General features: G+C 41.7%; 441 protein-coding genes, 9 tRNA genes, 6 rRNA genes, 1 other RNA gene, 9 pseudogenes, 1 riboswitch and 5 other annotated features (1 of these 472 cut by a window edge). Of the genes and pseudogenes, 346 read left to right on the forward strand and 120 right to left on the reverse strand.

Annotated features, from left to right (window positions below):
* The 5 genes from FGL90_RS05225 to FGL90_RS05245 all read left to right on the forward strand — a co-directional run.
* Positions 1-129, forward strand: the 3' portion of a protein-coding gene (locus FGL90_RS05225; protein ID WP_147657193.1) for a lipoate--protein ligase. The gene continues 879 nt to the left of window position 1, outside the view; the window shows 129 of its 1,008 coding nt (coding positions 880-1,008); the start codon falls outside the window, past its left edge; the stop codon is at positions 127-129.
* 124 nt (positions 130-253) lie between these two features.
* The gene (locus FGL90_RS05230; RefSeq protein ID WP_010620429.1) at positions 254-1,264 is read left to right on the forward strand and encodes a lipoate--protein ligase; all 1,011 of its coding nucleotides are present in this window, start codon (positions 254-256) and stop codon (positions 1,262-1,264) included.
* 97 nt (positions 1,265-1,361) lie between these two features.
* Entirely contained in the window at positions 1,362-1,811 is a 450-nt protein-coding gene (locus tag FGL90_RS05235) for a hypothetical protein (RefSeq protein ID WP_010620428.1), read from the forward strand.
* Entirely contained in the window at positions 1,808-2,278 is a 471-nt protein-coding gene (locus tag FGL90_RS05240; protein WP_010620427.1) for a hypothetical protein, read from the forward strand. Before FGL90_RS05235 ends, FGL90_RS05240 begins: the two co-directional genes overlap by 4 nt.
* A gap of 398 nt (positions 2,279-2,676) precedes the next feature.
* Entirely contained in the window at positions 2,677-3,639 is a 963-nt protein-coding gene (locus FGL90_RS05245) for a hypothetical protein (RefSeq protein ID WP_010620426.1), read from the forward strand.
* 63 nt (positions 3,640-3,702) lie between these two features.
* Here FGL90_RS05245 and mmuM read toward each other — a convergent pair whose 3' ends face one another.
* Positions 3,703-4,653 carry a homocysteine S-methyltransferase gene (mmuM, locus tag FGL90_RS05250; protein ID WP_147657195.1) on the reverse strand — a complete coding sequence of 317 codons (951 nt, stop codon included), beginning with the start codon at positions 4,651-4,653 and terminating at the stop codon, positions 3,703-3,705.
* Positions 4,654-4,803: 150 nt separating this feature from the next.
* Between mmuM and FGL90_RS05255 the strand changes: the two genes are divergently transcribed.
* The gene (locus tag FGL90_RS05255; protein ID WP_147657894.1) at positions 4,804-6,144 is read left to right on the forward strand and encodes an amino acid permease; all 1,341 of its coding nucleotides are present in this window, start codon (positions 4,804-4,806) and stop codon (positions 6,142-6,144) included.
* A gap of 30 nt (positions 6,145-6,174) precedes the next feature.
* Here FGL90_RS05255 and FGL90_RS05260 read toward each other — a convergent pair whose 3' ends face one another.
* Both FGL90_RS05260 and FGL90_RS05265 read right to left on the reverse strand, forming a co-directional pair.
* Entirely contained in the window at positions 6,175-7,029 is an 855-nt protein-coding gene (locus FGL90_RS05260) for a response regulator (RefSeq protein WP_147657197.1), read from the reverse strand.
* Positions 7,030-7,117: 88 nt separating this feature from the next.
* Positions 7,118-7,540, reverse strand: coding sequence for a helix-turn-helix domain-containing protein (locus FGL90_RS05265; protein WP_147657199.1), 423 nt, complete (start codon positions 7,538-7,540; stop codon positions 7,118-7,120).
* Between the two features lie 38 nt (positions 7,541-7,578).
* Here FGL90_RS05265 and FGL90_RS05270 point away from each other — a divergent pair, with 38 nt between their 5' ends.
* The 3 genes from FGL90_RS05270 (at position 7,579) to rny (ending at position 11,084) form a co-directional block, all read left to right on the forward strand.
* Positions 7,579-8,649, forward strand: a complete 1,071-nt coding sequence (locus tag FGL90_RS05270; protein ID WP_010620420.1) for an alpha/beta hydrolase — start codon at positions 7,579-7,581, stop codon at positions 8,647-8,649.
* Between the two features lie 17 nt (positions 8,650-8,666).
* Positions 8,667-9,389: a YoaK family protein gene (locus tag FGL90_RS05275; protein ID WP_147657201.1), complete on the forward strand. Its 723-nt coding sequence runs from the start codon at positions 8,667-8,669 to the stop codon at positions 9,387-9,389.
* A 108-nt stretch (positions 9,390-9,497) separates the two neighbouring features.
* Complete coding sequence (gene rny / locus FGL90_RS05280) at positions 9,498-11,084, forward strand: ribonuclease Y (protein WP_029327601.1); 1,587 nt, start codon at positions 9,498-9,500, stop codon at positions 11,082-11,084.
* A gap of 108 nt (positions 11,085-11,192) precedes the next feature.
* On the opposite strand, the gene FGL90_RS05285 is transcribed toward rny, so the two are convergent.
* Complete coding sequence (locus FGL90_RS05285) at positions 11,193-12,752, reverse strand: bifunctional metallophosphatase/5'-nucleotidase (protein WP_147657203.1); 1,560 nt, start codon at positions 12,750-12,752, stop codon at positions 11,193-11,195.
* A 125-nt stretch (positions 12,753-12,877) separates the two neighbouring features.
* Between FGL90_RS05285 and FGL90_RS05290 the strand changes: the two genes are divergently transcribed.
* Together FGL90_RS05290 and FGL90_RS05295 are read left to right on the forward strand one after the other, a co-directional pair.
* Positions 12,878-13,720, forward strand: coding sequence for a C39 family peptidase (locus FGL90_RS05290; RefSeq protein ID WP_147657204.1), 843 nt, complete (start codon positions 12,878-12,880; stop codon positions 13,718-13,720).
* Between the two features lie 73 nt (positions 13,721-13,793).
* Positions 13,794-14,240, forward strand: a complete 447-nt coding sequence (locus tag FGL90_RS05295) for a VOC family protein (protein WP_010620415.1) — start codon at positions 13,794-13,796, stop codon at positions 14,238-14,240.
* Between the two features lie 252 nt (positions 14,241-14,492).
* Here FGL90_RS05295 and FGL90_RS05300 read toward each other — a convergent pair whose 3' ends face one another.
* Both FGL90_RS05300 and FGL90_RS10660 read right to left on the reverse strand, forming a co-directional pair.
* Positions 14,493-15,656, reverse strand: a complete 1,164-nt coding sequence (locus FGL90_RS05300; protein ID WP_187240400.1) for a cation:proton antiporter — start codon at positions 15,654-15,656, stop codon at positions 14,493-14,495.
* Positions 15,580-16,436: pseudogene (locus tag FGL90_RS10660) on the reverse strand (cation:proton antiporter). Before FGL90_RS10660 ends, FGL90_RS05300 begins: the two are co-directional and overlap by 77 nt.
* Before the next feature lie 596 nt (positions 16,437-17,032).
* On the opposite strand from FGL90_RS10660, the gene spx reads away from it, so the two are divergent.
* The gene (gene spx / locus FGL90_RS05315) at positions 17,033-17,431 is read left to right on the forward strand and encodes a transcriptional regulator Spx (RefSeq protein WP_010620414.1); all 399 of its coding nucleotides are present in this window, start codon (positions 17,033-17,035) and stop codon (positions 17,429-17,431) included.
* 118 nt (positions 17,432-17,549) lie between these two features.
* Here the strand turns inward: spx and FGL90_RS05320 are convergent, their stop codons facing one another.
* On the reverse strand, positions 17,550-17,870 hold the full coding sequence (locus tag FGL90_RS05320; protein WP_010620413.1) for an ATP cone domain-containing protein: 321 nt from the start codon (positions 17,868-17,870) through the stop codon (positions 17,550-17,552).
* Positions 17,871-18,422: 552 nt separating this feature from the next.
* Between FGL90_RS05320 and FGL90_RS05325 the strand changes: the two genes are divergently transcribed.
* The 6 genes from FGL90_RS05325 (at position 18,423) to FGL90_RS05350 (ending at position 27,126) form a co-directional block, all read left to right on the forward strand.
* The gene (locus FGL90_RS05325) at positions 18,423-20,069 is read left to right on the forward strand and encodes a peptide ABC transporter substrate-binding protein (RefSeq protein ID WP_147657212.1); all 1,647 of its coding nucleotides are present in this window, start codon (positions 18,423-18,425) and stop codon (positions 20,067-20,069) included.
* Between the two features lie 86 nt (positions 20,070-20,155).
* Positions 20,156-20,393 (forward strand) — a binding site (T-box leader).
* Between the two features lie 79 nt (positions 20,394-20,472).
* On the forward strand, positions 20,473-22,107 hold the full coding sequence (locus tag FGL90_RS05330; RefSeq protein WP_010620411.1) for a peptide ABC transporter substrate-binding protein: 1,635 nt from the start codon (positions 20,473-20,475) through the stop codon (positions 22,105-22,107).
* Positions 22,108-22,121: 14 nt separating this feature from the next.
* Positions 22,122-23,480: a M20/M25/M40 family metallo-hydrolase gene (locus tag FGL90_RS05335; RefSeq protein WP_010620410.1), complete on the forward strand. Its 1,359-nt coding sequence runs from the start codon at positions 22,122-22,124 to the stop codon at positions 23,478-23,480.
* Between the two features lie 60 nt (positions 23,481-23,540).
* On the forward strand, positions 23,541-25,505 hold the full coding sequence (locus FGL90_RS05340) for a S9 family peptidase (RefSeq protein WP_010620409.1): 1,965 nt from the start codon (positions 23,541-23,543) through the stop codon (positions 25,503-25,505).
* A 286-nt stretch (positions 25,506-25,791) separates the two neighbouring features.
* Positions 25,792-26,634: a metallophosphoesterase family protein gene (locus FGL90_RS05345; protein ID WP_010620408.1), complete on the forward strand. Its 843-nt coding sequence runs from the start codon at positions 25,792-25,794 to the stop codon at positions 26,632-26,634.
* Positions 26,635-26,757: 123 nt separating this feature from the next.
* A complete protein-coding gene (locus FGL90_RS05350) occupies positions 26,758-27,126 on the forward strand; it encodes a type II toxin-antitoxin system PemK/MazF family toxin (RefSeq protein ID WP_147657895.1) in 369 nt (122 codons plus the stop codon).
* Between the two features lie 67 nt (positions 27,127-27,193).
* Here FGL90_RS05350 and dapF read toward each other — a convergent pair whose 3' ends face one another.
* Positions 27,194-28,204 carry a diaminopimelate epimerase gene (dapF, locus tag FGL90_RS05355; RefSeq protein WP_147657214.1) on the reverse strand — a complete coding sequence of 337 codons (1,011 nt, stop codon included), beginning with the start codon at positions 28,202-28,204 and terminating at the stop codon, positions 27,194-27,196.
* A 14-nt stretch (positions 28,205-28,218) separates the two neighbouring features.
* Positions 28,219-29,592: an aspartate kinase gene (locus FGL90_RS05360; protein WP_010620405.1), complete on the reverse strand. Its 1,374-nt coding sequence runs from the start codon at positions 29,590-29,592 to the stop codon at positions 28,219-28,221.
* 207 nt (positions 29,593-29,799) lie between these two features.
* Positions 29,800-29,979, forward strand: a riboswitch (Lysine riboswitch).
* A 106-nt stretch (positions 29,980-30,085) separates the two neighbouring features.
* On the opposite strand from FGL90_RS05360, the gene dapD reads away from it, so the two are divergent.
* From dapD to FGL90_RS05395, 7 genes and pseudogenes are all read left to right on the forward strand, one after another.
* Complete coding sequence (gene dapD / locus FGL90_RS05365) at positions 30,086-30,796, forward strand: 2,3,4,5-tetrahydropyridine-2,6-dicarboxylate N-acetyltransferase (RefSeq protein ID WP_147657216.1); 711 nt, start codon at positions 30,086-30,088, stop codon at positions 30,794-30,796.
* A gap of 5 nt (positions 30,797-30,801) precedes the next feature.
* Positions 30,802-31,953 (forward strand): annotated as a pseudogene (locus FGL90_RS05370) (N-acetyldiaminopimelate deacetylase).
* Positions 31,954-31,972: 19 nt separating this feature from the next.
* Entirely contained in the window at positions 31,973-32,893 is a 921-nt protein-coding gene (gene dapA, locus FGL90_RS05375) for a 4-hydroxy-tetrahydrodipicolinate synthase (protein ID WP_147657218.1), read from the forward strand.
* Between the two features lies 1 nt (position 32,894).
* Positions 32,895-33,674 (forward strand): 4-hydroxy-tetrahydrodipicolinate reductase, encoded by a 780-nt coding sequence (gene dapB, locus FGL90_RS05380; protein WP_147657220.1) that lies wholly within the window; start codon positions 32,895-32,897, stop codon positions 33,672-33,674.
* A gap of 21 nt (positions 33,675-33,695) precedes the next feature.
* The gene (locus tag FGL90_RS05385; RefSeq protein ID WP_010620400.1) at positions 33,696-34,889 is read left to right on the forward strand and encodes an aminotransferase class I/II-fold pyridoxal phosphate-dependent enzyme; all 1,194 of its coding nucleotides are present in this window, start codon (positions 33,696-33,698) and stop codon (positions 34,887-34,889) included.
* 22 nt (positions 34,890-34,911) lie between these two features.
* Complete coding sequence (locus tag FGL90_RS05390) at positions 34,912-35,988, forward strand: aspartate-semialdehyde dehydrogenase (RefSeq protein ID WP_010620399.1); 1,077 nt, start codon at positions 34,912-34,914, stop codon at positions 35,986-35,988.
* A gap of 71 nt (positions 35,989-36,059) precedes the next feature.
* The gene (locus FGL90_RS05395) at positions 36,060-36,902 is read left to right on the forward strand and encodes an aldo/keto reductase (protein ID WP_147657222.1); all 843 of its coding nucleotides are present in this window, start codon (positions 36,060-36,062) and stop codon (positions 36,900-36,902) included.
* A gap of 191 nt (positions 36,903-37,093) precedes the next feature.
* Here the strand turns inward: FGL90_RS05395 and FGL90_RS05400 are convergent, their stop codons facing one another.
* Together FGL90_RS05400 and FGL90_RS05405 are read right to left on the reverse strand one after the other, a co-directional pair.
* Positions 37,094-37,573: a C40 family peptidase gene (locus FGL90_RS05400; protein ID WP_010620397.1), complete on the reverse strand. Its 480-nt coding sequence runs from the start codon at positions 37,571-37,573 to the stop codon at positions 37,094-37,096.
* 226 nt (positions 37,574-37,799) lie between these two features.
* Positions 37,800-38,750 carry a linear amide C-N hydrolase gene (locus FGL90_RS05405; protein ID WP_147657224.1) on the reverse strand — a complete coding sequence of 317 codons (951 nt, stop codon included), beginning with the start codon at positions 38,748-38,750 and terminating at the stop codon, positions 37,800-37,802.
* Positions 38,751-38,890: 140 nt separating this feature from the next.
* Between FGL90_RS05405 and FGL90_RS05410 the strand changes: the two genes are divergently transcribed.
* A complete protein-coding gene (locus FGL90_RS05410; protein WP_010620395.1) occupies positions 38,891-39,508 on the forward strand; it encodes an LVIS_2131 family protein in 618 nt (205 codons plus the stop codon).
* Positions 39,509-39,820: 312 nt separating this feature from the next.
* Here the strand turns inward: FGL90_RS05410 and FGL90_RS05415 are convergent, their stop codons facing one another.
* On the reverse strand, positions 39,821-40,381 hold the full coding sequence (locus FGL90_RS05415; protein WP_147657226.1) for a M15 family metallopeptidase: 561 nt from the start codon (positions 40,379-40,381) through the stop codon (positions 39,821-39,823).
* Between the two features lie 205 nt (positions 40,382-40,586).
* Here FGL90_RS05415 and FGL90_RS05420 point away from each other — a divergent pair, with 205 nt between their 5' ends.
* The 3 genes from FGL90_RS05420 (at position 40,587) to FGL90_RS05430 (ending at position 44,331) form a co-directional block, all read left to right on the forward strand.
* Positions 40,587-42,101: a YfcC family protein gene (locus FGL90_RS05420; protein ID WP_404814653.1), complete on the forward strand. Its 1,515-nt coding sequence runs from the start codon at positions 40,587-40,589 to the stop codon at positions 42,099-42,101.
* 19 nt (positions 42,102-42,120) lie between these two features.
* Positions 42,121-43,461 (forward strand): dipeptidase, encoded by a 1,341-nt coding sequence (locus FGL90_RS05425; RefSeq protein ID WP_010620392.1) that lies wholly within the window; start codon positions 42,121-42,123, stop codon positions 43,459-43,461.
* Between the two features lie 78 nt (positions 43,462-43,539).
* Positions 43,540-44,331 carry a hypothetical protein gene (locus FGL90_RS05430; RefSeq protein WP_147657229.1) on the forward strand — a complete coding sequence of 264 codons (792 nt, stop codon included), beginning with the start codon at positions 43,540-43,542 and terminating at the stop codon, positions 44,329-44,331.
* Between the two features lie 33 nt (positions 44,332-44,364).
* Here FGL90_RS05430 and FGL90_RS05435 read toward each other — a convergent pair whose 3' ends face one another.
* Genes FGL90_RS05435 through FGL90_RS05445 form a run of 3 tightly spaced genes read right to left on the reverse strand, consistent with a single transcriptional unit; the run spans position 44,365 to position 45,830 of the window.
* Complete coding sequence (locus tag FGL90_RS05435; RefSeq protein ID WP_010620390.1) at positions 44,365-44,697, reverse strand: DsrE family protein; 333 nt, start codon at positions 44,695-44,697, stop codon at positions 44,365-44,367.
* Entirely contained in the window at positions 44,690-45,319 is a 630-nt protein-coding gene (locus FGL90_RS05440; RefSeq protein ID WP_010620389.1) for an NAD(P)H-hydrate epimerase, read from the reverse strand. Before FGL90_RS05440 ends, FGL90_RS05435 begins: the two co-directional genes overlap by 8 nt.
* Positions 45,320-45,338: 19 nt before the next feature.
* Positions 45,339-45,830: a MarR family winged helix-turn-helix transcriptional regulator gene (locus FGL90_RS05445; RefSeq protein WP_010620388.1), complete on the reverse strand. Its 492-nt coding sequence runs from the start codon at positions 45,828-45,830 to the stop codon at positions 45,339-45,341.
* 143 nt (positions 45,831-45,973) lie between these two features.
* Here FGL90_RS05445 and FGL90_RS05450 point away from each other — a divergent pair, with 143 nt between their 5' ends.
* The 3 genes from FGL90_RS05450 to FGL90_RS05460 all read left to right on the forward strand — a co-directional run bounded on the left by FGL90_RS05450 (position 45,974) and on the right by FGL90_RS05460 (position 47,750).
* Complete coding sequence (locus tag FGL90_RS05450) at positions 45,974-46,300, forward strand: hypothetical protein (RefSeq protein ID WP_010620387.1); 327 nt, start codon at positions 45,974-45,976, stop codon at positions 46,298-46,300.
* A gap of 48 nt (positions 46,301-46,348) precedes the next feature.
* Positions 46,349-46,420, forward strand: a tRNA-Arg gene (locus FGL90_RS05455).
* A 427-nt stretch (positions 46,421-46,847) separates the two neighbouring features.
* Positions 46,848-47,750: a hypothetical protein gene (locus FGL90_RS05460; protein ID WP_147657231.1), complete on the forward strand. Its 903-nt coding sequence runs from the start codon at positions 46,848-46,850 to the stop codon at positions 47,748-47,750.
* Between the two features lie 515 nt (positions 47,751-48,265).
* Here FGL90_RS05460 and FGL90_RS05465 read toward each other — a convergent pair.
* Both FGL90_RS05465 and FGL90_RS05470 read right to left on the reverse strand, forming a co-directional pair.
* A complete protein-coding gene (locus tag FGL90_RS05465) occupies positions 48,266-48,682 on the reverse strand; it encodes a type II toxin-antitoxin system death-on-curing family toxin (protein WP_010620383.1) in 417 nt (138 codons plus the stop codon).
* A 2-nt stretch (positions 48,683-48,684) separates the two neighbouring features.
* Positions 48,685-48,906: a hypothetical protein gene (locus tag FGL90_RS05470; RefSeq protein ID WP_010620382.1), complete on the reverse strand. Its 222-nt coding sequence runs from the start codon at positions 48,904-48,906 to the stop codon at positions 48,685-48,687.
* 242 nt (positions 48,907-49,148) lie between these two features.
* Between FGL90_RS05470 and FGL90_RS05475 the strand changes: the two genes are divergently transcribed.
* Positions 49,149-49,616, forward strand: coding sequence for a hypothetical protein (locus tag FGL90_RS05475; RefSeq protein WP_147657233.1), 468 nt, complete (start codon positions 49,149-49,151; stop codon positions 49,614-49,616).
* Positions 49,617-50,056: 440 nt separating this feature from the next.
* Here FGL90_RS05475 and FGL90_RS05480 read toward each other — a convergent pair.
* Positions 50,057-50,319 (reverse strand): annotated as a pseudogene (locus FGL90_RS05480) (HigA family addiction module antitoxin).
* Between the two features lie 113 nt (positions 50,320-50,432).
* Between FGL90_RS05480 and FGL90_RS05485 the strand changes: the two are divergent.
* Positions 50,433-50,909: a hypothetical protein gene (locus tag FGL90_RS05485; RefSeq protein WP_010620380.1), complete on the forward strand. Its 477-nt coding sequence runs from the start codon at positions 50,433-50,435 to the stop codon at positions 50,907-50,909.
* Between the two features lie 9 nt (positions 50,910-50,918).
* On the opposite strand, the gene FGL90_RS05490 is transcribed toward FGL90_RS05485, so the two are convergent.
* Together FGL90_RS05490 and FGL90_RS05495 are read right to left on the reverse strand one after the other, a co-directional pair.
* Entirely contained in the window at positions 50,919-52,589 is a 1,671-nt protein-coding gene (locus tag FGL90_RS05490) for an IS1182 family transposase (protein WP_187240402.1), read from the reverse strand.
* 87 nt (positions 52,590-52,676) lie between these two features.
* Positions 52,677-54,083, reverse strand: a complete 1,407-nt coding sequence (locus tag FGL90_RS05495) for an MFS transporter (protein ID WP_147657237.1) — start codon at positions 54,081-54,083, stop codon at positions 52,677-52,679.
* A 235-nt stretch (positions 54,084-54,318) separates the two neighbouring features.
* Between FGL90_RS05495 and FGL90_RS05500 the strand changes: the two genes are divergently transcribed.
* The 3 genes and pseudogenes from FGL90_RS05500 to FGL90_RS05510 all read left to right on the forward strand — a co-directional run bounded on the left by FGL90_RS05500 (position 54,319) and on the right by FGL90_RS05510 (position 58,398).
* Positions 54,319-54,783, forward strand: a complete 465-nt coding sequence (locus FGL90_RS05500) for a MarR family winged helix-turn-helix transcriptional regulator (protein ID WP_081484031.1) — start codon at positions 54,319-54,321, stop codon at positions 54,781-54,783.
* Positions 54,780-56,516: pseudogene (locus FGL90_RS05505) on the forward strand (ABC transporter ATP-binding protein). The gene FGL90_RS05500 and the pseudogene FGL90_RS05505 overlap by 4 nt, the downstream one beginning before the upstream one ends.
* Positions 56,503-58,398, forward strand: coding sequence for an ABC transporter ATP-binding protein (locus FGL90_RS05510; protein ID WP_147657239.1), 1,896 nt, complete (start codon positions 56,503-56,505; stop codon positions 58,396-58,398). The pseudogene FGL90_RS05505 and the gene FGL90_RS05510 overlap by 14 nt, the downstream one beginning before the upstream one ends.
* 147 nt (positions 58,399-58,545) lie before the next feature.
* On the opposite strand, the gene FGL90_RS05515 is transcribed toward FGL90_RS05510, so the two are convergent.
* Complete coding sequence (locus tag FGL90_RS05515; protein WP_147657241.1) at positions 58,546-58,818, reverse strand: AbrB/MazE/SpoVT family DNA-binding domain-containing protein; 273 nt, start codon at positions 58,816-58,818, stop codon at positions 58,546-58,548.
* Between the two features lie 153 nt (positions 58,819-58,971).
* Between FGL90_RS05515 and FGL90_RS05520 the strand changes: the two genes are divergently transcribed.
* Positions 58,972-59,331, forward strand: coding sequence for an iron chaperone (locus FGL90_RS05520; protein ID WP_010620374.1), 360 nt, complete (start codon positions 58,972-58,974; stop codon positions 59,329-59,331).
* A gap of 40 nt (positions 59,332-59,371) precedes the next feature.
* On the opposite strand, the gene phoU is transcribed toward FGL90_RS05520, so the two are convergent.
* The 8 genes from phoU to FGL90_RS05560 all read right to left on the reverse strand — a co-directional run bounded on the left by phoU (position 59,372) and on the right by FGL90_RS05560 (position 66,838).
* A complete protein-coding gene (gene phoU, locus FGL90_RS05525) occupies positions 59,372-60,049 on the reverse strand; it encodes a phosphate signaling complex protein PhoU (protein WP_010620373.1) in 678 nt (225 codons plus the stop codon).
* Positions 60,050-60,070: 21 nt separating this feature from the next.
* Entirely contained in the window at positions 60,071-60,829 is a 759-nt protein-coding gene (gene pstB / locus FGL90_RS05530; protein ID WP_010620372.1) for a phosphate ABC transporter ATP-binding protein PstB, read from the reverse strand.
* Positions 60,830-60,842: 13 nt separating this feature from the next.
* The gene (gene pstB / locus FGL90_RS05535; RefSeq protein ID WP_010620371.1) at positions 60,843-61,634 is read right to left on the reverse strand and encodes a phosphate ABC transporter ATP-binding protein PstB; all 792 of its coding nucleotides are present in this window, start codon (positions 61,632-61,634) and stop codon (positions 60,843-60,845) included.
* Positions 61,635-61,645: 11 nt separating this feature from the next.
* Positions 61,646-62,533 (reverse strand): phosphate ABC transporter permease PstA, encoded by an 888-nt coding sequence (pstA, locus tag FGL90_RS05540; RefSeq protein ID WP_010620370.1) that lies wholly within the window; start codon positions 62,531-62,533, stop codon positions 61,646-61,648.
* Positions 62,530-63,450: a phosphate ABC transporter permease subunit PstC gene (gene pstC, locus FGL90_RS05545; protein ID WP_010620369.1), complete on the reverse strand. Its 921-nt coding sequence runs from the start codon at positions 63,448-63,450 to the stop codon at positions 62,530-62,532. Before pstC ends, pstA begins: the two co-directional genes overlap by 4 nt.
* Positions 63,451-63,461: 11 nt before the next feature.
* Positions 63,462-64,307, reverse strand: a complete 846-nt coding sequence (locus FGL90_RS05550) for a phosphate ABC transporter substrate-binding protein PstS family protein (protein ID WP_147657243.1) — start codon at positions 64,305-64,307, stop codon at positions 63,462-63,464.
* Positions 64,308-64,808: 501 nt separating this feature from the next.
* Positions 64,809-66,146, reverse strand: coding sequence for a sensor histidine kinase (locus FGL90_RS05555; protein ID WP_147657245.1), 1,338 nt, complete (start codon positions 66,144-66,146; stop codon positions 64,809-64,811).
* Entirely contained in the window at positions 66,143-66,838 is a 696-nt protein-coding gene (locus FGL90_RS05560; protein WP_010620366.1) for a response regulator transcription factor, read from the reverse strand. The genes FGL90_RS05555 and FGL90_RS05560 overlap by 4 nt, the downstream gene beginning before the upstream one ends.
* Positions 66,839-67,103: 265 nt before the next feature.
* Here FGL90_RS05560 and FGL90_RS05565 point away from each other — a divergent pair.
* The 3 genes and pseudogenes from FGL90_RS05565 to FGL90_RS05575 all read left to right on the forward strand — a co-directional run bounded on the left by FGL90_RS05565 (position 67,104) and on the right by FGL90_RS05575 (position 69,480).
* Positions 67,104-68,567, forward strand: a pseudogene (locus FGL90_RS05565) (MDR family MFS transporter).
* A 1-nt stretch (position 68,568) separates the two neighbouring features.
* Positions 68,569-69,066, forward strand: a complete 498-nt coding sequence (locus tag FGL90_RS05570; RefSeq protein WP_147657247.1) for a DUF4811 domain-containing protein — start codon at positions 68,569-68,571, stop codon at positions 69,064-69,066.
* A gap of 138 nt (positions 69,067-69,204) precedes the next feature.
* Positions 69,205-69,480 carry a helix-turn-helix domain-containing protein gene (locus FGL90_RS05575; protein ID WP_187240403.1) on the forward strand — a complete coding sequence of 92 codons (276 nt, stop codon included), beginning with the start codon at positions 69,205-69,207 and terminating at the stop codon, positions 69,478-69,480.
* 66 nt (positions 69,481-69,546) lie between these two features.
* Here the strand turns inward: FGL90_RS05575 and FGL90_RS05580 are convergent, their stop codons facing one another.
* The 3 genes from FGL90_RS05580 to FGL90_RS05590 form a co-directional block, all read right to left on the reverse strand.
* Positions 69,547-71,109, reverse strand: coding sequence for an APC family permease (locus FGL90_RS05580; RefSeq protein ID WP_147657251.1), 1,563 nt, complete (start codon positions 71,107-71,109; stop codon positions 69,547-69,549).
* A 444-nt stretch (positions 71,110-71,553) separates the two neighbouring features.
* Positions 71,554-72,033, reverse strand: a complete 480-nt coding sequence (locus FGL90_RS05585; protein WP_010620361.1) for a universal stress protein — start codon at positions 72,031-72,033, stop codon at positions 71,554-71,556.
* 24 nt (positions 72,034-72,057) lie between these two features.
* Positions 72,058-72,567 carry a YbhB/YbcL family Raf kinase inhibitor-like protein gene (locus FGL90_RS05590; protein ID WP_010620360.1) on the reverse strand — a complete coding sequence of 170 codons (510 nt, stop codon included), beginning with the start codon at positions 72,565-72,567 and terminating at the stop codon, positions 72,058-72,060.
* A 160-nt stretch (positions 72,568-72,727) separates the two neighbouring features.
* Between FGL90_RS05590 and FGL90_RS05595 the strand changes: the two genes are divergently transcribed.
* From FGL90_RS05595 to FGL90_RS05605, 3 genes are all read left to right on the forward strand, one after another.
* Positions 72,728-73,882 (forward strand): ArgE/DapE family deacylase, encoded by a 1,155-nt coding sequence (locus tag FGL90_RS05595; protein WP_147657253.1) that lies wholly within the window; start codon positions 72,728-72,730, stop codon positions 73,880-73,882.
* Positions 73,882-75,027, forward strand: coding sequence for an ArgE/DapE family deacylase (locus FGL90_RS05600; protein ID WP_010620358.1), 1,146 nt, complete (start codon positions 73,882-73,884; stop codon positions 75,025-75,027). Before FGL90_RS05595 ends, FGL90_RS05600 begins: the two co-directional genes overlap by 1 nt.
* A gap of 63 nt (positions 75,028-75,090) precedes the next feature.
* Positions 75,091-76,587, forward strand: coding sequence for a C39 family peptidase (locus tag FGL90_RS05605; protein WP_010620357.1), 1,497 nt, complete (start codon positions 75,091-75,093; stop codon positions 76,585-76,587).
* A 41-nt stretch (positions 76,588-76,628) separates the two neighbouring features.
* On the opposite strand, the gene FGL90_RS05610 is transcribed toward FGL90_RS05605, so the two are convergent.
* On the reverse strand, positions 76,629-77,033 hold the full coding sequence (locus tag FGL90_RS05610; RefSeq protein WP_010620356.1) for an organic hydroperoxide resistance protein: 405 nt from the start codon (positions 77,031-77,033) through the stop codon (positions 76,629-76,631).
* Between the two features lie 161 nt (positions 77,034-77,194).
* Positions 77,195-77,836, reverse strand: coding sequence for a hypothetical protein (locus FGL90_RS05615; protein ID WP_010620355.1), 642 nt, complete (start codon positions 77,834-77,836; stop codon positions 77,195-77,197).
* A 234-nt stretch (positions 77,837-78,070) separates the two neighbouring features.
* Here FGL90_RS05615 and FGL90_RS05620 point away from each other — a divergent pair, with 234 nt between their 5' ends.
* Together FGL90_RS05620 and FGL90_RS05625 are read left to right on the forward strand one after the other, a co-directional pair.
* Positions 78,071-78,937, forward strand: a complete 867-nt coding sequence (locus tag FGL90_RS05620; protein ID WP_147657255.1) for an aldo/keto reductase — start codon at positions 78,071-78,073, stop codon at positions 78,935-78,937.
* 445 nt (positions 78,938-79,382) lie between these two features.
* Positions 79,383-81,059: a peptide ABC transporter substrate-binding protein gene (locus FGL90_RS05625; protein ID WP_010620353.1), complete on the forward strand. Its 1,677-nt coding sequence runs from the start codon at positions 79,383-79,385 to the stop codon at positions 81,057-81,059.
* Between the two features lie 269 nt (positions 81,060-81,328).
* On the opposite strand, the gene FGL90_RS05630 is transcribed toward FGL90_RS05625, so the two are convergent.
* The 7 genes from FGL90_RS05630 to FGL90_RS05660 form a co-directional block, all read right to left on the reverse strand.
* The gene (locus FGL90_RS05630; RefSeq protein WP_187240459.1) at positions 81,329-82,684 is read right to left on the reverse strand and encodes a dihydrolipoyl dehydrogenase family protein; all 1,356 of its coding nucleotides are present in this window, start codon (positions 82,682-82,684) and stop codon (positions 81,329-81,331) included.
* Positions 82,685-82,741: 57 nt separating this feature from the next.
* Entirely contained in the window at positions 82,742-83,188 is a 447-nt protein-coding gene (locus FGL90_RS05635; RefSeq protein WP_010620351.1) for a MarR family winged helix-turn-helix transcriptional regulator, read from the reverse strand.
* A gap of 137 nt (positions 83,189-83,325) precedes the next feature.
* Positions 83,326-83,607 carry a type II toxin-antitoxin system YafQ family toxin gene (locus tag FGL90_RS05640; protein ID WP_010620350.1) on the reverse strand — a complete coding sequence of 94 codons (282 nt, stop codon included), beginning with the start codon at positions 83,605-83,607 and terminating at the stop codon, positions 83,326-83,328.
* The gene (locus FGL90_RS05645; RefSeq protein ID WP_010620349.1) at positions 83,600-83,842 is read right to left on the reverse strand and encodes a type II toxin-antitoxin system RelB/DinJ family antitoxin; all 243 of its coding nucleotides are present in this window, start codon (positions 83,840-83,842) and stop codon (positions 83,600-83,602) included. The genes FGL90_RS05640 and FGL90_RS05645 overlap by 8 nt, the downstream gene beginning before the upstream one ends.
* 139 nt (positions 83,843-83,981) lie before the next feature.
* Positions 83,982-85,352 (reverse strand): FAD-dependent oxidoreductase, encoded by a 1,371-nt coding sequence (locus FGL90_RS05650; RefSeq protein WP_147657259.1) that lies wholly within the window; start codon positions 85,350-85,352, stop codon positions 83,982-83,984.
* 86 nt (positions 85,353-85,438) lie between these two features.
* Positions 85,439-86,053 carry a CadD family cadmium resistance transporter gene (locus FGL90_RS05655; protein WP_010620347.1) on the reverse strand — a complete coding sequence of 205 codons (615 nt, stop codon included), beginning with the start codon at positions 86,051-86,053 and terminating at the stop codon, positions 85,439-85,441.
* A 2-nt stretch (positions 86,054-86,055) separates the two neighbouring features.
* The gene (locus tag FGL90_RS05660) at positions 86,056-86,445 is read right to left on the reverse strand and encodes a hypothetical protein (RefSeq protein ID WP_147657261.1); all 390 of its coding nucleotides are present in this window, start codon (positions 86,443-86,445) and stop codon (positions 86,056-86,058) included.
* Between the two features lie 130 nt (positions 86,446-86,575).
* Between FGL90_RS05660 and FGL90_RS05665 the strand changes: the two genes are divergently transcribed.
* The 5 genes from FGL90_RS05665 to FGL90_RS05685 all read left to right on the forward strand — a co-directional run bounded on the left by FGL90_RS05665 (position 86,576) and on the right by FGL90_RS05685 (position 91,707).
* A complete protein-coding gene (locus FGL90_RS05665; RefSeq protein ID WP_010620345.1) occupies positions 86,576-87,109 on the forward strand; it encodes a GNAT family N-acetyltransferase in 534 nt (177 codons plus the stop codon).
* Between the two features lie 501 nt (positions 87,110-87,610).
* Positions 87,611-89,035 carry a Na+/H+ antiporter NhaC gene (gene nhaC / locus FGL90_RS05670; protein ID WP_010620344.1) on the forward strand — a complete coding sequence of 475 codons (1,425 nt, stop codon included), beginning with the start codon at positions 87,611-87,613 and terminating at the stop codon, positions 89,033-89,035.
* A gap of 128 nt (positions 89,036-89,163) precedes the next feature.
* Positions 89,164-89,904, forward strand: coding sequence for an ABC transporter ATP-binding protein (locus FGL90_RS05675; protein WP_147657897.1), 741 nt, complete (start codon positions 89,164-89,166; stop codon positions 89,902-89,904).
* Positions 89,882-91,051, forward strand: a complete 1,170-nt coding sequence (locus FGL90_RS05680) for an ABC transporter permease (RefSeq protein WP_010620342.1) — start codon at positions 89,882-89,884, stop codon at positions 91,049-91,051. Before FGL90_RS05675 ends, FGL90_RS05680 begins: the two co-directional genes overlap by 23 nt.
* 11 nt (positions 91,052-91,062) lie before the next feature.
* Positions 91,063-91,707 (forward strand): TetR/AcrR family transcriptional regulator, encoded by a 645-nt coding sequence (locus FGL90_RS05685; protein ID WP_010620341.1) that lies wholly within the window; start codon positions 91,063-91,065, stop codon positions 91,705-91,707.
* Positions 91,708-91,761: 54 nt separating this feature from the next.
* Here the strand turns inward: FGL90_RS05685 and FGL90_RS05690 are convergent, their stop codons facing one another.
* Both FGL90_RS05690 and FGL90_RS05695 read right to left on the reverse strand, forming a co-directional pair.
* Positions 91,762-92,730, reverse strand: coding sequence for a GMP reductase (locus FGL90_RS05690; RefSeq protein ID WP_010620340.1), 969 nt, complete (start codon positions 92,728-92,730; stop codon positions 91,762-91,764).
* Between the two features lie 33 nt (positions 92,731-92,763).
* The gene (locus FGL90_RS05695; protein ID WP_147657262.1) at positions 92,764-94,059 is read right to left on the reverse strand and encodes an adenylosuccinate synthase; all 1,296 of its coding nucleotides are present in this window, start codon (positions 94,057-94,059) and stop codon (positions 92,764-92,766) included.
* A gap of 210 nt (positions 94,060-94,269) precedes the next feature.
* Here FGL90_RS05695 and purB point away from each other — a divergent pair, with 210 nt between their 5' ends.
* On the forward strand, positions 94,270-95,568 hold the full coding sequence (gene purB / locus FGL90_RS05700) for an adenylosuccinate lyase (protein WP_010620338.1): 1,299 nt from the start codon (positions 94,270-94,272) through the stop codon (positions 95,566-95,568).
* 448 nt (positions 95,569-96,016) lie between these two features.
* On the opposite strand, the gene FGL90_RS05705 is transcribed toward purB, so the two are convergent.
* Positions 96,017-96,949 (reverse strand): alpha/beta hydrolase, encoded by a 933-nt coding sequence (locus FGL90_RS05705; protein WP_010620337.1) that lies wholly within the window; start codon positions 96,947-96,949, stop codon positions 96,017-96,019.
* 9 nt (positions 96,950-96,958) lie between these two features.
* Positions 96,959-97,750 carry a tyrosine-protein phosphatase gene (locus FGL90_RS05710; protein WP_010620336.1) on the reverse strand — a complete coding sequence of 264 codons (792 nt, stop codon included), beginning with the start codon at positions 97,748-97,750 and terminating at the stop codon, positions 96,959-96,961.
* Between the two features lie 250 nt (positions 97,751-98,000).
* Here FGL90_RS05710 and FGL90_RS05715 point away from each other — a divergent pair, with 250 nt between their 5' ends.
* On the forward strand, positions 98,001-98,876 hold the full coding sequence (locus tag FGL90_RS05715; RefSeq protein ID WP_147657265.1) for an alpha/beta hydrolase fold domain-containing protein: 876 nt from the start codon (positions 98,001-98,003) through the stop codon (positions 98,874-98,876).
* Here FGL90_RS05715 and FGL90_RS05720 read toward each other — a convergent pair.
* The gene (locus FGL90_RS05720) at positions 98,873-99,532 is read right to left on the reverse strand and encodes a hypothetical protein (protein WP_147657267.1); all 660 of its coding nucleotides are present in this window, start codon (positions 99,530-99,532) and stop codon (positions 98,873-98,875) included. The genes FGL90_RS05715 and FGL90_RS05720 overlap by 4 nt on opposite strands.
* A gap of 106 nt (positions 99,533-99,638) precedes the next feature.
* On the opposite strand from FGL90_RS05720, the gene arsC reads away from it, so the two are divergent.
* Complete coding sequence (gene arsC / locus FGL90_RS05725; RefSeq protein WP_010620333.1) at positions 99,639-100,052, forward strand: arsenate reductase (thioredoxin); 414 nt, start codon at positions 99,639-99,641, stop codon at positions 100,050-100,052.
* Between the two features lie 26 nt (positions 100,053-100,078).
* On the opposite strand, the gene FGL90_RS05730 is transcribed toward arsC, so the two are convergent.
* Positions 100,079-100,570, reverse strand: a complete 492-nt coding sequence (locus FGL90_RS05730; RefSeq protein ID WP_010620332.1) for a GNAT family N-acetyltransferase — start codon at positions 100,568-100,570, stop codon at positions 100,079-100,081.
* A gap of 124 nt (positions 100,571-100,694) precedes the next feature.
* Positions 100,695-102,632 (reverse strand): alpha/beta hydrolase family protein, encoded by a 1,938-nt coding sequence (locus FGL90_RS05735; RefSeq protein WP_147657269.1) that lies wholly within the window; start codon positions 102,630-102,632, stop codon positions 100,695-100,697.
* Between the two features lie 308 nt (positions 102,633-102,940).
* On the opposite strand from FGL90_RS05735, the gene FGL90_RS05740 reads away from it, so the two are divergent.
* Entirely contained in the window at positions 102,941-103,546 is a 606-nt protein-coding gene (locus FGL90_RS05740; RefSeq protein ID WP_147657271.1) for a hypothetical protein, read from the forward strand.
* Positions 103,547-103,604: 58 nt separating this feature from the next.
* Here the strand turns inward: FGL90_RS05740 and FGL90_RS05745 are convergent, their stop codons facing one another.
* The gene (locus FGL90_RS05745; protein ID WP_147657273.1) at positions 103,605-104,327 is read right to left on the reverse strand and encodes a gamma-glutamyl-gamma-aminobutyrate hydrolase family protein; all 723 of its coding nucleotides are present in this window, start codon (positions 104,325-104,327) and stop codon (positions 103,605-103,607) included.
* Between the two features lie 123 nt (positions 104,328-104,450).
* Here FGL90_RS05745 and FGL90_RS05750 point away from each other — a divergent pair, with 123 nt between their 5' ends.
* The 6 genes from FGL90_RS05750 (at position 104,451) to FGL90_RS05775 (ending at position 109,486) form a co-directional block, all read left to right on the forward strand.
* Positions 104,451-104,705, forward strand: coding sequence for a hypothetical protein (locus tag FGL90_RS05750; RefSeq protein WP_010620328.1), 255 nt, complete (start codon positions 104,451-104,453; stop codon positions 104,703-104,705).
* 183 nt (positions 104,706-104,888) lie between these two features.
* Complete coding sequence (locus FGL90_RS05755) at positions 104,889-105,830, forward strand: nucleoside hydrolase (RefSeq protein WP_010620327.1); 942 nt, start codon at positions 104,889-104,891, stop codon at positions 105,828-105,830.
* A 2-nt stretch (positions 105,831-105,832) separates the two neighbouring features.
* Positions 105,833-106,486, forward strand: coding sequence for an endonuclease III domain-containing protein (locus FGL90_RS05760; RefSeq protein WP_033445258.1), 654 nt, complete (start codon positions 105,833-105,835; stop codon positions 106,484-106,486).
* Positions 106,487-106,626: 140 nt separating this feature from the next.
* Complete coding sequence (glpK, locus tag FGL90_RS05765) at positions 106,627-108,135, forward strand: glycerol kinase GlpK (RefSeq protein ID WP_010620325.1); 1,509 nt, start codon at positions 106,627-106,629, stop codon at positions 108,133-108,135.
* 55 nt (positions 108,136-108,190) lie between these two features.
* Positions 108,191-108,847: a Fic family protein gene (locus tag FGL90_RS05770; protein WP_147657275.1), complete on the forward strand. Its 657-nt coding sequence runs from the start codon at positions 108,191-108,193 to the stop codon at positions 108,845-108,847.
* A 150-nt stretch (positions 108,848-108,997) separates the two neighbouring features.
* Positions 108,998-109,486, forward strand: a complete 489-nt coding sequence (locus tag FGL90_RS05775; protein ID WP_147657277.1) for a hypothetical protein — start codon at positions 108,998-109,000, stop codon at positions 109,484-109,486.
* A gap of 44 nt (positions 109,487-109,530) precedes the next feature.
* Here the strand turns inward: FGL90_RS05775 and FGL90_RS05780 are convergent, their stop codons facing one another.
* The 3 genes from FGL90_RS05780 to rlmD all read right to left on the reverse strand — a co-directional run bounded on the left by FGL90_RS05780 (position 109,531) and on the right by rlmD (position 112,078).
* Entirely contained in the window at positions 109,531-109,953 is a 423-nt protein-coding gene (locus FGL90_RS05780; protein WP_010620322.1) for a hypothetical protein, read from the reverse strand.
* Between the two features lie 206 nt (positions 109,954-110,159).
* Positions 110,160-110,588, reverse strand: a complete 429-nt coding sequence (locus FGL90_RS05785) for a hypothetical protein (protein ID WP_010620321.1) — start codon at positions 110,586-110,588, stop codon at positions 110,160-110,162.
* Positions 110,589-110,656: 68 nt separating this feature from the next.
* On the reverse strand, positions 110,657-112,078 hold the full coding sequence (rlmD, locus tag FGL90_RS05790) for a 23S rRNA (uracil(1939)-C(5))-methyltransferase RlmD (protein WP_147657279.1): 1,422 nt from the start codon (positions 112,076-112,078) through the stop codon (positions 110,657-110,659).
* Between the two features lie 322 nt (positions 112,079-112,400).
* Between rlmD and FGL90_RS05795 the strand changes: the two genes are divergently transcribed.
* The 3 genes from FGL90_RS05795 (at position 112,401) to FGL90_RS05805 (ending at position 114,567) form a co-directional block, all read left to right on the forward strand.
* A complete protein-coding gene (locus tag FGL90_RS05795; RefSeq protein WP_010620319.1) occupies positions 112,401-112,709 on the forward strand; it encodes a hypothetical protein in 309 nt (102 codons plus the stop codon).
* Between the two features lie 127 nt (positions 112,710-112,836).
* Positions 112,837-113,685, forward strand: coding sequence for an aldo/keto reductase (locus FGL90_RS05800; RefSeq protein WP_147657281.1), 849 nt, complete (start codon positions 112,837-112,839; stop codon positions 113,683-113,685).
* Between the two features lie 129 nt (positions 113,686-113,814).
* Positions 113,815-114,567 (forward strand): glucose 1-dehydrogenase, encoded by a 753-nt coding sequence (locus tag FGL90_RS05805; RefSeq protein ID WP_010620317.1) that lies wholly within the window; start codon positions 113,815-113,817, stop codon positions 114,565-114,567.
* Between the two features lie 116 nt (positions 114,568-114,683).
* Here FGL90_RS05805 and FGL90_RS05810 read toward each other — a convergent pair whose 3' ends face one another.
* From FGL90_RS05810 to FGL90_RS05820, 3 genes are all read right to left on the reverse strand, one after another.
* Complete coding sequence (locus FGL90_RS05810; protein WP_010620316.1) at positions 114,684-115,553, reverse strand: DegV family protein; 870 nt, start codon at positions 115,551-115,553, stop codon at positions 114,684-114,686.
* Between the two features lie 87 nt (positions 115,554-115,640).
* Complete coding sequence (locus FGL90_RS05815; RefSeq protein WP_010620315.1) at positions 115,641-116,561, reverse strand: L-lactate dehydrogenase; 921 nt, start codon at positions 116,559-116,561, stop codon at positions 115,641-115,643.
* 125 nt (positions 116,562-116,686) lie between these two features.
* Entirely contained in the window at positions 116,687-117,613 is a 927-nt protein-coding gene (locus tag FGL90_RS05820) for an L-lactate dehydrogenase (protein WP_147657282.1), read from the reverse strand.
* Between the two features lie 208 nt (positions 117,614-117,821).
* Here FGL90_RS05820 and FGL90_RS05825 point away from each other — a divergent pair, with 208 nt between their 5' ends.
* The 15 genes from FGL90_RS05825 (at position 117,822) to FGL90_RS05890 (ending at position 130,169) form a co-directional block, all read left to right on the forward strand.
* The gene (locus FGL90_RS05825; protein ID WP_147657284.1) at positions 117,822-119,753 is read left to right on the forward strand and encodes an ABC transporter ATP-binding protein/permease; all 1,932 of its coding nucleotides are present in this window, start codon (positions 117,822-117,824) and stop codon (positions 119,751-119,753) included.
* 289 nt (positions 119,754-120,042) lie between these two features.
* Positions 120,043-120,525, forward strand: coding sequence for an Rrf2 family transcriptional regulator (locus tag FGL90_RS05830; RefSeq protein ID WP_010620312.1), 483 nt, complete (start codon positions 120,043-120,045; stop codon positions 120,523-120,525).
* Entirely contained in the window at positions 120,512-123,238 is a 2,727-nt protein-coding gene (locus tag FGL90_RS05835; RefSeq protein ID WP_147657286.1) for a YhgE/Pip domain-containing protein, read from the forward strand. The genes FGL90_RS05830 and FGL90_RS05835 overlap by 14 nt, the downstream gene beginning before the upstream one ends.
* 746 nt (positions 123,239-123,984) lie before the next feature.
* On the forward strand, positions 123,985-124,194 hold the full coding sequence (locus FGL90_RS05840) for a DUF1659 domain-containing protein (RefSeq protein ID WP_010620310.1): 210 nt from the start codon (positions 123,985-123,987) through the stop codon (positions 124,192-124,194).
* Positions 124,195-124,210: 16 nt separating this feature from the next.
* Positions 124,211-124,447 (forward strand): DUF2922 domain-containing protein, encoded by a 237-nt coding sequence (locus FGL90_RS05845; protein ID WP_010620309.1) that lies wholly within the window; start codon positions 124,211-124,213, stop codon positions 124,445-124,447.
* 75 nt (positions 124,448-124,522) lie between these two features.
* Positions 124,523-124,654: a hypothetical protein gene (locus FGL90_RS10565; protein WP_263862578.1), complete on the forward strand. Its 132-nt coding sequence runs from the start codon at positions 124,523-124,525 to the stop codon at positions 124,652-124,654.
* 118 nt (positions 124,655-124,772) lie between these two features.
* Positions 124,773-125,237 (forward strand): hypothetical protein, encoded by a 465-nt coding sequence (locus FGL90_RS05850; protein ID WP_147657288.1) that lies wholly within the window; start codon positions 124,773-124,775, stop codon positions 125,235-125,237.
* Positions 125,238-125,422: 185 nt separating this feature from the next.
* Positions 125,423-125,686 (forward strand): HigA family addiction module antitoxin, encoded by a 264-nt coding sequence (locus FGL90_RS05855; protein WP_010620307.1) that lies wholly within the window; start codon positions 125,423-125,425, stop codon positions 125,684-125,686.
* A 201-nt stretch (positions 125,687-125,887) separates the two neighbouring features.
* A complete protein-coding gene (locus FGL90_RS05860) occupies positions 125,888-126,184 on the forward strand; it encodes a type II toxin-antitoxin system RelB/DinJ family antitoxin (RefSeq protein ID WP_010620306.1) in 297 nt (98 codons plus the stop codon).
* Entirely contained in the window at positions 126,177-126,503 is a 327-nt protein-coding gene (locus FGL90_RS05865) for a hypothetical protein (RefSeq protein ID WP_033445257.1), read from the forward strand. Before FGL90_RS05860 ends, FGL90_RS05865 begins: the two co-directional genes overlap by 8 nt.
* 32 nt (positions 126,504-126,535) lie before the next feature.
* Positions 126,536-126,859 (forward strand): SIS domain-containing protein, encoded by a 324-nt coding sequence (locus FGL90_RS05870; protein WP_010620304.1) that lies wholly within the window; start codon positions 126,536-126,538, stop codon positions 126,857-126,859.
* A gap of 123 nt (positions 126,860-126,982) precedes the next feature.
* Positions 126,983-127,531, forward strand: a complete 549-nt coding sequence (locus tag FGL90_RS05875) for a hypothetical protein (RefSeq protein ID WP_029327591.1) — start codon at positions 126,983-126,985, stop codon at positions 127,529-127,531.
* Between the two features lie 2 nt (positions 127,532-127,533).
* Positions 127,534-127,794 (forward strand): helix-turn-helix domain-containing protein, encoded by a 261-nt coding sequence (locus FGL90_RS05880; protein ID WP_010620302.1) that lies wholly within the window; start codon positions 127,534-127,536, stop codon positions 127,792-127,794.
* A gap of 153 nt (positions 127,795-127,947) precedes the next feature.
* Positions 127,948-129,177 carry an oxidoreductase gene (locus FGL90_RS05885; RefSeq protein ID WP_147657290.1) on the forward strand — a complete coding sequence of 410 codons (1,230 nt, stop codon included), beginning with the start codon at positions 127,948-127,950 and terminating at the stop codon, positions 129,175-129,177.
* An 83-nt stretch (positions 129,178-129,260) separates the two neighbouring features.
* Complete coding sequence (locus FGL90_RS05890) at positions 129,261-130,169, forward strand: LysR family transcriptional regulator (protein ID WP_147657292.1); 909 nt, start codon at positions 129,261-129,263, stop codon at positions 130,167-130,169.
* A 437-nt stretch (positions 130,170-130,606) separates the two neighbouring features.
* Here the strand turns inward: FGL90_RS05890 and FGL90_RS05895 are convergent, their stop codons facing one another.
* Together FGL90_RS05895 and FGL90_RS05900 are read right to left on the reverse strand one after the other, a co-directional pair.
* A complete protein-coding gene (locus FGL90_RS05895; protein WP_147657293.1) occupies positions 130,607-131,158 on the reverse strand; it encodes a PBECR4 domain-containing protein in 552 nt (183 codons plus the stop codon).
* 280 nt (positions 131,159-131,438) lie between these two features.
* Entirely contained in the window at positions 131,439-132,323 is an 885-nt protein-coding gene (locus FGL90_RS05900) for a LysR family transcriptional regulator (RefSeq protein ID WP_147657295.1), read from the reverse strand.
* A gap of 573 nt (positions 132,324-132,896) precedes the next feature.
* Between FGL90_RS05900 and FGL90_RS05905 the strand changes: the two genes are divergently transcribed.
* Entirely contained in the window at positions 132,897-134,204 is a 1,308-nt protein-coding gene (locus tag FGL90_RS05905) for a hypothetical protein (RefSeq protein WP_147657297.1), read from the forward strand.
* A gap of 232 nt (positions 134,205-134,436) precedes the next feature.
* On the opposite strand, the gene FGL90_RS05910 is transcribed toward FGL90_RS05905, so the two are convergent.
* Positions 134,437-135,654: an IS110 family RNA-guided transposase gene (locus FGL90_RS05910; protein WP_010620874.1), complete on the reverse strand. Its 1,218-nt coding sequence runs from the start codon at positions 135,652-135,654 to the stop codon at positions 134,437-134,439.
* Between the two features lie 810 nt (positions 135,655-136,464).
* On the opposite strand from FGL90_RS05910, the gene FGL90_RS05915 reads away from it, so the two are divergent.
* The 19 genes from FGL90_RS05915 to FGL90_RS06005 all read left to right on the forward strand — a co-directional run bounded on the left by FGL90_RS05915 (position 136,465) and on the right by FGL90_RS06005 (position 155,039).
* Positions 136,465-137,007 (forward strand): sigma-70 RNA polymerase sigma factor region 4 domain-containing protein, encoded by a 543-nt coding sequence (locus FGL90_RS05915; RefSeq protein WP_147657299.1) that lies wholly within the window; start codon positions 136,465-136,467, stop codon positions 137,005-137,007.
* Between the two features lie 55 nt (positions 137,008-137,062).
* Positions 137,063-137,458: a hypothetical protein gene (locus FGL90_RS05920; RefSeq protein WP_133278369.1), complete on the forward strand. Its 396-nt coding sequence runs from the start codon at positions 137,063-137,065 to the stop codon at positions 137,456-137,458.
* 1 nt (position 137,459) lies between these two features.
* The gene (locus FGL90_RS05925) at positions 137,460-138,209 is read left to right on the forward strand and encodes a hypothetical protein (protein WP_147657301.1); all 750 of its coding nucleotides are present in this window, start codon (positions 137,460-137,462) and stop codon (positions 138,207-138,209) included.
* On the forward strand, positions 138,173-138,613 hold the full coding sequence (locus FGL90_RS05930) for a hypothetical protein (RefSeq protein ID WP_147657303.1): 441 nt from the start codon (positions 138,173-138,175) through the stop codon (positions 138,611-138,613). Before FGL90_RS05925 ends, FGL90_RS05930 begins: the two co-directional genes overlap by 37 nt.
* A 144-nt stretch (positions 138,614-138,757) precedes the next feature.
* Positions 138,758-139,891, forward strand: coding sequence for a hypothetical protein (locus FGL90_RS10640; RefSeq protein ID WP_147657305.1), 1,134 nt, complete (start codon positions 138,758-138,760; stop codon positions 139,889-139,891).
* 120 nt (positions 139,892-140,011) lie between these two features.
* The gene (locus FGL90_RS05940) at positions 140,012-140,458 is read left to right on the forward strand and encodes a hypothetical protein (RefSeq protein WP_147657307.1); all 447 of its coding nucleotides are present in this window, start codon (positions 140,012-140,014) and stop codon (positions 140,456-140,458) included.
* 291 nt (positions 140,459-140,749) lie between these two features.
* The gene (locus FGL90_RS05945) at positions 140,750-141,223 is read left to right on the forward strand and encodes a Panacea domain-containing protein (protein ID WP_147657309.1); all 474 of its coding nucleotides are present in this window, start codon (positions 140,750-140,752) and stop codon (positions 141,221-141,223) included.
* A 601-nt stretch (positions 141,224-141,824) separates the two neighbouring features.
* Complete coding sequence (locus FGL90_RS05950; RefSeq protein ID WP_225423058.1) at positions 141,825-142,001, forward strand: type II toxin-antitoxin system HicA family toxin; 177 nt, start codon at positions 141,825-141,827, stop codon at positions 141,999-142,001.
* 37 nt (positions 142,002-142,038) lie between these two features.
* Positions 142,039-142,422, forward strand: a complete 384-nt coding sequence (locus FGL90_RS05955) for a type II toxin-antitoxin system HicB family antitoxin (RefSeq protein WP_010620286.1) — start codon at positions 142,039-142,041, stop codon at positions 142,420-142,422.
* Positions 142,423-142,510: 88 nt separating this feature from the next.
* The gene (locus FGL90_RS05960; RefSeq protein ID WP_010620285.1) at positions 142,511-143,629 is read left to right on the forward strand and encodes a hypothetical protein; all 1,119 of its coding nucleotides are present in this window, start codon (positions 142,511-142,513) and stop codon (positions 143,627-143,629) included.
* Between the two features lie 219 nt (positions 143,630-143,848).
* Entirely contained in the window at positions 143,849-145,231 is a 1,383-nt protein-coding gene (locus tag FGL90_RS05965) for a cytosine permease (protein WP_147657311.1), read from the forward strand.
* On the forward strand, positions 145,221-146,456 hold the full coding sequence (codA, locus tag FGL90_RS05970; protein ID WP_147657313.1) for a cytosine deaminase: 1,236 nt from the start codon (positions 145,221-145,223) through the stop codon (positions 146,454-146,456). The genes FGL90_RS05965 and codA overlap by 11 nt, the downstream gene beginning before the upstream one ends.
* A gap of 188 nt (positions 146,457-146,644) precedes the next feature.
* Positions 146,645-147,265, forward strand: a complete 621-nt coding sequence (locus FGL90_RS05975) for a zinc ribbon domain-containing protein (protein WP_010620282.1) — start codon at positions 146,645-146,647, stop codon at positions 147,263-147,265.
* A 17-nt stretch (positions 147,266-147,282) separates the two neighbouring features.
* Positions 147,283-147,705, forward strand: a complete 423-nt coding sequence (locus FGL90_RS05980; RefSeq protein WP_010620281.1) for a zinc ribbon domain-containing protein — start codon at positions 147,283-147,285, stop codon at positions 147,703-147,705.
* A 26-nt stretch (positions 147,706-147,731) separates the two neighbouring features.
* Positions 147,732-149,192 (forward strand): zinc ribbon domain-containing protein, encoded by a 1,461-nt coding sequence (locus tag FGL90_RS05985; RefSeq protein WP_147657315.1) that lies wholly within the window; start codon positions 147,732-147,734, stop codon positions 149,190-149,192.
* Between the two features lie 108 nt (positions 149,193-149,300).
* A protein-coding gene (locus tag FGL90_RS05990; RefSeq protein ID WP_147657317.1) for an IS3 family transposase occupies positions 149,301-150,679 on the forward strand; the annotation gives its coding sequence in 2 pieces (ribosomal slippage) (positions 149,301-149,790 and positions 149,790-150,679; 1,380 coding nt in all).
* A 102-nt stretch (positions 150,680-150,781) separates the two neighbouring features.
* Entirely contained in the window at positions 150,782-151,831 is a 1,050-nt protein-coding gene (locus tag FGL90_RS05995) for a peptide ABC transporter substrate-binding protein (RefSeq protein ID WP_404814654.1), read from the forward strand.
* A gap of 69 nt (positions 151,832-151,900) precedes the next feature.
* Positions 151,901-153,949 (forward strand): CocE/NonD family hydrolase, encoded by a 2,049-nt coding sequence (locus FGL90_RS06000; RefSeq protein ID WP_147657321.1) that lies wholly within the window; start codon positions 151,901-151,903, stop codon positions 153,947-153,949.
* Positions 153,950-153,965: 16 nt separating this feature from the next.
* Positions 153,966-155,039: a M42 family metallopeptidase gene (locus FGL90_RS06005; RefSeq protein ID WP_147657323.1), complete on the forward strand. Its 1,074-nt coding sequence runs from the start codon at positions 153,966-153,968 to the stop codon at positions 155,037-155,039.
* Between the two features lie 50 nt (positions 155,040-155,089).
* Here the strand turns inward: FGL90_RS06005 and FGL90_RS06010 are convergent, their stop codons facing one another.
* From FGL90_RS06010 to FGL90_RS06035, 6 genes and pseudogenes are all read right to left on the reverse strand, one after another.
* On the reverse strand, positions 155,090-155,632 hold the full coding sequence (locus tag FGL90_RS06010) for an Asp23/Gls24 family envelope stress response protein (RefSeq protein WP_147657325.1): 543 nt from the start codon (positions 155,630-155,632) through the stop codon (positions 155,090-155,092).
* Between the two features lie 18 nt (positions 155,633-155,650).
* Positions 155,651-156,070 (reverse strand): Asp23/Gls24 family envelope stress response protein, encoded by a 420-nt coding sequence (locus FGL90_RS06015; RefSeq protein ID WP_404814655.1) that lies wholly within the window; start codon positions 156,068-156,070, stop codon positions 155,651-155,653.
* Positions 156,071-156,081: 11 nt separating this feature from the next.
* Positions 156,082-156,261 carry a DUF2273 domain-containing protein gene (locus tag FGL90_RS06020; protein ID WP_147657327.1) on the reverse strand — a complete coding sequence of 60 codons (180 nt, stop codon included), beginning with the start codon at positions 156,259-156,261 and terminating at the stop codon, positions 156,082-156,084.
* Positions 156,262-156,278: 17 nt separating this feature from the next.
* Positions 156,279-156,830, reverse strand: coding sequence for an alkaline shock response membrane anchor protein AmaP (amaP, locus tag FGL90_RS06025; protein ID WP_147657329.1), 552 nt, complete (start codon positions 156,828-156,830; stop codon positions 156,279-156,281).
* Positions 156,831-156,843: 13 nt separating this feature from the next.
* Entirely contained in the window at positions 156,844-157,101 is a 258-nt protein-coding gene (locus FGL90_RS06030; RefSeq protein ID WP_147657331.1) for a GlsB/YeaQ/YmgE family stress response membrane protein, read from the reverse strand.
* A 154-nt stretch (positions 157,102-157,255) separates the two neighbouring features.
* Positions 157,256-158,155: pseudogene (locus FGL90_RS06035) on the reverse strand (MFS transporter); the annotation flags it as partial.
* Between the two features lie 138 nt (positions 158,156-158,293).
* Here FGL90_RS06035 and FGL90_RS06040 point away from each other — a divergent pair.
* The gene (locus FGL90_RS06040) at positions 158,294-159,346 is read left to right on the forward strand and encodes an IS30 family transposase (protein WP_010620018.1); all 1,053 of its coding nucleotides are present in this window, start codon (positions 158,294-158,296) and stop codon (positions 159,344-159,346) included.
* Positions 159,347-159,596: 250 nt separating this feature from the next.
* Here the strand turns inward: FGL90_RS06040 and FGL90_RS06045 are convergent, their stop codons facing one another.
* On the reverse strand, positions 159,597-160,652 hold the full coding sequence (locus tag FGL90_RS06045) for an aldose epimerase family protein (RefSeq protein WP_147657335.1): 1,056 nt from the start codon (positions 160,650-160,652) through the stop codon (positions 159,597-159,599).
* A gap of 150 nt (positions 160,653-160,802) precedes the next feature.
* Between FGL90_RS06045 and FGL90_RS06050 the strand changes: the two genes are divergently transcribed.
* The 9 genes from FGL90_RS06050 to FGL90_RS06090 all read left to right on the forward strand — a co-directional run bounded on the left by FGL90_RS06050 (position 160,803) and on the right by FGL90_RS06090 (position 169,819).
* Positions 160,803-161,879, forward strand: a complete 1,077-nt coding sequence (locus tag FGL90_RS06050) for a GntR family transcriptional regulator (protein WP_147657337.1) — start codon at positions 160,803-160,805, stop codon at positions 161,877-161,879.
* Positions 161,880-162,255: 376 nt separating this feature from the next.
* Positions 162,256-163,638 carry a sugar porter family MFS transporter gene (locus FGL90_RS06055; protein ID WP_147657339.1) on the forward strand — a complete coding sequence of 461 codons (1,383 nt, stop codon included), beginning with the start codon at positions 162,256-162,258 and terminating at the stop codon, positions 163,636-163,638.
* A gap of 34 nt (positions 163,639-163,672) precedes the next feature.
* The gene (locus tag FGL90_RS06060) at positions 163,673-165,286 is read left to right on the forward strand and encodes a xylulokinase (protein WP_147657341.1); all 1,614 of its coding nucleotides are present in this window, start codon (positions 163,673-163,675) and stop codon (positions 165,284-165,286) included.
* Positions 165,286-166,014, forward strand: coding sequence for an L-ribulose-5-phosphate 4-epimerase (locus tag FGL90_RS06065; protein ID WP_147657343.1), 729 nt, complete (start codon positions 165,286-165,288; stop codon positions 166,012-166,014). The genes FGL90_RS06060 and FGL90_RS06065 overlap by 1 nt, the downstream gene beginning before the upstream one ends.
* Positions 166,015-166,110: 96 nt before the next feature.
* Complete coding sequence (gene araA, locus FGL90_RS06070; RefSeq protein ID WP_147657345.1) at positions 166,111-167,535, forward strand: L-arabinose isomerase; 1,425 nt, start codon at positions 166,111-166,113, stop codon at positions 167,533-167,535.
* A 77-nt stretch (positions 167,536-167,612) separates the two neighbouring features.
* A complete protein-coding gene (locus FGL90_RS06075) occupies positions 167,613-168,176 on the forward strand; it encodes a sugar O-acetyltransferase (RefSeq protein ID WP_010620265.1) in 564 nt (187 codons plus the stop codon).
* 236 nt (positions 168,177-168,412) lie between these two features.
* A complete protein-coding gene (locus tag FGL90_RS06080) occupies positions 168,413-168,823 on the forward strand; it encodes a hypothetical protein (RefSeq protein ID WP_147657346.1) in 411 nt (136 codons plus the stop codon).
* A gap of 155 nt (positions 168,824-168,978) precedes the next feature.
* A complete protein-coding gene (locus FGL90_RS06085) occupies positions 168,979-169,350 on the forward strand; it encodes a pyridoxamine 5'-phosphate oxidase family protein (protein WP_010620263.1) in 372 nt (123 codons plus the stop codon).
* A gap of 145 nt (positions 169,351-169,495) precedes the next feature.
* On the forward strand, positions 169,496-169,819 hold the full coding sequence (locus FGL90_RS06090; protein ID WP_010620262.1) for a hypothetical protein: 324 nt from the start codon (positions 169,496-169,498) through the stop codon (positions 169,817-169,819).
* A 56-nt stretch (positions 169,820-169,875) separates the two neighbouring features.
* Here FGL90_RS06090 and FGL90_RS06095 read toward each other — a convergent pair whose 3' ends face one another.
* The 4 genes from FGL90_RS06095 to FGL90_RS06105 form a co-directional block, all read right to left on the reverse strand.
* Positions 169,876-170,841 carry an FAD:protein FMN transferase gene (locus FGL90_RS06095; protein WP_225423028.1) on the reverse strand — a complete coding sequence of 322 codons (966 nt, stop codon included), beginning with the start codon at positions 170,839-170,841 and terminating at the stop codon, positions 169,876-169,878.
* Positions 170,834-171,538, reverse strand: coding sequence for an NADPH-dependent FMN reductase (locus FGL90_RS06100; RefSeq protein WP_147657350.1), 705 nt, complete (start codon positions 171,536-171,538; stop codon positions 170,834-170,836). The genes FGL90_RS06095 and FGL90_RS06100 overlap by 8 nt, the downstream gene beginning before the upstream one ends.
* Positions 171,539-171,678: 140 nt before the next feature.
* Entirely contained in the window at positions 171,679-171,828 is a 150-nt protein-coding gene (locus FGL90_RS10570; protein ID WP_404814656.1) for an SDR family oxidoreductase, read from the reverse strand.
* The gene (locus tag FGL90_RS06105; protein WP_263862579.1) at positions 171,825-172,412 is read right to left on the reverse strand and encodes an SDR family NAD(P)-dependent oxidoreductase; all 588 of its coding nucleotides are present in this window, start codon (positions 172,410-172,412) and stop codon (positions 171,825-171,827) included. The genes FGL90_RS10570 and FGL90_RS06105 overlap by 4 nt, the downstream gene beginning before the upstream one ends.
* A gap of 194 nt (positions 172,413-172,606) precedes the next feature.
* Here FGL90_RS06105 and FGL90_RS06110 point away from each other — a divergent pair, with 194 nt between their 5' ends.
* The 5 genes from FGL90_RS06110 to FGL90_RS06130 all read left to right on the forward strand — a co-directional run bounded on the left by FGL90_RS06110 (position 172,607) and on the right by FGL90_RS06130 (position 176,405).
* Positions 172,607-173,545, forward strand: a complete 939-nt coding sequence (locus FGL90_RS06110; RefSeq protein WP_225423029.1) for a serine hydrolase — start codon at positions 172,607-172,609, stop codon at positions 173,543-173,545.
* Between the two features lie 82 nt (positions 173,546-173,627).
* Positions 173,628-174,221: a hypothetical protein gene (locus FGL90_RS06115; RefSeq protein WP_010620257.1), complete on the forward strand. Its 594-nt coding sequence runs from the start codon at positions 173,628-173,630 to the stop codon at positions 174,219-174,221.
* Positions 174,222-174,243: 22 nt separating this feature from the next.
* Positions 174,244-174,468: a hypothetical protein gene (locus FGL90_RS06120; protein ID WP_010620256.1), complete on the forward strand. Its 225-nt coding sequence runs from the start codon at positions 174,244-174,246 to the stop codon at positions 174,466-174,468.
* A gap of 106 nt (positions 174,469-174,574) precedes the next feature.
* A complete protein-coding gene (locus FGL90_RS06125; RefSeq protein WP_010620255.1) occupies positions 174,575-175,981 on the forward strand; it encodes an MFS transporter in 1,407 nt (468 codons plus the stop codon).
* Entirely contained in the window at positions 175,968-176,405 is a 438-nt protein-coding gene (locus FGL90_RS06130; protein ID WP_147657352.1) for a MarR family winged helix-turn-helix transcriptional regulator, read from the forward strand. The genes FGL90_RS06125 and FGL90_RS06130 overlap by 14 nt, the downstream gene beginning before the upstream one ends.
* A gap of 400 nt (positions 176,406-176,805) precedes the next feature.
* Here the strand turns inward: FGL90_RS06130 and FGL90_RS06135 are convergent, their stop codons facing one another.
* Positions 176,806-177,069, reverse strand: coding sequence for a type II toxin-antitoxin system HicB family antitoxin (locus FGL90_RS06135; RefSeq protein ID WP_010620253.1), 264 nt, complete (start codon positions 177,067-177,069; stop codon positions 176,806-176,808).
* A 171-nt stretch (positions 177,070-177,240) separates the two neighbouring features.
* Here FGL90_RS06135 and FGL90_RS06140 point away from each other — a divergent pair, with 171 nt between their 5' ends.
* From FGL90_RS06140 to FGL90_RS06165, 6 genes are all read left to right on the forward strand, one after another.
* The gene (locus FGL90_RS06140; RefSeq protein ID WP_010620252.1) at positions 177,241-177,900 is read left to right on the forward strand and encodes a YdeI/OmpD-associated family protein; all 660 of its coding nucleotides are present in this window, start codon (positions 177,241-177,243) and stop codon (positions 177,898-177,900) included.
* A gap of 114 nt (positions 177,901-178,014) precedes the next feature.
* Positions 178,015-179,316, forward strand: coding sequence for a GntP family permease (locus tag FGL90_RS06145; RefSeq protein WP_147657354.1), 1,302 nt, complete (start codon positions 178,015-178,017; stop codon positions 179,314-179,316).
* A gap of 15 nt (positions 179,317-179,331) precedes the next feature.
* On the forward strand, positions 179,332-180,474 hold the full coding sequence (locus FGL90_RS06150) for a glycerate kinase family protein (RefSeq protein WP_010620250.1): 1,143 nt from the start codon (positions 179,332-179,334) through the stop codon (positions 180,472-180,474).
* 105 nt (positions 180,475-180,579) lie between these two features.
* Entirely contained in the window at positions 180,580-181,812 is a 1,233-nt protein-coding gene (locus FGL90_RS10645; protein ID WP_147657356.1) for an S-layer protein, read from the forward strand.
* A 125-nt stretch (positions 181,813-181,937) separates the two neighbouring features.
* Positions 181,938-183,161 (forward strand): S-layer protein, encoded by a 1,224-nt coding sequence (locus FGL90_RS06160; protein WP_147657358.1) that lies wholly within the window; start codon positions 181,938-181,940, stop codon positions 183,159-183,161.
* A gap of 364 nt (positions 183,162-183,525) precedes the next feature.
* The gene (locus FGL90_RS06165; protein WP_133278313.1) at positions 183,526-184,209 is read left to right on the forward strand and encodes a hypothetical protein; all 684 of its coding nucleotides are present in this window, start codon (positions 183,526-183,528) and stop codon (positions 184,207-184,209) included.
* Positions 184,210-184,264: 55 nt separating this feature from the next.
* Here the strand turns inward: FGL90_RS06165 and fucP are convergent, their stop codons facing one another.
* Positions 184,265-185,620: an L-fucose:H+ symporter permease gene (fucP, locus tag FGL90_RS06170; RefSeq protein WP_010620247.1), complete on the reverse strand. Its 1,356-nt coding sequence runs from the start codon at positions 185,618-185,620 to the stop codon at positions 184,265-184,267.
* 61 nt (positions 185,621-185,681) lie between these two features.
* Complete coding sequence (rbsD, locus tag FGL90_RS06175; RefSeq protein ID WP_010620246.1) at positions 185,682-186,077, reverse strand: D-ribose pyranase; 396 nt, start codon at positions 186,075-186,077, stop codon at positions 185,682-185,684.
* A 420-nt stretch (positions 186,078-186,497) separates the two neighbouring features.
* Between rbsD and rbsK the strand changes: the two genes are divergently transcribed.
* From rbsK to FGL90_RS06195, 4 genes are all read left to right on the forward strand, one after another.
* Complete coding sequence (rbsK, locus tag FGL90_RS06180) at positions 186,498-187,415, forward strand: ribokinase (protein ID WP_010620245.1); 918 nt, start codon at positions 186,498-186,500, stop codon at positions 187,413-187,415.
* Between the two features lie 44 nt (positions 187,416-187,459).
* The gene (gene rpiA / locus FGL90_RS06185) at positions 187,460-188,140 is read left to right on the forward strand and encodes a ribose-5-phosphate isomerase RpiA (RefSeq protein WP_010620244.1); all 681 of its coding nucleotides are present in this window, start codon (positions 187,460-187,462) and stop codon (positions 188,138-188,140) included.
* A 74-nt stretch (positions 188,141-188,214) separates the two neighbouring features.
* A complete protein-coding gene (locus FGL90_RS06190) occupies positions 188,215-188,766 on the forward strand; it encodes a GNAT family N-acetyltransferase (RefSeq protein ID WP_147657360.1) in 552 nt (183 codons plus the stop codon).
* A 156-nt stretch (positions 188,767-188,922) separates the two neighbouring features.
* A complete protein-coding gene (locus FGL90_RS06195) occupies positions 188,923-196,758 on the forward strand; it encodes a DUF7601 domain-containing protein (RefSeq protein WP_147657362.1) in 7,836 nt (2,611 codons plus the stop codon).
* Positions 196,759-196,805: 47 nt separating this feature from the next.
* On the opposite strand, the gene FGL90_RS06200 is transcribed toward FGL90_RS06195, so the two are convergent.
* Positions 196,806-197,222 (reverse strand): TIR domain-containing protein, encoded by a 417-nt coding sequence (locus tag FGL90_RS06200; RefSeq protein ID WP_010620241.1) that lies wholly within the window; start codon positions 197,220-197,222, stop codon positions 196,806-196,808.
* A gap of 129 nt (positions 197,223-197,351) precedes the next feature.
* Positions 197,352-197,540: a PspC domain-containing protein gene (locus FGL90_RS06205; RefSeq protein ID WP_010620240.1), complete on the reverse strand. Its 189-nt coding sequence runs from the start codon at positions 197,538-197,540 to the stop codon at positions 197,352-197,354.
* A 1,400-nt stretch (positions 197,541-198,940) separates the two neighbouring features.
* Here FGL90_RS06205 and FGL90_RS06210 point away from each other — a divergent pair.
* The 17 genes from FGL90_RS06210 (at position 198,941) to FGL90_RS06290 (ending at position 215,339) form a co-directional block, all read left to right on the forward strand.
* Positions 198,941-199,762 carry a phosphopentomutase gene (locus FGL90_RS06210; RefSeq protein ID WP_147657364.1) on the forward strand — a complete coding sequence of 274 codons (822 nt, stop codon included), beginning with the start codon at positions 198,941-198,943 and terminating at the stop codon, positions 199,760-199,762.
* A gap of 100 nt (positions 199,763-199,862) precedes the next feature.
* Entirely contained in the window at positions 199,863-201,119 is a 1,257-nt protein-coding gene (locus tag FGL90_RS06215) for a NupC/NupG family nucleoside CNT transporter (protein WP_147657366.1), read from the forward strand.
* 244 nt (positions 201,120-201,363) lie between these two features.
* A complete protein-coding gene (locus FGL90_RS06220; RefSeq protein ID WP_147657368.1) occupies positions 201,364-202,674 on the forward strand; it encodes an NCS2 family permease in 1,311 nt (436 codons plus the stop codon).
* 38 nt (positions 202,675-202,712) lie between these two features.
* Positions 202,713-203,627, forward strand: coding sequence for a ribonucleoside hydrolase RihC (gene rihC / locus FGL90_RS06225; protein ID WP_010620236.1), 915 nt, complete (start codon positions 202,713-202,715; stop codon positions 203,625-203,627).
* A 163-nt stretch (positions 203,628-203,790) separates the two neighbouring features.
* Positions 203,791-204,528 (forward strand): 16S rRNA (guanine(527)-N(7))-methyltransferase RsmG, encoded by a 738-nt coding sequence (gene rsmG, locus FGL90_RS06230; RefSeq protein WP_010620235.1) that lies wholly within the window; start codon positions 203,791-203,793, stop codon positions 204,526-204,528.
* An 18-nt stretch (positions 204,529-204,546) separates the two neighbouring features.
* A complete protein-coding gene (locus FGL90_RS06235) occupies positions 204,547-205,314 on the forward strand; it encodes a ParA family protein (RefSeq protein ID WP_010620234.1) in 768 nt (255 codons plus the stop codon).
* Complete coding sequence (locus FGL90_RS06240) at positions 205,304-206,194, forward strand: ParB/RepB/Spo0J family partition protein (protein ID WP_010620233.1); 891 nt, start codon at positions 205,304-205,306, stop codon at positions 206,192-206,194. The genes FGL90_RS06235 and FGL90_RS06240 overlap by 11 nt, the downstream gene beginning before the upstream one ends.
* A 22-nt stretch (positions 206,195-206,216) precedes the next feature.
* Positions 206,217-206,411: a DUF951 domain-containing protein gene (locus FGL90_RS06245; RefSeq protein WP_010620232.1), complete on the forward strand. Its 195-nt coding sequence runs from the start codon at positions 206,217-206,219 to the stop codon at positions 206,409-206,411.
* Positions 206,412-206,429: 18 nt separating this feature from the next.
* Positions 206,430-207,530 carry a redox-regulated ATPase YchF gene (gene ychF / locus FGL90_RS06250; RefSeq protein ID WP_147657370.1) on the forward strand — a complete coding sequence of 367 codons (1,101 nt, stop codon included), beginning with the start codon at positions 206,430-206,432 and terminating at the stop codon, positions 207,528-207,530.
* A gap of 31 nt (positions 207,531-207,561) precedes the next feature.
* On the forward strand, positions 207,562-208,281 hold the full coding sequence (locus FGL90_RS06255) for a DUF1129 domain-containing protein (RefSeq protein ID WP_010620230.1): 720 nt from the start codon (positions 207,562-207,564) through the stop codon (positions 208,279-208,281).
* A 227-nt stretch (positions 208,282-208,508) separates the two neighbouring features.
* On the forward strand, positions 208,509-209,198 hold the full coding sequence (locus tag FGL90_RS06260) for a response regulator transcription factor (protein WP_010620229.1): 690 nt from the start codon (positions 208,509-208,511) through the stop codon (positions 209,196-209,198).
* Positions 209,199-209,381: 183 nt separating this feature from the next.
* Entirely contained in the window at positions 209,382-210,575 is a 1,194-nt protein-coding gene (locus tag FGL90_RS06265) for a sensor histidine kinase (RefSeq protein ID WP_147657372.1), read from the forward strand.
* Between the two features lie 67 nt (positions 210,576-210,642).
* Positions 210,643-211,974 carry a D-alanyl-D-alanine carboxypeptidase family protein gene (locus FGL90_RS06270; protein WP_404814657.1) on the forward strand — a complete coding sequence of 444 codons (1,332 nt, stop codon included), beginning with the start codon at positions 210,643-210,645 and terminating at the stop codon, positions 211,972-211,974.
* A 400-nt stretch (positions 211,975-212,374) separates the two neighbouring features.
* The gene (locus FGL90_RS06275) at positions 212,375-213,175 is read left to right on the forward strand and encodes an AzlC family ABC transporter permease (RefSeq protein ID WP_147657376.1); all 801 of its coding nucleotides are present in this window, start codon (positions 212,375-212,377) and stop codon (positions 213,173-213,175) included.
* A gap of 13 nt (positions 213,176-213,188) precedes the next feature.
* The gene (locus FGL90_RS06280; RefSeq protein WP_147657378.1) at positions 213,189-213,533 is read left to right on the forward strand and encodes an AzlD domain-containing protein; all 345 of its coding nucleotides are present in this window, start codon (positions 213,189-213,191) and stop codon (positions 213,531-213,533) included.
* A 112-nt stretch (positions 213,534-213,645) separates the two neighbouring features.
* Positions 213,646-214,944 carry a Y-family DNA polymerase gene (locus FGL90_RS06285; RefSeq protein WP_187240460.1) on the forward strand — a complete coding sequence of 433 codons (1,299 nt, stop codon included), beginning with the start codon at positions 213,646-213,648 and terminating at the stop codon, positions 214,942-214,944.
* A gap of 17 nt (positions 214,945-214,961) precedes the next feature.
* A complete protein-coding gene (locus tag FGL90_RS06290) occupies positions 214,962-215,339 on the forward strand; it encodes a hypothetical protein (protein ID WP_010620223.1) in 378 nt (125 codons plus the stop codon).
* A 321-nt stretch (positions 215,340-215,660) separates the two neighbouring features.
* On the opposite strand, the gene FGL90_RS06295 is transcribed toward FGL90_RS06290, so the two are convergent.
* Complete coding sequence (locus tag FGL90_RS06295) at positions 215,661-216,833, reverse strand: SAM-dependent methyltransferase (protein ID WP_147657382.1); 1,173 nt, start codon at positions 216,831-216,833, stop codon at positions 215,661-215,663.
* 178 nt (positions 216,834-217,011) lie between these two features.
* Between FGL90_RS06295 and FGL90_RS06300 the strand changes: the two genes are divergently transcribed.
* The 4 genes from FGL90_RS06300 (at position 217,012) to FGL90_RS06315 (ending at position 220,568) form a co-directional block, all read left to right on the forward strand.
* The gene (locus FGL90_RS06300; protein WP_147657384.1) at positions 217,012-217,884 is read left to right on the forward strand and encodes a hypothetical protein; all 873 of its coding nucleotides are present in this window, start codon (positions 217,012-217,014) and stop codon (positions 217,882-217,884) included.
* Positions 217,885-217,948: 64 nt separating this feature from the next.
* Positions 217,949-219,016 carry an AI-2E family transporter gene (locus tag FGL90_RS06305; protein WP_147657386.1) on the forward strand — a complete coding sequence of 356 codons (1,068 nt, stop codon included), beginning with the start codon at positions 217,949-217,951 and terminating at the stop codon, positions 219,014-219,016.
* A gap of 97 nt (positions 219,017-219,113) precedes the next feature.
* Positions 219,114-219,803, forward strand: coding sequence for a 2,3-diphosphoglycerate-dependent phosphoglycerate mutase (locus tag FGL90_RS06310; protein ID WP_010620219.1), 690 nt, complete (start codon positions 219,114-219,116; stop codon positions 219,801-219,803).
* 366 nt (positions 219,804-220,169) lie between these two features.
* Complete coding sequence (locus tag FGL90_RS06315) at positions 220,170-220,568, forward strand: VOC family protein (protein WP_010620218.1); 399 nt, start codon at positions 220,170-220,172, stop codon at positions 220,566-220,568.
* 189 nt (positions 220,569-220,757) lie between these two features.
* On the opposite strand, the pseudogene FGL90_RS06320 reads toward FGL90_RS06315, so the two are convergent.
* Positions 220,758-220,994: pseudogene (locus FGL90_RS06320) on the reverse strand (filamentation induced by cAMP protein fic); the annotation flags it as partial.
* A gap of 146 nt (positions 220,995-221,140) precedes the next feature.
* Between FGL90_RS06320 and FGL90_RS06325 the strand changes: the two are divergent.
* A complete protein-coding gene (locus FGL90_RS06325; RefSeq protein WP_010620216.1) occupies positions 221,141-221,776 on the forward strand; it encodes an NAD(P)-dependent oxidoreductase in 636 nt (211 codons plus the stop codon).
* Positions 221,777-221,866: 90 nt separating this feature from the next.
* Here the strand turns inward: FGL90_RS06325 and FGL90_RS06330 are convergent, their stop codons facing one another.
* The gene (locus FGL90_RS06330; RefSeq protein WP_010620215.1) at positions 221,867-222,382 is read right to left on the reverse strand and encodes a GNAT family N-acetyltransferase; all 516 of its coding nucleotides are present in this window, start codon (positions 222,380-222,382) and stop codon (positions 221,867-221,869) included.
* Positions 222,383-222,470: 88 nt separating this feature from the next.
* Positions 222,471-222,695 carry an MmcQ/YjbR family DNA-binding protein gene (locus tag FGL90_RS06335; RefSeq protein ID WP_187240405.1) on the reverse strand — a complete coding sequence of 75 codons (225 nt, stop codon included), beginning with the start codon at positions 222,693-222,695 and terminating at the stop codon, positions 222,471-222,473.
* Positions 222,696-222,802: 107 nt separating this feature from the next.
* Between FGL90_RS06335 and FGL90_RS06340 the strand changes: the two genes are divergently transcribed.
* Positions 222,803-224,194, forward strand: a complete 1,392-nt coding sequence (locus tag FGL90_RS06340; protein ID WP_010620214.1) for an amino acid permease — start codon at positions 222,803-222,805, stop codon at positions 224,192-224,194.
* A 131-nt stretch (positions 224,195-224,325) separates the two neighbouring features.
* Here FGL90_RS06340 and FGL90_RS06345 read toward each other — a convergent pair whose 3' ends face one another.
* Entirely contained in the window at positions 224,326-224,868 is a 543-nt protein-coding gene (locus tag FGL90_RS06345; RefSeq protein ID WP_147657390.1) for a TetR/AcrR family transcriptional regulator, read from the reverse strand.
* A 114-nt stretch (positions 224,869-224,982) separates the two neighbouring features.
* On the opposite strand from FGL90_RS06345, the gene FGL90_RS06350 reads away from it, so the two are divergent.
* On the forward strand, positions 224,983-225,984 hold the full coding sequence (locus FGL90_RS06350) for an NADP-dependent oxidoreductase (RefSeq protein WP_147657392.1): 1,002 nt from the start codon (positions 224,983-224,985) through the stop codon (positions 225,982-225,984).
* A gap of 54 nt (positions 225,985-226,038) precedes the next feature.
* Here the strand turns inward: FGL90_RS06350 and FGL90_RS06355 are convergent, their stop codons facing one another.
* On the reverse strand, positions 226,039-226,590 hold the full coding sequence (locus FGL90_RS06355) for a LysM peptidoglycan-binding domain-containing protein (RefSeq protein WP_010620211.1): 552 nt from the start codon (positions 226,588-226,590) through the stop codon (positions 226,039-226,041).
* 212 nt (positions 226,591-226,802) lie between these two features.
* Here FGL90_RS06355 and FGL90_RS06360 point away from each other — a divergent pair, with 212 nt between their 5' ends.
* The 11 genes from FGL90_RS06360 to FGL90_RS06410 all read left to right on the forward strand — a co-directional run bounded on the left by FGL90_RS06360 (position 226,803) and on the right by FGL90_RS06410 (position 237,084).
* Positions 226,803-227,153, forward strand: coding sequence for an ArsR/SmtB family transcription factor (locus FGL90_RS06360; protein ID WP_010620210.1), 351 nt, complete (start codon positions 226,803-226,805; stop codon positions 227,151-227,153).
* Positions 227,140-227,469, forward strand: a complete 330-nt coding sequence (arsD, locus tag FGL90_RS06365; RefSeq protein WP_010620209.1) for an arsenite efflux transporter metallochaperone ArsD — start codon at positions 227,140-227,142, stop codon at positions 227,467-227,469. The genes FGL90_RS06360 and arsD overlap by 14 nt, the downstream gene beginning before the upstream one ends.
* Positions 227,470-227,552: 83 nt before the next feature.
* Entirely contained in the window at positions 227,553-229,283 is a 1,731-nt protein-coding gene (arsA, locus tag FGL90_RS06370; RefSeq protein WP_147657903.1) for an arsenical pump-driving ATPase, read from the forward strand.
* 63 nt (positions 229,284-229,346) lie between these two features.
* A complete protein-coding gene (locus FGL90_RS06375) occupies positions 229,347-230,642 on the forward strand; it encodes an arsenic transporter (protein WP_147657394.1) in 1,296 nt (431 codons plus the stop codon).
* 52 nt (positions 230,643-230,694) lie between these two features.
* The gene (locus FGL90_RS10575; RefSeq protein WP_263862601.1) at positions 230,695-230,799 is read left to right on the forward strand and encodes an arsenic metallochaperone ArsD family protein; all 105 of its coding nucleotides are present in this window, start codon (positions 230,695-230,697) and stop codon (positions 230,797-230,799) included.
* 23 nt (positions 230,800-230,822) lie between these two features.
* Positions 230,823-232,232: an FAD-dependent oxidoreductase gene (locus FGL90_RS06385; protein ID WP_147657396.1), complete on the forward strand. Its 1,410-nt coding sequence runs from the start codon at positions 230,823-230,825 to the stop codon at positions 232,230-232,232.
* 99 nt (positions 232,233-232,331) lie between these two features.
* The gene (locus tag FGL90_RS06390) at positions 232,332-233,384 is read left to right on the forward strand and encodes an IS30 family transposase (RefSeq protein WP_010620018.1); all 1,053 of its coding nucleotides are present in this window, start codon (positions 232,332-232,334) and stop codon (positions 233,382-233,384) included.
* A gap of 125 nt (positions 233,385-233,509) precedes the next feature.
* On the forward strand, positions 233,510-233,884 hold the full coding sequence (locus FGL90_RS06395) for an archaeosortase/exosortase family protein (protein WP_225423030.1): 375 nt from the start codon (positions 233,510-233,512) through the stop codon (positions 233,882-233,884).
* Positions 233,885-234,021: 137 nt separating this feature from the next.
* Complete coding sequence (locus FGL90_RS06400; protein WP_147657398.1) at positions 234,022-234,396, forward strand: cupredoxin domain-containing protein; 375 nt, start codon at positions 234,022-234,024, stop codon at positions 234,394-234,396.
* Positions 234,393-236,306, forward strand: coding sequence for a copper-translocating P-type ATPase (locus tag FGL90_RS06405; RefSeq protein WP_147657400.1), 1,914 nt, complete (start codon positions 234,393-234,395; stop codon positions 236,304-236,306). The genes FGL90_RS06400 and FGL90_RS06405 overlap by 4 nt, the downstream gene beginning before the upstream one ends.
* Before the next feature lie 232 nt (positions 236,307-236,538).
* Positions 236,539-237,084, forward strand: coding sequence for a GNAT family N-acetyltransferase (locus FGL90_RS06410; protein WP_147657402.1), 546 nt, complete (start codon positions 236,539-236,541; stop codon positions 237,082-237,084).
* Between the two features lie 29 nt (positions 237,085-237,113).
* On the opposite strand, the gene FGL90_RS06415 is transcribed toward FGL90_RS06410, so the two are convergent.
* Positions 237,114-237,434 (reverse strand): DMT family transporter, encoded by a 321-nt coding sequence (locus FGL90_RS06415; protein WP_010620192.1) that lies wholly within the window; start codon positions 237,432-237,434, stop codon positions 237,114-237,116.
* Positions 237,435-237,705: 271 nt separating this feature from the next.
* Here FGL90_RS06415 and aldA point away from each other — a divergent pair, with 271 nt between their 5' ends.
* The 4 genes from aldA to FGL90_RS06435 all read left to right on the forward strand — a co-directional run bounded on the left by aldA (position 237,706) and on the right by FGL90_RS06435 (position 242,272).
* Positions 237,706-239,181, forward strand: a complete 1,476-nt coding sequence (gene aldA, locus FGL90_RS06420) for an aldehyde dehydrogenase (RefSeq protein ID WP_010620191.1) — start codon at positions 237,706-237,708, stop codon at positions 239,179-239,181.
* A gap of 169 nt (positions 239,182-239,350) precedes the next feature.
* Entirely contained in the window at positions 239,351-240,535 is a 1,185-nt protein-coding gene (locus tag FGL90_RS06425) for an NAD(P) transhydrogenase subunit alpha (RefSeq protein WP_010620190.1), read from the forward strand.
* 1 nt (position 240,536) lies between these two features.
* Positions 240,537-240,857, forward strand: coding sequence for an NAD(P) transhydrogenase subunit alpha (locus FGL90_RS06430; protein WP_010620189.1), 321 nt, complete (start codon positions 240,537-240,539; stop codon positions 240,855-240,857).
* Entirely contained in the window at positions 240,857-242,272 is a 1,416-nt protein-coding gene (locus FGL90_RS06435; RefSeq protein ID WP_029327578.1) for an NAD(P)(+) transhydrogenase (Re/Si-specific) subunit beta, read from the forward strand. Before FGL90_RS06430 ends, FGL90_RS06435 begins: the two co-directional genes overlap by 1 nt.
* Positions 242,273-242,465: 193 nt before the next feature.
* Here the strand turns inward: FGL90_RS06435 and FGL90_RS06440 are convergent, their stop codons facing one another.
* Entirely contained in the window at positions 242,466-242,666 is a 201-nt protein-coding gene (locus tag FGL90_RS06440; protein ID WP_010620187.1) for a hypothetical protein, read from the reverse strand.
* Between the two features lie 68 nt (positions 242,667-242,734).
* The gene (locus FGL90_RS06445) at positions 242,735-243,322 is read right to left on the reverse strand and encodes a GNAT family N-acetyltransferase (RefSeq protein ID WP_010620186.1); all 588 of its coding nucleotides are present in this window, start codon (positions 243,320-243,322) and stop codon (positions 242,735-242,737) included.
* A gap of 257 nt (positions 243,323-243,579) precedes the next feature.
* Between FGL90_RS06445 and eno the strand changes: the two genes are divergently transcribed.
* From eno to crcB, 13 genes and pseudogenes are all read left to right on the forward strand, one after another.
* On the forward strand, positions 243,580-244,863 hold the full coding sequence (eno, locus tag FGL90_RS06450) for a phosphopyruvate hydratase (RefSeq protein WP_010620185.1): 1,284 nt from the start codon (positions 243,580-243,582) through the stop codon (positions 244,861-244,863).
* A 72-nt stretch (positions 244,864-244,935) separates the two neighbouring features.
* Positions 244,936-245,168 (forward strand) — a binding site (T-box leader).
* A gap of 39 nt (positions 245,169-245,207) precedes the next feature.
* Positions 245,208-246,854, forward strand: a complete 1,647-nt coding sequence (locus FGL90_RS06455) for a peptide ABC transporter substrate-binding protein (RefSeq protein WP_010620184.1) — start codon at positions 245,208-245,210, stop codon at positions 246,852-246,854.
* 12 nt (positions 246,855-246,866) lie between these two features.
* Positions 246,867-248,135 (forward strand): annotated as a pseudogene (gene pepT, locus FGL90_RS06460) (peptidase T).
* Positions 248,136-248,246: 111 nt separating this feature from the next.
* Positions 248,247-248,618 carry a DUF1304 domain-containing protein gene (locus FGL90_RS06465; protein ID WP_010620183.1) on the forward strand — a complete coding sequence of 124 codons (372 nt, stop codon included), beginning with the start codon at positions 248,247-248,249 and terminating at the stop codon, positions 248,616-248,618.
* Between the two features lie 14 nt (positions 248,619-248,632).
* The gene (locus FGL90_RS06470; RefSeq protein WP_010620182.1) at positions 248,633-249,124 is read left to right on the forward strand and encodes a prolyl-tRNA synthetase associated domain-containing protein; all 492 of its coding nucleotides are present in this window, start codon (positions 248,633-248,635) and stop codon (positions 249,122-249,124) included.
* Positions 249,125-249,205: 81 nt separating this feature from the next.
* Entirely contained in the window at positions 249,206-249,439 is a 234-nt protein-coding gene (locus FGL90_RS06475) for a cytochrome b5 domain-containing protein (RefSeq protein WP_010620181.1), read from the forward strand.
* 105 nt (positions 249,440-249,544) lie between these two features.
* The gene (locus FGL90_RS06480; RefSeq protein ID WP_010620180.1) at positions 249,545-250,162 is read left to right on the forward strand and encodes a hydrolase; all 618 of its coding nucleotides are present in this window, start codon (positions 249,545-249,547) and stop codon (positions 250,160-250,162) included.
* A gap of 171 nt (positions 250,163-250,333) precedes the next feature.
* Positions 250,334-251,029: a M57 family metalloprotease gene (locus FGL90_RS06485; RefSeq protein WP_010620179.1), complete on the forward strand. Its 696-nt coding sequence runs from the start codon at positions 250,334-250,336 to the stop codon at positions 251,027-251,029.
* A gap of 14 nt (positions 251,030-251,043) precedes the next feature.
* Positions 251,044-251,304 carry a hypothetical protein gene (locus FGL90_RS06490; RefSeq protein ID WP_147657404.1) on the forward strand — a complete coding sequence of 87 codons (261 nt, stop codon included), beginning with the start codon at positions 251,044-251,046 and terminating at the stop codon, positions 251,302-251,304.
* 94 nt (positions 251,305-251,398) lie between these two features.
* On the forward strand, positions 251,399-251,950 hold the full coding sequence (locus FGL90_RS06495) for a ferritin-like domain-containing protein (protein WP_010620178.1): 552 nt from the start codon (positions 251,399-251,401) through the stop codon (positions 251,948-251,950).
* A gap of 137 nt (positions 251,951-252,087) precedes the next feature.
* Positions 252,088-252,501, forward strand: a complete 414-nt coding sequence (gene lpdD, locus FGL90_RS06500) for a prenylated flavin chaperone LpdD (RefSeq protein ID WP_010620177.1) — start codon at positions 252,088-252,090, stop codon at positions 252,499-252,501.
* Positions 252,502-252,600: 99 nt separating this feature from the next.
* Positions 252,601-252,978, forward strand: coding sequence for a fluoride efflux transporter FluC (locus FGL90_RS06505; protein ID WP_147657406.1), 378 nt, complete (start codon positions 252,601-252,603; stop codon positions 252,976-252,978).
* Positions 252,975-253,325 (forward strand): fluoride efflux transporter CrcB, encoded by a 351-nt coding sequence (crcB, locus tag FGL90_RS06510; RefSeq protein ID WP_010620175.1) that lies wholly within the window; start codon positions 252,975-252,977, stop codon positions 253,323-253,325. The genes FGL90_RS06505 and crcB overlap by 4 nt, the downstream gene beginning before the upstream one ends.
* Positions 253,326-253,509: 184 nt before the next feature.
* On the opposite strand, the gene FGL90_RS06515 is transcribed toward crcB, so the two are convergent.
* The 6 genes from FGL90_RS06515 to FGL90_RS06540 form a co-directional block, all read right to left on the reverse strand.
* The gene (locus FGL90_RS06515; protein WP_010620174.1) at positions 253,510-254,268 is read right to left on the reverse strand and encodes an ABC transporter permease; all 759 of its coding nucleotides are present in this window, start codon (positions 254,266-254,268) and stop codon (positions 253,510-253,512) included.
* 3 nt (positions 254,269-254,271) lie between these two features.
* Positions 254,272-255,189, reverse strand: coding sequence for an ABC transporter ATP-binding protein (locus FGL90_RS06520; RefSeq protein WP_147657408.1), 918 nt, complete (start codon positions 255,187-255,189; stop codon positions 254,272-254,274).
* Between the two features lie 5 nt (positions 255,190-255,194).
* Positions 255,195-255,518, reverse strand: a complete 324-nt coding sequence (locus FGL90_RS06525) for a DUF1048 domain-containing protein (RefSeq protein ID WP_147657410.1) — start codon at positions 255,516-255,518, stop codon at positions 255,195-255,197.
* Positions 255,508-255,840, reverse strand: coding sequence for a PadR family transcriptional regulator (locus tag FGL90_RS06530; RefSeq protein ID WP_010620171.1), 333 nt, complete (start codon positions 255,838-255,840; stop codon positions 255,508-255,510). The genes FGL90_RS06525 and FGL90_RS06530 overlap by 11 nt, the downstream gene beginning before the upstream one ends.
* Before the next feature lie 133 nt (positions 255,841-255,973).
* Complete coding sequence (locus tag FGL90_RS06535; RefSeq protein ID WP_147657411.1) at positions 255,974-257,395, reverse strand: DHA2 family efflux MFS transporter permease subunit; 1,422 nt, start codon at positions 257,393-257,395, stop codon at positions 255,974-255,976.
* A gap of 186 nt (positions 257,396-257,581) precedes the next feature.
* Positions 257,582-258,046: a MerR family transcriptional regulator gene (locus tag FGL90_RS06540; RefSeq protein WP_147657413.1), complete on the reverse strand. Its 465-nt coding sequence runs from the start codon at positions 258,044-258,046 to the stop codon at positions 257,582-257,584.
* Positions 258,047-258,193: 147 nt separating this feature from the next.
* Here FGL90_RS06540 and FGL90_RS06545 point away from each other — a divergent pair, with 147 nt between their 5' ends.
* Complete coding sequence (locus FGL90_RS06545) at positions 258,194-259,696, forward strand: MDR family MFS transporter (protein WP_147657415.1); 1,503 nt, start codon at positions 258,194-258,196, stop codon at positions 259,694-259,696.
* A complete protein-coding gene (locus tag FGL90_RS06550) occupies positions 259,696-260,436 on the forward strand; it encodes a DUF4811 domain-containing protein (RefSeq protein ID WP_010620167.1) in 741 nt (246 codons plus the stop codon). Before FGL90_RS06545 ends, FGL90_RS06550 begins: the two co-directional genes overlap by 1 nt.
* Positions 260,437-260,504: 68 nt before the next feature.
* Here FGL90_RS06550 and FGL90_RS06555 read toward each other — a convergent pair whose 3' ends face one another.
* Positions 260,505-260,870 carry a hypothetical protein gene (locus FGL90_RS06555; RefSeq protein ID WP_029327574.1) on the reverse strand — a complete coding sequence of 122 codons (366 nt, stop codon included), beginning with the start codon at positions 260,868-260,870 and terminating at the stop codon, positions 260,505-260,507.
* Positions 260,871-261,118: 248 nt separating this feature from the next.
* Between FGL90_RS06555 and FGL90_RS06560 the strand changes: the two genes are divergently transcribed.
* Both FGL90_RS06560 and FGL90_RS06565 read left to right on the forward strand, forming a co-directional pair.
* Positions 261,119-264,313 carry a YhgE/Pip family protein gene (locus FGL90_RS06560; RefSeq protein WP_147657417.1) on the forward strand — a complete coding sequence of 1,065 codons (3,195 nt, stop codon included), beginning with the start codon at positions 261,119-261,121 and terminating at the stop codon, positions 264,311-264,313.
* Between the two features lie 108 nt (positions 264,314-264,421).
* Positions 264,422-265,681 (forward strand): chloride channel protein, encoded by a 1,260-nt coding sequence (locus FGL90_RS06565; RefSeq protein WP_147657419.1) that lies wholly within the window; start codon positions 264,422-264,424, stop codon positions 265,679-265,681.
* 42 nt (positions 265,682-265,723) lie between these two features.
* Here the strand turns inward: FGL90_RS06565 and FGL90_RS06570 are convergent, their stop codons facing one another.
* Positions 265,724-266,488: an SDR family oxidoreductase gene (locus FGL90_RS06570; RefSeq protein WP_147657421.1), complete on the reverse strand. Its 765-nt coding sequence runs from the start codon at positions 266,486-266,488 to the stop codon at positions 265,724-265,726.
* A gap of 207 nt (positions 266,489-266,695) precedes the next feature.
* On the opposite strand from FGL90_RS06570, the gene FGL90_RS06575 reads away from it, so the two are divergent.
* Entirely contained in the window at positions 266,696-267,148 is a 453-nt protein-coding gene (locus tag FGL90_RS06575; protein WP_147657423.1) for an alcohol dehydrogenase, read from the forward strand.
* Positions 267,149-267,298: 150 nt separating this feature from the next.
* Positions 267,299-268,405: a hypothetical protein gene (locus tag FGL90_RS06580; RefSeq protein ID WP_147657424.1), complete on the forward strand. Its 1,107-nt coding sequence runs from the start codon at positions 267,299-267,301 to the stop codon at positions 268,403-268,405.
* Positions 268,406-268,455: 50 nt separating this feature from the next.
* On the opposite strand, the gene FGL90_RS06585 is transcribed toward FGL90_RS06580, so the two are convergent.
* Positions 268,456-269,499, reverse strand: a complete 1,044-nt coding sequence (locus FGL90_RS06585; protein WP_147657426.1) for an SGNH/GDSL hydrolase family protein — start codon at positions 269,497-269,499, stop codon at positions 268,456-268,458.
* A 326-nt stretch (positions 269,500-269,825) separates the two neighbouring features.
* Between FGL90_RS06585 and FGL90_RS06590 the strand changes: the two genes are divergently transcribed.
* Positions 269,826-271,109 carry an ISL3 family transposase gene (locus FGL90_RS06590; RefSeq protein ID WP_125547835.1) on the forward strand — a complete coding sequence of 428 codons (1,284 nt, stop codon included), beginning with the start codon at positions 269,826-269,828 and terminating at the stop codon, positions 271,107-271,109.
* Between the two features lie 50 nt (positions 271,110-271,159).
* Here FGL90_RS06590 and FGL90_RS06595 read toward each other — a convergent pair whose 3' ends face one another.
* On the reverse strand, positions 271,160-271,540 hold the full coding sequence (locus tag FGL90_RS06595) for an aggregation-promoting factor C-terminal-like domain-containing protein (RefSeq protein ID WP_147657428.1): 381 nt from the start codon (positions 271,538-271,540) through the stop codon (positions 271,160-271,162).
* Positions 271,541-271,872: 332 nt separating this feature from the next.
* Positions 271,873-272,697, reverse strand: coding sequence for a TDT family transporter (locus FGL90_RS06600; RefSeq protein ID WP_147657430.1), 825 nt, complete (start codon positions 272,695-272,697; stop codon positions 271,873-271,875).
* Between the two features lie 93 nt (positions 272,698-272,790).
* On the opposite strand from FGL90_RS06600, the gene FGL90_RS06605 reads away from it, so the two are divergent.
* From FGL90_RS06605 to FGL90_RS06690, 19 genes and pseudogenes are all read left to right on the forward strand, one after another.
* A complete protein-coding gene (locus FGL90_RS06605) occupies positions 272,791-273,159 on the forward strand; it encodes an iron-sulfur cluster biosynthesis family protein (protein ID WP_010620157.1) in 369 nt (122 codons plus the stop codon).
* A 396-nt stretch (positions 273,160-273,555) separates the two neighbouring features.
* Positions 273,556-275,160 carry a peptide ABC transporter substrate-binding protein gene (locus FGL90_RS06610; protein WP_147657432.1) on the forward strand — a complete coding sequence of 535 codons (1,605 nt, stop codon included), beginning with the start codon at positions 273,556-273,558 and terminating at the stop codon, positions 275,158-275,160.
* Between the two features lie 237 nt (positions 275,161-275,397).
* The gene (locus tag FGL90_RS06615; RefSeq protein WP_010620155.1) at positions 275,398-276,015 is read left to right on the forward strand and encodes a DUF1648 domain-containing protein; all 618 of its coding nucleotides are present in this window, start codon (positions 275,398-275,400) and stop codon (positions 276,013-276,015) included.
* 383 nt (positions 276,016-276,398) lie between these two features.
* Positions 276,399-277,442 (forward strand): methionine ABC transporter ATP-binding protein, encoded by a 1,044-nt coding sequence (locus tag FGL90_RS06620; RefSeq protein WP_147657434.1) that lies wholly within the window; start codon positions 276,399-276,401, stop codon positions 277,440-277,442.
* Entirely contained in the window at positions 277,432-278,118 is a 687-nt protein-coding gene (locus FGL90_RS06625) for a methionine ABC transporter permease (RefSeq protein WP_147657435.1), read from the forward strand. The genes FGL90_RS06620 and FGL90_RS06625 overlap by 11 nt, the downstream gene beginning before the upstream one ends.
* Positions 278,119-278,152: 34 nt before the next feature.
* Complete coding sequence (locus tag FGL90_RS06630; RefSeq protein ID WP_147657437.1) at positions 278,153-278,983, forward strand: MetQ/NlpA family ABC transporter substrate-binding protein; 831 nt, start codon at positions 278,153-278,155, stop codon at positions 278,981-278,983.
* A gap of 183 nt (positions 278,984-279,166) precedes the next feature.
* Positions 279,167-280,615: an APC family permease gene (locus FGL90_RS06635; RefSeq protein ID WP_147657439.1), complete on the forward strand. Its 1,449-nt coding sequence runs from the start codon at positions 279,167-279,169 to the stop codon at positions 280,613-280,615.
* A gap of 3 nt (positions 280,616-280,618) precedes the next feature.
* A complete protein-coding gene (locus FGL90_RS06640; protein WP_010620150.1) occupies positions 280,619-281,956 on the forward strand; it encodes an aspartate aminotransferase family protein in 1,338 nt (445 codons plus the stop codon).
* Positions 281,957-282,071: 115 nt separating this feature from the next.
* Positions 282,072-283,190: an aminotransferase gene (locus FGL90_RS06645; RefSeq protein ID WP_147657441.1), complete on the forward strand. Its 1,119-nt coding sequence runs from the start codon at positions 282,072-282,074 to the stop codon at positions 283,188-283,190.
* 161 nt (positions 283,191-283,351) lie between these two features.
* Positions 283,352-287,245 carry a MucBP domain-containing protein gene (locus FGL90_RS06650; protein ID WP_147657442.1) on the forward strand — a complete coding sequence of 1,298 codons (3,894 nt, stop codon included), beginning with the start codon at positions 283,352-283,354 and terminating at the stop codon, positions 287,243-287,245.
* A 100-nt stretch (positions 287,246-287,345) separates the two neighbouring features.
* A complete protein-coding gene (locus FGL90_RS06655) occupies positions 287,346-288,092 on the forward strand; it encodes a potassium channel family protein (RefSeq protein ID WP_147657444.1) in 747 nt (248 codons plus the stop codon).
* 246 nt (positions 288,093-288,338) lie between these two features.
* On the forward strand, positions 288,339-288,782 hold the full coding sequence (locus tag FGL90_RS06660; RefSeq protein WP_187240406.1) for a MarR family winged helix-turn-helix transcriptional regulator: 444 nt from the start codon (positions 288,339-288,341) through the stop codon (positions 288,780-288,782).
* A 9-nt stretch (positions 288,783-288,791) separates the two neighbouring features.
* Entirely contained in the window at positions 288,792-290,195 is a 1,404-nt protein-coding gene (locus FGL90_RS06665; protein WP_147657448.1) for an MFS transporter, read from the forward strand.
* 459 nt (positions 290,196-290,654) lie between these two features.
* Positions 290,655-290,951 carry a hypothetical protein gene (locus FGL90_RS06670; protein WP_147657450.1) on the forward strand — a complete coding sequence of 99 codons (297 nt, stop codon included), beginning with the start codon at positions 290,655-290,657 and terminating at the stop codon, positions 290,949-290,951.
* 39 nt (positions 290,952-290,990) lie between these two features.
* Positions 290,991-291,068, forward strand: a pseudogene (locus tag FGL90_RS10665) (hypothetical protein); the annotation flags it as partial.
* A 48-nt stretch (positions 291,069-291,116) separates the two neighbouring features.
* Complete coding sequence (locus FGL90_RS10580; protein WP_263862582.1) at positions 291,117-291,290, forward strand: hypothetical protein; 174 nt, start codon at positions 291,117-291,119, stop codon at positions 291,288-291,290.
* Between the two features lie 67 nt (positions 291,291-291,357).
* On the forward strand, positions 291,358-291,609 hold the full coding sequence (locus tag FGL90_RS10585; protein WP_002816285.1) for an IS3 family transposase: 252 nt from the start codon (positions 291,358-291,360) through the stop codon (positions 291,607-291,609).
* A gap of 50 nt (positions 291,610-291,659) precedes the next feature.
* Positions 291,660-292,502 carry an IS3 family transposase gene (locus FGL90_RS06685; RefSeq protein WP_029327644.1) on the forward strand — a complete coding sequence of 281 codons (843 nt, stop codon included), beginning with the start codon at positions 291,660-291,662 and terminating at the stop codon, positions 292,500-292,502.
* Between the two features lie 232 nt (positions 292,503-292,734).
* Positions 292,735-293,490 (forward strand): hypothetical protein, encoded by a 756-nt coding sequence (locus FGL90_RS06690; RefSeq protein ID WP_147657454.1) that lies wholly within the window; start codon positions 292,735-292,737, stop codon positions 293,488-293,490.
* 90 nt (positions 293,491-293,580) lie between these two features.
* Here the strand turns inward: FGL90_RS06690 and FGL90_RS06695 are convergent, their stop codons facing one another.
* On the reverse strand, positions 293,581-294,093 hold the full coding sequence (locus tag FGL90_RS06695) for a GNAT family N-acetyltransferase (RefSeq protein ID WP_187240407.1): 513 nt from the start codon (positions 294,091-294,093) through the stop codon (positions 293,581-293,583).
* A 117-nt stretch (positions 294,094-294,210) separates the two neighbouring features.
* Between FGL90_RS06695 and FGL90_RS06700 the strand changes: the two genes are divergently transcribed.
* From FGL90_RS06700 to FGL90_RS06740, 9 genes are all read left to right on the forward strand, one after another.
* The gene (locus FGL90_RS06700) at positions 294,211-294,873 is read left to right on the forward strand and encodes an SDR family NAD(P)-dependent oxidoreductase (protein WP_147657457.1); all 663 of its coding nucleotides are present in this window, start codon (positions 294,211-294,213) and stop codon (positions 294,871-294,873) included.
* Between the two features lie 30 nt (positions 294,874-294,903).
* Positions 294,904-295,108, forward strand: a binding site (T-box leader).
* A 46-nt stretch (positions 295,109-295,154) separates the two neighbouring features.
* Positions 295,155-296,411: a tyrosine--tRNA ligase gene (gene tyrS / locus FGL90_RS06705; RefSeq protein WP_147657459.1), complete on the forward strand. Its 1,257-nt coding sequence runs from the start codon at positions 295,155-295,157 to the stop codon at positions 296,409-296,411.
* Positions 296,412-296,740: 329 nt separating this feature from the next.
* A 16S ribosomal RNA gene (locus FGL90_RS06710) occupies positions 296,741-298,306 on the forward strand.
* Positions 298,307-298,528: 222 nt separating this feature from the next.
* Positions 298,529-301,447 (forward strand): 23S ribosomal RNA (locus tag FGL90_RS06715).
* 61 nt (positions 301,448-301,508) lie between these two features.
* A 5S ribosomal RNA gene (rrf, locus tag FGL90_RS06720) occupies positions 301,509-301,625 on the forward strand.
* The 16S, 23S and 5S rRNA genes sit together here with 1 tRNA gene alongside, the layout of an rRNA operon.
* Before the next feature lie 130 nt (positions 301,626-301,755).
* Positions 301,756-301,829 (forward strand) — tRNA-Thr (locus tag FGL90_RS06725).
* Positions 301,830-301,941: 112 nt separating this feature from the next.
* Positions 301,942-303,282, forward strand: a complete 1,341-nt coding sequence (locus FGL90_RS06730; RefSeq protein ID WP_147657461.1) for a dihydrolipoyl dehydrogenase family protein — start codon at positions 301,942-301,944, stop codon at positions 303,280-303,282.
* A 52-nt stretch (positions 303,283-303,334) separates the two neighbouring features.
* Positions 303,335-303,567: a binding site (T-box leader), on the forward strand.
* A 152-nt stretch (positions 303,568-303,719) separates the two neighbouring features.
* Positions 303,720-305,108: a branched-chain amino acid transport system II carrier protein gene (gene brnQ / locus FGL90_RS06735; RefSeq protein ID WP_147657905.1), complete on the forward strand. Its 1,389-nt coding sequence runs from the start codon at positions 303,720-303,722 to the stop codon at positions 305,106-305,108.
* A gap of 17 nt (positions 305,109-305,125) precedes the next feature.
* Entirely contained in the window at positions 305,126-306,328 is a 1,203-nt protein-coding gene (locus FGL90_RS06740) for a cation:proton antiporter (protein WP_147657463.1), read from the forward strand.
* Positions 306,329-306,361: 33 nt separating this feature from the next.
* On the opposite strand, the gene helD is transcribed toward FGL90_RS06740, so the two are convergent.
* Positions 306,362-308,665, reverse strand: a complete 2,304-nt coding sequence (gene helD, locus FGL90_RS06745) for an RNA polymerase recycling motor HelD (RefSeq protein WP_147657464.1) — start codon at positions 308,663-308,665, stop codon at positions 306,362-306,364.
* 339 nt (positions 308,666-309,004) lie between these two features.
* On the opposite strand from helD, the gene trpS reads away from it, so the two are divergent.
* The 3 genes from trpS to FGL90_RS06760 all read left to right on the forward strand — a co-directional run bounded on the left by trpS (position 309,005) and on the right by FGL90_RS06760 (position 312,497).
* Complete coding sequence (gene trpS / locus FGL90_RS06750; protein WP_029327638.1) at positions 309,005-310,024, forward strand: tryptophan--tRNA ligase; 1,020 nt, start codon at positions 309,005-309,007, stop codon at positions 310,022-310,024.
* A gap of 20 nt (positions 310,025-310,044) precedes the next feature.
* Entirely contained in the window at positions 310,045-310,971 is a 927-nt protein-coding gene (locus FGL90_RS06755) for a Ppx/GppA phosphatase family protein (RefSeq protein WP_147657466.1), read from the forward strand.
* Positions 310,972-311,213: 242 nt separating this feature from the next.
* Positions 311,214-312,497 (forward strand): ISL3 family transposase, encoded by a 1,284-nt coding sequence (locus FGL90_RS06760; protein ID WP_125547835.1) that lies wholly within the window; start codon positions 311,214-311,216, stop codon positions 312,495-312,497.
* 51 nt (positions 312,498-312,548) lie between these two features.
* Here the strand turns inward: FGL90_RS06760 and FGL90_RS06765 are convergent, their stop codons facing one another.
* On the reverse strand, positions 312,549-313,016 hold the full coding sequence (locus tag FGL90_RS06765) for a Dps family protein (protein WP_010620797.1): 468 nt from the start codon (positions 313,014-313,016) through the stop codon (positions 312,549-312,551).
* Positions 313,017-313,166: 150 nt separating this feature from the next.
* Here FGL90_RS06765 and FGL90_RS06770 point away from each other — a divergent pair, with 150 nt between their 5' ends.
* From FGL90_RS06770 to FGL90_RS06860, 19 genes are all read left to right on the forward strand, one after another.
* Complete coding sequence (locus FGL90_RS06770) at positions 313,167-314,435, forward strand: hydroxymethylglutaryl-CoA reductase, degradative (protein WP_147657468.1); 1,269 nt, start codon at positions 313,167-313,169, stop codon at positions 314,433-314,435.
* Between the two features lie 12 nt (positions 314,436-314,447).
* Positions 314,448-315,407 carry an IpaB/EvcA family protein gene (locus FGL90_RS06775; RefSeq protein WP_147657470.1) on the forward strand — a complete coding sequence of 320 codons (960 nt, stop codon included), beginning with the start codon at positions 314,448-314,450 and terminating at the stop codon, positions 315,405-315,407.
* A 21-nt stretch (positions 315,408-315,428) separates the two neighbouring features.
* Positions 315,429-316,127: an NAD-dependent protein deacylase gene (locus tag FGL90_RS06780; RefSeq protein ID WP_147657472.1), complete on the forward strand. Its 699-nt coding sequence runs from the start codon at positions 315,429-315,431 to the stop codon at positions 316,125-316,127.
* A 19-nt stretch (positions 316,128-316,146) separates the two neighbouring features.
* The gene (locus FGL90_RS06785) at positions 316,147-316,476 is read left to right on the forward strand and encodes a hypothetical protein (RefSeq protein WP_147657474.1); all 330 of its coding nucleotides are present in this window, start codon (positions 316,147-316,149) and stop codon (positions 316,474-316,476) included.
* A gap of 25 nt (positions 316,477-316,501) precedes the next feature.
* Complete coding sequence (locus tag FGL90_RS06790; RefSeq protein ID WP_147657476.1) at positions 316,502-317,347, forward strand: DUF72 domain-containing protein; 846 nt, start codon at positions 316,502-316,504, stop codon at positions 317,345-317,347.
* Positions 317,348-317,449: 102 nt separating this feature from the next.
* Complete coding sequence (metG, locus tag FGL90_RS06795; RefSeq protein WP_147657478.1) at positions 317,450-319,504, forward strand: methionine--tRNA ligase; 2,055 nt, start codon at positions 317,450-317,452, stop codon at positions 319,502-319,504.
* A gap of 54 nt (positions 319,505-319,558) precedes the next feature.
* Positions 319,559-320,338 (forward strand): TatD family hydrolase, encoded by a 780-nt coding sequence (locus FGL90_RS06800; RefSeq protein WP_147657480.1) that lies wholly within the window; start codon positions 319,559-319,561, stop codon positions 320,336-320,338.
* Positions 320,335-320,913 (forward strand): ribonuclease M5, encoded by a 579-nt coding sequence (gene rnmV / locus FGL90_RS06805; protein ID WP_010620789.1) that lies wholly within the window; start codon positions 320,335-320,337, stop codon positions 320,911-320,913. Before FGL90_RS06800 ends, rnmV begins: the two co-directional genes overlap by 4 nt.
* Positions 320,903-321,793, forward strand: coding sequence for a 16S rRNA (adenine(1518)-N(6)/adenine(1519)-N(6))-dimethyltransferase RsmA (rsmA, locus tag FGL90_RS06810; RefSeq protein ID WP_010620788.1), 891 nt, complete (start codon positions 320,903-320,905; stop codon positions 321,791-321,793). The genes rnmV and rsmA overlap by 11 nt, the downstream gene beginning before the upstream one ends.
* A gap of 91 nt (positions 321,794-321,884) precedes the next feature.
* The gene (locus FGL90_RS06815; protein ID WP_010620787.1) at positions 321,885-322,124 is read left to right on the forward strand and encodes a Veg family protein; all 240 of its coding nucleotides are present in this window, start codon (positions 321,885-321,887) and stop codon (positions 322,122-322,124) included.
* Between the two features lie 93 nt (positions 322,125-322,217).
* Positions 322,218-323,072: a 4-(cytidine 5'-diphospho)-2-C-methyl-D-erythritol kinase gene (gene ispE / locus FGL90_RS06820; RefSeq protein ID WP_147657482.1), complete on the forward strand. Its 855-nt coding sequence runs from the start codon at positions 322,218-322,220 to the stop codon at positions 323,070-323,072.
* 121 nt (positions 323,073-323,193) lie between these two features.
* A complete protein-coding gene (locus FGL90_RS06825) occupies positions 323,194-324,108 on the forward strand; it encodes a metal ABC transporter solute-binding protein, Zn/Mn family (protein WP_147657484.1) in 915 nt (304 codons plus the stop codon).
* Positions 324,101-324,808, forward strand: a complete 708-nt coding sequence (locus FGL90_RS06830; RefSeq protein WP_147657486.1) for a metal ABC transporter ATP-binding protein — start codon at positions 324,101-324,103, stop codon at positions 324,806-324,808. Before FGL90_RS06825 ends, FGL90_RS06830 begins: the two co-directional genes overlap by 8 nt.
* Entirely contained in the window at positions 324,801-325,598 is a 798-nt protein-coding gene (locus FGL90_RS06835) for a metal ABC transporter permease (RefSeq protein ID WP_010620783.1), read from the forward strand. Before FGL90_RS06830 ends, FGL90_RS06835 begins: the two co-directional genes overlap by 8 nt.
* Before the next feature lie 170 nt (positions 325,599-325,768).
* Positions 325,769-326,590, forward strand: a complete 822-nt coding sequence (purR, locus tag FGL90_RS06840; protein WP_147657488.1) for a pur operon repressor — start codon at positions 325,769-325,771, stop codon at positions 326,588-326,590.
* Between the two features lie 32 nt (positions 326,591-326,622).
* Positions 326,623-328,002, forward strand: a complete 1,380-nt coding sequence (glmU, locus tag FGL90_RS06845; protein ID WP_147657490.1) for a bifunctional UDP-N-acetylglucosamine diphosphorylase/glucosamine-1-phosphate N-acetyltransferase GlmU — start codon at positions 326,623-326,625, stop codon at positions 328,000-328,002.
* 72 nt (positions 328,003-328,074) lie between these two features.
* On the forward strand, positions 328,075-329,055 hold the full coding sequence (locus tag FGL90_RS06850; protein ID WP_010620780.1) for a ribose-phosphate diphosphokinase: 981 nt from the start codon (positions 328,075-328,077) through the stop codon (positions 329,053-329,055).
* A gap of 58 nt (positions 329,056-329,113) precedes the next feature.
* A complete protein-coding gene (locus tag FGL90_RS06855; protein WP_010620779.1) occupies positions 329,114-329,467 on the forward strand; it encodes a DUF3899 domain-containing protein in 354 nt (117 codons plus the stop codon).
* Between the two features lie 293 nt (positions 329,468-329,760).
* A complete protein-coding gene (locus tag FGL90_RS06860) occupies positions 329,761-331,161 on the forward strand; it encodes an APC family permease (RefSeq protein ID WP_010620778.1) in 1,401 nt (466 codons plus the stop codon).
* A gap of 53 nt (positions 331,162-331,214) precedes the next feature.
* On the opposite strand, the gene yidA is transcribed toward FGL90_RS06860, so the two are convergent.
* From yidA to FGL90_RS06875, 3 genes are read right to left on the reverse strand one after another with little or no spacing between them, the layout of a single operon-like run.
* Positions 331,215-332,024, reverse strand: coding sequence for a sugar-phosphatase (gene yidA, locus FGL90_RS06865; RefSeq protein WP_147657492.1), 810 nt, complete (start codon positions 332,022-332,024; stop codon positions 331,215-331,217).
* A gap of 6 nt (positions 332,025-332,030) precedes the next feature.
* Positions 332,031-333,395, reverse strand: coding sequence for an HD domain-containing protein (locus FGL90_RS06870; protein ID WP_147657494.1), 1,365 nt, complete (start codon positions 333,393-333,395; stop codon positions 332,031-332,033).
* Positions 333,396-333,409: 14 nt separating this feature from the next.
* Positions 333,410-334,234 (reverse strand): lipoate--protein ligase family protein, encoded by an 825-nt coding sequence (locus tag FGL90_RS06875; protein ID WP_147657496.1) that lies wholly within the window; start codon positions 334,232-334,234, stop codon positions 333,410-333,412.
* A 148-nt stretch (positions 334,235-334,382) separates the two neighbouring features.
* Between FGL90_RS06875 and FGL90_RS06880 the strand changes: the two genes are divergently transcribed.
* The 6 genes from FGL90_RS06880 (at position 334,383) to FGL90_RS06905 (ending at position 339,622) form a co-directional block, all read left to right on the forward strand.
* A complete protein-coding gene (locus FGL90_RS06880) occupies positions 334,383-334,763 on the forward strand; it encodes a VOC family protein (RefSeq protein ID WP_147657498.1) in 381 nt (126 codons plus the stop codon).
* 73 nt (positions 334,764-334,836) lie between these two features.
* On the forward strand, positions 334,837-335,277 hold the full coding sequence (locus FGL90_RS06885; protein WP_010620773.1) for a DUF1934 domain-containing protein: 441 nt from the start codon (positions 334,837-334,839) through the stop codon (positions 335,275-335,277).
* A gap of 45 nt (positions 335,278-335,322) precedes the next feature.
* The gene (gene rpoE / locus FGL90_RS06890; protein WP_010620772.1) at positions 335,323-335,943 is read left to right on the forward strand and encodes a DNA-directed RNA polymerase subunit delta; all 621 of its coding nucleotides are present in this window, start codon (positions 335,323-335,325) and stop codon (positions 335,941-335,943) included.
* Positions 335,944-336,144: 201 nt separating this feature from the next.
* Positions 336,145-337,752: a CTP synthase gene (locus tag FGL90_RS06895; protein ID WP_010620771.1), complete on the forward strand. Its 1,608-nt coding sequence runs from the start codon at positions 336,145-336,147 to the stop codon at positions 337,750-337,752.
* Between the two features lie 229 nt (positions 337,753-337,981).
* Positions 337,982-339,259: a UDP-N-acetylglucosamine 1-carboxyvinyltransferase gene (locus FGL90_RS06900; protein WP_010620770.1), complete on the forward strand. Its 1,278-nt coding sequence runs from the start codon at positions 337,982-337,984 to the stop codon at positions 339,257-339,259.
* A gap of 111 nt (positions 339,260-339,370) precedes the next feature.
* Entirely contained in the window at positions 339,371-339,622 is a 252-nt protein-coding gene (locus FGL90_RS06905) for a type B 50S ribosomal protein L31 (RefSeq protein WP_010620769.1), read from the forward strand.
* On the opposite strand, the gene FGL90_RS06910 is transcribed toward FGL90_RS06905, so the two are convergent.
* From FGL90_RS06910 to FGL90_RS06925, 4 genes are all read right to left on the reverse strand, one after another.
* Complete coding sequence (locus FGL90_RS06910) at positions 339,591-341,324, reverse strand: IS1182 family transposase (RefSeq protein WP_187240408.1); 1,734 nt, start codon at positions 341,322-341,324, stop codon at positions 339,591-339,593. The genes FGL90_RS06905 and FGL90_RS06910 overlap by 32 nt on opposite strands.
* 140 nt (positions 341,325-341,464) lie before the next feature.
* Positions 341,465-342,391 carry an IS3 family transposase gene (locus FGL90_RS06915; protein WP_076621487.1) on the reverse strand — a complete coding sequence of 309 codons (927 nt, stop codon included), beginning with the start codon at positions 342,389-342,391 and terminating at the stop codon, positions 341,465-341,467.
* The gene (locus FGL90_RS06920) at positions 342,337-342,861 is read right to left on the reverse strand and encodes a helix-turn-helix domain-containing protein (protein ID WP_010620867.1); all 525 of its coding nucleotides are present in this window, start codon (positions 342,859-342,861) and stop codon (positions 342,337-342,339) included. The genes FGL90_RS06915 and FGL90_RS06920 overlap by 55 nt, the downstream gene beginning before the upstream one ends.
* Before the next feature lie 123 nt (positions 342,862-342,984).
* A complete protein-coding gene (locus FGL90_RS06925; protein WP_010620768.1) occupies positions 342,985-344,226 on the reverse strand; it encodes a multidrug efflux MFS transporter in 1,242 nt (413 codons plus the stop codon).
* A 106-nt stretch (positions 344,227-344,332) separates the two neighbouring features.
* Here FGL90_RS06925 and FGL90_RS06930 point away from each other — a divergent pair, with 106 nt between their 5' ends.
* Complete coding sequence (locus tag FGL90_RS06930; RefSeq protein ID WP_147657502.1) at positions 344,333-345,034, forward strand: class A sortase; 702 nt, start codon at positions 344,333-344,335, stop codon at positions 345,032-345,034.
* Between the two features lie 56 nt (positions 345,035-345,090).
* On the opposite strand, the gene FGL90_RS06935 is transcribed toward FGL90_RS06930, so the two are convergent.
* Entirely contained in the window at positions 345,091-345,555 is a 465-nt protein-coding gene (locus FGL90_RS06935) for a low molecular weight protein-tyrosine-phosphatase (protein ID WP_010620766.1), read from the reverse strand.
* 141 nt (positions 345,556-345,696) lie between these two features.
* On the opposite strand from FGL90_RS06935, the gene FGL90_RS06940 reads away from it, so the two are divergent.
* From FGL90_RS06940 to FGL90_RS06975, 9 genes are all read left to right on the forward strand, one after another.
* Positions 345,697-346,281, forward strand: a complete 585-nt coding sequence (locus FGL90_RS06940) for a LemA family protein (protein ID WP_010620765.1) — start codon at positions 345,697-345,699, stop codon at positions 346,279-346,281.
* Positions 346,282-346,290: 9 nt separating this feature from the next.
* Positions 346,291-347,178 (forward strand): zinc metalloprotease HtpX, encoded by an 888-nt coding sequence (htpX, locus tag FGL90_RS06945; protein WP_010620764.1) that lies wholly within the window; start codon positions 346,291-346,293, stop codon positions 347,176-347,178.
* A gap of 79 nt (positions 347,179-347,257) precedes the next feature.
* Entirely contained in the window at positions 347,258-348,040 is a 783-nt protein-coding gene (locus FGL90_RS06950) for a hypothetical protein (protein WP_010620763.1), read from the forward strand.
* Between the two features lie 190 nt (positions 348,041-348,230).
* Positions 348,231-349,601 (forward strand): UDP-N-acetylmuramoyl-tripeptide--D-alanyl-D-alanine ligase, encoded by a 1,371-nt coding sequence (locus FGL90_RS06955; RefSeq protein ID WP_147657504.1) that lies wholly within the window; start codon positions 348,231-348,233, stop codon positions 349,599-349,601.
* 171 nt (positions 349,602-349,772) lie between these two features.
* Positions 349,773-351,398 carry a DEAD/DEAH box helicase gene (locus FGL90_RS06960; RefSeq protein ID WP_010620761.1) on the forward strand — a complete coding sequence of 542 codons (1,626 nt, stop codon included), beginning with the start codon at positions 349,773-349,775 and terminating at the stop codon, positions 351,396-351,398.
* A 113-nt stretch (positions 351,399-351,511) separates the two neighbouring features.
* Positions 351,512-351,874 (forward strand): holo-ACP synthase, encoded by a 363-nt coding sequence (gene acpS, locus FGL90_RS06965; RefSeq protein WP_010620760.1) that lies wholly within the window; start codon positions 351,512-351,514, stop codon positions 351,872-351,874.
* Positions 351,874-352,992: an alanine racemase gene (gene alr, locus FGL90_RS06970; protein WP_010620759.1), complete on the forward strand. Its 1,119-nt coding sequence runs from the start codon at positions 351,874-351,876 to the stop codon at positions 352,990-352,992. The genes acpS and alr overlap by 1 nt, the downstream gene beginning before the upstream one ends.
* A 105-nt stretch (positions 352,993-353,097) precedes the next feature.
* Positions 353,098-353,256 (forward strand): hypothetical protein, encoded by a 159-nt coding sequence (locus FGL90_RS10405; protein WP_155801562.1) that lies wholly within the window; start codon positions 353,098-353,100, stop codon positions 353,254-353,256.
* Positions 353,257-353,300: 44 nt separating this feature from the next.
* The gene (locus FGL90_RS06975) at positions 353,301-353,693 is read left to right on the forward strand and encodes a type II toxin-antitoxin system PemK/MazF family toxin (RefSeq protein WP_147657506.1); all 393 of its coding nucleotides are present in this window, start codon (positions 353,301-353,303) and stop codon (positions 353,691-353,693) included.
* A gap of 70 nt (positions 353,694-353,763) precedes the next feature.
* On the opposite strand, the gene FGL90_RS06980 is transcribed toward FGL90_RS06975, so the two are convergent.
* Together FGL90_RS06980 and cbpA are read right to left on the reverse strand one after the other, a co-directional pair.
* Positions 353,764-355,047, reverse strand: coding sequence for an ISL3 family transposase (locus tag FGL90_RS06980; protein ID WP_125547835.1), 1,284 nt, complete (start codon positions 355,045-355,047; stop codon positions 353,764-353,766).
* A gap of 154 nt (positions 355,048-355,201) precedes the next feature.
* The gene (gene cbpA, locus FGL90_RS06985) at positions 355,202-355,843 is read right to left on the reverse strand and encodes a cyclic di-AMP binding protein CbpA (RefSeq protein ID WP_010620758.1); all 642 of its coding nucleotides are present in this window, start codon (positions 355,841-355,843) and stop codon (positions 355,202-355,204) included.
* A gap of 181 nt (positions 355,844-356,024) precedes the next feature.
* Between cbpA and FGL90_RS06990 the strand changes: the two genes are divergently transcribed.
* Positions 356,025-357,188, forward strand: coding sequence for a cation:proton antiporter (locus FGL90_RS06990; protein ID WP_147657907.1), 1,164 nt, complete (start codon positions 356,025-356,027; stop codon positions 357,186-357,188).
* A gap of 34 nt (positions 357,189-357,222) precedes the next feature.
* Here FGL90_RS06990 and FGL90_RS06995 read toward each other — a convergent pair whose 3' ends face one another.
* Both FGL90_RS06995 and FGL90_RS07000 read right to left on the reverse strand, forming a co-directional pair.
* The gene (locus FGL90_RS06995) at positions 357,223-358,608 is read right to left on the reverse strand and encodes a L,D-transpeptidase family protein (protein WP_147657508.1); all 1,386 of its coding nucleotides are present in this window, start codon (positions 358,606-358,608) and stop codon (positions 357,223-357,225) included.
* 193 nt (positions 358,609-358,801) lie between these two features.
* Positions 358,802-359,761, reverse strand: a complete 960-nt coding sequence (locus FGL90_RS07000; RefSeq protein WP_010620755.1) for an L-lactate dehydrogenase — start codon at positions 359,759-359,761, stop codon at positions 358,802-358,804.
* Positions 359,762-359,983: 222 nt separating this feature from the next.
* On the opposite strand from FGL90_RS07000, the gene pth reads away from it, so the two are divergent.
* The 28 genes from pth (at position 359,984) to FGL90_RS07140 (ending at position 388,445) form a co-directional block, all read left to right on the forward strand.
* Positions 359,984-360,541, forward strand: coding sequence for an aminoacyl-tRNA hydrolase (gene pth, locus FGL90_RS07005; protein ID WP_010620754.1), 558 nt, complete (start codon positions 359,984-359,986; stop codon positions 360,539-360,541).
* A 20-nt stretch (positions 360,542-360,561) separates the two neighbouring features.
* The gene (gene mfd, locus FGL90_RS07010; protein ID WP_147657510.1) at positions 360,562-364,086 is read left to right on the forward strand and encodes a transcription-repair coupling factor; all 3,525 of its coding nucleotides are present in this window, start codon (positions 360,562-360,564) and stop codon (positions 364,084-364,086) included.
* A 7-nt stretch (positions 364,087-364,093) separates the two neighbouring features.
* Positions 364,094-365,674 carry a putative polysaccharide biosynthesis protein gene (locus tag FGL90_RS07015; protein ID WP_147657512.1) on the forward strand — a complete coding sequence of 527 codons (1,581 nt, stop codon included), beginning with the start codon at positions 364,094-364,096 and terminating at the stop codon, positions 365,672-365,674.
* A gap of 10 nt (positions 365,675-365,684) precedes the next feature.
* The gene (locus FGL90_RS07020) at positions 365,685-365,957 is read left to right on the forward strand and encodes an RNA-binding S4 domain-containing protein (RefSeq protein WP_010620751.1); all 273 of its coding nucleotides are present in this window, start codon (positions 365,685-365,687) and stop codon (positions 365,955-365,957) included.
* Between the two features lie 150 nt (positions 365,958-366,107).
* On the forward strand, positions 366,108-367,769 hold the full coding sequence (locus tag FGL90_RS07025; RefSeq protein ID WP_187240409.1) for an IS1182 family transposase: 1,662 nt from the start codon (positions 366,108-366,110) through the stop codon (positions 367,767-367,769).
* The gene (locus FGL90_RS07030; RefSeq protein ID WP_187240410.1) at positions 367,753-368,067 is read left to right on the forward strand and encodes a transposase; all 315 of its coding nucleotides are present in this window, start codon (positions 367,753-367,755) and stop codon (positions 368,065-368,067) included. The genes FGL90_RS07025 and FGL90_RS07030 overlap by 17 nt, the downstream gene beginning before the upstream one ends.
* A 114-nt stretch (positions 368,068-368,181) precedes the next feature.
* Positions 368,182-368,583 (forward strand): FtsB family cell division protein, encoded by a 402-nt coding sequence (locus FGL90_RS07035; protein ID WP_010620750.1) that lies wholly within the window; start codon positions 368,182-368,184, stop codon positions 368,581-368,583.
* An 84-nt stretch (positions 368,584-368,667) separates the two neighbouring features.
* Positions 368,668-369,195, forward strand: coding sequence for a S1 domain-containing RNA-binding protein (locus tag FGL90_RS07040; RefSeq protein WP_147657518.1), 528 nt, complete (start codon positions 368,668-368,670; stop codon positions 369,193-369,195).
* A 50-nt stretch (positions 369,196-369,245) separates the two neighbouring features.
* The gene (gene tilS / locus FGL90_RS07045; protein ID WP_010620748.1) at positions 369,246-370,622 is read left to right on the forward strand and encodes a tRNA lysidine(34) synthetase TilS; all 1,377 of its coding nucleotides are present in this window, start codon (positions 369,246-369,248) and stop codon (positions 370,620-370,622) included.
* Positions 370,615-371,157 carry a hypoxanthine phosphoribosyltransferase gene (hpt, locus tag FGL90_RS07050; protein WP_010620747.1) on the forward strand — a complete coding sequence of 181 codons (543 nt, stop codon included), beginning with the start codon at positions 370,615-370,617 and terminating at the stop codon, positions 371,155-371,157. Before tilS ends, hpt begins: the two co-directional genes overlap by 8 nt.
* A 107-nt stretch (positions 371,158-371,264) precedes the next feature.
* Positions 371,265-373,391 carry an ATP-dependent zinc metalloprotease FtsH gene (gene ftsH / locus FGL90_RS07055; RefSeq protein ID WP_010620746.1) on the forward strand — a complete coding sequence of 709 codons (2,127 nt, stop codon included), beginning with the start codon at positions 371,265-371,267 and terminating at the stop codon, positions 373,389-373,391.
* Between the two features lie 111 nt (positions 373,392-373,502).
* Positions 373,503-374,384, forward strand: a complete 882-nt coding sequence (gene hslO / locus FGL90_RS07060; protein ID WP_010620745.1) for an Hsp33 family molecular chaperone HslO — start codon at positions 373,503-373,505, stop codon at positions 374,382-374,384.
* Positions 374,385-374,407: 23 nt separating this feature from the next.
* Positions 374,408-375,415 (forward strand): tRNA dihydrouridine synthase DusB, encoded by a 1,008-nt coding sequence (gene dusB, locus FGL90_RS07065; protein WP_010620744.1) that lies wholly within the window; start codon positions 374,408-374,410, stop codon positions 375,413-375,415.
* A gap of 88 nt (positions 375,416-375,503) precedes the next feature.
* Complete coding sequence (gene lysS, locus FGL90_RS07070; protein ID WP_081484039.1) at positions 375,504-376,982, forward strand: lysine--tRNA ligase; 1,479 nt, start codon at positions 375,504-375,506, stop codon at positions 376,980-376,982.
* A gap of 383 nt (positions 376,983-377,365) precedes the next feature.
* Positions 377,366-378,931, forward strand: a 16S ribosomal RNA gene (locus FGL90_RS07075).
* Positions 378,932-379,153: 222 nt separating this feature from the next.
* Positions 379,154-382,072 (forward strand): 23S ribosomal RNA (locus FGL90_RS07080).
* A 61-nt stretch (positions 382,073-382,133) separates the two neighbouring features.
* Positions 382,134-382,250: ribosomal RNA gene (gene rrf / locus FGL90_RS07085) — 5S ribosomal RNA — on the forward strand.
* Between the two features lie 9 nt (positions 382,251-382,259).
* Positions 382,260-382,332 (forward strand) — tRNA-Asn (locus FGL90_RS07090).
* A gap of 12 nt (positions 382,333-382,344) precedes the next feature.
* Positions 382,345-382,417, forward strand: a tRNA-Thr gene (locus tag FGL90_RS07095).
* 248 nt (positions 382,418-382,665) lie between these two features.
* Positions 382,666-384,147 carry a peptide MFS transporter gene (locus FGL90_RS07100; protein WP_010620483.1) on the forward strand — a complete coding sequence of 494 codons (1,482 nt, stop codon included), beginning with the start codon at positions 382,666-382,668 and terminating at the stop codon, positions 384,145-384,147.
* A 66-nt stretch (positions 384,148-384,213) separates the two neighbouring features.
* Positions 384,214-385,038, forward strand: a complete 825-nt coding sequence (locus FGL90_RS07105; protein WP_010620484.1) for a metallophosphoesterase — start codon at positions 384,214-384,216, stop codon at positions 385,036-385,038.
* A gap of 73 nt (positions 385,039-385,111) precedes the next feature.
* Positions 385,112-385,194 (forward strand) — tRNA-Tyr (locus tag FGL90_RS07110).
* A 6-nt stretch (positions 385,195-385,200) separates the two neighbouring features.
* Positions 385,201-385,272, forward strand: a tRNA-Gln gene (locus tag FGL90_RS07115).
* 78 nt (positions 385,273-385,350) lie between these two features.
* A tRNA-Tyr gene (locus tag FGL90_RS07120) sits at positions 385,351-385,436 on the forward strand.
* 4 nt (positions 385,437-385,440) lie between these two features.
* Positions 385,441-385,512 (forward strand) — tRNA-Gln (locus tag FGL90_RS07125).
* A gap of 198 nt (positions 385,513-385,710) precedes the next feature.
* Positions 385,711-386,502 (forward strand): pyrroline-5-carboxylate reductase, encoded by a 792-nt coding sequence (proC, locus tag FGL90_RS07130; RefSeq protein ID WP_147657520.1) that lies wholly within the window; start codon positions 385,711-385,713, stop codon positions 386,500-386,502.
* A 77-nt stretch (positions 386,503-386,579) separates the two neighbouring features.
* Positions 386,580-387,716 (forward strand): N-acetylglucosamine-6-phosphate deacetylase, encoded by a 1,137-nt coding sequence (nagA, locus tag FGL90_RS07135; protein ID WP_010620486.1) that lies wholly within the window; start codon positions 386,580-386,582, stop codon positions 387,714-387,716.
* A 27-nt stretch (positions 387,717-387,743) separates the two neighbouring features.
* Positions 387,744-388,445, forward strand: a complete 702-nt coding sequence (locus FGL90_RS07140) for a GntR family transcriptional regulator (RefSeq protein WP_010620487.1) — start codon at positions 387,744-387,746, stop codon at positions 388,443-388,445.
* A 73-nt stretch (positions 388,446-388,518) separates the two neighbouring features.
* On the opposite strand, the gene FGL90_RS07145 is transcribed toward FGL90_RS07140, so the two are convergent.
* Entirely contained in the window at positions 388,519-389,241 is a 723-nt protein-coding gene (locus tag FGL90_RS07145) for a WecB/TagA/CpsF family glycosyltransferase (RefSeq protein WP_147657522.1), read from the reverse strand.
* A gap of 118 nt (positions 389,242-389,359) precedes the next feature.
* On the opposite strand from FGL90_RS07145, the gene FGL90_RS07150 reads away from it, so the two are divergent.
* Genes FGL90_RS07150 through FGL90_RS07165 form a run of 4 tightly spaced genes read left to right on the forward strand, consistent with a single transcriptional unit; the run spans position 389,360 to position 394,831 of the window.
* On the forward strand, positions 389,360-390,826 hold the full coding sequence (locus FGL90_RS07150; RefSeq protein ID WP_147657524.1) for a nicotinate phosphoribosyltransferase: 1,467 nt from the start codon (positions 389,360-389,362) through the stop codon (positions 390,824-390,826).
* Positions 390,827-390,841: 15 nt separating this feature from the next.
* The gene (gene nadE, locus FGL90_RS07155; RefSeq protein ID WP_147657526.1) at positions 390,842-391,669 is read left to right on the forward strand and encodes an ammonia-dependent NAD(+) synthetase; all 828 of its coding nucleotides are present in this window, start codon (positions 390,842-390,844) and stop codon (positions 391,667-391,669) included.
* Positions 391,670-391,724: 55 nt separating this feature from the next.
* Entirely contained in the window at positions 391,725-394,379 is a 2,655-nt protein-coding gene (locus tag FGL90_RS07160) for a cation-translocating P-type ATPase (protein ID WP_147657528.1), read from the forward strand.
* A 17-nt stretch (positions 394,380-394,396) separates the two neighbouring features.
* Complete coding sequence (locus FGL90_RS07165) at positions 394,397-394,831, forward strand: hypothetical protein (protein ID WP_010620492.1); 435 nt, start codon at positions 394,397-394,399, stop codon at positions 394,829-394,831.
* Between the two features lie 91 nt (positions 394,832-394,922).
* On the opposite strand, the gene FGL90_RS07170 is transcribed toward FGL90_RS07165, so the two are convergent.
* Entirely contained in the window at positions 394,923-396,206 is a 1,284-nt protein-coding gene (locus FGL90_RS07170) for an ISL3 family transposase (protein WP_125547835.1), read from the reverse strand.
* Between the two features lie 158 nt (positions 396,207-396,364).
* Between FGL90_RS07170 and FGL90_RS07175 the strand changes: the two genes are divergently transcribed.
* The 13 genes from FGL90_RS07175 to FGL90_RS07235 all read left to right on the forward strand — a co-directional run bounded on the left by FGL90_RS07175 (position 396,365) and on the right by FGL90_RS07235 (position 405,356).
* The gene (locus FGL90_RS07175; protein ID WP_010620493.1) at positions 396,365-398,551 is read left to right on the forward strand and encodes a Tex family protein; all 2,187 of its coding nucleotides are present in this window, start codon (positions 396,365-396,367) and stop codon (positions 398,549-398,551) included.
* On the forward strand, positions 398,541-398,996 hold the full coding sequence (locus FGL90_RS07180; protein ID WP_147657531.1) for a SprT family protein: 456 nt from the start codon (positions 398,541-398,543) through the stop codon (positions 398,994-398,996). Before FGL90_RS07175 ends, FGL90_RS07180 begins: the two co-directional genes overlap by 11 nt.
* A gap of 90 nt (positions 398,997-399,086) precedes the next feature.
* A tRNA-Leu gene (locus tag FGL90_RS07185) sits at positions 399,087-399,171 on the forward strand.
* Between the two features lie 137 nt (positions 399,172-399,308).
* Entirely contained in the window at positions 399,309-399,800 is a 492-nt protein-coding gene (locus tag FGL90_RS07190) for a DUF2975 domain-containing protein (RefSeq protein ID WP_187240411.1), read from the forward strand.
* Positions 399,801-399,810: 10 nt separating this feature from the next.
* Positions 399,811-400,020: a helix-turn-helix domain-containing protein gene (locus tag FGL90_RS07195; RefSeq protein WP_010620496.1), complete on the forward strand. Its 210-nt coding sequence runs from the start codon at positions 399,811-399,813 to the stop codon at positions 400,018-400,020.
* A 54-nt stretch (positions 400,021-400,074) separates the two neighbouring features.
* Entirely contained in the window at positions 400,075-400,818 is a 744-nt protein-coding gene (locus FGL90_RS07200) for a DeoR/GlpR family DNA-binding transcription regulator (protein WP_147657533.1), read from the forward strand.
* A gap of 16 nt (positions 400,819-400,834) precedes the next feature.
* A complete protein-coding gene (locus FGL90_RS07205) occupies positions 400,835-401,458 on the forward strand; it encodes an HAD family hydrolase (protein ID WP_010620498.1) in 624 nt (207 codons plus the stop codon).
* A 329-nt stretch (positions 401,459-401,787) separates the two neighbouring features.
* Entirely contained in the window at positions 401,788-402,210 is a 423-nt protein-coding gene (locus tag FGL90_RS07210; protein WP_010620499.1) for a PTS sugar transporter subunit IIA, read from the forward strand.
* A gap of 49 nt (positions 402,211-402,259) precedes the next feature.
* Entirely contained in the window at positions 402,260-402,754 is a 495-nt protein-coding gene (locus FGL90_RS07215) for a PTS system mannose/fructose/N-acetylgalactosamine-transporter subunit IIB (protein ID WP_147657535.1), read from the forward strand.
* A gap of 30 nt (positions 402,755-402,784) precedes the next feature.
* Positions 402,785-403,603, forward strand: coding sequence for a PTS mannose/fructose/sorbose transporter subunit IIC (locus FGL90_RS07220; protein WP_147657537.1), 819 nt, complete (start codon positions 402,785-402,787; stop codon positions 403,601-403,603).
* A gap of 13 nt (positions 403,604-403,616) precedes the next feature.
* On the forward strand, positions 403,617-404,465 hold the full coding sequence (locus FGL90_RS07225; protein ID WP_010620502.1) for a PTS system mannose/fructose/sorbose family transporter subunit IID: 849 nt from the start codon (positions 403,617-403,619) through the stop codon (positions 404,463-404,465).
* A gap of 16 nt (positions 404,466-404,481) precedes the next feature.
* A complete protein-coding gene (locus tag FGL90_RS07230; RefSeq protein ID WP_010620503.1) occupies positions 404,482-404,850 on the forward strand; it encodes a DUF956 family protein in 369 nt (122 codons plus the stop codon).
* Positions 404,847-405,356, forward strand: a complete 510-nt coding sequence (locus FGL90_RS07235; protein WP_147657539.1) for a hypothetical protein — start codon at positions 404,847-404,849, stop codon at positions 405,354-405,356. The genes FGL90_RS07230 and FGL90_RS07235 overlap by 4 nt, the downstream gene beginning before the upstream one ends.
* Positions 405,357-405,445: 89 nt before the next feature.
* Here the strand turns inward: FGL90_RS07235 and FGL90_RS07240 are convergent, their stop codons facing one another.
* Entirely contained in the window at positions 405,446-406,576 is a 1,131-nt protein-coding gene (locus FGL90_RS07240) for an LCP family glycopolymer transferase (RefSeq protein WP_147657541.1), read from the reverse strand.
* Between the two features lie 265 nt (positions 406,577-406,841).
* Here FGL90_RS07240 and FGL90_RS07245 point away from each other — a divergent pair, with 265 nt between their 5' ends.
* The 3 genes from FGL90_RS07245 (at position 406,842) to FGL90_RS07255 (ending at position 409,761) form a co-directional block, all read left to right on the forward strand.
* Positions 406,842-407,792: an AEC family transporter gene (locus FGL90_RS07245; RefSeq protein WP_147657543.1), complete on the forward strand. Its 951-nt coding sequence runs from the start codon at positions 406,842-406,844 to the stop codon at positions 407,790-407,792.
* A 146-nt stretch (positions 407,793-407,938) separates the two neighbouring features.
* On the forward strand, positions 407,939-408,943 hold the full coding sequence (locus FGL90_RS07250; RefSeq protein WP_404814665.1) for a DMT family transporter: 1,005 nt from the start codon (positions 407,939-407,941) through the stop codon (positions 408,941-408,943).
* Between the two features lie 125 nt (positions 408,944-409,068).
* Positions 409,069-409,761, forward strand: a complete 693-nt coding sequence (locus tag FGL90_RS07255; RefSeq protein WP_147657547.1) for a 2,3-bisphosphoglycerate-dependent phosphoglycerate mutase — start codon at positions 409,069-409,071, stop codon at positions 409,759-409,761.
* 27 nt (positions 409,762-409,788) lie between these two features.
* Here the strand turns inward: FGL90_RS07255 and FGL90_RS07260 are convergent, their stop codons facing one another.
* Positions 409,789-411,138, reverse strand: a complete 1,350-nt coding sequence (locus FGL90_RS07260; protein WP_147657549.1) for a C1 family peptidase — start codon at positions 411,136-411,138, stop codon at positions 409,789-409,791.
* A gap of 183 nt (positions 411,139-411,321) precedes the next feature.
* On the opposite strand from FGL90_RS07260, the gene FGL90_RS07265 reads away from it, so the two are divergent.
* The 18 genes from FGL90_RS07265 (at position 411,322) to FGL90_RS07355 (ending at position 425,686) form a co-directional block, all read left to right on the forward strand.
* Positions 411,322-411,858, forward strand: coding sequence for a dCTP deaminase/dUTPase family protein (locus tag FGL90_RS07265; protein WP_010620510.1), 537 nt, complete (start codon positions 411,322-411,324; stop codon positions 411,856-411,858).
* Positions 411,859-411,966: 108 nt separating this feature from the next.
* Positions 411,967-413,340, forward strand: a complete 1,374-nt coding sequence (gene radA / locus FGL90_RS07270) for a DNA repair protein RadA (protein ID WP_010620511.1) — start codon at positions 411,967-411,969, stop codon at positions 413,338-413,340.
* Between the two features lie 22 nt (positions 413,341-413,362).
* On the forward strand, positions 413,363-414,565 hold the full coding sequence (locus tag FGL90_RS07275) for a PIN/TRAM domain-containing protein (RefSeq protein ID WP_010620512.1): 1,203 nt from the start codon (positions 413,363-413,365) through the stop codon (positions 414,563-414,565).
* Between the two features lie 163 nt (positions 414,566-414,728).
* The gene (gene gltX / locus FGL90_RS07280; protein WP_147657551.1) at positions 414,729-416,216 is read left to right on the forward strand and encodes a glutamate--tRNA ligase; all 1,488 of its coding nucleotides are present in this window, start codon (positions 414,729-414,731) and stop codon (positions 416,214-416,216) included.
* 138 nt (positions 416,217-416,354) lie between these two features.
* Positions 416,355-417,764, forward strand: coding sequence for a cysteine--tRNA ligase (cysS, locus tag FGL90_RS07285; protein ID WP_010620514.1), 1,410 nt, complete (start codon positions 416,355-416,357; stop codon positions 417,762-417,764).
* An 8-nt stretch (positions 417,765-417,772) separates the two neighbouring features.
* Entirely contained in the window at positions 417,773-418,186 is a 414-nt protein-coding gene (locus tag FGL90_RS07290; protein ID WP_010620515.1) for a Mini-ribonuclease 3, read from the forward strand.
* Complete coding sequence (gene rlmB, locus FGL90_RS07295; protein WP_010620516.1) at positions 418,183-418,950, forward strand: 23S rRNA (guanosine(2251)-2'-O)-methyltransferase RlmB; 768 nt, start codon at positions 418,183-418,185, stop codon at positions 418,948-418,950. Before FGL90_RS07290 ends, rlmB begins: the two co-directional genes overlap by 4 nt.
* Before the next feature lie 15 nt (positions 418,951-418,965).
* Positions 418,966-419,505, forward strand: a complete 540-nt coding sequence (locus FGL90_RS07300) for an NYN domain-containing protein (protein ID WP_010620517.1) — start codon at positions 418,966-418,968, stop codon at positions 419,503-419,505.
* Between the two features lie 95 nt (positions 419,506-419,600).
* Positions 419,601-420,209 carry a sigma-70 family RNA polymerase sigma factor gene (locus FGL90_RS07305; RefSeq protein ID WP_010620518.1) on the forward strand — a complete coding sequence of 203 codons (609 nt, stop codon included), beginning with the start codon at positions 419,601-419,603 and terminating at the stop codon, positions 420,207-420,209.
* Between the two features lie 63 nt (positions 420,210-420,272).
* A complete protein-coding gene (rpmG, locus tag FGL90_RS07310; RefSeq protein ID WP_010620519.1) occupies positions 420,273-420,422 on the forward strand; it encodes a 50S ribosomal protein L33 in 150 nt (49 codons plus the stop codon).
* 25 nt (positions 420,423-420,447) lie between these two features.
* Positions 420,448-420,624 (forward strand): preprotein translocase subunit SecE, encoded by a 177-nt coding sequence (gene secE, locus FGL90_RS07315; RefSeq protein ID WP_010620520.1) that lies wholly within the window; start codon positions 420,448-420,450, stop codon positions 420,622-420,624.
* Between the two features lie 101 nt (positions 420,625-420,725).
* Positions 420,726-421,277 (forward strand): transcription termination/antitermination protein NusG, encoded by a 552-nt coding sequence (gene nusG / locus FGL90_RS07320; protein ID WP_010620521.1) that lies wholly within the window; start codon positions 420,726-420,728, stop codon positions 421,275-421,277.
* A gap of 156 nt (positions 421,278-421,433) precedes the next feature.
* Positions 421,434-421,859: a 50S ribosomal protein L11 gene (gene rplK / locus FGL90_RS07325; protein ID WP_010620522.1), complete on the forward strand. Its 426-nt coding sequence runs from the start codon at positions 421,434-421,436 to the stop codon at positions 421,857-421,859.
* Between the two features lie 100 nt (positions 421,860-421,959).
* The gene (gene rplA / locus FGL90_RS07330; RefSeq protein WP_010620523.1) at positions 421,960-422,649 is read left to right on the forward strand and encodes a 50S ribosomal protein L1; all 690 of its coding nucleotides are present in this window, start codon (positions 421,960-421,962) and stop codon (positions 422,647-422,649) included.
* Positions 422,650-422,706: 57 nt separating this feature from the next.
* Positions 422,707-422,837: a sequence feature (ribosomal protein L10 leader region), on the forward strand.
* Positions 422,838-422,860: 23 nt separating this feature from the next.
* Complete coding sequence (gene rplJ, locus FGL90_RS07335) at positions 422,861-423,367, forward strand: 50S ribosomal protein L10 (protein ID WP_010620524.1); 507 nt, start codon at positions 422,861-422,863, stop codon at positions 423,365-423,367.
* Between the two features lie 44 nt (positions 423,368-423,411).
* Positions 423,412-423,777: a 50S ribosomal protein L7/L12 gene (gene rplL, locus FGL90_RS07340; protein ID WP_147657552.1), complete on the forward strand. Its 366-nt coding sequence runs from the start codon at positions 423,412-423,414 to the stop codon at positions 423,775-423,777.
* Between the two features lie 728 nt (positions 423,778-424,505).
* Positions 424,506-424,967 carry a hypothetical protein gene (locus tag FGL90_RS07350; protein WP_147657554.1) on the forward strand — a complete coding sequence of 154 codons (462 nt, stop codon included), beginning with the start codon at positions 424,506-424,508 and terminating at the stop codon, positions 424,965-424,967.
* Positions 424,968-425,092: 125 nt separating this feature from the next.
* Positions 425,093-425,686, forward strand: a complete 594-nt coding sequence (locus tag FGL90_RS07355; RefSeq protein ID WP_010620527.1) for a hypothetical protein — start codon at positions 425,093-425,095, stop codon at positions 425,684-425,686.
* 286 nt (positions 425,687-425,972) lie between these two features.
* Here FGL90_RS07355 and nrdF read toward each other — a convergent pair whose 3' ends face one another.
* From nrdF to nrdH, 3 genes are all read right to left on the reverse strand, one after another.
* The gene (gene nrdF / locus FGL90_RS07360; RefSeq protein WP_010620528.1) at positions 425,973-426,950 is read right to left on the reverse strand and encodes a class 1b ribonucleoside-diphosphate reductase subunit beta; all 978 of its coding nucleotides are present in this window, start codon (positions 426,948-426,950) and stop codon (positions 425,973-425,975) included.
* Between the two features lie 29 nt (positions 426,951-426,979).
* The gene (gene nrdE / locus FGL90_RS07365) at positions 426,980-429,145 is read right to left on the reverse strand and encodes a class 1b ribonucleoside-diphosphate reductase subunit alpha (RefSeq protein ID WP_147657556.1); all 2,166 of its coding nucleotides are present in this window, start codon (positions 429,143-429,145) and stop codon (positions 426,980-426,982) included.
* Positions 429,146-429,267: 122 nt separating this feature from the next.
* Positions 429,268-429,498 carry a glutaredoxin-like protein NrdH gene (gene nrdH, locus FGL90_RS07370; RefSeq protein ID WP_010620530.1) on the reverse strand — a complete coding sequence of 77 codons (231 nt, stop codon included), beginning with the start codon at positions 429,496-429,498 and terminating at the stop codon, positions 429,268-429,270.
* Positions 429,499-429,674: 176 nt separating this feature from the next.
* Here nrdH and FGL90_RS07375 point away from each other — a divergent pair, with 176 nt between their 5' ends.
* From FGL90_RS07375 to FGL90_RS07460, 18 genes are all read left to right on the forward strand, one after another.
* Positions 429,675-430,277: a class I SAM-dependent methyltransferase gene (locus tag FGL90_RS07375; protein WP_147657558.1), complete on the forward strand. Its 603-nt coding sequence runs from the start codon at positions 429,675-429,677 to the stop codon at positions 430,275-430,277.
* 6 nt (positions 430,278-430,283) lie between these two features.
* Positions 430,284-430,808 (forward strand): tRNA adenosine(34) deaminase TadA, encoded by a 525-nt coding sequence (tadA, locus tag FGL90_RS07380; protein WP_147657560.1) that lies wholly within the window; start codon positions 430,284-430,286, stop codon positions 430,806-430,808.
* A 16-nt stretch (positions 430,809-430,824) separates the two neighbouring features.
* Positions 430,825-430,911, forward strand: an RNA gene (gene ffs / locus FGL90_RS07385) — signal recognition particle sRNA small type.
* Positions 430,912-431,048: 137 nt separating this feature from the next.
* The gene (gene dnaX / locus FGL90_RS07390; RefSeq protein ID WP_147657562.1) at positions 431,049-432,803 is read left to right on the forward strand and encodes a DNA polymerase III subunit gamma/tau; all 1,755 of its coding nucleotides are present in this window, start codon (positions 431,049-431,051) and stop codon (positions 432,801-432,803) included.
* A 26-nt stretch (positions 432,804-432,829) separates the two neighbouring features.
* Positions 432,830-433,144 (forward strand): YbaB/EbfC family nucleoid-associated protein, encoded by a 315-nt coding sequence (locus FGL90_RS07395; protein ID WP_010620534.1) that lies wholly within the window; start codon positions 432,830-432,832, stop codon positions 433,142-433,144.
* Positions 433,145-433,167: 23 nt separating this feature from the next.
* Positions 433,168-433,767, forward strand: coding sequence for a recombination mediator RecR (gene recR / locus FGL90_RS07400; protein WP_010620535.1), 600 nt, complete (start codon positions 433,168-433,170; stop codon positions 433,765-433,767).
* A gap of 14 nt (positions 433,768-433,781) precedes the next feature.
* A complete protein-coding gene (locus FGL90_RS07405) occupies positions 433,782-434,024 on the forward strand; it encodes a YaaL family protein (RefSeq protein WP_010620536.1) in 243 nt (80 codons plus the stop codon).
* A gap of 117 nt (positions 434,025-434,141) precedes the next feature.
* The gene (tmk, locus tag FGL90_RS07410) at positions 434,142-434,780 is read left to right on the forward strand and encodes a dTMP kinase (protein ID WP_010620537.1); all 639 of its coding nucleotides are present in this window, start codon (positions 434,142-434,144) and stop codon (positions 434,778-434,780) included.
* Positions 434,781-434,799: 19 nt separating this feature from the next.
* Positions 434,800-435,129 (forward strand): cyclic-di-AMP receptor, encoded by a 330-nt coding sequence (locus tag FGL90_RS07415; RefSeq protein ID WP_010620538.1) that lies wholly within the window; start codon positions 434,800-434,802, stop codon positions 435,127-435,129.
* 10 nt (positions 435,130-435,139) lie between these two features.
* Positions 435,140-436,147 carry a DNA polymerase III subunit delta' gene (gene holB / locus FGL90_RS07420; protein ID WP_029327613.1) on the forward strand — a complete coding sequence of 336 codons (1,008 nt, stop codon included), beginning with the start codon at positions 435,140-435,142 and terminating at the stop codon, positions 436,145-436,147.
* 33 nt (positions 436,148-436,180) lie between these two features.
* Positions 436,181-436,507, forward strand: coding sequence for a DNA replication initiation control protein YabA (locus tag FGL90_RS07425; RefSeq protein ID WP_010620540.1), 327 nt, complete (start codon positions 436,181-436,183; stop codon positions 436,505-436,507).
* 14 nt (positions 436,508-436,521) lie between these two features.
* Positions 436,522-437,403: a 16S rRNA (cytidine(1402)-2'-O)-methyltransferase gene (gene rsmI, locus FGL90_RS07430; RefSeq protein WP_010620541.1), complete on the forward strand. Its 882-nt coding sequence runs from the start codon at positions 436,522-436,524 to the stop codon at positions 437,401-437,403.
* A gap of 14 nt (positions 437,404-437,417) precedes the next feature.
* The gene (locus FGL90_RS07435; protein ID WP_010620542.1) at positions 437,418-438,173 is read left to right on the forward strand and encodes an acyl-[acyl-carrier-protein] thioesterase; all 756 of its coding nucleotides are present in this window, start codon (positions 437,418-437,420) and stop codon (positions 438,171-438,173) included.
* Between the two features lie 102 nt (positions 438,174-438,275).
* On the forward strand, positions 438,276-438,986 hold the full coding sequence (gene tsaB, locus FGL90_RS07440) for a tRNA (adenosine(37)-N6)-threonylcarbamoyltransferase complex dimerization subunit type 1 TsaB (RefSeq protein WP_187240463.1): 711 nt from the start codon (positions 438,276-438,278) through the stop codon (positions 438,984-438,986).
* Positions 438,970-439,536, forward strand: coding sequence for a ribosomal protein S18-alanine N-acetyltransferase (gene rimI / locus FGL90_RS07445; protein ID WP_147657566.1), 567 nt, complete (start codon positions 438,970-438,972; stop codon positions 439,534-439,536). The genes tsaB and rimI (FGL90_RS07445) overlap by 17 nt, the downstream gene beginning before the upstream one ends.
* A gap of 14 nt (positions 439,537-439,550) precedes the next feature.
* Positions 439,551-440,003, forward strand: a complete 453-nt coding sequence (gene rimI / locus FGL90_RS07450) for a ribosomal protein S18-alanine N-acetyltransferase (protein WP_076621480.1) — start codon at positions 439,551-439,553, stop codon at positions 440,001-440,003.
* Between the two features lie 19 nt (positions 440,004-440,022).
* Entirely contained in the window at positions 440,023-441,060 is a 1,038-nt protein-coding gene (gene tsaD / locus FGL90_RS07455) for a tRNA (adenosine(37)-N6)-threonylcarbamoyltransferase complex transferase subunit TsaD (protein ID WP_010620546.1), read from the forward strand.
* A gap of 74 nt (positions 441,061-441,134) precedes the next feature.
* Positions 441,135-442,513, forward strand: a protein-coding gene (locus FGL90_RS07460) for an IS3 family transposase (RefSeq protein ID WP_147657568.1) whose coding sequence is annotated in 2 segments (ribosomal slippage) — positions 441,135-441,624 and positions 441,624-442,513 — 1,380 coding nt in all. Because the reading frame shifts where the segments join, the coding sequence is not laid out codon by codon here.
* Between the two features lie 41 nt (positions 442,514-442,554).
* Here the strand turns inward: FGL90_RS07460 and FGL90_RS07465 are convergent.
* Complete coding sequence (locus FGL90_RS07465) at positions 442,555-444,516, reverse strand: ABC-F family ATP-binding cassette domain-containing protein (protein ID WP_187240464.1); 1,962 nt, start codon at positions 444,514-444,516, stop codon at positions 442,555-442,557.
* Positions 444,517-444,716: 200 nt separating this feature from the next.
* On the opposite strand from FGL90_RS07465, the gene FGL90_RS07470 reads away from it, so the two are divergent.
* The 5 genes from FGL90_RS07470 (at position 444,717) to FGL90_RS07490 (ending at position 451,188) form a co-directional block, all read left to right on the forward strand.
* Entirely contained in the window at positions 444,717-445,349 is a 633-nt protein-coding gene (locus tag FGL90_RS07470; protein WP_010620548.1) for a redox-sensing transcriptional repressor Rex, read from the forward strand.
* A gap of 161 nt (positions 445,350-445,510) precedes the next feature.
* On the forward strand, positions 445,511-445,795 hold the full coding sequence (groES, locus tag FGL90_RS07475) for a co-chaperone GroES (RefSeq protein ID WP_010620549.1): 285 nt from the start codon (positions 445,511-445,513) through the stop codon (positions 445,793-445,795).
* Between the two features lie 28 nt (positions 445,796-445,823).
* The gene (gene groL / locus FGL90_RS07480) at positions 445,824-447,449 is read left to right on the forward strand and encodes a chaperonin GroEL (protein WP_010620550.1); all 1,626 of its coding nucleotides are present in this window, start codon (positions 445,824-445,826) and stop codon (positions 447,447-447,449) included.
* Positions 447,450-447,679: 230 nt separating this feature from the next.
* Complete coding sequence (locus tag FGL90_RS07485; RefSeq protein ID WP_010620551.1) at positions 447,680-449,515, forward strand: APC family permease; 1,836 nt, start codon at positions 447,680-447,682, stop codon at positions 449,513-449,515.
* A 137-nt stretch (positions 449,516-449,652) separates the two neighbouring features.
* Positions 449,653-451,188: a multicopper oxidase family protein gene (locus tag FGL90_RS07490; protein WP_147657572.1), complete on the forward strand. Its 1,536-nt coding sequence runs from the start codon at positions 449,653-449,655 to the stop codon at positions 451,186-451,188.
* Positions 451,189-451,246: 58 nt separating this feature from the next.
* Here the strand turns inward: FGL90_RS07490 and FGL90_RS07495 are convergent, their stop codons facing one another.
* Positions 451,247-452,029, reverse strand: a complete 783-nt coding sequence (locus FGL90_RS07495) for an LrgB family protein (protein WP_187240412.1) — start codon at positions 452,027-452,029, stop codon at positions 451,247-451,249.
* A 47-nt stretch (positions 452,030-452,076) separates the two neighbouring features.
* Positions 452,077-452,514 carry a CidA/LrgA family protein gene (locus tag FGL90_RS07500; protein WP_010620554.1) on the reverse strand — a complete coding sequence of 146 codons (438 nt, stop codon included), beginning with the start codon at positions 452,512-452,514 and terminating at the stop codon, positions 452,077-452,079.
* A gap of 327 nt (positions 452,515-452,841) precedes the next feature.
* Here FGL90_RS07500 and FGL90_RS07505 point away from each other — a divergent pair, with 327 nt between their 5' ends.
* Positions 452,842-453,948 carry a glycosyltransferase family 4 protein gene (locus FGL90_RS07505; protein ID WP_010620555.1) on the forward strand — a complete coding sequence of 369 codons (1,107 nt, stop codon included), beginning with the start codon at positions 452,842-452,844 and terminating at the stop codon, positions 453,946-453,948.
* A gap of 25 nt (positions 453,949-453,973) precedes the next feature.
* Here FGL90_RS07505 and FGL90_RS07510 read toward each other — a convergent pair whose 3' ends face one another.
* The gene (locus tag FGL90_RS07510; RefSeq protein WP_029327620.1) at positions 453,974-454,618 is read right to left on the reverse strand and encodes a YigZ family protein; all 645 of its coding nucleotides are present in this window, start codon (positions 454,616-454,618) and stop codon (positions 453,974-453,976) included.
* A gap of 59 nt (positions 454,619-454,677) precedes the next feature.
* Here FGL90_RS07510 and FGL90_RS07515 point away from each other — a divergent pair, with 59 nt between their 5' ends.
* The 6 genes from FGL90_RS07515 (at position 454,678) to secA (ending at position 461,364) form a co-directional block, all read left to right on the forward strand.
* A complete protein-coding gene (locus tag FGL90_RS07515; RefSeq protein WP_010620557.1) occupies positions 454,678-456,030 on the forward strand; it encodes a DEAD/DEAH box helicase in 1,353 nt (450 codons plus the stop codon).
* Between the two features lie 160 nt (positions 456,031-456,190).
* Positions 456,191-456,712: a ComF family protein gene (locus FGL90_RS07520; RefSeq protein WP_170171912.1), complete on the forward strand. Its 522-nt coding sequence runs from the start codon at positions 456,191-456,193 to the stop codon at positions 456,710-456,712.
* A gap of 137 nt (positions 456,713-456,849) precedes the next feature.
* A complete protein-coding gene (hpf, locus tag FGL90_RS07525; protein ID WP_010620559.1) occupies positions 456,850-457,407 on the forward strand; it encodes a ribosome hibernation-promoting factor, HPF/YfiA family in 558 nt (185 codons plus the stop codon).
* Positions 457,408-457,488: 81 nt separating this feature from the next.
* The gene (locus FGL90_RS07530; protein WP_147656485.1) at positions 457,489-457,977 is read left to right on the forward strand and encodes a helix-turn-helix domain-containing protein; all 489 of its coding nucleotides are present in this window, start codon (positions 457,489-457,491) and stop codon (positions 457,975-457,977) included.
* 8 nt (positions 457,978-457,985) lie between these two features.
* Complete coding sequence (locus FGL90_RS07535) at positions 457,986-458,846, forward strand: IS3 family transposase (protein ID WP_235809393.1); 861 nt, start codon at positions 457,986-457,988, stop codon at positions 458,844-458,846.
* A gap of 154 nt (positions 458,847-459,000) precedes the next feature.
* Positions 459,001-461,364, forward strand: a complete 2,364-nt coding sequence (secA, locus tag FGL90_RS07540; protein ID WP_010620560.1) for a preprotein translocase subunit SecA — start codon at positions 459,001-459,003, stop codon at positions 461,362-461,364.
* The last annotated feature ends 9 nt before the right edge of the window (positions 461,365-461,373 follow it).

The raw sequence follows: 461,373 nt of genomic DNA on the forward strand, positions 1-461,373 counted from the left end.
GAACTCGCTCAGCAACTAGTGGGTGTTCGCTACGATGAAAAGACGTTGGCCAAAACATTACAAATGATCAATACGGATAATTATTTTGCTGGAATTCCAAAGCAGCAACTTTTGAAATTATTGGTTTAACAAAATTTTTAGAATTTATGAAAACATTTTCACGTAATCGCTTTCATTTATGCTAAACTGGAAATACAGGCGATTTTATGAAGGATCACCTCAAAATTGGGTATTAGCGAAAGGAGTCTGAGTCATGTATTACATTTCAATGAAATCGCATGATATCGGTCGTAACTTGGCAACCGAACAGTATTTAATGAATAATAGGGAGTTTGATGAACCCTTATTACTCTTCTATTATGAAAAGCCCTGCATCATTGTTGGGCGAAATCAAAACACGCTGGAGGAAATCAACCAGAATTACGTGAAGGAACACGGTATTACCGTTACCCGTCGTCTTTCTGGCGGTGGCGCTGTTTACCAAGACCTAGGCAATCTTTGCTTTAGTTTCGTGGTCGATAGTGAATCTGAGCAGTTTGGTGATTTCAAATCCTTCGTTCAACCTGTTGTTGACGCACTTCATGCTATGGGGGCAAAGAGTGCTGAGGTTTCAGGGAGAAATGATATTCTGGTTGATGGCAAAAAGTTCTCTGGAAACGCCATGTATTCACGAAACGGCAAGACGTTCTCACACGGAACGTTGATGCTTGATGTTGATTTGAACGTGGTTTCTGATGCGTTGAACGTACCAGCCGATAAGATGGCTTCAAAGGGAATTAAATCAGTTAAGTCACGAGTCACTAATTTGAAACCTTACCTGGCACCTGAATATCAAAATATTACTGTGCCTGAATTCCGTGACACCTTGCTGAAGGAATTATTCCATGTGGATAATCTGGATGACATCAAGGACAAGGAAGTCGTTGTGACCGATAAAGAACAAGCGGCCATCGACAAAATTTACGAAGACTATTACAACAACTGGGACTGGGTTTACGGTAACTCACCAGAATTCACCGTTAAGAAGCGTCAACACTTTGATGCCGGTACGGTGGATGCCCGATTCTTGGTTGATCAAGGCAAAATTAAGAATGTTAAATTCTACGGTGATTTCTTTGGACCGGGGGATGCAACTGAGTTAGCTGACAAGATGGCTGGCGTCCGTTACGATCACGATACTTTGAAAGCACTACTGGATCCAATTGATACAAATAAGTACTTCAATGGCATTCCCAAGGAAGAATTGTTGAACCTATTTGTTTAAACTTTTTGACAATTATCACTGAGTTATTTAGAGTAGGACTGTGGCAGTTATGTCACAGTCCTTATTCATACATATAAAAACGAGAAAGAGGTTCACTATGAAAGATAAGCAAGTCATTACTTGGTCGTTTATCTCCATGTTCATCTTCATGATGATTAACTTTTTAATGTCAACACCGATAGTCAAAATAACCGACCGTAATCTCGCGTCAAGCGACATTTGGAAGTCGACGATCTTTGTTTTAATCCTATATTTGATTCCGATTATTCTGGCCGTTTTAAATTGGAAAGCCTCGTTCTACTTTCTGGGACTCGTGATTACAATGTACTCGTTAGGTCTGCTGAACGTTATTTTAACAATGGCGACCAAGAGTGATGCCAGCTTGTTAATCAAGGTGCTAATGGATATTTTTAGTGCGGCTGCAATTGTTGCGAATGCCTATTGGCTAGTGCTAGCATTGCGTTTACGAAAAGAACAAAAGGAAAAACGACGGGTGGAATTAGTCGCCCAATACCAAAAAGAGCATGAACAGGAGACGTCAAAATGAAAATCCATGTAGCAGATCTTTTCAATACATTAAAGGAAGACGGCGTTACCTCACAAAGTAATGCGGTTAAGGCAAAGGACCTGAAGGGCGCTGCGCTGGAAAAAACGCTTCAGTCGCTAGTTGATTACATTGTTAAACAGGGCAAGGCAGAACAAATTAGCCAGGCTGAAGTGACCATTGAAAAGGAAGAATTATCAATTCGTTTGGAAATGAATGTCATTAATTTGCCAGTTCGTTACGTTAGTCCGATGGAAAAAGTGTTAGATGCTGAAAGTGATCAAGACGTGAATGTTTACATGATTGTTGAATCGCCCAAGGTTAATAAGTCAGGTTTACGGATTGATGAAATTGGCACAGTTGATTCAGTGATGGCTGATCCAGCTGCTGCCTTAAAGCAATTTACGGACTTCGTCACTGAAAAGTTGGCGGATATTGCGGTAGCAGATGAGCCTGAACCAGAAAAGTAGCTTTCATTCTGATTGAATTTGTGGTAGAGTAGTTCTTATGCGATGAGTCGAAGAAATCACGCCGCATTTATGCGGTCCGCGCAAGCGGCTAGGTGATGTTTCGAATGCAGGGGCAAGGTAACACCCACCGGATATGCGGGAGCCTTGATTCCAACGGATTGTGGAGTTCAGTGAATCTATTTACATGCAAATGTAAGTACTGTAGATCATAAAAGACCAACCAAATTAATTTTTGGTTGGTCTTTTTTTGCTTGAATTAATGAGAGCTCGACGTGACAAATATTAAGATTTTGAGTAGAAAGGTTGATATAAAGGTTTTTTTCATTTTGCTGCCTTTGTTTTTGCTCATTATTTAGCTAAAGTATTATATAATTCTCTTAGAAAGAGGGATGGTAAATATGAATATTGCAAAAAAGTCATTATTAATCGGTACAGTAGTACTAAGTTTTGTCGGAATTATTGGTACAACAACTTCTAAAGCGTCGGCAGCCACAATTACGACAAGTTATACTGCATTAAAAACTGCTGCAACAAAGCGAAATGTTGAAACGACTGGTAAGAATGCACTTTATTCAAAACCAGGCACAGTTAAAGGAGCAAAAGTAGTTGCTTCTAAAGCGAAGATGGCAACTTTTAAGACCTCTAGCAGTTCAGCATATTATTTTCGTGCTTATGGATATGCAAAGACCAACACCGGTTCAGTCTATTACAAAGTGGTATCGATGAATGGTAAATATCGTGGGTATGTTTATGGTGGGAAGACACTCAATGCTTTTTCTGGAGGAGTGAAATCAGCCAAAACCACGCAAAGTGTTGATTTACCGACTGGAACGACCTTTTATTTCAATAAATTAGGTAAAGCATATGGTACTTGGACATCACCACAATATACACAGTATAAAGCCAAGAAGTTATTAAGTAATGTCAATCCAACTTCAGCTGCGGGTAAAAAATATGCTGCTGATCCACTTACAGTAACAAAGGCAGTTAAAAAAACTCGTGAAGGTTGGGTTTACTACTACATTGAGGATGCAAAGCACCCAGAAATTAACGGCTGGATTTATAGTAAGGCGGTGCTAAATTATCTTGATGAAGATTACTATGGTAGTTATGGTATTTCAGTGAGTTATCAAGATTCAGAATCTGGTAAGTCAGTTGGGAATGCCTTTGTTGGACCATATGAAAAAGATAGTTCGACATCATATGACGAGTTGCTTAATCAAGTAAGTAGCACAAGTTATCTCCCATCTGGATACAAAGTAACCTCCATGAAGATTCAGGATGGCTCAAATACGACATTAAGCACAGGAGACACAATTGCTGTCGGAAGGTATCCAGTAATCGTTTCAGTAAGTAAGTAGATTTGTTAAATTAAAGCCATAATAAAAATGACGTATCCTTAAATTGAGGATGCGTCATTTTTATTACTTAGTATTAGTCAATACATCAGCTATATCATGAATATCTTTTGGCGTCGTTCGACAACAGCCACCAATCATTCTGGCACCGGCTTTTAGCCAAGCGGGCGTCAATTGTTCAAAGGAAGCTTCTTCTTCCTGTGACTGCCAGGTTTTGGTTTTTGGATCGTAGGTTTCACCAGTATTTGGATAAACGATGATTGGCTTATCCGTGACTGCTTTAATGGTTTGAATAGCCGCTGTGATGTTCGTCATGGCGGTGCAATTCACGCCAATCGCGATGATTTGGTCGTGGTCGTTGAAGTAGCTCACGGCCTTTGCGAGACTGGTGCCGTCGCACAGCGTCTTAGAATCGCGAATGCTAAACGAAATCCAGGCCGATTGTTGTGGAAATTCACTTTCCAGCAAATTAGCTAGAGATTGAGCTTCCTTGAATTGTGGCTGGGTTTCGAAAGCAAACAGGTCAACACCGCTGTTGGCGAGTAACTGCATACGCGAACGGTGGAAATCTTTCAATTCATCCACGGATAAATTGTAGTCACCGGTGTACTCGGCACCATTTGCGAGAAAAGCGCCATAAGGTCCGACACTTCCAGCGACAAAGAATCCGCCCTTTGCGGCTTGTTCTGCTGGCGTTAGGGCCGTCCACGCATCATCGCGGGCACGTTTGGCAATTTCAACCGCATTGGTAATCATTTTCTGAGCATCGTCGGCTGGAACTCCCGCTTTGACAAACGCGTCGATGTTGGCCTGATAGGTGTTGGTGATGGCAACTTGGGCTCCGGCATCGAAGTAGCTTTTGTGAACATCGTAAATTGCTTCGGGTTGTTCAATTAGGGCCATGGCCGACCACAAGTCGTTATCAGTATCGATATCATGTTTTTCGAGTTCGGTTGCCATTGCGCCATCAACCACAACGGGCTGGTTTTTCAATATTTCTGGCAGTGATTTGGTCATTGACCGGGAACCTTCTTTCATTTACAGTAGTAAAGTTGAGTATTTTAATCATATTCTAATGTGAGCAACAAAGTCAATTATTGAATTGGAAATGAGGGAATTTTATTGGAAGATAGTGAATCAACTGAGTTAGGCACATTGGAACGCAAAATGTCCTCGCGCCATCTATTAATGATTTCATTAGGCGGTGTTATCGGAACTGGACTATTCTTGAGTTCTGGCTATACCATTCACCAAGCGGGTCCCATTGGTACAATTATTGCGTACCTCATTGGCGCGCTTTTGGTGTACGCGGTCATGCTGTGTCTGGGTGAATTATCCGTGGCGATGCCGGTAACTGGGTCGTTTCACGTGTACGCCACTAAGCTCATTGGACCAAGAACTGGGTTCACGGTGGCGGTCCTATATTGGTTAACCTGGACGGTGGCTTTAGGGTCGGAATTTACGGCGGCTGGGCTCATTATGCACCAGTGGTTTCAAAATACGCCGGAGTGGATTTGGAGTGCCCTATTTATGATAGTCATTTTTTTAACAAACGCCTTTTCGGTGCGGTTCTTTGCCGAAGCGGAGTTCTGGTTCTCTAGCATCAAAGTGGTGGCAATTGTCATCTTTATCATCATCGGAATTCTTGCCATTACCGGAGTTATCCCGATTAAGGGTTATGCCCATGCACCAGGTTTACATAATTTAACCGCAAATGGCTGGTTCCCAACTGGATTCAAAGGGGTCTTTACCACGATGCTGACTGTTAACTTTGCCTTTTCTGGGACGGAACTAATTGGCGTCACGGCGGGTGAAACTAAAGATCCCGGTAAGACACTGCCTAAAGCGATTCATACAACCCTTTGGCGCTTAGTTCTATTCTTTGTTGGTAGTATTTTTGTCATGGCATGCTTGATTCCTTATCAGCAAGCAGGTGTGACTCAGAGTCCGTTTGCTCTGGTTTTGAACCATATCGGGTTGCCATTTGCCGGTGACTTGATGAACTTCGTCGTACTGACGGCAATTTTATCGGCTGCAAATTCTGGGCTGTATGCCTCAACCAGAATGCTATGGTCCATGGCAAATGAGCACATGATGCCGCAAGCACTATCACGAACGACGCACCATGGTGTCCCGTTTATTGCGCTCGTCATCAGTATGATTGGCGGTTTGCTAGCACTCTTTTCAAGTGTGATTGCTGCGTCAACCGTCTATTTGGTGCTTGTTTCCGTTTCGGGGTTGGCGGTTGTGTTCGTTTGGATGGCGATTGCCATTTGTCAGCTAATTTTTCGGAAGAAGTATGTGGCTTCCGGTAAAAAGGTTAGTGATCTGGTCTTCAAAACGCCGTGGTATCCATTTATTCCGTGGTTTGCGTTTATCGGCTCGCTGTTGTCATGCGTGTTGATTGTGTTTGATGATGCCCAGCGCCCAGCGTTATTTTACACGTTGCCGATTGTGGTGGTTTGCTATGTCGGATATGGGCTTTATATGAAATTGAGTCGGAAATAGTAATAAGGAGCATTCCAGATGGAATGCTCCTTATTTTACTCGGTAAACTTGATCGTGAATTAAATCAAAATGAGTGTAATTTTTATTGAGTTTCTGGGTCACATCATCATTGATGTAGTCCGCTTGTTCCCAAAAGGTTTTGGATCCCGTAGCGCCATTCTTTTCGCCAATGACAATGAAGGCTGGTTGAGGATTGAGTGTTCGCAGCTTTTGAAGAACTTGCCAATCAATGTCCAACTTATCTGGTGACCAGGACATGATAACGACGTCGACTGGATACTTGTCGATAGCGGCGAGGGCGTCCAATTTTTCAACGGCTGTGACGGGGTGCTTACCCGTTTCGTTTTCTGCTACCCAGGCCTTATTGTCGGTTGTATAAACGGTCTTTTGGGCGTCACGCAATCCTTTTGAAATGTAGCCGTTCCCGGCCATGAGCTCGAGTACGGTTCGATTTTCAACAAAATCAGCTAAATCCCGCATGAAGGAAGCCGAGATGTAGGCCCACATTCCGTAATGTTCTTCCAGGTAGTCACGGAAGGAACGAATTTGTTTATCCAAATCTGGTAGAGCCGCGGAAAGTTGATTCCAAAGGGTGTCGCCCCGTTTGTCGCCGGCAGGGTACTGTTGACCAATTTTAGTGAAGATTTGATCCTGAATATCGTCAGGTAACAAAAGTTCAGGTAGGGACTGTGGCAGCAGGCCAGCATTCAACAAACGGTCAGCCTCAACGATATTGTTGATGAGGAGTTTAACACTCGGATAGTCGGAGAAAAGCTGACGGTAAGAAATGAGTTTTTGGATATAACTGGATTGGGCAGGATTCTTTTCCGGTAGCTGCGAGGATTTTTTGTGTTTCAGTAATTTTTTTCGTTGTTTGGGGGTCATTTTGAGCTCCTTTCATTAAATAAAGAAGGGATCAGAACAGATTCGTCTAATCCCGGTAACTAGTTGGGTTCCTAAAGGGGCCTCATTTTTAGTCTAAATGTAAATCTAAATCTAATTCTTCTGAATGATTCTTACGCGATGGTATTGGCTTGCGTTGGCCTTTGCCATGTAAGTAGCCGTTGATTAGCTGGTAAATTTCGTAGCGATCTTGGGAACTAATGTTAAGTTCATTGAAGGTCAGTTGCTTACCAGATAAAAAGAGGCGTCCTAAGTCGTATTCATCTCGCTCGGTTTTGCCGGCCAAGTAATCCATCGTGACGTCGAAGTATTCGGCGAGTTTGCGAACTTCAACGAACGATGGGGTTCTTGCGCCACGTTCCCAGTTGCCAATTTGAGAAGCGGTATTTTCATGTTCTTTGTCTGGCTTGAATTGTTGGTTTAAGCCTTCAGCTAGTTTCTCTAGCGTAATGTTTTGGCCACGACGTAATGCGCGTAAACGTTCTGGAAACATGTCGTCTCACCCCTTTCCTACCATTATAGCGCTACTTTATGAAAGTTACAGCTAAAAACCCGACGCTCTGGGAGATTGCGCAAATTAGAGTTGCAATTTATGGTGGTGATGCCTATCATAATCAGGTGATCAAAATCGGAAATCAAGGTATTGGAGTGGAAACTGTGAAGAAACGGAACAAAATTATTTGGATTAGTCTAGCAAGCGTTGTGGCAGTCGTTCTGATTGGCATCTTTGTCGCAGGAATGTATTTCTACAACGTTGCGGTCGCTCGGAACAAGAAGGACTTCATTAACAACAATACGACAATTTCAAAGACGGACCCGTTACGGAAACAAAAACTTTGGTATCGGAACGTTAAAAAGCAAACGTGGACGGAAACGTCTGCGACTGATAATTTTAAATTGGACGCCAATTATATTAAGGCGGATAAGAAAACTAATAAAACCATCGTGATTGCCCATGGATTTGGTGATGATAAGAGCCGAATGGGCGCATACGCTGGCATGTTTCACGAAATGGGCTATAATATTTTGGTACCTGATGATCGTGGTGCCGGTGATAGCCAAGGAAACTACATTGGGTTTGGCTGGCCGGATCGGCTGGACTATTTGAAGTGGATTAAGCAGGTCATCCGCAAAAATGGATCTAACTCCCAAATTGTGATGTTTGGTGTCAGCATGGGTGGGGCCACAACGATGATGGTCAGCGGTGAGAAAACTCCGAAGCAGGTGAAGGCCTTCATTGAGGATTGTGGGTATACCTCTGTATATGATGAGATAAGTTACCAAGCTAAGCAGATGTACAATTTGCCGACCCTGCCACTGGTTCCGGCTGTAAGTGCGATTACGAAAGTTCGTGCTGGATACGGGTTTAAACAGGCGAGTGCACTCAAGCAAGTTAAGAAGAATAAGAAACCGATGTTGTTTATTCACGGAACAAATGATAAATTTGTGCCAACACGCATGGTTTATCCTTTGTATAAGGCGGATAATGGGCCCAAGAAATTAGTTCTATTTAAGGGTGCAGCTCACGCAAAATCGTATCAAAGCAACCCGAAAAAGTACGAAAAAACGGTCAGCGATTTCTTGGCAGACTACTTTAACTAGTCAATGAGGATAGGAATTTGAAAAACAATCAATTAAGGCAGAAACTCAAACAAAATAAATTAAATCATGAATTAACCTGGTTGACGTTGCTGGCAACGTTTACGATGGGAATGATTGATGCTTACACGTTTATGGCTCATGATCAGGTGTTTGCGAGCGCGCAGACCGGGAACATGGTCGTTTTTGCGGTCAAATTGTTTACGAAGGGCATTGGATCAGCTTGGGTCAATATTCCAGTTTGGATTGCTTTTGGGCTAGGTTGTTTTATTGCGCAAGGGATGCTGGAAATCCCAACGGAAAAGTTATCGCGTCATCACCAAAATCAAATATTTATGGTTGTGAACGTGAGCGTGCTATTAATTTTGGCAATTGTTCAAGAGTTTGATAGTGCGGACTATTTGGTATGGCCGCTTGGCTTTTTATCAGGTTATGAGTTAACAACGTTTAGAACGGTTGGGAGCATCACGGCTAACAATGGCATCATGACGGGTAATTCAAAAAATATGATGAACAGTCTGTATCAATGGCTGATTGATCATGATATGAAAGCTAAAACAAAGTTTAAAACCTTGTGCGCAATTGTGGTGGTCTTTGTCTTCGGCGCTGGGGCTGGGGCGCTTCTCTGCATGACAAATGCAACTTGGCCACTATGGACGGGATTTGGTCTAAATTTGGTGGCGTTATTAACCCTATTTATTCATACAAATGGAAGCGTAGATTCATCCGATTTTGATGGGTGAGTGACGCTTCTTTTTTTGATTTTGGAATCGACCTCAAATGGCGTATAATGACGAGAGAAGTTCTATTTAATTTTCGTGGAATAAGAAGGGAGAGACGAGCCAATTTTAATGATTATAACGAGTTTAATAATGCTGATTATCGGGCTCGTCTTGGGGGCTGTGTTGCGGAACTCAAAGCATCAGCACGAGTTGACGCAGGCCACACAACAAGCTGACCAGATTTTGGCTGATGCAAAAGCTGAGGCAGATCAAAAGGCTGCTGATGTTATCAACAGTGGAAAAGAACAAGCGCAGTCGTACCAAGATAATAGTGAAGCGGAACTAACCTCTCAACGGGAAGATATCGAGGCCCGTGAAGTCCGAATTAAGCAACGTGAAAGTACGCAAACGTTGGTTGAAGCCCGCCTAGATGACCGGAATCATGATTTAGATGGCTTTAATACAGAATTGAACCAAAGCGAGCAGACTTTAAAGGACAAGCAGGCGCAGGCCAATGATTTGGACAAGAAGCGTAACGAAACGCTGAGTCAGGTTGCTGATTTGGACTATCTATCTGCTCAGCAAATGGTTCGAAACCGGACTGCTGGCGAATTAAAGGCCGAGCAAGATGTCGAAGTTCGAGAAATTGATGAAGATAGCTTGGCAACTGCCGATAAAAATGCACGAGATATCATGATTGAGGCGATTCAACGGGGTCCTATCGATGAGGCGCGTGAGCATAATGAGCACACCGTGGTGATTCCAGATAACGATAGTCGCAGCAAGATTGTCGGGCATGAGGGTCAGCATATTCGGTTGATTGAGACATTAACGGGAACTGATTTGGTATTTGATCCAGAGGATAAGACGATGCTGTACATTAGTACGCACGATCCAATCCGCCGGGAAACGGCTCGAGTTGCTATTGAAGCACTGATTGCGACACGTCGGGTTTCCGTTAACTCCATTGAAACACAAGTTAATAGTGCGTTACGCGATGTGATGCACGATCTTTGGGAAACGGGTGAACGCGTTGTTAGCAAACTTCGCCTAGGCTTTATGCATCCGGATCTTATCAAATTAATTGGTCGAATGAAGTATCGAACGTCATATGGTCAAAATGTGCTAGCCCATTCAGTAGAGGTTGCGCAATTAGCCGGCATCATGGCTTCCGAGTTGAATTTAGATGTTCGGGTTGCTAAGCGAAGTGGCCTTTTGCATGATATTGGTAAGGCAATTGACCATGAAATCGAAGGCACCCACGTTGAAATTGGAACGGAATTAGCGAAGGCCTATAAGGAAGATCCAGTCGTGATAAACGCCATCGAGGCTTCCCATGGGGACGTTGAAAAGACGAGTCCAATCGCCGTCTTGATTGCTGCGGCAGATTCTATTTCTGGTGCGCGTCCTGGGGCCAGAAGTGAGTCCGCAGAAGACTACGTGAACCGGTTGCGTAGTTTGGAAAAGATTGCGAATGATCATGAAGGGGTCAGCGATAGTTATGCAATCCAGGCTGGCCGTGAAATTCGAATTGTGGTTAAACCGCAAATTCTTAATGACGACCAAAGCGTTGAGCTGACAAAGCAGGTTAGAGATCAAATCGAGGATGAGTTAACTTATCCAGGGAAGATTAAGGTCACGACCATTCGTCAGTATCAGGCTGTCCAACATGTTGGCGAAGAAGAAAAGAAGAAGAAACGAAAAAAGAGAGCGTGATACCTCACGGGTTTAATCGAGGATGATAGCACGTTTTCAAACGAACACTAACTAGATTATAAAAGCGGAACAACCATGATGATTCATGGCTGTTCCGCTTTTAGGTTGCTATTTAATTACTTTGAAATTATGGTTCACATCCGCCTTAATCAACGGATGTTCACGCAAATAATCGGCAATTATTTGACTCATGCTTGTTTTATTTTCAGCAATAATTTTATCTTCACTAAACATGTCGTAATGGCCGCCACCGCCAGCGCGGTAGTAATTCAACACAATTTTCAGCGGTTCGTCATCCTTAACGGGTTGATCATGATACGTCAAGTTCTGGATGCGATTACCAACTGGCTCTGAAACGCGGATTTCGTAATTAACCCCCTCGTACATGTCATAGTTATATTGGCGGTGTTTGGGGAAAACGAAGCTTGGATTAACGGCGATTTCACCATCGTTGTCTAAAACGAAGTAGCGGGCCGAGCGTTCGAGCGCCTCTTTCAACTCCTTGCCTGTAACCTGAACCACAGCCAAACCATCCGGATAAACGTAATTCGTCATAATATTGCGCATGGTGATGGGATTTTCAAATCCGGCCCCTTCGTTGTTGAACAGGGCGGTCGCTGAAATATCGACACCCATTGTGGCCATTTGCACGCGTTGAATAAATTCTATGTAGGCACTTTCTGTGATGCGCGCTTGAAAGGGATCGGTAACGGTCAGGCTGCCATCAATTTTGCCAAGCGGCTGTTCTAACCAAGAGTCCACTTCGCGATCGAGACTTGCCGTGGATTCCATAATAGCCTTGTTTAAAGGGGCTTCTTTGGTATACACGAGTTCCGCTTGACTGTCTTCGACAACAAAACGATCATCCTTTTTCTCAATCTGGAGGGTGATTTTTCCAATGGCATCTCCCCGGAAACCAGGCTGCGTAACGGGAGTTCCGAACACTTTAGCAGCAATATGACGGTGTTGATGACCGGTGATGAGCGCATCAATCCCTTTGATATCTTTGAGGAGCTGATAAGCTTCATTTTCACCGGGGTTCTTCTCAGTTGGTTTGCCGGTGTTTAAGTCGCGTTCGAAACCGCCGTGATAGGCGACAACTACGACGTCTGCCAATTGATGAAGGAACGGAACGAAATAGCGCGCAGTCTCAACTGCTGACTGAAAATGGAGTCCCTCAATGTTGTCCTGGCGCTCCCACTGAGCAACAGTTTGAGTTGTGAGGCCCAGAATGGCAACCTTCAAGCCGTTTCGATTGATAATTCTAAATGGTTGGCCCAGCGCAGCCTGACCATCAGCGTTAAGAACGTTGGCGTTGACAAAATGGCGGTCCGATTCATTTATAGCAAGTTTTAAGTAATGCTTACCGTAATTAAATTCATGATTTCCCAATACGCCACAGTCGTAACCGATTTGATTGTAAGCATCCATTAGCCACTGGGGATTGTGCACTGGCTGGACCTGAGCAACGTAATAGGCAAGCGGTGATCCCTCAAGAAAATCGCCATCGTCAATTGTAATGACGGGGCCATTTGCTTTTTGACGCTCTTCCTTCATAATTGTGGCGACTCTGGCTAAGCCAAAGGGCAATAAGCTGCCTTGCTTCACGTAATTTGTGGGAAAAACGTAGCCATGAATATCGCTTGTCGATAAGATTGTCAGTTCCATAATGGTGCCTCCGAATTGATGTGATTGCTCCTATTATACCGTTTTATATTAGAAAGTGATATCACAATACAATTGAGATAAGTTTTAAGTTATAATGGGCATATATTATATTTTAGGAGCGCAAAATGAAAATTAAAAAATTGATCTTAACGGTTATCGTGCTGACGGTGGGCTTGTTCAGTGGGACGGCTCTTGCACAGGCGGCAAGTACAGCGGAAGCGCCCACGTACAAGGCGATTTCAAGTTTAAAGACGGTTAATTACTACACTAAAATGAGACCAAGCGGTCACAATTATGGCCTTTATAAATCCGGCGGTTGGAAAACTTCTGAGACGAATGTCAGCAAAATTGGCGCTAGTTTGACGTACAAAAATAAAACCATCCACATTACGCGTGAAGAAAAAACGGTGGATGGAACCTGGCTTAAATTCACCTATAACCATACATATACGGCCTGGGTTCATCAAAACGCCACCGTTAAATCATACCGATACCTCAATGTGCCACTGATTGCTCAGCGACCAGAGCTACCGACCGGCTGTGAAATTACTGCAGTAACGATGATGCTGAAATATGCAGGCGCCAATGTGAATAAGACGATGTTGGCGAACCAAATGCCGCGAAGCCGCAATCCTGACAAAGGATTCGTGGGGATCCCCTATTCAAAAACCGGTTGGTACATTTATCCCAAGGGACTAATGAAGATCGTTAAAAAGTATGCTGGGTCATCCGTTAACATGACGGGCAGCTCATTCAATCAAATTAAAGCTAAAATTAATCAGGGTCGCGCCGTTGTTGTTTGGGTCGGCGGTGTAGACGGTTTTGTCAACCACGCGCTCACCGTGCGAGGCTATTCAAGCACCCGAGTCTATTACAATGATCCATGGACAAAGAAGAAGACGAGCATGACGATTACAAGTTTGCACAATCATCGGAAAAAGGATGCGTATCGCGCATTGAGTTACTAAAAACGGACTAATTTAGTTCGTTTTTTTGTTGGTCATGGTATGCTCTATTTGTAAAAATTAAGGAGGCTATACCATGTCAAATACGAGTGCACTTTATCCCTACCTTACTTTCGACAACACCAAAGCTGCGTTAGCTTATTATCAGGCTGTTTTTGGCGCCGAGGATGTTGAACGATTGCCCGTTACTAAAGCCGCGGCTGAAGCGATGCACATTCCGAGTAGCGTTAACTATGAGGATTTAACGATGCATGCCGTCTTTACAATTTTAGGAAATTGGGTTTATTCATCGGATAATTTTAATCATGATGACCAGTTGACGAATAGCACCAGGTTACTGATTGACGTGGATAGCGGCGATGCGGAAATGCTGAAAAAGGCGGAAGCCCTCTACCACTCATTTGAAACGGATGACTCGGTGACGATTTTGATGCCACTTGCGGATCAGGGTTGGGGCGCTAAAATGGGAATGGTGACGGATAAGTACAATGTGACGTGGATGCTCCAAATTAGAAAATGGTAAAAAAGAAGATGGCACAAAACTTTTGTTTTGTGCCATCTTCTTTAATTTACTCGACAAAAAAATGCCCGCCACTGGGGAGGTGGCGGACAACATAGGAGTAGGTGGCTTACATCACTGTAAGCCGATATTTTACTTTGGAGGAGTAAAATGAAAAAGCTTAATATTAATTACTAATATTAGGTTATGTGTATATAGTAGCAACTAAATGTGAAGAAATTGTGACGTTTTTTTGATGGAAAAGTGTTTTTTTATTCAATTGGCCACATTTTGCATGTAGGCAAGTTCATCGGTAGAAATCTGCTGGTACAGTTCATTTCCCAATTTCTTACTTATTCTACCAGATTGAACACTCGTTTGAACGTAATTATATTCATATTGGAAATCTTGGAGAAAGAGTTCTTGTTCCCGTTCCTGGTCAGCTTGATCAGCACGGTAGCGACTGTGGTGCTCATTGTAAGAATGGCGGACCACTGAGATTTCTGCTGAATTATCAGTGTTTGCGGCATCCTTTAAGTAGGTCATCACTTGCTCGTAAATTTTATTTTCAATTTTGACCATGTCTTCCCGCATTTTTTGTAATTTAACCGTTCGTTGGTCAAAAGAGCGAGATTTAAAATCAGACTTTCGTGGTTGATTCCGTTGGCGACCAACTTTGCGCTTTCCTCGGAGTCGAAGTAAGACAAAGGAACCTCGTCTCAAGAATTGCTTAAAGCGACTGCCTTGCGTGAATCGTGAATGAAATTGTGAGAGTCGTAGATAAGTTTGGGCGGTATTTGGATCGATTTCGCCATCGCGGGCCATCTTTAGAGCCACATCCGTTGTGATTTGATTGGTCTGATTAAAAATTTCCTGCAATTTTTTCCGATTAACGCGTCCACTAGACCCTTTTTGACTGAGAAGGGTTTCTAATACGGTAGCAATTTGTGCATCGTCTTTCGGCGAACTGGCAATAAGTTGTTGGGAAGCGTAATCGACCATCTGATTTCGATGCAGCGTGACTTCTTCATCAGAAAGAATATTTTCCTTTTTAGGCAGCAATAATGGCAAAATAACGGTTGGCACAACTAGGCTTAAAATGATGACGACGGCCGCCACGAAGATGATGGCGTTCCGATAAGGAAGTGCTTTGCCAAACGCAGTGAGCGGCAAAGAGAAGGCCATCGCGAGGGTGATGGTTCCGTGGACGCCACCAATTGCATTCAGTAGCGCGGTCGAGTTACGCTGCTCTTTTTCTGCTCCTAATTTGGCAAGGTCGAATCGGACCCAAAGGAACCGGACAAGTAGAGTTGCGAGATAAAGGGCAACTGCTAGGGCAAATAGAATCGGCATCAGCTTACTTTCACCACGCATAATATTTTGCCAAACGGTTGGTAACGTCGCCCCCCAACAGGACGAAGACAAAGCCGTTGAGGACATTTTCCACAACTTGCCAGGCCGTTTTATTTTCCATTTGTAGTTGCGTGGAAGAAAGTCGTAACCGGGACTGAGATAGCCCGTGGATTAGGCCTGCTGCGACAACTGCCAAAATACCAGAAAAACTAAATAGTTCCGCAATGAGATAGATGGCAAATGGCGTAATTAAGTTATAGGGGATAATCACGGCTGCTGGGTTCATGGTTTGCTGAATTAAAAAGAGGCGCAAACTCACTGAAACCGCACCGAGGATCACACCGATTATGAGGCCGCCGATGAAGACCCACAAAAACTGTTTTAAGCTATCAAAAACGGAAAAGTTTCCAGTCGAGAAAGCGGTGAGGGCCAAATCGAATGCCACAATTCCGGATGCGTCGTTGAATAAAGACTCGTTTTTCAGTGCGGCCATGACGTTGCGAGGCATTTTCAAGTTTCCCGTAATTGAGGAAACTGCCACAGCGTCAGTTGGGGTAATGATGGCCGCGAGTGCAAATGCAAAGCTAACGGAATAGTGGGTAAAATGCTGTGGCTGAGGAAACCGGCGATGGTAATGCTTGCAATCACCAGTAGGACAGAAAGTGAAAAGGTGGTCCCAATTTTGCCACGCATAGATTTTGTATCGGCGTTCTGACCATCATTAAACATGAGTGGCGAAATAATCGCCATTAAAAAGATTTCAGGTTCCAAAGTGAAGTGTGAAAAAAGTGGGACAAGCGACAAAAGCAGGCCTGCGCCAATTTGGTAGAAAGCGAGTGGTATTTTATCGTACCAGGTATAAATCATATTTGTGATAATGCTGGCAATCACTAATAAGGCGATTAAAAAGAAATCGGTCAACTTTGTCTCCCCCCTTGAATACTTTTACTAACTGAAAGTGTACCGCAAATCGGTCAATTATTCAGGTTGTTTGGTCGATGTTCGGTAATTAGTTACTGAATCATTTTTTTAATTTGAAAAAGCCAAGTCATAATAGTTGTTATTTCATGATTATAATGATTCTAAATCGGATAATGTGAGACTTTCGGGGTGTTTCTTTATTTAAAACGAGAAAAATAACAACTAAAAAACCGTCTGAATAATACGAACTATATTAAGATTACAACAGTATATTGTTCGTATCGTCTATTAAAATTCACGAGACCAAAAAATGCCTTGAAATCGTTGATTTATCAAGTTATTTTGCACACAGTAGTAAATGGTTTAACTCCTAATTTTACTTTCAAAAAGTATGTAAAATGGGGTTGATTATTCGGAGAAAAATGTTATTATAAGTATAGTCACATGGTAGACGTAAGTTTTTCTAATTTGTTTTGATTGTAGGGATCAACTGTAGGGGAGCTATCGTTACTAATCCAAGAACGATAAGGGAGTGCTTAAATATGATTAATTTATACATTGCACCAAGTAGTGCATCAAGTCGTAAAGCTCGCGCATGGCTAATGAGTCATGACATTCCGTTTAAGGAACGAAATATTAAATCTAATCCGCTAAATACGGACGAAGTAAAACAGATTCTACGATTAACCGAGAATGGCAGTGAAGATATCATTTCAACACGTTCAAACGTCTTTAAGGATTTACACGTTGACCTCGATGATCTTTCAGTAAGCCAGTTGGTTGATTTGGTAGTTAAGTATCCAGACCTCATTAAACGACCAATCATCTTTGATGACAAGCGTCTTGAAGTTGGCTATAACAAAGAAGAAATTCGTCGTTTCCTATCCCGTGACGTTAGAACAGCTGAATTACGTCAATTAGAATCTCAATTAAGTTCATAAACAGACTAGTAAACACCCGCAACCTGAAATTAGGTTACGGGTGTTTTTGTTATTTAAAAATAAAAACGCCGTAAAATGAGATTTTACGACGTGGTTACGATATAAAATTAGGTAGAGACTAAAAGAAGGAAAGCTGCTGTCCTTGAACTTCCGGCGTTTGACGCTCCTCGACATATCTCTGAGCGAGTTCGTGATGTCCCAACAAATCAAGCGTACTGATGAGAAGCTGGCGAATGGTCACAGTATCAATCCGAGTAAAGGAAGCTATTTGGGCTAATACCAAAGCATTAGCTCTCCGAATTAGATCAGAATCATGAGTTAGTTGGGTTAAACTATGTAAGATTTTTCGCCCATCAAACATGACTTTCCGTCCGTTTTGCTTTTCAACGTAACGAATTGAAATTTGCATTTGAGATTGTTGTGGTTTGCGTACATTCACGAGACATAACTTCCTTTCTTTACACTTTCTATTTTATAGCAATTGAAAATTTTTAGCAACAATATATTGTGTGCTTAACATGATGTTTCCAATATGTTGTGGTAGAAATTCAGTAAGGTGACAGAGCGTTGCGTTAATTTTTGCAGGACTAATTTAAAAAGTTGCTTGACAATTTTTTGAATGCCGGTTAAAGTAGGAATCATTAAATATCGATTAGAAAATGCTGAGATGAATTGGGGAATCGATATCAAGAGGTTTAAAGGGAGCACCGTTAGTGGAAAGGTGCAGCGTCTTGATAGTCAAAAGCCAATTTTGAGCATGATGACTCGCTAAGAGGAATCCGGGTGCACCCGATAGCATGCCAACATATCGCCGCGTCGACCGGCTGTGTGTAAGTGGTGGAGATTCGTCTTCACAAATGAGGTGGTACCGCGCTAAAGCGTCCTTTAGGAATTTATATTCCTAAGGGGCGCTTTTTTTGTTTATCAGGCCAGGTGAACAAGTGCCGAAGGATTTCTAATCGAAATAAAAATAAAAAATGGAGGAACTGCTATGTTTAAGGGAAGAGCGTCAATGATGATCATTATTAATGTTGCGATTGGAGCTATGGCAGCGTTAATGACTGGCTGTGCATCAACTGCAGTTGGCGGACAAAGCGCTAGCAATTCTGCAGATAAAACTTTAAAGATAACAATTCCAGGTGAACCCACAACGACTGATCCGACTAAGGAAATTGAAACGAACGCTGAAGCAATTACTTCTCAAACAAATGAAGGTATTTATCGCAAAAATGCGAAACATGACATCGTCGCCGGAGTTGTTGAGAAGGTTGTGACACCAACCGAAAATGGAACAAAATATACGTTTACGATTAAAAAGAATGCTAAATGGCAGGATGGAACTTCCGTCAAATCGGAGGATTTTGTGAACTCAATCCAACGTCAGGCGAATCCAACAACGAAGTCACAGCAAACTGATGACATTCAATATATCAAGAATTTTACCGCCGTTAATAGTGGCAAGATGGATCCTTCTAAATTGGGGATTCAAGCCGTCAATGACAGAACCTTTACCGTCAAATTGACCCGCAAAGTCTCATTTATGAACTACGAATTTACCGGATTTTACCCATTGCAGACGGCTGCCATCAAGAAATACGGCAGCAAGTATGGGACTTCCGCAAGTACGACCGTTTCAAATGGGGCCTACGTTCTTAAAGGCTGGACTGGTACAAACGACAAGTGGCGTTACGCAAAGAACACGCACTACTGGGATGCCAAAAACGTGAAGATCTCGAACGTTAAGGTCACGGTGGTTAAAGAGGATAGCACCGCATCCAATATGTTCAATTCCGGCGAAATCGATTTAACCAGTATTTCAGGTCAGTACGTTAAGCAAAATAAGAATAATAAGAACTTGAAAGTAACCAAGACTGCCCGAAATAATTACCTTTATTTCAATAACAAAAAGAAGAGCACGTCAAACGAAAACGTTCGTCATGCCATTAGTCTCGTCATTAATCGGAAGCAATTGGCTAATAACGTGCTTGGTGACGGCTCAACCGCATCGGATAACATTGTGCCATCTGGTCTAGCCAAGAACCCAACAACTGGCGAAGACTTTAATAAGGAAATGGGGAATCTTGCCCCAACCGATATTGCCAAAGCCAAAAAGTACTGGGCAAAGGCGCAAAAAGAATTGGGCAAAACGACCATTACACTTGATCTGTTGACTGATGATACTGATACCGAAAAGAAACTGGGTCAGTACGTTCAAGGCACTGTTCAGAAGAACCTTAAAGGATTGAAGATTAATGTGGTTTCAGTTCCGCACGCAACCCACGTTACTCGTGACTTCTCGACTGACTTTGACATTGCGACAGTTGGCTGGGGTCCTGATTATACCGACGCTGACGACTTCTTGGCTCAAATGGTCAGCTCTGGTTCAATCAACTTCTCCAAATGGAAGGATGATAAGTACGAAGCCTTGATGGCTAAAGTTGAGGAAACCGACAAGTATACGGCACAACAACGCTACGATTTCCAAAAGCAAGCTGATAAACGACTGATGGAAGTTGCCGCAGTGGCACCAACTTATCAAGCCGCAACGGCTCACCTTGTTAATAGTAAACTTGGTGGTTTGAGTTGGGATGCGTTCTCTGGTTCAGGGAGTCAATTGCAATATGCTTATTGGAAATAAATGAGAATTTTATTAGATAATTTTTAAAAATCCCGTTGACAAGCGAAAATTAGAGGATTACTGTTAGACGTAAGTTAAAAACAGATGAGAAAGCAATGATGAAGTAGAGTAGAAATAAGGATTTGTTCAGCGACTTCCGTTTGGTGAGAGGGAAGGCAAATCATTATTTTGAAAATCACTTCGGAGCTATGTGGTGAAAATTAGTAACCTACACTGGGGGGCGCCCATTATCGTGCCTAAGAATTGCCGAGACGTCCGGCAGTTCGATAAGCGGCGGTCATTTGACTGCAAGAAAAGGTGGTACCACGCGCAAGCGCCCTTTGAGTTCATTGAACTCGAGGGCGCTTTTTGTTTCTCATCGATACATAGTTTCATCGCGACACAATTAGGAGGGAAAACACATATGAAAAAAACACTTACTTTTGGAACACTAGCCGTTGTAGCAGGCTTGGCATTGGCAGGATGTGGTAGTTCATCTGCTAATAAGGCAAAGGATCAAAATAAGACACTTAACGTAACCGAAGCATCTGAAATGCAAATCGCTGATCCAAACAAGGCAACCGACGCCTACTCGTTTGATATGATGGAACAAACAACTGAAGGACTTTATCGCCTAAATAACAGTGGCAAGGTCGTTGCGGGGATGGCTACGAAGGTTGTAAAGCCAACGAATAATAACACCAAGTACGTTTTCACCTTACGAAAGGGTGCCAAATGGAGTAATGGCGATGAAGTTACCGCGCAGGATTTCGTTACGTCCTTTGACCGGCAAGTTGATCCAAAGACAAAGGCCCAATATGCGAACCGGTTGGAAACCTTTAAGAATTATGCCGCCGTTCAGTCTGGTAAGATGAAGCCGAGCGCATTAGGTGTTAAGGCAACAGGAAAGTACAAATTGACGGTGACGTTGAGCAAACAAAATCCGACATTTGACTACGATTTGGCAACTGAATTGCTGCCCGTTAATACGAAGCTGGTCAAAAAATACGGGAGTAAATATGGAACAAACGCTTCTAAGGTTGCCGCAAATGGCCCATACGTTCTGAAAAACTGGAACGGGACGAAGGATACGTGGCAGTATGTTAAAAATGACAAGTACTATAAGAAAAGTTCTGTAAAAATCAACAAGGTTAACGTTCAAGTGGTGAAAACGTCTAGTACAGCTGAAAACCTATTTTCTGCAGGAAAGGTTCAAGAAACTAGGGGAACAATCAGCGGAACCCAAGTTAAAGAAGCTGAGAATAATGCTAAGCTGAAGAAACAGTTGGTTAAGACGTTGACTGGGGCAGTTACGGTCCAACATTTCAATAAGGACCGTAAGTTGACAGCAAATTCTGATTTCAGAAAAGCTGCCTCCGCTGCACTTAATTTGAAGCAACTTACCTCGAAGATTAACCAAGATGGCTCACAACCACTTAAAAACTTAGTCGCTGCTGGAACTGCCAAGGATCCAAATACGGGCAAAGATTTCGCTGATGCAGTTGGCAATTACACAAAACACAGTGATGCTCAAGCTAAAGCATATTGGAAAAAAGCTGTAAAAGCACTTGGTAGCAGTAATCAGAAGGTGAACCTATTAATTAGTACTTCTGATAGTGGTAAGAACATGGCCGAATACATCCAAAGTCAATGGGAAAAGGACATGCCAGGTTTGAAAGTGACAATCACTTCTGTACCACTTCAACAAGAAATCACAAAGATGTTTAAGAAGGACTTTGATGTTGCTCAGTTCGGCTGGACTGGTGGCGAACCTGATCCACTTAATGATCTTGAAATTTTCCAAAAGGGTAACTCAGTTAACTTTACTGGTTGGAATGACAAACAATTTAACACATTGATGGATCAAGCTGCAACGACCACGAATAAAAAGGCCCGTTACACGTTGCTTAAGAAGGCAGCCCGTCGCGCAATGGAAGTTCGTGGGGTTAATCCAATTGATCAACAAGCACAAATTACACTATTAAGCAGCAAGGTTGGTGGGCTAAAATATTCGGCAACCAACACGACTGGACAATATCGTTACGCATACTGGAAATAGGGAGACGTTAATTAATGGCTGATGAGTTAAAGCAAAATGTTGAAAAAGCGTTAAAGGAAGATTACGGGCGTTTGGAAAAGTATCTCAGTATCGAAACAGTTTCCGCTCAAAACCGCGGTATCGACGAAACGGTCGCATTCTTAAAACAATCGTTTACTGATTTGGGAGCTTCAAACGTTGAAACTTGGCACGATGTTGGTGACAGCAATCCCTTCGTTTTTGCGGAATTTGCGGCGGGTCCTGAAGGAAACGCGGATAGAACGCTCCTATTCTATAATCACTATGATGTTCAGCCACCAGAACCCCTGGATGAGTGGGAATCAGAACCTTTCAAACTAACCGAAAAAGATGGCAAGTATGTGGCACGTGGGGTTTCCGATGATAAAGGTGAGTTAATGATCCGAATGACGGCGGTGAAGGCTCTTCAGCGCTCTGGCGGGTTGCCTTGTAACCTGAAGTTTATCGTTGAAGGTGGCGAAGAAGTGGGTAGCCCATTTGTTCCGGAAATGGTCCAAAAGCACGTTGCTCAACTGAAAGCGGATGCCCTCGTTTGGGAAACGGGCGGAAAAGATGCTGACGATAATTTCCAAGTGACCTGTGGTGTCAAAGGAATTATGAGTTTTGAGCTGACCGTCACCACGGCAGCTAAGGACATGCACTCATCGCTCGCGGCTTACGCAGATAATGCCGCTTGGCGCTTAACGAAGGCGTTGGCTTCACTAAAGTATGCGGACAATCGCGTTCTAGTCGAAGGCTTTTACGATGATGTGCGGGAACTGACCGACACCGAAAAGGCGGCAACTGCCAAACTCCAATTTAATGAAGCAACGACGCGCGAAACATTTGGCATGAAACGGCCGTTGATGACGGATGACCCGAAAACGGCGTTGGTGAACGAGCCAACCATGACGATCAATGGGTTGTCGAGCGGTTACGAAGGGGATGGCGTCAAAACGGTTATTCCTAAGTTTGCTAAGGCCAAGCTGGACTGTCGTTTAGTTCCTAATCAAGCCCCAAAGAAGATTGCCGAATTAATTCAAACCCAGCTAAACAAAAATGGATTCGATGATGTTCAGGTTACCTATTTATTGGGAGAAGATCCCTATCGCTCCAACCTTGACGACCCATTTGTTAAATTAGCGGTAGAAACGGCTAATCAAGTTTACGGAAATAAGGTAAAATTAGTACCAAACGCAGCAGGTGGAGGTCCAGAAGCACCATTTTACGAATCACTGAAAGTGCCATTGGTTGCAACCGGTGGAACTTACGCGGGTTCTGGCCCCCACGCGCCGAACGAAAGTGTTCGGGTGGCGGATTATGCACAGGATGCTGAGTATACGGCACGATTGTTGCGCAATTTTAAAACGCTTTGAAAAAAATAGAACGAGGCGGATTCTTGCGTCTCGTTTTGGTATTGAAAGGATGATTGGCGAATGGCAAAAAGTGTTGTAGCAGAGGATTTATTCAAATTAAAGTCATTAACGCAGGTGACGCAGGGTGGCGACTTAACCTTCTTTGTTGAAAATAAAACGGATAAAGAAACGAATTCGTATCCCACCAAAATTGGGAGCGTCGATGCGACTGGTAAATACCAAGTTTGGGCTGATGGGGGCGTGAATACGCAGCCAACCCCAACGCCAGATTTTCTATTTTACGTGGGCCAAGCTGATGACGAAAAGAAAACGCCACAACTATTTAAAATGCCACTAACCGGTGGTAGCGCAGAACAAGTCACTGCTGGCAAGCCACAAGTCCAACAAGTGGTAGCGTCAGGTGATGGGTCAACATTGGTTTTCAAAACCCTCACGACTGATGAAGAGCCTAAGTATAAGACAACTGATTTTCCGAAAACCCGACACGTGACAAAGCTAATGAGTCATATGGATGGCTATGGGTGGTACCCAAACGACGGCGTTTATACACTCAACACGGTTGATGTTGCGACCGGAAAAGTGACGAAAGTATTTGAAAGTGCCTACAGTTTTAAATTAGTCGATGTTGATCAAACAGGTGCGTTGGCGGCTTATACGCGTCAGACGAATCCAGAACTTGATACGGATTACGATCCAACCAGTGGCTTATATTTTTACGATTTGACTGAAAAAACAGAAACTTGGGTCACTGAAAGTGTGGCCGGTGGTAGCTTTAACGATGCTAGCTTCTCTCCAGATGGCCAAACCGTTGCGGTTGTTGGAAATGACCAGTCACACCAAGGGATGACGGTGGACGATTTATGGGTTTACGATGTTCAATCTGAAAAGTTGACCAATTTAACCCATGCTGATGACACAGTCGTTGTTGGATTTGGTGGTGAAATGGCAACTGATTTCGTTCAGCATCGCAAAGAAAAGGGCGTCTACTGGTTAGACAACAATCAGTACGTCTTTACTGCGTTGCACCATGGGCACAGTCAAATGTACACGGGTGACAAAACCGGCGTAAAGTTAGTCGATGATCAGCCTCGCGAAGTTTACGATTTTGATGTGGTCAATAGCCACACGGTGGCCCTTTCCGTTTCAAAGCAGGATAAGCCCAGTGAGTTGGTCCATTTGGACGTTAATGGAGGAACTGAAAAGGCCTTGTACAATCCCAATGCTGAGTATGAAAAGAATCACACTTATACATCACCAAAGCATTTCAATTATAAAGCTAAGGACGGGCAAGCCCTTGAAGGCTGGTACTTACCACCCGTTGAGGCAAAAGCGAAGAATCCGGTTCTCCTTTATGTTCATGGCGGGCCACACGCCGCTTACGGTGAGAGCTTCTTCTTCGAGTTCCAGGTTTATACCACTTTGGGATACGGCGTGGTCTTTGTGAACCCCCGTGGCTCAACAACTTATGGGCAAGCTTTCGTTGATGACGTGACGGGTCACTACGGTCAGCGCGATTACACCGATGTGCTGGATGGCTTGGATTATGCGCTAGAAAAGTTCCCAGAATTGGATGAAGATCATCAGTATATTGCTGGTGGCTCATACGGTGGCTTTATGACAACGTGGACGGTTGGTCATACCGATCGTTTTGCGGCGGCAGTTGCCCAACGGAGCGTGACCAATTGGATTGGGATGTACGGACAATCTGATATTGGTTTTTATTTCAATCGCCAAGAGTTACAGGCGGACTTGTTTGATCCAGACGGGTTGAAAAAGTATTGGGAAATGTCACCATTGGCGTATGCGCACAACGTGAAAACGCCGCTACGATTGCTGCATGGTGAGTGGGATATGCGTTGCCCAATTAGTCAAAGTGAGGAGTTCTTCACGGCGGTTAAGCAAACGGGAACGGATGTCGATTTGGTTCGTTATCCGCAGGCGTTCCATGGTGTGTCACGGGATGGCTTGCCGAGTTTACGGGTGCAGCGGGTGAAGGATATGGATGAGTGGTTTAGTAGATACTAGTGCTAAGGCCCTCGGTAATTTCTGAGTACTAACAAAAAATCTCCCTTTGATGGTCTAGATCAAAGGGAGGTTTTAGTTAGACGGAAGAAATTGAGGGTCGAAGCACGCAGACGCAATGTAATGGTGACGAATATTTCTAGACGGTTCTGGTCTGGGAGTGTTTTTAGGTTAGGCGGAGATGATTGCGGTTTGGAGCACGCAGATGCAATGTAGCCGTTAGACGGAAGAAATTGAGGGCCGAAGCACGCAGATGCAATGTAATTGTTACATGAAAGAAGGATTTAACTTGCAAAACCGAATTGCTATTTTGGGGGATGTTCACGGTAACGTCACAGCACTTGAAGCAGTCCTGAAAGACTGTATTGCGAATGATGTGACAGAATACTGGTTTTTGGGAGATCTCATCTTACCCGGACCAGGTGGCCATAATTTATTTGAAATGTTGGAAAGGGTGAAACCCACAGTTTGGCTAAATGGAAACTGGGAGGAATCCTACTTGCAGTTTCTAAATGGCCAAGTTGATATAAATGATCCTGCAGACATTCACTTTGCCAAAATAGCTGAGCGCCTGGCGAGGGATCTTAAAGAATCGGACGTTGTTAGAATGAAACAGGCGCCCATTCACCAAATAAAACAGGTCAATCACTTAAACTTTTCAATCACCCATAACTTACCGAACAAAAGTTATGGACCAGAATTGTATCCAACGCAAGATCAGTCAAATTTTGATCAGTTATTTAAAGAGCATGAAGAGTTGGATGTTGCGGTTTATGCCCATATTCATCAGCCAGTTTTGCGTTATACATCTAAAGGACAGCTGATATTAAATCCGGGTGCTGTGGGACAGCCTTATGATTCTTGGCCAAAACTTTGGTCAGATTTAAGGGCTCAATATGCGATTATCACGGTTGATGATGAGGGCCTGCAGGTCAATTTTCGAAAAGTTTCTTACAATGTTGATAGGGAACTTCAACGGGCGAACGCTGTTAATCTACCGTACTTGTCACTATATGAAGAATTACGAAAAACGGGTAAAGCGCACACCCATAATCAAGATATGTTGGCACAAATGAACGAAGAGTTTGGTTACAAGCAAGACGTTATTAATTATTTGAAAAATAAGTCATAGAGATTGGTGAAATATCTTCGAGCAATCGAGGGTATTTTTGTGTGGATGTGGTTTTTCAAATACGAACTTTATTAAAGTGGAATTGTTCGATTTTGACAGTGCAGGTAGAGAAATTTGACTGGAATGAAGGAAAATTACATTCCAGAACAGCTAGACATAATTTACATTAATTTTGATCCAACTAAGGGAAGAGAAATTAAGAAAAGACGCCCAGCACTCGTCATGAGTTCAACAGTCTATAATTTGCGGACAGGGTTCGTGGTTGTTTGCCCCATCACTAGCACTCATAGGGATTTACCAATGTATGTAGAGTTGCACAGCCATAAAATTCACGGCCAGGTTAACGCCATTCAACTGCGAAGTTTAGATTATTTGAAGTCTAATCGGCAAATTGAATTCGTTGAGTCCGCGCCCATACAAGATTTTGAACGAACAGCAAAAATAATCAAAGACATCTTCAATTTTGACGATTTAATCAGTAATTTTAGCTAAATAAAAGCCACCTTCAATTATTTTTTGAGGGTGACTTTTTCTGTATAAAAATTAGCAAATCAAATATTTATTCTTTTACTGAAACGGCAGCCATCTGTGGTAAATTGGTGACGAAGTTTTGATAAGCGACGGTTTCGCCAGTTTCCGTAATCGTCGTGTTCGTTGCAGTCACATTGGCTTGATGTAGAGCTTCCTCGTTCACCTCAATCACGTGAGTTTCGGTGGCATTACCAATCAAGTCAATCCAGTCACGGTCAGTATGGTGATGAACAATCGTCTTAACCATGCCACCGGGATTGTATACGGTGATTGGCTGTTCAGCGGCCGCCAATTCTGGGTGCGTCAGGACAAATGCCAAACTAGTCGCCGACATGCCTGTCCCGCAGGCATTAGTAAAGCCAACGCCACGTTCAAACGTGCGCACGAATAGCTGATTTGGTCCTAAAATATGGGCAAAGTTAACGTTGACACCATCTGGAAAATAGTCGTTTGGTGAATTTAACATCGTTCCTAAAGTTCCTATATCGCCGTTAGTCAGCTCTTCCTCGGGAACAAAACTGATCAAATGGGGATTTGGGACTGCAATGGCGGAGAAGGTTAAGCCAGGAATGAAGGCTGAAACTGGGGTGTCGATTAATTGAGACACCCCTAAATTATCAAATGGTAGCGCCGCTTGGTTAAAGCGAACGGGCGATATTTCAACGCTAAACGCCGGAACGTCCTTGGCCAAATCAGGTTGGCGACTGACTTGTAAATCAGCGGTCAACGTTTCCACGCGAAAGTCATCGAGATGATGCTTGTCTGCTAGATAACGAGCAACGGTTCTGAGTCCGTTACCGCACATTGAAGCCTCACTGCCATCCGCGTTGATGACGCGCATTTGTCCCAGAACGTTTGAATGCTCAGAACGATTGACCACTAGCAGGCAGTCTGCCCCGTTTAAAATGCCAGTTTGCGGATTCGTCATCTGTTGAGCCAGTGTTACCAATTCAGGATCAGATAATTCGGTGGCGAGTTCCGTTTGATCCAGTAAGAAAAAGTGATTTTGTGAGCCATGAACCTTGTGTAATTGCACCATTTTGAGGACCTCCTTTATGAAATTGAAATGGGTTCATTAACGAAAAATTGATTATAAATTTGCTTCACGGCGGCCTTTGAATCAGCCTGTCGCGTCCCCAACATGATGGAGATTCGGGAGGCACCCTGATTAATCATGTGCACGCCGATTTTATTCTCTGCGAGGGGCGCAATAATTTGTTCGATTACGCCAATTTGATTGCGCATGCCTTCACCGACCACCATGATAATGGCGTAGTCATCAATCCAGTTAAGTTGGTCGGGCTGCAAGGTTTCTTGGATATCGTGCAGCATCGCCTGAATGGTTTGCTCGTCTAATTGCGACTTATCGAAAATAATGGTTAAATCGTCAATTCCGCTGGGCATGTGCTCGTACGAAACGTCGTATTTGTAGAGAATTTGTAGCAGTTTCAGCGTGAAACCGACCTCCTTGTTCAACAGGTAACGGTGAAGGTACAACGCGGCAAACCGGTTTGAACTTGCAACGCCAGTGATTGTCCGAATTGGTTCAAATTGCGACTCTGGCACGATTAACGTTCCAGGCAAATTAGGGTGATTGGTATTTTTGACGTTGATTGGAATTTGGGCCTCAATGGCGGGGATGATGGCCTCGTCATGGAAAACGGAAAAGCCAGCGTAAGAGAGCTCGCGCATTTCGCGATAGGTCATGCGGGTAATCTCGAGGGGATTGTTCACGATTCTGGGATCCGCCGCGCAAATGGCATCCACGTCAGTAAAGTTTTCGTATAAGTCGGCGTTGAGACCGCGGGCCAAAATGGCGCCGGTAATGTCGGAGCCACCGCGTGAAAAGGTGGCAATTTGACCGGCATCTGTGAAGCCAAAGAATCCTGGAAAAACGAGTTTCTCATTGCCATAGCTTAAGGCTGCCAAATAGGCGTAAGTGCTGGGCTCAACAGAGGCGTTATTTGGTTCATCCGTGACACGGATGCCTGCCTCACTGGGATCGATGAACCGAGCATTGATTCCCAAATGGGTGAGTATTAGTGCCATCAACCGTGCGTTTAATCGCTCGCCGTGGGCTTTGAAGGCCGCCATTAAATAGTCGGTGCTTGGATAATCGCGGTGCGGTAAATTAACCAAAGCTTCCTTGATGGGAATCAGTTCGGCTTCCGGCAAATTAAAGTAAGTGGCAATCGATAGGTAACGATTGAAGATGGTCTGAACGATTTCCGTCGCATTCTTTTGCATTAACGTTAATTTTGCATATTTAATCAAAAGATCCGTCACTTTGGTGTCAGATTTTTCCCGTTTACCCGGTGCAGACGTCACGATAACCTGACGCGCTGAATCTGCTGCGATAATTTGAATAACTTTTTCAAATTGAGGCCCGTCCGCGAGCGAACTGCCACCAAACTTTACGACTTTCATCTTTCTTGCACTCCCTCTTACTGCTAAAATTAAAAAATAATGTGATGTAATTTAAGTTGCATTCTATCAGTTTAAGATTCGGAATCAAGCGCTCATCACCGACAAATGGCTCATTTTTAGCGTGCCGTTTATAGTAAGAACTATTTTTTATGGCAATCAAATTAAAATTAGTCTTGACTATCTAAGAAAACAATTATAAACTTTTACTTATATCGAAGAGGTTGCAACCAACATGAGTCACTGATTGAGTTCCTGCAAGAACGATGACATCAGTAAAAGGGGCGGTTGCCGAAGCGCTAATCAATGCAGAGGTTAGTTAGCTGGGACGTGGTTTAAGAGATCACGAACTGTCGCGGGCATATGACTCGCGGGGCGCTATCGACAAATGAGACCGAAAATCATAGATGAACAATTCTGTGGGATCCTTTTGTTTAGTGCAAACAAAAGGGTCCTTTTTATTTATCAAAAATGGCAAACGGGAAGAGGAAAACAAATGGCTGAGTTAGATGCACAAACAATTATTGATTTTATCGGCAACGCAGAAAAGAAGACGCCGGTAAAGGTTTATATCAAGGGCGAGTTGAGTAAACTTAAAGTCCCAAGTGAAATCAAAGCGTTTTTAGAAACTCAGACCGGTGTCCTATTTGGCGATTGGAAAGTCGTTGAACCATTCCTAAGCACAAACGAAGGCTTAATTGCTGATTATGAAATTGAAAATGGGACACGAAATTCGGCGGTCCCACTGCTGGATATGAAAGGGATTAACGCCCGGATTGAACCTGGTGCCATCATTCGCGACCAAGTTGTAATTGGTGATAACGCCGTGATTATGATGGGCGCGCTCATCAACATCGGTGCTGAAATTGGCGAAGGATCCATGATTGATCTGGGTGCGGTACTCGGTGGTCGGGCAATTGTTGGCAAACACGCGCATATCGGTGCCGGAACCGTTTTGGCAGGGGTTGTTGAACCAGCCTCCGCCGAGCCGGTCAGGGTGGACGACAACGTGTTGATTGGGGCAAACGCGGTTGTGTTAGAAGGCGTTCACGTTGGCGAAGGAGCAGTTGTTGCCGCCGGAGCCGTTGTCACGAAGGATGTTGCGCCACACACGGTGGTTGCTGGCGTTCCCGCGAAGTTTATCAAGAACGTTGATGCCAAGACGACTTCGAAAACCGGACTTGAGGACGACCTCAGAAAGTTGTGATAACGATGACCACTTTGACTGAAACTAAGTTGATTAACATTCGGCGTCAACTACACAAAATTCCAGAATTAGCTTTACACGAAACTGAAACCCACGCGCTATTGATGAAGATTATTGGTGATCTTGACCAAACCTACCTAACCATTAAGCAGTTACCAAATTTACCAACCGCTATTCTGGTAAGAGTTTCCGGCTCCTCACCCAAACGAACGATTGGTTATCGAACGGACATTGATGCATTACCAGTGACTGAGAGCACTGGGCTATCATTTGCCTCTGAAAATGTCGGAGTGATGCACGCTTGTGGGCATGACGTTCACATGGCGGTTGCCTTGGGAGTTTTAAGTTACTTTTCGGAACATCAACCAACCGATAATCTCATTTTCTTTTTCCAACCAGCGGAGGAAAGCTAAAACGGCGGAAAACTTGCCTATGAGCAGGGCGCCTTCACGGATGATTGGCGACCAGATGAATTTTACGGATTGCATGATAATCCTGATTTACCGGCTGGTGCGATTGGGTGCCGCATGGGAACCTTGTTTGCCGGAACGACTGAGGTCAACGTTGATTTTGAAGGGCAGGGCGGTCATGCCGCTTACCCGCAAGATGCAAATGACATGGTGGTTGCCGCTGCAGCCTTTATCAGTCAAGTGCAGACCATCATTTCCCGTAGTATTGATCCAATTGAGGGCGGCGTCATCACCCTTGGCAAGCTTGAAGCGGGCACCATTCGAAATGTGATTGCGGGGCACGCCCACATCGAGGGAACAATCCGAGGCTTAACTCAAACGATGATTGAACGAATTGATGAGCGATTAAAGGATGTTGCAGCTGGTATCGCGCGTAGTTTTAACGCCCAAGTTAACGTGACCTTGAATCAAGGCGGCTATTTACCAGTTGAGAATAATCCGGATCTAACCAAACGGTTCATTACTTATATGAAGGAAACGCCAACGATTCACTTTGTTGAAACGGAACCAGCAATGACGGGCGAGGACTTTGGCTACCTATTATCAAAGATTCCCGGAACCATGTTTTGGCTCGGAGTGGAAGATGAGTCGCAATTACACTCAGCAACCCTAACCCCCAAGGAAAGCGGCATTGAACCTGGGGTTTCCGCCATCACTGGTTTTATCGAAAATCGAATGAACGCCTAAAAGAAAGAGGTTAACCCATATGACAACTTTAGAAAATGCAGATTTAATGACCGCCATTATTACCCCGTTTGATGAAAACGACGCAATTAACTACGATGCTTTAGAAAAATTAACCAATCATCTAATTGAAACCGGCAGCCGCGGGTTCGTGATTGGCGGCACCACTGGCGAAACGCCAACCTTAACGCACGATGAAAAAATTGAACTTTACACCCGATTTGGTCAAATCATCAATGGTCGTGTTCCCGTCATTGCGGGAACCGGTAGCAACAACACCCGTGAAACCGCAGCGCTAACTCGTGAGGTAACTCATATTTCAGGAATCGATATGGCGTTGGTAGTTGTGCCATATTACAACAAGCCCAACCAGCGCGGAATGATCGCCCATTTTGAAGCGGTCGCAGCTCAAACAGTCAAACCAATTATTATGTACAACATTCCTGGCAGAACCGGCGTCACAATGGCAAATGAAACGGTTGTCGAACTGGCCCAAAATTCAATGATCGCAGGTGTTAAGCAGTGTACGACAATTGAAGATATTGAGTACCTAGTTGACCATACGCCAGATACGTTCAGCGTTTACAGTGGAGAAGATGCACAAGCATTAGCTGCCAAAGCCGTTGGGGGACAAGGCGTTATCTCAGTTGCCTCCCACATTTATGGTTCCCAAATTCGGGCAATGTACGACGCATTGGAAACCGGTAACGTCCATGAAGCCGGGCGATTACAGCGCCTTTTGACCCCGAAGATGCAGGCATTGTTTATGTACCCATCGCCATCACCCGTTAAAGCGGTTTTGAACGCGCAAGGGTTTGAAGTTGGCGATTGCCGGTTACCGATTCTTTCCCTTAATAAGGAAGAAAAAGTCAATTTGGCCGGCCGGTTGGGTTTGGAATCTGACGCACTGGTTCATGCAGTGCCAGTTGAGTTAGGAGTCTAACATGACAAAAGTAATTGTTGCCGGATTTACCGGTGCCATGGGCGACAAAGCGGTTCATTTAGTAGCAGATACCGCTGGTTTTGAGCTGACGGCGGTGTTTGCACCAAACTTGACCTCAACGAATCCAGCTGACTTCGGGTTAGCGGCCGATGTTCAGGTCTTTCAATCGCTCGCCAAAATTAACACTGATGCGGAAATTTGGATTGATTTTACGTTGCCAAGTGCCGTGTACGCAAATACAAAATTTGCGATTGAGAACGGCATCAGTCCAGTGATTGGCACGACAGGATTAACGGATAGCCAAGTGACTGAACTTCAAAAGTTAGCCGCCGGAAAGAAATTAGGTGGCATTATCGCACCAAACTTTGGCATGTCCGCAGTGCTCTTAATGAAGTTTGCAAAGGAAGCGGCGCAATACTTCCCAGATGTTGAAATCATCGAAATGCATCACGATCATAAAAAGGACGCGCCGTCCGGAACCGCACTAAGTACTGCCAAGATGATTAATGAGGTCAGAGAACCCCATCAACAAGGCAATCCAGAGGAAACCGAGACACTTGCGAACGTTCGCGGTGGCGACTATCACGGAATTCATATTCATTCCGTTCGGCTGCCAGGATACGTGGCGCACGAGCAGGTCCTCTTTGGCGGTGCGGGTGAAGCGTTGACTATCCGACAGGACTCGTTTGATAGAGGGTCGTTCATGAGTGGGGTTGAAGTTGCGTTAACTAAAGTGAAGAAAATTAACGAGTTGGTTGTCGGACTCGAAAACGTTCTATAAAAAATAAAAAGGAGTGACGTTATGCCACGTTTAGCAAGTGATTTAACAGGATTCGTTAATCAGCGATTGAATGAAGTTGGCCCATCAGGAATTCGGGCGTTTGATCAAAAAATATCTAAAATTCCAGGCATCGTCAAGTTGACGATTGGCGAGCCAGATTTGAACACCCCCGAACACGTTAAACAGGCTGCCATTCGCAGTATTGCGGAAAATGATTCCCACTACTCAGCGCAAAAGGGTACGCCGGCTTTACGGCAGGCAATTAGTCACTACCTCAAGCGGTCACAGAATTTAGACTACGATTGGGAAACGGAAATTGTTGCTACGGTGGGCGCTACTGAAGCTCTCACTGCCACAACGTTTGCTATGTTGAATCCTGGTGACAAGGTGATTGTGCCAACCCCAACGTTTGCACTCTATTTTCCAATTATTACCTTAACTGGTGCATCGGTCGTGATGGTGGATACCTCGCAGGATGATTTCATTTTGACGCCAGAACGACTCGAAGAAGTTTTGGAACGGGAGGGGGACGCGGTTAAGGCCGTGTTACTCAACTATCCAAGCAATCCAACCGGGGTCGAATACGACCACGAAACGGTGAAGGGGTTAGCCCAAGTCATCAGGGAACACCATTTGTACGCAATTTCAGATGAGATTTATAACGAATTAACCTACGATGTTGGCCACTATTCGATTGCCTGTGAGATTCCTGAACGAACTATTTTGATTAATGGCTTGTCAAAGTCACACGCCATGACGGGTTACCGCATGGGTTACATTGTGGCACCGGCAGGATTTATCGCGAATGCAACCAAGATGCACGCGTTCATGGTAACTGCTCCATCCAATCCCGCGCAGGCTGCTGCGGCCGAAGCGTTGGAAAACGGGGCAGCGGATCCAATTGCTGCCAAGGCCATTTACCAACGCAGACGGGACTTTATCAGGGATGCACTGGCAGAAATGGGAATCGAAACGGTTGCGCCAAACGGGGCTTTCTACATATTTGCGAAGATTCCAGAAAGCTATGGTCAGGACGACGTTGCCTTTGCTGAAAATTTGGCAGAACAAGCGCGAGTTGGCGGTACCCCGGGAAGTGCATTTGGTGCCGGGGGCGAAGGATACATTCGCTTTTCGTACGCTGCATCAGATGAAAAATTAAGCCTTGCAATGAGTCGAATGAAGCAATTTATTGAAACAGCCGTAACGGTTGATTAGCAAAAATTGAGGAGATGGCAACATGAGCGAAAGTTTGACGGTCGCAATATTAGGTGCAACGGGAGCCGTTGGAACCCGAATGATTGACCAATTAGAAGCGTCAGCAATTTCGGTAAAAAAGGTGAAGTTGTTGGCATCAGCACGTTCAGCCGGAGAAATCCGCCAATTTAGAGGAGAAAATGTTGTGGTCGAAGAAACCACCCCTGAGTCATTTGAGGGTGTCGACATTGTTCTTTCATCAGCGGGCGGTTCGGTATCTAAAAAGTTTCTGCCCGAGGCCGTCAAACGTGGAGCCGTTTGTGTCGACAATACCAGCGCCTTCCGAATGGATCCAGACGTTCCGCTTGTGATTCCGGAAGTCAATGAGCAGGCGATGTACAAGCATCATGGCATCATTGCCAATCCAAACTGTTCAACCATCCAAATGGTGGTGGCGCTCGCACCCATTTATCAGGCATACGGCTTAAAGCAAGTCATCGTGTCAACGTATCAAGCGGCATCCGGCGCTGGTCAATCTGCTTGGAAAGAATTAGATGCAGAAGCCCAAGCTCATTTGGACGGCGACAAGATGGACGCTCAAATTTTACCAACGAAGGGTGAAAAAAAGCACTATCCGTTGGCGTTCAACCTATTACCTCAGATTGATGTGTTCGAAGATGACGGATACACACATGAAGAGTGGAAGATGATTCACGAAACGAAGAAAATTATGCTCGACGACATGGATGCTGGGGACATTAAGGTCACCGCAACCTGTGTTCGGGTACCAGTTGCCGTGGGTCACGGCGAGTCAGTTTACTTTGAAGTGGCGGATCAATCGGCGACTGCGAAGGATATTCAGGCTAAATTAGCAGCGGCACCAGGTGTGGTGTTGCAGGATGATCCGGATCACCAAATTTACCCCCAACCCCTGTTAGCAGAGGGCAAGCGGGACACGTTTGTTGGCCGAGTTCGTCCTGATTTGGAGAATGCAGGCGCGTTCAACATGTGGGTCGTTTCGGACAATTTGCTGAAGGGTGCCGCATGGAATGCCGTTCAGATTGCGGAACGACTCGTGGCGGATGATTTAGTCCGGGTTCCAGAAAATAGTCAGCTATAGATAAAAATCCTGTGAGTTAATCACAGGATTTTTTTGCGCGCAACGGTATACTGGAAGTAGGAGGTGTCCGCATGAATTATTTGGATTTTAAAGGCGAAAAAGTAAGCGAAATTGGCCTCGGTACCTGGTACATGGGTGAGGGCGATGCGGCGCAGACGGAACAAGAAATAACCGCGTTGCGATACGGTATTGAGCACGAGATTAACTTCATCGATACGGCTGAAATGTACGGCGAAGGGAAGGCTGAATCGGTGGTTGGTCAGGCAATTCAAGGTTATGATCGCTCAAAGCTGTTCGTGACGTCAAAGTTCTATCCCTTTCACGCAACGCCAGAATTAATGCGGGCAAGTTTGGAGAAGAGTTTGCAGCGGCTTCAGACTGACTATTTGGACCTATATTTACTGCATTGGCGCGGAAATACACCGTTGATTGAAACGGTAAAGGGGATGCAAACGTTGCAGCAGGAAGGACTCATCAAGCATTGGGGAGTCTCAAATTTTGACACCGCAGATATGGAAGAGCTGTTGCGTCTTGAAAATGGGGCGGAGGTATTCGCAAATGAAGACCTCTATAATCTCCAATCGCGGGGAGTTGAATTTGACCTACTGCCTTGGCAGGCCAAACGATCGATTCCATTTATTGGGTATTCGCCATTTGGGTCAGGCAATGGCAAATCGATTGAGTCACCAGCGCTGTCGAAAATTGCTGCAGCACACGAGTCGACCGTCCAGCAAATTCTATTAGCGTGGGTGACGCGCAATCATCAGGTTTTGAGCATTCCAAAAGCCAGTCAAGCCAAGCATGTACAGTCGAATATCGCGGCACTAGAGATTAAATTGAGTGACCAAGAGTTGGCGCTTTTGAATCAAGATTTTCCCGAACCAACCAGTAAACAAAGTCTGGAAGTCATTTAAAACGAGTTCAAGGTTGGTTGAATTTTCCGATAATTATGGTAGTATTATAGGTGAATGAATTTGAACATGGCTACACAAAAAGGGAGCCCCTTGCCGGGCTCCCTTTTTGTGGCTTATTTTGCTGTCCATTTAGCAATCAAAAAACCCAGCCGTTCACTTGAGAACCGGCTGGGTTTACTTTAGGCATTTAATTATTTAGCTAAATCAGTTACTCGTGCGTAACCAACTGCATGCCACCATGGTGCACTGATGCTTTCAACAATGACGCCACGATTTTGTGAATCAATCATTTTACCATTACCAATGTACATACCGACGTGGCTGATACTACGCTTGCTGCCACCGAAGAATGCAAGATCACCTTTTTTAAGGTTTTTGCGAGAAACTTTCTTGTAGTGGTTATATTGTGATTGGGCAGTTCGAACAATGGTTTTGTTAGCGCCCTTTTTGAAAACGTATTTTGTTAAACCTGAACAGTCAAAACGTGATGGGCCGGTTGAACCCCAGCCATAAGGTTTGCCTAATTGCTTTTTAGCAACCTTGTAAATCTTTGAGTATGAAGGCTTTGTTGCTGCTGAAGCTGTTGATTGGTTATGTAAGCTAGTTGCAACGATTGAAAGACCTAGAACTGCGACCACCGTTAAGATAAATTTGATTGCTTTTGATTTCATTTAAAGTTGTACGCTCCCCTGAATGTTTTTTGTTTTTGTCTGCTTGATTCAATGTTTATAGTTTACCAACAGGACGTTACAGGAGGGTTTCAAACCATTTTCGATTAGATTAAGCTCAGAAACATAGTGTAATTTAACTTATGGAAACAATAAAAAAGACGGCTATAAACGCCGTCATAGCAAGCTATTAAGATTTAATTAAAGAATGGAAAGATAAGAAAAAAACTTACTCATTTGGAAAAATAATCATCTTTTTTTCGCCATTCTTTGCTAAATCAAGCAAAGAAATCCGCTGAAGGCGATGATTTGTCATGGCCCTGTAATAATAAATTTGAGTTTCGAGGTTCAAAACACTCTCATAATGCGTGTAATTGTGGTTACTTCTGGCAATCTTTGCTGGATCCAGTGGCAGGGCCACTTGTTCGAGGGTGTCAAACAGTTCAGTTTCAGCCTGTTCATCAGTGTCGGGCAGCTTCTGCCCCCAACGATTAATCGCCGCAGAAATGAATCGTTTAGTTGGAACGGGTCCTTTAGGGAGCGGCGTGTTTGAGGCTAAATAGGTTTGGGCGGCATGAACTGTTTCTTCATTAAAGGTCGGTTCATCAACGTTCAAAAATTGATTGAGACGGCCAATATGATTTGCTAGTTCAGGTGTATTGGTTAAAACGGCGACGGGATCATCGACTAATTTTAATTCCAAAGAGGTTGGTTCTAGCACTGCTGTTCTGCCAGATTTATCCGTTAGAATCCAGTGAAATGGGTAAACTTTATTTTCCTTGAACCAAACTTGGCCGATGAGGGCAATGTTTGGTAAATCAGCTTCAATTTCTGCAATGGAACCGTAGTTGCCCAAAAACCACAGAATTAAATCCTGCGGCGTCAAATTTTGTTTGCCTGAAACTGGTGCGTCATGATAAACGGCACGGTTCGGGAAATATAGTTCAGCACAGGCTAGTCCAGCGCTGTTAAAGCCGTCACCCATTAGGCGAAACTGGTCAAGCGTTCGCCCGCTGCCCAGAATGGCATATTTGGTATGTTTATTTGGCATGAAAATTGACCGCCACGTTTCTCCGGCCGGCAAATAGATTGGCTGCCAAGGGGTGGTTGTCGGGAAGTCCATTGTTCGCGCCAATAATTGGTGATCTGATTTGGTATGGAGAGTTAAGCTAGTACACAATTTCATCATCTCTTTAAGTCAATTTGTTTCCATTATAGGCTATCTCGATTAAAATAAATGGAATGACGGCTGTGTGTTCACGGGAAACCGTGGATAGGGTATAATGACAGTATTATGAAGTGAGAAGGAGAACGGGGCAAATGAAATCAACCTGGAATTTGATTGGGATGGGACTTTGGCTACTATTGCTGATTTACCTAATTTGGATGGTTCACAATATGCGAGTTCGGCGGCTAAAGCTAATTGTCAAAGAAAAGCGCAGTTTCTCTTGGCAAAATTTGGGAATTTCTGCAGTTGAATTGGTTGTCTTTTTGCTGGCCTTTTGGGGTATGAGTTACGCAACCTTTCTGCAAGACGTTTCCAAATTAAAGACAAATCGGGTGACGGAAGCCGTCCACTATGAGCCAATTGTTTTGAGTACGGAAACGGATCCTGCCGCCTACGTGACGGTGAAAACTGGGAACGGGCGTCATCCAATTCAGCACTATACGTACTATACCAAGGGCGAAAAGTATCAGGTATCGAGCAATGATGCCACGGTGACAATGGGTGACCATCCGATTAATTTGGTTGCCAGCACGTACAAATGGGATAAGAAGAAGGTCAAGCACATGGATACCCGCTATCAAAAGGCGTGGGTTGGTGTGGTCGAGACAACGTATAAGAAGACATTCTGGAATGGCATTGGATTGCATGCCGGTCGGTTGGCAAACCGATTTACGGTAATTAGGATTCCGGATCAGTCGTTTATGAAGTAGAGAGTGTGATATAACTCGTTTTAATTCGAGTACGGACAGGTAAACAACAAAACAACAAAATACTCAAAGCCTTCGTCTTTTGGTCATTTCGCCATGGAACGTGGTGCGACCACCTTGAGCCAAAGGACGGTCTCAAGGATGCCCGTTTGAGCAGCCAATAAATTGGCTCGCTCAATTTCACCACTGATGGCAATGACCTTTATGACTAACATTCACTGTCAAATTGACATGGTAATTGATTTTTCATACAAATAGAAAGACGGCAATTCTCCCCAGATTTTACCTGGTTGAGAATTGTCGCCTTTTTGATTTCTATTTCAATTCGTAATCATTTGGATCCGCCTGCGCTGGGCCATAACTATCCATATCAGCGTCACGGTAGTCCCACCATTCATTGATGTACCCGACAAAGCCAGCCTCCGTCATTGCCGTATTTAAAATTTGATAGTTCTTTTCCTGTTCCGGGGTACGGGATTCTGTTCGTTTGGCTTTACCCGAAAAGTCGTCAAAGGCGGTTTGCATTTCCATTTCGTTACCAGCCATATCGGTGAGCGTCAAATCAAATGTGACCCCTTTTTGGTGGGAGTAGTTTGGGTCTGGTGTGGCAACCCACATGGGATCAGGGTAGACCTCGAATAAGTGGCGTTGCGCTTCAATTGGTCGAAAAGCGTCCCATATTTTCAAACGGTAGCCTTGCTTTTTTAACGCTTCGCTGGCCTCACCTAATTTTTTGACGGTTCCGGTTCGTGAAATTGCGGTCTTAAAATCGTATATAACTTCATGGGTGAAATTATTTGACGTTGCGTAGCGCAAATCGACGATAATGTCGGGATCAACACTTAAAACGTTCATGAACTCATTTTTCTTAACCATTTGTAGGCCTCCAGAAATACAATATAGGCCAAGTATATCGATAAGTAGGGGCGTAAGCAATTAATGAGATTGAAATGTGAATTATTTCGCATATTAAGCATAAAGTTATAAAAAGTCTAAGAAATTTCATATAAACTTAATGAATTATTTGTACAATGAAATCGGTTACAAATCTAGTACAATATGATCAAAGGAGATGAAAATTATGCAAGCATCAAATAAGCCTAAGCGTCGTTTTAAAATGCCTTCCGCGTTCACGATCTTATTTTTCATTATTATCTTGGTAGCAGTTCTGACTTGGATTATTCCAGCCGGTAGCTACTCAACCGATAAGGCGGGGAACATCATTGCCCATACCTACAAATCGGTTACCAGTGATCCTCAAGGAATTTGGGACGTTTTCATGGCACCAGTATTTGGGATGGTTGGTAATGACAAGACTGAGGGGGCAATTTCGGTTTCACTCTTCATCCTTGTAATCGGTGGGTTCCTGGGAGTTGTTAACAAAACCCGGGCACTCGATGACGGAATTAGTTCCATAGTTAGCCGGTATAAGGGCAAAGAAAAAGCACTTATTCCACTTTTAATGATTTTATTCGCTATCGGTGGGTCAACTTACGGGATGGCTGAAGAAACCATCGCCTTTTACCCACTTTTGATTCCAGTTATGATGGGTGTGGGATTTGACTCGCTGGTTGCGGTTGCAATCGTGCTGGTTGGTTCTCAGGTTGGGTGTCTTGCATCAACCGTTAACCCGTTTGCCACGGGGGTTGCATCTCAAACCTTGAATATTTCTCCGGGTGATGGTCTATTCTCAAGACTGTTACTCCTGATTATATTAGTCGTTGTTAGTATTTGGTACGTTTATCACTATGCTTCGGTGATTGAAAAAGATCCGACGAAATCACTTGTTTATAATCAACGTCAAGAAGATAACAAACGATTCTCAATCGAAGAAAGAACAGACAGTAATGAAAAAATGAGTGGTCGTCAACGTGCTGTTATCTGGCTGTTTGCACTCACATTTGTCATTATGATTGTTGGGCTTATTCCTTGGGACTCAATTAACGAAAACTTCACATTCTTCAATTCATTTACCAAATGGTTCACCGCAATTCCATTCTTAGGAAACTTAGTTGGTAGTGACATGGCACCATTTGGAACATGGTACTTCAGTGAGATTACCATGCTGTTCCTCTTAATGTCAGTGATTATCATGTTCGTATTCCGTATGAAAGAAAAAGACTTCATGGATGCCTTCATGAAGGGAATGGCTGAATTCCTCAGCGTTGCCATTATCGTGGCCGTTGCCCGTGGAATTCAAGTTGTGATGAACGATGGGATGATTACGGATACGGTTCTTCATTGGGGCGAAGTTGGTCTTAAGAGCCTATCACAAAGTGTCTTCATCATCATTACGTACATTTTCTACATTCCAATGTCATTCCTAATTCCATCAACTTCCGGACTTGCAGCCGCAACGATGGGAATTATTGGACCAATGGGTAAGTTTGCTGGTGTTGATAGTAGCCTTGTTGTGACGGCTTACCAAGCTGCATCTGGCTGGGTTAACTTGATTACACCAACTTCAGGTGTTGTGATGGGGGCCCTTGCAATTGCCCACGTTAACATCAACATTTGGTGGAAGTGGATGTTCAAATTAATGATTTATATCTTCCTAATTACCGCTGTATTCCTTGGAGTTGCAGCAATTCTATAATAAATAAGGGGGTCAAAACATGACAAAATTAGTCACTGAAAAGCAACAAAATCAAGCTGTCGAGGCTTTAAAACGGATGGTAAGTCATCCATCTTATTCACAAGATAAAACAATGAATGCCCCATTTGGTAAACCCATTCGGGACGCGCTCGATGAAATTCTCTCAATTTGTGACGAGCTCGGATTCACCACTTACGTTGATCCAGAGGGCTACTACGGCTATGCCGAAGTAGGTTCTGGCGATAAAATATTTGGAATCATCGGTCATACCGACGTTGTGCCAGCAGGCGACCCCGCCGACTGGGAAACGGATCCATTTACCGGAGTGGTCAAGGATGGTGTCATTCATGGTCGGGGAACCCAAGATGATAAGGGACCGACAATTGCCGCAATTTACGCCGTGAAGGCCTTGATGGACCAAGGATACGAATTCAATCAACGAATTCGATTTATCTTCGGAACTGATGAGGAAACCCTTTGGCGAGGAATCGCTGTTTACAATAAAAAGGAAGAGCCAATCACGAGCGGAATTGCGCCAGACGCTGAGTTCCCACTAATTTACGCAGAAAAAGGATTACAACAATCCTACCTAGTGGGGCCGGGTTCTGATCAACTCGAACTCCATTTGGACAACGCCTTCAATGCGGTTCCGGCCAAAGCAGCCTACAGCGGACCAAAACTGGAAGAGGTTAAAAAGGCTTTAGGAGAGCTTGGATTCTCATACAATTCCGACGATCAGCATCTCGTTGTGACTGGTAAATCAGTCCACGCAATGCTGGCACCACAGGGAACCAACGCCGTGCTCCGTTTGGCAATGGCCCTGGATAAGGTGTTCGATGGAATCCCCGCACTCGACTTTATTGGCAAATGTTTCAAGGAAGATGCAACGGGGGCTAACGTTCTCGGCGACGTTTCCGATGAGGCATCAGGTCATTTGACGTTTAACATTTCATCATTGGATATCACGCCAAAGGAAACCCGCATGCAAATCGATATGCGAATTCCTGTGACGGTTGACCATGATCAGTTAATTCAGAATTTAACTGATAAAGTTGCAGAATATCAGCTTAAATACGAGCACTTCGACTATTTGGCACCACTTTACGTGCCGAAAGACGGCGAACTCGTGAAAACGCTGATGGCCGTTTACCAGGAGCAAACCGGCGACATGAAGTCGGAGCCTCAGATATCCGGTGGCGCAACCTATGCTCGAACAATGAACCAGTGTGTGGCATTCGGGGCCATGCTGCCAGGCACGCCCGACTACATGCACCAGGTCAACGAGCAATGGGAATTAGACTCGATGTTTAAGGCGATGGAAATTTACGCACAGGCAGTTTACAAGCTCTGTGTCGACTAGATAAACGAAGAGGTGATAGCGGAATGCTGTCACCTTTTTTGGTATAATGAGCTCAAATAAAAGGTTGGGAGAATAGGGATGAAACTTAATTTATCAGTTGAAATAACGGACGACGTTTTAATGATTCGGTCAGATGATTTTGATTATCAAATTGAAGTGCACGATACCAACAAAATTGGGAAAAAGGCGCAAGGCGTTAATTTGTTATGGCAGGAACGCCATTTGGTTGGGATTACCGCTGCCGAAACGCCCAAACTAGATGTTTCATTTGACCAAATCATGACGATCATCGGAGATTGGGACTTTGAGCCAGACTACCTTGCGTTAAAACTTGCAGAAGTCGCCCAAGAAGCCGGAAATGACCTTGTTGTCGAAACGCAAAAAGCAAAAAAGCTGCCAGCGAGCCAAAGCGCCATTATGGCGAAGATAACGGATCAACTGCAATTTATCCTAAGTCAGTTCGGCTATTCAGTTGCAAAAAAAGCTGTTCCAGCCAAAAAGAAACCAGCAAAGGCGCAGCATCGCTGGAATAAGGCAGTTAGTGACATTGATTTCTTCGTAGATTATGCAGGCAGTCAGGCAACGACTCGCTGGATTAAACGGAATGAAATGCTGATTAAAAAGGGCGCCAAGATGGCGCCGGATGCGCCTTTGAATAAGGATGGCTCGCTCGGGTTTTCGGCGCGATTTGCACAAAAGTTGCGGGATGAACATGCCAATCAATTTGAGGATTTTACCACGACTGAGGATATTATTTTGAAAAGCGTCAATGAAGTTGGGCTCTTTCTGTACTTTGCGGGCGCCAACGGGTGGCTCATTTTGAAAGATTCGAACGGAAAAACGATTGATGAGTATACGGTTGTAAACTAAAAAAATTGCGAGGCCAGTTGGCTTCGCAATTTTTTATGGTTTAACATATCGGTATCCTTGATCCTGCAGCTGCAACAAATCATAAACGCCAACTGGCACAACCGTGACCGATTTTGGTAACTGGTCTGGGTTGATTGCGTGGCTCTTTAGCGAGTTATTGCAGGCTCTGAAGTTGACGTTACTTAGTGATACAATTTCATCAATGTAGCTAGGCATCAGGTAGCCCATGATGGCGTCACCATTAACTAGGACCTTAATTTGAATCTCGAGTTTTTGTTCAGTTGCATAGGTTAATAGATTATGAATGTTCGATAGGGTGTGCTCCCAATGTGCCAATTCATCGATGTGAAAGACAATTTTATTCATGCGCATAAACCCCAATATCTGCTACGATGACTTTGCCGGTATATGGCTGGCTTTGTGGCTTCGTGAAGCCGAGCTTGTTTGCGGCCATCGTGACGGTTTCGGTTGCCTGGATAGCGGTGCCCTTAACTTCGCCCGAATCAGCGTCGATTCCGGATGGAACATCGATTGCCATTATGTTAGCGGGTGCGGCATTCATTTGAGTGATGACATCCGCAAAATGGCCCTCAACTGGACGAGCCAAACCAACGCCAAAAATAGCATCAACCAACGTTGTATAGACGCTAAAATCAGATATGGAAGTTAAAAATGGAATTTGATAGTACGCGCAAATTTTTTGTTGACGCTTAGTTTCATCGGTCGCATTAGCTGGTTTTCCTAATTGAAGAACGGCAACATCAATGCCCTTAACTTTAAGCAAACGGGCAACCGCCAAGCCGTCGCCACCGTTGTTACCGGTGGCTGCGACGACAAGAACCTTTGTTAAATCGTAATGGTCAAATAGTGCATCGGCGACCGCTAAAGCTGCTCGTTCCATTAAAACAGCGGATGGGATGCCAATCTGGTTCATGGTAAACGCGTCTGCCGCCTGAGCCTGTTTGATTGAAAAAATTGGATTCGTCAAATTAACGCCTCCATTGAAATTAGTTTTCGTGACTTGTTTTTATTTTATGATCCGATCCGTTGCTGTCGTTATCAACGACAGCTTGCGAAATCTTTTGAATATTATCGGCAAGTTCCTGAATATCGAGGTCCATGCCCTTTACATCAGGAAGAAAGCTTCGCCACCAGTTTTGGAAACGACCTAAACCATGTTCAAGCAATTTTTTTCCGGCTTCAGTCAATGTCAGCAATTTGTTACGTTTGTCTTCTGGTGAGTTCGTTTTTTCAATGAAGTTAAGGGTGACGAGGTGCTTCACCATTCGAGTCATGAGGCCTTCATCAACTGCCAAAGTTTGCGCGGCTTGGCGTTGATTAACACCATCAGTTTCCATGATAAGGACCATTAGGTATATCTCGGTAATATTGACTGGTAACTTATCTTCAACGAGTAGCTGATTCATATCCCTTTGAAGTTGGCGGTGCAAAATGGCAACGTAGGTTGAAAGTGATAGATATTTATCTTGAGCGTCCACGGCGAAACTCCTTTCATGTGGTTATTTGATTTTGAATCAGGTACAATAGCCTCTGGATGAGTTTTTATTTAAAATACTTCATCAATTCTATTTTACCGCAAATTTATGCAAGTTACAGCGGTAAATTTTAAGGAGAATCAGCAATGGAAATTGATGTGCCAGTTACGATGGAAGAAGTCGACTATAAGGTCGAACAATTGAACAAAGCCGGACAGATTGCTAATGAAAGTTCAGTAATTATGGATACCGTGGCTAAATCTCTGGATGCCTATTTGGAAACTGCCGAGGATGGTCATTATGATTCTGCTAAATTAGAGGATGATAAGCTGAATGTATACGATATTACTGGCGATTTTTTGAAAGAGGTTAAGCCACAGGGAGCTAGTTTTGTCGACGACTTCAAGGCTAGTCCGGACTTTGTCTTTACCTATTTAGAAGATCAAGCCGGAAAAATTGCTCGCGGACAATAAAAAAGGGTTGCATGAATATTTATTTACCTTTATTATTAAGTATGTAAGGCGCTCTTAGTGTAATGGATAGCACATGAGATTTCGGTCCTCATGATCCGAGTTCGACTCTCGGGGAGCGCATAAAACCTTTCTTAAACGCTGATGTAATGGCGTTTTTTATTTTGCCTACAGCATTTTTACAGCAAATGTATTTAAAACCGACAAATTCGGATAGTTTTTGAGCAGTATCTTGCTTCATTTTTTCATCTAAATGAATGTAATGGGTAAGCAAAACGCCAATGTCAGAATTGCCAAGTTGTAACTCGATTACTTTTAATGGCACGCCAGCTTCACTCAGTACGGTGGCCACAGAATGCTTAAGCCATGAGGCGTAATTGGCTTTAGGTTAAACTTATAAGTGATGTAAAAATGGCCTCTAAATGTGGGATGAAAGCTACAAAGTAAAACTTTTGATCAAGTCTTCAATAATTGAAGTATATACATCGCCCTAGCAGAAGTGCTGGGGTTTTGTTATGCTTTTATTAATGGAATGTTTGGGGGATATCAATTGACAGAAAAATCAAAAAAAATAACGATCTTTTTAGGGCTTGCGATCGTAGCTATTGCTACCCCGTTTTTGGTACGACTAGGAATAATAACGATTTTTTTAAATGTTCCTGGAGGCACGGATGACGGATGGTTAGGATTCTGGGGCGGTTACCTCGGAGCAATTATAGGGATAGTTGGTGTGTATTTACAAATAAGAATCCAGATAAGAGTTGATAAGAAAAAATCACAAGAGTCTAAGCGCCCTAAAATTAGGGTCGTAGTCGGTTCAATTGCATTGAACGAAGTTTTGCCTAGAGTCATTCAGGAGTATCCAAATGAAACAACGGAAAAACGGAATCAAAGATACAAAGCGTTCACTTCAATGCAGAGAGTTGATGAGGATAGAATACCCGGTATAAGCTTGTATAACATATCAAAAAATAATTTTTATGATGTTATAGTTCGAATAACTTATTCTCCATTTGATTCTTTGAGGCCAGGGGGCAAGCTCGTCCTTAGACCTGCAGATTTATTTATAATACCGCAAATGACTGATGACGCAAAAGGCGCGACAATTTTTTACATCACGTGGTTGTTTAGTTCGTATTTTGATAATACGGCAAAAAAAGAAGAAACTGTAAAAAAAGTTCAAAGAATTGAACTTTGGGGCATCACTGAGGTGAATGAGATTGTAAAACTTGAGTTTACGGGTATACAAGTTTACAATTTCATGCCAAAACTCCTACCTGAAAGTGAAGAAATCAAGAAAGAATATGCGGATTTTATGAGCCAAGATATCTTTCCGTTAATCAAAGTTGATAAGAGTTATGGAGAAGCAGAGGAGAAACAAAAGCAAGCTGAATTTACGAAAAAAATAAAAGCTGATATGAAAAAAAGGGAAAAGGAAAAAACGACTGTATAATAACAAGGAGACTTGCATATGGTAAAGCTACACTAAGAAAACAAAATTCAGTTACTAAAAAACCATATTCGGATAAACGATGGTGGGGTGAACTGGATAGTCCCCTTACAGTTGATAAAGGTCATCGCACGCCTAAGAAAATCAAAGAAGATGAAGCATTTATGGAACAGATTAAGAATATGCCTGCCTCGATGTTTAGAAAACAGCCCGAGAGTGCGAAATAAATAGACAAAAATTGAATGGAACACCCGTCAAATGAATACTGGTTTTAGGTGGTAAATTATCATAAAAAAAATAGTCCAGCTATAAGTTGAACTATTACTTGCCCTCATCAAATTATTCTTACAGCAAACGACTTTAAATTGTGTTCAATTAGAACCTTAATCAGAATGAAAATTGCTGATAAATCATTGCAACTCAGCCTATACTATTCCCGTAGACCAGCCTTGAGTCCTCGGAGAACGCATCATTTCAAAAGCTTTGGTACGGAAATGTTTATAAGCTTGAGCGGCTTTTTAGCTGCTCGGGCTTTTTTTATGAATTTCTTGTAACCAGTTGGCAATTTGCTGCATGGTTTCTTCGTTGTCAGGCGAATTGGTAACTGAAAGAACAAAGTCGCCAGCTTGATTAACAATTTTGTTGTTAATCAGTTGGTAGCCATTTTGATTAACAAAATAAAGACTCGCCATCAAAGCGGTTCGTTTGTTACCATCCACGAAAACATGCTTTTTGGTAATTTTTTGCAGGATAAAAGCAGCTTTTAACCAAATCGTCGGGTACAATTCGTGACCGAATACGATCTGAGCCGGTTGCTCAATAACAACATGTAAACTTTCAACAGATTGAACACCATGATTGGTCCCGCCAACTTGAAGTACAACCTGCTTATTTATCTCAATAAGTTGCTGGACTGTTAAGTATTTAAGCTTCATAATTATCGGTCCTTTAAATATTCAAGAACTGGTTTAAATTGATCAATAAATTCAGTAATGCTTGTAGCTTCTTCTTGATTTAATTGGTCAATTCGTTTAAAAATTAAATCTCCGTGTTCATTGACTGATGGCTTAAATTGAACATCAGTGGGCACATTTAATTCACTTGGAACAGTGATGACAGTAGATTTAGCAACTTTACGAGTTTTAACAGTTTTTGGCATGAGTATCATTCCTTCCATTAGCAATAAGTTAACACATGATTTTGGCATATGCAAGACGTATGTCAAGCTGCATTACAAAATATAATTGGATTTATCGTACAAAACGCAACTAATTCTGCTTACTTGATTCTTTATCGCTCGGGGTTCACTTGTAGAGGCTTTTTTTATACGGTAGATGATATACTATTTATGTGTTCTAATGAATGGATTAGATCAACTACTTATAGGATGGGGTTTCAAAAATGAAAAAGTTTAGATTTATAGTTTTAATTTTTGCAGCAATTATTGGATTCACATTATTTTCAAGTTCGACTCAATCGGTATCAGCCAAAAGTCATTACAAAACGACACCGGTCTCATTGAGAGGCAAGTGGACTACACATAGAGATTATGATGGTAATTCTCAATACTTAAGGATTACAAAATATAAATTTTACGTTGCCAATTACCGTTACGGAAGAAAGCAATCTGGTGCCTGGGGAGTGTCAGGAAAAAAGTTTCTTAGTGGAACTACAAAACCAGCCTTATATGTTAGCAAACATAAAGGTTCTAAAGGCTATTGGGCAATTGGTGGAGCAGGTTCAGATGAAATATGGCATTTAAAGGCAGTAAGAAAAAAACATAATGGTCACAAAGTAAAGGTACTTAAGAGTTACAGTTATGACTTTGATTATCAAGGAAATGTAGTAGGTTATTACTACAGAAAATAGATCAATAACGACCCATCCAAATGAGGCGGACCGTTATTGCATAGAGGAAAAGAAAAAAATAATCATAATATGGTTTAATGAACATTCTTGTTTGCCTAATACCAAGAGAAATTAAACTTGGACATGATAATAAATATATTTACCTTGGAGAAATTATGAAGTGCTTCATAATTGTTAGACAAATAAATCTAACGATTGTGAGGCATTTTTGCTTGATATTGAGCTGGTATTTATTATCTAATTTCATTTTATTACCAGCTTTCATTAATGAGATGCGACTATTGTAGTATGGGCTTATAGATACGGCAGATTAACATCTAGTCTGGGTGCGGACAAAAATAACGGTTCTCAATGAGTTCATTTACAATTTGATAGCCAAAACAACCTTAAAAATATTATTAAACGGATTTATTTTGATGGTGAAAAAGTATTGGAACAGGCTAGTTCATTAGTACCGAATGAATGTATATTTGAAAAGGTTTAATTTGATTGTAGCTGTCACCATGCTTCTGTTTGGCATTTCGAATATCGATATCATTTTGTAAATTTAAAAAAAGCGGTCTGAAATTCCGGAAAAACGTTCAAGACGAACGGATGTATCAACGGTTACTTGGCGCCGATCGTGTAAGATGTCCTGAATTCTAGAAGTAGGAAGGCTAATCTGTTTCGTAAGAGCGTAAGCCGATAATTTCATGGGCAGCATAAATTCTTCTTTTGAGAATAACTTTTTAGTGAAGTACTTTTAATGATTTCTTATCCAGCTGATTTATTTTATTTAGTTATAAGCTACAATGAGAGATATTGGAGGGTAATATAATGAAGAAAATAACATTGTTGGTTTTATCTATGATTTTGACGCTCAGTTTAGTAGCAGTACCGGTACAAGCTAAAGCGTACAAGGCTACACCGAAAAGCACTAGGGGCACATGGTATTCTTTAACCGGTAAGTATCAAGGACAAAAAGCAGGTGAGGTCATAAAAATATCGACTCATAAGTTGAGCTGGCATCCCGTACCTACTGGAACAGCTCCTAAAGCCATTAATAGAATTCACTATACTAAAGCCAAAAATTGGAACCGTCAGAAAATAACGGACAAATCGTTTGATAAAGGCTATTACTTTTACTTCAGACATGCTGCGTTGAAGGTGAATGGCAAGAAGCGGTCTGTTTTGCTTTGGAATGTTTCGAAGGCAAAAATCAAATCTGCATACGTAAGTATCAAATCCAAACAAATTATTTCTACTAAGTATCAACTGGTTAAAGTTAATTCTAACGGATCCTACCATTACTAAGATGATTAATCAGTCAAAAGAAGTGGCTGGGACAAAACTGACCTCTGAATAAAAAAGTAGTTGGAAAAACTTATTCACTAAGTTTTTCCAACTACTTTTTTGACTCCGCTGACGACTTGAAAGGATGATTTTCATCATCTTCTTTAAGTTTCCGGCCATTAAAATGATCCCCAATTCATTTTTGGCTTTTTCTAACCCTCTGACTGATAAGCGTTTGAACGCCAAATTAGCCTTCAAGTTACCAAAAACTGGCTCAACTTCAATTTTACGCTTTGCGTAAATTGAAGCACCTGTCTTACTTGAAAGCTTAACTCTAATTAATCTTTTTTCCATTTCCCAATGCGGATTTATTTGGATTGACCGTTGGTTACCCCTTTCCGCAATCGAATAGTGATAACCTTCGGGATCCTCGTATTGATTGGCTTCATATTTTCGAATGGTCCGCTGAAACCCATACTTATCAGTCCTGTTATAGACTTGTTTAAAGGAGAATTGAATATGATGCTGATCAGTGAAACTGTCAGTTGCGTTATCATAGGCCCAATTCATAACCTTATTGGCATCATTTTTATACTTCTTGGATTGTTCTTTTAAATACATTGTATAGGGAATAAGTGGCGTCGCTTTAAAATCCTTTAAAACAAAGTCATAATTTGGTTCACTACCATAACCTGCATCCGCTACTACGTAACGGAACGTGGCCTTTCTTTGTTGGACTTGATTCAAAAATGGGACTAGCGTTCTTTGGTCAGCTGGCCGTTGATTCAAATCATAAAATAGGACAAATTGATTTTGAGTACCAATCTGTAAGTTATATCCTGGTTTTAATTGACCATTTTGCATTGGATCTTCCTTCATTCGCATAAAGGTTGCATCATGATCAGTCTTAGAAAAACTGTTTCGGTTTCCCAGAATTTCAAGATAATCTTCATATTTTTGCTTCCGAGGCTTTAAATCCGAAGTAATAATATGCTTAAAATGTTTTAGTTTTCTTCGTCGTTGCTTTGATGGCGAGCCACCTTTAATGACTTTTTCTGCACTAATTTTCTGATCGAGGTCATCAATATCATGTTCTAATTCACGTTCTGCATGATCTAACTTCGCCAAAGTTCCTTCGGCATCAGTTGCTAGATTAACCTTTTCTTGAATCATGTCATCAAATAAGGCGCTAGCTTTTTCCTCTAACTTGGCATCATTTCGTTCGACGCTTTTTCGCCAAACAAAGGAGTATTTATTGGCATCTGCGACAATCTTTGTGCCATCAATAAATAACGATTCGTCATCTACTAAACCATATGCACTTAATTGTTCATGAAATTGAAGAAACATTTTTTTGATAATCCCTTTTGCTACTTGTGAAATTCGAAAGCGATTAATGCTCCGATAACTTGGGACTTCGTCCGGATTACCAATTAACCACTTCATTGGTAGGTTTTCCTCTGCCATTTCTTGGATAGCACGGCCAGAAAACGTATGACGCATGTAAGCAAATAATAGGAGTTTCATCATCATCGCTGGCGAATATTTTGGTCGCCCAAACTTGTCAGCATCCGGATACAGAATTTCAGTGGGAATACTATCTACAAAATCACTAATTGAAACGACAATATGATTGGGATTAATTTTAAATTCAATTGGAAATGTTAATATGGTTTGGTTATTGTTACAATGTTTATACACGGTGGGCACCAACTTTCTTATTTTAGATTAGGACTTTTGTCCCAGCCTCTTTCTTTTTGTGTGTATACAGATAATTGCAGTAAGCAGTTATGCTGTTTTTTTGGCACGTAAATATCTTACAAAAACCATGATGGATGCTAATGAAGAGATGGCGATGGCAACATAAAACACTCCCCAAAAGGCAGATAGAAATGTTTCGCCTAGTGCAGGCGTAATCTGATCAACATTTGGTAGTAGTGCGAATAGAATTGAGGAACCAAAGCTGATTCCAATGGTCATTCCAATGGTTCGGGAAAATGAGTTTAGTGATCCTGCAATTCCCGTTAGTGATTTATCAACGAGTCCCATTGTAAGTGCATTGTTAGGTGACAGGAAAAACGCCATTCCAATACCGTTAATGACAATTGGAATGATGATCCGGGTTAAATTCATCCCAGCTGGATAGAGCAAATAGCCAATTTGGGAAACAGTTAAGATCACTAAGCCAATGATGGTCATCAGTTGTCGATTCACGCGATCAGCCAAATAGCCGGCAAAGGGCGATAAAACCAGCATGACCAGTGATTGCAGCATAATTAATAGGCCGCTTTGAAAAGGCGTCATTAGGCCATAACTTTGGAAATAAAAGGGAAGCAGAATGTTCGAAACAGAATTGACCAACATAACGAGTAAAAGCGCCATAATCGAAACGAGGTACGGGCGGTTATGCAAAATTTTTGGCGAAATCCAAGGTAAATTAGCAACGTCATCTTGATAAAATGAGTAGATTGTTAGGGCCCCACCCACAACAAGAGTGATGAGTCCAATCAGCCAATTTGAACGAGACTGAAAAATAGCACCACTTAAGAAAAAGATGATGATTCCAGCTGTGAAAAGTCCTTGGCCCATCCAATTAGCCCCTTGCGTAGCGCTCTTTAGTTGTTTAATCGAGACTTTTGGGATAGGTAATGCATGATGACCGAATATTAAAACTGCAATCATCAAGGGGACATTAATCAAGTAAATCCACCGCCATGAGGCCACCGACATGATAAATCCACCAGCAGCTGGACCTGAGATAGAACCAGCAGAGATGAACATTGAAATGTACGACAAAGCTTGCGCCCGCTTTTTATCAGGAAAGTAATCGCTGACAATACCCATAGAATTTGCCATAATCATTGATGAACCAAACGCCTGAATAATCCGGCCAATAATGATTAAACTAAATGTTGGCGCGATCCCGGTTATTGCAGAGCCAATAGTGAAGGCGATCCCGCCTGAAAAGAAAATAAAATTTTTAGAAAGTAAATCTCCCATGTGGCCAAAAGCAACGAAAAAAATAGTCGTCGTGATGAGCCCCGATTGGAGGACCCACGTTGCTAAGCCACTAGAAATTTCCAGTGAAAGGGCAATTTTAGGAATTGCTAAACTGGTACTTGATCCAGATAGCGCACTTAAAAATGAAAATAGACCTAGGACAAGAATGACCTTTATGGGCTTTTGTTCGTTCACGATTTGTCCCCCCAAACCAATAGTTTAAGCCTGATTATTCAATGGAAGTGTTATGTAAAAATAACATGCGGCGAAGCGCTAATACCGATTTCAATAGTACAAGGTAAGTATATAAATATTTAACTAAATTTCAAACAGAAAGCCTTAACCAATTGTGCTTTTCCAAACAAACACCCTGAAAAATTGACGGAGTTGTGCTACCTTATATTTAGAATTCTAACTATAAAAAACGAGGGTGAAGATTACCACACATTTGGGCATTAACCATCAACTACATAACCTAGCAAATCGATCAACACGTAAATTCAACAAAACCTTTTTAAGCGAAGACATCACCGGCAAACAGGGTGGCATCCTGCACTACTTATTGTTGCGCACGGATAAGGGACCCATTTTTCAGCGAGATATCGAAAGCTACTTTGGTATTCGGCCGCCATCGGTCACGAGTATTTTGCAAAAAATGGAGAAGAAGGGCTACCTAGTCCGCAAGAGTATGCCTGACGATGCGCGATTTAAGCAAATTATGCTAACGCCAAAAGCCCTGTCGTACCGGGAAAGTGTTGTCAACGGGACTTATGATTACGAGAAAAAGCTCATAAAAGGAATCTCGGAGGCAGATCTTGAAGTTTGGCAAAGGGTGACCGCGCAAATTGTTAAAAACATTGATAGTGACGAGACTCAAGGGGGCACGACTAAATGATAAGACAACTATTACAATCTGTCCGAGAATATAAGCGTGACGCACTTATATCACCATTACTAGTTGCCATTGAAACGTTCATTGAGACCATGATTCCATTTTTAATGGCTGGCATGATTGATAAGGGAATTGTTCCTGGAAACATGGGTTACATTGAAAGACTCGGCGTTGTGATGCTGATTGGCGCATTTATCTCATTAGCTGCCGGTGCTGGTGCCAGTTGGTTTTCCAGTGCGGCAAGTGCAGGATTTGCGAAAAACTTACGACAAGACTTGTACTATCACATTCAAAACTTTGCGTTTGAAGATATCGACCATTTTTCACCTTCAAGCATTGTCACCCGGTTGACAACCGACGTAATGAATATTCAACAGGCCTTTCAAATGTCAGTCCGGATGGCAGTTCGCTCGCCATTAATGCTGATTTTCTCAATTGCGATGGCATTTTCAGTGGATGCAGAAATGGCGACCGTCTTTATCGTGACGGTACCCGTCATGGCAATCGCGTTATCAATTATCATTGCAATTGGCCGGCCAATGTTCAAGAAAGTTTACCAACGCTATGATGGTTTGAACCAAGTCGTGCGCGAAAACCTACGAGGCATTCGAGTTGTCAAAACATATAATCGTTCAGATACTGAGAACGACAAAGAAAAAGTAGCTTCATCTAGAATTTTTGAAATCTTCAGTAAAGCTGAACGAATCTTGCAGTTAAATAGTCCAATTATGCAGTTTGTTATGTACGGAACGCTACTATTCTTAGCCTGGTTTGGTGCTAGACGGATTGTAGGCGGCACGATGCAAGCGGGCCAATTGGTCAGTTTGTTAGCGTACGCCATGTCGGTTTTGATGAGTTTAAACATGTTATCAAACGTCTTTAACCAATTGACGATTTCAATGGCTTCGGCCAAACGAATTGTTGAAGTGTTGACCTACGAAAGTACGTTGAAGAGCCCAACCAAGCCAATCATGGCTGTGCCAAATGGCGATATTGAGTTTAACCAGGTTAAATTTGCTTACGAAGATGACCATAAAGAACGTCTTAGTGACATCAACCTGCACATTAAATCCGGCGAAACTGTTGGAATTATTGGTGAAACCGGTAGTGGGAAGAGCACGCTGGTACAGCTGATTCCGCGACTTTACGATGTTAACGGTGGCGTAGTGAGCGTTGGTGGCAATGATGTGCGGCAGTATGACATCCGCACACTTCGCGACAACGTTTCGATGGTTTTACAGCAAAATGTGCTTTTTTCAGGTACGATTGCGGAAAATTTACGTTGGGGCAATGCGGACGCTACGGATGCGGAACTGGTGCATGCTGCCAAATTAGCTCAGGCGGATACTTTCGTTCAAAGCCTTCCAGATGTCTATGACACCTATATTGAACAAGGTGGTAGCAACGTTTCTGGTGGTCAAAAGCAGCGACTGACAATTGCGCGGGCATTATTGAAGAACCCTAAGATCCTGATTCTGGATGATTCAACGAGTGCCGTGGATACGCATACCGACAGGCTAATTCAAGAGGCCTTTAATGCGGAACTTCCGACGATGACCAAACTGCTCATTGCGCAACGGATTTGATCCGTTCAAAACGCCGATCGAATCATCGTTATGAAGGACGGTCAAATAGATGCTGTCGGGACACGTGATGAACTATTGAAATCAGATAAACTGTATCAAGAAATTTACAATTCTCAAATCAAAGGAGGCGACGAACATGCAAAGAGCTAGAGTAGCCGGTAGGGGAAAAATCGAAGGCTCTGCTTGGAAAATTTTGTGGCGGTTGTTGCGCTATATTTTTCAGGAAAGTCACTTTGCGTTGTTTGTCGCGTTCTTCTCGATTATCATTTCATCCGCGGCGGCGGTTATTGGGACCATGTTCATCCAACAACTAATTGATGATTACATTACGCCGTTGACTAAGGCCGCCAATCCTAATTTTGCCCCCTTACTCAACATGATTATTTTGATGGGTGCGGTTTATTTGCTAGGGGTTCTCGGCACACTTTTGTACACCCAAGTCATGATTATGACCGGACAACGATTACAGAAGCGGGTGCGTGACGATATGTTCACCCACATGCAAAAGTTACCACTACGTTACTTTGATTCCAACGATTATGGGGACATTATGAGTCGCTTCACCAATGACGCGGATACGCTGCGACAAATGATTGAACAAAGTCTACCGATGCTGGTGAATTCAGTTTTTAACGTGGCATTTACACTGACAGCCATGATCATCCTGAGTCCATTGCTAACGGTCATTAGTTTGGTTGTCTTTGCATTAAGTATCTTTGTCGTCCGTTCGCTTACGGCCAAAAGTAGTAAGTACTTCCGCCTCCAACAGAAGGCAACTGGAAACATAAACGGCTACATTGAGGAAATGCTCAACGGACAAAAGGTCGTCAAAGTATTCTCCCATGAAGAACAGGCTAAGGCTGGATTTGATAAGCGAAATGATGCGCTGCGTGAGGATGCCAGTCGGGCAAATGGATTATCAACGATGCTATTTCCAATTATGGGAAATGTCGGTAATATTTTATATGTACTGATTGCGGTGGTCGGCGGCTACATTGCCGTTAATCATCCAGCGTTGCTGACGTTAGGTGCGATTGCGGCATTTCTCCAGTTAAGTCGTTCATTTAGTCAACCAATTGCGGCGATTACGATGCAGTTAAACGTTATTATTATGGGACTTGCCGGTGCCCAGCGAATATTTCAACTATTTGACGAACCGGTGGAACAGGATTCTGGGATTGTTAGTTTGGTGTCCGTTGCGGTTGCCGAAGATGGCACGCTAACGGAAACTGCCAATCGGACGGATCATTGGGGCTGGAAACGGGTTGATGAGCACGGGAATGTGACACTGACGCGCGTTCGCGGACATATTCAATTTAAAGACGTGAACTTCAGCTATGATGGCAAAAATCAAATTCTCCACCATATTACAATTGAAGCCAATCCGGGCGAAAAAATGGCGCTTGTTGGCGAAACGGGAGCTGGGAAGACGACGATTACCAACATGCTGAACCGGTTCTACGACATTTCGAGTGGCCAAATTACGTATGATGGCATCGATATTAACCAGATTCAAAAGGCCAGTTTACGGCTATCAATGGGGATGGTGTTGCAGGATACGAACCTGTTCACGGCTTCCGTGCGGGATAACATTCGATACGGACGACTGAATGCCACCGATGCTGAGGTGGAAGAGGCTGCCAAATTAGCAAACGCGGATGGGTTTATTCGCAATTTGCCAAATGGCTACGATACGGTGATCGATGGTTCTGGATCCGATTTGTCGCAAGGGCAACGACAGCTATTGTCAATCGCTCGGGCAGCGGTAGCCGATCCACCGGTGATGATTATGGATGAGGCCACTTCAAGCATTGATACGCGGACTGAAAAAATGGTGCAGACGGGGATGGACAATTTGATGAAGAACCGGACCACTTTCGTCATTGCACACCGATTATCGACCATTCATAACTCCGACGATATTATGGTGCTGGAGGATGGCAAGATTATTGAAGAGGGCGACCATGATCAGCTCATTGCCAAACAGGGTAAGTATTATGAATTGTATACGGGAAAGGCTGAATTAGGATAAAGATTGAAATTAAGTAAAATTGAATTAATATAAAAAAGGGATTCGAAGTAAATTTCGAATCCCTTTGATATTTAGATTGAGAATACGTCTCTAATGCGTTGTTTAAGTTACTTCAATCCGAGAAATTATGCTCGCACTTTGGAAAGTCTAGCAATATTCCGCTCCTTCTTGTCCTTTACTAGATTCATTACCAATATTAAACCCAATTTCTTTGAGATCCTTCTGAAAATTATGGTTCTGAGCTTCCTCGGTATCCCAAATATTAGTTGGACTTTCAACAGGTGTATAAATAAGTTGTCCAGCGGAATTAATTTCAAGACTGTATAGTTGGCCCTCTTTAATTTCGGCGTCTTTATTAATGCTGATAGTCAATGAGTTACCCTGTTTTTTGATTTTATAATATTTTAATGAATCCTTCATTATAATCGCTCCCAAGTTATCACTTTCATTTTATCAAGTTGATAAAGGTAATCCAATTAATAAATACGTCATAAACTATGACTTTTCCTTATTTTGCTACTTTAGGCAAAGATTTCATGCTATTATTTAATTAGATAATAAGGCGGTGATGACTTGAAAAAGTACACAACAATGGCTGAATACTTAGCTGATTTAGACCCAATGCAACTGGAGGTCGCGCAGATTATGCGTGACCTACTTGCGGATGCGGCACCTGATGCAGTCGAGACGATTTCGTATAACATGCCAGCCATCAAATTAAATGGCAAGGTGCTCGTCTATTTTGCACCGACGAAGAATCATTTGGGATTTTACCCAACGGACGATCCCATTCTCAAATTTGAGGATGAGTTGGCCTCGTTTGAAACGACTAAGGGCACGATCAAGCTACCCTATAATCAGCCGTTACCAGTTAAATTAATAAGAGAAATCGTGACCTATCGAATTGATGAGGTAACAAAAACGCAAGCCTAATTGGCTTGCATTTTTTTGTAGGATTCAAGAAGCTAGTAAGTTAATCTTCCAGTTTAGTAACTGGTTTAATTTCGACAATTTCGCCAGAGTGACCGTAAATAATCCACTCGCCAATGTTTAGGGCGCAATCGCAAATTTGTTCCAGGGCGTTTGCCACCGAAACGTAGAGTAAAATCTGCTCACCCAATTCGCCGTGCTGCTTCATAGCCGCAATACAGGCTTCGTTAATTTTGACGTTCTGCTGGCTGGCCTCGGTTGCGAGGTGCATTCCGTTTTGTTCGGCAAAGCGCCAGTCCTTTTTGACGTAGGCGGACAACATGTCGCGCATCAATTTTTCGATGAACATGCTGAACTGCTCAATCAGCGTCAAGATGGGCTGCAAAGCGGGTTCCTGTTTTTGCTGAATGCTGGCGAGGGCGATGTCCCGCGCGTGATCGCCGGCGTGCTCCAAGTCGGAGACCGCCTTTAAAATGGTAACGACTTCGCGTAAATCATTGGTGATTGGTTGATGCAACGCAATGATTTCTAAAGCCTTTTGCTCAAGTTTCATTTCCTGTTCGTTGATTCGGTGATCATGGGCCACAATTTCCTCTGCGGAACGTGTATCGCCGCGGACCATGGATTTTCCGGCTGTGCCAATCGCTTCGGCGACCGTCACACCCATTTCGGTGAATTGGGCATCGAGTTGTGCCAATTCTTTGTCAATTAAACGTTTCATGGTGAGCCTCCTTAATCGTGATTAGCCAAAACGGCCGGTGATGAAGTCGCTGGTCTCTTTGTGTTCTGGATTCATGAAAATTTGTTTCGTGTCGGCAGCTTCAATCAGGTCACCTGAAAGGAAGAAAGCTGTCTTGTCCGCGATTCGAGCGGCCTGTTGTAAGTTATGCGTTACGGTAATAATCGTGTATTTTTCTTTGAGTTGCAATAAAGTTGCTTCAATTTGGCGACTAGAGTGAGGATCCAGTGCGCTGGTTGGTTCATCTAAAAGGATGATGTCGGGTGAAACGGCAAGGGCCCTCGCGATGCAGACTCGTTGCTGCTGACCACCGGATAGGGCAAGGGCACTTTGATCCAACTTGTTTTTCACTTCGTCCCAAATGGCTGCCTGCTTTAATGAGGTTTGAGCTGCTTCATCGAGTGTGGCTTTATCGCGAACGCCAGCAACCCGCAATCCGTAGACAACGTTGTCATAGATGGACATTGGAAATGGGTTCGGCTGTTGAAAGACCATGCCGATTTGTTTACGTAAGTCCACGATGTCGTAGTCGTCGGCATAAACGTCTGCACCTTGAAAATCAAAGTCTCCGGTGACGGTCACGCCGTCAATCAAATCGTTCATCCGATTTAAACAACGGAGGTAGGTCGATTTTCCACAACCCGAAGGACCGATGAGGGCGGTAATTTCATTTTGGTTGAAGTCTAAGTCAATTCCGTGGAGCGCTTCGAAATCACCGTACTTTAATTTAACGTTTTTGGTTTTTAAAATCGTATTTACCATTAGAGCCTCCAAATTAGCCAAAGTCGCCAGAGATATAATCGTTCGTCAATTTTACCTTTGGATCCGTAAAGGTTTCTTTCGTGTTGTTGAATTCAATCACTTTTCCCTGTGAAAAATGGGCGGTGTAATCGCTAATCCTGGCAGCTTGTGGCAGGTTATGAGTGACGATGACGATGGTGTAGTGCTGCTTGAGGTTGACTAACGTTTCTTCCAATTGTGCCGTTGAAATTGGATCTAAGGCACTTGCTGGCTCATCTAACAGGAGAATATCGGGTTGCAAGGCAATTGCTCGGGCAATACATAAACGCTGTGCCTGACCACCAGAGAGCGCGAGGGCACTCTGGTTGAGTTTGTCCTTAACTTCTTCCCAAAGTGCGGCTTGTTTCAATGACGTTTCGACGCGTTCGGCCAGTTCCTTTTTATCGGTTATCCCGTGCCGTTCTAGGGCAAAGGTGATGTTTTCGTAAATCGATTTTGGAAATGGATTGGGGCGCTGGAACACCATTCCGATTTGGCGACGCATTGCGTATACATCAATTTCCTTAGAGTTTAAATTCAGATCCCGATACCAGATTTCGCCCTTAACGTCAGCGACATTGTCGTTCATGCGGTTTAGGGAACGGAGAAAAGTTGATTTGCCGGAACCTGAGGCCCCAATAAGGGCGGTGATTTTAAAGCGGGGAATTTGAAGATCAGCTTCGGAAATGGCTTCAAAATCACCATAGTAAATGTGCAAATTTTTCGTGGTTAACGCCATTTCTTGCGTTTCATCGAATTGCTGAATGTATCTATCTTTAGTTTGCATATGGCACCCCCCTATGAGCCGGCGGTTAGGCGCTTGAACAGCAAGCGGCCTATCCAACGGGCAAGTAAGTTAAAGATGAGGACAACGATAATTAAAACAGCGGCGGCCCCAGCTGAGACAGCCGAAGAGTCGGGCATGATTCCTTCCGAATTAATCTTCCAAATGTGGACGGCGAGAGTTTCGGCGGGGCGCATTGGATTTAGCGGACTATCAATATCAAATGGATTCCAGTTAGCAAAATTCAAAGCGGGAGCACTTTGACCAGCCGTGTAAATCAGTGCGGCAGCTTCACCAAAGACACGTCCGGCACTAAGAATCAGGCCAGAGACGATGCTTGGTACTGCGGCCGGTAGAATGATTTTAGTGACGGTTTCCCATTTTGAAATGCCGAGAGCCAGACCACCATTTCGCTGATCGTTGCTGATGGACTTAAGGGCATCTTCAATACTTCGAGTCAGTAGGGGTAGGTTGAAAACGGTCAGTGCCAACGCCCCAGAAAGAATTGAAAAGCTTAATCCAAACTGAACAACGAAGAGTAAGAAACCGAAAAGACCAACGACCACTGAAGGCAGGGAACTCAGAATTTCAATCATCGTTCTGATGATGCTGGTAACCTTACCTGGTTTGGCGTACTCGTTTAGATAGATGCTGGCACCTAACGCAATCGGCATTGAGATAAGCATCGTCAGAATTAAGAGGTAGATTGAATTAAATAGTTGGATTCCGATTCCGCCGCCAGCCGTAAAGGCGCGCGAAGGTGTGGTTAGGAAGGACCAGCTTAGTTGTGGCAAGCCGCGGATGATAATGAATCCAAGGAGGAGAAGTAAAATCAAAACGACAATTCCAGCTATTGTATATAACAGGCCAGTCGCAAGTTTGTCATACCGTTTGGCGTTCATCGTTTCAGCTCCCCTCGTTTAGCGATTAGGTGAATAGCCAGGTTAAAGGCTAGTGACATTAGTAATAGAATGAGTGCGAGTGACCAGAGAGCGTCGTTTTGGACAGTGCCAAGAACTGTATTCCCGATTCCCGTTGTGAGGACACTGGTCAGTGTGGAAGCTGGCGCAACCAAGCTTGTTGGCATGAGTGCGGCGTTTCCGACCACCATTTGAACGGCAAGTGCTTCACCAAAGGCGCGGGCCATACCGAACACGATGGCGGTTAAAATACCGGGAGTCGCTGTTCGTAAGACTACTTTGTAAATTGTTTGCCAGCGAGTCGCACCAAGCGCGAGGGAAGCAGAACGGTAATCTTTGGGAACTGATTTTAAGGCGTCAACGGTCATGGAGGTGATGGTTGGCAAGACCATCACGAACAGGACGAAAGTTCCGGCAAGAATTCCGAAACCACTACCACCAAAGATACTGCGCATAAATGGCACAACCACCGTTAAACCAACGAATCCGTAAACGACGGAGGGAATTCCAACGAGGAGTTCCAGCACCGGCTGCAAGATTCGCGTTCCCATTTTGGGAGTAATGTCTGTCATCATGAGCGCAGTCCCAATCGCAAAGGGAAGCGCAAGAAGGGTTGCCAAAATGGTAATTAGAAATGATCCGGTAATCATTGGCAAAGCTCCGACAAGTGGATGGCCATTTTCAGTGACTTCGGGGTTCCATTTGGTACCGCCGAGGAATTTGAAGATTGACACGTGATCACTGGTAAAAGTGGCCAATCCGCGGTAGGCAATGAAGATGAAGATGGCCAGGACGATTAAACAAATACCGCCGAGACACATAAAACTAATGATTTTACCACGTCGTTCAAGCTTGCTGGCGTGGGATTTGGTCAAGATGCTTTCCCTAATTTTATCCATCTAATTCTCCTTTACTCTAACCGTTCAACTTGCATGTCTTTGATGGGGATGTAGCCAAGTTGGGGGACCAGTTCATCTTGTACGTGACTGGATAAGACGTACTTAATGAACCTTTTTGTGACTTTATCCGTGTTCTTCTGGGTGTATAAATGTTCGTATGACCAAATTTGCCATTTGTTAGTTGTCACATTTTTATTCGTGGGCTTGATACCATTTAATGTTGGAACGGAAATGGTGTCGTTAATGTACGAAAACGATACATAGCTGGTTGCCCCAGGCGTTGTGGCGACAATTTGACGAGTTGTTCCGGATGAATCTTGTTCCTGAGAGGCTATACTGCGTGCTTTGTTTAGACCACGCTTTTCAAACGTAACGCGCGTACCACTTCCCTGAGTTCGATTGACGATGACAATCTTCTGGTTACGACCACCAACTTGTTGCCAATTAGTTACCTTTCCGGTAAAAATGGCCTGAAGCTGCTTGGTTGTTAAGTTTTTGATACCCGCTTTTTTATTTAAAATGGGCGTAATGCCGATAACAGCAACCCGATTATCAGTTAGCTTTTTTTCATCTATTCCCGTTTGCTCGCTGGCAAAAAGGTCCGAGTTACCGATGGAGACAGCACCGGATTGAATCTGACTCAATCCAGTTCCAGAACCACCACCTTGCACGTTGACAAAGATGCCGGGATTTACTTTGCTGTATTCTTCGCCGGCTGCTTCAACCAGTGGCTGTAGGGCGGTTGAGCCAACGGCGGTGATGGATTCACCTTGCTTACTTTGGTCGCGAGTGACGTAGGCGAAGCCAAGCAAGATGATTAAGATGCCGATGAGAATGAGGGGCCAACGTTTTTTCATGGGCGAAATCTCCTTAAGTAGGGTCGAAGTTCAGTAGGTAAATCGTACCAAAGGAGTGTAAAAACTGTGTAGATGGAATGTAAAGGTTGTGTAAATATATAGGTGAGAAACCATCTGGGTTCTTCCGAGTACTAATCGAATTACGAAAGCGTGGACTTGTTCGCGCGGGTAATTCAGATTAGACACAGGGAGAAGGATGGTTGAACCCGAAAGTAAAAATGATTTCTCACGGTTGGTTCCGAGTACCATCGAATACTCACAAAACGCCTCCTTCTTCAGCTTCATGACGGAACGAGGCGGCATTCACGCAAGCCAAAGGGCGGTCTTGCGAGTAATGCTTAGTCTAATCGATAAATCGATAAGACTAATTTCGCCTCTGGTCATGAGCTGATTTTTGGAGGCTTAACTTAGAATCCTAATCAGTTACATCAGTAATTCACTGAAACTCACTGAAAAATAGGAAACAAAAAACAACTTCCGCTCACACAGAAGTTGTTCAATCTAATTATCATTTGGAAAATCAATTTTAATGGTGGTACCAACACCCAATTCACTTGTGACGTTGATTGAGCCAGACAGTTGAGCGGCTTGTTCCGCAACGATGGCTAAACCTAATCCAGTTCCAGGAATGGTCTTACCATTGTCGCCACGATAGAACCGTTCAAAAATTCGCTGCTGTTGGTTGGTTGGGATGCCGATTCCGTTGTCGCTAACACTCAGTTGCCAGCCAGCAAAAGTGGAGGTAGCAGCCACCGTCACGTGACCGCCGTCATCATTGTATTTAATTGCATTTGCTAATAAATTATAGAGAATTCCCCTCAAACGGCCTTCGTCGCTAGTGACAATCAAGTCTGCGGGAACATTGTTTTCGAGTTTGACACTCTTTAGTTGGGCAGATGCTTGATGATCGTCCAGTTGATCTGATACAAAATCAGCTAGGTGGATTTGTTGAAGCTTCAGGTCGCCTGGTTGGTCGTCTCGTAAGCGAGAAAGCGATAAAATATCATCAATTAATTTAACGAGTTTGTCTGATTCCTGTTTGATGATGGTTAAAAACTTTTCCCGGGTCTTTTCATCAGTGGGCTGTTCTAGTAAAGTTTCGCTGAATCCGGAAATGGCGGTGATTGGTGTCTTTAATTCATGACTTGCATTGGCGACAAAGTCCGATTGCATCTTGGACATTGCAACCAAATCACTGACGTCCGTTAACAGAACAGTAACTTGGAAGTGCTTAGGTCGAATTTCGCTGTATAGAACTTGGACACGAATATTCTTTCGGTTTTGGGGCGTGTCAAAAGTGATCAATCGCTGGCCACTCTTTTGCCGCTGCATAGCAGCATTGACCATCGTTAGGAGTTCTGGTTGTACAATATCCTGTTGGTAGGCATGTGGAATTGGGTCAAACTCATGTTGGAAAAGTTCCTGAATGACATCATTTGCCACTTGGACTTGTCCGTAACGGTCAATGACCATGACCCCAATTGGGAGATGCTTAACGAGAGTCTCCAGTTCATTTTCCTGTCGTAAAGTTCGATGCGACTGATGCTTTATGTGCGATTGTAGCTGATTGAGCTCGTGTGTGAGGCCGTGCAGCGGATCATCGTTTGGTAAAATCAAATGCGTATCATCATTTGCAACGTTGATTTGATGGACCTTTTTTTGTATGAGCGCCAATTTTTTTGAAAAACGCCAAACAAAAAAGGTAAAAATGAGGGTGGCACATACCGCCACCGCGAGCATTAGTCCCAGATGGAGACCAGCTGACAGCGGCAAGAAGAAACCAACTAATTCTAAAATGATTAGGTTGATTAGAAAGAATAGAAAAATTTGTTTTTTCATAAGGACTCCATTCCAAATTGGTAACCAAATCCGCGAACGGTCTTGATCCAATTTTGATTAGGGGCTGGCTGTTTTAATTTATCGCGCAAATGACTAATCTGAATATCAACCATTCGGCTATCGAGGTCCGTGTCAACGTCCCAAACGTGCTGGAGCAGCTGTTGACGACTGAGAACCTGCTGCTTGTTTTCAGCAAAGTAGACGAGCAATTCATACTCTTTGGGCGTTAAATCGATTAGTTGATTCTTAACGGTGACAACGTGTTGGGACAGGTTAATGGTCAGGTCGCCAAAAGTTAATTTGTTGAGAGGAGTCGATTGGGCTGACTTTTGATGACGGCGTAAAACGGCATTGATTCTGGCGATAACTTCCCTTGGACTAAATGGCTTACTAATGTAGTCATCAGCACCAAGTTCAAGCCCTAGAATCCGGTCGACTTCTTGTGACTTTGCGGTAATGATGATGACGGGGGTTTCGATGGTTTCCTGCTGCATTTTTTTCAAGACAGAAAGGCCATCCATTCCAGGCAACATGAGATCAAGCAAAATACAATCCAGTGAATCGGATTCAATTATCTTGAGTGCAGTTGCGCCGTTATTGGCAGTTACCGTTTCAAAGCCTTCTTGTTGCAGATTAAACGTGAGCAAAGTCGAAATAGCGTCTTCGTCATCTACAATTAATACTTTGGTCATAGTGCTCCCCCGATTCAGATGAATTACTTCCTAATTCAAATTTTAGCATAAGTCAGCGAGTTTGCCGATTATGAAGGTGGTAAAGTGCCGTAATTGGACAAAATTTGATTTATTGAGCGAATGTTACTATAATGGAACTCATATAATAAAATGGGATAGAAGCGCAGTCCACACGGAATTGGTACGTTTACTGGTACCAATTTTTATTTTGCACTGTTCACGTATGCAGGTTATTACATAAATATAGAATTATGAGGTGGAAATTTTGACGAACAGACCCACAACGGCTGATCAACCCGTCGACCAAAATGGCCGCCCGTATAACCGTCTTGCTTTAGTTTTTACATTATTAGTTGGAACATTCAGCACGTTTATTACGTCAACGATGCTGACAACCGCGTTTCCAACGCTGATGAAATCGTTCAACATATCTGCAACAACCGTTCAATGGTTGACGACTGGATTTATGCTGATGATGGGAATTGTGATTCCAATTACCGGATTTTTCCTGCAGCGATTTGATACCAAAAGGCTTTATCTTTCGGCCATTGTTATCTTTTTCATCGGGAGTATTCTCTGTTACTTTGCGACAAGTTTTTGGGGAATCTTAGTCGGTCGACTGGTTCAGGCCGCCGGAGTGGGGATTACCGCTCCTGTTTACCAGACAATTATGACATCAATTTTTCCACCTTCCAAACGAGGCGCTGCAATGGGAACGGCTGGTTTAGTTGTTGGATTAGCGCCAGCCATTGGCCCAACTTTTGCTGGTTGGATTTTAATGCACTATTGAATGCTTTTCTTAGCCATCATGCCCGTTTCATTACTAGTTTTGGTGATGGGTTTCTTCACGCTACGAAAAGTGTTACCAACCAAGAAGGCCCCTGTGGACTGGATGTCCGTAGTCATGTCAGTAATCGGATTCGGTTCAATGATTTTCGGCTTTTCATCGGTTGGTGACCATTCATGGACGAGTCCAATCGTGTACGTCACGCTGATTGTCGGTGTGATTGTGGTTGCTCTCTTCATTTTACGTTCACTTAAAATTAAAAATCCGCTGCTTCAATTTAAAGTTTTTGAAAGTTCAGACTACACGTTATCTGCCATTTTGGTTTCGGTTTCATTTATGGCGATGAACGAATTTACACTCGTTTTGCCACTGTACCTCCAAACAATTCACGGTGAATCGGCTTTTGCATCTGGACTAACGCTGTTGCCTGGCGCTATCACCATTGGAATTATGAACCCGATTACGGGACGAATTTTTGACCAATTAGGTGCGCGAAACATGGCGATTGCGGGGATGTTCCTTTTGACGCTGACAACTGGATCCTTTATTCCGGTTACGCCGACAACCCCAGTATTCTACTTGGTTTGCCTGTACACGGTTCGGATGTTCAGTATTTCGATGGTCATGATGCCGGTGACGACGACGGGGATGAATGCTTTGCCATTGAACCTAATTGGTGATGGAACCGTTGTAAACAACACTGCGCGTCAAATGTTTGCCTCGATGGGAACTGCTATTTTGGTTTCTATCATGGCCAGTGAAACCACGAAACATCTTCCAAGTCAGGGAGTGGCTCATGCAACGCCAATCTTATTTGGTAAATTATCACTGCATGCAAATGTGGTCGGATTCCGTTGGGCATTTTTCATTGCAACCCTATTTTCTTTGGTTGGATTTGTGCTGACGTTCTTCTTGAAGCGCGACTCAAGGAGGTTAGGTTAAGATGATTGTTATTTTCTTATTTGCTGGTGCGTTGATTTTTGCCTGGAGCGTCATCTTTCTACAACACAGCATTAAAAAGGCGGTTTGGGTGACAGTTGGCTTCATATTGGTGGTTGGTAGCGTTGTGTTGATGACGTTGAATTATAACGGTTACTTTGGGATGAAACAGATCCAAACCACTGAAACTCGGCCGTTGGCTACTATGGGTAAGAACCGCCAAGTTCTAGCATACAAACGGCTAGGTACTCAAACAGAACGAATCTACTTCTACCGGGATAATCCGCTAGATACCAAGGTTAAGAAGACAAGGCCAACTATCAGTACGGTTGTGTTGAAGCGTGGAGCCAAACAAAACGCCGTTAAGATTACGCGGACCTATCGCGTTTACCGCAACGAAGAACTTCGATTACTCTTTGCAAATGGTGTGCCGAACCATCAACTGACGCACAGCCGTTACACGTTTAGAGTAAAAAGTAACTCAAAAGTGATTGAAAAATAGCCAAAATAAATGCGCATTCCTGAAAAATGAGGAATGCGCATTTTTATTGATATAATTGAGATTAATTTGCGTATTTATATTGTTGACGATATAATTTGGGCGAATGAGTTAATTTATTTTAAGACTGGAGGAACCTCAATGAAAAAAACTTATAATGAGCTCCTAGCTGATCTTCACGCAAAGGATCCTCAACTAACTGATTTGACGATGGTTAATCGAACTAGGGTGGAGATTGCTAAACAAGTTTATCAACTACGAATTGATAAGCAGCTCACGCAAAAGGAATTAGCAAAAATAAGTGGTGTGTCTCAGGCAGCAATTGTGCATATTGAACGGGCTGAGGTTTCTGCAAGTTTTGAAACGATTGGCAAATTAACCAGGGCCATGAGCGGGCACATCACGGTGAAAATTTAAAATGAAAAGAGGTGTGGCCAAACTAATTAGTCTGGTTCACACCTCTTTTATTTGATTTTTTACCAACTAATCATCCAAATCAACTTCGGTTTCATTCAACTTCTGTGCTTCATCGAAGTATTTACTACGATAGTGCGTGACCGTTCCCCAATAGTAGAAAATCAGTGAGAACACAATTACGACCCCGAAATCAAATGGGTAGTGAATCCAATTTTGACCGTTAAATTCAGAACTACCAATATACGACATGACGGAGATGAAAATGAGGTAGCCAATTAACCAGGCGCTTCCGCGAAGCTGATGTTTGAAATCCTTCCAGCCCATTTTCCATTCATAATAGAAGTAGAAGGGAAAGCCCAGCAGGATAACCAAAATCACTTCGATAGTCGTCGGCCACATTGCCCAGTAGGTTGCTAACGATGCCAAAACAAAGGCGAGTGGGGCAAAGAAGTGGATAGCTTTCAGTGTAACGGGACGCTTAAATTTGGGCGCCATTTTTCGCAGTGACACAACGGTAACTGGTCCGGTCAAGTAGGCGATTAAGGTCGATGTCGAAATGACACTCGCCAAGGTGCCCCAAGATCTGAAAACTGAAACCATGACCATGCTGAGAATGGCATTGACTAGAATCGCGACTCGGGGAATTCCGTATTTCAAATTAACGTTACCGATAAATTTGGGAATGTGGTTGTTACTTGCCATGGCGTAAAGTGCTCGGCCGGTTGACGCAACGAAGGAAACCCCTGTTCCAAATGGTGAAACGAAGGCATCCATGTACAGAAGAACCGACAGCCAGTAAATGCCGAGCATGATGGCTAGGTCAGCGAACGGCGAATTAAAGTTAACGCCGTGCCAACCAACTTTGGCAATCAAAGCGGGGCTAATCGAGGTGATGTAGGTGCTTTGAAGAATGATGTAAATAATGCCACTAATTGTGAGGGATAACGTGATTCCGCGCCCAATATTGTGCTTGGGATCGCGGATTTCCCCGCCCATGTTAATCACAGTTTGGAAGGCATCAAATGAGAAAATGATTCCGGAAACGGTTGTTGCGGCAAAAATAGGCGCCGTTCCATATGGCATGAACGTTTGCAGTGAGTGACCATAATTTTCAGGATGAAATCCAGACAGGGTCATCATGATGATGGTCAACAGGGGCACCCCAATTTTGAAAATTGAAATGAAGCTGGTGAAGTGGGTCAGCAGTGAAACCGACCAGTAATTTAATAGCGTAAAAATAATAATGAAAACGAAAACGAGGAATAGGCCCTCGGTCGTGATGGTTCCGTTTGTGATAAACGCGCGCGTCCAGTGGGCCCATTTCCATGGCCAACTGCTCATGTATTGAACGGCGGCAACGGCTTCAATGGGAATCAGTGTGACGAGCGAAACCCAATTTGCCCACGCAGCAATGAATCCCAAGAGCGGTCCGTGCGAGTACTGCGCGTATTTGCTCATGGCTCCTGATTGCGGGAACATGGCCCCTAACTCAACGTAATTGTACGCGATGATGCCGATAACGGCGCCACCAAGAATCCAGGAAATGATGGCAGCGGGACCGGCAATTTTGGAGGCCTCCCAGGAACCGAAAAGCCAGCCGGATCCGATGAGGGAGCCAAGCGCCAGCATGACGGTTTGAAATAAGCTAATTTTTTTTGTGTTCGATTTAATCTGAGGAAGCCTCCTTCGTTGGTTTGCTGACTTATTGTATCACGTTTGCTGGGAAATCAAAAAAGGGTGTGAAAAAGGCGATTTGCTTCCGAGCGTAACCTAGATTAACGGATAATCCCGTACCTGGATTGTTCGTTGATCGTAGTTAGGCTTAGGGAGCAGCCTTTTGGAACCCGACTAGGCAATAATATTTATAAAAATGAAAAATAAAGAGGGTGAGACAAAAGGCGGTTTGCTTTTGAGCATAGCCTAGATTAACGAATAATCCTGCACTTGGGATTGTTTGTTGATCGTAGCTAGGCGGAAAAGCAGCCTTTTGGAACCCGACTAAGCAAGAATATTCGGAAATAGTAAAGGGGTTGGGACAAAACAAATGTTTTGTCCCAACCTCTTTGCTTTTACCTAATTTTTAGTCGACTTCAACAGCTTATTATTGCTGTCCGTCCGCACGATTAGTACGTCCATTTTGGCGTTTCGGTTCACAAACGAGGTCACTGATCCAACCACAATTCGATTGACCGCATTCATCCCGGTTGCCCCCATGACGATGAGGTCGACGGGATGGTCCTTCTCGAAATCAAAACTGATGACGGATTTAGGATTCCCAAATCGGACGTGAATATTGGTATCTGTAAAGTCATATTTGTCCTTTAATTGGTCAGCAAGAGTCTGGAGATACCCCTTGTTATCGTTCACGAGTTTTTCGAGGAGACTGCCCTCGGTGACGTTTCCAAATGACCCATATTGGTTAACGTCGATGACACTTAAGAGCTCGATTGACGCATTGTTACGTTTGGCGATTGCCATTGCTTTGAGCAAGGCGTGTTCTGCTTGATTGGACCCATCAACTGGGACCAAAAGATGTTCGTAGTGTTGTAGCATAAGTTGTTGGAGTCCTTCCTTTTTCTAAGCGCGCCCGATGAGGGTTTGACTCGTTTGAGCTAAAACGTGCCCATCCATGGCGTCCCATAAGTCGTTAAGCCAAAAGCCGTCCTTTAATGGAAGCTTTTCGTCGATTGCATACACGGTGACGGTGTAGCGGTGATCCTTATCTGGTGGGAAAGGTCCCGTATAGTGCTGAAAAATGGCGGGATTTGTTTGCCCGACTAATTTGCCGGCGGTGGAATTTTTTCCAAACGTCATTTGGACTTCGCCACTCTGACTGGCATTTTCGGGAATCTGCGTTAAATTTCCGGGAAGGTTAGCGGCCACCCAATGAATCCAGGTAAAACCACCAACTGGAATGGCGTCGTGATCAATCATGGTGACGGCAAACGTTTTGACGCCGGTAGGAACTTCGGTGATGTCGATTGGAAATGACGTAACCGGTTGCCCATTTAGTAAATCTTCCTCGGTTGCATATTTTGAATATTTATTAGCTAACACACCGTTATCGGTTGGAATACTAATTTTCATGGTGGGAACCTCCTTCAAACTTATTAATAGATTAGTCTAATTATACCGCAAACCCGTAATTCTAGTTTGGTATGTGACGAATCTCATAATTTTCACATTGATTTTTCATGCAGTGAACATGTATGCTATAGGGTAAGTAACGGAAAGCTGAGGTGTCAAAATGGACCAGCAAGAAAAAATTAAATTATTGCAACGAATTGTCCAAATGGAGACGGTTAACGATCATGAAAGTCTCGTGGCGGACTATTTGGCAACCCTATTTCAACCTTATCCAAACGTCGAGATGACGCGTGTCCGCTATAAGTCAGGCAGAGATAACCTAGTCGTGACAATTGGAACGGATCATCATCGACAATTAGGATTTGCTGGTCATATGGATGTGGTCGCGACGGGGGATCCACAAAAGTGGGATCATGCACCGTTTAGCGGCGACATCACTGATGACTTTAAAATGGTTGGTCGGGGCGCCTCAGATATGAAAGCCGGGTTAGCCGCAATGGTTATCGCAGCGTTGGAGCTGTTGGATCAAGGCGAACCACAACACGGCCAAATTAAGCTCATTTGCACGATAGCCGAGGAATCGACAATGGTCGGCAGTGAGCAGCTGACAAAAGAGGGCTACTTAGATGATCTCGATGCGCTCGTAATTTGTGAAGGCAGCGGGCTGGACATTAGCTATACCCACAATGGCGACATTGATTATCGCGTAACGAGTCATGGCAAAGCGGCTCATTCCGCTTCACCAGAAATGGGCGTCAACGCCATTGAAAATCTGATGACGTTCTGGCACACTGCCAAAGCTGAGCTTGCTAAATTTGACGAAACGGATGCCGTCCTAGGAAACTTGCTGCACAACGTGACCGTCATAAAGGGCGGCGAGCAAATTAACAGCATTCCTGCCGAAGCAGACTTGGAAGCGAATATTCGGCTGATTCCGCAAACGCCGGCTAAGGTCGTGAAACAACGGCTGGAGGCGGTTATTGCAACCTTAAATCAGCAACCAGGATTCGAGCTGGACTTGGAATACTTGCTGGTTGGGGATGCGCTGCCTGGTGATCAGAATGTCGATTTCGTCCAATTTGTCAAACGAGAGACGGAAGCGGAAGTTGGCCATGAAGTGACCCTGTCTGGGGACAAGGGAACGACTGATGGCTCTAAATTTATTGACAGCAAGGGTGATTTTCCCATGGTCATTGTGGGTCCCGGTAGTAATACCGCTCACCAAGTTAATGAGTACGTGGACTTAAATCAGTATTTAAAGGCGATTGAACTCTATAAAAATATTTCACTTAAATTTTTGGAGGGTGACAACTAATGGAGAAACAAGAAAAAATTGACATTTTAAAGCATATTATTCAAATCAAGTCAGTTAACGATAATGAAACCGAAGTAGCAGACTACATTGCCTCGCTTTTTGAAAAATATCCGAATGCCAAAGTGGAAAAGGTAAATTATGCGCCCAACCGGGATAATTTGGCGGTCACAATTGGCAATCCTAAGGGTCAGCGTCTCGGTTTTTCGGGCCACATGGACGTTGTCGATCCAGGTGATTTGTCCAAATGGACGCACGACCCGTTTGGCGGCGAAGTGGCGGATGGCAAGATTTTTGGTCGTGGCGCCTCCGACATGAAGACGGGCTTGACCGCCCAAGTCATCGCGATGCTCGAATTCCTGGAAGATGGCGTTGAGCTGCCGGGTGAAATCCGACTACTAGCAACGGTTGGTGAGGAAACGGGCGAGTACGGGGCCGCCACGCTAACTGATGAAGGTTATGCCGATAATTTGGCGGGGTTGGTCATTTCGGAACCCAGCGGCTTAGACCAAATTACGTATACGGCGCGTGGCGTCATTGATTATCGAATTGAGTCCACCGGAAAGGCGGCGCACAGTGCCCGTCCACAAAATGGCATCAATGCGATTGATAATTTAATGGTGTACTACAATGAAATTCAAAAAGTGATGGCACCTTTTGACAAAGTGAATCCAATTTTGGGCGGCGTTTTACACAACGTCGATTTAATTGAAGGCGGCGAGCAAATTAACAGCATTCCCGCCAAAGCATGGTTGATGGCAAACATGCGAACGATTCCAGAATACCCGAACCAAGTCTTTTATGACGCCATTGAAAAGCTGGTCGCCGAGCTAAATGAGAGTCCTGGATTCGATTTGAAACTATCATACAGTTTTCCTGAAGAAGCAATTCCTGGTCAACCGGACGCACCATTGGTAAAATTAGCACAGAAGGTCTCTAAGGAAACATTTGGTAAGGAGGCTCAACCAGTTGGCTCTGGTGGTGCAAATGATGGTGCGGAGTTCTTACGTGCAAAGGGGGACTTTACGAGCATCGTGTACGGTCCTGGATCGGAAACATCCCACATGCCAGATGAGTACGTTGAGCTTGCAGACTTTTTGAAGAGCATTGATTTCTATAAGAAGCTTGCGCTCGAATTTTTAGCGTAACAGAACGCGGTGCGGCGGAGGGTCAATTGTGACTTCCAAAGTCCGAGACGAAGGGATGATTTGATGAAACGCTGGGGTTATATACTTGGCGGTCTCGTTGGTGCTGGAATATTGGCAGGGATTGTCGTTAAGCGTCACACAGAAGTGGATTCGGCCAGCAACTATACAATTGTGCTGGATGATTTTAGTATGGCGAGTTTGCAAGATTCAACGAACGTGAAGGCGACTGATCGGTCGCTTGAACTATCGGATGCGTCGAAGGCTGGGGCAGTTGGCCAGCTGACTTTGCCACAACTTAAATTACCACCGTTTAAACAATTGGTTGCGTCCTGGAACGCGTATACGCCAGGTGAATCAACGGTTGAAGTTGAAGCCCGTATTTTAGTCGATAAGAAATGGTCACTTTGGCACACTTTCGGCAAATGGGGCATCAACGTCATGAAGTCGAGTGCCAAGGCGGATATTGCGGATCCAATTGCCAAATTAGACACGGATACGCTACTGGTTCGTGGAAATCACGTTGCTACCGCTGTTCAGACGCGGGTTCATTTGCGTTCGGCGAATAAGAACGAATCACCGATTTTAAAACTCATCTCAGTGAGTGGCTCACCAAAGGACGGTGCTTTCACCCGGGCAACGGATTCCGAACGGGTTTCTCGAGTCATTGATGCGCCAGCCTATTCGCAAGAAATTAGGGATGGCAAGTTGGCACCAGTTATTTGCAGCCCCACAACGATTTCGATGGCGATGAACGCTCAGGGCAAAGAGGTGCTACCTGAAGAGGCGGCTTACCGGAATTACGATTTAGCTTATCGTGGTTTTGGCAACTGGGCGTTTAGCACGGCGATGGCGGGAGCGTACGGCTTCAAATCCTACGCTTGCTTTACCGACATCAGTAAATTAAAGCGCGAGGTCGACCGCGGTTATCCAGTGGGGGTCAGTGTTCAATACACAAATAATCCCCAGAATCACAAGTTACCCTACGTTGAAAATGCACCCGGAGATACGGCCGGTCATTTGCTGTTGGTCACTGGATTTGTGACGCAGGAGGATGAGGAATTTGTCGTGGTAAACGATTCATACGCCCCTTCAAACGAATCCGCCAATCGCGTTTACAAAATGGACCAGTTTAAGCGGGCCTGGCACTCTAATTTGGCGTACATCGTGGGCTCCCCCTATGATGAACAGCCAGAGATTAAACCGGACACGCGCCGCCTTGCCAAATTGGTCAAGGTTGACGGGACAAGAACCAGTTATGAATTAATGGTTGGCCAAGATAAGGTTGACCTCCCAGTTCTTATGACTGCCCAAACGGATCCACTGACCCTACGAACGGGAACGGTGGCTTATACACTTAACGATGAAATAGACGAAAAATTAACGTTGGCGGAACGTCGATTCTACTATACGGACGTCGATGATCAGGGCAATATTCAATTAGACCTTGATCAAATTCGTCAGGCCAATGATCATGCAACGGGCATCACGGTTTATGTCATGCAAATGGCGCAACAAACTTACGTTGCAAACCTCTCGATTTCGAGGGATGAAGAAGCGTAATCAAAAAAGCACGTCCAAATTTTTTGGACGCGCTTTTTTGATTAGTCAGTCTTTAAGTCAACTTCAATGTTCCCACGGGTTGCTTTCGAGTATGGACAAACTTGATGGGCTGATTCAGCCAATTTTTGCGTTTCTTCGGCTGAAACACCGTCAATATGAACCGTTAACTCAACCCCGATATGAAAATCAGAATCGCCTTCCTTGAAGAGGGAAACCTTGGCAGTAACGGTACTTTCGTTATCGATGCCGGCTTCCTGTTTGACGAGTTCAAGGGCACTGTTGAAGCAGGATGAGTAGCCAGCCGCAAATAGTTGTTCAGGGTTGGTTCCTTCTTTTTTCCCTGGTGCCGGAGCGGTAATTGTTAATGGCATTGAACCATCTGGTGCTTCGACGTGACCTTCACGTCCGCCGGTGTTGATCATTGTGGTCGAGTAGAGTTTTGTCATAAAAGTTGCCACCTTTCGAAAAGTAATTTGTACAGGTTCATTGTATCGAAAGCGGTTACAATTTGATAGAAAAAGGATTGTGAAAGATTTCAGAAAATAATCGGTTAAAAGGCCAACAAAAAAGACGCCCCTTCCAGGACGTCTCTGGTCTATCTGCGGATTTACTTCGTAAACTTCAAGATGTAGTTTCCTTGTGCATCTGTCGTTATCGTGTAATTAGTGTATCCTTCCTTGAGCCACTGCTGTTTGGCAGCTTTGGCCCAGCTCTGGGCACTACTTACGGATGAAAAGGTTCTGGACGATGAAAAATCGATATTATCGTCTTGCGATTCGGTACTCTCAGAGGATTCGGTTTTAGAATTGGCACTCGATGATCCAGAATGTTTTGCTGCACTCGAGCTTTGTTTCTTAGCTGGTGTCTTGTTCAAACTGGATTGTGCCTTACTTTGGGAGTTGGCGCTAGGTTCGGCATCGATGGAACTTTGGATCGATTGACGTTCAGAGTTAGTGATGCCGTTACTAGTCTCTGAATTGCTCGTGCTACTATCGCTTTCGGAAGTACTTGAATGTTCCTCCGAAGAAGTAGAAGCAGATGCACTAGAAGTCTGCTCCGACTGGTTATTTTGAACCTTGTCACCACGGCTTAAAGTCCAAATGCCAAGTCCAATAACAATGATAACTAAAATCGCTAAAATGGTAAAAAACGGTCCACGTTTTCTTCGCTTTTTCCTGGGGCGATTTTGATTAGAGTCGGTATTAAAGTTATAACGTTGCATCCGCGATTTGGGTTCTTGACTATTCAATTAAAAACCTCCATGTCATAAGAACGCTGCGAAACGGTAACCATTAAAATTTGTGCCGCACCACAAGTTACCTAGCCTTAAGAATACATCAATTTGGTAAAGAAATTAAGTTTTTTAGCTCTCTAATAAGAAGTAAGCGGGCTAGAATTCATGGGACACAAGGCTTACCACAAGTTATTAAATTATGGTAAGAATGCTATAATATTAATAGTTTAACACGAAAGGATGAGTTGTATGCACAATGATATTCCCCAAGTTCCATTAGCAAACGGCACGACAATTCCCCAACTTGGATTAGGCGTTTTTCAAGTAACCGATTCTAACGAGGTAAAAGATGCCATCAAATGGGCACTAGCTGCCGGGTACCGCCACATCGATACGGCAACGTACTACCAAAATGAAGAAGCTGTTGGTGAGGCCATCAAGGAAAGTGGCATTTCACGAGACGATCTCTTTGTAACTTCTAAGTTATGGAATAATGTTCGGGGCTACGAAGAAACGAAGCAAGCCTTTCAAACATCGCTAGATAAACTAGGGTTGGATTATTTAAATCTTTACCTCATTCATTGGCCAGCTGACGGTTACGTTGAGAGCTGGAAAGCCCTGGAAGACTTGTATAAAGATGGCAAAATTAAAGCCATTGGTGTGTCGAATTTTGAGCAGAATCACCTTGAAAATTTGATGAGCCAAACAGAAATTAAACCAATGGTGGATCAAATTGAAACCCACCCATTCTTCCAGCAAAAGGAGCTTCACGCCTATTTGGAAAAGAATGGCATTCAGCATGAGTCGTGGAGTCCACTTGGTGGTGGACGTAATAACGCGCTTAGTCATCCACTGATTAAACGGTTGGCTGAAAATCATGACGTCACACCGGCTCAGATTATTTTGCGCTGGCACGTTCAACGGGATGAAGTGATTATTCCTAAGTCAGTTCACCAAGAACGAATTGAGCAGAATCGCGATATTTTTGCGTTTGGATTAGACGAAGATGAGATGCAATCCATCGCAGATATTGATGCTGGCAAACGAGTTGGCGCTGATCCGCAAGATAAAGAATGGCTTGCTAAATCAACGACTTACGGTGGTCCGAAAAAATAATTTTTAAAAAGACTTGACGAAGTAGGGCCAAAAGAACTATATTTATCTCAACTTAAAAATGAGAAATGCATTAACGAAGAAGAGTAATTTGCTCAGTAGATTTTAAAGAGAAGCCGGTTGGTGGAAAAGGCTAATTCGAACCGTTTATGAAGATGAGCTTCGAGCATTAAGGATAGTGAAAGCTATCATTACGGTAGGACCCGATAACGTCCGGCTTATGAGTGTGTAAGCGACAGAGACTGACGCCTGTGAAGGGTCAGTGAACTAAGGTGGTAACGCGGAGAAATCTTCGTCCTTTATTTAATATAAGGGGCGGAGATTTTTTTGTTTCCATAATTTCTTCGTTTTTCATTCAAAGGGGGTGGTTGTGATGTTACTTCGCAGCCAGATGTGGTCAGCAGCAAATCAAAATTAGTCAATATCACTATAAAACGGGGGAATCACTTTGAGTACAAAATTAGGAAATAAAAAAGGATTAATTTTTACCGGCGTCGTCATTAGTTTAATTTTAGCAGGCTGTGGAAAAGCATCGAGTAACGCCAGCAGCGAAAGCTCATCCGCAGTATCACATAAGAATCAAGCGACCAGCCAAGTCTTGAACTGGACCGCATCTACGGAACTACCAACCGTCGATTCAGTTAAGGAATACGATGTTGTGAGTCAGGAACAAATTGACTACCTTGGCGAAGGTCTTTACAAAATTGATAGCAACAATAACGCCGTTCCAGCAGTAGCAAGCGGCAATCCAGTTGCTCAAAATAAAGCCAAAACGAAGTACGTGATTAACATTAAAAAGGGACTCAAGTGGTCAAACGGTTCAAAGTTAACCGCTCAAGATTTCGTTTATGCTTGGCAACGACTCTTCAATCCTAAGACGGCTGCCCAAAACGCCAGCGTCTATTACAACATTAAAAATGCTGAACAAATCAATTTAGGTAAGAAGAAAGTTAGTTCACTTGGGGTCAAGGCTTTGTCAGACACCAAATTGGAAATCACATTAGAACGTCGAGATCCCTATTTGAAGGCAACTCTTTCATCAGAGAACTTATTCCCTGAAAATGAGGCTTTCGTCAAGAAAGCTGGCAGCAAGTACGGAACTTCGAGCAAATACGTCCTCAGTAACGGACCATTCGTTATGAAAGACTGGGACGGCTCAGGAACAACCTGGCACTACGTTAAAAACACCAAGTATCACGAAAAGAACCAAATTACTTTGAAACGAATCAATATTCAAGTGACGAAGAATACCGCTACTGGTGTTAACCAATTCCAGGCGGGTAAAGTCGATAACGCCTTACTTTCAGGCTACTACGTCAAACAATTTAAGAATGACAAACGCCTCAAGAAGGTTCTCCAACTTCGTTCAGATAACTTGGAGTTAGGAATTCACTCAAACAAGAAACTGCAAAACTTGAATTTCAGAAAAGCACTTAGCTTATCAATCAACAGAAATCAACTCGTTAACGATGTGTTAACGGACGGTTCTCGTGCAGCAACCAGCATCGTACCAAAGGGTCTGGTTAAGAGTCCTGATGGTAAAACTGATTTATCAGATGCTACCGGTAATTTAGTGAAGTACAATCCGACTGAAGCCAAGAAACTGTGGGCAAAGGCTCAGAAGGAATTAGGTACTAAGAAGATTAGTTTGGATCTTTACGTTGATGATTCATCAGACGGTAAGAACGTCGGTGAGTACGTCCAAGGCAAGGTTCAAAACACATTGAAGGGTGTTACCCTTAACATCAAACAAGTACCAGCTAAGAGCCGATTCCAGAAGCTCATGAGCTACAAGTTTGATACAGCATTGGGTGGCTGGTCAGGGAACTTTGATCCATACACCTTCTTGCAACAATTCCAAACTGGATTTGAACATAATCATGGTAAGTTCAGCAACAAACAGTATGACAACTTATTGGATAAGATTAATGGATCAGATTTGGACAACTTAAATACCCGTTGGCAAGATTTGATCAAGTCTCAAAAGGTCTTGATTGATCAACAAGCCACCATTCCTTTGTATCAACCAGCAAGCACCTACTTGATTAGTTCTAAGTTAAAGGGTGTTGTGACACATAACTTGGGCACACCATTGGATGTAACGAGAGCTTATCTCGTTAAATAACTAGTTTCTTGGTCTTGCTCAGATTTCATAAAGGCTTTAATAGGCCTTGTTCAGCCTTCCTAACGGAACGCCCTGCAGAATCTTTGAGCCAAAAAGCGGTCTCAAAGTATTCTGGTTACAAGGACCAATAAATTGGTCTTGAAACTTTCAGGGCTGGTTAGGAGCTGAACAGCGGCTCGCTTGGCACATCAATCGTCAATATACGAAAAAGCCCGTCATGATTTTACTCATGGCGAGCTTTTTTGATTTACAGAAATAAAATGGTCAACTTAATTGCGGTGTAAGCTCATACTCAATAGATCAATCACACCAACTGATGAGCTTGGGAAGGCGAAAATTTGCTTGCCTAAGTCATTTGCGGACATGTGTTGGTTGATGATCATCACAAGAATATTAATTAAGTCAGGCGCATCATTCCCACTAATTTCGGCACCGACAAGGTAGTTTTCCTTGTCAAAAATTAGTTCCAAATCAGCATCAAGTTCGTTCTTATATTGGAAGGCCAATCGTTTGCCATAAGGAACGGCTTGTACGTGATATTTTTCAGGATTTTCATTAGCTTCAGCAACGGTAACCCCTGCCTGGGCGAGGCGTGGCATCGTGAAGACAACAGAAGGGATGACGGGATAGTCAATTGCTGCGCCATTAATTCCCAAAATTTGACCAGCAATATAGTTTGATTCAAAAGTAGCGGTAGGAGTTAAACGCGCAATGTTTTTATCAATCACGTCACCACTGGCGTAAATTGAGTCAACGGTTGTTTGGAGGTGGTCATTGACGACGATACCACGTTTGTTAAAGTCGATACCAACTGTTTCTAAGCCGAGATTTTCGACGTTAGGAATTCTGCCGGTTGCGCCAAGCACGTAATCCGTCTTGATTTCAGTACCAGCTGTCGTCTTTGCAGTAAAGGTGTCATCGTCATTTTTTGAAACGGAAGCAAGTCCTTCATTGAATAAGAAGTTAACACCAGCTGATTCAAGCTTTTTGACCAACTGCTGAACGTGTTCTTGGTTGAAGGCACCGAGGGCTCGATCGCCAAATTCAACAACGGTAACGGCTGAGCCTAACATGGCTGCCATTGAGGCAAATTCAAGAGAAATAATACCAGCACCGACAAAAGTAAGGTGGTTTGGCATTTCTTCGAGGTCAAGGAATTCACGGCTGTCGTGAATGAAGTCACTGCCGTCAACGGGAAGGCTTGCTGGACGCTGACCAGTACCAAGCACGATGTTAGTGGCCGTATAACGTTGATCGGCGACCTGTACCGTATGACCGTCTAGAAGTGATCCGTGGCCCATTAGGATATCAATGCCCATTTGTTTGAAGAGCATGCCCATTTGGACGGAAAGGGGGTCGATAACTTGGTGCTTGTACGCCATCATCTGCGACCAGTTGATTTTTGTGTTGACCTCGACGCCGAGTTTGTCGTATTGATGAAGCTGATCGACCAATTCAAATGGCCCATCAAGTAAAATTTTGGCGTCACAACCATAATTTGTGCAAGTTCCAGCTAAGGTATCTTCCTCAACGATAGCAACCGATTTTCCAGCTTGTTTCAAGGTGACAGCGGCGTGCCAGTTTGCGTGACCACTACCGATAAAAATAACGTCATAATCCATAATCAAAAACCTCCAGTTTATTTAGTCGTGCACGATTAATTCGTTAAAATGAATGGGACGCTATTCGGCACGTCCCAAATTTTGCTCAAACGCGTCAATAATTTCTTTATTGAGTGAAAGAGCGGTTTTGTATTGTTCCTCCGTCAAATGATAAGCCGCAATGCACTTGGCCAGGGCAGTTTCGACTGGCTTTTCATTGTTTTTTCCCTGTTCAGTGAGGGAGACAATCAATTGGCGACGGTCTGAATCAGGTCGAGTTCGAACTAACCAGCCGTTATTTTCGAGTCGCTTCAAGAGGGGCGTGAGGGTATTGCTGTTGAGCTTAAGCTCCTCACCCAGCGCGTGTAGCGTGAGCTGATCATGTTCCCAGAGTGCTAGTAGAACTAAATACTGGGAATAGGTCAGCCCAAATGGCTCTAAGGCTTGTTGATAGAATTTGTTAAAAAGTCGGTTCATGTTGTAAACCGAAAAACAAAGTAAATTTGTTAATTGAATGCTTTGCTCCATAGTTGGTGCTCCTTTTAATCAGTCGTGTACGATTGAATACATCATAAGCCATTTCGGTTTATTTTACAAGTTAAAGTGACCTTACGTTGAGCATTCAATTCGTTTGCTCAGCGACTTTAAACGCTAATTCAAAAAGATTAATCAAATAAACTTGAATGTGACCCAGTATCAATAAATTTGACGAAATCGGCATCAAACTTATAAATGAGAAGCCAGTCTGGTTTAATATGGCATTCTCGTTCAGGCTTTCTATTTATTAAAGGATGATCGTTATAACGAGCTGGTAAAGGGATGTCTCTGATTAGCAGCTCATAAACAAGATCAAAATCAGCAATGTTGTATTGACCACTTTTGATTATTTTTTTTAGATGTTTTTTGAATTCATGCTGGAAAGCGACTTTAAACTTAATTTCATTCATGCAACCACTTCAGGCCTTCCGCGGCAGAAGTAAATTCTTTGTAGTCGTGGCTATTAATGGCGGCCGTTAATTGATTGCTCGGTTGTGAGACTTCAAACGGAATACCTCCTGCCTCAATGGTCTTTTTTGCAAAGATTTTGAACGCCTGGGCCGGGGTTAAACCTAATTGGTTCAAGATAGTTTCAAACTTATTTTTCTCAGTTTCATCCATACGAAAATGTATTTGTGTACTCATTAGTCATCACCTCGTCCAAATGGTACCATTTGGTACCGGATGAATCAACGATTGAGCACGACTCCTTTCTACCTGATTATTAGTAAATACGAAAAAAAGTTCCGCCGCCAACTTCGCGACAGAACTTTTATTTTGAGAATTAGAACTTTGCATCACCTAATGCGTGTTGCGCAGCTAAATTTAACAAACTCCACTGGCGGTCAAAGCCAGGCTGGAAGAAGAAATCAGCTTCGGCTAGATCTTCAAGTTTCATTTGATTTTGAATTGCTAAGGCGAGAACGTTACCTTGAGCGGAAATGTCGTAGGTTGAGAGAACGGCACCCCCTAAGATAATGTGGGTTTGTGGGTCAAAGACCAACGATACGTAAACGGCAGGGTTGTTCTTATCCTGAGGAACGTAGCTAGGACGCAACGTATCCTGATAGAATGAGGTGGCAACTTTGACATTCGCCTTCGCAGCGGTCGTTGAGTTTAAACCACTTGAAGCAAAATGGTAGTCGAAGACGCTCAGTGCTGATGAGCCGACTAATCCATTAAATGGAACGGCTGGTTTCTTTTCAAATAGGTGCTTTGTGACATAACGGGCTTCACGACGCGCAACCGTCGCAAGGGCGATTGGCATTTTCTGTTGAGCGGGGATGGAGTAGGCGAGGGTTGCATCGCCTACCGCATAGACGTCGGGCAAATTGGTTCGCAGATACTCATCCGTGTTGATGAAGCCACGGCTATCTAGTTCAACAATGCCGTCGAGCCATTTAGTGTTGGGTTTAACGCCAGCCGCTTGAATGACGACATCGCTATCAAAGAATCCTTTATCGGTTTTAACGGCTGACACTGTACCGTTTCCTTCATAAGCGTCAATTTTGGCGCCGAGAACTAATTTTACACCCTTATCTTCCAGGTGTTTTTGCAAGATATCAGTCATATCCGCATCCAAATAAGTGCCAAGTGGGCGATCAATCATATCGATTAAGGTGACATTTTTGCCGGCTTTGACACTTGCTTCAGCTGCCTCAATCCCGATGTAGCCAGCGCCAATCACCGTGATGTTTTTAACGGCAGAATCTTCTAACTTGGCTTTTATTTTGGTTGCCCAATCAAGGCCTCTCATCAAATAGACGTTTTCGAGATTGTTGCCAGGAACCGGAAGATTATTTGGCACAACACCGGAACTTAAAATCAATTTGTCATAGTCATAATCGGACTTGTCACCGGACTTAACGTCCTGAACGGTGACGGTTTTTTTATCTGCATTAATTTTGGTAACTTCGTGATTGTTTAAAACATGAACGCCTTGATCCGTAAATAGCTTGGGTTCAAAGTTGCGCACGTCAGATACGTTCGTGACGCTATTTTCTAAATAGAGTTCCATTCCACAAGACATGAACGAAACAAAGTCGCCGGCCTCGAACATGGTGATATCAAGATTATCGTATCGATTCAATAGTTCCAAAATGGCCTGATGACCACCGTGAGAAGCACCTACTACAACTACTTTTGTCTTTGTCATGAATAAAAACCTCCAATAATAGATTTGAGTCATCAATCAAGTTCTATTTTAGAATTATTCTAAACAACTGTCAAAGAAAAGTGTTATTAATTTAAGAATGACAGCAAATGGCCAATCGTGTCGCTCTCCACAAGGATCATGAGCCCCAGTCCAATGTAGATAATGGCCATCAGCCAGTTGCCAAACCGGTCCAAAAATCGGCAAACGAGTTGATTTTGGGCAAATTTTTCGCCGAGGAAAACCAAGAAGTAGATACAAATGATAAAGACGATGATTGTCGTGACGAGTTGCCAGCCGGTTAGGGAGACAAAATAGGGCACAAATAGACCGATATTATCCGAGCCACAGGATGCCACCGTAATTAAAGCGACGGTCCCAATTAAATTTTTGTTTTGACGGTTCTCAATTTTTTCATTTGCCTCAGCCGTTTCATCATCATCACCAAAGATGGCTTTCAATCCAAAAGCAATGGGAATGAAGCCAAGTAGTCCCAAGAGCCATTTCGCTGGGACGTAGTGAAGGACAAATGCAAAAACGAGACTAATCGAGATCAGCGTTAACGATCCAATGAATTGGCCAATGTAAATTTGGCGTTGGCTGGCTTTTGACTTATATTTTGAAAAGAGCAGCATTAAAATAACCAGGAGATCGATTGCGGTTGAGGCATAGAGCACGATGTCGGTTACAATCAGTTTAAACATGATTAGTCAAACCTCGGAATTTGATGTTCCTTAGCCTGCTTTTCTAACTGTGGTAACAGAGCGTTTAAGACTTTGAACGAGACCTGCACGATGGGACTAAATAAATTGGGCTTGTCGGGATTGGGAACATCATCCGACTTCTTGATGTCCGGAACCATTTCTCGTAAATCTTCTTCGGTTAAATGGAGTTGTTTTGCGTAGTAAACGACCGCGTCATAATTAGTATTTTTATAGTAGAAATAAACCATAAATAAGGCAACTGCTAGGTACCAGAATAGCGTCCAAGCGAGGCCAATTTTGCTGGGGGCGACTAAGCCAGAAGCAGTAACAGCAATCGCAAAGATGATGTAAATGATAATTGAGATGGTGAGCCATTTCGTTTTATTTTTCAAAAAAATCATTCCTTAGGTTTTAATATGCTAATTATGCCACAGTTTGAAAGGGAGAAGTGTGCAAAAAAATAAAACTTCTGTATAATAGAGACATTGAAAATTGATGGCCCTAATGAATGAGAGGTTTATTTTGAAGATTAGTGTGGAAACGATTCAACCGGAACATTACGAACCAGCCAAGCAAGTTGTGAAGGATGCTTTCAGCGGGATTAAGTTTACGGATGGTGACGAGCATAACTTAATCGGCAGACTAAGGCAGCTCGATGATTACCAATCTAATTTTGAAGTCGTTGCGTTAAATGAAAACAGTGAAGTAGTTGGCCACGGCATGCTGACGCAAGTTGAAGTGAGAATGAATGGCCACAAGGAAACTATCTTGGCGTTAGCACCATTGGCTGTTCATCCCGACTATCAAGGCCAGCTAATCGGTTCGCAAATTATTGAGGAGCTTGAAGCGAGAGCAACCATTCAACGTTTTCCAGCCATCAGTATCTTAGGCGATCCAACCTTTTACAGTCGGTTCGGTTACGTTGCTGCTGATAATTTCAATATTTTATCAACGTTACCAGTGGAGTTGGTCAATAACATGATTAAACCACTTTGGGACGGTTCATTAGCCAAGGTTTCAGGGAAAATTTATTACCCAAATGCATTTTTTCATTAGAATTCTTATTGACTTCTCATTTTTGAAATGCTAAGCTAGGAAACAATTAAATAAGTGAACGAATAAAACCATTTCAAGTAGCGCATTATCTGGGAGTCAGAAAGTCGGTGGTTGCTGCGAACCGATCAGGATAATGTCGACGAAATACCGTGGTGAGTTTCTTAATTGAACGGATAATAACTAGAGCCGTTACCATCTAGTGAGTGAAGGGCGCAGTGTACACTGTTCTCTTAAGCTGGGTGGTACCACGGTTTCTAATCGTCCCTGTTGCATTAATTTGCGGCGGGGGCGATTTTTTGTATCACAATGCGCGAGTAATTGGCTTAGGCACAGGATATAGAGTTGAGTAGCTCGACAACGAACAGCACAATGCACTACCATACGACACAGGGGAGGCAATATCATGATTCAAACTAGCGGAGGCAAGCCCCGATATTAGGGCTTTATAAATGAAAAATAAGCGTACATAAAAAATGAATTTAAAAAATAGGAGAGATTACAATGGATATTGAAAAATCAAACAAACAGCCACACGTTAGCTTTGGCGAAGCGTTAACAATTTTACTGATTATGTTAGTCATTATGGGAGTTGGGGTCATCAAATTTGGTCTCATGCCACAAACCCCCGTTATGGTCGTTATTGCACTCATTATTTTATGGTCACGGATTCGCGGATTTTCTTGGACTCAAATGCACGAAGGCATCACGGAAGGAATCACCAACGGAATTATTCCAATCTTCATTTTCATTTTAATTGGGGCCTTAATCAGTAGCTGGATTGCAGCCGGCATTATTCCATCAATGATGGTTCTTGGATTCCACATGATCAGTGCCCGCTGGTTTGTCCCATCCGTCTTTCTCGTTTGTGCCATTATCGGAACGTCAATCGGAAGTGCCTTCACCATTATTTCAACAATTGGAATCGCACTATTCGGTATGGGAACAACCATGGGAATCAACCCTGCGCTAGTTGCTGGGGCAATTATCTCTGGTGCAATATTTGGTGATAAAACATCGCCACTTTCAGATTCAACTAACTTGGCTTCAGCCATTGCCGGTTCAGATTTATTTGAACATATTAAAAACTTGATGTGGTCAACAATTCCTTCATTCTTGATTTCATTGATCTTGTACGCCGTTATTGGCACCCCTAAGAATTCGGGCGCTAGTTTAGGCAAAATTGATCAAACGCTTTCCGTTTTAGCCGCTCATTTCACGATTTCATGGTGGGCAGCCCTACCAATCGTCTTGATGTTTGTTTGCGCATTTCTCAAAATTCCAGCTATTGCGACTTTGTTCTTAAACATCGTCGTAGCGGTTGCCATGATTTTCATTGAGAATCCAAACACGCAACTTAAAGCCTTAGCAAGTATTCTAGAAAACGGGTTTGTTTCTAAAACGGGGAACGCTTCAGTTGACGCCTTGCTGAGTCGTGGCGGAATTAGTTCCATGATGGGCACCGTCTCACTTATCATTTTGACCTTGTCACTTGGTGGCCTACTCATGAAGTTTGGTTTAATTCAAACCGCAATGCAGCCACTCGTTGACCGATTACACAGCAACGGGGCACTTGTGACCGCTGGAATCCTTGGTGGAATTGGGGTTAACATCTTCGTTGGTGAGCAGTACCTATCAGCCATCCTACCTGGTAAAGCTTTCAAGAAGGCGTTTAATGATCACGGTTTGGACAATTTAGCCTTAAGTCGGGTTCTTGAAGATGGGGGAACGGTTATTAACTACTTAATCCCTTGGGGTGTTGCTGGGGCCTTTGCCGCAAACGCTTTGGGTGTCCCTGTTCTGGACTTCCTCCCATTTTGTTTCTTCAGTCTCCTATCACCAATTTTCTCAATCATCAGTGGATTCACTGGAATTGGGTTAAAGAAAATTGATAAAAATGCGCCAGCAGTTGCAGAAACTGCCAATTAAATAGCTTCCTTCAAACGCCGTCAACGTTAATGTTGGCGGTTTTTTGTTTGCCAAACGAAAAATGGTTGTCATTTAAAAGAAAGTGGTTATAATATAAGTGAGTGCTCACTCACTTGTTGGAGGCGACAATTTTGAATACAATATTAGTTAAAGACTTACAACAGGGATATGGCAAAACAATTGTATTAAAGGACATCAATTTAACTGTTAGTGCCGGTGAAATTTTAGCATTGATTGGACCAAGTGGTTCAGGTAAGACGACCTTGGTGAACACGATTATGGGGATGTTAAAGCCCCATCAAGGGGAAGTCACTGTGTTGAATCAATCCATGCCGAATCGAAAGCTATTGGCAAAAATTGGGTTCATGGCTCAGACGGATGCGCTTTATGATACGCTGACTGCTAGAGAAAACTTGACATTCTTCGGACAGATGATGGGCGTTAAGCGCGATGATTTGAAGAAACAGATTAAGTACGCAACCGATATCGTTAACTTGGGTCCTCATTTGAACAAGTACGTTGGTAGTTATTCTGGTGGGATGAAGCGGCGACTATCGTTAGCTATTTCACTCATTTCGGATCCTGAACTTTTAATTTTGGATGAACCAACTGTCGGAATTGACCCAGAGCTACGCCAACAAATTTGGACTGAACTTCATAAAACGGCCAAGGCGGGCAAGACAATCTTACTGACGACCCACGTAATGGAGGATGCAGAACAGGCGGATCAGATTATGATGATTCGGCGGGGCGAAGCGATTGCGCAGGGAACCCCGGATTCGCTCATTTCAGAATTTGGCGTTTCATCGGTAGAAGAAGCATTTTTAAAGGCGGGGAGGCAGCAAGATAAGAATCTCAGCAATGATTAGACGGGTGTTAAAGGAAATGATCCGGGATAAGCGAACGCTGGCGCTCATGATGATTGCACCGCTGTTTATCCTCACTCTGGTTTACTTTTTGTTTCAGTCAAATAATAATCAAACCGCGACACTTGGCGTTCGCAACGTTGACTCATCACTGGTCAAAGCGGTGAAAAACGATAATCTCAAAGTTCGTCAGATTACCTCTGATAAATCTGCCAAATCCATTATTCGGGATAAGGATTACGCTGGTGTTTTAACGCAAAAGGATCAGAAGCTAACATTGACCCTACAAAATAGCGATCAAACCAAAAGTGGACTATTAAAGAAAAGCCTACAACAAGCTCAGGTTAAACTGAAAATGCAGGCTGCGGCAAGTGGTCTAAAGGCGCAGAAGGAAGTAATCGCGGCACAAGCGAAAGCACTGAAGGCCATTCAGGAAACGATGGGTGCCGGAGCGCAAAATAGTGGTGTTAAGGCGCCAGCTAGTTTGAAGGCTGCTAAAGCATCCGCGTATAGCGTCAACACCCATTATCTATACGGCAGCAGTGATTCAACCTTTTTTGACACAATTTTGCCGATTATGATTGGTTTTGTGGTGTTCTTCTTCGTTTTCTTAATTTCGGGAATTGCGCTATTAAAAGAACGAACGACAGGAACTTTGAACCGGTTACTGGCAACGCCTATCAAACGGGGCGAAATCATCGCTGGCTACCTATCAGGCTATGGCATCTTTGCGTTTATTCAAACGGTGGTCATCGTCCTTTACACGATGTATGTCTTCAAAATTCAGATTTTGGGCAGCGTTTGGTACGTCATTTTGATTAACATTCTATTGGCGTTCGTGGCGCTTGCGTTGGGGCTGCTCATTTCAACGTTTGCGGCTTCAGAATTTCAAATGGTCCAATTTATTCCAATTGTGGTGATTCCACAGATTTTCTTCTCCGGAATTGTCCCGTTGGATCAAATGGCAAGTTGGTTGCGGCCGATTGCCCACATCATGCCGCTATACTATGGCGCGCAATCGATGAGCGACGTCATTACCAAGGGCGCAGGATTTTTCGATATTTGGGGAGATTTGTTGGTCTTGGTAGGCTTTGCAGCACTATTTTTAATTTTAAATTTATTGACGATGCGCAAGTACCGTCAAGTTTAGAGGGATGACTAATGGCAATTAATAACGTAGAGGCACTCTTTGCCGAAACCTTGAACGAAACGGATTTAACTGGGAAACAAAAGGATGTTTTACGCGCAAGTTTATCCTTATTTTCTGAAAAAGGGTTTTCCCAAACGAGCACACCAGACATCGCGCGATTGGCTGGTGTATCAGAAGGAACGGTTTATAAGCAGTTTAAAACGAAGGAGGGTATTTTGCGGGCCATTTTAGCGCCAGTCGTTCAAAATGTCTTTCCAAAAGCAGCGGATGAATTTGCGACGGACGTTTTGGAAGTGTCTTACCCAAGTTTGGAAACATTTTTAACGTCATTAGTTGAAAACCGGCTTAACTTTATCGTTGATAACCAGAAACAATTACGGGTTCTCCTTCAGGAAGTTTTGTTTAATGAAGGACTTGTTCAGCAGATTCGAACTGCTTTTATGGAACGGGTATACGGCCCAATAGATTCGGCGTTAAGCCACTATCGTGATAACGGCGAAATTGTTAACTGGCAAACGGGACGAATGATTCGCTACGTTGTGAGTACGGTAGTGAGTTACGGCATTCAAATTATTATGATGCCTGAGTTTACGGTTGATACAAAGGCGTCAACGAAGGAAATCGTTGAGTTCTTGATGAGGGGACTGAAGGTATAAAAATAGTCACCACTCTTTTTTGAGTGGTGACTATTTTTTGATTAATATGGAAGACTAATCTTCCATCATCGAATTCTTCAAAATGACATAATCCACCGTTCGGATATCAGAGAGCTTACGGCCACCTGCATACGAAATGGAAGACTGTAAATCTTCTTGCATTTCATTCAAAGTATCGCTAATTTCACCACGATAGGGAACCAGCATTTGCTTACCTTCAACGTTACGGTAGGCACCTTTTTGCGTTTCAGAAGCGGAACCCCAATACTGCTTGTAGGCTTTGCCATCAATTTTGATCAATTGACCAGGTGATTCCTGGTGACCGGCTAACATTGAGCCAATCATGACCATTGAAGCGCCAAATCGGATGGATTTGGCAATGTCGCCGTTGTAACGAAGACCACCGTCAGCAATGATTGGCTTGGTGGCAGCTTTGCTACATAGACGTAGCGCAGCTAGTTGCCAACCGCCAGTTCCAAAGCCAGTTTTCAGCTTCGTGATGCAGGCTTTACCAGGGCCAATCCCGACTTTAGTGGCGTCGGCACCGGCGTTTTCCAAGTCGCGGACGGCTTCAGGAGTTCCAACGTTTCCAGCAATGACGAAACTGTCAGGAAGTTCCTGTTTGATGAGCTGAATCATGTTGATAACGGAAACCGCATGACCATGAGCAATATCAATCGTGATGTATTCCGGCACATCGTTAGCAGCTGCGAGTTCCTTAATGAACTCAACTTCACCAGCCTTAACACCGACACTGATTGAAGCAAATAGGTCTTGTTCGTGCATCTTTTTGACAAACTCGTGACGTAATTCTGGATTGAAGCGGTGCATGACGTAGAAATAGTCGTTTTGAGCTAACCAAACGGCAAGTGGTTCGTTAATCACCGTTTCCATGTTTGCGGGAACGACAGGAATTTTAAAGGTTCTGGGACCAAATTTGATCTCAGTATTGGCGTCGCGCCGGCTTTCCAGCAGTCCCTTGTTAGGGATTAATTGAATATCATCATAATCAAATACGTTCATTGGATTCATTGGCATATTGCCTCCGTTACTTCTTTATAGTTCGCTCTTAGTCCAAACGTCCTTTACGACGTTGGTCTGGTTACGATCGGGTCCGACTGAGAATGTGGCAATCTTAGCGCCAACCAATTCTGACAAACGCATCAGGTAAAGGCGGGCATTGATTGGTAAATCGGCCAACGATTTGGCGCCGGTAATGTCTTCGTCCCAGCCAGGAAGGGTTTCGTAAACAGGTGTTGCATTATTTAAATCAGTTAAGCTTGCGGGATAATTTTCAATAGTTTTGCCATTAAGTTCGTAGCTGGTCGCAACTTTTAGCTCTTTGATGCCGGTTAAAACGTCTAAACAGTTGACTGACAGGTAAGTGAGACCAGAGGCACGAACGGCATGGCGCATCACAACACTGTCAAACCAGCCAATTCGGCGGGGACGATGAGTGACCGTTCCATATTCATGGGCAGTTTCCCGAATAAAGTCCCCAGTTTCATCAAATAGTTCCGTTGGGAAAGGACCGTCACCCACTCGTGATGTGTAGGCCTTGCAGACGCCAACGACTTCGTTAATCTTTGTTGGACCAACGCCGGTTCCAGTAGTCGCACCACCGGCAACGGGATTGGAAGAGGTAACGAATGGATAAGTTCCGTGATCCAAATCAAGCATGATTCCTTGTGCACCTTCGAATAGAACGTGTTGTCCCTTGTCGAGCGCATCATTGATGATGACTGATGTATCAGCAACGTATTGCTTAATTTGCTGGCCATAGGCGTAGGTTTCTTCAAACATTTTGTCGAAATCCATTGGCTCATGGTCGTAAAGCTTCGTAATCATTTTATTTTTAAGTTCGAGATTTTGACGAAGCTTGGTTTCAAAGACGTCCTTTTCAAGAAGGTCCGCCACGCGAATCCCAATTCGTTCGGCCTTATCCATGTAGGCAGGACCGATCCCGTTTTTAGTTGTGCCAATTTTATTTGCTTTTGTTTTTTCCTGTAACTCATCAATTAAAACATGGTAGGGCAATAAAACTTGTGCCCGATCCGAAATTCGGAGGTTATCGGTAGAAACGCCTTTGTCGTGAAGCCCCTTTAGTTCAGTGACTAAAGCTTCCGGATTTAAGACGACTCCGTTACCGATGACGCTGAGTTTATTGGAGAAGAAAATTCCAGATGGAATCAACTGAAGCTTAAAAGTTTCACCATTAAAGACGATGGTGTGACCGGCATTGTTGCCACCCGCATAACGAGCAACCACATCCGCTTTCTGACTGAGAAAATCGGTAATTTTACCTTTTCCCTCGTCACCCCATTGACTACCAACAACTACAACTGAAGACATATAAACACCTCATCGGATAGATTAGTTGATAAACACGAACAATCAACAAGGTATATGTTACCAAGTTCGGAAAAATAAGTCAAGCGCTCGACCGATTCTCTTTAAATAAGAGACAATTTACGTACTACCTCTATGTATAACTGGCTAGATATGATAAACTATTGAAAGTGTGCTTAAACCAATAAAACACGAACGAAGTGGGGGATTTGTATGTTAGAACGTTATACACGACCGGAAATGGGTCATATTTGGTCCAAACAAAACCAATACCAAACCTGGCTCCAAGTTGAAATTGCAATTGACGAAGCTTGGGCAAAATTGGGAGAAATTCCCGAAGCTGATGTTGCTAAGATTCGCGAAAACGCGAAAGTTGATGCCAAACGAGTGGATGAAATTGAAGCCGTGACGCATCATGATGTCGTCGCCTTCACGCGCGCCGTTTCTGAATCATTAGGTGATGAACGAAAGTGGGTCCATTACGGTGTCACAAGTACCGACGTGGTAGATACCGCGCAGGGAGTTCGTTTGAAACAGGCAAACGAAATTCTCCGTGCAGACCTGAATCATTTTATAGAAGTTATTGCCAAACAGGCCCGTCAATATAAAGACACGGTCATGATTGGTCGAACGCATGGTGTCCAGGCCGAACCAACAACCTTTGGCCTCAAACTGGCGCGTTGGTATTCCGAAATGAAGCGTAATATAACGCGCTTCAATTTGGTGGCTGACGAAGTGGAATCTGGTAAAATTAGCGGCGCCGTTGGAACCTTTGCCAACGTGCCACCGTACGTTGAAGAATATACGTGTGAACGATTGGGAATTCGGGCCCAGGAGATTACGAGTCAAGTTCTGCCACGGGATTTAATTGCCAATTACATTGCAACCTTGGCGTTGATCGCCACGAGCATTGAATCATTTGCGACTGAAATAAGAAGTTTACAGCGTTCTGAAATTCACGAAGTTGAGGAACATTTTAGCAAGGGTCAAAAGGGATCATCAGCCATGCCGCATAAACGGAATCCAATTGGTTCCGAAAATATGACGGGTTTGGCACGGGTGATTCGGGGCCACGTTCAAACCGCCTACGAAGACGTGACGCTTTGGCACGAACGAGATATTTCTCATTCATCAGCGGAACGAATTATTTTGCCGGATACGACAATTTTGCTGGATTACATGTTGCACCGATTTAGCAATATTCTAGAAAACCTGACCGTCTTTCCAAAACGAATGCTGAAAAATATGGACCTAACGTATGGCCTGATTTACAGTCAGCGTGTGCTGTTGAAGTTAATTGATACTGGCTTATCACGCGAAACGGCGTACGACTTGGTTCAGCCCTTGACCGCAAAGTCGTGGGATGAGGAGCTACAATTCAAACCGCTAGTCGAGGCAGATCCGGTCATTCAGCAGCATTTGAATCAGGCTGAAATCGATGATGCCTTTGATTACCACTACCATTTGAAACGTATCGATGAAATATTTGAACGAGTAGGTTTAACGAAATAGGACAAAAGAAAAACCGTCAACATCCAGGGGAGTAGATGTTGGCGGTTTTTTCGAGGAGTGCATTATGTTTTGGGGGAAACATAATTATGAAACATAATATCCGCTATAGGGGGATAACGAATATATTTAAGGGGAGGGTAAACATGATTGAAAACAATCGTGCTTACGAAGCATCAATCTAGCAGGGGAACTAAATTGATGTTGTATAAGGGAAGCAAAGGATTATTTCTTTGCTATGATATAAATATAACTGATAAATGTGGCGCAATTGTGATGAAAAATAGTTACTTTTGTGAAGTTGAAGTAAAGCGAAAGTAAAAGCTGGTAATGAAGATGCCAAATTTAAGGTTGGTTTAATCAAACAGTTGTCAAAAAAGGAGCTCAGACAAAAATTTTGCCTGGGCTCTTCCTATTTGTCTATTAATTTTTCTAATCGGGCTCCGAAAACCTACCGCAGATACGTCTTCAAAAATTCAGTCACCCGATGTTGATAGCGTTCTGGCGACTTCCAGAAGCTCTCCGCATGCGACGCACCCTTCACAATCCAAAGTTGCTTGGGAGCCTTCGTTGCCTCATAGTTCTCATACGCCATTTCAACTGGGACATAAATATCTTGGGCACCATGAATGAACAGAATGGGTAGCTTATTCTTTTCAAGCTGCTCTTTTGACGAAACATCGCCCAAATAGTAGCCGAGTCGAGTCCGGTTAATCGTGCTTACCAACGGCTCAAACGGATACTTAGGCAGGTGAAACTGCTCCTTTAACAGGTAAACAAGTTCCTCCTCAATGCTGGAATAGCCACAATCGGCAATAATCGCCTTGACCTGCTTGGGTAAGTTTTCGCCCGATAGCATTTCCATCGTGGCCCCGCCCATGCTGACACCAAATAGGAGCACCTTGGCAGATTCGCCATCCCGTTTGATCACCGAGTTAATCCAGTTGATGTAATCCAACCGATCGAGCCAGCCAAAGCTGATGTATTTACCGGCGCTATCGCCATGGGCCCGGTCATCCGGCAACAGGACGTTGAATCCCATGTCGTAGTACATTTTGGCAAAGTTGGCCATGGTTTCCCGATTCCCTTTGTATCCATGGGAAATGATGACCGTCTTCAAGGACTTTTTGGCAGCGGGGATGTAGGTTGCGACCATCCGGTTACTGGAATCCATTTCGTGCAGGTACCAAGTTTCTGATGGAATCTGATTGTACCATTTGACGTAAGCGTAGTATTGGTCTGCGTATTTTTGCTTGTCGGCAGAAGTTTCGGGAACGTAGTCGACCCGTTTGAATGCGTAGTTAAAGAGTCGGTGGCTAAAAGCGAGCGCACCGATTGATGCTAAAGCAAGTGGTGCAGTTAATTTTAAGAAACGGTGAGTCATTTAATCATCTCAATCTAAGTATAGTTTTTTCAATTCGTTGATTTCGTTGTCGTGTAACTTCAAGACGCTGTGCAAATAGTTCGTCATTCCGCCATAATCCTTGTCGATAATGCCGGTTGCCTTGTTATAGTAGTCATCTGAAACGGTAAAGAGGGCGTGCATGGATTCCATAAAGTTATCGTTCATGCCCATGTTGCGAGATTTTGTCAAAATGGATTCCACCAAATCGGCAGCTGCTTCGTTCGTATAAAGGTAGTCATTTCTAATTTGCGCCTGTTCGACACCAAGGGCATTGAGGAGGAAAACGGCGCCCATCCCAGTTCGATCCTTGCCGGCCGTACAATGGAAAAGCAATGATTTATTCTCATCGCCGTTGTCCAAGAGCATATCAAAAAACTCACGGTATGATTGCTGCGCTTCGTTACTGATGACCATCATTTTGTAGGCCTCAAGCATTTGATTTTTACCGGTATTGGCATCTCCAGAGAGCATTGCTTTCCGTTCTTCAGGTGACTGCGTACTGTCCGTCATATCTTCCGCAAACACTGGTAAACTTGTATAGGTCGCTCCGGTGGGAAGCCGATCCGGTTCGGATTTGATTTCTGCTTTTGATCGAAAATCCACGTCGTAGCGCACGTTGTAGGCATCCAACTGTGATAAATCAGAGGAATCTAATTCTGCGAGCTTACCAGTTCGTAAAATCCGGTGCCACTTGACTGTCTTACCATCGGTCGTCTTGTAACCCCCGAGATCACGGAAGTTATAGCCACCATTCATGTTGAGTAACCGCTGATTCGTCATTAAATTTACCTCACTTTTTTAGATGCTTAGTTATTAGAATTTTAACACAAACCTTTGAATAGGTGGCTGGTCGTTCTCGGGTTATAATGAAGAGTGTGAGCTTCAGCGGTTACTTTTGAGTATTAACGAAACCTATCTGGAGCGGAACTTGTTTCGCGTGATAGGGACGTTAGACGGAAAAAGTAGGTGAAGCAAGCACGTTTAGAAGCGTGTGAAAACAAACGGTTATTTTAAATTTGGAGGTGTCCGCATGAGCATTCGCGGCAATTGGCTACTTTACAAAACGAAACGAGAACCTATGAAACGCGGTGTCGCCAAAAGTTTCCAGAGTCCTAATCGACGGGAAGATGAATTGGCGCCCGCTAAATTTGATGGCGACTTAATCGTTAAGGAAGAACCAGTTGAAACGGGGCGTCTAGTGACCGTTTCAACTAAAACACCGACAACGGCGCACCTCATTTTTCTCCACGGCGGCGCCTTTACCGTTCGGGGAACTGAAAGTCATCGCCAACTGATTGAATTAATTGTCAAACAAACCAATGCTAAGGTGACCTACTTTGATTTTCCACTGGCACCGGAACATACGGCCCAAGAAACGGTCGCGTTCACGTTTGATGCTTATTTGAAATTAATTGTGGAGAATCCGGCCGACCGGTTCGTGTTGTGGGGTGATTCTGCTGGCGCCGGATTGGCACTCGTTTTACTGGCAAAATTACGCGATCAACAGGAGGTATTACCATCTACCACCTTACTCATTTCGCCGTGGGTCGATCTGCAAATGGCTAATCCAGAATTAGATGAATTAGCCCCACACGACCCTGAATTACCGATTGACGCGTTACGAAAGAGTGCCCAGCAATATGCGGGTCATTTAGCATTGACTGATCCAACTGTCAGCCCACTCTATGCGGATTTAACGAACTTAGGACCCATTGATATTTACTATGGCGACACGGAGTTACTAGTTCCGGACACAAAAAAACTGATTGATAAGATGCATCAATCAGCCGGAACAACGGTGCGAAGCTATGAACTTAAGAACATGATGCACGATTACGTTTTATGGACAAAATTGCCCGAAACCAAACGAACCTTGGCCAAATTAAGAAGCTTACTTGTCGATTAACCGAAATTAATGTGGTGTTTCAGCTTTGGAAAGACGTGAACGTCCGACCACTGCATCACCACACCCTGAGTCACCAGCGCCCAAATGGTACCAAAACCAATGGCGTGAAGGTGTCCGGTTGCCAGGTAAGACAATAAAATAATTAACAACGGTGGCGCGTAGCTGATCCATTGGCCCCAAATGGCGGATCCCTTTAAAAATTTAAAGCGCAAAATGTAGGATAAATCATCGTTGGGATGCATTAAAATGTTGCAACGTTGGTAAATTGAAACGGCTGCGGCAACGGATAAAAGCCCAATGATATCAACAATCACCCGCATCGGCAGGCTCAAATCTGGTACGCCGATTAAGTTCCATAAGTAGGTGAAAAATTCGACTAGGTAACTAAACGGAATGATGTACAGCAGGTTTGAGAAGAATCGCCACCGAGCAAAATGACCGATTAAGAATTGGTTCATGACCGTGATTGCGAGTCCGTAAATGAACAGGGTGGTCCCCAGTGGCACGTGTATCCAACTGGAAAGGTTAACCCCCGATCCAGTCCACACGGCACTTCCTAAGTGGGTTGAGATGGTCAGCGCGTTGGCCGCCGAGTTTAGAAAGATTGAAAAAATTAAAAAGTTTCTGCGTTGCTTGAATTTTTTCATTTTTGCCATTAAATAATTCCCTCTTATTTCAAATTCAAGCAAATGCTAATAAATTAATCATACGATAATAATGGACTGAAAACCAGTCAGACACGCAAATCAAGGAGGAAATAGGATGCAACTTTACTTTCTTTGTACTGGCAATTCCTGCCGTAGTCAAATGGCGGAAGGGTTCGCCAAGCAAATAATGCCGGCGGACTGGAAAATTGCGAGTGCGGGTATCGAAACCCACGGGCTGAATGCTCGAACAGTTGCCGTCATGGCCGAAAAGCAAATTGATATTTCGCGAAATGAATCCAAGTTAATTGATCACAATTATTTGATGAGCAGCGATTATGTAATCACGCTGTGTGGGGATGCACGCGACCGTTGTCCGGTCACACCACCAAGCATTAAACGATTACACTGGCCACTACTAGACCCCGCACAGGCCACCGGAACGGACGAAGAAATCATGCTCGTTTTCCGAGATGTGCGCGATGAAATTGAGAATCGGGTGCGTCAACTGAAGGTTGAATTGACGCAGTAAAAGGATCGTGCGAATGCACGGTCCTTTTATAGTACCTTCACCAAATTATACCAAGTTTCGTCAGCGTGCGTTGAGTCGGATACGCCCTCGTTTACGTAACCGTTTCGCTCGTAAAAGGGAATCAAATTTTCCAAACAAGTGAGGGAAATGCCAGTTCGCTGTTGCTGTTTTGCAACGGCATCGAGTTCACTCAGAAGTTGACTAGCCACGTGCTGTCCCTGAAAATCAGGCAGAACAACCAGACTCAAAACGGCAATATACGAGTCTTTAGGGTCATTTGGAACCGTTTGATCAAATAAATCGTCCGCCAGATAACGATTATGGTAGGCGGGGCCAACCACGTAGCCCATTATTTGACCTTGTTCGTTTTTAGCAATGATGAAGGTATCGTTGATCAATTTGATTCGTTCCGCCATGCTATCGCGAGTGGCCGCCTCGTCAGGGGTGAAGCCAGATTGTTCAATCCGCATGATTTCGGTTAAATCGGATGCGTCAGGGTGAGAAAAAGTAATGGACATGAATTTGCCTCCTAAGAATATTAAAACCTATTATACCAAAAATAGAAGCAACTAATTTTACCGGATTGGCTGCTTCTACTTTACTTTTGGAGTGATTCTTTGAGGGAGGCGAAACCGGAAGGCGTCAATTCCGATCCCACCACGCTCTGGTTTCACGGATTCGTTCAATTCTTAAATTCGGTAATCCGAGTCGGGACATTGCGTGCCACGATTGCGGATGCCGAGACATTTCAGTTTTTGTGCCATTTTCAAGGAGGGCAGTGAAGAATTCCTCGCCTTGGCCAATCGGCGTTCGGACGTCCCATTCACCCTGAATGATGAGGGTGGGCGTTTTCACGTTTTGCGCGTAAGCAACGGGAGAGCAATCCCACAATTTTTGGACGTCGTAGCGACTAAGTTTCAGTTCTTGAGGGATAAACGAGTAACCAATATCACTCGTGCCAGCCAAACTAATCCAGTCGGTGACGGGCTTTTGCGCCACCGCCCCCGCAAAGCGGTCGGTATGGCCAACCGCCCAAGTCGCCATGAACCCTCCGTATGAAGCGCCAATACAGTATTGACGATTACGGTCAAATTCCGGATGAAGATCTAAAACGAAATCGAGTCCCGTCATTAAGTCGGTGTAATCCTGTTTTCCATACGCACCAACAACTTCCTGACAAAAGGCCTGACCATAAGTCTTACTACCTCTGGGATTTAGCAGTAGCACTCCGTATCCGTTATTCGCATAGAGCTGAATATCAAAGTAAAAGTTTTCCGTCCAGGCTTGGTGCGGTCCACCATGCACGTCCAGCACAATCGGCTCTTTGGCAGAGCTTTCAAGGGGATTGTACAGCCAGCCCTCAATGGTTAAGCCATCGCTTGCCTTAAAGGATACGGCTTCGGGATTGACGTATGAATGGACTTTATCAAAGGAGTCATTTGGATTGAACAAATCGTTTAATTGCCCCGCAAATGAAAGCGTCGCAAGTGCAACCGGCAACGTTGGCGTTGAGTAGGTGACCACGAGTTGGTCACCATCAACTGACCAATTTGTTATGCGAAGGGGCTGCTCAAAGAAACAGTTTGACTCGCCATTTTCATATAGGTAAAGCTTAGAGTGGCCGCGCCAGCTGGTTCTGAAGACGAATTGCGTGTTCGATACCCATGCAATATCAGTGGCGTCTAAATTTTGCGTGAAATCGGAGAAGACGGCCTCAAAGGATTCCTCATCGAGTTGGCTGGTATAATCGGTAAATTCTTTGGTGGCAAACGAGTAGCCGTACACGTAGTTCTGGGTGTTGCCTTCGAATTCCTGTGAGTGACCGACGAGGAGCAAGCGGCTGCCATCCGGTGAAAATTTGGCGTTGATAAACGTCCAATCTGGATGTGATTTAGTTACGTTGATTTCAGTGCCAGTTTGCGTATTTAACAATAGAACCTTTTGACCGAAATCGAGGTCATCATCTGGCAGATTCTTTTGGGTCAGGGTGACTTGGGGTCCGTCAGAACTTGCATCGGTTAAATTGAAATCGGTTTGACTCGTAAAAACTTGGTTAGGCGCATCATCACCGACAGCGTATGTATAGAGTAGATAGGTTCCGTCAGTTGGGAAAAAGCCGAAGTTATCCGCTTTATGGTAGAGTCGATACACGTGACGCACACTCGGTATTTTTTCGTAAGGTTTCTTAGGGATTTCCTTAGTTTCCCGCGTTTTGAAGTAAACCGTGTCCGTTCCAGGAGCGACTTTCAGTGACTCAACGGCGTGATTAAAATGAGATACCTGAGTAGCCGTGCCTCCAGCGAAGGGAACTTTGAATACCTGATAGGTGCTGTCTGCGGTTTTCTTGGAGAGGAAAAAGAGAAAATTGGCGCCCACAACTGGGCTCTTTGATGAGTAATTGTCATTATCAAAGTTGCCGACGAACTCGCCGGCCTTCGTGAACCCTAAAATATTGGCGCGGTAATCGTTGGATTCTTGATCCACCCGAGTTTGCGTGACGAAATAGCGGTCAGTTGCCGCAACGGGCTGACTTAAGGTTTTCATTTTAAATAAATCGGTTTCGGTTAATTTTTCTGTCATGGTGGTTACTCCTTTTGAGGATAAATAAAAACGCCTAAGTGTAAGAACTTAGCCGTTTGGTGGGACTGGTTTTTGGGTAAGACTAAAAAGTCTCGAGATCGGCCCCAAACGACTGCTTGGTATTCAACATTGAGATAATCGACATTAAAATAGGCATTAATTTTTTCATTGAGACCAATCCTCCTTCTTTTTCTAATGTAATTTTAATCTTATTCTAACAGATAATGAAAGTCAACTCCTATTTTGACGGTTTTCTACGAGCTACATAAATGGTAAAATTAATTTAATAAGAAACCGGAGGAACCCTCATGGCAGCGCAATATTCTACGACAGTGGCAGTTGAAAATTTATTAAAAAATCGAGAATGGTTTAGTGCGTTCGAACTTAGCGACAACTTCGATGAGTTAAGCGAAACTGAACAATTTCACGCGTTTGCAATCGCCCACGCAGTTGCGGAGTTAATCTATTTTATCCAGTTAAAAACGGTTAATGAGTGGGAACCGAACGACCTCGAAGAAGTCCTAACTTATAACATTCCGGTTCAAATTGCGGCCCAGGATGATTTCTTTGCGGCGGTGGCACCAGTCATGAAGAGCTACCTAACGTACTTGGGGCAGTCGTCCCGAATTGAAAATCCACAGGGAATGATTGATCGATTGGAAGAGGTGGCACCCACCATGGTGACCTACTCCCATAACGATAATTTATGGAGTGCAAATAAAATTCTGGGGATACAGATGATTTACGGAGACATTCCCCTGAAAGCTGCCTCCGACTTGGCAGAATTTGAGCAAACTATTAATTGTGGCGTTCCCATTATTAAGGCGACGACGCCGAGACCTGCGCACCATTTTACGGGTAACGTCGTGGAACTGAACGACGAGTTAAGGGAAAAGTATCAAAAAAAAGAGTGATAAGTTGTTCCACAAAAAAATGCGTAACCCGACCTGGGTTGCGCATTTTTGCTATTCACTAAACTTTTTGGCTTCTGCTGACCAAATTTTCAAAGATTTCACGAGACGCTTCATCATGCTTATACATGTTTTCGGGATGCCATTGCACCGCGATAATCTGGTCGCGATCCTTGGATTCAAGGCCTTCAATAACATCATCATCAGCCCGTGCGGTGACCTTCAAACTAGGCGCTACCGCTTTAGTGATTTGGTGGTGACGCGAATTGACGTAGGCGCGTTCGCCCACTAATTTGGCAAGTTCACTATTCCCTGACACGTTGATGTGGTGTGAAGGTAGGTTGCCGGGGGCGCCTTGCGAATGCTTCAGGAGTGGCTTGTCACTTTCGGATAAATCCTGATAAAGGGTACCGCCGAGACCAACGTTAATGAGTTGAAGGCCACGACAAATTCCAAGAATGGCCTTTCCTGCAGCAACGGATTGCCGCAGGAGTTCCAACTCGAACAAATCGCGTTTACGGTAAGTGGCACCAAGCATTTGGTGGGGTTCCTCGCCGAAAAAGGTTGGATCAACATCGAACCCACCGAGAAAAGCGACGCCATCAAACAAATCCAGATAGTCGGCAACGTCACTTGGATCAACACTGGGAAGAATGACGGGAATGCCACCTGATTTTACGATGGCTTCAATCGCTGGACGGGGTGCAAATGCAGCGTTTCGCTCATTGATAACGTTGGTTGCCTCAGCAAGCGTATCAGCAGGTAATGCAATTTTTGGCTTCATTTGGGAACCTCCTATTAGTTATTTATAATATGTAGTATAGCGTTTTTTTCGTTAATTGGTTCACTTTTTGCAAAAAGAAGACTAGAGTTAAGAGGGTAAAAAAATAGATCGAGGTAAAGGAAAATGACAGAGAGACAATTAATCCAGGAAATTTTGAACAGTGTTTCAGTTTTGTATGATTTTGAGGACGCCAATGAAGATAGTAGTGAGTACACGTTGCTACTTAAGCAACAAGGTAACGATACCCGTTCATTGGAAACGGTTAATAATGAAGTTAAGCACTACTTTGAGGAAGCTGACTTCACGTATAAGGAAGAGTTACACCCAACAAATACAGATAAGCCGGAAGATATCCGGGTTGAGATAAAAAAGGTGTAGGTGCGAAACCTCACGAAAATCAGTGATGAGCCTGATAATAAAAGGTGTGAAACCTCACAGATACTTTTGCGTACCAACGACTGAACAGAAAATGTTCGGTCGTTTTTATTTTTCCATTGTTGCACTCCGCTTTTAGAACCGATAAACTTAACTTAGATCCAAAATAATAGGAGGTCCTGTATTGTGGTTCAAAACGTATATTTTAGTCATGATGGTGCCGTCGATGATTTAGTTTCCCTATTCTTACTGCTTCAAATGGATAACGTTAAATTGATCGGTGTTGGTGCAATTGGTGCAGATTCTTACACTGAACCAGCCGTTTCAGCCAGTCGAAAAATCATTGATCGCTTCGGTCATGGTGAAAAATTGGAAGTTGCAAGTTCAAATGCTCGTGGCGTTCATACTTTCCCAACTGAATGGCGAATGGACTCATTTAGAGTTGACGCTTTCCCAGTTCTGAACGAATTTGGTGCACCTAAAACACCAATCGCAAAAGAACCAGCTTGGAAAGATATGGTTGATAAAATTATGGCAAGCGACAGTAAAGTCACCGTTTTAATGACCGGACCACTGACAGACCTTGCTTCTGCATTAAAGGCAGAACCAAAATTACAAGACAAAATTGAAAAACTCGTTTGGATGGGTGGAACATTTGATAACCGTGGAAATGTTGCCGAGCCTGAACAAGATGGCACCATGGAATGGAACGCATTCTGGGATCCAGAAGCCGTTAAAACAGTGTGGGATAGCTCACTTGAAATCCACATGGTTGGTTTAGAGAGTACCCGTAAAGTACCTTTAACTAACGATGTTCGTGACCGTTGGGCAAAGCAACGCAAGTACGCCGGTCTAGATTTAATCGGTAATGGCTACGCACTTGTTCCCCCATTGGCCCATTTTGAAACGAACTCAACCTACTACTTGTGGGACGTTTTGACCACAGTTTCAAGTCAATATCCTGAAATTGTGAAGACTAAAATCGTCAATAGTGACGTCATTTCTGACGGACCTGCTCAAGGACGGACTTTTGAAAAAGCAGATGGTCGTCCCGTTGAAATGGTTTACGATGTTGATCACGATGCCTTCTTTGACAAAATTGACGAGTTGGCACGAAAGGCTGACTAATTTTGAATCTGACTCAACTGTACAACACGATGGAAGAAAATATGGGTCAACAACCCTGGTTGCGGCCGGGGACACCTTGGGCTGAAAATGCTTGGGAGATTATCTGGGGATCCATTTTAGTCCAGAATACCAACTGGAAAAACGTGGAGCCTTCGCTCAATAATTTGAAGGATGCCACGGATGGAACGTTTCACCCAGAAAAATTGCTTGAGCTCAGTCAAGAGAGCGTGATTGACCTGATTCGACCGAGTGGGTTCTACCAACGAAAATCACAAACTTTATTGGCCATGGCTCGGTGGCTCAGTACCCACCATAACGACCTAGACCAATTAAGAAGTCTGGATAAAGGAACACTTCGAAAAGAGCTATTAGCCATCAAAGGAATCGGGTTTGAAACGGCGGATTACATTATGATGTACGTTTTAGATCAACCGGCCTTCATGGTTGATAAGTACGCGAGACGACTTTTTGAAATGCTGGGCGCACAGATGCCAGTGAAGTATTCGGACTTTCAACGCTTGGTGGAACAGCATGTTGATCTAGATTTAGACGGATTTCGAGAGTTTCATGCTTTAATCGTTGAGTTTGGTAAAGTTGTCAAAAACCCAGTTGATTTTGCAGATAGCTTTCTCGCAAACCAAAAATTATTAATATAACTATACCAATTTAGGTAAGAGAGCTTATTTTTCTTTTAAAAAGCTCTCTTTTTTTGTGAATACATGCTATGATTAGGCTAATTACTTTGTGAAACCGGTTTCCAAAGCGTAAACCGGTAGTGGAGGATACCATTATGGCAATGAAGGAACCAGAAAATTATATCTTATCAATTGACCAAGGCACGACTAGCACTCGGGCCATCATTTTTGACCATAATGGTCGTAAGGTGATTGAATCGGACAAGCCCGTTCCACAATACTATCCTGAAACAGGTTGGGTAGAGCAAGATGCAAATGAAATATGGAATTCCGTTCTTTCTGTGATTGCACTGGCAATGATTGATGGCGGCGTTCATCCTGAAAATATTAAGGGAATCGGCATTTCAAATCAGCGAGAAACAACGGTGATTTGGGATCGCAAAACGGGGTTACCCATTTATCACGCAATTGGCTGGCAATCGAAGCAGACCAATTCAATCGCCCGCAAGTTGATCGATGAAGGCTATGAAGATTTAGTCCACAGTCATACCGGACTTGTGATTGACTCGTATTTCTCAGCGACGAAGATTCGCTGGATTTTGGACCATGTTGAAGGCGCTCAAGAACGTGCTGAAAAGGGTGAACTCTGTTTTGGCACCATTGACAGCTGGCTCATTTGGCGGTTGTCGGGTGGTAAATTGCACGTGACGGATTATACCAATGCCAGTCGAACGATGTTATTTAATATAACGGACTTGTGTTGGGATCCAGAAATGCTGAAAATGCTCAACATTCCTGAATCGATGCTGCCAGAAGTTCATTCAAGTTCTGAAGTCTACGGGACCACCGAAAACTACGAATTTTACGGTGAGCAGGTTCCTATTGCTGGGGTTGCCGGTGACCAACAGGCTGCCTTAGTCGGGCAAATGGCGTTTGAGCCGGGGATGATTAAGAATACGTATGGCGATGGTGCTTTTATCGTGATGAACACGGGGGATAAGCCCCAGTTCTCCAAAAATAATTTGCTTACGACGATTGCTTACGACATTAATGGTAAACTAAAGTATGCGTTAGAAGGATCCATTTTTGTGGCAGGGTCAGCTATTTCATGGCTGGCGGATGAGTTAAAAATTATCGATAACGTGCCCCAATCGCGTCAGGCCGCAATGAAGTCGACCAACAACGACGAAGTATACGTTGTGCCTGCATTTAACGGACTTGGTGCGCCTTATTGGGATCAAGATGCACAAGGGGCCGTGTTTGGCCTCACCCGTGGGAGCAATCGCGAGGATTTTGTAAAGGCAACTTTGCAATCCGTTGCTTACCAAACCCGTGATATCATAGAGACAATGGAAAAAGATACGGGAATGAAAATTCCTGAAATTTTAGCTGATGGCGGTGCGTCACGAAATCGCTATTTAATGCAATTCCAAGCTGATATTTTATCAATTAATATCAAACGGGCCGCTGATGAAGATACGTCTGCGATGGGTGCTGCATTTTTGGCTGGACTCGCAATTGGGTTCTGGAATGATTTGAGTGAAATTACAAAGATTCATGAGAATGGCCGCTTGTTCGAACCAAATATGGAAGAGAAGCGCCGAACCCGTTTGTACAAGGGTTGGCAAAATGCGGTGGCGGCGACGAGGCTGTTTAAGGTCAAAGAGTGAAGCCTAACGGGAGCTTCTGAGGATTAACACACAGGTAGAGGACCGGTGAATTTGTTTGAAAGACAAGTATAAGTTAACGCAAGAGGAAAACCGCTTTGTTGCAGCTAAAAATTTAGTCAACATGGTTTATTCAAATTCCAAGTTTGAAGGCGTTGCGGCGACCCTAGCACAAACGCAAACCATTATTAATGGCATGAGCGTTTCAGGCATTTCAATTGATGATGTGGAAGTAATCGTTGATTTAAAAAACGCATTTAGCTACATCATTGAGCACGATGAGCCGTATACTTTGAAGACCAGTCAGGCATTAAATCGGATTGTTTCCAAAAATGATGGCATGTATCCTGGCGAGATTCGAACGGGGAACGTGGAAATTGGGGGAATGGATTTTGTCCCCGGTATTCCAAACGTTTACGAAATGCAAAAACAGATTACCGAACTCATGATGTCGGACCTGACACTAACTGAAAAATCGTTACGCTTAATGTATGAAATGATGCGCGCCCAATTATTTTGGGACGGCAATAAACGAACCGCAATCATAGCAGCCAACTATCTGCTCATTAATGGTGGCGGGGGCATTATCAATATCTCAATAAATCAGTTGGAAAAGTTTAATACCTTGATGCGAAATTTCTATACGACCGGGCAATTAGATGAGTTATTGCAATGGACGTACGACAATTGTATCTACGGAATCGACTACGATTAATTTTAAAAACACTTGGAATTAAAATTTTAGATGTGGTATGCTACAAAACGTCAACAAAATAACGCGCGTATAATTGATCAGCGTAAAGTCAGTCAAAGACTTTGCGCTATTTTTTTGTGCAAAAAACGTGAACGAAATGGAGAAATTGAGTTGAAATTTTTTATGTATTTACCCCGGAACAAGAAAGAATTTGCCTTATTTTTACTACTCGTTTCAGTGATTTCCGTTAATATCATTGCCCCAATTATTACGAGTTTTGAAGTGGGTTTTAGTTTTCAAACCTGGAAATCGACGCTCAAAGTTTTACCCTTTATTTGGCTAGTGGTGGTTGTGCTAGTTATCCTAACTAACGCACCAGCGACTTGGATGAAGGACAAAATTGTCGCCAAAGGGGATAGTTTCAATGCCCACATAATCGTGAACGTCTTATGCAACGTGTTGATGATGTCGATTATTTTAACGGTTGTTGGCGCTTGGATTGGGCAAGGGCAACTGAGCCTCGATCCAATCACCGATTTTGCTTACCGTTGGCCACGTAATTTTGCGGTTTCATTTGCGGTCGAATTACTAATTGCGCAACCAATCGCACGACAGGTACTGTATCTCATCCATTCATCGCAAGAAACTGCGTCAAATTAGACAAAAAAGGCGTCACACAAAATTGTGTGACGCCCTTTTTTAAATTATGCTCGCTTACCATGCCAGCGACGGCTGTTGGTTCTAGCCACAAAATCGCGACGTAAAACCCAGCCCCACAATAATTGAATAGTTCCAATTATTGCTAATAGCTGTAACCATGGATAAAACTCGGCAAAAACCCAACTTTCGAATAGGGTCGCAATAAGTAATAGGATGCCCATTATTAAACTCATGGACGCGGTGTAGACGTGGTTTCGATGACCAGCCCACCAGCCCAGTAGATTCCCTAGGCCAAAAATAATTACTACTATGATTCCCAATATACGATAGTTTTCGAAGGGACCATTGACAAGTAATGTCGTTGATAGTCCTAAAAACGTACCGCTTGAATCGATCATTAGGCCGATGCCGCTCACAAGTGCACTGATTCCAATGACAAAGTGCAAAATTGATGAGAGCTTATGCATATGCATCAACCTCCTATATATAAAGTCTGAACAGTGATAACGACAAAATAGTTATCAAATTTCGTTCATCCTCATTAAAATTTAATCTGTAAGCAAACTTGCTCACTATTAATCAATAGCTCATTATATGGCATCCCAAGGTAAAAAGCCAGAAAAAAGCAATAAAAAAACCAATCAGCATAAGAAAAGGCTAATTGATTTCTAATTTATTTGAGATATCGACTTTGCGTTAGTAGGTCCTTCGAATGCTCATCAGCTGGTTTAAAGCCACGAGCTGACAAGTGTCGAAAGTACATCATGTTGTAAAAGAAGCCCCAAACGATTCCCATAATCGTGTTGGTCATTTCAAAGGTTTGGGCAATATTAACATGATAGAAGGAGGCGATTCCCATAGAAACGCCCGCACTAATCCCGAGCATACACAACAGATTGTACCAATCGGACCGGAACACCGGCACCCACCAGCCAAAAATCAGCGCGGTGAACGAAAAGCCAACTTTGGCAATTCGCATGTCACCGGACTCGGTGTGGACCATCGTTGCGTAATTTGGTGGTAGCGGAAGGCCCCCAGGACCCATGCCGTTGCCGTTATCATCATTATTGTTGTTTCCATTATTTCCAAATGGATTCTGCATCGTTAACCAGCTTTCTAAATTATCCTAATAAGACATCTTAGCGCAAAAAACGAAAACATGCTAGTAATCTATCGCAAATGCATCCGCACAACGGCTTCACAGCGAGCAGTTTGGGGCATCATGTCAACAGATTGGATGTAGTCAACGTTATAGACCTCAGTCAATTTGACTAAATCCTGTGCCATGGTTGATGGGTTACATGAAATATAGACGAATTTTTCTGGTCTGGTAGTCAAGATAGTTTCAAGCAGCGTATCGTCTAAACCGGTACGAGGAGGATCGACAATTAAAGCGGTCGGTTCCCAGCCAAGTGCGAGCCATTGAGGGATCACATCTTCAGCCTTGCCGGCGACGTAGTGGGCATTTTGAATCCCGTTTTGTTTGGCATTTTGGTTGGCATCGTCAACGGATTCTGCAATGGTATCCATTCCGCGAACTTCTTTGGCGGAGCTGGCAATTGAAAGACCAATCGTTCCAACACCGGAGTAGGCATCAATCACGTTGTCGTCCGCCGTCAAATTGAGTCCCTTGAGACCTTCGGCATACAGCTGTTCAGTCATGAATGGGTTCAATTGCAGGAAGGCCCGAGCCGACAAATTAAAGCGCAACTTATTTAAGTATTCTTCTATATAAGTCTTGCCTGCCAATGGCTTTGTTTCCTCGCCCCAAATGAGGGAAGTTTTGCCTGGGTTAACATTTTGCATGACGGAAACGACATCAGGGAGCTCTGCTTCAATTCGTTCGAGCAACTCGCGCTTCTTGGGTAACTTCTGAGAGTTAGTCACGAAAACGAGTTGTGCTTGTTGCGTTGAAACGGCTACCCGAATGACAACCGTTTTAACGATCCCAGATTCAGCTTCTTCATCGTAAATGGGAACGTCTAAATCCTGAAGCATTTTGACGACAGCGCGCATGATGGTCATCGTCAATGGATATTGGACGGAACAAGTTTCCAAATCGACGACTTCATGGGTGCCTTCTTTATATAATCCGGCGACCACTTTGTCATCAATTTTACGGATTTGAAATTGGGCCTTATTACGGTAGGCGTATGGATCCTCCATGCCGATGGTTGGGCGCAACTCGTAATCCATGTAGCCACGGGGATGATACTTTTCTAGCGATTGAACAACCACGTCCCGTTTAAATTGGAGCTGAGCGGGATAAGCTAAATGTTCTAGCTCAAAGCCGCCGACGTTACCTGCATAGGCATCACGTGGTTCAACCCGGTTAGGGCTTTTCGTTCTAATTTTGTGAATCTTAGCGTCAAGGTAGCGAGCGTGAATCCGCGTTACCTCTGCGACAACGACCTCATCTGGTAGAGCGCCGGGGATGAAAACGGTCTTGTGCTTATAGTAGCCAATTCCTTCCCCATTAATGCCGAGGCGTTTGATTGTCAGTGGAAAACGCTGACCTTCTTCAACCTCAACGTCTGGCTGTGGTTGGCGGTTGCGTGAATTTCGATTTTGATTTGAATGATTATAGTTCATTTGGTCTCCTTAGTGTGCGTTCTTTCTACAATATATGCGTTTAACTACGTGGTTGATTATAACAGAGAAAGGCAATGTTTGTTTTTTGAATCCTATCAGGCACTCGAAATTTTTCTATTTAAACTTGATTTAAATCAGTTAACTAAAATGTGAAGTTTGATAAACTTGTGTCAGATAAGGGATTAGCCAACATTATTACAAAATGATGACGAAAATCTCAGCGTTTTCAAAGGGAATGTTAGGGCTTTCTTTACCAATTAAACCCAATTTCGTAAAACTTTGACGATATGATGGTTATATTCAGAAAGAAGGATTGATGATTATGTTACTTGAAGACAACTACTCAGAACAGCCACTTATTCCTGTTCAACTCATAACGGTAACCCCACACAAGCTGTTGGCCATTACCGAAAATCATCAAGTTGTGTTTGTAAACGTGCCTAAAGAAGCCACTAAAAAACGAGATAAAACTTACTGGGAATCATTAAAAGACATTGCGCGAAGTGAAATTTGGATCCCCATCACAGAAGTTGGACACTACTTGATTGACACAGATTGGTTAGCCGAAGATGAAGGGCAACTGACCTACATTGAAGCAATTGATGAACGTCACGACAAGCAAACAAAGTAATAAGCAGTTTCCTACCTAATGATTAGAATAATTAAAAAATTCTGAGACTTTATGTTTCCCCCCTGAACTAATTACTAGTAAAATTACCAGTGTAAACTAGTCAGTGTGTTCAAGGAGGAGAAAGCAAATGAGTCTAACGGATACTTATCAATTAAGTAATGGCGTTAAGATACCAATTGTGGGATTTGGTACTTGGCAGACAGCATCTGGGGATGTTGCTTACGAAGCAGTGAGCGAAGCGTTGCGTGCAGGATACCGCCACATCGATACGGCTGCTGCCTATGGAAATGAAGAAAGCGTTGGTGAAGCAATTAAGGATTCTGGTGTCAAACGACAGGATCTATTTGTAACCACTAAATTGTGGAATGCCAAACATGGTTATGAGGCGACTAAACAAGGATTTGCGAATTCGTTATGTCGCTTGGGTTTAGATTATATTGATTTGTACCTGATTCATTGGCCTAATCCTGCTGAATTTCGAGACAACTGGCAACAAATGAACGCTGAAAGCTGGAAAGCAATGGAAGAACTTTATCGTGATGGTAAAGTGAAGGCAATCGGCGTTTCAAACTTCCGTGAACACCACTTGGACGCACTACTAGAAACGGCTGAAATTAAGCCAATGGTTAACCAAATATTTCTTAATCCGTCAGATTTACAGCCCTCAGTCGTTGACTATAACAAGAATCACGGCATTTTGTCGGAGGCATACAGCCCGCTCGGAACGGGCAAGGTTTTTGCTATTGCCGAATTGGGCGAACTTGCCAAAAAGTATCACAAATCAGTGCCGCAACTCATTTTGCGATGGCACTTACAGCACGGATTCCTACCACTCCCTAAGTCGATTCATAAAGACTATATTAAGGAGAATGCCCAGATCTTCGATTTTGAAATTGATGAAACTGATATGAAAAAAATCGATGACCACCATGGTGAGGCAGGGCTGGCGACGAATCCGGATACGACTGCATTTTAAAATTAAAATATCTTTTAAGGAGGCACCCAATGATAATTGAGGTGCTTTTTTTGGTTCTTGGAGAACATGTGATGTATATCACATTATGCTACAATAATCGTGTAAGTTAATTTGAAAGGAGTGTTATTTATGGGAAGGTTAGACAATAAAGTAGCAATTATTACTGGTGGCGTTAAAGGAATTGGCTTAGCAATTGCTGAGGAGTTCGCAGATGAAGGTGCTAAGGTTGTCGTTACTGACATCGATGATAAATCAGCGGAAAGTATTGAAAAGTTAAATAAACCAGACAAAATTAAATTTTATAAGCAAGATGTTACTGATTCTAGCCAGTGGCCAAAGGTTTTTGATTTTGCAAGAAAAGCTTTTGGAGAAGTTACAACGTTAGTAAATAATGCAGGTATTTCAGTCGAAAAGAGTATTGAGAATACTACTGATGATGAATGGAAGAGTGTCATTGGAGTAAACTTGAATGGGACTTTTTTTGGCACGCGTGAAGGAATCCGACAAATGAAAAACTTAGATGGCGGAGCTTCAATCATTAACATGGCTTCTATTGAAGCATTTGTGGGAGATCCAAACTTAGGTGCTTATAATGCTTCTAAGGGTGGTAGTACTTTGCTAACTAAATCTGCTGCCCTTGATAGTGCATTGCGTGACTATGGGGTTCGGGTAAACAGCGTTCATCCTGGATACATTGCAACACCACTAGTTAAGGCACAAAAAGGGATGGAAGAAAGAATGTCTGTAAGGACCAAGACCCCAGTTGGGCATATTGGAACCCCTAAAGACATTGCTTACATCTGTGTTTACCTCGCTTCAGATGAATCAACCTATGCAACTGGAGCCCAATTTACGGTTGATGGTGGATATTCAGCACAATAAAATAGTGATGTAATGAAAAGACGACCAATAAAATGGTCGTCTTTTTTACCTATGTTATACAATTCAGAAAACAAAAGAGGTGTCTGAACTGTAAAAGCGTTCAATTATAATAATAATTAAACCCGTTTTTCACTACCAAATGAGAACACCGCCACACATCCCAAACCGGTATGGCTTGCAATGGTGGGGCCAATCTTGGTGATGGTGAATCTAGCATTTGGAACTGTCTTTTTAATTTCATTTTCGATAACGTGGGCCGCATCAACGGCTCGGGACGTGCAAATTAGGATTCTTGGAGATTCCCGATCAACCAGCGTTGCCACGGTGTTTGCTGCCAACGCTTCGAGGGATCGTCGCCGAGAGCGCGCTTTTTTGACAACGCGCAAATGGCCCTTGGCATCCATATCCATAATCGGTTTAATGTGCAGCAACGTTCCGAAAGCTGCGGAAGTTCGCGAGACGCGACCACCATGATACAGATAGTTCAGATCATCAACCGTGAACCAATGCTGATAGTGAAGTCGATTGCGAACCAGCCAATCGGATAACTCAGCTATTCCCATTCCAGCATCCCGTTTATCCACCGCGTCAAGCAGCATGAGGCCCTGACCGGAACTGGCCGCTAGGGAATCAACCAGACAAATTTTGGCATCGGGGTACGTATTTAATAGTAAGTTTCGAGCCTGTTGGGCGCTATTAAATGTCCCACTCAATCCTGACGAAAATCCGAGGTAGAGGATGGGGGTGCCAGCTTTGACGTAAGGCTCAAAAAAGGCAACAAATTGACCGATATTAATTTGAGCCGTATTCGGCATCAATCCGGAGTCAATTTGGTCGTAAAAGTGTTCTAAATCAAAGTGGTGTTCAAGGTCGTCCTTGTATTCTTGGCCGTTGACGTTGACGTGTAGCGAGACAAATTCAACGTTGTTGTCGACTAGTAGTTGGAATGGTAAATCAACCGACGAGTCCGTTAATAGTTGATACATTGTGCACCTTCTTCGTTCGCTCATTATTACTTCATATTTTACGCCCCTGAAAGCCCACTGTCACGCGACGCGACGATTAAAAAAGGATTAGTGACGCAACGTTTCAACTTTTTCCAAAATGATGTCAGCTGAGGCCTTCATTTTCTGCTCCTCATCAGCGGTCAGAGCAATTTGAGTCAGCGATTCAATCCCGTTTTTACCAATGATGGCGGGTTGACCGATATAGACTTTGTAGGCATCACTGTAGGCGGAAACCGGGCAGGCTAATTTGGCATCGGAGAAGACCGCCATGGCTAATTTAACCGCACAGGTTGCAACGGCAAAATTGGTGTAGCCCTTGCCTTCGAACACCATGACACCACCGAGGCGAATGGCTTCCTCAAATTTGTCCAAATCAACATTGTGGGAATGCTGCAACGTTCGAATTGGCACGCCATTAACCTGAACAGTTGACCAGGCGGTGAATTGAGAAGCACCGTGTTCGCCCAAAGCATAGCCAGAAACATTGTTGGCACTCACACCAAATGATTGGCCAACGACTTTTTGCATTCGGGCGGTATCGAGGAAAGTGCCCGTTCCAAAGATTTTATTTCGTGGGTAGTCGAGCTGCTCTTGTAAATATTGGGTCATGCAGTCACACGGATTCATGATGCTAATGATGATTCCGTTAAAGCCAGACGCCTTGATTTGCGGCGCCATGTCGGCTACGACCATTTTGTTAAATGAAAGCTCGCCCATGCGGCCATCCGCACCGCTGCCCATTGCGGCAACTTTGCCAGCCGTGATAATCAAAATATCTGCATCCTTTAATTCTGAGTAATCCTGAATTTTGATGGTAGTGTTTGAGTCCAAACGGCCCAAGGAGTCCTGCAAATCTAGTTGTTCAGCAACGACTTTCTTTTCATTTTTATCGATCATGACGAGTTCGTCAGCAAGTCCCTTAGTTACTAACGTATAGGCGATGGTTGCCCCAACGTTTCCCATTCCAATTAAGCCAATTTTGCGCATTGTAAATGCCTCGCTTTCGTATTATGTTTCCGTTTTCATTTTACAGCTAACGGAGCGAAAGAGGATTAAAGACGAATTAAAAACGGTCAAGACGGAAGGTCTTGGCCGTTTATTGTCGTATTAATTTACTTTACCTTTGGCAGTGTTTCAAATCGTTCCCGAATGAAGTTCGCTGATGCCTTGAACTTCTCCTCTTCCTCATCGGTCAGCGGCAAAGTGGTGACATACTCAACGCCATTTTTGCCAATCACGCCAGGTTGGCCGACGTAGGTTCCATACTTCTCGTTAAATGAGGAGCAGGGACAAGCTAATTTAGCATCCGACAAAACAGCCTGACTGAGTTTAATGGCACAAGTTGCGATTGCAAAGTTTGTGTAGCCTTTGCCGGAGTGAACGGTCCAGCCGCCAAAGCGGGCCTTTTCTTCCATATCGTCGAAATTAAGCTGCTTTTCTGCTTGGTAACTTTCGATGGCGAGGCCGTTTACCTGAACGGTTGACCAGGCGGTAAATTGGGATGCGCCATGCTCGCCTAGCGTGTATCCGGTAACATTCTTGGGATCAACGTCAAACGTTTCCCCGACAACTTTTTGCATCCGAGCTGTATCGAGAAAGGTGCCGGTACCAAATACCTGGTTTTGAGGTAAGCCGGTTGCCTGCTGCAGGTAGTAAGTGATGCAATCGCACGGATTCATGACATCAATGAGGACGCCGTGGAATCCAGACGCCTTAATTTTTGGTGCAATATCTTGGACGATTTGCTTGGTATCCTTGAACTCTGCCCAACGGTCGCCGGAATTCTTGGTTAACGCATAAATGTTCCCAGAAGTGACAAATAGAATATCAGCGTCAGCAATCTCAGCGTAATCATGCGCCTTGATGGTGGTGTGCGAGTCTAGTCGTGCTTGGGCATCTTGAAGGTCGAGCATCTCAGCAGTTGCCTTCTCCTTGTTCTTATCAATCAGGACTAATTCATCCGCAATCCCTTTCGTAACTAAGGTGTACGCAATGGTCGCACCAACGTGACCGATTCCAACAATTGCAAATTTTCTCATATGTAAAAGCCTTCATTTCTTAAAAGTGTGTGTCACTCTAATCAAATTATCATTGTTTACTAATCTATCAATCATTTTAAAAACTGTCAAGTTGCGCCATTCTTATGATTTAATAAAAAGCGACACATTTGGCGAAAAAGACCAATAGGAAGGGTATACTTTGTGACTGCCAGGGTGTTTGGCGAACTAATTTTAAGGGAGGCAACAAATGAGCTTTCTAGAGCTAAAAGATATTCATAAATCTTACTATGTTAATAAAGAGGAATTTAAAGTTTTAAAGGGGATCAACCTGTCGTTTGAACGAGGGGAATTCGTTTCAATCTTGGGTGAATCTGGTGGCGGTAAAACGACACTGATGAACATCATCGGTGGCCTAGATGCCCGCTATACCGGGGAAGTCTTGCTAAATGGCAAGTCCCTTCGCGATAATAATGAGAAGAAGTGGGATGCCTATCGGCGCGAAACAATCGGTTTTATTTTCCAAAACTTCCACTTAATTAGTCACCTCAGCATTTTGGATAACGTCATGGTGTCCCTTGAAATGACCAAGCTCTCTCGGAAGGAACAGCTGGCGCGGGCCAAGGAACTTCTTGAGAAGGTTGGCTTGAAGGAACACATTCACAAGTATCCAAACCAGATTTCGGGTGGGCAAAAGCAGCGGATCGCCATCGCGCGGGCGTTAGCGTCAGATCCCGAAATCATCATCGCCGATGAGCCAACCGGTGCGCTGGATTCTCAGAATACCAAGGAAATCATGGCCTTGCTCGATGATATTGCCAAGGATGACAAACTCGTCATCACCGTGACCCACTCACAAGAGGTTGCTAACCACGGAACTCGAATTGTCCATATGGAAGATGGTCAGATTGATCAAGATGACCACATCAAGGAAACCTTCCCAGTTTCCGACAATCCGGAAGTGCTGCCAACAAAGCGCTTAGGATTTGGTGCGACCGTCAAAATGGCGTTGAAGCACATGCGCTACAATTTGACGCGAAATATTTTGATTATTTTTGGTGCGTCAATCGGGATTTTCTCCGTGCTACTGATGTTGGGACTGGGAACTGGGGTCAAAGGGTACATCAACCACGAAATTTATTCGCAGGTGAACCCAACTTCAGTTCAAGTTGCGCAGAAGACGAATAGTCAAAAGCCGGCAAAGACGGAAATGACGCAGTCTGATGCTGATAAATTTGCCAAAATTAAGAACGTTAAAAATGCCAAATTGGGCTATTACGCTTCTGGTGCCACGGTCAATTATAATAAGACCAACGCGCAGCTCCAATTTGTGCAAACTAAGAATAGTACCATGATGGCCAAGAACCTGAAGAAGGGGAATCAACCTAAGTCTGGCGAAATTGCCATCACCAAGGCGGTTGCTAAGAAGTTCAATAAAAAGAATCCGAACCAGATGATTGGTAAAAAGATTACGTTCTACTTGCCTGGACTTAAGGCCAACAACCAACCAGTGACGATGAAGAAGTCACTGAAGGTTTCGGGCATCGTTGCGGATAGTAACGGTCCCGTCATCACCTTTAACACGATTAAATCCTTATATAAGGAAAACAACGTCAAATTTTACCCGAACTTTGTGACGGTTAAGATTAACGAAGTTGGTAACGTTGATAAGGTTCAAGACAAGATTAAGGCTTACAAAAATAGCGACAACAAGGGTAAGGCCCAGTATCAAATTACGGGTGTCGGTTCAATCGTTGATACACTGAATACTTATATCCAGTTAGCCGTCTACGTGCTTGCCGGAATCGCCGGAATTTCACTGCTTGTTTCAGCCATCATGATTATTGTGGTGCTGTACATCAGTGTGACGGAGCGGACGAAGGAAATCGGGATTTTGCGGGCGCTTGGTGTTCGTAAGGGTGATATTCGAAACTTGTTTATTTCTGAAGCGTTCTTCCTGGGACTGTTCTCAAGTATTCTTGCGCTAATCTTCGGTTACTTGGCGCAATGGGGAATCAACGCAATCTCGGATAGTGCGATTAATTACTCGCTGGTTGGCATTACGGCGGGGTACGCAACGTTTGGAATTGTGATTTCAGTTGTGATTAGCTTGTTAGCAGCCCTCGCACCGTCGAGAAGAGCGGCAAAGATGGATCCAATTGAAGCATTGTCGTATGAGTAAAATTTAAATTAGAGAGAAGTAGCTACCAGATTCTGGTGGCTATTTTTTTGTTTGAAAATCACAGCAACGCGTTTTCATTTATTTTGTGAAGAAATGTTTTATTAAGCATTTCTAACAAAGCCGTTGACTTATCAAATTTTCTTAACAGGCTTCATAATAGTCTATAATTAATTTTAATGGACACTGCTCCACGAATTGACAGCATGAAAACCCTTGAAATTATTTTCAAAGTGGATAAACTTTATCCATGAATACTAAATGAAAATTAAAAGAAAGGGGCACCCACATCATGAAATTTAAATCCGGAATCGAACAAACACTTTGCATTTTAACAATGTTGGCACTCCAAAAGAATTCAAAGCCAGTGCGCAGTTCACTGATTAGTGGACGTTTGGCTGTTTCAGACTCCTACCTAAAAAAGATTATGCGTCAACTTGTTGTGTTCGGACTGGTTACTTCAGATTCTGGGCGCGAAGGCGGATTCCGCTTAGCCAGGCCTCTTTCGAAGATTACCTTGTTAGATGTTTTTGATGTGATTGAGGGAAAGGCACAGTTTGCGCAGTCAAGCGGGCTTTCATGCCAAGTCTTTTCTGATCATGTGCAGGACCTGAATCGCAAAGATGCGCTAATGAACGCATTTGGAGAAGCAGAACAACTCTATCGCAAACGATTAAAGCAATTTAACCTAGGTCAATTACTGACAATTGACCATCAGGTAGACTGGGAATCAATTATAAAAGTTGGGAGGGAACACCTTAATGTCACTACTTAAAGCCGAATGGAAAAGCATGATTTCAAAACGTTGGACGCGGATTGTCATGGTTGCACTGATTTTCATTCCTTCATTATATGCCGTCATTTTCCTAGCATCATTGTGGGATGCATACGGTAAACTCTCTGATTTGCCGGTTGCCATTGTTAACCAGGATAAAACAGTTAGTTTAAATGGAACTAAAACAAACGTCGGAAATCGACTTGTTAAAAATTTGCACAATAATAACGGACTCAAATGGGAGTACTTGAACAGTGAATCCAAGGCTGACAAGGGTTTGAAGGATGGTAAGTACTATATGGTCTTGACCATTCCAAAGGACTTTTCGAAGAATTCGACAACTGTTCTAAATAAGACCCCTAAGCAAATGGATCTTAGTTACAAGACGGCGGCTGGTCATAGTTTCATCGGTGAAAAGATGACGACGCACGCTGCCACCCAGCTGAAAAACAAGGTTTCCGCGCAGGTTACGAAAACTTACGCAAAGACAATGTTTGATGCCGTTAAATCTGCTGGTTCTGGCCTGACCAAAGCCAGCAATGGTGCCGGGAAGTTGGATAAGGGAACGGAAAAGCTCGAAGCTGGCGACAAGACGCTGAATGATGGGCTCCAAACCCTTTCAACAAGTACCTTGAAGTTCAAGAGTGGGGCGGACACATTTGATACCAGCCTTGGAACCTACATCAAGGGTGTGTCAAAAGTTAATAGTGGTGCTAAGCAAGTTAGTACGGGTCTAAACCAGTACGTTGCTGGGGTTGCCACTCTGAACGGTGGTGCCGGAACGCTCTCTGATGGCTTAACCAAGCTAGGCAAACAGGTTAGCCCACTTGCCAAAGGGGTTGACCAACTGAATACGGGGGCCAAGAAATTGGACACCGGTTTAACGACCTATACAAATGGTGTTAAACAAGTTTATACGGGGGCAAATAGCTTAAGTGACGGCTTAATTCAACTTCGAGATGGATCAACTCAGCTCGCAGGTGGAATGGATACGTTAGACGCCACACTGAAGGCCAACTCCGCTAAGATTGACGCCTTAAGCGGTGAACTTACCAAAGGTCAAACGGAGCTGAAAGAGGCTCAGACGGCTTTTGATCAAATTAACGTTAAGGTTGATGATATTCTCAATCAGACGGATCAAGGAAAAGATATCGACTCAGTCGTGACGCTTGCCACTAATCTGCAGACACAACTTAGTGGTCTTTCTGAAGAGTCCAATTTGACGCAATTACGTAAAATGGCCAATGATCCTAATTTGACGAGTGAACAACAATCACAACTTAATGGCGTCATTAGTGATATGAAAGATCGCCAAACGAAAATCAATGCGATTTCGTCTGATGTTAAGTCAATCAAAACGGCCGCTGACAGCTTAACTGGCAGTTCAAGCAACACGACTGCCGGAGAAGTTGCGGCTATTCAGTCGACGCTTCAAACGAAATTAAACGAATTAAACTCGGCATTAACCGCCGGATCAAACAGTATGACACAGTTCGCACAGCTTCAATCTGGGGTTAGTCAGTTAACCACGGCATCACACAAGCTGAACAGTGGCCTGATTACCGCAACCAACAGTCAGAACCTTGGCAAACTTGTGACCGGAATTGGGACGCTTAACAATAGCTCTAGCCAATTGACGAGTGGCGCTAACCAAATCTACGCCGGAACCAGTCAAATGGCCGGCAAGATGCCAACGTTGACGTCTGGTGTTAACCAGCTCGTTAGTGGTGGCCGACAGGTTGCCAGCGGGACAAGTCAGTTGAATTCCAAGAGTGGTCAACTGTCATCAGGTGCTGCTGCGGTTGCTTCTGGTACCCAACAACTAGCTTCAAATGGCACTAAACTTCAAAATGGTGCAGATACGATTGATTCAAGTGCTGGCCAATTAGCGACCGGTGCCGGCAAACTTGCCAGCGGTTCTAAGACTCTCAACAGTGGCCTTGGGACGTTAGGCGACGGAACGCACACACTTCACACGCAGTTAGCAGCTGGTGCCAAGCAAGTCGCTAAGTTAAAGGCAACACCTAAGACGTACAAAATGATGTCAACACCCGTTAAGGAAGATCATGATGAAACGGCTCCCGTTGAAAATAACGGAACTGGGATGACGCCATACATGATCTCAGTCGGACTATTCGTTGGTGGCTTAACGTTCACCATCATGTATGACCTATATTCACCACGTAAGTACCCTAACAAGGGGTCTGCTTGGTGGGCAAGTAAAGCGTCAGTTGTTGGCGCAATGGCTATTTTGCAGTCGATTGCGGTTGTCAGCTTGCTGATGATTGTCGACGGATTGCATCCATTGCATCCATGGGCAACGTTTGGCGTTACATTACTGACGGCGCTTGCGTTCCTCAGTCTGATATCGTTATTCGCGGTAGCGCTCGGTAAGGTCGGGTCGTTCATCATGTTAGTCTTCATGGTGCTACAACTATCAGGATCTGCCGGGACGTATCCAATCGAATTATCAAACGGGTTCTTCGAGGCCATCCACGGATGGTTGCCGATGACGTACTCGATTGATGCCTTGCGAAATACACTTTCGATTGGCGGGCCAATTGGCAAAGACGTGCTGTACTTGTTCGTCATGCTGATTGTCAGCAACCTGCTATGGCTCGGATTCTACTTTGTTAAGCATCTTCATTTCCGTTTCCAAGATGATGGAACATGGACGGAAGACCATACCGGAATTCTAGATAAAATTAGATAAAATCATGAGTCAATATGTGCCGGAAAATACTGGGGATATGCTAGTATATGGGTGAGGAAACCGAGATGAGGTTTCCAGGTTAGATATTAGCTAAGAGGACGAACAAACCCTAATTAAGTAACTTTTTCTATGATCTTTGCATGTCATATATATGTTTAAGCACAACCCCTACCTCAAGTCACTCTTAGCCCTTAATATAGATGCGTCTCCCAGAAATGGGGGGCGTGTTTTTTTGTGGAACTCGTTTAAGCTATACAACAGTAAGGTGATGCTTTGCTTCACCAGTTTTCCTAACGGAACGCCATGCACCTTTTCCAAGCCAAAAAACGGTCTTGGAAATAGCCGTTTGACTGGTCATTAAAATGACAGCCAAATTTCATGGCTGGTTAGGAACTGGTTACCGCTTGAGAGTTTCTCAGCAACAATCCTCACTGGCTATAAGCTGATTTGAGACAAAAGCGAGAGAACCTTTATCAGTACAACTATGGCGATGCTTCGCTTCACCAGTTTTCCTAACGAAAGCCATGCACCTTTTCCAAGCCAAAAAGCGGTCTTGGAAATAGCCGTTTGACTAGTCATTAAAATGACAGCCAAATTTCATGGCTTGTTAGGAACTGGTTACCGCTCGAGCCGACTTCCAGCTACATTTTGAAAAGTAGGTTGACACTTCTTTTGCCTCGCGTGTTTGTATCCATGTAAGCGTTGGCCGACAATTACATAAATTAGTTGAAATGAGGAATTCACACATGGAAAAGAAATGGACACGCACCGGACTCACAATGGTAATGACTGACGAAAATGGACAAAGTAAGCACAGCTTCTCAAACGTGGTCGAGACCCCTAAAGAGGATCAAATTGCGAACTTTGGACTCATTTTGGAAAAGTTAACCGGCAAGAAGTTCGATAGTGCAGTGATCACGACTGCTGATAATGTAATGACGACACCAGCCATCTAATTAGGAGGAAATACACATGACAAGCACAACTAAACAAACGTTACAATTTACTTTGGCCGACGCAAACGGTGCCAAACATACGCTTTCAATGCCATACGCGCTACCTGATTTGCCCGAAGAGGACTTATTAGAAGCAATGGATAATTTTAAGAAGTTAGAATTATTTGCAAAGGATGGCGCTAAGCTCTATGCCACCGAAAAATCAATTCAATACGTCAAGACTGAAACAAACCTGATCACCAGCTACAAGTAGGCTTTTGCCTAGCACAACCCTCCACCGTTTATCCGAATTGTATGTTCCGTACCTGTAACAGGAGGGGGCTGCGACATGGAAAAAGTTTGCTTAATCGCGATTGCCAGTGCATTAATTTTGTATGGGTGTCGCTACCAGAATCAAGAAGTGGCGTGGGTGGGGATGACCTTGCTCATGTCAGAGTTGAAAGAAAAGCAACAGATATAGGAAATGGCTCAGAATCCGATGATGGATTCTGGGCCATTTTTGCGTCTGTAAATAAAAGTAGAAAGACCTTATAATATAATTATGTTTAATCAACTATTTATTTCTTGGAGGAGATAACATGAAAAAGTTCTATTGGCTAATGATGGTGATCGCCATGGTATTGGGAATTGGCATGATGCCATCAAATGCATCTGCCACTTCGACCACCAAACACGTGACGGTACCCGCCTCAATGAGAGGAACCTGGACGACACACAGAGACAAGAAAAAGAATTCAACTTCTTTTAAGATGACTAAATATTCCATCTATATAACTGACTATCATAAAGGGATTAAGACAAATCGACTTTGGCTTCACGGAAGTACTTTCAAAAAAGGATCCAAGGCAATACCTTTCCAACTGAGAAAACAAACTTCCAAAGATCAGTTTCACGGTTATTGGTTCTTAAACTCCAGTGGATTAACAAGATACTTAAAAGCAACAACGAAAAAATACAAAGGTCATAAAGTGAAAGTCATCAGGCAAAAAAATTACAATTATGGCTACACGCCCACCACATACACCTACTATTATAAGAAATAGAATTATTAAAGACTCAATCCAATTTGGAACGCTATGGCAGAAAAAAGGTACAATTTTAGTGATTAGTTAGAAATGACTACTAAAAATTAGTTGCGGACATAAAAATAGATTGGTTAGCCTCAATGATTCACAGTCAATATTATACTGACGGCATGAGAAACGAAATTAAGGAGGCCATAGCTATCATGGCAAACAAAGTATACGAGATAAATCCAGACTATGTAACTAAACCGGGGGACATACTTAGCGAGACACTTGATAGTCTGAACATGACGCGAAGTAACCTAGCAAATAAAGCCGGAGTTACAAGTCAACAAGTTGCCCACGTGATTAGTGGAGAACAGCTAGTAACCCTTAGTTTTGCCAATAAACTTGAAATAGTGCTCAAGGTGCCAGCTTCTTTTTGGATGAACTTAGAAACCAATTATCGAAAATTCCTTCAAGATTAAAAATAGAAAAAATTTAGCTTGTATTATTTGTGAGGTAAAGCAACAGATATAGAAAATGGCTCAGAATCCGATGATGGATTCTGGGCCATTTTTGCGTAATTATAAGTAAATAGACTAATTAAGTAGTCCAATTGATTCAAATAGATTATAATAGGGTGGTAGATAGATTTGAAAGTAACTATTTTTCCTAGGAGGGTAACTATGGCAGCTAATGCAAATAACAGTAAACCCAAAGTCCAAAGCAACATTGATTCAGAAACATACGAAGAAGCGAGTGCTATTCTTAAAGAATTGGGAATCAATCACGCGACTGCGATTAGTATGTTTTACCATCAGATAGTTAATCAAGGAAAGTTACCTTTTGATGTAGGTGTCTCTAAGGAAAGACTGGCTGACATCCGATTAGGCGCAGCAATCAAGACAATCCCAAGTAAACGGGCAAAGAGTAAGGCTGAGTTAATGGAGTGGCTTGAAAACGCCGATAAAGAGGATGAATGAGATCGTTACAGTATTTATTGAATATACTGAGATAAATGGTGGGAAAAAGAGGCCCGCGCTTGTTTATCAAAGAAATGAAGAGTCTCTGATTCTGCTTAGAATAACATCTCATTTTGAAAATAAGTCAGCAAAGATAAAAAAGCAATATTATCATATTGATAAATGGGAACAAGCAAATCTAGCAAAAGAATCATGGATTGACGTAGGAAGTACAGAGACTTTTCCAGCACATGGTCTGAATTTAAAAGTCATTGGACAATTATCATTGTTGGATAAGGTTGGACTATCTAAATTTATCGAAAATTTTTATCATCAATAATCAACTACCTTTATTCAATGGCGGGCTTCAAGGTGCATTATCCCCGAGATCATGACTTTCGACGGATTGAAATGGAACAGGTAAAGGCTAATTCGCTCGTGTTTATTTTGACCTATGACGGAAATGATGGGGAACTACTATCGATGATGAATCACTTTATTGAACGACCTGAGCGTCCCCTGTTGATTTCGGTCACGGAGGCGGATAACAACACCATTCAAAATTTAAGTGACATCAACCTCTATATTTTTACCGACGAGGTGCATCTTAATCATGCGGATATTAGTTCGAGAATCTCGACGATTGCAATTTTAGAGTTAATTTTGTATCAGTATATTGAGGATTATGAAAAGTGAGGAAGAAGACCAAATTGGATTAAATCTGATTTGTTCTTTAATTTGTTGCTAATTCGTTGTCCTGATCAAGAATTGCGTATTTATTACTTAGGTGACTTAATAAATGCGAAATTGGAGATAAAAATGGAATTTTATGTATTAAGGAAAAGCCCTGTCTTACTTAAATTTTCTGGAAGGAGATTGGCTTTAAATTATATAATTGGGCTAATTGAACAAAATCAGAGGGTACTATTTTTCCTTTCTCAAATCGAGATAATGTTCAACGAGCTAACAATTAATGATGATGGTCAGATTGCAAATTTACAGACGGAAAAGAACTCCGGACGTCAAGTCCACTTTTTAGTTGAAAAAATGTATAATCCACTAACTCAGGAATTTGCCAGTTGGAAGCTGATTAAATTTTTGAATAGTTCAAATAGGAGCTACGAAGTTCGAGTAGATTCTCAATCAGAACACATAAGGCTTGTCTTTAGTCCAAATTTATTCCACAATGAGTGGGCAATAGTTTACTCTTTTGGCATGACTAAAAGACCAGGTATTTTAAAATACCTCCCAGAGGAAAGAAGTGCAAATTGGTTAACGACGCAATTTGCTGTGAAGACTGATGAAATTAGTTTTGAATTGGAGCAACTAAATGATCATAGAAGAAATGACTTTCTCGAGGAGATGTAATTATGAATATTGAAAAATTTCTTGGTAATAAACCACTCGATCCTGAAATTAAAGCATATTTTGATTCTGAAGAACTAAAATTCGGCAATCAAATTCTAACCACACGCTTTAAATTGGGCTTTACTCAAGAAGACACAGCTGCCAGATTAGGTCTCTCTCTCCTCGATTATTTGAAGTATGAGGGTGGCTCAAAAGAGTTCACCCTAGATGATTACAAAACAATCCTAAAGAAAATAGAAGACTTTAAAGCACCGATTAAATAAACATTCAGCGGATTAACAAGGAGTGCCCCTCAACGGCACTCCTTTTTTGTGTTCTAATATAACTCCAGCTTATGTAAGCCTTATCACTACTTGTTATACAATTCACAAATAGTTCAATATAATGAACTTGTACTCAAATAGGAGGAAACCAACATGACAAAACAACTGACAGATAAGGTTACATTCAGACACGGTGCTTCAATAGCAAACAGAATCGTTCAACCACCAATGCTGACAAATAGTGGTAAGAATGATGGCTATGTGACACAGGACACAATTGATTACTACGCAGCTCGGTCGCAATCAGCCGGAATGGTGATTGTGGAATACACCTACGTCAGTCGTGCAGGGGGACCTTCTCGTTCATGGGCCAGAGACCGTGAACAACTCGGATTATATAAAGATGATCAAAAGCCAGGATTTGCTAAACTCGCAAAAGTCATTAAGAAGAACGGCAACAAAGCCATTTTGCAGCTTGAACATTCTGGTCGTGAGGCAAATTTTCGCGCCAAATTAGGTGACAAAGTCTATGCGCCATCATCATTTGATTTTGGATTCCTAGATTATGATGTTGAAGAATTGACTGATGCTGAAATTCACGAAGTTATTAAGGATTTTGGTGCAGCAACTAAACGGGCAATCGACTGCGGCTTTGATGGCGTTGAAATTCACGGCGCCAATCACTACCTGCTCCAGCAATTCTTCTCTGCTTGGTCAAACCGCCGAACAGACGAGTGGGGTGGTCAAACATTGGACAGCCGAATGCACTGCATTATGGAAATCGCAAAAGAAGTCTTCCGGGTTGTTAAAGCATACGCACCAAAAGACTTTATCGTCGGCTATCGACTCAGCCCTGAAGAAGTTCATGGGGACAACGTTGGTTATGACTACAAAGAAGCAACCGAACTCGTTAAGACGCTAACTGAAAACTTTGAATTCGACTATATTCACCTTTCATTACCTCAATACGATGCTAAGCCAGCAGGCGTTGACAAAACGTACGCCGAAATCGTCAAACCAGTTTTTCCCGAAGAAACAAAGCTCATCATTGTTGGAAATGTGATGTCCGAAGAAGATGCCAAAGATGCGCTCCAATATACTGACTTGGTAGCAGTTGGACGGGCAACTTTCATTGATCCTCAATTTGGATTGAAGATTTCTGAGGGTCGTGGCAACGAAATTATTCATGAAATTTCACCAGAACAGGTTAAAAAGTCCAAATTAACGCCAGGATTAATCAATTTGTTCTCAGACCCTAAGATGGAACCTCATTTGCCAGGTAGAGAATCAATTTACTCGCTCCATGAAGCAGGAAGCTTGGATAAATCAGTTCTGAAAGATGGGACCGGCGCTTCATACAACCTTGCCCATTTAAAGGCATAATAAAGAATCGCGAGACCAGAAATTAATGGCTTCGCGATTTTTATATACTATACTATAGAAAAGAACGATGTTGGGGTGGGCAAATGAATCTTGATCAAATGCTATATTTAGTTGAACTGGACAGGTCGGCTACGATTTCTCAAGCAGCCAAAAATTTAAGTATCAGCCAAGCTGGTTTGAGCCAATCACTGGATAAGCTGGAAGCTGAACTCGGCGTCAAGCTGTTTAACCGTACTCGAAACGGCACTAGCGCCACTTTAGCCGGCAAGCAAATCATTAACCACGCCATGGAAATTGAAAATCAGTTGGGGATGATGCGCAAGGTTGCGGATAAGCAACGACTCGCTGTGGATCCGCCACTTCGAATCGGCGTTATGAATGAAGTTCCCAAATCGCTGCTCAACTGGCTGTTACAGTTTCAAGATAATCATCCACAATTTAAAGCTTCAATCGAGGAGGCCAATAGTCAGCAAATTATTGAGTCGGTCAAAAATGATGAGTATGATCTGGGACTGATTGCCATCAATAAAAGTCACTATGAATTGTTGAATTCACTCAGCTTTAATAAAATCGGGCAGGGACAATTCAAATTGTACATGACGGCGAATCATTACCTGGCGACCTATCCTGATCCAATCCCCATTAATTTGATTCAGGAGCAGGAATTCGCCTTATTTACCGACGATTACATTCCAGAGTTTGTCAGCAAAATTGAAAAGAAGTATGGCGCACTGAATGTCATCGTTCAATCAACCGCATTCCGAGTCATTCTGGAGACGATGAAAAAGTTCCAGGCTGTTTCCATTATTCGAGACTCGCAAATAAAAAATCGCCTTTACGACATTCAGCAAAGTCAGCTAGTGGAACGTGATTTGAACATGTTGGACATGAAAAATGATTTAGATTTCCAATATGGCCTTATTAATAAGCCGGAGAAGCAGTTTACGGTGTTGCAGAGTGAGTTTATAAAAGGAATAAAAGACTTTGGATAGAAAAAATAGCAAGGATGCGGACATAAGACTTCGCACTCTTGCTATTTTTGCGATACAAAGAGATTCAATAATAGTGTCAAATATCTCAAATTAGGTATTAAAAAGTGAGTAAACGATATTGAAAAAATGACTGTTGCTGTTGTAATATAAGTTGTGGATCAAGTCCAGAGGGCCCTAGGAGTAGGTGCTGGACTAGCGAAACCCCGTTATCTGTATTCGTACAGTCCGGGGTTTTTGTTTTAGAAGGGTGTAAAGATTGAATAATTGACTACCAAAACGTGCGTAGCTTTGTGTTAGCTTTTGTGATGTTGCAAGATATGATTCTTATAAAAGTTTAACTTACATCTACAAGTAATTTTCAATCAAAACTTATTCCTTTACTTTCTATACGGCTTTAGCAACTTATTTTTCTAGTCTACCCACTCTAATGAAGTGATTCAGGTTCTTCTGCGACAATTATATTGATTATCTTTACGCTCTGTGTGCAATGTTGTTGTTACAAAAAAGTCCTGGTTTTTAGCTTTTCTGAGGCCCAGAATAACTGATTCGTGTTCTAAGTTTATGATAAATACAATATCCAGTTTGAGTCGGTTAGGTTTCATATCAGAAGTAACAACAAGGACATTCACATCTTTATCGAGAAATATGCGATGGAGAAAATTGTAGTTTAGCATCCGCTTTTTGACTTTAAACCAGTTGGGGTTTTTCTTTGCCATTGCTGCTGTGAATTTGAATTGATCGACTGCATTTATAATATTACTAGCATTTCTGCTTTTGTATGTAATCTTTTCCCAACCCATTAAATGAGGAATATCGTTTTCAGTAAAGACAATATCAAAGGAATTCAGTAAATTATAGTTCGTATGAATGCGAATTCTATGTCCCGCGAAGCAAAGCCGATAATCATCTAATATATCTTTAAAGTTTATTGAATTGACGCTAGCAATTAACAAATGGTTTAGTGATACTTCATTTATGTCCCGACTCAAAAGCTAACATCTCCTAAAAAAATACCGCCAGCAATGAGCTAGCGGCTTATATGTATGGGTACGAGTCAGGAAGCGTCCCTAACTGCGACTAGTGAGCAGATACAAAGCCTCTGTCAGGCGATACAGCGTACCCACAACTGTATCGGACTAAGAAATCAGCAAAAGACGGCAAACACATACGACCTTTGCTCACATCCAATAATACAGAGAAAACATAAAATTTTCAAGGATTTTACTTATCTTTTAGAGACACAGGCAGACAAGAAATCTGCTACTCCTCTTACTTTCCCCCATACTCCCCCTCCACATACTCTTCCACCTGCTTCATCATCCGCTGCGTCGCCGGCGACTTTGCACCCGTTCGCGTCGTCACCATGCAAATGGTCCGGTAGAAGCGCTTATCAAACGGGAACACCTGCACGTTACCAGAAATGGTCTGCAAGGCGAGCTCTGGCAAGATGCCAAATCCCAATCCCGCCTCAACCATCGCCAAAATGGATTGGTCATCAATCGAAAATTGAATCGAGTTCGGCCGGATGTCGTAGTGGTCCAACGCCGCCTTAGTATCACGATCATAGTCTCCTTGCTGCAAAATGAAGCTCTTGCCTTCCAAATCAGCAGCCGTTACTTCCATAGAACTCCTTGGCTTAAAATCCTTCGGCGCAATGCAGTAAATTTCATCGCGAATCAGCTGTTTCACCTGCAAATTCTCATTCACGGGTAGGGAAGTGAACCCCACATCAATCGTGCCGTCCTTCACCGCCTGGGTAATGGCATTAAAATCATTCTGGTACACGGACACCTGAATATCTGGGTACTTCTCGTGAAACGCCTGAATAATCGGCGGCACCCAGTTAATACACGTGGACGAAAAGGCACCCAACCGCACTGACCCGATACTCAACCCGTTAATGCGATCTGCTTCCTGCTGCAAACGGCCCTGACTATTCACCACGTCCTGAATCAGCGGCAGCACCGTCCGACCACTTGCCGTCAGTTCGGCACCAGCCCGATTTCGCACAAACACCGGAAAGCCCAGATCCTTTTCCAACTGCGAAATGGAATGACTAATGGCGGATGGGGTGACACTTAATAGAAGGGATGCCTTATAAAAGGAACCCTCATGGACAACCGCACTAAATGCCTGGTAAGCAAATGGGAGCATTTAGCTCACTTCCTTCATTATAATTTGATTATTAGTATAGCATTTCGTTCAAACAAACTAGTTATGTTACGATTAGTTTACAAAATCACAAATGAAAGCACAAAAAAACCGACGAATAATTTCGCCGGTTTCTCTAAGAGCATCAAGCTAGAGTGAAACAATCTCCACAGAAGCTGATGCTTTAGAATTAGATATCTGATTCAAAAAGCATCACCCCCTTTCATTAATTGACGTAACTATAGCGCGGTTTTCTCGGGGATGCAAGGAATTGAATTTGATAATCTAACCACTAGTAATCGGACAGTGAGTAGGGTAGAATATAAAACGTTGGTAGGAATAACGTGCTTCAGTTCATTACAATCTTTATGCTTTTGTTTCAGTTGTTAAACAATTAGGAGAACTGGTTGCCATGAAAACGGAAGCACGTTATAATGCTAATAGAGTCAGGGATATGATGATTCTGCGGGATTGATTTATTAAGAAAATGCATTTTTGTTAACAAATCAAGATTTGTAGGTTATAATATTCACGCTTGATAAATTACATACAATTATGTTTGGAGGAAGAAATATTATGCAAAAAAGTTTAAAGAATTCATTATATTTGGGCTTAGCCGCATTATCATTTGTTGCCGCTGCTGGCGTAGCAACTACTTCAGCTTCTGCTGCAAGTAAAGCTACTGTTACATCAAACACAACAATGACTACTGCTGCTTCAACCCGTAACGTTAATCTTACAGGTACTAACGCTTTATACACTAAGCCAGGTACTGTTAAGGGTGCTAAGCTTGTAGCTACTACAGCTACTGCAAAGCGTTTAGGCGACTCAAAGAAGTCATTGGATAACTTCCGTGCTTACCGTGTTGCTGTTACTTCACGCGGATCAGTTTACTACAAGGTTGTTTCATTTGATCAAGACTACCGTGGCTGGGTTTACGGTGGTAAGACTAGCGGTACTTTTGCTGCTGGTGTTAAGTCATTTGATACTTTCAATGAAGGTACTACTACTTCAGCACAAACATCAAATTACTACTCATTCAAGACCCCAGCTGCTGAAGCTGGTGGAAAAGCTAACTATGCCAAAGCTGGTACTAGTGTAACTTATACTCAACCTGCATGGACTCAATACAAGGTTGGTCGTGCCGTTACAACTACTGCTAACTCAACTGTCAAAGACTTAGTTATTTCTAAGACTGGTACTCGTGGTAAGGAAGGCGACACTTGGGTTTACGTAACAAGTGCCTCAACTCCTGCAGTTAATGGCTGGATTCTTGAGAGCTCATTAACTAAAGAAGGTTCATACACTCCAGCTGCTGATGGTGTTACTGTAAACTACTACAGTCAAGCTACTTCAACAAGTGCTTCAACTAAGCTTGGCTCAGTTGTAGTTCCTGTTGATGCAAATGGCGTTGCAAAGTTTGGTGCAGCTGCTGATGCTGGATATAAAGCTGCTTTAGCTGGTGTTCGTGATGGTTACACTGCAGCTCCTGCTGACATTATTGCCTTTGGTACACAGGGTAAGGGTAACTCTGTAAACCTTATTGTTAACCAAAACCCTACAGTTAACCAAGGATCAAACATTAAGTTAACTGTATTAGGTGGAAGTTTAGGTGTACGTGACATTCAAGGATATGTTCCAGCTAATGTTACAACTGCTATGAACAAAGCCAAATTTACTGGTGTTGCAGGTACAGTTATTAAGGCTTCAGATGTGGATGCCTTTGCTAAGGCTTCATTGTTAGCACCAAGCTTTACTGGTATTTATGGTAAGACGTACACTTACAATGCTGCTGCTACTGCTGCTGCATTGAATGGTGCAAAGTATGATGGTACTGCTACTGCAACTAATAGCTCAGTTACTTTATACTTTACAACTAACTAATGCTGCTAAATAATCATTAATTGATTTTAAACCAAGTCCATTAGGACTTGGTTTTTTCTACGATTAGTCAAGAGAAACCTCTATTTTATGGGGTTCTCTTTTTTTTGAGCAGTACTTTAAGATTTTTTCCCGTGTTTTATAGATTGTATTACCGAATAAATGTATGATAAATAGCACCTCTGGTGTTATTGATTTTTTGAGGTGTTATAATTGTGTGTGAATGAATTATGATTTATTTCTCTGGTGAGAATTGTGTTGAATCATATAATTCATTATTTTTAATTAGGTGGTAGATGGTCCTAATCAGACGTCCCATCGCAGCTATGGCAATCTTCTTAGTGTGTGATTCACTAGAAGATTGCTTTTTGCGTTGATAAAAAATACTGATATTCGATGGATGATATTTGGCGACACTCATCATGTTTAAGACAGCTTTAAATAATATTTTTCTTGCATATGGATTACCGCGCTTTCGAATATGCTGCATCATCTCGAAATCCCCAGATTGATACTGGATCAAATCAATTCCAACGTATGCATTAATGGCATTGGAGCTATGAAATCGGCTAATATCACCTAACTCAGCTAAGAGACAAACTGCTGTTTTAATACCGAATCCCGGAATTGATTCTAAGATTGGGATTTCGGCAAGTAAGCTTGAAATCTTAGTCATTTCCTCAATAATATCTGCCTTAAGTCCGCTTAAGTGTTCAACCTCGTTAGCTAGATAAATAACGGAGTGAACTGCGTGAGCGTTGTAATCAACTGCGGGGGCAGATTGACTTGCCAAATCATGAAGATGCCTAGCTAGAGCGAATGCACGCTTCTCACTCATGTTTTTTGGTGTAGCCTTTAAAATGAATTGGGCTAACGCTGGTAATTCGATTGCTAATACAAGGCTGGCATGTGGAAATTGTTGCACGACGTGCCAATACAATGCACCATCGGTCGTGCTTATAAATTGTTCCACCTCTGGGAAAGTAAGCTGCAACTTTTGATGTAATCGATTTTTAGCTCGTACAATATCTTCGTTGAATTCTTGATAGGTTCGCTCCAAGTCGTGAAGCTCGCCATACACAGCTTTTTCCTTAAAGGTCGACTGATAATGATGTTGTGCCATTGCCATTGCTAATGAAACGGCATCTAACCGATCATTTTTATTATGCCTAAACCCATCCATGTCTTTTTTTGCTGCTAATGGGTTAATTTCCGTATAATTCCAATTTTCCCTTTGAAGAAAGGACCGTATACTTCGGGAATAGATGCCAGAAGATTCAAAAATTACCTTCGGCGATCTAAAACTGTTAAGCGCATCATCAAGTATTTTGTAACCTGGTCGGTTATTGGTTATTTTAAATTCTTTAAACGTCCTGCCATCAATCAAAATGGCTACGTTTGAACTATGTTTACTGACATCAATACCAAATATGATTTCCATATCAAGCATCATCAAACACCACCTACATAAAAGTTGTATTCATCGATTCACTCATCTCAATTTTCAATACACGACTTTAATAGCCAACAGACTTCGAGCGAGCTCATTGGTGAACCGGATGAAGTTGCCGTTTTTTGTTACGACGTCACCGTAAGGTGCGCCAAAAAGCAATTCGACATGTCAACTTCATTTCCACTTTAACAGAATATAAAAGTGGTGAATCATAATTCCGTCGAATTATGATTCACCACTAATGTTAGTCAGTTTTTGTGCACTAAATTATAATCATTGCTAATTCCATAAGTTACTCTTTTGCATGATTTTAGTAAGACAAAGTTCTAATATACTCAAATGTTCAATTATTGTAAGTCAGAAATGATTCCTACATGAATCTGATCAATTAATCCCTTCATTTAATATTAGAAACTAATTAAAATTTTCTCTCATAATCAGCTCGCCTTTTGGGCTGATTTTTTGCGTTTTTCGCGTTTTTTCCCAAAGTTGTGAAAACGTTTTTTCGGGGTTCCCGTGCTATTGGAAAAAAGTGCTTTCCCAGTTTAAAGGGATTCTTGATTCAAAAAAAACGCCCTTTTTCACTTTAGCGTTTTTTTGCGCAAAACGCCTTTTTTCTCTCATCTTGCTATCCCTTGGGGGACAAGGACTTTCACGTTCGATTAAGATTGGATTAAACTCAAAGTGAAAGTGGAAGCGTTTGTAAGGCAACTTGAAAGGGTTTCCAAGGGCACTTTGGTTTTGCTCTCTCATTTATTATGATTATTCTAACCATAGCGCTATGAGTTACCCCCAAAGGAGCAATTCATAATGGAAAAGAATCGAGAAGCATACGAATTTTTAATGACAGGTGATCATGAGGTAATTATTTATAGTGCCCTAAAACGATTGAGTATTACAAAAGGTGATCCACGGTTTGAGGATTTTGTGCAGGAGGCTTGGGTAAAGTTCCCCACGTTGTACGCAAAGTTTCCTGGTAATCCAGTAGAAGATAGGAAGCAGGCGTTGGCGTACTTCCGGAATGCTTTGTATCGTCAATTCTTAAACTTGTTGCGATACCAGAAGCTGAGGAAGGATCGCTCGGACGGCAATGACCCAGAAATTCTGCTGGATGAGCAGTTTGAGGAGGAGCTCAGTCAACGCGCCCATTTGGACAATGACTTATACGTCGTGAAGCTGTTCAAGGACTTGTACCCGATTGTGGGACCAGGGGAGCAGTGCTATTTGATGGACGCATTTGTGCACGAATTGACGCCAACGGAAATTGCGGCTAAGCGAGAGGTATCGCGCCAAACCGTGTATAAGTGGCGGAGAAACTTGAGAACGAAGGGAGAGGGAATGAGGGATTTATGATTTGATATAAAGCCAGAATTATGATATTGTTTTGTTATTGTACAGTAACAAGGCGGTGAAAGTCATAAATGATGATAGAGAACTGCACGACCAACTATCTATTGCATTGGTAGCGCAATTTGTGAGCAAAATAAAAGAACAATATGAACTGAATAAAATCCAAATAAAGTTATTTGCTAAATCATCTAGGTATTTAAGAGCAAAAGGCTGGACCGCCCAACACGCACTAGATATTTCTGTAGAGCATATTGACCAGGTTGAATACTTTAGAGGACCAAGCAAACATCATTGGAGAGAGGGAGTACAAGTATTTGAATTTATCGAGTACTTAACTGATCTTGATATGTATGTAAAATTTAGTGTTAGCGACCAAGGTGTAGAAATGATGGCTTTTCATGAAAGAGAAAAATTAATTGATAGCAGCTGGTTACACAACGAGAGGAGAAATTGATATGGTCAAAGAAGTTGGCAATATTGAGTTTACTGATGTGGTAACTGGAAAATTGGAGAAGTATTTCATTATAGAAATTGAAGAGGAAACTAAGGTGCAATTTGAATCCTTCATGGCCAATCATCGATACTGGGTACTTGAAGGACGAGATATCACAGATTTTGATGAATATATGGAACCATTGAATGATCCAGACTACAATCTCAAGCGCGATTTTCAAAAGTATAGAAAGCAATACAATTTTCTTAGTCCAGAGGCAATAAGCAATTATCGTAAGCAATTAGGATTAAATTTAAGAGAAGCGGCACTAATTCTTGCGATGAGTTTTAGTACACTATCCAATATTGAAAATGGATTAATTTTGCAGTCATATGATCAGGAAATAAAATTAAGAGATTTGGAAAATCCATTTAGAATATTTGATAAAGTAGATAAGTATCGAACTTTACTTGAGCAGAGAGCATTAAAAAGAAATGTTGATATAGATAAACTATTGAAAAAATTAGAAGATAAAAAACTGAATGAGGAAAAGATTCTTGATCATTCAAGCACGATGAAGATTTCCCTTGATGTTGGAATTGATTCTGTGGGAACGACCAGAATAGACAAAAATGGTGCTTTTACTGTAAAAGATGCCAAAGCAGCATATATATTAAGCAATGAAAAAAAAGTTACGAAAGGATCTGCACCTCTTGAAAAAGGAGGTGAAACTGTTTGGGAAAACAAGAAGAAGTCGACTTTAAATTGGTAGGTTCAAGAACAAAAAAAATATATTTTGATGCTGATCAATTATCTGAATCTCACAATCAAATGGCAATGCAAATTAAATCAAATATGCAATTAAAGATGAACGAAAATAACGAACAGCAACTTTTAAAATTTGTAAATATTATTGGAATTAAAAATCCTAAAACTGAGAAAAGTATTTTTGATGTCACTATTGAAACAATATATTTGATAAATACTGAAATAAATATAAGTGGAAATAAGTTGAAAGAAATGATTGAGAATTCAAAATCTCTAAAAAAAGAGCTTGGAGACCCTGTAATAAATATTCTAGTAGATGATTTTTCGTCCGTTACGATACGAGCGAATGGAAATCCTTCAATTCTCCCTAAAGATAAAATTGAAAAAATTCTGTTTCAAGATATGTGATAAAAAATCCATTAATAATTTATATAGAAACTCTGCACTCAGCATATTCATTGCGGTACCCGTTTGAAGCACGTTACACTTGGTTTGTATGATTGAGTGACAATTATTGTTGTAACTGCCACTAACAAAACGGAGGAATCCACAATGCAAACTAATTTGAGAAGATCGCTTTACATTGGGTTGGCTGCACTGTCATTTATTGCTGCTGCGGGTGCTGCGCCAATGGATGCATCGGCGAAGACGTACGCCAAGATGACGTCAAACCGGGCAATGACGACCGCTGCCACAAGCCGGAACGTGACGCTGACGGGTAAGAATGCCATCTACAATAAAGCCGGGACGCTGAAGGGTGCTAAGACCATTGCGTCGATGACGACGGTTGGCCATTTGAAGGACTCGACCACGTCTCAGAAAAACTTCCGAGCGTATCGGGTGGCCACGACGAATCGCGGATCAGTTTACTACAAGGTGGTTTCATTTGATAAGGTCTACCGAGGCTGGATTTATGGCGGCAAGAGCACCAACCAGTTTGGCGGTGGACTGGCGTCCTATGACACGTTCAAAACTGGCACGTTGACGGATGCGCAGCGAAATGGGACGTTTGCGATTGCGAACCCAGGAACGGCCAACGATGGCACGCAGGTGACGTATAAGCAGCCTGCGTGGACGCAGTACAAAGTTGGTCGGCAGATGATGAATTCGACGCCGTATGCGAGTGATACGTTTAAAATCACGAATGTGGGTACGCGGACTCGGGAAGGCGATCGTTGGGTTTACGTGACGAATCAGAATACAGGGCATGGCGCCGCAACGAACGGCTGGATTTTGGAGAGTGGCCTGAAGACGGTTGAAACGCCAGATCCGGCGACGACTTCCAAATTGGCGTTCTCGGTGAACTCGATTAATAATAACGGCGTGAATGGAACGGGCGGGCTGACACTGTATAGCCGGATTCCGGCTAACGATTTAGGGTTGCCTCGTTTGGCACAGACCGATTTGGACAAGCTGATGGGTGAAACCGGGACGCGAATCGGGCCTAATGGATTTACGGCGATTGATACTATGTTGCTGGGAAATATGACGGCGATTCAGGGAGCACGGACGTATACCATTAATGGCAGTCAGTACCACTACGTCTTTAGCTATGGCGCGAATAGCATTTCGGGTGCGAATGGCATCTTGAATGACGTTTGGGGCGATACGCTGAATGTGCCACTGAACGCAGAGTTGGTGGCGGGACCGGCAAGTGGCACGAATAACGCGAATGGGTATGTGTAGAGCGTAAAGATGAATAAATAAAAATGCCTCCAAGACTAGCTGAATGAGCTGGTGTTGGGGGCGTTTTGCTTATGCTATAATAATATCGAAACTTAATTACTTTTATTTGGAGGAGATAAAATGAAAAAGGTTAGGCTATTGATCGTCGCAATTGCGATGGTTATGGGATTTGCGATTTTCATGGGGAATGGGGAGACGGTGTCGGCGAAGAGCAAGACCATTCCAGTTTCGCTGAGGGGAAAGTGGTCCACTCATAGGGATAAAAAAGGTAATTCGGAATATTTGAAAATAAGTAAGAGCGCCTTTTATAATGCGACTTATCATAAAGGGGAAAAGACATCATACTTTTGGTATCGTGGCAGCAAGGGTGTTACCAGTACCCATACGTTCCCACTGGTGTCGGAAAAAGGCCGAAGCGGCTACTGGAGTACCAGTGGCGCTGGTGCATATTGGGATCTTAAGGCAACAAAAATTAAGTATAAAGGTCATAAGGTTAAAGTGTTGAAGCGAGTTTTATATGGCGTTGCGGGATACCCGCATAGATATAGCTATTATTATAAGAAGTAGGGTGAATGTTATTTGAAAGGATAGATAGTAGTCGTTTATGTATGTGGCCGCTTCGCATACTAACATTTGTAAAAAGTTAACTAAATGTCTCTGAATTAATCAGTCGATTAATTTTTGAGGCATTTTTTTGTTGGAATTAAATTTGAAAAGAGTTTAACGGAAAGTGGAGGGGAATGCGTAGTTAAGGTTAGAGGAGGTAAAACCATCAAGAAAAAATGTAGAATAGGAGAATAAGCGTGACAGTCATGAATATTCTTGATAAACTCAAGTATGGAAGGGGGAGTGAATTAAATGACTAAAGAACTTAGTATTCAAGACGTTGCGGATTGGTTTATTGACAATGGTAATGATATCACTCCTAAAAAGTTACAGAAAATGCTTTATTATGCTTATGCATGGGCGCTCGTTTTCTTCAATGACGACCAGAAGGATTTAAGAACGAAACTCTTTGATGGAAATTTTGAAGCTTGGGTCCACGGGCCTGTTAATCGCAAGATATATGCTGAATATCGAGATTACGGGTATGGGGTCATTAATCCGGAATCTAAGTCAGATGAGCAAGCTATTAGCGATGATGTACTGGATTTACTTAAACAAATTAATGAAATTTATGGGCCATATAATGGGAATGAACTTGAACGGTTAACTCATTCTGAGTCACCGTGGATCAATGCTCGTGGAGATGCAAAACCACTAGATAGCTCAACCAATAAGCTTTCTGATGAAGATATGTTTGATTTTTACGGAAAGAAGCTAATTGCTTAAGGCTTATGAGTGGTGGTAAAGAGAAACGACATCATAAAAAAATAAATAAAAATCTAAATTTAAAAGCTATACAAAAGCCATCGATTCCTAAAATTGAATTAAAAGGAACCAATGGTTTTAATTTCTATTCAGTTTATCCTTGGCTCAATGCAACAAAAACGAAAAAGTATCATTTTACAAATCTTTGTCATGATGCCAATGAATTTTCCTCTGTCGTTGAGCTCTTAGTGTTGTGAAGAACACCAAGGCTTCAGTGATTTGGAAGAGTGTCAAATCAATAGGGTCAGAACCATTGTCCATATACTAGTAATAACGGACAATAGTTTAGAAGAGCATCAGATTAATAAGCTAGAGTGTGAACTACCTACGTTTTGGAGGTATTTTTTTGTAAATCATACAAAGACCTACAAGTTCACACCGGCTAAGGTGTGAAAGAGTATCAACAGAAGTATTAAAATAAACTGGTTTTTGGAATTTCAAAATGACCTCAATGATTAAATGCGTATATAACTATGAGACATAAAAAATGGTTAAAATTGAAAAATACGCATTTAATGTGTATAATATGAGGTGCAAAAGGATGCCAATGAAACCTAGACAAATGGTCAGATTATTGCTGAAGCATGGATATACTCAGGTGACTCAGAATGGCTCTTCTCACTTGAAAATGTTTAACCCAGATACCAACATTACTGTAATGGTCCCGATACATGCGAAGGAACTTGGGAAGGGAATAGAAAGAGCGATATTGAGAGAGACGGGTCTTAAGAATGTATAATCTCGTTCCCGAAATAACACCAAAAGGAGATCATCTCATGAAAAAAGACATGGTTATTTACCCAGCAATTTTCAAACAAGATGGTAAGGTCGTCTTTGTGCGCATTCCCGATTTAAAGGGTGGGTTTACTCAAGGAGACGATATAGTAGATGCCGTTAAGATGGCCGAGGACCTTATCGGAAACCTTTTAGAAAATGAAACAACGTATCCTGTTGCATCAAACGTTGATAAGATTCATTTGGAAGCCGATGAAAAATTAATATATGTAACCGCTGATCTTGCAGAATTTCGAAGAAAATATTCGAAAACCGTGCGGAAAAACGTCACGATTCCGGAGTATCTGAACGAAATGGCAAAAGATCAAAAAATAAACGTCTCTCAATTGTTAACGAAGGCGCTGAAAGAAGAATTAGGAGTTTAGTCACGGCCAAATCTAGTAGATGAAATCATCATATGAACAATGATATAATTAAGCCTTCATTAGTATTTGAAAATTTGGGGGAATTAAGATGATCAAACTTACTAAGTTAGTTACAGCTGCTCTAGCAGTTATTTCGTTTGCAACTGTCGCCACTGAAGCGCATGCCTCGACCTATACTCAAAAGTCCTATGCGCTGTCGCCTTACAAAGCAAGTAAGTGGAAAACCGTGTCAAATACTAATTATTATATGAAAAGGCCAGGGACCTATATTCAAAGTTGGACGGCGAGTGTGTTCCAGACTTCACCCACTTATTTAACACATAAGGGTGGAAATCAAAATGCCAGTTTTAAGTCCAACGTTTTTTTGCCGGTAACCAGAAACACGAGTGGTGATTGGGGAAATCCACAAAGCCTCGTGCTAACGCCTGGCGGCTCAAGTGCCTACATAATGTATACAACCAAGGGTGGCTCAAATACCGGATGGGTTGCACACTATAATTTAGCGAAATTACGCTCAGTTTATGGGGTGTCGACCAATTCGATGGACATACTAAGACGAGCTTCATACGCTTTGTCGATTGGGAAAGCAACGAGTTCCTATCAGGCAGTTTTGAAGTGCATCAAATTTAGTTCAAAGTACACGACCGGCCATGGCCAATCGCTAGCATTAAATCCGAAAAACAATCAACTGTGGTTTGTCAAAAGCCCCGGAACCTCGGGTGGCACAGCAACGGTTCAACAGTTATCAAAAACGACACTGAAACCATCTAAAACCATTAAGTTTAGACTTCGGAGCAGTGATGGCCATAAGGTAACGATGGGCCAAAATCTGACCTTTGATAAAAAGGGATATGCTTACTTTAGTAGTCAGGTCAGTGGAACTAGAGCATTGAAGATATATAAAGGGACAATTAGCGCAAAGAAAGTTAAATTCAGCCTCGTGATGCAGGGACTAAAAAATAAACCGGGTCAGCTGAACCAGTCAGTTGGATACAATCCCAAGAGCAATCGATTGTACTTTGTGAGTGACAACTCGATTTCATCAGTGCCAGTTAGCAAGTTAGGCAAGCTAAAAGCAAGTGATGTCAAAGCCTCAACGTTTAATGGCAATCGTGAATTTGAAAATATTGCCTTTACGAGTAATGGATCGGCATATCTCTTAACAAATAAAAGTGCCGAAATTATGAAGGGCTCAGGGATCAAGTAAGCATCGATAAATTAATGAATTGAATAGCAGGTTAGTGGTGCAGTCTCTGGTGGTTTGAGAGGCTGCTTTTTATTTTCCTCTCATCCCACACCTCACATCAGAATGTTAACAATAATACATTAATTTGGAATATTGTTCAGATTGTCCTTTTATTTTGTGCTCGAAAGCGATAACATATTTACAGCAACAAAATAATCTGACAGTAGGGATGTGGAAGATTTGAAAGCAACCAAGATTTATCCGCTCGAGAGTATTGCACCAGAACACCGGCACATGAACTACTGGGACATGTTCGCCACCTGGGTGGGGGCGAACGCGAACAACGGAACCTGGTTTATCGGTGGTGTCATCGCCGCCTGTGGCCTATGGGGTGGCGTGAAAGCCCTTATTATCGGTTCTGCGGTCGCCTATGTGTTCTTATCGCTCGTTGGCTACATTGGTTACAAAACGGGTGTGACGACCACGGGATTGTCTCGTGCAGCGTTTGGAATTCGGGGCAGTATCGGGCCATCGATTGTGAATCTGATTCAGTTTATTGGTTGGACAGCGGTGAACACGTTCATCGCAGCAACTTCCATTTCCTACTTGTGTCATTCAATATTTGGCTGGCCAATCTATGGTAAGCCGGGTGGCAACTGGAGCCTATTGTTCGGAATTGTCATCATGAGCATTTTGCATTTGATTAGTGTCATGGCGGGTCAGCGGTCAATTCAGCTGATTGAGCGAATCGGGATGATTTTGGTCTTTGCGTTCGTGGTTTGGGAAACGATTGTCGTTTTCCGAGAAACGTCATTTACCCAAATCAGCCACTGGGTCGTGCCACTTAAGCAGCGGATGTCATTTGGCTCTGCGCTGGATTCTTTGGCAGCTTTTAACCTTGCGTGGGTTACTGCGGGGGCAGATTTCACGCGTTTTACAAATAAGAAGACGGTGGCGACAAGCGCCCCATTCTTCGGCGCATTGATTGGTGTTCTCTGGTTCGCCTTTGTGGGCCTATTTGCCACGATTAGCATTGCGGTGACGTCTGGCGTTTACGACGCCAATAACTCGGATCCAAGTACCATTGCCGCCAAATTGGGGCTGGGTGCGCTGGCCATGGTTGTGATTATTTTGACGAGTATGACGGCTAACGCGGTGAATCTGCAGGCAGCCGGTTCGGCATTGAACAACATGATGCCCAAAATTAGTTTGAAGACGGCCCTCTGGATTGTGACCGTTGTAGCAACGTTTGTCACCATGATTCCGATGGTGGTCGGGAGTTTCCTCGACACATTCACGGCGTTCTTGGACGTGCTCGGCATGATTCTGGGACCGTGGATGAGTATTATGTGTGTTGATTTCTTCATTTTGCACCACGGCAATTACAAGATGACCGATTTGATCAAACGCAACGGCCCATTTTGGTACAAGTTTGGCGTTAACTGGTGGGCGTTCCTGTGCTGGGCACTTGGAGTCGTTCTATACCTCATTATTCGCAAAATTGATTGGTTTGATCATTCAGTTGGTGCAGCCTATCCGGTTATGCTCATTATTGCCCTTGTGTACTACGGTATAATGAAGGTGCGAGCAATTTTTACCCAGGAGGAACAACATGTTAATTAAAAATGTGCATATTGAATCACAGGACGTGCCGCAAGACGTTCGGATTATCAACGGAAAATTTACTGAGATTAAAAATGAAATTGAAAAGCATGATAACGAAGAGGTTATCGATGGCAACGGGAAGCTCTTGCTGCCACCGTTTGTCGATTCCCATGTTCATTTGGACGCAACCCGGACGGCCGGGGATCCAGAATGGAACGAAACCGGTACCCTGTTTGACGGTATCCGAATCTGGGGTGAGCGCATCAAAACGCTGACCAAGGAAGATGTGAAGTCCAGAGCGAAGGCAACGTTGCGCGAGCAAGTTGCCAACGGACTGCAAGTTGTCCGTAGTCACGTGGATGTGACCGACCCCAACCTAACGGCGCTGGAAGCGTTGCTTGAGGTTAAGGAAGAGGTCAAAGATCAAGTCGAATTGCAGCTAGTGGCATTTCCCCAAGCCGGCATTTTATCGACACCAAACGGGAAAGACTTGATGGAACAAGCTGCCAAAATGGGCGTTGACGTCATTGGTGGGATTCCGCACTACGAATTCACGCGAGACTATGGCGTGGAGTCGTTGAAGTTCATCGTCAATTTGGCAGAAAAGTATGACAAATTAATCGATGTTCATTGTGACGAAATCGATGATCCAAATTCTCGCAATTTGGAAGTGTTGGCAACTTTGGCCTATGAGACTGGCCTTGGCAACAAGGTGACGGCTAGCCACACAACGGCGATGAGTTCATACAACGATGCCTACACCTACAAGCTGTTCCGGTTACTCGAAATGGCCAACTTGAACTTTGTGGCAAATCCAGAAGTTAACCTCCATTTGGGCGGACGATTTGATACGTATCCTAAGCGCCGCAGTATGACGCGGATTAAGGAACTATCTGAGGCCGGCATCAACGTCTCATTTGGTGAGGACGATATCAAGGATCCATGGTACCCAATGGGCAACGGCAATATGTTGGACCAAGTTCAGGTCGGCATATTGGCGGGTGGCTTGATGGGCTGTTCGCAAATCCAAGGGGCTTACAAATTTGTGACAAATAATGCGGCCAAGACACTTCACATCCAGGACCACTACGGGATTGAAGTCGGCAAGCCGGCCAACTGCATCTTACTGAACCAGACCAACTTCTACGATGCGTTAAATGAGCATGCGGAAGTTCTCTACTCGATTCGGAAGGGTAAAGTGCTAGTGGAGACGCAGCCAAAGAGTGTGAAGTTGAATTTTTAAAAATGAAATAGAGGAGGGCCTTGCTGCATTTTGCAGCAGGGCCTTTTTGCGTTCGAAGTTATTTAAGTGTCATATTAATTGAAATTCAATAGTAGTATAATTATTTAGAGTGTTTATTAAGAAATTGACAAGATTTTTTTGGTACATATTATAGTTGCATCGTTTTTTTATTTGGAGGAGTTTATATTATGGAGAATAAGTACTGCCCTAAGTGTGGGGCGAAGGTCAATGGGGATGCACAATTTTGTCCGAAATGTGGCTATGCGTTTAACCCTAAAAAGGCCGCCGCAAAGGAATCTGCAGCAACGAATGAAACTAAGACTCGGCAAAAGCAAGAAAAGAGTGGGATGTCACCCTTTCAGAAAAAATTAGTTTTATGGATTGGTGGCGCGATAGTGGTTGCCATCATAGTTGTTGTGGCAATGGGAGTGATTACCAACCAGCAACAGGAGGCCAAGCAACAAGCAATTCAAGAGTCTCAAGCTCGCCAAACTAGTATTAAAAAGAGCAAAGAAGTCAAAGAACAGAAATTAGAGCGCAGTTTAGCATCTGGTTCGGTTGATATTGTCACCGATATGATTCAAAACGATATGGATCTTGACGCCAAATGTACGGATGTCACTATCGAGAGTTCGCTAGGGGACAATCAATATTCAGGATACGCCTCGGTTGAAGATGACTATGGGAACAGTGATACGGCGGATCTCACCATTACAAACGTCAAGTATGATAATTCAATTTCCGTGCACATGGATGGCGACGCAAGATCTGATCTTGAAGCAACGTTTAATTATAACGACGACGAATAATAGGAGGGCACCAGAATATGAAGCAAAACACTTATCGGATTTGTTCAAAATGTGGAAATGAAAATAGTGCGGATGCCAACTTTTGTCTAAATTGTGGCACTGCGCTTTCGGACAACAATAACTTTGTTCTCACGGCCCACAGCTCGGATTTAGACTTTCCACTTGTTGATTTGGAACTGTCAGTTGAAGAAGAAGTTAAAGCCAAAAAATTGGTAATCACTTTTGAGGCAATTCCAGCTGGGTGTCAGAGTCAGGGGTTGGTTTTTGCTGAGAGCTCCGTGGAGGGAAATTCCCCACTGAAATTCGCTTGGCAAGATATGATGAAAAATTTATATGAGCTTCTTTTGGCTAAGCATTACGATGGTGCTGCCCATGTAAACATTCAAAAATTGACGAACAACGCATTCTATTTGACTGCGGAAGCATTTGTACAAAATTAAAAGGTTTTATTTGGAGGAATAGAAAAATGGCTGATAATTCTGGAACGGAGAATCATTTTTGCCCAAATTGTGGGAAAGAAATTTCGCCTTCTGACACCTTTTGCCCAAACTGCGGCTACAATTTGAGTGAAATCAGTGCAACTGAAAGTGCAACGAAAAAGGGTCGTAGCTCGCGATCAAAACGGAAAAAGAAGCAGAAGAAACAGGGCAAAGTAAAGAAAGCGAACCCCAAGAAAAGGAAAATCATTCTCTGGTCAATTCTGGGAGTCGTCATAGTTGCTGGAATTATTTGGGGAGAAGTGTATTACGCAAAGTCTGCAACTCTTGATCGGATTACCAGTGATATAAAGAGTGGCAATGGGGTGCAGTCGGACTTTATTAGCCAAGATAAAAAGTTTAAGGTGACCAATTCTTCATTGGAACCCTTCATGGCTTACTACCAGAAGCACGACAGTCGGTTAGCGGGATTCAAAACGCAGTTAACCGCAACTGGTAGCGCGGTTGGCAACCACTTTACTTTCAAAAAGACTGGAAGAAGCTGGCTTTTATTTCCTAAATATCAGATTGTCATTAAGCCAATCTACCCAACCGTTATGACCAATCGAAATGGTGCCAAGATTAAGCTCAATAATCAGTTAATTGCGACCTCAGATAGTACCGTTTATTCTAAGAAAATCGGACCAATTGTTCCTGGTCAATACAGAATGACGGCATCTGGAACGGTGAGCGGGCACAAATTGACGAATGATGGCACATACCACATTTCAAGTGATAAAAGCTATAATTTGTTGCTGAAAACAATTTCAGTTTCACTTAACACGGAACCCAAGGCCACTGTATTTTTGAATGGCAAAGAACTTGGAACGGCCGATGGCAATGGTGAATATAAGTTAACGGATCAGCCATGGGAAGCTAATATGACCGTTTCTGCGCAATACAAAACTTCTGCTGGAACGGCGAAATCCAAATCAGTTGAGCTGGTTGAGCGGGATAATAACCAAGATATCAAGTTGAACTTTACCAACCTAGTTGGATTTAGTGATGCTGACGATTTAATTTCCAACGTTTTTGAAGCCGTTTCTGGATTATCAGGCTCAGGTGACGATGAGGACGCGACCGATGATGACGGAACGGACCTTGATGATTTATTTAAAGATGGTTCCGGAAACGCTGACTATCAAGAGTTAGTTAAAATGGCAACCGGCTATTATGGTGACGACAAGATCGACAGTGTCACCTATGATACGGACGTCGAGAGTGTAGAGCCAGCGCCCGGTCAAAAGAGTTTAGTCACCTACACCGTCAAGTACACATTTGATGGTCAGGAAAATGACGACGATGACGAGGATGAATATACGTACGAAGAGCATGTTCAAACCTTTAGATATACAGCAACAGTGGTAAGAGAAGATAGCAGTACGTATTTGGTTTCTAGTATTTCTCAAGCAACGAAGGTTGGAGATTATACCAAAGAGATGGGAGATTAAGGGGCCACCTTTAATTATTCCCGATATGATTAGCAAAAGCACCGCCTCAAATTCTGAGGTGAAGTGAACCCCCGGTATTGGACCAAATCCAATACCGGGGGTTTTACTATGACAAAATACACTAAACTATTTAAATTTAAGGTTGTTCAAGACTATTTGACCACTTCGCTCGGACTTAAGTTAATCGCTCGTAAATACCAGATCAAAAGTTATACAACCGTTAATAAATGGATCAGACAATATCAACATTTCGGTACTGAAGGACTTGAAGTTAGAAGACCAGGAAAAGTTTATGATGGCTCCTTTAAGGTAAATGTTTTAAAATGGATGAAAACGAACCAGGCGTCCTTAACTGAAACTGCCCTTAACTTCGATATTTCTGCGCCGTCCACGATCTGGCAATGGCAACGTTCTTTCGAAAGAAATGGTGTTGATGCCTTGTATCGTGGTAAGGGGCAACCAAAGCTAATGCCAACGAATAAACAAAACAAGAAAGTTAAGAAGCAAAGTGAACTAGAACATTTACGCGAAGAGAACGAATTACTAAAGATTGAGAATGAATATCTAAAAAAATTGAAGGCCTTGGTTCGATCACAACAAGACGACGAGCACAAATCATCCAAGAATTAAGGTCGAGCTATAAGCTTGTCAAGATCCTCAAAGTAGTTGGAATGGCCAAAAGTACATACAGCTACGCTGTAAGTCACGTTGCCGTTGATAGCGACAAAGACGCGGGACTTAAACAAACAATTACTGATTTCAAGACTAAGGCTCCTGCGGCGGGTTATCGTCAGGTTACTGGGCAATTACGCGAAATGGGTATAGTCGTTAACCACAAGAAAGTATTACGCTTGATGCGAGAATTAAACCTACTGTCGACTGCCTTTAGTAAACAATCTCGAAAGTATAATTCTTATAAAGGAACGGTTGGCACTATTGCGAAAAACAGACTTAACCGCCGGTTCATGTCAGATCGTCCTTATCAAAAATTAACGACAGACATTACTGAAATTCGTTGGGGCAAGAAAACGATTGAAGAGCGTGCTTATTTTACGTGTATCTATGATTTGTTTTCTGGCGAAGTACTTAGCTATAATATTTCTTTAAATCCAACTGTGACATTCACGACAAAGGTTTTAGAGTCAGCAATCAATCGCATTCCCAAACAATTAGGTTATCGCACAACAATCCATTCAGACCAAGGATTCCAATATCAGAATATTCGTTGGGTTCAGATTTTGAAACGACGTCGAATTATTCAAAGTATGTCTCGAAAAGCAACCTGTTTAGATAACGCCGCAATGGAAAGCTTCTTTCATATAATGAAAGCAGAAGTGTACTATCAAAAAGAGCTCAATACGCTGGAAGAGTTAACCTCAGCAATATCGAGCTGGATTCAATATTATAATTTTTCTAGAATTAAAACAAAACTGGGTGGTAAGAGTCCGGTTAAATACCGAACTCTTACCACCCAGAAAGTTGCTTAAAGTTTCGTCCAATATTTGGGGTTCACTTCACTCCAAAAATCAACTCCTTACTTTACTTCACTTTTGACGTTTAACCCATATTTCCCACAAAATAGGAAATTTGTGACTAAACAAGGGAAAAAGTATGCAACATCACCAAGCACGATGATTTACAATGGTCCGTTTAAACTAAAGACTTATCATCAAGGGGCAACGAGTTTTACACTGACAAAGAATAAAAAGTATGTCGGGAGTACCAAGGCTAAGTTGAAGAACCTGACGTTCAAAATTATCAAGAGTACATCAACGGGATTAAATGAATTTACTGCAAAGAAACTTGATATGACGTTCTTGAGTGGAAACTTAGTGAAAAATAATAAGAGTAAAGCAGCTTTTAAAACAATCGATAATTCTATGGTGACTTATCTTGAATTTAATTTGAACAAGAAAAATAGCGCTTATACCAATAAGAATTTCCGAAAGGCAGTTTCTAACGCAATTAATACAAAACAACTTGCTAAACAAATTTTAGCGGATGGTTCCTCAGCATTAACTGGCTATATTCCTCCTAAATTTGTCGAAAATTCGGCAACTGGAAAAGATTTTCGCACTGAGGGTGGCGACTTAAATGTCCCTGATCAGAAGAAAGTCAGCAACTACTGGAAAGCAGCGCAAAAGGAACTTGGTAAAAAGAATCTATCTGTTCAATTATTAATTGATGATGAAGATTGGCAAAAAACGATGGGTGAGTACATTCAATCGCAATTAGAGAAAAACATGCCTGGTTTGAAAGTTACAATAAAATCATTGCCACAACAGCAAGAATTAGCACTGTTTGCAGCTGGCAAATTTGAGCTTTGTTTGGCACAATGGGGTCCAGATTATCAAGACCCGAATACTTATTTAGCTAATTTTACCTCAGGGCATGCAGTTGGTTTTGACAATAAAAAATATGATGCATATATGACTGCCGCAAATGGCAAAGATGTTAACGATACTGCAAAACGTTTTGCAGATTTACATCAAGCAGAAAATTACCTTGTTAAGGACCAGTCAGCGCTAGTTCCACTGAATCAACAGGTTTACTCAATTATGCAGAACACAAGCCTTAAAGGAATTCAACATCACATGGTTGGTGGTCCCTTTACGTATGCAACGGCTTATTGGAAATAATAAGAATAAAAGTTCAATTCACTTGGTTTAATTGAACTTTCTTCTTTAATCAGAAATGAGGGATTCTATTTGGCACGATATGATTTTTACCAAAGTGGTATTAAACAAGGAAGTTTTGATGTAACCGGCATTAATGTCACGTATGCTGCTGATTCTCAAGAGCCAGCTAAGGTTGATGATAAATTAAACATTCAGTTATCAGCGCAAATGAAAGTAAACCCAACGAAGCTTTTTAATGATTGGCAAGAAGAACTATTAAATGGGAACTTTAATCATCGCGACGCATTTACGACTGGCTGGGGCGCAATTTATGAACCGACTAGTCGGCCAGAAATATGGATCCAACGGGAAGCAAAACCTGCCGTTAATTTAGTTGTTAAGAACGAAACATTAGTAGGCTTTCAAATTTCGGTCCGTAACTTAACGACTATTTTGATTAGACCCGGATACGAGAAGTTAACTGTTTTAAAAAAATGGGATGAAGCTGGGATGTTATTAACGAAACCCCACCAATTAAGAAGACAGTTCACTGAATTTGTGGCAATGCGTGATGGAACCAAGCTAGCAACGGAAATATTCCTGCCAGATAACGCCACAGTTCCTTTGAGCACCGTTTTAGTTCGAACACCTTATGGCCGGGAACTCTTTTTCAAAGATGAATTTAGATTTGTCGAGCGGGGTTATGTATTGGTGGTGCAAGATACAAGAGGTCGTAATGACTCTGAAGGTGAATGGTTGCCAATGTATTACGAACGAGATGATGGACAAGACACAATCGAATGGATTGCAGAACAGTCTTGGTCGAATCAAAAGGTTGGGATGATTGGTGGATCATATGGCGGATACGTGCAGTGGGCGGCAGCTTCTTCAGGGACGCCATATCTAAAAGCGCTGGTTAGCATGGTCACGGCTGGTGGACCGTTCACTGATACAACGTATAAAAATGGTGCCCCACTTTCTGGTAGTTTGGCATGGTTCTTCTCTACTAGCGAAAGAAAATTTAAGCCAGAAAATATGATTCGAGATGATTGGGAAGAATTAATGAAGGTGCGCCCATTGTCTCAAATCCCAGTTAAAGGTCTGGGACACGAAATTAGTGGATTCTCAAAGTTCATGAATCACCATGCTTATGATGAGTTTTATGAGAATATGGACTGGAAAACTCGTAGCGATAAAATTACGGTACCGGCACTCATTCAAAGTGGCTGGTACGACGATAATGGTGTCGGAACAACTGAGGCAATTCGGGTTACGGATAAGTATCCGAAGGGGTTGCGTAAAATTATTCTTGGCCCTTGGCTTCATAGTGGCAACGCCCAATATGATTTAGGGCCTGTGCATTTAGGTGAAAAAGCATTACGACTGGATATTGATTTGCAACATTTCCGCTGGTTTGATCATTTTTTGAATGGGGTTGATAACCACATTGAGAAGGAAGCAGTTGTGGATTACTACATGCTAAATACGGATACGTGGAAACAGGCAGAGACATTTCCACCAAATAAGGAAGAAACTAAGTGGTGGTTAGATGCCAAAACGGCTGGATTCTCCAAGCGAAATCCTGAGAAAATTGCCAAGACCGAATATGATTATGATCCCGATAATCCGGCCCCGCATTTAATTGATGTATCAGCAAATGAGTTGGAGTTTCCGAATGACTATCGTGAAGTCGAAGCAAGAACTGACGTTGTCTCTTTTACGAGCCCGGCGTTTGATGAATCGATTAATATTACGGGATGGTTTAAGACTCAATTTTTTGCAAGTAGTTCTGCGGTGAATACCGACTGGGTCGCAAGGTTGACGGATGTGACGCCAGATGGGGAATCAATTAACATTGCTGACAATGTTGTCAACGCAACTTTCCATGATGACATTCGAAAGCCAGAACTATTGATCCCTGGAAAAGTGTATCAGTTTGAAGTGGAAACTCAGAAAACCTCGATTCAATTGCAGCCGGGGCATAAATTGCGACTGGATATTACCAGTAGTGCCAACAATCTTGTGTTCCCAAATAGTAATACAGCAGAAGGTCCGAATGGGGAAAAGACGGTAATTGCTCATCAGACAATTTATACAGGGGGTCAGTATCCATCAAAATTGATTTTTAATGAGGATTAAAAAGAGGCAGACTAATATGGATAAAAGCGAGACTATTGAATTAGTAAAAAAATTTTCTAACGCAAACGGGGCACCAGGTTTCGAAAACGAACCCGCAAAAATATTTGATGATTATTGCCAAAAATTTGGAGAGACATCAATTGATACGATGCAAAACGCATTTTGCAAATTTAATGGTAATACTGGTAACCGGCCACTAGTTCAAATTGATGCTCATGAGGATTCGGTTGGTTTTATTGTTCAAGCAATTCGACCAAGTGGGCTCATTAAATTTGTACCATTAGGGGGTGTTGTACCGACTAATATGCCCGCTAGCCGAGTTCGTGTACGAAATAAAAATGGTGACTATTTACCCGGAATTATTTCTACTAAGCCACCACACTTTATGACAGCAGCAGAAAAGGGTAAAGTCCCTGAAATTGCAGACATGTCAATTGATGTTGGAACGACAAGCCGTCAACAAACGATTGAAGAACTACAGATTGATACCGGCTGTCCAATTGTGATGGACGTGACCTGTCAGTACTATGAGTATAATGATATGTTTTTAGGAAAAGATTTTGATGACCGAATTGGTTGTGCAGCAGTTGTTAAAACCCTTGAAACGTTACAAAGAAAAAAGTTAGACGTTGATGTCATTGCAGCGCTTTCCGCACAAGAGGAAGTTGGCTTACGTGGGGCATATGTAACGGCTCGTAAAATTAATCCTGATGTTGGAATTGTGTTTGAGGGATGTCCTTGTGATGATACATTCGAACCGGACTGGTTAATACAAACTGGAATGGGACGTGGACCGATGCTACGTGATATGGATACGTCGTTTATTGCGAACCCGGCTTTTGAGGAGTTTAGTGATCAGGTTGCTACTAAATTGGGAATCCCGCATACGCGTTCGGTAAGAACGGGCGGGGGTGTCAATGGAGCAGCAATCACGTATTATAACGGGGTACCAACGATTGTGATCGGAATCCCAGTGCGATATGAGCACACTGAATATAATTGGATAAAATTATCAGATTTGGAAGATAGCGTCAAATTGGCAGTGGGCATCATTGAAGAATTAAATAAAGAAATCCTTGAGAGCTTTTAGCATAGAAAAAGGGAAATTCCTTCATCGGAATTTCCCTTTTCACATCCAATTTAATCGACCTCCACATGGCGGGGGTGACCTTCTAAATCAGGGGTTTCACGCCAGTTGTTCATTTGGCTTGAGTCGTTTGAACGTTGGTGACCAGATGGATGTTCGTCGCGGTGATGACGCTCTGACTTATCGCGATTCAGGGATGACTGTTCTTCTTTCCGTTGCTTTTCTTGCCACTCATCCTTAGTCATTAAATCAGAAACGGTCATCTTGAAGCTGCTAACTGTGATGTCAGTCATTTTGCCAATTTCCTTTTCGACCTCTTTGATGGTTTCTTGGAAAATTTTAGGTACATTCCGACCGTATTCAACAACAGCATGTAAATCCAGGGATGCCGTTTTGTCTTCGTCATCGAGTTCGACCTTGATGCCTTTGGTTTCATCTTTGCTATCGCGAAAACGATCCATAAGATTTTCCACAATATTGCCTTCAACTGATAACACTCCTTGTATGTTTGCCATTGTCTTACCAACGATTTTTGCGATGACTGATTCATCGTAGTTTAATTCTGTGTTTTCATTATGCATTTCAGTATTTTCCATTTAGTCACCAAATCCTTTCTAGTTAACGCGTTCTTTGGTTTCCTGCTTACCTTCGGCGGTTTTATTGGCCCACTCACGTTTGGTCATGATATCGGTTACATTTAGATTTAACTCAATCAATTCCAAGCCAGTCATCCGTTTGATGGCGTTGTAAACTTGCTGACAGAGTTTATCGAAAATGATGTGAGCGTCCGCACCGTACTCCAGGGTGGCTTCCATGTTCAACGCGACTTGCTTTTGACCAACCTCGGCATCGATTCCCTTTGTCGGGTCAGTCTCATCGCGAAATCGGTCGGCAATATTGCTCATTAAGCCGCCGTTCATGGCCAAAATGCCATCAATATCGTTTGAAATGTTACCGGCAATCTTTTTAATCACGTCATCATCAAATGAAAGCCGTCGTTTCGTAACGGTTGCTTGTTGATCCATCATAGGCATTCTCCTATTCTTTAGCGGTCGAGGATCTCAACCAGCCAGTTCTTTAACATCGGTAAACGTGATCGGTAACGGCCAATGAGGTACCTAATACCCGTCAAAAGCAAGACGAGCACCATGCTCCAAAAGCCAAGGGTGACCCAGATGACGCCACTGATCAGGCCAATAATGGCCCCAATTTGTGAAAATCTCATTCAAACACCTCAGTTCATTAGATGACGTTAGCGGTTTTCTGGTCGCGGCTCGCGGGTGTCAAAGCGACGTTGACCTTCTTAACGTCAACTCCTAGGCAATGTTCTAACGCAGCCTTGGCCGTTTTTTCAATTGCGCGGCTTTCACCAGCCCAATCGGTTTGAGGTTGAGTCATTGTTGCTTTGACTTTGGCAGTTGCGGCTTCTTGGGTCTTTCGAAGCTTAACGTTAACGGCCACCGTTGAGACAGAATGTTTTTCGAGGACAGCGTGTTTCACTGTCTTTTCGACAGCCTGTTTATTAATGGTGAGCTTGCCACGCTCTCCTCTAACCTGAAGTTGAGAGGTTGTCGACCGTTTGAAAGTGGCATAGAAGAGGAGGGCAATACAGATGAGTGCTGCCACGATTGAAAAGGTAACGCCAACCCAACTCAGCCAGGGTTGATCCGCCTGCCAACTAACCAATTGTGAAGTCCAACGATTGGTTGGCTCAACAAGCAGGGCAAACCAGATTGCCTGTAGGATTCCGATAATTGAAACGAGTGCCAGACCCAATTTTAATATTGGACACAAATGGCTTCACTCCTTACTTGTTTTTGCGGGTAGCGCCCATGATGAACGATACAATGAGGACCAAGATGATGGCACCAACAATCGAAGGGAAAATGGCCATCCCAGCAACGTTTGGTCCCCAAGTACCCAGCAGCATTTCACCGAGCCACGACCCAATCAGACCAGCAATAATATTTCCAACCCAGCCCATTGGCATGTCACGACTCGTAATTGCACCCGCAATCACACCAATAATGGCACCGATGATAAGGACCCAGATTAAATGAAACATTGTCATCATTCCTTTCTGTGGATAATTATTATGGTTCTAAAATAAGCTTAACTTGAACGAGCATTGGAGTAAACTTATGTGCTTGATAATAAATATAAAGACAGTAAAAAAACAATCAACTTTGTAGAAGCCGATTGCTTTGTCATTTAAATTTTTAGTTAATTGCGTTATCAACTAAATTCTTTTGAAACTTGACTAATAAACAAATAATGCCGAGGACTAACGCAATGATGCCACTGACTGAGAAGACATTCAGCCCCATATTCTGAACTAAATTAGTCAAAGGATTGACGATGAAAGGACTGACGACACCACCGACAGAGTAAATGGCAACGTAGACACCTAACGCCATTGAAACACTGGTTTTCCCAACTGCAATAGAGATGAGGTAGGGAAATTGGCCCATCGCAATACTCATGGCTGCCCCAACTACGAAACTGCCGATAAATGCCAAAATTAATGAATGGCCAAAGCCAACAAGTAGGTAGGATAATCCGTATAAAATAAAGGAAAGGGCAATTGAAGAGTACTTGAATCGTTTGCCGAGAGCACCAACGATAAAGCCACAAAGCATACCACCAATTAGAGAAATGGTTGAAGTTAAGGCTGCCTGAGAGGTTGCACCAAGGTTTTCCTTAACAACAAAAAGTGAAATATTATTATTTAAAACGTTGTTCAGTAACATGGTGAAAAATGCCCAGATTGCACAGTAGAATACATACTTATTTAATTTAATTTTGCCAGTATCGCCGGCACTTTCTCCTCCGTTAACAGATTGTGGATGCATTGGAACGAGTGCAATAACAACAATTAAAACCAAGAAAGAAAAGATATAGATCCAATAGTTGCTGACCCAACTGCTGCTAGCGGCCAGTTGACCACCACCCATGATGAAAATGATTCCACCAATATTGGTAAAGGTTGTCGATAGGCCCATAGTCGACTGACGTTCGCTTTCGGGTGGCATTTGAGAAATCAAGACTTGGGAGAGGTTCGTACACATTCCTTGACCTAAACCGACTAAGCAAGAGCAAAGCAATAAGAAGATAAAACTTGCATGAAAGAGTAATCGCGCATTTTAGAATCAAGTTAGCCACTGTCTCAAAATTTTTTGGACAATAAAAAACATCAAGAACAGATATCCTGTATCATTGAAGTTCCTACACAAACAATGGAAGAGGATGTTGTCTTGATGCAGAAACAGGATAGCACACACCGCCAAAAAGGTCAGCACTTAACATCACTCGAGCGCGGAAAAGTGGCCGGATTCCGCCAAGCTGGGAAGTCCAATCGTTGGATTGCTGCTGAAATTGGCGTCTGCCCACAGACCATTAATAATGAAATCAAGCGAGGTACAGTAGATCAGGTCAAGAAGAGTAATGGCAAGCGCGTCTACCATCGACAATACCTACCAGAGGCTGCTCAGGCACGTTACGAGACTGCACGCTTGAGCTGCCATCGTCCTGACAAGTTCGCCAGTGTACAGGTCTTCTTAGCCTGGTACGTACAGCGAGCTAAGCAGGACAAATGGTCGCCGGATGCTTCAATCGGCTATGCCAAGCGACACAAGCTGTTTACTCCTGAAGAGCTTGTTTGTGCCTCGACTTTGTACCAGTACATTGACGACCAACGCCTAGAGATTCGAAATATCGACCTGTTGGAGAAGACTAAGCGGAAGACCTCTCACCAGCACCACACCAAGGCTAAGCGCCTGGCTGGCCGCAGTATCGAGGAACGGCCTAAGGTCGTTGAACGACGCAGGCAGTTCGGTCACTGGGAGATGGATACCATTGTCGGTAAACGCAATGGCAAGGAGAGCGTCATCTTGACTCTGATTGAGCGCAAGACCCGTTGCCAACTTCTCCGCTTGATCGAAGGACGAGATGCAGACTCTGTGAGCTATGCATTGCGTGGAATCAAGCGCGAATGGGGAGCTTGCATCAAGACCATCACAGCAGACAACGGACCCGAGTTCACCGCCTTAAATACTGCTTTTGCTGGGACGGAAACTGAGATCTTCTACGCCCATCCTTACACGTCCTGCGACCGTGGCACCAACGAGGCACATAACCGGATGATCCGCCAGGACTTCCCTAAGGGCATGTCCCTAGATGACATTAGCCCTAGTCAAGTGCAGGCCACGCAAGACCGCTTGAATCAGTTGCCTCGCAAACAACAGGGCTACTGCACACCCCAGCAAAACTTTGAGGCCGAAGCTCGGCGCGTTCGCCGCATGGCCCAGTAGTCTCTCTAGCGCCACAACTTCTATTTGATAACGGCCTGTTCTGGGATTGTCCTCAACGACTGGCTAACTTGTTCTTGCAATTTACGTTGAATAAAAATTATTAGTCTATTAAAAATACGTCATCCAAAGGGATGACGTATTTTTTGAATTTATAAAAGCTTAAAATATTGTAATTAAAGTAGGCGCTCAGAATTGGATTCTTACAATTCTGAACGCCTCTTTAGGATTTTCTCTGTAGAAACCAGTTAATTTAGTACTTTACACCATATCTTATTTGTCTTGTAACTTTTTGGCCCTCTGGTAAAGTGATATCGCCAAATCCAGTATGCTTAGTAGCGTCAGGTAGATTTTGAGCTTCTAGCGCAACTCCTTCATAAGGGATACCGACACCGTTTGAACGAACAAAATTCATGTGCTCTTGGGTAAATGAGTTTGCAGTGAAAACGACTAATCCGTTTCTGGCAGATTCAACTTCGACAGAACGGCCGCTTTCAGGATCTGAAAGGATGGCAATCAAGTCATTACGATCTGGATTAACCTTGAAAATATCATCAAAACCTTTTTCTGGGGTATCCATCATTCCGTCAATTGCATCACCTAACCGAGTGGCTTTTCTAAAGTCAAATGGGGTATCAGCGACTGGAATTAAACGACCCGTTGGAATCTTATTAGCATCAAAATCTAAGTGTTCATCCGACTTAATTGCTAGTGTGTGATCCTTAATGGTGTCAGTTGTACCTAAGTTAAAGTACGTGTGAATAGTTGGATTAAAGACTGTTGTTTTATTTGAACTAGCGGTGAAGGTAATAACGACCTTGTCATCCTCAGTTAATCCATAGTGAATTTCAGCATCCATATCACCAGGGTAGCCATCCTCTGAACTTAACTGACGATGGGTCAAACAGATTTCTGGAGCATCATTAACGGTGTTTATATGGCCTTCCCAAATTTGGGAATTAAATCCATTAGGGCCACCATGAAGGGTTGTTGATCCTTCATTAGTTGGTAAAGTATAGGTCTTACCATTTAATGGCATTTCCCCATTTCCAATTCGGCCACCTGTCCGTCCTAATGCTTGGCAAACATAGAAGGGGTTGTCCAAATAGTCACCACTATGTGCATAATTCAAAACAAGGTTGGCATGATTACCGTTATTATCGGGCACTAGAATCTCATACAGGGTGGCACCTAAGGTTAGTGCTGAAACAGTAACACCATGCTGATTAGTTAAACTTAATTTAAAAATTTGTTGACCTTTGTATTCGTCAAAGGGGGTAACAGTAGCTTTAATAGATGTATTTGTCATGAAATGAATCCTCCGTTTTCTAATTAAATTGGTAAAGCTTAAATAAATTTGCTAAACTAAATTTATTGGAACAAGTTCAAAAAAATGTACCAATAAATTTTGAAAGGGTAAGCTAATCCTTGATGGTGAGGCTTTTATCAGTAAATATATATGGAAAATAAATTTCAGCATGTAAAAGAAAAATTAAAAGAATCAATACTAGCGGGTCAGTATAAAGTTAATGATAAGCTACCAACCGAGTCAGAACTGATGGCACTATATAATGTCTCTCGTTATACGGTTCGTCGAGCAATTGGAGACCTTGAAAGTGAGCATTTTGTTTATAGGATTCAAGGTGGTGGAATGTTTGTTCAGGATTGGCACAAAGACTGGTCCAACGATAATGAAAGTAAGTTGATCGGTATTATCACAACACACTTAGCGAATTATATTTTTCCTGATATTATTTCTGGAATTGACCGAGTTTTATCAGAAAAGGGCTATTCACTATTGTTGAGTAATACTCATAACAATCATGAAAAAGAACGCAAAAGCTTAATTAGCATGCTTGATACTAAGGTTGCAGGACTGATTGTGGAGCCAACTCAAAGTGCCTTGGAAAATCCCAATATTGATCTTTACCGTGAAATTAAGGAAGATAAACTTCCTACCTTATTCATTAATGCCGAGTACCCTGAGTTTAGTTTTCCTTCAGTTACAACAAATGACGAAACAGCAGAAAATAGACTGGTTAATTATCTTTTTGAAATGGGCCATGAGAGTATCCTTGGCTTATTTCAAGTAGACGATATTCAGGGAGTTAATCGGATGAATGGATTTGTTCGTGCATATCAACAGTATCCTAATTTTTCCTATAAGAGCAATTTCATCATGTATCAATCGAGTGATGATATTAACCAGGTAATCAATCGGATTGACATGTTTTTAAATGAGAAAAGTTACCCAACTGCGATTGTTTGCTACAACGATCAATTAGCGATTCGTGTAATTGACTATTTGAAAGAAAAATCAATTGCAGTTCCAGCCGACGTTTCTGTTGTGGGCTTTGATAATTATCAAATGGTACAGTATATGAGTCCCAGTCTTACTACCATGAATCATGAAAAGGATAAGATGGGTGAAGAGGCTGGACGACTCATGATTGAAATGCTTGAAGGAAAGACCGTTGAGTCCGTTAGATATGATCCAGAGTTGATTAAAAGAAATTCGGTAGAAAAATTAAACTAAATTTGATGCGGACCATCTCTAGCAAGGGGTGGTCTATTTTTGTCAACAAAAGGAAAACGCTTTCTACAAATAGTTTAAGCTATTTATGGTAATAATTCAATTGCATTGTAAGTTATGTTATAAATCCTAATTATAAATATAACTAATTGCTATTCCCATCTCATGGGTAAAGTAACCGCTTTAATTTTTTTATTTTTTTGTACGTAGTCTAATCCGCGTCGGAATCGGCTTTTTGTTGTTTTATTCACAATAAATTTATTGAATAATTACTTTTCGTATTGATTTATTCGAATAAATAGGATAAACTCAATTTGTCGACAAAATGAAAACGCTTTATATTTATTTTCAGATAGTTAGTTTTAGGAGGGAATCATTAATGAATACGGAAAAGAAAATACCGAGTGGCTTCATTTACTTCTTTGGGTCATTTGGAGGAATCCTCTTTGGTTATGACATTGGTGTTATGACTGGAGCTTTACCATTCTTGCAACATGATTGGGCGCTTCAAAACAATGCAACAATTGTTGGCTGGATAACTTCAGCAGTTATGTTTGGTGCCATCTTTGGTGGGGCACTAGCAGGGCAACTAGCTGATAAGCTAGGCCGACGGAAAATGATTTTGATTTCTTCAATTATCTTCGCAATTGGATCATTGTTATCTTCCTTTGCACCACATGATGGTCAATATTACTTGATTATCGTTCGTATATTCTTGGGTCTTGCAGTCGGAGCTGCTTCAGCACTTGTTCCGGCCTACATGTCAGAAATGGCACCCGCAAACTTAAGAGGGCGTTTGACTGGTATTAACCAGACAATGATTGTTTCAGGCATGCTTCTATCCTACATAATGGATTACCTATTAAAGGGTCTTCCAGAACAGATTGCATGGCGTTCAATGTTGGGATTAGCAGCTGTCCCCGCCGTTATCCTATTCTTCGGTGTTCTACGTTTACCAGAATCCCCACGATTCTTAGTAAAGGCCGGAAAATTAGATGAAGCGCGAACTGTACTTAGCTACATTCGTAAAGATGCATCGACTATTGATGACGAAGTAAAGAGTATTCAAGAAACTGCTAAAGAAGAAGTTTCAGCAGCTAAGAAGTCATCATGGGCAACCCTATTCAATGGGAAATACCGTTATCTTGTTATTGCTGGTGTTGGTGTTGCAGCCTTTCAACAATTCCAAGGAGCAAATGCTATTTTCTACTACATCCCATTGATTGTTGAGAAAGCAACCGGAAATTCAGCAAGTTCAGCGCTTCTATGGCCAATCGTACAAGGTGTCCTTTTGGTAGTTGGCTCTCTCGTATTCTTATGGATCGCAGAGAAATTTAACCGCCGAACATTGTTAATGATTGGTGGCGGAGTAATGGGCCTATCCTTTATTTTACCAGCTATTATTAATTCATTGGTTCCAAATATGAACCCAATGATGATCGTCGTATTCTTAAGTATCTATGTTGCATTTTATTCCTTTACTTGGGCACCACTTACTTGGGTGTTAGTCGGAGAAGTATTCCCATTAGCAATTCGAGGACGTGCATCAGGTTTAGCTTCATCATTTAACTGGATTGGTTCTTTCTTAGTTGGACTACTTTTCCCAGTTATGACAGCTTCAATGTCACAAGAAGCTGTGTTTGCAATCTTCGGAGTCATTTGTATTCTTGGTGTTATCTTCGTTAAAACTTGTGTACCAGAAACACGTGGCCGTACACTCGAAGAAATTGAAGAGCAAGGTACTAAAGGTCGTAAAGAATAATATTTGAATTTGAATTAATTAGGAGGTTCATGAAATGAACTTAGTCGAAACCTCTCAAGCTATCGATGCCGGTGAAGTTTCACTCGGTATTGAGCTTGGATCTACAACAATTAAAGCCGTGCTTGTAACCGATGATTTTAACGTCATCGCTTCCGGCAGTTATGTTTGGGAAAACCAATTCAAGGATGGCGTTTGGACCTATTCAATTGAACAGGTTTGGGCGGGTATCCAAGCTAGTTACGCTCAGTTGGCTGTAGAAGTACAAAGTAAGTATCATAAGGCAATAACTAACATTGGTTCCATTGGAGTTAGTGCCATGATGCATGGTTACTTAGCATTTTCAAAGGATAATCAATTACTTGTACCTTTCAGAACTTGGCGTAATAACATTACTGAACAAGCTTCTGACAAACTGACAGATTTATTTGACTTCAACATTCCTCAACGTTATACGATTGCTCATTTATACCAAGCAATTTTAAATAATGAAGAACATGTTAGTCAAATTGACTTTGTCACAACGCTTGCTGGTTATGTTCACTGGCAACTATCTGGTGAAAAGGTTCTTGGCGTAGGTGACGCGTCCGGTGTGTTCCCAATTGAGGAGCAAACAGGAACTTACGATGAAAATCGTTTAAACATCTTTAGTCGTCTTGATGAAGTTAAAAAATATCCATGGAACATCAAAGATATTTTGCCAGGTGTTCTACCTGCTGGTAAGAGTGCTGGTAGTTTAACGGATGCTGGTGCAAAACTTTTGGACCCAGCTGGCAACCTGCAAAAGGGAAGCTTGATGGCACCACCAGAGGGGGATGCCGGAACTGGAATGGTCGGTACCAACAGTGTTCGTAAGCTGACTGGTAACATTTCAGTTGGGACATCAGCCTTCTCCATGGTTGTTTTGGACAAGCCGTTAAAGGCTGTTCATCGCGATATTGATATTGTTACAACTCCAGATGGTTCGCCAGTTGCAATGGTTCACGTCAATAACTGTTCATCAGATATTAACGCTTGGGTTTCATTGTTTGGACAATTTGCTGCACGTTTGGGACTTGATTTGAAGGCGGATCGTTTGTACGAAACGTTATTCTTGGAAGCAACCCGCTCAGATCCAGATGCTGGCGGATTGGTTAACTACAGTTACCTATCAGGTGAAAACATAACCAAGATGGATGCTGGTCGACCATTGTTTGTCCGTACACCAAACAGTAACTTTAACTTACCAAACTTCATGGCAACTCAGTTGTACGCTGCATTTGCACCTTTAAAAATTGGGATGGATATCCTAACTAATGAAGAGCACATTACACCTGATGTATTGATTGCTCAGGGTGGCTTGTTTAGAACCCAAGTAGTTGGTCAACAAGTTTTGGCTAACGCCTTAAATACACCAATTACGCTGATGAGTAATGCCGGCGAGGGTGGTCCTTGGGGTATGGCAGTTCTTGCCAACTATGCAAAACGTGGAAATGACAAGAGCCTAGCTGATTTCTTGGATGAAGATGTCTTCTCAAATCCTGAGACAATGACTCTAAGCCCCGAACCAGAAGGGGTTAAAGGATACCAGAAGTTCATTGAAAATTATGAAGCTGGTCTTCCAATTGAATCAAAGGCAATTGAAACCATTGAAGAAAGAGAGAAAAAGTAATGCTAGAGAAATTAAAGCAAGAGGTATATGACGCCAACATGCGACTTCCTAAGTTGGATTTAGTCACATTCACTTGGGGCAATGTTTCCGGAATTGACCGAGAAAAAGGCTTATTCGTTATCAAGCCATCTGGTGTCGATTACGATGATTTGAAGCCTGAGGACATGGTTGTTGTTAATTTGAAAGGTGAAGTCGTTGAAGGCGAAATGAACCCATCAAGTGACACACCAACTCATACCGTTTTGTACAACGCCTTTCCAAACATTGGTGGAATCGTTCACACTCACTCACCATGGGCCGTTTCATTTGCCGCAGCCAAAATGGATGTGCCAGCCATGAATACCACTCATGCTGATACGTTCTTCGGTGATGTTCCAGCTGCTGATGCATTGACTAAGGAAGAAATCGAAGCCGATTACGAAGGCAACACTGGTAAAACCATTGTCAAAACCTTCAAGGAACGCGGTTTAGATTACGAAGCTGTTCCAGCTGCTTTGGTCAGTCAACATGGCCCATTTGCATGGGGACCAACACCAGACAAGGCCGTTTACAACGCAAAAGTGCTTGAGGTTGTGGCTGGTGAAGATTACCACACGATGCAGTTGACTCGTGCCAACCGTGAGTTGCCACAGTACTTGCTCGATAAGCATTACTATCGTAAGCATGGTAGCAACGCGTACTATGGTCAGGCAAATGCCAAGTCAAAGGATCATGCAAAAAGAGAATAAATTGTGACGAGCAACGTATTCTCGAAAGCACTCGATAGGTTCATTTAATTAAGGTAACAAGTTTCTTAAAAATATTTCAAAAAAGGGGTACTCATAATGTTAAAAGTTGCAGATTACAAATTTTGGTTTGTTACAGGTAGCCAATTCTTATATGGTGACGATCAATTAAAGTCAGTTGAAAACGATGCACGCGATATCGTTGAAAAGTTAAACGCAAGCGGTAAATTACCATACCCAATCGAATTTAAGGGTGTAATGACAACTGCTGATGGCATTACTAAGTTCATGAAGGAAGCCAACTACGACGACTCTGTTGCCGGTGTTATGACTTGGATGCACACCTTCTCACCAGCTAAAAACTGGATCCGTGGTTCAAAATTACTACAAAAACCACTTCTTCATTTAGCAACTCAATACTTGAACAACATTCCATATGACACCATTGACTTTGACTACATGAACTTAAACCAAAGTGCTCATGGTGACCGTGAATATGGTTACATCAATGCTCGTCTTGGCCTTCACAACAAGATTGTTTACGGCTACTGGGGCGATGATGAAACCCAAGAAGAAATTGCTCGTTGGGAAGACGTTGCCGTTACTTATAACGAAAGCTTTAAACTTAAGGTTTGCCGTTTTGGCGATACCATGAGAAACGTTGCCGTTACTGAAGGTGACAAAGTTGAAGCCCAAATCGACCTTGGCTGGACCGTTGACTACTACGGTATTGGCGACTTAGTTCAAGTTATCAACGCTGTTAGCGATGCCGATGTTGAAAAAGAATACAAAGATTTAACTAGCAAGTACGAAATGGTTCAAGGCGATAACGATGCCGACAAGTACGAAAAGTCAGTTCGTTACCAATTGAAGCAATACGTTGGAATCAAGAAGTTCTTGGATGACGGTGGATACAGTGCCTTCACAACCAACTTCGAAGACCTTTGGGGTATGGAACAATTACCTGGTTTAGCTGCTCAATTATTAATGCGTGACGGCTATGGCTTCGGTGCTGAAGGTGACTGGAAGACAGCTGCTCTTGGCCGTTTGATGAAGATCATGACTCATAATGAAGGAACTGCCTTCATGGAAGATTACACCCTTGACTTACGTAAAGGTCATGAAGCAATCCTTGGTTCACATATGTTGGAAGTCGATCCTTCAATCGCTAGTGACAAGCCTCGTGTTGAAGTTCACCCATTGGATATTGGTGGTAAGGACGATCCTGCACGTTTGGTATTCTCTGGTTCTGAAGGCGAAGCAGTTGACGTGACGGTTTCTGATTTCCGTGATGGCTTCAAGTTCATCAGCTACCCAGTTGATGCACACAAGGCTGAAGCAGAAACACCAAACCTTCCAGTTGCTAAGCAAATGTGGACACCAAAGGTTGGCCTTAAAGAAGGCGCTACTGCCTGGATCCAAAATGGTGGTGGTCACCATACTGTCTTCTCATTTGTTGCAACCGAAGAACAAATTGATGATTTAGCAACTCTATTCGATGTTAAGTCTATCGAAATCAAATAATCACAAAAAATTGTACTAGAAAGGTCCGTATCCTGAGAGGTACGGATCTTTTTTTAGTCAGAAAGGGTTAAATTAAAATGAAGACTGAAAAAGAAAAAATGTTATCTGGAGAATTGTATAAGGTTTACGATGAGGAACTCACACGCGAACGAGCATACGCAAGGGACCAAGTTGAAGCCTTTAACAAGTTGGGTGAATCGGATCCCGAGGCAAGTACCAAGATTCTTAGAAACTTATTTGGTGCATCTGGAGAAGAATGTTTTATACACCCAAGCTTCCGATGTGACTTTGGTTATAATATTTATGTAGGTGAAGATTTTTTCGCAAATTATGACTGTGTCATGCTAGATATTGCGCCAATTCATATTGGTAAGCACTGTTTAATTGGTCCAAAAGTTCAAATTTATTCAGTTAATCATCCACTTGATCCTAAGCAACGTCGACATGGAGAAATGGGAATTGGCAAGCCGGTGACCTTAGGCGAAGACCTTTGGATCGGCGGTGGCTCAATTATTTGTCCTGGGGTTACGCTCGGAAACAATGTCATTGTTGGTGCAGGTAGCGTTGTGACAAAGTCGTTTGGCGATGATGTCGTGATTGCCGGCAACCCTGCTAGAGTCATTAGAGAAAACAAGCGCTAAACTGAAAGCTTCCCCAGAAAAGGGGGAGCTTTTTTGATTGGATAAATCTAATCGTTACCATAAAATATTTCCGAGCTAAGTAGTTGTTTAAATAAAAAAATGGGTGTACTCTATCATCAATAAAACAGGGAGGTAATAATTATGGGAATGAAATATTGTTAAATTATTTACCGGTAAGTGTAAGCGATTTCGTATGAATGTAGGCACATGATGGTTATTTTAGGGAGGTAATTATTATGAAGTTTAATAAAATTACAGTTGCACTTGCATCACTTGGAATGGTTTTACCACTCGCAGCAGCCACACCATTAGCAGTTACGACCGCTAGTGCGGCTGAAAAAGTCGAAAAACCTGCAAAGACAGTGAAGTTTACGTTGACCAAGAGCTCAATCTACAAAAAAGTAAAAATCGTTCACACTAAGGATAAAGTACCCGTTTTGTACAAGGCCGCTATTGGTGCTGACAGACCAACATTTAACATCAAGGCAAAGGGACGCCTTCAGGCTGGTCATACGTACTATGTTTCACGAAAAGTAACCGCAAAATCAGTGAAGACAGGTAAAGTAAACAGCTTTAGCTATGTACGTAACGAAGGCTGGGTATACTCAAAATACCTAACCGCTGGAATCTTCAAACAAGCAGACTAATTAAATCAAAGCTCGAATAAGTGAGTTTAAGGGGGACCGTGATGTTGACGGTTCCTTTTTGTTTGTCCACTTTTAAAATTTGTGAATGATTTATTGTGATTTATTTATATAAAAACGTTATAATCTACTTAATGAACAACAAAGGAGATATCATCATGGACCCTAAATTTGTCGAAGTTATGAAGTACGAAGGACCCGCTACAATTGTGACCGTTAATGGGCACCCAGCAAGCGTTGTTAATACTTGGATGTCATACATCAAGGTTAACCAGGCAGGTAATTATTTGTTGATTCCGGCTGCCGGGATGCGTAGTATTGAACACGATTTTGAGAAGGACAACCACGTTACCTTGACGATGGGAACCAAAGAGGTCGAAGGGACAGTCGGACCAGGTGCCGGCTACCACGTTCATGGTACTGGTGAATTCTTTGAATCAGGCGCTGAATTCGATGAAATGAAGGAAACATTCCCATGGATTCGTAAGGTGCTAAAGGTTAAAATTGACGATATTGAACAAAAAATCTAAATGTAAGATTATCGTGGCCGACTTCAAAATGAGGTTGGCTTTTTTAAGCACCATTTTTGAATCTTACCCCAGGCCCGTGTTACGTTAATAATTGTAAACAGTTCTGATATTGAATGATCTAATTCACTGAATGGAGGACGACAATTTGACACAAGAAAATGGATTGCGATTTACAACCACGCCTGAGGTTCCGACAAAAGTGGTGGAGGCGCTAAGCATCGCCCAACAAGATGACCGTGCGGGTGGTCGCCTAAAAGCGTTTGCCTGTTTGGGTAGCGAACAATTGGGCGACAACGGAGATATGAATTACTGGCTGCTTTGCAAAGCCACCGTTATTTCGCCAAATGAATCCGGCAACAAAATGGTCACGGTTCTGCTCAACGTTCCGGCAAATGATGAACGTGGAATTAAACCGGAGATTAGCGCAATGGATGAAGTCCACGTGCCATCGGTTCCGGCAACTGAATAGAGTCATAAAAAAACACCTCCCAAATTTAATTTGAGAGGTGTTTTAATTTTGAAAATTTAAAGAACCGTAAAGTCATCATTGAACAAATGGAAGCTACCTTCCGGCAATCCAACAATCTGAATCTCTTTATCCTTTGTGATAAAAATGGCGCCATAAACGTTATCGGCAGTTTCCATCCAATTTGGAATGGGGCCGCCAGCAAAGAATAAGCGAGTGGTTTCAATTTCACCCACAACGGAATCCTTTGAAAAAACGGTGACGCTGGCCAAATTATTTTGCCGTGGATAGCCAGTTTGCGAGTCCAAAATATGGTGGTATGACTTGCCATCAACGTCCAAATGGCGCTCGTAAATGCCACTGGTCACAGCTGAACACGCTTCAATTTGAATGGCAGCAATGTTGTCGCCCCGTTCGGCAAATGGGTTTTGAACCCCAATTCGCCAATCGCCGTCTAAATGTTTGGGGGAACTGCCCATAATGAGGACGTTTCCGCCTAAGTTGATCATACCAGCACGAACGCCGGCAGATCGCCATAAATCACGGATTCGGTCAGCAATGTAGCCCTTCGCAATTCCGCCAAGGTCAAGCTCCATACCCGTTTTTTTCAAAAAGATGGTCTGATCTTGATCATCTAATTCAATGTCTGTGGGGTCGATCACCTTCAAATGGTCTTTGATGCTTGCATCATCTGGAACGTGAGCATCAGAAAAGCCAATGTCCCATAGTTTGACAAGGGGACCAATACTAGCGTTGAACCCGTCATGTTGAAGGCTCGTTTTAACCGCTAATTTTGTTAGAGCAAAGGTTGATGACGAAACGGCCACTGGGGTTTGTCCCGCGGCATCATTAACTGACATCAGTTCAGACTTGGTACGGTTGATTGTTAACCGATCTTCGTAGCCGGAAATAAGGTCATTTGCTTTGTCTAAAAGTGTCGGACTCTGGGTTCCAAAGATGGTTAAATCAATTTTAGTTCCTAAGCCATAGTAGGTTCGGTGTTGTGCCTCAGTTGCCTTAGTCATGGAGATTTTCATCTGGATTCGAGGCACCAGTATCGGTGTCAGTTTTTTCTTCATCTTCAATGGTTGTGTGATCGCGCATTGCTTTGAAGATGTTAGGATCAATTTGCGTGCTACCCGTTGAAATGTCGACTGATTCGTCGTCATTGCGAGCGGCGCTGAAGTTGATAGCATTAATGTATTCGACAAAGTTTCCGAAACATTGGTCGAGCCAACTTGCGGTTTTAGCGTCCCGTAGATTTTCTTGGGCATCAAATGCATCGTGCGCATGGCCTAAGAGAAATTGGTTTCCTGGTAAAACGTAGGCGTTAATTCCTGGTGAATTTAAAATATGTTTCAAATTACTTTGAGAGTTAACGGTTCCCATGTTCCCTAGTGAGACACCGACAACCATAATTGGTTTTTTAGTAAATGGGTGAACACTCCAAGATAGCCACTCTAGCAATGATTTTAAAGCGGCAGGAACCGCGTGATTATACTCTGGTGCCCCAATAATGACACCATCTGCATCATCAATTTGTTTGGCAATTTGGGTGATTGCTTCTGGAACTTCGGGAGCATCTTCACAAAAAATTGGTAAGTTGCTGACTTCACAAAGTTCGATTTCAGCTTTGTCTGAGAAATGGTGCTTCATATAGGTCAAAAGCTTCCGGTTAAACGATAACTTAGCGTTGGTACCAACAATAGCAATAAGTTTCATGGTATCCCTCTTTTCAATTGTATAAGTAATCACAATTATTATAGACTATAACGGCGTCAAAGATAAGAAATATCGTCCTTAAAATAAAAAAACATTCCATTAGTTAATATAATAATGGAATGTTTTGGGGATGAAACTGATTATTGTGCTAAGAAACCGCCGTCCACAACGAACATGCCACCCGTCGCATAACTAGCTTCATCTGAAGCTAAATATAGGACAAGATTGGCAATATCTTCAGGCTTTCCCATCTTTTTCTTTGGGATGTTTTTGAGAACCATTTTTTTCATGTCTTCGGGGATGATTCCGGTATCAACCCACCCTGGATGAACCGAATTAACGGCGATAGGATAGCTCTTTGGGCAACCTCCAAGGCAGCGGTTCTGGTAATTTCAGTGACAGCCGCTTTTGAAGCAGAGTATGCGGCAGCAAGGGGGAATCCGGTATCACCAATTGCGGAAGCGACGTTAACGATTGCGCCGCCGTCCTTACCCATTGATTTAATGGCGGTTTTCATGCCAAGCATCGTTCCCGTTAAATTAATATTGATGACCCGGTTCCAATCTTCAAGCGGAAAATCTTCTATATAAACGGGTGCGTTTGCAATTCCAGCGTTATTGACTAAAACCGATACTTTTCCAAACTGTTTGGCTGTGAAATCAAAGATCTCTTGCCAATTTGATCCAGAGGTGACATCTAATTTAAAGAAGGTGGCTGAAGATCCGAGGTCAGCCGCAGCTTGTTGACCGGCAGCTTCGTTGACGTCTGCTAAAACGACTTTGGCATCTTCCTCTATAAACCGCTTCGCATATGCAAGTCCAAGGCCGCCAGCACCACCCGTAATAATCGCAATTTTTCCATTTAATCGTTTCATTATTATTGCCTCCTGTATTGACTGACAGGCATCACCTTTTACGCCGATAGTGTAGCACCAAAGTAGTGAAATAACTAACGAACAGAATTCTTAAAATGACTTCAAAATTTAATCCTCATTTAGTTAAATAGAGCTAAAATTGTATTGTTATAAGTAATTTCTAATTTAATTTGACGATGAAATGGCGGATGATTATGAACGGACAACAAAGAAGCTTACGAGGTAGAATCAGGCTATTGGCTGCATATGCAGTACTTGGCCTATTTGTGCTATTGATTGTTCATTTGGTCTGGGGAGCCAAGGATACAAAGTCGGACTCCATCGACAAGCAAGCAACGGAAAAGGTTGCAACTCAAGCGAATCAGGTTAGCACCAAGCAACGAAAAATCAAGTCTGAGCTTTCAAAGTACCTTGCCAAGGTGACAAAGGATAAAACGGTTAGCGTCAGCTTCTATAATTTAGGCGCAACGAAGGGCAGCACTCCGGCTAAAAGCAAGAACGCGGCAGTCTACAAGGCGGGGAGCTTAGCAACGGAATCGAATTCCCGGACAAAAGAAATCTCTGCAAGTACATATAAGCTTTTCATTAGTGCCTATTTGATGCATTTGAAACAACAGGGAAATTACAGCTGGACAACGGCCAACGAGAATGGCTTCTACCAAATGATTGTGAATAGTAGCAACACCTACCCAGAATCTATTTTAACGACGTACGGCGATACGACGGTGGACCAATTTATAAAGAGTCAGGGTTGGTATTCACCAGTTTTCCAAATTAATGAAATTTCTGCTACTAATAGTCATAGCTTGATGCTATTATTAAAGGATATGGCGCAGTATAAGGGCGCTTTTTCTAATAAAAGTGACACGACTAAAATTTTAGCTTTAATGAACAAACAAATTTATCGAACAGGAATCCCAACCGGTGCTAAAGCAGCGAAAAAGGGAACCAAGGTTGCCGATAAGGTTGGTTGGCTAAATGACACCAATAATGATGCTGGAATTGTGACGTTACCTAACGGGCAGCGTTACGTTTTGGTAATCATGACGCACGGTCACGGTCAATCAGGATTTAGTGGGTTCCCCAAGATTGTCAAAATCACTAAAAAAGTGCAAGAAATCGTCTACGAATAGGTCGTTTGAACGTCCGTGAACAAAGCAGCCTATTTTGTTTGCTAAAATAAATTAATATCTTATAATACAGTTGGGATGTGGGGTGAAAATTTTGGCAAACTACGTGAAAATAAATGGTGAAGTAAAGTCTGAATTAATCATTCCAGCTGACTTTGTGCTTGTTTCTTCAGAAACACACGAACGAGATGGAGAACAGGTCAAGGTTGAGCGGTATCAAAAGAATCAAGAAATTATCCCAAACAACGCCCACGTAACCGTGATATTCGGTGCAGATGGGCGATTAATCAGTTATGATAACCTTGTTGCAGATCCCACGCTAGAACTTCCTTCAAAAAATGGTTTGGAAGTTGTTGGAACTAGAATTTGGATGAATCTAGACTTGGATTACGCAGCAGAATTACATTTTATGCGAATTGAAACTCAGCAACGATCTTATTTGGATGATGATGGAAACCGTCAGTCTTTTGACGTCCAATGGGTTAAATATACCCACGATAACGGGACGTACAACTGGGTAACAATTGGCCCCGGAAATCAAATTTTGGAAGTTGAACGTGAGGCACAGTGGGATTACCTCGAGTCTCGTCGAACAACTGAAGCATGGAATTCCGATGACTGGGTATTAGCTCGAGAAGGCAAAGGGCCTCAGCTAGAAGCACCAAACGCACTGGCCTAATTACGAAAGTCGAAGGTGAGCAATGAGTAATCTTGACTATCAAAAAATTAGCGATCAATTGGATCAGTTACGAGATTATTTGCGTGTGCTTGAAGAGGTTGACTTCGTTGCGGCAGCAGCCAACGGAACTAGTTCGGGTGGCTTAACAATGAATGAAGTAAATGATGATATGATTGAAACGGCTCAAGCCATTAAGATGCTAGAAAAGTTACTAGCGGAAAATGCTGAGCAAGATGAATTGAAGTAATGAGACGGAGACAGGCCAAATTGGTCTGCCTCCTTTTTTGAATTCTAAGAAATATTTATTTGCTTAGGCAAACAAAACGGACTATGATATCACAGGGGTGGCTAATATGCTTTCACGAATTAGACGTTGGTCGATTTTATCCGTGCTAGGGTTATTCTTTTTTATGGTGATTGTCGATGGAAGCATCGTTGCCATTGCAATTCCAAAAGTGGCCCAGAGTTTGTCGATTTCAACTGGGGCAACCACCCTGATTATTTCAATCTATTTAATTACAATTTGTGCGACGTTACTGCTGTTTGGTCAGTTTGGGGATCAATACGGACGAATCAAGATTTTTAAAATCGGGACCTTCGTTTTCCTATTGGGCTCATTTTTGGCAGGTGCTGGTCAGATGCTCAACCTCGTTTTGTTGGGGCGGCTCATTCAGGGAATTGGCGCCAGCATGACAATGGCCAATAGCTATGCGATTGTGACGGATATTTTTCCATCAAAGGAATTAGGGCGAGCCTTTGGAATTGAAAGTATTTTCATTTCATTGGGTGCGTTGGCTGGACCAGGTTTAGGCGGCTTGATTTTAGCCCAATTACCTTGGGGGTACATTTTCTGGATTAACCTGCCAATTGGGCTTATTTGCCTAGTGGTTGAGTTAGCCATATTTCCTAAAGATGAAAGCAAAGTGAAACAGAAAATAGACTGGTATGGTGCACTAACCTTGATGCTGGCAGCCATTTCTCTTTACTTGGTTACGGCAACCTTAAGTAGCAATATTCCACTCACCATTTTATTTTTAGGTGGCTTTCTAGCATTTGGTTGGTGGTTTATAAAAATAGAGCAAAAAGTTGACCCACCACTTTTGAATTTGGCTATTTTTCGAACCCAACTATTTACGAAGAGAATTATCACGGCATTTTTAACCTTTATTGTGTCGTATTTTTTCATGATTTTAGCGCCATTATATTTACAACTGGCCTTAAATTACTCGGTTCAATTTAGTGGAATTTTACTGATGGTGGCGCCAATCACGTCGATTATCGTTTCCCCAATTGCCGGTTACATTTCGGATCATTATGATCAACGAGTCGAAATGACGGTTGGACTTGTCATCTTAATTGTCTCGCAGTTTGTCTTAATTTTATTGAGTGGCAAATTCGAGCCAATGTTCTTTATTTCGGTTTCAGTGATAATGGCAATTGGAACCGCTGTATTTGGCACACCCAATAGTGTGATCGTGATGCAGTCGGTGCCAAAGGAGCTGCGGGGGATGGCGGGTTCCACCAATTCGCTCATGAGAGAATTTGGATTAGTATTGGGGACGACGATTTCAACGGCGCTCTTTTACCAAATCATGTCGCTAATGAGTCATAAAGAAGTTCATACCGCAAGTGGTGCTTCCAAACGAGTGCTTTTGATTTCACAGCGCTGGACGTATGGCGTGGCATTTTTAATATTATTGTTAGCAATATTTTATTTGATAGTGATGATTCGAAAGGGAGGTACACATGAAGAAAGATGAAGTAGATACGTTTATTAAGTCAATCGACACGGTTTCACATAAGATTGATCTTTACGTCAGTGACCAGCTCAAGGATTTAGGATTAACACCAAGTACCTATTTTGTCATCCTTAAAATCGGAGCTTACGGGGAATTAACGCAGGAACAATTATTTCAGATGCTCTCGATTAATCCCAGCAACGTCACAAGACGATTAAATCGGTTGATTGAGGTTGGCTATGTATCAAAAAAGCAATCAACAGATGACAAGCGCCGGCGACTCGTTAAGCTGACGGAGGTTGGCCAGCAAAAGTTTGATGAACTCTACAAACGAATGCCCAAGTTAAATGATACAGTGACGCAGGTATTTGATGAGGATGAAAAGGAAATTCTTGCCAAATTGATGACTAAAATGGAAGCCAATATGGATGAATTGTTGAAATAATTTAAATTATAGTTGCTTAAGCAAATAAATGCGTTATAATAAAGTTGTAAAGAGAGGTAGGGGACTTCAACTTACAATACTTGAAGCTTTGGTGTAGGGACCAAAACAAAAGTAATCGGGTTTTAATAGGGATAAACAGTTAAGTCATTCGGTCGTTTGCATAACTAAACTAATTGTAAGAGTAGAAAATAGCAATTGTGTGGTAGCAACTTGTCAGGGCATAGTTCAGAGGGATTGGGCTAAGAGATATTCGCGACCGAAGGATTAATCTGTTAATTTGAAAATACGTATCGTAAAAATAGACCAGTCATAAAACTTAGAAATAAGTTTTACGACTGGTCTATTTAATCGTTACTGAAAGATTAATTCTGCCAACTGCTTGCTGACAGTCATTTATAAATTAAGCGACATGCGTTAGGTCTACACTGATAAGAATCGTCAAGGAGCCATCCGGGCCAAATTGGTTTTTTGGTGGATCACTTGGAAGAGGTAAATTAGGTCGGTCTAGTAAGGCCGAGCCGAGCGTATCAACCGCCAGGGAAAATGCATCGCTAAGGCAAGGTGCCGTTGCGAATGCCCCTGGAATATCAGGAAAGCTAATCAGAAAATGATCATTTTCAAGCGGTGTTAAAACAGCTGGATAACTGACCATATCGTTTTGCATGTGCAACCGTCCCTTCACGTAACGTTGAGTGACTTCGTCTTTACAGCTCAATCATATAGGAAGATGAGGAAAAGGGCAAGAATGTGTCTTGGAAAAGGGGATTTCATTGCATTTGAAAAAGAAACTTGCGATAATTCACACAAAAGTAGGTCGATTCGAGGAGGATTTAAAATGGGAATAATCAGTGAAAAACTAAAATTGGCAAAGTATGACCACATTGTGATTCTGAACATGCCAGCTGATGTGGCGCCGCTATTTTCTGAGATTCAGTATCAGACAAAGATGGTGGATGGGGCGGATTTTGTGCTGGACTTTGTCGTCGATTTACCCGACATGCGTCGTAAAATAACTGCGCTCAACAAGGCCCATCAACTAACGGAAAAAGGATATTTCTTTGTTGCCTATCCCAAGGTTCAGAGTAAACAGTATTCTGGAATTAAGCGGGATGACATCTTTCCATTTTTGCACGTGAACGAAGCAACGGGGCAAATTGGAGAGACACAGTTGAAGTTCTCGAGAATGCTGAAGCTAGACGATGATTTTACGATGATTGGGATGCAGTGGCTGACGGCCAAACCGCGCAAACAAGGTGCGATTAGCCAACGAGTCGCTGATTATCAGGATCGAGTTCCTGAACTGGAAGCTAAATTAGAAAGCCGGCCAGCAATTTTAACCCAATTTCAACAACTCACCCCAGGCTATCAAAGGGAATGGGCTAGGTACATTTTTGCGACAAAAGCGACTAAAATCGCAGAAAGCCACTTTGATAAGATGATTGAAGTGTTAGCGGCAGGTTACCCATCCATCTCATTGTATCGAATGAAAAAATAATGCATGAGTTTTCTTAAAGTAAACCGATTCACTGAAAATAAGGGGCTATTTATTTGAAAAGAGTTGTGATAACATCAAAAATGAATACGTTTTCATGAAAAGGAGAATTAGTTAATGACAGTTAGTTGGATTGGGGCAGTAGTAGGACTCGCATTGGCAATTATTTTAATATTATATAAATTGAATCCAGTGTATTCACTACTATTAGGAACGATTGTTGGGGCGGTCATTGGTGGCGCAAATATGGTCCAAACGACCGATATTGTAGTTGCGGGAACGCAATCCGTCATGGGCACCGTGGTCAGAGTTTTGGCTGCCGGCGTTTTGGCCGGGGTCATGATGGAGTCCGGGGCAGCAAACGTGATTGCGAAAACCATCGTGGAAAAATTAGGGGAACGGTTTGCGATTGTCTCCCTGGCACTGTCAACGATGGTGATCACGGCCGTTGGCGTCTTCATTCCGGTTGCCGTTTTGATTGTGGCGCCGATTGCCCTTGAAGTTGGCTCACGCATGAAGATTTCAAAGTTGGCACTTTTGGTAGCGCTTTCCGGAGGCGGTAAGGCCGGGAACATCATCTCACCAAACCCCAACACAATTGCAGCCGCTCATGGGTTTGGACTAGAATTAAGTGACGTGATGATTGCGGACTTTATTCCAGCACTGTTTGGACTCGCAATGGCAATCTTGTTAGCCACCCTCCTGAAATCAAAGGGTGAGATTGCTAGCAAAGAAGACTTAATCGCGATTAAAGCGGATGAACAACCCGCACCTGAGCACTTACCTTCATTTGGACAAGCGATTGTGACCCCACTGGTTGCCGTTGTTCTTCTATTATTAAACCCAATCGGGAGTATCTTCAAAATTGGTATTTTAGAAAAAGTTCAGTTGGATGCGATGTACATTTTGCCAATTGCTGGTTTAATCGGGATGTTGGCAATGAAAAAGGGCCGTTACGTTTTGGCGTATACCAAAAACGGCATGGCACGCATGACGGACGTTGTCTTAATTTTGATTGGTGCGGGGGCGATTGGCGGTTTAATTACGTCATCGACACTACCAAAACTATTCGTTAGTTTGATTCAGCATTCCGGAATCTCTGGTACATTTTTGGCACCAGTCGCCGGAATCTTGATGGCCGCAGCGACGGCCTCGACCTCAACCGGTGTTATTTTGGCCACGGGTTCATTTGGAAAATCCATCCTGTCATTCGGGGTTGCACCACTGGCCGCGGCCGTGATGGTTCACACTGGGGCAACGGTGATTGACCATTTACCACACGGAAACTATTTCCACGTGACCGCCAACGCAATGAATATGGATCTCAGCGCGAGAATGAAGTCTGTCGCTTATGAAACGGCCGTTGGGTTGACAATGACGGTGGTTGCAACGATTATGTACGGCTTCATGTTTGGATAGAGAGGATGATTAGGCATGAAATTTGTGTTAGCACCGGATTCATTTAAAGAGAGTATGACTGCCAAACAGGCGGCGACTGCCTTGGAAGGTGGACTCAAACGGGTATTCCCCGATGCCGTCTTCCAGCAGGTGCCCATGGCTGATGGCGGTGAAGGTACCGTCCAGTCCCTTGTAGATGCCACGAAGGGAACCTTTATTACCGTTGACGTGCTCGACCCACTTGGTAAACCGACTAAGGCCAGATTTGGCATGCTCGGGGATCAACAAACGGCCGTGATTGAAATGGCAGCGGCAAGTGGCATTCAATTTGTAAACGAGAAAACAAAAAATCCGTTGGAAACAACGACGTATGGAACTGGGCAACTGATTCGATATGCGGTTGAGCAACAAGGTGCCAAAAAAATCATCATCGGAATCGGCGGAAGCGCCACGAACGATGGTGGTGCCGGAATGGCCGAAGCACTGGGCGTTAAATTCTTAAATGCGAGTGGACAACCCATCCAGCGAGGTGGTGGTCATTTGGACGGCTTAGCGACCATTGATATGAGTGCAGTTCCTGACGCAATCAAACAGGTAGAAATCGACATCGCTTCTGATGTGACGAATCCGCTGACCGGCGATAAAGGCGCGTCCGCAGTCTTTGGGCCACAAAAGGGTGCCACACCAGAGATGATCAAAACGTTGGACGCTAATTTGCATCACTACGCTTCCATTATTAAGGCGCAACTTGGTCAGGACTTGGAGCAACAGCCGGGAGCTGGTGCTGCAGGTGGACTTGGAACTGGATTATTGGCATTCACCAATTCAAAAATGCAGCGCGGAGTCGACATCGTGGTTGAGATGACCCATTTGAAAGAAGCATTGAAAGACGCAGACGTAGTGATTACCGGAGAAGGGGGAATCGACTTCCAAACTCAGTACGGCAAAACGCCCACCGGAGTCTCACTCGCAGCCAAAGAAGTTAATCCTAAAGCAACTGTGATTGCGGTAGGCGGATATATTGGCAATCAACTCGATGTGCTGTATGATATGGGCATCGATTCGATCTTCCCGATTTTACCCAAGGCAATGCCGCTAAGTGAGGCGATGCATTCAGGGCAAGAGAACTTAGATCGAGTCGCTGAAAATTTGGGAAGATTACTAAAATGTTACATTTAATTCAAAAGCGTTCAGAATTAATTAAGAATAGGGGAACAAACTGGCGTAAAAGCGCTAACATGTTATAATTTGGTCGTTACTAAAAATACTAGGGGGAACCTATCAATGAACTCATCATTAAAAAAATCTCTTTATTTAGGTCTTGCCGCAGTTAGTTTTATCGCTGCCGCAGGTGCCGCAACAACTAACGCAAGCGCAAAAACTTACGCAAAAATTTCATCATACCCAGCATTATCTGCTAAAGCTGCTGACCGTAACGTTGCCTTAAACGGCACAAACGCTATTTATACTAAGGCCGGTACTTTAAAGGGTGCTAAGGTTGTTGCTTCAAAGACAACTGTTAAGAACTTAATGAAGTCAACTTCATCAAAGAAGAACTTCCGTGTATACAAGGCTGCCGTTACTAACCGTGGCTCAGTTTACTACAAGGTTGTTTCATTTGATAAAGCATACCGTGGCTGGATCTACGGTGGCAAGACTGCCAACACATTTGCTGGCGGTATCAAGAGCTACGATACATTCACTGCTGGTACTTTAACTACTGAGCAAAAAGACAACACATTTACTATTGCTAACCCAGGTACTGCAAATGACAACAAGACTGTCACTTACAAAGCTCCAGCATGGACACAATACAAGGTTGGTCGTCAAATTACTGACTCAACATCATATGCTAGTGCTAAATTCAACATCACTCAAGTTGGTACTCGTACCAAAGAGGGTGACACTTGGGTTTATGTAACTGCTGCTGATAGTGCAAACTCAGCTGCAAACGGCTGGATCTTATACAGCGGTTTGAAGAGTTCTGGTGTGACCGCAGCTGAAGGTGTTACGGTTAATTACTTGAATAAGGCAACTGGTCAACAAGTTGGAACAAAAATCATTGCAGTTCCAGCAGATAAAACTTTAGACAAGGATGACGTCAACGGGTATGTTCCTGCTGGATATTCATATGATTCAATTGGAAAAACGGCAGTTACAGCAGGTAGCACTTCAGTAGCTTATGTGAATGCTAATGCGCCATTAACAACTGCTTCAGTAACTGCAGCCAATGTTGCTGGGGGCTCAAGCGTTGCTGGACCAACATTTACTACTGACCAAAATACTAAGGTAAACGATGCCGTTAAGGCACTTAATATCTTATCTGGTCAAACCGTGACTGTTGCGCAACAACAATCAATCCTTTCAACTGCTGGGGTGTCATCATTCAATTCAGCTGATGGAAAGACGCATTATGAATTGGTAACATCAAGTTTATCAGATGTTAAGACCCCTGCAGAAACAGGAACAGCAGCTGCTTTAACTATTAATGCAAAGTACACAGTAACTACAAACTAGGTTAACTGTCTTTAAGTATAATTTTAAGAAGCCCGATTCCACTCGAATCAGGCTTCTTTTTTTCATTCTGCACCAGGCAAACTGGTATGCTTTAACTATCATCATTTCAAATGGGGGAAAATTTCATGAAAACATCCGTAAAAAAATCACTTTATCTTAGTCTAGCAGCCGTGGGTCTTATTGCTGTTGCTGGAACAGCAACGACTGTCAATGCCAAAAGCTACGCGAAGGTAACTTCATATCCAGCACTAACAGCTAAGGCGACTGACCGCAACGTTTCCTTAACAGGAACTAGCGCCATTTATACCAAGTCAGGAACGCTTAAGGGGGCCAAAGTTGTTGCTTCAAAGACGACCGTGAAGAAACTCAAAGCCTCAACGAGCTCAAAGAAAAACTTCCGAGTTTACAAAGCTGCAGTGACAAATCGTGACTCCGTTTACTATAAGATTGTTTCATTTGATAAGACCTATCGTGGTTGGATTTATGGTGGCAAAAAGGCTAATACATTTGCCGGAGGGGTCAAAAGTTTTGACACACTGACTGCTGGAACGTTGACCACTGAACAATCAACTAAAACATTCAGAATCACCAAGCCAGGTACTGCCAATGACAATAAGACAGTCACTTACAAGGCTCCTGCTTGGACGCAATACAAGGTAGGTCGTCAAATAACTGATTCGACGCCTTATGCAAAAGCTGATTTTAACATCACCCAAGTTGGCAAACGAACCCGTGAAGGTGATCAATGGGTTTACATTTCTGCAGTTGACAGTGCCAACGCCAAAGCAAATGGCTGGATTTTATACAGTGGGTTGACTACGGACGGCGTAACTGCGGCTCAAGGGGTCACTATAAATTATGTAAGTGTTGACGGTGGAACTGTGAAGAGCCAAATCCTCGGCTTTCCTCTAACCGCTGCCGCTGATGCCATCATGAACGTCACGACGACGAATCTGGTTATTCCAGAAGGGTACACGATTGCAACCTGGAGCAGCAATGCAACAAATGCCAAACGTGGCTCAACCGTGACAGCCTACGTGAAACAAAATGCCAAAACGGCAATGATCCAATTCAAACTATATGACAAGGCAACCAACAAGATTATTGAATTGAATGCGACACAACAAACTGCTTTGAATGCTGCCGAAGTTAACGCAGCTTATCAAGTTCCAATGGGTTCTTCACTATCCGTCGCAACGCAGGAGGCACTGCTTGAGGAAGCAGGACTCAAGTCATTTACGACTACGGATAATAAAACGGCAACCTTAAGGGCAGATGGAGTAGGAAAAATCAAAATTGCTGGTTCCAATGCAACCCCAACGGTTAGCGCTTATTACGACGTCAAATAATTGAAGAAAAGTTTAAAAGACCAATTCTGTGGAATTGGTCTTTTTTTTGCATATTTTCATTCAGATTGAATTTAAAGTGAAATTAATTTCTAATTAAATAGTAATTATTCTATTTTTAAAATAAATAAAGTTACTTTTGCAACGTTTTTGTTAAAAATGTCTTTACTTTGTATGCAACCTTCCGTATACTCTTAAACATTAATTATTTAGTTGATAAATCAAGCAAATTACTTGGGGAGGTTTTCACATTTATAAGCAGGTGATAGATTGTAAAGCGCACCACCAATTATATCCAGAACTCGGATACCTAACGGAGGAGTTTAAACACGAGGTTATTCTGCGAGGATATTTTGATATTTCCAACTTGTCGTTAACTAGTTTTGTGCCTTACGGTCGATTAAATTCGGTTCAGGGGTTGAATTGGGAAGACATATTAGTATTGATTCCAATCAATGAAGGCGGCAATCGCTGGACGGTCGTTTTGCATCGCGAACACGGGTACATAGCAGTGGCAAAATCGTGCAATGAAATTTTGAATGACCGGGAAGAGGATTATTTGGATCACCGGGTTTACGTCAAAAATAACTTCTCTAAAATGGCCAACGTGACCAAATTGATGCCGCGGATTATCGGCAAAAATGTTTTCATGCTTCAATTGCCACCTAAGTATCACAACAATTATAGCTGGTGTCGTTGGGACAAGAACACGATGCGGGGAGTCTTTTATCAAGAGCATGGTGAGGAACGAATGATGCTGCTCTACAAAGGTTTTATGGGTGTTTCCGCTCAAATTTCCGAGAAGGAGTTTACTCGTCGTTTGGAGAGTGCCCATAAAATTCAAACAATCATGGATCGAATTTGTCTTGAAATGTCTGAGAAAAATATGGGTAAAAATACGCCAACCTTGAATGAATTTTTAGAAATCTTTGTCAGTGATTTTGCTGGTAAATTTTCAAGCCACATCACGAGAAAAGATCTTGGTCATGCACTAAGAGAGATTCGAGTGGGAAATAAGGCGGTTATGCCTGAGTTTGAAGATTTTGAATAGGATACGAAAAAGGAGTCACAACGAATTTTCGTTGTGGCTCCTTAATTTTAATCGTTTAGTGTTCCTGTACCATTTCTGGATGTTTCTTGTCGTAACGGCCTTCTGTGAAGAAATGCAACGTAACGATTGCATAACAGATAGCTGGGACGATGAATGAGAATTGTAAAGTAGTGGCATCTGAAACTAACCCTTGAATAGCAGGGATGATGGCACCACCGATAAGTGACATAACGATGATAGCACCAGCAGTTTCAGTGTACTTCTTTTCAGTAACGGCATCCAAAGTACGAGTGTAAATGGTTGGCCATTCTGGACCGAAGAAGAAACTAGTTGCGATGGCTGCGTAAACGGCAATCATACTTGGAACAGTAAAGGTAATGACCAATGATACGATTCCTAAGAATGAAAAGGCAGTCAACGTTCCGGTAATTGAGAAACGCGCCATGATGAAGTTGGCGAATAACTTACCAACGAACCAAGCAATGTAACTGTAGACCATGAATGTTGAAGCAGCACTATCCGTAATATGATGGTTAAGTTCCAAAGCCAAACGAATCGTAAATGACCAAACGGTAGTCTGCATACCGGCGTAGATGAACTGAGCACCGACACCCTTCATGAAGCGGTAGTTATGAGTCAAGTACTTGATGGTTTCGCCAAGTGATGGTCTTTCCTCAGTCGCTTCACCACCATCGGCAGCTTGAGTCGTGGCCTTTGAACGTGGCATTGGCGTAACGGCTAAGATAATGAGCATCACGATTAACACAACCAGGATGTACTTGTATGGGCGAAGGGTTAATTGAAGCATCTTCTCACCATAAGCAATTCGTTCTGCACCGTGCATGTTGGCCATTTTTTCAGCAAGGTTACCAACAGTTCCGAAGATAAGATACTTACCAAGTAAGATACCAGCAATGTCACCAAGTGGGACCAACGTTTGGGAAATGTTCAAACGAATCGTTGAGAAACGTTTCGGTCCAAGCATTGAACTGTACGTATCACACGAGGTCTCAAGGAAACTTAGGCCAATTGCGATCGCGAAGATGGCAACTAGGAACATGCTATAAGTGGCCACGCTAGAAGCAGGGAAGAATAGCGCACAACCAATAATGTAGAAAATTAAACCAGTCATAATGGCAAATTTATAGGATTGCTTCTTTATAATTAACGAGGCCGGGATGGCAATTAAGAAATAACCACCATAGAAGGCACTTTGAACGAAGGCAGTTGAAGCATCGTTAAGTTCGAAAACCGTCTTGAATTGTGTAATCAAGATGTCATTCAAACTAGCAGCGGCACCCCAAAGTGGGAAAATTAATGAAACGATGATGAATTGGAAGATTGGTGTTTTGCTGAGATAACCATCAGCAAGTTGAGTCCAACCATGTGTTTTTTTTGCAGTAGTTTGCATTTGGAACGCTCCTTATAGTTAAGTTAAATGTTGTAAAACGATTTACGTGAGTTTAAATAAATTAGAAAGTAACGCCAGATTCTAAAATGATGTTAGAGAAGGCAGTCATTTCACCGGTACGGACAAATGCGTGCGTCTTTGCGGTGTTCTTCTTTAACTCTGAGTGAGGCATGAATTCAATTTCAACATCAGGGAGAAGATTCTTAATGGCAGTTAATTGTGAAGGGTTCTGCGTTTTGATTTCTTCAGCTAAGTAAATCTTTTGAACTTCTAACTCGCTTAAGATGTTCTTCAAAACATCAATGAAGCTAGGAAGTTGTTTCGTTAAGGCTAAGTCAATCTTTTTTGTACCCATTGGAACTGGCATACCAGCATCTCCAACACTAAGCCAGTCCATGTGGCCCATGCCAGCGATGACAGTGGATAATTCTGAGTTAATAACAGTTGTTTTCTTCAAAATGAATATCTCCTTTTTCTAAATGGCTCATCAATTGATGAAAGGTGAACATGAAGCGTTTACAAATATGTAAAAGGTAAATCGATTTACTAATGCCACCAATATCATCAAAAAATGAACGAAGTAAGTACAAGAAAGAATCTTATCATAAGATGAAATGGGTTACAACACTGATTTTCCAGTGTTTTCATATGCAAATAAATGAAAACGTACAATAACGTGCTTTAACAGCAAATTGTTAAGATAAATATTTTTATCTGGTATGAAAGCGATTAGAATAAATGTGAAATCCTGCACGAAATTTCATCGAAAAAGACTTGTAAGCACTTTCGGATTATGATAGTCTTTTTCTTAGATAGACGGGTTTACGGTTAGTAAAACGTTTTACGGAATTCAAACAAAATTTAAGGAGATTATCTAATGACTAATAAAGTGACGGTTTTAGGAAGTTTAAATGTTGACACAACCCTACGAATCAAGCGGATGCCCCAACCTGGAGAAACCCTCCAGACTGAAAATAAGAGTAGTGCCGCTGGTGGAAAGGGTGCCAACCAGGCCGTTGCTGCTGCTCGCGCCGGTGCCGAAACCAGCTTTATCGGTAAAATTGGTAAAGATAGTGCCGGTCAATTCATGGTCGAGTCATTAAAAGATGATCATATTGATACCTCAAGCATTGCAACAGATGAAACCGTTGGAACTGGATCAGCTTTCATTCTATTAGATGAAGAAGGTCAAAATAGTATCCTCGTGTACGGTGGTTCAAACCAACAAGTCCAAAAGGCTGAGGTAGAAGCAGCTGAAGACAAAATAAAGAATGCCGATTTCTTGATTGCCCAATTTGAAACACCACAAGCGGCCGCTATTGAAGCATTTAAGATTGCGAAAGCTAATGGCGTGACAACTATTTTGAACCCTGCACCTGCTGCCACAATTGATCCTGAATTACTCAAGTATTCGGACATCGTTACACCTAACGAAACTGAAAGTGCCACTTTGACGGGAATTGAAGTAACCGACGAAGCATCAATGGTTGCGAACGCAGAGAAGTTTGCCGAAATGGGCGTTAAGAACTTGATTATCACCGTTGGTAGTAAGGGTGCCTTCTACTCAACTGCTGCAGGACATGACTTTGTTCCCGCATTTACGGTTAAGGCAGTGGACACAACAGCCGCCGGTGACACATTTATTGGTGCCTTGAGCTCACAATTAAAACCAGATTTGAGCAACATTGCCGATGCACTTGTTTTTGCACAACGAGCAAGTTCAATCACGGTTCAACGTTTGGGTGCAATGCCTTCAATTCCTACTTACGATGAAATTATTGCCGCTAGCAAGTAATATAGTAGAATAGACTTAGAACGAATAGAAATGAGGCAGTTAATTTGGATCAAAATCAGTTAAAGGAATTAGTTGGTAAGGAAGCCGTTAAGTTTGTTGAGGATGGCATGATTCTTGGCTTGGGAACCGGCTCAACTGTGAAGTACATGGTTGATGCTTTGGGCGAACGCGTTAAAAACGAGCACTTGAGCATTGTTGGGGTTGCTACTTCAGACCGCACTGCCAAACAAGCCGAATCATTAGGCATTGAAATCAAGCAATTGGATGAGGTTGACCATCTAGATTTGACAATTGATGGTGCCGATGAAATCGACGACCACTTCCAAGGGATTAAGGGCGGCGGTGCCGCACACCTTTGGGAAAAGATTGTAGCCATCAACTCAACCAAGAACATTTGGATTGTTGATGAAAGCAAAATGGTCCACACACTTGGCAAGTTCCCATTGCCACTTGAGGTGATTCCATTTGGCTCAACGCACGTTCTTGAAAAATTAGACAAAATGGGCTTCCGTCCAGAATTTAGAATGAATGGTGACGAACACGTTCTGACCGATTCAAAGAACTATATCATTGACCTGCATATGGGCGAGATTGAAGACCCAGAGAAGTTAGCAAATACGCTTAACGGCATCGTGGGTGTCGTTGAACATGGGTTATTCTTGAACGTTGTCAACGAAGTTATTGTTGGCCGTCAAGATGGACCAGAAGTTCTACACGCAAGATAGTAAGCAAGTAAAAGCCGCCGAATTTTCGGTGGCTTTTTTGGTATACTTAATAAAAATGAAGTGAGGCGAGAGCAATGCCATTTGAATATCAGGTTAGTGACGAAATCGCGATTGCAATTCCGAATCCTAAAAGGGATGCAGAACCCCTTTACAAACTAGTTGAAAGCAGTCGCAAAGAATTGGGACCGTGGCTGCCATGGGCAAACAAAATGAGTTCCGCAAAGGATGAATTAGATTTTTTGGAGGAAGTCTCAGTCCATGCCGGCGAAGGGAAGTCGCTAAATTTGGTGCTGCGATATCAAAATCGACCGGCGGGGATGATCAGCTTTAATGGGTTTGATGAGTTGAGCCACAGTTCGGACGTCGGCTACTGGTTGAACACTGCCGATACCGGCAAAGGAATCGTCGGCAAGGCACTTCAAGGTATCCTCAAAATTGGGTTTGAGGAATTGGGTCTAAATAAGATTATTATTGAAGCCGCAGTTGAAAACGAACGAAGCAATCAAGTTGCCCAACGAGCAGGATTTCATTTAGACGGTGTTTCGCGATCTGGGATTTTACTGGATACGGGCTTTACAGATGTCAATATTTACTCGATTTTAAAGGACGATTGGAAATCTAAATAGGGTCATTCACTGAGGTTCTGGGATTTCCGGCGCCTCTTTTTTAGAACTTATAAACTTCATAAGCCGTTCATAATAACTTCACATGGGTTCGTTATACTCGATTTAAGAGTCGAGTAGGCAAGAGCACACGTGGGCAATTATGAAAGGATGATGATGATGAAGAAAGGAACGATAATCCAGTTCCTCGCAGTATTTACTTTGGTGCTTGGAAATATGTATCAAGGTGTATCTGCGATGGCAAGTGGTCATCGCTCTCAAGTGGAAATTGAAAGCGCGATGCTTGTTGATAAGGACGACCAGATGATTCACCAAACGGTACGTGAGGGCGATGGGGCAAAGTTGGCCTTTGACCTCGCAATTACGAACCAAGATGGTGAGCAGCCGGATGGTAAGGCTGAATTGAGTGTTTCAGACAGCCAATTACTATTAAGTAAAAAGAAACAACGATTTACGGTATCGAACTCTGACGCCGTGTTGTCTTTCGAGTACATCCGACGAACCAAAAAATATGAATTAAGTTGGCAAAATGTTGAAGGAACAACGACTTTCAACGTTTCTTTACCATTGGTTTTTGGCGCTACGATGTCTGTCGATCAACCAGAAATCATGATTGGTAGTGAGAAAGCTAATTTACAAGCAATTTCAATTGCTGGCAAGGATGCCGATGAAAAAGAGTTAGCTGAATCTGACTCAATTTTGGAGACGCTCCCAAGTGGTGTCATGTCTCGTGAAGATGTGGTAGCCGCGGCTAAAGAGGCAAAGGAAAAGCTAGATAAAGAGGCCGCAGAGGCGAAAGCCAAACAGGAAAAAGAGGCTGAAGAAGCAAAAGCAAAGAAGGCCGAACAGGAAAAAGCTGCTCGTCAGAAGGAACAAGAAAAGCAGAAGGAAGCAGCAAAGAAGGCCGAAAGCAGTGCAAAGGCCGAATCCAAGGCGAAGGCTAAGGAGGGCGAAACAGCTGCAGCGCAGAAGTCGGCTACGAGAGAGTCGAGTTCGGATGATGAAGATGGTGAAGGTGAAGGTGGTGAAACACCAACAGATCCTGATCCAGTTAATATAAGAGATAAGTTTAAAAATAGCAATGACACCCTTTTTAGTAGCATTTTTGTCACAGTTGATGGTCAAGAATCTCAAGAAATAAGTGAAAATAATAGTCTTAAGGATTTGAGTGCTGCTGAAAGTATCGCTTTAAGGTATGAATTTGACCTTAGGGAGGTAATGGAAAAGAAGCTAGATCAAGGCGAGACTATTGATGCTGGCGATGAGTATAAGTTTACGATTGAAGGTTTCGATTTTAATTCCAATAATAAGTCTGGAGACATATTTAATCAGAATAACGAAAAAATTGGAAGTTACCAGATAGAGTCACCCACAAATAAAGATGACCCATTAGAAGTGACCCTGACCTTCACAGAGGATGCTATCAGAAACGGAGCTGAGGGTCATCTAACGATTATGACAACTTACTCTGGTAGTGGTGGTAAAGTAGACTTTGAAGCCGAAGCGGGCGGTCAGTGGCTTGCTGAAGTGAAGGAAGCAGATATATCATTAAGTAAAAGTGAAGAGTGGAACGATGATGATACGATTACTTGGAAGGTCGATATTAACTCTACTAGTAAAACAGCTTTTACTGAGTTAACGCTTCAAGATGAAATTGTTCTTGGAGAAACCCTTGGCGCACATAGTTTCATCAAAGATGAAGATGGAAAAATGTGGAGTGTTGTTGAAAAGCCAAGCGGCGTGGAAGTGGAAGAAGAAGAAGTAGGAGTGGGAGAGAATTCAAATGGTCAGCTGAAAATTCGTAATTTTGCAGCAGGAAAAATTACGCTTACAGTCAAGACTAGAATTGATCGAAATTCATTTAAGGACAGTACTTTTGGAAATAAAGTTGTTCTTACGGGGACAGGCCTCCCTGACAATGGACAGCTCGAAGATACTGCGACCGTAAGCAATGTTAATCTCCGGCTTAAGAAACAGTTTGTTAAGGCAGACGGTGATAATTTTAATTGGCAAGTTAACTTCAATACAGTAGGAATTGTTGATCCGACTGGCTGGGACTTAAATGAAACGTTGACGGGTCCTCACAAGTTTGTTGATGAGGAGAGTTTCGTCCTGATCGATCAAGATGGTAATAAGATTGATAGAACTGTGACGATAGCTGTTGATGGTAAAAGTGCCGTAATAAAATTAACTGGAAGCGATGAAAATCTCACTGGTAAATTTTTTACACTAACTTACCAAACACAGTATGATCCTGATTTTACACCTGGCGCTAACGAATCAAGTACAACTGTAAACAATAAGGTGACCTGGTCTAAAGGCGTACCGGGAGAAGACGACGAAATCGGTGATGCAGGTAACGAGGTAGGCATAGGTGAGAAAAATATTAGCGCCTCATCCTTAGCCGACCGAACAGTTGATTGGGAAATTACTTATAATTTGAATAAGTACGAGGTTAAAAAGGGTAGTATTGTGGATACATTGCCTGGTGGATTTACTCTTGTAGATGTAGTGAATCCTCAAAATAGTGTAAGTATAAAGGATGATGAGGGTAACGACATTTCATCGGATAATTATACTGTTGCTTTAGAAGGTAATAAGGTTACTATTAATTTCATTAATCCGGGTGTCATAAGTAAAAAAACACTATTGGTTACGATTAATAGCAAGTATGATCCAGAAGATAAAAATCTAGAAGCATTATCCAAAAATAAAGCTACACTTTCTATGAACGGCCAGACACAAGATGTATATGCAGATTTCCAAATTCCGAAAATTATTCATGCAAACGGATTTAAGGATGGTACTGTTAACATTCCAGACCAAGACTATTCAAAAGCGTACGTAAGATGGAGAATCGGAATCAACACGCACGCACTAGACACATGGACGAATGGACAGGTCATTAAAATTGATGACGTATTAAATGATGGAGGTCAAAACTATCTTAGTTTTGATGGAGATCAAGACTTTAAGCTATATGCTCAACAACTCGGTCCGACAGGTTTGGGGGATGAGATTGAGTTAACTGAAGACCAGTATGAAATTACGAATGATGATGCCGGCAATATCACGATTACTCTTATAAATGTTGGGAATTTCGATAAAAGTTCATTACGACTCGATTTCAATACCCCAATTGATTTCGGTGATAAGAAGTTAGAAAGTGACAAATGGACATTTAAAAATAATGCGGATATCACCTATGGTTCTGAAGTTGATAAACGAAAATTAAAAGTGAGTGCCGAGGTATCTCATGCCAATTCTGGTTTCTATATTGACAAGCGCCATATCTCCACAACGGGTGGCACAATTAAGTGGCAATCAGTGATAAATGGTGGTGGAAAGAACTTAGAAGAATATGATAACGTTACAATTACCGACACAATGGCAGAAGGACTATCATTCTTGAACTCAACGTCCAACCCAATCGAACTTTATGAGGCTCAAATGAACAGTGCTGGGCAATATGAATCAACAGGTAAAAAAGTTGGTACGGATAGTTACTCATTGGAGCCAGTAGATGGGGGTGAAGGATTTAAGATTGTTTTTGATAAGGATTATCGGGTAACTAGTCCGTTAATTCTAACGTATTACTCTCAAGTAGAAAAGAAAATGGAAGCATATAAAAATACAATTAAACTTTCCTATACTGGTAGTGAGTTTGATGCTGAAGATGAAATTAAGTCTGAACATTTTGGTGCAGGCCATTTTACAAGGTTTGCCCTTAACCTAACCAAGGTTGATGCTAATGATGGAAAACCATTGGAAGGTGCAGAGTTTAAAGTTCAGCGGGCCAAGTTTAGAAATGGGGTAACACCTACTGATGCTGATTTTGAAGACTTTGTTGTAAATGATAAGGTAATGGAAGGAACCACTGATATAAATGGGAGATTAAACTTTGGTCAGCTTGATAGCATGGACTGGTATCGAGTGGTTGAAGTTACCCCACCAGGTGGGTATCAGCCTGGATATATAAGTGAGTTGCATAGATGGAGTGGAAGTGGTAATCCTTCCATTAAGTCTGAAGTAAAAAATAATGAATTAAAATATGGGACTCTTCAAATTAAAAAAACAGTTTCAAATCCAGGAACTACGAATGATACTTTCGACTTCGAAGTTATTGGGAGAGGTCCAAACTTAGAGGATGGAACTCCAGAATTACTAAATGGTGATTTTAAGGCCACTTTTTATGAAAAGGATGGTGTAGCAGTAACAAGAAGCGTAACCTTTGAAGGTGGCAAGTTGAAAAATGGTATCAAATTAAAGGATGGCGAACAGCTCTTTATCCAAGGACTTGAAACCCGGTTTAAATTTGATATAACTGAACAAAATCCTGATGGTGAGAATAGATACACTACCAAAGTTTCCGTCGACAATTTAGCGGACGTAGACTCACGTACTGTTGAAGATGTTGAAATTAAATCTAATGACACGACAACAGTTCACTTTACGAATACACGTAAAGTAACTAACTTCCGCTTGAAGAAAATCGCGAGTGATGGTAATTCTGGTAAATCATTCAACTTTACAATTCAGAGCGCCGATGAAAACGTTAAGGAAAAGAATTTCCAAACGAGGCTGAACAATCAAGATAACGGTCGTCTGACGTTTAATGAAGATGGTGTTGCAAGGGTAACGCTATACCACAATGATGAACTTGAAATTGTGGATTTACCTGAAGAGGCTAAATTAACCATCATTGAAGATAAAGATGAGGCTTATAATGCCAGCTGGCGAATTGGAAATGATGATTATGAGCAAGGTAATGAAACGGACGAAATAAATGTGAGCGAAAATCAGCTTGCAACGTTCTTGAATACACCAGTTAACACAGGAAATCTAAGTATTACTAAGGATGGATCGGCTAATATTGCTTCAGATAAGGAATTTATATTTGAAGTATCAGCTGTCGATGATGAAAATTATGCTGGTTCTGCGATGGCCATTAAAACTAATGAAAATGGCAGTTCTACGACCCAAAATATCAAGTTTGATAACGGGAAGACCCAAATTAAACTTAAATTGGGACAAATGGTTACAATTAGTGATCTAAAACTGCAGAAGTATCAAGTTAGTGAACTTTCGGAAAGCGATGATCCTTATCAAACTAAATGGCGAATCGATAGTAGTGAATTTACTGATGGTAAAATCGCAGATGCCGTTGAATTGAGTGATGATAGGTTATTTGCAAACTATGAATTCCATAATCACTTGCCGGAAACAAGCTTAGAAATTGAAAAACAAGTTACCGGTAAGGGTGATCAGTCTAAAGAATTTAAGTTTGCCATCGTCAATACGAATGGCACATTGAAAAATAAGAGTTATGCTGCGAAAGTTGATGACCGAACGATGCAGTTGAAGTTCACTGAAAAAGATGGTGAAGTTTGGTCCAACACTTTCAACCTGAAACATAATCAAAAGATGGTGGTGGAGGGTCTATCAGAAGAAGCTCAGATAAAGGTAGTTGAGATCGTTGATAAAAATAGTATGTATGATACTAGCTGGAAGACGACCAACGACGATAATGATTCGGTAGATAATGGCTCTGAAATTACTGAGGGTAATGAAGAAGATTATTATTATACTAATGAACTTAAACTTGAAGATGGTAATCGTTACTATGTTGACTATGTTAACGATCTTTCAACTTCTGAGTTGGAAGTTGAAAAGAAGGTTACCGGTAAACTTGGTGATATAGAAAAAGGCTTCAAGTTTGCTATTGTGAATACAGATGGCAAATTAGTAAACAGAAGTTTTGACGTGAAGATTGGTGATGAAAATCGTAAAATCACTTTCAAAGCACAAGGTGAAAACAGTGCATGGGCTGAATTCACCCTAAGGAACGGGCAGAGGATGCAGCTTGAAGATCTACCATCCAAAGCTAAAGTGAAGATTGTGGAAATTGTTGAAAAAGACAGTCTCTATGATACATCATGGAAACTAACGGACAAGGAAGATCTAAATGTAACCGGCGATTTCTTGACTGAAGGTGATTCCGATAATTATTACTATACTCAAGACCTTGAACTAGAATCGAATAATAAGTATACCGTGGTATACACCAATCACTTGCCATCAACTTCTCTAGAAGTTGAAAAACAAGTTACCGGTCAAAGTATTCAAAATGACCTTGAAAAAGAATTTAGATTTGAATTGATTAACACGGATGGCGAGTTAAAAGATAAAAACGTTGTTGGCTACATTGGCGACAAAAAAGTAACTCTTAACTTCAAGAGTCGTGAAGCTGGTGGCTTTTGGTCCGGTGAGTTTAAGTTGAAACACGGTGAAAAACTTGTGTTGCCAAACCTGCCAGATAAAATTTCAATGCGTGCAGTTGAGTATGGCGAGAAAAATGCTATTTACGAAACTTCATGGCAAGTTATCGGAGACGGTGTTTCAGATTCGGGAAGTACCCCAACTACTGCGGGTAACTACCGAACTAATGCATTTGAAATGAAAGATCAAGGTGAGTACAAGGTTCTCTTTACCAACCACAAGCCTTCTACCGACTTCGAACTTCGCAAGATCATTACTGATGCTGAAGACGAAGAGTTAGAAGAAACGTCCAAGTTTAACCTTCAATTTACAAATGATAAGGTTGCGGTTGCGGGAACGTACGAAACAATTGATCAAGATAAGCAAACGGGCAAAATCGTCATCGATAAAGAGGGCAATGCGACGGCACTTCTTGGACACAAGCAGAGCCTCCGAATTGTTGGTTTGCCGACTGATACTAAGGTTACCGTAGACGAACAATTGACCGACGAACAGCTTCCATATTACAAACCTAGTTGGTCAATCGGAGATGCCGATCCAGTGCGTGGCACAACCACAACTGAGATAACGTTAGATGGTAAAGATGAGTTAACTTCGGTACTCTATGATAACTGGTATGATCCAGGTGACCTGTTTATCAGTAAGAAGTTAGCGGGTAGCTACACGACTGACGACAAGCAGGACAGCTTTAAGTATACAGTCACTGCGTACAACAGTGATTCAAGCGTCAATACGTCATTTAACTACGAGTTTGGGATGACGGTTAACCGTCAAAATGGTTCGTTTGAAGAAAGAATTAAATTTAATAGTGGTGTTGCGACTGTTAATTTAAGAGCTGACGAATCAGTCCAAATTGAGAAAATTCCGACGAACACGCTGCTTAGAGTTACCGAATCCAACTACGCTGGTTACACACCTTCATACCAAATTAACCAAGGTGCCAGCGTTGATGGTGACACAACCTCACTGATTACCATTGTGGATGACAAGGTTCAAGAAGTTGACTTCACGAACCGTCGTCCAGAAGTTCCATCGAATGGGATGCTGACGTTGAGCAAACGGGTAACGGGTGACAACGCCGAAACAGATCGACTATTCGATTTCACGTTGAATATTCAAAATGCGGACGGAAGTGGATTTACAGGAACACTGAATTACACTTTCAGAACAGCATTCAGTTCAACACTCGGACAGTTACCAGTTATTAACGGAAACGCAACGATGTCACTGAAGCACGGTGATAGTGTGCAGTTCATGCTACCAACTGGAACTCATTATCAGATTACTGAAGATGATTACAGTGGGGATGGCTACACAACTAGTGCGGTTGTCAACAATACGACTGTCAACGATTTAACGGTTTCTGGGACAATTTTGGAAAATTCAGCTAACGTGGTGACTTACATGAATAGCATGGAAGAACCGGAATTCCCAAATGAGGGTGGCGACGAAGACGATTCAGAAGAGGCACAAGCACCAACTGATGAGTCAAGTTCTTCCCCAACAGTTCCAAATGCAGGTGGAAGTGAAGGTACGGGCACATCCGGAACAACGGGCACGGGAGGCGGCACAGCTGCTTCTGGTTCCGGAAAAGGGATCTTACCTCAAACTGCAGAATTCCTTGCGAATAACTGGCTGATTCTATTGGGAGGATTCATTCTTCTTAATTTAATTGCATGGCATATTCGTAATCGATATTACAAACCTAGCAAATAATCATAAGCATCAAAAAAACCAGAGTAGCTGATGAGCTGCTCTGGTTTTTACTGTTTGGTAGCGATTAAGGATGAAACCAGCTGAGATTTACAAAATGAGGGACACTCTTTATAATCTGCGGAATAGAGGGTATCTGGGGTGATATAGGTATCCCTGATTCGCAAACTAATAATTGGCTTGTTTAATCTCTTGGCGGTTTCAACCTCCCAATTGACCCAATATGATTTATAAGTTTTAGCACCAATTAACAAAATGAAAGCGTCACTGGCCTGAATAATCTGTTTAAGCTGTTTACGGACTGGTTTTGCTGCGTCGTCATTGACTGAAATGTGGGCAGTTTCAAGCTGGTAATTGACTTGTTCCTGTGGAGATACGAGAATTGAGGATAGCCAGCTAATTGCTTCGCTCAAAGCGACAATGCTCTCTTGATCATGATGCAAGCTAATATATAGTTGAGAATCCATCAAAAATCACCACCTAAGTCTATTTTTTAGCTAAATACTTATAGTAACTATAAGACGTATAGGCGACCATCGCAACTCTTTTGCTTATAAAAAAAGCACCATGGCCGAAAGACCATCGTGCTCACAAAATTATTCTGGATCCTTCATCAATAACCATAAGACAAGGTAGGCAATTATTCCTGGAAATAGAGGTGTAATACCAAGGAGAACGAATATAAGTCTGGCAATACCAGGGCTCCAGTCGAAATGCTCGCTGATGCCACCAACAACTCCGGCAAGAACCCGATTAGTTGCAGAACGATGAATATTGATCTTCATGAGTGCACCTTCCTTTCTTTTGATATCCCCATTTTAAAGGATTCTGCCAAAAAATTCTCACTATTAGCTTAAAACCCCTTTAAATTTTGCGAATTTTTAAAGTTACAACAATTCAGAATCGTCTAATAGTTTCTTAATCTAAATTGAATAAACATACTTGACGATTTGGACCTAAAATATGGGTCAGAATAAGAAATCGCAGTAAGAATGCTACAATAGTTCTTATGAATGATTGAAAAGTCAAACGCCGAAAACTTGCTAAGTCAATGAATTGAGGGACATTAGCCGTAAACCGTTTTACTTAAAAACATCACAAATGTTCAAAAACAAAAAAATAGGGGATTTTTGACTGGAAATACAGATAAATTCATTAGAATAAAAATTCAATATGGATGAATAAATACTTGATACATATATTTACATATTTATCTGTATGTGTTCATAAGCATATTACAATAGATACACAATTAGTTAAATTAATTCGATAAAATTGGTGGTAATCCCTTTTATTTTTAAATATTGATGATATAATGAGTTCATAGTTAATGATAAACGTTAACTGATTCTACATGCACCGTTCATTATAGCCTTTGGTTGTGATGGTCTTTTTCAGATGTTTGCCCCTACAAACATCTCCTCCCTAATATACTTATTACTAAAAGTATTCTCCCTACAAATAATATTTTTAGTCCCCTATAAATAAGATAAAAAATTAGGTGTATGTAGAAGAATCAACAACTTAGGTTAGCTACTTAAGTTGTTACAATCCCTCCGGACTACTTATTGTAGTTCGGTTTTTTTGTGCATTCATTTAATAAGACACAATTCTTGCGATTCTTTTGGGATAGATTAGAATACTAGGTGAGACATTAACTTTCGAAAGCAACATTGATCAGGAATTGGAAGTTTGTCATAGGCAAGAAGGGCTCACCGAAGCTCGGTTGTTTCTGTAGATAGGTTTATTTTAGTTTTTGGAATCAATATCAGGTAATCTCTGCTTCCTCCAAACTAGAACCAGATTGCCGACACTCATATAATATTTATTGATTCATGTGAGAATTTACCCCCAGTGGTAAATTCTTTTTTTATTGCTATAATGGAGTTCCTTGGCAGGGGCAGGGGATTTTTAAAATTCCCTCCAATTTTAAGTAAACGGCTTTACTTGTATGATTGCAGACAAGTAAGGCCGTTTTTTTCGAAATGAAACGGATGATGGTCGTTTGTATTATAAGCGCTTTCATAAAAGTATTTGAAGTGTTTCGTTCGGAAAACTCCTTTGTAAAAACTAAGATTTACTTAAAAAATAGAATTTACACCTTAGTTTAAAAACGGTAAGATAGTCATAACGTAAATGAAAACGATTTACGCGTTGTATGAACGACAATTATAGAGGTGATTAAATGACGTTTCGTAGAGTCTTCGTGATTGATTTAGGCGCAATGGGAATTGGCGAGTCTCCGGATGCCAACCGATTTGATTCAGTTGGCGCGGATAGTCTAGGCCAAATTGATAACGCTATGCCTGACCGTTTGACGCTACCAACGTTGACTCAGCTGGGCTTAGGGAATTTACGGCATAAAAACCCGTTGAAGCACGTTACTGAGGTTGAGAAGCCGCTTGGATTTTTTGGTCAAATCAGACCTGCTAATGAGAACAATGCATTTGCTTCTGGGATTCGGGAGAGCTGGGACCTCACAAGTGAGGGGCGAACAACCTCCGCTTTTGATTACCTGGCGATTCGCCATGAGCAAGTTTTGTTAGCAAGCCCATTGATTAGTTACCTGAGTAATCAGGCATCTACCAAACGGCTTTTGGTTCACCGCAATCAGGAAGCGTTGCAGCTACTTGCTGCTGAAATTGGGGAAGGAAACTATCGACTGAGTTATTTTCAGTTGCCTGAATTTCAGCAGGATTACAATACCGCAACCGCTGCCGAGTTAGGTGATTTACTGATGGTGTTTGATAGTCAATTGGAATTAATCATGCAAGTGATGAAGCGTTCCGATTTACTACTCATCACTGCCAACCACTCAGTTAACCCAGAGAATCCAGATCAGATGACACGAGAGTATTTGCCATTATTTGCTTATTCACCAGCATTAAAAGGTGGTAAAGCACTTGGAATTAAGAAATCATTGTCTGATTTGGGCGCCACGGTTTTGGAAAACTTCGATTTTGCGGGGTTAGGTCCAGGAACCAGCTTTTTGTCTGAGCTTAAGTAGTCTTATTTACTACTAAATTGTTGTCGTGCAACGCGTATATTGTTATGCCATTTTGACGAATAGTCGCCACGTTAAATTTTAGAAAAGAAGGTATTGGTCAATGTACTTACTTGTCAACATACTTGGGGTCATCGTTTATCTTGGAATTGCCCTTTTGTTCTCAAAGAACCGCAAACAGATTAACTGGAAATCTGTCATTATTGTGTTAGTTATTAATTTACTGTTTGCTTGGGTTCTAACTAGTTTCAGTTGGGGTCGAGACATCGTCAAAGGTGCCGCAGACGGATTCAATTGGCTAGTTCAAGTGTCATATACAGGTATTGCATTTGCACTTCCAAGTTGGGTTCACATGAAGTCAATGGACTTTGTGACTAGTTCACTTCTCCCAATTTTGATGATTGTCCCACTGTTCGATATTTTAACTTATATCGGCGTGCTTCCATTCCTTATCAAATGGATTGGTCGTGGATTGGCCTTTGTTACAGGTCAACCAAAGTTCGAATCATTCTTCTCAGTTGAGATGATGTTCTTGGGTAACACTGAGGCCTTGGCTGTTTCAAGTCTTCAATTGAAGCAAATGTCAGCAGAACGTGACTTAACGTTGGCTTTGATGTCAATGTCATGTATCACCGCCTCCATTCTGGGTGCTTATACTCAAATGGTTCCTGGTCAATACGTTTTGACTGCCGTTCCATTGAACATTTTAAACGCCATCATTATTACCAACATTTTGAATCCAATTAAGGTTTCAAAAGAAGAAGATACAATTGCCAAAATGGGTGGCTCAAACGCTGCCGCTGAAGAAGCTGCTGTTGATTCTGGAGAAGTTCAGGCTAACGGCAAGAAAGAACCATTCTTCTCATTCTTGGGTGACTCTATCTTGGGTGCTGGTCGTTTGATCTTAATCATTGCCGCAAACGTTATTGCGTTCGTTGCTTTAGCCGCATTGATTGACAAAATCTTGCAACTCTTCAACCCATGGTTAACGATGGAACATATTCTAGGAATCATCATGTTCCCATTTGCATGGTTAATGGGTCTGGATGTTTCTCAAGCCTTCCAGTTTGCTCAATACATGGGTACCAAGTTAGTAACAAATGAATTCGTTGTTATGGGTAAAATTGCCCCACACATCAACGATTTGAAGATTTACCCAGCTCACTATCAAGCACAATTGACTGTTTTCTTAACTTCATTTGCCAACTTCAGTACCACTGGTATGATTATCGGTGCGTTCAAGGGCTTGGTTGATAAAGAAAAGAATGACCTTATTTCTAAAAACGTGGGCTACATGCTCCTATCAGGTATCTTAGTATCCCTGATGTCAGCTGGTATTGTTGGATTATTCGTTTGGTAGAATAGTCTTTCCACTCAATCTAAAATTTGATAGCTCAGGCCAAGTGGTCTGAGCTATTTTTCACAAAGGTATTGGTAGCGGTTACTTAAATTTGGTATGCTAGTACTGTAAACACGTTCTGTTAGGGTCGCTCGAAACGTTCGATAGACGCTGAAACCCAGTTTGGTGCGTGAGACCACCGAATTGCAATTGCCCAACAAGTCTAAATGGACGATGACTCGTCTATTGAAAGCTAGGGAGCTTTATGGAAAGTAAACAAAATGGGACTTCCGCTGACAACATGTCTTTTCTGGAGGTACTGAAACACAAGGACATTTTAAGAACCGAAATTATCGCTGGCATTACCGGATTTTTCGCAATTTCGTACATTATCATTGTTAACCCGATGATTCTGAAGGATGCGGGAATTCCAGCTGATTTAAGCGTTTTTGCGACAATTTTTAGTTCTATTATTGGCTGTTTGATCATGGGATTCTATGCCAATTCACCGGTTATTTTGACGCCGGGGATGGGGGTTAACGCCTTCTTCACGTATACGGTGGTTGTGAACATGGGGCTCTCGTGGCAAACGGCGGTCGCAATTTCTGCAGTATCGGGCGTCATTTACATGGCAATTGCGTTCACCAAAATGAACGATATTTTGTCCAAATCAATTCCGCAATCACTGAAGCACGGAATTACAGCGGGAATTGGGCTCTTTCTGGTTGAAATTGGACTGGAAAAGGCGGGCTTGATTGTTGCCGGAAAAACGTCACTCATTGTGCTGGGAGACTTAACAAAGCCAGCCGCACTACTAGCCATTTTCGGGCTCGTCATCAGTTTGATTCTATATCTTCGGCGCGTGAAGGGGAGTTTCTTCATTGGGATTATTTTGACGACGATTGTGGGCGTTATTTTCCACATTCGGGATGCGGATACGCCGAATGTCATTCTAAGCAAGCTCACCAATTATCATCAGATTACGTTTAAAGGGGACTTTTCCCATATCCTGTCAACGCCATTTATCTTAGCGACATTTTCGATGACGATGATTCTCGTGTTCGAATCAATGGGTCTGGTTCAGGGATTATTGCCTGACCAGCGAAAATTCAAGAAAACATTTCAGGGGAGCTCCGTTACAACATTTTTATCTAGCTTCCTAGGGACATCGCCAACGGTTGCCGCTGCAGAAAGTGCTTCCGGCATTGAGTCCGGTGGTCGAACGGGGTGGATGGCCGTCACAGCAGCCGTCATGTTTGGCTTGTCGCTAATCTTTATTCCTTTACTCGCCTACGTTCCCCAAGCTGCCATAGCGCCGGTTATTATCATCACGGGTGCTTTAATGATGGAGTCCATTGGTGGTATCAAAATTGGTGATTTCACAGAGTGGTTCCCAGCATTTTTGATTATCGTGTTGATTCCACTTACTAACAGTATTTCTACTGGACTAGCATTTGGTTTCGTTTGCTACCCAATTCTAAAATTAGCTGGTGGTCAACGGCGACAGCTGACGTTGCCAGTCTACATTTTAGGAGTTTTGTTCCTATTAGATTTGATATTTAGCGCCTTACTTTAGGCGAAAATATGAGTTACAAATACAAGGAGGAAATTAAAATGGCAATTAATATTATTATGGATACGGATCCAGGCATTGATGACGCTGCTGCAATTACGATGGCAATCAATGATCCTAAAATTAATTTAAAACTAATCACGGCGGTTGCGGGTAACGTAACGGTTGATAAGACGACAAAAAATGCGCTTAAATTGGTTCGATTCTTCAATTCCGATATTCCAGTTGCTGGGGGTGCAAAACAGCCTTTAATCAAACCATTTGAGGATGCTGCTCGAATTCATGGTGAGTCAGGGATGCCAGGTTATGAGTTCCCTGAGGACTTACCAAAGCCAATGAAAGAATCAGCTGTTATCGCGTTACGCGACGCAATTATGGCTGCTCCAGAACCAATTACTTTGGTACCAACGGGGTCTTATACCAACATTGCGCTGTTATTCTCCGAGTATCCTGAAGTAAAGCAAAATATCGAACGGATTGTTGCAATGGGCGGTTCACTGGGCAAAGGGAACATGACCTCTGCTGCAGAATTTAACGTCTTTACGGATCCTCATGCTGCTAAAATCATGTACGAATCAGGCGTACCGATTGTGATGGTTGGTTTGGACATCACCATGAAAGCACTACTGACTCATGAAAGCATCGAAAAATTACCAACACTCAACGAAACGGGTAAGATGCTACATGACATCATCATTCATGATGGCGATAATTCTGATGCCGGAATCGCGATGCATGATGTGAACACCATTTTCTACTTACTTCACCCTGAAGCAATTCAAACTGAAAAGATGTGGGTTGACGTTCAGACTGAGGGACCAGCAAATGGTGAGACGGTTGGCGACATTCGTGGCGCATACCACAATGGCCGCACTAACGCAGCCGTTTGTGTCGACATCGATGACGTTGCCTTCAACAAGTGGTTCATTGAAGAAGTCTCTGCTATTCAAAAATAACGGCTCAAAGTAAAGGTCGCTTCAGCAATTCAACATTTTGCTGGAACGACCTTTTTTGTCTGTCCAAATTCTAGTATAATTAAGCCAGACTGTTGCGTGTTTTCTCAATTTAGGGTAAAGTAGACCAGTACGTGAAACATGTTTCACAGATGAGGAGAAAAGGATGAATCCAGATCAATTTCAGCAGAAATTAGCTGAGCATAATATCATGCTAGATGAGCACCAGATGACTCAATTTGAGGAATACTATAAATTATTGGTAGCCACAAATGAGCACGTCAATTTAACGACCATCACGGAGCGTGATGACGTTTATCTCAAGCACTTTTACGACTCATTGACGCCAGCATTTTACATAGAGGCCTTGCGGGAGCAACCCATTAGTCTTTGTGATGTGGGGGCGGGTGCAGGCTTTCCATCAATTCCGCTAAAAATTGCTTTTCCGCAATTAACAGTGACAATTGTGGACTCACTCAATAAACGAATTACCTTTTTAAAGGAACTCCAGACGACACTCGGTTTAACAAATGTCCACTTTCACCACGCTCGCGCCGAGGAATTTGGGGGACGAAAATCTGAGTTTCGAGCAAGCTTTGATATCGTGACTGCTCGGGCGGTTGCAAAAATGAGCGTCTTAAGCGAATTTTGCTTACCATTAACCAAAGTCGGTGGGCAGTTTGTTGCCTTAAAAGCGGCACAAGCTGATCAAGATTTAGAAAGCGCTACAACGGCCATCAAGCTGCTTGGTGGTGAGGTTAAACAGGATGTTGCCTTTGAATTGCCATTTGATGCAGGGACAAGACACATCGTTGTGATTAACAAGGAAAAGAAAACGCCGGGACGTTATCCTAGAAAAGCTGGAACGCCAACCCGGGAACCATTGGGAAGTCAGAATCAGTAGAAGAAAGGTGGACTAAGCATGGCAATCATTATTGCGCTTGCGAATCAAAAAGGTGGCGTTGGTAAAACGACCACTGCGGTAAACTTAGGCGCCAGCATTGCGGATCTTAATCAAAAAGTATTGCTCGTGGATACTGATGCTCAGGGAAATGCAACGAGTGGTGTCGGCATCAAGAAGTCCACAATTGAAAAGGATATTTATGATGTCATTGTGAATGAGGAACCCATTTCGGAAGCCATTTTACAAACGGCTCATGAACGATTAGACATTGTGCCCGCAACAATCCAACTTTCTGGTGCTGAAATTGAGTTGACTCCGCAAATGGCTCGAGAGACCCGGTTAAAGGACGCGCTAGAAGAGGTCAAGGATCAATATGATTATATTTTAATCGATTGTCCACCTTCGTTAGGTTTAATCACAATCAATGCATTTACGGCGTGTGATTCAATTTTAATTCCCGTTCAAAGTGAGTACTATGCGCTAGAGGGGCTTAGTCAATTACTGAACACCGTTAAGCTTGTTCAAAAGCATTTCAATCGCGATTTAGCGGTTGAAGGCGTTTTGCTGACGATGTATGACGCACGAACGAACCTTGGAAAACAAGTTAATGCAGAAGTTCGAAAATACTTTAGCGATAAAGTCTATAAAACAATCATTCCGCGGAATGTTCGGCTATCCGAAGCGCCAAGTTACGGGATGCCAATTATGGATTACGATAATAAGTCAAAGGGTGCCATCGTTTATGGTGAACTTGCAAAGGAAGTGTTAGCAGCTCATGGCGAATAAAAATCAAAAGGGTTTAGGAAGAGGCATTGAAGCACTCTTTGCGGACAACGGGGTTGACCCAAAGGAAGAAACTGTTTCTGATATCGATTTGAAGACGATTACGCCAAACCCTTATCAACCTAGACAAAAATTTGATAAAGCTGCACTAAACGATTTAGCAGCTTCCATTAAGGAATCTGGCGTGTTTCAGCCAATCATTGTTCGCCAACCTGATGCTAAGAAAGAACGCTACGAGATATTGGCGGGTGAGCGACGATTTCGAGCTTCCAAGTTGATTGATAATAAAACGATTCCAGCGATTGTTCGTTCCGTAACTGAAGAACAAATGATGGAAATTGCGGTACTCGAAAACTTACAGCGAGAGGATTTAACACCGCTAGAAGAGGCTGAAGCGTATAATACACTGATGACGCGGCTCGATTTGACCCAAGCCCAGGTTTCTGAACGATTGGGTAAGAGTAGACCGTACATTGCAAACTATTTACGATTATTGGGATTACCCATTATTGTGAAGGAATATTTGAACAAGAAGCAACTTTCAATGGGCCAGGCACGGACATTATTGTCACTTAAGGACCGTAGCCGACTTGGCGATCTTGCAAAACGAGCTGTTGATGAAAAGTTAACGGTTCGGGCTTTGGAAGAGATTGTTGGTCAAATTAATGGTCAGTCAAAGAAGAAAATTAAGCAAAGTAAGCCGTCAAGACGAAAGTCACCGTACATTCGGTCTAGTGAGGATCAGCTTCAAGAGAAGTTTGGCACGCAGGTTTCAATCAACGAGAATAGCACCAAACAGGGTGTTGGGAAGATTGAAATTGATTACTTAACGAATGACGACTTGAGCCGCATTTTGGATATTTTGGATGTAAACTTAGATTAATTAACAGAAGGGAAGGCTTCATATGTATGATTTTGGCGATTTAGTTGAAATGAAGAAGCCACATCCTTGTGGTGTTAACCGTTGGCAGATTATTCGAATGGGCGCGGACATTAAAATCAAATGTACGGGTTGCGGTCATATTGTCATGCTGTCACGGCGAGAATTTGAGAAAAAATTAAAACGCGTATTGGAAAAAGCCGATAACGCAGATAACTAAGGAAAGAGTGAATAATTAATGTCATTAACTGCAGGTATTGTGGGCTTACCAAACGTTGGAAAGTCTACCCTATTTAACGCAATCACTAAGGCTGGTGCCGAAATGGCCAACTACCCATTTGCAACAATCGATCCTAACGTGGGAATGGTTGAAGTTCCAGATGATCGACTCGATCGCATTCAGGAACTCATTCCAGCTAAAAAAGTGGTGCCAACCACCTTTGAATTTACCGATATTGCCGGAATTGTAAAGGGTGCTAGTAAGGGTGAGGGACTTGGTAACAAATTCCTAGAAAACATTCGGCAAGTTGACGCCATTGTGCACGTTGTTCGGGCATTTGATGACGACAACATCACCCACGTTTCAGGGAAAATCGATCCAACTGATGATATCGAAACCATTAATTTGGAATTGGGACTATCAGACCTTGAAGCCGTTGATAAGCGATTGGCAAAAGTTGCCCGTGCTGCAAAGGGGAGCGACAAGGAAGCTAAAGCTGAATTAGCAGTTCTCGAAAAAATTAAGCCAGTTCTTGAAGCTGGTGGTAGCGTTCGAACGATTGAATTTGATGAAGACGAGCAAAAGATTGTTAAAGGCTTGTTCTTGTTAACTTCAAAGCCAGTTCTGTACGTGGCCAACATTGCCGAAGATGACATGGCGGATCCTGAAAATTCTAAGTACTTTAGTATTATTGAAGAATACGCTAGCAAAGAAGGCGCCCAAGCAATTGCGGTTGCCGCTGAAGCTGAAGAGGAAATTGCCCAGTTGGATGATGCCGAAAAGGCTGACTTCCTAGAAGCTGAGGGAGTGGAAGAGCCTGGTTTGAACCGACTCATCCGTGCCTCATATAAGCTACTTGGACTTGAAACTTTCTTCACTGCTGGTGGTAAGGAAACCAAGGCCTGGACCTTCCGTGAAGGGACTAAGGCACCACAAGCTGCCGGAATCATTCACTCTGACTTTGAGCGTGGTTTCATCCGTGCCGAAGTAATGGCGTTTGATGATTTGGACAAGCTGGAAAGCAAGTCTGCGGTCAAAGATGCTGGTAAACTTCGTGAAGAAGGTAAAGAATACGTCATGAATGATGGCGACATCGTAGAATTTAGATTTAACGTTTAAAAATTCGGAATTATGGAAGGGAAGGTCTCTCGTGAGCGATAATCAAAACCGTAAACGTAATGCTGGTGCGCAACAAGCTCGCCATACAGTCGAGAAGAATGAGCATAGTGCATTTGATAATTTAGGACTGTCGAAGCGAAACGCTGACTACATGTTCCGATTTAATCAAGAAATAGAAAAAACCAAGCTTTCGGTTGAAAAGAAGACGGAAGTTGTTAATGAAATGGTTCAAGAGTTGGTTGATGGTCAAAAGAGTGGGAAAACTGCTAAGAATATGTACGGGGATGTTTCAGAACGGATTGATTACGTTGTGAACGGTCCAGCTAAGGATCCAAATGCGGATGATCCCTATTGGCCAAGTGCGTTATATAACGGCCTAATTTTCTTCATGATCTTTAACGTGATGTTTGGCGCAATTATGCTCCTCTCACCAAAAACGGCTGCAAGCAGTCAACCAGTCGGAATTGTGTCAATCTTTATTTCATCGGCACTTGCCGGTTTGGCATTGCCATACATGTCAACAATCTTCGATCCAAAGCGAAAGCACAAACAATCAATTTGGGTTCGACTTTTAGTTGTCATTGCACTATTTGTTGTTTGGATGGGACTCTTCTACATCACAAGTGCTATTCCAAGCGTTGCAAACCCAGTTCTACAATCATGGCCTGCCGTTATTGTAGGGGTTCTCTCAGGTGGTGGCGCACTTCTTATTCGCCGTCAGTATGGGTTGAAAAAAGGATTCTTATTTTAAGTCACGTCAAAGTCGATCACAAAATGTGGTCGATTTTTATTTACCTCAAACTTGTCTAGCGCCTGTATTTGTGGAATGATAGTCTTATAAGACTGATTAGAACTTACTATTTTCTTAATTTAGTTTAAACTCGGTTAAGTTTTAGTGAATTTTGCGACTTTTACCAAATTAATTGGTAAAGTTATTGACAGATAACAGGGATGTTTATCTCGAAAAGGAGCGTTATCATGAAAATTTTAGTTGTCGACGATGATAAAGAAATTGCACAGTTACTCGAAATTTACATTAAAAATGAAGGCTACGAACCAGTGTCTGCTTATGATGGTCGTGAAGCCTTAACCAAATTACGTACCACACCGGATATTGGACTCATGATTTTGGACATTATGATGCCTGAAATGAGCGGGATGGAAGTTATTAAAGAAGTTCGAAAAGATTCTCAGATTCCCATTTTAATTCTGTCTGCCAAAACGGCAGATATGGACAAAATTCAGGGATTAATTACGGGTGGGGATGATTACGTCACCAAGCCGTTTAATCCACTTGAAGTCATGGCTCGGGTCAAGTCACTTCTACGTCGAAGCCAGGATAATGTGACCGATGATACGCCAGACATTTTGGATATTGGTCCGCTGATTATTAACAAGGATTCACATGAAGTTAAAACAATTGCGGGTAAAGTCATTTCATTGACGGCGCTTGAATTTGGTATTTTATATTTGCTAGCAAGTCACCCAAATCGGGTCTTCTCAGCTGATGAAATATTTGAACGTGTATGGCGTCAGGAATCCATCATTTCTGCCAAAACGGTGATGGTGCACGTTTCCCATTTGCGGGATAAGATTGAAGAAGCAACGAATGGTGAAAAGGTCATCCAAACGGTGTGGGGCGTGGGATATAAGATAGAGTCGCACTAGATTTAAGGAAGTGCAATTTCAATCGGTAGGCACCGAGTACTAACAAAGACCAATAGTAGCAAGACTTGTCTTGCGTATTGGTCAAGTTAGACGGAGGGGGCTGATTGGAATTACACGACAATGCATCAGCTTCGCAACACAAGTCGTCATGACAGATTTAACTAGGAGAAGGGGCCGTCACACTTGAAACTAACGGGACGTGAAAAAAGTGAATTATTCTTTGAGGGTATTGTAACGGTTATTTTGTTACTGCTTTTAAACTTGTCGGTTTTAGTCATCATCACCCAGGCAATTCAGCTAAATCCGGGACTCCGAGATGGAATCTTTATTATCAAACAATCAATCGTCATTGGACCAGATCACTTCCAGCTTTGGAGTTGGGAGAATCTGTTTATCGGATTGATGGCAATTTTGGATGTCTGGGTTGTTTACTGGCGGCTTATGCGGCGATATCGGCAAATGCAGCTTTACCATATAATCGATGAGCTTCATTACATTGCTCAAGGAAACTTTGGCCACCGAATCCAGTTCAAAGTAAGCGGCGATATTCAGCATGTCGTCGATTCTGTGAATGCGCTAGTCGATTCCGTTTTGGAGTCAATGACGGAAGAACGAGACATCGAGCGGTCTAAGGATGAACTGATTACAAATGTCAGTCATGACTTGCGCACCCCTTTGACGTCGATCATTGGCTATTTAGGCTTAATTGAGGATAAACAGTATCGATCTGAAGCAGACATTTTGAAGTACACGCACACGGCCTTTTTGAAAGCATCTCAGATGAAGGCCCTGGTTGAAGATTTGTTTGAATACACAAAGGTTCAGCAAGCTGCCGCCAAGGTTAACTTTAACCAGGTCGATCTTTCTCAAATGATGGAACAAATCTCAGCCAGTTTTGAGCTAGAAGCTGAAAAGCAGGATAAGGCAATCGAGGTCACTTGCGAGGAATCGCCATTGATGATTGATGCGGATGCTGAACAGCTAAGTCGGGTTTTTAATAATCTGATTTCCAATGCTTTGAAATATGGGGATGGTGGTAAGCATATTTATATGATTGCCAACCGTCACAATGATAAGGAAATCGAAATTAAGGTTGCAAACGATGGACCGAAGATTCCTAAGGAGTCGCTTGATCACGTTTTTGAACGGTTTTATCGCGTTGAAGAATCACGAAACAAAGCAACGGGTGGAACTGGGCTAGGACTTGCGATTACTCAAAGCATTGTCCAGCTTCACCATGGGTCAATTACCGTGGAATCGACGGACAAGATGACAACGTTTGATATCATTTTGCCGATTCGACAAGCTAAGGTAGATTCTGATGAAGATGAGGCTGTAAATAAAGTCAATGAATCATTGCAAAAGCAGCTTAATTAAATTTTCATGTGGTAAAATAGGAGGGCGGCAATTTTTGCCGTCCTTAATTACATATTAGAGTGAGGAAATGACAATGTTTAAACGACTAAAAAAAGTTGCAACAGGTTTAGCAGCAACACTTGTGATCGCAACCGCAGGAATGAGCATTCCTGCAGCAGCAACACCAACCGCACAGGCTGCCATAGCAGCAAAGGTAACCACGGTTGATTTGAAGGCAAAGGCTGGTTTGGCAATCGATGCTAAAACAGGTCAAATCTTATATGATAAAAACTCAACTAAGGTTTTGCCCGCTGCTTCGATGAGTAAGCTTTTATCCCTTTATATTATTTTGGAAAATATCCATTCTGGTAAATTAAAATGGGATCAAAAAATTAAAATTGATAATACCGTCTACAAAATGAGCCAGGACACCAATCTATCTAACGTTCCGCTTCGGAAGGACAAAGAATACACCGTTAAGGAACTGTACCAAGCGTCAATTATTTATTCTGCTAATGCAGCAGTGACTGCTTTGGGAGATGCTGTTGCCGGCTCTCCTCACGCATTTGTCAGTCAAATGCGCTCAACAGCTAAGAAGCTCGGAATTACGGATGCCAAGATTTATAATGCTTCTGGATTAACCAATAAACAGGTTAGTGATGCAGGTTATGATAACGTGGCGAATAGTGCTGAGAATGAATTTTCAGCAAGAGATATGGGTAAATTAGCGGTTGCCCTTTTAAATAAGTATCCAGAAATTCTCCAAACAACGTCAATCAAGAAGATGTGGTTTGAAAAGGGAACAGACGACCAAATCAAGATGGAAAACTGGAACTGGATGTTACCAGGTTTAGCGAACTCATACTCTGCGCTACCCGTTGATGGGCTAAAGACAGGTACTTCTGATGCAGCTGGCGCCAACTTTACCGGAACGGTCAAAAAGAATGGTAACCGAATTATTACGGTGGTAATGGGTGCCGCACATAAATCAGAAACGGACTCATCACGATTTGTACAAACGCAACACATCATGTCGTACGTTTTCCAAAACTTTAAGACAACCACTTATACGAATAGTCAGATTAAGGGCGTTAAGTCGATTTCTACTAGTAATGGTAAGGAAAAGACGGTTAAAGTTCAGTTGAAATCACCACTTAAGCTTTGGATTCGGAACAACCAGGTGGCAAGCAATGCGACTGGTTCAATTAAGCTGAAGAAATCGCTGAATAAAGATGGCAAATTAGTTGCACCCGTTTCAAAGGGAAAAACCATTGGTGCTGCTTCAATTTCGCTAAAGGGTGATCAACTTGGATTTGTTGATGGCAAATCCGCTACCAGTGTGTCAGTTAAAACTGCGACAAAAGTTGAAAAGGCCAATATCTTTGTTCGGATGTGGCGTGGACTCGTTGCTTTATTTTAATTAATCATGATGAATAGACTGAAGCAAAACGTGGGTTTTGTTGCAGTCTATTTTGCTATTTGCAGATATGGGCTTATCGTCGATTTATTTAATTAAATGGATGGAGGGCGCTGTTGTAACGTTTTACCTGTCTTGGGTAAAAGAAATGTAAAATAAACATTGGTATTTAACCAAAACTTTCTTATAATAGGTAGGCGGAGAATGCTTTGTTCTTCGATTACATATTAGCTTATGAGCTTAGTTAACGAATAGCGATTAAACTGTTTGCAATATTCATTCAGCTTATGAAATCAGGTATGCAAGTTTTTAGTTTCGTGTTAAAATATTTTCGATGCGTTTTAATCAAGAGCGTCTAATATTGGGCGCCTTAACTGTCACTTACTTAACTGCAGGTTTTTTGATGGAGGAATTATTCTTGACTAAACAGGTCCGAAACCCGAATGAGCCACTATGGCTATCCACTTTACGGGTAGCAATGCCGCTTAATTTGAGTTACATTCCTATCGGCTTGGCTTGTGGGATTTTGCTGCATGCCGCCGGATTTAATACGTTATTAACGGCGTTAGTTTCTATTTTTATTTTCTCAGGTGGTGCGCAATTTATGATTGCGTCAATGCTGACAATCAATGCGCCCTTACTTTCTATCGTTCTAATGCTATTTTTCCTAGAACTACGATATGCCTTATTGGGATCAAGTCTTTCCAGATACCTTCAAGGGCAACCGCATCGTTTTATTTTTGCCTTTTCCCTTTCAATGAATGATGAAAATTATGCCGTAAACTATCTAAAGTTTGCGACGGATAAAAAATGGGATGGCCATCAAGCACTGATGGTGGAGCACTATTCACTACTGTTCTGGACCGTCAGCAATGTTGTTGGCAGTTTAGTTGGTAGTGCGTTAAAGATTAACCTTTCTATCGTTAATTTTGCCTTAACGGCACTGTTCCTATATATGATTGTGATGCAAATTAAGAGTCGACTCACGGTTCTAATTTGTGTGTTATCTGGCTTCCTAGCCGCATTCTTCATGATTCTAACAAAGAGTACGCTTGGGTTAGTTATTTCAACGTTAATCGCATCCTTTATTGGCTTTGCTTTGGAGCATTACATTACAACCCACACACCAAAGAGTCGCTGGCTCTGGAAAGTGCGTGGCCCAGGTAGTCGTGAAGATGCCGTAGAGGAAACTGATAGCAACTAGCAGGGGATATTATATGAATTCTGTTAATACATGGACAACTACACAACATTTTTGGTTAATCGTTTTAGGCTTTTTCGTTGCGTTCGTTCCCCGATATTTTCCGTTATTAATCTTCACAAAGCGGAAAATACCCGCTTGGTTCAACGAATGGATGAAATTTGTGCCAGTGTCACTTTTTACGGCATTGGTCGTCAAGGATGTTTTTATTGATTCAAACTACCAATTAGCGCCAATGACGCATGTTCCGGAACTATTGGCGTCACTCATCGTTATTATAATTGCATATCGAACGCGATCAATGTCGATGTCCGTTATTATTGGGTTAATGGCGGTCTTTCTCATTGCAATGGTCGTGTAAACTCGTGGCTCACCAAATTAGTTGGTGGGCTATTTTTTTGCGAAAAATTTCCGTGTTCGGTTGTAAAATAGAACGTTTGTTCGTATAATGTAGCTAATACCAAACGGAGGTGATTTTCATGGATTACTCTGAGGAACCACGAGGCGTCTTTTTCTTAATCGACAATAAATCATTCTACGCCAGCGTGGAGTGTGTGGAGCGGGGACTTAAACCACTGGAAACGCCCCTCGTTGTTATGTCCGAAGCCGAGAATACAAACGGAGGATTGATTTTGGCAGCCTCGCCAATGGCAAAGAAGCTCTTTCATATTACGAACGTCAGCCGAACCCGTGATTTACCAAATGATCCTCGGCTGATTGTGGTACCGCCACGAATGAATTTGTATATTCATAAGAATTTGAAGATAAATGCTATTTTTAAGGAGTTTGTAGCTGATGCCGATTTATATCCCTATTCAATTGATGAATCCATTTTAGATTTAACGCAATCCTGGAAGTTATTTGGGAAGACGCCGAGAGAAACGGCACGGGTTATTCAGCAAACCGTTCTTAAGCGGTTAGGCTTGTATACTACAATCGGAATTGGCGATACACCGGTTCAAGCAAAGATTGCGCTCGATGTTTATGCGAAGCACGATCCGGAATTTATTGATCAAATAAGCTTTGAAACAGTCCCACAGCTCATTTGGACGATTAAGGAGTTGACGGATGTTTGGAGTATTGGAAATCGAACGGCGGCGCATTTGAAGCGGTTAGGCATTAATAATATGGATGACCTTGCGCACACAGATCCCTACTGGCTGAAGCAGGAAATGGGCGTGATTGGAACGCAATTATTTGCATTAGCCTGGGGAGTAGATCGGTCGAAACTCTCGCAGCGAATAAAGGTGAAGGAACCTAGCTTAGGAAATTCGCAGGTCTTGCCGCGAGACTATCGGCGGCAAGAGGAAATTGAAATTGTTCTGCGGGAGCTTGCAAATCAGGTAGCCGCTCGAGTGCGACATCACGGCAAACAAGCTGGGAAGGTGAGCCTATCGATTGGATTTGCCTATGCGGCAGATGATAAACGAGGAGGCTTCTCCCATACTGTCAAGGTTCCGCCGACTAATAGTAATAGTGAAATTGCGCTAACGGTTTTGACGTTGTTTAGGAAATATTGGGCGCATCAGCCAATCAGGAACATTTCTGTTTATTGTGGCCAATTATCGGCTGACACGGGGCAACAGCTGAACCTATTTGAACTACCAGAACAACAAATTAAACGAGACAGCTATGATCGTGTAACCGACGCAATTCGGCGTAAGTTTGGAACAACTGCACTCGTGATGGCCAGCAGCTTACTGAAGGGCGGGACCATGATTGATCGGGCGTCGCTTGTGGGCGGTCATAACGGTGGTAATAGCTATGAATAGTGATAGAAGGGATGAGTATGCGTCGACAAAAGTTAGAATCGGAAGCGGTGGCTCATCAGTTTTTTAAATATGATTATAATGACCGGGGGATGCTGAAGTGGGGTGGCTTTTTCCTATCTGATCACACGAAGGCACTTAAGCACGAAGCGGCAAAGGCAAATGAGCCAACCCATGCTCAAATGCCGCAGAAGGCCATTGGCGACCTTTTGATGGTGGGCTGGAATCGTCAAAAATTGATGAAACTCCAATTAAATATGATGGATGACCAGGATGAACATTTAATGACGGTAACGGGAATGATTGCGGGCTATGAGGAAGATTTAATCGTGATAGAGGTGGAAAACCAGTATCAGACGATTCGACTAGACGAAATTAGATGGGTCAAAATAGCATGAAAAAGGCATTTCTACCACTGGGATAGAAATGCCTTTATTAGTGTCTATTGTAAAGAATGAAAACGAACTTAAAGTTCTTACTAGTACATAGTCGAAACGTGTTCACCAGTTCATCATTCTGTGCCTATTCTAGATTACACGCACGAACAAGTCCGCGCTTACGTAATCCGAATAGTGCTCGAATGAAAACGAACTGCTTCACACTCTTGTCGTGTTCCAATTGCCAAACTTTTCCGTCTAGTAGTGGTCAACACGCGAAACAAGTTCCGCTTCCGTTGACCAACCACTAGTACTCGAAGTTTACCGGCAATTCTCACACTTCTATTTATACATATACTCTCTCGTCATCGGCAACACCTTACCCGACGCACCCTTTGTCAACAAGAACTGGATCACGTCAATATTACCTGATGCAAACGAAGCAGCACACGCTTGTAGGTAGAGGTCCCACATCCGGACAAACTTCTTATCCATCATGTCTTCGATTTCTGCACGGTGTTCATTAAAATTAGCATCCCAAATTTCAGTCGTCTTTTGATAATGGCGGCGAAGGGGTTCCATATCATCAATTTGTAAACCAGAAGCGATGATATGCTCAGTATTTTCAACCAAACCAGGAACGTAACCACCTGGGAAAATCCATTTGTTCAACCAACCGTTGTTGGCACCACCCTGTTGGCGAGTGATTCCGTGAATCAAAGCAACGCCATCTGGCTTCAAATAGTGGTTAACACAATCAAAGTATTCACCTAAGTTTTCTTGGCCAACGTGTTCGAACATCCCAACTGAGGTGATGTAGTCCCATTGCTCGTTGCCAAGCTCACGATAGTCTTCCAAGCGGACTTCAGCAACGTCTTGAAGGCCTTGCTCTTTAATCTGCTCGTTGACATAGTCGTATTGCTCCTGACTCAACGTAACACCAGTTACACTCAAGCCATACTCGCGAGCTGCAGTGAGCATCAAAGTACCCCAGCCACAACCAATATCAAGTAAGCTACGACCACTACTTGGGTTCAACTTTTTGATGATGTGATGAACCTTGTTAACTTGTGCAGTTTCGAGGTCATCAGTTGGCTTTTCAAAGTAAGCACACGAATAAGTCATCGTACTATCTAGCCAAAGTTGGTAGAAATTATTTCCTAAGTCATAGTGACTTTGAACATCTTCCTTACTTTCTTCTTCATCATGTTTTTGCTTAGGCAGGAACTTGATGAACTTCTTGTTATGGAAGAAACTGTTATCATTTTCGTAAGCGGACTTGATTAGCTTTTCAATGCTGCCTTCGATTTCAATTTTGCCATCCATATAGCCTTCACCTAAGGCAATAGAAGCGTTGCGAGTGATTTCTTTAACGGGAATAACCTCGTTAAAGGTGATATGAACTTCTGGGGTTCCCTCGCCGTAATTTTCGGTTTTCCCATCCCAATACGTAACTGAAACTGGGATGTTAAAGGTGCGACTCAGAAAAGTTTTGTAAAACGTCTTTTCAAGCATGTAAACATTCCTTTCTGATATTAGGGTCATCCTAATAAAAATACAAAATCCATTATACGCTTCTTAACTATTTTTGTAAGAACGGAATACTTATTCTCAGGATTGGTTGCACCCAGTGCTTCATGGTATAATAATCACTAGAAAACAAACTATAAGACAGAGGATAGAGGGGATTAATTTGAAACGATGGGTATGGGCAGTTGTTGCAGTTGTCGTTGCCGTTTTAATCGGTGGCTATGCATATTCAAATCATCGAATTACTGAAAATCAATACAATACCGAGATGAGTAACGGACAAGCCGCTATTCAGGCCAAACAGTATACAAGCGCTGAGAGTCATTTTGAAAATGCCTTGAAGCGTAAAACCAACGATAGTGCAGCACAACGCTATTTAGATCAAACACAATCATTCGTTTCGGGGAAGAATGCAATGACGTCGCGGCACTTTAATGCGGCGAAGAATTACTTTACAACCGTTAAGAATACCAAAAACACATCAGGGGTTTTAGTGACGAGATCTAAGAGCCGATTAGCAACGCTTAAGATTGTTATTAAAAATGTTAAAAAGTATAACAAGATTTATAGCGAAGCCGTTACGCAAAATAAGGCAACTGAATATGAAGCATCAAACGCCACTTTGAACCAGTTGTTTGCAGATTCTGAATTCACAAAGACCTACTATAAGAACATTTATACGAAGGCTCGTGCCTTACAAACTGCAAACACCAAAGGAATCGCGGGAGAGGCAACGAGTGCGACGACAAGCAGTAGCAGTAGTAGTGCCAGCAGCAGTAGCGCCAGTTTAACTTCTAGCGAGCAGTCGGCTGCTAATGCTTACTCTGGTAGCAATGAGTACACTGTTCCTAAGAGTCAAACGCAAATTGATGGGCAAACCATCACCGCTGCTCAAATTAACAATGCGCGTTCAACACTTTCAAGTATTGGCGTGACACCGGGACAATTCTCAGATCAGGATATCCGTAGTGGCTTAATTGCAGCTAATAAGGCTGGCATAAGTTTCAAATCATACGCACAGAAAAACTATAAATAATGAGTTTAACAAAGGGCGGGGCCACTGACCTCGTCTTTTTGGTTTACGGGAAGTGGGGAATTAAATGAAAGCTTGGGAAAAATTTGTTGGTAATATTAGGTTACGACGATTTACTGTTTTGCTACTCATTATGTTGGTTCTATATCTAGTTCGAGCAGAAATGAGTACCATTCTTTTGACGTTTATTTTTACACTTTTGATTATTAAACTCGTCCACTTTATTCAGCGCTACATCAAAATTCCGACAAGCTTAATCGTGGTGGTCGTCTACGCCATTATTATTTGGGCATTGTACGTTGCAGTGACCAAATATCTACCGCAGATGGCGGCGCAGGCGGTTCACTCATTTGAAAATATTTATACCTTCTATCAGGATCCAAGCAACGATTCTAACCAGGTGGTCAAATGGATTGGCAATTATATCAGTCAATCTGAGCTCTTAAACCAATTTAAGAGTGGCATTAAAATTGTGATTACCTACGTGACTGGAATTGGATCGATGGGCGTTACCTTACTTCTTTCACTGATTTTAAGCTTCTTCTTCACGGTTGAGGAAAAGGCAATGGCGCGGTTCTCAAAATTATTTCTAACGAGTGATTACGGCTGGTTTTTCCAGGATATTACGTTTTTTGCTAAGAAATTTATCAACACATTTGGGGTAGTTCTAGAAGCGCAATTCTTTATTGCCCTTTGCAACACCGTCATTACAACCGTTGCACTAGCATTCATGAAGTTCCCACAATTGCCAACGCTGGCCATTATGATTTTCTTCTTGAGTCTGATTCCGGTTGCCGGGGTTATTATTTCAGTCATTCCGTTGGCAATCATTGCTTACTCAGTGGGTGGCTTTAACGATGTCATTGCCGTGGTCATTGTTATTCTTGTGGTTCACATGTTGGAGGCCTATGTTTTAAATCCAAAATTCATGTCCAGCCGCACGGAGCTGCCAATTTTCTACACATTTGTTTTACTGATTGGTGGCGAGGCTTTGTTTGGCGTCTGGGGGCTAATTGTCAGCGTGCCAATCTTTACGTTCTTCCTTGATATATTGGGCGTTAAGAGTGTTAAGCTGCACGGCGAGGCCCTTAAAAAAATGCGTCAACGGTATGGGTCAGACAAACAAGATAAGTAATGAGCAATATTTGTGAGCTAGAAGCTGAAATCTCTATTGTTTTGGTGTACAATAGTATGATATTTGAATAAAAAAGAGAAAGAGGTAATCGATTACTATGGCAAAATTAGTATTAATCCGTCACGGACAAAGTGAATGGAATTTATCTAACCAATTTACTGGCTGGGTTGACGTTGATTTGAGTGAAGAAGGCGTTAAGCAAGCCAAGAATGCTGGTAAGTTAATCAAAGCAGCAGGCTTAGAATTTGATTATGCATTCACCTCAGTATTAACTCGAGCAATCAAAACGTTACACTACGCTTTGGAAGAATCAGACCAACTTTGGATTCCAGAAACGAAGACTTGGCGCTTAAACGAACGTCATTACGGTGCACTTCAAGGCCAAAACAAGGCTGAAGCTGCTGAAAAGTGGGGCGACGAACAAGTTCATATCTGGCGTCGTTCGTATGACACGCTTCCTCCACTTTTGAATGCAGATGACGAAGGCTCAGCAGCTAACGATCGTCGTTACGCTAACTTGGATCCTAAGATGATCCCTGGTGGCGAAAACTTGAAGGTTACTTTGGAACGTGTTATCCCATTCTGGGAAGACGAAATCGCTCCTAAGTTACTTGATGGCAAGAACGTTATCATTGCTGCTCACGGTAACTCATTACGTGCCTTAAGCAAGTACATCGAAGACATTTCTGACGAAGGTATCATGAACTTGGAAATGGCAACTGGCGAACCAGTTGTTTACGACTTCAATGACAAGTTGGAAGTACAAAGCAAGACTAAGTTAGACTAATTTTAGAAGTAAACAAATAGGGATTTCTCCGAGTGTGGAGGAATCCCTATTTTTATACACATTTTTTTGATGTTGGGTGCTACGTGGATACTATGAGCTAAGACTTTGACAGCTTATATGATATGTCTTAGGGGGCACTTTACTGCTTTGATCAAAACTTCATTCAACTAATTAACACCACAAGTTGCCGTCATAATTAGCACAGAGTTGGTCACTATTAGTGACGTATTTTATAGGCCTGGCAAGTAGTGTAGCAAACAATCAAGCCCGATTGGAACTTTCATGATTTGGTAAGTATATTGATTGCTATCTATGATCATACTTGCGATAATGACGGTGTAATGAAATCAACATAGGAGGTGCACAATGGTAAAAATGGTTTTTGTGAACTTACCGGTTACTGACATGCAACGTTCTATCAAATTCTACGAGGCGTTAGGGTTTGAGCAAAACAAAAAGTTTTCGGATGAGAATGGCGTGGGCATGATGTGGAGTGATGCAATCTGGATCATGTTATTGACACATGACTTTTATAACAAGTTTCTGCAAGGACAAACAATAGCTGACACACAAAATATGAGTGGAAGTATGACCGCGTTCAGTTTTGATAGTGTTGCGGCGGTCAAAGAATTCGCGGCGAAGGCTGCAGCAAATGGCGGTTCGTATTATCATGTTGAATTAGGCATTCCTGAAAATCAGATGTATGAGTTGGAAATTAAAGATCCTGATGGCAATATTCTTTCAGCTTCATGGATGGCAATGTAAATATTAAAAAGAAAACAGCAACTACAAAATATTATGCTAGTGCTGAAATCACTTTGATTCAGTTATTGTGATATAAGTTAATTTCAAGTGAAAATAATAATAACTGGATCTTTGATTCTGAATTATGTAGGAACATTATATCGTTGCGGTGATTTGTTGCTCGGTATAGTGTTCTTTTTGGTTTGTTAATCAGTCGTTTTTTGGACCCAGCGTCACACCTGCGATACCATGATTGTAAGTCCAATGCTTTAGGGGCAGCATATCATTACTGTGGTAGTAATCGCTGATCAACTGATTCCATTGTCCCCATAAATTTAGAGGGACGTTGATCAAGCCGGCGCCACCATCAATCATTAATTTATTAGCGCATAACGTGGCGGTGCGCTTGTTACCATCCCAAAAGAGTTGGCCACGCATATTGTGGTGACCTGATGACGTTTATTTAAAAATCAGGTTCCAATATTAGCTAGCAAAAAATGGACAAATTAATCGAAAGAAGAAAGCGCAACTGCTACTATATATGTGATGGTTTTAGACGCCATTAATTAAGTTGCGAAAGAAGAGACTAAATAATGAGAATTGGAATTATTGGGGCTACTGGTCACGTTGGCAGCGCGGTTTTTAAAGAGGCCCAGTCACGCGGACACGAAGTCACAGCATTGGTTCGTGATGGAAGTAAGGCAAAGAAGTTGTTTGGTGAAGGGACACCGGTTATTGAAAAAGATGCCTTATCACTTGAAGCTGCAGATTTGAACCAATTTGATGTGGTAGTTGATGCCTTTGCATCACAAAAACCTTATCAGCATTTGGATCTCGCAACAAAATTGATTAGTCTCTTCCGTAATGACGACCAAACCCGGTTAATGTTCATTGTTGGCTCAAGTTCCCTTAAAAAGGCTGATGGAACACGAATGTTGGACGATGTTTTGAAGATGTTTGCAAATGAGCCATGGATTGCAACACCAATTCAACAGGTTCATGAAGTCGATTACCTTCAGTGGGTAGATAACGTCAACTGGAGTGCTTTGTCTCCACAGGTTAATTTTGTTCCTGGTGAAAAAACGCAGTACCGGATTGGCACTGACGAAGTAATGGAAAATAAGGCGGGCAAGCAAGAAGTTTCATTTGGTAATTTTGCTGGTGCCTTGGTTGATGAACTTGAAAATCCGCAACATTATCAACAACGTTTTACAGTTGTCGATGATTAGTGGTTGCAATAACAAACTTGAAATACAACGCAAGACAAAAGGCATTCCCCCAACCGAGGAATGCCTATTTTTGACAAAAATGTAGATAAGTTAAATGCTCTTTTCCAGAATATAATCCGTTTGTGGATCAGTTCCCATGTAAAATGAATGCTCACTAATCCGTTGGAATCCGAGATGATTATAAAATCCTTGTGCAGCAAAATTACGCTCCCAGACTCCTAACCAAATGACTTGTTTGTTGGCCACTTTGGCGAGCTTGATTGCATAGTTTATGAGTTGTTTCCCTAATCCGAAGTGCTTAAATGCAGGTAAAATGTATATCCGTTCAACCTCAAAATGATTTTCACCCATTGACTCACTTTGAGCGTTGTCAGAATTAACTTTTAGGTAACCTGCCAATTGGTGATCAACAAAGATGAAGTAGAATGCCGAATCATCATTTTCTAATTCCTGCTTTAATTGGCCGTCATTATAGGATTCTTCCAGATAGTCATGTAAATTTTTTGCGGTGTTCTGTTTACCAAATGTATCCGTAAATGTTTTGATACTGATTTCTTTTAAGGTCGATAAATCTGCAACTGTTACTTTTCTTATTTTTATGGCCATATGTGACACAACTCCCTATCAATAAACTAGTCATTAGTGTAAGTCATCTTTGTTGTAAATGCAACAAAAAGTAAACTTTAATAGGAAGTTACCGAGTTAACTCATAACTATCGTCAATCATTCCGCCCAATTGATCAAAATTATCAATGGCCGAAAGATCCACCGTTATCCAGTGCTCTTTATTCATATGGTAGGCTGGATAATACCCCTTACCAGTTTGTAAAATGGACCCCAATTCTGGTGTTATTTTTAAATCAATAATATCAATCTCCGTCTCATTCCCGCCGTATAGGTTATTCTGCGGAATTGTCATCCTTTCTCTAATTATTCTCTCATGATATTTCATAAATGCTATAATAACAACTAGCCTAAAACTGTAGGCGGCAACAAACTTTACATAGATGAAATTGGAGATAACTAATGAAAAAGAGTACGAATCAGGCCCCCGCATTAAACCGCACAATGACGGCCGGCCAAATGGAAATGATTTCTTTGGGTGGTGCCATTGGTGTGGGGCTTTTTATGGGTTCCAGTTCGACCATCAAATGGACCGGACCTTCAGTTTTACTGTCATACATGTTTGTGGGGGTCATCCTCTACATCGTGATGAGAGCGCTCGGTGAGATGATTTATGTGAACCCGGGAACGGGGTCATTTGCAGATTACGCCACGGAATATGTCCACCCATTAGCAGGTTATCTTGCCAAATGGGCCAACGTTTTCGAGTATATTGTTGTGGGGATGTCGGAAGTAGTTGCGGCGACTGAGTATTTGAAATATTGGTGGCCCAACATTAATTCTTTTGTATCCGGAATTGTCATTCTGGGGTTTCTAGTACTTGCTAACCTTGCAAGTGCAAAGGCATATGGCTCGTTAGAGTTTTGGTTCGCAATGATCAAAATTATTACCATTATTTTGATGATTTTGTTGGGCTTCATGGTTATTTTCTTCGGCCTAGGAAATGGGGGTCACCCCGTTGGTTTAAGCAACCTTTGGAGTCATGGCGGATTCTTTACTGGTGGCGCAAAAGGATTCTTGTTTTCAATGTCAATTGTGGTTGGGTCTTATCAAGGAATTGAATTACTTGGAATTTCTGCTGGTGAAGTGGCCAACCCGCAGCAAGCCATCGTTAAATCAGTTAAGTCGGTGCTATTTCGGATTTTAATTTTCTACGTGGGGGCTATTTTCGTCATCGTCACCATTTATCCGTGGAACCAGTTGAGTTCGATTGGATCACCATTTGTGTCAACCTTTGCGAAGGTTGGCATTACAGCTGCAGCCTCAGTGATTAACTTTGTTGTGCTAACGGCGGCACTGTCGAGTGCTAACTCGGGTATTTATTCTTCAAGTCGAATGCTCTTTAAATTGGCCCATGAAGGTGATGCGCCCAGCATATTAGGGCGTATTTCAAAAAGAATCGTGCCTGACGCTGCCATTTTGGGCATTTCCGGTGGAATTTTGATTGGCTTCATCATTGATATGGTGGCGTCCATCTATAGTAAATCGACCGCCAATCTATTTGTGGTTGTCTTTAGTTCTTCAGTTTTACCGGGGATGGTACCATGGTTTGTGATTCTCTTAGCTGAATTACGATTCCGAAAGAATAATCCTGAAATAATGGTTGAACACCCCTTCAAATTGCCCCTTTACCCATTTTCCAATTATTTTGCGTTTGCGACATTATTGGTCATTGTGGTTTTCATGTTCATTAATCCAGATACAAGGGTGTCGGTAATTGTTGGGGCAGTGGTGTTGATTTTGGCAACGGTGATTTATTTAAGTCGCCATGGATTCAGTAAAGAGCATCATTAGACTAGCTAAATCGAAGTTAGATGAGGGACAAACGGGGGAGAATACAGATGCAAAAGTCTTGGTGGTGTTCCAGCAAAAGTTATAAGGAAATTAGCATCAATCAACTAAACGTAAATTGCAGAACCCCTATTTTAAAGACCAGCCTCAATCAGTTGCCACTGCACCTCAAACCGTTCCTGATAGTCGAGTGAGGTCCAGGTTGACTTGAAACTGGGCAACGTAAACACAGAAAACGAAGCCAGGATTGCTTCGGATTTTCGAAGTTTGGGGTCGTTGAATTGCATTAACTGATCAATGAACTTCATGGAGTCAAGGAGCACTAATTTTAAAATGTGAGGATCAGCCTCAACATACGTCGCATTTAAAGCAAACATTCCGGGAGTGTCCTGGTATGCTTGCTTTTTTGCATTGACGAATTGCCACAGCCACTCGTGTAACAAGGATTTTGGTGGTTGAGGGTCATCTGATAAATGGATATTCTGGATGATTGTGGTGTTAAACCAGTCCAGTGCGACGTCGGTTAGCAGGGCTCCCTTATTTTTAAAGTGTTTATAAATTGCACCATGGGTGATGCCAACCCGATCGGCAACCTCGGTTAGGCGAACGTCGGTACTATTTTTTTCTTGAATGAGCGTTTGCGTTGCAGCAATTAATTTTTCTTTTGTCGTTTGCATGAGATTTTTCCTCCTAAAAGGATTATAGCAGAAAAGGTAACAATATTTGATTTTTGTTACTTAGTTCGATATACTCGACCCAGATTTTAAAATGATGCCATTTGGAGGTACAGCATGAAAGCAGCTCAAATTAGTCGATATTCAAAACAAATAGATGTTGATGTCAATGAAATTTCAGTTCCCAGTATTAAGGCAAACGAGGTTCGGGTCAAAGTTAAGGCGGCCGCAGTGAACCCGCTTGAAATGTTGATTATGTCTGGAAGTATTCGATTAATTCAGGATTATAAATTTCCCCAGACGCTCGGAAATGAAATTTCAGGAATCGTGGACCAAGTGGGTGCAGCTGTTTCTGAGTTTAAAAAGGGAGATTCAGTTTATGGGCGTTTACCAGCGTCCCAGATTGGCGGATTTGCTGACTATGTTGCCGTTAATGCGCAAGCAATTTGGCACATGCCCCAGAATTTAGATTTTGATCAAGCTGCAGCAGCACCTTTGACAGGCCTAACTGCTTATCAGGCGTTCCATGAAGAACTTCGCGCACAATCCGGTGAGACCGTGTTTATTCCAGGCGGATCTGGTTCATTTGGCCAAATGGCGGTTCCAATTGCAAAAGCCATGGGATTAAAAGTGATTGTGAGTGGAAGCGGGCGAGCAAAGGAAGAAATGCTGGCGATGGGCGTCGACACTTACCTTAATTATAAAACAGAGAACTATTGGGAGTTAGTATCTGATGTTGATTATGTCATCGACACACTTGGCGCAAATGAAATCGAGCGGGAGCTTTCAGTCCTTAGACCGGGTGGAAAACTTGTGTCGCTGAAAGCGGGTCCGAATAAGCAGTTTGCTGTTTCAAATCATTTTTCTTGGTGGAAACAACTCCTATTTAGTCTGGTCGGTTCAAAAATAGATAAATTAGCCAAGAAAAGCGATGTGGAATATCGATTTATTTTTGTCCGTGCAGATGGGAATCAACTTCGAGAAATCACAAAAATAATTGAAGAAAATGACATCAAACCTGCCGTTAATCCACGAGAATTTAAAATCCAGGATATTAATGAGGCTTTGAATCTAGTGCGAAAGGGATCAGCAAATGGAAAGGTCATCATTAAATTTTGAAATAAAAAAAGCAATCAGCCTCATCAGCCAATTGCTCTAAAGTGACGATTTAAATTAAAGTGCCCAAGCTGACATGCCCTGTGCATTGTAAAGTGCAACAGCTGCGTCAACCTGTGTTTCAACTGAACCACTACTAATGTGCATGTTTTGGAATAAACCATAAGCACCACTAGAACTGTTACGAACAGTTGGTTGCCAGTTTGATTCACGAGTGATGATGGTGTTCCATGTTGATGAAGAAACGCCAGTCCGTGATTCCATTTGACTTAAAACATAGCTCTTTAAGTTGCTACCAGTGTAAGATGTTGAACTTGAAGAGGTAGTTGTCTTTGTTGAGCTAGTTGTTGTCTTAGCAGTTGTGGTCTTTTTTGCAGTTGCTTTGCCATCAATTGATAATTTTTCACCTGGATGAATCATGTGGTTCTCAATGCTGTTAATTTTTTCAAGGTGGTTAATCGTTGTGTCGTATTTTTGTGAGATTGCCCAGACAGAATCGCCAGCCTTAACGGTGTAAGTGGTGTCTGCGGAAGCACTTGTTGTGCCGGCAATGAATAGGCCTAAAGCCGCTGCGGTAGTTGCAATGATACTCGTTACTAATTTTTTCAAAATAGATACGCTCCTGTGTTTTAGATTTAATCAACATTAACCACACTAACAGCTGCACATTACCCACATATATCATGCATTTTAAGAAAGTATGACAGATATGACAAAAAACGACTATATGTCATTATTTTAATATTGTTTAGATTGACAACATATAGATGATGATCTATATTTAACGTATAGACGTCTATCTATACAGCAAGGAGACTATCATGAATTACGAAAATTACGGCCAGATGCTCAAGGCGATGGCAGATCCAAACCGATTAAAGATCATCGATTTGCTTTCGTGTGGTTCACTATGTGCTTGTGACATTCTAGATCATTTTGATTTCACTCAGCCAACACTTTCCCACCATATGAAGGTGTTACAGGCTGCTGGGATTATCAGTGCACGAAAAGAAGGCAAGTGGCAACATTACACTTTGAGGCCAGAATTTATTGACCTATTTAAACGGGATACGGATACGCTTTTAAATGCGAGTGAGCATTGCGTGTGTGATGATGGGCCACTTCAAGAAAACGATTCAAGAAAGGGCGTACTTACTAATGAAAAAGATTGAATTATTTGAACCGGCTATGTGCTGTGCTACAGGGGTTTGTGGCCCTTCTGTCAATCAAGATTTATTAAGAATTACCTCTGCTTTTGAGGCTTTAAATGAAGATGCAGGCATCGAAGCAAGACGTTACAACCTCAGTCAAAATCCAAAAATATTTACACAACGGCCAGAAATCTTAGCTGAAATCCAAATTAACGCAGACTCAGCTTTGCCGATTACCGAAATTGATGGTGAAATTGTTAAAACAGGCAGCTATCCAACAACGGCTGAATTATCTGATTACACCGGCCTTGCATTTACATCAACGAATAGAGGTTAAACCAATATTTTTTTGTTTGATATATAGATGAGTGTGAATATATTAAACATCAATAAATTGTTAAATTCAGGAGGAACAAAATGATGCAAAAGTATGTTCCAGAGAATGAAAACTTAACGCATTACCTATTTTTCACCGGTAAGGGTGGTGTAGGGAAAACGACGACAGCTAGTGCAACGGCAGTTCAACTCGCTGATGACGGTAATCAAGTTATGTTGGTTTCTACTGATCCTGCCAGTAATTTACAAGATGTTTTTGAAACTGAGCTAACCAATAAACCTAAGTCAATTAAGAATGTTTCGGGGTTATATGTCGCTAATTTCGATCCAGTGGTTGCAGCTAATGAATATCGAGAAAGTGTCATTGGACCTTACCGTAACGTTTTACCTGAAGCTGCACTTAAGAATATGGCAGAACAATTATCGGGATCGTGTACAGTTGAAATTGCTTCTTTTAACGAATTTTCCAACTTTTTAACTAGTCCGGAAATTGCTAAGCGATTTGACTATATTATTTTTGATACAGCGCCTACGGGTCACGCCCTTAGGATGCTTCAATTACCATCGGCTTGGAGTGATTACCTAGATAAAAATGATCGCGGGGCATCTTGCCTTGGCCAGTTAGCTGGTATGGGTGAGAAGAAGGCAACTTATGCTAAGGCCGTTGAAACACTGAATAATCCAGATTTAACGACGCTAATGTTGGTCACACGACCACAACGAGCTTCCTTTATAGAGGCGGCACGAGCTTCTAGGGAATTGGCTGATATGGGTATGAAACACCAGCAAGTCATTGTGAACGGAACCCTGCTAACTCATAATGATGAAGCTTCGCAGGCTATATTTGAACAGCAACAGGCTGATTTAGCGAACCTTCCTCATCTGCTCCAAAATTATCCTATGTCCGAGGTACCTTTGCGTGCCTATAACGTGACTGGTTTAGATAAGATTCGATTGCTACTAAAAACTAAACAACCTGATATCCAATCTGTAGAAGTCTATGATTATCAGTATCCCACCCTTGATAAAATTGTTGCTGATTTAGTAGCAACTGATAAGAAAATTATTTTTACGATGGGTAAAGGAGGAGTTGGCAAAACAACCGTTGCCGTTCAAATTACGAAAAAGTTGGTTGCTCAAAATAAAACGGTTCATTTGGCGACTACTGATCCAGCAGATCATTTGAATTTCTTTAAAACTGCTGATCCAGCAATTACCATTAGTCATATTGATGAAAAGCGGGTTTTAAAAGATTACCAGGATGAAGTTATGGAAAATGCGCGAGCAACAATGAATTCGGACGATGTAGACTATGTGGCAGAGGATTTACGATCACCCTGCACCCAAGAAATTGCGGTGTTTCGTGCTTTCGCCAATATTGTCGCGCAAGATGATAGTGATGTCGTTGTCATCGATACCGCACCAACGGGACACACACTATTGTTATTAGATTCAACACAAAGTTATGCAAAAGAAGTAAATCGGAGTGCTGGCGGTGTTCCACAATCAATTGTTGACTTATTGCCACGCTTACAAGATCCAGATCAAACAGAGATTGTGATGGTAACTTTGCCAGAAACAACACCGGTATATGAGTCGATGCGGCTAAATGATGACTTGAATCGGGCACATATGGCTCATACCTGGTGGGTGGTTAATCAAAGTATGCTGGCGACACAAACAACTAATCCATTTTTACAAGCTCGTGCCCAAAATGAACTAGAATGGATTGAAAAGGTGAAGGATATTTCGAATAATCACTTTGCCGTTGAGCAGTGGCAACCCAATTTTGAGGATAAACTTTTAAAAATCTAATTTATTAAAAAAAAGACTAAAGATCAGGGAAAAAATCCCTGATCTTGGTGATTAGGAGGAGTTATGCAAGTCTTCTTTGCAGTTTTTATATTTTTATTGACGTTACTTTTTGTAATTTGGCAGCCAAAGGGGTTATCAATCGGCTGGGCAGCGATTGGCGGCGCAATTTTAGCATTACTATTCCGAGTGGTGACATTTAGGGATGTTGGAACCGTCACTGGAATTGTGTGGAATGCCACGCTATCCTTTGTTGCCATTATCTTAATCTCACTTATTTTGGATGAGATTGGTTTCTTTGAATGGGCAGCATTACATATGGCACGATTAGCAAATGGACATGGAGTGCGAATGTTTATTTTAATTGCCGTGTTAGGCGCAATTGTTGCTGCTTTATTTGCGAATGACGGAGCCGCCTTGATTTTGACGCCAATTGTTTTGGCCATGGTTCGCGCACTGCATTTCGATGAGAAACAGATTTTTCCGTTCATTATTGCCAGCGGGTTTATTGCTGATGCAACATCGTTGCCCTTAGTCGTCAGCAATTTAGTTAATATTGTTTCATCTGATTTCTTCGGCATCAGATTTCCTGAATATGTGTTACGCATGTGGATTCCAGATCTTTTCTCACTAATTGCGAGCGTCAGCATTTTATATTTGTACTTCCGTAAAGCGTTACCGAAGCACTACGACGTCAGCCAAGTAGCGGATCCCAAATCGGCTATTAAAGATTTAGGGTTATTTAAATTTTCCTGGGTTGTCCTTGCGGCATTATTGATTGGCTACTTCAGTAGTAGTATTTTCAATATTCCAGTATCCTTTGTTGCGCTCACGATTGCTTTTATTTTCTTAATTGTGAGTCAACGAAGTCCACATGTCGATGCGAGAACTGTTATCAAGGGAGCCCCGTGGAACATCGTCTTCTTTTCAATCGGGATGTACGTTGTTGTTTACGGCCTTCAAAACGTTGGGCTGACTGCGCTACTTGCAAGTGCTATTGCTTGGATTGCTTCCGGTAGTCGGTTTGTTGCGACCATGGGAATGGGTTATTTGGCGGCATTTTTATCGTCGGCAATGAATAACATGCCAACCGTCATGATTAATGCACTATCCATCAAGGGGGCAAACGTCACTGGGCTAATGCATCAAACATTAGTTTATGCCAACATTATTGGTTCTGATTTAGGACCGAAAATTACGCCAATTGGCTCATTGGCAACGTTGGTTTGGTTACACGTTTTGGCGCAAAAGGGTGTCAAAATTGCTTGGGGAACTTACTTTAAAATTGGTATCACTATCACCATTCCCGTTTTGTTCATTACCTTGTTGGGATTGTGGATTTCACTGAGTTTCTTTGGGTAAAAAGGGAATAGGAGACATAAAAGATGAAAATTACGGAATTGACATTTTACCGGTGACATTGCTTGATGGAGAAATAGTTAAGCAGAAAAATTATCCAACTCTAACAGAATTTTCTAATTATTTACAACAGAATTTAAGCCGAGTAAAGGTGCAATAATCAACTTGAAGGGGATTAATTAAATGACCAATACAGAAAATCTATTAATCATCGGCGGCAGTGATGCTGGAATTTCTGCTGCTTTAAAGGCCAAAGAGCTTAAGCCTGAGCTACAAATTAAAGTGCTGTTAGCTGATGAATATCCAAATTTATCAATTTGTGGGTTACCTTATGCCATTAGCAAAGAGGTGCCAGATTGGCATTCGTTAGCACATCGAAATTTAAAAGAATTAACCTCAAACGGAATTGAGTTTCAAATGAACACAACCGCTGACAAAATTGATTCAAGCAAACATCAAGTGCTAGCTCACACGTCAGATGGTGAATCACTCACTTTTCGATATGATTCCCTAGTGGTTGCAACTGGGGCAAAGCCAAAATTATCAGGTATCACTGGCATTGACTCGGTTTACGTTCAACAATCGGCAAGTAACATTCGAGTTTTGCATACGATGGCGGACTATTTTACAATTGAAGAGAAGCTGTCGACAAAAGAGGTGCAAAACGTTGCAATTGTTGGCTCTGGATATATTGGAATTGAAATGGCGGAGGCAATGAAAAAGCGCCAGTTAGCGGTTACTATTTTTCAACGGGGCGCTGAAATATTATCAACGGTTGATCCTGATTTTGGTCAACTCGTACATGAAAAATTTGTTGAAAATGAAATCAACGTCGTCACCGGGCAAACAATTTCCAAAATTAATGAAAGCAACGGAATCGTTACGGTGACTGGAATAGACGAAAACCTTGAAGAGACAATTTCTCATTTTGATTTGGTTCTTGTAGTTGTTGGTGTAACGCCAAATGCAGACTTGTTAGTTGAAGCTGGGGCTGAGATTGGATTTTCCGGATCTATTAAAGTTGATTCACACATGAAGACATCGTTATCTGATATTTGGGCTGCTGGCGATTTAATAGAGACCAAACATCATTTGTTAGGAACGACATATTTGCCGTTAGGAACCACTGCTCATAAGCAAGGACGAGTGGCTGGCTTCAGTGTTGCGGGAGTATCACATGCTTTCAGAGGGAGTGTTGGAACACAGGTGCTGAAAGTGTTTGATTTAGTGGTGGCACGTACAGGTTTGTTGGAGAATGAAGCTAAACAAGCTGGATTTTTACCGCTAACAGTAACAGCTGAGGTGGATGATCATAAGGCATATTTTCCGGGGGCTCATAAAATTAAAATTAGAATTACAGGTGATCGAAACACAGGCCGACTTTTAGGCGCACAATTAGTGGGTTGGTATGGTAGCGAGGTTGCTAAACGAAACGATATATTTGCAACAGCTATTTTTAATGATATGACCGTTTCCGATATTAGTGATTTAGATTTATCATATTCTCCTCCCGTTGGCTCACCGTGGGATGCAGTGCAAATTGCAGCACAAAATTGGGAACTTAAAAATACGCGCATTTTAGAATCAAGTTAGCCACTGTCTCAAAATTTTTTGGACAATAAAAAACATCAAGAACAGATATCCTGTATCATTGAAGTTCCTACACAAACAATGGAAGAGGATGTTGTCTTGATGCAGAAACAGGATAGCACACACCGCCAAAAAGGTCAGCACTTAACATCACTCGAGCGCGGAAAAGTGGCCGGATTCCGCCAAGCTGGGAAGTCCAATCGTTGGATTGCTGCTGAAATTGGCGTCTGCCCACAGACCATTAATAATGAAATCAAGCGAGGTACAGTAGATCAGGTCAAGAAGAGTAATGGCAAGCGCGTCTACCATCGACAATACCTACCAGAGGCTGCTCAGGCACGTTACGAGACTGCACGCTTGAGCTGCCATCGTCCTGACAAGTTCGCCAGTGTACAGGTCTTCTTAGCCTGGTACGTACAGCGAGCTAAGCAGGACAAATGGTCGCCGGATGCTTCAATCGGCTATGCCAAGCGACACAAGCTGTTTACTCCTGAAGAGCTTGTTTGTGCCTCGACTTTGTACCAGTACATTGACGACCAACGCCTAGAGATTCGAAATATCGACCTGTTGGAGAAGACTAAGCGGAAGACCTCTCACCAGCACCACACCAAGGCTAAGCGCCTGGCTGGCCGCAGTATCGAGGAACGGCCTAAGGTCGTTGAACGACGCAGGCAGTTCGGTCACTGGGAGATGGATACCATTGTCGGTAAACGCAATGGCAAGGAGAGCGTCATCTTGACTCTGATTGAGCGCAAGACCCGTTGCCAACTTCTCCGCTTGATCGAAGGACGAGATGCAGACTCTGTGAGCTATGCATTGCGTGGAATCAAGCGCGAATGGGGAGCTTGCATCAAGACCATCACAGCAGACAACGGACCCGAGTTCACCGCCTTAAATACTGCTTTTGCTGGGACGGAAACTGAGATCTTCTACGCCCATCCTTACACGTCCTGCGACCGTGGCACCAACGAGGCACATAACCGGATGATCCGCCAGGACTTCCCTAAGGGCATGTCCCTAGATGACATTAGCCCTAGTCAAGTGCAGGCCACGCAAGACCGCTTGAATCAGTTGCCTCGCAAACAACAGGGCTACTGCACACCCCAGCAAAACTTTGAGGCCGAAGCTCGGCGCGTTCGCCGCATGGCCCAGTAGTCTCTCTAGCGCCACAACTTCTATTTGATAACGGCCTGTTCTGGGATTGTCCTCAACGACTGGCTAACTTGTTCTTGCAATTTACGTTTATAATTCGACGTCACCCGTCACGATGATGATTGATTATGAGTGTTCCGGCATTATTGAAACAACGGCCTTTGTCAGTTTGGTTGTTTTTCTACCAATTCTATAATCGGTTTGAAAAGGCATTTTTCGTTATTGTTGGGGTAATCTGGATTTACGTGGCGAACCTGATTCGTTTGATGAGTGTCATTATGCTCGTTCACTTTTTTGGCGCCGATATTTTCTTCTTTGCCCATTCAATTTTGGGACGAATCATTTTCTACGTCCTCATTATCACGCTCTATTACAACGTATTTACCTTCTCCCAAATCTCACACAGTCTATATCGAAGTGTTAACAAGATGATTTTGCAAGCTTGGCATAAGCTAAAAGAGCGTTTTGGAAATGACAGAAAAAACCAATTAAATAAGAAATAACGGACAATCTCTTAATTGGAGATTGTTTTTTTTGTCTCCACTGTTTACAAACGTAAACATAGGGTGTATATTTAATTTGTGGATTACAAATGTAATCATAATAATTCTATATTATACATAAAAGGAGATCTTTCATCATGGATAAAATATTAGTTGCCGTTATTGCAGTACTTTTAATTGGGTTTATTGTTTGGTGGTTCTTTGGTAAGCACGTTACAAAGGCAGTGACTGCTGATGTTGAGTCCGATGGTCAAAGTGTGGATGTCGTTGTGAGTGGTGGTTATTCACCGGCAACCGTCGTCCTAAAGCAGGGCATTCCAGCAAAAATTAACTTTAACCGGAAAGATCCCTCAAGCTGTTTGGAGCAAGTGGTTTTTGAAAAATTCGGGATCAATGAGTATTTACCACAAAATGAAAACCATTCAATTGAAATTGATACAAGTAAAGCGGGTGAATATGACTTTGCTTGCGGCATGAACATGTTCCACGGAAAGGTGGTCGTGAAGTCATGAGTATTCGGAATCGATTCATTTTTTCATTAATCGTTTCAATTCCAATCCTAATTAACATGGTGATGATGCCGTTTGGCTACGAGATTCCAGGAGGCGTTTGGAGTCAGTTTCTGCTAACCACGGCAATTATGTTGGTATCTGGTCGAGGTTTTATTCAAACTGCTTGGGCGTCGTTTAAACATCATCATGCCAATATGGATACACTGGTCGCGATTGGTACTTTAACGGCCTATCTCTATAGTGTTTACGCGATGTTAAATAATCAAGGCGTCTTTTTTGAAGATGCAGCTGTAGTGATTACGCTAATTCTATTGGGACAGGTATTTGAAGAAAATATGAAACATAGCGCATCGGGTGCAGTTGAGAAACTCCTTAATTTGCAGGCTAAAAATGCTGAAGTTTTACGTGATGGCAAAATGGTGACAATTCCACTATCAGAAGTTGTTGTGGGGGATATATTGCGTGTTAAGCCAGGCCAAAAAATTGCAGTTGATGGCGTCATTACTGAGGGGAATTCAACAATTGACGAGTCCATGGTCACGGGTGAAAGCATGCCAACTGAAAAGAAGGTTGGCGATGCGGTTATTGGATCAACCATGAACAGTAACGGAACCTTCATGTTTAAAGCAAGCAAAGTTGGTGACGATACGTTATTAGCTCAGATTGTTGAAATGGTTAAGAAGGCCCAATCTAGCCACGCACCAATTCAAAAAGTAGTCGATAAAGTTGCGGATATATTTGTTCCCGTCGTTCTGATAATTGCTATTCTGACCTTTGTTGTCTGGTATTCAATCGTGGGGGCAAGTGCGGTCAGCACAATGCTGTTCACTGTTTCAGTGATTATTATCGCTTGTCCTTGTGCACTTGGAATCGCAACACCCACTGCGTTAATGGTTGGAACTGGGCGCAGTGCAAAGATGGGAATTTTAATTAAAAATGGTGAAGTTCTTGAAGCAGTTAATACCGTCAAAACGGTTGTTTTTGATAAGACAGGAACGATTACGGTTGGTAAACCAAAAGTGACTGACATTATCGGTGACGAGAACCAAGTCCTCAAAATTGCAGCAGCGCTTGAATCTGCTTCAGAACATCCACTTGCGACCGCAATTTTAGATAAAGCAAACGGAAAGAATATTGAAGACACTAACCTACAAAACTTCCAAGCAATTGAAGGGAAGGGTGTTCGTGCGCAAGTTGACGGACAATCAGCATTCGTTGGAAATGCCAAACTATTAGATGATAGCAAACTGTCGGCTGAGTTACAGGCGCAAATGACCCAACTTCAAAATGAAGCCAAAACAGTAGTGGTTGTCGGTTTGAATGGTGACATTATCGGATTAATTGCTATTCAGGATGCCCCCAAGCCAAGTTCCGCCGTTGCAATCGCAGCCTTGAAAAAGGCTGGGATGCGGACGGTAATGCTAACAGGAGATAACCAGCGGGTTGCCCAAGCAATTGCGGATCAAGTTGGAATCGATGAAGTTATTGCCGACGTCTTGCCAGGTGATAAGGCAGACCATATTAAGAAACTACAGGAGCAGGCACCGGTCGCATTTGTTGGCGATGGAATCAACGATGCTCCAGCATTGACAACTGCTAATGTTGGGATTGCTATGGGTTCTGGAACGGATATTGCGATTGAATCGGGCGGAATCGTTTTGGTTAAAAATGACTTGATGGATGTCGTCCGGGCCTTGGAATTGAGTAAAAAGACCTTTAATCGAATTAAATTAAACTTATTCTGGGCGTTTATCTATAATTCACTCGGTATTCCGGTTGCAGCAGGCGTCTTTTTTGGCCTTGGTTTAGTACTCAGTCCAGAGTTAGCCGGATTGGGAATGGCACTTAGCTCACTGTCAGTCGTCGCTAGTTCTTTACTCTTGAACAAGACAAAACTCGCAACGGCATAACGAATAGAGGAGATTTCAATGGAAAATCAAAATTCAAAAAAATCGGCATTAGTCACGAGTGTTGTGGCGGTCGGCTACGTCATCGTGGCAATAATTGCTGGCATCATTTTAGCGGGGATTATGTAAATAAGTGGATTGTGACTGCAGTGAACCGGCTGCAGTCTTTTTCTTGTCTTAAAAAAGCCACCATGTTACGCTGGCGTTAAATACAGACAGATAGAAAGGACACTATATGCTAGTAAAAAACGTACGCCTATTTTCCAGGGACTTTTCAGAAATTAAGAAGCTCTATAAGAGTGCGTTTCCACCGAACGAAACTTATCCGCTGGAGATTCTAACATTGATGACCTTACGAAAACAGTTAATTTTCAGGGCATTTTATGATGATGAAACACTGTGTGGGTTCATTTATTATTGTCTTGCTGACCAGACAATTTATGTAAGTTACTTGGCGATTAACGGTGCCATTCGCGGAAAGGGTTATGGAACCAAACTTATCAATTGGTTACTCGAAACTTATCCCGAAAAGCAAATCGTTTTAAACGTTGAACCACTAGACGAAAATGCTCCCAATTATGATCAACGCCAAAAACGGGTGCGATTCTATGAACGCAACGGGTTTTATTTAACACCGCACCGACTCAAGGAACCTGGCGGCGAATACGCAACCATGGCGAATAAGGGTAAACTACCCACTCAAAACTTTAAAAAGGTAATGTCTGTCTTTAGTTGGGGACTGTTTGACCCAATCATTGAGCAGGATGCAACGGTAGACTAAAAAGAACGGCCAATTTTTGGCCGTTCTTTTTAACTTCCAGTTGTCATTTTAATTCCAACAATTCCAATAATCAGTAATGCAACAAATCCCCAAGTAAGGGGAGAAAGAGCGTCTTTGAACAAAACGACACCGACAAGGATGCTACCAACTGCGCCAATTCCAGTCCAAACAGGGTAGGCAATGCTAAGCGGAAGGGACTTGGTGGCCCGTGCTAAAAGCAGGATACTAATTGCCATGGTGACGATTGTCGCAATTGAGAATCCCAACTTTGTAAATCCATGACTGTACTTCATCAGTGTTGCCCAAACGGTTTCAAAAATACCGGCAACGAATAATTCTAACCATACCATCGTTTATTCCTCCAAATATCCATGTGTCATTAAAGCATATCAGTTTTACATGGAAATCACTATCAAATAATTAATTTTGCTTTTTTTCGACAAAAGACTTTCATTCTCACCAAAAAGGGACTATAACGAAGGCGATAAGTAAATGTGATTAATTTCACAAATATAAAAGTGTTTACTACAAATCGACTTATCAGTTGAGGATGATAGGCATCAATTAGTCGTTGTCAAAATGAAGTGCGTTATTTTCCAAATTTGGAAGGAAGTAGTTACGATGTCAGAGACATTGACAAAGTTAAAGCATTACAAAATGTACATCAACGGAGAATTTAAGGATTCAACTTCAGGCAAACTATTAACAGTGATCAATCCTTCAACTGGGGAGCAAATTTCAACGGTTCCAAGTGCGACTCGTGAAGAAACACAGGAAGCAATTGATGATGCATACGAAGCTCAAAAGACCTGGAAAATGGTTCCCGCAGCAACTAGAGGACAATATCTACATGATCTGGCAACTGAGATTCGAAACCAGAAGGATCATTTAGTTGCGTTACTACAAGAGGAACAGGGAAAAATTAAATCTTTGGCGACAACTGAAATTATGTTCTCAGCTGATTACTTTGATTACATGGGTTCCGCTGCAAGAACTTATGAAGGTGAAATTTTACAATCAGACAATGCGCATGAAAACATCATGATTACCAAACAGCCAATCGGGGTTGCGGCAGGTATTTTACCTTGGAACTTCCCATTCTTCTTGATTGCCCGTAAAATGGGTCCAGCTTTGGTAACGGGTAATACAATTGTGTTGAAGCCTAGTTCAGACACACCAAACTTAGCTTTGGAGTTTGCTAAGATTGTTGACAAAATTGGCATTCCTAAGGGTGTTGTGAATTTCGTTTCTGGTCCTGGTTCAGTCGTTGGTGATGAATTATCACACAACAAGAAGATTGGCATTATTAGTTTGACTGGGTCCGTTGGGTCAGGAAAACGAGTCATGGCAGCCGCTGCTACACATATGGCAAAGGTATCCTTGGAGTTGGGTGGAAAAGCCCCAGCCATTGTTTGCAGCGATGCGGACATTGATTTGGCAGTTCAATCCATCATTGATTCACGAGTTGATAATAATGGTCAGTTATGTAACAACTGTGAGCGAGTTTATGTTCAAGAAGATGTTGCAACCGAATTTATCGACAAATTGACGAAAAAGATGGCGGCAATTAAGGTGGCAAATCCAATTTCAGATAAAAATTCTGGAATGGGTCCATTAATCAATCAAGCAGCGTTAGACAAGGTTGACGGAATGGTCAAACGAGCCGTTGAAGCCGGTGGCAAAGTGACAACTGGCGGTCATAAGATTGAGATTGAAAAAGGATTCTATTATGCACCAACTGTTATTGTGAATGTTAAACAGAATTCGGAAATTGTTCAAGATGAAATCTTTGGACCTGTTCTACCAATTGTTACCTTCAAGACCTTGGATGACGCAATTGAAATGGCAAATGACAGTGACTTTGGCTTAACTTCTTCAATTTTCACTGAAAATTTGGATACAGCTTCTCGTGCTGCGAATGAACTTGAAGACGGTGAAACCTATATCAACCGATTCAACTTTGAAGCCATGAATGGGTCACACTCTGGTTGGAAAGAATCAGGGATTGGTGGTGACGATGGTCGTCATGGAATTGAAGAATTCTTGAACACCCACGTCATTTACCTTCAGGGACACCCCGAAAAGGCGCAAAGCTAAGTACCAGTTCAATTAAACAAGTTAAAAGGGATTACGCTATTTAGCAAAGGTGATTCCGTAAATTTGGTATAATAAAGGAGGTTGAACAAAACATTGGTTTTGTGACAACTTCCTTTTATGTTTAGCGACAAATTCTGAAGAAGAGTATGAAACAGGGGAGGTCATTTGAATGAGTATTGTGGTTTCAGTATTAAAAGAAACACAGCCACAGGAAAATCGGGTCGCAATTGATCCGGAGGTTACGAAAAAGTTAGTCAAAAACAACATGACCGTTTTAGTTGAGAAGGGTGCAGGCGCATCAGCTTACTATAGTGATGCGAGTTATGAACAAGCAGGTGCAAAGGTGGTAAATCGCCAGACCGCGCTTGATGACGGCAATGTTATTGCGGTGATTAATAATCCTGGGGATGAAACTTTGGCCAAATTAAAAGCTGGCCAGGTTATTTTAGGGTTATTGAATTCACTGATTGAACCAGCCAAAATGACTGCGTTGGCGGAGAAAAATGTAAGCGCATTATCCTTTGAACTGCTACCAAGAACCATTAGCCGGGCGCAATCAATGGACGTTTTGAGCTCACAATCTAGTGTTGCCGGCTACAAAGCGGCTTTAGTTGCGAGTGATTTATACCCGAAGTATTTTCCAATGATGATTACGGCCGCTGGTACCGTTAAGCCAGCTAAGGTACTTGTCTTAGGAACTGGTGTTGCGGGACTTCAGGCCATTGGAACTGCCAAGCGATTGGGCGCCGTCGTTTCCGGATACGATGTTCGAGCGGCGTCAAAGGGGGAGGTTGAATCCCTCGGAGCTACTTTTTTGACCAGCTCTGTCGCAAATGGGTCCGGTTCGGGCGGCTATGCGCGTGAACTAACGGCTGAAGAGCAACAGGCACAACAAGCTGAATTAGTTGGTTTTATTGCACAAAATGATGTCATTATCACGACTGCTCAGGTGCCAGGACACAAACCACCGCTGTTAGTTCCTCAATCTAGTGTTGATAGCGCAAAACCAGGAACCGTATTCATTGATTTAGCAGCTAGCAATCTGGGTGGTAACGTGGCATCCAGTAAACCAGATGAGACGATTACAACTGATAACCAAGTGATGGTCGTGGGTGCGGGCAACTTAGCCAGCCAATTACCAAATTCCGCCTCACAATTATTTTCAAAAAATGTTCAGGCAGTCATTAACGCCTTAGTGGTTGAGGATGAAATTAAAATTGATCCAACTGACGACGTCTTTAAGGGACTGGTTGCCACAACCGGTGGTGAGATTATCAACGCTCGCCTTCGGAAGGCCTTAAAGTTACCTGAATTACCTGAGCCAGCGTCAGAGCCAACTGAAGGAGGCCGTTAAGATGAGTCAACAGTTATTTACAAATTTAGCCATCTTCGTTTTGAGCTTGCTCGTTGGGTTCGAAGTAATTAGTAAGATTCCAGCAACCTTACACACCCCGATGATGTCCGGTGCAAATGCGATTCATGGCGTTGTTGTGGTTGGTAGTATTTTAATTGCGTTAGAGGCCCAAACACCTTTATTCTACGTAATTGCGTTTATTGCAGTTCTTTTGGGGGCAATTAACGTTGCAGGTGGCTACGTTGTCACCGATCGAATGCTGACGATGTTCTCCAAGCCTAAGACTCCCAAGAATTCTGAGAAGGGAGGGGATGACAAATGATGTCAGTGACAATGACAATTGTTTCTTTATTCTACTTAGTGAGTGCGATTTGCTACGTCATTGGGTTGCACATGATGCGAACGCCAAAGTCGGCGCGTAATGGGAATCGTCTTTCAGCAGTCGGAATGTTTTTAGCCGTCATTATGACCTTTGTAGTGGCGATTGAAAAAAGTGAAGCATCGTTAATCGGCTGGATATTGTTGGTCGTTGCACTTGTTATCGGAGTTGGCTACGGTGCCGCTAAGGCGCGAACCGTTAAAATGACCGATATGCCTCAACTGGTTAGTTTATTTAACGCAGTTGGTGGTGGTGCAGCCGCCGCAATCGGGGCTTTTGATTACCTCAGTCAACCTAACGGAAAAATGTTATCGCTCGCCTTTTCAATTCCAGTGATTCTGGATTTGATTATCGGGAGTGTAACCTTCTCGGGGTCGTTAATTGCGACCGGAAAATTAGCTGGTAAGATTTCCGGTAAACCGATTAGTTTTCCTGGCGCTAAGCTCCTAAATGGACTAGTCGTTCTAGTCATTATTGGTGCGATTGCGATGACGGTTGGCTTTGCGACCAGCGTCTCAACGCTCCTAATTGCAATTATCGCAAGTTTAGTCTTTGGAATTTTAATGACCATTCCAATCGGTGGCGCTGATATGCCAGTGGTTGTATCGCTATTGAACGCCTTTACTGGTTTGGCAGTTGCAATGGCTGGTTTCGTCATCGATAACCAAGTTTTGATTATCGCGGGTGCCTTAGTTGGTGCGGCCGGAACCATTTTGACCTTACAAATGGCTGCAGCAATGAACCGTTCTGTTGCAAACATTATCGCCGGTGGATTTGGTACCGGTGATAGTGGCGCTGCAACGAAATCTGATGTGCCAGTTAACGTAAAGGAAACGACCGCTGATGATATCGGGGTTCAGCTCGCCTATGCCAAGAACGTCATGATTATTCCTGGATACGGGTTAGCAGCTGCACAGGCGCAACACGAAGTTGCCGAATTGGCTAAGTTATTGAGTGATCACGACATCAACGTTAATTACGCCATTCATCCAGTGGCCGGCCGAATGCCTGGGCATATGAATGTTCTTTTGGCAGAAGTGAACGTTCCTTACGATCAAATGAAACAGCTTGAGGATGCGAACGCGATGTTTGAAAGCACCGATGTATCGTTGGTTATTGGTGCAAATGACGTCACTAATCCGGAAGCACGTGAACCAAACACGGCGATTTCGGGGATGCCAATTTTGGACGTCGATAAATCGAAATCAATCGTGGTCATCAAACGTTCGATGAGCACGGGTTACGCAGGAATTCAAAATCCGTTATTCTCAAATGATAAGACGGGAATGTTCTTCTCGGATGCTAAAAAAGGATTGCAAGAAATTATTGCGTCAACGAAGGAATATTTGGATCAATAGAAATAACAGAGCTGGGACAAAACATTTGTTTTGTCCCAGCTCTGTTATTTCCGAATACTTTTGCTTAGTCGGGTTCCAAAAGGCTGCTTTCTCCGCCTAGCTACGATCAACAAACAATCCCAAGTGCAGGATTATTCGTTAATCTAGGCTATGCTCATAAGCAAACCGCCTTTTGTCGCACCCTTGTTTTTGTTTACGATTCCTTTTCCGGATGCTCCTCAGGAATTGGCGGATGCGCCTTTCCAGGAGTTGGAAGCGGATGTTCGATTGGCCCTGGTTTGGGCATTACTTCCGGCTTGATAGGGGGTTGTTCCTTTGGCATAGGCGGTTTCGTCCGGTTAGGATCCCGCGGATGGGCAGGAAATTCTGGATGATCACTAGCTGCATTTGTCATGAAATTGCCTCCTTAGCTTTGTCTACCTTAAGTTTACAGGGTTAAGTTGGCGAAAACGAGTTTGGTGCTTATTGACTATATTTCATATACAGATAGTTTTCGAAGCCACTTTGCTTAGCGTGTTTTTCTGAAACTTTCATGAAAACTTGATAGCCCAACTTTTTATAAAGATTAATGGCCTTCAAGTTTGAATCTGCTACTTCAAGAACGTACGAGCTAAATGGCGTATTTTCATGGAGATAGTTAATTAAGGCGGTTGCGACACCTTTGTCCCGATGATTAGCTGAAGTTGCCACAAATTCAATCGCTCCCATATTTGGTTCGAGGGTGAACGGATAGGGCTTGGTCTCAAGTTCCCTGTGCAAAATTCGATAAGCAATTGTGCCCATTATTAACCCAAAGTGTTTCCGAAATTCCTTTTTATTGAGCATGATTGACGGATGCTGAGAATTAGTACAAGCTGCAAAGCCCATAACAGCACCATCTTCAACAGCAATATAAAAGACATCAGCATTAAAAATGTGCGCAAAAGCGCGAGAAAGTTTCTCCCGATCTTTTGAAAAAAATTTTAGCCAGTCGTAAAAACCATCAACAAAAATTTGACTGACTTCAAATTGGGCTCTGGAATTAGCTTCGTTAAGTTTAATAATTTTCATAACGAACTCCTTAAACGAGGTATTTGGTGATATTAGAATAACAGGTTTCCAAAAGAGTGTATATAAATAGAAGATGGGGCCTAACTAAATTAGAGTAACGCATCTTGCATTCAGTTTAACGTTGACCTATAATTCAGTTGTAATCGAATACGTGATGACGTTCACGTAATATTATCTAAGATAATTGACGACGTCTGTTAGGAGTTTTTCTCCTAGCAGACGTCTTTTTTTTAGACATAATTGAGGAGGAATTTTTGATGAGTATTGTAATTGAACAAGTCAAAGCTAGAGAAATTTTTGATTCAAGAGGAAACCCAACCGTTGAAGCCGACGTTATTTTGTCGGATGGCACGTTAGGCAGGGCAGAAGTACCTTCTGGCGCTTCAACTGGTGAGTTGGAAGCAGTTGAATTGCGTGATGGCGGAAACCGCCTTATGGGCAAAGGGGTTAGCAAGGCTGTCAATAACGTCAATACCGAAATTAATAAAGCGCTAAAGGGCGTATCTCCACTTAATCAAGCTAACGTTGACCAAATAATGATTGACCTAGATGGCACCAAAAATAAAGCCCGTTTAGGTGCAAATGCCATTTTAGGCGTTTCGATGGCAACGGCCCGTGCTGCCGCCAATTATGAAGGAATTCCCCTTTACCGGTATTTAGGTGGAACAGACTTGGAATTGCCACAAACCTTCCATAACGTCATTAATGGTGGCGAACATGCAGACAACGGCATCGACATGCAAGAGTTCATGATTACCCCCGTTGAGCGAACCAGTTTTCGTGATGGATTTGAAAAAATTGCGAATACCTATCACACCTTAAAAAAGGTGATTGAAGACGCTGGCTACCAATCAGGTTTAGGCGATGAAGGCGGGTTCGCACCAGATTTGGATTCTTCGACTGAGGCACTTAAAATGTTGCACGAAGCGATTCAAAAGGCTGGCTATACGCCAGGCAAGGAAATTGCGATTGCGTTTGACGCAGCTGCTTCCTACTTCTATAACACGAAGACCAAGCAGTATGATTTTGAAGGCACGCATAAAACCGCCGTAGAAATGGGTCAGTACTACAAAGAGTTACTAAAGGAATTTCCAGAAATCATTTCTATTGAAGATCCCTTTAGTGAGGACGACTGGGAAAACTTTGAGACCTTCACCAAGGAAATGGGCGACAAAGTTCAAATCGTGGCGGATGATCCCGTTTGCACGAATCCTGAATTAATTACGAAGGCAATCAAAGAGGGACTGGCGAACTCAATTTTAATCAAATTAAATCAAATTGGAACGGTTACTGAAACGCTTGAAGCAGTTCGGCTCTCTCGTAAAAATGGTTACACAACGATGATTTCCCATCGATCGGGTGAAACGGGTGATACCTTTGTTGCTGACTTTACGGTTGCAACAAATTCAGCCCAATTAAAGTCGGGGGCTCCAGCTCGTTCTGAACGTGTGGAAAAGTATAATCAGTTGCTTAGAATTGAAGAGGATCTGGGGAAGGGTGCAAGAATTGCAAGATTCCCAAATGACGTCAATTTTGACTAGAAATTAAAATCCCGCCTTGACACTTTAATAAAAAATGATAATATTAAAATCATATTAGAAATATATGAGGAACAATCAACAATGATGAGAAGAGTAGTCCAGTAATCAAGATTGAAGAGACCGCAGATTGGTGAGAATGCGGATCTAAAAACTGGGTGAAGATGAGCTCTGAGTTAATAGGCAGTGCAAGCTGACTATTCGGAATTAGGCACGTTAAAGCCTCTAACTTTTGGCAACAGAAGTTTTGAGGTGGCGTATGTGAGTACGTCATAAATTAAGGTGGTAACGCGAAAGTCGTCCTTCAGCAATGAGGGCGACTTTTTTAATTTGAGGGGGAAGTTTTTATGAGTCGGAAAGCAACATTATTTGGAGCAGCTGCGTTAATTGCATTAGTATTAGCGGGTTGTGGCAGTCAAGCAAAATCAAGCAGTGATAAACAGTTAGCAAAGACGCAGGAACTCAACTGGACGGAAGCCTCAACATTGGCAACTGCCGATCTTTCAAAGGCAACAGACACGTTAAGTTTTAACACGTTGATGGAAACCCAAGAAGGTCTCTATCGGTTAAACAGTAAGGGGGCTGCTAAGGATAACAGCGCGCTTGCAACGGACACGAAAGTTACAAATGGTGGTAAGACATACACCTTCACACTTCGGAAGAATGCCAAGTGGTCAAATGGGGATCCCGTAACCGCTCAAGATTTCGTTTATTCTTGGCAACGCACGGTTAATCCTAAAACCGCTTCTCAGGACGCCTTCTACTTTTACCAAGTGAAAAATGCGGAAGCCATTAATTCTGGTAAGAAACCATTAAGTAGTTTAGGCATTAAGGCGGATGGCAAGTACAAGCTCACCGTTAATTTGACGAAACCCGTTACCTATTTCAAAAAATTACTCGCATGGCCACTTTTCTACCCCGTCAATCAAAATGCGGTTCAAAAGTACGGCAAAAAGTATGGCACTCAGGCCAAGTACTCTGTCTATAGCGGTCCTTTCAAGCTCACAAAGTGGAACGGCCAAAGCGACAAGTGGTCGTTGGTTAAAAACAAGTCATACTGGGACAAAAAGTCGGTTCATTTGACGAAGATTAATGAATTGGTTACGGTCAGCACGACGACCAGCTACAATTTATTTAAATCAAAACAAGTTGACGAAACGTTATTAAGTGGCCAACAAGTTAAGAATAACCAGGCTAGTTCTGATTTCGTTAAACGCCTCCCAACTGGGACTCAACGTTTGGAACTTAACCAAAACAAGGTCAAAGCCTTCAAAAATGTGAACGTTCGAAAGGCCTTCTCATTAGCTATCAATCGTAAGCAATTGACCAAAAATGTCCTCCAAGATGGGTCAGAACCTTCAAAGGGATTTGTTCCAGCAGGAATGGGAAATAACCCGAAGACGGGCGAGGCATTTGATAAAGAATCCGAAGTTAAGTCATCCGTTAGTTACGACTTGGCCCAAGCTAAGAAGCTCCTCAAGAAGGGTTACAAGCAAACAGGTCTCAAGAATATTGACGTGACCTTACTTGTTTCCGATACCGACAGTAGTAAACAAACCGCTGAATTCCTACAAACGGAACTTCAAAAGTTGCCGAACGTTAAGGTGTCAATTTCAACGATTCCATATGTCACTTTGATTCAAAAACAAAGTTCAAAGCAGTACGACATTACCGTCAAAGGTTGGCAATCAGTTTTTGCGGATCCAATTAACTTCTTGGACGTTTACGAAAAGGGATCTAGCTACAATACGTCCGGTTACAGCAACAGCAAATTTGATAAGTTACTGGATGAATCAGAAAACCAGGATGCCAACAATGCTTCAGAACGTTGGGCTAAATTGGTAGAGGCCGAAAAAGTGCTCTTAAATGACCAAGGCACCGTTCCACTTTACCAAGCAGCAAAGTCCCAGCTCGTTCGTTCAAACGTGAAGGGAATTATCTACAACCCTGCAGGAGTGCCTTATGACTGGAAGACAACCTATATTACGAAATAAGTGGTGAAATGCATGAGTGAGATTAATCAGCATTATATTGAAAAGCTGTTCATTGATTACGCAAAAGTGAATACTCGCTCTGACGCAGGTAGCCAAACGGTACCAACGACGCCCGGACAGGTAGTCCTCGCTAAACAAGTTGAAACCGATTTGAAGAAACTCGGTGTTTCAGAAGTAAAATTTGATGAAACGAATGGCTACGTCACTGCGACGCTGCCAGGAAATGCCAGCAAAGGAATCTCCGCGTTGGGGTTCATCGCCCATTTGGATACGGCCGATTTTCCGGCAGATAATATTCAACCGCAAGTCCATCCGAACTATGATGGTCAAGATGTCGTGCTAAATGAAGCACAAAACATTGTGTTGAAAGTGAGCGAGTTTCCCAATTTAAAAAAGGTGAAGGGCCAACGACTCATTACGACAGATGGGACGACGCTCCTTGGCGCAGACGATAAAGCAGGAGTTGCGGCTTTATTCGGGGCCTTAGAATTCTTACTTAAGAATCCATCAGTGAAACACGGTCCCATTCGCATTGCATTTGGACCAGATGAAGAAATCGGTCGAGGTGCCAAACGGTTCGATGCAGCCCATTTTGGAACGGACTTTGCCTATACGTTAGATAACGGGCAGCCGGGGCAATTTGAATACGAAACGTTTAATGCGTCGGAAGCTAAAATTGAAATAGCGGGGACTGCGGTGCATCCCGGCGATGCGTATGGTTTGATGGTCAACGCGGTGACGCTTGGTAACGAGATTATCAGCGCACTTCCAAAAGATGAAGTACCAGAAAAAAGTAAAGATCATGACGGCTTTATTCTGGTTAATCATTTTGATGGAACGGTGGCTCACGCCAGCATCTAACTAATTATTCGTGATTTTGATACCCCAAGGTTTCATAAAAACGAAGGCGTACTTCAAAAGATTGTCGATCGACTTAATAGTCGGTTTGATGAGCAACGAGTCATGTTGGAAATTACGGAACAGTATCAAAATATTGGGGATGAAATTCGCAAAAATCCCTACATCGTGAATTTAGCATTGGATGCTTACAGGAGGATTGGCTTAACGCCTGATATTCAGCCGTTTCGTGGTGGAACCGATGGAAATGCGATAACAGCAAAGGGGATTCCAACGCCCAACCTGTTCAATGGTGGTGACAACTTTCATGGACCGTATGAGTATGTGACAACGGAAGCCATGGCTTTGACCGCTAAGACGATTGTGGCGATTGCGCAGGAACACGTGCGTCAATTTGGAAAACATGATAATCAGCCTCTTTAATTAAGGGGTAAGGAGATTGGCAATTTGCCAGTCTCCTTTTTTTGAAAAATAGTCGGCTTGCTAGATTTTTTTAGTGATTTGGGGCATTCTTAAGGGGTGAGGAGTGATTTGATGAACTTAATAATTATAATTTTATCCGCCCTAATTGGAATTGAACACATCGGTATCATGGGAATAGAAATGTTTGCGAGTGATTCGGTAAAGGCCAACGCATTTGATATGCCAATCGATTACGTGAAGCTACCCAACACTAAGGTCGCCCTAGGTAATCAAGGAATTTATAATGGGATGCTGGGAATTTTAATTATTGCCACCCTATTTATTTTTCCCATTGGCACAATGCTGACCTTTTTAAGCTTGCTGATGGTCTTTATTGCAGTGGTAGCGCTATACGGCGCAATGACCGCAACCAAGAAAATTCTGTTCATCCAATTTTTACCAGCAGTCATCAATTTGGCACTGATTATCTTAACGTTTAAATAGAGGAGGCACCTTTGATGACGCAATTTGAACAAGTTAAGCAAACATTGAAGAATCTCGACATTTCTTACCAAATGGTGGATCATCCTGCCGTCTTCACAACTGATGAGGCGGATCAATACATTGTTGGGATTGAGGGCGTCCGGACCAAGTCAATGTTCATGACTAATAAGAAGAAAACGGCCTTTTACCTGTTGATTATGGATGACGCCAAGCGACTAAACTTTCACGAGTTTGAAGAGTTGACCGGTGCCAAACGAGTCAAGATGGCATCGCCAGAAAGTTTGCAGGAAAAATTGGGATTAGCCCCAGGGATGGTGTCAATATTTGGCCTGATTAACAATCAAGAGCGGGATGTTCAAGTATTCTTTGATCGGGATATCATCGAAGAAGACCGAATGAGTTTTCATCCAAACGTGAATACGCATACCATTTTTGTTGCGACAAGCGATGTTTTTAAGTTCATTCACGCAATGAACTTTGACTATAAAGTTTTAGCGTTAGACTAGCCGTGCCACAATAGGTAAAAATTGACTAAGAAAATGTAAGCGCTATACTTAATTCAAGAACACGAAAGCGAGGTATTTTTAATGGCAGAAAAAGAATTCACTAAAGAAGAGTTAAGCCAATTTGATGGGAAAGATGGTCATAAGGCTTACGTAGCAATTGACGGATTAGTTTATGATCTAACGGAAATTGGTGCCTGGGAAAATGGCAAACACCATGGGTTGACCGCTGGTAAGGATTTGTCTGAAGAAATTACGAAGGCCCCACACGGTAAGAGTGTTTTATCGAAGTTAACAGTGGTTGGCAAATTAGTTTAAGCTTTAAAACGGGCAAGGGCCCGTTTTTTTATGGAGTCATATTGCTTGAAATTTAATTTGAAAGCGGTTACTTTTACGTTAACAACTAAAAAGGGAGCGATTCGCATGACGAGTGAAGCAAGACGAGATCCCCAGAATGACAACCTGTTAACCCCTGAAAACTCAGTATTCTTATTAATTGATTATCAACCCGTTCAAATTGATTCGGTTAGTTCAGTTCCCCGCGGGGAGTTGCTAGATCATATTGAAGAAACCGTTAAGCTAATGAATTTGTACAAGGTCCCAACGGTACTTTCCACCGTGAATGTTGGCACCCACCGAAATCAAGATACGATTCCACGGTTGAGGTCACTGCTGCCCGACAACGTGAGCTATGATCGAACAACCATCAACGCATGGGAAGATGTTGAATTTAAACAGGCGGTTAAGGCAACTGGCCGGAAAAAACTTATTATTGCTGGATTATGGACTGAAGCTTGTTTAGCATTTCCAACTTTGGATGCGTTAAAGGAAGGCTATGAAGTCTTTCCAGTTGTGGATGCGGTTGGTGGAACCTCAACCGTTGCCCATGAAATTGCGCTTCGGCGAATCGAACAAGCTGGCGCGCAGCTAACGAGCATTGCACAATTGGCATGTGAATTGCAGCGAGATTGGAATCGGAGTGAAACTGCAGGCGATTATGTGCAATTGATGGCCGAAGGTGGCATGTTCCAAAACTTCTAGAGTGAATTAAAAAAAGCTGGTAGACCATCGTGGTCTATCGGCTTATTTGATTTTTTCTTATATTTTCACTAATAAAGCGTTAAGGTAGGCCAAAAATGTAGCCGTTTTCTCTGAAACGGATTATAGTTATCTAACGCTAAACCACTAAGTAATTTGAAAAGAGGAGTCAGTTTGAAACGTCTTTCCCTATTCTTTTGGCTGTTCTTATTAATTGGTGCTGGAGTTGTGTATGAAAACGAAGACTTACGCGATTCAGCCGCAGCCACAATAACCGAAGTAAAAAAATCAATTGAATTAACGATTCCCCAAATAAAGCAAGCTTACTCTCCAAAAGAGGAGAGTCGTAGTGAATCAAAAACGGTGACAACCTCCTCTAAAAAAGAAACGCCTTTGGAATCGAATGTCCCATCAAGTGGGCTATCGAAAACCTATTACTACCATTTTTCTAAGAACGTGCCCACATCAGTTCGAAACGTATTTGAGCAGGCGGTTGAAAAGTATAATCAAACCGGTTTGGTTAAATTAATAGCTGGTGAAGGAACCGCCAAGCAAAATCAGATTAATTTTTTCGTCTATAAAAAGAATATGTCCGATAAGCAACAGGGAGCAGTTGAGTTGGGCCATGGAGGTCCGCAAATTATTCAGCAATATGGTTTCGGCGCTTATACTGCCAACCATGCCCGTTCTGGATTAAATATTAAGTATTCGCAATCGGTTAAATTATCGGTTGCGATGCACGAACTGGGACATGCACTTGGGCTGGGACATAGCGACCAGCAGAGTTATTTGATGTATCCAATCGATCAGGGAATCACCACGCTGTCCGATGCCGATTTAAAAGGTCTGAAATCGATTTATCAAAAGTGAAAGGAACCTATTAAATGAGTACATTATTTTCAGTTACAGCTAGCAATGCAGGCCAAATTGGCATCATTGCCGGAATTATCGTGTTTGTTCTTTTGTTTTTCAAGATTATCATTGGATTCATTAAGTTTTGCTTCCGCCACCCAATCCTCTTTATTATTTTGTTGCTGTGCGGTGGGCTGGGGTTCTTCTTTAGCCTTGCGGTTGGTGGCGCCTTAATATTAGCGGTCGTTGTGGGTGGCTTTGCCATGTTCGTGATGAACGGATTTGATAATTAATTTAGCAAAATTGACCTAGATCAAATTAAACTTTCTGGATGCGCGTTAAACTGAATTTGTAAGTTAAGTAAGCGACATTCAGGAGGAAATTAATATGACAGATGTAGATGCAAAATATGAAGCAGAATTAAAGCAAGCAGACGTTGATCACCATAAACCAACGGCTGGTGCCATGACGGGTCACATTTTATCAAACTTAGTGGTTAATAACGTGAAATTGCACCAGGCTCAGTGGTACGTGAAGGGGTTGCAAGCGTTTCAAATTAGTGACTTATTTAAGTCATTAATCGAGCAAACTCGTCAAGATTATGATGAACTTGGCCTCGTTTTACTCGACGAAAATGAAATTGCGCCTTCAACGGTTGCGGAGTACACCAAGTATTCGATGCTTGAGGAAAACGGACGCAATAAGTATCTCACTGCTGAAGAGTTAGTTGATATTGCGGCACACGACTACAACACGCAAAACCTATTTGTCGATCGTGCCATCAAATTAGCTGAAAAAGAATCTCGACCAGCAATGGCTGCATTTTTGACAGCGCTCCGTGGTCATAACAATCAAGCAATTCGTCAATTGCAAGCACTTCTAGGCAAGACTGCTTGGGAAGGTCTCGTTGAAGAAGACGATGACGATGATGAAGACTAAATAGAATTTGAGTAAAGCAGGGATCCTGATAGTGTTCAGGAGTGGGCCCCTGCTTTTTTATTTGGAGAAAGATGGTTGAAATAAGCCTGTCAGCACGGTATTATGACCTTTATAGTTGATCAAAAGGAGTGAGCCACTTGAGTTTTGAAATAAGCGTTAACCAGGAGAACTATGAAATTTCCGCAAAAGTAACGGTCATTGGCCAGGATTTGCTCATTGTCATCACTGGTGGAGATCATCCGCATATTGGAGACGTCACCACGCTCACAAGGAATGATGAACCGCAAACGGTCAGATTTCCAAGTCATGACGGACGATTCCATAAGGATGATTTCGTTTCAAATCGGATTGCGAAGGCGATTCAAGCAAATTTACCTGGGAGTTGTACCATCACTGCTGGCATCCACGTTGACGGTATTACCAAAGCGCAAATTGCAGCGGCGGGTTCAATGGCAGATCAATTAGGCAATCAACTGAATGACTGGCTGAAAACTCAGTCATTTGGTCAAAATACGCCAAAGTACTACGACAAAAATGAAGCCCCAAAATAAAAATTGAGTACCCATTACCGGTGTACTCAATTTTTTTGGCACTTTTTGAAAAGTTTGATATGATATTATTTGTATTTACCAAAAGAGGGTGGTGGCAACATGGACGAACTATTCATCATTATTTTTGCAATGATTGGCGGTACAATGCGCTACGGTATCGACCAATTAATTCCCAATAGTCCACTACCAATTGCAACTTTTAGCATAAATTTGGTGGGCTGTTTCTTTTTAGCCCTTCTGAACACAACTTGGGTAGTTTCAGAGCGAGTGCCAGCACGGTTATCTCTTGGATTAGGAACGGGCTTAATCGGTGCTTTCACGACGTTTTCATCGTTCACACTCGAAATTTTAAACTTATTAATAGGGCATGACTGGTTGATTGCGGGACTCTATACGCTTGGCAGTTTAGTCTTTGGATTAGCTGGGTCATACCTAGGAGTCCAAGCTGGTCACAAACTAAAGAAGGTGTCAGAATGATGATTCCGTTTGTTGCACTTGGCGCTGGCGTAGGTGCAGTCGTTCGCTATGAGTTAACGCGATTTTTCAAGCTTATGTGGCGGACCTATTTTCCACTAGGAACGCTGATTATTAACGTTATTGCGTGTTTTTCGTTGGGAATCTTCATGACGATGAGCCATGGAGACGGAACCTTTTACGGATTATTAGGAATTGGTTTTTGTGGCGGCATGTCGACATTTTCAACAATGGCGTTTGAAACGATTGGCTTAATCAAGGAACGTTGGGTAAAAATGGCAGTTCTCTACGTGGTTGGCTCGGTGGTTCTGGGGCTGATGGCAGTTGGTTTAGGGATGATGCTGGGATAAAAGAGGTTGAAACAAAGCAAAAGCTTTGTTTCAACCTCTTCCTATTTTCTACTACTTAATCCTAATCGGGCTCCAAAAGATAACTTCCTATGCCTAACTACGATTAACAAATAATCCAGGTACGGGATTCTTCGTCAATCTAGGTTACGCTCGGAAGCTAACCACCTTTTGTCACACCTACTGTCTATACTCGTTTAGCAATCAACGTGCCAAGGAACCTAAATAAAATAATAATTGCTAGAATCCAAATTAAGGCAATCCATCCATGATTTCCAATCGGTTGAGAACTTAGCAATCCGCGAATCGATTGAATGATATGGGTCATTGGCTGATTCTCAGCAAAAACTCGTATAAACTTGGGCATTCCGGTCACTGGCACGAACGCGGAACTGACAAATAAAAGAAACAGAATGATGTAGGAGAAGGCACTTGCACCATCAATACTGGAGGCCATCAGCGCAAATGGAACCGAAATCCAGGTGATGGCAACGGCACTTCCTAGCAGAATAAGGAGCACGAGCAACCAGTCAACAAGCAACGCGTGACTTCGAAATCCAACTAGGAATCCAACACCTAGGACGACTAAGGTTGAGGTCATCATGAAAATAACCGAAGCAACTGATTGTCCATTTAAAACCGCGGATTTTGAAATTGGGAGTGACTTGAAGCGGTCAAACATCCCTGAAGTTTTATCCATATTTATTCGGAGTGCCGTGTAGGCCGATCCCGTTGCAATAGTCATCAGTAAGATTCCAGGGAGTACATAATTAACATACTCCGCATGACTTAAGCCATCAATCTGAATGGCGCCGCCAAAAAGGAAAACCATTAGTAGGAGCATCATGACCGGCATGATGATGACCGTGATAATTGTGTCGACGCTACGTAAATTATGTTTGATCAGCCGACCAGCTAATGTGAATGTATCTGATAAATAGGTCATCGCTTAGACCTCCTTTGTGAGCTGCATGAAAACATCGTCGAGAGTTGGCGCCGTGACTTCAAAGGAAACTGGTTTCAGGGCCGCGTTTTGCAAAATCGATAGAATGTCCATGACCGTTTGAACCGTATCCGGCAATTTAACTGAAAGTGACACATCATTAATTGGGGATAAATCGAAACCAACGAGTTGGCTGGTCGCTTGATGCAGTAGTTGTTCCGTTTCAAACGTTAGAATTAATTTTTCTGGTCCAGCTAATTGTTTCATTTCAGCCGGTGTGCCAGTTTCAATAATACGGCCGTCCTTTAGAAAGCCAATCTGGTCGGCCAATAAATCAGCTTCTTCTAAATACTGAGTTGTCAGAAAAATTGTTTTACCAGCTTTTTTGAGTTTTCGGATAGTTTCCCATAGGTCATTTCGGCTTAAGGGGTCGAGGCCAGTAGTTGGCTCATCCAGAAAAAGAATCTCCGGATCACCAACCAGACTCATTGCCAAATCCAATCGGCGACGCATACCACCCGAGTAGGTTGCCACACGTTTATTGGCGGCAGCACTTGGTTTGAACTCGTTTAATAAATCGACTGCAATCTGGTTCGGGTTCGAAACGTGACGTAATTTTGCAATTAATTTCAAATTTTCATGACCGGTCAGCACGTCATCGACAGTTGATGCCTGCGCACTATAGCTGAAAAGACGTTGGATCTCTTGCTGATGTTGGCGGACTTCCAAGTGACTAATTGAAACGGTGCCATTATCTTGATCCAGTAACCCGGTGATGATTTTTAGGAGGGTGGTTTTTCCGGAGCCGTTTGCCCCAAGTAACGCATAAATTGTCCCAGTTTCAACGGATAGGGTCACGTCAGTTAAAACGGTCTTGGTTTTGAAACGTTTCTGAATATTAGCGACTTCAATTATGTTGGTCATATCAATTATCCCCGATTTTTATATGATGTGCGTAACTGATTGCGTTGTTTATTCAGCCAAGTTTCTTCAGGATTATCTGCCAAAATTGCGTCCGCAAATTCAGCGATGTCCTCGCCAACGACGAACTCAACGGGTGACCCATCGGCAACGGCATTTTCAAACATTTCTAACACTGAAATTAAGATGGCCATCATTCCGTCGCCCCTGGCCCAATTCCAAAAGTATTTTTCTAACGCCTTCATTGTGGCCTGATAATCATTTGGTAGTGCAGAAATTCGAGCTTTGTAGTCCCGATACTCCCGCTTTTGCTGTTTAAATTTATTGAACATGATTGTCCTCCTTTAAGTGGGTCATTTGCTGATCCAGGAACTCCCAATTTTGCCAAAAAGTTTCCAATGTTTTTTGACCCGCTGCGTTCAGACTGTAGAACTTACGAGCGGGGCCCTTCGTCGATTTCTTTTTTTCAACGGTGACGAGTTGGTTCTTTTCTAATCGCATTAAAATGGTATAAACGGTTCCTTCTACCAGATCTTCAAACCCGTGTTGATTTAATTCCTTTGTAATTTCGTACCCATAAGTTTCGCCCCCACTAATGATTTGGAGCACGATTCCTTCAAGTACGCCTTTTAACATCTCCGTCGAGATTTTCATGGTTGTCGCCTCACTACTTCGTAATAATTAGTACCACTACATAGTAAAACTAAGTAGTGGCGATGTCAAGCGGTTAAATTTAGACAAAAAAAAGCAGCTATTCCGTAGAATAGCTGCTGCAAATAGAATCATATTAATCAGTCTTTTTATCCTTAATCGTAAATGAAACCACGAAGGCAATTACTGCTAATGCAAGTGGGAATAGTAACCCATAGTGAACCCCATTTGTGAAAGCAGTTCTCGAGGTGTTGGCTGCAGTAGAGGCTGCTTGGCCAAGACCTAGTAAACTTGTGGCAACGGCTGTTGAGACAGCACCGATAATTTGTTGAAAGGTATTCATGATGGTGCTACCATCTCCAGCGGTTTGTTGATCCAACGCATTTAAGCCATAAGTTTGAGTTGGTGACATTGCTAATGGAGCTCCGACCATGATGACGATATGAGCTAAAATAACGTACCAAATTGCTGAATTTTTAGTCGTAAAGAATAGCATTGCTAAACCAATAATGACAATCAAGAATCCCAAGATTGCGGGCTTCTTGGCACCACCGTTGTCGTAAAGTCGTCCAGAAAAGGCTGATACGACGGCATTGACAACACCACCGGGAAGCATGACGACCCCGGTTAAGGCAACTGCAATGGCTAATCCATTTTGCCAGAACATTGGAAGTAAGTACATTGATGATAAGATAATCCCAAAATCTAACATAACGAGGATGGAACCAATTCTAAACTGTGGACGGTTGTAAACGTGGAAGTTTAGGATTGGGGCATCTGAATGTAATTGTCTGCGAATGTAGAAGAACAGTACAATTAAAGCCACAATCAATGTAACAAGAACGTTCGCTGATCCCCAACCGTAATCAGTGGACATGCTAACGGCGACAACGAGGCCTCCAAATCCAACGGTTGATAATAGGATGGATAGAATATCAATTTTAGGCTTCGTTAACTTCGCTACATTTGGTAAGTAACGAATTGCGAAGAACAAGGCAACAAGTAAAAATGGGATAAATAACCAGAAAATCCATTCCCATGAGAGCACCCCAAGGACAATTCCGGCCAATGTAGGACCAATGGCTGGGGCAAACATGATAACTAATCCAATCATTCCCATTGCGGATCCAAGTTTATAGGGCGGGTAGATTAACGTGGCCACTGTAAACATGAGTGGCAGAATTAATCCGGTAGCGATACCCTGAATCATTCGACCAATTAAAAGAATGGTAAAAGAAGGTGCTAACGCCGAGATTGCGGCACCAACAATAAAGTCGCATAAAGCAAAAATAATTAGACTACGGGTTGAAAACCACTTAGTCAATAAACTTGAGAGCGGTAGGACAATCCCGATAACGAGCATGTAACCAGTCACTAACCACTGAACCGTTCCAACACTGACGTGCAATTGGGTCATCAAGTTTGGTAAAGCAATGTTAAGTGACGTTTCACTTAACATCCCAACAAAGCCTCCAATTAACATGCCGAACATGGCCAGGAATGGATGTTTTACAGAAACCGCAGCTTGTGCAGCTCCATTTTGAGCATTTTCAGACATATAAATTCAAACTCCTTCGTAAATAATTTAAATTGTTCAGACAAATGGTTATTTTACAACTTATTATGGATGCTCGTAAGATAAATTTATTAGTTACGGTAAAGTAAGCGCTTTAATAAAGGAAAAGGGTCTTATTCCATGAAAAAACTCGCCAGAATAGCTGACGAGTTTTTCATTTAATTAAAATTAGTTTCCATAAACGTTTGTCAAAATTAACCTTGTTGGGGAGTCTTCCTTGAGAATAGCGACAATGTGCTTGCCTTCTGCACCCTCAACTTCGCCTAAATCGACTTCATATTGGTCGTCTACCCGTTTAATACCACTTAGTCGATCGCTAATTATTTTTCGGGTTGCTTGCGCCACCTTACTGTGTTGTTCTGCTTTTTCGACTGCCTTGCCTAGGGTGTAACCTGATTCTAAATACGATTCAATTAAGCTGACCTTAGCCAGCGTGAAGTAGGAATATTTGCGATGTTTCCCTTCTTCAGATCCTGAACTAGGTTGAATGTACTCTTTTTCCTCCCAGTAACGAAGCTTGCGCTGAGAGACACCCGTAGCATTAGCAATGTCGCCAATTCCTAAGGAGAAACCGCTATGTTTTAAGATGCTCTTAACGCGTCGAATGAAGTCGTTGTCATTTATATCGTTCATGATAATACCCTTTCCTAAAACTCTTCCTTTGTAAGTCTATTCAACATTGATTATAACTTTTCTGACATATTTGTCAATTTAATTGACAAAGATTAAAAGGCGGTCTATAGTTGATTAGACATTTAAGTATAGAAGGGAAGCCTCACATTGAATCAAGCAATAGATACAAACGGTAAAAGCTATAGCCGTACATGGTTAGTTGTCCTTCTTTTAGTCGGAACGTTCTGCACGGTTTTAAATCAGACGATTTTAACAACCGCATTTCCAACTTTAATGAAGTCATTTGACGTTACGACGTCAACAGTTCAATGGTTGACCACTGGATTTATGTTGGTTAACGGAATTATGATTCCAATTAGTGCCTGGTTAACATCCAGACTTAATTCAAAAGTTTTATATGAAAGTGCAATGATTATTTTCTTAATTGGAACAATTACTTGTTACATGGCGCCTAACTTTGGAGTTTTGCTAACAGGTCGTCTCATTCAAGCACTTGGTGTTGGGGTTACAATGCCATTGCTTCAGACGTTAATGCTATCAATTTTCCCAGCTGCTAGTCGTGGGACTGCAATGGGGTTAGCGGGATTAGTTATTGGGGTTGCACCCGCTATTGGACCGACACTTTCAGGTTGGGTAATTGATAATTACCAATGGCGTGATTTATTTGGAATGATTATTCCAATCGTGGCAATCGTTATTATTGCTGGTTTTTGGCTGATGAAGAGTGTTTTACCAACTAAGAAATCTGTATTAGATTGGCTTTCAGCCGCACTGTCAACAATTGGGTTTGGTTCCTTGCTCTATGGCTTCTCTGAAGTTGGAACAAAGGGTTGGGATGATCCAATTGTGATCACCGGACTTGTTGTTGGGGTTATCTTCATCCTCTTATTTGGTTGGAGACAATTAACCATGAAAGAACCATTCTTGGATTTACGTGTTTTAAAGAACCGTGAATTTTCAGTTTCAGCTCTGTTAAGCTCCGTTTCAATGATGGCCATGGTTGGAGTTGAAATACTCTTACCACTTTACCTTCAGATAGTTCGTGGTGATTCAGCTTTCGAGTCTGGATTAACACTATTACCAGGAGCACTTATGATGGGTGTATTGAGTCCATTTACTGGCCGGATTTTTGACCGAATTGGTGCCAAACGGTTAGCCATCACAGGAATGTTCTTACTTCTGGCTGGTACTATTCCATTTGCCTTTATCACGAAGACGACACCAGTACCTTACCTTATCACTTTATATGCAGTTCGGATGGCCGGAATTGCCATGGCAATGATGCCAACGACAACTGCCGGGATGAACGCACTACCACTTAGAATGATGAGTAATGGGACTGCCGTTAATAATACATTGAGACAGGTTGCTTCGTCTGTTGGGACTGCTATCTTAATCAGTATTTCAACAAACGTTTCGAAGAGCAATACACCAGGGAAATCACTATTAAAATCAGACCCATTGTCATACAAGAGTGGCATATTTAATGGTATTCTTGATGGTTATCATGCTGCATTCTGGGCTGCTATTCTCTTCTGTATCGTTGGGTTCATTGTCGCATTCTTCATTAGTGGTCGTAGTCCTCGATCAATGAAGGTTTCAGTCGATGAAGGTGCTGACAAGTCAACAACTGCAAGGGGTGAAGCATAATGATTATTGCCAGTGTTGTTCTATTTGCAATTTTATTGTTCCTCTCAATGACGATGATCGATCGCGGAAATCTGCGGATAATCTTAGCACTTATATTTGGTGCGCTCACTGTTGTTTCGATGATGTTCATGACCTTTAACGATGCCAACCACTATGGCATGCATAAAGTTACCAAAACTGAAACATCAGATTTGATTTCAGTTTCACCATCAAAACAAATGAAAATGTTGCTTTATCAAAACGTTGGTACCTCTGGCAAAGAAAAGGTCTACGTTTACAAGACTCATCAAAGTCAGAAAAAGGCTTCGACCACTAATCCTGATCCTAAGAAAGCCAGCAACAGAGTTAAAACTGTATCAGGAACGCCAACACTTGTTACTAAAACAACCCGTTGGGAGTTCAACAGTAAAGCCTCTAAAGTTTGGTTTAATGCTTCAGGCTACGGTCACAAGTTAGTTAAACGTGAAAATACATTTAACATTAACAAAGACTGGATGGTCCTAAGCTCTACCCAAGCCAAAAAGCTTCAAAAACTCGTTAAGGCTAATCAAGCCAAAATGAAGACTGAAGCAAAGGCCTACGTAACTGCGCAAGTTAAAAAGTCAGTGACGGCCGCAATGACCAAGGATCCGACAATGTCTTCTACCGAACAAGCAAAAATTACCAAACAGGCAACTGCGAAAGCAACTGCCGATTATCAAAAACAAGCAATGGCTAAAATTATTGCTCAAGTTAAATAATAAATAAGTTGTTAATTAAAAAGGGGCGCCACTAACTAGATAATTTCTAGTTAGTGGCGCTCCTTTTGCTAAACAGCTTTGTACCATGGTTGTAATTTTGAAATTAATTGAATAACGCTGAGAAGCGACTCTTTGGCTTCTTTGTACGCTGGCATTTGATGGCCAAATTTTTCATTGAAGCCAGATAACCCATCGGCCACAAAGGCATATTCATATTGATAAACATTTTCATAAGCTGTCGCAAATTGTTTAAGTAATTCGTGATTTTCGCCATCGCTAAGCTGAAGCGCCATTTCAATTACTCGGAAATCCGTGTAGCCCAATTCAAACTGAATTGCCACCGCTCGAATGAATTCGTGTTGATTTTGAATGTGTTGGAAATGATGATCCGTGGTCCAAGCCAAGTTTTCTAATGATTTCTTAACATCCATCATTGTCATCTTAATTCCTCCTTGTATTATATGAATGGAATTTTTTGGATTTGTTTCTTAATTGCAGCGCAATTATATCGCAAATGTAAGCGATTTACTTTATATTTGGTTTGAACATTTGACTTATCAATTTAGTATATGGCATTTACAAACTATTTCAAGTAGGCCTATAATAAACGACGCGTGTAAAAGCGCATTTTATTTCTGCACTTAGTTAAGGGCATGCACTAATTTGAGAGGGAAGTGTTTTTTTGAAAAAGGGAAGCGTACTGAAGGTAACAGCAATTATTGCGGCAGTTATTTTGCCGGTCATCGTGATTGTTTTATTTCTTCAGTCAGTATGGAATCCGTTTGGGAATACCGACAAGCTGCCAATCGCAGTTGTTAACAATGATCAAGCGGTTAATTATCAGGGGAAAAAGATGGCCGTTGGAAAGCAAATGGTCAATAAATTAAAGAACAATAATGGACTGGATTGGCACTTTGTTTCTGCCAAACAAGCCAAGCAGGGGATGGCAAAAAATAAATACTACACCGTTGTTACCATCCCAACGGATTTTTCTAAAAAAGCCACAACGGTAACAAATAAGAATCCACAGGCAATGAATCTTCATTACCAGACCAATGACTCAATGAACTACATTGCTAAAATTATGAGTGAAGTTGGTTTAGGCCAAGTGAACTCGCAAATTCGTTCAGCAGTCACCAAAACATACGCGTTAACGATGTTTGATCAGATTCATTCAGCTGGGAAGGGCTTTTCAACTGCCGCAAAGGGCGTTACCCAGGCTAAAGATGGGACCGTCACTTTGGCAGATGGCCTAAAGGCGTACACAACTGGCGTTCATACACTAAGCGATGGCACCCAGACACTGAAAACGAGTGTGTCAGCTTTGCCAAGTGGCATTCAAAAACTGACGACGGGGTCAAAGACGCTTAATGAAGGTCTGAAGAAATTGAATAGCAAGACGCCGGCGTTGGCGAGTGGAGTTAAGAAGCTAGCTAATGGTTCTCAGACTTTAACAAATGGAGTCGATGAATTAAACGGAAAAGCTAAAACGTTAAAGTCAGGCACCAACAAACTCTATGATGGAAGCCAACAAGTTACGAGCGGGCTAAAGACACTCAATGGTAAAACTGGAGATTTGGCTGCAGGTGTAGTGAAGTTGAAGAATGGGGCTAAAGCTGAATTGACTGGTGTTGTGACCTACACGAATGGGGTTTACCAGGTCAATTTAGGATTGAAGCAACTGTCAGGTAAGACGGGAGATTTGGTGGACGGTGTTAATCAGCTGACTGATGGCGATAATACGCTAAATAGTAGACTTAAAGATTATACAGATGGTGTTGCTACAGTTAATTCTAATGTAAACACTTTGGCAACTAAGACTGCCGATTTACCAACTCAAGTTCAAACAATGTCGAATGGTGTGGACAGCATAGGTAAGCTAGTAGAACTAGTAGAAAAAATTAAAACAGGAGATAAAGATAATACGAGTAGTCCAAGTAGTGCAGATGTTTCGACCAATTTGAAACATTTGAGTGATTCTATCTCAGATTTAGACAATGCCATTAGTACCTTACCAAATAATAATACAGAAGTACTAAATTCAAAATTAGCTAACTTTTCTAAAATCTCAAAGGCAGCGACGGCAGTCACCAGTGATGTTTCATCAATTAGTCATAATACTGATGATGAATCATCTACAAGTTCTGCTGCACCTGCAGATGGTGGTATGACACAAAGTGAAATAGACGCCAGAATTAATTCAGTTGCTTCCACTACAAATATGACGGCCGAACAAAAAGAAGCTATGCAAAAAGGGCTTTCAGGAGCAGGGACAACTGATAGTTCGAAGGCGTCAACCACATCCGCAAAGGAAAATAAAATTGATACTGCAGATTTAGTAGGTGATGCTAATACATTACAGAAAATCTTGAAAGTGACTAAATATTCCGAAGAGTTAGACAATACGAAAGTAGCAACTATTTCAGAGGTCAAAACTGATTTAGCTAATGTTGAAAACCAATTAAAATTAGTTAACAGTTCGAATACCCTTTCAAATTCTTATGTATCAATGATTTCACTTGGGATTAACAAAATACAAAATGGTACAGATTCATCCGTTGGGGGGCTAACTGCTTTCAGCGGAAAAGCAGCATTACTTGCTGACAGTATCAGCGAGCTCTCCAAAGGGACTCAGCAGCTCTATTCTAAGAACACTGCACTTCTTGACGGCTCAAATCAAGTTAACAATGGGTTAATCTCCATGCAGAGTCAGTTACCTGCTTTAACAAGTGGCATTCAACAGCTACTCGATGGAAACCAACAATTAACTGATAACTCAGCTTCACTAGTTGATGGTTCTACTCAGATTTCAGACGGATTAACCACTTTGAACTCACAAGTGCCAACATTAACTAGTGGCGTATCGAAGTTGTACCAAGGATCGAGCCAGGTATCAACAGGTCTTGGAACGATGAATGGCCAAATGCCAGCGTTGACTTCTGGTGTTTCTCAACTAGCTGGTGGCGCCCAACAATTATCCTCCGGTCTCGTCGTTCTCAACGGTCAAGTTCCCACCCTTGTTAGTGGGGTAACCCAATTAACAAGTGGCTCAGGACAGCTATATGGTGGCCTATCACTACTAAATGGTAAGACAGGTGCGCTAATGAGCGGCGTTAATCAGCTTAGCGATGGTGCAGGCAAATTAGATGCCAACTCATCTAAACTGACTAGTGGTACTTCTAAATTAGTGGCTGGGGATAAAAAGCTCGTTTCAGGGCTATCCGCTGGTGCTAAGAAAGTTAACGCCACACCGCTGACTTCAAAAACAGCTAAGATGTTTGCTGCACCAACTAGTTTGAAACATGATAATTATAGTTATGTTCCGAACTTTGGCTATGCGATTGCACCTTTCATTGTTGCATTAATTAGCCTGCTTGGAACAAGTGTTATTGTTGCGACATTTGCTTGGCTCAATAAGTTGCGCGATCGCCGTTCCATCCTTGAACTGCTCGGATTAGTTGGGGCACAAGCAATTGTAATGACGGGCATCTTAAACCTCATATTGACGCAGATTGATCATCCACTAGAATTCATGATGTTTAGTACACTTGCTGCGTTATTAACGGCAATTGTCGAGACAATTTTCTACCAGTGGATTGGCAAATGGATCTTCATTCTAATTGGCGCAATTGCAGGCTTGGATATTTGCCTATCTAATGATATCTATCCAACGCAAACGATTGGTCGATTAAACGATACCATTGGGCAATATTTCCCAATGCATTTCTTGAATTTAGTTCTACGTCAAACGTTTACTTCAGGAATTGATATCAATTTACCGTCACTTTTGATTATTTTATTCTGTGTCACGGTATTCGGGGGGATGATTTTAACCTTCATGATGAAGCCACTGACGCCCAATACAATAGAAGATTAGCAACAAAGGAATACTCCGAAAGAATTATTTTCGGGGTATTTTTATGATTTTTTCGGCCAATTATGGTTAAATGGTAAGCGGACGTTTTAGAGAGGAATTTAGAGTTAAATGACAAAAAAAGTTTTGCTGTTTATGTACGGCCTGTGTTTGAGTGCCATTGCAGGAATTCTAATCAGCTTGTTTTACACCCTTCAAAGCTACCTAATCGACTTATTTTGGCCGGGAGAACTTAGCCGCCCACTTGTTAATGCACTAATTTTGATTGTCATTGCGGTGGTAATCTTAGTAACCCGGCGTAAATTCGGTCAGTTACCCCGAAATTTTAGTAACGTCATGGTCGAAATTCGTAAAACTGGGACTGCGGATTATCGCTTTTTACCCTTACAATTGATCATTCCCGCCATCATTTTAGTGAGTGGAACTAGTTTAGGGCCGGAAGCGACTTTGGTGAGTTCTACGGTTCTATTCGGCATCTGGATTGGTGACAAATTGAGATATGTGGAAGCGAACTACGACCGATTGACGCTGGCAAATTGGAAAACGGTGCTGACTGTCTTAGCGACACCGCATCGATACCTGAATCGCAGGGAGGATACGCCGGAACACCGGGGCATCTTTTTAAACCGAAAATTGATTAAAGTAATCTATTTTATGAATGGAATTTTGTGGTTCTGTATCATCTATAATTTAAGTGGCGAGCCGTCCCTAATCCTTCGAATTGGGACGTCTCATTGGCAACTAGAAGACCTGATTTGGGCACTGCCAATTTTGCTTGTCAGCTATCTCATTGGCCACGTTTATTTGCAGGTAATGATTGAGATTCGAAAAATGATTCAATCCCGATTTTTCCATGAAATTGCGTTGGTGATATTTGGTGGACTGGCGATTTACATTACGAGTTTGCTTGCCCCGGAAATTCTGTTTTCAGGTCAGCATAATTTTCATTTATTCACAACGAGTTGGGCTGGCCACTCCGTTGTGTATCTCATCCTGATTTCATTTAGCAAATTACTGCTGCTAACAATCTGTCTGAATACAGGTTGGGTAGGCGGTGATATTTTTCCCGTCTTGTTTGCATCAACGGTTCAGGGTCTCGCCATTAGTCGACTGTTGCCGGGAATGGATCAGACTTATATCGTGGTTCTCATTGCAATCGGACTGGCGACGGCCATCCTTGAATCACCCCTTTTGGTGGGGAGCTTGATGGCAATCATGTTTGCACCGGTATCCTTGTTCCCAGTGGTTGTTGGGGCTACGGCCATCCTAATGTTTGTCAGATTTTTGGAAAAACGCTATGTCAAATATGCGCCAACCGTTTTTGATCAAATGAGTAATTGGCTGCAAATCATAAATGTATTCAAAAAATAAAAGCATTCTCCGCGGAGAATGCTTTTTTGATCAAATTTTTAACTAATAAGCTGTCCAGCCACCATCAACCGGCAAAATGGCACCGTTGATGTACTTTGCTTTGTCTGAAACTAAGAAGAGAGCCGCTTCGGCTATATCACCAGCATCGCCAGGGGCTGGCGAAGTTGGCATCCCGACTGATTGACGGCCCATGCCAAACTCATCAATGCCCTTCATGGATTCCACAATATTGGTTGCAATTCCACCTGGGGTGATGGCATTTGTTCGAATCCCTTCGTTCTGATACATGTAAGCAGTATTTTTTGTCAATCCAACGACGGCATGTTTTGAAGCTGTGTAGGTTGCACCAGAAGCACCGCCCATCACACCACCGGCTGATGCGATATTTAAAATCACACCATGCTTTTGAGGTAAGAAAATTTGAGCGGCTTTTCTGGAGGCCATCATGACGGAAGTGGTGTTAACGGCAATCACTTTGTTCCACATCTCATCAGTTACGTTGCCGATTGCGGCCATATTATCCATAATGCCAGCATTGTTAACGAGAATATCAACTTTTCCAAACGTCTCGGTTGCGGTATCAAACATTTTATTAATGTCCGCTTCAACTGAAACGTCCACTTTGACGGTTGCGACGGAACCGTTCTTATCTGTAATATCTTTGGAAACTTCAGCTAATCGCTCTTCATTTAAATCAGCAGCGACGATACTAGCGCCTTCGCTTGCGAATAGCTCAGCCATGGCCTTTCCCATTCCGGAGGCAGCCCCCGTAATAATTGCAACTTTACCTTTCAATTGATCTGACATAAAATAAGCTCCTTAAAGTTATTGTTAACGTTTTCACAAGTCAATAGTACGATATTTTAATGATTGAGTCAAAATATTAATAATAAAGTTTGTGAAAATCCTTTACCTTAATAATTGAAAGGACCATACTTAGGTCAGGGAGTTAATTCAAATTTTGATTGATGGGAGCGGTCAAAGTCTGTAACACTTATTGTTGGAGGTAATATTATGAGTGCAAGAATAGACTTAACTGGACAGAAATTTGGGCGACTAACTGTGATCGAACCACATGGTCATTCCAAAAACGGAAACCAGCGATGGCTTTGTCAGTGTAAATGCGGCAACATGAAGGTTGTCGATGGGTATCGATTACGGCACGGCACAACGTTGAGCTGTGGTTGCTTACGAAATGAAGTTTCGCGCTACCATCTATTAACGAATGAAAAAACGAGAGAACAAATTGGCCGCATTGAAAGTTTGAAGTCAACTTGGCACCCCAAGAGTACTGATCTAAGGTCAGCTAATAAAAGTGGGGTCACCGGTGTTAACTTTGATACATTTCAGAACAAGTGGATTGCCCGTTTGTATTGGAAGGGCAGTTACCGGTTGAATCGGAGTTTTCGTAATAAAGGAGACGCAATTCAGGCACGGTTAGACTGTGAAAAACAATATTTAGATTAATTATGAAAAAGCCCTGATTGGGGCTTTTTTATTACAATCATATTTCGAATTATGGGGAAGCCTTGTCGTGTTAAACAATTACTTTATAATTGAGTATAACGTTAAGAATTAATAAATAAATTGGTAGGAAATGATAGAGTGAGGATGGACATGAATAAGGGTGTTGTACTAGTAATGACGTTTTTGATGGCCTTTGGTTTAATGGGAGAAACCGGGGTCAATGCAAAGGTCAAAACGTATCGTCAAAAATCGAGCGCGTTAACGGGATACGGTAATACGCGAAAGTTGAACAATAAAAAAGTTCACTTTGTAAAGGTTCCCAAAAAGTATAGTCATATTTCAAATAAAGCGACAAATAGAACGGTTTATTCGACGCGTGGTAATAAAGTAAATTTCATTTCTAATTACTTATTGCCTTATCCTGGTAAAAATAATCAGCGTTGGGGAAATCCGCAGTCTATTGCAATTTCAAAATCGGGCTTCATGTACATATTGTATTGCCCAACGAATACAAAGAATCGGGGACGAATTGTCCGATATAACCTAACAAAATTGAATGCATTGGGCGTTCAAAAACATCGATCTACTTTTCAAAAGACCTTTGTAAAGGTTAATGGGAAATACTCGGCAACCAAATTAGCCTATCAAAATGCAATCAAAGTGGGACCACTTTTCAATACAGGACACGGCCAATCGCTTGCTTATAATCGGAAAAATCACGGGTTATACATGTGGATTGATAATGAAAAAACGGCTCGTGTTCCGGTCAGCAAGTGGGGTTATATTGCCCACATTAGTGCAAAGTCATTAAAACCGGATCGTAAAATTCGATTCAAATTATCGCGTAATGGAACTTGGATACCTGGTGGCCATAATTTAACGTTTGATAATTCCGGAAATGCCTATTTTTGGACGAATCCTGGAAGTGGCGCCAACGTCTTTAAGGGGAAAATACACCATAGCAAGGTCAAGTTTCGCCGGACGAAGCAAATCTTAAAGCATCTGCCTGGAACCCGTTTGCAAGGAATGGGGTACAATCCGGTGCGTCACCGATTGATGCTGGTTTCGGACGATTCGCTCGCCAGTTTTCCAACGAGCAAATTGGTTGGTAAGGGCCATTTAACGAATGGTAGTTTTAATTGGTCAGCTTTTGCTCCCAAGCGTGAATTCGAAGGGGTGGCTTATGGAAATAGTTCTAGAGCCTATTTGTTAGTCAATCATAATCCGGAAGTGTTGGTTTCCGATAGAAGTTACTAAAGAAAAGGACCAGTCAAAGCATTTTGCTTTGGCTGGTCCTGTTTTTATTTCTATTTATAATTTTTTTCGATAAACCTAGCTGCGTCATGGCCAAGGTACTGATCAGTTTTCGCTGCAGGATGAAGAACGTGGTCTCGTAAGGTCGTTTTACGGTTTGCAGCGGTAATCAAATTAGGATCTAGTTTTTGAAAATCAATCACAGCGATGTGGTTCTTTTTATACAGCTTTCGTTCCGCTGCTTTCAGCTGATTAAAAGTATAGCCACCCGACATTTTGATGTGGTCTGCAGGCTCTCCACTTCCTTTTTGGAAACGAGAAAGTGGTAATATCCCATATATTTTGAGTTTGGGATTGCTGGATTTAATGGTTGTGATGTTTTTTTGCAATTCAGTCATGACTTCTTTTAATGAATACTCACTGTGGGCATAGTCATTCGTGCCATACTGAATTGTCATCATATTGTACTTCTTGAAATCCTGTCGATGCATGATTTGTGGCATATCCCGATTTTGACTGCCTAAAATTTTACCACTCGAAATGGCCATGTTGGTTGGAACTTGGCTTGCAGTCATTGAGATTCCGAGATATTTAGCCATCCAGGTTGGATAGTTTGAGTTGATGTAATTGACGGCACCACTCCAGCCGTGAGGAATTGAATCCCCCATGTAGGCTAATTTAATCTTTTTAAATCGAGACCCAGCGGCTTTATCTGCAATTTTAAAACCGGCACTTGTAATGGGTTTTAAATTACCATTCCAAGTCCAGTAGCTGTGTTTGCCGTTAGCGGAAGTGATTTGAGCGTAGTGAGCCTTTTTTTGCGTGTTGCCGCTCGTTTTAATAATGATAGCTGTTTTTTTTGAATACCAAGTCGTTTTTGGATATTTTGAGGTGGTTACTTTTGCTTTGCTAAGGCTTGAATTGGTATAAAGAACTTTCCCCTTTGGAACATAGTATGCGTAAGGTTCTGTCACCGTTGTCTTTTCAACGGTTGCATAATTAGTTTTAGGACTTGCAGTGACGCTGGTTGTTACCTCTAGTGATAAAAAAAGTGATGCAGCTAAGACTGCCATTCTTAAATATGGTTGACGATTCAAAATAAATTCCCCCAAGTAATGATATCTGTTCAAGTTTAACGGGCTTTCAGACTGTATGCAAGGAAGAATTTGATTTCCATGATCTTGGCGTCACCGGACTAGCCTGCAGTGCGCGGTTTAATTGGTTTAAAGGCAAAAGAAAACCGCTAGATTTAATAATCTAGCGGCCTTTAATTTCTATAAAATTAATGGTTCTATACTTTTTCCTGTTGATGGATTGCCAGAGTGGTAATCTATTAACAGGATTTTTTTGTAAATTAAAAGCCCACAGGTCCCCATCCAATAAAATCCACCCACTACAGCATCATTAAAGGAGATAAGAACCCATGAACCCTATTGATAATACCATAAAGTTCGTCCTAAGCATAACTGACGAGAACGTTAACTTTTTTGCTTATAAAAGCCAATCTATTAAAAACAAACAATCTAAGATTTACATCGCCAACGTTAAAGTTAACTGTGTGAGATGTCCCCAATGTGGTTTCAATCATCTGAACCATAATGGTCACTACATTGCGCGTACTTCGTACCCGTCAGCCAATGCCAGTGAGCCAGTGTACCTTGAGCTGCATAAGGAACGATTAGTTTGTAAAGACTGTGGTGCTTCAATAATGGCATCCACTAGTCTAGTTGATAAATATTGCAACATTTCGCAAGCCACACGACAGAAAATATTCATGCATTTGCAGGACGACCGGACTCAGGCCAGCATCGCCTTAGATAATTGTGTATCACCAAGTACAATTTGTCGCTATTTAGATAATTACGATGATTTATTCCGCCGGAATTATGATTACTTACCAGAGCATTTAGCGATGGATGAAGTTCGCGGTGTTGGTGGTCAATTACACTTTATCTGTATTAACGGTGCCAGCAACCATGAAATTCAACAAATCTTGCCGGATCGCTATAAAAAAAGCATTATTGAGTACTTTAATAAATTCCATATCAATACCCGAAAACGGGTTCAAACCGTAACTCTGGATCTCAATAGTTACTATAAAGATATCGTTAAGGAAATGTTTCCAAACGCAGAAATTGTCGTTGATCGATTCCACATTATCGCCATGATGACGCGGGCATTCAACCAGACTAGAGTTCAGACAATGAAAAAATATGACAAGAAATCTATCGAATATCGACTGCTTAAGTTCTCATGGAAACTATATTTGAAGCACATTGATGAACTAGAAGTCAGCCAAACTTTCTATGATCGTCATTTACGACAGCAGTTAACTCAACAAGGGCGAGTACAAATGGGGCTTGACACTGATGACACTATTTCGAGCACATACGATGCGCTGCAAGGTATCATGTCCTGTCTTAAAAATCATGACAAAGATGGCATTGTCCACTATCTCTACAAAAATGAAAACCTAAGTTTTCAAATGAAGGAAACACTAAAAACGTTTAAAAGTAATCTGGAAATTGTCTTGAATGCCAGTGAATCTAAGTATTCTAACGGCCCAATTGAAGGTATTAATCGGATGATTAAGCAGATTCAGCGGACTGCGTTTGGATTTAGAAATTTCCATCATTTAATCTCGCGGATCAAACTTCAACAAATGAGAACAAAACCAAATACAAAAACAGAACTAGAAGCCGCTTAGCTTCTAGTTCTGTAAAACTATCTATCAACAGGATTTGACAGAGAGCCAAATTAATACCAGTGGTGACTTAACCAAAAGCTCTTAGCTTTAGTCCATGAACCGTAACGACCGGCGACGTACTTGTTAGCAGTCTTTTCTTGATTTACTTTGGTGTAGTTATAATGGAGGTAACTGCGCAATAACTGGTATCTGCCGTAACAGTTACCGTTCTTAGCGGTATAACTACCACCGGACTCACGCATTGCAATCCACTTCTTGGCTGCTTTATTTTTAGCAGATAGGGTACTATTAATTTTCGTAATTTGTTGTGCGGTAGTTGCTGCTTCAGCAGTTCTAACTGGTTGTGCTTCAGTTGATACGCTGCTTAAACTGCCAAATGCAAATCCAAAAACAGCTAGCAAAACTATGAATCCATTTCGTAATTTTGACATATGTGTATACCCTCTCTATCGGTTGACTAATTGATAACAGCATAACTTAGAAATGTGTCAATCGTGTTAAAGAGTTGTTACTAGCGTGTTAAATAAGGTTACTGTAAACGAATGAAAAAAATAAATAGGAGAAACGAATGGTGTCCTCATAGTGTTTAAAGATATTTTAAAACTGTCATATATCTTATCAATTACTTAAGAAAAAAGCTCAATTATTTTTATTTTCATGGGATGTTTGCCAAATAAATTGCCAATAGCGGACAAAAACAAACGCAATGACGATTGAAATCAAGGCTGTTTCTATTGTTGATAGGTCGGATAAAAAGAGGCTGTTAGGGCCAAACGGATGGGAGCGTCTGCGCAGCAAGTGACAAGGAAGCACCACAGAGTACCAGAGGAAAGGTGAAGGCGGAAAAGCTTGGATAGAATGGACCACGAATAGATTTTTGGATTAAGAATAAGGCTAAAATTAGGTTGGCCTGCGAGAATAGGAGCAGGAAATTAGCTAGAATCAAATTTGGGTGTGGAAAAATCAGCAAGTAATCCTCCAGCGTTAGCGCGGCTGGGGCAGCGATAATCGTGATGAGCGGTAAAGTTGCCTGAGGAAGGTGCTTTACAACAAAAATTCGATAAATCATAGTGGGGAAAAGAATGACGTAACCTAAAAAAGTGAGCCAAAACATAATTTGCCCCAAAAGTGGATTAAAGTTCGCCGAAGTAACCGTGATGACCCCGATTCCGACAAAGGGAATGAGCCAACTTGGATAAACGTTGAATTTTGAAAACTTGGGGATGATGACGAATTTGATTGCAAAGTAGCCAACCAGACTAAGTTCAATCAGGACGGCGAGATACCAAAGGATTGTGACGAATGGGTGGGCACCGCTGATATTGTCCAGATAAGTGCAGGAGACTAAAAGGGCCATTGGGAACGTAGGGGCAACTGCAGCGGTTAGCATGTCCGTTAAGGAATGAAGAACCGATTTTAGTTGTGCCACAATTTTAATGGCCATTATTAATAGTAGAAACATGCCCACACTACCGATGATGTTTCCGACCAAGATATGCGAATTTAATTTGTACAGGTTGCCAAGCGAGACAATTCCAAGAAATAACCCACAGATTGGAATGGGCAACGAAGTCATTATTCTTTTCATTATTTTTCCTTCGGTATAAGCTGTTATAGATTACATTATTACTGTACTAGAGATAGGCTAATAATGTAAATACCTAATAAGAGAGGTAAGAAAATGACTAATTTAAAAATGAGTTCTGATGTTGAAAAAAGGCTCAAGAATCACGGCGCAGATAAAAAGAATATCGTTCTTGATTTTGATGATGGGGTGGGTCCGTACTCTGTGATTGGCGGTTGCGCCCTAGATGGTGGTTTCAAACTATTACTGGTGGGTTCTGAAGTAGGTGATGACTATCAGGTTCAACTGGATTCTCCTCTTGGTAAAATTTGGGTTAAAGATTATTCATACGAGTATTTTGAAAATGAAAATCCGCAATTAAAATTAAGTGGCGCGGGGATGATTCAGCTCACCAATAACAGTGGCGTTGTTGAATCAAATCTGGAAGTTGTTGATGATCCTGAGGTTTCTGAAGGAATCCGTTAATTAAAAATAAGTGAGAGAGGGTGAGACAAAAGGTGGTTTGCTTTTGAGCATAGCCTAGATTAACGAATAATCCTGCACTTGGGATTGTTTGTTGATCGTACTTCGTTTCACTGCGATGTCGATCGGACTAGGTCGAAAATCAACAGTCCGAATCGCAGCTAGGCGGAGAGAGCAGCCTTTTGGAACCCGACTAAGCAAGAATATTCGAAAATAACAGAGGAGCAGGGACAAAACATTTGTTTTGTCCCTGCTCCTCTATTTTTTTATGTTCAGCGCCACAAAAGGGTCTTTAGACTTGCCGTTGACTTTAAAAATTAGCATGCTATACTGATGTTACATTAACTTTTGATTAAATAATTAAATTTTAATGTGTAATATATTTTTGGAGGGATTTTTATGAGATCTAAATACCTGGTTCTTGGGACGACAGTCCTGGCGGGGATGATGTTGGCGGCGTGTGGCAATGGAAGTGCGGCGACAAATAAAGACAAAGCGTTATCGGTTACCTTAGCGAGTGAGCCATTAACGGCGGACCCAAATAAGGCAACCGACACGAACAGTGTAAGTATGATTTACCAAACGATGGAAGGTTTGTACACGTTTGATAAGAATAATAAGCTTATTGCTGGGGTCGCAACCAAAGTGGTTAAACCAACCAACAATGGAAAAACATATACGTTCACACTTAGAAAAAATGCCAAATGGGCGAATGGACAGCAGGTTACAGCACAAGATTTCGTAACTTCGTTTAGACGAACGGTCGATCCGAAAACGAAAGCACAATATGCCAGTAACTATTCAGCGTTTAAGAATTATGATGCTATTCAAAAAGGCAAAAAGAGCCCCAATACATTGGGTGTCAAAGCTTTGAGTAAGACCAAACTCCAAGTTCAGTTAACAGAACGAGTTCCATACTTCAATTACTTAGCAGCAAGCAAATACTTACCTTTGAATTCAGATGCAGTACATAAATATGGTCAGAAGTATGGTACAACCGCAGCAAAAACAATGGCAAACGGTCCCTATAAATTAGTTGGCTGGACCGGGAGCAATTCAGCGTGGAAGTACGTCAAAAATACGAAGTACCGAAATGCAAAAGACGTCAAAATTAAGAAAGTTAATGTTCAGGTAACCAAGGACCAAAATACGGCCGTTAGTTTATTTAAGAGTGACAAAGTTCAAGAAACCACTGTAGCGGGCCAATACGTCCGTCAAAATTCAAATAATAAACAGCTCACGACTCATTTGATTGGGCGATTACAGTACCTGTACTTTAATAATAAGAAGACTGCCTCAAATTCAGAAAATCTTCGGCAAGCAATGTCTTACGTCATCAATCGAAAGACGTTGACCGAAAATGTTCTGCAAGACGGTTCGAAGCCTGCAAAGAGTATGGTCCCTTCAGGCGATCAAACGAACCCGTCAACTGGGGAAGACATGGCCAAAGAAACTGGCAACTTATTACCAACTGACGTTAAAAAGGCCCAAAAATATTGGAAGGCTTATTTGAAGGAGCAAGGTAAATCTAGTGTCACGCTCAGTCTATTGACGGATGACACTGATGAAGATAAACACGTCGGCACCTACCTCCAATCGACTGCTGAAAAATACTTTAAGGGCTTGAAAGTCACAGTCACTTCAATTCCACATGCGCAACACGTTAGTCGCGATTTTGCTGGGACGTTTGAAATGAACCTAACTGGCTGGAGTACAAACTGGTTGGATGCCTATGACTTCTTGGATCTTGCGGGTGAGGACAACACCGTTAACTTCACACAATGGAAGAACGCGACCTTTAATGATTATTTGAACCAGTCGGTGACTCAAACTGGTCAAGCTCGCTACGACACGCTGGTGAAGGCTAACAAACAATTGATGAACGTCAAAGGGTTGGTCCCATTGTATCAACCATCAGAGGCTAAACTGGTCAGCAAGAAGGTTGGTGGACTCAAGTATTCACTACTGAATGAAGCCCAGTATCAGTATGCATACTGGAAGTAAGCAACGGTTATTTATTTTTACCCGTTCGCTACCATAATTTGTTACAATGGAATAGAAATATAAAAGTGGGTGATGGGTCAAACAACCGGATTCAAAACTGCCTTATTTAGGTAAGGCTGGCTGGGTTTAACTGAGTACGATAAAAATCAAAAGCAGGGTAGGCTCTTATGAGAGCTACTCTGCTTTGTTTTTTATAGTATAATTAAGCTATTGACTATAGATATGGGGAGTATATTAATGAAGAAGATCGATTGGAAAATAGTGGTTCTAACAAGTATTGTGAGTTTGCTACCGATTATTTTAGGCTTGGCGCTTTACAGTCAACTACCCGCAACTATCGCAATTCACTTTAATTTAAATAATCAGCCTAATAATTACACCACGAAGCCAATCTTTGTGTTTGGATTTCCAATTGGGATGACGCTTTTTCAAATAATCGTCTGCGTTATCAGTGATTTAGGCAATAAACGGCCAATCTCGAAGGGGCTAATGGCCACGTTTAAAAGTGTGATTCCATTTTTAAGTGTGTTGCTCTACATTGTAACGGTGCTGTTTGCGTTAGGGGTGCCAGTTGATATTCGGCGCATTGTGATGTTACTTTTAGGATTGTTTGCATTACTCCTTGGTATTTTTATCCCCAATAATATGACGGATATCAATGTTAGGAAGGACGCGAAGGTTAGGGCTTTAATGAGAGCGTACCGGTTAATGGGTGTTGCCATGATGATCGGTGGCCTGCTGATGGTCTTGTCGATATTGATGATCCCAATTTATTCAGGGATTTCGATTGGAATCTTTATTATTTTGGTGCTATTGTCGCAGTTTCAAATTTGGCAGCTACAAAAGCGAAAATAAAAATAAAAATTTTGTTGCGCTTGACACACCTGATTTGGCTAAGTATAATCAATTCAACGTTAATTATTAAAAAATAATTTGAAAAGATGAGTAGAAGTTAGTTAATTCCAAAGAGAGCTCCTGATGGTGAAACGGAGTGATGCGACAATTTCGAAGATGGTCTTTTGGTGAGAAAATCGTGAGTGAGTGGCTAAAGGCCATAAGTTCACCTGGTGGTGCCCATTAACGCACACGAGTCTTAGACTCACGGAGATAGTAATTGCGAGGTTACTATAAAGTTAGGTGGTATCACGAAAAGAAAGCTTTTCGTCCTATTGAACAAATGATTTTATTTGTTTAGTGGACGAAAGGCTTTTTTATTTTAGAAAAGGGGGAAATCAGCAGTGATTGAATTTAAAGATGTTTCCAAAACGTTCATTGCCAAAGAAGGCGAAGTTGATGCCGTAAAAGACGTTAATTTAACCATTCCGGATGGCAAAATTTACGGAATTGTTGGTTACTCCGGTGCCGGTAAAAGTACCTTAATCCGGATGTTAAACGGGTTGGAGTTTCCAACGACGGGTTCCGTTACGATTAATGGAACAGAGATTAGCGGATTAAAAGGAAGCAAACTCAGAAATCAACGACTTAAAATTGGAATGATTTTCCAACATTTCAACTTATTATGGTCACGAACGGTTTTTGATAATATTGCATTTCCACTCGAAATTGCGAAAGTGCCAAAGGATGAACGAAAGAAAAAGGTTCAACGTTTAATTGAACTGGTTGGCTTAACTGGCCGAGAGAATGCTTATCCGTCCGAACTATCCGGTGGACAAAAGCAGCGTGTTGGGGTCGCAAGAGCCTTAGCAAATGATCCAGAAATTTTACTTTCTGATGAAGCGACTAGTGCATTGGATCCACAAACGACTGACGAAGTATTGGATTTACTGTTAAGTATCAACAAGCAATTAAACCTGAGCGTGGTTGTGATCACCCACGAAATGCACGTCATTCGAAAGATTTGTGATCAAGTTGCCGTGTTGGATGCGGGTAAGATTGTTGAACAGGGTCCTGTTTTGGACGTTTTCAAGCACCCAAAGCAGCCAATTACCAAGCGATTTGTCAACCAAGAAACTGGGAGTACCAGTTTGGACGACACGAACGTGGTAGTCAGCGAGTTGTTAGAAAAGTATCCGAATGGGGTCATTGTCAAATTAGGCTTCCACGGAGATCAAGCTCAGTTACCAATTGTTTCCAGCATGCTTCGCAAATTTCCAGATATTGATTTAAGTATTATTGAAGGAAACATTCATCAAACGCAAGAAGGCGCGTTAGGATCACTATTTGTTCAGCTGATTAGTGATAATAAAGAGAGCGTGCAAGGGGCTTTAGCCTACTTTACGACGATGCGAGTCGAAACGGAGGTAATCAACCGTGAACAATAACGGATTATCATCATACTTCCAATTCAAAAATGTTGACTGGTCAAACATGTGGGGAGCCACTTGGGAAACCGTTTGGATGACCCTAGTTTCAATTATTGTGGTTGCCATTCTAGGTGCCTTACTTGGATTACTCCTATTTGAAACCAGCAACAGCGAGTCAATTTGGGCCAAAGTTTTAAACTGGATTGTTTCGGCATTTGTTAATATTTTCCGTTCAATTCCATTTATCATTTTAATTGTTCTTCTGCTTCCAGCAACGCAAGCAATGATGGGAACCATCATTGGGCCCAAGGCGGCCTTGCCTTCATTGATTATCTCAGCCGCACCATTTTATGCACGGTTGGTTGAAATTGCGTTTCACGAAATTGATCATGGGGTGGTTGAAGCCGCTGACTCAATGGGTGCTACTCAGTCGCAAATTATTTCTAAAGTCCTACTACCAGAAAGTATGCCAGCCTTAGTTTCTGGCTTAACAGTTACGGCAATCTCATTAATTGGGTACACTGCAATGGCTGGTGCTATTGGGGCTGGTGGTCTTGGTAATTTAGCTTACTTAGATGGTTTCCAGGCAAGTAACAATACCATCACCATGGTTGCCACCGTTATTATTGTGTTAATTGTCTTCATTTGTCAGTTTGCGGGGGATCTTCTCGTTAAGCGAATTGATAAGCGTTAAAAACAACTAAAATATTTCAAGGGGGATTCACATTATGAAAAAGAAATGGATTGCTGGTTTAACAAGTATTGTTGCTGTATCACTATTATTGGTGGGTTGTGGAAAGTCTTCATCAACCAAGGAAACGACAATTACGGTTGGGGCCTCAAACATTCCTCATTCTGAAATCTTGAAGCATGTTCAGCCTGAGCTTAAAAAGGAAGGCGTCAATCTTAAAATTAAAGTATTCCAAGATTACGTCTTGCCTAACAAGGATCTTGCAAACAAGGATTTAGATGCTAACTACTTCCAACACATTCCATTCTTAAAGAACTGGAACAAGCAAAACAACGGCACATTGGTTAGTGCCGGTAACGTTCATTTGGAACCAATCGGAGCTTACTCAAAGAAGTACAAGAGCTTAAAGGCAATTCCAAGTGGTTCAACTATTTTGGTAAGTAACAATGTTGCTGATTATGGAAGAGTACTAACCATTTTACGTGACGCTGGTTTAGTTACACTGAAATCTGGAACTGACATTACAACCGCAACGTTCAAGGACATTAAGGATAATAAGAAGAACCTGAAGTTCAAGACCGATTTGGAGCCAAAATTGATGCCTCAATTCTACAACAACAAGGAAGGCGCCGCAGTCTTCATCAATGCTAACTATGCTGTTCAAGCTGGATTAGACCCAACAAAGGATTCAATAGCACTTGAAAAGAACTCATCTCCATACGTTAACATCGTTGCAGTTCGAAAGGGCGACACGAAGAAGCCTGCTATCAAGAAGTTGATGAAGGCTCTTCAATCAAAGGATACGCAACAATGGATCACGAAGAAGTATAAGGGTGCCGTTGTACCAGCTTACCCAAATGGAAAATAATCAATAGATTTATGACCCAGACCAATTGACGTTGGTCTGGGTTTTTCTATACTATTTTAAGCATTTCTACATTGACGGGTATTTTTTATCCTGTTAGAATATATTAATCAAATTCTAATTTATTATTGTCGAGTTAGCAGGCAATCTACATAGATTTATAAAATTACTGGAGGTTATTTTTTAATGAGCAGTTTGAAAGAGAAAATATTTTTGAAGGAGGATCCCAACGTCTATGAAGATAAGGACGCGCATTTGGTTCGCTCCCTTAGAGTACGGGACTTTCTAGCACTTGGGGTTGGAACCATTGTTTCGACTTCTATCTTTACCTTACCAGGAGTAGTTGCTGCGGAGCACGCCGGTCCAGCCGTCGCGTTGTCATTCTTATTGGCAGCAATCGTTGCTGGGTTAGTTGCATTTGCTTACGCTGAAATGTCAGCTGCGATGCCGTTTGCTGGGTCAGCCTATTCTTGGATTAACGTTGTCTTTGGTGAATTCTTTGGTTGGATTGCTGGCTGGGCGCTATTGGCGGAATACTTTATTGCCGTGGCGTTCGTGGCTTCGGGATTGTCAGCGAATCTCCGTGGATTATTACAGCCATTAGGACTTTCGATGCCAAGATCACTTGCAAACGCATTTGGTACTGACGGTGGGGTTGTTGATTTACTTGCCGTCGTCGTTATGATGCTGGTAGCCGTCTTATTGGCATACGGTGTGTCACAAGCCGCTCGAGTTGAAAATATTTTAGTCGTCTTAAAAGTATTAGCAATAATTGTGTTCATTATTGTCGGCGCAACCGCTATTAAAGGGAGCAATTATGTTCCATTTATTCCTGCTTACCATGAAAATACTGATGGAACGGCATTTGGTGGTTGGCAAGGAATTTATGCCGGGGTTTCAATGATTTTCTTGGCCTACATTGGCTTTGATTCAATCGCCGCAAATGCCGCTGAAGCAAAGGATCCGCAAAAGACGATGCCACGAGGAATCTTGGGCTCTCTTGCCATTGCGGTTGTCCTCTTCGTTGCCGTTGCACTTGTCTTAGTTGGAATGTTCAAATACTCAGCTTATGCAAATAATGCTGAACCAGTTGGCTGGGCATTACGTCAAAGTGGACACGGAACTGTTGCGGCAATTGTACAGGGTGTCGCAGTTCTAGGGATGTTTACGGCTTTAATTGGGATGATGCTGGCCGGCTCAAGACTGATTTATTCGTTTGGCCGAGATGGCATGTTACCAAAGTGGTTGGGTAAACTTGATGATAAGAAGCGTCCAAACCATGCCCTTGTTCTTTTGACGGTCATTGGAATTATCATTGGTGCCTTTTTCCCATTCGCATTTCTCGCACAATTAATTTCTGCCGGAACGTTGATTGCATTCATGTTCGTCTCTTTGGGCATGTATGCACTGCGGCCTCGAGAAGGAAAAGATATTGCGGAACCCGAATTTAAAATGCCGTGGTACCCAGTACTACCCGCATTAGGATTTTTAGGCTCTCTCGCAATTTTCTTAGGATTAGATATTCAAGCTAAGATGTACGCAGGAATTTGGTTCTTGATTGGATTAGTTATTTACTTCAGCTATGGCATACGCCATTCCTACCTCCAAAAGGGGAATAAAGGAAAGAAGGATTAACAAATGAGCGAAAATAAACGGTTATTAGATGATGAGTCAGAGGCATTCTCAAAAGCCGCTCGGGTGAAGTATTTTAATATTGTGGTTGATAGTGGCAAAGGCGCTACTATCACGGATGCAGATGGGCGAATGTATATTGATTTGTTAGCTAGTGCATCATCCACTAATACCGGGCATTCTCATCCTCATATTGTCAAAGCAATTCAGGATCAAGCTGCCAAATTGATTCAGTACACGCCAGCCTACTTTGCTAATAATCCGGAAGTTAAATTGGCTCCCAGACTAGCAAAGTTAGCACCAATCAGTGGCCCTGTTGAACTTGCTTGGGGAAATTCTGGATCGGATGCTAACGATGCCGTGATTAAATTTTCTCGGGCCTATACTGGCCGTCCTTATATTGTCAGTTTTACAGGTGCTTATCATGGCTCAACCTATGGCTCAATTTCCATTTCATCCGTCAGTTTGAACATGTCACGTAAAATTGGCCCATTATTGCCTGATGTTGTGAAAGTTCCGTATCCGGATCCTTGGCAACGTTTGAAAGGCGAATCAGATGATGATTTTGTCGATCGAATGTTTAAAGCATTTAAACAGCCATTTGAAACCTACCTGCCTGCAGAAGAAGTTGCCGCAATTGTGATTGAACCAATTCAAGGCGACGGTGGAATCGTGAAGGCCCCAACTGCGTACATTAATAAAGTGGTGGAATTCGCTCATGAAAACGGCATTCTATTTGCTGTTGATGAAGTGAACCAAGGCATGGGTCGCTCCGGCAAATGGTGGTCAATTGAACACTTTGATGTCGAACCTGATTTGATGGTGGTTGGGAAATCACTTGCTTCAGGGATGCCGCTTAGTGCGGTCATTGGTCGTAAGGATATTATGGAGTCACTCAATGCGCCTGCTAACGTTTATACAACTGCCGGAAACCCGGTGACGACGGCTGCCGCAATGGCGACGCTAGATGTTATGGAAGATGAACACTTGGTCGAGCGGTCTGCTCGGCTTGGTGAAAAAGCCACTGAATTCTTCAATCAAGAAAAATCAAAATTCAAATTTATTGGTGGCTTTAGAATGTATGGCCTTGATGGTGGGATTGATATTGTTGATCGTAAAACGGGTGAGCCAGATCCAGAGGCTACGACAAAGTTAATTTATCGAGTCTTTGAATTAGGGGCCATCATCATCAGTCTTCGTGGCAATATTTTAAGATTCCAGCCCCCATTGGTTATTACTGATGAGCAGTTGGATCAAGCGTTCGGAATGTTGGACCAGGCATTTTCTGAGCTTGAAGCAGGCAAATTAACATTGCCTGATAATGCGGATGAGATTGGTTGGTAAAAAATTAGCGCATGAGTTAACCTAGTTTTATCTAAGGATTAATCAAACTATTAAAGTCAGGACGAAAAATGAGTCCTGACTTTTTTAAATTTCAAGTTAATAAGGAGTGACTATTTTGAAAATTGCAGGATTTGGTGTTGAAGAATGGTTAAACGTTTGGGAAAAAAGCGCCACGTATGATATTGCACAAAGTACAGTTTCCTCAATGACAATGCATGAAATTTTGAACTTGGATGGTAAAGGCGGACAAAGTTTCTACCAAATGTTGGACGAACAAAAAATGAATTACGGCTGGATTGAAGGCTCACCTGAATTTAAAAAAGAGGTTGCTAAGCTGTACGACGATATTGATCCAGAAAATATTCTACAAACAAACGGTGCCACCGGTGCAAATCACTTAGCGCTTTATTCGCTCATTGAGCCAGGAGACCACGTTATTTCTGAATATCCTTCGTATCAGCAACTTTACGACATTCCAAAATCGTTGGGTGCTGAAGTTGATTTCTGGCATATCAAAGAAGATGCAGATTGGTACCCAGATATTGAGGAGCTTAAACAACTTATTCGTCCCAATACAAAAATGATTTGTTTGAACAATGCCAATAACCCAACTGGGACGCTTTTGAGTCGGGACTTTTTGGAACAAGTCGTCGAGATTGCCAAGTCGGTTAATGCATACGTTCTCGTGGATGAAGTTTACTTACCATTAGATCATCCCGAAAATTTTGCGTCTATCGTTGATCTTTATGACAAAGGAATCGCAACTAATTCACTATCTAAGACTTATTCAACGCCAGGTATTCGAGTCGGCTGGACAGCATCAAATAGTGACCTTGCAGATCTCTTTAGAAAATATCGAGATTACACCATGATTTGTGCGGGCGTCTTTAATGATTTATTAGCCGTTTATGTCTTACAGCATAAGGAACAAGTTTTGGCGCGAAACCGGAAAATTGTACTGAACAACCTAGAAATTCTAAAGGAATGGGTTGCACAAGAGCCAAAGGTAAGTGTTGTTTTGCCACAAGCGGTCTCAACATCGTTTATCAAACTAGATATTTCAGGTGACACAGAAGACTTTTGCGTTCGCTTGTTAAAAGAAAAAGGGGTGCTGCTAGTTCCAGGAAATCGATTTGATATGCCAAAACATGCACGTCTTGGCTACTGTACCGATGAAGCTACTTTAAAAGAAGGCCTGAAACGATTATCAGTGTTTTTGCATCAAGAAAATTAAATATTTACCCCCAAAAAAGCCTATTTTGAATAGGCTTTTTTTAAAAAATTAAAATATAAATAGAAAAGAACGGGAGCAAGTGTTAGACAATTCCCCTATCCCATGTATACTAGTGTTGGTAACGTTTACAAGCAAGCTCATTAGGGAAGGAGCTGACTATTTTGAAAACAGGGACAAAAAGTTTAATCTATAGTTTGTTAATTAGTAGTGCCGTGTTAGGGTACGGTCTACTAGCACCAAGGGACTCCGTACAGGCATCGAGCACGGAGTCAGGAGCACCATCAGCACAGTCAGTATCACAGGCAAGTGGAGCATCTCAGGCAAGTTCAGTTACTTTAAAAACTGGCAGTACTGATGTCTCCCAGGCAGAAAGTGTTGAGTCGGGTGATACGAGCCAACCAGCTGCTGTAGCTGCCAAGGCTGCAACCGACACTAGCAACGCAACTGAGGCTTCAAGTAGCGAGTCGTCGGTAGCTGTTTCTGGCTCAAACTCAGCAACAACGTATTCAGCTGAGGATCCATCAGAGCCAGCAGCGGACACGGAAACTGATGCAACGAGCACTGAAGCGCTTGATCCAACGGAACCGGATACAGAAACGCCAGCCGATACTAACAATACGGTTGCCGTCATTCCAAAGGGTGAAAAGACGACTGTCACACCGACGGATCCAGAAAATATTGGGGAGAATACCTCAAATATTTCGACAGTTATTACGCCAATTCAAAAAACCGTTTCATCAGGGAATGATTCGGACTTTAATTTGACGTTCAAAATAACGGGGCCAAAATTTAAATTAACAAATGCAAAATTGGTTGTGCAACTACCTGATCAAGTTGGGGTAACGTTTGACCAGAACCTCAATAAGTTAAAGATTGCGGGAGTTGTTCCCGTCTACGATATTAAAAAAATGACGTTAACCTATAATTTTAAGACACTTAAGAGTGGGAGTTTCAAAAATCTCATTTTGCCATTACACACGAAAAAGGGCGTTTTACCAAATGGGACAGTTTTAACTGTTACCGCGAAGTTAACCGCTGACGAACTTTCTACTGCAGCAACTGCAACTGCTCATTCAAGTATTACGGCAAATAAGACGAGCAGTATTACCAATAAAATTGTTTCTGTTGAGAGTGCTGATCCTGAAAATGCTGATCATACCAACCCAGCGCAAAATGATACTGCGGTTTGGGGTGTTGGGATAACCTTGCTAACCTCACAAAACGGTCAAGTTGCCTTACAACCAGGAAGTGATTTAGTTGTCACGTATAAGCTGGCCAAAGGGCTGACCTATAAAGGATTGCAATCCGGTGAAGGTCTAAACATGACGACCCCAACGGTAACGACAAATTCCGATGGATCGACGACTTTAACTTGGACGTTCAGGGCACCGGATATAGATACGCAAACCGCGTCGGACATTAACTACCGGTTTAACGTGATTACGACGGTGAATGATGACGTTATTTCGTATACGACCTTAACAAATACAGCTGGTTATCAGGCAACCTATTATGATGGGGTAACTGGTGGCCGTACCATTGATGCCAAAGTTCAAGTCGCACCGGCAGATCAGAGTCGAATTCCTGATTCAGTCGGAAGTGCGTACGCAACTTCTCACCGAGGGCCAATTGACGGCGCCGGTAATTATCAACAAACAGGTAAAGTTGATTCTAATAAAACGTTCTATGTAGAAGATGATCCAACTTTAGGCTATCAAGTTATTTTAACTTCTACGGTTGCTACCTCAGCAACTAGAAACTTTGACTTGTACACGATGCACTATTTCTTGGATCCACATTTAAACTTCACCGGGTTCACTACGGGTGAATTCTACTTTAGACCTGACTCAAGCTTTACAAATTACTTACCATTAACGGAGCGTCCATACATGACACTTGCTGTTGATTACGGCGATGGTGTCTATCACATCCTAGACAGTGAAGTGACGGCAAACGAAACCTTTACCCAGCAACAATTAGTTGACAAAGGATTGGATACCAGTCAGACGATTAAAGAAATTTTGCTATTCTTCCACAAACAGGGTAGCGATACCTTGCCGGATGATGTCGATCACCCAACCGAAAGTAGTTGGGCACCGGCTGGACTTTACGGTAGTGTTAAGATTCTTGCCCAACCTGACGAAGGCTATATTGGACAGGTGCAAAATAAAATGTACACGACTTTCTGGGGTGTTGATTCCAAAAATAATGCCCGTTATGCTTATGATCTCGACGATTGGGATCGTTATCCAGGATTTGCTGCTTACTTTATGCCACAAACCTCTCAAATTGTTCACGCACCACAAGGCGTTAATCGAGTGGTAACTGGGCAAGTTGGGTTTACGGACACAAACTCAGGTGAACAAGTGATACTTGGTGATCACCAAGTTGGCGTCAAAGTTAATTTGACCTCAACTTCGTTAGATGTTTTGACACAGTTGCATGACGATTTTGAAGGCTATGTTCTTTTGCCAAAGGGTGTTGAGTATGATGCCGAAACATCAATACCAAGTACGGCATACACTACGAGTTTAGTGACCGATGATTACAACGGAACTGGCGAATCACTGGTTAAGATTGTTTGGCAAACGAAGTACGTGACCACAACGACTGGAATTTCGGCAGCGTTTGGGACAAAAGTGACTTCCGAAGCCGCCCACGTCATTGATATGAATTTGGTCGCTTTCTTAGGTAGCCAAGAATACACCGTTCCCGGAATCTCAGGGGACAGTCAAATTACTGACACCACTTTAACCACAGATAAATCAGACTTAAATAGTAATAGTCAAACTGATGAAAATGTGATTGAAACCGGCGCCGAATATATTATCGCAAATTCCACTGAACTACAGGTAACCGGTGAAGTTTCAGGTGATAAAGAAGCGACTTGGCATCAGACAGTGACTGTTTCGCCAGATTCAGTTGCGACGATTCATTTGAATACAACTGAAAACACAGATGAAACAATCAATCAGTTGTACGCCATTGATGAGTTACCAACTTTAGGCGATTTGGGGATTACTGACTCAACGGATAGAGATTCTAACTTTGTGGTTTCTCTGGATGGCCCAATTACCCTTCCAAGTGATTGGGAAGGGAAGGTTACCGTTGAGTACACAACGACTCAATTGCCAAGTGTTAAGGGTAGTTTGGATGGCGAAACCGTTTATCCAGACGGCGTAACACAACTGGAAAATGCGGCTGAATCTGCCGATGCAACTTGGCTGGCAGCTGATGACGTGACTGATTGGTCCTCAATCAAGGCGTTCCGACTCGTAATGGATCCAGACAGCGACTTTGAGATTGCTGGACAAAACCAGACAATCAGCTTCAAGGTCAAAGTTCCTGGTCTCGATTCACTTAACGGGATTGATAGTCCACAGGCTTGGAACACATTTGCCATGGCAGTCAATGCATCGCAAGCTGTCGAACCAGAAGAAGTTGGCATTTTCGTCACGGATGAAGCAGCACCCGTTAAAGTTATTTATCAAACGGAAGACGGGACAATTCTCGAAAGTGGCCTCGCAAATTACCCAGCTGATGCAAAATATGGGGATGCGTACACAACCACGCAGAAGGGATTTAGTGGCTACACCTTTGTCAAAATGGGTGACAACAGTGCCCCTGCAAACGGCACATTGAGTGGTGACGAACAGACCGTTATCTACGTTTACAAGAAAGTTGATAATGGCGGTGGAACGACGACACCTCCAGAAGTACCGGAGACACCTGAAGTTCCTGGAAATCCAGGTAACCCGGGCGATCCTGGCACGCCAGAAACACCAACTGAACCAGAAACACCGTCAAATCCTAGTGAACCGGCTAATCCGGAGACACCAGGTAACGGTTCCGACGGTAATTCTGCTTCAAACGGCAGTCAGGACGCCACAGTTGGGACTAGTGTCACTAATCCAACGCAGCAGAATGAGTCTGACAACGCAGCTCAATTACCACAAACCAATGAAAAAGCATCCGTGAATGGTCTTGCTGGCATTATTATGCTAGTCTTAACCGCCATTCTTGGACTGTTTGGAATCAAAAAGAAACGTTCATAATCTTGAAAAGGGTAATGATTAAAAATCATTACCCTTTTTTGCTGTCATTTTTGCCGTAACCGAGTAAGATGAAAGCAGAATTTAAAACAGGGTGACGGTAATGGAAAATGAAGTAGAATTAAAAGTTGTTATGTACCATTGGTTGGTTGTCGGCTTGACGCTCATTTCATTTTTGAATGTCGCATTGATGATAATTCGTTTGGGAGATTGGCAAACGGAATGGTGGGTCGCCACTGGATTAACGATTATTTTCGCCATTGATTACGGGATTCGATTAATCAAAGCAAAGAATCGCAAGTCGTTTTTGATTACCTCGGCATTTGACCTGTTGGGAATTATTCCGATGCATCCGGGGTTTGTTATTTTTCGATTGGCTAGGTTGGTTAGAATTATCAGGTATCACCATTTGTTTTGGCACCTTGGTATCTCTGGCAAATGGACCCGTAATTTTCACCGATTTGTGTACGATACGGGATTTATTTACTTATTTGCAATTAGTGTTGCGATTATTAGTTTGAGTGCGCTCTTATTTTCAATATTTGAGCACCGGTCGTTGCCGCAAGCACTGTGGTGGGCGGTTACGACTGCAACTACCGTGGGATACGGAGATATCACCCCGAGCACGGCTGGCGGAAAAGCCATTGCCATTATCCTAATGCTGGGTGGTGTCGGCTTTATTGGATTACTCACTAGTACAATTACGGACTACTTTACAAATGAAACCGCTGATAAAGCTAAAACGGAAGAGCAAGATGATCGTGAACTCTTACGGCAGCTATCAGCTCAAATTACAAGATTGGATCAAAAGGTAGATAAGCTACAGTCAAAAATTAATCAAAAAAAATAAGAGCCTCTCAGGGCTCTTATTTTTTCGGAATTATGTGTGCATATTCACAATATACAGGATTATAAAAGGGGATTTTCACCCCTGCTTCCTAATGGGAAACGTATGACTGAATTTAGAATATCATAAACGATGGTATATGTAAACGGTTTCAAAAAAATAGTGATCTTTTGAAAGGATCATATTTGATATTAGGTGTATATACACATAAAATAAAAAGGGAGTTTCAAAGCGATTGGAGGCCTTTTATTGGCAGATAATATTTTTAAAAATGGTGAGCTTTTGAAGGCCATTGGTATTTTAAACCGCTGCTATAAACGTGATTTAAAGGCCCGCTTGCAGCCACTCGGGTTAAACGAGGGGAATTTTTTCCTATTAACCACAGTTGCTGAATCACCTGGTATTACTCAGGACCAATTGGGTAAGGCGACCGATCTTGAGCACAGTACGATTGCAAGAATGATTAGGCGCATGGTTGTGCGAGGACAAATCGAACGTCATCAGGATAAAACGGATCGTCGAATTCAGCGGCTTTATGTTTCTAATGATGCAAAGGCACTTATTCCGACCATTAATCATGAAGTCCGACATGAAACTGATTCGCTGACGTCACAGCTTACTGTGGATGAGCAAAAGCAATTATTTTCGTTGATTAATAGAGCCATTGATGGCGTAAAGAAAAAGGGAGAATAATAAATAAAAATGACTCAAAATCAAGCAAAATTATCACGAAGAGGATTGATCGCTATTTTGGCGGTCGCGGTCCTTTCCTTCATTGGTATTCTGACGGAAACCTCACTGAACGTGGCCTTTCCAACAATTATGAAGCAGTTTGACGTAAAATTAGCGACCGTTCAGTGGCTGACAACGGGTTATCTACTGATGGTTTCACTTTTAATGATTGTTTCGGCGTTTTTGAACAAGCGATTTAAAACAAGATCCATTTTCATTACGGCGGTTAGTTTCTTTATGCTAGGAAGTATCATTGCAGCAGTCGCACCGACTTTTGGGATTATTTTATTAGGTCGGATTATTTCTGCCGCGGGAACTGGCTTATGTATTCCACTGATGTTTAACGTGATTGTTGAAACGGTTCCAGTTCATCAAATTGGGTATTACATGGGGATCGCAGGAATGGTTCTTTCAATGGCCCCAGCGTTTGGTCCCACTTTTGGCGGGGTGATGGTTTACTTTCTAAGTTGGCGGATGATTTTTTGGATTGTGGTTCCGTTTGCAATTATTGCTTTAATCTTTGGAATGGCATCGTTAGAGCAACACCATGATTTGAGCCATCCCGATTTTGACTGGGTCAGGTACTGCTTACTCGCGGTTGCATTTGTCTCGTTAAGTTTGGGATTCAATTCGGTTTCTACCGCGGGATGGTTAGGAAAGGCATTTCTAGGCTCAGTGGTTCTGGCAGCTATTATGCTGTGGTTCTTCATCCGAATTTCAAAGACGACAACCAAAATGTTACTTAATATCAACGTCTTTAAATCTAAAACATTCGTCAGTAGTTTAATTGCGTACTTCTTCCTGCAATTTGCCAATATTGGAATGAGTTTTGTTTTACCAACCTACGTTCAGATTGTGAATCATCAGAGTGCCCTAATTGGTGGGTTAATCCTCTTGCCAGGGAGCTTTATTGCTTCTGCAGCAACACCACTATTTGGAAAAATGTTAGATGATAAAGGGGCAAAATTGCCAATTTTATTGGGGAACTCAATATTCGCGGCTGGCTTGATTGGATTTGTATTTGGTGGAAAAATTCTACCGATTGGGTTAATTATCATTTTCTACCTTATCTTTACGTTTGGTCGGTCAATGGTGTTGGGGAATACCATGACTTTTGGGTTAACGGGTGTTTCAAATGAGTTGCGAGCTGATGCCAATGCGTCATTTACGACGGCTCAGCAGTTTGCGGGCTCAATTGGTACGACGATATTGGCAAGTATCATTTCAATTAGTCAAAATAGCGGGCAAAGTCTACCTCAGTATCAGTTAACCGCCATCGGAAGTCGATATGCTTTTGCGACCCTACTTGTATTAGCGCTGATTAATTTTGGGCTTTATCATCAGGCATTTAAAAAGAACGAACGCGACAATTAATTTTACAACGCGATTCGTGTTTGATAGAATAAGACATATTAAGACATCGTTATGAGATTTTCGTTGTAGGGGACGAGGTGCTCATAAATTGGGAGACCACTCCCGATAAGTAATCAAATAAGTTAGAGGCACAACCCTAATTCTTCTGGGTTGTGTCTTTTCTTTAGATAAATTAGAAAATTGCTGGTTTTTAGCAAGTGGGTTCTCGCAAGGGTTACGACCACTTTACTGGCTGAAAGTACAAAATTAGTAAAATTAATCGTTGGAAATACTTCAAATTGGCGTTGTAATAGATTAAACTCTCCTTAAAGGGCAGTTCTCATATTTTTAGTTAAATTAGTTATTTTTTTAAGAATTGGTGTTATTAATTCCTTATAAATTTGAAAAAGAAACGAAATTTGAGTAATCTAGAATTGTTATTAGGGATTACTGTTAATTTCGGTGGATGCTGGTGAAGATTTGAACATTAATGCTGAAATTTTAACAACAAACGAAATGCAAAAATTGCAACTGATGGCATTTCTACAGGAAAAGACAGATAATACGCTGAGTCATTTCTATTTAATCAATGAACTTGGTTATAACAAAGTGTTGCATCTATATCACAAACTTGTTGAAGATTTGAAGGAATGTAACAATGTAAGCGGTACAATTGATGCGGACAAGTTACTGAGTGAGACCAATTTTGATGATTTTAGAGCAGATCAATATCAGCAACAGATTACGTATAAAATGTTGTTATCAATATTACTGTAGACTGAAAGGTCAGTTGAAGAATTCACGAGTAAGAACGGAATTTCGAAAGCAAAACTATACAGATTAACCCAAAAAATTCGTCGTGATTTAGCGGAAGTAGGGATCCGCCTAAATTTAGGGGCATACAGTTTTGAGGGTAATGAAGTTTTGATTGAGTATTTCCTGATGACACTATTCGATACAGCACGGCAAGATTTAACAGAATTACTTCCAAAGAAACGAGTCGATTTAGTAAAGGATTTTTCAAAACGCTACTTCGTTAACGACGTTGCAACACCAGAACCTGAAAGCATTTTACATTTACGTCAGCATTTTTTAGCGATTATGGATGTAAGCTGATTCCTGAGACAACTTTTAAGAGAGGGTATAATGAATAAATCATCTCTCAAAAGGAAGGAATTTTTACATGCCAACTCGTTACGACAAAGAATTCAAACAAAACATTATCAACCTATATAAGCAAGGCGAATCAGCTGCCCAACTGGCCAGAGAATATGGCATTGGCTATTCAACAGTTCATAAGTGGATCCAGGGCCAGGCCAAAACTCAATCCGGTAAATCGCCAGACGAAATCAAAGCGATGGAAAAGCGACTGGCTTCGCTGTCTGAGGAGAACGAAATCCTAAAAAAAGCCCTGGGCTTCCTTGCGCAGAAGTAACCAATATCTTTGATTACATTCACCAAGAAAGCCACCACCAGGTAACCAAGATGTGCCGAATCCTCGGTGTTTCCAGAGCTCAGTATTATCGTTATCGATCCCCCAAACCTTCAAAACGCCGGGCCGAAGATGCGGGCTTGAAACAACGGATTCTGCGGATCTTTGCGGAATTTAAGCAGCGATACGGTGTTATGAAGATCCACCATGAATTGAATCTGGAACTTCAACCACTGCAGCTTCGGTGCAGTCCACGACGGATTTCCCGGCTCATGAAGGAACTGGATATCCACTCCGTTACCGTCAATAAGTGGAAAGCGGCTTCGGCTTCCAAAACCAAGGTTGAACAGCGTCCCAACTTGCTTAAGCAGGATTTCTCGACCACTGGTTTAAATCAAAAATGGACCGCTGATATGACCTATATTCAAACGAAGCGTAATGGCTGGTGTTACTTATCAACCATCATGGACCTGCACTCACGACGGATTATCGGCTATTCGTTCTCAAAAAAGATGGATACTGATTTAGTCTTAAAGACCCTTGAAAGCGCGGTTAAAAATCGAACCATTACTGGGGACCTGATTATCCATACGGATTTAGGATCACAGTATACCAGCGATGATTACAATCAACGTTTAACTGAGCTACATATCCGCCACTCATACAGCCGTAAGGGTTGTCCGTATGATAATGCGCCAATGGAATCCTTTCACGCTTCCCTCAAAAAGGAATGTGTTTATCCAGTGCCGGTCTTTGAAGATTATGAAACTGCCGCTGCCGTCCTTTTTGAATATGTGCATGCTTTCTACAATAGGAAGAGAATTCATAGTTCACTGGGCTACCAGACCCCCTTACAAGTTGAAATTGCAACACTTACGAGCCAAATGGCCGCCTGATTTAATGCTTTCCAGGGTTCAAATAAGTTATTAATCGCGATTAATGATTTATTTGAGCTGTGGAAGGTAAACGCGGTTCTGAATGTCTCTTAAAATCTGTCTCAAATATTGACTTCAATCCATTATGTTGATTAGACTTTCTCAAGGATATAATTTTTTAAGGGGCGATATCTTCGTCGAACTTATGGATTTAAACTTCACTTCTGGTACGTCGATTTTGACGCAGTATCTAATGGGAAACTACAGCCTATCTGGACAAGAGGCATTAACGCAGACGAATACGTTAAAGTTTGTGATGAAATATGGGCCAGAGTTTATTAGTCGAATGCCGTATCATGAAATTGTTAAATTACTCAATGGCATGCATAAGAGTCCCGCTTGGCGAGCAATTTGGCATGAAGATGAGGTTACGGATTCGGATAGACCCTATTTAGGCAAACTTGAGTTACGGGTTATCGGCTATATGCTAATGATCATGTTCTTCGGAGATTTTCCGGTGACAAGTTCGACTTATCTCGATCGATTTATGGTCGGTGAAAAACCAGGTAATTTCGTTGAGCTTAGGGCAGCAGCTGCGAAAGTTCTGCTCGAGTCTAATTTGGAAGTTGTGAGTGGCAATCGAGTTAATAAGATAGCAATGTTGTTTTATGCAGTCATTTCCGTTTTGGAGACGCTTGGACAGACAGCAACCATTTTTATGGATACACAGCTTGAAAATATTAATTTAGATGCGTTTAGTTATATGATGCATAATAGGATGCAAATTAAATCTATTCGTACTTTTGATTCTAAATTTTGTCCAGCAATCGTTGTCTATAGTGAAATGAGGGCGCCGGTCAATCAAATTCTGACTGAGAATCAAAATGTTACTTCTGTTAAATGGGTAAGTGAGTTGCCAACCATTGAGAATTTTCGACGAATTTTTGATGCCTATCGGGATAGCAGCTTACAGTTTTTAGAAAAATTGGTCGGAGGGATTGATTCATAGATTGGTCACAGCTAGTTTGGAAACAGCAGGGAAGCGAATTAAATAGATAAAATCTGGGGTGGCCGTATTATACGGCTTTTTTATTTTCTACTACATAATGAGTTTCATTAGTAAATCGTTTTGGGGATGGGTGCCCATATGAAAAGTGTGGATGGCAAATTTTCTGAAACCAAACCGTTCATAAAAGATAATTGCTTTAGTGTTGTTTTCCCAGACACCCAGCCAAACATAGTTGACCTTTAACTCATGCGCAATCTTGATTGCTAACTTCATGAGTTCTTGGCCAACTTTTTTTGATTGATCTTTTTTTAAAACGTAAATCCGCTGAACTTCGAGAGAGTTGGAGAGGCCGCTTTCAGTTTGGCTACCAAATTCATTAACCTTTAGATATCCCACCATTTGGCCATTATCGATAGCAACGAAAAATTGCGCACGGGGATCGACAAGTTCGGTTGCCAGTTTTTCAAGGGTTAAATTTTGGGTTAGGTAGGTTTTGATAGCTTGCTCAGTGTTGTGAGGACCAAAAGTTTGGACAAAGGTTAATTGACTGATTGATAGGAGTTCATCTACATCAGCGATTGAAGCACGTCGGATTTGAATCATGATAATCACCTCAAAGTCTAGTTTAAAAAGGTTCATAAATTATTCATTCTTAAGCAATAGAATGGACACTTTTCTACTATATTATAAAAGAAAAAGTGGAACTGAGAGGTGAATAAGATGAAAACAGTTAGAAACCAATTTAATGAAATTGATAAGCTGGTGCGGTTATATGATCAGCAAGACCGTTTGACCAACAAGAAGATCGTCATTACCAATGATGCAGAAGGAATTGGTGCCTTACTTGCAATCCTAGTTGCCCGCGAAGGCGCTGAAGTTTTGTTCATGCATAATCGGGAACCATTGATGGCGTTTGAAGTTGCATTTAGGATTGATGAAGCAGGTGGGCGCGTGATTATTTCGGAAGGTGATTGGAGTTCCGTGGAAAATGCGACCCAACTGGTTGAAGTTGTGCAAAATTTTTGGGGCAGCGTGGATGCGGTTTTCCATACGGTTCCTCGGGGCAGCTATATGCTCACAAAAAAGGTGTCCCCGTTTCTGAGTGAGAATGGTCATATTATTAACATGGTGCAGTCAAAGTTAGATAGACGTCATCCTAAGGTCGCCAGATTTTTAGATGCGGAAGTTGCGTTAACGGATTTAACCTATGACTTAAATGAAAATAAACTATTGAGGAATAAATCGATCTTAATTGTCGGAATTCATCATGATTCAAATGATAAATCAAAATTAGGTGACGTAAGTTCGCTTTGTTTGCCGATTTTAACGAAGCAGATTATCCCAAATGAACTTATTTTAGAAACTAGTCGTGAGAATCGTTGACTTTTGAGGGATGGATTTGTATGATTAACGTCATAAGCAATGAAGCAGTGAAGTAGTAATGTCGAGCAACGATGAAGAAACTTAGCGGGTGCTGTGAGCTAAGCGACTCGACTTACGAATTACGCTGATGGAGCTACTAAGTTTTAGCGGGTCATTCCGTTATCGATGCTTGAGAGATTTTTGGAATTCCAAAAATAACTTGGGTGGTAACGCGGAAATTAATTTCGTCCCTAATGGTATTTGCCATTGGGGATTTTTTTATTTTATAAGGAGGAAATGGAATGAATATTATTGATGAATTAAAATGGCGGGATGCCATTAATCAGCAAACAGATGAAAAAGGATTAAATGATTTAGTTGATGAGAAGAAGGTTGGACTGTACGTTGGGATTGATCCTACCGGAGACTCAATGCACATCGGGCACTTAATTCCCTTTATGATTCTCAAACGATTCCAGTTGGCGGGCCATCGCCCATATATTGTTATTGGTGGCGCAACGGGATCAATAGGTGACCCAAGTGGCAAGAAGGCTGAGCGTAAGTTACAGACAATGGACGTTGTTGAAGACAATGCTCGGAAAATCTCTGGTCAGATGGAAAAGCTATTTGGCCAGGACGGGTCATTTAAAATTGTTAACAACTACGATTGGACTTCTAAGCTATCTCTTTTGGATTTCTTGAGGGATTACGGTAAGCTGTTTAACGTGAATACGATGTTGAACAAGGAAGTTGTTGCATCAAGGCTTGAAGTAGGAATCTCATATACTGAATTTACGTACCAGATTCTACAGTCAATTGACTTTCTACATTTATTTGAAAATGAAGATGTACAAGTCCAAATTGGTGGCGCTGATCAATGGGGTAATATTACTGCAGGGATTGATCTCATTCATAAGATAAAGGGAGCGGATGCCAAGGCATATGGACTCACGATTCCATTAATGTTAAAAGCAGACGGAACCAAATTTGGAAAAACTGAGGGTGGTGCTGTTTGGCTTGATCCTGAGAAAACTTCACCATATGAGTTCTACCAATTCTGGATTAATCAGGATGACCGGGATGTTGTGAAATACCTCAAGTACTTTACGTTCCTTTCCGAGGATGAAATTAATGACTTGTCAGATAAGGTTAAGACCGCTCCTGAAAAAAGGGAAGCACAACGCCGCCTAGCTGAAGAGGTAACAGAATTCGTTCACGGAAAAGATGCCGTTAAAGAGGCGGAAAACATCACCAAAGCTCTTTTCTCTGGCAATGTTGCAGATCTTACGGCAAATGAAATAGAACAAGGATTCAAGAATATGCCTTCAGTTGACGTGACTAATGAAAAGAAAAACATCGTTGAATGGTTGGTCGACGTTACAAAGATTGAACCATCTCGTCGCCAAGCAAGAGAAGACGTCACAAACGGAGCCGTTAGAATTAATGGTGAGAAGGTCCAGGATACAGATGCAGAGATTAATCCAGCTACCCATTTTGATGGGAAGTTTGTTGTTGTTCGTAAAGGTAAAAAGCGCTATTTCTTAGCTCGTATTAAATAGGGGTATCCTCTTCCATTTCGGAAGAGGATATTTTTTTTAAAAAGTGTTGACTCCAAACAGTATTGTTGGTATATTTGTTAATGCGCTGTTGCGTATCGCCAATTATCATTTAAACAACCAGAAAAATTAGTTGTTGACATGATGTTTTGGAAGTGATAGTATTAAGAAGTTGTCCTAACGGACACGATGTAGACCTTTGAAAACTGAACAAAGTTTCGACGAATCAAATGTGCAGGGCGATTCAACCCATCGAGGTTGGATCCAAAATGTAACAAACGAAGTCAATTCGTAAGCAACAAAAACAAATAATGAGCTAAAGCTTATCATTTTAAAATGAGAGTTTGATCCTGGCTCAGGATGAACGCTGGCGGCGTGCCTAATACATGCAAGTCGAACGCATCCCGTTGATTTGAAGTGCTTGCACTGATAATTAACATTGGATGAGTGGCGAACTGGTGAGTAACACGTGGGTAACTTGCCCAAAAGTAGGGGATAACATTTGGAAACAGGTGCTAATACCGTATAACAACGAAAATCGCATGATTTTCGTTTGAAAGATGGTTTCGGCTATCACTTTTGGATAGACCCGCGGTGCATTAGCTAGTTGGTAGAGTAATGGTTTACCAAGGCAATGATGCATAGCCGACCTGAGAGGGTAATCGGCCACATTGGGACTGAGACACGGCCCAAACTCCTACGGGAGGCAGCAGTAGGGAATCTTCCACAATGGACGAAAGTCTGATGGAGCAACGCCGCGTGAGTGAAGAAGGGTTTCGGCTCGTAAAACTCTGTTGTTGGAGAAGAACGAACGTGAGAGTAACTGTTCACGTTGTGACGGTATCCAACCAGAAAGCCACGGCTAACTACGTGCCAGCAGCCGCGGTAATACGTAGGTGGCAAGCGTTATCCGGATTTATTGGGCGTAAAGAGAGTGCAGGCGGTTTGTTAAGTCTGATGTGAAAGCCTTCGGCTCAACCGAAGAAGTGCATTGGAAACTGATAAACTTGAGTGCAGAAAAGGACAGTGGAACTCCATGTGTAGCGGTGAAATGCGTAGATATATGGAAGAACACCAGTGGCGAAGGCGGCTGTCTGGTCTGTAACTGACGCTGAGACTCGAAAGCATGGGTAGCGAACAGGATTAGATACCCTGGTAGTCCATGCCGTAAACGATGAATGCTAAGTGTTGGAGGGTTTCCGCCCTTCAGTGCTGCAGCTAACGCATTAAGCATTCCGCCTGGGGAGTACGACCGCAAGGTTGAAACTCAAAGGAATTGACGGGGGCCCGCACAAGCGGTGGAGCATGTGGTTTAATTCGAAGCTACGCGAAGAACCTTACCAGGTCTTGACATCTTCTGCCAACCTAAGAGATTAGGCGTTCCCTTCGGGGACAGAATGACAGGTGGTGCATGGTTGTCGTCAGCTCGTGTCGTGAGATGTTGGGTTAAGTCCCGCAACGAGCGCAACCCTTATTATCAGTTGCCAGCATTAAGTTGGGCACTCTGGTGAGACTGCCGGTGATAAACCGGAGGAAGGTGGGGATGACGTCAAATCATCATGCCCCTTATGACCTGGGCTACACACGTGCTACAATGGACGGTACAACGAGTCGCGAACTCGCGAGGGTAAGCTAATCTCTTAAAGCCGTTCTCAGTTCGGACTGTAGGCTGCAACTCGCCTACACGAAGTTGGAATCGCTAGTAATCGCGGATCAGCATGCCGCGGTGAATACGTTCCCGGGCCTTGTACACACCGCCCGTCACACCATGAGAGTTTGTAACACCCAAAGTCGGTTCGGTAACCTTCGGGAGCCAGCCGCCTAAGGTGGGACAGATGATTAGGGTGAAGTCGTAACAAGGTAGCCGTAGGAGAACCTGCGGCTGGATCACCTCCTTTCTAAGGATAATACGGAAGGTTGCACATAAGTCGAAACTTTGTTTAGTTTTGAGGGGTTTACTCTCAAATTTGATCTTTGAAAACTAGATAATATCAATTTTTTCCTTTAATTTTATTGTAATAAATTAATTAAAGCCGAGAACACCGCGTATTTTTTGAGTTTTGAAACAAGTTTATATCGCGTAACATACTCAATTAACCGTTATCACGAAGTGATAGCTAGGTTAAGTTATGAAGGGCGCATGGTGAATGCCTTGGCACTAGGAGCCGATGAAGGACGGGACTAACACCGATATGCTTCGGGGAGCTGTACGTAAGCTTTGATCCGGAGATTTCCGAATGGGGAAACCCAATCATCTTAGTCGATGATTGTTGCTTGGGGAATACATACTCAAGTAACGGCAGACGTGGGGAACTGAAACATCTAAGTACCCACAGGAATAGAAAGAAAAATCGATTCCCTAAGTAGCGGCGAGCGAACGGGGAACAGCCCAAACCAACGAGCTTGCTTGTTGGGGTTGTAGGACTGAACATTTGAGTTACCAAAGCTTTCGATAGTTGAATAGGTTGGGAAGCCTAACCGCAGATGGTGAAAGTCCAGTAAGCGAAATCGAAAGCCCTCAGTTCAGGATCCTGAGTACGGCGGAACACGTGAAATTCCGTCGGAATCCGGGAGGACCATCTCCCAAGGCTAAATACTCCCTAGTGACCGATAGTGAACCAGTACCGTGAGGGAAAGGTGAAAAGCACCCCGGAAGGGGAGTGAAATAGTTCCTGAAACCATGTGCCTACAATTAGTTAGAGCCCGTTAATGGGTGATAGCGTGCCTTTTGTAGAATGAACCGGCGAGTTACGTTTACATGCAAGGTTAAGTCGAAGAGACGGAGCCGTAGCGAAAGCGAGTCTGAAACGGGCGTTTCAGTATGTAGATGTAGACCCGAAACCAGGTGACCTACCCATGTCCAGGCTGAAGGTGCGGTAAAACGCGCTGGAGGGCCGAACCCGTGTACGTTGAAAAGTGCTGGGATGAGGTGTGGGTAGCGGTGAAATTCCAAACGAACTTGGAGATAGCTGGTTCTCTCCGAAATAGCTTTAGGGCTAGCCTTGGAGTAAAGAATCGTGGAGGTAGAGCCACTGTTTGGACTAGGGGCCCGTCATGGGTTACTGAATTCAGATAAACTCCGAATGCCATAGATTTATATCCAGGAGTCAGACGGTGAGTGATAAGATCCATCGTCGAAAGGGGAACAGCCCAGACCACCAATTAAGGTCCCTAAATGTATGCTAAGTGGAAAAGGCGGTGAAGTTGCATAGACAGCTAGGATGTTGGCTCAGAAGCAGCCACCATTTAAAGAGTGCGTAATAGCTCACTAGCCGAGTGATTTTGCGCCGAAAATGTACCGGGGCTAAGTATACTACCGAAATTGTGGATACAACCGTAAGGTTGTGTGATAGGAGAGCGTTCTAAGGGCAGAGAAGCTAGATCGTAAGGACTAGTGGAGCGCTTAGAAGTGAGAATGCCGGTATGAGTAGCGAAAGACCAGTGAGAATCTGGTCCACCGAATGACTAAGGTTTCCTGGGGAAGGCTCGTCCTCCCAGGGTTAGTCGGGACCTAAGTCGAGGCCGAGAGGCGTAGACGATGGATAACAGGTTGAGATTCCTGTACTAGTTAAACGTGTTTGAACGATGGAGGGACGCAGAAGGCTAAGGTGAGCATTCAGTTGGATAAGAATGTTCAAGCAACGAGTCTGGTTAGCAGTCAAATGCTGGTGACCGAGTAGACAAGTTGTGATGAGGACCGAATTAAGTAGGGAAGCACCTGATGTCACGCTGCCGAGAAAAGCTTCTAGTGAATGTTTAACTACCCGTACCGCAAACCGACACAGGTAGTCGAGGAGAGAATCCTAAGGTGAGCGAGTGAACTCTCGTTAAGGAACTCGGCAAAATGACCCCGTAACTTCGGGAGAAGGGGTGCTGCACGCAAGTGTAGCCGCAGTGAATAGGCCCAGGCGACTGTTTATCAAAAACACAGGTTTCTGCAAAATCGTAAGATGACGTATAGGGGCTGACGCCTGCCCGGTGCTGGAAGGTTAAGTGGATGAGTTAGCTTCGGCGAAGCCCAGAAATGAAGCCCCAGTAAACGGCGGCCGTAACTATAACGGTCCTAAGGTAGCGAAATTCCTTGTCGGGTAAGTTCCGACCCGCACGAAAGGCGTAACGATCTGGGCACTGTCTCAACGAGAGACTCGGTGAAATTAAAGTACCTGTGAAGATGCAGGTTACCCGCGACAGGACGGAAAGACCCCATGGAGCTTTACTATAGCTTGATATTGGGTGTTGGCACAGCTTGTACAGGATAGGTCGGAGCCGTAGAGGCCGGAACGCTAGTTTCGGCAGAGGCGCTGGTGGGATACGACCCTGGCTGTGTGAACACTCTAACCCGCACCACTAATCGTGGTGGGAGACAGTGTCAGGTGGGTAGTTTGACTGGGGCGGTCGCCTCCTAAAGAGTAACGGAGGCGCCCAAAGGTTCCCTCAGAATGGTTGGAAATCATTCATAGAGTGTAAAGGCAGAAGGGAGCTTGACTGCGAGACAGACAAGTCGAGCAGGGACGAAAGTCGGGCTTAGTGATCCGGTGGTACCGTATGGAAGGGCCATCGCTCAACGGATAAAAGCTACCCTGGGGATAACAGGCTTATCTCCCCCAAGAGTCCACATCGACGGGGAGGTTTGGCACCTCGATGTCGGCTCATCGCATCCTGGGGCTGTAGTCGGTCCCAAGGGTTGGGCTGTTCGCCCATTAAAGCGGTACGCGAGCTGGGTTCAGAACGTCGTGAGACAGTTCGGTCCCTATCCGTCGCGGGCGTAGGAAATTTGAGAGGATCTGTTCCTAGTACGAGAGGACCGGAATGGACATACCGCTGGTGTACCAGTTGTTCCGCCAGGAGCATCGCTGGGTAGCTATGTATGGATGAGATAAACGCTGAAAGCATCTAAGTGTGAAACTCACCTCGAGATGAGATTTCCCATTCCATTAAGGAAGTAAGACCCCTGAGAGATGATCAGGTAGATAGGCTGGGAGTGGAAGTGCAGCGATGCATGGAGCGGACCAGTACTAATCGGTCGAGGACTTAACCACAAAGTGGTGTTCTCTGAAGGAATTGATATTATCTAGTTTTGAGAGCTCAAGTTCTCAATAGTGTGGTGGCGATAGCCTAAAGGATACACCTGTTCCCATGCCGAACACAGAAGTTAAGCTTTAGCACGCCGAGAGTAGTTGGGGGATCGCCCCCTGCAAGGGTAGGACGTTGCCACGCAAACTAGGTCTTCGATTAATTTCGAAGGCTATTTTTTTGTCATTTTTTATGTAGCTACTAATAATATGAAAGATCATTAATAGATAAATCCTTTAATCAATTTCATGGTAAAATTAACAGGTACAATAATGCCGTTTTAGCTCAGATAGGTAGAGCACTTCCATGGTAAGGAAGACGTCATTGGTTCAAATCCGATAAACGGCTTACGAAATATTTCGATGACACTTCTTTAATAGGGGTGTTTTTTTATGGTTCTCATTTCAGTAATTTTAGTCATTAAATGATACGCTAAAGGAGAACCCAGAACGGAGGATAAATGATGAAAAAAAACTTTAATACTGTTGTCATAGGCGGAGGAGTGGCCGGCTCTAGTGCGGCTGCGTCACTTCAAAACGCAGGTCAAAAGGTTGCGGTAATCGAAAATGAATTTTTTGGTGGTACATGTCCTAATAGAGGATGCGACCCTAAAAAGATTTTACTTGGTGCCATTGAAACCAAAAGATTAGTAGAACAATTGAGAGAGACCGGTATTGATGGAGAAACCCAAATCAATTGGGAAAATCTGATGAAGAAGAAACGCGCGTATACGGGCCCAATTTCAGCCAACACCCAAAAATGGCTGCAGTCGACGGGGGTTGAAACCTATCATTCAAGCGGCCAATTTAATGATTCTGGAAATTTCGAAGTTGATGGTGACGAATTAGAAGGTGATAACTTCATTATCGCAACAGGGTTGAGACCCTCTATTCTCCCTATAAAAGGAAATCAATACTTAGAAACAAGCAATGAGTTCTTAGATTTAGATAATATGCCTGAACGAGTGGCCTTCATTGGTGCAGGATATGAGGCATTTGAATTTGCATCAATCGCAAGAACTGCTGGAGCTGAGGTGCACATTATTCACCATAATGATAAACCGCTCAAAGCATTCGATTCAGATATGGTTTCTGAACTCGTGAAATCGTTGCAAGCTCAAGGAGTTCAATTTGATTTTAATGTCGATATTACAGAAATTGAAAAAAGCGAAGATGCCTTTATTTTAACGGATAGGAACGGCTATTCCCTATCAGTTGATCGGGTCTTTGGAACGACTGGTCGAATTCCAAACGTTGAAAATATCGGTTTAGATAAAGTAAATGTTGATTATGATAAAAGGGGAATAAAGGTGGACGACCACCTGAGAACGAGCAATTCGACGATGTTTGCATTGGGAGATGTTATTTCTCGGAAATCAATCCCTAAACTAACACCCGTTGCAACTTTTGATAGTAATTACGTCGTGGCAGAAATTTTAGGTAAAAATACCAAAGCCATCGATTATCCAGCTATTCCTTCCGTTATCTTTGGGACGCCCAAACTGGCAAAGGTGGGCGTCGATACGGCTCAAGCAAAAGAGTCTGACGATTATAAGGTAACCAAACTTGATGTTACTAGCTGGTTCAGCTACATGCGCCTTAATGAACCTAAGGCAGTGGTGAAGGTTGTGCTTGAAAAGGAAAGCCATAGAATCGTTGGTGCTGAATGTATGAGTGGTGAGGCAGATCAATTAATCAATTACTTCACCTTCATTATTGATGACAAGATAACAATGGATCAGATTGGTAAACGCGTTTTTGCCTATCCAACGATTGCGAGCGACCTGGGTTATTTTGGCTAACATATTGACATCAGCTGAAAATGAGTTTACAGTAAGAACTATTAAAATTAAATGAAAAACGTTGAAGAGGAAAGTAATCATTCATTGAATTTATAGAGAGATTGACAATGGTGGAAGTCAATTAGTCTAATGGATCTTGAAAGTAACCTCTGAGTTGCAAATGCGATTAATTGAGTGTTTGCTGAGTTCGCCCATTAAAGCGATAGCGCATGTATGTGCGCGAAAAGGTTATTATTGCGAAATAATGATAAATATGGGTGGTAACGCGCGATGAACGTCCCTTAAAACTTTAATTAGTTTTGAGGGGCGTTTTTTATTTTCTAAAAAGGAGGTTAAAAAGATGATGATTAATGAAGGTAGCAATGGTGGTTTGTATCGAGTCAGGAGACAACTGAATTTTCATAAATCATTTTTGACAAATTGAGAGGAAGATAATGATGGAAAACGATAAAAAATTAACTACTAAACACTATCTATTAATTGCATCAATGCTTTTCGGCATGTTCTTTGGAGCTGGTAATCTGATTTTTCCAATTCATTTAGGACAACTTGCTGGATCAAATTGGTTCATCGCCGGTCTGGGATTTTTAATTACTGGGACTGTTCTGCCACTATTAGCAATTATTGCCATCAGTGTGACCCATAGCAACGGGATCTATGAATTAGCCAAGCCCATTGGTAAGCATTATGCAACCATTTTCATGATATTAGTTTGTTTAACTTTAGGACCACTGTTTGCAACTCCCCGGACTGCCACAGTTCCCTTCCAAATTGGAATCGGGAACTACATCAGTTCCAATCAAACCTCGTTGTACTTATTGATTTACTCGATTGCGTTCTTCGGCATTACCTATTGGGCATCTCGAAAGCCCACGGGGATTATTGACTCAATTGGAAAATTACTAAACCCAGCATTTCTAATATTATTAGCAATCATGTTTGGCTTTGCGTTTACCCGTCCGATGGGAACGGCTAGTAAAATGGCAACTGCAGGCCCGACATATTCAAACGGCGCCTTCTTGAATGGCTTTCTACAAGGTTATAACACGATGGATGCCATCGCTGGATTACTATTTGGCATTGCAATTGTTACGACGATTAGAGGATTAGGACAGCATAAGAGCCGCAATATTTCAATGACGGCTGCAAAATCTGGTGCCCTAGGAATCGGACTTGAAGCAATCATTTATATTGGTTTAATTTGGGTGGGTTCCACGAGTTTAGCGCACTTCAAGATTTCAACCGATGGCGGAATTGCATTTGGTCAAATTGCAAATCACTATCTGGGATTGACGGGCCAAATTATTTTAGCTGTTATGGCAACACTCACTTGCCTAACGACGTCGGTTGGACTGAGCACTTCCTTTTCAGAGGCATTGCACAATAAATTTTCAAAAATTTCATACAAAACTTGGAATATTTTAACGTGTGGTCTGTCCTTTATTATTGCTAACTTTGGACTGGACACAATCATCGCTTGGTCAACGCCAATGTTGATGTTCCTTTATCCACTAGCCATTACGCTCATTATTTTATCAATTTGCTCACCACTATTTAAACGAGATTCACTCGTTTATATTTGGACAACCGCATTTACACTGATTCCAGCGCTTTTCGGTGCGATTGCTTCAGCACCATCAATCATTTCACAGGCTGGGTGGGCGCAGGCCATTTTGCATTTTGACAAAACCTACTTGCCTTTAGCGGCATATGGGTTAGACTGGGTATTACCGGCAATTATCGGTTTTGTAATTGGACTCGCAGCTTATCTTGTTAAAGGATTTATGACTGCAAATGCAACGCAGCCGAACGAAAATAATCAATAAATTTTGGAGGCGATAAAATGGCATTTATAGGAACCCTGTGTTTGTTGCTCGTGCTGACAACACTTGCGGGTCACTTATCTAACAGACTTGGGATCCCTTCAGTTATCGGCCAAATACTGGTTGGGATTATTGTGGGACCAGCCGTTTTAAATTGGATCCATTTGGGTAATACCATTCAGCTATTTTCAGATATTGGCGTCATTATCCTCATGTTCATCGGTGGACTTGAAAGTAACCTGACGTTGCTTCGAAAGTACCTGAGACCAGCAATTATTGTTGCTTGTGTTGGCGTTATCTTCCCAGTGATATTTATGGGGATTGCTGCTAAATTATTTGGACTATCGACTTTTGAATCACTTTTTATCGGTGTCGTTTTTAGTGCCACGTCAGTTTCAATTTCAGTTGAAGTTTTGCGGGACTATGGTGCATTGGACACAAAAGAGGGAGCTACTATCCTGGGTGCGGCGGTCGCGGATGACATTATTGGCGTCATTCTATTATCGATTATGATTAGCCTGATGGGCACACAGGGATTGAGTGCTAACAGTCATCAACAAAATATTGCCATCGTATTACTAGAGCAAGTTTTATTCTTCGTAGTTACATATTTCGTTGTCAAATGGATTGCCCCGTTTATGATGTCAATCAGTGAAAAACTGTTGATGGCATCAAGTCGAACTATTACTTCTATGGTAATCTGCTTAGGCATGGCCTGGCTGGCAAATTTGGTTGGCTTGAGTGGTGCGGTTGGCGCGTTCTTTGCAGGAATTGCGGTTGCACATACTCCTTATCGAAAAGTGGTTGCCGAACACATGGAGCCCATCGGATATGCAGCTTTTATTCCATTATTCTTTGTTAGTATTGGACTCAATATGACATTTGCACATATTGGCCAATCCATTGGATTCATTGCTGTTATGACGGTGTTAGCTTGCCTCACAAAATTAGTTGGTTGTGGGCTTGGGGCAATGATGAATGGCTTCAGTTTATCAAGTGACTATATGATTGGTGCGGGGATGATTTCTCGAGGTGAAATGGGATTAATCACCGCTCAAATCGGATTTAGTGCAGGACTGTTATCAGAGAGTTATTATTCCGATATGATTTTAGTGATCGTATTGGCAACAATTATTGCGCCGTTCCTTTTAAAGCACGCAATTAATAAATTGCCAGCGGATGATAAAGAAGCGATGATGGCGAAGCAATTAGGTGAAAATTAAAAAAAGTTGTGACTTTTGAAGTCACAACTTTTTTTAGTTTGAAAATTCATGTTCAATTTGCATGCAGGTTTGTGGCACATTTTGTGAAATTAAATTAGTCACCGGGCCAATGCTAATCAATGACAATTGATGCATAGCTCTAGAAGAAATGGTGTACAAGATACCCAGTTCGCGTGAACTTGGATAGTTTTCTTGAGACACGTTCCAGGCAATGACTGAATCAAATTCGAGTCCTTTAGCTAAATAAATTGGTAAGACGAAAACGCCTTTTGGCAATGACCGGTCAGCATCCGTCAATAGGGTGAGGTCACAGTCATGGTGAAGATGTTGATAGATAAGTTTAGCCTCGTCCATGTTTTTTGTCAGAATAGCAACAGTTCCATTCGTTTTCAACGACTCACTAATGAGGTCATGCATGGCAGTTATAGCGCTATCTAGATCGTAGCGAACGACGATGGTGGGAACTTTACCATCTCTATTAAATGCTTGAATATGATCCCCGTCAGGTAAGAGAGATTTTGCAAAGGTTGTGATTGGTAAGGTCGAGCGGTAAGACCGGTTGAGACTAATCAGTCGCGCTTTTCTGACATGAAAAGCATCCTTTAATTTATGCAGCAGCATGTCAGGTGATTCAACGTTTCGGTATAGGGCCTGTTCACTGTCCCCAAGGAATGTCATTTTTGCTTTTGGAAATGCGTGGTGGAAGTACAATAATTGGGCCACTGAATAGTCCTGCATCTCATCAACAAAAAGATGTTGCATTCGCCTATTTTGGCCGCTCCCCGTCAATATATCACGGAGGTATAGAAGTGGCGCCACATCATCTAAAAGCACGTGGTGGTATTCCAATGCTTCTTGAAAGGCAACCGTCTGTTCCTGCCAAGTTTTGGCATCAATCGTTGCGGGACGTTGACAATGAGCCAGAAAATCAGTGTACTGCGCGTAGGTATCAAGGAAATAGCTATTATAAATTGCGTCGTACACAATTCGGAGCCGCTCAGTCACAATTTTACGCGCAATGTAACGAATTTCGTCATCAATTTGCTGAAAGCGTCCGAGCTCTTTGTTCCCAAGCAGGGTGTGGTAGTCTTCATCAGAAAGCTGATCAATTTCTTCAGCAACCCAGGCTGACTTGGCTTCTTCATTAATTCGATGCTTCAGCCGTTTGATGAGTTTGTTTTTCGTTTGTAAGAATCGTTCAGCAGGCTGCATATCAGGAAGCTCACGATAAATCGACTCAATTTCTTGTTTGCTAAAGAAGATGTTTCCCTTAAATAAAATATTATTAAACTTAAATTGGCTGGCCGGCAACGTTTGACAATAATCCTGAACGGCACTCATGAAGGCGGCACTTTCTTTAAAATCGTGAGACTCCTGAGTCGCCTCCGAGATATCCTTACTGGTTTCGTAACGGTCAAATAGTGACTCAACTTCGAGACCCTGGAACCGTTGATTAACAAATTCAGAAAGGGTTACTTGGCGCATATTTCGTTCACCTAAACTAGGCAAAACGTCAGAAATATAGTGACTGAACAGCCGATTAGGTGAAAAGAGAATAATCTGGTCTGCTTCCAATTCATCACGGCTATGATAAAGCAGAAAGGCAATTCGCTGCAAAATAGCAGAGGTTTTGCCAGAGCCCGCAACGCCTTGCACGACAAGTAGGTCGGAATGCGTATCCCGGATGATGTCGTTTTGTTCTCGCTGAATGGTGGACACGATATTTTGCATCGTGTCATCATTTTGTTCGCCGAGAACGTGTTGGAGCATCTCGTCACCAACCGTTTCGTTGGTATCAAACATGCTGGTTATCTCGCCGTCCTGAATTAAGAATTGACGCTTCTTCTTAAGGTCAGTTTGTTGAATTCCAGCGGGTGTTTCATAAGCAACCTTCCCCAATGTCCCATTATAGTAAATGGAAGAAATGGGCGCACGCCAGTCGTAGACGAGGAAATTTTGATTTTCGTCAGTAAATGAAGCCGTGCCAATATAAAGTCGTTCCTGTTCAGTTTCACCTGGATCCAGAATGTCAATTCGACCAAAATAAGGTGATTTTTCTAATTGACGAAAGGTAGCCAATTGACGACTTAAAATTTGTTCATTTTCAATCAAACGAGAAGAAAGTGCTCGTTGCTGCTGAATTTCGGCTGATGTTTCAATTCGATCATCAACTTCGAAATAGTTAACGGAGGTGTTAGCGCTGTAGTTCGATTGGACCAATTTCATTTCGGAGCGTGCATCTTTATAATCGTCCGAAACTTTTTTAATATGGTTACCAATTTGCTGGACCACGTTGGTCACGCGCTTTTGTTCAAGTTGTTTTTCAGTATCCGCCAAATTAGACCCTCCTTTAATTTGTTCTAGATAAGCTTTGACAATTCTAGTAGGAAAGGTCTGCGATGTCAATTAAACAGCAGATAACTTTGACAGTCTTCTATTAAACTATTAAAATATAAACATTCAATAGAAATTAATCTAACGATAGTAGATTGGCACGACAGAGAGTTATCAATGGTGAAAGATAACAGGCCGAATCGAATTGGACGTTAGCAAATCAAACTGAAGTGGGTAGCACCCTTATCGTGAAGTGGCAGTGATAACTGCAATTTAGGTGGTACCGCGCATATGCGTCCTATTGTGAAAACAATGGGGCGCTTTTTTGAAAGGATGAAAATGATGACAGAAAAGAAAGTTATATTAACAGGGGATCGCCCAACTGGTAAATTACATATTGGGCACTATGTGGGCTCACTAATGAACCGGGTGAAATTACAAAATTCAGGCGACTATGAGTCATACATTATGATTGCAGATCAACAGGCGTTAACTGATAACGCTCGGGATCCAGAAAAGATTCGTAATAGCTTGATTCAAGTGGCCTTGGACTACTTAGCGGTCGGAATTGATCCAGAAAAATCGACTATTTTAGTTCAATCACAAATTCCGGCATTGAGTGAATTGACCATGCACTACTTGAATCTCGTGACGGTTTCTCGATTAAATCGAAACCCAACCGTTAAAACTGAAATTAAACAAAAGAAGTTCGGCCAAAGTGTTCCAGCTGGATTTTTCATTTACCCAGTTAGCCAAGCTGCCGATATCACAGCATTTAAGGCAACAACGGTTCCAGTTGGTGAAGATCAAGAACCAATGTTAGAGCAAACGCGGGAAATTGCGCGAAGCTTCAACTCAATTTATGGTCAGCAAATTTTGGTTGAACCAGAAGGCTATTTCCCACCTAAGGGTATGGGCCGCATTCCTGGTTTGGACGGCAACGCGAAGATGAGTAAATCGCTTAATAACGCCATTTATTTGTCAGATGACGAAGATACCATCAATAAAAAAATAATGTCAATGTACACCGATCCCGACCATATTCACGTTAGCGACCCTGGAAAAGTCGAAGGCAACACGGTGTTTACGTACCTTGATATTTTTGATACGGATACCCAAAAGGTGGCTGATTTAAAGGCGGAATATCAACATGGTGGTTTGGGAGACGTTAAAATCAAACGGTATTTAAACGAAGTCTTGCAAGCTGAGTTGGCACCTATTCGGGCAAAACGCGAAACGTATGAATCAGATATCGAAGGTGTTTACGATATTTTGAAAAAAGGTAGCGAAAAGGCTAATGTTGTTGCCAATCAAACGTTAAAAGAAGTTCAAGATGCCATGGGAATCAATTACTTCGGCTAAAATTTTGGGAGGAATCGCTTATGAAGAATCTGGTCATTGTAGATTTAGGTTCGAATTCGGTACGAATGGCGATTATTGAAATTTCAGCAAATGGACACCATCGTGAGGTTTATCGAACAAAACGGGATAGTCGAATTTCTCAAGGAATGGGAACTGGCAAAAAGAAGACCCTCCAAGAGGTTGCCATGGCACGCACAATTGCTGCTATGAAGTCGTTTAAGGCGCGTTACGAACGTTTGCCAAACGTCACCCTAATGGGGATTACAACGGCAGCGGTGCGACAGGCAAGCAATCAGCAGGAATTTGTGAGTCGAGTGAAAAAAGAAATTGGCCTCGATCTGAGAATCTTATCGGGGGATGAAGAAGCCTATTATGATTATTTAGGGGCAGCCACTCGGTTGAAAATTGAGGATTGTCTGATTTTGGACATCGGCGGTGCAAGTTGCGAACTGATTAATGTGAAAGATGGTAAGGAAGTTAATTTGATTAGCGTTCCGTTTGGTGCTGTTACCCTGACGGAACAGTTTCATTTGAACGACGTTGTCACCGCTGCGGGACTGTTCACTGCGGAAACTTTTTTGAGCAAACGGTTGAGGGATATATGGTGGCTGAATGATGCAATCCATAAGCCACTGGTTTTATTAGGTGGTGCCAACCGGACCCTAGCTCGGATTAGCAGAAAGCAGCAGCAATTTTTACACGTCGAAAATATTCATGGTTATCGGTTAAAGACTGATGACGTCTTTAATCTATTTAAAAAATTGATTCAGGTTGATCTAGCGGGCCGTAAACAGATATCTGGGTTGGAAACTGGTCGAGCAGATATTATCGTTGGGGGCGTGCTGCCCTTGGTCCTGCTACTTCAGTTGCTGGATTCTGATCGAGTTGTTTTTTCGGAGAGTGGTGTCCGTGAAGGAATTATAAGTGAGTTTATAAAAAAAGGGTGAAGCCACTCGATTGGCTCTGAGGATTAACGTATTCCGGAAAAATAATTGGTTAGAAAAATAGAGTCTCAGGCAAAAGTGCCTGAGACTCTATTTGACTATCTTTTATGGTTCTATACTTTTTCCTGTTGATGGATTGCCAGAGTGGTAATCTATTAACAGGATTTTTTTGTAAATTAAAAGCCCACAGGTCCCCATCCAATAAAATCCACCCACTACAGCATCATTAAAGGAGATAAGAACCCATGAACCCTATTGATAATACCATAAAGTTCGTCCTAAGCATAACTGACGAGAACGTTAACTTTTTTGCTTATAAAAGCCAATCTATTAAAAACAAACAATCTAAGATTTACATCGCCAACGTTAAAGTTAACTGTGTGAGATGTCCCCAATGTGGTTTCAATCATCTGAACCATAATGGTCACTACATTGCGCGTACTTCGTACCCGTCAGCCAATGCCAGTGAGCCAGTGTACCTTGAGCTGCATAAGGAACGATTAGTTTGTAAAGACTGTGGTGCTTCAATAATGGCATCCACTAGTCTAGTTGATAAATATTGCAACATTTCGCAAGCCACACGACAGAAAATATTCATGCATTTGCAGGACGACCGGACTCAGGCCAGCATCGCCTTAGATAATTGTGTATCACCAAGTACAATTTGTCGCTATTTAGATAATTACGATGATTTATTCCGCCGGAATTATGATTACTTACCAGAGCATTTAGCGATGGATGAAGTTCGCGGTGTTGGTGGTCAATTACACTTTATCTGTATTAACGGTGCCAGCAACCATGAAATTCAACAAATCTTGCCGGATCGCTATAAAAAAAGCATTATTGAGTACTTTAATAAATTCCATATCAATACCCGAAAACGGGTTCAAACCGTAACTCTGGATCTCAATAGTTACTATAAAGATATCGTTAAGGAAATGTTTCCAAACGCAGAAATTGTCGTTGATCGATTCCACATTATCGCCATGATGACGCGGGCATTCAACCAGACTAGAGTTCAGACAATGAAAAAATATGACAAGAAATCTATCGAATATCGACTGCTTAAGTTCTCATGGAAACTATATTTGAAGCACATTGATGAACTAGAAGTCAGCCAAACTTTCTATGATCGTCATTTACGACAGCAGTTAACTCAACAAGGGCGAGTACAAATGGGGCTTGACACTGATGACACTATTTCGAGCACATACGATGCGCTGCAAGGTATCATGTCCTGTCTTAAAAATCATGACAAAGATGGCATTGTCCACTATCTCTACAAAAATGAAAACCTAAGTTTTCAAATGAAGGAAACACTAAAAACGTTTAAAAGTAATCTGGAAATTGTCTTGAATGCCAGTGAATCTAAGTATTCTAACGGCCCAATTGAAGGTATTAATCGGATGATTAAGCAGATTCAGCGGACTGCGTTTGGATTTAGAAATTTCCATCATTTAATCTCGCGGATCAAACTTCAACAAATGAGAACAAAACCAAATACAAAAACAGAACTAGAAGCCGCTTAGCTTCTAGTTCTGTAAAACTATCTATCAACAGGATTTGACAGAGAGCCTCTTTTATTCGAGGGGTGCTTTTCCAAGGTAAGCTTGAAGCATCCAGATGACTTTATCTGTATCCATTTTAAAGCCGTTAATCATGTCTTGAGTTGGTAAATCTTGGTCCTCATCGGTCACTTCAATGGCAGTTTGATATTGGTCGCGAAGGTATTTGTATGCCTCCACTAGGTGTGCCATTCTTTCAGGAAGCGGGATGTCCCAGTCACCTTTTGATTCAGTGAGTCCCGTGTTATCAATAAATTCTTGAGTTGTTGCGTACGGTGAGCCACCTAAAGCAATTAATCGCTCAGCAATTTCGTCTAATTGGTCGTTTAAGTCATCTAAAAACTCGTCCATTTTTGGGTGGAGTTTGAAGAATTCAGGTCCTCGCATATACCAGTGAGTTTGATGCACGATGACACCTAATGTTGAGATGTCCGCGATAAGTTGGTTCAAACAAGCTTGGGTCTTTAAATATTTTCCAGCCATGATGTTGCCTCCTTATTTAGGTTATCTTCATGGTAGCAAAGCAAAAATGGATAAGCTAGAAACAAGTCTTGTGAAAAAGGCTAAAAGAAAAGACGAAACGAGCAATTTGTAATAAACTAGAGGGAGACTAGAAACTGTGCGGAGGACGACATGACTAAGCCATTAAATCACTTTTATCGTTTTGACTATGAAACGCGATTAACTATGCTGGAATATGCGGTCAATTTGACTGCTTCCGATCGAAAAATGCTGCGTGATTCTCGTTCCGACACTGGAAATGATATCGTTGAAAATTATTTAACCGACTTCAATCTTCCTGAGGGGTTAGCCACAAATTTTAAAATAAACGACAAGCTCTATCAGATTCCGATGGTGACCGAGGAGCCTTCTGTTATTGCAGCAGCAAGTAACGGTGCACAATTAGTTGCTAAATCGGGCGGCTTTGTGGCGAAGGTCCAAAACCGGCAAATGATAGGCCAGATTGTGCTAGAAAACGTTTCTGATGAAAATAGAATTCTAGATTGGATTCATTCAAATGAGGTGTTAATCCTAAAAACGGCCAACGAAGCCCATCCATCCGTTTTAAAGTATGGACAAGGTGCGACCCAGGTGAGGCTTCGCAATTTAAGCGAAGGCTTCATCTCGATTGACCTAGTTGTTGATGTTGGGGAAGCCATGGGCGCCAATATAATTGATGGGATGACGGAAGCCGTTTCGAAAATGATTCAAAGCAACCTGTCAGCGGATGTATTAATGAGCATTTTATCAAATTTTGCAACTGAGAGTTTGGTAACGGTCAAGTGTCAGATTGCCCTTGAAACACTAACCACGGCAACTTTATCTGGTGAGAAAGTTGCAACCAAAATTGAGCAGGCAACTAAATTAGCAACGCTTGACCCATACCGAGCTGCGACTCATAATAAAGGTATCATGAACGGAATTGATGCTGTCATCATTGCGTTTGGAAATGATTGGCGGGCAATTGAAAGTGGCGCGTACGCCTATGCTTGCAGATCAGGAAAGTATCAACCCTTAAGCCAGTGGATCAAGCAAGACGGTTATCTAGTTGGTGAAATGACACTACCCATGCCAGTAGCGTTTACGGGTGGCGCAACAAAAGTGTTGCCGTTAGTCGCCGTAAACAAACGAATCGCTGATGTTAAAAGTGCCAGAGAATTGATGATGATCGTTGGCAGTGTCGGGTTGGCGCAAAATCTTGCGGCCTTGAAAGCCCTAGTAACCGAAGGAATTCAGCGGGGGCACATGTCGCTTCAAATTAAATCACTCGCTCGTAGTGCTGGCGCAACCCATGCAGAGTTAGCAGTTGTAGTGGACCGACTTTCTAAAATGTCCCGCCCAGATTTGGCCAGTGCAAAAACAATTATTTCAGAAATTAGACGAAAAAAATCGTCTAAATAATAGGAGAAAAAGATGGCAAAAATAGAAATAAACGAACAAGTACAATCATTAATCGATGCAGTAAATGACTCTTTTCCAGGGACGGTAGAAGTTCAATTTATTGGGAATCTACAATCTGGCTATGTGCGCCATGATCAATCACAGCAAGTTCAGGACGGTAGCAATATTATTGTGCAGGTAAACGACCTAACGGCACCGAACTACACGGCTTCCCACGAGCTGATTCACCAACTCATGGTTCTGAAGGGCTTCCCACAAGTGTTCTTTTCACTTACAAGTGGCAACGACCAATTAGACGAACAACTCATGATTATGGGAACTGAGCTTTATGACATTGTTGCCCATTTTGTCGTTGTGAGTGAGCAACGTAAACACGGGTTGATTGATGACGAAATCGAGCAGTTATACTTAAAGGGAATTCAAGCAACCATCAAGCCGGAACCAACTCCGGGTGATGATCAAATGACCTTGCGACTAATGACGCTATTGGATGCACTCGTCTTTTATGGGGATCACATCAAGATGGTTGAGAAGCAGTTAAAACAAGATTATCCGATTTCGTTTGAGGCAGCGCAAAAGCTATTCAAAATTATTTCTGAAAAGGCAATCGATTCGCCATTTACCATGCGCCGAAACGTGGTCAAATTATTTAAAGCATTTGATGAACAATTGAGCGAGTGGCGCTTACCACCAATCAATAACGCTGAATTTACCACGGTTACGAGTGCGTTTTCTAAACGTCAACTCAGGCTTGAAGTTCGTCAATTATTTGAGCTATTCCATTCAGATATGAATGAGAAAAATTCTGGTAGGAGAGCCTACGTTGGTTTTAATCGAACAGACGGGCAAAACGCTTTCGTTATTCCAGCACCAGAACCAAAGGATGACACACCCGATTTCTACAAAGCAATTTATAATCTGACAGTTGAAGATTTGTTTAAGCAGCTTAAAATGCCTTACATTTTGCGATAAGCTTGATTAGGAGGCAACATGATGGATGAAGAAATTCAGAACTTATTTAGTCAATCAAAATCAATCGTATTCTTAACCGGCGCAGGGGTTTCCACACCGTCCGGTATTCCGGATTATCGGTCTCGAAATGGCCTATATACTGGAAATAAAAATGCGGAGTATTACCTTAGCCACACTTGTTTAGCACAGGAACCCGATGTTTTTTACCACTACGTCACGGATAATTTGTATAAACCAGATGCCGTTCCAAACGTCATTCACGAAAAGCAGTCGGCTTTAACTCAACAAAATCGAGCTACGGTGGTTACGCAAAATATTGATAATCTCTATCGGCAGGCAAATACGTCCCACTTAGTAGAATTTCACGGCAATCTTTATCAAATCTATTGTCAAAAATGTGGAAAATATGTTGATTGGCACGACTATTTAAAGAGTCCGACTCATGAAAATTGTGGTGGCCGATTACGACCGGACGTTGTGTTGTATGAGGAAGGCCTGAATGAACAAAAAATTAGCACGTCTGTAAGTGCACTAGCAAATGCGGACTTGGTTGCCATCGTTGGGACCTCAATGCGGGTTTATCCGTTTGCTGGGTTACTCGATTATCGAAACCCTAGCGCCAAAGTAGTAGTCATTAATCAAGAGGCCCTACAATTTCCGTTTGATTTTACGATGATCCAAGAGGATGCGAGCCAATTTTTCCAAGAACTCGAAGTTTAGATTATTAAGGAATGTGATAATGATGACAACTGAAGTGATTATCCAACAACTAAGAGGACTCATTACCCGAATTCGTTTGATTGTCTTTTTTCAGACGGCTGCGGACTGCATGCTATTCTATTCATTTTTCAGGCTTTTGATGAGCGGGGCAACCGTTCAAATCTTTACGACGGATTTTGATCGCAATACGGCAATGTTGCTCATTTTCATGCTGGCAATGATTGATCTTTGTTTTTCAGGGATTCGTAGAAACTATAAGCGCTCGGGATTTAACCTAATTAATCAGCTTAGTGGCGACCTTGATCAGGATGAGGCAGCCGTTGTGACGAAATTTGATCGAATGAAATAAACGTATTTGATTGTGGAGGATTTGTATGATAACGATTGGATTAACAACTTGGAGTGAGCACCCAGGTCTGATAAATGGGGATTCTCGTAAGGTTCGATTAACTGAATATGTTGGACATTTTCCGGTAGTCGAAATCGATACAAGTTTTTATGGAATTCCAACCGTGGAAACAGTCAAAAAGTGGCAAGCACAAGTGCCGGAAAACTTTCAATTTATTTTGAAGGCAAATCAGGTCATGACTCATCACGATGACGCTAAGGAGCCGGTTGATGAGTTGACCCGAATGGCCGCATTTAGAGACTTTGGAAAAATGGTGACCCCACTTGTTCAAGCACATCAACTTAAAACAGTGTTATTCCAATTTCCACCATTTTTTACGAGAACGGTCGCTAATTTTCAGTGGCTGGAAACCATTCGTCGAGAAATGGCTGATTTGCCAGTAGCGGTGGAGTTTCGTTCTCCAACTTGGTATCAGGATGGCATGACCGACGATGTGATTGCCTATTTGAAGAGTCTTCAAATGACCCACGTGATTACCGATGAGCCCCATAATTTAAGTGGCGGGGTACCATTTGTTCCCAAGGTCGCCGACAACCGCTTGGCGTTGATGAGGTTTCACGGCCAAAATCAGGCTGGTTGGCTAGATAAGAGTAAAGACTGGCGTGGAAAGCGAACCTTATATCACTATAACGATGAGGAGTTAACTCATTTTGCTGAAGAGGTACAAAAGCTTGAGCAGCAAGCTGAGGAGGTCTGCGTCATCTTCAATAACAATGCAGGCGGCGATGCTGCGCCCAATGCTTTAGCACTTAAAGATAAGCTAAACATTGAGTGGCACGGTTTAGGACCTCAGCAAATGGATCTATTTTAGTTGCTAATGTCTTGAGCGAAACTGTTCTGTAACAGGGTGTTATGCTATACTATTGAGTAATTATTTTAAAAATAAATGTGATTCTTAAAGGAGCTTTGAAGGATGGCAAACGAAAAACCAACATATTATATTACGACCCCCATTTATTATCCGTCAGGGCGGTTACATATCGGTAATTCCTATACAACAATAGCGTGTGATGCGATTGCTAGATACAAACGGGCAAGCGGTTATGACGTTTACTTTTTAACGGGAACCGACGAGCATGGATTAAAAATCGAAGAAAAAGCTGAAGAACTAGGAACGGATCCAAAGTCCTACGTTGATGAAATGGCAGCTGGAATCAAGCAGCTTTGGAAAACACTTGAAATTTCAAACGATCAGTTCATTCGAACAACCGACGATTTTCATGAAGAAGCGGTCCAAAAGATTTTTGAACAGTTGAAAGATCAAGGTGACATCTACCTTGGAGAGTATGAAGGTTGGTATTCTGTCGATGATGAAGAGTACTTTACTGAAACTCAACTTGCCGAAGTTTATCGGGATGAGGATGGCAATGTGACTGGCGGAAAAGCGCCTAGTGGTCACGAAGTTGAACTTGTTAAGGAACAATCATATTTCTTCAAAATGAGTAAGTACGCTGATTGGCTATTGGATTACTATAAAGCCAATCCAGACTTTATTGAGCCAAGCTCTCGAATGAATGAAATGATTAATAATTTCATTAAACCTGGGTTGGAAGATTTAGCTGTTTCAAGAACGACCTTTACTTGGGGCGTTCCAGTTAAATCAGATCCAAAACACGTTGTTTACGTGTGGATTGATGCACTGACAAACTATATAACGGCGTTGGGTTACGACAATGATCATGCCAACTTATTTGATAAGTATTGGCCTGCTGATGTCCAAATGGTCGGAAAAGAAATCGTTCGTTTCCACACGATTTATTGGCCAATCATTTTGCATGCGCTTGGCTTACCACTCCCTAAGAAAGTGTTTGGGCATGGTTGGTTATTGATGAAAGATGGCAAAATGTCTAAATCTCGAGGAAACGTTATTTACCCTGAAACGTTAGTGGATCGCTATGGATTGGATGCGGTTAGATACTATCTTCTTCGGGCAATGCCTTATGGGAATGACGGTATCTTTACACCTGAGGACTTTGTTGACCGAATTAATTATGATTTAGCAAACGACTTGGGAAATCTGTTAAATCGTACAATTGCGATGATTAATAAGTATGAAGATGGCGATGTTCCAACGTTCATTTCAAATGTGACTGAATATGATCAAGATCTTGAAAACGTTGCTGCCGAAACCGTTGTGAATTTCGGCAAATTAATGGACAGTCTCCACTTTGCGGATGCGATTGCTGAAGTATGGAAACTCGTTGCCAGAACTAATAAATACATTGATGAAACGTCTCCTTGGCTCCTTGCAAAAAGTGATGACGCAGATGCCAAAGATCAATTGGCAGCTGTGATGGCCCATTTGGCCGCAAGCCTCCGCGTTATTGGGGCCTTAATTAGCCCAGTGATGACGCACGCACCGAAAGCAATTTACGAGCAATTGGGATTGAAATTTGAAAATGTTGATTTAGTAAACTTGAAAATGGCTGATTTCCCAGCTGGTTCAAAAGTTGTGGCTAAAGGAACCCCAATTTTCCCTCGACTTGATGGGGATGCTGAAAAGGCCTTTATTCAAGAGCAGATGACCAAGACTGACAAGAAGAAGGGTCGTGCCGCAATGGCAGAAGCAAAGAAGGAATTTGAGAATGAGCATAGTAGCTCATGGAATCCAGAAGAAACGGAATTGGCACTAACGAAAAATGCCATTCGCTTTGAAGTCTTTGATAAGGTTGAGTTAAAAGTGGCAGAAATTATTCGAGTTAAGAAGGTTGAGGGGGCTGACAAACTTCTTCAATTTAGACTTGATGCTGGTGATTCTGACCACCGACAAATTTTATCGGGTGTTGCCGAATTTTATCCCAACCCAGAAAAACTAGTGGGTAAAAAAGTTGTGATTGTTTCTAATCTAAAGCCACGTAAAATGCGTGGAGAGGTAAGCCAAGGAATGCTCCTTACCGCAGAAGATGGAGATAATACACAGTTAGTGACGCTTCCTGACAGTATTACTGCCGGTTCAATAATTGATTAATGACATTTTAGGAGACTCTTTAGAGGGTCTCCTTTTTCACTACGGAGGAAAATGATGCAAATTTTTGATTCACATACGCATTTAAATAGTGACGAATTTTACGATGATGTGCCGACTTTCCTAGCCCATGCCAAAGGGTTGGGTGTTGAAAAGATAGCAAACGTTGGGTCGAATACGATTTTAAATAGTCGCGCAATCGAATTGGCTAACCAGTACGACAATCTCTACGCAATCGTGGGATGGCATCCTGAGGATTCGAAAAATTACACACCGGAGACGGAAAAGGTCCTCGAAGAACAACTTAGCCAGGAAAAAGTGGTTGCAGTTGGTGAAATTGGTCTGGATTATCATTGGGATAGTTCACCAGTTGACGTTCAGAAGAAGATTTTTGCTCGTCAAATTGAGATTGCCAAGGAATTCAATTTACCAATTTCTGTGCATAATCGAGATGCATTTGCGGACTGCTATGCTATTTTAAAAGCAGCTAATATCAGCGAAATCGGTGGCGTCATGCACAGTTTTAATGGGAATCCAGAATGGCTTAAGAAATTTCTTGATCTAGGGATGAACATTTCATACAGTGGCGTTGCCAGTTTTAAAAATGCCCATGAAGTTCACGATTCAGTTAGAGCGACCCCGTTAGATAGGATGTTGGTCGAAACGGATGCACCTTATTTAACGCCGGAACCATTTAGGGGAAAACAAAATGAACCAGGCTTTACTCGGTACACGGTTGAAGCAATCGCAAAGGAACGAGAAACAACCCCTGAGGAGATTGCTGCTGCAACTTGGCATAATGCGCACCAATTATTTCGATTAGAGGAATCAAAATGAAGCGAATAAAGGAAGTCATTGTTGTTGAAGGCAAAGATGACACCAAACAAATTAATAAAGCGGTTGTGGCGGATACTATTGAAACTCGTGGATCTGCAATCCCCGACGAGACACTTGGCCTAATTGAAGAATTGGCGGAAACTCGGGGCATTATCATTTTTACGGATCCTGATTTTTCGGGTGAAAAAATTCGTAAAATTGTTTCGAAAGCCGTTCCAGAAGCCAAACATGCTTTTCTTCCCAAAAAAGAAGGGGTTCCTACCAAAGCTGGTGGATCCCTAGGCGTCGAGCATGCTAGCGCGGCGGCTATTCGTGAGGCCCTTGCTAATTTATATACAGAAGTAGAGGATGCGCCAGAGCTTATTTCTCAATCAGAGTTGATGGCGGCTGGTTTAATCGGCGGTGCCCAGTCCAAACAGCGAAGAGAGATGCTTGGAGAAATCCTTAAAATAGGGTATGTTAATGCCAAACAATTACGCAAGCGACTCCGAATGTTTGGCGTCTCTAAAAGTCAATTTGATGAGGCGATTAGCAAAATTTCAGGCAAAATAAAGGAGCAACAAAATGACAAGTAAAATGCCACCAATAGCAAGTCCAGCGCGGACACAAGCAATTATTAATCGGTATCATTTAAAGATCAAAAAGAGTTTAGGTCAGAATTTTTTAACTGATTTGACCGTTTTAAATAAAATCGTAGAAGCTGCCGGTTTAAGTGAAAAAGACGACGTGATTGAGGTCGGGCCAGGAATAGGTTCCTTGACCGAATTTTTAGCCAAGAACGCCAATAAAGTTCTTGCGTTTGAAATTGATGAAAATCTTATTCAAGTTTTGGAAGAAACCCTGGACCCCTATAAGAATGTTGAAATTGTTTATCAAGATATTCTTGAGGCAAACTTACCGGAAATCGTTAATTCAAAATTTGACATGAGTCGTCCCCTAAAACTTGTCGCAAATTTACCCTATTACATTACGACGCCCATCTTAATGGGGGTCCTTCAGGGCAGTGTGACCTTTGAATCAATTACAGTGATGATGCAAAAGGAAGTCGCTGAACGACTGGTTGCTGTACCTGGAACTAAAGCATACGGTGAGTTATCAATTGCGGTCCAATATCGCAGTCAGGCAAAAATCTCTTTCTTGGTGCCCCGAACTGCCTTTATCCCCCAACCAAATGTGGACTCAGCCATTGTGACGTTAACGAAACGAGAACCACTAGCCGAGTTACCTTATGATGAAAAAGCCTTCTTTAGATTTGTTAAAGGGAGCTTTATGCATCGACGAAAGAGCTATTGGAATAATCTACAAGGGATGTTTGGCAAACAACCGGAAGTGCGCGAACGTATTCAGCGAGTCTTGGATGATGTGAAGATTGATAAAGGGATTCGTGCAGAAACCTTGCCAATGAGTGACTTTATCATGTTAACGAATGCGTTTCATGATGCTGGGTTAATGTAATTTTTTTATGACTTGTATCTGGGCTGTCACTATGCTATAATTTGCGATTTTTGTGAAACTATGTTACAATTGTTTCACGTGAGGTGAGCGTATGCCAACAAGTCTAGCTAGCATCAAAGAGAAACTCGATAATCGAATTGGACAAGAACTAATGGTGATTGCCCAAGCCGGTCGTAAGAAAACAACTGAACGGAAGGGAATTCTTAGGGAAACCTACCCAGCCGTATTTGTTGTTGATTTAGATCAGGATGAGAATTCATTTGAGCGAGTTTCATATAGTTACACGGATATTTTGACGAAAAATATCGAAGTGGATTTCGAAGAAGAATAATAATGGGACCTATAGGGTCTTTTTATTTTGGCCAAAATTTTAGTATAATACCTGTATGATGAGTTTAGTCTACTTTGGAATCTAGGTGATCGGATGAGAATAGTTGAGAAAGCACCTGCAAAAATCAATTTAGGATTAGATACGCCCTACAATCATGAAGATGGGTTGCAGGAGTGGAACATGGTCATGACCTCGATTGACCTTGCCGACTATATTGAAGTGACAACGTTGCCGACGGAGAAGGGCATTCATGTGTCTTCGAATTCAGGATTTTTGCCGAACGATCAGCGAAACCTGACTTTTCAGGCTGCAAAATTACTAAAAGAACGATTTAATATTCAAGAGGGCGTCAATATTGCGATTAATAAACATATTCCTGTTGCGGCAGGTTTAGGGGGAGGGTCCACGGATGCTGCTGCCGTCCTTCGAGCACTAAATAAACTGTGGGGATTGAATTTGAGATTGCCAGAGTTAGCTGCTTTAGGACTAGAAGTGGATTCTGACGTTCCTTACTGTGTTTACGGAAAAACAGCTCACGTCTTTGGCAAGGGTGAGCGGGTGATGCCGATTAAACAGTTGCCAGCGTGCTGGCTCGTTTTAGCAAAGCCCAAGGTGAGCGTTTCAACGCCTAGCGTGCTTCGCCAAATTGATTATGAAAATTTAAGTCATCCCGACATTGAAGGACTTATTTCTGCTATTTTTTTATCGGATTTCGATCAGATCATTAATAAAATGGGAAATGGTCTTGAACCGATTACAGCGGAACGGTACCCGGAAATTTTACAAATTAAGGAACGAATGATTGAGTTTGGTGCAAATGGGGCACAAATGAGTGGGACGGGGCCGACCGTTTTTGCCATCTGTCAAAAAAAATCACGTGCTCAACGCGTGTTTAATAGTATCAGAGGATTTTGCCAGGAAGTTTATCTGGTTCATCCTTTGTCATAACTGTCTTTCGGAAAACGAAGGCAGTTATTTTTTGCAAATTTTTCTTGACAATTAATCGTTTTACTTTAAACTTAAACAGTAATCATTACTTTTTACAATTTTTAATGCAAAGGAATTTTTGATGAAAAAACTGAAAAGAAATTTAACGCTTATTTTTTTTGCCGGCCTTTTACTCTTTATACTGAGTGGTTGCGCTACTAAATCAGAACAGAAGGAAGCGTCCCACGGAATTACCGTCGTTAGCAGTCTTGACTTTTACGGTGAAACGGCAAAGGCAATTTTAGGGAATAAGGGGACGGTCACCTCAATTATTCGCAGTGATAGTGTGGATGCAGAAGATTATGAACCAGATATATCGGATGCAAAGCTGGTGTCGAATGCGGATTTTATTATTGCAAACGGGCTTGGTTATGATGATTGGATGACGCGTTTGGAACAGGCAAATGATAAGTCTGTTGCTCAAAAGGTAACGGTAGGGTCAATGATCATGAAACGTCAAAATGGGCAGAATCCACACGTTTGGTACGCCCCATCACTGATGCCCAAGTTGGCGAAGGAGTTAACTGAGAAATTTAGTAAACAAGATCCGAATAATCGGTCTTACTATGAAAAACGGTTAAAAAAATACCTGTCTGAATTAATGCCGCTGCAAAATCAACTTAAGCGGATTAAACAAAACCGGTTGCAGACCAGTGTCGCTGTGAGTGAGCCCGTTTTTAATGATTCTTTAGCAGCAATGGGCTATCGGGTCAGTGATACACACTTTTCGGAGGCAATTGAAGAGGGTAGCGATCCATCGCCTAAGGATATTCGCCAACTAGAAAATCAGATTAAGAATCACAAAATTGCGTTTTTTGTTGAAAATACCCAAAACTCAAGCTCAGAGGTTAAGAATATTGCTAAGCTTGCCAAGCAAGTTGGAATTCCCGTTGTGAAGGTGACGGAAACCATGCCGGCTCGGAAAAGTTATGTAGAGTGGATGGAAAGTCAATATAAGCAAGTTGAAAACAGTCAGGAGGTCAAGCGTGGTGAGTGAACCAATTTTACAAATTAATCATTTAACCGCTGGATATAACGATGCGGAGTCACCCGTTTTAAAGGATTTAAACTTCACCATCAATCAGGGCGACTTCTTAAGTATTGTTGGTGAAAATGGGGTTGGCAAAACAACCCTCATGCGAACCATCTTGCGCCAGCTGAAACCCTTAAAGGGCAATGTGGACTACTTTCCCAGCGCCCATGCGGTTAATATTGGGTACGTCCCTCAGTTTAGAAATATTGATTCGGAGTATCCACTATCCATTCGCGATTTTGTTGGCCTTAACTTAACTGGTTTCAAGCTTCCCTGGCTAAGTCGAAGTGAGCGCAAACGGGTTAATGATATGCTGGTTCATACAGGACTTCAGGATCTTGCCAATCGACCAATGGGACAGGCTTCCGGTGGGGAAAAGCAAAAGGCCTATTTAGCACAGGCACTGGTGGAGGAACCTGATCTTTTGATTTTGGATGAATCAACCGCTAGTTTGGATCCCGTCAGTAAAAATGAATTATTGAATTTGGTAGAAGAGATTAACCAAAAGTTACAGGTGACGGTTATCTTCGTCACTCATGATATTGCCCTAGCAAAAAAGTACGCGTCAAAATTTTTGTTGTTGGCACCGGGAACATACGTCAGTGGCAATATTGACGAGCTGACGAATGATAAAGTTTGGGGGATGATAGAAAGCCATGTTTAATTTTGAATTCATGCAAAATGCTTATTTAGCGGCAACAGTTATCGCAATTCTGTGTGGCATTATTGGCGTATTCGTCATTGCCAGAAATATGTCATTCTTAACCCATACTCTGTCAGAAATTGGTTTTGCGGGGGCCTCATTTGGGGTATTCATGAGTTGGCCACCTTTGAACGGGATGCTCTTGTTCACGACTGTTAGCTCAATCATCGTGGGGCAATTGAGCGTGAAGCCTGCGCGACGCGAAAACGTCATCAGTGCAATTTCAGCCCTGTTTATTGGTTTGGGGATTCTGTTTCTCTCCCTTTCAAATAAAAATGCGAGTTATGCGACGAATATCCTCTTTGGGAGCGTTATTGGCATTAGTCGCGCTGATGTTTGGCAAATTAGTCTGCTGTCCATCGTGGTTCTGGCGGTTATTTTTGTCATTTTTAGATATTTAAAATTTGATTCATTTGATCCAGTGGGGGCGCAAGTAAAGGGAGTCAATAAACAAATTTTATCCATTGTATTCCTAATTTTACTTGCCTTTTCAGTCAGCGTTGCGGCACAAATTGTTGGCTCACTATTAATCTTTATTCTGCTGACAATTCCGGCTGCCGTGGCAAAGTACTTTGCGAGAACGGTTGGCGGGATGATGCTGCTCGCGGTCATTATTGCGTTAATTGGGGTGTGGTTGGGTCTTTACCTAAGCTATGTCACCAATTTGCCGGTTAGTTTTTTTATTGCAACAATTGAGGCATTATTCTATTTCGGTGCACTTCTCACGCAGGGAAGTCAAAAATCTGTCTAAATGAGCGACTCGGTTTCTTTTTGAAACGGGCGCTTTTTATTTTGTGGTAAAAAGCTAAGAGTTCATAAATTTATCAGTTAAATTCTGCATTGAATCGGTAAAACCCGAACATTTATGATATTATTAACCAGGTAGTAAAACGGAAAGATATTTATTTGAGGTGGAAAACGGTGAAAGTACGAAGAAGTGATCGGCTAATCGATATGACAAGATACCTGTTAGAACGACCACATACATTGATTTCATTGACTTACTTTGCAAGAAGATTTGATTCAGCAAAGTCATCAATCAGTGAAGATTTAACAATTTTAAAACGCACATTTCATGAGCGAGGAACCGGCATACTGGAGACAGTTCCCGGAGCTGCGGGTGGTGCAAGGTTTATTCCTAGTATCTCTAAGCAAGAAGCCGAGCAATTTGTGAAGCAGATGGCGTCATCATTATCAGAGCAAAGTCGGTTCTTACCAGGCGGCTATGTTTACATGTCAGATTTACTTGGCAGACCAGATATTTTAAGACAAGTTGGCCGAATTATCGTTTCTGAGTATCAAGATGGCACCGTTGATGCCGTTATGACAGTTGCAACAAAGGGCATTCCGATTGCGCAAAGTGTTGCGTCGTACCTAAACGTTCCATTTGTCATTGTTCGACATGATTCTCAAATTACTGAAGGTTCAACGGTGAGTGTGAATTACGTTTCCGGATCGAGCAATCGAATCGAAAAAATGGCACTTTCAAAACGAAGCTTAAAACCAGGCTCAAAAGTTTTGGTTGTTGATGATTATATGAAAGCGGGCGGAACCGTTCGGGGAATGCAGTCCCTTGTAAAGGAGTTTGATTCAACCGTTGTTGGAATCTCCGTATTTGCTGAGGGTGCTTTAACTGGTGATCGAGTGGTTGAAGGGTATACTTCATTGCTGACGGTCGGTACAGAGGACGAGCAAGTCAATGTAACGGCTGGTAATTACCTCGAAAAAATATTTACAGATTAATTATTAAATAAATAGTTAGGGAGTCAATTTTGATGAGTACAAGAAATACCATTATTTTAGCAGCTGGAAAAGGCACACGAATGAAGTCAAAACTATATAAGGTTTTGCATCAAGTGTGTGGGTTACCAATGGTTGAACACGTTTTAACTGAGGTTGAAAAAACCGGAATGAATAAAATAGTGACGGTTGTTGGTTTTGGTGCAGATGACGTTAGAAATACTTTAGGGGACCGGAGTGAGTACGTTCTTCAAGATAAACAACTTGGAACGGGACACGCAGTTCTTCAGACTGAAAAATTATTGGGCAACACGACTGGTACGACGCTGGTTATTAGTGGAGATACCCCATTATTCACCGCCGAGACGTTACAAAACCTCTTTGACTATCACGATGCCAAAAAGGCGGTTGCCACGGTCCTGACGTCAATTGCCCCTGATCCAACTGGCTATGGTCGAATTGTTCGGAATAAACTGGGCATTGTCGAAAAAATAGTTGAGCAAAAGGATGCAACTGAGGCTGAACAAGAAATTGACGAGATCAATACCGGAGTTTATGTATTTGATAATCAAGCGCTATTCAAAGCCCTGCACGAAACGACTAACGATAACGCCCAGGGTGAGTACTACCTAACTGATGTGATTGAGATTTTGAAGGGTCAAAAAGCCACGGTTGCTGCTTATCAAATGGCTGATTTTGATGAATCAATGGGTGTGAATGACCGAGTTGCGTTGGCTAAGGCCAACAAAATCATGCAGCGCCGAATTAACGAAAAGCACATGCGTAATGGTGTTACCTTGATTAACCCTGAAGATACCTACATCGACATCAACGTTAAAGTTGGTGCAGATACAATTGTTGAACCAGGTGTTTTATTGAAGGGAAACACGGTTATTGGTGAAGATTGTTTTATCGGGGCTCATTCTGAAATCCATGATTCAATTCTCCACGATCGGGTCAAGGTAACATCTTCATTCATTGAAGGATCCGAAATGGCGGATGACAGCAATATTGGACCGATGAGTCATTTACGTCCAGAATCTCAAATTGGCAAAAAAGTCCATTTAGGAAATTTTGTAGAAGTTAAGAAGTCCCATATTGGCGATGGCACGAAGGTTGGTCATTTGACGTACGTTGGCAACGCTGAGCTAGGGAAGAACATTAATGTTGGCTGTGGTGTGGTGTTTGTTAATTATGATGGTGCTCACAAGAGTACGACAACGGTGGGCGACGATGCATTTATTGGGAGCAATTCCAATTTAATCGCACCCCTTGAAGTTGCAGATCATTCATTTATTGCTGCTGGATCAACCATTACCGACAAGATTGCCAAGTATGATATGGCAATTGCCAGAGCTCGCCAAACGAATAAACCAAATTACTATCAAAAATTGCCGTATCGCGGCGAGGAATAACAAGAAGTAAGACTTGATTTTTACTTGTAGAATAGAATAGAATTGAAGCAGAAAAAGTCCTTGGAGGATCTTATGTCAGAAAAATATTTTGACCCAACGCTGAAGATATTTGCATTGAATTCTAACCGTCCGTTAGCTCAGAAAATTGCTGACGAAGTCGGAGTTGAATTAGGGAAAACATCCGTTGACCGTTTTAGTGACGGTGAAATCCGGATTAACATCGAAGAAAGTATTCGTGGTTGCCACGTCTATGTGATCCAATCAACATCTGCACCAGTAAATGATAATCTAATGGAACTTTTGATTATGATTGATGCGCTTAGAAGAGCTAGTGCCGCAACCATTAACGTTGTTATTCCGTATTATGGTTATGCACGACAAGATCGAAAAGCCCGGTCACGAGAACCAATTACAGCAAAACTCGTTGCCAATATGCTTGAAAAAGCGGGGATTTCCCGAGTCGTTGCTTTAGATTTGCATGCCGCTCAGATTCAGGGATTCTTTGACGTCCCAGTTGACCACATGATGGGGGCACCTTTGCTTGCCGATTACTTTATTAACCATCATTTGGATGAAAACGCGGTTGTGGTTTCACCTGATCATGGTGGCGTTACACGAGCCCGTGCACTTGCTGAATTTTTGAAGACGCCAATTGCGATTATTGATAAGCGGCGACCAAAAGCGAACGTTGCAAAAGTTATGAATATTATTGGTGACGTAAAGGGCAAACGTTGTATCATGATTGACGACATGATTGATACTGCAGGGACCATTACTTTAGGTGCCCAAGCACTAATTGATGCTGGTGCAACAGAAGTTTACGCAAGTTGTACGCATCCAGTGTTGTCGGGTCCTGCCATTGAGCGGATTCAAGCATCGCCAATTAAGGAATTAGTTGTGACGGATTCAATTCAATTACCAAAAGAAAAGTTGATTGATAAGATTCACCAAATTTCTGTTGGACCATTAATGGGAGCTGCAATCAAACGAATTCATGAAAATAAGCCAGTTAGCCCACTGTTCAAGAATCGTTTCAACGTTATAAATAAGTAAAATTTAGAGGCTGGTTTGAATAATATATTCAAACCGCTTTTTATTACCGAGGTGTGAGATGACATTTTTAAAAAAAAACAAAAGCAGCCTATACACGTTAGGACTTATTTTGCTAGTTGGCGTGTTAGCGCTCGTTTTTGTTCCACTGATTGTGGTTGGTAATATTTGGTTCATGATTGGATTAGTCTTCTTAGTTGGAGCAGCTTTCTTCGTTGTGGAAAAAGCCCACTTATTTGCGGGATGGTTTCGCTTCAAAAAACGAGGAGAAGAGGATCTCAAAGATAAAAAAATCGAAGTTAAAAGTGTCGGTTCACTTAAAAATGGGCCAATTATCATTAATAAGTATGCCCGCTTTTGTTTAATAGTGGGGGTTACACTCATCGTTATTTCGATGATAGTGACTTCAATTTAACTTGCACTAAGATGAAATTTAGGTTAGAATATTGTCAATATCAAATGAGAGGAGAATTTTAATGTTATTAATTAATCGTCAAACTAAACGATTATCCGGTTTCTTCTTTAACGGGCCTAGCGTTCTGAAGGTCAGTTAGAGAGGAATCTGTTAACATGGAATTCTCGATTGACCGGAAGATGGCTAGGCATATGCGTAGCGGTCTTTCCGGTGGACGCATCGGTGCTTAAGACCGGTGCGTTTTTCTTTTTCATCGAATCGGTTCTCGTTTTAATTATTAAGGAGGAAATTATATGAGTTCAGGTGGAATTGGTAGGTATTTTAAAAAAGAGAGTCTGGATAGGTACCTATTGAAGGATGCGCAATTGGAAAAAACAATGGATGGTAAAGACCTCGTTATGCTAGGGGTTGGGGCAGTTATTGGGACGGGTATTTTTATTCTTCCTGGAACTGTGGCAGCTTTATATAGTGGCCCAGGAATTGTCCTTTCATTTATTTTGGCCACGATTGTCTGCGCGTTTGCAGCGATGTGTTATGCTGAATTTTCGTCTTCCATTCCGGTTGCCGGGAGTGCCTATTCATACGGAAATATCGTGTTTGGTGAAGTGATTGGCTGGATTTTAGGCTGGGCATTAATCTTGGAGTACATGCTAGCAGTTGCGGCAGTTTCGACGGGTTGGTCGGCTTATTTTCTGTCATTCTTACGCGGATTTGGAATCTCCATCCCCAAGGCGCTAACTGGACCTTTTGATCCTGCCCATGGGACATACTTCAATTTATTTGCGATTGTGATTGTTCTATTTGTTAGTTTCATTATTTCAAAAGGTGCCAAAACATCGATTGCGGTTAACAACATGATTGTTATTATTAAAATTCTGATTATTTTCCTTTTCATCATTGTCGGCCTCTTCTACGTTCGCCCAAGTAACTGGAGTCCATTTCTACCTTATGGAACCCACGGGGTCTTAAAAGGAGCTTCGTTAGTGTTCTATGCCTATTTAGGCTTCGATGTCGTCTCGGCGTCAGCTGCTGAAGTCAAGAACCCGAAGAAAAACATGCCGTTTGGGATTATTGGAACGCTTATCATTTGTACCATTTTGTATATTGCAGTCGCAGGTGTTTTGACTGGAATGACGTCATATACTAAGTTAAACGTTTCCGATCCAGTGTCATTTGCACTTCAGTTAGTTCACCAAAACTGGGCTGCTGGTATTATTTCCATTGGCGCCTTAGCCGGGATGTTCACGATGATGGTTTCAATGATCTTCAGTTCATCACGATTAATTTACTCAATTGGCCGAGATGGTCTACTACCAAAGGCCCTCGGAAAAATTGAAAAGAAACATCGGACACCACAGGTAAGTTTAGCGGCGGTTACCATTGTCATTGCAATCATGGGTGGCTTGGTCTCATTGGACCGTTTAACGCAACTTGTGAACATCGGAACACTGATTGCGTTCACCTTCATTTCCATTGGAATTATTCCACTTAGAAAGCGAAAAGATATTGATAACACGGGCGGATTTAAAGTACCGTTTTATCCGGTCCTTCCAATCGTTTCAGCCGGATTGTGCATCTTCATGCTGTCACAATTACCGCTGGATACTTGGATTGTTTCATCAATCTGGTTCTTGTTTGGTCTCGTTATTTACTTTACGTACGGGTCAAGACACAGTACGTTAAATAAAAAATAGCAAAATAAAAACACTTGAACTGGAAAATCATTCCAAATTCAAGTGTTTTTAATTTACTTTAAACCGTACTGCTGAATAGCGTAAGCAACACCATTTTCAGCGTTTGTTTTTGTTTCAAATTGAGCCGCTTCCTTAATTTCAGGAATTGCATTTCCCATCGCAACGCCTAATCCAGCGTACTGAATCATGGATAAGTCGTTTCCTTGATCGCCAATGGCCATCACGTTTTCACTCGAAAGACCTAGTTGATTGGCAAGGGAATCAAGTGCGCTACCCTTACTAGCTTCCTTGTTCATAATTTCAATGAAGAAGGGTTCACTTTGGACAACGTAGTAACGGTTCCCCAAACGGGATATTACCTTGTCTTTGATGGCAGAGATGACTTCTTCATGATCGACGAACATCGCCTTAGAAATGGTGAGGTCCTTTGGCATCTCACTCACTTCGCGGTAACGGATTGGCATCGTGACCAAATAACTTTCATAAATCGTGTAGATACTAATATCTTTGTTGGGGGTATAAATGAAGTCAGAGGTTTCAATTTGGAAATTTGACCCTATTTTTCGTGCTTCAGCTTCAATATCAATAAAATCATCACTCGAAAGTGTATGGTGGTTCAAAACCTTTCCACTTACGGTTTGTGCCATGGCACCATTGAAGGTGATAACGTATTCGTCATCGCCAGAAATACCTAGACTCTTTAAGTAAGGTGAAACTCCAGATAAGGGGCGTCCGGTACAAAGAACGACTTTAATCCCCTGTTGACGGGCCTCTTTGATTGTTGAAATGGTTTCTTCTGCAAGTTCGTTCTTTTCGTTTAGTAAAGTACCATCGATATCGATGGCGATTAACTTAATGGCCATAAAAAATTAATTCTCCTTTGGTTGAATGATGTGGTCGTTTAAGATATAGCGGTTGAACTCACGATAAATGGGCTCAAATGACTCGAGCTCGGATGAAGAGGGCAGTAGCATTTCCCGTGGAAAGAAGTAGCGTTGATCTCCAGAAAATTTACCGGTAATGGCACTTACAAGCGAGCTAATGGTCGATAATTCCACCAGTGATCCATCCTTTTGCATGAGTTCAATTTGTGTCCGCGGTTTTTTCAGATGAGGATCATAGGCATCATAAGGCAAATCATAGCTGTCATTGATTGCAGTATAGTAGGTTGTATCAAATCCTGCCTTTTGAATTAGGTCGCGAAGACGGGGAATGAGATCTTTTGATTTTTCGTCAAATTCTGCTGATTTTAGTGGTTTACGATCTAAAAATCGAGCAGCTAAATCGCTCAAGACGGTATCGTGAGAGCCACGCCATTGTGCAAAATAAGTCGTCATTGTCCCATCATCGAGTAGTAAGTAGTCTTTCAAATCAAATTCACCATTAAAAAATGGGAGAAGCAGGGTGGGGCTTAATGCGGTATCCTGCTGATTGTCAGGCGTGTAAATTTCTTTTGCGCGTTGAAGTAGGTGATCTAGGATAACTTCCATAGAACGGGATACGGGATGAAAATAGATTTGAACGTACATTTGAAAGCGACTCATGATGTAGTCTTCAACAGCGTGCATGCCATCAATTTCAAACGTGATGCCACCAGAGTAAGGGCGCATGACCCGTAAAATTCGTGTTAAGTCAAAAGTACCATACTTGGTGCCGGTGTTGTAGGCGTCTCGAAGGAGGTAATCCATTCTGTCAGCGTCAATTTGACTAGAAATCATTTGCACAACTTGCTTGTTGGGATAGGTTTTTTGGATGACCGAAGCGACCTTTTGAGGGAAGTCAGGAGAAACCCGTCGTAGAACCTGATTAACCTGGGTCATAGGTGAGGTGATAATCGCCACCGTAATGGCCTCATGATTCGTGTGGAAAATGTGTTCAAATGTATGAGAATACGGACCGTGGCCGATATCATGAAGGAGTGCAGCACACAGCGCAACGAGTCGTTCCGAATCATCCCACAGACCATCACCGGGCACTTTTGTCGGATAATTTCGTTGAAAATTATCGCAAATTCGTCGCGTTATTTCGTAAACGCCCAGGCAGTGACCGAAACGGGTATGTTCCGCTCCATGAAAAGTCAACGAGGTTGTTCCGAGCTGCTTAATTCGGCGTAATCGTTGAAATTCACTCGTGTTGATTAGGTCGAGAATGACTTGATACTGAACATAAATATAGTTATGAACTGGATCACGAAAGACTTTTTCGCGTGGTAAGATTTCATCTTGGTACGACAATGTACTAGGACCTCCTAATTAAGTTTGGGTTGGCGTTTTGCCATTCGTTCAAATTCTTTATCAAATTGTTGCTTAAACGTTGGTTCATTCATGAAGCTATTAAGCTTTGCTGAACTGGTCCGCATGCCGAAATTAGTGAGCGTATCCGTTATCTTTTTTTGAATATCTTCCGTTGTCAGTGGCTTTTTTAAAAGTACTTCAAGGGTGGTCATTGTTTCTGGCCACACATCTGGGAATCCCAGCGTGTTGGGCTCACCACCAAGCCCATTTTTATAAAAGCGCTTGACCATTTCTCCGCGAAATTGTTGATTTCCCGTTACGCTTAAATAAAGCATGATTGTGAGTGACTGAGGCGTTCGACGTTGGGAAATGCCAGCAATTTTCTGACCATTAACACTTAAATCAAAGTCGCCAGGACAGTATGAATGCGCAATTTCCAAGTGGTCAATCGTTAGTTCTGGGAACGCCTGCGAAATTAATTCTTCCATCATGGTATAGGCATCGTCAACTGAGACACGTTTTGATTCTTGTGGTAAGAAAATTGAAACGTTGAGGATTCCACCGTCACTTACGACAGCCAAGCCGCCCGAATTTCGGAGAAAATTATCGTAGCCATCATTTTTGACACTGGCGATTCCGTCTGCCAAATGGGGAAGCCGTTTATCCTTTAATCCTAAAATAAGACATGGGTGAGTTGTCCAAAAGTGTAGAATTGGTTGATTCAACTCACTCACTAAGCTTAGGAAAGCGTTTGTATAAGCGAATGCGGCAATGTTTTTTCCCGCCGCAATTGGCGTATTGACAACTTGGATGGTGTCAAAATTGTCAGAAATAATCATGATGTGACCTCTTTTCGGTAGTGTCATAGGTTCATTATAGCTGAAATTGACCAGAACGTCATTGCTGGCTGCTGATTCACAAGTGTTAATAGATGATATAATAGACTTATCTATAGTTAATATTTAACGACAAAGGGAAGTTCATAAAATGAAAATTAAAGATATTGATCACATCACGTTGACAGTAACAGACATGGCCGCCACTTTACGTTTCTATCATGAAGTATTTGATATGCCGATTATTGATGGTGACGACAATCAACACTACGTCCTCTGTGGAAAACAGGCAATTAAACTTCAAGTAGTCGACCAACCTAATTTGCCGGTTGCAAAAATTCTAACGCCAGGATCAGCTGATTTTTGCATTATTGTGAAAGATCCACTAGAGGAAGTGGAGAACCATCTTAAAAGTTACTACGTAGAGATAGTTGAGGGCCCAGTTGAGAGAACGGGGGCCCACGGGTCAATGACGTCTATCTATGTTCGAGATCCAGATCAGAATTTAATTGAATTATCAGAATATAATTAGGTAGTAAATCTAGGCAAGGCAAGCGTTTTAGCGTTATAATTATCATGATTTTATTAAGGAAGGTGTGTGACATTTGGATAATTCATCAACAGGAATTCCCGTCATCATTCACCTGCAAACGAGTACGGTGCAAGACGGTGAACGTTCGAACTACGTGCTCGATGTAGAAGGGCGCTTAGTTCAAATCGGGGAAACACTTTATCTTAGATACGAAGAGGCAACAGATGACAGTGACGAAACTGCGACTGTGACAATGAAAATTTTACCAAGTGGGGATGTTCAACTGACCCGCAATGGGTCAAATCGTTCCCGATTGTTCTTTAGCAATGGCAAACGCGTGCAGGCACAATATAAGACACCGTTTGGAACACTCGCAATTGATACGGTAACACCAACCCTTAAGTTGAGTTTCCAAGACAGTCCGTTTGGTGGCAAAATTGGGATCGATTATTTTCTCTACGCGGGAGAAGAATTGTTAAGTGAGCACCAGATTAGATTGCAATTTACGGTTTAAGCGAGTATAGTGTTTTGGTAGACTGCGGAAAGGACGTGCTCCAGTTTGGAATTAAAAATATTTGATGGCCAAAGTAAAAAAGAATTATCGATGATTGAAGTCGCTCATGCGATTCTTTCACAACGTGGCGATGCCATGGGTTTTGCTGATTTGGCAAATGAAGTACAACAATATCTAGGAGAGAGTGACGAAGAAATTCGGAAGCGACTCTCTCAATTCTATACAGATTTAAACATTGACGGAAGTTTTATTTCGTTGGGTGATAATCTATGGGGTTTGCGTACCTGGTACCCATTTGAATCAATCGATGAAGCAACTGTTCACGCTGATGAGGATGAGGATCAACCAAAACGTAAAAAGCGTAAGAAGGTTAACGCCTTTCTAGCAGATACATCTGATGATGACGACATTATTGATTATGACGATGACGATCCTGAAGACCAGGACGCTATCGATGATACTGATGAAGATTACTCAGAAGATGAAGATGATGACTCAACAGAAGATATTAATAAGTATAAAAACGATTTGGCTGATATAGATGATGGCACGGATGATGACGAAGAAGAAACCATGCCGGATGGAATTGAAGGCCAACTTCAAGAACTAAACGACGATGATGACTTCGATGATGATGAGTCAGAAGACGATGGCGAGAAAAAGTAACTCATGATTAGTTGCCAACTTTATCTTGACGATTTCAGTTGAAGAAGGTATTATGTTGTTTGGGCTCCCTATGAGAGATTAGGGACAAACGAACGAATTCAGCTCCCTATTCTTTAGAATAGGGAGCTTTTTTAATGTTGTTAGTTCATGTTTTGGCATGATTGAAAGAGTACCCAAATAATAAAACAAGGAGTTCATATAATGACTAAATATATTTTTGTCACTGGTGGCGTTGTTTCATCTTTAGGAAAGGGGATCGTTGCAGCATCACTGGGACGACTATTAAAAAATCGTGGTCTCAATGTCACGATTCAAAAGTTCGATCCATACATTAACGTGGACCCCGGCACCATGAATCCCTACCAACACGGAGAAGTTTTTGTAACCGATGATGGTACCGAAACCGACCTTGATTTAGGTCATTATGAACGCTTTATTGATAACAATTTGAACAAGTATTCAAACGTGACAACTGGTAAAATTTATTCAGAAGTTTTACAAAAAGAACGCCATGGAGATTATCTTGGTGCTACTGTCCAAGTTATCCCCCATATCACAGGGATGATTAAGGAAAAGATCATGCGTGCCGGTAAGACCCTTAAGGCTGACATCGTGATCACTGAAATTGGTGGAACAGTTGGTGATATTGAATCACTGCCATTCTTGGAGGCTATCCGTCAGATGAAGGCGGAAGTTGGGGATGACAATGTCATTTACATTCACACAACCTTAATTCCATACTTGCGAGCAGCTGGAGAAATGAAGACTAAGCCAACGCAACATAGTGTCAAAGAATTACGTGGCCTTGGGATTCAACCTAATATTTTAGTTGTTCGAACTGAAAAATCAATTACTGATGATATGCGTCAAAAGATTGCTTTATTCTGTGATGTGAAGCCGGATGCTGTGATCGAATCTAAAGACGCGCCAACCCTGTATTCAATCCCGCTTAGACTACAGGAACAGAATATGGACCAGCTTGTTTTAGATCACTTAAAGATTGATGCACCAAAGGCCAACATGAGTGAATGGATTGACCTTGAGCATCACGTACAAAACCTTAAAAAGACGTTCAAAATTGCGCTTGTCGGTAAATATGTGGGATTACACGATGCCTACATTTCCGTTGCCGAAGCACTCAAACATGCAGGTTACCCTGTGGATGCTGCAATTGATTTGGAAATGGTTGATTCAGAGAAAATTACTTCTAAAAATGTCAAATCAATTCTTGGCGATGCCGATGGAATCATTGTTCCCGGTGGGTTTGGTGACCGAGGAATTGAGGGCATGATAGTAGCAATTCAATATGCTCGAGAGAATAACGTTCCATTCTTGGGTATCTGTTTGGGAATGCAAATGGCCAGCGTGGAATTTGCACGTAACGTTCTAGGTTATAAGGATGCCAACTCAACCGAAATGAATCCAAAAACAGACAACAAGATTATTGATTTAATGGCCGATCAGGCAGATATTCATGATATGGGTGGGACGCAACGACTTGGTCTTTATCCATGTAAATTGGTGCCAGGGACTAAGGCCGCTGCCGCTTACGATAATCAAAGTGAAATTGGCGAACGTCATCGTCACCGTTATGAATTTAACAATGCGTATCGGGATGAAATGACGAAGAAGGGACTTGTCTTTTCAGGAACCTCACCTGATAATCATTTAGTTGAAGTCATTGAGTATCCAAAGAACGATTTCTTTGTTGCTGCACAATATCATCCAGAATTTTTATCACGACCAACGAAGCCTGAAGGACTATTCCGAGACTTTATTGCAACAGTTGATAAGCAATTGACAAAATAATAGATAAATAGAAGACGTTCTGACTGAAAGGTTAGCACGTCTTTTTGTTAAAAAAGGGTTCCATTGGGCGAATATACCGCTAAATAATGAGTTAAATTCCAATGAATTTCGGATTCTGCTATATTACATTTTGACTGTTCAAGCAATAAGGTATTGTATTTTCCACTCGGTTTATTTATGATTAATTGAGATTGGATAATTGGATATTTATAGTGAGGAATTTTACGCAATGAAGAAAATGATAATCGAAGGCGGTCACCGCCTAAAAGGAGAAGTCACTATTGGCGGCGCTAAGAATAGTACAGTAGCGCTGATTCCTGCTGCAATTTTGGCAGATTCTCCGGTGAAATTTGACATGGTACCTGATATTTTAGATGTCCATAATCTCATGGTCATTTTAAAATCAATGAACGTTTACTCAAAATTTGAAAATGGGGTCCTTAGTATTGACCCAACTGAAATCGTGGAAGCGCCACTACCTAGCAAGGCAATCAAAAGTTTGCGGGCTTCCTATTACTTTATGGGCGCTCTTTTAGGCCGATTTAAGCGTGCAATTGTGAGCTTCCCTGGTGGTGATAACATCGGTCCGCGGCCGATTGATCAGCATATCAAGGCGTTTAGAGCCTTAGGAGCCCAAGTGGAAGAACATGATGGCACCGTTAAAATTGAAACTGGGGATACGGGACTCCGTGGTGCTCGGATTTTTCTTGATGTTGTTTCTGTTGGTGCAACAATTAACACAATTCTGGCGGCCGTCAAAGCCACTGGCCGTACCGTTATTGAGAATGCAGCCAAAGAACCAGAAATTATTGATATTGCAACATTCTTAAACAATATGGGGGCGAATATTCGTGGCGCTGGCACGGATGTAATTAGAATCGAAGGGGTCGCAACCCTAAAGGCAAAGGCCACGCACACAATTATTCCTGATCGAATTGAAGCGGGAACTTATTTGTCAATGGCAGCTGCCGTTGGAGATGGGATTACGCTAAATAACGTCATTCCTGAACATTTGGAATCTTTCACCGCAAAGTTAATCGAGATGGGCGTTAATTTAAAAATTGGCGAGGATAGTATCTACGTACCTAAATCCAATCATTTAAATGCGATTCAAGTGAAAACAATGCCATTCCCAGGCTTTGCGACGGATTTGCAGCAGCCAATCACGCCACTGCTTCTTTTAGCAGAGGGGAGTAGCATGATTGTTGATACAATTTATCCCAAGCGATTGAAGCATATAAGTGAATTGCAGCGGATGGGAGCCAACATTCGCTCTGAGGACAATATGATTGTGGTAGACCATACAGATAAATTAATTGGGGCAAGAGTTGACGCTGGGGAAATCAGAGCGGGGGCTTCCCTCGTGATAGCGGCACTCATGGCAGAGGGCACGACTGTAATCGAAGACGCCGATAACATTTTACGTGGCTACGACAGTATTATTCGGAAGCTGACTAGTTTGAGTGCTGTTGCAAAATTAGAGAACGTGCAAGTTGTCGAATCATAAAAATTAATTAGTCCATTGATTGAAGTTTAAATTCATGTTATAGTACAAAGGTTAGTTATTTATGAATCTCTGTCTCAGCAAATGATTCAGAGCAAAGGAGCGAAGAAAATTATGAAAAAAGATATTCATCCAGATTACCATGAAGTTGTATTCCAAGATTCAAGTACTGGTTTTAAGTTCTTGTCTGGTTCTACTGCAACTTCAGAAGAAACGGTTAAGTGGGAAGACGGTAAAGACTACCCATTGATCCGTGTTGAAATCACTTCAGACTCACACCCATTCTACACAGGTAAGCAAAAGTTCTTGCAAGCCGACGGTGCAGTCGATCGTTTCAACAAGAAGTATGGTTTATCAGAAAAGTAAGCATTTTAGAGCCGGCAGAGATGTCGGTTTTTTTGTACAAAAAAGTGGCTGGGACAAAACTGACCTCTGAATAAAAAAGTAGTTGGAAAAACTTATTCACTAAGTTTTTCCAACTACTTTTTTGACTCTGCTGACGACTTGAAAGGATGATTTTCATCATCTTCTTTAAGTTTCCGGCCATTAAAATGATCCCCAATTCATTTTTGGCTTTTTCTAACCCTCTGACTGATAAGCGTTTGAACGCCAAATTAGCCTTCAAGTTACCAAAAACTGGCTCAACTTCAATTTTACGCTTTGCGTAAATTGAAGCACCTGTCTTACTTGAAAGCTTAACTCTAATTAATCTTTTTTCCATTTCCCAATGCGGATTTATTTGGATTGACCGTTGGTTACCCCTTTCCGTAATCGAATAGTGATAACCTTCGGGATCCTCGTATTGATTGGCTTCATATTTTCGAATGGTCCGCTGAAACCCATACTTATCAGTCCTGTTATAGACTTGTTTAAAGGAGAATTGAATATGATGCTGATCAGTGAAACTGTCAGTTGCGTTATCATAGGTCCAATTCATAACCTTATTGGCATCATTTTTATACTTCTTGGATTGTTCTTTTAAATACATTGTATAGGGAATAAGTGGCGTCGCTTTAAAATCCTTTAAAACAAAGTCATAATTTGGTTCACTACCATAACCTGCATCCGCTACTACGTAACGGAACGTGGCCTTTCTTTGTTGGACTTGATTCAAAAATGGGACTAGCGTTCTTTGGTCAGCTGGCCGTTGATTCAAATCATAAAATAGGACAAATTGATTTTGAGTACCAATCTGTAAGTTATATCCTGGTTTTAATTGACCATTTTGCATTGGATCTTCCTTCATTCGCATAAAGGTTGCATCATGATCAGTCTTAGAAAAACTGTTTCGGTTTCCCAGAATTTCAAGATAATCTTCATATTTTTGCTTCCGAGGCTTTAAATCCGAAGTAATAATATGCTTAAAATGTTTTAGTTTTCTTCGTCGTTGCTTTGATGGCGAGCCACCTTTAATGACTTTTTCTGCACTAATTTTCTGATCGAGGTCATCAATATCATGTTCTAATTCACGTTCTGCATGATCTAACTTCGCCAAAGTGCCTTCGGCATCAGTTGCTAGATTAACCTTTTCTTGAATCATGTCATCAAATAAGGCGCTAGCTTTTTCCTCTAACTTGGCATCATTTCGTTCGACGCTTTTTCGCCAAACAAAGGAGTATTTATTGGCATCTGCGACAATCTTTGTGCCATCAATAAATAACGATTCGTCATCTACTAAACCATATGCACTTAATTGTTCATGAAATTGAAGAAACATTTTTTTGATAATCCCTTTTGCTACTTGTGAAATTCGAAAGCGATTAATGCTCCGATAACTTGGGACTTCGTCCGGATTACCAATTAACCACTTCATTGGTAGGTTTTCCTCTGCCATTTCTTGGATAGCACGGCCAGAAAACGTATGACGCATATAAGCAAATAATAGGAGTTTCATCATCATCGCTGGCGAATATTTTGGTCGCCCAAACTTGTCAGCATCCGGATACAGAATTTCAGTGGGAATACTATCTACAAAATCACTAATTGAAACGACAATATGATTGGGATTAATTTTAAATTCAATTGGAAATGTTAATATGGTTTGGTTATTGTTATAATGTTTATACACGGTGGGCACCAACTTTCTTATTTTGTGGTGATTTAAGATTAACAGATTTGGGCACACCGTGCCTACATAAAATGAAAGAACCAGGAATTCAAATTCGAATTGATGGGCTCTAAAAAAGTTAGACACTTATATTAATATTTTTAGGCTGTAAGGGCTTGATTCCTAATTTCGATAGGAGTCAGGCCCTTACTTTTTCTAGAAATTCGCACGTTGTTGAATCTTGAGATGTATTTAGCAAAAGCTTGCTTAAATTCTTCGACTGATTTGAAATTTTTACGCCAGATGAATTCTCTTTTTGCTAAACTGAAAAAACTTTCCATTGGTGCATTATCGAGACAATTTCCCTTACGGGACATACTTTGAGATAAACCAATTTCTTTTAACTTATTTTGATATCCATCTAATTGGTATAAGGTCCCCTGATCACTATGGAGTACTGGAGTTACATCTTCAGGCAAGACCTCTTTTAGCTGATCTAAACACGCAATTACTTGGGCAGCATTTGGTGAGTTTCGTATGTCAAATGCTAATACTTCTTTACTGTACATGTCGATAACGGCGGACAAATAGAGTTTAGTACCAAGTATATTAATTTGGGTAACATCGGTCGTCAGTACATCGTACGGCTGTTCTACAACAAATTTAAACGACTTTTTCTGTTTGATGACATATTTTTCTCGAACTATATTTTTAGCAACTTTTCCTTGTTCACCACGATACGAAGAAAACTTACCAGATCTTGTCCAATAGCACGTAGGCATTAAATCCATGCTGCGCATGATTTTACGAACCGTATCGTCATCATACGTAAACTGCATTTTCAATAGTTCTACATGCATTCGACGATAGCCATAAGTCTCCTCGCTACCATCGTAAAGCCATTGGATGACATCTTTTACTTCACGATATTTATCATCGTGGGAATGCTTTAAATGATAATAAAAAGTTTTGCGATTTAATCCTACAACTGCTAAGAGGACCGTTAGGTCGAATTGCTGCCTTAACGATTGTACTACTTGGGTAAGTTGTTCTTTCGTCGTCTTTTCTTGATCGCTAAGGCTTCTAATTTTTTTGAGACGGCTAGCTCCATTTTAGCTGTCTGAAGCTGTTGCTTTAGTTCCAAATTCTCTTGTTTCAACGCATCTAATTTATTTTTCGGGATTGCTTTCTTTTTTATCATTTGTTTTGATGGCCTTCCTCGTTTGGCTTGTAAGGCATCAATGCCATGTTCATCAAATTTCCTTTTCCACTGATAAATCAAACTGGGCTCCACATCAAAATGAGCACCTGTTTCATTGAAACTTAAGCCATTAGTTAACATGTAGTCTAATATATTAACCTTATCTTGACCACTAAAACTTCGTTTTGCCTTTTTGGATGCCAGTGCTGACATTCCATTGATTTTTGCACGTTGGACCCATCTGACAATGATTGAATGATTCAGGCCATTCATACTTGCCAAATCTTTATAACTATAATTACCCTCTAAATACTCATTAACAATTTTCATTTTAAATTCTAAAGTATATTTTGACATACAGAAAAGGACTCCGATTCAGTTAGATTTTTGTCTAACTTTATCGGAGCCCTTCAAATTCCTGGTTCTTTTATTTTAGATTAGGACTTTTGTCCCAGCCTCCTTTCTTTTTGAAGAATAAAATTAATTAATGTCATTTAGGTGCTTTTTACGTAATTTACTAGTATTGAGCCAAACCATTCCAAAATTCAGTAAGACAAGAACGGCCGTCGAAATGAACACAGCGCGATAATCGAATGTGTTTGAGACAAATGAGCCAATTAAGGGTCCCAACACGTTTCCAACAGCTTGGAAGGATTGATTATAGGAGAAAACCCGTCCAGTTACTTCTGCCGGCGTGTTTTTTGAGAGAATTGTTTGAACAGCTGGCAACATGGTGGCATTTGAAATCCCAATTAAGAATCGTAGGAACATTAATTCCCACACATTGGTTACAAACGCCATCGGAATATAAACGATAATGGCAAAAATAAATCCAACTGATAAAACAAGTTCTGTCCCAAACCGGTCACCTAGCCTTCCCAGTCGAGGTGCCGCAAATAAGGTGGCAACCCCTGGAATTGCGGCGACAATTCCACTATAGAAGGTGACCGCTGATCCATGCGGCATAATTTCTCTGACGTATAAAGCGAGGATTGGTGAGATTGAATTGTTTGATGCTTGAATAATCAAGGTGGTCACAAACATGCCAATGATTAACTTAGGATTCTTTAAGACTTTGACAACTTGGCTTGTTGAAAGCATGTTTTCCTTTTTTACGGGAGTAAATTGTTCGTGAACGAAAAAATAACTCAGAAAGAAAACGGATAGTAGCAGAGCGCCCGTAATGAAGAATGTGACTCGATAGGAGAATATTTCAGCAAGAATTCCGCCTAATAGGGGACCAAATAGTGAACCGCCAACGTATCCGGTTGCCAAAGTACCGAGGACTTGACCACTCTTGCGCTTTGGAACTTGAGTTGCCATCAAGGCGTTAGCGTTACTAATATAGCCAGAAAAGATTCCTTGAATGAAACGCAAGGCCATTAATTGCCAGACATTTGTTACCAGCCCCATTAAGGCCATAATGACGGACATGCCAAGTGAAGCTCTAATGAGCATGACTTTCCGGCCCTTACTATCAGCCAATTTACCCCAAATGGGAGAGGCAATGGCAGTTACGAAGTAGGTTGCCGCAAACGTAATCCCAGAATAAAGATTCAGTTGGCTCTTGGTGAAGGTGCCGAGCGTGTCTACGTATAGGGATAAAAATGGCATGATTTCGCTAAAAGCGAGACCAGCCATAAAGGTGCCAAACCACAGAATAAGCAGATTTTGTCGCCAAATCGGCTTTGCCTGTGGGACTACAGGTGGTTTAGTGTTCAAAACATCAATCTTCTTTCATTTATTGCTTAGGTACGTTAAAATTACTTGTGATTATAAGGGTAACATTTAAAGAGTCAATAGTCATTATTAATGGGAGGCTCAGTTCATGTCGAAACGCAAAAAAAGCAAAGTGGGAGCATGGCTCTTTCGAATCTTATTTACGATTCTATTGTTGGTTTCACTAGGGTTAATCTTTAATCAGCAAATTAAGAACTGGATGGTTTCATCGTATCAGCCGAAAGTAACGAAACAAACTGTCAAAAAAAACGAAAAGAAGAAAGCTAATTTCAACTTTAAAGATGCAAAAACGTTAACCTTTTCAACGGTTGCTAAGGCGCGTTTGAATCAAAAAAAATTAAGTGTCGTTGGTGAGATTTTGGTGCCAAAGTCAAATGTCCATCTGCCAATTGGCAAGGGTGTCAGTAATGAAACCTTGGCGCTTGCAGCGGGAACAATGAGACCAGACCAAAAGATGGGGACTGGTAATTATCCTCTAGCTGGCCACCACATGGTTCGTCGTGATATTCTCTTTAGTCCGTTATACTTTAAAACTAAAGTTGGCGACAGTATTTATTTAACTAATATGCGGCGGGTTTATCGGTACAAGGTTTATACCCGAAAATTCATCGCTGCAACACGGATTGATGTTGTCAACCAAACTAAAAAACCAATCATCACGTTGGTCACCTGTGACGCCACGGGTGCTAGGCGGCTGATGCTACGAGGCAAATTAGTAGATAGTACTTCTTACGCAAACACTTCGGTAAGCATTAAGAAACAATTCAATGAATCATTTAATAATAAATAAAAAATGGAATTAGATTTCGACCATGTGGGAGTGGTCGGTCATCTAATTCCATTTTTTTATAGACTCTTTTTAACAACGTCTAACCAAGCAGGCAAAGCCATTGCTAACATTTCATAAGTATAGTCAAATTTATGCGTGTACCAAGGATCTGGGATTTCCTCACCACGGTGATCAGGTAGGATGTCTAAACAAAGCCGAATCTTTTCAGCAGTGTTGGCGGGCGCCATCCGGTTTAGGTTAACTATATTTTGATTGTCCATCGTAATGATAAAATCAGCTGTCTCAAAATCTTCTTGAGAAATGGGCTGAGAACGGAAGCCGTCAAAATTCAAATGGTGTTGACGCATCACTTTTTGCGCACCTGGATGAGGAGCGTTTCCCCGTTCTTCGGTGCTTGTTGCCCGTGAGGAAACGGTAATTTTGTGACTTAAATTTGCATCGGAAACGAGTTTGTTAAAAATGGCTTCAGCCATAGGTGAACGACAAATATTTCCTAGGCAGACAAACATAACTGATTTCATAAGAACCTCCTTGATTCAATAAAGCTAGTTTAGAAAAGTTTAAAGATATCGTCAAGTTTCAGCTGGGATACCCCTCAAACTAGTAAGGGATTACAAACTCTGATATGATGGGGTCAAATAACTAAGGGAGAGGGCTTTTATATGATTACATGGATTATTATTATCGTCGTGATTGCATTGATTGCAATCATCTACATGACTCAATTTAACGGACTTGTTAAAATGCGAACCTACGTTGAAGAATCATGGAGTCAAATCGACGTTCAGTTAAAACGTCGTAATGATTTGATTCCTAATTTGATTAACACAACTAAGGGATATGCAAAGTATGAACAAGAAACCCTGGCAAGAGTCGTTGGACTTCGGAATCAAATGACTGAGATTCCAGCCGGAGACCGCCAAAAAACAATGGAGGTTTCTAACCAATTAAGTGGCTCACTAAAATCATTATTTGCAGTCGCTGAAAACTATCCTGATTTGAAAGCGAATACGCAATTTACGCAATTAATGGAAGAGCTGTCTAATACTGAAAACAAAATTGCCTATTCACGTCAGCTTTATAATTCATCTGTTGCAAACCTAAACATGAAGATTCAAAGCTTTCCAAGCAATATTGTCGCAGGCATTCACCATTTCAAACAAAGCGACTATCTTCAAGTTCCAGAAGAAGAGAAGGAAACGCCAAAAGTTAACTTTGACGATGACTTTAAGGGATTTGATAAGTAGGTGATGTGATTGTTATTTCAGCAGATTGCACAGAATAAACGAAAAACAATTTACGTTTTGATAGGGTTCATTTTATTTGTGAGTCTTATTGGCGCAGCGATTGGCTATTTTTATGGAACTTGGCTTGGCGGCCTGATTGTCGCCGTTGTGATCGCACTCGTTTACACATTAATTATGGTGTCTCAGTCAACCAACGTTGTTATGACGATGAATCATGCGCGTGAGGTGACAGATGCCAATGAGGCGCCTGAGCTTTTTCACGTGGTGGAAGACATGGCTTTAGTTGCGAGAGTGCCAATGCCAAAGGTGTATATCATTGATGATCCAAGTCCAAATGCTTTTGCGACTGGGAATGATCCACAACACTCCGCCGTGGCGGCAACGAGTGGATTACTCGAAATGATGAATCGTGAAGAGCTTGAGGGCGTGATTGGACATGAAATCTCTCACGTCAGAAATTACGATATTCGAATTTCGACAATTGCACTTGCGCTCACTTCGACGATCTCTATTCTAGTCAACTTTGGAATGCGTGGTTTATGGTGGGGTGGTGGAAATCGTAATCGTAAGGAAGGCTCGAGCGCGATTGATCTCATTTTTATGGTTCTATCCATTCTCTCAATTATCTTGGCGCCAATTGTGGCAACAATTATTCAATTGGCTCTTTCTAGAAACCGCGAATATTTAGCGGATGCCTCAAGCGTTGAATTAACTCGGAATCCGCATGGGTTAATTTCGGCACTACAAAAACTAGATAGTAGCCAACCGATGAAAAACGTGGATTCCGCTAGCGCCGCGCTATATATATCGGATCCAAAGAAAAAGAAGCGAACCAGTCACTTGTTTGATACTCATCCAGCAACTGCGGATCGGATTGAACGGTTAGAAAAAATGTAAATAAATGCGTATCTTTATCCCGCATGAATACTTTCGTAGTACAATTGACCTAGAAGGATCAATCGGAGCGTGAGTATTAATGCGGGATAATTTTATTTACATAAATATGGAAGAGCTAAACAACGTCATTTTTACCTTTGGGATTAGTGACGCTGATTTAGTGAACGGTCTTTCGGAAGTTCCCGACAAGATTTTATTAATTGATAATTCTGTGGAGGGAAATCGGGTCAACACGCACACTCATTTTCAAATGGTTGTGGGACAAAATGATGTCCGCAACTTTTTACTAGATCGTCAACTGAGACCAAAAAAATGGTTGGATTTTCAAGATTTAGATGACGTTGATTTATTGATGCCAACCGAAATAGCAGAACTACTGTACCTATCCCACATGGAAACTCATTTAAATTTACCTTTTTACGCTAAACTTCAAAATCGGTATGCTTGTTTGGATATTCATGACAATTTTAAAAAAAGCTATTTTCATCGGTTAAAGGATTTTAGTCATATTCTAGATATTTCCATGAAACGCCATTTGCGGTCGATGCATAGTAAACGTTGGACGATGTTCAACCGGCCACTGGCAGTGAATGATCTTTCTGACGAAATTATTAATCAGTTGCAACCCCTCTTTAGGGAAGGCGTCATTTTTGCATTTGATCAAGTTGTGGAACGAAAGCGTCAGTATTTGATTCCAGTCTTCGCGGAATTAAAGCCGGAACAGCAGCCCACTTGGCATGAACAGGAAGATGTGTTTCGTTATACCGAAAGAGTCGCAACCTTAATTTACGTTATTACGGAGCACAGATGGAAACTCAATATTGAGCGTAAGGAAGCATTTGATGTTTTGGGAGAGCTTTGAAGGAGCCTCCCTTAATCTTAGTTTAAATTAAGATATGGTATAATTGACTTTGGATTTAGATGCTGTCCTTTTTAAGTGATGGTAATCAGTTGATCAGCGAGTAAATGGATAATAGAGATGAGGGCAAATTATATCCATAGTTTGGTCTCATTTTAAATTTATTTTCTGAAACAAAATAGGAGTTAACAATATGAAAATGCAACTTGCAGAAATTGCCAAGGCGGTTAATGCCGATAATGATATTGAACAGTGGAACGAACTCGAGGTTTCCAGTGTTAGTTTTGATAGTCGCAAAGTCACGGATGGCGCACTGTTTGTACCGTTATCTGGGAATCGAGATGGGCATGACTTCATTAAAAGCGCAATCGACAATGGCGCGGTCGCAACTTTTTGGAGTAGTGAACGAACGGATATTCCGACCGACTTTCCAGTGATTGTGGTCAAAGATACGCTTGAAGCTTTGCAGGCATTGAGTCGTTATTATTTGATGAAAATTAATCCACGAGTTGTTGCTGTCACGGGGTCAAATGGGAAAACAACGACGAAGGACATGATTGCTGCAATCTTAGCCACGCAATTTAACGTGACCAAGACTCAGGAAAACTTTAATAATGAGATTGGGGTACCGGTCACGATTCTTTCTATGGAGCCAACGACTGAATTGTTGGTCATTGAAATGGGGATGGATCGACCTGGTCAACTTGAATTTTTAAGTAATCTTGTTCAACCCGATTTGACGGTTATCACCATGATTGGTGAAGCGCACATTGAGTTCTTTGGTACGAGAGATAAAATTGCGGATGCCAAAATGGAGATTATTGATGGGTTAAAAGAGGATGGCGTCTTCATTTATGATGGGGATGAACCGTTGCTGACCGAACGGGCTAAATCAGTGAGTCAACTTCAGAAAACGTTCGGTCGTTCAGAAAACGTTGATTTCTACCCAACTGATGTTGTTGCAACACCAACAACGACCACGTTTAAAACTAATAAATGGCCAGATGAAACTTTTGAGATTCCGTTAATTGGCGAATACAACGTCAATAACGCGCTTGCTGCACTGGCCGTAGCTGATACGTATCAGATTCGACCGGCTAACATGCGTGAAGCACTCAAGAAGTTCGACGCAACTGAAAACCGAACTGAATGGGTTAAGGGATCAGCAGGCGAACAGATTCTTAGTGATGTCTATAATTCAAATCCAACGGCGGCAAAATTTGTTCTAAATGCGTTTACCCAGGTGCCAACTAAGGGTAAGCGAATCGCCGTTTTAGGCGATATGCTTGAATTGGGTGATGAAGCTGATGAAATGCATGCGGGATTGGCTGAAGATTTAGACCCTCTGCAAATTAGTTCTTTATACCTAATTGGCACGCATATGAAGGCATTAGATGCTAAGTTAATTGATCGTTATTCTTCCAGTCAATTGCATTATTTCTCGGTCACAGATTTGTCCGCTTTAATTATGCAGCTTGAAAAAGAAGTGACTGCTGATGATTTAGTTTTAATTAAGGGCAGTCACGGTATCCACTTAGAAGAGGTTTTAGACGCATTAAAATAATATATCCAATAAATATTAGTTGCGTTTCAATGCGTTTAGTTGTACTATTGTTTAGTTACGTTTAAGAAGATTAGAACAGTTCATGGTCACGCTGGTTGCGACTTAAGACGAACGGATTTTTCGTTAGCAGGTAGACGTCATCATGGACGTTATTCACAGGAGGAATTTTATTTGAAGTTTACAGAGCTTGGGTTGTCCGATGCACTGCTTAAAGCAATAAAAAGAAGCGGTTTTGAAGAGGCAACTCCTATTCAGGCCGAGACAATCCCATTAGTTTTACAGGGAAAAGACATCATTGGACAAGCACAAACTGGAACGGGTAAAACCGCTGCATTTTCACTTCCAATATTGGAAAAAGTTGATTTACACAATCCTCAAATACAGGCATTGGTTGTATCTCCAACACGTGAACTTGCTATTCAGACGCAAGAAGAGATTTTTAGATTAGGTAAAGACGAACATGCAAAAGTTCAAGTTGTTTATGGTGGTGCCGATATTCGTCGCCAAATTAACAGTTTGAAGAGTCACCCCCAAATAATTGTCGGAACTCCCGGTCGATTATTGGATCATATTCGTCGCGGAACAGTTAAATTAGACCACGTTAAGACTTTAGTTCTTGATGAGGCCGACGAAATGCTTAACATGGGATTCTTGGATGACATTGAAGATATCATCAAGCAATTGCCAGAGGATCGACAAACACTGTTATTCTCTGCAACAATGCCTCCTGAAATCAAGCGTGTCGGTGTTCAGTTTATGACTGATCCTCAACACGTTAAGATTAAAGCCAAAGAATTGACGACTGATTTAGTTGATCAGTATTATGTTAAAGTTAAAGATTTCGAGAAGTTTGACGTTATGACACGTTTGTTTGACGTTCAATCACCAGACTTGACGCTTGTCTTTACGAGAACGAAGCGTCGTGTTGATGAATTAACTTCTGGTTTACAAGCTCGCGGTTATAACGCAGCTGGTATTCATGGTGATTTAACTCAAAAGCGTCGTATGCAAATCTTAAACGAATTTAAGACTGGCAAACTTGATATTCTTGTGGCAACAGATGTTGCTGCTCGTGGTATTGACGTTAATAATATTACACATGTTTATAACTTTGATATTCCTCAAGATCCAGATAGTTATGTCCATCGTATTGGCCGTACTGGCCGTGCCGGACATCATGGTGTTTCATTAACATTCGTTGCACCTAGCGAAATGGACTACATGAGAGAAATTGAGAAATTAACCAAGGTGCGCTTGCTTCCATTGAAGCCACCTACAGATGAAGAAGCATTGGTTAGCCAACTTGCCAATGCTAAGAGTACGGTTGAGGACTTAGTTAAGAGTACTGACACTGACAAGTACAGCGAAGTTGCTAAATCATTATTAGAGCAATACGATACGGTTGACTTAGTTGCTGCACTTTTAAATGATCTTACTAATGACGAGTCTAACCAAACTCCCGTTAAGATTACCCCAGAACGACCATTACCAAGACACAAGGGCGGTGGAAAATCTGGTGGTTATCGTGGCGGACATGGCGGAAGCCGTGGTGGATCACGTGGCGGCCGAGGCGGTGGCGATCATCGTTCAGGTGGATCACGTGGTGGCCGAGGCGGTGGCGATCACCGTTCAAGTGGATCACGTGGCGGAAGTCGTGGTGGTTCATCAAGCGATCGCGGAGGTCGTTCAAACGATCGCCGTGGCGGTGGCGACCATCGTTCAAATAATGGTGGTAATCACAAGAGCCATAGTGCTTCATCAAGTAATCGAAGCTTTACTATCAGAAATAAAGACTAATGAAAAGCGAAATTCCAATTGGAATTTCGCTTTTTTTGTGACAGTTTTCAAAGAAGAAAGACAATTGTCAGTATGCTATAATTAAGTTCTGAATAACTCAACGGAGGCAAACCATGATTTATGGACTGGGCATTGATATTGAAGAAATTGATCGATTAAAAACGGGCGAGGGTTCCCAAACTTCCCTGGCAAATCGAATTTTAACGGATGTTGAACTTGCCGCTTATCAGCAGTTAGAAGGTCGTGCAGCACTTGTTTATTTGGCGAATAGATGGTCAGCTAAGGAAGCTTATAGCAAAGCATTCGGAACCGGAATTGGAAAAAGACTTGGTTTCAAGGAATTGGAAGTTGCTGCGGACGATTTAGGTAAGCCAGTATTTAGTCACCATCCATTCGAAGGCAGTGCGTTTTTGTCAATTTCTCATACAAAAAAGCTTGTGATGACTGAGGTTATTTTAGAAAGGAAGCTAATTTGATGGTAGTTGGAATTCATAGACCAAGTGTTCTAACAATTGATCTGAAGGCAATTCAGTATAATATTAAAGAAGCAATCAAGCTATTGGCCAATCAGGTCCAATTATTTATGGTGGTGAAAGCCAATGCGTATGGACATGGATTGGTGGAAACCGCGAATGCCGCTAAGCAAGCAGGCGCAACTGGATTTTGTGTTGCCATTTTGGATGAGGCGCTAGAACTACGAGAAAGTGGGATTTCAGACCCAATTCTCGTTTTAGGCATAACTTCCCCTACTGATGCCAAACTAATGGCACGGAACGAAATTGCGGCATCTGTGGGCTCTTTAGACTGGTTAGTTCAGGCAAATAAGAATCTACAGGCTGAGTCTAAGCCATTGCTTGTTCACCTGGCGCTTGATACCGGCATGGGCAGAATTGGATTTCGGGAGTCGAACGATTTACTTCAGGCGTATAAATTTTTGGAAGAGCAGCCTCAATTTATCTTTGATGGTATTTTTACCCATTTTTCAACTGCTGATATGAAAGATGATCAATATTTCAAGAAGCAATTGGCAAAATGGCATCAGCTTATTTCAACTTTACCTAAATTACCAAGGTTCGTGCACATTTCCAATTCTGCAACAACTCTTTGGCACCACCCTTTGGAAGGCGTTAATATGGTACGATACGGTGCTGCTGGGTATGGTTTAAATCCATCTGGGACTGAATTGGAACCACCATTTGAGTTACATCCAGCCATGAGCTTATCAAGTGAACTGGTTTTTACCAAGCAAATTAAAAAGGGTGACAGCGTTGGTTATGGGGCAACCTATACGGCCCAGCATGATGAATTTGTGGGGACGATTCCGATTGGATACGCTGACGGATATAGAAGAAATCTTGATGGATTTTACGTCTTAATTGATGGCCAAAAATGCGATATTCTTGGTCGAATTTGCATGGACCAAATAATGGTTAGACTGCCAAAAGATTATTTACCAGGTCAACAGGTGGTATTAGTAGGCAAGAGTGGTAATCAAGAAATTACGTTGCAGCAATTGGCTGACCATTGCCAAACGAACCACTATGAAATTGCGTGTGGTTTTGCTGAAAGGCTTACAAAAAAGTATCTTCACTAGCAAAGTAGTTCCTTTCTTGGTGAAAGCATGGTAAACTTAATTTCAGATTATAGAGAAATTAAGTTGGGTTATGACACCATTCCGGTTTAATTTGGAGGTAAATTCGTGGAATTAACGACTAAGCAACTGAGTGGCGAGCACGATGACTTTTATGATTTAGCAAGGGGATACACAGAAATGTCGGAGTTGAATCGGGAAATCACTCAGGAGTTTGCCGCTTGCGAAGAGGAAGCGGAGTGGCATTTGGATAAAATTTGGAATTAATTGTGCCCAGTTATTGTGGACACGTAAAAGGGGATGGAAAATAATTGGCGAACGTTGAAATTAAACGCGGCGATGTTTTCTATGCAGACCTGTCACCAGTAATCGGTTCTGAGCAAGGCGGAATGAGACCCGTATTAATTGTACAAAATAACGTTGGTAATCATTACAGTCCGACTGTGATTGTCGCAGCAATCACGGCCCGGATTTCAAAGCCTAAGATGCCAACGCACGTGGGGATTACCGCAGATCACACAGGAATTGAAAAGAACTCAGTTATCCTGTTGGAGCAAGTTCGGACGATTTATAAGCAACGATTGCGTGATCGTGTGACTCATTTAGAGGATGCAACGATGAAGCAAGTTGACAAGGCATTACAGGTTAGCATTGGGTTAGTTGAAAAAGATAAGACCAAGCCCAAACAGAAAAAATCGTCTTAGTACATATCGAACAGATTTTGTTGGGCTCTCTGTCAAATCCTGTTGATAGATAGTTTTACAGAACTAGAAGCTAAGCGGCTTCTAGTTCTGTTTTTGTATTTGGTTTTGTTCTCATTTGTTGAAGTTTGATCCGCGAGATTAAATGATGGAAATTTCTAAATCCAAACGCAGTCCGCTGAATCTGCTTAATCATCCGATTAATACCTTCAATTGGGCCGTTAGAATACTTAGATTCACTGGCATTCAAGACAATTTCCAGATTACTTTTAAACGTTTTTAGTGTTTCCTTCATTTGAAAACTTAGGTTTTCATTTTTGTAGAGATAGTGGACAATGCCATCTTTGTCATGATTTTTAAGACAGGACATGATACCTTGCAGCGCATCGTATGTGCTCGAAATAGTGTCATCAGTGTCAAGCCCCATTTGTACTCGCCCTTGTTGAGTTAACTGCTGTCGTAAATGACGATCATAGAAAGTTTGGCTGACTTCTAGTTCATCAATGTGCTTCAAATATAGTTTCCATGAGAACTTAAGCAGTCGATATTCGATAGATTTCTTGTCATATTTTTTCATTGTCTGAACTCTAGTCTGGTTGAATGCCCGCGTCATCATGGCGATAATGTGGAATCGATCAACGACAATTTCTGCGTTTGGAAACATTTCCTTAACGATATCTTTATAGTAACTATTGAGATCCAGAGTTACGGTTTGAACCCGTTTTCGGGTATTGATATGGAATTTATTAAAGTACTCAATAATGCTTTTTTTATAGCGATCCGGCAAGATTTGTTGAATTTCATGGTTGCTGGCACCGTTAATACAGATAAAGTGTAATTGACCACCAACACCGCGAACTTCATCCATCGCTAAATGCTCTGGTAAGTAATCATAATTCCGGCGGAATAAATCATCGTAATTATCTAAATAGCGACAAATTGTACTTGGTGATACACAATTATCTAAGGCGATGCTGGCCTGAGTCCGGTCGTCCTGCAAATGCATGAATATTTTCTGTCGTGTGGCTTGCGAAATGTTGCAATATTTATCAACTAGACTAGTGGATGCCATTATTGAAGCACCACAGTCTTTACAAACTAATCGTTCCTTATGCAGCTCAAGGTACACTGGCTCACTGGCATTGGCTGACGGGTACGAAGTACGCGCAATGTAGTGACCATTATGGTTCAGATGATTGAAACCACATTGGGGACATCTCACACAGTTAACTTTAACGTTGGCGATGTAAATCTTAGATTGTTTGTTTTTAATAGATTGGCTTTTATAAGCAAAAAAGTTAACGTTCTCGTCAGTTATGCTTAGGACGAACTTTATGGTATTATCAATAGGGTTCATGGGTTCTTATCTCCTTTAATGATGCTGTAGTGGGTGGATTTTATTGGATGGGGACCTGTGGGCTTTTAATTTACAAAAAAATCCTGTTAATAGATTACCACTCTGGCAATCCATCAACAGGAAAAAGTATAGAACCGTTTTTGTTTTACACAAATTAGTTTTCACTCTTTAAATCTTCAATTTCAGGCACTCTAAATTCTTTTCGTTCCAATGCTTTAACGATGCGATCGAGTTTTTCCTCGTCAACGTCAGCGGGGAGGGTGAACATCGTTCGGTGAACAAGTTCGCCTTCTTGAGCATCAAGCGAAATGACACTCGCAATTGACGTATATTTAGTGATGATTTTGGACATTGACGACAAGTCGCCACGTTCTCCAGCAGAGACAACAGTTAAAACGTATGAGCCCACATTGACGTTCCATGATTGAGAAAGCATATCCATCAAACGAGTATGAGTTAGAATTCCGTAAAAATTGTTGTTTGCATCAAGGACCGCAATATAGGGTAGGTCTTTGATTGAGAAGAATACATTAAAGAAAGCAGCATTGACTGAAATAAATTTCGTGGCATTTTTCAACAATGACGTGACAGGAAGCTTCATGTCACCTCCACGAGATTTATGACGGTAAATGTGCATCTTATAAATATTTCCTCTAAAAATTTGACCTGTTTCATCGAGAATTGGCACACAACGATAGCCTGAATCTTCAAGAACTTTTAACGCATCTTCTAGCGTTACGTCTTCTTTAACTGTCGTTAGCCGTTCCTTTGGTTTAACGAGGGATTTTAAAAGCATATGACAATTGCCTCCTTAATTAGAATTTTCTAATAATCTAAGAATATCATAACACACCCAGCGAATAAGTGGAATAAAATGCGAAGAGTTCCTGTAAATTGGCGGTTAAGAGATTATTGTTAAAATCATAAATGTGGTAGACTTTGAATAAAATAAGATGAAGATTGGAGATGTGAGTTATTTGCACGAAATTGGCATTCTTTGCCTAATCCTAATTGCAACGACGACGATCAGTCACTTTTTTACGCGGTTTAAGATTCCAGCTGTGGTTGGGCAATTACTAATTGGTATTTTATTGGGTCCCGCATTAATTGGCTGGATTCAGCCAAGTGAATTTATCAGTCTCTTTTCAGAAATTGGTGTCATCATTCTCATGTTTACGGCAGGTCTTGAAAGTAATTTATCACTGCTAAAAAAGTATTTTAAACCGAGCCTGATGGTTGCAATATTGGGCGTTGTTTTTCCGGTCGCTGCCATTTATTTGTTTAGTTTACTATTCCATATTGGTCAAAGTGAAAGCATCTTTATTGGGGTAATTTTTGCCGCAACATCCGTTTCAATTTCGGTTGCTGTGCTTAAAGAGTTGAATGGTCTAACTGGCAAAGTTGGTGCAACAATCCTAGGAGCCGCCGTTGTCGATGACGTTTTGGCGGTTGTTATTTTGAGTGTGATGACTAGTTTGGGCTCGAATCAGGCTGGCACAGGGCTATTATTGAAAAGCGTTGAACAAATCGCATATTTTATTGCAATTTACTTTATTGTAAAGTTCTGTGCGCCATTTATTGCCAAATTAGGACTTAAATTATTCGTCCCGATGAGTGAAACAATCGTGGCTTTAATTTTGTGCTTTGGAATGGCTTATATCGCAGATCTAGTAGGTTTAAGTTCGGTTGTAGGGGCGTTCTTTGCTGGAATCGCCATTTCCCAAACCCGAGTCAAAAATTTGGTTAAGCAGAGTATTGAACCAATTGGGGAAGCCATCTTTATTCCGGTGTTCTTTGTTAGTATCGGATTAAGCATCTCGTTTAATGGATTAGTCGGTCAAATCGGATTTATTTTGATATTGACCATATTGGCCATTTTAACAAAATTATTAGGTGCTGGAATGGGTGCCAAATTAAGTGGATATACGCTTCCTGAATCTTATATCGTAGGGGCGGGCATGGTTTCTCGAGGAGAAATGGCATTAATAATTGCACAGATTGGATTTGAGTCCAAGCTGATCGGCAGCACGTATTATGCCTCCATCATTACCGTTATTATTCTGACAACCATTGTTGCACCGTTTTTATTGAAGCACGCGTTTTCAATTCAAAAAAGGTCGATTAATCCGACCCAAAAATAAAAGCAGAATGCCAACTGGGCATTCTGCTTTTTACTTAGAAAATGATGACTGGGGTTCCAATTGAGACGTATTTATAAACTTTGCCCATGACGGACGGTGGTGTATTAACACAGCCATGAGAGCCATGCGTTAAGTACCAGGTTCCACCATATTTAGGTTGCCACGAGGAATCGTGAATTCCGACGCCAGTATCATCAACGGGCATCCAGTAACTAACCTTCGATGCGTATTTAGAGCCATCATCGTTGTAACCACGCAATGTGGCGTTACGTTGTTTATTCCAAACGTACCAAACACCGGATGGGGTTGTTCCTTTTTTAGGTTTTCCAGTCACAACTGCGGTTGAAACAACGACCTTACCATTTTTGTAGACCCACATATGTTGATTCTTCTTATCAACTTCAACGTAGGAATTACCAATATCCGAGCCGTTTTTATGGTAGCCACTGCCTTGAATAATCGGTGTTCTAGAAATGGTTTTGCCAGCTAAGATTAGCTTTGAAAGTGCCTTTGCCTCGGAACTGGTTTTAATACTCCAACCATATAAGCCAGCTTTAACTTTCACAGTTCCTCGTTTTGTTGATTTGAAGGAACGGGTTTTGGTAATGGTTGCGTATTTTGAGTTTAGAGATTTTAGATACGTCACTAGTTTAGCTTGATTGATACTAATTTTATCGTTATCAAAAGTTATCCACGTTGAAATCTGTGATTTGGGAACGACAATCGTATGACCAGCTAGGTGGTAAGTAATTGAAATTTCAGATAATTTAGTTGCCTGCGTTTTTGCCTCTTTAAGTTTCTGTGATTTGGATGTCACAGTGGGCTTAACGTAAGCATCGTTCAAATTAATTGACGTTTTACCAGATTGAAAGGCCGTCAATATGACGTGACTCAAACGGCTTTTGCTAATTTGAGTACCTTGCAATTCTTTATTAATTGAAAATTTATCATCTTTATAAACTAAGTTCGCATTTTTGGTTGCCACTCGATTTTGACTCGTTTTAGAGATAATTGAATTTGTTAGTTTGTTCATTGTTGCTTCGTTGACTGAATCCATCGAAACGTTGCTAGAAGTTGCCTCAACGGATTTTGTGTGAAATGGCCAAGCCCAAGTATTTTGATTTTTCAGTGCTAGGGCAAGGGCCTTTTTTGTGTGAGGAATGATTCCTGCACTCTGGGCCGAAAATTGACCAACCGATTTTTTGTTTTCGGAAATCGTGAATTTACGATTAGAAAGGGCTGTATTGACGGCTTTTGTTGCTTCCCCAATCGTTTTTCCACCAATATCAATTCCAGAGAAAGTGGTATTACTCATGAATATACCTTTGTTTTGATAGTGAATTGCTTTTCCAGCGTAGATCCCGCCGACCGCAATAACTGCGATTCCAAGAGCGGCGATCCATATTTTCTTGAGTTTCATTTTTGAACCTCCTACAGTCGTGTTCTCTTTTTACACTACTGCAATTATAGACAGAAAACAAATTGGGATGCAAAACTAAAGCGTTATTTAAGAAAGGATGGCGCAAATCAAATCTTACTGAGAATAAAAAGGTACGACAAAATAAAAAGACTTGATGCTGTAATCACATCAAGTCTTATAATTAAAAATTAAATTAGTTGTTTAAAGCATCCATACCGTCTTTAGTAACCTTTTTCAAAGTTTCTGCAGAAGCAGCCATTTGTGCTTTTTCGTTGTCGCTCAATGGAACTTCGACAACGCTGGCAATACCATCGGCGTTGATGATAGCTGGAGTACCGATGAAAACATCAGATAAACCGTATTCGCCATCAAGTGGAGCGCCAACAGGTAATACTGCATTTTCGTTACGAAGAATAGCTTTAGAAATACGCATAAGGGCAGTTGCAACACCGTAGTAAGTCGCGCCTTTACGGTTGATGATTTCGTAAGCTTTATGACGAGTTTCGTCTTCAATCTTAAGTAATTCATCATCTGAAATGCCGTTTTCCTTAGCAATGGCACGTAATGGCTTTGAGCCAATAGTAGCTTCATCGTAAGCAGCAAATTCAGAGTCACCATGTTCACCCATGATGTATGCTTCAACGCTACGTGGGTCAACGCTAAGTTTCTTAGCAAGAGCCACACGTAAACGTGAAGTATCAAGCGATGTACCTGAACCGATAACCTTGTTCTTTGGGAATCCTGAGAATTTCCAAGTAGCATAAGTTAAGATATCAACAGGGTTTGCGGCAACAAGGAAGATGCCATCGAATCCTGAATCAACGATAGGTTTAACAATCGTTGATAAAATCTTAAGGTTCTTGTTAACAAGGTCAAGACGAGTTTCGCCTGGTTTTTGAGGAGCACCAGCAGTAATAACAACTAGATCAGCATCCGTAGCGTCGCTGTACTCACCTGAGTAGACGTTCTTTGGAGCAGTGAAAACTTGCGCATCTTCAAGATCAAGTGCGTCACCTTCAGTACGTTCCTTTACAACATCAACAATGACAAGCTCTTCAGCTAAACCTTGTTGCATCATGGCGTATGCGTATGCAGAACCTACAGCACCGTCACCGACAAGCATTACTTTTTGAAACTTCTTAGCATTTGTCAAAAAAGTTCAACTCCTTAGTATGTTTTGTAACCAGTCATAATTGTATCATGAATTATAATTTTTTCACGTAATTTCTACTATAATATTCGTTTACTCTAATTATTGGGAATAAAGGGTGATTTATGCTATACTTTTCTAGCATTTAAAGCTATTCGCCGCTGAACAATTATCTTGTTCGGCCGTTTTTGCATGGCTAAATATGAGAAGGTAGGCACTTACTAAATGAAAATGATTATTGGATTGGGGAATATTGGTCCTCAATATAAAAAAACACGTCATAATACAGGGTTTATGGTGGTTGATTCTTTTGCCGAAAAGAACAATCTGACTTTTACAACTAGAAAAATGGAAGCCAAGTTAGCTTCTGGATTTATTAATGGTGAAAAAGTGTTATTAGTTAAGCCGACGACCTTCATGAACGAGTCGGGAAGGGCAGTTAGACCGTTAATGGATTTTTACAAATTAACGCCCGAGGATATTATTGTTGTTCATGATGACATGGATCTCCCACTTGGGAAAATCCGGTTACGGCAAAAAGGATCTGCCGGAGGACATAATGGTATTCGGAGTTTAATTTCGCACGTTGGTACAGAGAATTTTAAACGCATTCGAGTTGGCGTTGAGCATCCAGCAAAATCAACGGTGGTCGATTATGTTCTTGGCAAATTTACCAAGGAGCAACAGCCCCTATTTGACGAAGGCAAGGATGAGGCGATTGGGGCACTTGAGGACTGGATTTCTGGAAAATCATTTAGTGACCTAATGAATGCCTATAACTAGGAAAGAACGGGAGAAATAGATTGAACATTGAAGAGTTGATGATTGAGACCCCCGAATATCAACAAATTCGTTCTCAAATAAAACCGAACACCCGACAACTCATAACTGGCATTTCGGGATCTGCGCGAACGTTGTTTATTAAGTCAATGTTGGCTGACTTATCAAAACCAATTTTATTGGTAACTGATACACTTTTTCATGCTGACCAATTGGTGGATGATTTGAGCAACGTTTTGGCGGACGACCAATTATTTGAATTTCCTGTTGAAGAGATGCTGGCAGCTGAGGTTGCAACCAGTTCTCCCGACTATCGGGCACAACGGATAAATGCATTAAAGGCACTGATCGATGGGAAACCAATCGTTGTCGTCGTTGCAGTTTCGGGAGTTAAACGGTATTTACCTAATTTAACGGATTTTAAATCTAATATTTTAACGATTAAAGTCGGCGAAGAATATGATTTGGAAGTGTTGCAAAAGAGTTTAAATCAAATGGGCTACCTGCACCAAAAACTGGTGGATGCGCCTGGAGACTTTGCTGTTCGAGGCTCAATCGTTGATGTTTATCCCCTCAATGCGGAGAATCCAATTCGAATTGACTTCTTTGATACTGAAGTCGATTCAATGCGCCAATTTGATTCAACAAATCAACGCAGTATTGAAAACGTTGACGAAGTGACACTTTTGCCCGCAACGGATTTGTTGATACCAAACGAGAAGCGTCCGATAGCAGCCCAGAAGTTGCAAGCTGCTTTGGATAAAGCACTGAAAGATAAAACAAATGATGAGCAAAAGGATCAACTAGAAAAATATATTAGTCCATTAATTGATGAGGTTAACAATGGGAGTACAGATCCCGAGCTTCTTATATTTGCGGACTACCTTTTTGATGGACGAACCTCAGTTATTGATTATCTTTCAAACGAGGGTGTCGTGCTTTTTGATGACTACACCCGTTTGGTGGAAGCTGATCAACAATTAGAGGAAGATGAAGCAAGTTGGGTCACTGATAAACTTAAGAGTCAGCAGGTCTTTATCAATCAGCAATTTGAAATTCCTTTAAAGGATGCACTAAAAACTGACGAGCACGCCAAAATTTTCATGGCGCTTTTTCAGAAGGGAATGGGAAACCTTCGCTTTGATCAATTAACGGCCTGGCAGACGCGGGCAATGCAACGATTCTTTGGTCAAATGCCCCTGCTGAAAGCCGAGTTGGACCGTTGGCATAAGCTGAAACAAACGGTTGTGATCATGGTTAAAGATGAAGCACGTTTAAACAAAGTTGCGGCAACTTTACAAGACTTTAAGATGCAAGCAACGCTGACCGGGAGCAACAATTTGCAAAAAGGGGCCGTCCAACTCATTACGGATCAATTACAAACCGGTTTTGAATTACCAAGTGCCGGATTAGTGGTTATTACAGAATCTGAAATGTTTAAAAAGGTGACCAAGCATCGAAGACGACGTCAAACGCTTGCGAATGCGGAAAGACTTAAGAGTTATACGGATTTGAAGCCGGGTGATTACGTTGTTCACGTTAATCATGGGATTGGCCGATTTGAAGGGATGCAAACACTCGAAGTTGACGGTGTTCATCAGGATTATATGACAATTGATTACCAAAAAAATGCCAAAATCTTTATTCCCGTTACGCAGTTAAATTTGATTCAAAAATTCGTTTCATCAGAAGATAAAAAACCACGAGTCAACAAGCTCGGTGGTTCAGAATGGGCCAAAACTAAGAGTAAGGTCGCCTCAAAGATTGAAGACATTGCGGATGATTTAGTAGAATTGTATGCCAAACGAGAAGCGGAAAAAGGATTTGCCTTTCCACGAGACGATGCCTATCAAGAACAATTTGATAACGATTTCCCATATTCAGAGACACCGGACCAGTTGCGGAGTATTGAGGAAATAAAGCACGACATGGAACGAGTAAGACCAATGGATCGCTTATTGGTTGGGGATGTGGGTTACGGAAAAACGGAGGTTGCCTTACGAGCTGCTTTTAAAGCAATTGAGGCCGGCAAGCAAGTTGCCTTTCTTGTTCCAACGACGATTCTAGCCCAACAACACTTTGATACAATGACGAACCGGTTTGAAGGATACCCAATTACGATTGGCATTCTTTCTCGTTTTCAAACAACGAAGGAAGTCAATCAAACCATTAAGGGGTTAGAAGATGGCACTGTGGATGTCGTCGTGGGTACCCATCGACTCTTATCCAAAGACGTTAAGTTTAAGGATTTAGGCCTCCTTTTAGTGGATGAAGAACAGCGCTTTGGCGTTAAACACAAAGAACGAATCAAGGAGATTCGGTCAGATGTGGATGTTCTGACGCTAACGGCAACACCAATTCCTAGGACTTTGCACATGTCGATGCTGGGCGTAAGAGATTTATCCGTTATTGAGACGCCACCAGCTAACCGTTTCCCCATTCAAACCTATGTTATGGAGCAAAATGCGGGGGCCCTTCAAGATGGTATCCATCGAGAAATGCAGCGCGGGGGTCAAGTCTTCTATTTGCATAACCGAGTGAGTGATATTGAGAAAACTGTTAGTCAAATAAAAGCACTGGTTCCGGATGCAGAAGTGGCCTTCATTCATGGAAAAATGACCGAGGCTCAGTTAGAGGGCGTGCTTTATGATTTTGTCCGTGGTGAATACGATGTGCTTGTGACAACCACCATCATCGAAACCGGGATAGATATGCCAAACGTTAACACGTTATTTGTTGAAAATGCTGATCATATGGGACTGGCACAGTTATACCAATTACGAGGCCGAATTGGTCGAAGTAACCGGGTTGCATACGCCTACTTTATGTATCAACAAAATAAGGTGTTAACAGAAGTGAGTGAAAAACGCCTCGAAGCAATTAAAGATTTTACTGAGTTAGGCTCAGGATTTAAGATTGCCATGCGAGATTTATCAATTCGTGGCGCCGGAAACCTGCTAGGTAAGCAGCAACACGGCTTTATTGATTCAATTGGATATGATTTATATTCTCAAATGTTAGCTGATGCGGTAGCTAAAAAGCAGGGTAAGGCGAAGAAGGCCCGCTCAGACGCGACTTTGGAGCTTGGAATCGAAGCCTATCTGCCATCAACTTATATTGAAGATGAGCAACAAAAGATTGAAATGTACAAACGAATTCGTCAAGTTACTGATGATGAAGAGTATTACGAAATCGAAGATGACCTAATTGATCGATTTGGAGAATATCCGATGCCCGTGGCTAACTTGTTGAAGATTAGTCATCTTAAAATGCAGGCGGATGAGGCCCTCATTGAGAAGATTCGTCATCTTAACGATGGGTTGATTGTCACCCTGTCGCTTAAGGGGAGTCGACTGATTAGTGGCGAGGATATTTTTAAGGCGTTATCCAATACGAAATTAAAAGCAACGGTTGGCTTATCAAACGAAAAAATGATTGTTAAGCTTATCATTCAACCCAAGATGACTGAGGCAGATTGGTTAGCGCAGTTGATTGACTTTACAGTTGGATTAAGGAAATTAGTTTTGACTAATTCAGAAAGTAAGTAGGAATCTTATGAGTTCGAAGCAAGTAAACGGCTTAATGAAGGGCGCAGCGATTCTTTCTGCAACGACATTAATCGTTAAAATTCTGAGTGCGGTTTACCGAATTCCGTTCCAAAATATGGTGGGCGACGTTGGCTTTTATGTGTTCCAACAGGTCTATCCAATTTATGGACTTGCAGTGACATTGGCATTGAGTGGCTTACCAATTTTCATTTCAAGGGTTGTCGCTGAACAGTCTTCGAGTGAAGCACAAATTGGCACCATTAAACGGTTATTCAGAATTCTATTAATGGGATCAATCATTATTTTTGGAACACTAGAAATAGGTGCTCCCGGAATGGCAAATGCAATGGGGGATGAGCGGTTAGCACCCATTATTCGGATTACGTCTTGGCTGTTTTTGCTAGTTCCGTTTTTGGCAACTAGCAGAGGCTACTATCAGGGACGCCTTGAAATGCGGCCGACAGCTAATTCTCAATTAGTTGAACAAGTGGTGCGAGTTAGTCTAATTTTGATAGGGGCGTACGTTGCAACTAGTCAAAACTGGTCCGTTTACAAAATGGGATCGGTCGTCATGTTAAGTGCACCATTGGCTGGTTTAGCTGCAGCGCTTCTCCTTTGGAAAAAATTCTGGCCGGTCATGTTGAACCGAACGAGTCCTGAAATTGGTATTCCAACGAGACAACTACTTAAGCGACTGTTGACGGAGGGCATCGTCCTGACGTTGATTGCGGCAATGCTCGTTTTATTTCAGTTAGTTGATTCGTTTACCATCATTAGAGCGCTTCAATCTCATGGGTTAAATAGGGAAGCAGCTAAATCGGTCAAGGGAATTTATGACCGTGCTCAACCGCTTGTTCAATTAGGAATGGTATTTTCGGTTGCCCTTTCGACTGCGTTACTTCCAGGACTGGTGTCAGCAATTAAAGGTAAAAGAATGGTTGAATTTCAACGACTGAGCCACCTTTTTCAAAAATTGAGTTTTGCGTTATCTACGACGATTACGGTGGTGATGATTGCTGTATTGCCCGAAATGAATCGCTTTTTGTTCAGTGATTCTAAATTAAACGTGACCATTAGTTTTTATCTGCTTAATATTTGGTTGGCGTCCATGATTTTGATGCGAAACAGTCTGCTACAGAGTATGAATAAAAACCGAATAACCACTATTTCACTTATTGTTGGTATAACTGTTAAACTACTATTGAATAGTGTTGCGGTTGGATATTTTGGAATTCTAGGTGCTAGTTTGGTTACAAACCTTGGACTTGTCGTGGTCCTATTCCTAATGTCACTTGATCTTGTTGCGAAATTTTTTAACTTTTCGGCAAGTGGTATCAGGTTTCTAGGCAAACTATTGGTGAGCAATTTAGGAATGCTCGTGATGATTTTTCTTGTTAAAATGGTTGCTCATCACCTATGTGGGGATGTTTCATTTTCACGATTACAAGCACTCGGTGTCCTTGTATTGGGTGTCGGATTAGGAAGTGTTACATTTGGACTTGTGATTTATAAAAGTCGATTGCTAACGCTGAAGGAACTGATGTCAATTCCGTACGTGTCAAATTGGATTAAAAAAAGAAGAAATTAGGTGAATCATTGTGAGATTAGATAAATTTCTAAAAGTTTCTAGAATTATTAAGCGACGGACAGTTGCTAAAGAGATCGCCGATAAGGGCCGAATTTTGATTAATGAAAAAGTTGCCAAGTCGTCATCTGACGTTGCACCAAATGATAAATTAGTTATTAAGTTTGGAAACAAAACCTTAGAGATTCAAGTCCTTCAGTTGCTCGAAACAACGAAGAAAGACGATGCTGAAAAAATGTACAAAATTATTAGCGAAAGCTATGAGCATAACTATCGAAACGAATAGTTGGAAAGTGGCTGGGACAAAAGTCCTAATCTAAAATAAAAGAACCAGGAATTCGAATTTGAATTCCTGGTTCTTTCATTTTATGTAGGCACGGTGTGCCCAAATCTGTTAATCTTAAATCACCACAAAATAAGAAAGTTGGTGCCCACCGTGTATAAACATTATAACAATAACCAAACCATATTAACATTTCCAATTGAATTTAAAATTAATCCCAATCATATTGTCGTTTCAATTAGTGATTTTGTAGATAGTATTCCCACTGAAATTCTGTATCCGGATGCTGACAAGTTTGGGCGACCAAAATATTCGCCAGCGATGATGATGAAACTCCTATTATTTGCTTATATGCGTCATACGTTTTCTGGCCGTGCTATCCAAGAAATGGCAGAGGAAAACCTACCAATGAAGTGGTTAATTGGTAATCCGGACGAAGTCCCAAGTTATCGGAGCATTAATCGCTTTCGAATTTCACAAGTAGCAAAAGGGATTATCAAAAAAATGTTTCTTCAATTTCATGAACAATTAAGTGCATATGGTTTAGTAGATGACGAATCGTTATTTATTGATGGCACAAAGATTGTCGCAGATGCCAATAAATACTCCTTTGTTTGGCGAAAAAGCGTCGAACGAAATGATGCCAAGTTAGAGGAAAAAGCTAGCGCCTTATTTGATGACATGATTCAAGAAAAGGTTAATCTAGCAACTGATGCCGAAGGCACTTTAGCGAAGTTAGATCATGCAGAACGTGAATTAGAACATGATATTGATGACCTCGATCAGAAAATTAGTGCAGAAAAAGTCATTAAAGGTGGCTCGCCATCAAAGCAACGACGAAGAAAACTAAAACATTTTAAGCATATTATTACTTCGGATTTAAAGCCTCGGAAGCAAAAATATGAAGATTATCTTGAAATTCTGGGAAACCGAAACAGTTTTTCTAAGACTGATCATGATGCAACCTTTATGCGAATGAAGGAAGATCCAATGCAAAATGGTCAATTAAAACCAGGATATAACTTACAGATTGGTACTCAAAATCAATTTGTCCTATTTTATGATTTGAATCAACGGCCAGCTGACCAAAGAACGCTAGTCCCATTTTTGAATCAAGTCCAACAAAGAAAGGCCACGTTCCGTTACGTAGTAGCGGATGCAGGTTATGGTAGTGAACCAAATTATGACTTTGTTTTAAAGGATTTTAAAGCGACGCCACTTATTCCCTATACAATGTATTTAAAAGAACAATCCAAGAAGTATAAAAATGATGCCAATAAGGTTATGAATTGGACCTATGATAACGCAACTGACAGTTTCACTGATCAGCATCATATTCAATTCTCCTTTAAACAAGTCTATAACAGGACTGATAAGTATGGGTTTCAGCGGACCATTCGAAAATATGAAGCCAATCAATACGATGATCCCGAAGGTTATCACTATTCGATTACGGAAAGGGGTAACCAACGGTCAATCCAAATAAATCCGCATTGGGAAATGGAAAAAAGATTAATTAGAGTTAAGCTTTCAAGTAAGACAGGTGCTTCAATTTACGCAAAGCGTAAAATTGAAGTTGAGCCAGTTTTTGGTAACTTGAAGGCTAATTTGGCGTTCAAACGCTTATCAGTCAGAGGGTTAGAAAAAGCCAAAAATGAATTGGGGATCATTTTAATGGCCGGAAACTTAAAGAAGATGATGAAAATCATCCTTTCAAGTCGTCAGCAGAGTCAAAAAAGTAGTTGGAAAAACTTAGTGAATAAGTTTTTCCAACTACTTTTTTATTCAGAGGTCAGTTTTGTCCCAGCCACTTGAGCCAGTTTTTGGTAACTTGAAGGCTAATTTGGCGTTCAAACGCTTATCAGTCAGAGGGTTAGAAAAAGCCAAAAATGAATTGGGGATCATTTTAATGGCCGGAAACTTAAAGAAGATGATGAAAATCATCCTTTCAAGTCGTCAGCAGAGTCAAAAAAGTAGTTGGAAAAACTTAGTGAATAAGTTTTTCCAACTACTTTTTTATTCAGAGGTCAGTTTTGTCCCAGCCACTTTTTTGTTTGGTTATCACGCCGTTGAAGCGGTTGGAAGCGAACTGCCTTTTATGTCAGGCTCATAAATCAAATCAATGAATCTAAAATTGTTTGATAATATTCATTAAAGGGGAATGGACAGTCTATTTGATAGTTGTTATACTTTACTCGTATTGATGGGATTGTAGGGAGGACTCGCGATGGCTGATCGACAAAAAGTAAAACATCTAGAAAATGACTATACGAAGCAAATTAACAATGCCAGCCAATCGGCTCGTGGTGATGGCGGCCATATGAGTAAATTGCGCAAAAAGCGTGCAATGATTATTTTGGGGATTTTTTTAGTCTTTGTGGCCGTGTTTAGTGCGCAAATTATTTACTCAAAGGTCAATTTACATTCAGTTCAGACCCAGGTTGTCACCTCGAAGAAGCAGCTAGCGAAGCAAAAGAAGGACAATTCAAAGCTGACAGAAGAAGTTAAACTCTTACATAATAATGATTACATGCAAAAATTAATTCGAGCAAAGTATTTTTACACTAAGCCGGGAGAAACCGTGTATAGCTTCCCGAGTGATAAGGCAACTGATGTGACTGCAAAGTAACGTTTAGTCGTGACTTGTCATTGGTGTTTAGTGAAATTGTGCTATACTTATCTATATACATTTTCAAGGAGGAAAATCTTTTTTATGGCAATTGAGGTTGGAGCGAAAGTTTCTGGAAAAGTATCAGGAATTACGAACTTTGGAGCGTTTGTGGATTTGGGCGAGCACAAAACTGGGCTTGTCCATATTAGTGAAGTTTCAGATGGATTTGTAAAAGATATTCATGATGTTTTATCTGTTGGTGATGAGGTCACCGTTAAAGTTTTAACAATCGGTGATGATGGTAAAATTGGCCTTTCTATTCGAAAAGCTGAAGATAAGCCAGCAGAAGCTACCCATGCAAGAGGCAAGGCTACGAGTAATTTTCATAATAATCACGGCACTAGCAATCATACTAGTACCAGCAATCATAGTAATACTACTCATAATAGCAATGGTAGAAGCTTTCACGGTAGTTCCAACAATCATGAAGCTAGCCAACATTCAGGTGGACAAGGCGGAAGTTTTGATGACTTGATGTCTGGTTTTCTTAAAGATAGTGAAGATCGGTTAGCAACCTTAAAACGAAATACTGAAGGCAAGCGCGGTGGCCGTGGCGGTCGTCGTAGTTAATAAATTAACCGTGGATGAAAATCCACGGTTTTCTTTTTTGGAGCAATTAAATGAACTTAATGGAAAAATTTAAAAAGAATATTGTCGGAAACCATCAATTTAAGTCAAAATCAACCGTTATAGTGGCAGTTTCGACAGGTGTTGATTCCATGGTACTGTTAGATTTGTTGCAACATATTTCTCCTAGGCAAAAGCCTAGGATTGTGGTTGCTCACGTTAATCATCAGCTTCGGGATGAGAGTGAACGGGAAGCGGCGTTTCTTGAGCAGTATTGTCATGAACGTGGTATTAGCTTCCATTTGGCAGTGTGGCCTAAAAAGGATCACCCCCAAACTGGAATTGAGGCGGCCGCGCGTACGTTTAGATACCATTTTTTTAGTCAAATTATTTCAGAGGAAAACGCGGACGCCTTGATGACGGCGCACCATGCGGATGACCAGGCCGAAACGGTCTTGATGAAGTTAATTAGGGGCGGCAGTCTCAATCAATTAATTGGGATTAAGCCATCGCAGCCATTTGAAAAAGTTGTGTTAATAAGACCACTATTGTCATTTTCGAAGAATGAAATTAAGGATTACGCGGTTGATCATCAGCTAACCTGGTTTGAGGATTCAACGAATCAGAGCAATGACGTGCTTCGAAATCGAATACGTCATGAAATTGTGCCTCAATTAAAAAATGAAAATAACCAATTTTTGGCGCATGTTGCAAGCTTCTCAAAGCAGTTAACGAATCAAAAGTTTGTGATTGATCAATGGGCGCAGTCTTTACTCCACCTAAAAGCGGCAGATGACCAAATGGATCTTACCTCTTTTATGGAACTGGAAGAGGCGAGTCAACGTGTTTTCTTACGCTGGTATTTGGAACGTACTGTGGAGAGTATCAATGATGAAGTGATAGAAGAATGCATGAAGTTGCTCCATAACAAACGAAAACCGCAAGCAACCCTTAATCTAGCTAATAAGTATCGATTTATTAAATCTTATAATGGATTTTCTTTAAAAATAGTTACTAAATCAACAGAAAAGCCAAGATTAGATAAAAAAATTATGCTAGTATTAACTCACTGGGTGAACCTAGATGATTCACACAAGCTTGGTATTTTTCCGATTGATTCGAATCCACAGGTAGAAGTGTTGGCAGAAATGCGATTGTCACTCTCAAAAAGTGACATGCCTCTGGCTGTTAGAACAGTTGAACTTGGCGATTCATTAGTCATTAAAGGCGGTGGACACCAGTTAATTCGACGGATTCAAATTGACCAAAAGGTACCCGATTCTGAACGGCACAATGACTTAGTTGTGACGACTAGTCAACGCGAGGTATTGTGGCTTATCAATCGAAAAAAAGCTTGGCGAAACAAGGATCATCCGGGTTTACTAAATTACAAGTTGATTATTACTAGAATTGGAGGACGTAATGGATAACGACATTGAAAGAGTACTCTATAGTGAAGAAACCATTAAAGAAGCTTGTCAGCGACTAGGACACCAAATGGCACATGACTATCAAGACAAAAATCCGATAATCGTTGGGGTTTTAAAGGGAGCCGTTCTGTTTATGACAGATGTTATTCGAGAAATGGACATTCTTGCAGAACTAGATTTTATCGACGTCTCGAGCTATAACGGTGGAACTGCATCTTCGGGTGAAGTTAAATTAGTTCATGATTTAAGTATCGACGTGGCAGATCGCGACATTATCCTAGTTGAGGATATTATTGATACTGGTAGAACACTCAAATTTATGCAGGACCTGTTGAAAGAGCGACACGCTCATTCAATTAAGGTTTGCACCTTGCTCGATAAACCATCTGGCCGAGTCGTTGAAGCTAAAGCAGATTATGTTGGATTTATTGTCCCTAACGAGTTTGTTGTTGGCTATGGTTTGGATTATGGCGATCAGTATCGAAATTTGCCTTACGTTGGGGTTTTAAAGCCCGAAATTTACGAGAATAAATAATTAGTCAAAAATAGTCAGATGTGGTAGACTTTATCTTATTAAAAGGGGCTTCGGCCTAAATTCTGTCCCTGTTTAAAGCAATAGGGACGCGATTGAGGAGGCACTAAATGAATAACAAAAAAAATGGGCTTTTTAGGAATAGTCTATTTTACATTGTGGTCTTCTTGTTGGTTATGGGTGTTATTTATTTCTTCCAGGGAAATAACTCAAGCTCACAGACTCAAGATATCCAAACAAGTGAGTTTATTCAAAAGCTTAATAGCAACAAAATAAAGCGTTTTTCGGTACAGCCATCTGGTGGGGTTTATAAGATCAGCGGAACTTACCGAACTGCACAGAAAGCCAAGCCTTCGACTGGATTTACTATTGGTAACACGAACAGTAGTACCAAGGTCACAAAGTTCACGACTTCTGTGCTTCAGAACAACTCAACCGTTTCTGAAATTACGAAGGCAGCCAATTCGCATAACGTTAAAATGAACACGAAAGCCGAAGAATCTAGCGGTTTCTGGGTCAACATTTTAGTTTATGTATTGCCATTAGTAATCTTCATCTTCTTCTTCTATATGATGATGGGCCAAGCTGGCCAAGGTGGCGGTAATGGTCGAGTGATGAACTTTGGTAAGTCCAAGGCTAAGCCAGCGGATAGTAAAGAAAACAAAGTTCGCTTCTCTGATGTTGCTGGTGAAGAGGAAGAAAAACAAGAACTTGTTGAAGTTGTTGAATTCTTGAAGGATCCGAGGAAGTTCAATGCACTTGGGGCTCGAATACCATCAGGTGTCCTTCTAGAGGGACCTCCTGGTACAGGTAAAACCTTACTTGCTAAGGCTGTTGCTGGTGAAGCAGCGGTACCATTCTACTCAATTTCTGGTTCTGATTTTGTCGAAATGTTCGTTGGTGTTGGGGCAAGCCGTGTTCGTGACTTGTTTGATCAAGCTAAAAAGAACTCTCCTTCAATTATCTTTATCGATGAAATTGATGCTGTTGGTCGTCAACGTGGCGCCGGAATGGGCGGTGGACATGATGAACGTGAACAAACTTTGAACCAATTATTGGTTGAAATGGATGGGTTCACGGGTAACGAAGGTGTTATCGTCATGGCTGCTACTAACCGTTCAGATGTCCTTGATCCTGCATTATTACGTCCTGGTCGTTTTGACCGAAAGATTCTTGTTGGCCGACCTGATGTAAAGGGCCGTGAAGCTATTCTACGAGTCCATGCCAAGAACAAGCCATTGGCTGGTGACGTTGATTTGAAAGAGATTTCAAAGCAAACACCAGGATTTGTCGGAGCTGATTTGGAAAACCTTTTGAATGAAGCTGCGTTATTGGCTGCTCGTCGCAATAAGACGGCAATCGACGCCTCTGACCTAGACGAAGCAGAAGATCGTGTGATTGCAGGACCTGCTAAACGTGATCGTGTAATTAGCAAACAAGAACGAAATACGGTCGCATACCATGAAGCTGGTCATACTATTGTAGGACTTGTCCTCAATGATGCCCGAGTGGTTCATAAAGTTACGATTGTTCCTCGTGGACGTGCTGGCGGATACGCAATCATGTTGCCACGCGAAGACCAGATGCTCTTAAGTAAAAAAGATGCAATGGAGCAAATTGCTGGTTTAATGGGTGGTCGGACTGCTGAAGAGATTATCTTTAATTCAGAATCTTCTGGTGCATCCAATGACTTTGAGCAAGCAACTCAACTTGCTCGAGCAATGGTCACCCAGTATGGTATGAGTGACAAGTTGGGAACTGTTCAGCTTGAAAGTTCCGGCGGTCAACCATTTGCAGGTGCTGCCTATGGACAAGGCCCCGCTTACTCACAAGATACTGCTGCCACAATTGATTCTGAAGTTCGCCGCATTATCAATGAAGGACATGAAGAAGCAAAAGAAATCATTGATGCTCATCGTGAACAACACAAGATTATTGCGGAAGCTTTGCTTAAATACGAAACACTTGATGAAAAGCAAATTCTCAGCCTGTTTAAGACTGGTAAGATGCCAGAACAAGACGCACAGAGTGAATTTCCTAGTGAAAAAGCTGCTACCTTTGAAGAATCAAAGAAGGAGCTTGAACGTCGGGAAGCTGAGCGTCAGCAACAACTTGAAGAAAAGGCAAATTCTGATGCTACTGAACCAGAAGATGTTGATTCCGATAGCTCAGATTCAACTCAAAGCGACAACAGCTCAGATGAGAATCAGTCGTCTGATAAACCAGATGATGAATAAAGAGAAAGTCGCAAGTAATTCTTGCGACTTTTTATTTTGGATTGGAATAATAGCCGGTTTGTTAAGAACCTGTTATAATACAAACATTATTGATTTTTTTAGGAGGAAACAATGAGCGACTATTTACTCAAAAGTATAATCGATGACGGGCAGTTTCGTGCATATGCAGTAGATGCGACGAACCTTGTCAAAGAAGCACAGACTCGACATGACACCTGGAGTGCAGCATCTGCAGCGCTGGGTCGATCATTAATCGGAACGTTATTATTAGCATCGTCAGTACTGAAAAATGATGAAAAATTGACGGTTCGCATTAATGGTGGCGGACCAGTGGGCGGAATTGTTGTCGACGGAAATGCTAACGGAACCGTAAAGGGATATATTCAAAATGCGCACATCAGCTTACCGTTAAATAAAAACCACAAGATTGATGTTGGAAAAGCGGTCGGACGTGATGGCTTTCTCTCAGTTACAAAAGATTTTGGACTGAAAGAACCATATACTGGCCAAGTTCCTTTAGCTTCCGGGGAAATAGGTGATGATTTTACCTACTACTTGGCGCAATCTGAACAAATTCCCTCAGCAGTGGGCGTTTCTGTCTTTGTTGAAAACGATAATTCAGTCGGCGTTGCCGGAGGGTTTTTAATCCAAGTAATGCCAGGCGCAAGTGATGAAGCAATTGACAAGTTAGAAACCCGATTAAAAAAGATGCCAATTGTTTCAGAGCTTCTAATGGCGGGGCAATCGCCAGAGGACATATTGAACTTGATATTTGGAAAAGAGCATGTAAAAATACTTGATAAAATGCCGGTTGCATTTAAGTGTGATTGTACAAAAGACCGATTTGCTAAAGCGTTGAGTAGTATTAATCCCACGGAATTGACACAGCTTATTGAGGAAGATCATCAGGCAGAAACTGTTTGTCGCTTTTGTGGCAAAAAATACCTGTTTAGTGAAGAAGAATTAAAAAAGATTCAAGCGCAAAGCAAATAAACAAAATTTAGGAGAACAATCAAATGGAATGGAAAATTGGCGATGTTAAAATCCCTAATCAAATTGTTGTTGCACCAATGGCTGGTGTAACTAATTCCGCATTTCGCATGATTTGTAAGGAGTTTGGTGCAGGTCTAGTTGTTTGTGAAATGATTTCTGATCGCGGAATTATGTATCGAAATAAAAAAACACTGAGTATGATGTTTGTTGATCCCAAAGAACACCCGATGAGTATTCAAATTTTTGGTGGGACGAAGGAATCGCTGGTTGAAGCCGCAAAATTTGTCGACCAAAACACAGCTGCAGATATTATTGACATCAATATGGGCTGTCCTGTGAATAAAGTTGTTAAGACTGAAGCAGGTGCAAGGTGGCTTCTAGATCCAAACAAGGTGTATGAAATGGTTTCATATGTCACTGATGCTGTTAAGAAACCCGTTACGGTTAAAATGCGGACTGGATGGGATAGTGATCACGTTTTTGCTGTAGAAAACGCGTTGGCTGCTGAGCGTGCTGGTGCTTCTGCCCTCGCAATGCATGGTCGAACTAGAAAACAAATGTATCAAGGAAACGCTGATTGGGAGATTTTAAAGGACGTTGCAAGTCAATTAACGATCCCATTTATGGGTAATGGCGATATTACAACCCCTCAAGATGCTAAAAAAATGATCGAGTACGTTGGAGCAGATGCAGCAATGATTGGTCGAGCTGCAATGGGTAATCCATGGATGCTTCATCAAACCGAACATTATTTGGAAACTGGTGAATTAATACCTGAACCATCTCCAGAGAAAAAGGTCGCCACTGCAAAAGAACACTTGCATCGACTAGTTGGTATTAAGGGTGAGTATGGTGGTCCTCGTGAGTTTAGGGGACAAGCTGCGTACTATTTGAAGGGTATTTCTCATTCTGCAAGAGCCAAAGCGGCTTTGAATAATGCGGAAACTGAGCAAGAAATGATCGATATTTTTGATCAATTTGTAGAGAAATTAGCGTCAAGAAACGATCGTATAACGAAAATTGCAAAATAAACTTGCATTTTCTTGGCTTTTTTATCATGATTGAAAAGAATGAATAATTACTGGAGGGTTAAGCTTGGCTGAAAAGAACGAGAAGCAAATGAATGATCAATTGCGAGTTCGACGCGAAAAGATGAATGAACTACGCGAAGAAGGAATTGATCCATTTGGACATAGATTTGAAAGAACCTATCTGGCAAAAGAGTTACATGAACAGTTTGCTGATGAGGATAAGGAAGAATTGAATGAGTTAGAAAAAAAGGCAATTATCGCGGGCCGAATGGTATCTAAACGTGGTAAAGGAAAAGTTGGCTTTGCTGACATTCAAGATCGAAGTGGGAAGGTTCAAATTTACGTTAGAAAAGATATTCTTGGTGAAGAAATTTACCATATCTTTAAGCGTGCTGATATTGGTGATCACCTTGGAATTGAAGGAGATATTATCAAAACTGATATGGGCGAGTTAACAATTCGCGCTACTAAATTAACTTTCTTATCAAAGGCGCTAAGACCACTTCCTGATAAGTTCCACGGTTTACAAAATAAGGAACAGATTTATCGTCAGCGTTATTTGGATTTAATTTCTAATCCTGAGAGTTTTGAACGTTTCCAAAACCGTAGTAAGATTATTTCTGCCATCAGAGCTTATTTAGATGGTCTCGATTTTACTGAAGTAGAAACGCCGGTGTTACATACACAAGCTGGTGGTGCTAATGCGCGACCATTTATGACCCATCATAATGCGTTAGATATCGATTTATATTTGCGAATTGCCCTTGAATTATACCTTAAGCGGTTAATTGTCGGTGGAATGGAACGTGTTTACGAAATCGGACGAGTCTTTCGTAATGAAGGGATGGACAAGCGTCATAATCCAGAGTTTACGATGCTCGAGTCTTACGTTGCCTACTTTGATTTCAACGATGTGATGGACGAGACTGAAGGCATATTCAAAGCTGCTGCAAAGGCTGTCACTGATAAAGGTAGTGTTGATTATCAGGGAACAGAAGTAGATTTGAACAAAGATTTCAAGCGTGAGCACATGGTTGATGCGATTAAGGAATACACAGGTGTAGACTTCTGGAAAGAAATGTCTGTTGATGAAGCTCGAAAACTAGCTGATGAGCATGGCGTTCGCTATGAAAAGTATTGGGTTGTTGGTCACATTATTAATGCATTCTTTGAGGAATTGGTGCAAGATAAGCTGGACCAACCTACCTTTATTTATGGTCATCCAGTAGAAATTTCACCATTAGCCAAAAAGAATCCTAAAGACCCAAGATTTACTGATCGTTTTGAACTCTATATTTTAGGTAACGAGTATGCGAATGCATTTACGGAACTCAATGATCCAATTGATCAACGTGAACGATTCGAAGCTCAGGTTAAGGAGCGAGAAGCAGGTAATGATGAGGCAGAAGGTATTGATGAAGACTTTATCGAAGCTCTTGAGTATGGTATGCCACCAACTGGAGGTCTTGGAATCGGAATCGATCGTCTTGTTATGCTTTTGACCAATGCAGAAACAATCAGAGACGTTCTACTATTCCCAACAATGAAACCAGATGAAGAAAAGTAGTTAAGAGACATCCCATGATTATCAGCCTTGCTGGTAACCATGGGATGTTTTTTATTAAGAGTTACATTAAAAAACGATAAATATGCTAATTTGGTCTTGCTTTTTGTGCTATAAATTGATATATTATTATTTGTTGTCGCGAGACATTACGAGAAAATATAAAATGAATTTTTATTCATATTACACGTTGACATGAATTAATATAAGTGATATATTTAAGTAGTTGTCTTAACGGACACAATGTAGACCTTTGAAAACTGAACAAAGTTTCGACGAATCAAATGTGCAGGGCGATTCAACCCATCGAGGTTGGATCCAAAATGTAACAAACGAAGTCAATTCGTAAGTAACAAAAACAAATAATGAGCTAAAGCTTATCATTTTAAAATGAGAGTTTGATCCTGGCTCAGGATGAACGCTGGCGGCGTGCCTAATACATGCAAGTCGAACGCATCCCGTTGATTTGAAGTGCTTGCACTGATAATTAACATCGGATGAGTGGCGAACTGGTGAGTAACACGTGGGTAACTTGCCCAAAAGTAGGGGATAACATTTGGAAACAGGTGCTAATACCGTATAACAACGAAAATCGCATGATTTTCGTTTGAAAGATGGTTTCGGCTATCACTTTTGGATAGACCCGCGGTGCATTAGCTAGTTGGTAGAGTAATGGTTTACCAAGGCAATGATGCATAGCCGACCTGAGAGGGTAATCGGCCACATTGGGACTGAGACACGGCCCAAACTCCTACGGGAGGCAGCAGTAGGGAATCTTCCACAATGGACGAAAGTCTGATGGAGCAACGCCGCGTGAGTGAAGAAGGGTTTCGGCTCGTAAAACTCTGTTGTTGGAGAAGAACGAACGTGAGAGTAACTGTTCACGTTGTGACGGTATCCAACCAGAAAGCCACGGCTAACTACGTGCCAGCAGCCGCGGTAATACGTAGGTGGCAAGCGTTATCCGGATTTATTGGGCGTAAAGAGAGTGCAGGCGGTTTGTTAAGTCTGATGTGAAAGCCTTCGGCTCAACCGAAGAAGTGCATTGGAAACTGATAAACTTGAGTGCAGAAAAGGACAGTGGAACTCCATGTGTAGCGGTGAAATGCGTAGATATATGGAAGAACACCAGTGGCGAAGGCGGCTGTCTGGTCTGTAACTGACGCTGAGACTCGAAAGCATGGGTAGCGAACAGGATTAGATACCCTGGTAGTCCATGCCGTAAACGATGAATGCTAAGTGTTGGAGGGTTTCCGCCCTTCAGTGCTGCAGCTAACGCATTAAGCATTCCGCCTGGGGAGTACGACCGCAAGGTTGAAACTCAAAGGAATTGACGGGGGCCCGCACAAGCGGTGGAGCATGTGGTTTAATTCGAAGCTACGCGAAGAACCTTACCAGGTCTTGACATCTTCTGCCAACCTAAGAGATTAGGCGTTCCCTTCGGGGACAGAATGACAGGTGGTGCATGGTTGTCGTCAGCTCGTGTCGTGAGATGTTGGGTTAAGTCCCGCAACGAGCGCAACCCTTATTATCAGTTGCCAGCATTAAGTTGGGCACTCTGGTGAGACTGCCGGTGATAAACCGGAGGAAGGTGGGGATGACGTCAAATCATCATGCCCCTTATGACCTGGGCTACACACGTGCTACAATGGACGGTACAACGAGTCGCGAACTCGCGAGGGTAAGCTAATCTCTTAAAGCCGTTCTCAGTTCGGACTGTAGGCTGCAACTCGCCTACACGAAGTTGGAATCGCTAGTAATCGCGGATCAGCATGCCGCGGTGAATACGTTCCCGGGCCTTGTACACACCGCCCGTCACACCATGAGAGTTTGTAACACCCAAAGTCGGTTCGGTAACCTTCGGGAGCCAGCCGCCTAAGGTGGGACAGATGATTAGGGTGAAGTCGTAACAAGGTAGCCGTAGGAGAACCTGCGGCTGGATCACCTCCTTTCTAAGGATAATACGGAAGGTTGCACATAAGTCGAAACTTTGTTTAGTTTTGAGGGGTTTACTCTCAAATTTGATCTTTGAAAACTAGATAATATCAATTTTTTCCTTTAATTTTATTGTAATAAATTAATTAAAGCCGAGAACACCGCGTATTTTTTGAGTTTTGAAACAAGTTTATATCGCGTAACATACTCAATTAACCGTTATCACGAAGTGATAGCTAGGTTAAGTTATGAAGGGCGCATGGTGAATGCCTTGGCACTAGGAGCCGATGAAGGACGGGACTAACACCGATATGCTTCGGGGAGCTGTACGTAAGCTTTGATCCGGAGATTTCCGAATGGGGAAACCCAATCATCTTAGTCGATGATTGTTGCTTGGGGAATACATACTCAAGTAACGGCAGACGTGGGGAACTGAAACATCTAAGTACCCACAGGAATAGAAAGAAAAATCGATTCCCTAAGTAGCGGCGAGCGAACGGGGAACAGCCCAAACCAACGAGCTTGCTTGTTGGGGTTGTAGGACTGAACATTTGAGTTACCAAAGCTTTCGATAGTTGAATAGGTTGGGAAGCCTAACCGCAGATGGTGAAAGTCCAGTAAGCGAAATCGAAAGCCCTCAGTTCAGGATCCTGAGTACGGCGGAACACGTGAAATTCCGTCGGAATCCGGGAGGACCATCTCCCAAGGCTAAATACTCCCTAGTGACCGATAGTGAACCAGTACCGTGAGGGAAAGGTGAAAAGCACCCCGGAAGGGGAGTGAAATAGTTCCTGAAACCATGTGCCTACAATTAGTTAGAGCCCGTTAATGGGTGATAGCGTGCCTTTTGTAGAATGAACCGGCGAGTTACGTTTACATGCAAGGTTAAGTCGAAAAGACGGAGCCGTAGCGAAAGCGAGTCTGAAACGGGCGTTTCAGTATGTAGATGTAGACCCGAAACCAGGTGACCTACCCATGTCCAGGCTGAAGGTGCGGTAAAACGCGCTGGAGGGCCGAACCCGTGTACGTTGAAAAGTGCTGGGATGAGGTGTGGGTAGCGGTGAAATTCCAAACGAACTTGGAGATAGCTGGTTCTCTCCGAAATAGCTTTAGGGCTAGCCTTGGAGTAAAGAATCGTGGAGGTAGAGCCACTGTTTGGACTAGGGGCCCGTCATGGGTTACTGAATTCAGATAAACTCCGAATGCCATAGATTTATATCCAGGAGTCAGACGGTGAGTGATAAGATCCATCGTCGAAAGGGGAACAGCCCAGACCACCAATTAAGGTCCCTAAATGTATGCTAAGTGGAAAAGGCGGTGAAGTTGCATAGACAGCTAGGATGTTGGCTCAGAAGCAGCCACCATTTAAAGAGTGCGTAATAGCTCACTAGCCGAGTGATTTTGCGCCGAAAATGTACCGGGGCTAAGTATACTACCGAAATTGTGGATACAACCGTAAGGTTGTGTGATAGGAGAGCGTTCTAAGGGCAGAGAAGCTAGATCGTAAGGACTAGTGGAGCGCTTAGAAGTGAGAATGCCGGTATGAGTAGCGAAAGACCAGTGAGAATCTGGTCCACCGAATGACTAAGGTTTCCTGGGGAAGGCTCGTCCTCCCAGGGTTAGTCGGGACCTAAGTCGAGGCCGAGAGGCGTAGACGATGGATAACAGGTTGAGATTCCTGTACTAGTTAAACGTGTTTGAACGATGGAGGGACGCAGAAGGCTAAGGTGAGCATTCAGTTGGATAAGAATGTTCAAGCAACGAGTCTGGTTAGCAGTCAAATGCTGGTGACCGAGTAGACAAGTTGTGATGAGGACCGAATTAAGTAGGGAAGCACCTGATGTCACGCTGCCGAGAAAAGCTTCTAGTGAATGTTTAACTACCCGTACCGCAAACCGACACAGGTAGTCGAGGAGAGAATCCTAAGGTGAGCGAGTGAACTCTCGTTAAGGAACTCGGCAAAATGACCCCGTAACTTCGGGAGAAGGGGTGCTGCACGCAAGTGTAGCCGCAGTGAATAGGCCCAGGCGACTGTTTATCAAAAACACAGGTTTCTGCAAAATCGTAAGATGACGTATAGGGGCTGACGCCTGCCCGGTGCTGGAAGGTTAAGTGGATGAGTTAGCTTCGGCGAAGCCCAGAAATGAAGCCCCAGTAAACGGCGGCCGTAACTATAACGGTCCTAAGGTAGCGAAATTCCTTGTCGGGTAAGTTCCGACCCGCACGAAAGGCGTAACGATCTGGGCACTGTCTCAACGAGAGACTCGGTGAAATTAAAGTACCTGTGAAGATGCAGGTTACCCGCGACAGGACGGAAAGACCCCATGGAGCTTTACTATAGCTTGATATTGGGTGTTGGCACAGCTTGTACAGGATAGGTCGGAGCCGTAGAGGCCGGAACGCTAGTTTCGGCAGAGGCGCTGGTGGGATACGACCCTGGCTGTGTGAACACTCTAACCCGCACCACTAATCGTGGTGGGAGACAGTGTCAGGTGGGTAGTTTGACTGGGGCGGTCGCCTCCTAAAGAGTAACGGAGGCGCCCAAAGGTTCCCTCAGAATGGTTGGAAATCATTCATAGAGTGTAAAGGCAGAAGGGAGCTTGACTGCGAGACAGACAAGTCGAGCAGGGACGAAAGTCGGGCTTAGTGATCCGGTGGTACCGTATGGAAGGGCCATCGCTCAACGGATAAAAGCTACCCTGGGGATAACAGGCTTATCTCCCCCAAGAGTCCACATCGACGGGGAGGTTTGGCACCTCGATGTCGGCTCATCGCATCCTGGGGCTGTAGTCGGTCCCAAGGGTTGGGCTGTTCGCCCATTAAAGCGGTACGCGAGCTGGGTTCAGAACGTCGTGAGACAGTTCGGTCCCTATCCGTCGCGGGCGTAGGAAATTTGAGAGGATCTGTTCCTAGTACGAGAGGACCGGAATGGACATACCGCTGGTGTACCAGTTGTTCCGCCAGGAGCATCGCTGGGTAGCTATGTATGGATGAGATAAACGCTGAAAGCATCTAAGTGTGAAACTCACCTCGAGATGAGATTTCCCATTCCATTAAGGAAGTAAGACCCCTGAGAGATGATCAGGTAGATAGGCTGGGAGTGGAAGTGCAGCGATGCATGGAGCGGACCAGTACTAATCGGTCGAGGACTTAACCACAAAGTGGTGTTCTCTGAAGGAATTGATATTATCTAGTTTTGAGAGCTCAAGTTCTCAATAGTGTGGTGGCGATAGCCTAAAGGATACACCTGTTCCCATGCCGAACACAGAAGTTAAGCTTTAGCACGCCGAGAGTAGTTGGGGGATCGCCCCCTGCAAGGGTAGGACGTTGCCACGCGATTATTATTCCGACATAGCTCAGTTGGTAGAGCGCCTGACTGTTAATCAGGATGTCGACGGTTCGAGCCCGCCTGTCGGAGTTAAATTTACATGCCGGCTTAGCTCAGTTGGTAGAGCATCGGTATCGTAAACCGAGGGTCGGGGATTCGAATTCCTCAGCCGGCACTAAATGATAGATTACAACATTCGTTGTGGTCTATTTTTTTGTTACTCCTTTTTAATTTGGCTGAAGTATTCAAAATTACGGTTAAAATTGGATTATTATTGAATTATATTGCCTATAATATTAATTCGGAGTATAATTATTCTTATGTTTAATTTATAACACACAGAGAGATTGCCTAAATTATCCCTGAAATGATTCTGTTTTTACAAAGAATTAACATGGGTACAGGCGTCTGGAGGAATATTAATTGGAAAACAATGTAGAAAAGAAGGACTATGACAAATCCTTCTTTGGACAACCTCAAGGACTTTCAACCTTATTTTTCACCGAAATGTGGGAACGATTTAGTTACTATGGAATGAAAGCAATTCTTCTATACTATATGTACTTCTCAATTTCAAAGGGTGGCCTTGGAATAAACAAAACCACAGCAGCTTCGATTATGGCAATTTATGGTTCCCTAGTTTACTTGTCATCAGTGCTTGGAGGATTTCTAAGTGATCGAATTTGGGGAAGTAGAAGAACAGTTTTTTATGGTGGCATACTGATCATGTTTGGTCATATTTGTTTGGCGCTACCATTTGGTAAAACAGCTCTTTTTCTTTCAATACTATTGATTATTATAGGAACCGGACTTTTAAAGCCTAATGTTTCAGAAATGGTCGGTACACTGTATTCAAGAGGAGACCTACGTCGAGACTCTGGTTTTACGATTTTCGTTTTTGGTATTAATCTTGGTTCACTAGTAGCGCCTTTACTAGTAGGATTCATCGGACAAAACTACAATTATCACGCTGGATTTTCTTTGGCAGCAATTGGTATGTTCTTTGGGTTAGTCCAATATGTGATGGGTGGAAGAAAGTATTTGAGTAAGGATTCCCTTTATCCAAACAACCCACTTGAGCCTGGTGATGCGAAGAGAACAACCGGATACACAGTAACCGGTGCGATTGGCTTTTTGCTAATCCTGTTGTTAATGAAAGTAATGGGTGGGCTATCACTAGATAACTTTATTTCATTATTAAGTATTATTGTGCTTATTACCCCAGTTGTTTACTTTGTCATCATGCTAACAAGCAAAAAGGTCACAAAAGAGGAACGCTCACGGGTATGGTCATATATACCGCTTTTTATTGCAGCTGCCGTCTTTTGGGCAATTGAAGAACAAGGATCCGTTGTTTTGGCCTTGTTTGCGGGCGACCAAACGCAAAATAATTTCTTAGGGTTTACGATTCCTGCTTCATGGTATCAATCACTTAACCCATTATTTATTTTAATATATACACCTATTTTTGCGATTTTATGGACCAAATTGGGCAAGAAACAACCATCATCTCCTGCTAAGTTTTCGTATGGATTAGTACTAGCCGGTATTTCATATTTAATTATGGTACTACCTGTTAGTTTGTACGGACCAAAAGCGCTTGTTAGTCCACTTTGGCTAGTGGGTAGCTGGGCAGTCGTTGAAATTGCTGAATTGTTAATCTCTCCAATTGGTCTGTCGGTTACGACAAAACTGGCGCCAAGAGCCTTCCAGTCGTCAATGATGAGTATGTGGTTTTTGGCTGACTCAGCTGGTCAGGCTGTTAACTCACAAATTATTAAATTCTATACACCAGATACTGAAATTCAGTACTTTGCAATTGTCGGAATTGTCTCAATTATATTCGGAATTGTTCTGGCCTTCTTCGCTAAGCCAATTAAAAAATTGATGGCCGGCGTAAAATAGAGAAATAAAACTTAAAGATTATGTTATCCTCGAGATAACATAATCTTTTTTTAGAGGGACATTTAAATGACTTTAATAGCGTTGACTAGTGACAATCACTTAGATTTGAATAAAGTTGATATAGCTGAACTAGTAGTCAATCAAGCTCAATTTCTAACGCAAGCACATGTTGAGTTATTGCTAATTGCGGGTGACATAGCGAATGATTTTGGTTTGACGACTTCTTATATTAAAAATCTACAGGCTGCGATGCCTGAGATACCAGTCCGGTTTGTGGCGGGGAATCACGATATGTTACGGAACGTCACTTATGCTCAATTGCAAGGTGTTGTCATGCCGGAGTATTTAAACCATAAAATTTATGATGTTCCAGAAACAAATTGGCGAATTATTGGTGGAAATGGCTGGTATGACTATTCTTTTGCGGACAACTTGGATAAAAAAGTAACGGATTTTGAACATTGGAAAAGGGCCTATTGGGTAGACGGGCAAATTGAACAATCTATATCGGATCCTGAACGACTGAATATTGAATTAAACGAGATTGAGCAGTTATTTAAACAGGCAACAGAAAAATCGATTTTATTTCTAACCCATTTTATTCCAAATAAAAAATTTATTCGGTACACAGATGATAATCGCTTTTGGAATATGGCAAATGGAATGATGGGGAGTACTAAAATGGAAAAATTGATTGAAAAATACCAAGTAAAAATTGTCCATTTTGGCCACATTCATGATGCTCAAACCCCAGTGAAGGTGGGATCCGCATGGTATTTTAATCAAGCAGTTGGCGTGCATCGAGGTAAGACCATTGAATGGCACGAACCAAGTTTTTTTGACGCTTGGAAACGTAGGTTGCGGATAATAAATTTACAAGATTATAAATAGTATTAAAATAGGACTTGACGAACCGAAAAAAGATTTGATATTATAGTGTAGTTGACTTGAGATTACTACGTATGGATGGGTAGCGAAGTATGGCTAAACGCGGCGGACTGTAAATCCGCTCCCTCGGGTTCGGTGGTTCGAATCCACTCCCATCCATTTTATTGGGCTATAGCCAAGCGGTAAGGCAACAGGTTTTGATCCTGTCATGCGCTGGTTCGATCCCAGCTAGCCCAATTACAGAAAATGATAAATTTACCATTGACTGTATATTCAAAGCAACGTATAATTATAAGTGTATTTTTTATTATATATGGATGGGTAGCGAAGTCTGGCTAAACGCGGCGGACTGTAAATCCGCTCCTTCGGGTTCGGTGGTTCGAATCCACTCCCATCCACCATTATTGGACTATAGCCAAGCGGTAAGGCAACAGGTTTTGATCCTGTCATGCGCTGGTTCGATCCCAGCTAGTCCAATAAAGATGGCTCTTTGTCAAATCCTGTTAATAGATTACCACATTGGTAGTTCATCAACAGGAAAAAGTATAGAGCCATAAAGATCAGTCACGGAGTGTGACTGATCTTTTTTTGTATTATTTAGTAAACGGTTCCATTGACATTGCGAGGTTATTTAGATATTGTCAAAATAGAATTCTAAGATAGGGGCTGATTTTGATGAAACTTGGATTTATTGGTGTTGGCGGTATGGCACAGACAATTATTAAAGGATTGCTAGCAAGCAAAACAGTGACAAATAAGGATATTTTTGTTCACAGTGCTCACCAGACGTATCAGAAATTTGCTTCAATTGCGAATGTAACTGCTGTAGATTCTAACACGGCGGTTGTTAAACACAGTGACGTTATTGTGCTGTCAGTGACCCCCAACGCTGCCAAGCCTGTCCTTAAAGAGATTCGTGAGGCTTTAGAACATCAAGATAAAGTACTTGTTTCAATTGTCGCTGGACTAACAATTAACCAAATAGAAGAAATGACCAATTATAACCTACCAATTTTACGAACATTACCTAATTTGAACGTTCAGATTGGTGCAGGAATGACTGCTGTAAAGGCGAGTGAAAATTTAACAGGTCAGCAAAAGCAAAACATTGTGGGAATTTTTGAGGCAGTTGGCATGACTACTGAAATGCCCGAAGATCAATTTGATACTTTCAGTGCGCTAGCTGGATCTTCTCCGGCCTATATCTACTTTTTCATTGATGCATTGAGTCGAGCTGGCGTTAAACACGGATTAAACAAGCGCGAGGCAACCAAAATTGCAGCCCAGGCGACTTTGGGATCAGCTCAAATGATTTTAAAGTCTGATAAAGTACCATTTGAACTTGTGGATCAAGTATCTTCTCCAGGAGGTAGCACTGTTGCTGGGCTATTGGCAATGGAGGAGGCTGGTTTCATGACCGCCGTGGTTAAGGGAATCGATGCCACAATTGAGCGAAACAACGAGTGATACCAATTTAAACTTGCATATTTGGTCTATACCGATATATAATTAGGTTAATTATTAAGCTAATTAGGAGGATTCAAATGAGTACAGTCTTGAAGCATGCGGTCATTTATACTGGAGTAGAAGTTATCAAAAACGGTTATATTCGATTTGGAAAGTCAATCGAAGCAATCGGAAATATGGCTGATTATCAGGCAGAAGCCGACGATGACATTGTTATTGCCACTAACAAAATTGTTGTGCCAGGCTTTATTGACGTTCACAGCCACGGAGGCTATGGATTTGACGCGATGGACGGAGACCCTGACCAAATAGACCAGATGGTGAATAAAATGGTTCTGGAGGGTATTACGAGCCTTTTTCCAACAACAATGACGCAATCTAATGAAAAATTAGATCATGCGATGCGTGGAATTGCCTTAGCTGCTGAAAAAAACCCGGTTATTCAAGGAATTCATTTGGAAGGTCCGTTTATTGCGGCAATCTTTAAAGGAGCGCAACCAGAAAAGTATATTAAAGATCCCGATGTTGCGTTATTAGACAATTGGAACAAATTGTCTGGTAATCGCGTCAAGCTGATAACCTATGCACCTGAAGATACTGGCGCACGGGCATTTGAAAATTACTGCTTGACGCATCATATTGTGCCTTCCGTTGGTCACTCTAATGCAACGCGGGAACAGCTACTCCATAGCAAGGCGACTCATGTCACTCATTTATATAACGCACAACGAGAGTTTAAGCACCGTGAGCCAGGTGTGACTGGCCACGCGATGTTAGAGGATAACATGTACGCAGAACTAATTTGCGATGGATTCCATATTGTCCCAGATATGATTAAATTAGCATTTGACCAAAAGGGTGCAGACAAAATCGAATTGGTTACTGACTCGATGCGTGCTAAGGGAATGCCTGAGGGCGAAAGTGAACTTGGCGGGCAGAAAGTAATTGTTAAAGATAAGCAAGCAAGACTAGAAAGTGGTAATCTGGCAGGCTCAGTCCTTCAATTTCAGGATGCCTTCAGAAATATGATTCGTTTTACTGGGTGCAGCGTGTCAGATGCTGTTAAAATGAGTTCAGTTAACCAAGCGAAGGAATTCAATCTTGAGAATAAGGGAACTTTGGAAGTTGGCAAGGATGCCGATATCAATGTTTTTGATTCCCAGTTGAATCTGGAAGAAACCTTTAGTTATGGGCGACAATTTAATAACAAATAAGAAGTTTGATAGAAGAGAGTGTGGAAAATGAGTTCGCCAATTTATATTCAAATTCATAATGATATTCGAAAAGCCATTGAAGCTGGGAAATGGGCAATTGGTGATCGAATCCCATCGGAAAGGGAGCTCGCGATTACGTTTGGTGTCAGTCGAATGACACTACGACAAGCGGTTCAAACCTTAGTTGATGAAGGAATCCTTGAACGTCATGTGGGTTCTGGAACTTATGTTGCCAATCAAAAAGTGCAAGAAAAGATGTCAGGAGTTACCGGTTTTACTGACTTAATGGTTGCACAAGGGAAGGTACCAACCAGCAAGACGATTACGTATCATCTGATGTCTCCCTCTTTGAGTGAGATGGAGAAGTTACAGTTGAATGATGGGGATGAAGTCCTCAGAATGGAACGGATTCGATACGGTGATGATATTCCGATATGTTTTGAAGTTGCGACTGTTCCGGCTGCTCTTGTTAATGGCTTGTCTAAGAGTGAAGTAACGGAATCTCTTTATCGTGCACTTGAAGATAAAGAGCATCTCGTGATAGGGAAAGCCCAGCAGACAGTTTCAGCAATGTCTGCAGCAGAACGAATTGCAGAATATTTGGATATCAAACGTGGTGAAGCAATTTTGCGACTGAGACAGGTGTCTTATTTGCAAGATGGGCGACCATTTGAATACGTGAGAACACAATATGTTGGCGAACGATTTGAGTTCTACTTAGAAAAATAATTAAAAAAATGGAACCTAATTCTCGAAATGAGGATTGGGTTCCATTTTTTAGGTATCTTAATTATTAAAAGCGTTATTTTGATTTTTTAACTTTAAGCAGGTATTTTGGTAAGCTCAATAAACGTTTGGCCCGTTTGGGATCGGTTAATCCCCGGTAAAGCCACTCCAAATGGTGATCTTGCCAGAACTTGGGTGCTCGGATTACGTGGCCAGACAAGACATCGAAACTACCACCTATGCCAATCCAAAGGCCATTGTTGACGTGGCGATACTTAGCAATGAGATTCTCTTGTTTTGGAAATCCAAGTGCAACAAAAACAAGATCTGGTTGCGACTCTTTAATGTCATTGATAATTGGGGCCTCATTATCGAAGTATCCGTCATGAATGCCAGCAATAACTAAGTTAGGGTATGTTTTTGTCAGGACTTTTTTTAAATCTAAAATAACTTCTGGTTTTGCTCCGAGAAAGTAGGCGGACTTATGTTGATCATTGCCCCATTTTAATAGCGATAAAAATGTGTCATATCCAGTGATTCGTTCTTGCAGTGGCTGGTTTAACATCTGGGCCCCTTTAATAATGCCGATACCATCGGGCGTAACGTAATCAGCGTCCTTAATAGTGGCTGCATAGTCAGGGTGACCATCCGCATACATCACAATTTCAGGATTTGCGGTCACGACAAACGTATTTTTTCTTTCGTCAATATCCTGTGTAAGTTGATGAATAAACTTGTCGTTTGTCGTATTTATAAATGAAACCCCTAAAACATTGACGACTGGAAAATGTGATTTCAAATCAGAAACATCCTTTCGCGAACAAAATTCGAGTTTGAGAAACTGACGGTCTCCCTAAATAATGATAAAATGTATCTTATAATAATTAAACAGTAATTAACTAAGGGAGAAGCTAACGATGGCAGAACAATATCTGGATGATAGCATAACATTACACACTGATGCTTATGAGTTAAGTATGATTCAAACCTATTTTAAAGAGGGTATTCAGGACAAGCAAGCGGTATTTGAAGTGTTTTTCCGAAAAATGCCGTTCGAAAATGGTTATGCAGTTTTTGCTGGATTGGAACACATTGTCCAGTATATTGAAAATTTAAAGTTTTCGAAGAGTGATATTGATTATTTAGCCAGTACCGGAAACTACCCAGCCGACTTTATTCAATATTTGAAAAATTTCAAATTTAAGGGAACAATCCGTTCAGCCGTTGAAGGAGAATTAGTTTTTGAGAATGAACCAATTCTTCAGGTTGAAGGGCCACTTGCAGACTGTCAGCTAATCGAAACGGTCTTGCTTAATATTATCAACTATCAAACCCTAATTGCAACCAAAGCTGCAAGAATTCGCTCAGTAGCTGGTGACGATGCGCTTATGGAATTTGGTAGCCGACGAGCCCAAGAACTTGATGCCGCAATTTGGGGGACTAGAGCTGCGTATATTGGCGGTTTTGATGCAACGTCAAATATGCGAGCAGGAAAAATTTTTGGTATCCCCGTTAGTGGAACCCACGCGCATTCATTGGTTCAAACCTATCACAACGATTATGACGCGTTTAAAGCTTACGCCGAAACTCACAGAGACTGTGTTTTCCTTGTTGATACGTATGACACAATCAAGAGTGGCGTACCTAGTGCCATAAAGGTCGCCAAAGAAATGGGTGACAAGATTAATTTTCAAGGAGTTCGGATCGATTCTGGCGATATGGCGTACCTCTCCAAACGAGTTCGAGAGCAATTGGATGAAGCTGGATTTAAAGACGCCAAAATTTATGCGTCAAACGACCTAGACGAAAAGACAATCATGTCCTTGAAAATGCAGCATGCAAAAATTGATGTATGGGGCGTTGGTACAAAATTGATCACTGCCTTTGATCAACCAGCTTTAGGTGCTGTTTATAAACTTGTTGCTGTGGCTAACAAGGACGGTCAGCTCGAGGACACGATTAAGCTTTCAAATAATGCTGAAAAGGTGTCAACACCTGGTAGAAAGCAAGTTTGGCGGATTACCAAAAATAAGGATGGTAAATCTGAGGGAGATTATTTAACGCTTTCTGATGAGGATCCAAGAACTGAGGACTCTCTTTACATGTTCCATCCCCAATACATTTATATCAACAAAACCGTGACGGACTTCAAAGCACGGCCAATTCTGCAGACAATTTACGATCAGGGAAAGTTAGTTTATGACTTACCAAAATTGACGGAAGTTCGCCAGTTTTGTCGGCAGAATCTTGATGCACTTTGGCCGGAATACAAGCGAGATTTAAATCCTGAAGATTATCCAGTAGATTTATCACAAGATTGTTGGGATAATAAAGCACGAATTATCAAGGAAGTTCATGATTATGTTCGTAATTTAAAATTTTAGTAAGGAGTGACATATTTGAGAAAGCAGCAAGCTGAAATTATCAGTGCGTTACACGTTTTGCCTGAAATTGATCCTCAAAAAGAGATTCGCCGAAGTGTCGATTTCTTAAAGGCCTATTTAACAAAGAATTCATTTCTTAAATCACTCGTTCTTGGAATTTCAGGTGGGCAAGATTCAACCCTAGCTGGTATCCTATCTCAAACGGCGATTACTGAAATTCGAAATGAGACCGGAGATAGCGATTACCAATTTTACGCCGTCAGGTTACCATATGGGAAGCAGGCAGATGAAGCAGATGCAGTGGCTGCCATTAAGGTTATGAAACCTGATCAAGTTCTCAGAATTGATATTCAGGCGATGACTGACGCGACCGAAGCAGCAGTTGCTGAAAATCAAATGCCGATTAGTGATTTTAATAAGGGAAATGTAAAAGCACGACAGCGAATGGTTGCGCAATATGCAATTGCAGGCGAGGTCCACGGTGCCGTCGTAGGAACCGATCACGCTGCTGAATCCGTCACTGGTTTCTACACTAAATTTGGCGATGGTGCTGCTGACGTAACGCCCCTTTGGCGACTGGATAAGCGTCAAGGCAAGCTGATGCTTAAAGAGCTCGGCGTTCCCGCTAAACTATATGAAAAAGTACCAACTGCTGATTTGGAGGATAATCGTCCTGCATTACCAGATGAAGTGGCATTGGGAGTTACCTATCAAGAAATAGACGATTACTTGGAAGGAAAGGAAATTAAAGAAAAGGCTGCACAAACAATTGAAAATTGGTATGCTAAGACTCAACATAAACGACACCTTCCAATTACCGTTTATGATGAATTTTGGAAATAATGTTCTTGCGTGCATCAGACCGTACTCACGAAATAAAACTTAGGAGGATCTCTAAATGAACAAATCCCAACCGTGGTATCAGCAAACTGTCGATCAAACACTTACCGAGTTAAAAGCCCAAGTGGGTGGACTGACCGAAAAAGAGGTTGAGCAACGACGAGTGGAATCTGGTTTTAATGAACTTGCTGCGAAAAAGCAAACAACGCTCTTTCAAAAATTCATTGAACAATTTAAAGATTTAATGATTATTGTTTTAATTGTGGCGGCGATTATCGCTGGTATTTCAGGAGAACACGTGGATGCCATGATTATTTTGGCGGTTGTTATTTTGAATGCCATCTTTGGTGTTTTTCAAGAATCAAAGGCCGAAGAAGCCATCAATGCCTTAATGGAGATGTCTGCACCCATTGCCCACGTTGAACGTGATGGCAAAGTGACGACTGTTAAAAGTCGGGAACTGGTTCCTGGAGATCTTGTTTATCTAGAAGCCGGCGATATTGTTCCAGCAGATATGAGACTCATTTCTGCGGTTTCAATGCGAGTCGAGGAAGCTGCATTGACTGGTGAATCAGTCCCAGTTAGTAAGCAAACGGATGCTATTATGGACGACAACTTGTCATTAGGTGACCGTAAAAACATGGCATTTATGAATGCCAACATCACTGCCGGAAAAGGGAGTGGTGTGGTAGTTGGAACTGGAATGAAAACTGAAGTTGGTAAAATCGCCGGTATGATTGATGCTGCAAAAGAAATGCAAACACCACTTCAGCAAAATCTGACGCAACTTGGTAAATGGCTGACAGGATTAATTCTGATTATTGCAGCAGTGATCTTCGGAATTGGGTTACTTAGAGGCGAAGAAACAGTGATCGATATGCTGTTGACGGCAATTTCATTAGCTGTCGCTGCTATTCCAGAAGGATTACCAGCTATCGTAACGGTTACTTTGGCTCTCGGTACTCAGAGAATGGCCAAGCGCCACGCATTAATTAGAAAATTGCCAGCTGTTGAAACGCTTGGAAGCACAGATATTATTGCTTCTGATAAAACTGGTACCTTGACTCAAAATAAAATGACAGTTGAAAAAAGTTATTTAAATGGTCAATTAACAGATGTTAAAGATACAAAAATTGCTAAAAATAGTTGGCTTGCTAAAGTCATGGTCCTCAGTAATGATACGAAATTTACTGATGAGGGTCTTGCAGGTGATCCGACTGAAACTGCCTTAGTCCAGTACTTCTTGAACCAGGACGAGACGGTTGATGATATCGTTCAGGAGAATAAGAGAATTGCAGAGTTGCCTTTTGATTCGGAACGAAAGTTAATGTCAACCTTTAATCAAACGACGGATGGCAAAATTGTACAGATGGCAAAAGGGGCACCTGACCAACTCTTAAAACGAGTGACTCAAATTGACGACAATGGAATCGTCAGAGAAATTACTGACGCAGACAAAGCGGCAATTTTATCAGCTAATCACGAATTTGCGACTCAAGCACTTCGCGTCTTGTCCTTTGCCTATCGACCAGTAGATGCTGTTCCAAATCCTTTGAATTCAGAAAATGCGGAAAAAGAATTAATTTTTGTCGGACTCGTAGGAATGATTGATCCGGAGCGTCCAGAAGTTGCCGGTGCAGTGGAAGAGGCGAAATCAGCCGGTATCAGACCAATTATGATTACGGGTGATCATCGGGACACTGCCTCTGCAATTGCCCAGCGACTTGGAATAATAAATGAGACTGAAGACCATGCAGTTATTACGGGTGCTGAGTTGGATGAATTATCTGATGCAGACTTTAAAAAACAGGTCTCAAACTATTCAGTTTATGCGCGAGTTTCTCCTGAACATAAAGTTCGGATTGTGAACGCTTGGCAATCTAAAGGAAAAGTCGTTGCAATGACTGGTGATGGTGTTAATGATGCACCTTCCCTAAAAGCGGCAGATATTGGAATTGGAATGGGAATCACGGGTACTGAAGTTTCTAAGGGTGCCAGCGACATGGTTCTTGCCGATGATAATTTTTCAACGATTGTGATTGCAGTTGAAGAGGGCCGAAAAGTCTTCTCAAATATTCAAAAGGCGCTTCAGTACCTATTATCAGCTAACTTGGGAGAGGTACTAACCCTTTTCGTGATGACGTTAATGGGATGGCAAATTTTGGCGCCAGTCCAAATATTATGGATTAACTTAGTAACAGATACTTTCCCAGCAATTGCCTTGGGAGTTGAACCAGCCGAACCAGATATCATGAAGCGAAAACCGCGTGGAAGAAAATCGAATTTCTTCTCCGGTGGTGTTTTTGGAAATATCCTCTATCAGGGAATTTTAGAAGGCCTGATTACTTTAGGCGTTTACTGGTTTGCCATTAGTTTCCCAGTCCATGCTAACGAGTCACTGGCTCATGGAGATGCGCTTACAATGGCCTTTGCCACACTTGGATTAATCCAACTTTTCCATGCATTTAACTCCAAAACGGTTCGTCAATCCATTTTCAAGGTTGGCCTATTCCGGAATAAAGCGTTCAACTGGGCAATCCTATTGGCGTTCATACTACTCGGAGTGACGATTCTAGTTCCAGGTTTCAATAATCTATTCCATGTGACAAGCTTGACCATGATTCAATGGGTAACGGTGCTAATTGCCGGAGTTTCAATCATAGTCATTGTGGAAATTGTAAAATTAGTTCAACGACTTTTTGAAAAGTCTTAAAAGAGGAGCGCGACAATATGAAACCAACAGCAATGAGTGCTTATTTTCCGGTTTTATCAGATGTTTTAACGAAAACGGATGAAATGGGCGAAAAGATGAGTACAGATTTCACTGAACTACGAAAAGCGATTGATGATGGAAAGTTAAGCGAGGTTGCGGCTGATCGTCTAACAGCTATCAAAGCAAATTTTCAAGTAGGAACTGATACTTACGCTGAAAACGTTAATCGTTTGGAGCAAGCTAGTGTACCAGTGAGAATCCTTGGAAAGCATAAACAGTTAGTAGCTGCCTATAGAAACTACGCAACTGCTTGTCAGCAAATGGTAGATGCGATCGACGTTGAAAATGCTAATGTTGATGAAAAAGCATTCAATGAATCTGAAAAGACACAAGAAAATATGATGGATAAAGTGAGCCTGTATGCACAGCGAATCATGGCGTCTACAATGTAAAAATAGATGGTCGACTCATTCATAATGGGTTGACTGTTTTTTATGGCTCTCTGTCAAATCCTGTTGATAGATAGTTTTACAGAACTAGAAGCTAAGCGGCTTCTAGTTCTGTTTTTGTATTTGGTTTTGTTCTCATTTGTTGAAGTTTGATCCGCGAGATTAAATGATGGAAATTTCTAAATCCAAACGCAGTCCGCTGAATCTGCTTAATCATCCGATTAATACCTTCAATTGGGCCGTTAGAATACTTAGATTCACTGGCATTCAAGACAATTTCCAGATTACTTTTAAACGTTTTTAGTGTTTCCTTCATTTGAAAACTTAGGTTTTCATTTTTGTAGAGATAGTGGACAATGCCATCTTTGTCATGATTTTTAAGACAGGACATGATACCTTGCAGCGCATCGTATGTGCTCGAAATAGTGTCATCAGTGTCAAGCCCCATTTGTACTCGCCCTTGTTGAGTTAACTGCTGTCGTAAATGACGATCATAGAAAGTTTGGCTGACTTCTAGTTCATCAATGTGCTTCAAATATAGTTTCCATGAGAACTTAAGCAGTCGATATTCGATAGATTTCTTGTCATATTTTTTCATTGTCTGAACTCTAGTCTGGTTGAATGCCCGCGTCATCATGGCGATAATGTGGAATCGATCAACGACAATTTCTGCGTTTGGAAACATTTCCTTAACGATATCTTTATAGTAACTATTGAGATCCAGAGTTACGGTTTGAACCCGTTTTCGGGTATTGATATGGAATTTATTAAAGTACTCAATAATGCTTTTTTTATAGCGATCCGGCAAGATTTGTTGAATTTCATGGTTGCTGGCACCGTTAATACAGATAAAGTGTAATTGACCACCAACACCGCGAACTTCATCCATCGCTAAATGCTCTGGTAAGTAATCATAATTCCGGCGGAATAAATCATCGTAATTATCTAAATAGCGACAAATTGTACTTGGTGATACACAATTATCTAAGGCGATGCTGGCCTGAGTCCGGTCGTCCTGCAAATGCATGAATATTTTCTGTCGTGTGGCTTGCGAAATGTTGCAATATTTATCAACTAGACTAGTGGATGCCATTATTGAAGCACCACAGTCTTTACAAACTAATCGTTCCTTATGCAGCTCAAGGTACACTGGCTCACTGGCATTGGCTGACGGGTACGAAGTACGCGCAATGTAGTGACCATTATGGTTCAGATGATTGAAACCACATTGGGGACATCTCACACAGTTAACTTTAACGTTGGCGATGTAAATCTTAGATTGTTTGTTTTTAATAGATTGGCTTTTATAAGCAAAAAAGTTAACGTTCTCGTCAGTTATGCTTAGGACGAACTTTATGGTATTATCAATAGGGTTCATGGGTTCTTATCTCCTTTAATGATGCTGTAGTGGGTGGATTTTATTGGATGGGGACCTGTGGGCTTTTAATTTACAAAAAAATCCTGTTAATAGATTACCACTCTGGCAATCCATCAACAGGAAAAAGTATAGAACCTTTTTTATGAGGAGAAGAATTCATGGATGAGCAGTTAGTAAACAAAGTACAGCAGTTGTTATCAAAATATCGCCCGCAACAAGTTAAAAGTACGTTAACGATGCTGGATGAGGGGAATACAGTGCCCTTTATTGCAAGGTATCGGAAGGAAAAGACGGGGAGTTTGGATGAAGTTCAAATTCGTGAAATTCAATCAACCTTCAACCAGGTTGAAAAGCTGGAGAAGCGCAAGCAGGAAGTTAAAAATCAAATTACGGCACAAGAAAAACTAACACCTGCTCTAGCAAAGCAAATTGAGGCTGCTGAGACACTGCAGCTAGTTGAGGATATTTACCTACCCTACAAGCAAAAACGCCGGACAAAGGCGCAAAAGGCCAAAGAAGCAGGCTTAACCCCACTAGCTGAATGGGTTCTTAGATTCCAACAAGCCAGTGTTGAGGTTGAAGCCCAAAAATACGTGAATCCAGACATGAAAATTGAAACGGTCGATGATGCGCTTGCAGGACTTCATGAAATCCTAACTGAAGCAATCGGAGAACGTCCACAGTTTAAGGAATGGATCCGGAACTACACGAATAGCAAGGCTGAGCTAGTGACCAAGGTAAAATCTAAAGGTGCTGAAAAAGATGAAAATGGTGTCTACGAGACCTACTATGATTTTCAGTCCAAATTGAACAAGTTGAGCAGCTATCAAGTATTAGCAATTAATCGGGGTGAAGAGTCTGGCGTCCTGTCAGTATCTGTAAAAGTTGAAACCGATGCAATTGACCATTACCTACATTTTCAATTAATTGGAAACAAAAAGGGACCAGCGGTAGATGTCGTTAACGACGCACTTCAAGATGCTTATAAACGATTCATTGGTCCCACAATTGAACGAGAAATTCGGCGTGAACTTACGGAGATGGCGTCAGAACATGCAATTGATGTATTCGGAAATAATCTTTATCATTTACTGATGCAGTCGCCAATGAAAAATCGAGTTGTCTTAGGATTTGATCCGGCTTATCGAACTGGATGTAAATTGGCAATACTCGATCCCAATGGTAAATTTCTAGCTAAAAAAGTAATTTACCCTCACAAACCGGCTTCCATCGCAAAGCGGCAGGCAGCGGCTGGGGAATTTACTGACCTATTGGAGAAGTATAAAGTCGAAATTATTGCGATTGGCAACGGAACTGCAAGTCGTGAATCGGAGCAATTTGTTTCGGATATCATTAAAAAACTTGATCACAAGGTATCGTACGTTATTGTGAATGAAGCAGGTGCATCAGTTTATTCTGCTAGTAAAGTTGCCAGAAATGAGTTTCCCAAATTTAACGTTGAAGAACGTTCTGCTGTCAGCATTGGCCGCCGACTTCAAGATCCACTTTCCGAGTTGATAAAAATCGATCCCAAGGCGGTTGGAGTGGGCCAATATCAACATGATGTTGCGCAGGGACAGCTGGATGATAAATTGGATCAAGTAGTCGAAACCGCTGTAAACCAGGTTGGTGTCAATGTGAATACGGCTAGTCTAGAGTTACTTACGCACATTTCAGGATTAACCAAAACGACAGCTAAAAATATTGTGACGTATCGGAACGAGAACGGGACGTTTACCAGTCGACTACAATTAAAAAAAGTTCCTAGATTAGGACCAAAAGCTTATGAGCAATCTGTTGGGTTTTTGAGAATTATTGATGGTGATAATCCGCTGGATAATACCGACATTCATCCAGAAAGCTATCCAATTGCTAAGAAAATTATTTATAAACTTAAAATAGATTTGTCAAAATTAAATGGTCAGAACTTGGTAAACGCTGATCACGTACAGGTGACAGAACTGGGTACTGAATTAAATGCGGGTGAAGAAACGATTTCCGATATTATAGAAAGTTTGAATCGTCCTGGACGAGATTTACGAGATGATATGCCAGCACCAATTTTGAGAACCGATGTCTTGACAATGGCTGATTTGAAACCGGGGATGCAGTTACAAGGTGCAGTCCGGAACGTGATCGATTTTGGCGCATTTGTTGATATTGGGGTTAAACAGGATGGACTCGTTCATATTTCTCATTTGACCAAAAAGTTTATTTCAAAGCCGAGTGATGTCGTCTCAGTAGGTGATATTGTAACCGTGTGGGTTTTGGATGTGGACAGCAAACGCAATCGGATTCAGTTAACCATGGTGGATCCTTCAAAGGAAGCCCAGAATGTCAAATGAGGAATTACAGCAATTAGTTCAGAAAATTTCAATTGATTATTTTAAAAAGCCATTTCAACATACGGCGAATTTTAATAACCGACTAAAAACCACGGGTGGACGCTATCACTTAAATGATCATCATATTGATATTAATCCTAGGATATTGTCAGAGTTTGGGATGGAATGCCTTATTGGCACAATCAAACATGAGCTTTGTCACTATCATTTGCACTTAGCTGGACAAACTGGTGGTCATGGGACGAGAGCCTTTAAACAACTATTGTCAGAGGTTCACGGGCTACGATACTCGCCAATTAGACCAACTGGACAACGAGCGGTGAGATACCTCTATCAGTGTGTGAATTGTGGCCAAAATTATCCACGTAAGCGGCGAATTGATTTAACTCGTTTTGTTTGTAGTCGCTGTCATCATAAGCTACGGTTGGTCAAACAGAGTGCTTGATTTTGAGTCAGTTTAAAAAAATCCAATTATTTTATCGCTAGAGCTATTGTCATCAGAGTTAATTTTTGATATAGTGGTTCTTGTTGATATGCGGCCATGGCGGAATTGGCAGACGCGCAAGATTAAGGATCTTGTCGGGATTATCCCGGTGGAAGTTCGAGTCTTCTTGGCCGCATTACGTAAAGGGTTGAACCTAAATGGTTCAACCCTTTTTTCGTTTCTTAAATTAGGTTAAAGCTTATCGTAAAACAATATTTATTTATTGATAAACGATAAGCTTCAGAATATGATGAGAACGAAAAGGGGATGGCTATGATGAAAAAACAAACATTATTTTTAAGAATTGCATTGATAATCCTTTCGCTGGCGATTGTCGGTATGGTTGGGGGTCTCATTCCTGTCGCAATTCTAATTGGAATTATTTCAGATTGGTCCCAATTCACTTATCAATGGGCATACATTGGATTGGCTCTGGAAATTGAATTAACGGTTATCGCATTTCTATTTGCTGTCAGTCAGGTTTGGTTAATCTTAAATCAGATTGAGAAACGCCGGGTTTTCACGGAACTGACAATTAAACCGATTAAGCGAATTAAGTATGCAAGTTTATTTGTGTTTCTATTGTTTGTTGTTGGGGCGCCAATTGCCTTTTTTGTGGCACAAGCGGAGGACGCGCCAGGTATCGTACTCATGGACTTTCTGGTTGCTTTAGCTGGGGCAACGATGACGGTATTCTCGGCTGTTTTGCAGAAATTACTTTCTGAAGCAATAACCTTTAAAAAAGAAAATGAACTAACAGTCTGAGGTGATGAAAATGGATATTGTGGTTAATTTGGACGTTATGTTAGCAAAAAGAAAGATGAGTATGACCGAACTATCTGAAAAAGTTGGCATTACCCTGGCAAATTTATCAATCTTGAAAACCGGTAAGGCAAAAGCAATTCGATTTTCGACACTTTCAGCAATTTGTGAAGCTTTAAACTGTCAACCGGGTGATCTTTTGGAATATCGGTCAGTGAAATAGTCTTAAATGTTATTCCGATGCGTAAATATGATACAATCTCATAGAGGTGACATTATGAATCGGGAAGCAAAAATTATTTCCCTCGTCAATCGCGAAAGGGAAGTCGAAGTTAGTAGACTTGCTGAAGTTTTCGATGTTTCGCAAGTGACGATTAGAAAAGATTTAATTCATTTAGAAGAAATGGGATTCGTTAAACGCCACCATGGTAGCGTTGTTTTAAATAACTCCGATGATACTCAAGTTCGATTATCGTCTCGCTATGAGGAAAAATTACGAATTGCAAGTAAAGCAGTAGAATTGGTTTCTGATAACGAAACCATTATGATTGAAAATGGATCAACTTGTGCGTTGTTTGCAAGTGAAGTTGCCTCCCAAAAAAGAGGCGTTACGATTATTACTAATTCTGCCTTTATTGCAACGTACATTCGTAAACTTAAGAACGTAAAAATTGTTTTGCTGGGAGGCGAATATCAAAAATCGGCCCAAGTAAATGTTGGCCCAATGGTGGAGCAAATGGCCTCAAATTTTTACGTTGATAAATTTTTTGTTGGTGTTGATGGAATTGATCCAACTCGCGGATTTACAAATAGTGATCTAGGCAGAAGCGAAGCGGCCAGGGGGATGAGGCGTCATGCAAGCAAGACGTTTGTCTTAAGTGACGCAACAAAATTTAGTAGCCCAGGAACGGTCCGAGAATTTGATTTTACAGACGTTGAAGCACTCTATACGGATGATTCCGTGCAAGATTCTGGAAGAGACTTAATGAAACAAAACCATTTAAATTTAATTGTTGTCTAAAAGGTAGGAGACGAAGATGATTAAAAACTTTATTTTTGATATAGATGGCACCTTACTTGATACCGAGAAAATGTACATGTTATCGCTGCAGGATGTGTTGAACAAGCGGGGGATTAACCGTGACTATACTGAATTAGTTGCAACGTTTGGAATTCCAGGCGATGATGCGCTTAAAATTTTAAAGATACCTGAGAATCTGATTCCAGATATTTTGGAAGAATGGGCTAATCGAATTCCCGCTCATCAGGATGAGGTGCATCTTTTCTCTGGAATTGAGGAAATGCTCAGTAAGTTAAGCCAAAGGCCGAACACTGAACTCGCCATCATGACGTCAAAGAGAAAGTTTGAATTTGATCGGGATATTGTGCCACTTGGAATTGATAAGTATTTTTCCAAATTTGTTTTCTTTGATGATACGAAAAGAGGCAAGCCAGCACCAGATCCAATTATATTGGCAGTTAAGCGACTGGACGCCAAGTTTGATGAGACGATTTATATCGGTGATACGCCATACGATATGCAAGCGGCACATGCAGCAAATGTTGCTTTTGGTCTAGTGACTTGGGGCAATAATCCGCATGCAAAAATGGCCGGTGCCGAATTTAAAATAGATGATCCAACCGAATTACTGACTCTATGAAAATGAATTTGTAAGCGACCGCTACCTGTGGGTTGCTTTTTTATTTTCATGTGAACTTCGAACTGCTTTCAAATGAAAGTAGTGGTGCTTTTCAAAAGTAAGCCATTTCATTACACTTCCAAAAACTTCCGCAAAACGCTGATGTAGTGTGGATGTAAGCGCTGTATTATGCTATATTATATGAGGACATTAACGATCCGTTTCAGACTAAAAAATGAGTTATTTATTTTTTACATCGGAAATGTAAGCCTATTCATTATGAATGACTTTATTGAAAGCAATTATTATTTTAAATGTTGGTGTCAAAACTAATCAAAGGAGGTGTCAAAATGTTAGCGATTATTGTTGCAAGTCACGGTAATTTTGCAAAGGGAATTCTACAATCAGCTACCATGATTTTTGGGAAGCAAGAGAAGGTTGAAACAGTGACCTTTGAACCTACTGAAGGACCAGATGACTTGATTGCAAAGTATAATGCCGCACTAGCAAAGTTTGACAAAGATGACCAGGTTTTGTTCTTGGTTGACCTTTGGGGTGGCTCACCATTTAATGCAGCAAGTCGAATTGTAGCGGAACATTTAGATACGATGGCGCTTATGACAGGGTTAAACTTGCCAATGCTCATTGAATCATATACCGTTCGGGATCAAGATTTGAGCAAGGTTGTTCCTCATTTGGAAGAAACTGCTAAGGATGGCGTCAAACATCTTGAACTTACTGAAGATGATGACGATGACGACGACTTGTTATAAGCCTGTCTCAGTTATTTGGATTTAGAAATTATTTATAGGAGGCATTCTGATGTCGTTCAAAATTAAATTAGCTCGAATTGATAATCGACTATTGCATGGTCAAGTTGCAACTGGTTGGGTTAACATGGTTAAGCCTAACCGAATCTTTATCGTTTCTGATACGGTCGTTAACGATAAGTTACGTAAGACGTTGCTTGTTCAAGCAGCTCCAGCTGGTATAAAGGCAAATGTTTTAAGCGTTGACCGAATGATAAAGGCATATTCAGACGAACGTCTTGATAGCCTTGAAATTTTACTGTTGACTGAAGGTCCAAGAGATATGGAACGTTTGGTTGAAGCTGGTGTCAGTATTCCAGAAATCAACGTTGGAAATATGACTTTTGAAGAGGGCAAAACCATTATCGCATCTAACTTATCGGTTAACGATGATGATGTTGCTGCATTTAAAGATTTAAATGAACATGGTAGTAAATTGTCACGTCAACAGGTACCTGGTGATTCAGCTGTTGATGTAATGGGATTACTTAAAAAGGCTGAACTATAGCCACTAATAATTTTAAAAGGGATGAAATAAATGAGTGCGATATCAGTAATATCATTACTAATCGTTGCCTTTCTTGCCGGGGTCGATGTTGTCCTTGACGAATGGGAATTGGCACAACCACTAATTGCTTGTACATTAGTTGGTTTGGCACTTGGAGATGTTTCATCAGGTATTTTACTTGGTGGACAACTTCAATTAATTGCAATTGGATGGATGAATATTGGTTCGGCAATTCCACCTGACGCTGCACTTGCATCAATCGTATCTGCTGTTCTAGTTTGTGGACCTGCAAACCTAAGTGTTTCAAATGGTATTGCAATTGCTATTCCATTGGCCGTTGCTGGACAAGTTTTGAACATCTTCGTTCGTTCACTTATTGTTTTGATGGCTCACGTTGTTGATAGCCGTGCAAAAGCTGCAGATATTAAGGGAATTGATGGCATTCACTACTTGGATATGGTGATTCAAGGATTAAGAATTGCTATTCCAACGTACATTGTTACAATCGTTAGCCCACAAGCAGTTCAAGGGGCATTGAATGCAATTCCTAAGGTTATTACTAAGGGACTTTCAATTGCCGGTGGCTTCGTGGTTGTTGTCGGATTTGCGATGGTTATCAATATGATGGCTAACAATGAAGTATGGCCATTCTTCTTCATTGGTTTCGTATTAGCTGCAATTACTAAGTTAAACCTAATTGCCTTTGGTATTTTAGGGGTCTGCATTGCCTTAATTTATGTCAAGCTTTCTCCACGATTCAATGCACAATCAACTGTTGTTGAAGGTGCTGCTGGTGAAGAAACAAGTTCGGGTGGCGACGATATTGATCGCGCCCTAGACGAATTATAGAGGGGTGAGACTAATGGCTGATAATGAAACTGTAGAAAAGCAAAAAAGATTAACCCATGGTGACATGGTTAAAACATTTTGGCGCGCTGGTTTCCTTCAAGGTTCATGGAACTATGAACGTGTACAAAACGTTGGATTCTGTTTCCAAATGATTCCAACGATCAAACGGCTTTACAAGGGTGATGACAAGGAAACTGCTGCTGCTTTGCAACGACACTTGACCTTCATGCAAACAACGCCCGTTATGACATCGTTAATCGGTGGTATTTCAATGGCTATGGAAGAAGAACGTGCAAATGGTAAGCCTATTGATGATGCAACCATTGCCAGTGTTAAAGTTGGTACTATGGGACCAATGGCTGGTGTCGGAGATCCTATTTTCTGGGGAACAATTCGACCAGTTATCGCATCCTTTGCTGCTAGTTTGGCACTCTCAGGTTCTGGCCTTTTAGCACCAATTATTTTCTTTGTTGCTTGGAACGCCATTCGTTTGGCATCCCGTTGGTATCTTCAAAAGATTGGTTACGATCAAGGAACCAACATTGTTGCTAACTTAGGTGGAAGTTTGATTCAAAAACTAACAACCGGTGCTTCAATCCTTGGTATGTTTATCATGGGTGTGTTAGTTCCTCGTTGGACGACCATTAACTTCCCACTTGTTATTTCTAAGGCTACTGTTAACGGTAAAACCACTGTAATGACCTTACAAGGAATTTTCGATGAATTACTTCCTGGTTTGATTCCATTACTTTTGACATTCATGTGTATCTGGTTACTTCGGAAGAAAATGAATGCGATTTGGTTAATCTTCTTGATGTTCGCCATTGGTATCTTTGGCTACTGGATCGGATTATTAGGATAGAATGGTGTGAGTAAACTTGTTTAATCAAATTAATGAACTGAGTATTAAGGCTAACTATTTTCCAAACCAAATTAAGGCGCTACATGGTAATTTAGTCTTAGGAAACATAGGGCTTGAATTTAAGCCTGATTGGTCAATGAACGGGGTGCAAATCCCGTATGATCAAATTGCTAAAATACAAGTTCAAGTCATTTTCAAAAAGTGGTTTCGCGGATTCTTCGTTTTAACCAAAAATGGTCAACGGATTCAATTCTTGACCCGAGATACCAAACGAGTCATTCACGTCCTCAATCGGAAAATGGATCATCAACTCATTACCGTTTATCGAGGGTCGCTTAGTTTCAAATCAATGTTCAGGAAACCAAAGGGGCGAGCTAAAAAGTGACGGTAACGAAGGCTTACTTAGAAGTTAATGCAAGAAAAGGGAATCGATTCCTACTGTCGGATAGTCAGGGACAAAGACTAGCTGGGGCAAAGGATCATTTCTGGTCAAGTATTTGGAATTCATTTTTAGGATGGATGGTTGCAATCCCGACTTCTTTTAAAATGGAAATCAAAGGGCAAACACTCATTTTAAACTCGAAGATTCAAGTCTTTGGAAGTAAGTATGATATTTTAGTTGATGATAAATTGGTTGCAAGTTTAGCAACTCAAAATAGTAATTATAAACAACCGTATAAGGTTAACGTTGGGAGCATGGACTACACGTTGGTGCCTTACCCAGCGAATACCTATTTCGAGCTTCGAACAAGTGATTCGAGTCGGAAGGTTCTGGCGCTAAGAAGGGATGTTTCTAATCCAAGCAAGTATGTATTTGCAGTGGAAGATAAACTACCTTTATTAACGGCAGCCGGATTGTGTATGGCTATTTTAGATAGTTTTAAGAAGTAAAAGAAGCACTGACAACGAGATTGTCAGTGCTTCTTTTGTGCTAAAAAAGGCCCGCTCATCAAAATGGCGGACCTTTTCTTAGATTTATATTAGTAACCTGCAGGAGCTTGCGTAGGTCCTTGTTGCGTACCACCATAACCACCAGTGGTATCAGTTGTTCCGGTTGTATCAGAACTCGTAGTTGTGCTTGAGTTATCCGCATCCGTTGTAAATTTTGTTGAATCTTTAATGCCGAGTGCTTTACGGATACTATTAGATACTTTTTTAAGTTCAGTATTTGAAGCAACTTCATAATCGACACCATTTACCATTGTACTGGTTCCTTGTAAATGTTGTGACTTCAAATGATGAGAGGCATCTGAATATTTCGAAGCTATGGTGAGCATATCGTTAAAGGTTAAATCTGTTTTCATATTTCCAGAAATTGATTTCAAAATTGACTTGTATCTTGTAACTGATCCTAGACTAACAGCTTTCATAATCAGTTTTTCAATTATTTGACGTTGGCGAGTTTGACGACCATAGTCACCCTTTGGATCAGAATGACGCATTCTAGAGTATGAGAGGGCTTGCTTACCGTTCAAATGAACCTTCTTACCCTTTGTCACATTAGCTGCCCCGTATTTAAAGGTCAGGGTAGGGGTGACATCGACACCACCGACGGCATCAACCATTTTTTCAAGACCACCCATGTTAACAATGGCGTAGAAATCAATTGGAACGTCTAGCAGACTTTGAACGGTGCTGACTGCTGTACTTGCGCCGCCAATCGTGTAGGCCGCATTAATTTTGTCTTGGCTAAGTGAATCACCCTTGATAGTAACCATCGTATCACGTGGGATACTGGTTAGAGTTACTTTTTCTTTCTTGGGATTAACCGTCGCAACGATGATTGTGTCAGTCCGACCAACGTCCTTTCGTCCAAGGGCACCGGTATCTGTCCCTAATAGAAGAATTGAGATTGGCTTTCCTTTTTTGAGTTGACTCGAAACGTTACGAAGCTTGTTAGTACTCCCGGTTTGATAGGTTTCATTAAACGTATCTTTAGCGTCATTGTAAGCGTGATATGCCCAAGCACTACCGCCGGCTAACAGGATAAGTAACATAAAAAGGATTGTCCATAAAACACGATGATGCTTACGCTTTGGCCTGAAATGGTCACTGCCTCTACGGCTGAAGTTATCTGGATCTTCAGGTGGAAATTGATTATTAGTTGACATGATTGCTCCTCATTTCAGAAATTCTTTCAGTATTATATCCAAAAATGGATGGAAAGAATAGTCATGGGTCTTTAATTTAGTAGTTCTTAATTTATTTAATTGCTTAATTACATCATAAAAGTCTGAATTAGTAAATGTGTAACAGAAACTTAAATAAATTGTAGTATGTATAACAGTGTAGCAAAACGCACAAAATTCGTGTGATATAATGAAAAACGTTAATTTAATTTAAGAAATAATTTGGGGAAAGAACGGTGATATCTAGATGTTTAGTATCTTTTACGAGAGTATCTCAGGCGTCTTGGTCATCATGGTCATGATAGCGCTAGGCTACGTTTTAACCGTGCGCGGCTGGTTTAATGACTATGCAAGCCGCCTAATTGCACGACTGGTAACACAAATTGCGCTACCGGCCTATATGATTTTTACGATTACCGGTCAATTCTCTGCCGACAAATTAAAATCAACTTTACCAGATTTACGATTTCCAGTTGTCTCAATGCTCATTTTATATGCACTGGCAATGGCGGCCTATCGACTATTTAGAATTCAAAAGTCACATAAAGGATTATTTGAATCTATGTTTTTGAATTCAAATACGGTCTTTGTTGGGTTACCCGTTAACATGGCCCTTTTCGGACCAAAAAGTTTACCTTACGTTTTAGTTTATTATATGGCGAACACGACATTCTTCTGGACTTTGGGTGTTTATTTGATTCAAAAGGATGGGACGAGTGGCCAAAAATTTGATTTATGGCAAACGGTCAAAAAAATATTCTCACCACCATTGCTTGGATTTATGGTAGGGGTTGTTCTGGTATTACTGCGAATTCAACTACCTAAGTTTTTAATGGAAGATTTTCAGTATGTTGGCGATTTAACAATTCCGCTCTCTATGATCTTTATCGGAATTGCGATTGCAAACGTTGGGCTCAATCATTTAACATTAAACCGCGCAAATGTTGCTATTTTGCTGGGTAGGTTTTTGATTGCCCCAATCGTTATGGCACTTCTTGTTTTACCGACTGGGATGCCGTTACTAATGAAGCAAGTCTTCATCATGCAATCCGCCATGCCTGTTATGACCAATGCCCCCGTTGTGGCAAAGCTTTATGGAGCAGACGCAAACTTTGCCGCAATTATGGTTACTGAAACGACACTTCTAAGCCTAATCGTCATTCCAATTTTAATGGTTTTACTAAAGTCATTTACGTAGGCCATTTGAATTTGTGAAAATGATGGTGCTATACTAACACATGTAGTTATTTTTTATAGAAGGATTATTTATAGAAGGAAGCGTATTTCGTCGTTTTGCGAAAAACAATACTATTTGTTCTATTTTCAACATTAATGTTTAGTTCCATGGAAATTGCGTTAAAGGATGCAGGTGGGGCTTTTAACCCCATTCAACTAAACCTCATCAGATTTTACGTAGGTGGGTTAGTTTTATTACCATTAGCAATTCACAGCAATGCAAAGCAAAAGCGTCATATTCAGTTACGTGATTGGGGTTTATTTGCACTTACAGGCTTTATTTGTGTGATTGTCAGCATGAGCTTGTATCAGCTAGCAATTGTGTATGATGAAGCATCAACGGTCGCTGTTTTATTTAGCTGTAACCCAGTTTTTGCACTTATATTCTCTTATTTATTACTACACGAACATTTAGGGCGTGCAAACTTAATCGCCGTTGTTATTTCAATTGTTGGACTCGTGATCATTGTTAATCCAACCCATTTATCAAATCCACTTGGGATGTCATTAGCAATTGGATCTGCCTTAACTTTTGGTTTGTACAGTATCGTTTCGCGGTATGGATCAGTTAAGCGTCACTTTAATGGGATTACAATGACGGCGTATACTTTCTTAGTAGGCTCTACTGAGTTGTTGGCACTGGTTGCCATCACACATATTCCAGGAGTTGCTAAGTTTATGACACAAAGTTCTTTTTTGAAGCAGTTTAGTGCCATTCCAATTATTCAAAATGTCAATTTCCATTATTTCTGGTTACTGTTTTTCATTGGTGTTTGTGTAACCGGTGGTGGATTTGCCTTTTACTTTTTGGCAATGGAACGCTCAGATGTGTCTACTGCATCGTTGGTATTCTTTATCAAGCCAGCGTTGGCACCAGTAATGGCGGCAATTATCCTTTCAGAGAAGATATTACCACTCACAATTGCTGGAATTGGCGTTATCTTGGTTGGCTCTGTCGTCACCTTTATGGGTAACAGAGTTAAGGTTCGTCGTTCGGACTTAACGAATCCGGAAGAAAAGATTAGTGCCAGCAAAGTTCAAGCAAATCTCAAGCAAGAGTACGATCAAACAAAGACGGTTGGTCAATTGAACCAGACAAATCCAAATGATTAAACGAAGTAACAGAGCTGAGAAGCTCTGTTTTTTTGACTAAATATGTGCACTATTTAACAATGAGTTTTGAAATCCGGTTTTGAATTCGGTAAACTAGGGATGATTAGAGAGAGGGAATTTAAATTATGGTGAAACTTGTCATTATGCGGCATGGTGAAAGTGAAGCTAATCGCGACAATATATTTACGGGGTGGACGGACGTTCCGTTGACCCAAAAGGGAATTGAACAGGCGCACGCTGCTGGAAAAGTATTAGCGGCTACCAAGTTAGAATTTGCGGATGTTCACACCTCAATGCTCTATCGAGCGATTAAGACTGCTCATATTGTGATGGCGGAGTGTCATCAATTATATCTTCCTGAGCACAAAAGCTGGCGGTTAAATGAGCGGCATTATGGCGCGTTAAGGGGACAGAACAAGGACGAAGTCAAACAATCAGTGGGTGAAGCACAGGTTAAGTTGTGGCGGCGTAGTTTTAAAACGGTTCCGCCATTATTAAAACAGGTAGATGAGGATCCTAAGTATTCGAAATGGGGAGCCATTGAGCCCCGAGGTGAAAGCTTAGAGATGGCCTATAATCGGTTGATACCCTATTGGCAGGATGAAATCGCACCTCGACTATTGGATAAGCAAAATCAACTGGTGGTGGCTCACGGAAGTACACTGCGGGCTTTAATTAAATATTTAGATGGAATTGCTGACGCTGATATTGATCAGGTTGAAGTACCAAACGGGAAACTCATACTGTATGAATTCAGTGATAAGTTAAAAGTCATTAACAAGCAATTCTTAGATGAAAATACAAAAAAAGTCGATTAGCATGCTAATCGACTTTTTGATTTGAGTTTAATTTGATGCCAGGGCACCCATTGGATCCCAAGGCGCCAAAAGTGCAGGATTTTCGGATTGAGCCTTCAATAGGTCCTCACTTAAGTACTTTTTATTAACGACGACTTGATAGCAATATTCTTCCATCCAAGCATCGCTCATCACAAAGTAACCCTTTGTCCCAACTTTTTCGCCCCAACTATTTTCAACTTTCCATTTAGTTGGTTTGCCTTCGACAAGATCGACACCGGTAATGACCATGGCGTGAGTCATGAGGCTTTCACCATAATCTAAACGCTCTGCCTTACTCATTGAAAGGTCAACGTCAAGAAGTTCATCCTTCTTGTAGTAGTTGACGTCCATAATCCCTTTTTGGCGTTCTGAGCTCTTGCCAACGTCACAGCCAAACCAAACACTTTGACCATCCTTGAGTTGTTTGATAGCAAGATCCTTGAAGTTATCCATTGTGACGTTTAAATGTTTCACTTGACGTCCTCCAACAACGTTTCCAAGCATTTCAACTGTGTATGTCTTGTTGTATGGCTTGTCATCAGTAGGGGAGTTGATGATTGAAACGTAATCGTCTAAGTTCCAACCAATATACTTATCATAGAAGGATTTAGGCGTTAACCCACGATCGGCGTGGAATTGTTTGTCATCGTCACGATACTCAAAGTCAAATTTTTGAACGGGCTCACCGAGTGAGTAGCTCAAAATCTTGTAATCGTCAGCAAGCATTTCCTGACGCGTCTTAGCAATTTCAGCATCAGTCGCGTTATTTGAAACTAATTTTCGTAAAGTAATGGCATCTTTACGTAGTTTAGTATTGAGGACTGAGTTTAATTCGCTCGATTTTGAACTGTTATAGGTTTCAGGCATCACTGATTTAGGTGCAATTCCGTACTTTTCAATGATGGCACAGAGCATATCCCATTGACCACCGTCTTGTTGTGGGGTTTCCATGAGGAAGGCAACTTTACGGCTGGTCCGAGGTTGGTCAGCTGTCGCTAAGACATTTTCGTAAAAGTAGTTTGCCTTTTCAAATTTATCCCAAAAGTTTGTATAGTTTTGAGATAGTTCAAAATTGGAAAGGTTGAACAAATCAGCTAAGTGATGACGCATTGTGTTCAATGCAGCAAACATCCAGCAACGACCACTTTGTTTTTGATTTGCCACTTTACCAGTATTCAAATCAATTGAAAAAACAGGAGACATGTCGACATCAGAAGCAAAATCGGCACTGGTTGCCAAAATTCCCTGGTGACTGACACTCCTTTGGATAACCTTAGCATCTTTGCGGGCTAAGTAGTTTTCATGATATTGATCTATTTGTGCCAAACTAATGGCGTTTTTTGATGATTCAGTCAAATCAATTCACACTCCTTTTCGTATCTTCTTATTGTACTCCAATAATCTCATTTTTCGAAAGCTTCCTCAAACCAATTTATTAGGAAAATGAGAAAAATTTAGGGGAAAAGTGATTCAAGTTCATTCCAGTGTTTGGTTAGTGTATGATTGTACAAAAGAGCAATTGAAAGGAATTAAACTAAAATGACACGTGGTTTTAAAGTTGTAAAAGCATATCAAGGAAAAGACGTTAAAATTCCATCACGGGCAACCAAGAATGCAGCTGGATATGATTTTGAAAGTGCAGCTGATTTTACGTTGCCATCGATCTGGAAAATGGATTTCATTAAAATATTGCGGACAATCAGAAAAGAGCAACCTTTTTCAGATGGGGATGCTGAAAAAGCCAAGAAAATATTGAAACCATTCTTAATTCCAACTGGGATCAAGGCCTACATGGCACCAAACGAAGTATTAATTCTTGCGAATCGTTCCAGTGGGCCGCTAAAACATGGGACAATTTTGCCAAACGGAATTGGTGTAATTGATGCCGATTACTATGATAATGAGAGTAATGAGGGTGAGATCTTCATCCAACTAATAAACTTTGGCCTTTTTGATCGTCATATAAAAAAGGGCGAACGGATCGGTCAGGGTATTTTTCTTAACTATCTAGTAGCAGATGACGAAGTAAGCGCAAGCTCTGTTAGAACTGGTGGTTTCGGTTCCTCAGACAAATAATCTTAAGACGTGTATAAACCGCTGGACTATTGCCAGATAAAAGGCAATAATATGCTAAAATATTATTTGGTTAATAAAAGTCAAACTTTGACGAAGGGAGAAGCTTAAATGGCAAAAGCAAAGACTCAATTTGTCTGTCAAAACTGTGGGTATCATTCACCACGATTTTTGGGCAGATGTCCTAATTGTGGAAAGTGGAACACCCTCGTTGAAGAGGTATTGGAGTCAGAGTCTGTGAATCGACAGGCAAGAGTCAGTTTTTCTGGTACTCATTCCAAACCGGAGCGAATGTCGGACGTCAGTATGGCCGAGGAGCCCCGTGTTAAAACGCAAATGAACGAGTTAAACCGAGTTTTGGGTGGTGGCATCGTTCCTGGATCACTTGTTTTGATTGGTGGCGATCCCGGAATTGGGAAGTCAACGCTTCTTTTGCAAGTTTCTGGACAGCTCAGCCAGACCGGTGGCAAGGTTTTGTATGTTTCCGGAGAAGAGAGTGCCAACCAGATTAAAATGCGAGCTGGAAGACTTAACGTTCATAGTGACAATTTATACCTGTATCCCGAAACGGATATGCACTCAATCAGAAACAATATTGAAGAGATGAAACCAGAATACGTGGTCATTGATTCTGTTCAAACTATGTCAGAGCCTGATGTAACTTCTGCAGTTGGATCGGTTTCTCAAATCCGAGAAGTTACTGCAGAATTGATGCAAATTGCTAAGACGAATAACATCACGATTTTTGTCGTTGGTCACGTGACTAAGGGTGGTGCTATTGCTGGGCCAAAGATTTTGGAACACATGGTGGATACAGTTCTTTACTTTGAGGGAGATCTTCATCACACGTATCGAATCTTGCGAGCCGTTAAAAACCGATTTGGCTCAACAAATGAACTTGGTATTTTTGAGATGCGTGATTCTGGTTTACAAGAGGTCAAAAATCCTTCTGAAATCTTTTTGGAAGAGCGACTAGCAGATGCAACGGGGTCTTCTATCGTAGTTTCAATGGAGGGAACCCGGCCAATTCTAGTTGAAATACAAGCCTTAATTACCCCTTCCGTTTTTGGAAACGCGCAACGAACTGCTTCAGGTTTGGATAGAAATCGGGTTTCACTAATAATGGCGGTTTTGGAAAAGCGCGCAAATCTGTTACTTCAAAACCAGGATGCGTACTTAAAGGCGGCTGGTGGCGTTAAACTTGATGAGCCAGCAATTGATTTAGCGATGGCAATTAGTATTGCTTCCAGCTATAAAGACCAAGGAACTGATCCAACGGAATGCTATGTTGGTGAAATTGGGTTGACGGGCGAAATTCGCCGGGTTAACCGAATCGAACAACGAGTTGCCGAAGCAACCAAACTTGGATTCAAGCGAATCTTTATTCCTAAAAATAATCTTCAAGGCTGGACGCCGCCGACTAATGAAATTGAAGTCGTTGGTGTCACAACAATTGGCGAGGCGCTTCATAAAATTCTGAAATAATCCTAGAAGGGGGGTGAAATTTATGAAAAGAAGAACCACAATTATTCGATTTATTTTTATCATCGTGGGAGTTGCGATTGGAATTGCCTATGTGCCTAGCCTTTGGGAACTGCTAAGCGTGGCGGATAATCGCTTGTTTAATAACTTATTTACTGATGCAATTATTGGGTTACTTGTTTTTATGCTATTATCCTTTATTTTTTCCAAATGGCTTGCAAGGCTGCTAGATCAGGCGGAACAGTTTTTAGCTTCAAAAAGTCCAATTTATTTATTATTTGGAAGTATTTCCACTATTGTGGGCTTAGTTATTTCATTACTGATTTCGACCTTTTTCTTCCAATCTGACTTATTTATTCTAAACACGATTGTGCCACTTATTTTAATGCTGGCGTTTGCCTATCTTGGATTTAGATTAGGAACGACGCGACTTGATGAGTGGGGGAAGTTATTCCAGTTTCGATCTCGCAGAACAAAGGATAAGGAAGAAAACGAATCAGAAAAGTCGGATATTATCGATCGGCCAATTGATGATAACTATCATCATTACAAGATTCTTGATACCAACATTTTGATTGATGGCAGAATCTACGACATTGCCAAGACGGGCTTCTTGGAAGGGACGCTGTTAGTTCCAAATTTTGTCTTGTATGAGTTGCAGTATATTGCCGATTCAAGTGACAGTATCAAACGGGTTCGTGGTCGACGAGGACTTGATATTTTAAATAAGTTACAAAATGAAAATATTATTCCAGTTGAGATGTATGAAGGCGACTACGAAGATATTCCGGAAGTGGATAGTAAACTTATTCGGTTGGCAAAAGAGGTTAATGGCGTCATCGTAACCAATGATTACAACCTTAATAAGGTCATTGAATTTCAAAACGTTTCCGTTTTAAATATTAATGCACTTACCAATGCGCTTAAGCCACGAGTTATTCCTGGAGAAACGTTGAAGGTAATGGTTGTTAAGAATGGGACTGAACGCCAACAAGGGGTTGCCTATCTTGATGATGGAACGATGGTCGTTGTTGAAGAGGGACGGTTCTACCTTAACCAGACGATAGAGGTGATTGTCACTTCAGCAATTCAGACTGATGCAGGTCGGATGATTTTTGCAAAACCAGAGCATTCTTCTAGAGGGATTACGGAAAATGAAGCTGAGGGTAGCAAGAGCGTACCAACTCCAGCTAATCACCAAAAATCTAAGGGAAAATCTGGCAGATAACTTTTATTTTTAGCGCGACACTTTAATCTTTGAATGATTGAAGTGCCGTTTGCTTTTACGGATGACTTTATTTTTAAGCCATTCCATTGTAAACTGAGAGAGCAGGATTTTAACCGATAAAGAAATCGGAATATGTGAAAATTAAGAAAGAGGCGGCATTTCATTGGCTAACAAATCAATTCGCGTACGGTATGCACCTAGTCCAACAGGTCATTTGCATATTGGTAACGCTCGAACAGCATTATTTAATTACCTTTTTGCACGACACAACAAGGGAAAATTCATCATTCGAATCGAAGATACAGATACGAAACGGAACGTAGAAGATGGTGAAAAAAGCCAACTCGACAATTTAAAATGGTTGGGTATGGATTGGGATGAAGGTCCTGATAAAGGCGGCGATTTTGGTCCTTACCGTCAATCAGAGAGAACTGAAATCTACAAGCCACTTATCCAGCAATTACTGGACGAAGGCAAAGCATACGAATCATACAAAACCGAGGATGAATTGCAGGCCGATCGTGAAGCACAAAAAGCACGTAAAGAAATGCCTCATTATGAATATGAATATGCGGGGATGAGTGACGAAGAACGTGAGCAGAAGATTGCAGCCGCAAAGGCAGCAGGACTAAAGCCAGTTATTCGTTTCCACGTTCTTGAAGATAAGACCTACGAATGGGACGATATTGTCAAAGGACACGTGTCATTTAAGGCGAACACCATTGGCGGCGATTTTGTTATCGCTAAGGCAGATGGGATGCCAACCTATAACTTTGCCGTTGTTGTGGATGATCATTTGATGAAAATTAGCCACGTATTTCGTGGTGATGACCATGTTGCCAACACACCAAAGCAACTGATGATTTATGAAGCATTTGGCTGGGAGGCACCAAAGTTTGGCCACATGAGTCTGATTATCAGTAAGGATACTGGCAAAAAGCTTTCAAAACGAGATGAGTCCGTTATTCAGTTTATCGAACAATATCGTGATTTAGGCTACCTTCCAGCTGCACTATTGAATTTCATTATTCTGTTGGGCTGGTCACCAGTTGGCGAAGAGGAAATATTCTCACTTAAAGAATTCGTCAAAATGTATGATGAAACTCGTTTGAGTAAATCTGCAGCAACGTTTGATACTAAGAAATTAGATTGGATTAACAACCAATACGTTAAATCTTCAGATGAGGATGAAGTTGTTGATTTAGCTTTACGTCAGTTAGTTCAAGCAGGTAATTTACCTAAGAACCCTGACACTAAGACAATTGAGTGGGCAAGACAACTCATAAATCTTTACAAACAACAAATGAGTTACATGGCTCAAATTAATGATATGGCAAGTGTCTTCTTCAACGAGCCAGATCAAGTATCCGGCGAAACGCTTGAAGAAATTTCGAATGAGACAGCACCTGTTGTTTTGAAGGAATTTTCAGAACGCGTTCAAAACCTTGAAATATTTGATAAGGTTGAAATCTTGAAGACAATTAAAGATATTCAAAAGGCAACTGGAATCAAGGGTCGTCAACTTTGGATGCCAATCCGAATTGCGGTTACCCATGAAATGCATGGACCAGAACTGCCAGAATCAATCGAATTAGTTGGTCGTGAGACAACACTGAAGCACGTTCAACAAACATTGGATCAGATTAAATAAACAGCAAACCCGCTAAACGGTCATGGGACATTGATCATTTTGGCGGGTTTTACTGTATATTAATATCTATGATTATAAATTAAACGCCTCGTTATGCTAAAATAAAGAATGAAAATCATTTGAGAGGGGTACGTAATCATGCTAAAAGTTTTTAACACACTTACACGACAAAAAGAAATCTTTAAGTCCATCAATCCAAACGTGGTAAATATGTATGTCTGTGGCCCCACAGTGTACAATTACATTCATATTGGTAACGCCAGAAGTGCAATTGCATTTGATACCATTCGCCGTTATTTAGAATATAAAGGTTATAAGGTTAACTACGTCTCAAATTTTACGGATGTAGATGACAAACTGATAAAGGCTGCTAATGAGCAACATACAACGGTGCCGGAATTGGCTGACCGCTATATTGCTGCGTTTAAGGAAGATACGGCTGCGATTAATATTGAGCCAGCCACAAAAAATCCGCGCGCCACTGAGAATATTCCAGAAATTATTGAGTTTGTGAAAGCATTAATTGAAAAAGGCTTCGCATACGAGGCTGACGGTGACGTCTATTTTCGAGCTCGTAAATTTAAGCATTATGGTCAGCTATCAGATCAAAATGTCGATGAGCTTGAAGTTGGCGCAAGTGAGCATACGGATGAGGCAGAACTTGAAAAAAAAGAAGATCCAATTGACTTTGCGTTATGGAAATCTGCCAAGCCAGACGAAATCTCTTGGGAATCACCTTGGGGAGCAGGCCGGCCAGGTTGGCACATTGAGTGCTCAGTCATGTCGACTAAATACTTGGGTGATACAATCGATATTCATGGTGGCGGACAAGACCTAGAATTTCCACATCATGAAAATGAAATTGCGCAAAGTGAGTCGAAAACTGGGAAAAAGTTTGCAAACTATTGGCTACACAATGGGTTTGTAACGGTTGGCGATGACAATCAAAAGATGAGCAAGTCCCTAGGAAACTTTGTGACGGTCCACGACATTATTAAGAAAACGCCGCCAGAAGTGCTTCGGTTCTTTATGGCAACGACTCAATACAGAAGACCGATTCAGTATACGCAAGATAATCTTGATGATGCCGCAAATAATTTGAAGCATTTGCAGACGGCCTTCAGTAATTTAACGTACCGCTTAAAGGACGCTGAGGACGGAAATGATCCTAAAATTGAGCAGGAAATTCGCCAAATTCAATCTGAGTACATTGACGCCATGGACGATGACTTCAATGCTCAAAACGGGATTAGTGAAGTTTATGAGCTCGCCAAATTGGGCAATATTTACGCTGAACGAGGGTTAGTTGAGAAAGGGACAATTGAGTTCATTTTGTCTGAGTTACAGCAAATGGTTTTAGTGTTTGGTATTCAGTTACAAAGCACACAGCTTGAGGATGATGGAATTCAAACCCTCATCGATGAGCGACTTGAAGCGCGCAAAAACCGGGATTTTGCCAGGAGTGATGAGATCCGGGAACAATTAAAAGCACAAGGAGTCATATTAGAGGATACGCCACAAGGAACTAGATGGCGAAGAGAGGAATAAACCGTTAAATGAAAGAATCAACAGTTGATTATAATCAGTTAAATGGCGTCACGTTAGCTTATATGGGGGATGCAATTTACGAGGTTTACATCCGACAACAGTTATTAGAGCTTGGAATTATGAAGCCGACTAATTTGCAGCATCGGGCAACGCACTATGTTTCAGCTAAGGCTCAAGCAGCTTTAATTAGCTTAATGGAACAAGATGATATTTTGTCGGAAACTGAATGGCTATTTTTCAAACGTGGACGTAATGCCAAGAGCTATACGCATGCAAAGAATACAGATGTGGTTACGTATCGAATTTCGACCGGCTTTGAGGCATTGTTTGGCTATTTGTTTTTAAGTAATCAAACGAAACGGGTGGATGAACTATCTGCATGGTGTATCAAACAGGTTGAAGCAGGGAGGACTGGCAAATGACAGAACAAGAGCAAAATGGTAACGAGGAAAGTGAATTTGTGATTGGCCGACACCCAGCAATTGCTGCCCTTAGAAGTAAGCAAGAAATAAATAAGGTATTTCTCCAGTCAGACGCAAAGGGAGAAATTATTGATGAAATTGTTAAATTAGCAAAGAGACGGGATTTAGTTATCCAGAATTCCCCGAAGCAAAAGCTTGACCAATTGAGTCAATATGAAAATCATCAAGGAATCGTTCTTGCAGTTGCTGCCTTTAAATATGCGACAATTGATGATTTATTTGAGAACGCCAAGCAAAAGCAAGAGGATCCATTTTTCCTAATTTTGGATAATATTGAGGATCCCCATAATCTGGGATCCATTATGAGAACGGCTGATGCAGTAGGCGTTCACGGAATCATTATTCCTAAACGTCGAGCTGTTGGCCTGACTGCGGTTGTTGCAAAGACTTCTACGGGTGCTATCGAACACGTGCCAGTTGCCCGTGTGACAAACTTAGTAAATACCATTAATGATCTTAAAAAAGACGGTATGTGGATTTTCGGGACTGATATGAACGGAACCGATTATCGTAAATGGAATGCGACCGGGGCGGTTGGGTTAATTATTGGAAATGAAGGTAAGGGTATTTCGCCACTTCTCCAAAAGAATGTGGATGAAACGCTAAGTATTCCAATGGTGGGCCACGTCCAAAGTTTAAATGCGAGTGTTGCTGCTAGTTTATTAATGTATCAGGGCTTCAATTCGAGACACCCACTTGGTTGATAATGAGGTAATTATATGAAAAAAGAGTTATTAATTGTGGATGCGTATAATTTAATTGGTAGTTGGCCGGAGCTTAAACAACTTAAGCTTCAAGATCGGCTAGAAGATGCGCGAGACCGGCTCATACAAATGATGGTTGAGTATCGTAAGTATCGGGCGATTGAAATCGTCGTTGTTTTTGATGCCATGTATGTGCCTGGTGTCACTCAAAACAAGCAATATCGCGGACTTGAAGTCGTTTGGACTGCTAAAAATGAGACGGCTGATAGCTATATTGAAGCTTTGGCCAAAGAAAAACAATCACGGCTGCTTCAAGTGACGGTTGCCACGAATGATCAGGCAGAGCAATGGATGATTTTTTCTGAAGGTGCTTTGCGGATTCCTGGGGATGAATTATTGGGTGATATTCATCTCGCTAATAAGGAAGTTACGAAACAAACATCTGAATATGCTGATCAATTAAGCGTTCGGAAATCACCATGGGACAATGATCAATTAACAGCATTGGAACAGTTAAGAGAAAAACTAACCGATAAAGGTAAAAAAAATAAATAATCCGCCAAAAATGTTGAATTTAGACCCTATGTTCGCTTTCCACGTGTGAACATGATGGGTAAGCTTGTACTAATTTAACTTTGGAGGATTTTTTTATGTCTACAAAAAGCTTTGATAAACAATTAAATGAGTTTAGTAAATTAAGCGATTTTGAAATAATTACCAGATTAAAGCATGATGATCTATTACCATTTAGCGAACTTTTGTCCCGTTATTATCCGTTAATTCGGAATATTGAGAAACGTTATTACATAGCTGGAATGGAGTGGGACGATTGGGTTCAAGAGTCCTCATGTTTACTATGGAAGGTCGTGGGTAAATATGATGTTGATCGAAATATTTCCTTTGGCGCGTATTTTAAGCAAATTCTAATAAATCAGCGAGTTGATTTATTAAGAGAAAGTTTAGCTTATAAGCGCCAAATTAATCGGATAGCCGTTTCGTTGGACGTTAATCCAGAATTCTTTCAGGATAATTTGCAGGATTACGGGACCGTTCTACCGGAAACTAAAACATTGTTTAACGAGGCTGTGCAGGGATATCTAACAAATCAACTTTCACCCCTAGAACGAGATGTTTTAATACGCGTTTTAAAACACCTGACTTTCGCTGAAATTGCCGATGATTTACAAATTAGTTTCAGAAAAGTAAGGAGCGCTTACGAACGTGCTCATAAAAAGGCAAAAATTTTAGCACGCGGATAAGGTTTGATTGACGAGGGTCAGGATAGATGATAGAATTGTTCTGTCTTTAAGGAGGTGCTAGCAATGGCACAAAAAAAAGTTGCTCTTGCCTGTTCTGAATGTGGCTCACGTAATTACACAATTGCGTACAGCCCAAATCGGACGCACCGGTTAGAAGTAAAAAAGTTTTGTAAATATTGTGGAAAATACACGTTACACCAGGAAACACGTTAATTAATAAACTTCAGGAGGAAAGAGCATGCACATCTTTAGATTTATAGGCAGTGTTGTTGAAGAAATGAAGCACGTTTCTTGGCCAAATGCCAGTCAAACTCGTCGTGATACGAGTGCTGTGCTGACGACATCAATCTTGTTTGCAATCTTCTTTGCAATTGTGGATTATGCTGTTCAAGCTGGCCTTCAACTGTTGGCTTAGTTTGACTATTAGCCACTTAAATGGTTTAATTAATTGAATGTTTGTTGACCAAAAACTTCGCTAGCCGAGGTTTTTTTATTTTGGAAAAGGAGAAACTTATAATGGTCGAATCAGCTGAAAAACAATGGTATGTCTTACATACTTATTCTGGATACGAAAACAAAGTTAAAATGAATTTAGAGTCTCGTGCGCAAACAATGGGCATGAGCGACTTTATTTTTCGCGTTGTAGTTCCTGAAGAAGAAGAGCGAGAAGTTAAGAATGGCAAAGAAAAGATTAAAATGGATAAAACCTTCCCAGGTTACGTTTTAGTTGAAATGGTTATGACCGATCAATCATGGTATATCGTTCGTAATACACCTAACGTCACTGGATTCGTTGGCTCTCACGGTCAAGGATCAAAGCCGACACCATTATTGCCTGACGAAGTAGAGTTGGTTCTACAACGTATCGGAATGAGTGCGAGACACCAAGATCTTGACGTCAAGAATGGCGATACAGTCAAGATTGTGGACGGCGCCTTTGCAAATCTTGAAGGTAAAGTAACAGAAGTTGATAACGAAAAGATGAAACTGAAAGTTAACATTAATATGTTTGGTCGTGAAACAAGCACTGAACTTAACTTTGACCAAATAGACCCCGTTATTGACTAGAAACTTAATTTCTAGATTTACCCACTAATCGTCTTAAATAAATTGGTGGTTCGTCATTAATGTGTTATACTATTCTAGTATGTTTTTGCATACTGACGTGGGAGGAGAAATATAAATCTCCATTTACCACACACGGACTTAAGGAGGTATTGTCTCGTGGCTAAAAAAGTGACTAATGTTGTTAAATTACAAATACCAGCTGGAAAAGCAACACCAGCTCCACCAGTTGGACCTGCACTAGGTCAAGCAGGTATCAATATCATGGGATTCACTAAAGAATTCAATGCACGTACTGCTGACCAAGCAGGAATGATTATTCCTGTCGTTATTTCAGTATACGAAGACCGTTCATTCGACTTCGTTACAAAGACTCCACCAGCAGCCGTTCTTTTAAAGAAGGCAGCAGGAGTTGAAAAGGGTTCTGGCGAACCAAACACGAACAAGGTTGCTACTGTAACCAAGGATCAAGTTAAGGAAATCGCTCAAACCAAAATGCAAGACCTAAACGCTGCTGATGTAGAAGCAGCAATGCGCATGGTTGAAGGTACTGCTCGAAGCATGGGTTTCACTGTCGAAGGTTAATCTCATGTTGGGATTGCTAGTCGGATACTTCATGAAAATGAATGTATCAAGTGGGAGGAAAATCCGCTAAAACCACATTTGCAAGGAGGAAAACAGAAAAATGGCAAAAAAAGGTAAAAAATACCAAGACGCCTTGAAGCAGGTAGACCAAGAAAAGGTTTACTCAATTCAGGACGCAGTAGAATTAGTTAAAAAAATGGACTTTGCAAAGTTCGATGCAACAGTTGAAATCGTCTTTCATTTAAATCTTGATACAAAGCAAGCTGATCAACAATTACGTGGTGCCGTTGTTTTACCAAATGGTACTGGTAAGGATCAGACTGTTGTTGTCTTTGCTAAGGGTGACAAGGCTAAAGAAGCTGAAGCAGCCGGTGCTGACTTTGTTGGCGACGACGATTTAGTTGCTAAAATTCAAGACGGTTGGCTTGATTTTGATGTTGCAATTGCAACACCAGATATGATGGCTAAAGTTGGTCGTTTAGGCCGTGTTCTTGGACCTAAGGGCTTAATGCCTAACCCTAAGACTGGTACTGTTACCATGGAAGTCGGTAAAGCTGTATCAGAATCTAAGGCTGGTAAAGTAACATACAGAACGGACCGTGACGGTAACGTTGCAGTTCCTGTTGGAAAGGTTTCATTTGACTCTGATAAGTTAGTTGGGAACTTAGCAACCATTGAAAATGTGATTGTTAGTGCTCGTCCCGCAGCAGTTAAAGGAACTTACGTAAAGCACGTTTCAATTGCAACGACATTTGGACCAAGTGTTAACGTTGATTTATCGTCATTCTAACTAGTTAAATAAAAAAATCTCTAATTGACTTTATTTAAATTACATGTTAATTTAATATAGTTGATTCATGATCTGCCTAAGACTCAGGTGGCGAAAGCCTTAATTTATGCCTGCCGAGGAAATTATTATCTATATGATAGTATTTGACTCTCTGTGTCGGGTGGACACGGGGATTTTTTTATCCCTAAAATCTTTAGGAGGTGAAAAACACATGAGTAACAATAACATTGATATCAAAGCAAAACACGTTGATGAGGTCACAGAACGTTTTAACAATGCCGTTTCTGCTATCGTTGTCGATTATCGTGGATTGGATGTTGCTGAGGTTACCGAATTACGTTCACAATTACGTGAAGCAGGTGTCTCAATGAGCGTTATCAAAAACAAAATCTTGAACCGTGCAGCTGACAAAGCTGGTTATGGTGATTTGAAAGATGTCTTCGTTGGACCTACAGCCGTTGCTTTCTCTGATGAGGATGCAATCGCTCCAGCTAAGATCTTGAAGAAGTTTGCTGATGATAACGATAAGCTATCTATTAAGGGTGGTTTAATTGAAGATAAGCTTGTATCTGTTGATGAAATCAACGTATACGCTTCATTACCTAGTCGTGATGACTTACTTTCAATGCTTGCAAGTGCCTTGCAAGATCCTATGCGTAAGATTGCAAGAGCTGTTAAGGCTGTTGCAGACAAAGCTGGCGAAGGCGAAGCTGCCTAAGCTGTTTCAAACAACTAATTATATATAAAACGGAGGAAACAAACATGGCTTTTGATAAAGATTCTATCATTGCTTCCCTTAAGGAAGCTTCAATTACTGATTTAAACGATTTGGTAAAGGCTATCGAAGAAGAATTTGACGTATCAGCTGCTGCACCAGTTGCAGTTGCCGCTGCCGGTGGAGACGCTGCTGCAGCTAAGGATTCTTACGATGTTGAAATTACTGAATCTGGTGACCAAAAGGTTAAAGCTATCAAGGCAGTTCGTGAAATCACTGGACTTGGCTTGAAGGATGCTAAGGGTCTCGTTGACGATGCACCATCAATCGTTAAGGAAGGCGCTACAGAAGACGAAGCTAACGACATCAAGGCTAAGCTTGAAGAAGTTGGCGCAACTGTTACTCTTAAGTAGTAATCAGCTGTAAAGCAAGCCATTATTGGCTTGCTTTTTTATATCTCGACAAAATAAATAGGACAATTCGGAATAAAATCTGAATTGTCCTATTTTGGGTATTTAGCTACTTGTCATCGGGATCTTTAACGAGGTAGATAAAAGGACGTGGTGAGTTATTAGCACATCCTTTCTATGTAACTATTGTATTAAAATACTTTCTATTTGTTCATCAGTTAAACCACCTATTTTAAATGGTAAATAATCAGATATACCAAGTAAAAAATCAGCAGAAGTATCTAGAATACTGCAAATTGTAGCAAAGGTTTTGAGTGGTCTTCTATCTTTCGCCAAAACAATCTATCGTCATAAGTTTCACTCTGCGCATAGGGTAGCAAAGTTAAGTACATAAAATAATGTTACTTTGTACGCTATATATGATTGTATTGATGTTTTTTTCTGTATTTGATAATATTAGATGTAACGAATATAACTATAGGTGGAATTTTTCAACTTCTGTTGATAGTTGTATTGAATACTACTATTAAAATAGCTCGTGAGATTATCTTTGATTCTTTTAATTGATATTAATCACAGTAGAATGGACATATTTTAATTTGAGTAGGCACAATTCATAGGGGAGAGGGGAAAAATAAAGATATCAGTGTTTTTGGTAAATTGGGGTTTTCATCAAGTTATAGCTTTATTATTGTTGTTAACTAAATTCACAATACTTTTGGGGATTCATCATGAAGTTAAAAAATATTGTATTAATAATTGCATTAAGTTTTGGATTAACGTTTGCTGCAGGTGCGGTGACGCAAACGACTAATGTATCGGCGGATAAAACGTATCGTGCATATAAGACAATGCCTAAGGTGCTGCGAGGAACATGGAGAACTGGGTATTTGAAGTATGGAAAAACAAAAACCAAAGTTCGTTGGACTTATAAATTCAATAAAACCTCTTATTATCTGACTATGTCACCTAAAGGTAAGCATTCAAAAACATTCAAATTTGCTATTAGCTATATGCTGTACAGATATAAAACTAAGCATTACGAATTTACAGGTGTAACGACAAAAAAGAATGGTCCATACAATCAACCTATGGAAATGAAACCAGTTCATCATAATGGCAAGAAGGCACTTGGATATTACAACACTTCAGTTACGAAACCTGACACGTATTATTATTATGTTCACAAATAGTTTAACAAATTTCCATGTTCATTTGTAAGTCTCGAACATCGGACTTATTTTATTTAACAATTAGTAGTAATCAATGTTTGAACAATAATACTACTAAACTCACAATCCTTTGGGGGAATTTAATTATGAAAAAGAAATTAATGTTAATCGTTGTTGCAATTATGGCTTTCTTTATGATCGCTGGTGTCTCTGACGCTTCTGCTAAAGCTAAGGTTTACAAATCTCATGTTTATGCTGCTAAGCAACTTAAACATCACTACTTCAAGCATACTTATACTAAGTACAGTAAGAAGGGCTTGATTTACACCACTCGTTCTTTAAAGCACTGGAATCATAAAGGTGCTAACTATAAACAGACTGCTTGGACAACTAACCAGTCTGTTACGGTTAAAAAGAGTAATGGCCATAAAGCTGTTTACTACTACATTAAGAACAAAAAGAATGGTATCAAGGGTTGGATCTGGCGTGGTTATTTAGCAAGTAAGCCAGTTAAAACTACCAAGACTACTAGTTATGAGGGATATAATCCTGACGGATTTGATGGACCTTCTGCCGCCGACGATCCTTCAGGCAAATCTTCTGGAAAATGGAAATCCGATGCTAGAGTCACTGCCTATTCTAAAAAATCAGATGCTGCATATAATAAGGCACAGAAAGAATTTAACGATTCATATGCAGCATATTTAGCTAAATTTAATGCTGAACATTCTACTAATTAATAATAATTAATAGTTTGAGCTCATCAAGGTGACTTGGTGGGTTCGCTAGTATTAATTATTAGCTAAACAAAGTTGGAATATGAATGTACCTTTGTCCTGGGATGGTATGTCCGATAAAATTCCCCAAGTTCAATCATCGATGTAACTATTATTTCTTAACATATGTTTAGCTATCATAATAGCAAAGGGCTCACCCTTCATTATTATTGGCTTGCTTTTTATATCTCGACAAAACAAATAGGACAATTCAGATTTTATTCTGAATTGTCCTATTTTTGGTATTTAGTTACTTATCATCAGGATCTTTAACGTTGTAATCAGCATCATCCATTGCTTCTACATCACCAAGCAAGTAGCCATTACCTACTTGAGAGAAGAAATCGTGGTTAGCCGTTGAAGTAGAGATACCATTCATGACGATGGGGTTAACATCTTCAGCTGTATCTGGGAAGAGAGGATCCTGGCCTAAGTTCATGAGGGCTTTATTTGCATTATATCGAATGAAAGTAAGCACTTGATCTGTCCAGCCAACCTTATCATAAACGAGGTGAGTGTACTTTTCTTCATTGTTGTATAAGTCATACAAGAAGTTGTACATCCAATCCTTTAATTCTTGTTGTTCATTTTCGCTGATTTCATTAAAGGCGATTTGGAATTTGTAGCCAATGTAAGTACCATGGACTGATTCGTCACGCAGAATTAGTTTAATGATTTCTGCGACGTTGGCGAGCTTGTTATGGCCAAGATAGTAAAGTGGGGTGAAGAATCCAGAGTAGAATAAAAATGTCTCTAAGAAAACACTCGCAATCTTTTTCTTAAGTGGGTTTGCGTCGTCATGATAAAGATTGTAAATTCGACGGGTTTTATTTTGAAGAAATTCCTCTGTATCACTCCAGTTAAATATTTCATCAATTTCGTCAGGTGTATTTAAAGTTGAGAAAATTGATGAATAACTTTTAGCATGGACTGATTCCATAAATTGAATATTGTTAAGCACGGCAGTTTCGTGTTGTGTCCGAACATCGCGACGGAGTGCCGCCATACCATCCTGAGACTGTAAGGTATCTAATAGGGTTAAGCCACCAAAAACGTGTCCTACAACCCATTTATGGTCATCATCAAGTGTCCGCCAATCGGCCAAATCATTTGAGATTGGAATTCGCGTATCTAGCCAAAATTGTTCCGTGAGTTTTTCCCAGGTGGCTTTATCTATTTGATCAGAAATTTGGTTCCAATTAATTGCTTCATAATTTTCTTCAGACATTTTCATTCTCCCTTAAATTAAATTAACAACTAAATAACGCAACTCTCGCATTGGTTTGCCCCAATTTCGTCTTGATCATCGGTAAATGTTCGAACGTAATAAATTGATTTGATGCCCTTTCGATAGGCATAGTTCCTTAAAATACTTAAATCACGGGTCGTCATTTTATCTGTTCGGCCATTTTTCCATTCATAAAGGCCTTCTGGAATTGTTGAACGCATAAAGAGGGTGAGACTCATTCCTTGATCCACATGCTTTTGAGCAGCAGCATATACGTTGATGACCTTTCGCATATCCATGTCGTATGCGGACATGTAATATGGCATCGTTTCATTTGAAAGGTATGGCGCTGGATAATAAATTTTACCAATCTTCTTTTCTTGGCGTTCCTCAATTCGATTAATGATTGGATGCAAACTAGCGGTTGTATCATTAATATACGAAATTGAGCCGTTTGGTGCAACTGCTAATCTGTTTTGATGGTAAAGGCCATCCTTCATAACTGCCTCTTTTAAAGCTTTCCAGTCGTCTTCTGTTGGAATAAAAATATCTTTGAAGAGGGCCTTTACTTCGTCAGATTCTGGGCCCCAATCTTTAGTGACGTACTTATCAAAATATTTTCCTGATGCGTAATCACTCTTCTCAAAATTGTAGAAAGTTTCATGGCGTTCCTTTGCAATTTCATTAGAGGCTTTGAGGGTCCAGTAATTAAGTAGCATGAAGTAAACATTGACAAAGTCTAGAGAAACTTTTGAACCGTAATAAATTTGATTTTTAGCTAAAAAGCTGTGAAGTCCCATAGCACCAAGACCAATGGTGTGAGCCAATTTGTTTCCGTTTTGAATTGACGGAACAACATCGATATCTGAATGATCCGTTACAAAGGTGAGGGCTCTAACCATTGTTTCAACAGATTCGCCAAAATGGGGGCTGTTCATCAAATTGAGAATGTTGGTAGAACCGAGGTTACATGAAATATCTCGGCCAAGGTTAACGTATTTCTGTTGGTTATCCACAGTTGATGGAGATTGAACCTGAAGTATTTCTGAACACAAATTACTCATGACGATTCTACCATCGATTGGATTATCTCGGTTAGCCATATCGATGTTAATAATGTAAGGATAGCCAGATTCTTGTTGTAATTTACCAATCTCGGTTTCAAGTTCCCGAGCAGAAAGCTTTTTCTTATGAATCCTATCGTTTGCGACCATGTTGTCGTATTCTTTTGTAATATCAACGTAGGAGAATGGTGTGCCGTATTCGCGCTCAACGTCATAAGGACTGAATAAGTACATATCGTCATCTGCTTTGGCCAGTTCATAAAACTTATCCGGAACTGTAATTCCAAGTGATAGAGTCTTTAACCTAATTTTTTCATCGGCGTTTTCCTTTTTGGCAGCTAAGAAGTCGATGATATCAGGATGAAAGACGCTTAAATAAACGACGCCGGCACCTTGTCGTTGGCCTAATTGATTGGAATATGAAAAGCTATCCTCAAGAAGTTTCATGACTGGGACAACGCCACTAGCAGCGCCTTCAATGTGCTTAATTGGATCGCCGGCACCACGAAGATTTGATAAATTAATACCAACTCCGCCACCGATTCTTGACAGTTGGAGGGCCGAATTGATTGTTCGACCAATGGTGTTCATATCGTCTGTTGTCTGAATGAGGAAACAAGAAACGAGTTCACCACGACGCTTACGGCCCGCATTTAAGAAACTAGGGGTTGCAGGTTGATATCGTTGGTGAATAATTTCGTCAGCGAGATTCATGGCCAGGTCTTCGTCACCGTCGGCAAAATAAAGTGCATTAAGTGCGGCACGATCGGTAAAGTTTTCAAGATAGTAATCGCCATCATCAGTCTTTAGTGCGTATTGTGCATAGTATTTATAAGCGGCCATGAAAGACTTAAAGTGGAAGTCTTGTTTCTTTAGGTAGTCGTAGAGTTTTTCAATGAAGCTAAAATCATACTTGTTAAAGAATTCAGATTCAATGTAATCATTATCTAATAGGTAATCGAATCGTTCTCTCAGAGAATTAAATGAGTACATGTTTGGCTCAACGTTTTGTTTTAAAAATGCTTGGAGTGCTTCCTGATCTTTCTGTAATGGAATCTGCCCATCTACTGGGATATTGATTTCGTTATTAAGGTCGTAATAGGTAACGTCCTTCAAATTTTTTAAAGTCATAATGCAATCCTCTTTCTAATTAGTTTTAGTTAAAATAAAAAAGGCCGATGCCATGAATTTTCATAGCATCGTTGCCCGGTTTAGTCTACTATGTATTATGTTAATACAATTTAGTAGTTTTCTTAGCCAGCTATCTTGCTAAGCATATCGGGTTGGAAACCAGAGATTAACGGTTGGCCTTCTGCTTCTATAACAGGAACTGATTGGAAACCTTTTTGCTTAAGATAGTCTATATATTGTGGTTCAACATTAATATTTCTTTCTTCAAATGGAACGTTGTGTTCCGAAAGAAAACGCTTTGTCATCTTACACTGCATACAATTATTCTTTGAATAAACAACAACTTTAGCCATAATAATTCCTCCCAACGAATTAACTAATAACTAAAGTGTACACTAGATTTTGAAAAAAACAACAGAAATACCCACCATATTTTGTGTTTTTCTAATGTGTAAACACCAAATATAGCTGAAAGGGCTTTCTGATAGGATTTAGAAAAACGACTAAGATTTGAAAGGAATTTTAAAAAATGACAGATCATTATTATTCGCATAATCCGGATGTTGCTCACGAAGAGAAACATTTTGAATTTACTTTACTAGGGAACGTTTTGAAGTTTGTAACGGATAATGGCGTGTTCTCAAAGCGAACCATTGATTTTGGCTCACGAGTTCTAATAGATAACGCAACGTTAGCTGATTTGCCCAAAGGTGATATTCTCGATTTAGGCACAGGATACGGGCCAATTGGTCTATCAGTTGCTAAAAAATACGCCAATCGTCAAATTGATATGGCCGACGTCAATGAACGTGCGCTTCATTTGGCAAAAATGAATGCAAGCGAAAATAACATTAAAAATGTCACCATTTTCACATCGGATATTTACAGTCAGGTGACTAAAAAATATGCAGCAATATTAACCAATCCACCCGTAAGAGCTGGTAAACAGGTCGTGGATGACATGCTTTCTGGAGCATCCGACCATTTAGTAGTGGGTGGTCATTTGAATGTCGTTTTGCAAAAAAAGCAGGGCGCCCCTTCAGCAAAGAAATTGATGACTGAAGTTTTTGGTAACTGTGAAGTCATCAAAAAAGACAAAGGTTATTATATATTGGATAGTGTAAAGGAATAGGTATTGATGGAAGAAAATAAAACCAGATTCATGCGGGCTGCGCTAGATGAGGCAAAGCAAGCTGCTTTAATTGGGGAGGTGCCGATCGGGGCGGTTGTCGTTCATGATAATAAAATTATAGGCAGGGGCCACAATTTGCGAGAACATTCGAACGAGGCTGGTGCTCACGCAGAGATGATTGCCATTATGGAAGCTAATCACGTCTTAAAAAGTTGGCGCTTAATTGATTGTGATCTCTACGTCACGGTTGAACCTTGTCCAATGTGCAGTGGTGCGCTCATCAACTCCCAAATTAAAACGCTCTATTTTGGCGCACGAAATCCTAAAGCAGGCACCGTTAAATCACTGTATGAACTCTTATCGGATGACAGGTTTAATCATCAGGTTCAGGTTGAAGAGGGACTGCTTGCGGATGAGGCGACGTCACAAATGCAGTCTTTCTTTAGAGCGGCTAGAAGAAAAAGAAAATTCTTAAAAAAGCAACGTGCTGGTGGTGAAAAAACTGGTAATTCTTTGAATAATAAGTTATGATTATAGTTGCCGAAAGGCCTTGGAGCAAAGGTAGACTTACGAATCGTGTCAGGTCCGGAAGGAAGCAGCACTAAGTTTGCTTTGCTTTGTGCTCCAAGTTTGATAGATAGTGAAGGGGTTGGACTAGGTTCCAGCCTTTTTTAGTATCTTATAAGTTTGTGTCATTGGAATTGCATTTTAATCGCAGTATAATACACTAGTTAGGTATTCGAAAACAGTGAATGACAAAGGGGTAAGAGCATGAGCTACCAAGCATTATATCGGGTATGGCGCCCGCAACGTTTTGATGAAATAATCGGCCAAGAACTGATTACGCAAACGCTAAAAAATGCCTTGATTACCAAGCAGACTAGTCATGCCTATCTATTTGCAGGACCTCGAGGCACTGGTAAAACCTCGGCAGCGAAAATCTTTGCTAAAGCAGTTAACTGTCATTTTTTAAAGGATGGGGAACCCTGCAACGAATGTGATACTTGTAAGGCAATCACGCGGGGAACATTGAACGATGTCATCGAGATTGATGCGGCATCGAATAATGGTGTTGAAGAAATTCGGGATATTCGCGATAAAGCAAAATACACGCCCACCGAAGCTGATTATAAAGTATATATTATTGATGAAGTTCATATGTTATCTACAGGAGCTTTTAACGCATTACTAAAAACGTTGGAAGAGCCGCCAGCAAACGTCATTTTTATTCTGGCAACGACGGAGCCTCATAAAATTCCTGCCACGATTATTTCACGAACGCAGCGATTTGATTTCAGAAGAATTAAGGCTGCTGACAGTTTTAAGCGGATGAAATATATTCTTGATGAAAAACAAGTCACTTATGATGATCAGGCGTTAAAGGTGATTGCCAAAGCTGCTGAAGGCGGAATGCGGGATGCGCTGAGCATTTTAGATCAAGCCCTGTCGTTTGGCGACAATGAAATTACGCTGAATAATGCGTTGCTTGTAACTGGTTCCGTTGAAAAGGGGCTATTGTCGACTTATATTAGCCAAGTGATTCAAATGAAGACAACCGATGCACTCGTGACCCTTCAAAAAGTCTTGGAGGAGGGAAAGGATGCGCACCGCTTCATTGAAGATTTACTCGACTATATGAGAAATTTGCTTTTATATCAGCAAGCACCAGAAATTGTTGCAGATAGTGAACTGGGCGAAGTTCCCGACGATGTGAAGCAGTTTTCCGAACAGTTATCAGCTGACGACTTATTTAAAATCATTAATATTTTAAATAATATTCAGTCTCAGATGAGGCTCACGAATCATCCTGATATATACTTAGAAGTGTTAACGATTCAGCTGGCGCAAATAAAGAAGGCGCCAGTGGAAGGCACAACTTCTGGTAATCAGAGCCAAGAAGTGACCACTTTGGAAAGGCAAGTAACACAACTGAAGGAAACAGTGTCAAAGCTTGTTGCAAATCAGAAGGATGCTGGACAATCAGCCAACACCATTAAAACAATCGATAAGCCTAAAAAGGCAACAAGTACCAAACATGAAATTCGAGTTAATTTGGCAAAAGTTTATCCGGTTTTAGACTCAGCTGCCAGAGAAGATTTAGCAGAATTACAGCAGATATGGCCAGATTTAATGCAGATATTATCAGTCACCCAACGGGCAGTCATGCACGTTTCCGAACCAGTGGCGGCCAGCAAAAATGGGGTCATCGTAGCCTTTGATTATTCGTTCCTCTTTCAACGAGCAACCATTGATAAAGAACTATTAGATGCACTAGAAAATGGCCTGGATAGATTGATTGGTCGAGTGCCAACCATTGTCTTTGTACCAAAGGATCAGTGGCCACAGATTAGAAAAGATTACATTGTTCAACACAAACAAGAAGTGGGACAAAGTTCAGTTGAAAGTTCTGAAAATGGTACCGCAAATGAGTCAAAAGAGGATGAAGCCAAACCGGTTGAGGATCCCGTGGTGACGAAAGCCACCGAACTATTTGGTACAGATATAGTAGATATAAAAAAAGACTAACCTAAAAATGAAGGGAATTTGAGATTATGATGCGTGGAATGGGAAACATGGGTAATATGATGAAGCAAATGCGCCAAATACAGAAAAAAATGGGCGAGGAACAGGAAACTTTAAATAAACAAGAATTTACCGGAGTTGCACCAGATGAGATGGTAAAGGCAACGTTTACTGGCGAGCGGAGGATGAAAGATTTGACAATTAATCCAGAAGCAATCGATCCTGATGACCCTGATATGCTTTCAGATTTCGTGTTGGCCGCGGTTAACGATGCTTTAGAAAAGGTTGATAAGGCGACTGAAGAGACAATGGGTAAATACACTAAGGGACTTCCTGGAATGTAATTGACGAGATTGAGGTAGAAAAAATGCAGTATCCAGAACCAATTGCAAAGTTAATAGAAAGTTACATGAAATTACCTGGTATTGGGAGTAAAACGGCTACCAGATTGGCATTTTATACGTTAGATATGGACAACGAGGATGTTTCTGAATTTGCTAAGTCATTAATCTCAACCAAGAAAGATCTGACAACGTGTTCAATTTGTGGCAATATTACTGAACAAGATCCTTGTGAAATTTGTCGGGATAAAAGTCGTGATCAAAGTCAGGTTTTGGTTGTGGAGCAGGTAAAAGACATCATGGTAATGGAGCGAATGCGCGATTTTCATGGTTTATACCACGTTTTAAATGGCGTTTTATCACCAATTGAAGGTAAAGGTCCTGAAGATATTAATATTTCAAGCCTGCTTAAACGGCTTCAAACTAACAAGTCCATTACGGAAGTTATTGTTGCGACAAACGCCACTCCTGAAGGTGAGGCGACGGCAATGTATATTTCACGTTTAATTAAGCCTGCCGGAATCAAAGTTACTAGATTGGCACACGGACTTTCTGTGGGTAGTGACATAGAATATGCTGATGAGATGACGCTTTCAAAGGCGGTTGAGGGCAGAACTGAAATTTGATTGGAGACTGAGAAATGTTTCAGCGAAACAAGCAGCAGCTAAGAAAAAGTTATGATGAAAAGCTATTAGATTTAATTGGAACCGTAAAGTCTGAATGGGATCATGCCAGACAGACGGAAGAAGCGATTCAAGAGGACAATGGTGAAGTCGTTGCGCAGACCGCAATCGCAAAGCAGAAGTATGAGTTTTTGTTTCGTGAGGCTAGGCGCAGAGGAACTCGAAGTAATCGAATACAAGCAACCGTTTATACGGATTAAGGAGCTAGAAATCACTAGCTCCTTTTATTTAGAAATTAAGTTGTTAACAATCCAAATAGACATCAATTAACAGATAAAGTACAATTAAATCATCAATTAAAAATGGGGTTATTGAAATTGACTGGTAAATTTATTACGTTTGAAGGACCCGATGGGGCAGGTAAAACAACCGTTTTGAACATGATTTCGGAGCAACTAAGGAGTCGTCTAGGAAACGGGATGATACTGACCAGAGAACCTGGTGGAAATCGAATTTCAGAGAAAATTCGGGAAGTTATTTTGGACCGTGAAAATACTGAAATGGATGCTCGTACTGAGGCGTTACTATATGCAGCGGCAAGACGACAACATCTTGCCGAAACGATCCTACCAGCGTTAAATGCTGGAAAAGTTGTTTTTTGTGATCGGTATGTTGATAGTTCCGTTGCCTACCAGGGCGCCGGTCGCTCTATTGGCGAAGAAGAAGTCGCAAATATGAACCTATTTGCAACAAATGGCTTAACCCCCAATTTGACGCTTTATTTTGAAGTGCCAGTTGAAGTTGGATTAGAGCGAATTAAGCTCCACCGCACCGCAAGTCGAGTTGATCGACTAGATTTAGAGAAACAAGCATTCCACGAACGCGTTCACGCTGCTTATTTAGAGCTTGCAAAAGCGAACCAAGATCGAATTAAAGTTATTGACGCAACTAGACCTGTCGAAGAGGTTGCTAAAGAAACAATGAATTTGCTAATATCAGAATTAAACAACCAATAAAATTGGAGGTTTGAAGATTATGAAATTGATTATTGCAATCGTACAAGATAAAGATGCAAATCGCCTAAGCAACCAATTTATTGATGATGACGTGAGGGCAACCCGACTTTCATCAACTGGTGGATTTCTAAAGTCTGGGAATACAACGTTCATGATTGGAATTGAGGATGAACGAGTCGAAGAGGTTCTAAGTGTTATACAAGAAGCCTCACATACGCGCCAGCAGTTTATGACACCACCCGTAAATCTTGATGCGCAACTAGATAGCACTTCATCGTATCCAGTTGAAGTACAAGTAGGTGGCGCTACGGTGTTTGTTGTACCCGTTGAACAATTTCATCAATTTTAATGAGGACCTAATGGCTAAAGAAGAGATAAAAAAAATACAGAATTTACAACCTAAATTGGCGCAGCACTTCATGACAATCATTTCTGAAAATGAACTGACCCACGCCTATTTATTTGTCGGTTCAGCTGGTAGCGGCCGACTAGAGCTTGCAAAGCTGGCAGCTATGCGATTATTCTGTCAGAATCCTGATGATCAGGGTTTTCCTTGCGGCGTTTGTAATGAATGTCGAAGAATCATTGAAAAAGAACATCCAGATGTTGTCGAAATTGAACCGGATGGCCAAAGCATCAAGGTTGATCAGGTGCGATTTCTGAAGTCTGAATTTTCAAAAAGTGCCGTCGAGGGCAATCAAAAAGTGTTTATTATTTTTGCTGCCGAAACGATGACAACGAGTGCGGCTAATAGTCTATTAAAATTTATTGAGGAACCAGTGGGTAACACTGTGGCATTTTTAATAACGAGCAACCGGAATTTAATTTTGCCAACAATTCTGTCGCGATCGCAAGTAGTCGAATTTCCACAAATTTCTAAATCACAATTAAAAGAAATTGCAGCTGCTGCAGGGATACCTGCAGGCACATTGAATTTATCAATTTCCCTAACGAATGACTTAGATCAAATGAAGAAATTGAACGAAAATGATTGGCTCAGCGATATCCAACAAGCAGTTGGCAAGTGGTTTGATAAACTGGTGAATAAGGATGATATGGCGTTTGTTCAAGTTGCCACAGAAATAATGCCGCTTGTGCACGATAAAAAATCCCAACAAGTAGTCTTAGATGTTATTACGGCTATTTGGCATGAAACCCTGGAGCATGAATTTCAAATTAGTAGGCAAGACAGTGAGGTGTTTCCGCAACAAAGAAATTCAATTGATAACGCGCTAAGGGGAATAACGCAACTTAAATTAGTAGCTATCATGCAGGATTGTCTTGCGACTAGGCGACAATTATTGGGAAATATTAGTTTTCAAAATATCGTCGAATCACTAACCTTAACAATTTTAAAGCGAATTTGACCCCAGAGAACAGATTGAATCGGTGGTGATATTTTGAATAAAAAAGAAATTTACGATAACTTCAAAAATTTAGAGCTGCAAACTCGTGAAAGTTTGACGCAATTACAGCTTTTGCAGACGGAATTAAGTCGAGTTATCGAAGAAAATGCAGAGTTGGAAATTGAAAACCAACATCTACGTGATTTATTAAACAATGCAAAGGACAATACAGGCCGTGAGCCGCAGCTGTCAAAGTCACGCCAAAATCTTGAAAAATTGTACGAAGAGGGATTTCACGTTTGCAAGGAATGGTACGGTAAACGCCGTGAAGATGATGATTCGTGTGCCTTTTGTATGGAAGTTATTTATCGAGATCGATAGGAGGAACGGTGGTAATGCTAAAAACGCAGAGTAGCTTCGCAGATAATTTAAATGAATCGGGGACGCTATACCTAGTGCCGACGCCCATTGGTAACTTACAGGATATGACTTTTAGAGCGGCAGATATTCTGAAGTCCGTTGATTTGATTGCGGCTGAAGATACGCGAAATACTCAAAAATTACTTAATCACTTTGAGATCCAAACGAAACAAATCAGCTTTCATGAGCACAACTCTAAGGAACGGATTCCACAATTGATTGCTAAGCTAAACGAGGGACAATCAATTGCTCAGGTGAGCGATGCGGGGATGCCATCAATTAGCGATCCAGGACAAGATTTGGTTCGAGCCGCAATTGATGCTGATATTGCTGTTGCACCGCTTCCTGGAGCAAATGCTGGACTAACCGCTCTAATAGCATCTGGACTAGTACCGCAGCCATTTTACTTTTATGGCTTTTTAGATCGCAAAAAGAAAGAGCAAAAGACTGAAATTGCTGCCTTGGTATCTCATCGCGAAACCTTAATATTCTACGAGGCACCGCATCGACTGAAGGACACCCTTAAGTCATTGTTGGCTGGATTCGGTGATCGAAAAGTGGCACTTTGTCGAGAATTAACGAAGCGTCATGAAGAATTTATTAGAGGAAGCTTGAGTGAGGTCCTTGAATGGGCAACTACCAGTGAGATTCGTGGCGAATTTGTTATTATTTTGGCTGGAAATAGTCAACCAGAAGAACTGGCCGTTCCGTCATTTGATCTCAGTTTATCTGCAGAAGAACACGTTCAAAATCTCATTGATTCAGGAGAAAAGACGAATGATGCAATCAAGCAGGTTGCAAAGTTAAGAAAATTAAAGCGCCAAGATGTGTACAACCAATTTCACCATATAGATTAGAAAGAAGTGGAAAGATGGCCGCAAAATTATATACAGAAAAACATGAGGTTCCCTACTACGAGTGTGATGTCACTAACTATATGACACCAGCAATGTTGCTTAACGTCATCATTTTAATTTCTGAAAAGCAGAATTTGGATTTGGGATTAGGTGCCGACTTTATGGAACAATTTGGTCTTGGCTGGGTGGTCATCCAGTATGATATTAGCATCGACAGACTTCCAGAAATTAACGAAACAATCTCTATTTCAACTCAAGCAACTTCTTATAATCGTTTTTTTGCGTTTCGTGAGTTTTGGATGAAGGATTCGGATGGTAAAGAACTTGTCCATGTTCGAAGTACCTGGGTGACGATGAATAAATCATCACGAAAAATGGTTACAATTCCAGCTGCGGCTTTGGAACCCTATGATTCCGAACCAGTCAAACGACTACCAAGGCTGAAACGACCAACGAAGGTTGAAGCCGCTGATGATGTGATTGAGCAAAAATATCAAGTAAGATACTATGATATCGATGGCAATGGTCATGTAAACAATGCCCACTATCTAGAATGGTTTACAGATGTTTTACCGATGGATTTTCTAGCAACTCATCAGCCCACTGCTATTTACTTACGTTTTGAAAATGAAGTTCAATATGGGCACATGATTGACAGTATTGTTACTAAGCCAATTGAAGTAGACGGAGAATTAACGACGAATCATCAAATTTTGGTGGGGGATGCAGTTTCTGCTACCGCGACCATCAAATGGAGAAATCACGACTAAAGACGTCAGCTGGCGCCTTTTTTGTTTGGACTGAATTTAGTCGGGTTGTAGGTTTTATGTTATGATATTTGGAGATAAGCTATGAAGGGAACTAATAACAAAATGAAAGTACTAGCGTTAGACACCTCAAACCGACCTTTGAGCGTGGCACTACTGGAAGATCAAACCGTATTAGGAACGGTCACGATGACGGTTCATCAAAAGCACGCCGAATATTTGTTGCCCGTAATTGAAGATCTGATGGCAAAATCAGATTTGGTTCCTGCGGACTTAAATCGAGTGGTGGTCGCACAGGGTCCTGGATCATATACAGGAATTCGAATTGGTGTGACGACCGCGAAGGTATTAGCAGACACCTTAAAAATAGGTTTGGTGGGTGTTTCTAGTCTTCAAGCGTTAGCCTTAAATTGCCAACGTGACGGGCAATTAGTTTGGCCAATTTTTGATGCCAGAAATAATAATATTTTTACAGGATTATACCGAATGAAAGGTGGGGTTCCAGAGAGCGTTCTTGCGGATCAGCACGTCGATTTTGATGATTTTTATCGTCAGGTAGATGCGTTGGCTGAAACGGTGTACGTCATTGGTGATGGCACTCATTTTGCGGATAAATTTAACGATAACTATTTGTTAGCCAATAGTGTCGATAATCTGCCACAAGCTGCTAGATTAGGAATATTAGGAGAAAAATTGCAATTAGTAACCGATGTTAATGACTTTGTACCTAATTATTTAAGATTAACGCAGGCAGAAGCTGATTGGAAAAAACAACATCCAGAAGAGGACGCTGGTTCGTATGTTGAAAAAATTTAAAACTTGGTACCAGAATATATTTAAACAACAAGAGCGACTTAAACGACGTGAGCTGTTAGATGTTAAGAATCATCAAGTCGAAATTCGAGATACGCTCTACTTTTTGGCAAAGGCCCAATTTACTGATATTCCCGAAATATTGGGAATTGAACGGGCTGTTTATGGCGGAAAAACACCGTGGGATTCTACGGCGTTTGCTGCTGAGATTAATCGAATCAATGACCGTCTTTACCTAGTTTTAAGGCGGAACGATCGATTGCTCGCTGTTGTCGGGTGTTCTTTTGACCATTCAAAAAAAGAGGCCCACGTGACGAATATTGCGGTTGTGCCCGATTATCAGAATCGCGGGCTAGGTTATTTCTTAATGACGACGGTTATCAAAAAAACCCGTGAATTGGAATATCTACGGGTCACTTTAGAAGTCAGAATCAGTAATGAGCACGCACAACGAATTTATCGGGATCTTGGATTTCAAAATGATGGCATCAAACGCGGCTATTATTTTGGCGACCATGAAGATGCGCAAGATATGACGCTGATACTTAACTAATGGATAATAAAAGTTTGAAATTTGAAGCACTAACCGATGCTGCGAAACGTCAAAATACATTGATTAAGAAAATCTACGAAGTGGCAGATTCTGCTTATGACACTGGTTCTCCATGGAAAATCCAGGCGTTCAGGAGCGATATTTTTAGACCTGAAAGCCAATATTTTGTTATTTATCAAGATCAACAAATTATTGGGTTCCTGGGAACAACGGTCGTGCTTGATCAAATTGACATCACAAATGTGGCAGTTTTACCTGCTAAACAGAACCAGCACGTTGGGCGAAAATTGTTTACGGAGTGGTTTAAGACGCTGGACAAGGGAACGCAACTTTTCTTGGAGGTTCGAGTTTCCAATCTGTCAGCTATCAAGCTCTATCAGTCACTGGGATTTGTTAAAGTTGGTCAACGAAAACGATATTATCGAGATCCTGAAGAGGACGCAAATTTATTAAAAAAGATTATGTAAGAAGGGAAAATTTTCACTTATGAGTAATGAAGACACTTTAATTTTAGCGTTTGAATCCAGTTGTGATGAAACAAGTGTGGCGGTCATTAAAAATGGACAGGAAATTTTGTCGAACATTGTGGCAACGCAAATAAAAAGTCATCAAAGATTTGGCGGGGTTGTGCCGGAAGTTGCAAGCCGTCATCACATTGAACAAATTACGAGCTGCATTGATGATTCATTGGAACAAGCTGGCGTTGATTACACTGATTTAAGCGCCGTTGCGGTGACGTACGGTCCCGGTTTGGTGGGGGCTTTGTTGGTGGGAGTGACTGCCGCAAAGACCGTTGCGTTTGCCCATGGCTTACCCTTAATTCCAGTTAATCACATGGCGGGTCATATCTACGCGGCTCGGTACGTTCAGCCAATTGAATTTCCAGCACTCGCATTGCTGGTTTCTGGTGGACATACAGAACTGGTGCTAATGAATGAGCCCGGCAAATTTGAAATTATTGGTGAAACCCGGGATGATGCAGCAGGAGAAGCTTACGACAAAATTGGTCGGGTAATGGGCATCAACTATCCTGCTGGTAAAGAAGTTGACCGATTGGCACATATTGGCACGGACACCTTCAAATTTCCAAGGGCAATGGACAAAACGGATGACTTTGACTTTAGCTTTAGTGGGTTAAAGAGTGCGTTTATCAATACGGTTCATCATGCTGATCAAATTGGTGAAACGTTAAGTCGTGAAAATTTGGCATGCAGCTTTCAACAAGCGGTTGTGGACGTGTTAGCTGATAAAACCAAAAAGGCACTTCAGAAATACCCCGTTAAGCAGCTTATTTTAGCTGGAGGAGTTGCGGCTAACAAAGGACTTCGAGATCGATTAGATCAGGAGATTCAAGAATTCCCCAATGTTACCTTCATAAAAGCACCATTACCTCTTTGTGGGGATAATGCGGCCATGATTGGTGCTGAGGCTTATGTGGAATATCAACGGAAAAATTTTGTGGGCGCTAAATTAAATGCGGATCCCAGTCTGGAGTTTGATTGGGCAAAGGGAACTAGTGCATAAAAAAAATTGCAATCAATTATGATTGTGAAGTGAACCCCCGGTATTGGACCAAATCCAATACCGGGGGTTTTACTATGACAAAATACACTAAACTATTTAAATTTAAGGTTGTTCAAGACTATTTGACCACTTCGCTCGGACTTAAGTTAATCGCTCGTAAATACCAGATCAAAAGTTATACAACCGTTAATAAATGGATCAGACAATATCAACATTTCGGTACTGAAGGACTTGAAGTTAGAAGACCAGGAAAAGTTTATGATGGCTCCTTTAAGGTAAATGTTTTAAAATGGATGAAAACGAACCAGGCGTCCTTAACTGAAACTGCCCTTAACTTCGATATTTCTGCGCCGTCCACAATCTGGCAATGGCAACGTTCTTTCGAAAGAAATGGTGTTGATGCCTTGTATCGTGGTAAGGGGCAACCAAAGCTAATGCCAACGAATAAACAAAACAAGAAAGTTAAGAAGCAAAGTGAACTAGAACATTTACGCGAAGAGAACGAATTACTAAAGATTGAGAACGAATATCTAAAAAAATTGAAGGCCTTGGTTCGATCACAACAAGACGACGAGCACAAATCATCCAAGAATTAAGGTCGAGCTATAAGCTTGTCAAGATCCTCAAAGTAGTTGGAATGGCCAAAAGTACATACAGCTACGCTGTAAGTCACGTTGCCGTTGATAGCGACAAAGACGCGGGACTTAAACAAACAATTACTGATTTCAAGACTAAGGCTCCTGCGGCGGGTTATCGTCAGGTTACTGGGCAATTACGCGAAATGGGTATAGTCGTTAACCACAAGAAAGTATTACGCTTGATGCGAAAATTAAACCTACTGTCGACTGCCTTTAGTAAACAATCTCGAAAGTATAATTCTTATAAAGGAACGGTTGGCACTATTGCGAAAAACAGACTTAACCGCCGGTTCATGTCAGATCGTCCTTATCAAAAATTAACGACAGACATTACTGAAATTCGTTGGGGCAAGAAAACGATTGAAGAGCGTGCTTATTTTACGTGTATCTATGATTTGTTTTCTGGCGAAGTACTTAGCTATAATATTTCTTTAAATCCAACTGTGACATTCACGACAAAGGTTTTAGAGTCAGCAATCAATCGCATTCCCAAACAATTAGGTTATCGCACAACAATCCATTCAGACCAAGGATTCCAATATCAGAATATTCGTTGGGTTCAGATTTTGAAACGACGTCGAATTATTCAAAGTATGTCTCGAAAAGCAACCTGTTTAGATAACGCCGCAATGGAAAGCTTCTTTCACATAATGAAAGCAGAAGTGTACTATCAAAAAGAGCTCAATACGCTTGAAGAGTTAACTTCAGCAATATCGAGCTGGATTCAATATTATAATTTTTCTAGAATTAAAACAAAACTGGGTGGTAAGAGTCCGGTTAAATACCGAACTCTTACCACCCAGAAAGTTGCTTAAAGTTTCGTCCAATATTTGGGGTTCACTTCATTGCAATTTTTTTAATTGGATAGGTTTTCCAACTCGATTGATTTTTCTTCCCATTGATCCTCAGACTCAGTTAATTCTGTCGTAATTTTGGAAAGTTGGGATTGTAGGTCAGTCATTTTAGCTGGATCGTTAAACGATGCTGGTTTTGTCATTTGAAGTTCTACTTCGGATTTTTGATTGCTTAAATCAGTTACCTGTTGTTCCAATGCATCAACTTCTCGACTTAATTTTCTAAGCTGGCGCTGGTTCTCTTTTGACTTCTGATAGTCTGTTGTGATGGGAGCTGGTTTTGACCTTACCGATGTGGTGTCAGCAGCTTGCTGCTCCTGGAGCTCAAGTTCCGCAATTTCTGCCTGTTCCTGTTTTTTGTTTGTGAAGTAGTCGTAGTCACCTAAGAAGAGGGTTGACCCTTCCTGTGAGATTTCGACAACCGAAGTCGAAACTTGATTAATGAAATATCGGTCATGGGAAACGAAAAGTATGGTGCCATCAAATTCATTGAGTGCTTGTTCCAGAACCTCACGACTGTCAATATCTAAATGATTGGTCGGCTCATCTAAAATTAAAAAGTTGTCATGACGTAATGCCAGTTTAGTCAGTAATAAACGGGCTTTTTCGCCACCACTTAGGTTGTGGACGAGCTTATCGACATCTTCACCAGTAAATAGAAAACTGCCTAGGATAGAGCGGATATCCGCTTCAGGAGTAGTAGGATGATCGTCCCACAACTCAGCAAGTACCGTTTTTTTATCGTGAAGAGACGCTTGTTCTTGATCGTAATAACCAATATCGACGCCAGTTCCTAATTCGACGGTTCCACGGATGGCGGGAATTCGACCTAAAATTGTTTTGAGGAGGGTTGATTTTCCCACACCATTTGGGCCAACAATTGCAATGGATTGGTGCTTTTTAATGTTTAGGTTGATTGGCTCTGATAAGACTTTCTGGAGACCGTAGCCCACTGCTAAATCTTTAACAGTTAGAACAATATTTCCGCTGGTCCGAGAAGAATCAAATCTAAAGCGGGCGACCTTGTCTTCATTCTCTGGGCGATCAATGACGTCCATTTTTTCGAGTTGTTTCCGGCGGGACTGGGCGCGTTTTGTTGTGGAGGCACGAACGATGTTTTTATTCACAAAATCTTCGAGCTGGGTAATTTTTGTTTGCTGCTTTTCATATTCTTTCCATTCCCGTTTGAGCTTCTCCGCTTTGAGGGTCATGAACTTGGAATAGTTACCTTTGTAGTGTGCAACTGACCCTAATGACATGTCATAAACTTCGGTCACAATTCTGTCTAGGAAGTATCGGTCATGGGAAACAATCAGCAGGGCACCCTTATAGGATTGAATATAGCCTTCAAGCCAGGTCAGCGTTTCGACATCCAAATGGTTGGTAGGCTCATCAAGAATAAGGAGGTCCCGTTTTTCCAGTAGAAGTTTCGCAAGGGCAAGTTGTGTTTTTTGCCCACCCGATAACGTTGTAATATTACGGTCGTAGTAAGATTCATCAAACTCGAATCCATGAAGGACGCCACGAATTTCAGCTTGATAGCCAAAGCCGTTTTGTTCGCGAAACTCATGCTGTAGATGGTCGTACTGTACGGAAGTCTCTTCAAATAATTGTTCGTTCTGAATGACTTCCGGATCGCTCATCTTGGCTTCTAATTGATGAATCTTGGCTTCCATTTCAATGAGACCAGCGAAGACACTTAGCATTTCTTCCCAAACGGTTTTATCAGAATCAAGACCCGTATCCTGTGCAAGGTAGCCAATAGTTAAGCCACGTTTCATCGTCACCTGACCTTCGTCTGGAGCCTCTTCACCGGTAATAATGTGAATTAAGGTTGATTTACCTGCACCGTTTCGGCCAACTAACGCAACTCTTCCATTATCTGGCACATCTAAGTTTACATTTTCAAATAAGGGATCCGCGCCAAATCGACGAGTAACGTGTTGAACTTGTAGGAGCATAATTGCCATCAACCTTTCGTGTATAGTGAAACTATTTTATCATATTTGATTACCTATAAGACAGGGGATTCAGATAAAATTTTGCAAATCATTTCACAAGAAGGGCGTTTATGCTACAATAACTAGGAAATATAAATTCACAATCTAATTAAGTAATCAGCCAAATCGTATAGGGTGATGGAATAATCAAGGAGGGAAACATTTTGAGTGAAACCAAAATACCACGGGCAACTGCCAAACGGTTACCCATTTATTATCGTTATTTAAATATTTTAAAGGATTCAGATAAGCTGAGGGTTTCTTCAACGGAACTATCAGAAGCAGTTAAGGTTGATTCGGCTACGATTCGCCGTGATTTTTCATATTTTGGGGCTTTAGGTAAACGTGGCTACGGTTATGATGTTGAAAAATTACTTGAGTTCTTCAAGAAAATTTTAAACCAAGACACGTTAACAAACGTTGCGCTTATTGGTGTTGGTAATTTAGGGAACGCACTTCTAAACTTTAATTTCCACCAAAATAGTAACGTTCGAATTAGTGCTGCCTTTGATGTAAAAGAGGATATTGTTAATACTATTCAAAGTAGCGTTCCAATTTATCCAATGAATCAATTACAGGAACAATTAAAAGACCAACAAATTGAAGTGGTTATCATTACTGTTCCGTCTAACGTTGCACAATCAGTGACGGATGATGTCGTTAAGGGTGGCGTAAAAGGAATCTTAAACTTTACACCTCTCAGAGTGACAGTGCCAGATGATGTCCGAGTTCAAAACGTTGATTTGACGAATGAATTACAAACACTCATTTACTTCCTAGATAATTATCAGTCTTAATTTCAAAGTGATGTTGCAATGGCAACGTCACTTTTTTTGCGGAGTAAATGACTTGCATTATGATATAAAAAATCATATAGTTGTAATTGTGATTAGCACTTGAAGTATTCAAGTGCTAACAGTACAAAAAAACATAAAAAAGCTTTATTGGAGGGATTCACGTGTTAAAACCATTAGGTGATCGTGTCGTTTTAGAGGCACAAGAAGAAGAGGAACAAACTGTTGGTGGCATTGTCCTTGCAAGTAATGCGCAAGAAAAACCACAAACTGCAAAAGTAGTTGCAGTCGGCAAAGGTACTTTACTGGAAAGTGGCAAAGAAATTGCGCCCGATGTAAAAATAGGAGACACTGTTTTGTTTGACAAGTATGCAGGTACTGACGTCAAAGATGGCGACAAGTCATACTTAGTTGTTCATGGCAAAGATATCATTGCGATTGTAGAATAATAAAAAATTATTGATGAGGTGAAAATAAATGGCAAAAGAAATAAAATTCTCTGAAGACGCTCGTAGCGCTATGTTACGTGGTGTTGATCAATTAGCAAACACAGTAAAGACAACCATTGGTCCTAAGGGACGTAACGTTGTGCTCGAACAATCTTACGGTAACCCAACCATTACTAATGATGGTGTAACGATTGCAAAGGCAGTTGAGTTAAAGGATCATTTCGAAAACTTGGGTGCTAAATTAGTTGCTGAAGTTGCTTCAAAGACGAACGATATTGCTGGTGACGGAACAACAACGGCCACTGTTTTAACGCAAGCTATCGTTACTGAAGGAATGAAAAACGTGACTGCTGGTGCAAACCCTGTTGGCATTCGTCGTGGGATTGAAAAAGCAACCGTTGAAGCTGTTGCTGCACTCCACAAAATGTCACATAAGGTAACCACTAAGGATGATATTGCTCAAATCGCTTCAATTTCTTCTTCAAACGAAGAAGTTGGTAAGCTAATTGCTGATGCAATGGACAAGGTTGGCAATGATGGTGTCATCACGATTGAGGAATCACGTGGTGTTGATACGAGTTTAGACGTTGTTGAAGGAATGCAATTTGATCGTGGTTACATGTCACAATACATGGTCACTGACAACGACAAGATGGAAGCAAACCTCGACAATCCATATATCCTGATTACCGACAAGAAGATTGGTAATATTCAAGATATTTTGCCACTTCTTCAATCAGTTGTTGAACAAAGCCGTTCACTTTTAATCATTGCTGATGACATTACTGGTGAGGCATTACCAACTCTTGTTCTTAACAAGATGCGTGGAACCTTTAACGTTGTTGCTGTTAAGGCTCCTGGCTTTGGCGATCGCCGTAAGGCCCAACTTCAAGATATCGCCGTATTAACCGGTGGGACTGTGATTACTGATGATCTTGGCTTGAACTTGAAGGACGCAACACTTGATCAATTAGGCCAAGCTAACAAGGTTAACGTTACCAAAGATACGACTACGGTTGTTGAAGGTGCCGGCGATAAGGCTACTATCAGCGAACGTGTCACTGAAATCAAACAACAAATCGACCAAACAACTTCAGACTTTGATCGTGATAAATTAAAGGAACGTTTAGCAAAGCTTTCTGGTGGTGTCGCAGTTATTCGTGTTGGTGCCGCAACAGAAACCGAACTAAAAGAACGCAAGTATCGAATTGAAGATGCTCTAAACGCCACAAGAGCCGCTGTAGAGGAAGGCTTTGTTCCTGGTGGTGGAACTGCTTTAATTAACGTTATTGATGATGTAGCAAGCGTTGAGGCTACTGGTGATGAAGCTACTGGTGTCGACATTGTCAGACGTGCACTAGAAGAACCAGTTCGTCAAATTGCTGAAAATGCTGGTATTGAAGGATCAATCATTGTTGAACACTTGAAGTCATTGGAACCAGGTACTGGCTACAATGCCGCAACTGGTGAATATGTTGACATGGTTAAGGCCGGAATTGTTGACCCAACCAAGGTAACCCGTTCAGCTCTTCAAAATGCTGCTTCAGTTTCAGCACTTCTCTTGACTACTGAGGCTGTTGTAGCTGATGAGCCAAAGGATGATAGTGCAGCACCTGCAGCTCCTGCTCAACCAGGTATGGGCGGTATGATGTAATCTAGTAACAACTTAAAGAACTCAAAACTTAACGTTTTGAGTTCTTTTTCTTTGGGGTTGGAAAACAAATTGATTTGACTTATGATGGCTATGTGTTGCTATTTCATTTATGTAAATTATTTATAGTATTGCATGCACAAAAGGAGTAAAATACTTTTGTTTCGTTGGACGATAAAGTCTGAAAATTAAGTTTGATATTAATGAAAATCAGTTTTCGAGGGAGTAGTAGTATGTGGCGATATCTTAAACGGATACTTATTGGTAAGCCGTTAAAAACAGCAGATGAAGGAGGACAAGCGCTCACAAAGTTTAAGGCGCTTGCACTACTTTCTTCAGACGCGTTATCATCTGTGGCGTATGGGACTGAACAAATTACGACGGTACTTATTACACTTTCAGCAGCGGCATTAATGTATCAATTATGGGTTGCTGCTTTGGTCTTGGTACTATTATTCGCAATTACATTGTCTTATCGACAGATTATTCACGCTTACCCAGATGGAGGGGGCGCCTATGTTGTTGCTAGTAAAAATTGGGGAACGTCAGCAGGATTAGTTGCTGGTGGATCACTGCTAGTTGACTACATGTTGACGGTTGCCGTTTCTGTTACTTCAGGAACCGAGGCCATTACCTCGGCGATTCCGAGTTTAAGTAGTGAGCGAGTTTTGATTGCCGTTTTAATTGTGATTGGCATCATGGCTCTTAATTTACGAGGATTACGTGATTCAGCTGCATTCTTGACCGTTCCCGTTTATCTCTTTATTGTCGTGATTATTGGGATGATTGTTTGGGGTGGTTATAATATTATGACCGGTCAAATCGTCTATCACGCGGCAGCAAGTGTCAATGCCCCAATTCAGGGGATGACAGCTGTCCTGTTCTTTAAGGCATTCTCATCTGGATCTTCATCACTAACAGGTGTTGAAGCCATTAGTAATGCGGTTCCTAACTTCCATAAGCCAAAGAGAAGAAACGCTGCAGCGACACTTTCAATAATGGCAGTTATCTTGGGTATCTTCTTCGCCGGCATCACCTATTTGAGTTACTACATGGGGATTCGGCCAAACGGAGAGCAAACCGTACTTTCACAAATTGGTGCGGGCGTCTTTGGTCACGGCATCATGTTCTATATCTTGCAATTATCAACTGCCTTAATTTTAGCGGTAGCTGCTAACACCGGATTCTCGGCATTTCCAATCCTTGCTTATAATTTGGCAAAGGACAAGTTCTTGCCGCATGCGTACTTAGACCGGGGAGATCGATTGGGCTATTCAAATGGTATTATTTCATTAGCATTTGGGGCCATCATTTTGATCTTGATATTCCATGGACAGACCAAACTATTGATTCCATTGTATGCAGTTGGCGTTTTCGTGCCATTTACTTTATCGCAATCAGGGATGATTATTCACTGGTTTAGAGAACGGGAGGGCGCTTGGCCATTAAAAGCGTTTATTAACTTTGTTGGGGCATTTATCTCCGTCATGTTAGTTATTTTCCTGTTCTTCCTTCATTTCAGCAATGTTTGGCCATATCTTATCGTGATGCCAGCAGTGCTATATCTGTTCTATCGAATCCACGCTCATTATAAAAATGTTGCGAAACAACTTAAAATTACAAAAGACACGGAAGATGCAGTCCATGAATATGATGGCGCAACCGTTATCGTATTGATTAGCAATGTGACTCGCGTGACCGCTGGCGCAATTAATTACGCTAAGTCAATTGGTGACTATGTCATTGCGATGCATGTTTCATTTGATGAAAATCCAACTAAGGAACATAAGACCGCAATCGAATTTAAGAAGGCTTATCCTGATATTCGATTTGTAGACATTCACTCGTCCTACCGGTCAATTACGACTCCAACGTTAAGATTCTGTGATGTCATTGCCAAACGGGCGGCTGAGCGAAACTTTACGACAACCGTCTTAGTTCCCCAGTTTGTTCCCCGACGACCATGGCAAAATATTCTGCATAACCAGACGTCGTTGCGGCTTAGGGCAATTTTAAATTCAAGAGAAAATATCATTGTTTCAACTTATAGTTATCATTTAAAGCAGTAATTTAAAGAGGAAATTTCGCAAATGCGAGATTTCCTCTTATTTTTTTAGAATAATTCTAATTTCCTCTTTATTAACCGTTTTCATTGTGTAAGAATGAGGGTGAGTTAGTTTCTTAAAGATGAAGGGATGACGATAAGATGACGAAAAAAACTTATACTGACTATTTCTTTGATGAACCTGCCTACAATACTCATGACGGTGGCTATGTGCCACTTGTTGAACCAGATACATCAGAGAACAAATTAGCAGTTCCAGAGCTTCTAAAACCGGATAAGGACACGGCAACGGATACCTATTATACGGTAGAGGCGTTGGCTGGTGAAACGCAGGTGTTACCGGGTGCAAAAACGAAGACCTGGGGATATAATACGAGCCTTTTAGGGAAAACCATTCTTTTCGAAAAAGGGAAGATGATTCATATTGATTTAAAAAACTCGCTACCCGAACTGACAACATTTCATTGGCATGGGTTAAATGTCCCTGGTCCATATGTAGATGGTGGTTGTCATGCGCCCGTTTATCCTGGCGAAACGAAGCATATTGATTTTAAGGTTATCCAACCTGCTGCTACTTTGTGGCTCCATGCGCATCCATGCCCATCGACAGCAGAGCAGGTTTGGCACGGATTAGCAGCACCGGTCATCGTGAAGGACGCAGAAGAGGCTAAATTACCATTTCCACGCAATTATGGCGTAGATGATATTCCAGTGGTTCTTCAAGACCGAAAATTCCACGAGGACAACCAGTGGGACTACAATGCTGATTATGATCCAGATGGTGTTCAAGGACCAACTGCGATGATTAACGGTACTGTAAATCCATATTTTGACGTGACAACTCAAAGAGTTAGACTGAGATTTTTAGATGGTGCTAACCGACGCGAATGGCGGTTGCATTTTAGTGATGACTTGGCATTTACACAGATTGCGTCAGATGGCGGAATTCTACCTGAACCCGTTAAGTTCACTCATTTAATGCTAACTTGTGCAGAACGAGCTGAAGTGATTGTTGATTTTAAAGACTACAAACCAGGATCAGAAGTCACACTTTATTCGGATGATGTTCCGATTATGAAGTTTAAGGTACATGAATTTAAACCAGATAGTGTCGAACTGCCAGATCATTTGGTTGATATTAATAATCCTGAAGTTACGCCTGATGCGCCAATTCATCACATTGTTATGTCGGGGATGGATGAAGAAGTGATGATGGACGATAAAAAATTTGGCATGCAGCGGATTGATTCAACCCAACAGCTTGGAAATGTTGAGTATTGGGATGTTACGAATACAAACGATATGGCAGGCGGTATGGTTCACCCTTATCACATGCATGGCACTCAATTTCTAGTTATTTCTCGAAATGGTCATGAACCTTATCCGAATGAACACGGGTATAAGGATACGGTTGGGGTTAATCCAGGAGAGACTGTGCGATTGAAGGTTTGGTTTGACTATGCTGGGGTCTTCATGTATCACTGTCACATCATCGAGCATGAAGATGGTGGCATGATGGCACAACTAGAAGTGATTGATCCAGAGCACCCACAAACTTATAAACTGATGGATCATCACACGTTGATGAAGGCCTTTGCCGAAGAGCGGGGAATAAAGGTTGAAGATCTTCATTTGGCGGGAATGACTTCCTACGAAAAAATGAATATGGATATGTAAATTATTATAAATCAAAAAAACTGCCATCACTGGCAGTTTTTTTGATTTCAATTATTGATTAATGGAAGATTCCCATCATTCTAGCAAACGTAGGAACAACAAGGTCAATAAAGATTGAGATAACAACAACGGCGATTGAAGCCATTGAACCTTGAATTGAACCTAATTGAACGGCTTTGGCAGTACCAACGGCGTGTCCTGCAGTTCCTAAACCAAGTCCTGCACCGACTGGATCGGCGTTTAAACGGAAGACCTTGATTAAGAATGATGCAAGAGCGTAGATGATAACAGCGTTCAAAATACATGCCATAGCGGTAACAGCGGTGTTACCACCAATTGCACCTGCAACTGGCATTGCAATAGCAGTGGTTGCGGCTTGCGTTAACATTGAAGCAGTTAACATGTTATTCAAACCGAAGAGTTTTGAAATACCAACGGTTAAGAATAATGAAATAATTAATCCAACAAATAATGATAGCACAATTTCAACCCAGAACCGCTTAACAACGTCATTACGACGATATAGCGGAACGGCGAAGGCAATAGTAGCAGGGTTCAAGAACCAGAATAGGATATCTCCACCTGGTTTGTAAGCTGCTTGGTAGAAGTAGGTTGTATCTACGTGGAACCATTTTGCCATGACAACTAATACTGCGATACCTAAAACCATACCAACGAATAGTGGTTGGAATAGGAAGAAACCTTTGCCGATCTTAAATAGCCATTGACCAATTAAGAATACGGCTAATGAAAGGAAAATACCGAAGAATGCTTGACCCAGATTCGCTCCCGTGTCAGGATTCTTAGCTAAGGCATTTCCAAGAAATGTAGCCCATGTCATTATAAATCATCCTTTTCTATAAGTGCGATTTTGTTAGTGCCAGATAACTATTCTTCAACGTGAGTATCACGATGGAATACGTGACGACTGATCCACATGAAACCAGCTGTAGTGTACGCAATTGAAAGTAACATAACGATGGTTACAAGAACAACGACACTAATGATCTGAACACCGGATTTTGCCATAATGTCAAGGGAAGCTGTTAATTGAATACCTGATGGGACGAATAAGAAGGCAATCAAACTAACTAAAAAGTCTGCCATCTTTTCAACTTGGTATAACTTAACAATCTTGGCACACAGCAGCACATAAAGAATAACTAATCCAAGTACTGGAGTTGGAACTGGGAATGTAGCTGGGAAAAGTGGTGATATTAAGCTAGAAACGAACAAAATGGCGCCAAAAATCCCCATTTGTTGCAAAATAGGAGCTGGTTCGTGCTCTTCAGTTGCAGGAGATTGTGTTTTAGCATTGCTAGCCATAATCAAACACTCCTTTCAAAAAATTTATTGTTAAGAGTTTTAGAAATCTTTCACAATCCAGGAATAATAATTGAAATCACAAAAAGTTCCAAAAGCTCTTGAACCTATTATATAAATAATGTGAAGCGATTACAAGAGGTGACATAAGTTGATTTGTGAAATTCACAAGATGACGCTGTCTCATAATCAAGCCACAAATGATATGGTGAGCTAATAAAACGTTTTATCAATTATTTTTATTAAAATTAATTTAGCTGAGGACAGAGTTGTTTTTACGAATTTTCATTTGTATAGTATAGTAAAGGAAATCGAAAAGAGAGGTTCGCCATGTTAAAATTTGAAATCATTGTTAGTCTATTTGCGACGATGATTGTGTCTGCAGTATTGACACCATTTGTTAGAAAATTTGCATTTATGATTGGCGCAGAAGATCGCCCGAACTCTCGAAGAGTTAATAAAATTCCAATGCCAACTTTAGGTGGCTTGGCTATTTTTATTGCGTATACATTTGCCACGATGGTACTCCTGCGAAATGCCATTCCACAACGACAGCTGTGGGGGGTCTTTGCGGGTGAGTGTGTGATTATCGCGACAGGGGTAATTGATGACGTATTCGTGCTAAAGCCCCGTCAAAAGATGCTGGGAATTTCAATTGCTGCCTTGGTCGTCTACTTTGGTGCCGGCTTAAAAATGACCAGTATCACGCTACCATTTATTGGGAGTTGGCAGATTGGTTGGCTGAGTTTACCGATTACTTGGCTCTGGATTGTTGCAATAACCAATGCCATTAATTTGATCGATGGACTAGACGGTCTGGCAACGGGGGTTTCAATTATTGCGTTAACGACGACCGGAATTACGGGATTTTTCTTCCTGAATGTCGCCAATACTTACGTTGCAATCATGATTTTTTCATTAGTGGCTGCAATGGTTGGATTCTTACCATATAATTTTTTCCCAGCCAGAATATATCTAGGAGATACTGGTGCACTTTTTATTGGGTTCATGATTTCAACATTTTCACTATATGGCCTTAAAAATGCGACTTTTATTTCGGTTATCATTCCAGTGATCATCTTAGGGGTTCCCATTACGGATACGGTTTATGCAATTTTGAGACGGATGCTGAATCGACAGCCAATTACGCATGCGGATAAGCATCATTTACACCACCGTTTAATGCAAATAGGGCTTACGCATCGGCAAACGGTTCTTGTTATTTATGGAATTGCACTCATTTTCTCGTTTATTTCATTATTATATCCAATCTCAACCATTTGGGGGTCCGTCTTACTGACCATCGCCATTCTAATTGGATTGGAATTGTTTGTTGAAGCAATCGGATTAGTTGGAACGGATCGGCAACCGTTTTTAAATTGGATTAAACGTATTGTGAAGAGCATGACGTCTAGAGATTCAAATGACAAAAAGTAGGATTGGCACTTTAAAAGTGCGAATCCTACTTTTTTTGGTCATATGGTCTTTCTTGATATCGTTCTTTGCCCGTCGAAATTTTGACATTACCAGCCAGTAAACTCGTTATATCCGATTTAATTGTTTCAATACTGTCTTTATCTACGTAAATTGATAACTTCACGATCACGCTAAATTCTGGTGGATCAGAATTTAGGTCGTTTTTTTTGAGGTAGTAAGCGAGTTTCTCATATGATGAGTAATCGGTGACCAGCTGAAGTTCCGTTTGAATAACGCGTTCAACAATCCCAATTTCACGGATGCCATTAGAAGCGGAGTTACTGTAAGCACGAATCAAGCCGCCTGCACCAAGTTTGATACCCCCAAAATATCTCGTAACGACAGCGACGAGGTTATGGAGATTTTCCTGTTGCAGGACATTTAGGATTGGTACGCCAGCGGTCCCAGACGGCTCACCATCATCACTTTCTCGTTGAATATGATTATCGTCACCAATCATGTAAGCATAACAATTATGATTGGCTTTAGGATTCTGTTGGGCAACGTTAGCGATGAACTGCCGGGTCTCTGCCTCATCAGTTACTTGTGCGATTGAACAGAGGAATCGTGATTTTTTGATTTCCAGTTCTGCGGTTCCGGTTTGTTTAATTGTAAGAAAAGGTTCCAAAATAACGCCTCGATTCGTTTAAATGTTCTCGTATTTCGTATTTGTCATTGAGGTGACAATTTATGAAAATTGCAGATCTTTACGGCAGGCAACTTTTATCAACAGAAGTGCCCACTGAGTTATTACAAACGGCAAAAGGTTTGACCGTTCGTTCAGCAATGAAGGCTGAGGGAAACTGGGTTATTTGTAATCGGTGTGGCTCAGCTCGGCCTAAATCGGCTTGTGCGCTACCAGGAGGAGTTTATTACTGTGCTGAATGCATTCAGCTTGGTCGCGTGAGCACAACGCTTTCTTTAATTTCGGCAAGTGAACCTAACAAATTTAAGAAATATGACAATGACGTTCTTACCTGGGATGGCAATTTATCGGACATTCAGGCCCAATGTTCTAAGAATATCCTAACAGTTTTTCAGCAACGAAAACAACATTTACTTTGGGCGGTTACTGGCGCCGGTAAGACTGAGATGTTGTTTGAAGGTCTCGACTGGGCACTTGGTCAAGGACTCAGGGTGGCAGTTGCTTCGCCCAGAATTGACGTTTGTAATGAACTATTTCCAAGGTTTGTGGAAGCATTTAAAAATACTGAGATACAGCTCCTCCATGGGCGAAATGATTCTCCCTACAAATATTGCCAATTTACGGTTTGTACGACCCATCAATTGCTACGCTTTTATGAAGCGTTTGATGTTTTAATTATTGATGAAGTAGATGCTTTTCCATTTGCTCAGAATGAAGGGTTATTGTACGCAGCAAAACATGCAAAAAAGCGGGAGGGAGCCCTATTATTTTTGACGGCGACTCCTGGTGAATCGCTTCTAAAACAAATTAAGACAGGAAGATTAGGCATTAGTTATTTACCATTAAGGTATCATGGGCATCTACTACCAACGATTAAGTGTAAAACGACGCCTAGCTGGAAATTAAAGTTAAAGAAGGAAAAGCTACCAAATTCGCTGATTTTCCAAATTAAACTAAGGCTGAAAAAGAAAATCAGATTTTTATTATTTGTTCCTCATGTCGAACAATTGAAACAAGTACAACAAATTTTGCACAAGCAGTTACCAGGAGAAAAAATTGTAACGGTTCATGCTGCAGACGAAAAACGAATTGAAAAGGTCCAGATGATGCGTCAAAACGAAATTAACTTTCTGATCACGACAACGATATTGGAACGAGGTGTCACTTTTCCTGGAATCGACGTATTTGTGTTAGGCGCCGATGACGACGTATTTTCAAGCGCAGCGTTGGTCCAGATTGCTGGTAGGGTTGGTAGGAAGATAGATCGGCCAACCGGTGACGTTATTTTTTGGTGTGGTGGCTATTCAAAGAATGTGTTAGAAGCGATTAAACAAATTCGATACGTTAATCGAAAAGGATTAATCCTATTGAAGCAGCGGTCAACTTCTGATGACTAAAAATGACTGTGTTTTGTGTCATCGACCCGTTAATTTTTCGATTGGGCTGATTGATCTAATGTTACCCGTTAAAATTAATGAACCAACCTGTTGTGATCGCTGTTGTCGGCGATTTGAATTAATCAATCAGAAACAGGCTTGTCCAGACTGTGGGCGAAAAATGAAAAAAAGAGAACTTTGTCATGATTGCGTCAAATGGAATTCGCAGAGCAGCTTGGATTTTAAAAACAGCGCTTGTTTTGTGTACAATGATGAAATGAAAAAATTTATGCAACAGTATAAGTTTGCGGGGGACTATCAATTAGCCAAAGTATTTCGGGCACAATTTATGAAGAAAATTAAGAAGTCAAAAATTGATTTGATTGTGCCAATTCCAATTGATGCAGACACGATGGTTACTAGAGGATTTAATCAGGTTGTTGGATTGACGACTGGCCAGCATTTAACCAGTGCACTGGAAGTACGGGCGGATATTCATAAGGCTCGTCAATCGAGTAAAAATCGACGTTCTCGCATGGAGACTGTTCAACCCTTTAGGCTCGTAAATCCGGAGTTGGTTGCCAACAAACGGGTGTTGATTCTAGATGATGTTTACACAACCGGGAGAACAATCAGACATGCTGCAGCATTAATGTATGAAGCCGGGGCAAGTGAAGTTCAAGGAAATACTTTAGCCCGATAAATAAAAAGTTTTGGGCAAATAATTGTTAAATATAGCGCTTTCTATTATAATGAAAATAAGAAAAGCAATTGAAGAGTGGTCCTTCGGTTGTTGTTCTAACCAAGCTAGATTGCTTGTGTTGAAGGGAGAGAAGTTTTATGCTCACATTTAATATTCGTGGAGAAAACATCGAGGTTACTAACGCTATTAGAGATTATGTCGAAAAGCGACTTAATAAGCTCGAGAAATACTTCGAAAAGAACGTAGACTCAACTGCTCATGTCAATTTGAAAGTTTATCAAAACAAGACAGCTAAGGTCGAGGTAACCATTCCGTTACCATATTTGACTTTAAGAGCAGAGGAAACTTCACCAGATCTTTACGCAAGCGTTGATTTAGTCACTGATAAGTTGGAACGTCAGATTCGTAAATATAAGACCAAGATCAACCGTAAGTCTCGTGAAAAAGGATTTAAGAACCTTGATTTTGCGCCACAATCCGAGGAAGACAGTTCTAACGAGGACGAGAAGGCAATCGAGGTTGTTCGTACAAAGCGAGTTTCATTAAAGCCAATGGACAATGAAGAAGCTATCCTACAAATGGACATGCTGGGACATGATTTCTTTGTTTATGAAGATTCAGATACGAATGGCGTAAGTATCGTCTATCGTCGTAATGACGGGCGTTATGGATTAATTGAAGCAAGTGAAGAATAACGATTTTAAAAAGTCTGAAGCAATTTTGTTTCTGAAGTGAACCCCGATAATTGGAGAAATCCAAATTATCGGGGTTTTACTATGTTTTCAAAAAAAATAAAATTACAGGCTATTCTAGAATTAGCACAGGGCCTTCCACCAAGCTATATCAATAAAAAGTACGGAATTAAAGGGTCTGCGACTATATATGAGTGGAAACGTCATTTTAATCAGTTTGGTGTGGAGAGTTTCCAAGACAAACAGACCAAGACTTACTTTGATTATTCGTTTAAAATGAAAGTAATTAAATGGCGTTTCAATCAAAGAGCCTCTTATCCTGAAACTGCGAAGCAGTTTAAAATCAAGCATCCAGCTGTAATCTGGCAATGGGAAAAAGCTTTTAAAGAAGGACGCCTCAATATTGATCAAAGGCGGTCGAAATTAATGTCCAATAAAGATGTAGAAAAGAAATCTAAAGAACAGCTAGCAGAAGAAAATCGTGTGTTAAGGGTTCGGGTGGCTTATCTGGAAAAATTGCACGCCTTGGCTCAGAAGAAGAAAGACTTACAAACCAAGAAAAAGCGCAAATAGTTACTGAGCTGAGGCGAGAATTAAACGAACAACTAAGCTTTATCCTCAAAGTTATTAATATGGCTAGTAGTAGCTTTCACTACGCCCTTGGGCGTAAAGATGACTCTAAATATCCGCACAAATTAGTAGCTGAAATCCTCCAGATTAGATTGGATAATCCTGACTTTGGCTATCGCACTGTAACTGCCGAATTAAAAAATAGAGGCAAGAGAATTAATCATAAGGTCGTACTCAAAATCATGAAGCAGAACAACGTTCTCTGTCATGCCTTTGATAGGAAAACCAGGAAGTATAACTCATATAGAGGAACTGTGGGCAAACTAGCTAAGAATAAATTAAAGCGTAGATTCAATACGAATCGACCTTATCAAAAAGTAGTCACCGATGTTACTGAATTAAGATGGGGAACCAGTTCCACTAATGAACGAGCTTACTTCACCGCTTTTGTGGATTTATTTAGTAATGAGATATTGTCTTGGAACCTTGGGCTTAGCCCAAATGTGGATTTTGTTACAACTCCATTGAAAGATTTAATCAAATCAAAGCCACAACTACCATATAAGATGCTGATTCATTCAGATCAGGGATTTCAATATCAGAATCGTAGCTATGTTTCAAAGTTAAAAGAAAACCACATCATCCAAAGTATGAGTCGCAAAGCGACATGCCTGGATAATGCGGTTGTTGAAAGCTTTTTCCATATTCTAAAAGTTGGAACAGTGCATAATAATCATTATGCCTCTTACGAAGAGCTTAAAATCGGCATTACCAAATATGTGGACTATTACAACAATAAGAGAATTAGAACAAAATTGGCTGGAAAGACCCCGGTTCAATACCGAGAGCTTTCCAACCAATTCAGTGCTTAAAATTAACTCCAATATTTGGGGTTCACTTCATTCAGACTTTTTTGTATCTTTTGACCAGATAGTTTTAAATACTGCTTATTAATGTTAAAATATAGCTTAGTTTGTTTTAATGAGATTTTTATGAACGTAGTAATAAGTAGAAGGGATTTAACTAATGGCTAACATTTTAAAAAAATGGGTTGAAAGCGATGCACGTGAACTTAAACGCCTAAGCAAATTGGCTGATGAGGTTAACGTATTTTCAAAACAATACGAAGACTTGTCGGATGACGACCTCAAAGCAAAAACACCAGAATTAAAACAACGTTATCAAGATGGTGAAACACTTGATGACTTACTACCAGAAGCCTTTGCGGTAGCCCGTGAAGGTGCAAAACGAGTACTTGGACTTTATCCTTTCCATGTTCAAATTATGGGTGGGATTGTCCTTCATGAGGGTAACATTTCCGAAATGAAAACTGGTGAAGGTAAAACCTTGACCGCTACCATGCCGGTTTATCTCAACGCCTTAGCTGGCGAAGGGGTCCACGTTGTGACGGTTAATGAATATCTTTCAGAACGTGATGCAACTGAAATGGGTGAATTGTATAACTGGTTAGGATTAACTGTTGGGTTGAACTCCGCCCAAAAGGAACCAGAAGCTAAACGAGAAGCCTACAATTGCGATATTACTTATTCAACCAACAGTGAAATTGGATTTGATTATCTTCGGGACAACATGGTTGTCTACAAAGAAGATAGAGTTCAACGTCCATTGAGCTTTGCAATTGTCGATGAAGTTGATTCAATTTTGATTGATGAGGCTCGGACACCACTGATTATTTCTGGGCAGTCTCAAGGAACGACTCAGCTCTACGAACGGACAGATCGTTTTGCTAAAACGCTCCATGAAAACGATGACTTTAAGATTGATTTGGAGTCAAAGACCGTTTCTTTAAATGAACAGGGAATTTCTAAGGCTGAAAAGTATTTCAACTTAAAGAACCTTTATGATACTGATAACACAGCCTTAACCCACCATTTGGATCAAGCGCTACGTGCCAATTTCATTATGTTGCGTGATAAGGATTACGTTGTTTCAGATGGTGAAGTCTTGATTGTGGATTCCTTTACGGGACGTGTCATGGAAGGCCGTCGATATTCTGACGGACTTCACCAAGCAATCGAAGCTAAAGAAGCTGTTGAAATCCAAGAGGAAAGTAAGACGATGGCAAACATCACTTACCAAAACCTCTTCAGAATGTATAAAAAGCTTTCAGGTATGACGGGTACAGCTCGAACTGAAATGGAAGAGTTCCGTGAAATTTATAATATGGAAGTTGTGACTGTTCCAACAAACAAGCCAGTTATTCGGATTGATGAACCTGATGTTCTTTATCCATCATTGGAGTCTAAGTTTGAGGCAGTTATCAGCAAGATTAAGGAACTGCATACCAAAGGCCAACCGATGTTAATTGGTACTGTTGCAGTTGAAACTTCTGAGTACTTATCTCAACGACTCGATGAAGAAGAAATTCCTCACGTTGTCTTGAATGCGAAGAATCATGCTAAAGAAGCTGAAATCATTATGAATGCCGGTCAACGGGGTGCAGTTACGATTGCAACCAACATGGCCGGTCGTGGGACTGATATTAAATTAGGACCCGGTGTTCGTGAAGTCGGCGGCTTAGCTGTTATTGGTACTGAACGACATGAATCACGTCGTATCGATAATCAGCTTCGTGGCCGTTCTGGCCGTCAAGGTGATCCTGGTATGACTCAGTTTTATCTGTCATTGGAAGATGATTTGATGCGTCGATTCGGATCAGATAGAATCAAGAACTTCCTTGAGAGAATGAATGTTGATGGCGAACAAGCTGTCATCAGAAGCCGGATGATTACGAAACAAGTTGAATCAGCTCAGAAACGGGTTGAAGGTAATAACTACGATTCACGTAAGAACGTGCTTCAATATGACGATGTGATGCGTGAGCAACGTGAAGTTGTTTATAAGCAGCGTTCATTGGTTATCGATGAAGATACAGACCTTAAGTGGGTTATTATCCCAATGATTGAGCGAACTGTTGAACGGGTGGTTAACTTACACACTCAAGGAGAAGAGAAAGATTGGGATTTAAGTACAATCCTTGATTTTGCAATTTCCGCAATGGTCAGTCCTGAAGAAATTAGTTTAGATGACTTTAAGGGTAAGAACGCAGATGAAATTAAGTCTTACTTAATGGATATTGCAAACAAAGTTTATGATGAAAAGAAGAAACAATTGTATGATCCAGCTCAAATGCTAGAATTTGAAAAGGTTGTTATTCTTCGAGTTGTTGATTCACACTGGACAGATCACATTGATGCAATGGATCAATTGCGTCAATCGATTGGTCTTCGTGGATATGGTCAATTGAACCCATTGGTTGAATACCAACAAGATGGTTATCGGATGTTTGAAGAAATTATTTCGGATATCGATTACGATGCAACACGACTTTTCATGAAGTCAGAAATTCGTCAAAATATTACGAGATAACACAAAACG

Source organism: Secundilactobacillus malefermentans (assembly GCF_008033155.1).
Taxonomy (GTDB): domain Bacteria; phylum Bacillota; class Bacilli; order Lactobacillales; family Lactobacillaceae; genus Secundilactobacillus; species Secundilactobacillus malefermentans.

Bases quoted from the DNA above. Each gene is read 5' to 3' on its own strand.
- FGL90_RS05230 (WP_010620429.1), top strand. From the start codon at position 254: ATGTATTACATTTCAATGAAATCGCATGATATCGGTCGTAACTTGGCA.
- FGL90_RS05235 (WP_010620428.1), top strand. From the start codon at position 1,362: ATGAAAGATAAGCAAGTCATTACTTGGTCGTTTATCTCCATGTTCATC.
- FGL90_RS05240 (WP_010620427.1), top strand. From the start codon at position 1,808: ATGAAAATCCATGTAGCAGATCTTTTCAATACATTAAAGGAAGACGGC.
- FGL90_RS05245 (WP_010620426.1), top strand. From the start codon at position 2,677: ATGAATATTGCAAAAAAGTCATTATTAATCGGTACAGTAGTACTAAGT.
- mmuM (WP_147657195.1), bottom strand. From the start codon at position 4,653: ATGACCAAATCACTGCCAGAAATATTGAAAAACCAGCCCGTTGTGGTT.
- FGL90_RS05255 (WP_147657894.1), top strand. From the start codon at position 4,804: ATGTCCTCGCGCCATCTATTAATGATTTCATTAGGCGGTGTTATCGGA.
- FGL90_RS05260 (WP_147657197.1), bottom strand. From the start codon at position 7,029: ATGACCCCCAAACAACGAAAAAAATTACTGAAACACAAAAAATCCTCG.
- FGL90_RS05265 (WP_147657199.1), bottom strand. From the start codon at position 7,540: ATGTTTCCAGAACGTTTACGCGCATTACGTCGTGGCCAAAACATTACG.
- FGL90_RS05270 (WP_010620420.1), top strand. From the start codon at position 7,579: ATGAAAGTTACAGCTAAAAACCCGACGCTCTGGGAGATTGCGCAAATT.
- rny (WP_029327601.1), top strand. From the start codon at position 9,498: ATGATTATAACGAGTTTAATAATGCTGATTATCGGGCTCGTCTTGGGG.
- FGL90_RS05285 (WP_147657203.1), bottom strand. From the start codon at position 12,752: ATGGAACTGACAATCTTATCGACAAGCGATATTCATGGCTACGTTTTT.
- FGL90_RS05290 (WP_147657204.1), top strand. From the start codon at position 12,878: ATGAAAATTAAAAAATTGATCTTAACGGTTATCGTGCTGACGGTGGGC.
- FGL90_RS05295 (WP_010620415.1), top strand. From the start codon at position 13,794: ATGTCAAATACGAGTGCACTTTATCCCTACCTTACTTTCGACAACACC.
- FGL90_RS05300 (WP_187240400.1), bottom strand. From the start codon at position 15,656: ATGTCCTCAACGGCTTTGTCTTCGTCCTGTTGGGGGGCGACGTTACCA.
- spx (WP_010620414.1), top strand. From the start codon at position 17,033: ATGATTAATTTATACATTGCACCAAGTAGTGCATCAAGTCGTAAAGCT.
- FGL90_RS05325 (WP_147657212.1), top strand. From the start codon at position 18,423: ATGTTTAAGGGAAGAGCGTCAATGATGATCATTATTAATGTTGCGATT.
- FGL90_RS05330 (WP_010620411.1), top strand. From the start codon at position 20,473: ATGAAAAAAACACTTACTTTTGGAACACTAGCCGTTGTAGCAGGCTTG.
- FGL90_RS05335 (WP_010620410.1), top strand. From the start codon at position 22,122: ATGGCTGATGAGTTAAAGCAAAATGTTGAAAAAGCGTTAAAGGAAGAT.
- FGL90_RS05340 (WP_010620409.1), top strand. From the start codon at position 23,541: ATGGCAAAAAGTGTTGTAGCAGAGGATTTATTCAAATTAAAGTCATTA.
- FGL90_RS05350 (WP_147657895.1), top strand. From the start codon at position 26,758: ATGAAGGAAAATTACATTCCAGAACAGCTAGACATAATTTACATTAAT.
- dapF (WP_147657214.1), bottom strand. From the start codon at position 28,204: ATGGTGCAATTACACAAGGTTCATGGCTCACAAAATCACTTTTTCTTA.
- FGL90_RS05360 (WP_010620405.1), bottom strand. From the start codon at position 29,592: ATGAAAGTCGTAAAGTTTGGTGGCAGTTCGCTCGCGGACGGGCCTCAA.
- dapD (WP_147657216.1), top strand. From the start codon at position 30,086: ATGGCTGAGTTAGATGCACAAACAATTATTGATTTTATCGGCAACGCA.
- dapA (WP_147657218.1), top strand. From the start codon at position 31,973: ATGACAACTTTAGAAAATGCAGATTTAATGACCGCCATTATTACCCCG.
- dapB (WP_147657220.1), top strand. From the start codon at position 32,895: ATGACAAAAGTAATTGTTGCCGGATTTACCGGTGCCATGGGCGACAAA.
- FGL90_RS05385 (WP_010620400.1), top strand. From the start codon at position 33,696: ATGCCACGTTTAGCAAGTGATTTAACAGGATTCGTTAATCAGCGATTG.
- FGL90_RS05390 (WP_010620399.1), top strand. From the start codon at position 34,912: ATGAGCGAAAGTTTGACGGTCGCAATATTAGGTGCAACGGGAGCCGTT.
- FGL90_RS05395 (WP_147657222.1), top strand. From the start codon at position 36,060: ATGAATTATTTGGATTTTAAAGGCGAAAAAGTAAGCGAAATTGGCCTC.
- FGL90_RS05400 (WP_010620397.1), bottom strand. From the start codon at position 37,573: ATGAAATCAAAAGCAATCAAATTTATCTTAACGGTGGTCGCAGTTCTA.
- FGL90_RS05410 (WP_010620395.1), top strand. From the start codon at position 38,891: ATGAAATCAACCTGGAATTTGATTGGGATGGGACTTTGGCTACTATTG.
- FGL90_RS05415 (WP_147657226.1), bottom strand. From the start codon at position 40,381: ATGGTTAAGAAAAATGAGTTCATGAACGTTTTAAGTGTTGATCCCGAC.
- FGL90_RS05420 (WP_404814653.1), top strand. From the start codon at position 40,587: ATGCAAGCATCAAATAAGCCTAAGCGTCGTTTTAAAATGCCTTCCGCG.
- FGL90_RS05425 (WP_010620392.1), top strand. From the start codon at position 42,121: ATGACAAAATTAGTCACTGAAAAGCAACAAAATCAAGCTGTCGAGGCT.
- FGL90_RS05430 (WP_147657229.1), top strand. From the start codon at position 43,540: ATGAAACTTAATTTATCAGTTGAAATAACGGACGACGTTTTAATGATT.
- FGL90_RS05435 (WP_010620390.1), bottom strand. From the start codon at position 44,697: ATGAATAAAATTGTCTTTCACATCGATGAATTGGCACATTGGGAGCAC.
- FGL90_RS05450 (WP_010620387.1), top strand. From the start codon at position 45,974: ATGGAAATTGATGTGCCAGTTACGATGGAAGAAGTCGACTATAAGGTC.
- FGL90_RS05465 (WP_010620383.1), bottom strand. From the start codon at position 48,682: ATGAAGCTTAAATACTTAACAGTCCAGCAACTTATTGAGATAAATAAG.
- FGL90_RS05470 (WP_010620382.1), bottom strand. From the start codon at position 48,906: ATGCCAAAAACTGTTAAAACTCGTAAAGTTGCTAAATCTACTGTCATC.
- FGL90_RS05475 (WP_147657233.1), top strand. From the start codon at position 49,149: ATGAAAAAGTTTAGATTTATAGTTTTAATTTTTGCAGCAATTATTGGA.
- FGL90_RS05485 (WP_010620380.1), top strand. From the start codon at position 50,433: ATGAAGAAAATAACATTGTTGGTTTTATCTATGATTTTGACGCTCAGT.
- FGL90_RS05510 (WP_147657239.1), top strand. From the start codon at position 56,503: ATGCAAAGAGCTAGAGTAGCCGGTAGGGGAAAAATCGAAGGCTCTGCT.
- FGL90_RS05515 (WP_147657241.1), bottom strand. From the start codon at position 58,818: ATGAAGGATTCATTAAAATATTATAAAATCAAAAAACAGGGTAACTCA.
- phoU (WP_010620373.1), bottom strand. From the start codon at position 60,049: ATGAAACGTTTAATTGACAAAGAATTGGCACAACTCGATGCCCAATTC.
- pstB (WP_010620372.1), bottom strand. From the start codon at position 60,829: ATGGTAAATACGATTTTAAAAACCAAAAACGTTAAATTAAAGTACGGT.
- pstB (WP_010620371.1), bottom strand. From the start codon at position 61,634: ATGCAAACTAAAGATAGATACATTCAGCAATTCGATGAAACGCAAGAA.
- pstA (WP_010620370.1), bottom strand. From the start codon at position 62,533: ATGAACGCCAAACGGTATGACAAACTTGCGACTGGCCTGTTATATACA.
- pstC (WP_010620369.1), bottom strand. From the start codon at position 63,450: ATGGATAAAATTAGGGAAAGCATCTTGACCAAATCCCACGCCAGCAAG.
- FGL90_RS05550 (WP_147657243.1), bottom strand. From the start codon at position 64,307: ATGAAAAAACGTTGGCCCCTCATTCTCATCGGCATCTTAATCATCTTG.
- FGL90_RS05555 (WP_147657245.1), bottom strand. From the start codon at position 66,146: ATGAAAAAACAAATTTTTCTATTCTTTCTAATCAACCTAATCATTTTA.
- FGL90_RS05560 (WP_010620366.1), bottom strand. From the start codon at position 66,838: ATGACCAAAGTATTAATTGTAGATGACGAAGACGCTATTTCGACTTTG.
- FGL90_RS05570 (WP_147657247.1), top strand. From the start codon at position 68,569: ATGATTGTTATTTTCTTATTTGCTGGTGCGTTGATTTTTGCCTGGAGC.
- FGL90_RS05575 (WP_187240403.1), top strand. From the start codon at position 69,205: ATGAAAAAAACTTATAATGAGCTCCTAGCTGATCTTCACGCAAAGGAT.
- FGL90_RS05580 (WP_147657251.1), bottom strand. From the start codon at position 71,109: ATGCTGGCGCTTGGCTCCCTCATCGGATCCGGCTGGCTTTTCGGTTCC.
- FGL90_RS05585 (WP_010620361.1), bottom strand. From the start codon at position 72,033: ATGCTACAACACTACGAACATCTTTTGGTCCCAGTTGATGGGTCCAAT.
- FGL90_RS05590 (WP_010620360.1), bottom strand. From the start codon at position 72,567: ATGAAAATTAGTATTCCAACCGATAACGGTGTGTTAGCTAATAAATAT.
- FGL90_RS05595 (WP_147657253.1), top strand. From the start codon at position 72,728: ATGGACCAGCAAGAAAAAATTAAATTATTGCAACGAATTGTCCAAATG.
- FGL90_RS05600 (WP_010620358.1), top strand. From the start codon at position 73,882: ATGGAGAAACAAGAAAAAATTGACATTTTAAAGCATATTATTCAAATC.
- FGL90_RS05605 (WP_010620357.1), top strand. From the start codon at position 75,091: ATGAAACGCTGGGGTTATATACTTGGCGGTCTCGTTGGTGCTGGAATA.
- FGL90_RS05610 (WP_010620356.1), bottom strand. From the start codon at position 77,033: ATGACAAAACTCTACTCGACCACAATGATCAACACCGGCGGACGTGAA.
- FGL90_RS05620 (WP_147657255.1), top strand. From the start codon at position 78,071: ATGCACAATGATATTCCCCAAGTTCCATTAGCAAACGGCACGACAATT.
- FGL90_RS05635 (WP_010620351.1), bottom strand. From the start codon at position 83,188: ATGGAGCAAAGCATTCAATTAACAAATTTACTTTGTTTTTCGGTTTAC.
- FGL90_RS05640 (WP_010620350.1), bottom strand. From the start codon at position 83,607: ATGAATGAAATTAAGTTTAAAGTCGCTTTCCAGCATGAATTCAAAAAA.
- FGL90_RS05645 (WP_010620349.1), bottom strand. From the start codon at position 83,842: ATGAGTACACAAATACATTTTCGTATGGATGAAACTGAGAAAAATAAG.
- FGL90_RS05650 (WP_147657259.1), bottom strand. From the start codon at position 85,352: ATGACAAAGACAAAAGTAGTTGTAGTAGGTGCTTCTCACGGTGGTCAT.
- FGL90_RS05655 (WP_010620347.1), bottom strand. From the start codon at position 86,053: ATGTTTAAACTGATTGTAACCGACATCGTGCTCTATGCCTCAACCGCA.
- nhaC (WP_010620344.1), top strand. From the start codon at position 87,611: ATGGATATTGAAAAATCAAACAAACAGCCACACGTTAGCTTTGGCGAA.
- FGL90_RS05685 (WP_010620341.1), top strand. From the start codon at position 91,063: ATGGCAATTAATAACGTAGAGGCACTCTTTGCCGAAACCTTGAACGAA.
- FGL90_RS05690 (WP_010620340.1), bottom strand. From the start codon at position 92,730: ATGAACGTATTTGATTATGATGATATTCAATTAATCCCTAACAAGGGA.
- FGL90_RS05695 (WP_147657262.1), bottom strand. From the start codon at position 94,059: ATGTCTTCAGTTGTAGTTGTTGGTAGTCAATGGGGTGACGAGGGAAAA.
- purB (WP_010620338.1), top strand. From the start codon at position 94,270: ATGTTAGAACGTTATACACGACCGGAAATGGGTCATATTTGGTCCAAA.
- FGL90_RS05705 (WP_010620337.1), bottom strand. From the start codon at position 96,949: ATGACTCACCGTTTCTTAAAATTAACTGCACCACTTGCTTTAGCATCA.
- FGL90_RS05710 (WP_010620336.1), bottom strand. From the start codon at position 97,750: ATGACGAATCAGCGGTTACTCAACATGAATGGTGGCTATAACTTCCGT.
- FGL90_RS05715 (WP_147657265.1), top strand. From the start codon at position 98,001: ATGAGCATTCGCGGCAATTGGCTACTTTACAAAACGAAACGAGAACCT.
- FGL90_RS05720 (WP_147657267.1), bottom strand. From the start codon at position 99,532: ATGGCAAAAATGAAAAAATTCAAGCAACGCAGAAACTTTTTAATTTTT.
- arsC (WP_010620333.1), top strand. From the start codon at position 99,639: ATGCAACTTTACTTTCTTTGTACTGGCAATTCCTGCCGTAGTCAAATG.
- FGL90_RS05730 (WP_010620332.1), bottom strand. From the start codon at position 100,570: ATGTCCATTACTTTTTCTCACCCTGACGCATCCGATTTAACCGAAATC.
- FGL90_RS05735 (WP_147657269.1), bottom strand. From the start codon at position 102,632: ATGACAGAAAAATTAACCGAAACCGATTTATTTAAAATGAAAACCTTA.
- FGL90_RS05740 (WP_147657271.1), top strand. From the start codon at position 102,941: ATGGCAGCGCAATATTCTACGACAGTGGCAGTTGAAAATTTATTAAAA.
- FGL90_RS05745 (WP_147657273.1), bottom strand. From the start codon at position 104,327: ATGAAGCCAAAAATTGCATTACCTGCTGATACGCTTGCTGAGGCAACC.
- FGL90_RS05750 (WP_010620328.1), top strand. From the start codon at position 104,451: ATGACAGAGAGACAATTAATCCAGGAAATTTTGAACAGTGTTTCAGTT.
- glpK (WP_010620325.1), top strand. From the start codon at position 106,627: ATGAAGGAACCAGAAAATTATATCTTATCAATTGACCAAGGCACGACT.
- FGL90_RS05780 (WP_010620322.1), bottom strand. From the start codon at position 109,953: ATGCATAAGCTCTCATCAATTTTGCACTTTGTCATTGGAATCAGTGCA.
- FGL90_RS05785 (WP_010620321.1), bottom strand. From the start codon at position 110,588: ATGCAGAATCCATTTGGAAATAATGGAAACAACAATAATGATGATAAC.
- rlmD (WP_147657279.1), bottom strand. From the start codon at position 112,078: ATGAACTATAATCATTCAAATCAAAATCGAAATTCACGCAACCGCCAA.
- FGL90_RS05795 (WP_010620319.1), top strand. From the start codon at position 112,401: ATGTTACTTGAAGACAACTACTCAGAACAGCCACTTATTCCTGTTCAA.
- FGL90_RS05800 (WP_147657281.1), top strand. From the start codon at position 112,837: ATGAGTCTAACGGATACTTATCAATTAAGTAATGGCGTTAAGATACCA.
- FGL90_RS05805 (WP_010620317.1), top strand. From the start codon at position 113,815: ATGGGAAGGTTAGACAATAAAGTAGCAATTATTACTGGTGGCGTTAAA.
- FGL90_RS05810 (WP_010620316.1), bottom strand. From the start codon at position 115,553: ATGTATCAACTATTAACGGACTCGTCGGTTGATTTACCATTCCAACTA.
- FGL90_RS05815 (WP_010620315.1), bottom strand. From the start codon at position 116,561: ATGCGCAAAATTGGCTTAATTGGAATGGGAAACGTTGGGGCAACCATC.
- FGL90_RS05820 (WP_147657282.1), bottom strand. From the start codon at position 117,613: ATGAGAAAATTTGCAATTGTTGGAATCGGTCACGTTGGTGCGACCATT.
- FGL90_RS05825 (WP_147657284.1), top strand. From the start codon at position 117,822: ATGAGCTTTCTAGAGCTAAAAGATATTCATAAATCTTACTATGTTAAT.
- FGL90_RS05830 (WP_010620312.1), top strand. From the start codon at position 120,043: ATGAAATTTAAATCCGGAATCGAACAAACACTTTGCATTTTAACAATG.
- FGL90_RS05835 (WP_147657286.1), top strand. From the start codon at position 120,512: ATGTCACTACTTAAAGCCGAATGGAAAAGCATGATTTCAAAACGTTGG.
- FGL90_RS05840 (WP_010620310.1), top strand. From the start codon at position 123,985: ATGGAAAAGAAATGGACACGCACCGGACTCACAATGGTAATGACTGAC.
- FGL90_RS05845 (WP_010620309.1), top strand. From the start codon at position 124,211: ATGACAAGCACAACTAAACAAACGTTACAATTTACTTTGGCCGACGCA.
- FGL90_RS10565 (WP_263862578.1), top strand. From the start codon at position 124,523: ATGGAAAAAGTTTGCTTAATCGCGATTGCCAGTGCATTAATTTTGTAT.
- FGL90_RS05850 (WP_147657288.1), top strand. From the start codon at position 124,773: ATGAAAAAGTTCTATTGGCTAATGATGGTGATCGCCATGGTATTGGGA.
- FGL90_RS05855 (WP_010620307.1), top strand. From the start codon at position 125,423: ATGGCAAACAAAGTATACGAGATAAATCCAGACTATGTAACTAAACCG.
- FGL90_RS05860 (WP_010620306.1), top strand. From the start codon at position 125,888: ATGGCAGCTAATGCAAATAACAGTAAACCCAAAGTCCAAAGCAACATT.
- FGL90_RS05865 (WP_033445257.1), top strand. From the start codon at position 126,177: ATGAATGAGATCGTTACAGTATTTATTGAATATACTGAGATAAATGGT.
- FGL90_RS05875 (WP_029327591.1), top strand. From the start codon at position 126,983: ATGGAATTTTATGTATTAAGGAAAAGCCCTGTCTTACTTAAATTTTCT.
- FGL90_RS05880 (WP_010620302.1), top strand. From the start codon at position 127,534: ATGAATATTGAAAAATTTCTTGGTAATAAACCACTCGATCCTGAAATT.
- FGL90_RS05885 (WP_147657290.1), top strand. From the start codon at position 127,948: ATGACAAAACAACTGACAGATAAGGTTACATTCAGACACGGTGCTTCA.
- FGL90_RS05890 (WP_147657292.1), top strand. From the start codon at position 129,261: ATGAATCTTGATCAAATGCTATATTTAGTTGAACTGGACAGGTCGGCT.
- FGL90_RS05900 (WP_147657295.1), bottom strand. From the start codon at position 132,323: ATGCTCCCATTTGCTTACCAGGCATTTAGTGCGGTTGTCCATGAGGGT.
- FGL90_RS05905 (WP_147657297.1), top strand. From the start codon at position 132,897: ATGCAAAAAAGTTTAAAGAATTCATTATATTTGGGCTTAGCCGCATTA.
- FGL90_RS05910 (WP_010620874.1), bottom strand. From the start codon at position 135,654: ATGATGCTTGATATGGAAATCATATTTGGTATTGATGTCAGTAAACAT.
- FGL90_RS05915 (WP_147657299.1), top strand. From the start codon at position 136,465: ATGGAAAAGAATCGAGAAGCATACGAATTTTTAATGACAGGTGATCAT.
- FGL90_RS05925 (WP_147657301.1), top strand. From the start codon at position 137,460: ATGGTCAAAGAAGTTGGCAATATTGAGTTTACTGATGTGGTAACTGGA.
- FGL90_RS10640 (WP_147657305.1), top strand. From the start codon at position 138,758: ATGCAAACTAATTTGAGAAGATCGCTTTACATTGGGTTGGCTGCACTG.
- FGL90_RS05940 (WP_147657307.1), top strand. From the start codon at position 140,012: ATGAAAAAGGTTAGGCTATTGATCGTCGCAATTGCGATGGTTATGGGA.
- FGL90_RS05945 (WP_147657309.1), top strand. From the start codon at position 140,750: ATGACTAAAGAACTTAGTATTCAAGACGTTGCGGATTGGTTTATTGAC.
- FGL90_RS05950 (WP_225423058.1), top strand. From the start codon at position 141,825: ATGGTCAGATTATTGCTGAAGCATGGATATACTCAGGTGACTCAGAAT.
- FGL90_RS05955 (WP_010620286.1), top strand. From the start codon at position 142,039: ATGAAAAAAGACATGGTTATTTACCCAGCAATTTTCAAACAAGATGGT.
- FGL90_RS05960 (WP_010620285.1), top strand. From the start codon at position 142,511: ATGATCAAACTTACTAAGTTAGTTACAGCTGCTCTAGCAGTTATTTCG.
- codA (WP_147657313.1), top strand. From the start codon at position 145,221: ATGTTAATTAAAAATGTGCATATTGAATCACAGGACGTGCCGCAAGAC.
- FGL90_RS05975 (WP_010620282.1), top strand. From the start codon at position 146,645: ATGGAGAATAAGTACTGCCCTAAGTGTGGGGCGAAGGTCAATGGGGAT.
- FGL90_RS05980 (WP_010620281.1), top strand. From the start codon at position 147,283: ATGAAGCAAAACACTTATCGGATTTGTTCAAAATGTGGAAATGAAAAT.
- FGL90_RS05985 (WP_147657315.1), top strand. From the start codon at position 147,732: ATGGCTGATAATTCTGGAACGGAGAATCATTTTTGCCCAAATTGTGGG.
- FGL90_RS06005 (WP_147657323.1), top strand. From the start codon at position 153,966: ATGGATAAAAGCGAGACTATTGAATTAGTAAAAAAATTTTCTAACGCA.
- FGL90_RS06010 (WP_147657325.1), bottom strand. From the start codon at position 155,632: ATGGAAAATACTGAAATGCATAATGAAAACACAGAATTAAACTACGAT.
- FGL90_RS06015 (WP_404814655.1), bottom strand. From the start codon at position 156,070: ATGCCTATGATGGATCAACAAGCAACCGTTACGAAACGACGGCTTTCA.
- FGL90_RS06020 (WP_147657327.1), bottom strand. From the start codon at position 156,261: ATGAGATTTTCACAAATTGGGGCCATTATTGGCCTGATCAGTGGCGTC.
- FGL90_RS06030 (WP_147657331.1), bottom strand. From the start codon at position 157,101: ATGTTTCATTTAATCTGGGTCCTTATCATCGGTGCCATTATTGGTGTG.
- FGL90_RS06040 (WP_010620018.1), top strand. From the start codon at position 158,294: ATGCAGAAACAGGATAGCACACACCGCCAAAAAGGTCAGCACTTAACA.
- FGL90_RS06045 (WP_147657335.1), bottom strand. From the start codon at position 160,652: ATGACAAATACATCTATTAAAGCTACTGTTACCCCCTTTGACGAATAC.
- FGL90_RS06050 (WP_147657337.1), top strand. From the start codon at position 160,803: ATGGAAAATAAATTTCAGCATGTAAAAGAAAAATTAAAAGAATCAATA.
- FGL90_RS06055 (WP_147657339.1), top strand. From the start codon at position 162,256: ATGAATACGGAAAAGAAAATACCGAGTGGCTTCATTTACTTCTTTGGG.
- FGL90_RS06060 (WP_147657341.1), top strand. From the start codon at position 163,673: ATGAACTTAGTCGAAACCTCTCAAGCTATCGATGCCGGTGAAGTTTCA.
- FGL90_RS06065 (WP_147657343.1), top strand. From the start codon at position 165,286: ATGCTAGAGAAATTAAAGCAAGAGGTATATGACGCCAACATGCGACTT.
- araA (WP_147657345.1), top strand. From the start codon at position 166,111: ATGTTAAAAGTTGCAGATTACAAATTTTGGTTTGTTACAGGTAGCCAA.
- FGL90_RS06075 (WP_010620265.1), top strand. From the start codon at position 167,613: ATGAAGACTGAAAAAGAAAAAATGTTATCTGGAGAATTGTATAAGGTT.
- FGL90_RS06080 (WP_147657346.1), top strand. From the start codon at position 168,413: ATGAAGTTTAATAAAATTACAGTTGCACTTGCATCACTTGGAATGGTT.
- FGL90_RS06085 (WP_010620263.1), top strand. From the start codon at position 168,979: ATGGACCCTAAATTTGTCGAAGTTATGAAGTACGAAGGACCCGCTACA.
- FGL90_RS06095 (WP_225423028.1), bottom strand. From the start codon at position 170,841: ATGACTAAGGCAACTGAGGCACAACACCGAACCTACTATGGCTTAGGA.
- FGL90_RS06100 (WP_147657350.1), bottom strand. From the start codon at position 171,538: ATGAAACTTATTGCTATTGTTGGTACCAACGCTAAGTTATCGTTTAAC.
- FGL90_RS10570 (WP_404814656.1), bottom strand. From the start codon at position 171,828: ATGAAAAAAATGGTTCTCAAAAACATCCCAAAGAAAAAGATGGGAAAG.
- FGL90_RS06105 (WP_263862579.1), bottom strand. From the start codon at position 172,412: ATGAAACGATTAAATGGAAAAATTGCGATTATTACGGGTGGTGCTGGC.
- FGL90_RS06110 (WP_225423029.1), top strand. From the start codon at position 172,607: ATGAACGGACAACAAAGAAGCTTACGAGGTAGAATCAGGCTATTGGCT.
- FGL90_RS06120 (WP_010620256.1), top strand. From the start codon at position 174,244: ATGAGTAATCTTGACTATCAAAAAATTAGCGATCAATTGGATCAGTTA.
- FGL90_RS06125 (WP_010620255.1), top strand. From the start codon at position 174,575: ATGCTTTCACGAATTAGACGTTGGTCGATTTTATCCGTGCTAGGGTTA.
- FGL90_RS06130 (WP_147657352.1), top strand. From the start codon at position 175,968: ATGAAGAAAGATGAAGTAGATACGTTTATTAAGTCAATCGACACGGTT.
- FGL90_RS06135 (WP_010620253.1), bottom strand. From the start codon at position 177,069: ATGCAAAACGATATGGTCAGTTATCCAGCTGTTTTAACACCGCTTGAA.
- FGL90_RS06140 (WP_010620252.1), top strand. From the start codon at position 177,241: ATGGGAATAATCAGTGAAAAACTAAAATTGGCAAAGTATGACCACATT.
- FGL90_RS06145 (WP_147657354.1), top strand. From the start codon at position 178,015: ATGACAGTTAGTTGGATTGGGGCAGTAGTAGGACTCGCATTGGCAATT.
- FGL90_RS06150 (WP_010620250.1), top strand. From the start codon at position 179,332: ATGAAATTTGTGTTAGCACCGGATTCATTTAAAGAGAGTATGACTGCC.
- FGL90_RS10645 (WP_147657356.1), top strand. From the start codon at position 180,580: ATGAACTCATCATTAAAAAAATCTCTTTATTTAGGTCTTGCCGCAGTT.
- FGL90_RS06160 (WP_147657358.1), top strand. From the start codon at position 181,938: ATGAAAACATCCGTAAAAAAATCACTTTATCTTAGTCTAGCAGCCGTG.
- fucP (WP_010620247.1), bottom strand. From the start codon at position 185,620: ATGCAAACTACTGCAAAAAAAACACATGGTTGGACTCAACTTGCTGAT.
- rbsK (WP_010620245.1), top strand. From the start codon at position 186,498: ATGACTAATAAAGTGACGGTTTTAGGAAGTTTAAATGTTGACACAACC.
- FGL90_RS06190 (WP_147657360.1), top strand. From the start codon at position 188,215: ATGCCATTTGAATATCAGGTTAGTGACGAAATCGCGATTGCAATTCCG.
- FGL90_RS06195 (WP_147657362.1), top strand. From the start codon at position 188,923: ATGAAGAAAGGAACGATAATCCAGTTCCTCGCAGTATTTACTTTGGTG.
- FGL90_RS06200 (WP_010620241.1), bottom strand. From the start codon at position 197,222: ATGGATTCTCAACTATATATTAGCTTGCATCATGATCAAGAGAGCATT.
- FGL90_RS06205 (WP_010620240.1), bottom strand. From the start codon at position 197,540: ATGAAGATCAATATTCATCGTTCTGCAACTAATCGGGTTCTTGCCGGA.
- FGL90_RS06210 (WP_147657364.1), top strand. From the start codon at position 198,941: ATGACGTTTCGTAGAGTCTTCGTGATTGATTTAGGCGCAATGGGAATT.
- FGL90_RS06215 (WP_147657366.1), top strand. From the start codon at position 199,863: ATGTACTTACTTGTCAACATACTTGGGGTCATCGTTTATCTTGGAATT.
- FGL90_RS06220 (WP_147657368.1), top strand. From the start codon at position 201,364: ATGGAAAGTAAACAAAATGGGACTTCCGCTGACAACATGTCTTTTCTG.
- rihC (WP_010620236.1), top strand. From the start codon at position 202,713: ATGGCAATTAATATTATTATGGATACGGATCCAGGCATTGATGACGCT.
- rsmG (WP_010620235.1), top strand. From the start codon at position 203,791: ATGAATCCAGATCAATTTCAGCAGAAATTAGCTGAGCATAATATCATG.
- FGL90_RS06235 (WP_010620234.1), top strand. From the start codon at position 204,547: ATGGCAATCATTATTGCGCTTGCGAATCAAAAAGGTGGCGTTGGTAAA.
- FGL90_RS06240 (WP_010620233.1), top strand. From the start codon at position 205,304: ATGGCGAATAAAAATCAAAAGGGTTTAGGAAGAGGCATTGAAGCACTC.
- FGL90_RS06245 (WP_010620232.1), top strand. From the start codon at position 206,217: ATGTATGATTTTGGCGATTTAGTTGAAATGAAGAAGCCACATCCTTGT.
- ychF (WP_147657370.1), top strand. From the start codon at position 206,430: ATGTCATTAACTGCAGGTATTGTGGGCTTACCAAACGTTGGAAAGTCT.
- FGL90_RS06260 (WP_010620229.1), top strand. From the start codon at position 208,509: ATGAAAATTTTAGTTGTCGACGATGATAAAGAAATTGCACAGTTACTC.
- FGL90_RS06270 (WP_404814657.1), top strand. From the start codon at position 210,643: ATGACAATGTTTAAACGACTAAAAAAAGTTGCAACAGGTTTAGCAGCA.
- FGL90_RS06275 (WP_147657376.1), top strand. From the start codon at position 212,375: ATGGAGGAATTATTCTTGACTAAACAGGTCCGAAACCCGAATGAGCCA.
- FGL90_RS06280 (WP_147657378.1), top strand. From the start codon at position 213,189: ATGAATTCTGTTAATACATGGACAACTACACAACATTTTTGGTTAATC.
- FGL90_RS06290 (WP_010620223.1), top strand. From the start codon at position 214,962: ATGCGTCGACAAAAGTTAGAATCGGAAGCGGTGGCTCATCAGTTTTTT.
- FGL90_RS06295 (WP_147657382.1), bottom strand. From the start codon at position 216,833: ATGCTTGAAAAGACGTTTTACAAAACTTTTCTGAGTCGCACCTTTAAC.
- FGL90_RS06305 (WP_147657386.1), top strand. From the start codon at position 217,949: ATGAAAGCTTGGGAAAAATTTGTTGGTAATATTAGGTTACGACGATTT.
- FGL90_RS06310 (WP_010620219.1), top strand. From the start codon at position 219,114: ATGGCAAAATTAGTATTAATCCGTCACGGACAAAGTGAATGGAATTTA.
- FGL90_RS06315 (WP_010620218.1), top strand. From the start codon at position 220,170: ATGGTAAAAATGGTTTTTGTGAACTTACCGGTTACTGACATGCAACGT.
- FGL90_RS06325 (WP_010620216.1), top strand. From the start codon at position 221,141: ATGAGAATTGGAATTATTGGGGCTACTGGTCACGTTGGCAGCGCGGTT.
- FGL90_RS06330 (WP_010620215.1), bottom strand. From the start codon at position 222,382: ATGGCCATAAAAATAAGAAAAGTAACAGTTGCAGATTTATCGACCTTA.
- FGL90_RS06335 (WP_187240405.1), bottom strand. From the start codon at position 222,695: ATGACAATTCCGCAGAATAACCTATACGGCGGGAATGAGACGGAGATT.
- FGL90_RS06340 (WP_010620214.1), top strand. From the start codon at position 222,803: ATGAAAAAGAGTACGAATCAGGCCCCCGCATTAAACCGCACAATGACG.
- FGL90_RS06345 (WP_147657390.1), bottom strand. From the start codon at position 224,868: ATGCAAACGACAAAAGAAAAATTAATTGCTGCAACGCAAACGCTCATT.
- FGL90_RS06350 (WP_147657392.1), top strand. From the start codon at position 224,983: ATGAAAGCAGCTCAAATTAGTCGATATTCAAAACAAATAGATGTTGAT.
- FGL90_RS06360 (WP_010620210.1), top strand. From the start codon at position 226,803: ATGAATTACGAAAATTACGGCCAGATGCTCAAGGCGATGGCAGATCCA.
- arsD (WP_010620209.1), top strand. From the start codon at position 227,140: ATGAAAAAGATTGAATTATTTGAACCGGCTATGTGCTGTGCTACAGGG.
- arsA (WP_147657903.1), top strand. From the start codon at position 227,553: ATGCAAAAGTATGTTCCAGAGAATGAAAACTTAACGCATTACCTATTT.
- FGL90_RS06375 (WP_147657394.1), top strand. From the start codon at position 229,347: ATGCAAGTCTTCTTTGCAGTTTTTATATTTTTATTGACGTTACTTTTT.
- FGL90_RS06385 (WP_147657396.1), top strand. From the start codon at position 230,823: ATGACCAATACAGAAAATCTATTAATCATCGGCGGCAGTGATGCTGGA.
- FGL90_RS06390 (WP_010620018.1), top strand. From the start codon at position 232,332: ATGCAGAAACAGGATAGCACACACCGCCAAAAAGGTCAGCACTTAACA.
- FGL90_RS06395 (WP_225423030.1), top strand. From the start codon at position 233,510: ATGAGTGTTCCGGCATTATTGAAACAACGGCCTTTGTCAGTTTGGTTG.
- FGL90_RS06400 (WP_147657398.1), top strand. From the start codon at position 234,022: ATGGATAAAATATTAGTTGCCGTTATTGCAGTACTTTTAATTGGGTTT.
- FGL90_RS06405 (WP_147657400.1), top strand. From the start codon at position 234,393: ATGAGTATTCGGAATCGATTCATTTTTTCATTAATCGTTTCAATTCCA.
- FGL90_RS06410 (WP_147657402.1), top strand. From the start codon at position 236,539: ATGCTAGTAAAAAACGTACGCCTATTTTCCAGGGACTTTTCAGAAATT.
- FGL90_RS06415 (WP_010620192.1), bottom strand. From the start codon at position 237,434: ATGGTATGGTTAGAATTATTCGTTGCCGGTATTTTTGAAACCGTTTGG.
- aldA (WP_010620191.1), top strand. From the start codon at position 237,706: ATGTCAGAGACATTGACAAAGTTAAAGCATTACAAAATGTACATCAAC.
- FGL90_RS06425 (WP_010620190.1), top strand. From the start codon at position 239,351: ATGAGTATTGTGGTTTCAGTATTAAAAGAAACACAGCCACAGGAAAAT.
- FGL90_RS06430 (WP_010620189.1), top strand. From the start codon at position 240,537: ATGAGTCAACAGTTATTTACAAATTTAGCCATCTTCGTTTTGAGCTTG.
- FGL90_RS06435 (WP_029327578.1), top strand. From the start codon at position 240,857: ATGTCAGTGACAATGACAATTGTTTCTTTATTCTACTTAGTGAGTGCG.
- FGL90_RS06440 (WP_010620187.1), bottom strand. From the start codon at position 242,666: ATGACAAATGCAGCTAGTGATCATCCAGAATTTCCTGCCCATCCGCGG.
- FGL90_RS06445 (WP_010620186.1), bottom strand. From the start codon at position 243,322: ATGAAAATTATTAAACTTAACGAAGCTAATTCCAGAGCCCAATTTGAA.
- eno (WP_010620185.1), top strand. From the start codon at position 243,580: ATGAGTATTGTAATTGAACAAGTCAAAGCTAGAGAAATTTTTGATTCA.
- FGL90_RS06455 (WP_010620184.1), top strand. From the start codon at position 245,208: ATGAGTCGGAAAGCAACATTATTTGGAGCAGCTGCGTTAATTGCATTA.
- FGL90_RS06465 (WP_010620183.1), top strand. From the start codon at position 248,247: ATGAACTTAATAATTATAATTTTATCCGCCCTAATTGGAATTGAACAC.
- FGL90_RS06470 (WP_010620182.1), top strand. From the start codon at position 248,633: ATGACGCAATTTGAACAAGTTAAGCAAACATTGAAGAATCTCGACATT.
- FGL90_RS06475 (WP_010620181.1), top strand. From the start codon at position 249,206: ATGGCAGAAAAAGAATTCACTAAAGAAGAGTTAAGCCAATTTGATGGG.
- FGL90_RS06480 (WP_010620180.1), top strand. From the start codon at position 249,545: ATGACGAGTGAAGCAAGACGAGATCCCCAGAATGACAACCTGTTAACC.
- FGL90_RS06490 (WP_147657404.1), top strand. From the start codon at position 251,044: ATGAGTACATTATTTTCAGTTACAGCTAGCAATGCAGGCCAAATTGGC.
- FGL90_RS06495 (WP_010620178.1), top strand. From the start codon at position 251,399: ATGACAGATGTAGATGCAAAATATGAAGCAGAATTAAAGCAAGCAGAC.
- FGL90_RS06505 (WP_147657406.1), top strand. From the start codon at position 252,601: ATGGACGAACTATTCATCATTATTTTTGCAATGATTGGCGGTACAATG.
- crcB (WP_010620175.1), top strand. From the start codon at position 252,975: ATGATGATTCCGTTTGTTGCACTTGGCGCTGGCGTAGGTGCAGTCGTT.
- FGL90_RS06515 (WP_010620174.1), bottom strand. From the start codon at position 254,268: ATGACCTATTTATCAGATACATTCACATTAGCTGGTCGGCTGATCAAA.
- FGL90_RS06520 (WP_147657408.1), bottom strand. From the start codon at position 255,189: ATGACCAACATAATTGAAGTCGCTAATATTCAGAAACGTTTCAAAACC.
- FGL90_RS06525 (WP_147657410.1), bottom strand. From the start codon at position 255,518: ATGTTCAATAAATTTAAACAGCAAAAGCGGGAGTATCGGGACTACAAA.
- FGL90_RS06530 (WP_010620171.1), bottom strand. From the start codon at position 255,840: ATGAAAATCTCGACGGAGATGTTAAAAGGCGTACTTGAAGGAATCGTG.
- FGL90_RS06535 (WP_147657411.1), bottom strand. From the start codon at position 257,395: ATGTCTGAAAATGCTCAAAATGGAGCTGCACAAGCTGCGGTTTCTGTA.
- FGL90_RS06540 (WP_147657413.1), bottom strand. From the start codon at position 258,046: ATGAACGATATAAATGACAACGACTTCATTCGACGCGTTAAGAGCATC.
- FGL90_RS06550 (WP_010620167.1), top strand. From the start codon at position 259,696: ATGATTATTGCCAGTGTTGTTCTATTTGCAATTTTATTGTTCCTCTCA.
- FGL90_RS06555 (WP_029327574.1), bottom strand. From the start codon at position 260,870: ATGATGGATGTTAAGAAATCATTAGAAAACTTGGCTTGGACCACGGAT.
- FGL90_RS06565 (WP_147657419.1), top strand. From the start codon at position 264,422: ATGACAAAAAAAGTTTTGCTGTTTATGTACGGCCTGTGTTTGAGTGCC.
- FGL90_RS06570 (WP_147657421.1), bottom strand. From the start codon at position 266,488: ATGTCAGATCAATTGAAAGGTAAAGTTGCAATTATTACGGGGGCTGCC.
- FGL90_RS06575 (WP_147657423.1), top strand. From the start codon at position 266,696: ATGAGTGCAAGAATAGACTTAACTGGACAGAAATTTGGGCGACTAACT.
- FGL90_RS06580 (WP_147657424.1), top strand. From the start codon at position 267,299: ATGAATAAGGGTGTTGTACTAGTAATGACGTTTTTGATGGCCTTTGGT.
- FGL90_RS06590 (WP_125547835.1), top strand. From the start codon at position 269,826: ATGAACCCTATTGATAATACCATAAAGTTCGTCCTAAGCATAACTGAC.
- FGL90_RS06595 (WP_147657428.1), bottom strand. From the start codon at position 271,540: ATGTCAAAATTACGAAATGGATTCATAGTTTTGCTAGCTGTTTTTGGA.
- FGL90_RS06600 (WP_147657430.1), bottom strand. From the start codon at position 272,697: ATGAAAAGAATAATGACTTCGTTGCCCATTCCAATCTGTGGGTTATTT.
- FGL90_RS06605 (WP_010620157.1), top strand. From the start codon at position 272,791: ATGACTAATTTAAAAATGAGTTCTGATGTTGAAAAAAGGCTCAAGAAT.
- FGL90_RS06610 (WP_147657432.1), top strand. From the start codon at position 273,556: ATGAGATCTAAATACCTGGTTCTTGGGACGACAGTCCTGGCGGGGATG.
- FGL90_RS06615 (WP_010620155.1), top strand. From the start codon at position 275,398: ATGAAGAAGATCGATTGGAAAATAGTGGTTCTAACAAGTATTGTGAGT.
- FGL90_RS06630 (WP_147657437.1), top strand. From the start codon at position 278,153: ATGAAAAAGAAATGGATTGCTGGTTTAACAAGTATTGTTGCTGTATCA.
- FGL90_RS06635 (WP_147657439.1), top strand. From the start codon at position 279,167: ATGAGCAGTTTGAAAGAGAAAATATTTTTGAAGGAGGATCCCAACGTC.
- FGL90_RS06640 (WP_010620150.1), top strand. From the start codon at position 280,619: ATGAGCGAAAATAAACGGTTATTAGATGATGAGTCAGAGGCATTCTCA.
- FGL90_RS06655 (WP_147657444.1), top strand. From the start codon at position 287,346: ATGGAAAATGAAGTAGAATTAAAAGTTGTTATGTACCATTGGTTGGTT.
- FGL90_RS06665 (WP_147657448.1), top strand. From the start codon at position 288,792: ATGACTCAAAATCAAGCAAAATTATCACGAAGAGGATTGATCGCTATT.
- FGL90_RS10580 (WP_263862582.1), top strand. From the start codon at position 291,117: ATGACACTATTCGATACAGCACGGCAAGATTTAACAGAATTACTTCCA.
- FGL90_RS10585 (WP_002816285.1), top strand. From the start codon at position 291,358: ATGCCAACTCGTTACGACAAAGAATTCAAACAAAACATTATCAACCTA.
- FGL90_RS06685 (WP_029327644.1), top strand. From the start codon at position 291,660: ATGTGCCGAATCCTCGGTGTTTCCAGAGCTCAGTATTATCGTTATCGA.
- FGL90_RS06690 (WP_147657454.1), top strand. From the start codon at position 292,735: ATGGGAAACTACAGCCTATCTGGACAAGAGGCATTAACGCAGACGAAT.
- FGL90_RS06695 (WP_187240407.1), bottom strand. From the start codon at position 294,093: ATGATTCAAATCCGACGTGCTTCAATCGCTGATGTAGATGAACTCCTA.
- FGL90_RS06700 (WP_147657457.1), top strand. From the start codon at position 294,211: ATGAAAACAGTTAGAAACCAATTTAATGAAATTGATAAGCTGGTGCGG.
- tyrS (WP_147657459.1), top strand. From the start codon at position 295,155: ATGAATATTATTGATGAATTAAAATGGCGGGATGCCATTAATCAGCAA.
- FGL90_RS06730 (WP_147657461.1), top strand. From the start codon at position 301,942: ATGATGAAAAAAAACTTTAATACTGTTGTCATAGGCGGAGGAGTGGCC.
- brnQ (WP_147657905.1), top strand. From the start codon at position 303,720: ATGGAAAACGATAAAAAATTAACTACTAAACACTATCTATTAATTGCA.
- FGL90_RS06740 (WP_147657463.1), top strand. From the start codon at position 305,126: ATGGCATTTATAGGAACCCTGTGTTTGTTGCTCGTGCTGACAACACTT.
- trpS (WP_029327638.1), top strand. From the start codon at position 309,005: ATGACAGAAAAGAAAGTTATATTAACAGGGGATCGCCCAACTGGTAAA.
- FGL90_RS06755 (WP_147657466.1), top strand. From the start codon at position 310,045: ATGAAGAATCTGGTCATTGTAGATTTAGGTTCGAATTCGGTACGAATG.
- FGL90_RS06760 (WP_125547835.1), top strand. From the start codon at position 311,214: ATGAACCCTATTGATAATACCATAAAGTTCGTCCTAAGCATAACTGAC.
- FGL90_RS06765 (WP_010620797.1), bottom strand. From the start codon at position 313,016: ATGGCTGGAAAATATTTAAAGACCCAAGCTTGTTTGAACCAACTTATC.
- FGL90_RS06770 (WP_147657468.1), top strand. From the start codon at position 313,167: ATGACTAAGCCATTAAATCACTTTTATCGTTTTGACTATGAAACGCGA.
- FGL90_RS06775 (WP_147657470.1), top strand. From the start codon at position 314,448: ATGGCAAAAATAGAAATAAACGAACAAGTACAATCATTAATCGATGCA.
- FGL90_RS06780 (WP_147657472.1), top strand. From the start codon at position 315,429: ATGGATGAAGAAATTCAGAACTTATTTAGTCAATCAAAATCAATCGTA.
- FGL90_RS06785 (WP_147657474.1), top strand. From the start codon at position 316,147: ATGATGACAACTGAAGTGATTATCCAACAACTAAGAGGACTCATTACC.
- FGL90_RS06790 (WP_147657476.1), top strand. From the start codon at position 316,502: ATGATAACGATTGGATTAACAACTTGGAGTGAGCACCCAGGTCTGATA.
- metG (WP_147657478.1), top strand. From the start codon at position 317,450: ATGGCAAACGAAAAACCAACATATTATATTACGACCCCCATTTATTAT.
- FGL90_RS06800 (WP_147657480.1), top strand. From the start codon at position 319,559: ATGCAAATTTTTGATTCACATACGCATTTAAATAGTGACGAATTTTAC.
- rnmV (WP_010620789.1), top strand. From the start codon at position 320,335: ATGAAGCGAATAAAGGAAGTCATTGTTGTTGAAGGCAAAGATGACACC.
- rsmA (WP_010620788.1), top strand. From the start codon at position 320,903: ATGACAAGTAAAATGCCACCAATAGCAAGTCCAGCGCGGACACAAGCA.
- FGL90_RS06815 (WP_010620787.1), top strand. From the start codon at position 321,885: ATGCCAACAAGTCTAGCTAGCATCAAAGAGAAACTCGATAATCGAATT.
- ispE (WP_147657482.1), top strand. From the start codon at position 322,218: ATGAGAATAGTTGAGAAAGCACCTGCAAAAATCAATTTAGGATTAGAT.
- FGL90_RS06825 (WP_147657484.1), top strand. From the start codon at position 323,194: ATGAAAAAACTGAAAAGAAATTTAACGCTTATTTTTTTTGCCGGCCTT.
- FGL90_RS06835 (WP_010620783.1), top strand. From the start codon at position 324,801: ATGTTTAATTTTGAATTCATGCAAAATGCTTATTTAGCGGCAACAGTT.
- glmU (WP_147657490.1), top strand. From the start codon at position 326,623: ATGAGTACAAGAAATACCATTATTTTAGCAGCTGGAAAAGGCACACGA.
- FGL90_RS06850 (WP_010620780.1), top strand. From the start codon at position 328,075: ATGTCAGAAAAATATTTTGACCCAACGCTGAAGATATTTGCATTGAAT.
- FGL90_RS06855 (WP_010620779.1), top strand. From the start codon at position 329,114: ATGACATTTTTAAAAAAAAACAAAAGCAGCCTATACACGTTAGGACTT.
- FGL90_RS06860 (WP_010620778.1), top strand. From the start codon at position 329,761: ATGAGTTCAGGTGGAATTGGTAGGTATTTTAAAAAAGAGAGTCTGGAT.
- yidA (WP_147657492.1), bottom strand. From the start codon at position 332,024: ATGGCCATTAAGTTAATCGCCATCGATATCGATGGTACTTTACTAAAC.
- FGL90_RS06875 (WP_147657496.1), bottom strand. From the start codon at position 334,234: ATGATTATTTCTGACAATTTTGACACCATCCAAGTTGTCAATACGCCA.
- FGL90_RS06880 (WP_147657498.1), top strand. From the start codon at position 334,383: ATGAAAATTAAAGATATTGATCACATCACGTTGACAGTAACAGACATG.
- FGL90_RS06895 (WP_010620771.1), top strand. From the start codon at position 336,145: ATGACTAAATATATTTTTGTCACTGGTGGCGTTGTTTCATCTTTAGGA.
- FGL90_RS06900 (WP_010620770.1), top strand. From the start codon at position 337,982: ATGAAGAAAATGATAATCGAAGGCGGTCACCGCCTAAAAGGAGAAGTC.
- FGL90_RS06905 (WP_010620769.1), top strand. From the start codon at position 339,371: ATGAAAAAAGATATTCATCCAGATTACCATGAAGTTGTATTCCAAGAT.
- FGL90_RS06920 (WP_010620867.1), bottom strand. From the start codon at position 342,861: ATGTCAAAATATACTTTAGAATTTAAAATGAAAATTGTTAATGAGTAT.
- FGL90_RS06930 (WP_147657502.1), top strand. From the start codon at position 344,333: ATGTCGAAACGCAAAAAAAGCAAAGTGGGAGCATGGCTCTTTCGAATC.
- FGL90_RS06935 (WP_010620766.1), bottom strand. From the start codon at position 345,555: ATGAAATCAGTTATGTTTGTCTGCCTAGGAAATATTTGTCGTTCACCT.
- FGL90_RS06940 (WP_010620765.1), top strand. From the start codon at position 345,697: ATGATTACATGGATTATTATTATCGTCGTGATTGCATTGATTGCAATC.
- FGL90_RS06950 (WP_010620763.1), top strand. From the start codon at position 347,258: ATGCGGGATAATTTTATTTACATAAATATGGAAGAGCTAAACAACGTC.
- FGL90_RS06955 (WP_147657504.1), top strand. From the start codon at position 348,231: ATGAAAATGCAACTTGCAGAAATTGCCAAGGCGGTTAATGCCGATAAT.
- acpS (WP_010620760.1), top strand. From the start codon at position 351,512: ATGATTTATGGACTGGGCATTGATATTGAAGAAATTGATCGATTAAAA.
- alr (WP_010620759.1), top strand. From the start codon at position 351,874: ATGGTAGTTGGAATTCATAGACCAAGTGTTCTAACAATTGATCTGAAG.
- FGL90_RS06980 (WP_125547835.1), bottom strand. From the start codon at position 355,047: ATGAACCCTATTGATAATACCATAAAGTTCGTCCTAAGCATAACTGAC.
- cbpA (WP_010620758.1), bottom strand. From the start codon at position 355,843: ATGCTTTTAAAATCCCTCGTTAAACCAAAGGAACGGCTAACGACAGTT.
- FGL90_RS06995 (WP_147657508.1), bottom strand. From the start codon at position 358,608: ATGAAACTCAAGAAAATATGGATCGCCGCTCTTGGAATCGCAGTTATT.
- pth (WP_010620754.1), top strand. From the start codon at position 359,984: ATGAAAATGATTATTGGATTGGGGAATATTGGTCCTCAATATAAAAAA.
- FGL90_RS07015 (WP_147657512.1), top strand. From the start codon at position 364,094: ATGAGTTCGAAGCAAGTAAACGGCTTAATGAAGGGCGCAGCGATTCTT.
- FGL90_RS07035 (WP_010620750.1), top strand. From the start codon at position 368,182: ATGGCTGATCGACAAAAAGTAAAACATCTAGAAAATGACTATACGAAG.
- FGL90_RS07040 (WP_147657518.1), top strand. From the start codon at position 368,668: ATGGCAATTGAGGTTGGAGCGAAAGTTTCTGGAAAAGTATCAGGAATT.
- tilS (WP_010620748.1), top strand. From the start codon at position 369,246: ATGAACTTAATGGAAAAATTTAAAAAGAATATTGTCGGAAACCATCAA.
- hpt (WP_010620747.1), top strand. From the start codon at position 370,615: ATGGATAACGACATTGAAAGAGTACTCTATAGTGAAGAAACCATTAAA.
- ftsH (WP_010620746.1), top strand. From the start codon at position 371,265: ATGAATAACAAAAAAAATGGGCTTTTTAGGAATAGTCTATTTTACATT.
- hslO (WP_010620745.1), top strand. From the start codon at position 373,503: ATGAGCGACTATTTACTCAAAAGTATAATCGATGACGGGCAGTTTCGT.
- dusB (WP_010620744.1), top strand. From the start codon at position 374,408: ATGGAATGGAAAATTGGCGATGTTAAAATCCCTAATCAAATTGTTGTT.
- lysS (WP_081484039.1), top strand. From the start codon at position 375,504: ATGAATGATCAATTGCGAGTTCGACGCGAAAAGATGAATGAACTACGC.
- FGL90_RS07105 (WP_010620484.1), top strand. From the start codon at position 384,214: ATGACTTTAATAGCGTTGACTAGTGACAATCACTTAGATTTGAATAAA.
- proC (WP_147657520.1), top strand. From the start codon at position 385,711: ATGAAACTTGGATTTATTGGTGTTGGCGGTATGGCACAGACAATTATT.
- nagA (WP_010620486.1), top strand. From the start codon at position 386,580: ATGAGTACAGTCTTGAAGCATGCGGTCATTTATACTGGAGTAGAAGTT.
- FGL90_RS07140 (WP_010620487.1), top strand. From the start codon at position 387,744: ATGAGTTCGCCAATTTATATTCAAATTCATAATGATATTCGAAAAGCC.
- FGL90_RS07150 (WP_147657524.1), top strand. From the start codon at position 389,360: ATGGCAGAACAATATCTGGATGATAGCATAACATTACACACTGATGCT.
- FGL90_RS07160 (WP_147657528.1), top strand. From the start codon at position 391,725: ATGAACAAATCCCAACCGTGGTATCAGCAAACTGTCGATCAAACACTT.
- FGL90_RS07165 (WP_010620492.1), top strand. From the start codon at position 394,397: ATGAAACCAACAGCAATGAGTGCTTATTTTCCGGTTTTATCAGATGTT.
- FGL90_RS07170 (WP_125547835.1), bottom strand. From the start codon at position 396,206: ATGAACCCTATTGATAATACCATAAAGTTCGTCCTAAGCATAACTGAC.
- FGL90_RS07175 (WP_010620493.1), top strand. From the start codon at position 396,365: ATGGATGAGCAGTTAGTAAACAAAGTACAGCAGTTGTTATCAAAATAT.
- FGL90_RS07180 (WP_147657531.1), top strand. From the start codon at position 398,541: ATGTCAAATGAGGAATTACAGCAATTAGTTCAGAAAATTTCAATTGAT.
- FGL90_RS07190 (WP_187240411.1), top strand. From the start codon at position 399,309: ATGATGAAAAAACAAACATTATTTTTAAGAATTGCATTGATAATCCTT.
- FGL90_RS07195 (WP_010620496.1), top strand. From the start codon at position 399,811: ATGGATATTGTGGTTAATTTGGACGTTATGTTAGCAAAAAGAAAGATG.
- FGL90_RS07200 (WP_147657533.1), top strand. From the start codon at position 400,075: ATGAATCGGGAAGCAAAAATTATTTCCCTCGTCAATCGCGAAAGGGAA.
- FGL90_RS07205 (WP_010620498.1), top strand. From the start codon at position 400,835: ATGATTAAAAACTTTATTTTTGATATAGATGGCACCTTACTTGATACC.
- FGL90_RS07210 (WP_010620499.1), top strand. From the start codon at position 401,788: ATGTTAGCGATTATTGTTGCAAGTCACGGTAATTTTGCAAAGGGAATT.
- FGL90_RS07215 (WP_147657535.1), top strand. From the start codon at position 402,260: ATGTCGTTCAAAATTAAATTAGCTCGAATTGATAATCGACTATTGCAT.
- FGL90_RS07220 (WP_147657537.1), top strand. From the start codon at position 402,785: ATGAGTGCGATATCAGTAATATCATTACTAATCGTTGCCTTTCTTGCC.
- FGL90_RS07225 (WP_010620502.1), top strand. From the start codon at position 403,617: ATGGCTGATAATGAAACTGTAGAAAAGCAAAAAAGATTAACCCATGGT.
- FGL90_RS07240 (WP_147657541.1), bottom strand. From the start codon at position 406,576: ATGTCAACTAATAATCAATTTCCACCTGAAGATCCAGATAACTTCAGC.
- FGL90_RS07245 (WP_147657543.1), top strand. From the start codon at position 406,842: ATGTTTAGTATCTTTTACGAGAGTATCTCAGGCGTCTTGGTCATCATG.
- FGL90_RS07250 (WP_404814665.1), top strand. From the start codon at position 407,939: ATGGAAATTGCGTTAAAGGATGCAGGTGGGGCTTTTAACCCCATTCAA.
- FGL90_RS07255 (WP_147657547.1), top strand. From the start codon at position 409,069: ATGGTGAAACTTGTCATTATGCGGCATGGTGAAAGTGAAGCTAATCGC.
- FGL90_RS07265 (WP_010620510.1), top strand. From the start codon at position 411,322: ATGACACGTGGTTTTAAAGTTGTAAAAGCATATCAAGGAAAAGACGTT.
- radA (WP_010620511.1), top strand. From the start codon at position 411,967: ATGGCAAAAGCAAAGACTCAATTTGTCTGTCAAAACTGTGGGTATCAT.
- FGL90_RS07275 (WP_010620512.1), top strand. From the start codon at position 413,363: ATGAAAAGAAGAACCACAATTATTCGATTTATTTTTATCATCGTGGGA.
- cysS (WP_010620514.1), top strand. From the start codon at position 416,355: ATGCTAAAAGTTTTTAACACACTTACACGACAAAAAGAAATCTTTAAG.
- FGL90_RS07290 (WP_010620515.1), top strand. From the start codon at position 417,773: ATGAAAGAATCAACAGTTGATTATAATCAGTTAAATGGCGTCACGTTA.
- rlmB (WP_010620516.1), top strand. From the start codon at position 418,183: ATGACAGAACAAGAGCAAAATGGTAACGAGGAAAGTGAATTTGTGATT.
- FGL90_RS07300 (WP_010620517.1), top strand. From the start codon at position 418,966: ATGAAAAAAGAGTTATTAATTGTGGATGCGTATAATTTAATTGGTAGT.
- FGL90_RS07305 (WP_010620518.1), top strand. From the start codon at position 419,601: ATGTCTACAAAAAGCTTTGATAAACAATTAAATGAGTTTAGTAAATTA.
- rpmG (WP_010620519.1), top strand. From the start codon at position 420,273: ATGGCACAAAAAAAAGTTGCTCTTGCCTGTTCTGAATGTGGCTCACGT.
- secE (WP_010620520.1), top strand. From the start codon at position 420,448: ATGCACATCTTTAGATTTATAGGCAGTGTTGTTGAAGAAATGAAGCAC.
- nusG (WP_010620521.1), top strand. From the start codon at position 420,726: ATGGTCGAATCAGCTGAAAAACAATGGTATGTCTTACATACTTATTCT.
- rplA (WP_010620523.1), top strand. From the start codon at position 421,960: ATGGCAAAAAAAGGTAAAAAATACCAAGACGCCTTGAAGCAGGTAGAC.
- rplJ (WP_010620524.1), top strand. From the start codon at position 422,861: ATGAGTAACAATAACATTGATATCAAAGCAAAACACGTTGATGAGGTC.
- rplL (WP_147657552.1), top strand. From the start codon at position 423,412: ATGGCTTTTGATAAAGATTCTATCATTGCTTCCCTTAAGGAAGCTTCA.
- FGL90_RS07350 (WP_147657554.1), top strand. From the start codon at position 424,506: ATGAAGTTAAAAAATATTGTATTAATAATTGCATTAAGTTTTGGATTA.
- FGL90_RS07355 (WP_010620527.1), top strand. From the start codon at position 425,093: ATGAAAAAGAAATTAATGTTAATCGTTGTTGCAATTATGGCTTTCTTT.
- nrdF (WP_010620528.1), bottom strand. From the start codon at position 426,950: ATGTCTGAAGAAAATTATGAAGCAATTAATTGGAACCAAATTTCTGAT.
- nrdE (WP_147657556.1), bottom strand. From the start codon at position 429,145: ATGACTTTAAAAAATTTGAAGGACGTTACCTATTACGACCTTAATAAC.
- nrdH (WP_010620530.1), bottom strand. From the start codon at position 429,498: ATGGCTAAAGTTGTTGTTTATTCAAAGAATAATTGTATGCAGTGTAAG.
- FGL90_RS07375 (WP_147657558.1), top strand. From the start codon at position 429,675: ATGACAGATCATTATTATTCGCATAATCCGGATGTTGCTCACGAAGAG.
- tadA (WP_147657560.1), top strand. From the start codon at position 430,284: ATGGAAGAAAATAAAACCAGATTCATGCGGGCTGCGCTAGATGAGGCA.
- dnaX (WP_147657562.1), top strand. From the start codon at position 431,049: ATGAGCTACCAAGCATTATATCGGGTATGGCGCCCGCAACGTTTTGAT.
- FGL90_RS07395 (WP_010620534.1), top strand. From the start codon at position 432,830: ATGATGCGTGGAATGGGAAACATGGGTAATATGATGAAGCAAATGCGC.
- recR (WP_010620535.1), top strand. From the start codon at position 433,168: ATGCAGTATCCAGAACCAATTGCAAAGTTAATAGAAAGTTACATGAAA.
- FGL90_RS07405 (WP_010620536.1), top strand. From the start codon at position 433,782: ATGTTTCAGCGAAACAAGCAGCAGCTAAGAAAAAGTTATGATGAAAAG.
- FGL90_RS07415 (WP_010620538.1), top strand. From the start codon at position 434,800: ATGAAATTGATTATTGCAATCGTACAAGATAAAGATGCAAATCGCCTA.
- holB (WP_029327613.1), top strand. From the start codon at position 435,140: ATGGCTAAAGAAGAGATAAAAAAAATACAGAATTTACAACCTAAATTG.
- rsmI (WP_010620541.1), top strand. From the start codon at position 436,522: ATGCTAAAAACGCAGAGTAGCTTCGCAGATAATTTAAATGAATCGGGG.
- FGL90_RS07435 (WP_010620542.1), top strand. From the start codon at position 437,418: ATGGCCGCAAAATTATATACAGAAAAACATGAGGTTCCCTACTACGAG.
- tsaB (WP_187240463.1), top strand. From the start codon at position 438,276: ATGAAAGTACTAGCGTTAGACACCTCAAACCGACCTTTGAGCGTGGCA.
- rimI (WP_147657566.1), top strand. From the start codon at position 438,970: ATGTTGAAAAAATTTAAAACTTGGTACCAGAATATATTTAAACAACAA.
- tsaD (WP_010620546.1), top strand. From the start codon at position 440,023: ATGAGTAATGAAGACACTTTAATTTTAGCGTTTGAATCCAGTTGTGAT.
- groL (WP_010620550.1), top strand. From the start codon at position 445,824: ATGGCAAAAGAAATAAAATTCTCTGAAGACGCTCGTAGCGCTATGTTA.
- FGL90_RS07485 (WP_010620551.1), top strand. From the start codon at position 447,680: ATGTGGCGATATCTTAAACGGATACTTATTGGTAAGCCGTTAAAAACA.
- FGL90_RS07490 (WP_147657572.1), top strand. From the start codon at position 449,653: ATGACGAAAAAAACTTATACTGACTATTTCTTTGATGAACCTGCCTAC.
- FGL90_RS07495 (WP_187240412.1), bottom strand. From the start codon at position 452,029: ATGACATGGGCTACATTTCTTGGAAATGCCTTAGCTAAGAATCCTGAC.
- FGL90_RS07500 (WP_010620554.1), bottom strand. From the start codon at position 452,514: ATGGCTAGCAATGCTAAAACACAATCTCCTGCAACTGAAGAGCACGAA.
- FGL90_RS07505 (WP_010620555.1), top strand. From the start codon at position 452,842: ATGTTAAAATTTGAAATCATTGTTAGTCTATTTGCGACGATGATTGTG.
- FGL90_RS07515 (WP_010620557.1), top strand. From the start codon at position 454,678: ATGAAAATTGCAGATCTTTACGGCAGGCAACTTTTATCAACAGAAGTG.
- FGL90_RS07520 (WP_170171912.1), top strand. From the start codon at position 456,191: ATGAAAAAAAGAGAACTTTGTCATGATTGCGTCAAATGGAATTCGCAG.
- hpf (WP_010620559.1), top strand. From the start codon at position 456,850: ATGCTCACATTTAATATTCGTGGAGAAAACATCGAGGTTACTAACGCT.
- FGL90_RS07530 (WP_147656485.1), top strand. From the start codon at position 457,489: ATGTTTTCAAAAAAAATAAAATTACAGGCTATTCTAGAATTAGCACAG.
- secA (WP_010620560.1), top strand. From the start codon at position 459,001: ATGGCTAACATTTTAAAAAAATGGGTTGAAAGCGATGCACGTGAACTT.